The organism is Sulfurimonas sp. NW7 (assembly GCF_051132265.1).
Lineage (GTDB): Bacteria > Campylobacterota > Campylobacteria > Campylobacterales > Sulfurimonadaceae > Sulfurimonas > Sulfurimonas hydrogeniphila.
Genome location: NZ_CP093235.1, coordinates 805,838 through 1,267,210 on the forward strand (window position 1 = coordinate 805,838; position 461,373 = coordinate 1,267,210).

Below are 461,373 nucleotides of genomic sequence, written 5' to 3' on the forward strand. Positions count from 1 at the left end.
TATACGGAAAAAACATACGATTTTGGAGATAAAAACAAGAAAGAGATAGAAGACAAAAATATTACAGTTTTTTCAAATATCGAACAGATGACAAAAGATTACGGATACAAAGATACAAACGAATTTTTAAAGAGTTTGCAGTCTGATATTAAACTGCCGAAAAAAACAAGAGATATCTACTTTTATCTGCCTTTCAGAATGATAAACATTTATCCGACGGTAACACTTTTCTCAAATTTGAATTTAATGAACGGAGACAAAGGCAGGCAGCCATTTTTCTTTGTAAGCAGGAATTTTAAAGATATTGGCAACAAAATTCAATTGGCACAAAATGTGTTTTTAGACAAAAGAAATCTGCAGCTTACTCTTGGAAATAAAACATTGCCGATAAGACGTTTTGTGCAAACTTACTATGACAAAAATATGAAACTACACAAACAGGTACAGGTTGTTAATCTTTCCTCAAATTTAAATATTATTTTTATGAAAAACTATAATACTTTTTTAATAGTGGATGAACAGACATATAATTCACTCTATATACAACTGATGGTGCTGGAAAATTATGATAAAAAACTTTTTGAACCTGTGATATTAACACCACAGGCTAAAGTATATAAATTGAAAATATAAGAATTAAAGAACAGTCGGCACTAAAGTACCGATTCCGGGAAGTATTCAGTACTTAGGAACCCATCCTTTAGGGTGGGCTGAGAGTGACAGTAAGCAACAACAGTCGGCATTAAAGTACTGATTCCTGGAGATGTGCAGCTTTTTCGAAATCCGTACTTCAGTACGGGCTGAATTTAAGTAAATATAATCAAAGGTTTACTATAATCATTTCACTAAAAACAAAGGATTCTCTTGCAAACAACAATCAGAAAATGTCTTTTTCCGGCGGCAGGCTACGGGACAAGATTTTTGCCGGCTACAAAAGCGATACCAAAAGAGATGCTCCCCGTCCTTACAAAACCGCTTCTTCAATACGGGGTGGAAGAAGCAATAGAAGCGGGGCTTACTACTATGGCAATCGTTACGGGGCGTGGGAAACGTGCAATTGAAGATCACTTTGATGTTTCTTATGAACTCGAGCATCAGATTAAAGGTACTGCAAAAGAGAGTTATTTGCAAGAGATAAGAAAAGTAATAACAACCTGCACCTTTTCCTATACGCGACAAGTTGAGATGAAAGGGCTTGGACATGCCATACTGACAGGTGAAACTCTTATCGGAAAAGAACCTTTTGCCGTCATACTTGCGGATGATTTGTGTGATAATGAGAGTGCGAGTGTTTTGGCACAGATGGTAGAACTTTACGAAAAATACAAGTGCTCTATCGTTGCTGTCGAAGAAGTACCTTATGAAGATACTAACAAATACGGTGTGGTAGCAATAGAAGAGCAGCCCGCACTGAAGTACGGGTTCCGGGAAGATGAATCAGATGCAGGTGAGACAAGGAATCTAGACTTTAGTCTGGGCGACAAGGATATTGAAGGTGAGATACGGAACCCAGACTTTAGTCTGGGCGATAACGCTTTTAAAATTACAGATATGGTAGAAAAACCATCCCCGCAGGACGCTCCGTCCAATCTGGCCATTATAGGCAGGTACATCCTTACTCCGGATATATTCGATATTTTGCGTGAAACAAAACCGGGTAAAGGCGGAGAAATTCAAATAACCGATGCACTGCTGCAACAGGCGAAACAAGGCAGAGTAATTGCCTATAAATTTCAAGGAAAACGCTTTGACTGTGGCAGTGTAGACGGTTTTGTTGCAGCTACAAATTATTTTTACAACAAGAGTTGTTCATGAACTATAGTCATAATTTCAATCCGACTATCTCAGATGAAGATGTTTTTGCTGAAATTGTAAAAGAAAAGAACTCTATCGGCTATTATACACTGCCGCTTCAAGATACATCTGTTTATAAAGAGTATGCCAAAACAGTGAAACAAACTAATATAGCCGTTATCGGTATCGGCGGAAGTACCCTTGGTACCTATGCTGTTTATAAATTTTTAAAACACTCAAAAGATTTAAGGAAAAAACTTTTTTTTCTTGAAACTACAGACCCTATTGATATAAAGTCCAAGATTGAAAATATTGATTTGGAAGATACACTTTTTATAGTGATTTCAAAATCCGGGACAACTTTGGAAACAATTGCATTGTTTAAGTATATAAACTCTTTGGTTACATGTAACAGAGAAAACAGCGTGATTGTCAGTGAGAACGATTCCAAATTAAGTGATTATGCCCGTATACACAGCATGAAGATTTTTGAGATTCCGAAAAATGTGGGAGGACGCTTTTCTGTGTTTTGTGCAGTCGGTTTACTACCTTTGGCGATAGTGGGTATAGACATAGATGCATTGTTGTCCGGTGCGAGAAAAGTACATGATGAGTTTTTTGGGACTCATAAAGAGCAGCCCGCACTGAAGTACGGGTTCCAGGGTACCTCTGCAACCGCTACTTCAGTGCCTCTCCACAACGATGACACAGGCAATATCTCCGGAACTGCTACTTCAGTTCCCCTCCACAACGATAACGCAGGTAATATCTCCGGAACCGGTACTTCAGTGCCGGCTGACAATGGCATAAATATTAAACAACGCCTTTTAAAAAAAGCCCGATTTTTAGTCGAATACAAATACAATTACAACATAAATGTAGTCTTTTCCTACTCCTCACGCCTTGAAGGTTTCAACAAGTGGTATATTCAGCTTTGGGGAGAAAGTCTTGGTAAAATTGATATAAACAATACACGTCAGGGATTGACACCTATCGGTATTATCGGTCCGATTGATCAGCACTCGTTTTTACAGCTTATCATCGAAGGCAGACGAGATAAAACGGTAACTGTCATCAAGGTGGAAAATTTTGACAATGATTTGAAAATTCCGGATGTAAAACTGGAAGGGCTTGAAGAGTTACAATATCTTAATAATATTCCTTTTTCCGAATTGATAAACAAACAGGCGGATGCAACGATAGAATCAATAAACAGCCAAAAAGACATCCCGTGTGATGTGATAACAATAGACGGTGTTTGTGAAAGTGCCATTGCCGCTTTGATGTATGAATATGAACTGTTGACTTCCCTGTGTGCAAAACTGATGTATATTGATGCCTACAATCAACCCGGTGTTGAAAACGGCAAAATTATTTTGAAAAAGAAATTGAAACAAGACAGAAACGATGACAGCTTGCAATAAAAACAAGAGGCTGATTCTTTATACACTCAGTTTTTATATGCTACAATCAGGAAAAAATATTTGAGTAGGATATATGCAAAAAACAATAAAACTTTTACAAAAAAATGATGAACTCACAACAATAGATACTGAACTCGATATATATCTTGAAATTCCGCATCTGGCTTATGCCGAAGTAAAAAAAGAAGACGGCGGCAAAGCACTGCTTTTTACCAATGTTGTTGATAAAGAAAACGGTAAAAAATTTGAAGAACCGGTCATGATGAACCTTTTTGGATCTTACAGGCGTTGTGAGCTGCTTTTTGGACGAACTATTGAGTCTGTGGCAGATGAAATTACAAAACTGCTGCATATGAAACCGCCCGTAGGCTTCAAAGAGAAAATTTCTATGGCAAGTGAACTCTTTTCACTCAAAAATATTTTTCCAAAACGTCTCAAAGGCGAGGGAGAATGCCAGCAGATAAAATATTTAAAAGATGCAATAGATTTATATAAATTACCGGTCCTGACAACCTGGGAACAAGACGGCGGACCATTTATAACAATGGGCCAGGTGTATACGCAGAGTCTTGACGGCGAAATGGTAAACCTTGGTATGTATAGGCTGCAGGTATATGATAAAAATCATTTGGGCATGCACTGGCAGATACATAAGGATTCTTCACACTTTTTTGACCAGTATCAAAAAGCCGGCAAAAAAATGCCTGTAAGTATAGCTGTAGGGGGAGATCCTTTGTATACCTGGTGCGCAACTGCTCCTCTGCCTTATGGCGTGAATGAACTTTTAATGTATGGATTGATTACCAAAAAGCCTGCACAGCTTGTAAAATCTTTGACAACGCCTTTGTATATTCCCAAAGATGTGGATTATGTAATAGAGGGCTGGGTTGATCCTGATAATCTGAAAATTGAAGGTCCGTTTGGTGACCATACAGGATACTACACTTTGGAAGAACCTTACCCTGTGATGGAAGTTTCAGCGATAACGATGAAGCAAAAAAGAACTTTTTTAGCTACTGTTGTCGGAAAACCGCCGCTTGAAGACAAATATATGGGTTGGGCAACAGGAAAAATTTTCTTTCCTTTGCTTAAAACAACTGCTCCTGATTTGCTGGATTACCACATGCCGGAAAATGCAGGTTTTCACAACCTGATACTTGCAAAAATGCAGCCACTTTACAAAGGACATGCAAAACAGTTTATGCATGCTTTTTGGGGTGCCGGACAGATGAGCTTTGTCAAACATGCCATTTTTGTTGATGAAAAAGCACCAAAACTGGAGAACTATGAAGCTTTTGCCACATATGTTCTGAATCGTTTTACTCCTAAATCACTATTTATTACAGAAGGTATCCTGGATGCGCTTGACCACTCATCTCCTGAGACTTTGGTAGGCGGAAAGCTTGGCATAGATGCTACTGGTGCAGACAGCGTTGAAGCGCCTCAGCTTTTGGGAGATGCAGAACTTCTCAATAGAGTAAAAGAGCTCATTCCTGATGTTGTAGATTTGCATCAGTTTATGCAGCGCACAAACAACCCTGTTACAGTCATCAGTGTAGATAAAAAAAGAAATGTAAAAGAGTATTTTGATGATTTGCTGGTATTGAGTACACATGTAAGAGTGGTTGTATTTGTTGATGCTGAAAAAAATGACATACGGAACTCTTATATGCTGATTTGGCGTGTCACGAACAATATGGATGCACTGCGTGATGTATATACATCGGGACTCATGGTAGGTATTGACGGTACAAATAAAAATTCCTTGGATAATTTTACAAGAGAATGGCCTGATGATGTCGAATGTACACAGAGTGTTGTTGAAAAGCTAAAAGAAAAAGGAGTCTGGAGTCTGGACGAAAAACTCGTCGGTAAGTTTCAATTATAGAATTTTTTGTGTTTTATGTGATAAATTTTATCACTGTAAGGAATATATAATAATTTCTAATGTAATATCAATGAAAGATATTTCACTTCAGGAAAAGTATATGAAAAAAATTTTATTAATTGCACTTTCTTTGGCTTTTTTGACGCTTTCTTCGTCAAATGCTGCTATTTACAAAGGGCAGCGTGTTTTTATTAAAAAATGTTTAAAGTGTCATGACTCCGGACAGAATTTTGTTGCAAAGTATAAAATGAAAAAATGGAAAAAGCTTATGCGAAAGAAAGGCAAAGCTTTGGCAGAAATCCACCTGAAAAGTGAAAAAGCCAAAAAATCATGGAAATATTTTAAGAGTAAAAAATATGCCAGAAAATCAAAACATTTGAAACAGTTTTTAGTTGAATATGCCAAAGACAGCGGGAATGTTCCTGCCTGTAACTAAATAAAATGAAGCATAATCGCTTCATTTTATTTTTCTCTCTTTGTAAAACTCTTCTTTTTAGATAAAATAGCAAACTTTTTAATATTATTTATGAAACAAACGAAGGAAAAACTATGGAAAAAATGTGGTCAGGCCGTTTTTCGGCATCTGCTTCAAATCTTTTAGATCAATTTAATGCCTCGATAATGTATGATCGGAAGTTATACCGTGAAGATATAGAGGGCTCCCTTGCACATGCCCAGATGCTTGCAAAACAGGGTATATTAACGCAAGATGAACTAAGGCAGATTCAAGAAGGTTTGGCTCAGGTAAAAAAAGAGATTGAGTCAGGCGAATTTGAGTGGAATATTTCTGACGAAGATTTGCATATGGGCATAGAAAAACGCCTGACGCAAATTATAGGAGATACCGGGAAGAAGTTGCACACAGCAAGAAGCAGAAACGACCAGGTTGCTGTTGATTTTCGTCGTTATGTTCTGCGAAAAAATCTTGAAATTGCGAAACTTGTGAAACTTTTAATGAAAGAGATTGTGGGTGTCGCAGAAAAACATACAGAGACGCTTTTACCGGGTATGACACATTTGCAGCATGCACAGCCTATTAACTTTGCGTTTCATCTTGGAGCGTATTTGGCAATGTTTCAACGTGATATTGAGCGGTTTGAAAGTTCGTATGAACGAAACAATGTGTCACCGCTTGGATGTGCCGCTCTTGCGGGAACACCGCATAATATTGACAGACAATACAGCGCAGAACTTTTGGGTTTTGAACGTGTGAGTGTCAATTGTCTCGATACCGTGAGTGACAGAGACTTTGCTCTTGAAATTCTTTTTAATATATCGACGATGATGATGCATATTTCCCGTTTGAGTGAAGAGTTGGTTCTCTGGTCCTCTTATGAATTTGGATTTATAGAACTGAGTGATGAATATTCCACAGGAAGTTCAATAATGCCGCAAAAGAAAAATCCGGATGTTCCAGAACTGCTTCGCGGAAAAACAGGCCGTGTTTATGGTGCACTGGTCGGACTTTTGACGGTTATGAAAGGTCTGCCTCTTGCCTACAACAAAGACACGCAAGAAGACAAAGAGGGTGTATTTGACGCAGTAGAGACGGCTGAAATCTCTTTGGAAATTTTAAAAGAAGCGATAAAAACAATGCAGGTAAAATCGCAAAATATGCATTCTGCCTGTAAGGTAGGGCATCTCTCGGCAACAGACCTGGCTGACTATTTGGTTGAAAAATGCAATATTCCGTTTCGTGAAGCCCATTTTATTACAGGAAAAGCAGTGGCCAAAAGTGAAGAACTTGGCATTGATTTAAGTGAAATTGCATTAAAATATTTGCAGGAAATTGATGAGAGAATTTCTGAAGATGTCCTTGATTTTCTTGTGCTGGAAAATTCTATGAATGCCAGAAAATCCCAAGGCGGTACGGCAACACTAAGAACACAGGAACAACTGGACTATTTTAAAAAATATTTGGAGGAGCAATAAAAAATGAAAGTAAGCGTATCACACAAAGAAGGAATGAAGTTTGAGGCAAAAACCGAGAAAAGCAGTTTTATTATAGACTGTCCGGTAATTTCACCTGTTGAGTATTTCTTGGCAGGTATCATTACATGCAGTGCAACTGACTTGATACTGATACCGAAAAATCAGGGAAAAACAGTCACTGATTTAGTGGTAGACGGTGATGTGGTTCGTGCGGAGGATCATCCTCGTAAATTTGTAAAATTGCATTTGACCTACAGTTTTAATTCGGATGCAGATGATGTAACAGCGGCAAGATGGGTAATGGCTTCGGTTGAAACGTATTGTTCTACTATCAACACTATTCGAGATACAACAGAGATTTCCTACTCCATCACACATAACGGCAAGCTGATTCGTGAAAATGAAAAAATGATCAGCGGCGGCGGAGCGAAAATAGATATGGGCGAAATCGAGTCTTGCCCAAGCTAGAGAGTTTCTCTAGCTATAAAAAATCTTTTGGATCGGCATCACTGAAATGGCCCCATTTGAGTTTTGCTCCACCCAGAATATGAAAATGCAAATGTTTGACTTCCTGTCCGCCGTTCTCTCCTACATTTGTAATGACTCTGTATCCTGAGGTCTCAATCTTGACCTCTTTGACAATTTCCTGAATAAACTCTGTCATCTTTGCCATAGTCTCACCGGTAACTTCGTTAAAGCTGTCTATATGCAACTTTGGTATTGCCAAAATATGCACAGGTGCTTTAGGATTGATGTCATGAAAAGCTAAAAAATTTTCATTCTCCAAAACAATATTTGCGGGTATTTCTTTATTTACGATTTTACAAAAAAGACACATAATTCTTTCCTTCATTTCTTATTATTGTAGCACATAAAAGCTATTTATAACAAATTTTTCAGTATAATCACTACAAAATTAAATAACTACGGAGACTCTATTGAAAGAGTGGTATGATAAAATAAAAGAAGCACCAAGTGTAGAAGCTTTAGAAGAGATTCGAATTGCTGTCTTTGGAAAAAAAGGCATATTAGCTGCCGAATTTGCTAAAATGAAAGATGCTCCCAATGAGCAAAAATCTCAAATCGCAAAAGATTTAAACAAGCACAAGAGTGCATTGATGAATGAGTTTACTGCAAAAAAAATTGCCTTGCAAACGCAAGAGTTGCAACGTGCTATGAAAGAAGAGGCCATAGATGTGTCAATGTTTGGCACAAAATCTTCAGCAGGGGCACTGCATCCTGTGATGGAAACAATGGACAGAATTGTAGAATATTTTTCATGTATGAATTTTTCTGTAAAAACAGGGCAGATTGTTGAAGATGATTTTCATAATTTTGAAGCACTCAACCTTCCAAAATACCATCCGGCACGAGATATGCAAGACACATTTTATTTTAAAGACGAAATGCTTTTACGCACACATACTTCACCTGTACAAATCAGAACAATGCTGGAGTCAAAACCGCCGATTCGTATGATCGCACCGGGTGCGGTTTTTCGCCGCGATTATGATTTGACACATACCCCGATGTTTCATCAGGTTGAGGGATTGCTTGTTGATGAAGAGGGAAAAGTCTCTTTTGCCAATTTAAAGTTCATTCTGGAAGATTTTTTAAAGTATATGTTTGGTGATGTGAAGGTTCGTTTTCGCCCTTCGTTTTTCCCTTTTACGGAACCTTCTGCGGAAGTGGATATCTCCTGTGTGTTTTGTCAGGGAGAAGGCTGCCGTGTCTGCTCTCATACGGGATGGCTGGAAGTACTTGGCTGTGGTATTGTAGATGAAAATGTATTTGAAGCGGTCAATTACAAAAATGTCAGCGGGTATGCTTTTGGTTTGGGAGTAGAGCGTTTTGCAATGCTGATTCATCACATAGGTGACCTTCGCTCACTTTTTGAGGGAGATATTAAGTTACTGGAGCAGTTTCAATGATAGTTACGAAGAGTTGGTTAAACGAATGGATTGACCTGGAAGGAATTTCGACAAAGGAACTCGCTGATACTTTTAACGCTATCGGTCTGGAGGTTGACAGGATTCACGAGTATCGTGTGCCTGCAAAAATAGTTTTTGGAAAAGTATTAGAGTGTGAAAAACATCCCGATGCAGACAAACTCAATATCTGCCAGGTTGATATAGGGTCGTGTATCCGTCAAATTGTATGCGGTGCTTCAAATGTAAGAGCAGGGTTACATGTAGTCGTGGCAACTATTGGGGCTGTAATGCCGTCAGGACTTGTGATAAAACCTGTCAAACTTCGCGGAGTAGATTCAGAGGGGATGATATGCTCGGCGTCAGAAATCGGTCTGCCTGATTTGGGCAAAGGTATTATTGAACTTGATGCAAGTGTAGGAACCTTTTCGCTTGGACAGGAAGTCAATGAAAATCCTCTTTTCAATGATGATTTGATTGAAATAGAATTGACAGCAAACCGTGGAGACTGTTTAAGTATTCGTGGTGTTGCAAGAGACTTGAGCGCTGCGTTTGACAGACCTGTAAAAGAGTACGAACAAACTGACAATGATGAAAAAAGAGGAATAGGACGTATTCTCTCTTTAACGCATGAAAAAGATTTGGATGTAAATTTGCGCTACAAAGCCATAGATTTAAAAGAACTGGTTCTGCCTTTTGTTGTCAAACTCCGTCTTGGGCAGATAGAAGAGTCCCGAAAATGTGATGTTGAAGCAATGACACTCTATGTGACGCATGCTACAGGTGTGATTTTGAGAGCCTACAGACATGAGTTCTTTACAAAAGATGATGAAGTGATGGCGAAGATTATTCTTGGCGAAGATGAAAACGGATATGCCTGTATCAAAACACAGGAGGGGCAAATTGCTTCCATAGTCGGTATTATTCAAAAAGATGAATCCAAAGTGACAAAAAACGAGGGAATTGTTCTTTTGGAAGCCAGTTATATTCCGCCTGATATTATTTCTAAAAAAATGGCCGAGAAAAAAATTGAATCAGGTCCAATGTTTTACAAAACATCACGGGGCAGTGAACCAGAGTTGAATGGCGGACTTTCATACTGTATTGACCTGATAGAATCAAACTCTGTTTCATCAACATTCAGCGGCAGTATAGAGTTGTCTACGTCATTCAGAGAAAAGAATGTGATTGTCACAAAGCAGGAAATTGATGAGATAATTGGTGCAAATATTGACAAAATCGTTATTACAAAGATTTTGAAAAATTTAGGTTTTGATGTTTCCAAGTCATCAGTTGACAAGTTTGTAATTTCCATACCGCAGTTTCGTCACGATATTACAAACAAGCAGGATATTGTAGAAGAAATTGTACGGATGGTCGGGATAGACAATATCCCTTCCAAGCCCTTTCTTCTCAAAGAAGCAAACAGACTTGAAGACAACTATTTTGAATACAAAAAGCGTTCTGTCTTTAGACACAGGTGTGCACAGAGCGGATTTTTTGAATCTGTTCATTTTGTTTTTGATGAGAAAAAGATTTTAGAGTCTTACGGATTTGAAACAACAAAAAAAGACCTTGAACTTTTAAACCCGATTGTACAGACTTTAGACACTCTGCGTCCTACACTTTTAACAGGTCTGCTCAAAGCAGCATCTTCAAATATTAAAAATGGCTACGCTTCTGTCAGGCTCTTTGAAATAGGTTCTGTTTTTACACCGACCAGGGAAGAGTCTTACAAAATGTCATTTGTTTTCAGCGGGGACAAAGAGAATGAAAATCTTGCCAACAGCGGTAAGCCTGAAAAGGTCGATTTTGCCTTTTTTGTGCAGAAGATAGCGGATGTAGTTGGTGATATAGAGTTGCGTGAGTATACGACAAAACATGCCCTTTCCCATACCTATCAGTCAGCAGAGGTTTTGTTGAACAATGCAGTGATCGGAGAACTTTTCAGAGTGCATCCTGAAGTTGAAAAAGCCTATGATCTGCATAGAACATATATGTGTGAACTTGATTTGCAAAAAATTCCTTATGCATTGAAAACCGCACAGCAGAGATCAAAATATCAGGCCTCTTTTAGAGATTTGAGCATCATAATGCCAAAAGATATGAGTTATGAGAGAGTCAAAGATGTGATTCATACACATGCGCGCAAAGAAGTTGTGCGCTTTTATCCTGTTGACAAATACAGTGATGAATCATTGGGTGAGAACATCAGCCTTTCTCTGCGCTTTGTACTGCAGTCTGATGAAAAAACTTTGGAAGAAGAAGATATCACAGCGGCAATGGATTCTATCCTCGATGCATTAAACAAGAAACTTGGAATTGGTCTGCGATGAGTACGGTAGTTGTTTCTCCTGCTGAGTCTTTTTCTCTGAAAATTTCAGAAATTGCCCCGGACAAGTCTATTTCACACCGAAGTGTTATGTTTGCAATGCTAAGCAAAGGTGTCAGTGAGATAGAAAATTTTTTACGGGCCGAAGATACGATGAACTCTTTGGAAATTGTAAAAAATCTTGGTGCAAATGTCGAAGATGACGGAAAAATCATTAAAATATCCTCAAACGGCATACAGGAACCGTTTGAAATACTTGACTGCGGTAATTCGGGAACAGGTATGCGCCTTTTTTGCGGACTGTTAAGTTCTGCAAACGGACATTTTGTTCTTACGGGAGACAAATATCTTCGTCGCCGCCCGATGAAACGTGTTACGGAACCGTTGATGAGCATCGGTGCAAAACTTGACGGCAGAAAAAACGGAGATTTAGCGCCGCTCTCAATTCGCGGCGCTTCTTTGAAAGCTTTTGATTATGAGAGTAAAATTGCTTCAGCACAGGTGAAAAGTGCAATGATTTTGGCAGCACTGCGGGCAGACGGGGTGTGCAGGTATCGCGAGCCGGAACTTTCACGTGACCATACAGAACGAATGCTCAAAGGTATGGGGGCAGATATCAAAGTAGATGGTTTGACAACGACTGTTACACCGTTAAAAAAACTTCTTGAACCTTTAAAAATTCGAGTTCCTGCTGATCCTTCCTCTGCTTTTTTCTTTGCAGTTGCGGCTGCGATTGTTCCGGGTTCTCAGGTAATACTTGAAGGTGTTACACTAAACCCTACAAGAATAGAAGCTTTTAAGGCATTAGAACGTATGGGAGCGGATATCTCTTACGAATTAACAGATGACAGGTATGAACCTGTGGGCAATATACATGTAAAGTATGCGCCTTTGCACTCAATTGTCATTGAGGAAAACATCTCATGGTTGATTGATGAACTGCCGGCACTCTCCATAGCTATGGCATCTGCAAATGGCGAGAGTATTGTCAAAAATGCCAAAGAGTTGCGGGTCAAAGAGTCTGACAGAATTTCTACGGTTGTTGAAGGTCTGAGAGCCTGCGGTATTGAAGTTGACGAATATGAAGACGGGTACAAAATTACTGGCGGAGCATTGAAAAAAGCCAAGGTTGAGAGTGACGGAGACCACAGGATTGCTATGAGTTTTATTATTGCAGGAGTGAAATGCGGGATGGAAGTGAGTGATTTGGAGTGTATAAACACCTCTTTTCCAAACTTTTTTGAACTTTTAAGCAAAATAACTGAAACGGAGTTTACAGAATGAAAATAGAGCTTGCAGAAAACTACGGTTTTTGTTTTGGTGTGAAACGGGCGATTAAAATTGCAGAAGAAAATACAAATGCAGCAACCTATGGTCCGTTGATTCACAACTCTAAAGAGATAGCAAGACTGGATAAAGATTTTAAAGTAGGCCTCGTTGAAGATTTTCAAACATTCAAGCCGGGAGATAAAGCAATAGTTCGGACACACGGTATAGTCAAAGATGAACTTGCGCAACTCAAAGAAAATGGCATTGAAGTGGTGGATGCCACCTGTCCGTTTGTGACAAAGCCACAGGAGATAGCTCAGGAAATGAGTGAAAAGGGGTATGATGTTGTCATCTTCGGGGATGAGTCACACCCTGAGATAAAAGGAGTAAAGTCTTATGCAACACACGGTGCAACGGTTGTTACAAGCGTTCAAGAGTTGCAGAATCTGAAGTTTCATGAACGTATAGCACTGATTGCCCAGACAACAAGAAAAGTAGAAGACTATATGGAGATTGCAAATTATCTGATTCCCCGCCACAAAGAGGTACGTATTTTTAACACGATATGCAATGCAACATTTGAAAATCAGGAAGCTGTGAGAAAACTTTCTAAAAAAGCAGATGTCATGATAATCATCGGTGGAAAAAATTCATCAAATACCAAACAGCTTTTTAATATATCTTATGAAAACTGTCCAAACAGTCATCATATTGAAGATGAAAACGAATTAGAGAGCGAGTGGTTTTTGGATAAAAAACATTGTGGTGTTACTGCAGGTGCCTCCACTCCGGACTGGATTATACAAAATGTTATCAATTCGATTGAAAAAAGTATAAATTAATCATAACTTTGTTATAATCACGACAATTTTTATGTAACAGAGGATAGGCAATGGCGTTCGATAACGAATCATTTGAAGAAGAAGAAAATTTTGCAGAGATGTTCGCAGCAAGCGAAAAAAAGCAAGAAACAAGTCGCATCGTAGAAGGTGAAATAGTAGAGATACAGGCTGATGAGAACAGAGCATTAGTAAGTGTAGGTGATAAACTCGAAGGTATATTAAGCCTTGACGAAATCCGTGATGAAAACGGTGAGTTGAAGTTTAATACCGGTGATAAAATTAAAGTTATGCAAATGGGGTACTACAATGAGCGTCCCAAAATATCATACAAAAAAGTTTTAGAGCAGGAAAAAACTATAGAGTTTATTGATGCACACAAAGAGGATTTTGAAGACCTGGTTGTTGAAGGTGTCATTACGAAGAAAAATCGTGGCGGATATGTTGTTGAGGCTGATGCAGTTTCATTCTTTATGCCGCGTTCTTTAGCAGCATTCAAAGAGACTGACGATGTTGTAGGGCGTAAAATCAAAGCACAGGTTGTGAAAATTGATCCGGCTGAAAATTCGATTATTCTTTCACGTCGTAAACTTTTCAATGAAGAGCGCAAAAAGAAAAAAGAAATCATTGATCAGCTCATGGCTGAAGATGTTATCGTTGAAGGGACTATCAAAAAAATCACCAGTTACGGTATGTTTGTAGATGTCGGCGGTGTTGACGGTTTGGTACACTACAATGAAATCTCTTATAAAGGTCCGGTAAATCCGTCAAAACTTTATAAAGAGGGTGATGTTGTAACTGTCAAAGCAATCTCTTATGACAAAGACAAGCGTCATCTTTCTTTATCTATCAAAGCTGTTCAGCCTGACCCTTGGGCAGAAGTTGAAAGTGAACTGGATGAGGGCGACACAATTACTGTTACTGTTTCAAATATTGAAGCATACGGTGTTTTTGTTGATCTTGGAAATGATATAGAAGGTTTCTTGCATATTTCAGAAATCACATGGAACAAAAATGTAAAAAATCCAAATGATTATCTGGAAGTTGGACAGGAAATCGATGTTGAAGTAATAGAAATCAATTCTAAAACACATAAACTTCGTGTTTCATTAAAAAGACTATTACCAAAACCATTTGATGAATTTGTTAAAAAATATCATGAAGGTGATGTGGTGACCGGTACAGTTACATCTTTAACTGACTTTGGTGCATTTGTCCGTATAGACGGTGTTGAAGGCCTTTTACACAATCAGGATATTTCATGGGACAAAAATACAAAAGCAAAAGATGTTTTGAAATCCGGTGAAGAAGTTGAAGTAAAAATTGCCAAAATCAACAAAGAAGACCAAAAAATATCTTTAAACCGTAAAACACTTTTGGAGTCACCTATAGACAAGTTTGCTACAACACACAAAGTAAACTCTGTAGTCAAAGGGACTATTCGCGACATTAAAGACTTTGGTGTATTTGTTTCTCTCGAAGACGGTGTTGATGCACTTATTCGTGATGAAGATTTGGCGCCACTGGTAAAAGAAGAGTTAGAGCCGGGTCAGGAAATAGAAGCTGCAATTGCAAACATTGATACCCGTCGTGACCGTATCCGTTTATCTGTTAAAAAATTGGATTATATCAAAAATCAGGCAATGCTTGAAGAGATTAATGATACAGAATCACACTCTCTCGGTGACTTGATAAAAGATAAATTTAAATAAGCTCAAGCTTTTAAATGCAAAAGATAATTAAATGGTTTGCCCCGCTTTTAGCATTGGGGGTAGCCGTGTTTATTGTCTTTTTTCTAGTATCTATAAACTCACAGGATGAAGTGATAGATACGCAACCTCTGGTTTTAAAAAATGAAACTGTTTTTAAAAAACCGGAAAAACTGTGGCTGAATCATTTTTCAAAATCTGAGAGGCTCGGTTATTTTTATCCTGTGAATGAAGTGTATATTACACTTGATTTGAATGAAAAAATAACTAAAACTATTACCTATAAACTGTCAGCAAAACTTTTAGATCCCTATCAGCTTTTTTGTCTCAAAGAAGAGTTGAAAAGACATAAATTAAAGTATTTTTTAAAAAAAGATACTAAAGGTATAGATTTACTTATTTATTCACAAAATGTAGATAAATTAAACAAATTGGTAAAAGTGCTAAAAAATTATAAAATTAAGGCCACTGTTGCGCCTTATAAAAAGGAAGATTAAATGCAGAAATATACAGTAGTTGTGTGTGACCATATCCATGAAGCCGGCTTGAAAATGCTTCAAGAAGATGAAAATATCAACTTCATCATGGCAGCTGATGTGGATAAAAAAGAGCTTGTTGAAACAATTATTCCAAAAGCAGATGTTGCCATCACAAGAAGTTCAACGGACGTTGATGAATTTTTTATAGAACATGCAACAAATATGAAAGCTATTGTTCGTGCCGGTGTCGGTGTTGACAATGTCAACATTCCCGAGTGCTCCAAAAAAGGAATCATTGTAATGAATGTACCGACTGCCAATACAATTGCTGCGGTAGAACTTACTATGACACACATGCTTTCATGTATGAGAATGTTTCCGTATTCTCATGACCATTTGAAAAACCAGCGAATCTGGAAGCGTGAAAAGTGGTACGGATATGAACTTAAAGGTAAAAAACTCGGTATTATCGGTTTTGGAAATATAGGTTCCCGTGTTGCGAAACGCGCAAAAGCATTTGAGATGGATATAGTTGCCTATGATCCGTATATCGACCCTTCAAAGGTAACTGATTTGGACATGACCTACACCAAGAACTTTGATGATATTTTGGCATGTGATGTTATCACGATACATACACCGAAAAACCAAGAGACAATTAATATTATCGATAAAGAAGAAATTGCAAAAATGAAAGACGGCGTTGTGCTTGTCAACTGTGCACGTGGCGGACTCTATAACGAAGATGCTTTGTATGACGGACTGAAATCCGGTAAAATTCGTTTTGCCGGCATCGATGTGTTTGTTAAAGAGCCTGCAATTAACAATAAACTGCTTGATTTGGACAATATTGTCGTTTCTCCTCACTTGGGAGCAAATACCTATGAGTCTCAGTACAACATCGGAACACAAGCGGCACAAAATGCAATCGCCGCGGCGAAAGGAATAGCCTATCCTAATGCGATGAATTTGCCGATAGATGAGAGTAAAATACCTCCTTTTGTAAAGCCATTCTTGGAAATGGGACAAAAAATCGGTTTTCTGGAGTCTCAGATTAATAAGTCTAAAATAATCTCTATAAAAGTAAAAGGGCAGGGAGAAATAGCAAACTATGTTGATTCTCTTGCAACTTTTGTGACAGTTGGTGCTTTGAGCCACAGTTCAGAGACTATAAATTATGTAAATGCAGACTTTGTTGCCAAAGAAAAAGCTATTGAAGTTGAAGCGGTTAATTTGGGAGACTCAAAAGTTTACAAGAACCTTATCACTGTGAAAATCACAACAAATGAGGGGACAACATCAATTTCAGCTACAATTTTTGAAGACGGAGTACAGCGTATTGTCGCAATAGACGGTTTTGACATTGAATTCCCTCTCAAAGGTGATATGGTTCTGTTTAAAAACTCTGATGTTCCCGGTGTCATTGGCAGTGTAGGAACTATACTTGCAGACAACAATGTCAATATTTCAGATTTTTCATTGGCAAGAAACGAGCAGTCAGAAGCGCTTGCTGTAATTTTGGTAGACAATGCGGTAAATGATACTACCTTGAATGAATTGGCATCCTTAGATGCCTGCATAAGTGTTAACTACGCTCGTTTATAAAACTTTCTTCTCTTTTACAAATTTTTGAAACCCGTACTTTAGTGCGGGCTGAAAGTGGCGTAAAAGTAAGTAATAACAGTCGGCACTGAAGTACCGATTCCGAAGAATGTGTGGTTTTTTGGAACCCATCCTTCAGGATGGGCAGAGAGTGGCAGGAATGTTTTAACAGTCGGCACTGAAGTACCGATTCCGAGGAATGTATGGCTTTTTGGAACCCATCCTTTAGGGTGGGCAGAGAGTGACGGGAATGTTTTGGCCGTCGGCACTGAAGTACCGATTCCGATATGTTTTTCTGAACCTCTGCTCTTAATGTTAAAGTACGGGCTTGATCTCTTGAGAGTTTCATAAGCTGTAAGTGTTTACTGAAAAGTAGTTCCGCCGTCAATGACTATTGTCTGTCCTGTCAGCCAGGATGCTTCATCAGAACACAAAAATTTGCATGCACCTGTCAAATCCTCAGGAACACCCATACGAGAAAGCGGAGAGCGTCTGACAACTTCAGCTTTTACCTCTTCGTAGTTTGGAAATGCCTTGAGTGCGTCGGTATCAATCGGTCCGCCGCTTACGGCATTGACACGAATATTTTTCTCACCGAGTTCAGCTGCGGCATAACGTACCATAGCCTCAACAGCGGCTTTGTTTGTTCCGTGACCTGCATAGTTTGGCGTATAAACAAGATTACCCGTAGAACTCATGGAAATAATGCTGCCGCCTCCTGTCTTTTCCATTCTTTTGGCAGCTTCCTGTGCACCGACGACAAAAGCATCTACCGTTGCCGTATAGATATTGTTGAGACCTTTTGGCTTGAGGCGCATAAACGGTCCAAATCCGCCGACTACAGCACGTCCTGAGATGATTGCATTGGATATGAAGTAGTCAAGTCTGTCAAAATCTTCGTCAAAATCTTTATAAACATCTTTATATGTGTTTGGCTCTAATATATCCAGTTTGTAGGCACGGCATTTTACTCCGTAATTTGTCTCGATATCTTTAATAATTTCATTTGCGGTATCAGCGCTTGAAGCATAGGTAAAGGCAACATTACAGCCTTCTTTTGCAAAAGCATACACAATTGCCTTGCCGATTCCGCGAGTTCCGCCGCTTACAAAGAGAGTTTTGTTTTTCATACTTTAGAGTCCTTTAATATCGTAGTTTTTCATTACTTCTTCAATCTTTTTCATGTTTTCTTTGCTTGGAGCAACAAGAGGCAGTCTGTACTCCAGTGTCTCTGTAAGTCCTGCTATATACATTGCCGCTTTTATCGGAATAGGATTTGACTCACAAAACATCACTTTGTTCAAAGGGTAGAGTTTGTCATTGATGGCTTTTGCCCCTATAAAATCACCGCTGAGCGCTTTGCTGACGAGTTCTGATTTCAGGTCAGGCATAAGATTGGATGTAACTGAAGTGATTCCTGCTCCGCCGTTTGCCAAAATAGGATAGTCAATCGCATCATCCCCTGAAAATACTTTTAATTCGGGTCTGCGCGAAAGCAGTTCTACAGTACGCTCTAGGCTGCCTGTCGCTTCTTTGACTCCGTAAATATTTTTAACATCATCAAAAAGTCTGATAGTCGTGTCTGCAGAAATGTCCACACCTGTACGTCCGGGAACATTATAAAGCATAAACGGCAGTTCGCTGACAGCTTCTGCTATAGCTTTATAGTGCTGGTACAGACCCTCTTGCGAAGGCTTGTTGTAGTAAGGCGAAACAGAAAAGATAGCATCAACACCACAGCTTTGCGCATGTTTTGCAATTTCTATCGCTTCATGTGTTGCATTGCTGCCTGCTCCTGCCAAAACTTTTGTCTGCGTGCCTTTACAGACTTCTACGGCAATTTCTATACAGCGTTTGTGTTCATCATGTGTCAGTGTGGCGCTTTCGCCTGTTGTCCCTACAGGACACACTGCATTCATACCGTTGTTTATTTGGCGTTGTATTAACGCAGCATAGGTCTGTTCATCAAGTTTCCCGTTTTTAAACGGAGTTATCAGTGCGGTTGAAGAACCTGTTACTAAATTCATTCTAAGTAGCCTTTAAAAATAATGGCTAATTATAGCTAAAAAGTATTAAATTTTTTCAGATTCGAAGTTTTTAATGTAGCGTTTTCTTTTCGCCTCTTTCATTTTTGAATTGTCTGCAATGATAAATCCTTCGACCACACCATGGAGTCCTTCATTGACACTAAAATCGAAAAAGCGGACAGCCCCCTCATCATACAGTTCTGCATACTGTTTAAACAAAGTCGGCACAGCCGTTCCCAACTCTTTGAGATATTTTTTTAAAACAACAAACCCCTCTTTGTAGGATCTGTATTTAAAAAGCATGTCAAACTCCTGTTTTTCTTCATAGCTCATAAAATAGGGTGTTTTTGCACTCATCATATCGGTATTGCAGGAAAAATGCAGAGAGTAGAAGTAGACAAGTGCCGCAACGGCCTGTTTTGGTGTGTCTGCATTAATGGTAACTGTGCCATAGGTATAAATGATATGCGGATTTTTTGCCAAATAGGCACCCACGCCCTGCCACAGATTGTCGAGTGCCCGTGAGCCCCAGTATTTTGGCTGCACAAAACTGCGTCCGAGTTCTACGGAGTTGTTGCAGTAGTCTTGAAAATGTTTACTGAAATCACACAGGTTGTAGGTATACAGTCCTTCCATACCACGGTTTTTTATGATTTGTGCGACTTCTCCTATGCGGTACGCTCCGACAATTTCAAGATCTTCTTCATCCCAAAGGATAAGATGTTTGTAGTAGTTGTCATACAGGTCATTGTCTTTTGCTGTGCCTGTGCCTCCGCCGATTGCACGAAAAGAAATTTCTCTCACACGTCCGAGTTCCTGCATTAAAAAGGGTGCTTCATCCGCCTGGGCGAGAATGATTTTTTTGCCGTCAAGTGTATGTCCCAAAACTTCGGCATTGTTTACCTCTGCACGCAGAAGCATTTTGTTGTGTGCTGCTGTGATAGTTGTTTCCGTTTGTAAAACACACTTCTTTTTTGTTCCAAGGGTATAAAGATGCCGGTAGAAAAGTTTGAGATACTCGGCAATGCTGATATTTTCATCAGAAAAAGAGCTGAGAGGAATAACTCTGCCTATATTGAAGACGAGCGGTTTTTTTTCTCCTGCTGTGACAAATTCATGCGGGAGCATTAAAAGACCGCTGAGCTTTTTAGGCAGCAGGAAAGATACAAAATAAAACAAAAGACTGTTGCGTCCTTCAATCCTGACAGGCAAAATCGGTGTTTTATTTCTTTTTGCAATTTTTAAAAAACTGGCTTTCCACGGGGTATCTTTAATCCCTTTGAGTGAAAATCTGTTGACAACACCTGCGGGAAAAATGATTACCGCCTCTTCGTTTGCCAAAGCTTCATTGATGGCTTTGATACTTGTTTTTGTAATGGCTCCTGTAATGTTGTCAACGGGAATGATGATGTCACTTGCCTGTGTCACTCCCATAAGCATGCCGTTTACCATCAGTCTTACTTTTTTGTTTTCTCTTACACTGGCGATGAGTTGCACCAGTGCAAAGGCATCCGAGGCCCCTGTGATATGATTTGCGACAACCAGTACTCTGCCCGTTGAGGGAATGTTCTTAAGTTCCTTTGGTTTGATTGTGTAGTCTATGTCTAACAGTTCAAGCATACTGTCAACGAACTCCAGTCCATGCAGATAATGGTTTTTTTCATGAATTTCATTGTATTTTTCTTCATGGAATATTTTTTTGAGTCTTTTTATAAAAAAATTGTTGACAGGTGTCGGCAGATATTTGACTGCTTTCTTAAAATTTGTTTTGTAGGCTTTTTCTATATCCAACATATTATATTTTCTCCTTTTCTATAAGTATGCTTCTTGTTTTGCCGTCAATCTTTTTCAAAAGTGCCGGCAATAAGAGCAGATCTACCAGCAGGGCGATGAGTAAAGCAATGGCTGTAATGAGTCCGAAATTTGCATTGAGCATAAACTGTGAAAGACGGAAGACTATGAATGCACTGCTTAAAACGACAGTGGTCAGTACCATTGCCAAACCTGCATACTGCATAACATAGGCCAGGGCATTTTCAAAATCAAATCCTTTTTTTCTCGCTTCTTTGTATTTGATTAAGAAGTGAATTGTGTCATCTATGGCTATACCGAGAATGATGGCACCTGAGATGGCTACACCCAAATCTATGTTAATGTTGAGCCAGCCCATAACACCTATGACCAAGACAATAGGCAAGATATTGGGAATTAAAAAGAGCGGTATCATTTTTATATTTTTAAAAATAAAAAACATAAGCAGAGAAGTGGCGGTAATAGCAAGCAATATAGATTCAATAAGAGTTTTTGTGACATCAGCCTGCATATGTGCAAACATTTGGGTCTGACCGTTAACCTGTGCAGAATAAGGCGTGTTTTGCCACCACTTCTCAATCCACTCTATCATCTGCAGATCTTTTGAGGTATCAACGACATTCATAGATACAGTGAGTCTGAGCAGCCGTTCGTTGACATCCATTTTATCATTTATTTCCATACCCTGCGGCAGTGAGAGTGAATACAGCAGAAGATATTGGGCAATAAGATTGTTGTTGTCTGGTATGCTTTTGTTTGCATCAATGACCTCATTGAATTTTTTGACCACATCTACAAGCGAAGAGGTATGTCTGGCATCCGGAAATTTTTCTTTGAGCGCCTGTGAGAATCTGTCAACTGTTTGCATGAATTTTGCATTTTTAATCCCGTCTGTGATTTTTGAATCTATGACAACTTCATAACTCATCGGACCGGTAAGGTTTTTTTCTATCACATTGACGGTTTGACGAAAGGGAACATCCTCTCTGAAATATCTGACCGCATTGGAATCCACTTTGAGGTTTGTCAGTCCAAAAGCTATAAAGCTAAAGAGCAGAAGTGTGGCAATGATAATTTTGTTGTCATGCTTTATGATGAATTTTGCATATTTTTTGGCAAAGGCACCGAGTCTGTTTTGGACAGCCGTCTTTTGCGTGACTTTGACCTTTATATTTAAAATTGCCAGGGCTGCAGGAACAAAAAGTATCGTAATGACAAAGGCCAATATGGCGGCATTTGCTGTTGCCAGACCTAAGGTCTTGATGGGAACAATATCTGAAATACCCAAAGAAGCAAAACCGACAGCGGTTGTTATGGAGGTTAAAAAAGTAGGCAGGAGGTTTTTCTCCAAAGTATCATGAATTGCCGCATAATTGTCAAGTCCTGCTTTTCTGCCAAGCAGATAGATCCAAAAAAGGTGCATAGCATCGGCAATGCCGATAGCAATGATAAATACGGGCATATTTGCCGTAAAATTATTGAGTTTGTAGCCAAAAACTGTTTGCAGTGACAGAACTATAGTAAAGGTAAAAACAACGACGGCTATTGTCAGAAAAACACCGGAAATTTTACGAAAAATAATCCACAGCAGAAGCATTGCTATCAAAAGAACAAGCGGTGTAAAGGTTTTGACATCATACTGACCGAGGGAACTGAATGTTGTATTGACAACAGGTCCGCCTGCGAGATAAAATTTGTAACCGCTCTCTTTTTCCTCCTGGATATATCTGTTTATATCCTGCATAATATGTTTGGAAGCCCCAATGGTGTTGCCTGCTTTTGGTGTCAAACGCCCGACTATCATAGTAGTTTTGGCATCTTTTGATATAATACGGTTGACAATTAAGTCTTCACTCAAAGCAATTTCTTTTTTCTTCTGTAAATCATTTACATGTAAAGCGTCAATATCTTCTATAAAATTATCTATGAGAATGTCATCTTCGTCCTGCGGGTTTTGATGGACATATTGGTAATTTGTAAGTGAATCTACTCTTGCTATGTATTTTGTCTGCCAGAGTTTTTGGGTGAGCCGATCTATTACATGTAACGCGTTTTTGTTAAAAATACCGTTTTCATCGCGAAAAACTATGATGATGGAGTCATCATTGCCAAAGGTATTTTTAAAGGCATCATACTGTTTGAGTGTTTGTGACTCTTCGCCAAACCAGATTCTGTAGGAGCCGTCAAACTGTGCATATTTGAGCTGATAGGCAAGTACAACAGTAATAAGCGGAATCAGTGTGACAATAAACCAGCGAAATCTGATGATGAAATCTACAAATTTTTTCATTTTTTCCTCTATATTAAAAATAATAACCGAGTTTTAGACTGATGCGTTCATGCGCACCCATCAGTTTAAAAGCCGTATTGTAATTTTTTGACGGAGATATGTATCTGTAGTCAAAATTAAGTTTGAAAGTATCCATAACACGGGTTTGATACTCCATATAGTAGACCTGTTCATTATAATCAAGGTCAAGTATGCCGCCGCCGACGATACTTGCATCGTTGCCCTGGTTGAAACTGTAACGAAGCCCTAAAAAGAGGTCATTTTGAAAAAGTTCAAACAGTGCCAGATCATCTTTTTTTCCGCTTTGCAGTGTAATATAACGGTAGTATTCCACAAGCAATCCCAGATCAGCCTCTTTGTAAACCTGCGAGAGCGTATGTTCCGCACCAATGCCTACATGTATATAATCAGAAACAAGTGTATCATCAAGAATGTCGGCAAAGGTGGCTTCAAGCTTGTAGAGTGTTGCACCAATTACAAGGGTATCATAGGTCATAAACTTGTTAACCAAATAGGCATTTTCTTCTGTTGTAACAGTATTGTCAGCCTGGAGTGTTTGTGTATAGTAGCGTTGGGAATCGTACCCGTTTTCAAAGACAAAAGCATAATCAAGTGCATATTGGGTGTCTGTGCTGTCTGAATATTTCAGGTAAATACTTGGTCGGTAGGGGCTGGCTTTTGTTTTGAGTTTTTCTTTATATACCAAAGGCAGAGTAACATTTGGCGCTACATTGAGTGTAGCGGGAAAATAGTAATAGACATAAGGATAGGCAGGCATTTTCCTGTTTTGTTCATACAGTTTTATAATGGCAGAAAACTCTCCGCTTTCTGTGTAATGCGTATAAGCGGCATTGATGACACCGAGTTTGTCTGTGTAAAAAGGGTCAGACCGCAGTTCGTCAGGATTAAAAACATTGACAATATTGCGTACTTCAAGTGCACCCCAGAACAAAATATTTTTTCCAAGAAGGATGGAATCATTTTCAAAATCATAACTGCCGTAAAGTTCATCCAAACGGATAAAACTTCTGTTGGTATGTTTCGCTGTTTTTTGCAAATCATAATAATCCTGTTGTACTCTGGCTTTTGCAAACCCTGTAAAGTTTTCTTTGATGTATTTTGCTTCAAAATTGGCAGACAGCAGTGCATTTTGTTTCTCTTTGCCTGCAGGAGCTTTCATATAGGACTGCAGTGTCAGGTTGATATTGCCCTGATAGCTGATGTCATCGAGGAAACTTGCTGTTTCTTTTTGTGTTACTTCTTCGCTTACACGCAAAGGCTCATGCAACACTGGACTTATTTTTGGAATATTTTTCTTTTGTGGCTTTTTTGTAATTTTTTTGTAATTTTTTTGTAATTTTTCAACTTTTTCAACTTTTTTTTGAAATCTGTATTTATATGTATTTACAATAATAGGCTTTGGATATTTTTTTGAGAGTTTTTTGAGTGCTGCTCTGGCATCACGGTATTTCTCATAACACCCGCAGCGTACACTGTTGATATTGCTAAATGAGATAAGTCTGCATGTTTTTGGGTAATTGTGTGCTGCAAAATCATAGGTCGAATTCTTTTTGAATTTAAAACTTGTCAGTTGTACGGAGTAGCAGGTATCATCAGATTTTGCATAAAGGATACTTATGCAAAAAAGCAGTAAAAAAAGCAGTTTCATAATTATTTTTTCAAGACGCGTTTATGAAAATTTCTCTCTTTGAGCCCGGTTTTTATTTTTTCGTCTTCCCAGACTAAAATGGTCTTCTTGCCGTTTTGATGGTTTTTTATTCTCATCATGCCTACGCGCCATACGCCTTTTATCTTTTTGTAGTCATCAAAAAAAGCTGTTTTAAGCAGTTCATGTTTTCTGTCGTAATAGTCCACTTTTTTTATCAAAAATGTTTTTGCATTCACCCATGAGATCTGTTTTGTATAGCCTGAGTTTTTACTGACAGGCACTCTTTTGCCGACATAATATTTTTTGCCGTTGAGCATTTCTTCTTTGGCTTCACCTGTAAAAGTGTATTTTTTCGCACTAAAAGAGCTGAGATCCTCATAAGAGAATTCCGAACCCATAAAAGAGCCCGATTTGTTTTTTGAAGCAATCCGTTTTACACGTTTTAATGCCGGCAGATAGAGCCACTGGTCATCATCTTTGTTGATATGCTCATAATTGAGAAACTTTGTTCCTTTTACATCCGCAGGCGAAAGAAAGGTCATCAGTGATTTGTTTCCGGATGCTTTTTCAAGAATGATCATTTTCATATGACGTTCACGTTTTTGATTGTTGGCATTAATGAGCGTCATTTTCATAGTTGAGGAGGAGTCTTTGAAACCGTTCATAACAGCTTCACATTTGTTGGCAACTTCCTGGTTTGAAATGGCAAAAAGAGCGGATGAAATAAGGAGAAAGAAGAAAGTTTTTGACACGAATAAGAACCTTGCATAGTATTATTTTTACTAATGGTAGCACAGAAACTTATTTTTTGTGATATTTTTTTGATAAAGTTACAAAAGAATTACTTTTATGTAACTTTATGTTATAAGTATTTATTATTTCTTTAAAATAAGGGTTGTCGATTTGTCAAAATTAAAATACTTTTGAGCAACTTGTTGGACCTTCTTTGCTGTGACTTTATTGACCTCTTCTTCATAATGTAAAAGGGGTTCAATGTCTCCCCGTACAAGGTAGCTGCCAAAAAGATTAGCCACAGAGGTTGAACTCTCAAGCGAATAGATAAAATCTGATTTTGTGTTGATTTTGACTTTTTCAAGCTCCGCTTTTGTCACCTTTGTCTCTTTCATCAGGTTTATCTGTCTGATAAGCTCTTTTTCTACCGTCTCTGCCTTGACACCGGGGTTACATGTAGCCATAAATATAAAAAGTCCCGGGTCTGTGTTTTCCATATTGTATGCATAGACAGAGTTGACAAGACGTTTTTTGTCTACAAGTTCTTTATAGAGCCGTGAACTTTTCCCCGAGTAGAGAATTTCGGAAATAACGCTGAGTGTGACCTGGTCAGGGTCTTTAAAATCAGGAATATGAAAAGTAATAGCGAGCATTTCCACTTCACTCTCTTTGTGGACGATCACTCTTTTTGCTCCGTCCTGTTCCGGTTCTACAAATTTTACTTTTGGGATTTTCCCATGATTTTTTATTTTGCCAAAAGCGGCTTTTGCACTTTTAAAGACCTCTTTTGGATCGACATCCCCTGTTACCATTAAAATGGCATTTTGCGGCTGATAGTAGGTCGCATGAAAATCTCTTATGTCCTTGATGGTCCATGTTCTGATGTCATTCATAAACCCGATAGGTGTCCAGTGGTACGGGTGGTAAATGTAGGCATTGTTAAAAAGTCTGAAATAGAGATATCCCAAAGGATTGTTGTCGGTTCTCCAGCGTCTCTCCTCTGTAACAACATCACGCTCGGGTTGAAACTCGTCATCTTTGAGATTGAGATTTTGCATAAGTTCGGCATAGAGTTCTATGGATTTGTTTAAATTGTCTGTGCTTGATTTGATATAGTAGTGCGTATAGTCAAAGCTTGTTGAAGCATTGTTCACCCCTCCGATGCTTTTGACCTCTTTGTCAAATTCACCGGCTTTGAGATTTTTGCTGGATTTAAAGTTCATATGCTCAAGCATATGGGCTATGCCTGTTTTGCCCATGACCTCATTTCGGCTGCCGACTTTGTAAAAAATGTCCGTACTGATGACATTTGAATGGTTCTTCAAAGGGATGACTACAATCTGCAGTCCGTTTTTAAGTGTTTTTGTTTCGTATTTTGGGAGTGATGTCGCCATAAGTGTTCCTAGTGTTAAGAGTATTGTAAGTAGTATTTTCATTGTTTTCTGTCAGCTCCGACGGCCTGTGCAATATTGTCAAAACCGTCTGCTTTGAGCAGTTGTATGAGTTCTTTGTTTATGTTCATGATCATATCGGGACCGTGAAAAATCAATCCGCTTAAAATCTGTACCAGTGATGCGCCTGCCCGTATGCGTTTGTATGCTTCTTCCGCAGAATCAATACCGCCGACGGAAATCAGTACTGTCTTTCCATAGAGTTCGTTTGCAATAGCGTCAAAGATTTTAAAGCTTTTTTCTTTAAGGACGGCACCGCTGAGCCCGCCTGTACTTTTTGGATGTTTGACAAGTGAGTAGTCTATAGTTGTATTTGTCGCTATGATACCGTCAGCTCCGGCTTGAACTGCCATTTTTGTTAAATTTACGGCGTCTTGTATTTCCATGTCCGGTGCAATTTTTAGCAAGATCGGCATTTGTGTGAGTTTTTTTGCCTGTGTAAAAAGGTTTGTAATAAACGCTTCATTTTGCAGATCCCGTAACCCGGGTGTATTTGGTGAGGAAATATTAATTACAAAATAGTCACCCAACCCGTCAAAAGCTTTGATAAGATGCGTATAGTCATTAAGAGCCTCTTTTTCAGGTGTTGTTTTGTTTTTTCCGATATTGATACCAATGGGTGTAGTAAACGGAGTGCGTTGTTTGAGTCTCTTTATGACTTTATAGGCACCGTCATTGTTAAAACCCATGGCATTTTGAATGCTTTGTTCCTCCACATGGCGGAACATTCTTGGCTTCGGATTTCCGGCCTGGGGTTTTGGGGTGACTGTACCGATCTCGGTAAAACCAAATCCCAAAATCTGCATACCGCGTATCATTGTTGCATTTTTGTCAAAGCCGGCGCCAAGTCCTACCGGGTTGTAAAAGGTACGTCCGAAAATTTCCTGCTTCAGACTTGCATCATTGATGAAATGAGATTCCAAAAAGAAGTTAAAGGGAATCTGACAAATATTTGGCAGGCGTAAAACGCATTCGGCAATATGATGTGCAGTTTCCGGCTGGAATTTAAAAAGATAAGGTTTTATAGATTCATAACTTAACATAACTGTCCACTTGTATAAAATTGGATTATTATACACAATCTAAGCTAAATAACTTCTCAAACTCTTTTGGCGGTACCGGTTTGGAACACAAATATCCCTGGTACTCTTTACAGTTGATTTCTTCTAAAAGTTTGAGCTGTTCTTTTGTCTCGACACCCTCGGCGACGACATTGAGATGCAGGTCATCGGCAATACCCACTATCATATTGATAAAGGTCAAATCATCTTTTGTGTAAATATTGTCTATAAATGCTTTGTCTATTTTAAGGGTATCAAAAGGAATATCTTTGAGATAAGACAAAGAAGAGTAGCCGGTGCCAAAATCATCCAAAGAGAGAGTGATTCCCAGTTTTTTAATATTTTTGATAATATTTAACCGTTCTTTGAAATGTTGTATAAGGACAGATTCTGTCAATTCTATGTCAAATTTGCTTCTGTCTATGTCCTGTGTATATTTTTGTATCTTTTGCAAGAGTTTTGGGTCTTGGAATTGCACAGCAGACAGATTGACAGAGATTTTTATATTTTTTAAAGGAGTCTGTTCCCATTTTTTTATTTGAGCAACAGCTTCTTGAATAATCCATTCTCCAAGAGGAATAATCGTTCTGTTTTCTTCAGCAATACCGATGAACCTGTAAGGAGGAATGATTCCCTCTACAGGGTCTATAAGTCTGATAAGTGCTTCGCATCCGACTATTTTTTTGGTTTTTATATCTACTTTTGGCTGATAATAGAGTTTGAAATGATTGTGTTGCAAAGCATCTTTTATGATTTGCTGCATATGTATTTTTTCCTGAACCGCCTTGTTGATGGCATTTGTAAAAAACTGGAAATTGTTTTTTCCAAGCTCTTTTGATTTGTACATTGCAATATCTGCATTTTTTAGCAGTGTCTGGACATCCCTGCCGTCTTTGGGATAGATGGCAATCCCCATGCTGGCAGTGATCTGGTACTCCTCATCCTCAATCCTAAAAGGCAATGAGAGTTTTTCTTTGAGTCTTTGGGCAATCTCTATAATTGTATTTTCATTTGAAAAATCAGGCAGAATTACTACAAACTCATCGCCTCCCAGACGTGCGACAATATCATTTTCTCGGGTTGTTTTTAAAAGAACCTGAGCAATGTGCAAAAGAATTTTATCACCAAAGGCATGCCCTTTTGAATCATTTATATTTTTAAAATTATCCAGATCCAAAAATATAATGGCAAACTCTTTTTTGTCTCTTTTGTTTTTTGCAATCAGCCAATTGATTTTTTCTATAAGACTCAGCCTGTTATACAGGCCGCTTAAAGGGTCTTTTGTCGACAAATTATAGAGTTCTTCCTGTTCCTGCTGCAGCCTTTTGAATGTCATATTGAGGGAGTAGCGGATACTCTCAATCTCTTTGACAAAAAAGTTTTTTGGAGGATTTCGACTGTAGTAGGCATACTGGCGCAGTTTCTCAAGAGGTGTGATGATGTAGATTTTTGACAATACCCATAAAAACAGTATAAAGACAAAAGCGCTTACAAGAAAGGCGACAAGAATTTTTCTTATCTGTTGTGCAATGAGTCCATGCGTATAGGCTTCATCAATATATACATTTGCATAATAATATTTTGCTTGGAGTCCATGAAAAGTTTTAATGGAAAAAGAGTAACACTGTTGTGTGAAAATATTCGTATTTGTAATTTTGGAAATCGGGAGACACTTTTGTGTTGAGTGATTGTGATCTTCATATCTGATATTTGCATGGTAAATAATATTTTGGCTGTTATCAAGAATATGTATATCTTTGACAGTGGGATTAATGATAATAATATTGTCAATATGGGAGGCAATAAAGTTGATGTCTTTTTGTTTTAAATTTTTTTCCATAAAGTGCTTGAGATTTAACACATCGGTCTGTATGCTTGTCTGAAGCAGTTTGCTTATCGTCTCTTTTGAATTTTCAAAAAAATTATAAAAAATATATCCTTCGAGTGCAAACGCAACAAATATAATCGACAGGATAAAACTCTTTATGGAAATGGAGTTCATAAAATGATATCGTCCTTTTTGTATCCATACTGTTGTATATATTCCAAAAGCTCCTGTGAGGGCTTGTTTATCCATTTGATAAGACTCAGGGAGTGACGATACTCTTTATAGCTTACATGTGAAAAGTATTTGGAAATAACTTTATAGGATGCTTTTGGATTTGTTTCTATGGTTGTTATAGCTTTGTCTATCACTTTTTTGAGTTGTATAAGCCTCTGCTTGTCATTTTTTATAAGAGTATCTCTTGCACACAGTGCATCTATGACAATAATACTGTTAATATCTTTTGTTGAGGCAACCTCTTTGAAATTCTTTTTTTTCAAAGCAATCTCATAAGGCGTGTAGGTGGCAATGAGTATGGCTTTTTGGGGGTCATTTTCCACATCCTGGATTTGCCGCTGATCTTTGTTTATAAAGTTTATCTTCTCTTTACTGATGGCATTTTTTTTGAGAAAATCAAGTAAAATTTCCTGATTGATGGAATCAACTTCAAGATAGGCATCTGTTTTTGTACTTTTTTTGAGTGCCTCAAGTGTTCTGTTTGACAAAATCATATCGCCGCCGTTTGAGCGGTCTATCAAAATAACCGCTTTGATATCATGGGTGGTTTGTTTTAAAATATTGTATTCATGCTGTGTGGTGGTCACCATATCCGCCTTGCCGATACTGTACAAATCGGCTGCTTCTGCGAGAGAGACACTGGTAACTATTTTTATATTTAAAGAATCAAGTTTTCCTGTTTCATAGGCATAAAACAAAGGTGCATAGCCTATCCATTGATTTGTAGAGATGACAATCTGCTTTTGTGGTTTTGAAGAGCAGGCACTCAAAAGAAACAGTAACAGTATAAGCAGCGCTTTTGTCAAAATATCTCCAGTATTTAATATTAACACATTATAACTTTTATTAGTGAACATTTTAATCTCTTTGACCTTTGATTGTACTTAATTTTTTTGTTACTGAAGTCGTGTTAGAATAATAAAAAGTTCTTAGGAAAGGAGTAGTTTATGAGTAAAGTTTTAGTCCCGTTGGCAAACGGATTTGAAGAGATAGAAGCGGTGAGCATCATAGATGTTTTAAGACGTGCAGAGATTGAAGTTTTGGTTGCATCTTTAAGTGAAGAGATGCTTGTAAAAGGAGCGAACAATATTGTCATTCAAGCGGACTTACATGTAAAGGATGTCAATGCCGACATGATTGATATGGTCGTTTTGCCTGGCGGATGGGACGGTACCTATGCTCTGGCTGATGATGAAAATGTACAGAGAATTTTGCGTGAGATGGATGCCAAAGGAAAAAATATCGGAGCTATCTGTGCAGCCCCGTTTGCCCTGAACAAAGCGGGTGTTTTAAAAGAAAAATATACCTGCTACCCGTCTGTAGAAGAACAGATACGCCAAGAAGGATATATGGGAGACAAAGCAATGGTCGTTGAAGATCAAAATGTGATGACTTCACGCGGACCGGGTACGGCCTTGTGCTTTGGTCTGAAAATCGTGAAAAAACTCAAAGGAGAAGAGACGTACAATGCACTCAAAGCAGGGCTTCTGGCAACTTACTGCGAGTAGCCTCTCAGGCTGCCTGTTTTTTGGCAGCCTGAGTTTTTGCATGTATTTCTTCAAGTTCTTCGAGTCTTTCCATCTTTTTGTAGTGATGCAGGTTGAGACTGACAAATTTATATGAGAGATAAATAATGACCGGCCAGCTTAAATACCAAATTGATTCTGCTAAATATTCCATAATTTCTCCTAGTAATGATGCGGGTCAGATTTGACTTCATCTATTGTGATTTGTGATTTGTCCATTGAACGCCATACAAATATAATATAAAGCAGGACAACCGGAACAAGGACAGAGACAATACTCATCACTTCAAGTGTGTAGTGACTTCCTGAACTGTTTTGTATGGTGAGTGAACTTTGTATATCTGCAAGTGACGGGTAAAAAACAGAAGCGTCCAGTCCCAAAATCAAAAACAATACAAGCACTGTAAGTATAACGCCCAATCCGCTAAACCAGATGGCTTTTTGTGCTTTTTTCGTTACTGCGATAACTACTCCGTATAACAATGTGAGAACACCGACAAGCAGTAAACCTGCTAAAGCCGGCATATCCATAAAGCTGTGTAAAAATTTCATACTTTCAACACTGACAACAAGGGTATCGGGATCATAACGCAAACCGTCCATAAACAATATTGTTGCCAAAACATAAAGAAAAAGGATCAGAAACATCCCGAAGTTTACAATAACAACCTTTTTGACTCTTGCCGTAACAGTCGGCACATCGACATTATTTAAAAAATACAAAGCACCCTGAAATCGTGAAAGAAAAACAAGCATCAATCCAAAGGCAACATTAAAAGGGTTTAAAAGTGCTTCAAGCCCGTAGCTCTGCATCGTCCAGTGTGAGAGGTTGTTTTCATTGACAATGAAATTACCGCCGCTAAAGAGTGTCGCCACTGCCACACCGATTAAAAATATCCCGAGGGAGCCGTTGATGTAGAGCAGGGTCTCATAAAAACGTTCCCCGTAAAAATTGTCCGGTTTTTTTCTGTATTCATACGCGACAGCCTGAATAATAAAACAAAAAAGAATGCCCATCCAGACATAATAGGCACCGCCGAAACTTACTGCATAAAAAAGCGGCATTGCGGCAAAAAGCGCACCGCCGAACATGACAAGCATTGTAAAGGTAAGTTCCCATTTTCTCCCTAAAGAGTTGACTAAAACATCTCTTTCATCTTCTGTTTTTGCCAGAGTATACAGCAGTGTCTGTCCGCCCTGTACAAAGGTCATAAAGACAAAGAGTGCTCCTAAAAGACTGATTAAGAACCACCAGTATTGTTGTAAAGTGAGTAAGTCAAACATTTAATGTCCCTCCGGCCCGATTTTTATCTGTTTTAACATGATTTTTACTTCGGCTATTAAGAGTGCTGTAAAAAGCACTGCAAAGAGCCAAAAAGTAATCATAACGCTTGTTGAGGCAATGTTGGAAGCTGCCATACCTACCGGAAGCAGATCCTGAATAGCCCAGGGCTGACGTCCCGCTTCTGCTACTATCCATCCGGCTTCCTGTGCGATATATCCAAGCGGAATGGTTGCCACTGCGAGGTAGAGCAGCCACTTTTTGTTGTGCATTTCGTTGGTCATGGCATAATAAAGTGTTACCATAAAAAGAACCAAAAACCATGTGCCAAGCCCTACCATTGTATGAAAACTGTAAAAGCTCAGTGCAACATCGGGGACAGCATCCTGCGGTTTTTTCAAATAACCGTAGCCCATATAAGCCTGATTTGCTTCAAAAGTTTTGAGTGCTTTTTCAGCCTCAACAAGATTGCCTTCTTTTTTGAACTTTTTATAGGCGCCTAAAGCGGCCACGGCAGTTTTCCCTTTTTGCATTTTTTGCGGTATGGACATAATGCCGTATTTCTCGCTTCCCTGCATCAGGTTGTCTATACCCGGTACAAAAGCATTCAAATCATGGTAGCCAAGGAAAGAAAGCGCACCCGGGATTTCAAAACTGAAAAGAAAGGGATTTAAGTCGTCACCTATCTCTTTTGCGGTATCAAGTACACCAAAGGCAACAATTCCGGCGCGTTTTTCTCCATCATACAAACCTTCCATAGCGGCAAGTTTCATGGGCTGGTTGAGAGCTACCTGGTGGGCTGATTCATCACCTGTGGTTAACAAAAAAAGTGAGGTAATAAGCCCGAAGCTTGAGGCTACAATAATGCTGCGTCGTGCAAACTGTGTATCGCGTTTTTTAAGCAGATACCAGGCACTGATTCCTATAACAAAAAGTGAAGCAAGTACATAACCGCTGCTTATTGTATGCAAAAACTTGCTGACTGCATTCGGGTTGAAAAATACTTCCCAAAAATTCAACATTTCGTTTCTTGCCGTATCGGGATTGAATTTCATACCAACAGGGTGCTGCATCCAGCCGTTTGCTACCAAAATCCACAGTGCAGAGAGGTTTGAACCGATCGCAACAAGCCATGTGGAGGTCAGGTGCATTTTTTTGCTGACTTTGTCCCAGCCGAAAAACATAACGGCAAAGAATGTCGATTCCATGAAAAATGCCATAAGCCCTTCAATGGCAAGCGGTGCACCGAAAATATCGCCGACAATCCAGGAGTAGTTCGACCAGTTGGTACCAAACTCAAACTCCATAATAATACCGGTAGCCAGCCCTATGGCAAAGTTAATGGCCAAGAGTCCCATCCAGTATTTTGTTGTCTGTTTCCATTTTTCATCGCCGGTTTTGACATAAAGAGTTTCCATAATGGCAACGATAAATGTCAAACCAAGTGTAAGCGGTACGAAAAGCCAGTGATAGAGTGCTGTAAGAGCAAATTGCGCCCGTGACCAGTCAACAAGCACGTCAGTGTGTTCCATATTATTTTTCCTTTGTGAGTTGTTGCAAAATATATTGACTTCTTTGTGTATCAGTTTTGAAGTTTTCCTGCAATATATTTGGGAAGAACAGCCATTTTATAACGGCAAACATAACAAATAGTTTTACAGCTATGAGAATCCAAAGGGTTTTGCCTGTTCTCATATTTACAAAACCATCATAGTACAGATAGAAAACGGATCGAAAAAAGTTTGTGATATGTGTTTTCATGGCGGAATATTATTCCAATCAGCATTAACAATTAATAAATGTAAGTTATTAATTTTATTAACTTACATAATAATAAGTCTTTTAGAGGAGTTTTTTAAATTCTGCCAAAGGAACAGGTTTGGATATCAGATAGCCTTGATAGTAGTCACATCCGTTTTCCTTTATAAAGTGAGCATGCTCGACTGTTTCTACTCCTTCGGCTATTACTGAAAAATCAAACTGTTTTGCCACATCAATAATAATTTTGACAAGCTTTTTGTCATTTTCATTCTCAAGCATATCCCGTACAAAACTTTGATCGATTTTGAGATAGTCAAACGGCAGATTTTTCAGATAGGAGAGTGAAGAGTAGCCTGTGCCAAAATCATCCATGGAAAATGCAAATCCGTGCGCTTTGATATGGAGCATTTTGTCAATGGTCTTTTCCAGATTGTTTAGCATCACAGATTCTGTAAGTTCAAGTTTGATACAGCGAGGATGTACATTGTGTTTTTTTGCACTTGCAAGCAAAAGTTCTTCAAAATTATCCTGGGAAAACTGTTTCAAGCTGATATTTACAGCAATATTTTCAAGCGTATCTTCGAGTTCTTTATACATTGCAAAAGCGTTCTCTATCACCCAACTGCCTATGTTGATGATAAGGCTGGACTGTTCTGCATACTCTATAAAAGCATCTGGAAACAGAAGCCCTTTTGTCGGGTGATTCCATCGTATCAATGCTTCGGCAGAAACAATTTTATCTGTCTTTGTCTCTACAATAGGCTGCAGGTAGAGTTCAAACTGTTTTTCCTGTATGGCAATTTTGAGTTCATTGTGCAAAAGCAGTTGCTCCTGTATCTGTCTGCTCATTGCACTGTCATAAAAAGAGGTTTTGTTTTTTCCTCCTTTTTTTGATTCATACATGGCTATATCTGCATGTTTGAGTATAGTGGTAGTATCAAGCTCTTCGGGTGTGAGTATTTTTATGCCTATACTGAGTGATATATAGAGTGTTTCATTTTCTTTGTGTATCGGTTCTTTGAGGGTTGTATGAATTTTTTCCGATAAGTACAGAGCTGTTTCATGCATCTTTGCAAGATTTGCATCAGTTTGCGAAAGGAGAATGACAAACTCATCCCCTCCGAGTCTGGCAAAAATATCTTCTGCTCTGAGAACTTTTCTGATTCTTTGTGCAAATATCTGCAATACATAATCACCGACATCATGTCCGATAGAATCATTAATATTCTTAAAGTCATCCAGATCAATGAACAGCAGGGCACCATACTCTTTTGAGCGGTGAATTTTTTTCATAAACTGCTCTAAATAGTTGCGAAAAGAGGCTCTGTTGGTTAAACCGGTCAGAGAATCATAAAAAGCCTGGTACTCCAGTTTTTTTTGATTCTGTACCTCTGTTGTGATGTCTTCTACCATGCCCAGTCCGGAAATGATATTGCCCTGTGCATCATACATGGGAATTGCATGCAACCGTATCCACAGATCCAGGTCAGTGAGTGTTGTATGGTAAATACCCTCATAAACTGCTTTTTCATTTTTAAAAACTTTTTGCAGGGGTTCTATTATAGATTTGTCTTTGAGTGTTTTCATGTCAAGGTTGAAAAGTTTTTCCTGAGGAACCTTTATAATTTTTGCAAATGCTTTGTTCACCTGGGTCAGTACGAGGTCTTTGCTGTAGGTGAAAACACCGATAGGAAGTTCTTTGAAAATTGATTCAAAATTGTTTTTTGAAACTTCGAGTGCTTTTTTTGTTGCTAAAATTTTATATTTGCTTATTAATGTTGTTACAATATTTTTATTGTATTTTGCCGAAAAAATGGAGAGCATAACCAAAAACAAAATGATAAGATAGCTTAGTGCATTAAAAGCATTCGATTTATGTGCCAAAAGAGTGTAAACAAGCGGAAGCAGCAGGACAAACAAATAACTGATACTCAGTTTTTTGAAATAAGAGAGTGTAATGACAGCACCGGCTGAAGTTCCGGAAATAATAATTATAATAAATGTCTGATGCACATGGTCAGCAGTTGTAAATAAAAACAAAAAACCTGCACTGGTGAGCAGAGCTGAAAAAATGGTGGAAAAATTAAAAATTGTTTGTGCTTTTTGAAGGTTTGTTTTATTATGTAAAAACTGTCTTACATAGTAGCTTCTGATTATAAGAACAGTATAAAGAGAGAGCAACCAAACAGCAAGCAGAACCCTCAGTGCTGTCTCTTGCCAAAAAAGAGCGGCAACTACGGTAACTATAAAAAGCAATGAAACAGAAGAGGCATAAGAATCCAATGCCATCAGTCGCATCAGTTCATATTTGATTTGGTTCTCTTTTTTCATAATTGATTATACAGCAACTCTTGTAAAAACAAGATTTTTCAAACTTTTTTCTTCGTCATTACTTGCGAATTCAGGCAGGTTTTCCAGTCGTTTTTCAAATGTAAAACTCGGTGCGAATTTTTCTATCATCTCTATAATGAAGTTACTTTCCAACTCAGGAGAATTCAGACATGCCAAAAGTATGCAGTTCTTGCTTGCAAGCTGCGGCAGTTTTTTTATAAGTTTTTCATAATCTTTTGTCGCTTCAAAACTGCCTCTTTGAAAGCTCGGCGGGTCGATGATAATCATATCGTAAGGACCTTTTCTTTTGAGTGAAGAGAATGATTTGAGTATGTTGTATGAGAGAAAGCTCACACCTTTTGGGTCGAGATTGTTTAAAGCATGGTTTGCCATTCCTGTTTTTAGGGCACCTTTGCTCATATCGACATTGACAACACTCTTTGCACCTCCGAGCTTTGCCGCAACACTAAATGCACAGGTATAGGAAAAGAGATTTAAAATGTGTTTGCCTTTGGCATTTTCGCGTACAAAGGCACGCCCGTTCTTCATATCGGGAAAATAACCGCTGTTTTTGTTGGAGAGAAGGTTGATTTTGAGTTGCATGCCGTTTTCTGTTACATGTAAATCCTGCGGAATTTCTCCTGTAATCACTTCACTCGGTGCATCTTTAAGATATCGTCTTTGTATTACAAGTGTTGTATATCGCGTGTTACATGTAAAGGCTTTGAGCATCTCTAAAAGTTCTGTCTCATTCTTTTTTTCAAAATACAAAGCAATACTTAAAATAGTGTCAATGGAGTCTACTGTAAGATGCTTCCACTCCTCGTAAAGTCCGCCACGACCATGAAACAAGCGTTTAAACTCTTCATTACATGTAAGGGCGTTTTTCTCAAGGTGCTGTTGGAGTTCTTTGAGTGTCATTTATACTTTTTCCCAAAAAGTTCCCTGCGGGGTATCCATTAGATGAACACCAAGGCTAAGAATTTCATCTCGAATCTTGTCCGAGAGCGCGAAATCTTTCTCTTTTTTTGCGCTGTCTCTTTGTTCTATGAGGGTATTTATTTTCTCTTTTGTATTGTCATCTATGCCAAACTGAAAATACTCAAAAGGATTTTGTACACCAAAGCCCAAAATTTCTTCTATGTATGCCAAATTTGCCAGAGTCTCACGCTTGAGCAGTTTGTGTTTTCCTGCAGTGTCGAGTGTTTCGTTGGCTTTACTTATCATCTCATCAATAAGGGCCAGAGCCGTTGAGACATTCATATCATCATTAAGAGATTTTAAAAGCTCTTTTTTAAAGGGTGTTTCATCATTACACGCAGACAAACCAAAAAGACGTTTTTTCAGTCTGTAGAGTTTGTCAAGACGCTTTTTGGAAGCTTCCAGATCCTGCGTGTTAAAATTAAAATTACTGCGGTAATGTGTACTTAAGAGGTAAAACCGCAATACTTCGCCGTCATACTCTTTGAGGGCATCTTTGAGAAAAAAGCTGTTGCCCAGTGATTTGCTCATCTTTTCGCCTTCAATATTGACAAATCCGTTATGCATCCAGTAGTTGGCAAGTTCATGTTTTGTGGCACACCGTGTCTGTGCCGCTTCATTTTCATGGTGGGGAAAAAGCAGGTCAGCTCCGCCTCCGTGGATGTCTATGGCAAAAGGCGTATCTTTGTAGGCCAAATGCTTTTCTATCATGGCAGAACACTCCAGATGCCAGCCCGGACGACCTGCACCAAAAGGAGAAGAAAAGGTAACACTGTTGTCCTTGACACTTTTCCACAGGGCAAAATCGGCATGATTTTTTTTGTAGCTAGAACTCGCGACCCGCTCCTGCTTGTCTTCTTCGTTTTGGCTGCGGTGTGAAAGCGTCAGATACTCACTGTCGCTTGCCGTATCAAAATAGACATCGCCATCAGGTGTTGTGTAGGCATGTCCTTTGTCTATGAGCTTTTGTATCAAATCAACCATCGCTTCAAGGTTTTGTGTTGCTTTTGGCTCCAGTGTCGGTTTTTTTACACCGATAGCTTCCATCTCTTTGTGGTATGCCTCTGTATAAAAGTCTGTAATCTCCTGTATCTCTTTTTTCTGCTCTATCGCTTTTTTGATGATTTTGTCATCTATGTCGGTAATGTTGCGTGCATAGATGACTTCATATCCGTTTGCCTCCAAAACACGCGTAAGCAAGTCAAACACAAGCGCTGATTTTGCATGTCCGAGGTGGGCATCATCATAAACGGTAGGACCACAGACATAGAGTGTGACTTTTCCTTCTTTGAGCGGAATGAATTTTCGTTTTGTTTTTTGTACAGAATCAAATATATGCACGGAGAATTTCCTTTAAATAGAGTAGTAATGCGATAAGTACAACAGAACTTACAGCCAGATAGATGAGATTTTTTGAACGAAGTATAGCAAAAAAGTTTTTTATCCCAAAAACTTTGAGGGTAAAAAAGAGACTCACATAGCCGCCGATGGTACTTGCCAGTGCCAAACCTGCCACGCCAAAAGGGCCAATAAAAGCCAAGGCAAAAGTAATGTAGGCGACAAGAGAAACAGTCGCTATTTTTGCGGCTTTTGCCTGCATCTCTTTTGCATAGAGCCAGAGAACAAAAAGTTTTTGTATGCCAAAAGGTAAAAGTCCGAGCATATACATTTGCAGTACGGCACTTGTGTTTTGGGTATCCTGGGCGTCAAAGGCACCTCTTTGAAACAAAAGCCAGATGATTTCATGAGAAAGGATGATGCCTCCAAGAGTACTGCATGTAAGCAGAAATGCCAAAAACCAGAAAGCCTTTTGCAGATTTGCAAGCGCTTTTGCTTCATCATTGTTTTTTAAATAGCGTGCGATTCTTGGAAACAGCGCAACAGATACGGCAATGGCAAAAAGTGCCAAAGGCAGTTGAAAAATGCGGTTGGCATAGTAAAGATAGGAGATAGAACCGGTGACTAAAAACGAGGCTAAAAAAGTGTCCAAAAAAGCAGAAACCTGTGCGGTAGAGTTTCCCCAGACCGCCGGAAAGAAATTTGTGCGAAATTTTTTGGTATCCTCTTTTATATTTTTAGATTTGACTCCAAAATACTTCACGCCGCCAAGAAGCAGTTTTGCCAGTCCGAGTTTGTATATGGCCAGCAGATGGACGCCGAGTTGCAACACTCCGCCAATAATGACCCCGTAACTTAAATAGTAAACAATTTCACTTTGGCTTTTGTCCTGAGAGAGGTACAAAGCAGCAATGAGTGAAAGATTGAGCAGGGCAGTTGCAAATGCCGAGGTTGCAAAATGGTGTTTGTACTGCAGCATAGCACTCAAAAATGTAACAAAAAATATAAGCGGAAGGTACCAAAAATTGATGGCAACATAGGGAGCGGCGAGGGCAATGGTGTCCGCATCAAAACCTGTGGCGATTGCTTTTGTAAAAAGCTGCGGTATGAGATTGACAAGAAGGGTGAGTATAAGTATGACAGAAGTGAAAACAAGGAGTATATTGATGCTAAAGAGCGCCTTGTGTCTGCTTCGTGTAAACGCAGGTATAAAAACCTGACTGAAAGCACCTTCTGCAAAAATTCTGCGAAAAAGATTGGGGAGTTTAAAGGCGATGAAAAATATATCGCTGTATATGTTTGCACCAAGTGCGGATGCGGTTAAAAGGTCTCTGAAAAATCCCAATACACGGGAGATGAGAATTCCAAAACTGTTGGTGAAAATTGCTTTAAACATAGGCTTCTTTGTCGATATAATATAAGTTTTACATAATTTTAACAAATCTTTGGTTAAAATCTTTCATAAAAAAAATTAAAAAAAGTATGGTAATTTCATTATGGCATTATTTGGTTCTGATAAAAAGACTAAAACAGTAAGAAAAGTTCGTCCGACTGTCGTACGAACGCAAAATGTTGCAAAAGAGATTTTTAACATTGCAAAATCATACGATATAAAGCCGGAATTGCTGGATTTTAACATACTTGATATTCAGACTTATACGAGAATAAAAAAAGACAAAGAAGAGAGTGAATGGGAAGAAGTCACACCCGAAGCCCTGCGTGAACTCAACAATGAAGAGAGCTTTTTAAACCCTGATTTTCAGATTAAACAGACATATGAGGTGGAAATTTTTTCCAAAAGGCTGGATGAAGATGAACTCTGTAAAAATTTCAAAACAGCAGTTGGGGCCAATGCTACAAAGTGTAAAGTGTATCTGAGTATTGCAGCGGGATCAAGTGTTGAGTATTCTCCGAGATTCGAAGACAGTTTTTTGGATCTTATAAATAAGAAAAAAATACGGGCAGGAATTCTTGTGCATATTTTTGATGAGATGCTTCCTGATGTGGTCTCAAAAATCTCTGCACGAGTCAGAGTGGCGCAGCACCTTGAATTTTTGCAAAATGAAACACATTTGATAGCAGAAGGGATTGAGCCGACACCTACAACAAATGATGCTTTGATACTCTATTTTGAAAAAAATAAAGAGTTTGATGAAAATGAGAGAATTGATTATGCGTTAAGAGGGTTTATACAAAGTGTCAAAAAAGATGAAGTGCTTATAGAGTATATCAAACCAAAACCCGGAAAACCCGGGCGTAACTGTCGTGGCGAATATATAAAACCTGCCGAGCCTGTCGTCAAACATGAACCGACTTTTAAAGTTGACAGTACGATACGAGTCGTTGAAGATGAAAAATCAATAAAATATATTGCCAATGAAAATGGTTATATTGCTTTTGAAAACGATACTTATGTGATAAAAAATGACGTTGATGTAAGAGAAGTCAGTTTCAAAACGACAGGATCTATCAAAAGCGGTGTGGACTCTGATGTGGAGATGTCTGTAAAAGAGACAGATGCCGTCAAAGATGCTGTTGGAACAGGTATGACTGTTGAGGTAAGTAAAATAAAAATTGAAGGAAATGTCGGCTCCAATGCAAAAGTTATAGCAAAAGAGGCTACTGTAAACGGACAAACGCATAAAACTGCTGTTATCAAAGCAGACAACTTGGAAATAAATGTCCATAAGGGGAAAGCCTATGGGAAAAATATCCGGGTTACGAGACTCGAACATGGTGAAATTGACGGTGAGCAGGTAAAGGTTGCACAAGCTTTAGGTGGTATAATTCGAGGCCGGGAAATAGATATAGAAATTTGTACTTCTCATGTCAAAGCAATTGCAACAAAACGCATTGAAATACAAAAACTTCAGGGCAGTGAAAACATTTTTACGATTGATCCTTTGTTGCAAAAAGAAGCCAAAGAAAGCCTGGACGAGAATCAGCAAAAAATAGAAAAACTGGAGCTGCAGCTCAAAGAGTTACGAGAAGAATTAAAAAAACAGATGCATTTGCTCAAAGAAGCAACACCGGCTTTTATAGAAATTAAAAAAAGACTTTTGCATTACAAAAAAAACGGAGTGAAAATGCCTGCTTCTTTTGTAAAAAAATACAAACAGTTTCAGGTCATGCAGGAAAATGTAAAGAATTTAAAGACCGAAGTTTCAGTGACACAGGATGCGTTAAACCTTTTAACAACAAAAACTTCTTCTTTTCAAGAAAATATTTTTGATGCAAGGATTATAAACAGAGACAGGTGGATAGGGTACAACGAAATTAGATTTAAACTGGTCGACCCTCCTATGGAACTGGTTTATAAACCTATGGAAGGTTCCCGTGAACAGGTTTTTGGACTCGTTGAACTGGACGAAGGCGAATATGCCATACGTCCTATGAATGAAGAGGAAATGAAATAAATATGATAGTAGGCTTACACGGAAAAATTGAATATAAAGAACCAAAATATGTACATGTAAACGTACAGGGAATTGTATATGAGGTTTTTATCTCTTTACACACATTTTCTGCTTTGCCAAAAGAAAATGTTTCTTTGTTTGCAACACACATCATTCGCGAAGATGCACAGCTGCTTTTTGGTTTTATGGATATGGCAGAGAAAAAAATGTTTTCCCGTTTGATCAAAATCAACGGCGTCGGTCCCAAGGTTGCTATGGCAATCTGTTCTACCTATACACCTTCCCAGTTTGCTGCAATTATAAATAACAAAGACGTGAACGGTGTCAAAAAAGTACCCGGAATAGGGCCTAAAAGTGCCGGGCGAATTTTAGTGGAACTTAACGGTTTTGATGCTGAAATACTCGGTGACAATGCAACACCGCAGGCCTCACAGGCATTTAACGAAGCCAGTGAAGCACTGGAAGCTTTAGGCTTTAAAAAAGATAAAATAGCAAAGGCATTGAGCGCATGTGAGGGAGACGATACCGCTTCACTTGTAAAAGGTGCCCTTAAACAACTCCAAACAATTTAAAAGGAAATATCTATTGAAATTAACAATTTTATTTGGCGGTGCAAGTTTCGAGCATGAAATAAGCATTGTCAGTGCCATAACATTAAAAGAGAAATTAGCAGGTTTTGATTTGACATTTGTATTTTGTGACAGTGATCATACTTTTTATCTCATAGAACCTGCAAAAATGAAAGCAGTCACTTTTTCAAAAGGTGCCTATAAAAAGATGCCTCTGCTTACACTCGCACAGGGCTCTTTTGTACAAAAAAGCATGTTTTCAAAGAGTCAATACAACAGTATCGTGTTAAATTTAATTCACGGGGCGGATGGAGAAGACGGGACAATAGCCGCACTGTTTGATTTTTACTCTGTAAAATACATTGGTCCGCGTGTGGATGCCTGTACATTCTCTTATGACAAGCGTTATACAAAATATTTGTGTGAAGCCACAGGTGTCAAGTATGTAAAATATGAAGTTATTCATAAAAATGAACATTGCAATATAACGATACCGTATCCTTTTATAGTCAAACCTGCTTCTCTTGGCAGCTCAATCGGGGTAAGTGTAGTCAAAGATGAAAGTGAACTTGATTATGCACTCGATGTTGCTTTTGAATTTGATGACACACTCATTGTAGAGCCGTTTTTAGAGGGTGTCAAAGAGTATAATCTGGCAGGATATTACGCAAACGGCATGATGCATTACTCCATTGTCGAAGAACCGAAAAAAGAAGAATTTTTAGATTTTGAGAAAAAGTATATGGATTTTTCAAGAAGTGAACAGGTGCTTCAGGCGGATGTCAGTGAAGAGTTGGCACTGCGTCTGAAAACAAATTTTGAAAAAGTCTATCGTGGTTTGTTTGAAGGTGCTTTGATACGCTGTGACTTTTTTGTTTTCAATGATGAAGTACTGCTCAATGAAATCAACCCTATTCCGGGTTCTATGGCAAATTATCTTTTTGAAGATTTTGCAGCCTCTCTTGAAGAACTTGCCTCCTCTTTACCCCATTCAAAACGTCCAAAAGTGACTTATGATTATATTCACTCTATTTCTCAGGCCAAAGGCAAATAGATGGCGGTAAAGTCAATACAGTATAATCAGCATACTTTTGACATTAGTTATGAAATAGTGAATCCTCAAGCAAAGGTTGATTTGATAGTCCTGCATGGCTGGGGAAGCAATAAAAATCTGATGAAACAGACATTTTCTCCCTATATGGACACTTTTCGCCACATCTATATAGATTTGCCGGGTTTTGGTAATTCTACATGTAATGATGCTTTAACAACTGCTGATGTAGCAAGAATTGTAGAATTGCTGATGATTCATATGAATGCTTCAAAAGATATTGTAATGGGGCACTCTTTTGGCGGAAAAGTTGCTTTGTTGCTGGAGCCGAAACTGCTTGTTTTGGTTGCAAGTGCCGGTATTTATATACCAAAGCCTTTGAAAGTACAGGCAAAAATAGCACTTTTTAAGGCATTGAAAGTTTTTGGTTTATCCAAATTCCGTTCGCTCTTTGTGGCAGATGATGCCAAGCAACTCAGCGAATACATGTATCAGACTTTTAAAAATGTGGTCAATGAAGATTTTAGTGATGAATTTTCAAGATTTGAAGAAAAAGCATTGCTTTTTTGGGGTAAAGAGGACAGTGCCACCCCACTTGATTCGGGAAGAAAAATCCAAGAGCTTATCAATGATTCTGCTTTGGAAGTATATAATGGCGATCATTATTTTTTTATGAAAAATGCAGAGGATATTTCTTTAAAAATTCAAACTGCGTTTTTAGAAACAATGCAACACTAAAAGGGAGTATGCAATGCAAGAGTATGAAACACTGCTGGCCTTTGTAACCAATGTTCTTTTTGTCACACTTTTAGGCTGGTACCTTATTACAAACCTGCAGTGGTATGATTATAAAATTGAGAGAGTGATTTTCAGACATCATAAACCGCATTGGCATATTTTGTATTTTATTATTCCTTTTATCGCCTATTACACAACAGGGAAGTTTTTCATTATATTTTTTATATTTGCTTTTGTCCCGAGTATTATTATCTGGTATAAAAAGCTTGATAAAAAGCTGGTTTTTACATGGCGTGTCAAAAGATTTTTGATTCTTTTGGTTTCGCTGACATTGTTTCAGGATGTACTGTGTACGCTTAAAGAGGGCTGTGCAACATACGGTGTTTTTATGCCTTTGGCACTTGCCTATATCGGCAGTTATATAATAGAGAAGTTTCTTTTCAAAGTCTACATGAAAGAGGCGAAGAAAAAACTGCAATCTATGAAAGATTTGGAAATTGTCTGCATTACCGGCAGTTACGGCAAGACAAGCATTAAAAACTTTACAGCCAAAATTCTCTCGTATAAATTTAATGTCTATGCAACACCGAGAAGTGTAAACACTTTAGGCGGAATTGTTGCGGATATAAACAATAATCTCCCTGAAGATACACAGATATATGTATGTGAAGCAGGCGCAAGAGAGCGCGGAGATATTTATGAAATTACGACTTTTCTGGAACCGCAGAGAGTTGTGGTCGGGCGTGTGGGTGAGGCACATATAGAGTATTTTAAATCTTTGAAAAATATTATCGCTACAAAACTCGAAATTATTAAATCACCAAGGTTGGAGCAGGCATTTATTCATACCTCTGTGACAGATGAACCGCATGAAAAGGTAACTTTTTTCGGTGATGAGATAAAAAACGTACAGGCAACGCTCGAAGGTACTGATTTTGAACTTGAATCAGATGGGAGAACTTTACAACTGCATACAGATATTCTGGGTGCTTTTCAGACGATGAATATTGCCGTAGCGGTAAGAATAGCAAAAAGTTTTGGAATGAGTGATGAAGAGATAGTTGAGGCTGTCAAAAACCTCGAACCGGTTGAGCATAGACTCCAACTCATAAAAGCCGGTGGAAAAATCATTCTTGATGACGGATATAACGGAAATATTGACGGTATGCTTGAGGGTATACGTTTGTGTTCACTGCATGAGGGCAGAAAAGTCATCGTTACACCGGGACTTGTTGAAAGTACGGATGAATTGAATCTGCAGCTGATTGAAGCAATCAACAAAGTCTTTGACATAGTGATTGTTACCGGCTCCTTAAATGCAGATCTTTTTGACAGGCATTTACATGTAAAGAACAAAATAATACTCAAAGACAAAGCATCAATGGTTGACATTTTGGCCAGTCAGACAAAATCAGGCGATATCATACTCTTTGCCAATGATGCACCGAATTTTATATAGGATTTTTGTATGTTAAATGCTGTCGATAAATTTATGAAGTATATATCTTATTTGACTGCAGTGATTCTGGCATTACTGGTTGTTTTGGTTGTATTTGATGCAACAAGCCGCTATCTTTTTTCTCACGGTTCTACGGCACTGCAGGAGTTGGAGTGGCATTTTTTTGATGTGGTTATTTTACTCAGTATTGCCTTTGCTCTGCGTCATAATACCCATGTCCGTGTTGATATTTTTTATGAAAAATTTTCGCCAAAGACACAGGCCCTCATTAATATTGTCTCGGCTCTCTTTTTTGTACTCCCTCTTTCAATTTTGATTATTTATATAGGAATAGGATTTGTGGAGATGAGCTTTGTGCAGCATGAAGCCTCTTCAGATCCGGGCGGTTTGCAATACCGTTGGATTGTCAAATCTTTGATGCCGTTTGCTTTTGTTCTTTTGGTGTTGCAGGCACTCAAAGAGCTTGTAAGCGACATTGAAAAATGGAAATCACTCTAATGGCATTTGTAATGTTTGGTGTGGCGCTTGCACTTTTACTTTGGGGAATCCCTGTTGCCTTTGCCTTTGGCGGTGTGGCAATGTTTTTTGCCTTTTTCATTCCTTCTTTGGGATTTGATGTTTTTAATATACTGCCTTTTAGAATTTACGGCATTATGAGCAATACTACGCTTATGGCAGTGCCGCTTTTTATTATGATGGGACTGATTCTCGAAAAGTCAGGTATGGCGGAAAAGCTGCTGATTTCGATGAGTGCGCTTTTTAAAAGTGTTCGCGGCGGTTTGGGTGTAAGTGTTGTTCTGGTCGGCGCACTTTTGGCAGCTTCTACGGGAATAGTTTCGGCTTCTGTGGTAATGATGAGTGTCATTGCTTTGCCGTTGATGCTTGGAGCCGGGTACAATAAAAGCCTGGCATCGGGAACTATTGCCGCAAGCGGAACGCTTGGACAGATTATACCGCCTTCGATCATTCTTATAGTGCTGGGTGATGTGATGAGTGTCAGTGTCGGTGATTTGTTCAAAGGTGCGGTTTTGCCGGGACTGACACTTGTTTCACTCTATATAGCCTATATTCTCATTCGTGCTTTCATGAACAAAGAAGATGCTCCGGCACTGATGAGTGAAGAAAAAATCAGTATGTTTGCCGTACTCTCTGCTATAATCCCGCCGCTTTTGTTAATGCTGGCGGTTTTGGGTAGTATCTTTACCGGTATCGCCTCTCCGACAGAATCAGCGGCTTTTGGCGTACTCGGTGGCGTCATTTTATCGGCATACAATAAAACACTTAAGTTTGCGATGATAAAATATGCTCTGTTTGAGACGATGAAGCTCAGCGGTATGATTTTTATGATTTTAATCGGTGCGACAACTTTTAGTCTTGTTTTTAACGAACTCGGCGGAACTGATTTGATTTTGGAATTTTTCTCGCAAGACATAGGAAATGTCTGGGTATTTATAGCTGTGGCAATGCTGAGTATTTTTATACTCGGATTTTTTATAGATTTTATAGAAATAAGTTTCATTATTGTACCTATTTTAGTCCCTGTTATGGCTGCTTTTGGAATAGATCCCATCTGGTTTGGCGTGTTAATAGCCATGAATCTGCAGGCATCATTTTTAACACCGCCGTTTGGACTTTCGCTTTTCTTTTTAAAAGGGGCCGCCGGCAACAGTGTTACAACGATGGATATCTACAAAGGTATTATCCCTTTTATCGCTTTGCAGTTGTTAGGTCTGGGGCTTGTCGTGGCTTTTCCTGATCTGGTTTTTGCATTTTTGTAATGCTGTCGCCATCAGTCGGCACTAAAGTACCGATTCCTAGAGAGTCTGTATTTTTTTCGGAACCCGTACTTCACTGCGGGCTGAGAGTGGCAAGAAAGTAGCAATAGTCGGCACTGAAGTACCGATTCCGGGTGAGTCTGTGTTTTTTTTTGGAACCCGTACTTCAGTGCGGGCTGAGAGTGGCAAGAAAGTAGCAATAGTCGGCACTGAAGTACCGATTCCGGGTGAGTCTGTATTTTTTTTCGGAACCCGTACTTCAGTGCGGGCTGAGAGTGGCAAGAAAGTAGCAATAGCCGGCACTGAAGTACCGATTCCGGGTGAGTCTGTGTTTTTTTTTGGAACCCGTACTTCAGTGCGGGCTTTAGGCTGGTTTTATTACTGTTGCCATAGCGATTTATAATTTTTGAAGGAGAATGAATGGAAGATATTTTATATGCTCCCTGGCGGGATGAATATGTTACACAGGAAAAAATAAAAGGGTGTGTTTTTTGCCATATCAGTACACACCCGCAAGAGGATGCGTCTTTACATGTACTCTACAGAAATGAACACTGTTTTATGGTGATGAACAAATATCCTTATACTCCGGGGCATTTTATGATTATCCCCCATATGCATACGGACAAACTTGAAGAGCTGCCGAGTGAAGTTTGGCTGAATATGTCCAAACTTGCACAGCAGAGTGTCAAACTGCTCAAAGAAGGATTAGGTGCAAACGGCGTAAATATCGGTATGAATTTGGGCAAGGCGGCGGGTGCAGGAATAGCCGAGCATATTCATATGCATCTTGTTCCAAGATGGGAGCGAGATACGAACTTTATCACTGCTGTTGCTCATACAAGAGTCTACTCAACAGATTTTGAAAGGATTTACAAAAAAATCAAAAGTTTCATTCCAAAGTATATAGATATTAAATAAAATTTGATGTATACTAAAAGAAAAAGTAAGGATTGAAAATGTCAGATGCAGTTATACAGGAATTGGCGGAAAGAAAGGCTGAAATAGAAAAAGAGTTGGAATTACTGTTTAAAATGAATATGAAAATAACAGACTGGGATGTTCCCGAAGCGGATGATACAGAGGCGGCAGATATTATTTTAAATATTATGGAAAAAAAGATTCAAAAGCTTAGAGAAGATGTAAAAGCCGGAAAATATGAAAATTATTAATTACAAAGGAAAAAGAAATGAGCGCACATAAACACAAAGAACATTTAGAAAAAATCAAAGATGCAGTTGTCAACAGTGACAAGCTGGATGAGAGCCAAAAAAGTGACAGTGTCAAAAGAATTGAAGAGTGGATAGAAGAGGATAAAGCATTTGGAACGCTTATGGAAGAGCTTCTGAATATCAGTGAATATTTTGAAGTTTTATTTGCAGAATTAGGTTTGAGTAAATAATTTTTTATGACGCAGTTTTTAAGAATCATTGTCATAGCTGTATTGTTAATTACAGTTTTTTTGACAGGAAGCTATCTTTATGTGACCAATAAAGTAGAGACTTTAAAAAATGAAAAGTATTTTGAAGTCAGTAAAGATATGAAAAATGAACTGCAGAGTCTGATTAAAGAAAAATCTGAGGCGATTTTGCTGGTGACTTTGGCACTTTCTGCAAATCAGAATATAAAAAATGCGTTAGAACAGAAAAATCACAGCAGTCTTTATCTTGATAATTTAATTACAACTCTGCAACGCTACTCCTCTTTAAAAAATATCTGGATACAGTTTATCGCATCCGACGGGAGAAGCATTTACAGAAGCTGGAGTGACAAAAGAGGAGATGATCTCTCTCTTGTGCGACAGGATGTAAAGCAGGCTATTCATGACCCTAAAGTTATCTCCACCGTCAGTACCGGAAAATTTGATATGACTTTTAAAGCAATGGTGCCGATCTATGAAAGAGGCAAGTTCATAGGTATTGTTGAGACCATCGCAAAATTTGACTCCATAAGTGAAAAAATGAAACGCAGTGGCAATGATCTGCTGATAGTTGTTGACAAAAGTTATAAAAAGCAGTTGAGTGAAGCCTATTCAAATACTTTTGTTGAAAATTATTATATAGTCAATCCCTTTAAGAGCAACAGGCTGCTTGAAATAGTCAAAAATTCGTCAATTACAAAATACCTTGATATTCCTGAATATAGAGTAGACAAAGAGCATTCTCTTTTGATTACAACCTTCCGGTTGCCGGATTTGAATGCAAAATCCATGGGCTATTTTATCATTGCAAAAGATTTGAGACTGATTGATCTTTCAGATATTGAACAGGCTAAAAACAGTATTTTGGAAGTAACACTGCTCATTTTTTTATTGATCATTGTGCTCTTGTATTATGCTTATAATGTAAATTACAAACGCTTTATAGAAGAACAAAATGAGATACTCGAACAAAGTGTAGAGGAAAAAACCAAAGAGCTGGAACTGCAGTCAAATGTTTTGCGATTTATTGCGCATCATGACCATTTGACAGAACTGCCAAACAAAGTGTTGCTTTTAGACAGAATTGAAGAGGCTATAAAACACTACAAAGCAACCGGCGAACAGTTGAGTATATTTTTCTTAGACTTAGACAGCTTTAAAGATGTCAATGACACCTACGGACATGAAGTAGGCGATGAATTGCTGTTAGAAATTACCAAAAGGCTGCAAAAGTGTATAAAAAATGATGATACTCTGGCACGGCTTGGCGGAGATGAGTTTGCCATATTGCACAGAAATACAACTCATTTCAGTACAATAAATCTGATTGAATCTATCTTGATTCAGATGAAAAAACCGTTTAATATAAAAAATATAGAAATATATACTACATTCAGTATTGGTGTAGCCCTGTATCCTCAAGATGCCAAAAAAGCGAGCCAGCTTTTACGCAATGCTGAAACTGCCATGTATAAAGCAAAAGACAGCGGTAAGAACACTTATCAGTTTTATGAGAAAAAAATGACAGAGATGGCACTGCAGAAAATTCAACTCGATGCAGATATACGCAAAGCCTTGAAAAACAGAGAATTTGTAAGTTACTTTCAACCGAAAATAGATGCAAGAAACGGAAAAATTGTAGGATTAGAAGCATTGATTCGTTGGATACACCCGCAAAAAGGTTTGATTAATCCGAATGATTTTATCCCGTTTTGTGAAGAAACAGGCTTAATTCTCGAAATTGACAAATACATGCTGACGCATTCAATAAAACAGATACTGAAATGGCAGCAAAAGGGTCTTGAATTTGGAAAGGTTTCTGTAAATGTGTCTACTAAAAAGATAGAAAGCGGTAATTATATTGAAGAGCTTGCTTATACTGTTGAGCGTTTGCAATTTGATACAGCTCTTTTGGAACTTGAAATTCTTGAAGGTCAGATTATGAAAGATCCTCAAAAATCTATAGATATTTTAAATAAAATACAAAACTTGGGTATTTCCGTTTCTATAGATGATTTTGGCACAGGATATTCATCATTGTCCTATCTGAAAAAACTGCCGGTAAACAAAATCAAGATAGACCGTAGTTTTATTACAGATGTTCCAAAAAACAAAGATGATGTTGCAATTGTCAAAACAATTATATCTTTGGCAAAAAATTTAGGCTTGCAAATAATAGCTGAAGGTGTTGAAACTAAAGAACAACTGGACTTTTTAGTACAAGAGGGATGTTATGACATTCAAGGGTATTTTTTCTCCAAGCCGTTACCCGTAGATGAATGTGAAGCATTTATAATTGCAAAAAACAAAGGAGTATAGTATTTCTATGCAAATGATTGTAGACTCTTTGAGACACAAGGGTAAAATATTTAAAAAGATGCAGGAGATTTCTCCAAAAGATTTGGGTATAAGAAATAAGATAAAAATTTATAAGGCAACAGATATACGCGGATATTTTTGGGCAATTTTTGCTGTGAGCCAAAAGAGCAGAATATTGATGAAAGATGTTCATAAATTTGAAGAGATTTATGCAAAGTTGACACTCTACTGTGAACACAATTTTAAACATAAGATTTTGTTTATAGATGCACCCTTATGCTCAAAAGCCCAAAAAGCTTTTAAAGAAGCAGGATGGAAAATCCAATAATGCTTTTGTGTGATATAGGCAATACTTCCTATCATTTTTATGATGAAAACAGAGACTATAAAGAACATGTAAAGAGTTTTGACCCCTCCTGTGTAAAAGAAAAAGTCTATTATATTTGTGTGAACAAGGCTCTGCATGGAAACTTGCAGTCTTTGCCAAACTGGATAGATTTATCTGAATATATTGATAAAAAAAAATATTATCAGACTATGGGAATTGACAGAATTTTTGCCGTAGAGTCTGTTTCCGACGGTATTATTATTGATGCGGGGAGTGCTGTGACTGTTGATGTTGTAAAAAACGGACAATTCATGGGCGGTTTTATTTACCCGGGAATTAAAGCAATGCAAAAAACCTATGAGAATATTTCTCCTGCGCTGGCATATTCATTTAACTTTGAGTGTGACTTGGATATAATGCCAAAAAATTCACAAGATGCCATAAGTTACGGATATTTAAAAACACTCTATAGTGAAGTAATGTCCCATAACCTGCCGGTCATCTTGACAGGTGGCGATGCCTTGGAATTTAAAAAGATATTTAGAGATGCAAAAGTCGATGAAAAACTGATTTTCAACTCTATGAAAAAGATTATATTACAGAATGAGGATAGACTATGCTAACAGTTGCACTGCCAAAAGGTCGTATAGCCAAAGAAACTTTGGAAATTTTTGAAACTATTTTTGGTGACAGTTTTAAATTTGATGACAGAAAACTAATTCTTGAGACGTCGAAATTTCGTTTTTTACTTGTGCGTAATCAAGATGTGGCAACCTATGTATACCATCAGGCAGCTGATATTGGGGTTGTCGGGCTTGATACCCTGGAAGAACAGGGCCTTGATGTTGTCCGTTTGCTCGATTTGCGTCGTGGTATTTGTAAAGTGGCGATAGGCATGAGAAAGGGTGAAAAGTTTGATTTGACAAAACCTGAGCTTAAAGTAGCCTCCAAAATGGTCAACATTACAAAGCGTTACTTTGAAGAACGGGCTGTGAGTGTAGAAATTATAAAGCTTTACGGTTCTATAGAACTTGCCCCGTTAATCGGTCTTGCAGATATGATAGTAGATATTGTTGAAACGGGAACGACTATGAAACAAAACGGTTTGGAAGTTGTGCAGGACATTATGACAAGTTCGACCTATCTAATAGCAAACAAGAACAGTTATATTGCCAAAAAAGATGAAGTTTTGGATATTTACGAAAAAATTAATGAAGTTATAAAAGCAGAAAATGACTAATCTTGATCTTTATGCCAAGGCAGAACATCTTTTAGGTATAGAAGAGGCTACAGAGGCACTTTATGATTTATACCGCTCGGAACTGGATGACTATAGTGTAAAAACACTGCTGGATGTCGGATGCGGTCGTGGCGGATTTATGCAGCGAATGAGTAGCGACGGTGTTACATGTAAAGGCATTGATTTGAGTGCTGTAATGGTTGCTGAGTGTAAAGAGCAGGGATTTGACGCCGAGTGCATTGATATAAAAGAGGTTGATGGCAAATTTGATGCCATTGTAAGTATTTTTGATGTTTTAAATTTTATGGACAGAGAGAGTCTTCTTTCTTTTTTGGAATCGGTTGCGGACAAACTCAGTGATGAGGGTGTTTTTATCGCTGATATCAATACGCTTTATGGTTTCAGTGATGTGGCAGAAGGAACGATGAGCAGTGAAAATGAAGAAGAATTTTTAAATGTCGATGCCATATTTCAAAACAATGAACTGCATACAAAATTTACACTTTTTGAAAAAAAAGAAGATGGAAGTTACACAAAACAGCAAGATACAATTGTGCAGTACTTTCATAAAATACAGATATTTCAAAAACTTTCAAAACTCAAACTTGTAGAAAAACAGACTTTTTCTCTTTATGATACACAAGACAAAACACTGCTTATCTTTAAAAAAAGAACAGAGTAGCAAAGAAGGAGGAAAAGCAGAGTAACGATTCCGGAATATTTCGAAACCCTCGGACTTCAGTCTTGATGCATTAGGTTGGGAAAAAGCATATTATTTTTCTGGAACCCATCCTTTAGGGTGGGCTGAGAGTGACAAGGATGTAACAACAGTCGGCACTAAAGTACCGATTCAGGAATATTTTGGAACCCGGATTTTCTATGCTAAAGCATGACTTGTGAGAAAAACGGTGAGTTCCGGCACTGCATTCCTGATTTTGAAAAAAAATGCAAACTAAGTAGCAAAAGTTTCTCTGTCTGCATGTTATAATAGCACTATAAATAAAAAAGAAAAGGATTTACCCATGAGTAAACACAAAGCAAAAATAGAAAAAGTATTTGAGCATCCGCTTTCATCTAATATTGATTATAAAAAACTAATACATGCGTTAGAACATTATGGTGCAAAAACAGAGATGACAAAAAATCATCATGTAAAAATATTTTTAAATGACAAAGAGTATGTTATGCCTCTTCCTCATCAAGATACAAATATTTCAAAAGAGATAGTGGTAGAACTGCGTCATTTTTTAGAAAGTGCAGGGCTGACTCCAGAAAAGCTGTAATCAGCAGAAGAGGGAGGAAAGAGTATTTTTACTCTTCCTCTTCTTTTGTGTTTTCTTCCTGTACAGGCTTCATAGCAGGGAAGAGTAAAACATCTCTTATGCTGTGCTCATTTGTCAGCAACATTACAAGTCTGTCTATTCCTATTCCCTGTCCCGCTGTTGGTGCCATGCCATAGCTGAGTGCTTCAACAAAATCACTGTCCATTTCATGGGCTTCATCATCTCCGCTCTCTTTTGCAGCCATCTGTCCTTCAAAACGTGTAAGTTGGTCTATTGGGTCATTTAACTCACTGAAAGCATTGGCAATTTCACGGCCTGCTATAAAGAGTTCAAACCTCTCTGTAATTTCAGGATGTGCATCACTTCTGCGAGCAAGCGGAGAAATTTCAACAGGATACTCTGTAATAAAAGTAGGGTCTATCAGTTTTTTCTCAACAAATTCATCAAAAAGTTCACCCTGAAGCTGCCCCAAATTCATTCCGGGTTTAACCGTAATACCTTTTTCATTCAAATAGGCAATGATTTTTTCTTTGTCTTTTGTAACATCTGCAGGAACTCCGCCAATCGTTGTTAAAGACTCTATAAGAGGAATCTCCTGGAAGTTTGCAAAATTGACTTCCAAATCACCGTAAGGCAAAAGTGTCGGCAGATTTAAATGTTCAAAAAGGTACTGGAAGTACTCTTTTGTGATTTCGATTAAATCTTTGTATGTTTTGTATGCCCAGTAAAACTCTATAGAGGTGAATTCAGGGTTATGTGTTGCATCCATCCCCTCATTTCTAAAGTTACGGTTGATTTCAAAAACGGCTTCAAAACCGCCGACAATGAGCCTTTTAAGGTAAAGTTCCGGTGCAATTCTGAGGTATCTGTCAACACCGAGTGCATTATGATGTGTAACAAAAGGTTTGGCATTGGCCCCGCCGGCAATAGGATGCATCATAGGTGTTTCCACTTCCAAAAAACCTTTGTCCTCAAAGAAACGGCGTGTCAAAGAGATAACGCGGGAACGGATTTGAAAAGTTTTTCTGACTTCCGCATTCATAATCAGATCAAGATAGCGTTTTCTGTAACGAATCTCTTTGTCAGTAATACCGTGAAATTTTTCAGGAAGCGGTGAGATGGCTTTTGTCAGGAGTTTGAAACTGTCTACATGCAAAGAGAGTTCTCCCTGTCCTGTTACAAAAGGAAAACCGCCGACTTCAATGATATCTCCGACTTCTATGTTTTTTTTAAACATAGTGTTGTAGAAACCCTCAGGAAGATTGTCGCGTGTAATATAAACCTGTAGCATACCGCTTTCATCTTCAATCTTTACAAAACTTGCTTTTCCCATAATACGAAGAAACTTTATACGCCCGCTTACAATGTAGTGACGCTTTTCGTCACGTTTGTTTTCCATCTCGGCCACATCAGAGTTGACATTCAAATATTTTTCGATAGTTGTATTTCTTTGTGAATCATTTGCATAAGGATTGTACCCTGCATCTTTTAATGCATTTGCTTTTTCTATTCTTTGCTGTATGTATTTATTTTCAAAAATCAATAGTTTTCCTTCTTTCTTAGTTGTTTTCTTTTTCTTGGCACTCTTTACAAACGCCATATATCTGCATAGAGTGGTCAGTCATTTTAAAACCGAATTTTTTTGTGATTATATGTTGGCGCTTTTCTATCTCATCATCCAAAAATTCTGTGATTTTTCCACATTCTGTACAGATGAGGTGGTCGTGATGTATTTTTACACCAAGTTCGTATTTTTTTCCCTGTGCTCCAAATGAAAGTGAGGTAACAACCTGGGAGTCTTCAAGAAGCGAAAGTGTTCTGTAAACAGTTGCTATACCTGTTTTTAGTTCCGGGTATTTGTTTTGCAGGAGATGATGTAAATCTTCAGGAGTCAGATGTTCATCCGAATTGTACAGAGTTTCCAATATCACTTCACGCTGAATCGTAAATTTGAGATTATTCTTTTTTAATAATTTTTTGAAATCATTCAGCAGTTCTTCATATTCCATGGTTTTATTGTTGAAGTTTGTCGTTACATGTATCATAATTATTTCTCTTTTATTTGATTTTTGATAGTGTCAATTTGCTGCAAGGCTGCTGCTGAGATGTTGTCTTCAATTTTTTGTTGCATATCAGCACTGCCCTGTGAGATTGTTGTATTGATATCATTTGAAATATCCGTAGGGTCTATTTTCATAATATATTTTCCTGTTTCGACTAAAACAGGAAAGAGTATACTTGTTTTGAGTGCAGAATCAAGTGTCGTTCTTATTGCCTTGACATTATAAACCGCATAAGCAATAACTGCTGCTATAAGAAAAAACTTGCTTGAACCTACGATAAATCCCAAAATTTTGTCTATCGGACCAAGACCGCTTACTGCGCTTAACTTTTTAAATGCAAACCCTATAAGAACCATTACCAGCCAAAAAAGTGCCAGTGTTACCAGAAAACCTGTAAAACTTATAGCCGATTCGTTTGAAAATTTAAATATCGTATTACTCAGATACAGTCCGACATCATCACCAAATCTGGATGCTACGAATATACCGCCTATGATACCAATGAGTCCGAAAATTTCTTTAAAAAACCCGTTCAGTATTCCTTTTAAACCCAGGAGTAGAATGACAACTCCTACAATAATGTCAAAATAGTTAAATTCCATTTTTCACTTCCATATGCATTTGATTTTTTCCGTTTTGCTTGGATTTGTACAGTGCCTTGTCAGCTCTTTCTATAAGTGTTTCCGCCGTATCGCCAGGATAGTACATTGTCGCACCCAGACTCATGGTTACTTTCAAAGATTTTCCCTGATAAAAGAGTTGATTTGAACTGATAAGCGTTAAAATTCTTCTTGCAATTTTTTGGCAGGTTTGTGCATCTATTCTGTTGAGTATAATCAAGAACTCTTCGCCACCGTAACGAAAAACTTTATCACCGTCACGCAATGTTTTTCTTAAAAGTCTGGCAACAAAAATCAGTATTTTATCACCTGCAATATGTCCGTATTTATCATTGATATGTTTGAAATCATCTATATCCAGAAGAAGTATGTGCAGTTCATACTCTAATTCTTTTTTTGCACAGAGTTTTTGAAGGTATGTATCAAGTGCCCGTCTGTTGAATATTTTTGTCAAAGAATCCAGGTTTGAGCTCTCTTCAAGTTTTTTTACCTGTGTGCTTAACTCTGATATAACCTGATTTGCGCGTTGTACCTCTTTTGCCATGTGATTTTGAATCTCATCAAACTTTTCTTTTATTGAAGGCATATCTATGAGCTGATTTTCATAGCTGTGAATAGTCTCTTCATGAATTTGAGTCAGTTTGGCAAATTTGTTGTTTGTATGTTGATATGATAAAAGTGTTTTATTTGCAATTTCTTTATAAGTGTTGGTGAATGCCAGTTTTGCATGTTCTACTGAGTCTATATCCCCGTCATTTATATTTTGAATAGTCATCACAGCATCCTGCAAATAGGTGATAACCTGTTCCTTGTTAGGCTCTTGTTGTGTGTCAATATTTTCAAGCAGCTCATGATACATTTGAGTTACTAATGATTTTAAGTCACTTTTTGTCATAAATCTCCAAATAAAAATATTCACAATTATACTAATTTAAGCATAAAAAAAGCTTTTCTCATAGCAATTTTAGCTATTTTTTGATAAAATTCCAAAAACAATAATATATAAGGTCTGATAATGAGCACTTGGAGCCCGTCTAGCTGGAGAGAAAAACCGATATTACAACAACCGACATATCCTGATAAAGCAAAACTTGAAGCTGTTTTAAAAGAGTTGAAAAGCTACCCGCCATTGGTATTTGCAGGAGAAGCACGTTCATTGAAAGAACAGTTGGCCAATGTGTCACAGGGAAAGGCTTTTTTACTGCAAGGCGGTGACTGTGCCGAGAGTTTCAGTGAATTTCATGCAGATAATATTCGCGATACTTTTAAAGCCTTGATGCAAATGGCGGTTGTTATGACCTATGCCGGCGGACTTCCTGTTGTAAAAGTAGGACGTCTCGGCGGTCAGTTTGCAAAACCGCGTTCCTCAGATACGGAAACAAAAGGGGATATTACTCTTGACTCTTACCGTGGGGATATTATTAACGGTATAGACTTTGACGAAAAGTCACGTACACCGGATCCGGAACGTATGATAAGAGCCTATAACCAGGCAACGGCTACACAAAATCTGCTCCGTGCTTTTGCATCAGGCGGATTGGCTGACTTGCACCAGGTCAGTAAGTGGAACCTGGATTTTGCCCATAAAAGTGAAGTGGGTGAGAAATACGAAGCATTGGCAGAGGATATAGAAAAATCATTAAAGTTTATGGAAGCCTGTGGTGTAACTTCTAAAACATACAGAACATTGCGTGAAACAGATTTTTTTACTTCCCATGAAGCACTGCTTTTACCGTATGAAGAGGCTTTTACAAGACAGGATTCTCTTACCGGTGACTGGTATAATACTGCAGCACACATGGTATGGATAGGGGATAGAACACGCCAGCTTGACGGTGCGCATGTTGAGTATATGAAAGGCATTAAAAACCCTATAGGCATTAAAGCGGGACCTACTATGAACCCGGATGATCTGGTACGGTTGGCTCAGGCGGTAAATCCTGAAAATGAAGCAGGGCGTCTCAATATCATTGTGAGAATGGGTGCGAACAAAGTCGGCGAGCATATGCCTGCATTGATTCGTGCTGTTGAGAGAGAGGGACTCAACGTTGTCTGGTCATGTGACCCAATGCACGGAAATACTATAAAATCATCCAACAACTATAAAACACGTCCTGTTGATGCTATATTAACCGAGATGAAGCAGTTCTTTCAGGTACATAAGGCTGAGGGTACATTTGCCGGCGGAGTTCATTTGGAGATGACAGGAAAAAATGTTACGGAGTGTATCGGCGGTTCATTTACTGTAACAGAAGAGGATTTAAGTTCTCGTTATCATACACACTGTGACCCGCGTCTCAATGCTGATCAGTCATTAGAGTTGGCATTTTTAATCGCTGATTCTTTACAGGATGCGAATAAATAAGGAGCTTTTCCCTAAGTTGGAACAGTCGGCACGGAAGTGCCGATTTCGAAGACTCACTGCAGTCTGGGCTGTGCGTCTTTTTTATCATACCTGAAAGATATTTTCTTTTTTTACAGGTATAAAGTCTGCTCCGTAACAGAGTCGCTGTTGCAAACCTCCGCGTGCGCTCAAATCAACTACTACACCCAGATTTTTTGTCTGTATACTTTGTGTAATTGTCTCATAGATTTCAAAAGCAATATCTTCGGCAGTAAACTTTTTGTCTCTGAGTGAGGTCAGGTATTTTTTAAAATCACGTAAATCAAAGGTCTCACCACTGCTGGTAAAGTTGATGTAAACAGTTCCTCTGTAAGGCTGTCCGCTGTGTGCCAGAAACAGAAGTTCACGAGACATATACTGTATGCCTGTATTTTCTTTTACATGTAAAGGTGTTAATTGCATATTATCCTACTCTTAGCGGATTGAGATTTCTGTTTAAAAATCTGTATTTTTCCAGTTCTTTGTACTTTTCTTCACCATTTGCATAACTGAAAGTCGGATGGATGCTGATATTGCCTCGTGGGTAAAACAGACCTACAACTTCAAGATACTTCGGCTGCATCAAGGCGACCAAATCTTTGCCTATTTTATTGACGACGTCTTCATGAAACTCACCACTGTTGATAAAACTAAAAAGATAGAGTTTGAGTGATTTGCTTTCCACCATTTTTACATCAGGAATATAGTTGATAATGAGTGTTCCAAAATCCGGCTGATTTGTTTTAGGGCAAAGTGATGTGAATTCGTCTGCATTGAGTGTCACCCAGTAGTCCATTTCAGGATGAACATTTTCAAAAGTTTCTAAAAGCTCGGGTGCATATTCATATTTGTACTCTGTATGTCCGGCTCCGAGTTGGCTGACCTCTTGGGCGCGTTTTTCTTTATACTCTTGTTCATCCATTGTTAATCTCTTCTTCTTTTTCCTGAATTGTTAAAAGCTCTTCAACTTTTTGCTCATACAACGCTTCCATATCTGCCAACTCTTTGGCAAGTTTGCTCAGACCTGTCTCCTCATAACATTTCGGATCGGATAAACAGGTGTTTTTTTCTTCTATTTTTGCTTCTAGTTCTTCTATCTCGGCCGGAAGTTTTTCCAGGGCTATTTTTTCTTTAAAAGTAAGTTTGAGTGTTTTTGGTTTTTGCGTTACATGTAAACGCGGTTTTTCCTCTTTTTTTGTCGCCTCTTTTTCCATAGTGTTCAGCTCTTGCAGCTCTTTTTCTATCTCCAGATACTCGGAGTATTGCTGATGTGACTCTTCAATGGTTTTATCAGGCTTAAAAATAAAGAGTTTTTTGGCGATTTTGTCAACAAAATATCTGTCATGCGATACAATAATGACGGCACCGGGAAAATTTGTCAACTGTTCTTCCAAAATATTAATCGTAGGAATATCCAGATCATTGGTCGGCTCATCCAAAATGAGGATGTCAACATCCTGTGTAAAAAGCAGAGCAAGGGCAACACGGTTTTTCTCGCCGCCGCTGAGTACACCTATCTTTTTGTCTAAAAATTCACGCGGAAAGAGAAAGTTTTTAAGGTAGCCGTATACATGTAAATCACTGCCTCGTACATTGACACGGTCGCCGCCGTGCGGACAAAAAGTCTCTATGAGGTTTTTGTCATCATCAAGCATCTCTCTGTGCTGGTCAAAATAGCCTACTTTGAATTCTCCGCGTTTTATCTTGCCGCTTGTCGGCTCTATGCGTCCAAGCAGAGCTTTTAGCAGTGTTGATTTTCCACTGCCGTTGGGCCCGACAATGGCGATGACATCTTTTTGCAGTATGCGTGTTGTAAAGCCGTGTAACAGCTCTTTGTCACCGAGTTTGAGAGACAGATCTTCGACTTCAAAAAGCATTTTTTGTTTGTTGACGCTTTTGTCACGGTTAAAATGTTTTGCTTCTCTTTGGAGTTCTACAGACATTTTTCTGATTTTGGCAGGATTTGTTTTTGCCTCTTCGCGCAGTTGCATCAAACGCTCTTTGCGCCCTTCGTTTCGTTTGAGCCTTGCACGCACCCCTCTGGCAAACCACTCGTTTTCTCTTTTTAGAATGCCCAGCAGATTGTCATGCTGCTTTTGCAGGGTTCTGAGGTACTCCTCTTTTTGTGTGAGGTAGTCATTGTATCCGCCCTTGTATTCACGCAAAATGCAGTCTTCGACTTCAACACTCTTTGTCGCAATTCGGTCAATGAAATATCGGTCATGCGAGATAAAAACAAGAGTGAATTTCTCTTTGAGAATCAGCTCTTCTAAAAATTCAACCATATAAACATCAAGGTGGTTCGTCGGTTCATCAAGAAGCAGGACATCCGGTTTTTGCAAAAGGAGTGAAGCAAGTGCCACACGCCGCTGTTCGCCTCCGCTTAAGAGCATAACAGGCTTGTTTTCATAAGGTTTGAGCTGAAAATGCCCAATGATACGCTCTATTTTATCATCTAGATTCCAGGCATTATGATGTTCAATATAGCGAGAGAGCTTTTCATGTTCTTCCAAAAGCAGTTTGTTTTCAAAATCTTCACTTAAAAGCAGTGAGAGTTCATTGTAGCGCTCTTTTGCGGCATTGAGCTCTTTAAGACCTGCTTCAACTGCCTGACGGACAGTGTGGCCTTCTTCAAATGCCGGACGCTGGTCCAGCATTTTGATTTCCAAATCATTTTTGATGATACGGCGTCCGCCATCAGGTATGAGTGTTCCGTTGAGTATTTTCATCAAGGTGGATTTTCCACTGCCGTTTTTTCCGATGATGACTATACGCTCACCTGCATCCACATGAAAGTCAACCTCAGTGAGAATTTTTTGTGCCGAATAGTGTTTGCTGATTTTTTGTAGATCAATTAATGCCATAATATAGTTTACTTTTTAATAGAGATAATAGCATTTTGGTCATTAATAAGGGCTTATTTATTTTAATAGATTATAATCTTGTATGTCATAGGAGTAGAATCATGTTACAGGTAATAGCAGAAATAAGAAAAAATGAACATCAGTATATGGAAGTTCTTAAAGAAGAAGGAAAAGAGTTCTTTTACAGAAAAGAGCGGTATGGCAGTGAGTTTTCTTTCATTGCAATATATTGTGAATGTAAAATTGCAATAGACTTCAATGAACTTAAAACAAGATTAAGAAGTACCGATAAATTTATTACCTTAAATGATAAACTTCATTGTATCATTCAGGATTCTGTGGATGAGGAACATTATATCAAAGCCGCCGAAAATATAAACTACAATCTCTTGCATCTAAACTCAAATAATGACTATTATATAAGTACGATTCACTCTAAAGAATATGAAGCAAAAGATTATGCAAATATGATATATGAACTGTTTTGCAGATTGGAAGATGCTTTAGAGAATAATTTAAAAAATATTGTTGTATATCAAGACTTCGTTATTTAAATTATAATATTATACGGACTCATTTAAAGGATTTTATTTGGGTTTATTTATACATATTCATCTTATTGCTGCCATTGCCTGGATAGGCGGTTCCATATTTATGTTTATTTTGGGTGTTACACTGCTTGATAAAGAAAAACAACAACAGGTTTATCCGGTAATAGGGCCTATTTTCGGTTACTTTGAATTGGTTTCCATTGTTGTTTTACTGTTGACCGGTACTGTGATGATTGTAGATAATGGTTTGTACCATATGCTTCTGACCCATGATGATAATATTATAGTCCAGGAGTTACGCAAAAAACTCATAATTGTAGCTGTTATAATCGTGGCAACAATAGTTCATTTTTTTATTGCATTTCGCACAAACGGGAAAGAGCGAACGAAAATACAAAACATTTTGTCACGCGGAACTTCCCTGCTCATATTTTTTTTAAATCTTTTTGTTCTGCATTATGCAATTATGATTCGCGCAATGCTTTAATAGGTACTTAATCTTTCTCTTTCGGGCATAATTCTTTTGCCGTAAACCATTTTGCTATCCCTTCATCATTATAGTGATATTCTCTTTGAGAAAGAGGGATGACACTGTTTCTCATTTTAGCTCTTACAATGCCAACAACTATAAATGTAATCAACAAAGTAGCGCCTGCTATAAAATAATCATACATGTACCAGACGATAAGAGCAGTAAACACAGGAGTAAACTGCAATAAAAATTTTAGTAAAAAAGCGATGATTTGACATTTTTTTGTCTTTAGAACAGGAGTAGGTTCTATTAAATCTATATAATCATTTTTCATAAAGTTATTATAGCAAAATAAAAATATTATAAACTTGAGTTAAAATGACTAAAGAATATTGATAAAACTTGCAACTATTAACTTTTTTTGGTAAAATACTGTCAAATTTTAAAAAAGGATTACTATTATGGCTAAACATCAATTTCAAACAGAAGCAAATCAGATTTTACAACTTATGATTCATTCACTTTATTCCAACAAGGAGATTTTCCTTCGTGAACTTATTTCCAATGCATCGGATGCACTCGACAAACTGAATATGCTCGTTTTAACAAATGAAGCATACAAAGGCATAAAGTTTGATCCGAGAATAGATATCAAAAGAGACAAAGAGAAAAAGACTTTGACTGTTTCAGATACCGGAATCGGTATGAACGAAGTAGATCTTTTGAATAATCTCGGAACAATTGCAAAATCAGGAACAAAAGCATTCTTGGAGAATCTGACAGGGGATCAAAAAGTAGACTCTAACCTGATTGGTCAGTTTGGTGTCGGTTTTTATGCTGCATTTATGGTGGCTGACAGCGTTGAGGTCATCACGAAAAAAGCAGGGGAAGAGCAGGCTTACAAATGGACGAGTACCGGAAATGGTGAATTTGAAGTAGAAGCAGCAACAAAAGAGGGACACGGAACAGAAATTATTCTTCATTTAAAAGAGGGTGAAGAGGAGTTTTTGGAAGAGTATCGCATAGAGGCTGTTGTAAAAAAATACTCCAACCATATTCCGTTCCCGATTTTTATGGACAAAGAGAAGCATATTCCGGCTGTTACCGATGATGAGGGCAAAGAGACAGAGCCTGCACGCACTGAAATAGAAAATGTACAAATTAACTCTGCAAATGCACTCTGGACGATTGCCAAAAGTGAATTAAAAGATGAAGACTATAAAGCTTTTTATGAAACACTTGCACACTCAAACGAAGAACCGTTAAAATGGATGCATCATAAAGCAGAGGGTGCTATAGAGTACACGACACTCTTTTATATCCCAAGCAAGGCACCGATGGATATTTACAGAGTTGATTATCAGCCTGGTATCAAACTCTATATTAACCGTGTCTTTATTACAGATGATGACAAAGAGTTAATGCCTACATACCTACGTTTCTTACGCGGTGTGATTGATTCAAAAGATTTACCGTTAAATGTAAGTCGTGAAATTTTACAGTCCAATCCGGTGATGGCAAAAATCAAAAACGCTTCGGTGAAAAAAGTGCTTTCCGAACTTGCTAAAATGATGAAAAAAGAGCCTGAAAAATATGACACATTCTATAAAGAGTTTGGAAATGTACTTAAAGAAGGACTTTACAATGATTTTGCCAACAGAGAAAAGATTTTAGAATTACTCAAATTCCATACGTTGAATTCTGATGAAATGACGACTATCGAAGAGTTTGTGAAAAATGTCGATGAAGACAAAAAAGAGATTTATTATCTTGCGAACAAAGGCTCTGTTGACATGCTCAAACACTCTCCTGTGCTCGAAAAATTCAAGGCACGCGGTATCGATGTGCTTCTCTTAAATGAAGAGGTAGATACTATCATTTTCCCGATGGTGACAGAATATAAAGAGTATAAACTTATTCCTGCATCAGATGCGAAATTTGAAGAGAGTGAAGAAGAGAAAAAAGCAAAAGAAGAACTTGAAAAAGAGTTTGAAGGCCTTGCAAAAGAGTTTAAAGAGACACTGGGTGAAGCTATAAAAGAAGTTGAAGTGACAACGGAGTTGACAGAATCTCCTGTTGCTTTAAAAACAGACAAAGAAGACCCTTCTTACATGATGGCACAGATGATGAAACAGATGGGTCAGGGCGGTGAAGTGCCTGAGCCGGCACCTATTTTACAAATCAATCCTAAACATGAATTGATTGCAAAATTAAAAGATTCGAGTGATCAGAATCTGATTGAAGATGCAGCGCATGTATTGTTTGATCAGGCAAAACTCTTTGATGGCAGAGAACTTGATGATACTGCAGATTTTGCAATGAGACTCAACAGAATTATAGCAAAAGCATTATAACTTTTTTGGATGAGTGCAATCGTAGCACTCCTCCAAACTCTCTTCTTTTATTTTTCTTTTTTATCTGTTTCACACAAATTATATGATATCTTATGATTATGTTAAAAAAATTAAAATTCTTTTTAAAACCATCGGACAGACAATCTGTTGATCAACTGCTGCATGAAGCCAAACGGGTATGCACTTTACTGGGAACAGGGGTATTGCGTGATTTGAAAATTGACGGTTACCGGTATGATATTTCGATTGCCGTACACGAATTAGGATTAGACACAGAGTTGGTTTCTCAACTGGTTGATGATTATGTTGCTCAGGTAATCAAGGCAATTGTGCAGTTTGAGAGTTATTTGGCTGCACTTCAGGATTCACAGGACAATCATGACAATTTGGATTACACCCCATTGAGAGAATTGGCACATAAAAATCTTGGCGTTGCAAGAAATTTACGCATAAAAGATGCAGAAATACTTCTTTATGAATTAATGAAAAAAGACAACCTGGACTATTTGCTTGCCTGTCTGGAGGCTTTAAAGGTTTGCGCCATCAAACTGAGTCCAAAGTGTGCTTATGATACACTCAAGCTTATTGAAGTGAAAAGTTCTTTATAAATAAAGAGCGTCTCCAAGACAGTTATCTGTTTTTTAAGGAATGAGAAATCTGTTCAAGTTTCCCTTTTGGCTTGATGGATATTTTTTCTTCTTTTTTGTGTATGGGCAAGGCAAATGCCAAAAGTATAAATATAAATGAGAAAACAATTGCGCTTAAAGCAGTAAGGACAAGTTTAAGCTTAAAATCTTTCATATTGTTCCTTTAGGAGTTTTCTTTTTGCTCATTCGTCATATAAATCCAAAACTCTTTGTGTGTATATCCTTTGTTGAGAAAAAAGAGCTGTAAAATTGTAACTCTGTAAAGAGTAACAAGCATTTTTGCATAAGGAATAAAAAGACTTAAGCGTATGAGCAATGGCTGTTCTTTGTCTCCTTTGGATTCTATCATCTCTTTCATGCCGATATTGTTACTTAAATATATTCCAAACATAATTGAAAATACAAAATTCAAGATAAGACCAAAAATTATATAAGCCATGAAGTTCTGTTCGTACATACCTGCTATCATCTGAAAAACATCCTAATATTTTATCTGTCAAAAACATTTTAGCTAAAAACAATTAGTGTTTAGTTTAAGTGATGAAATTAAGTCACCAAAAAGTAACAATTGTGCAGTAATTTAAAAATAAAGTTTTTTCAACAACTTTATTTAAACATCTTTATACTATACTAAGCCCACAAATTATGAATAAAGGGTAATTTTATGGAAGCAAACCTCATTATGGAGGGAGTTAAATTTATGTTTTTAGGAATGGGAACAGTGTTCGTATTTCTAATTATAATGATTCTTTCAGTCAATCTGATGTCATTGATAATACATAAATTTTTTCCTGAACCACAGGCAGCTGAAGAGACTGTTTCTGGGAATGCAACACAGCAACAACAAGACAACAAAAAGATAATTGCAGCAATAACAGCTGCAATTGCACACCATAAACAAGGTTAAGGATTATAATGGCTAAGAAATTTATAGATGTAATGGATACAACTTTCAGGGATGGTTTCCAGTCAGTATTTGGCGGACGTGTATTGATGGAAGATTTTTTTCCGGCAGTAGAAGCCGCAAAAATGGCAGGTATTAACCACTTTGAATTTGGTGGGGGAGCAAGATTTCAATCATTATACTTTTATTTGAGAGAAGATGCATTTGAAATGATGGACAAGTTCCGTAAAATTGTAGGTCCGGATGCAAATTTGCAGACACTTGCCCGCGGAGTAAATACTGTAATGCTGGATACCGGTTCAAAAGAACTGATAGACCTGCATGCAAAAATGTTTAAAAAACACGGAACAACGACAATCCGTAACTTTGATGCACTCAATGATGTGGAAAACCTGAAGTATTCTGCTGAGAGAATCAAACATCACGGCTTGAAACATGAAGCGGTTGTCACTATGATGGACTTACCACCGGGATGTCACGGTGCTCATAATGTCGAGTTTTATGAAAAAACACTTCGTGATATTCTGGACAGCGGTCTTCCGTTTGACAGTATCTGTTTTAAAGATGCAAGCGGGACATCAAATCCTCAAAAAGTTTTTGAGACCATTACAATGGCAAGAAAACTTTTAGGAGAAGATACACACATACGTCTGCATACACATGAGACTGCCGGTGTTTCTGTAGCTGCTTATATGGCTGCGCTTGAGGCGGGTGTTGACGGTATAGATATGGCAGCTTCTCCTGTAAGCGGTGGAACATCTCAGCCTGATATTTTGACAATGCTTCATGCAACAAAGGGAATGAATTATGACCTTGGCGGACTTGAACTTGGTAAAATTCTTACTTATGAGAAAGAGTTACAGTCATGTCTGAGTGATTATTTTATGCCTCCTGAAGCGACAATGGTTTCTCCGATTATTCCATTTTCACCAATGCCTGGCGGTGCTTTGACTGCAAATACGCAAATGATGCGCGACAACGGCATCATGGATAAATTCCCGGATGTTATCGCGGCAATGCAGGAAGTAGTAGAAAAAGGCGGTTACGGTACATCGGTAACGCCGGTTTCTCAGTTTTATTTCCAACAGGCGCTTAACAATGTAATGCAGGGACCATGGAAAGCCATTGCCCCTGGTTACGGAAAAATGGTTTTAGGATACTTCGGAAAAACTCCGGTTGAACCGGATCCGGAAATTGTTAAAATTGCTTCAGAGCAGTTAAAACTTGAGCCGACAACAAAAAAAGCACTTGATTTGGCAGATGCAGATCCTGCAAAATCTTTAGAGAACTGGATTAACAGACTCAAAGAAGAAGGTATAGAAATAACAGAAGAAAATATTTTTATAGCGGCTGCATGTCAGGAAAAAGGAATCACTTTCCTTAAAGGTGAAGGTGAGTTAAACGTTCGTAAAATATCAGAAATGAAAAAAGAAACAGAAAAAGATTGTGAAGGAAGTTCAATGGGTAGCGGAAATTATACAGTAGTAGTAGATGGTCAAAAGTTTAGTGTTCAAGTAGCAGAGGGTGATGCAGATATTCAGGTAACAGCAGTAAATGGTGAGAGCACTGCTCCATCAACAACTTCGGCAGCACCTGCTGTGTCAGGAAATGATGTAGAAATCAAAGCACTTCTTCCGGGTAATGTTTGGAAAATTGTCGCAAATCCGGGTCAAAGTGTTAACGAAGGTGACGTAATCATGATTTTAGAATCTATGAAAATGGAAATAGATGTTGTGGCGCCTCGAGGTGGTGTTATTAAGTCTATTAATGTAGCTACAAACGATAAAGTTGTAGAAGGTCAAGTCGTAGCAGTATTAGGATAAGCGAATGAAAAAAATTGTACTTAAGTTTTTAGCTCTTATAATGCTCTTTGCATTTTCAAATGCAATGGCATCAGAGCATGCAACAGTTGCTCAAGAAGCACAATCAACACATAAAGAAGAAAACTATCATCCAAAACCAATGGGTGAAATGATAGTAAATTTTCTTAAATCAACAGGAATTGTCGCTCTTGTAAGTCCAAGAGATGATGAGATGAGTGCAACAGGGCAAAAAATGAGTGATTTTCATAAAGGTCTGGGCCGTGTGATTATGATTCTTATCGTCTTTTTGCTTTTTTATCTTGGAATTGCAAAAGGGTTTGAACCATTGTTACTCTTGCCAATTGCCTTTGGCGGACTGCTAGCGAACATTCCTATAGCCGGTATTGCAGGAGAGCATGGTTTCCTTGGTGTAATTTACAATATGGGACTTTCAAATGAGCTTTTTCCTATTATCATTTTTATGGGTGTCGGGGCAATGACTGATTTTGGTCCACTGTTGTCAAACCCTAAAACAGCACTGCTTGGCGGAGCGGCTCAGTTTGGTATTTTTGGAACACTTGTGGGTGCTGTTGCGCTTGCACATTACGGCTTTGTTGATTTTACCCTGCAGCAGGCTTCTGCAATTTCGATTATCGGCGGGGCGGATGGTCCTACATCCATCTTTATCGCAACGAAACTTGCACCGGAACTTTTGGGAGCTATTGCGGTTGCATCATACAGTTATATGGCGATGGTGCCTATTATTCAGCCTCCTATTATGAAAGCACTGACAAGCGAAAAAGAGAGAAAGATCAAGATGACGACACTTCGTCATGTTTCCCGTTTGGAAAAACTTGTTTTCCCGATCCTTGTTTTGATGCTGGCAATTTTGGTTTTACCGGAATCTACACCGCTTATCGGTGCATTTATGTTCGGTAATTTCTTAAAAGAATCAGGTGTTGTTGAACGTTTGAATGATACATTACAAAATGCCCTTATCAATATTACAACTATTTTCTTGGGACTTGGTGTCGGTTCGAAGCTTGCAGCTGATCAGTTCCTTGTACCTGAAACTTTGTTTATTATGGTTTTAGGAATTATTGCATTTTCTGTAGGAACTGCAGCAGGTGTATTGATGGCGAAGTTTATGAACCTTTTCCCTGGGCACAAAATCAATCCGTTAATCGGTTCAGCAGGTGTTTCTGCCGTTCCGATGGCGGCACGTGTGTCAAATAAGGTCGGTATGGAATATGACCGTACAAACATGCTTTTAATGCATGCAATGGGTCCGAATGTGGCAGGAGTTATCGGTTCAGCAGTAGCAGCTGGTGTGCTTATTTCACTTTTTCAGTAATTAATCGGCACGAAATTCAAATAGCGGCGCAATTGCGTCGTTATCTCCTCTTCCCGCACTATGAATACACTTCCTTCTCAATTTCTACTATCTTAAACCCCAATACTGCTGTTACAACTTGAAACAACAGCTGAAAATATTTATGCATAAGTATGAAGTTTGGCTGACATATCAAATAATATTCGCATAATTGTATCGAACAATTACATTTTTGAATATTCACTATATAGAATAAAAATATAATAAATTGTAACTAATTAAATCAGGCGAACAGGTGACAAATACAGAATTATTATCTACAACAAAAAAACTTACTGTTTTATATGCGGAAGATGACCTGGAGATGAGAAAAAGTACAACTGCTTTATTGAAAAATTTTTTCTCTCATGTATATACTGCATCTGACGGGAGGGAAGCTTTAGCGGCATATAAGAACAATCTTGCGAATATCGATCTTGTAATTACAGATATTTTGATGCCACACTTAAACGGCATAGAACTTACAAAAGAAATATTATCTATAAATATAGAACAAAAATTTATCGTTATATCTGCTTATAATGAAACAAGCTATTTTATTGAACTTATTAATACTGGAGCTGTTATAGGGTTTTTGCAAAAACCTATTAAGCGTCAAGAACTGTTGAATATTTTAACGACTGTATCTCTTTTTTATAAAGAGGAATATGAAACAATTCTCCCCTTTCAAGATGGATTTTTATGGAATAGAGAGTTGAAAAAACTTTTTTTGGAAGGGAAAGAGATTATATTGAGTGCCAATGAAACTAAACTTTTAGATCTGTTTTTAAGCTATCCTAATACTGTTTTTTCTGCTATTGATCTACACCTTTATCTTTTTGAAGACACGAAAGAGTTTTCGGAAGATTCTATAAAAAGCTTTATTAAGCGCCTTAGAAAAAAAATCCCTTCATCCTCAATACAAACACACAAAGATTTAGGTTATTCTCTGAGTATCTAGTTTTTGACACTTTCTTGACACTTCTAAATAATATAATTTTTCTAATAGAATTTTACTAGGATATTTTATGGAAATACAAATGAAGCAAGATGAGCTTATTGTCTCAAAAACAGATACGAAGGGGCGGATTACTTATGGTAATTTATATTTTATCTCAATATCGGGTTATTCAGAAAAAGAGTTACTCAATGCTCCACATAATATTTTGCGACATCCCGATATGCCGCGTGTCATTTTTAAACTTTTGTGGGATCGTATTCAAGTCAAAAAGTATATCAATGCTTATGTGAAAAACCTTACAAAGAACGGAGATTATTATTGGGTTTTTGCAAATGTTACTGCATCTTTAGATGTCCATGGAAATATTGTAGGCTACTATTCGGTTAGAAGAGCTCCCTCTGCAAGAGGTGTACATATAATTGAAAAACTCTATAGAGAGTTACGTCAAGCTGAAGCGAGTGGCGGCATAAGTGCTTCATTGAAAATATTGGAAAAACAATTACAACAAGAAGGGAAAAACTACGATGAATTTATTCTCAATCTTCAAAAATAAAAAAAGAAAAAGTGATGAAGCACTACTGGATCAGATAAACAGTGTCATGGCAGACGCGGCAAACGGCAACCTTGAAAAAAGAGTTACCAATATTCCGGAAGATTCTAAATACTATAATATGGCATGGAATTACAATAATTTATTAGACCAGGTTGAGGCATTCATGCGTGACAGTGAAACTGCTATAAAACTTGCAACTAATGGTGATAACAGTATAGTGATGTTTCAAGATGGATTTAAAGGTATATTTGCCCGTTCAGTTGAGCCGATTAATAAATCATTAGAGGGTATTAAGTCAGGAATACAGTTAAAAACACAGGGAAATCTTTCGAAAAAATTTAATGAAATCGGAGGCGGCAGTGTTGGCGGTGTTTTACAGGTGAAAAAAGATATAGAGTTTGGTAATGAGATATCCAAGACAATTTTACAAACATCAAAAGATACCAGCAAAGCATCGCAGGACAGTATCCAATCGATAGAATCTGTTCAAAAGAATTTTGAAAAACTTGATGAAAGCATAACTGAAACAGTAAAAGGGATTGATGCCCTCAATCAACAGTCATTAGAAATTTCTACCATTGTTGAATTGATTCAAGATATAGCAGAACAGACAAACCTGCTTGCGCTCAATGCTGCGATAGAAGCCGCACGTGCCGGTGAACACGGCAGAGGTTTTGCCGTTGTTGCCGATGAAGTAAGAAAACTGGCAGAAAGAACACAAAAAGCTACGACAGAGATATCTATGACTATTTCAACTCTAAAACAAGAAACCAATGAAATATCGGAAGAGTCTGAGACAATGTATGAATTAGCAAAAGAGTCTCAAAAATATCTGGAGAGTTTATATACGACACTGAAAAGTTTTAACAAATCAGCAAAAGAAACTGCCGATAATGCAAATCATATTAACAATATTTTCCTTGTATCCGTTGCAAAAATTGATCATATAGTCTTTAAATCAAAAGCATATTCGACACTCTTAAGTCAGAATATTTCGGAACCGTTAGCAGATCATCTTTCATGCCGTTTTGGAAAATGGTATCTTAATGACGGTAAAAAGCAGTTTGGCAAAACAAAAGTGTATAACAAACTTGATGCCCACCACAAAGCAGTTCATGACTCTGCCATAAAAAACATGAAGTTTGCCGAGAGTAAAACAGCTCTTTTCCCTGAAAACACAGAAGAGATTATCAAAAACTTTACTGTTATGGAAAATGCAAGTAATGAGCTTTTTAATTTACTTGATTTAATGATAGAGGAGTAAAATAGTGCCACTGCAGGAGTTGAAAAATTACGCCAAAGAACTTCACTTGCTTTTTGTCGAAGATGATTTAGATGCGCGAACAAGCACATTTGAGATGTTGAAAAATATCTTTACCCATATTACAGTCGTTACAAACGGTCAGGAGGGAATAGAAAAATTTAAAAATGAAAAATTTCATATAATTATCACAGATATAAATATGCCTGTAATGAATGGTCTTGATATGATAGAACAAATTCGCCAACAAGATACAAAAATTCCAATCTTCATTTTATCTGCCTATAATGATGCAGAATATATTTTACGAGCGATTCAGCTTGGGATTGACGGATTTATTATAAAACCGCTTATCTATCAACAGTTTCTTACAGTTTTAAAAAAAGCATTGGAAAAGATTCACCTGGAGACACTTGCTAAAAATTATCAAGAACACCTTGAAAGAGAAATTAAAAAACAAACGCAGGAGTTGAGGCATAAGCTATATTTTGATGATTTAACCGGTTTGTGCAACCGCTATGCTTTGTTTGAAGATTTAAAAAAAATTACGGTACCAATTATTTTTATTATAGATATCAATGGATTTAAATCTATTAATGAAATTTATGGCGCAGAGACAGGTTCTTTTGTATTACAAGAGTTTGCTCATTTTTTACAACATTTTACTGCAGGTAAAAACTATAAAACCTATAGAATTTCTGCAGATGAGTTTGTTGTTTTGGATGACTGTGAATATATTGACTTTGAAAAATATGAAATTTTTCTACAAGACTTCTTCAGAGAGTTTGCATCTTTTCGGGTTGTAACTGAGCAGGACATAATTTCCATAGAAGTTACTGTAGGTATATCAACTTCACAATATAATTCGTACGAATATGCAACAATTGCATTGGAGTATGCTAAAAAACATAAAAAACAGTATATGATGTATTCCAATACTATTGATAACCGATCTGCAAAACAGGATATTCTTATCTGGAAAGACAAGATTAAAAATGCAATTGAGAATAATGATATTGTTACAGTTTACCAAGGTATCGTCAATCAGGAAGAAAAAGTAGTCAAATATGAAGCACTCATGCGACTTCGTGATGAGGATGGCACGCTGATCTCTCCTTACTTTTTTTTGGATATTGCAATAAAAACAGGACTCTACCCGCAACTCTCTTCGTATGTAATATTTACGAGTCTGAAAAAGATAAAAGAGATACAAACACCTATTGGCATTAATTTTACAGTCAATGATATTAAAAACAAACTTTTTATCGATGAGATTGAGGACTATATTCGAAAGAATCCTGATGTCGGTTCATTGGTTGTTATGGAGATTACTGAGAGTCAGAGTATGGAAAATTTTGATGATATAAAAATATTTATTAATCGTTTTAGGAAATATGGTGTAAAATTTGCCATTGATGATTTTGGCAGCGGATTTTCAAATTTTGAAAATATTTTAAACATAGCACCAGACTATATTAAAATAGATGGTTCGCTTATAAAAGATATTGACAAAAATGAAAAATCTTTTATTCTTGTAGAAGCGATAGTGGAGTTTTCTCATAAACTCAATATAAAAGTAATTGCTGAATTTGTACACTCTAAAAAGATTTTTGAAATATTAAAATCTTTTCAGGTGGATGATTATCAAGGTTTTTATTTTTATGAACCAAATGAAAAAATAATTTAGGAGAAAAAAATGGATAAAAAAATGGCACTAAGCAAGAAGCAAATCGGACTTGAAACTTCTATGGTTGCAAACAAATTAACAGATGAGTGTATTTATGTAAGCTTATTTGGACTGTTGGATTCAGCTCGTATAGAAGATGTCTCAAAAAAAATAACCAAAATCAGTGAATCAGACAAAATTGTATGCGTAATATTAGATTTATACAATGTTGATGCAATTGATACAGCAGTTGCCGGATATATAAACAGATTGGGAAATATACTTAAACTGATGGGTATTGAACCTATTATATGCGGTATTAAAGCAGAGTTGGCAGAGAAGATGGTAAAAACAGATATTCAGTTTAGCGGAATACAGATAATCAGAAATTTGCAAGATGCACTGCTTGTGAGTTTTAAAGTTACAGGGTATGAACTTATAAAAACAGAAAAATAGTTGTATTATGTCACTTGTTTTCCATATTTTAGATGAGATTGAAGCCTATCAGTGTGCAAGACAAATAAACGAAATAGCGAAAGAGTTTGGTTTTTCCCGGTTTGATGCAGGCATGTTTTCAATTGCAGTTACAGAGATTGTTATTAATAGTATTCGCTATGCAAAGGATGTCAAAGTAAGTTGCAGATATACACAAAACAACAAAGGGCTGGAAGTTTATATTGAAGACAAAGGCAAAGGTATAAAAAATATTCAACACTCCTTACAAGATGGTAACTCTTCTGCAAAAGACAGTCTGGGATTTGGGCTTGGTGCTGCAAAAAGATCGGTTGATGAGTTTTTGATTGAAAAAAGTGATACAAGCGGAACATCAATTATTCTTAGAAAATATATTGATGAACCTACATATGAATACTCTCCAGTTTCTGTAAAAAAAGAGGCAAGTCAGTTTAACAGTGATGCATATTTTATTAAACATTATGATGGAGATAAAAGTTTATTTGCTATTATTGAAGGCAAAGGAGATGATCTGTCGGCATATAAAACCGTACAAAGTGTAAAAGGACTTCTGTTGGAAGAGTACCGGTTGCCCTTAAAAGACATTGTAAGGTATATCAACCTTATGCTTTCGAATAATGATGCTTTTGAAGATATCACTCTTGTGCTGTTGCGTTTGTTGCCTGATAAACTTGAATATCTGATTTTGGGAAATGGTTTTATTCTCTCTTATCCTGAGATGAAATTTCAAGCATATACGCAAGCTTCCTGCCTGAAATTGCCTGAAGATTTATCAGTACAACAAGAGTTGCTTCCTGAGCAGTTTTGTATTGTACTGGCAAGTGACGGTATTGAGTATAATGATTTTTTAAATAAAGAGGTCTGTAATTTATCAACTTTAGAGTTGGCAACAGATATTTTCAATAAATATAATCTTGATGATGCTTCAACGATAATAGCTGTAAAGAGGGAAGAGAACAATGTCAGAAACTAAGCAGTCCCTCGCCCTGCATCAATATTTAAGTGGCATCATTACAAATATTCCCTACGGGATTCTTACTGTTTCAGAAAATTCAGAAATTAGTATGCTCAACAGTAATATATTAGAAATTTTAGAAATCAACGAAGAAAATTTACATAATTATATAGATAAAGATTACAAAAAACTTTTTTTTGAGGTTCCGGAAATTATTGATATCTATGTGGAGAAAATGATTCAGAAAAATCAACTAAGCGTTGATATAGAACAGTTTTCTTTTAAAGATAAAATTTTGAATATAAAAATGAGAGCGATGCTTGACGGGACGATTTTTATTATAGAAGATATTACACAAAGGGTCCAGCAGGAGAAGAAACTCAGAGAGTTAAACAAAACACTCGAAGAGCGGATTCAACAAGAAGTAGCGAAAAACAGAAAACAGGATCAGCAACTCCAACAACAATCCCGTTTGGCACAAATGGGAGAGATGATCTCAATGATTGCACATCAGTGGAGACAGCCTCTTGGTGCCATTGCCAGTACATCTGTTAACTTATCTATGAAAATAGAGCTGGAATCTTATAATCTGAATAATTTACAAGAGCAGGAAGCGTGTCAAAATTATTTTTTACAACAGCTAAATGTTATTGAAAATCTTGTTCAAAACCTGACAAATACCATTGATGATTTCAGAAATTTTTATAAACCAAACAAGCAGTCAATTTTATGCACGTTTGAAGAAGTTATTGATAAATCATTAAATATCATTCTTGCATCTTTGAAAAATAATAATATTCAAGTGACTTTTAATTATATTCGTTTAGAAAAAATAAAAATGTATGACAGCGAAATTATGCAGGTTATTCTAAATATTTTAAAAAATGCACAGGATAATTTTCGGGAAAAAAATATTTCAAACCCTTGTATTGATATAACAGTTAATAATAAAGTACTCTCAATCTGTGATAATGGAGGGGGAATTTCAGAAAATATCCTACAAAATATTTTTGACCCTTATTTTTCTACTAAGAGTGAAAAAAATGGTACAGGACTTGGACTCTATATGTCTAAAATAATTGTTGAAGAACATCACAACGGAAAACTTACTGTTAAAAACAGGGATGATGGAGTTTGTTTTATGCTAGATTTAAGAGAAAAGACTAACTGAAAAACTTGTACTGTTTTTATGATTCCATTACCGAAACAATCAAAGGGATGACATTATGACTTTTTGTTTTATCTATAAAACCGCTTGCGCCTAAATCTTCTGCTTCTCTTTTGTTATTGTCTCCTGTCATTGAGCTGTTGACAATTACAGGAATATCTCTTGTGAGCAGATTGGCTTTTAAATTTTGAATGACGGTAAAACCGGACATTTCCGGCATTTCAATATCTGTAATTATTGCCGGTATCTCTTTTACAGATTCGCCGAGCGTTTTAATGTAGTCAATCAGTTTTTTACCATTGTCAAAAAGTTTGATATTGATGTTTGCTTTTTGAAAAAGCTGTATAAGGTGTCGCTGTGCTGTTTTTGAATCTTCTGCAATGAGGACGGTTCCGTATTTCAGCTTATCGGGAATGACAATATCTTTTAAAAATTCTATATCTTTGTCTACATTTACAAGTGCCTGCGGTAAGACATCAGCAAGAAGTTTTTCATAGTCCAGGATAAGACAGAGGCTTCCATCTTCAAGCCTTGTGTCATTCATGACTACACCGTCTTCTTTGAGTCTGTAACTGTCCGGTGCGTGCATCTCATTCCAGTTCTTTTTGATCACTCTGTAGGCGGACATAATTCTCAGTCCTATAATAATACCGTTAAAGTCACAAATTAAAATTTTGGAATGAGAAATTTCATTTTCATTTAATGTTACATCCAGCCATGCAGGAAGATTTAAAATGGGTATTTGCAGGTTTCGAAGAACGATTGTCCCTTCAAACAAGGGATGAGCAGAGGGTATCTGTGTCAAAAAATGATTTTTAGATTCGACCACTTCTCGGGTTTTAAAGATATTGATAGCATAAAAAGCTGAGTCTCTCTTCTCACTTACCCTAAAGACCAACAGTTGTAATTCATTATTTTTTGCCAGATTTGTGGCAGCGTCGACATTGTCTAATACAGACATATAATACCTTTAATTTTAAATAGGCATTAATAGTAGCGAAAATAAAATGAATTTGGCTTGAATATTAGTAATGAAATGTTAAAATAGCTTTATAATATCATTCAGGAAAGAATTTTTGAAAATAATAGTAACATTACTTTTTATCACTACCTTTTTGTTTTCCAACGTATACTATTCAAAAGTAGAACCTTATGAAATAAGAACAATTGCATCAAATGTTTCGGGCAAAGTGCTTTACACAGATGACAATATGACTGGAAAAAAACTCACATCAAAAATCTTTATAAAAATTGATTCAGAACTTGATGAAGATGAATTAAAGGCTGTTGAGAAAAAGCTCTCTTATCAAAAAAACACCTTGCTTTTGAATGAAAAAATACTGCAAAATCTGCGACAACTTGTAGAAAAAAAGCGAGAAAATTATCAAAAAATCAAGCATTTAAAGATAAAATCCAGTATAGAAAAAGACAAAGAGTTTTATGACCTGCTGAACAGTGAAAACTCTTTTCTTGCAACACAAAAAGAGATAAACAATCTAAAAACCACTATAGCCGATTTGGAGTTAAGACGAAAACAGCTTCTAAAAACCATAAAAGACAAAAACATCAGTGCCAAAAACTTTGTATTGTATGAAATCTCCGTCAAAGCGGGTCAAACGGTAGGGGTTTCTACCCCTTTGGCCAAAATTGCAGATACCTCCAAGGCTCTGCTGAGTGTTTATTTGGATAAAAATGATTTAAAAAATGTGAAGAAAAAAGTGATATATATCAACGGAAAAGAGACACCGTATAAAGTCTCACGTGTTTCTTATATAGCAGATACAAAAAATATTTCAAAATACAAAGCGCAAATTATTATTGATGCGCAAAAAGTATTTTCCGGATTGGTAAAAATTGAATTCAAAGCGAGAAATAATGAAAAGTAGTCTTACGGCCTGTCCTCTTGACTGTTATGACGCCTGCGGGTTAGTGTATGATGAAAAAAAACTCAAACCTCTTAAAATTGGGCATACAAAGGGATTTTTATGCCCCCATCTCAACCATTATGACAAATTTGAAAGGATAGAAAAAGCACGATTTCAGGGAAAAGAAATTACGATGGAAGAAGCACTGTTGAAACTAAAAGAGTTGCTTGCAGTAGAGTTTAAAAGTGATGTTTTACATTACAGAGGCAGCGGAAATTTTGCTTTGATGCAGGAAGTGACAGACCACTTTTTTGCGAATTTTGGGGCAACGCTTACGGATGGAAGCTTGTGTGACGGAGCAGGAGAAGCCGGAATAATAGAAGGCAGAGGCAGCAACAAAAATATGCCTTTGAGTGAAATTGAAAAATCAGATGTGATTATATTCTGGGGAAGAAATCCGCATACGACTTCTTCTCATATACTACCGCTTATAAAAGACAAAACCATTATAGTGATAGACCCGATTAAAACCAAAATTGCCCAGATGGCTGATTTACATGTACAGATAAAACCGCATACAGATATATACCTTGCATTGCTTTTAGCACGATTTGTATACATTAATGACAGTTTGAATGAAGCGTTTATACAACAGTATGCAAGTGAATTTGAGGAGTATTACGAATTGACACAGGGTGTGCGCATTAAAGCAACACTTGAAGATATCGGTGTGACTTTGGGCGATATTGGCGATATTTTACATATGACTATAGATAAAAAAGTTGCTATTGTCTGTGGTGTAGGTATTCAAAAATACAGAGACGGGGCGGATGTGATGCGCAGTATTGATGCCTTTGCCGTCTCCCTTGGCTTTTTTGGAAAAGAGGGCTGCGGTGTGGCATACCTTGGAAATTCCAAAGAGGGAATCAGCTCTCCATTTGAAACAAAAGCCAAACGAGTCTCCAAGGTCAATACTGACTTTGATGCGTTTGAAACCGTGTTTATTCAGGGTGCAAATCCTCTTGCACAGATGCCAGACAGTTTGAGAGTCAAAAATGCTTTACAAAAAACACAAAATGTAGTTTATTTTGGTTTGTACGAGAATGAAACAAGTGCAATGGCAGATTTGGTGATTCCTGCAAAAACCTTCTTGGAAAAGAATGATATACGTACCTCCTATGCCCATAACGGACTGATGGTGATGCATAAGCAGATTGAGAGTGACATCGGTATCAGTGAGTATGATTTGGCAGCGTATCTGTGTCAGGCATTTGATATAGAAATTAAAGCAGAAGAGGAGTATCTGCAGTATTTTAAAAATTTTGGTGTGAAAAAAATTAACGGATGTTTTGAGGTTGAAAACAGAGAAGCAGTTCCGTATCAAAACGGTTTTGATACCAATGACGGTGAATTTGTTTTTTTGGAAGAGTTTGAGACTCAGCAGAGTGAGGCTGAAGATGAATTTAATCTCATAACACCCAAGAGTCCCAGAAGTTTAAATTCTCAGTTTTACAGAGAAAAACATCTCTATATACATCCCTTTCATGGATATAAAGACGGTGAAGAGATTGAAATAAGTTCACAAAACGGAAGTGTTGTTCTGAGAGTAAAAAATGACAGCAGACTGCGTACAGATACTGTGCTTATATACAGCGGCACACCGGGTGTCAACAATCTGACATCCTCAAAGCACTCTTATGAGGGTAAATGTGCTGTTTTTCAAGAAAATAAAGTTAAAATTGCTAAAAAATAAAGAGAGTAGACAAAATGAACATTAAAGAAATGGATAAAAAATATGTTTTACCGACATATGCACGGGCAGATATAGAGTTTGTAAGAGGAAAAAACGCTACTCTCTTTGACAGTGAGGGGAAAAAGTATATAGATTTTACTTCCGGTATCGGTGTTGTTTCAGTCGGTCATGCAAATGAAAGAGTGAGCAGGGCTTTGTGCGAACAGCTGGCAAGTGTGACACATACATCGAATCTTTACTATATAGCACCCCAGGCACTGGCTGCTCAAAAAGTTGTCGAGACAAGCGGGTATGATATGCAGTGCTTTTTTGCAAACAGTGGTGCAGAAGCAAATGAAGGAGCTATAAAAATTGCCAGAAAACACGGGGAGCGTGACGGAGAGATAAAAAGATACAAAATAATTACACTCAACCACTCTTTTCACGGACGAACCATTACAACAGTCAAGGCAACAGGGCAGGAGGCGATGCATAACTATTTCGGACCTTTTCCTGACGGTTTTGTGTATGCAGACGGTATAGACGAAATCGAAGCACTGCTGGACGACCATACAGCGGGTGTAATGATCGAACTGATTCAGGGCGAGGGCGGAGTAGAGCCGCAGGACAAAGAAAAAGTACAGGCACTGGCAAAGCTTTTAAAAGAGCGTGAAATTCCTTTGATTGTCGATGAAGTACAAACCGGTGCCTATAGAATCGGTGAATTTACGGCATCGCAGGCTTATGGAATCTCCCCTGAGATTATCACCCTGGCAAAAGGCATCGGAGGAGGTGTTCCTGTAGGAATAGTCATGACAACACTCAAGCATGTTCTCAGCGCAGGAGATCACGGATCGACATTTGGCGGAAACTATCTGAGCAGCCGTGCTGTATGTGAAGTGGTAGATATACTCAATGAAAAAAAACAAAGCGGTGATTTGGAAATAACCTCTTTGATGTTCAATCAGTCTTTGGAAAAATTTTATAATGCCAACAGGGAAATATTTACACAAAAAGTCGGGATTGGTATGATGTGTGGTCTGCGTGTCAAAGATGCAGATACACTGACAAATATTATAAACCTGGCAAAGGAAAATGGTGTCATTATGCTTAAAGCAGGAAGAAACACATTAAGATTTTTACCACCGCTGACAATTACAAAAGAGGAAATTGATGAAGGCTTCAGTGCTCTTAACTCTGCTATGTCTCAGCTGTAGTTTTCCTCTTTTTGGAGCTGATGGCAATGCTGGTCTGGAGCAATTCATATCTTCTTACAAGCAGTTGCAGTTTCAGTATGATTATGAAAAAAATGAAGCGGAGAGTTCCAAACTGCGTGACTCATGGATAGTTCCTGTTCAGATCAATTACAGTTATTCCAAAAACAATGCTTTTGGTGTTGGACAGTCAAACCAAAATGCGGCTATTCGCATAAATCAGCCAATTTTTCAAAGCGGAGGGATCTATTACGGCATAAAATTTGCCAATGCGAGTAAATATTATACGAAATACTCTATTGATGTGGCAAAGCGAAAAATGATTAAAGATACTATTGCTGTTTTGATGCAGATAAAACAAACAGAGTTCAAAGAGCAAAAGCAAAAACTGCAAATTAAAAACAGTGAAATAAATCTGCAACAGAAAAAAGAGGAGTATTTCAGCGGACAGCTTGATTCAGGGTTTTTAGATGATGCTGTGATTCAAAAAAATACAGCCTTGTCTGTTTTGTACGATATTCAGGCTGCGAAGGAAAAACTTGTAAGCTCCTTTCATGCTTTGAGTGATTTGGATTATACAAAAGTCACTATTCCGAAATTAAAACTTTTAGACAATGACGAGTTTTTACAACATAATATAGTGCTGCAAATGGATAGAGCCCAGACAGAGAAAAACAGATACAATAAAAATGTTACTCTTGCAAAATATCTTCCAAAGGTAAATCTTACAGCAGGATATAACTGGAAGCTCACGACAAATCAGGCTTTTCAGGTAGGTCCGACAATAGTCAGCAATTCAAATGAGTTAAACTATTATGATTATGGTATTGCCCTTTCAATTCCACTCGATATCAATACATTCAGAGATATAGAATCTGCAAAAGTAGACTACTTAAAGGCAAAAATTGTGTTAAAAGACAAACAAAGAGAATTGAACTCTTTGTATGAACAGGTTATGCACAATATAGAAAATTATAATAAAAAGATAGCGTTGAGTAATGAAAATATCGTATTATATACGAAGCTTTTGGAAGATACAAAAAAACTTTTTAAGGCTGGGTACAAGACAGAATATGATGTGCAAAGACTTGCAAATTCTTTGCAGATACAAAATATAGATACAAAAATATATGAGCTGGACAAACAGTTGGAACTCTTGAATCTGTATGAAATGTATATCAGCAATGAAAAATAAACGGGAAAAAGAATGAGTCAAAAATTTAGTGAATATATGGCAGAGTGGCTGTATGGTGAAAACGGCTATTATGCAACATACAAAAATATAGGCAAAGAGGGTGATTTTTATACGGCAGTCAGTACAAGCAAATTTTTTGGCGGTACCATTGCCAGGCATATTATTTCACTTGTTGATGAAGGTTTTTTGCAAAAAGATGCGGTTATTTGTGAAATAGGGGCACATCACGGGTACTTTTTGGCGGATGTGTGTGAGTTTCTTTATACTCTGCGACCGGAGCTGTTGTCAAGTTTTGAGTTTGTTATTATAGAACGCTTTGATGATTTGCAGAAACATCAAAGAGAATATTTTTCAGAAAGTTTTGGTGATGCTGTATCTTTGAAACATTACAAATCTCTCTCTGACCTTACATGTAACAATGCCTTTTTTATAGCCAATGAAATATTTGACGCATTTCCCTGTGAACTGTATTTTAAAGGCAAAAGTGCACGGGTACAAAACCATGAAGTGATTTTTGACGAAACAGACGAATGGGTGGAGCAAAAGGCAAAAAAATACCACAAAGACAGAGGGGAAATTGCACGAGGATATGAAGCATTTGCAAAAGAGATGGCAAATGCTGCAAAGAAGTTTGAATTTATAAGCTTTGATTACGGTGAGATGCAGGCCCGTCCCGATTTTTCACTCAGAATTTATACAAAGCATGAAGTGCATCCGTTCTTTGAAGAGGGTTTAAACACAGAAGAACTCTTTGCAAAAAGCGATATCACCTATGATGTCACCTTCTTACATGTAAAGGATGCCTATGAAGAGGCAGGGGTGAAGTTTGTAGAATTCAAAGCGCAGATGGTCGCACTCGTTGATATGGGTATTTTAGAACTTTTGGAGATGCTTAGGGAGCATGCTGATGAAAAAATATACAAACAGGAACTTGAAAAAGTAAAGATGCTCATCATGCCAAACTTTTTGGGGGAAAGATTTAAAATGATTCGTTTTAGAAAAGGTTCCTAAAGGGAACCTATCATTTTCATTAACTCTTCGGGTCTGTTGGAGTTTTTAATGGCATTTTCTTTTGAGATAATATTTTTCTGAAGCAGTTCTATGAGTTGTTGTGTCTGTGTTGTCATATGGGTCTCTTGCTGGTTTAACTGCATTTGAGAATAAATCTGGTGTACTTTGTCTTCTCGTATTTGATTTTGGATTGCCGGATTTGTAATAAGTATCTCTTGTGTGGCTACTTTGCCTCCGCCTATTCTTGGAATAAGTGTTTGTGAAATTACAGCGACTAATGAAGATGAGAGCTGTGCTCGAATTTGGGCTTGTTCTTCTCCGTCAAATACATCAATAATACGGTTAATCGTTCCCGGTGCAGAGTTTGTATGCAGGGTTCCAAATACCAGGTGACCCGTTTCTGCAGCAGTGAGTGCGGCACCGATAGTTTCGGCATCTCTCATTTCCCCGATGAGAATAATATCGGGGTCTTGACGAAGTGAGTATTTGAGTGCTGTGGCAAAAGATTCTGTATTGCTTCCTACATCACGTTGGGAAAAAAGAGATTTGATGTTTTTATGAACGAACTCCACAGGATCCTCAATGGTGATAATATGACGACGTTCTGTCATATTTATCTCATGCAGCATGGAAGCGAGTGTTGTTGATTTACCAGAACCCGTAGGACCAGTGACCAAAATAAGTCCTTTTTCTTTTTTTACCAGTTCTTTGAAAATAGGCGGATTTCCATATTCGTCCAGTGTCGGAATTTCTATAGGAATCATACGAAAAGCACAGGCAATTCCGTGAATGGTTCTGTAAAAGTTTGCACGAAAACGACCAACATCTTTGAGTTCAAATGAGAAGTCCAGTTCATTGTGCTCTTCAAAAACTTTCTTTTGTTTGTCTTCAATGAGAGAATAGGCCATCTCTTCAATATCATTGGCGGTAAGGACAGGAAGATTCAAAGCACGTAACTCTTTGTCTATTCTGATTTGCGGTTCACTGCCTACAACAAGGTGTAAATCCGAAGATTTAAATGCCAAGACACTTTTTAACAGCTTTTTGATATCTAAGCGTTTCGTGGAACTCTCTGTTTTTACTTCTTCATTCATAAAAAACTCCTTTGGTATTGTTCTTCATTAAAACCGACAAGAACATCATCGTTATACTCCACGACAGGACGCTTAATCAGCAGGTTTTCTTTGCAGAGCCACTCCTGTTGTTGCTGCTCGTCCAGGTTCAGTTCTTTGAGTTTGAGATTTCTGTAGGTGGTGCTTCTGGTATTAAAGAGGGGTTTGATGCCGACTTTTGACACCCAGTAGTCTACTTTTTCACACGGAAGCTGCTGTGTTTTAAAATCAAAAAGTTCATACGCCAGATTGTGTTTTTTAAAAAAAGAGAGTGCTTTTTTGACGCTGTCACAGTTTTTAATGCCATAAACTTTTATCATGGCACTACTCAATGATTTTAGGAACGATGAAAAAATCATCTGCACTTTTTGGAGCGTGCTTTAAAATTTCCTGGCTGATGGTACTGTCACATTTTGGGATATCTTCGCGTAAAGGTGTTGCTCTGTCATCCATAGCAAAAGTACTATCCACTTCACTTGTATCCAACTCACTTAAATTATCTACAAAACTTACTATTTCTGAGAGCTGCGATATAATTTCTTCACGTTTATCATCGCTTACATGTAAATAGGAAAGTTTTTCCAGTCGTGTTAATAGTGTGTCATCTACTTGCATTGTCTGTCCTGTATAATAGTTTATTTTGATTTTATCATATATTTGATAAAACTTTAACTTATTTATGGGTAATATTAGAAACTTTATAAAACAATCGATATAGATATAAGGAAGAATTTTTGAGTTTAAAAGAAAATATTGAAATGGTAAAAGAAGAGCTGACATCAGAAGAAAAGTTTTTTGAAAAAGCAGTGGTTACGGAGAAATTTGTAAAAAAATACAAAAAAGCAATGATAGGTTCTGTTGTGGCAATTGCACTGTTTGTTGCCGGTGACATTGCATACAATATTAACAAACAGCATACACTTGAAGCGGCAAACCAGGCACTTTTGACATTACAGAAAAATCCGAAAGATGAAGCGACACTGGCAACTTTGGCAACTTTAAGTCCGAACCTGCATGATCTTTGGGTCTATTCCCGGGCCGTTGTGAGCAAAAATATAAAAGAATTGGAAAAACTGCAAAATTCTCAGGCTTTACTGCTTGGTGATTTGTCAAGTTATGAAGTGGCACAAAATCTTCAGGATAGCAATAAACTTGAAGAGTACACTGAAAAACAGGATGCAATATACAGGGACTTGGCTCAGGTGCAACTTGCAATTTTACTGATGCATGACAAAAAGATAGAAGAGGCACATTCAAAACTCAGTATGATCAGTGTGAACTCTCCATTGGCACAGGTTTCTCGTGCTTTAATGCACTATGGAGTAAAATAGACTTTGAAAACATATATATTTTTAGCATCAATTATGCTTGTATTGCTGAGCGGATGTAGTACAAAAGAGGTTTTTACACCAAAAAAAGTTTCTTATGACTGGAAAAATCATGCCAAAATTGAAGATGAAATAGTTGATATTTCATCAAATACGGCACTTTTGGATAATGGAAAAGTTTTAGACAGAGACGGAAATATAAGCATACAAATAGACAAAGAGCATCAAAGAGTACTCGGTGAAAGTGACGGTTGGGTTTTATCTGCCGCAATTGACGGAAACTTGACGCTTACATCAGAGCAATCAGCGAAAATGACAAAACATTTTGCCTTAAAAAGAACAATAGCAACCGCAGGTGTCAAAGATAATATTCTGGCAGTTTTGTTTGCCAATAATGAAATAGCCTTATATGATATGCATTCAAAAGAGCTTTTGTTCAAAGAACAGGGCGGCAAAGCGATAGCCAATGATATTCGAATTGTTCAGCCGTACTTTATGAATGATCTGGTTATCTTTTCAACATTAGACGGCAAAGTCATCATTGTGAATACAAAACTGAAAAAAAGACTCAGAACTGTCATAGTCTCGTCTGATGACTATTTTAACAATATTGTCTATTTCAGTATATTTGATGATAAAATCATTGCCGCAAGTGATTCCAAAATCTTGTCACTTTCGCAAAAAGAACTGCGTGCCAAATATGAATTACGAAATATCGTGCATGATGAAAAAGCTTTGTATATTACAACAAAACAGGGAGAAATACTCTCCTTGACACCCTCTTTGCAGGTTGATTCTAAAATAAAGTTTCCCTTTGCACACTTTTTGGGGATGATCAGTGATGGAGATAATTTATATGTTCTGGAAAAAGAGGGGTATATGATAGTGGTCAATAAAAAAACATTTGATTATACCGTTCACGAAGTGGATTTGGATGACGGGCTTGTTTTTGTTGGTAAAAAAGCCTTCTTTGTAGATAATGAGAAAATTTCTATACAATAGATGTCAAACGAACTGGAAGCTTTTTTAGAGTATATTACTGTAACAAGAGCTTTGAGTAAAAAGAGTGTAGAGGCGTACAAAAGTGATCTGTGTGCCATTGAAGAAAAACTCTCCAAACCGTTGATTTTTCTTGATACACAAAAACTTATGACTCTCTTGTCTTCGTATGAAAACAAACGCACACTCAACAGAAAGCTCTCCTCCGTCAATGCCTTTTTTGAATTTTGCTACAGACAGCAATTCAGCAGTGAAAAAACGAAACTGAAATTTGCAAAAATTCCAAAACTTCTTCCGAAATTTTTATCTTATGAAGATATATTACACGGTCTGGACCTGATAGACAGAAGCAACTGGATAGGCTTGCGAGACTATGCCCTTATACTGTTTTTATATGCAAGCGGCACGCGTATCAGCGAATGTCTGGAACTGGAACTCGGCGATATAGAAGGCGGATGGTTACATGTAAGGCACGCAAAGGGAGAAAAAGAGCGCATTGTTCCTCTGGCAAAAGTTGCAAAACAGGCAATAGATGCCTATCTGCTTACATGTAACATGCAAAAAGAGTATGTCTGGTGTAATTACCAGGGAGGAAAACTCAGTCGAATTTCCGCGTATAAAATAACACAAAAATATCTTGGAGTCTCCCCCCATGTACTGCGTCACTCCTATGCAACTTCACTGATTCGTGGTGGAGCCGATTTACGGGTAGTACAGGAACTTTTAGGGCATGCTTCACTGCTGACAACACAAATATACACCCATATTCAAAAACAGGATTTAAAAGATACTGTAGAAGTATGTCATCCTATGGCAAAGGAGTCACTGTGAATACAACAAACAACAAAATATTTTCCTATGCTTTTTTGGATTCGCTCTTTTTTACACAGAACAAATGGCATCAGCACGGTGTTTTGCTGCATACGCTTCGTGTGACATATTATGCCCTCAAAGCGGGAGATTTCAAGTTTTTTGCTGCAGGACTTTTGCATGATATCGGAAAGCCTTTTGTTGCCTATAAAAAAGATGCAGAGGATTATGAGTTTCATGAATGGAGTTTTACGGACCATGAAGAGAAAAGTTATCAGATTATAAAAAACTGGCCTTTTATCAGTGAATACACGAAAAAAATTGTACGCTATCATTACCTTATCCGGGATATTAAAAAGTCAAAAAAAGAAGATCTCCCCAGATATGCCCAAAAAAAAGAAATCTGGGATGCTTTGGACGAGGATTTGCAAGAGGATTTACAAAGGTTTTTGCATTATGATGATCTGGGAAAAGGTAAAAAAAGAAGAGATTAATACAACTGTAACAATTTCGCTATATAATGCTTCATCGGAATCGGTACTTTAGTGCCGACTATTGGGTGTGCAAAAGTCCAAATTGTATGAAGTACCGGTTTTAAAAAAGCTGTTTAATTGGGCTGAAGGACATATTTCACATAAAGGTTAAAAAAATATGAAAAAATTTATGCCGATTCTTCTTATCGGAATTATTGTTATTGTTATTGTTACACTTTTTCTCTCTTTGGAAAAAACGCAGAAAATGGTTGTTATCAAAGAGGGAAATCTTAAACAGTTGCCTTTGAAAATGGAGTTGCATAAGTTTCAAGACAGTGACTGTGGCATGGTCATAGATGATTTGACATATGCCTCTCAGGTTGTCGCACCCGATGGGAAGACCTGGTTTTTTCATGATCATGGGGATTTTGTGCATTGGCTCAGTGACAAAAAATTTCAAGACAGGGCCGTTATCTGGGTGATGAGCAGAGATACGCACCGATGGATAGACGGAAGAAAGGCCTATTATACATTAAATGAACTGACACCTATGGGGTATGGCTTTGGAGCTTATGAACACAAAAAAGAGGGCATGGTCGATTTCGATACGATGCGTCTAAAAATGCTCCGAGGCGAAACAATGAAAGATCCAAAAATAAGAAAACAGCTACTGGGACAATAGTGTGGATACGGTAAATTTATTGACAATTGTCACTATCGCTTTTTTAGGCTCTTTTGGACACTGTATCGGTATGTGCGGGGGTATCGTCCTTGCTTATTCAACCATTAAAATTGAACCTGCAAGCTCCAAGGTCTCCAAAACAGTGGCTCATCTGCTGTATAACTTTGGACGTGTGTTGACCTATACAATTTTAGGAGCACTCTTTGGAGCAATCGGCGGGGTGGCAACTTTTAGCAATACCGCAAACGGTACACTGCTCATCATCGCAGGAACTGCAATGATTTTGGCAGGTTTGTCGTTAATGGGAAAAATAAAATTTCTTACATTGATAGAACATTCCATCTCTTCATCAAATTTTTACAAAAAATCTTTTCAGGCTATTTTACACTCAAAATCAAATACAAGCTTTTTTATTCTCGGTATGTTAAACGGACTGCTTCCTTGCGGTTTTGTTTACTTTTTTGCCATCACGGCTGCAAGTACGGCAAGTCCGCTTTACGGTGCTTTGGTAATGTTTATTTTCGGTATCAGCACTATTCCGGCAATGTTTTCTTTAGGATTTTTATCTTCTCTTGCCTCTGCGACGAGTTTTAGAAATATGATGATGAGCCTCTCTTCAGTGGCTGTGATTTTATACGGGATATTTACGATTTACAATGGGTATGATTATTTGACGAATCCTCTCAGAACACTGTTGCAGTGTCATTAGAGGCGTGAAGTAAAAAGCTTTGGATGTGCTTTTTTGAGTCTGTTTAATTCCTGTTCGAGTTTTTTACCTATACCGTCTTTTTTTGTTTTGAGTTCCTGGAGAAACTGAATACGTCGTTCAACAAAATAAAAATATAACAATCCGCTGATAGCTGCCGCATACAGACACCATAAAGAGGTAAAACCGTAAGGTCTGAGAATATATATAACAACAAGACCGATGAGGTTTAAAAGTCCAAAAAGTTCTATGGCAATACTGCTGCTGAGCATCAAAGAGCCGCAGGTTGTGAGTATATAAATGCCCGCATCATAAAAGTTTTCAGTCCATGGATTTTTGTAATACAGTGTGTTGTTTACAACACTGACACTTGTTGGTACTGTTGAGAGTCCGTACATTGTATAGACAGCAAGACCAAAACCCAAAATTGCCAAAATTCCAACCAGCTTTTTTTTGTATCCGTCTTTTTCTATGAGCCAGATAGCCAGAGGAATGAGAAAGGGCAGCAAACCCTGCGCATAATAGACAAAAATACCTGCGGCAATCTCCAGGGCACGTGTATCAATATGCCCACCCATTCCAAGCCAGACAAAACCTTCATCAAACTGATGCAGGGCAAATAAAAGCGGCAAGAGAGCAAAAAGAACTTCATTGGGTGTACTCACTTTTTGAAGCGTGAGGATACCTACCAACCCGATGGCTCCGGAGAGAGTGAAGTTTAATACTGCAAAATATATATCCATACATGACTGCCTTTTAGCTGTAGAGTGGTGTTCCCTGTTCTTGATGCCATGAGAGAATGTACTCCCATGCTTCTTCTGCATTGTCTGCAAATGTAATGATCTCTGTATCCTGCGGGGCAATGACACCCTCATCTTTTAAAAATTCGAAATCTATTGCTTTGTTCCAGTAGCTTTTGCCGACAAGCACAACAGGAATTGTCTGTGATTTTCTTGTTTGAATCAGTGTCAGCGTCTCAAACAGTTCATCAAAAGTTCCAAATCCGCCCGGATAAATCACCAAAGCTTTTGCACGGTTTAAAAAATGCAGTTTTCTGATGGCAAAATAGTGAAACAAAAAGCACAAATCAGGGGTAATATAAGGATTAGGATACTGCTCATGCGGCAGTTTGATATTGAGCCCTATGCTTTTGGCTCCGACATCATACGCACCGCGGTTTGCTGCTTCCATAATGCCGGGACCGCCTCCGGTCATCACGGTGACACGGCAGTCCTCAGCACTCTTTCCGCTTTTTCCTACAAGCTGACCGAATTTTCTGGCATCATCATAGTAAATACTTTTGCCAACCATCCGTTCTGCAACATAGAGTTCATGTAAGAGGTCTCTGTTGTTGGGTTTTTTCTGCAGCATTTCCCCAATGGCAGAAAGCCGTTTCATTGCAGTCTCTTTTTCGACAATCCGTGCACTTCCAAAGACAACTATGGTATGTTCTATGCCGTGTTTGTTCATTTGGAGTTCCGGTTTGAGATAATCAAGTTCGAGTCGGACACCTCTTGCCTCATAAGAGTTGATAAACTCTTTGTCTTCTTCCGCCATCGCATATGTCGGGCTTTGCATAATGGTTTTTATCAGTTCTAATGACTGCGGGTCTTCTTCTTGCAGTTTTGGATGTTCCCAGGGTAAAACGGTTTTTTTCATTTTCATTTATCATTCCTTACAATATATGTTCAAAATAGAGTCCCCATACGATGGTAATGACACCTAAGAGAGAAATCCACAGTGCCGATTTATAGGTATTTTTTATTGTACCAAACCATAAGGCATAAATAGCTTTAAGGAGGTTGTTGCTTCCTGCGGCTATCATTATAGCGGCAGTTGTCTGGGTGTTTTCGATAGAGAACTTGCCTGTCAGTATAGAGAGTATAAAAGGATCAATATCGGTAAATCCGACTAAAAAAGAGAGTATTTCCAGGCCTGATGTTCCGTAATGTTTTGTCACAAAATGGGTAATGACAATCATGGCAACAAACAAAAAGGCAAACAAAAAAGCAGTTTTGAGTTCCAAGGGATTGTGGTCGACAATTTCAACATTTTCTTGTGTTTTTTGTTCGCTTTTCAAATAAAACAGAGAAATCAGAAATCCTGTAAGTGCCAGGAGTATAAAAGGAAAAAGCAGACTTTTTCCAATCTCAATATTAAAAATCAAGGCAATAACAATGAGACGCAGATACATCACCGAGGTTGCCGAAATAATCGCTGCATCTATGACGGCATATCCTTGCAGCTGTTTTGCCTTCCTTGCCAGGACAACAGTTGTTGCCGTTGAAGAGTAGGAACCGCCAAAAATTCCTGTCAGGTAGTAGCCTTTGGAGGGAAAAAAGTATTTCTGCAGTATATATCCACTGTAACTGATACCTGAGATCACTACAACAGCCAGCCAGATTTTAAAAGGAGAGAGCGGAATGTAGGGAATTATTTTTGTATCGGGAAGCAGAGGCAGGATGACGACAGAGAGGAGTATCATTTTGCTTAATGTTTCAAATTCGCTGATATTTATCTCTTGTGTAAACTTCTCAACACCTTTGTTGACATTCAATATAAAGACAATACTGACATACAGAAGTGCTGTCATCCATAAGGCCTCTGTCTGAATCAGAGCGCCAAAAGAGTAGACAAGGAGCATAACAATGTAGAGTAAAATACTGCGTTGGTTTTCTTGAAGATTTTTTTGATAGAGCAGGGCATACAAGAGTGTAATTGACAAAAACCCTCCCGCATACAGAATATGCAGACTCGAATCAACCGCAAACAAAACAAAGCCTAAAATTCCTACAAAACTGTAGGTGCGTACATCTCCAAAGAAAAGATTTTCTGTTTTGGAAGTAATATACTGTTTTCTGTATGATTTAACTTCGAGTCCGACCAAAAAGCTAAAAACAGTGACAACCAGAAAATGTACCAAATCAATATTTAAACTCATTTATAAATTAATCCTTTTGTATAACAGCTCTCATCAAAAAGGCATACGACACTGTGATCAAAGCGTAAATACTCTTTGTTCTTGTCTTTATAATCAACCTGTGATAAAAAATGTTTGAGGGTATTGATCCGTGCTGTTTTTTTGTCATCACTGTGTACAACATACCAGGGGGCAAAGACAAAGGAGGTTTTGTTAAACATCTCATCGCGCGCATTTGAGTAGGCTTTCCAGTGTTTTTGTGCCTGTTCGTCAATCGGGCTGAGTTTCCACTGTTTGAGCGGATCTTTTTTTCTCTCCTGCAGTCTTTTTTTCTGCTCCTCTTTGGAAATATCAAGATAATATTTGATGAAAATAATTTCCGCATTGACTAAGAGGTGCTCAAAATTGCCTACCTCTTTCATAAAATGTTCATACTCTTTTTGTGTGCAGAAATTCATTACTTTTTCCACGCCGGCTCTGTTGTACCAGCTGCGGTTGAAAAACACCATTTCCCCTCCAACAGGAAGTTCCTGGACATATCTTTGAAAATACCATGATTTTTTGTCTACATCACTGGGTTTTCCAAGTGCGACCACTCTTGCATCTCTGGGGCTTAAGTGCTCTATAAAACGTTTTATCATACCGTCTTTTCCGGCAGCGTCACGACCTTCAAAAATCACACATACTTTTAAATTTTTTGCGATGACCTCTTTTTGAAATTTTACGAGTTCAACCTGCAAAGTGTACAGTTCTTCTTTATACTCTTTTTTTGTCATTACAGCGCCTCCTCTCCATAGCGTTTTTCATAATATCGGACAACTATGCGTTTTACCATGTCGTTAAATACAAACCAGACACTTACATAGCCCCATAAAAAGAGGGCCCACTGCCAGTTAATACGGGTCATGAGTCCAAAACTGTACAGACCTATGGCTGTGCCGATGAGTGCTGTCAAAAAAGATGCCAGGAAAAGCGGCCATGACGGAAACGGCTTTTTAAAGAACCAGTCAGCAATACGGGTGTTAAAAATCGTATAATGCCCGGCGAGAATAAGCTTCACAAAGAAGAGTGTCTGGACAAATCCCAAAAATGATTTATCATCATGCATATCGATCCATGAGGGAACTTCCGGCAGGAACATTGCTGTATCGGGATGTGATTTTAAATAGACCATTGTGATATAAAAGATGGTAAAAGAACTCAGCACTCCGGCAACTCCAAGCCAACTCGAGAGAATAAAGACGATTTTCATATCCCATCGTACCGGTTTTTCTTCTACTTTTGTGTTGTCATAAGCAATTGCCATAATGGGAATATCATTGAGCAGTGCCAAAAGAATGATCATAATCGCGGTAATAGGGTAAAAATCAAACACCACAATAGCCAGTGTCATAAATGCCAAAATACGAATGGTTTCTGCTATACGGTAAACAACATAGCTTTTCATTCTCTCAAATACAATACGTGCCTGCTCAATCGCATCTACAATTACATGTAAACCCGGAGCCATAAGTACAATATCCGCTGCTGCCCGCGCGGCATCAGTCGCACCGCTTACCGCAATTCCACAATCGGCTTTTTTAAGTGCAGGAGCATCATTGACCCCGTCACCGGTCATACCGACAATATGGTCTGCTTTTTGGAGTTTGTCTACTATAAAGTATTTGTCTTGTGGAAAAACCTGTGCAAAACCGTCGGCATTTTCAATAATTTTGACAATTTCACTCTCATGCTGACGGACAGTTCCCTCAGGAAGCGGCTGCGCATCAAGCTCTTTTTGCACTTCTTCGACTATCTGGGTTACCTCTTTTTTGATTTCCTCTTTGTCCGCATCTTTTTGCAAAGTCTTCAATATTGAACGTACGATAATTTCGGAAAGATAGATGTACTCTTTTGTACTCTGTCCTTTGAGTTCTTTGATGTTTTCTATATCCTGTCCGATATTTAAAATACCGGCAATATATTTTGCAACAGCGATATTGTCACCGGTGACCATTTTCACTGCCACACCTTTGGCATTTGCTTCGGCTATGGCCTCTTTGGAATCTTCACGCGGAGGATCAAAAAGCGGAATGAGTCCGGCAAAATGGTAGAAATCCTCTTCGCATTTTTTATAGGCCACACCAAGTGTTCGAAACCCTTTTTGCGCAAAATCATCCACCTTTTTGTAGGCTTCTTTTTTATCAAACTCTTTTTCATCACATAACTCTATAATAACCTGGGGAGCCCCTTTGGTATAAATGAAGCCATCCTCAAAGACGCCTTCTGTTTTTTTATGCACCGGATCAAAAGGGATGAACTTTTTCATTTTTGATTTTTGAAGTTTTTTGCTGAGATGATGCGCCTCAATATAGTCAAAAATCGGTTTTTCTATGGGATCTTCATTCTCTTTTTTACTGGCATATGCAGCATAAAGCAGTAACTGCTCCTGTGTAAAGTCTCCGACAAGATACGGCTCGGCAAGACTCATAATGTTTTGTGTGAGCGTGCCTGTTTTGTCTGAACACAAGATGTCCATACCCGCCGCCTCTTCAATGGCTGAGAGTTTTGTAACGATGGCTTCTTTGGTTGCCAGGACTCTGGCACCCAGTGCCATAGTCACTGTTAAAACCGCAGGCATCGCCACAGGAATCGCCGAAATGGTTAAAATAAGTGCAAATATCAGCAGGTCCAAAAGCGGCTCGCCTCTGGAGACTCCATGCCAGATAATAATCCCTATAAGGACAACTGTTACAGCAATGAGAAAATCTCCCACTTTGATAACCATTTTCTGGAAATGTCCCTGCTCCTCTTTTTCGGCCTTGGCGACAAGACCAACCGTTTTGCCAAAGTAGGTGTTGATTCCTGTAGCTGTTACACGTGCTATCATCTCACCCTGTTTGATAATAGCATTGGCATAGAGATCCTCTTGGGCCTGCTTGTTGACAGGCAGAGATTCTCCCGTTAGTGCAGACTGGTCAACCTGCAAAAACTCTCCGCCGCCCAGGAGTTTACAGTCTGCCGGAACAACATCCCCTATTTTTACTTTGATAATATCATCGGGTACAAGCTCTTTTGCATCAATACTCTGCCATGTTCCCTCACGCAATACAAGTGCTTTTCTTGCCAGTTTTTTCTTTAAAACGGCGATGGCACTCAGTGCTTTTGACTCTTGATAAAAATCAACAAAAGCATTGACAAGCAGCATAAACAAGATGACAGCAAAATCTTCCCACCTGCGTGCAATGGCAGAAAGAACAGCAGCTGTTTCAATCATCCATGGAATAGGTCCCCAAAATCGTCGTAAAAGTCGATGCAGCCAACTCTCTTCTTTTTCATTTAATTCATTGTAGCCGTATTTGTTCAGGCGTTCCTGTACTTCTTCTTGTGTCAATCCGGTTAAATTATCATCATATGTTTTCATTCTCATAACCTTGTTGTATTTGCTCTAAAAACATTTTAGCACAATATGTTATAATAAAAGAAAAATAAAGGCTTATTTTATGAAGAGCTCAATTCTTGAGAGTATAAAATCGCTTCCTCCTCTTTCAAAAACTATTATTGACATTAACCGGGTTTATGCGGATGAAGAGGCAGGTGTCGGTGACTTGGTCAAGGTTGTGGAACGTGATCCTATGATAGTTGCCAATTTACTTAAACATGCCAATTCCCCTTTGTATGGTTTTGGGAGAGAGATTAAAAGTGTTGCACAGGCTGTTTCACTTTTTGGTATGAGCATGACACGCTCTATTGCGCTTGGAAACTCTGTGCGTAAACTTTTAAATGTAGATATGCAACCTTACGGAGTAACAAGTGAGAAATTTGCAGAAATCTCCAGTATGCAGGCAACGCTTATGCGTAAATGGTATGCAAAGATAGATAAACAAAAGGCTGATACATTGTATTTGGCTGCATTTTTGCAAGAAACAGGGAAAATTCTGATAGCAAGTGATGTCATCCAGGAAGATGAAGGTGTGAGTTTTCAATCAGAAGCAGAACATTCCAACAATTTGGCAGAGCTGGAAAAAGCATATGTAGAAGTGACAAGTTCTCAGGTAACAGCAAAAATCTTTGAGCACTGGAGTTTTGAGAAAGAATTTGTTGAAATGATTCGTTATGCGGACAATCCTTCGAGTGCACCGGAAGAGGTACAGGAGTATGCTGCTGCTTTGAATATAGTCAAGACTGTCATTCCTGTTAATAATCCTTTGTCAGAGCAGACAATAAATTTTGGACTCAAACGTGCCAAAGATACCGGTTATGATTCAAGCATACTGCAAGAGGCAATCAATGATATGCTTGATGCTGCAGAGGTTTCTTCATGAGCAAAACAGTTACAGTCATAGATACATTCGGATTTTTCTTTCGGAGTTTTTACGCACTTCCTCAGCATTTACGTACAAAAGACGGTTTCCCGACCGGACTTTTAACCGGGTTTACCAATTTTATTTCGAGTTTGCAAAAAGAGCACGACAGTGACTATATCATCTTTGCCATAGACTCCAAAGGCGATACTTTCAGAAATGAAATAGATGTCAATTACAAAGCAAACCGAAGTGCTCCTCCGCCGGAACTCACACAACAGCTTCCCGTTGCCATAGAGTGGATAAACAAGATGGGATATAAAACACTCGGCAAGAGCGGTTTTGAAGCGGATGATATTATTGCCACAGTCGTGAAGTGTGCAAAAGAAAAAGGCTACAAAGTCAGAGTTGTTTCCCATGACAAAGACCTCTACCAGCTCATAGATGATGACAAAGTAGTCATTGTCGATGCTATTAAAAGAAAATATGTAAATGAAAAAGCATGTTATGACAAATACGGCGTAACACCCAAGCAGTTTGTAGACTATCAGGCAATTCTCGGCGACAGTGCGGATAATGTTCCCGGTGTCAAAGGCATAGGAAAAGTCGGTGCCGAGAAACTTTTAAAAGAGTACGGCACGCTTGATAATATTTATGCGCATATCAATGAGATCAAGGGCGCGACACAAAAGAAGCTCATAGCGTCAAAAGAACAGGCTTATATGTCAAAAGAGTTGGTAACTTTGCATCCTGATGTGTTTGAGTGCAAAGATTTTGATTTTGAAGAGTATAAAATGGATGTGGAAAATCCGTTTTTAAATATATATGACGAACTGGTCAAGTATGAACAAAATGCAATTCTGCGTACGCTTCATGCAAAAAACATGGTCAGCCCCGAGCGTCAGGAAAGCGCCAAAAAACTACAAGAGTCCTGTGAGGAAAAAGCTTCAAAACTGGATTTTAAAGCGACACTGCTTACAGACGAAACAGAGTTGAACAAGGTTCTTGACAAACTCGATGCAGATACACTCGTTGCTTTTGACACGGAAACAACGGGACTGGATTATATAAAAAACAAACTTGTCGGTTTTAGCTTTTCTTTTAATGATGAGGAAGCCTATTATGTTCCTTTTGGGCATTTTTATTTGGGTGTGGCTGATCAGGTAAGCAAAGAGGTTGCCAGAAGTGCTATGCGCCGTATTTTCAACTCTCGTGTAGTGGGTCATAACATAAAATTTGATTTGCATTTTGTTTTACGTTTTTTAGATGAAAAAGAGCTGCCTGTATATTGTGACAGTATGATTTTGGCATGGCTTATTAACCCGGAATCTGCTTTAAGCCTGGACAAACTTTCTGACAAACTCCTAGGGCATGAAATGGTGCATTTCAAAGATACGGTAAAAAAAGGGGAAAACTTTTCTACCGTGGAACTTGATGATGCCTGTGTGTATGCCGCAGAGGACGCTTTTATAACACGAAAACTCTATAAACTCTTTTTACAAAAACTGGAACTCCAGGATGCGACACACCTCATAGAAGAGGCAAAAACAGTTGAAATTCCGTTTATTCATACACTTTTGAAAATGGAAGAGGAGGGGATAGAAGTCGACACAGCCTTTTTAGAAAAGTTTTTGGTTGAGGTAAAAGAGACACTCGAACACTTGACAAAAAGTATCTATGAACTTGCGGGGAGTGAGTTTAACATCAATTCAACACAGCAACTCGGCAAGATACTTTTTGAAAAACTCGGGCTTCCTGTGGGAAAAAAGACAAAAACAGGCTATTCTACAGATGAAAAAGTACTCAGTTCTTTAAAAGAGAAGCATCCCGTCATCCCAAAACTACTGGAGTATCGTGAGGTTCATAAACTCTACTCTACCTATATTGACCCGCTTTTAAAATTGGCGGATGAGGATGAACACCATAGAATTCATACCTCTTTTGTGCAAACCGGTACAGCAACAGGAAGACTGAGCTCAAAAAACCCGAATTTGCAAAATATTCCGACAAGAACACCGCTGGGTGCAAAAATCCGTAGAGCATTTGTAGCCGGTGAGGGCAAAAAACTCATTGGTATTGATTACTCGCAGATGGAACTGCGCCTCTTGGCGCATTTTTCACAGGATCCTGTTTTGGTGGATGCATTTATGCATGACAAAGATATTCACTTACAGACGGCTGTGGTATTATTCGGTGAAGAGGAAGCAAAAGCAAAAAGAAACATAGCAAAAACCGTTAATTTTGGACTTTTATATGGAATGGGGCAGAAAAAACTCTCAGATACTCTGGGCATTCCAACAAAAGAGGCAAAAGCAATTATAGAGAAGTATTTTGCATCCTTTCCGACAGTTAAAGCCTACTTTCGTTCTATAGTGGAAAAATCAAAAGAACAGGGATATGTAGAAACATTACTCAAACGCAGACGCTATTTTGATTATGAAAACGCCACACCGATGTACAAGGCTGCCTATGAACGAGAAGCGGTCAACACTGTTTTTCAGGGAAGTGTGAGTGATATTATAAAACTCAGTATGAATAAAATCCATACTATTATCAATGAGGAAAAACTGCCGGCTAAAATGTTATTGCAAATTCATGATGAACTGATTTTTGAAGTTGATGCAAAAGAAGTTGATGTACTCGGAGAGAGATTCCGAAATATTATGGATCATATTGTAGAACTCAAAATACCTCTGCGGGCAAGTTTAAATATCGGGGATAACTGGGGAGAATTAAAATAATGGAGTTTCGATATATAGGAAAAACAGGCTTGAGAGTCAGTCCAATATGCCTTGGAACTATGACTTTTGGGACACAGACACCTGATGAGAAGGCTGCTTTTGAAATAATGGACAAAGCCTATGAAGCAGGTGTGAATTTTTTTGATACAGCCGAGTTGTATCCTGTACCTCCTTCTGCCAAACTTGCAGGAGTGACAGAAGAGATTGTAGGCCGATGGCTCAAAACAAAACCGCGTGAGAGTATTATACTTGCTACAAAGGTTGCAGGGGCTGCAAGCGGTTGGTTTGTTCCGCCTGTTCGTCACGGACTGACAGCAATAGACAGTTTTCATATTGAGAAGGCGGTTGAGGGAAGTCTTAAACGTTTGGGGACTGACTATATTGACCTGTATCAGATGCACTGGCCGGATACTGTAGTGCCGATTGAGGAGAGTCTTAAAGCCTTTGACAGACTTGTACAAAGCGGTAAAGTGCGTTATATAGGAACGTCCAACGATACGGCCTACGGTACTTCAAAAGCATTAATGACAAGCGAATTCAAAGGATATGCCAGATTTGAGTCCATTCAAAACAATTTTTCTCTTTTAAATCGCAGATTTTTGGATGAACTTGCTGTGCTTTGTGAAAAAGAGCAGATTTCGCTTTTGCCGTATTCGCCGCTTGCAGGCGGAGTCTTGAGCGGCAAATACAATCAGACAAATAATACAACAGGAAGATTTGCAACGTATGTACAATCAAAAAATGCCAGACAAAGAGCCATGGCACAAAGATTTCTTAATGACAAGACGCTCGCTTCGACGCAAAAATATTTAAAAATAGCGCATGATGCAGGGCTTGATCCGGTAACTATGGCAATTGCCTGGTCCAAACAGTTTTCTTTTGTTGCATCCACTATTATAGGTGCCACGCAACCGGCACAACTTGATGCAAGTTTGGCGGCAATGGATGTAGAACTTTCACAGGAAGTGCTTGACGCCTGCGATAAAGTGCATCAGGAAATTTTATATCCTATGGGCTAGGAAGTGTTTGACTGGGTTTGCTGAAATGATATCCCTGTGAGTACTCAATGCCCAGGTCTTCAACAATCTTTTGCACACTGGCATTGTGTACAAATTCGGCTACACAGGGGATATTGGCATTTTTTGCAAAAAATGCAATCGCTTTGGTGATTTCATAACTTTTTGGATTGGTGTCAATGTCTTTTATATATTTTGCATCAATTTTTAAAAAGTCTATATCAAGATCCAAGACTCTTTCAAAGTTTGAATATTCAATACCAAAATCGTCCAGAGCAAGGGCATATCCCTTTTCTTTTAAAGCATTTAACTGTTGGATATGGTTTTTCTTTCCGCTTGCACTGATGCCTTCAAGTATCTCTAAAATAACACGGGAAGGGTTTATACTGTATTTGGCAGATTTCTCATTTAAATAATCCAGAATATAGTGACGTGTCAAATCATCTTCTGTAAGATTTATTGAAAAGATATACTCATTATGTGACATAATTTCAAAAGTTTTGTCTATCATGATTTTGGTGATTTCCGGCAGAAGACCGGAGGAGTGGGCAGGTTTCAAAAAGAAGTAGGGAGAAAAAATTTCTTTTTCTGTTTTTATTCGGGCAAGTGCTTCAAATTTTGTAATTTCACCGGTGCTGTTGTCCCGGATACCCTGAAAAAAAGGAACAATATTATTTGAAATAAGGGCATTGTGCAAAATATTATTTGCCTCTATAAACTCTTTTCTTTTTTGAAAAAAAATATTTTCTTCCTTGTTGTCAAAAATATAGAGAGCACTTCTGCCTCTTGTTTTTGCATGTTTCAAGGAGATAATCGCATGTTTAAAAAGGTTTGTGCTGCCCGTGGCAGCTCCGTAGGAAAAAGAGATATTCAAGGCTATGGAATCTATAAGCAGTTCATGTGTGTAAAAATACTCTTGTATCTTTTTAACATTTTGTTCTACATTGGCATCTGCATGTAAAATAATGGCAAACCTGTCTGCTTCAAGCTTGCATATTTTCGGATATTGCAGTTTTGCTGTAAAGATATCTGCAACATTGGTGAGCAGTGCGTCGCCTACAGAAAAACCGTAAGTGTTGTTGATATAGCTGAAATTATTGATATCGAGAATTAAAAGAGTATGTTCCTGAGTGTCATTCAATAATTTGTCTATATATGTTTTGTTATGCAGTCCTGTTAAATTGTCATAATAAAGCATATGTTGTATTTTGTTCTCTATTTCTTTGTTTTTTAATACAATATTAACAATAAATGCGGCTGTTTCAAGAAGTTTTTTGTGAAAAGGCGTCGGCAGCCGATGTTCAAAAGAGGAGAGGGCAAAGCTTCCGACGGCTTTGTTGTTTTCATCGACAATTGGCATGGACCAGCAGGAACAGAGATTGTAATCATAGGCAACCTGTCTTAAATCAGCCCATCTTTTGTCTTTAAATGTATTTAAAACATACTGAGGCTTATTGTGAAAGACTGCATTGCCGCAAGAGCCGCCACCGGGTCCCGGTTTGAGATTTTCCAGGGATTTTCGTCCTGAATCAGGTATAGAAGGGGCGCAAAGTACACTCATAAAACCGGTCTCTTTGTTGACAAGCATAATGGATGCGACAGAATTTGGCAACAGATGTTCTGTCAACAGGCATAAATGCTGAAGGATATCCTCATAATCGTCATTGAGTGACAGTTTATTTAAAACAGCACTTTGAATGTCAAGAATTTTTTCATACTCTTTTGGAGTGATGTGAAGCTGACCAAGCTGTATTTCATTTAAGTTTTTACATGTAAGCTCTTCTTCCACAATTGACCTTCCCAGAAATTAAATATATGATAACAATATCATATAACCGCTTAATTTGTTTATGATTTTTCTCTTGTAACTGAATAAACAAAGCTAAAAACTTCAGCGATAGCCTTATACATCTGCGGAGGTATTTCTTTGTCAAGTTCCACCTTGGACAACAGTTCCACTAAATCTTCGTCTTTTTTGAGAGGAACACCGTTTTCTTTGGCAAGCTGAATGATTTTTTGTGCAGTTTTTCCTTCCCCTTTGGCACTTACAAGAGGTGCCTGGTCTTTTTCTTTGTTGTATTTGAGTGCGACTGCTTTTTCTTTCATGCTTTTAGCTCAAATCCCATTTCCAGGTCGTCATTTATTTGTTTTTCATAATCATTTTGCTGCACGTTAACAAAGCGAATCTCTTTTGGCAGGATGTTTACATGTAAGAGCTGTTTTTTCAGGTTTTGCAGATTGCTTTGCAGGAGAGATTTCAGTGTTTTGTTTTGGGTACTTATATTGATACTGAGTTGATTGTCCTGAAAAAGTGCCAGTCTCAGGTCAAGCTCTCCGTAGTTTTTGAGCTGCAAATGGATATCGCAAAAAAATTTATTGTTTTTTGCATTTTTTACAGTTATATTCCCCTCTTCAAGTTCATCCCATACATAAGGGAGATAAAGTGATGAGGCATTTTCCAGGTGCGAAAGCAGTTGGCTGTAATCTATCTGAAGCAGAAGTTTATCTATATGTTTGAGTATTTCGTGTTTATTTGGCTGTGATGAATTTGTTAATGCTTCATGGGTTCGCAAAAGAACAGCCTTCAAGTCCGATGAAAAAAGTTCTTTTGGGTTTTGTGAATTTTTTATGTTTGCTTCTAAAAAAATACCGGAATTTTGCAGTTTTGTTTTTAGCTCTTTTGGGTTTATCTCTTTGATATCTGTTAAAAAACCTTCAAGTGTTTTTTCCAAGGGCAGCGGATTTTTGTTCTGTTGTAAGGTCTGTAAGAGTTCTTTGAGTGTCGAGTTTATGTTTGTCAAATTTTTCAGTGTCGGATTGTTCTGCAGCAAATCAAGCAAAAGTTTGTCCTGTTTTGCTGTTGAATTGACAGAGCGTTGCAATAAAGCTTCTAAGACGGAGCCCAAATCTTTTGACTGTGTCAGCGTCTGCATCTCCTGAGGCGAGGCACTTTTCAACACCTCCGCCAATGCTTTGTTAGTGTTTGGAAGGATTACATGTAACTGTTTGGAGGAGGCATTGTTTAATTTTATCATAGTATAAGTTTATCATACTTGAGTATAATACGCAAAAAACAGATGTTTTCTCGGAACCGGTACTTCAGTGCCGGCTGAGAGTGGCAAGATTATTGCAACAGCCGGCACTGAAGTACCGGTTCCAAAAAATGCTTAACTTAAGGGTAGTGAGGTTTTAATCTAGGCTTTAGTCTTTAAAGCCTAAAAGACGAAGCGAAAGCATCGTTTCCCGAAAACATAAGAACTTTTACAAAAATTATAAAAAACAGAGAGAGAAAAAATGGATAAAAAAATAGAAAAGATTTTAGATATCTGGCATAAACATTTTGCAAAAGAAGCAAATCAGTACTCCGAATATGAACCCTCGGATATTGAATACTTTGTAGGCTGTATGCTGTATAACCATTTCGCTTTTTCCAAAGCACATCACAACCTTAAAACTATGGATTTGAGTTATGATTTTTTGTCTGCCTGCGGGGATGAATATGAGATGATACAAAAGATGATAGCCGAGATAAAGTTTGAAGATGAAACAGAAGCTTTGGCATTTTTACAAAATTATATAGAAGAAGCAAAAGCAAAATATACAAAACCCGAACTTTATTTGCTTGACAGGCTGGATTATCATGTCAGTGCAATGGCAGAGCGTTATGCAAAAAATGTGGATGTGCAGAAAATAGATTTTCAAAATCCTTTGTTGAAAAAATAATGAAAAAGTACCTCATAACATCCGCTCCTTCTTATTTTCAACTCAGAAAATATATGCCTGATTTTGCACTCTACCGTGACAAAGAGAATGAAAACTACGCCATAGAAGCACAAAACTTTGTGCAGATGTGCAAGCCCCTGCACGAACTCAAGGTGTTTTTGCATCAAGAATATAACTTGGCTAAGGAATTGGGTGCAGATGGTGTGCATTTGACATCACAACAGTTTGATGATATTGCAAAGGCAAAAGAACTGGGGCTTGAAGTCATCATCAGCACACATACGCATGATGAAGTACATGTAGCCGAGGCGATGGGAGCTGATTATGTGACGTACAGTCCCGTATTTTCGTCTCCGGACAAGGGTGAACCCAAAGGTGTGCAGGATTTACAAAGCATAGCAGGGATGACAGATGTCAAAATTTTTGCCCTTGGCGGGATTGTCACGCAAGAGCAGATTGATGCGATAAGTGAAACAAAGGTCTACGGCTTTGCTTCTATACGTTACTTTTTAGGCTGATTTAGGTAGATGATTTTTGCACTTACACTGATAAGGTGCTATAATCAGAAAATATAATTATTGGGAAGAGTATGGCAAGAACAACAAAAGAAGAGCGTAAAAACGGAATAATTTCTGCGGCACTGGAACTTTTTTCTGAAAACGGATTTTATATTACAACCATTCCTGACATAGCGAAAAAAGTAGGTATGAGTGTCGGCAACTTTTATAACTACTTTAGTTCAAAAGATATTTTGGCAAAAGAACTCATTATGTATATCTCTGAATATTTAGGCAAAAATATCCGTGCTATCAATGAGAGTGATATAAACACAGAGGAAAAAATTGAAAAAATTGTCTCCATGTATTTTGATACGGCCAAAGAGAGACCGGAAATGATAGAATATTTTTTGCGTGTCTATCTTTCAAACAGGGAAGTGTTTAAAGACGGATGTGAGGGAATGATATGTGTTTCTCCTTTTATTACGGAAATGATGATATTTTTTGAAAACGGTGTGGCTTCAGGTGAGTTGCATGATCAGGATTTCTTCTCAGCTTTTGGGCTTTTCATGGGCTATCTGGGCGGTATGGTATTTCTTTACGGTGAGAAAATTCTTCCTGAACCATTGGATGATTATAAACAGTCAATTTCTGAGAACATTTATAATGCACTCAAAACAAGAACATAAATTAAAGGTTTTTTGGCTGCAGGGCCTTACATGTAACGGGAATGCCCACTCTTTTTTAAATCTGGATTATTTAGGCGAACTTTTAGAAAAGACAGAATTTTTACAGCATCCCCTTTTACCCTCAAAATACGCTTTAAGCGAAATGGCAGAGTGCAAAACAGGCTGTGATGTTTTGATATTTGAAGGGGCATATGATCCGTCTTTAAAAAGGGCAGGTGTTTTTGTAGACAAAATACTCCGCCATTATGCAAAAAATGCCAAATACATTATAGCAGTCGGTACCTGTGCCAGTTTTGGCGGCATATTCAAGGCAACTTCTCCCCAGACAAATTCCGGTATACTTTTTAATGAAGCAGAAAAAAACGGTCCTCTGCAGGAATATAATGCAAAAATAATCAACCTGTCCGGGTGCCCGGTTCATCCGGAGTGGCTGGGTTTCACACTGAATATGATTATTGACAGGCGCAAGATTGTTCTTGATGAAGAGCACAGACCACAAGAACTTTACAGCTCCCTGGTGCATCACGGCTGCACACGAAACGAATATTTTGAGTGGAAAGTGGATGCAAACCATTTTGGAGAAAAAGAAGGCTGCCTGTTTTACAAGCAGGGTTGTCGTGCACCGATGACACACGGATCATGCAATACAATTCTCTGGAATGGTGTGAACTCCAAAACAAGATCGGGAACACCCTGCTTTGGCTGTACAGAGAGTGACTTTCCAAGAACAAATCTTTTTGAGACAAAAACAAATATGTCCATACCGGCAGATGCTCCTGTCGGTGTACCAAAGAGAGCCTACCTGACTGTAACAGGTATTGCAAAAACATTCCACATAAAACGACTTGAGGAGCCTCTGATTGATTACAAAAACAATACTTGAACAGATAGAGGGTGAAGCCTCACTCTATTTTGATATGAAAGGCAATATCGTCGATTTTGTAACCATAGCCTTTCCGCATTTCAGAGGTATGGAAAAGATGCTTGAGGGCAAAAATGCTATGGATGCTTTGGTAATTACCCCAAGAGTGTGTGGTATTTGCGGGCATTCCCATCTTTTGGCAAGTGTGCGGGCAATAGAAGATGCCTATAAAAACAGCGATTCTGTTGTTGAGATAACAAACAAAGCAGCAAAGGTACGTGAAATAACACTGGTTTTAGAAATTATTCAAAACCATCTGAAATGGATTTATTTGGTGCTTGTTCCGCACCTCAGAGAACTTTCAGAGTCCGAAGAACTGCTCAATACTCCTCTTAAAGGTGCCTATGGTGCATCATTGGCAACAAAAATCCTGGCAATTTTTGCCGGACAGTGGCCGCATTCCTCTTATATGGTTCCCGGAGGGATTACAAGTGATTTTACCTATGTGGACCTTACAAAGGCAAAAAGTCATTTGCAAAAACTGACAGAGTATTTTGAAGCAGAGACTTTAGGCGTGAGTGTTGAGGAGTTTTTATCTTTTGAATCATGTAAAGACTTTGCACCGCTTGAGAGTGATTTTGCAAAAATTGAGCAGTTATTGATAGATTTGGAGATGCACAAAAAAGGTCATGCAAAAGATACATTTTTAAGTCTTGGCATACATGAGTTTTCTCATGCTGCAAAAGTAAAAGGGACGAAGCTTTTCAAGGTAGCTTCCAGATATGTAGAGACACAGGATGCCTATACGCCGGATGAGAAGAGTTATGCAAAAAATGCGCTTTATAAAAACCAGTTTTACGAAACAGGTCCGCTTGCACGTTGCATGGCAAAAGAGTTTAAACTCATAAAAAATATGCACAGAAGATTTAAAGACAGTGCCTATACCCGTGTTATGGCACGCATTTATGAGACCGCATATCTTCTTGGATTTTGCAAAAAACTTTTGGATGAAGTAGATGTAAGCGAAAAATCATGCGTAGAGAGTGCTGCGCTTAAAAATATTTCTGCAAAAGGAGAGGGTGTTGTGGAAGCACCCAGGGGACCGTTAATTCACAGAGTAGAAATAGAAGGCGGGATTATAAAGTCTTATGAAATCATCACTCCGACACAGTACAATATAGCAAGCGCTACGAAAGAAAATCCTTCCCCCGCACAACAGGCAATGCTGCATTGCTCACAGGCAGATGCAAAATTCATATTTCGCACTTTTGATGTCTGTTCTGTGTGTACTACTCACTAGTTCAGACAGCTGTTTAGTTCTAAAACCATATAAGAAAAATATAAATTTAGTTCAATTTAATAAATATTATATTTGTTTAAGTTATTCTTTTGTAAGATAGTGAATGATTATTCATTTATAGAGAAGGAGTCAGCTATGGCGGATAGAATTGAAGGTGTAAAAAAACTCTTTACATCAAAAAGTGCACGCGTTGAGACAAACAAAGGGGATGCTTATTATGAAAAGCTGTTTGAGAAGTGTCAAGCCCGTATTGAAGAGTTAAAGACGCAACAACCGATTAATAACAGATTGGACATTACTGATGTTTTGGAGATGCAGGGAATCGAGAGAAGGGATTTTTTAAAGTGGGCAAGTGCAGTAACCGGTATGCTTATGCTTCCGGCTTCTTTTACTCCGCTTGTAGCTGACGCTGCGCTGCTTATGAACAGAGCGCCTGTTATCTGGCTGGAACTCTCAGACTGTGCCGGAAACTCTGAGGCATTACTGCGTTCAGACGGACCGAAAATTGATGAAATTGTGCTTGATATCATCTCTTTGGAGTTTCATGAAACACTTCAGGCCGCCTCTGGGCATCAGGCTGAAAAACAGCTTGAAGATGCGATGGAGACTTTCAAAGACAAATACCTTCTGTTTGTTGAGGGAGCGGTACCGCTTGGTATGAACGGACAGTTTGGAACTATAGGTGCAAGCGGTGAGACTATGCATGACCACTTGTTGCGTGTGGCAAAACATGCAGCTGCTGTTGTTGCAGTCGGAAGTTGTGCGACTTTTGGAGGAGTGCCTGCGGCTGCTCCAAATCCGACAGGTGCGGTAGGTGTGATGGATGTCATACAGGGCAAACCTCTTATCAACATTCCTGCCTGTCCTGCCAATCCTGCAAATATGGTAGGGGTTATCTTGCACTACATCCTAACCGGACAGGTTCCGGAACTGGATTCACTGCTTCGTCCGAAGTTTGCTTTTGGCTATAGAATTCATGACAACTGCGAAAGACGGGCGCACTTTGATGCAGGTGAGTATGTGGAAGAGTGGGGTGACGAGGGTGCAAAAAACAACTTCTGTCTCTACAAAGTCGGCTGTAAAGGTCCAATGACATTCAACAACTGTTCTATAGTAAGATATAACGAGGGTGTGAACTGGCCTGTTGGTGTGGGCCGCGGATGTATCGGCTGTTCAGAACCGGATTTCTGGGATAAATATGCGTATGAGAGACCAATGGCAGATGCAAAAATTAAAGCACCTACCGGCGGTGTGGAAAAAACTGTTGATGAGTTTGGTTTGGGACTCTTGACCGCAGCGGGCATAGGTATAGGTATTCATGCAGTGGCCAGTGCAGTAGCAGGGAAGAAAGAAGATGGAGGAGAAGCATAATGGCAAAGAAACATATAGTAGTTGACCCTATAACAAGAATCGAGGGTCATTTAAGAATAGAGGCAATTATAGATGAGAACAATACAATTGTAGATGCGTATGCTTCCTCAACACTCTTTAGAGGGATTGAGACAATTTTAAAAGGCCGTGATCCACGCGATGCGGGATTGTTGGCCATGCGTATCTGTGGTGTTTGTACGGGAACGCATTATCAGCGAAGTATTGAGGCTGTAGAAGATGCTTTTGACATTACTGTTCCTAAAAATGCACGTTTGGTGCGTAACCTTATTCAGGGGGCACTCTATATGCATGACCATTTGGTGCATTTTTATCACCTGCATGCACTTGACTTTGTGGATGTTGTTTCAGCACTCTCGGCAGATCCGAAAAAAGCGGCAAAAGAAGCAGAAAAATGGGCTGCAGTAGCCGGAACAGTCCCGTATGAAGGATATGGAGATCTCAAAGAGGTCCAAGAGAGAGTAGCCAAGTTTGTCAAACAGGGCCGTCTTGGAATTTTCGGGAATGGTTACTGGGGGAACAAACATTATAAACTGACTCCGGAACAAAACCTCATTGGTGTTGCACATTATCTCAAAGCACTGGATATTCAAAGAGATATGGCAAAAATGCAGGCTATATTTGGCGGGAAAAATCCGCATCCTCAGTCTATAGTTGTCGGTGGGGTGACCTGTGTGCAGGATATTCAAAATCCTGCAAGAATTGCTTTGTTTAAACAGCTTTTGCAAGATACCACAAAGTTTGTCAAGCAGGCCTACCTTCCGGATGTTTATATGGCTGGAACAATGTATGCCGATGAAGCAACGGATTCGAAAGCAACATTTACTGAACTTATGCAGGGCAAAGGTGTCGGCGGAACCGGCGGAGGTCTGCTTAACTATATGACCTATGGTGATTTCAGACTTGATGATACCGGTTTTTACAAGGCAAAAACACTTTTTCCAAGCGGACTGGTTTATGGTGGTGATTTGTCAAAAGTTGAAGATGTTGATCCGCAAAAAATTGCAGAAGATGTTACACACTCATGGTATGCAGGTACAGGAAAACCCGAACATCCGTATGATGGTACAACCATTCCGGAATATACCGGACTTGATAAAAAAGAGGATGGCATAGCCTACCTTAAAACTGATGAGAAATACTCCTGGATCAAGTCTCCGATTTATAATGATACCCGTGTTGAAGTCGGACCTTTGGCACGTATGGTTGTCGGTGTTGCCAAAAAAGATGAGAGAATAACAAAATATGTCATGAACTTCTTAAAACGCGGTAATTTACCGACAGCGGTACTCTTTAGTACAGTCGGACGTACGGCAGCCCGTGCTATTGAGACAGAGCTTATGGCTGATGTTATGGTTGAGTGGGTAGATGAGTTGGCTGCAAATGCTGCAAGCGGAGATTTGCGAACATGGACAGAGTTTGATTTTGACAAAGTAAGTGTGAAGACAAAAGGAATGGGACTTGCCGAAGCACCTCGCGGAGCACTCGGTCACTGGGTGAGAGTAGAAAACGGAAAAATTTCAAATTATCAGGCAGTAGTGCCTTCAACATGGAATGCTGCACCACGGGATTACAAAGGCCGTTTGGGAGCATACGAAGCAGCACTTATCGGTACTAAGGTGGCTGATCCCGAACAGCCTCTGGAGATTATACGTACCATTCATAGTTTTGATCCTTGTATCGCGTGTGCAGTGCATGTTGTTGATACAAAGGGTAAGGAACTCGGTGTCTATAAAATAGATACCGGTTGCAGTATCTAAGGAGAACAATTATGAAACCTAAATACAAACAAGTCAAAAGGATGACAGCTTTTATGCGACTCAACCACTGGGTTGTCGCATTCAGCATGATAGGTGCGGTAGTAACCGGACTCTATATAGGGCATCCTTATTATCAGACACTGATTGCTGAGCCTGCTGTTATGAAGTATGTGATGGCATGGAACCGATGGGTGCATTTTATGATTGCAATCATATTTGACGTCAGCAGTATTGTCATTGCGTATCTTTATTTCTTTTCAAGATTTGAAAAGCCATATAAAAAGATCATCCCGACGGCAGGAAACATCAAAGAGTTTTTTGAAGTAATCATCAACCTTGTTATGCTGAACCGCCGTAAAAAGTTTGATTCTACTCACAGTGACAGTTTCAATACTGTTTTCTTTTTGCTGTTTCATTTAATGCTTGCATGGATGCTTTTGACAGGACTGCAACTCTATGTACACGGGCTTGAATCCGGGCTGAGTTCTATAGGGTCATGGTGGCCCTGGATGTTGCATTTGGTGACAGACTGGACCCTGCCGGTTTCATCATGGATGATTGGTTCAACGGCAACGGGAACAAATATTATGGATGTGCGTATTGTACATCACATGACTATGTGGTTTATCCTTTCCTGGGTGGCTTTTCATATCTATTATCAGGTATGGCGTACCATATTTTGGAAAGAGGGAGACATTGGTATTGTTGTCAGCGGTACCAAATTTGTTAAAGAGAAAGAAGCATAGCGCTTCTTTCTGACACAGAAAAATCATTTTAAAGGCATTCAATGGCATTCATCTTGGAATTACACACAACATCTTCTCAAAACTATCTTTATAATACAGTCGTATCTATTGTAAAAACCTGTGATATTGTTGCGGACATATCGCAAAGAGAAGGAAAAATCATTTGTGCTTTTGCATCAGAACATGAAAATCTACAAGCGTGTCTTGATACAATTGCACAAAAACTGCCGGCTTCCATCTTTTTAAAAGCTTCCAAAAGTTATGCAAACGAGGAAGAAGTCTCTTCGAAGACAGAATTAAAGAATGAATACCCTTTAAACCTGGGACTTTGCCCCTCCTGTCAAAAAGAGATGTTTGATGTAAGCTCACGCAGATATTACTATCCTTTTACATCATGCAGCTGTTGCGGAGGCAATTACAGTTTTTTACATGCCTATCCTTATGCACGACAAAACACCTCTATGAAATTTGTTGTTCCCTGTGCATCGTGTAAGGAAGAGATGCAAAGTGCCGGTTTGAGAGAATCGCATCACATTAACAGCTGCCAGGAGTGTGGTGTGCCGGTACGTCTTGTGAACAAATCGAGTGAACGCTATGCCAATGATGCAGGAAGTTTTCGTACGATGTTTGAGGTGGCGGCAAAAGCACTCAATGATGATAAAAAGCTGCTCATAAAAACAACGATGGGATATCGTCTTTTTTACAAAGCCGATACAATGCATGATGACTCCGTGCTTATGATGATAAATGCGGCCAAAATAACAGACCATCTCTCCTTGATTACAGAGGAGTTTAATGCGCTGCTTGGTATTGAGCGACCGATCTTACATGTAACGCTTAAAAATGAAGCACTTAAAGAAAAGCTTGGACGCAATACTGCCTATGTAAAGTATCCTGATGATGGATTTTGTATTTTGTTGGGAGCAGAATTGCAAAAACTTGGCGTAGATTTTATTGCCTATGAAGATGCTGATGCTGCCTGTGAGGCTGATATGCTGATGGATTATGACCTTGAAATCAATCCGCAAAAAGACATGAGAGTCTTTTTAAACAAAGATGTCTCTTTTATTGCCCAGGGAGAGAGAGTCTCTTTCCCTTCACATAATCTGAAAAAACGAAATGTTTTGTCTATCGCTGACGAATATATCGGCTTTGCAAAAGAAAATCAGATGTTTTTTGATAAAATGCAACACTTTGACTCTTTACATGTAGAGCAAGTAAATGTCATAGAGGGGACAGAAGAAGTGTATCATCCAAATCAGCATATTTTTATGCCCGAAGAGGCTTCTTTTATGTCTGTGATTGCAGAACATGAGGTATTCGGACAAAAATGTGTCGGAGCCTATTTTGACGAAGAACCCTCTTTTTTGTATTATGACGGTAAAAATGTTCTCAGAGTTGTGCCTCCCAAGGCTTTTGATGGCAAAAACATCATAGAAGATATAAAAAATCTCAGAGAAGGGTCTGACAGACTTGTTGTCAATTTGGAAAAAAACATGCCCCGCATTTATAAAAAGCTGCTTCATCTGCAAAAGAAAAAAGATGTGAAGCTTTTTGAAGCAGTGGCAATTTTACTCGGAATTGAAGATGAAACAATGCGGGGCGTTGTCAATGAAGCGATGAAATTTGTGGGAAAAGGCGGTATCCAAATTGACACCCATGTAAGTGACAACCGTTTTGACCATGCGGCTTTTCTCTCAAGCATTATCTCATACCAGTTGGCTGATGTAAGTACTTCTATCCTCGCTTATTCCATATTTGAGAGTTTTGGGGATTATTTTAATGATATTTTACAGGAACTCAAATCCAAAACAAAAGCCCAACACATTGTACTGTGCGGAACACATTTTTCAAACCAGTCACTTTTTTCAAGAATGCAAAGAAATTTGAAAATGTCTCCGCCTCTTATGAACATGAATTATCCAATTGGCAAGGAGAGTGCTGTTGTCGGCGGAGTCTATCTGTAGAAAAAAGATATATATCAGCGGTATTGTTCAAGGCGTTGGATTTCGCCCGTTTATTTATGCCTTAGCCAACAGGTACAGGTTATGCGGCTTTGTTTTTAATGACGGCAATGGCGTTGTTGTTGAAGTACAGGGGGAAAACGAGACGCTTCTTGAATTTATCAAAGAGATCGATTTTTCAGCGCCGCCTTTGAGTAGAATAGATACGCTTGGCATTGAAGATATACAGCTCAAAAGTGATGATGGTTTTAGTATTGTAAAATCCCAAGACAGCGCTCTTTCAACAATGCTGAGCCCGGATATGACACTGTGTGATGACTGCAAGCGTGAAATGTTTGATAAGAAAAACCGCCGTTACATGTATCCTTTTATCAACTGTATCAACTGCGGACCGAGATATACCATTATAAAAAATCTTCCATATGACAGAAAAAACACCTCAATGCAAAACTTTACAATGTGCGATACATGTAAAGAGGAGTATGAGGACCCGACAAATCGCCGTTATCATGCGCAGCCGATTTCCTGTTATGACTGTGGACCAAAGTTGGAATTTGTATCTTTAATGGAAGAGTGTCAGGCTCAGAACAATGAGGCTGTAGAAAAAATATGTGAGTGTATAAAATCCGGTAAAACAGTGGCTGTCAAAGGACTGGGCGGCTTTCATCTTGTATGTGATGCAAGAAATGAAGAAGCGGTGATGCTTTTGAGAATTAACAAGCACAGACCAAGCAAACCGTTGGCTGTAATGTTTGAAAATATAGAGTCTTTACAAAAAATCTGTCAAGTTTCCAAGCGTGAAAAAGAACTCATAGTTTCAAAAGAGCGTCCCATTGTTTTGGTAAAAAAGAAAAGCCGGCAACAGGTATTATGCAAATACATTGCTCCGAATATAGACAAAATCGGTGCATTCCTTCCCTATACACCCTTACATGAATTGATTTTAAAAAAACTCAAATTCCCCATAGTAGCCACAAGTGCAAATTTAAGTGATGAACCGATTATTCAAGATCAAAAAGAACTCTTTAAAAAATTGCCCCTTGTTGTGGAAGTATCGCTTAACCATGACCGTGAGATTATTAACGGCTGTGATGACAGTGTTATGATGCAGATTGCCGATCAAAATATCACATTACGGTTGGCACGGGGTTTTGCCCCACTGAGTTTTGTAACAAAGATACAAAAGAGTAAAAAAATCCTGGCACTCGGTGCACAGCAAAAAAGTACAATTACTTTGGCTTTTGAGGGAAATATTGTTATGTCACCTCATATCGGGGATTTAAATACAGTTGGAGCTATGGAATATTTCAGACAGACTGTGCAAACTTTTCAAAGACTTTATAATTTTCAGCCTGACATTATTGTATGTGACAAACATCCAGGATATGAAACAACAAAATGGGCCAAAGAGTACATACAAAATCATCCCTTATGTGAACTTATACAGCTGCAGCATCATTATGCGCATGCTTTGGGTACGATGGCAGAGTATGCTTTGGATGAAGAAGTTTTGGCATTTTGTTTTGACGGTACAGGTTTTGGAGACGATGGAAAGTTATGGGGTGGTGAAGTGCTTTTGGCAACACCAAAAGCGTACAAAAGAGTCTGCCATATGGAAGAATTTTTTTTGATAGGGGGTGAAAAAGCGATAAAAGAACCAAAAAGAGTTGCACTTTCCCTTTTATTTGATATTTTTTCTCTTGAGGAAATAAAGAGTATGCCCAATGATTTTGTATCTTCTTCGGATAAAAAGGAGATACAAACGCTTTACCTTATGCGAAACAGGGGTATAAACTCTATACAGACTACTTCTGTGGGAAGACTCTTTGACGCTGTATATGCCTTGTGTGGTTTTTTGAATCCTTTAGGACATGAAGGAGAGAGCGGGATGATTATGGAGAGTCTTGCACGCGAATTTAAAACAAGAAAGAAGTATACTTTTGAGGTAAAAGATGATGTGATATCTTGTAAAAATCTTATCAAGGAGATACTTGCCGAAGAGAAAAAAGAGCTAATACCGGCAAAATTCATGAATGCTCTTGCTGCGATGATAATACAAATCAGCTTACAACATAAAAACAAAAGAGTAATACTCAGCGGAGGCGTTTTTCAAAACAGTTATTTACTGGAAAAAGTTGTGTCTCTTTTTCAAAAAAATCATATTAAATATAATATTGCATCAAAAGTACCGGTAAATGACGGTGGTATATCACTGGGGCAGGCCTATTATGCATTACATCAAAACAGTATCAAGGAAAATTATGAATAAAAAAGTAGCACTTATCGGAAGCGGCAATGCATTTTTTAAAGATGAAGGAGCCGGTCTGTATGCCGGAAAGTTTTTAAAAGAAAATTTTGATTTTGAACCGGAAATCGAAATAGTCGATGGAGGGACACTGGGCTTTAGACTAATGCCTCTTTTGCAGGAATATGATGCAGTCATTATTGTAAATACAGCCTCTGATAATATGAAAAAAACGGGAGAGATCAGTGTAAAAACAACTGATGAATTTTTAGACGGAGAGCTTGTCAAAAAAACTGCCAATGAAGTCGAAATTGCCGAAATGCTGCAAATTTGTTCTATGAGTGAAAAAATGGCAGAGACAACGGTCATCAGTATTGTTCCAGAGGATATTATATCGGTAGAAGTGGCATTGAGCGAAGCTCTTGAGTCGCATTGGCAAAACTATATCAGTGTTATTTTGCAGACCTTGAAAAATATGGGAATTGTTGTAAAGGAAAAAGAAAAAAGATGCTCTTTGGAAGATATTTTACATATATTTGCCAATCCGAGTATAGAATTTAATCGTGGTTTTTAACAGGAATATAAGATATATCCACAACTCCTGTAATTCCTCAAAGTTCAAAGCAAATTATTGCATCTGCATTATCGGCTTACAGGATTTTTGAAACTTTCAATAATAGCTTCCAATGAGACAGGATGTTCATTTTTACTTACTTGAATTCCCTCTTTTTGCAAGACAGTAATGACAGTATCAATATATGTACCAAAAGTCTCCTGCATAGTCATACTTAATCCTATGCATACATCAATTTTTTGTGGCACTATACCGATGATACTCGATTTAGGGATCTCTTTTCCCATAAGTTCTAAAATATCAAAACACTGCAACACACCTATTTCATGTGCTCCGCCGGAATTGAGACCATATCCTGTAAGCTCATTTGATGGTATATGATAGATACTGCCGGGTTTGTCATCTATCTCAATGGCATCAAGAATGATGATATGTTTATACTCCATAAAAAGATTTAAGAGATTTATGCCTTCAACACCGCCGTTGAGAATATCTGTCTGCGGAGAAAATGTGTAGTTTTTTTCCAGGTATTGTGAAGCATAGACAGCTACACCATCATCAAATTCTAAAATGTTTCCTACGCTCAGGAGTGCCAATTGTTTCATGTCTGCTCTTTAAAATAATTTTGTATGAGAAGTTCTAAAGCTTCTTCTTTTGAATAATTGAATTTAAATTCAAACTCTTTGAGATAATAGTCAAAAAGTTTATGGGAAACACCTTTATATACAAGAATCGATTTTTCAAAATATTTCCAAAAATCAAGAATTTTGTTTTCTTTGTTTGAAAGTCGGATGAGTTTGCTTGCTCTTTGAAATTTTTTAAACTCTTTGGTATACGTATCTTCAAGGTTGTCTTCTAGAAACTGATTTTTATATTTTTGCAAAGAGGGCATTAAAAGTGTATAAATATATCCATTATAGTCAAAAGTCAAAAAATTGTATGCATCAAAGATGGCACCGCTTTTATGCTTTTTTGATTTTTCTAGATAAAAATATTCTTCATATTCTACGGCATTGTCTCTTATTTTCATATAATGTTCTTCACTGATATTTGCACAAAGCATTCTGAAATCCTGATAATAGTTTTTTGCACAGACATAGGAGATATGCAGCAGTTTCGATGCATCTAAAGCACTTTTGTTGTCTAAAAAAGCCTCCATCAGAAAAAGTACTGTATTTACTCTTTTTATTGAAAGCTTTTTTTTGCATTGTGAACATTTGATATTGTGTGAATGCAGACGATACATGTAACCACCGCAATATAAACATTCGGTTTGCCATTGCATTGTAACTCCAAAGTTCTAAAATTATATAAGAAATACTGCTTTTTAGCTTTCTTTTACATAATATAGTATAAAATCTTTTAAACCTGAATAAACATTCATTTTTAAAGGATAAAACTTTATGGAATTAGGATATATGATAATCTTCTATTACGGGATACTTCATGCATTTGGGCCTGACCATTTAACAGCTATTGCGGATTTTTCTATCGGAAAGTCTATGAAAAAAACCATGATGATTACAGTTATGTTTGCATTTGGCCACGGATTGACACTTTTTATGTTTGCAAAGATCTTAGAGGTGTATCGATTGCCTGAGGCAATAACAGCATATGGAGATATTATCTCTTCAACTGTTATTATCGGAATGGGAATATATCTTTTGTATATGGTCTATACGGACAAAATCCATCTCAACAAACATATGCATGACGGAAAAGAACATATTCATATCTATTTTGGAAAAGAGCATACACATACCGAAAATATAGAAACAGCATCAGCATGGACCATGGGAGCGCTGATGGGTATGGGCGGAGTACGAGGTATGCTTGTTACTCTTGGTGCTCTTCATGACAAGAGTATAAATTTCGAGATGATACTCTTTTTCATAGCAGGGGTAAGTATTGTGTTTGTTTCTTTCGGAGGCATTATTTTATATCTCAACAAAGAAGTTTTGACAAACAAAAAGAATGTAAGAAGAGTCTTTACAACAGCCGGTTTCATATCGGTTCTTGTAGGTGCTGATATGTTATTAGGATAAGGAGAAAACATGTGTGCAGATTGCGGATGCAGTATAACAGGAACAACTTTAGGAGATGGGCATCACCATCATCACGACCATAGCCATGAACACCAGGCAGCACATGAAACACTGCATCATAACCCACAGCTCAATGATTCTAAAACGATTAGTGTCATTACAAAAATTTTAGATAAAAACAATCATGAAGCAGGACATAACCGTGCCCATTTTGATAAACACAATGTCTTGAGTATTAATCTGATGAGCAGCCCGGGAAGCGGAAAAACGACACTTTTGGAAAATATGGCTGATATGGCTGATTTTAAGTTTGGAGTCATCGAGGGTGATTTGGAAACAAGCAGAGATGCTGAGCGGATTAAAGCAAAAGGGATACCGGCATATCAGATTCAAACAGGCAGTGCCTGTCATTTGGATGCTTTTATGGTACATAAGGGTCTGCATGAAATGCCTCTTGAGGAGATTGATGTCTGTTTTGTGGAAAATGTCGGCAATCTTGTCTGTCCTGCATCTTATGATGTCGGTACACATCTGAATATTGTCCTTGTTTCGGTTCCTGAGGGGAGCGACAAGATAGAAAAATATCCTGTAATGTTTCGTCAGGCTGATTTGATACTTATTACAAAAACGGATTTGCTTGAGCATTTTGAGTATGATGTGGAACATGAAAAAAATGAAGCACGAAAAATCAAGCCAAATGTAGATATTTTGGAAGTAAATATCAAAGACAAAGCCTCCGTTGAAAAAGTGATAGACTGGATAGAGTTTAAAAGAAAGATGAGAGGGTAATATGTGCTTATCAATACCAAGCAAAGTAGTAAAGATAGACAAAGAGCGTAATGTTGCGGTTGTTGATACTATGGGTATCACAAGAGAGGCAGGACTCGAACTTATGGAAGAAGATGATGTACAAATCGGTGATTATGTATTATTGCATATCGGTTTCATTATGAACAAAATAGATGAAGAGGATGCCCTCGAATCACTCAGAGTTTACAATGAAATTTTAGAAAAACTTGATGAGGAAGAGCGGCGTTCTTTGGTTGAAGAGGATGATAACTGTCCAAACAGAGGTGCATAAAATGAGCCAACTCCAGTTAAAAGATCTGTATGACGGTTTTCGAAATCCTGAGGTAATCGAGGGTTTTGCAAAACTTATAAACGAAGAGGCAAAAAAACTTCCAAAACCGGTTAATATCATGGAAGTCTGTGGCGGTCATACACACTCTATCATGAAATTTGGTCTCCCGCAGCTTCTGCCAAAAAATATAAACTTTATCCACGGACCGGGATGTCCTGTATGTATTATGCCAAAAGAGCGGATTGATCATGCCTACATATTGGCAGAGCTTGATGATACGATTTTGGTAACACTCGGTGATATGATAAAAGTACCCGGAAGCCACGGCAGTCTGCAGGATGCTCGTGCAAAAGGTGCGGATGTGCGTTTTGTCTATTCTCCGCTTGATACACTCAAAATTGCTCAGGAAAATCCGGATAAAAAAATAATCTTTTTTGCCATCGGTTTTGAGACAACAACGCCTATGACAACTTCACTTATAGATATTGTTATTAAAAAAGAGATAAAAAACATTTTCTTTCATATCAACCATGTCACGGTTCCTGAAGTCATGGTGGAGCTTATAGACAGCAGAGATGAACATGTAGACAGCTATAACAACAGAATTGATGCTTTTTTGGGGCCTTCACATGTAAGCGTTATAACGGGAAGTAAAATTTACGAAAAATTCCCAAAAAAGTATAACAGACCTGTAGTGGTTGCAGGGTTTGAGCCGGTCGATGTCATGGAAGCTATCTTGATGATAGTCAGACAGTTCAATGAAGGCAGATGCGAACTTGAAGTGGAGTACAAACGACTCGTTTCGTATGACGGCAATAAAAAAGCACAGGCACTTATAGAGAAGTATTTTGAAAAAGCCTCTCTTTTTAAATGGCGGGGACTTGGAAATATTCCCGATAGCGGATACAGACTCAAAGACGAGTATGCTTATCTTGATGCGGAACATATTTATGCTGATATTTTACCAAAAGAGGAGATAGAAGACCATAAGCTTTGTATCTGCGGTGATATACTTCGAGGAATGGCAAAACCAAACGAATGTACGATCTTTGGTACAGCCTGCAAACCGCAGACACCGCTTGGCAGCTGTATGGTCAGCAGTGAAGGTGCCTGTGCGGCGTATTATAAATATGGAAATCTATTATGAACAAACAGATAACTTTGGCCATGGGTAATGGCGGAGAAGAGAACAACGAGCTTATCTCCAAAATTTTTTACAAAGCGTTTAAAAATGAGATATTGCAAAAAAGTGAAGATGCCGCGGTGATACATGGCGGTGAACTTGCATTTTCTACAGACAGTTTTACGGTAAGCCCTCTTTTTTTTCCGGGAGCAGACATAGGAAAGCTGGCTGTATGCGGTACATGTAACGATCTTGCCATGATGGGTGCAAAGCCGAAATATCTTACATGCAGTGTTATTATAGAAGAGGGGTTTTCAACCCGTGAACTTGAAAAAATAGTGCGCAGTATGAAAAAAGAGCTTGAAGTCAATGGTGCTGTAGTTGTCAGCGGTGATACAAAAGTTGTTCCCCGTGGCAGTGTTGACAAAATCTTTATCAATATAACAGGAATAGGAGAAATCCAAAAAAAAGGGATAAGCTCCAACAATATCACAACTGATGATGTTATTTTACTGAGTCGTGATATTGGGTGTCATGGTGCAACCATCTTTTGTGCTCGTGAGGGAATAGAACTCTCAACTGCTTTAGAGAGTGATTGTGCATCACTGACCCATCAGGTGCAGGCTTTGCTCGATGCAGGTGTGAAAGTGACTGCTATGCGGGATGCAACGCGTGGCGGAGTCAGTGCCGTACTGAATGAATGGGCAAAACAATCCAATATCTGTATAGAAGTGCAAGAAGATGCTGTTCCTGTTTCGCAAGAGGTAAACGGAGTATGCGAGATGTTGGGGTTTGAAGCACTCAACCTTGCAAATGAAGGTACTTTTGTTTTGGCAGTGAAAAAAGAAGATGAGCAAAAAGCACTTGATATACTGCATGGTTTTGAAAATTCCAAAAATGCTGTTACAATTGCCAGTGTCACCCAACAATACAGTCAAAAAGTTATATTGTTAAGCCCGTACGGAACAAAAAGGTTTTTAGATACCCCTACAGGGGAACTTTTGCCCCGTATCTGTTAAGGGTTTTCAGAGGCGCGCTTAAGCTACTTATGTAGCAAAAGAGCATAAAAAAAGAAGCTACAATAAATTATAATTTTTTTATAAAGGGAAAACTATGTCTTTAATCATGTTAATAGTAATGAACCTGGCTGTTATGGCATCACTGTATGTAGCACTTTTTATTCTAAGCAGTTTTTTTGGTATTTATATTGATCAACAGAGTATGAGTGGGCTTTTTATGATGGCTGCACTTTTTGGTTTTGGTGGAAGTTTTATTTCTCTTTTTATGTCAAAATGGATGGCTGTCAGAGGCATGGGTGTGGAGCTGATAGATACACCGCAAAACAGTTTTGAAGAGTGGCTTTTGGGTACAATTCACAAGCTTTCAGTTGAGGCAAATATAGGTATGCCGGAAGTTGGTATATTTGATGCACCACCGAATGCGTTTGCAACAGGCTGGGATAAAAACAATTCTCTTGTTGCTGTGAGTACCGGACTTATTGAGAGTATGGACAAAGATGAAATAGAGGGCGTTCTTGCACATGAGATAAGCCATATAAAAAATGGTGATATGGTTACGATGACACTTATGCAGGGGGTTTTGAATACTTTTGTCATATTTATCTCCCGTTTACTTGCTTCTATGGTTGCGCGGGACAGAAACGGCAATACAAACCATATGATGTATTTTGCGATAAGTTTTGCCTTAGAGATGATTTTTTCTCTGTTTGCTACTGCTATACTGATGTGGTACTCAAGACACAGAGAGTATCGTGCAGATGAAGGGGCTGTTGACTTGAGCGGACCACAGGGAATATACTATGCACTGGCGAAATTAGGGCGTATTCCAAAAGAAGAATTGGCACTCAGTGATGATTACAGAGCATTTGGAATAGTCGGATTTTTAGGAAGTTTTTTTGCCTCACACCCTCCTATAGAAGCACGACTTGAACATATACAGGAATACAGCAGAAGGTAACAGATGAACAGAAAAAAAAGAGTTATTATTCTCGGTGGTGGCTATGGCGGTATCAAAACACTGGAAACTTTGGCCAACAATGAAAACATCGAGGTAACGCTGATAGATAAAAACCGCTATCATTATCTGCAGACAGAAAGTTATAATCTTGTTGCATTGAACAGTTCTTTGGATGATATCATCATCCCTTTGGACAGTCTTGTCAAAGGGATAGATAAAAATTTTTGTTTTATCCAGGATGAAGTTTTCAAGGTGGATACACATAGGGTTACATGTAAAGAAGGAGAATATTTTTTTGACTATCTCATAATAGCAGTAGGGGTAAAGACACTGCTTCCTTCTATTTTTAAAAATGATCATCTTTTTGAAGTTAAAAATCTCTCAAATGCTTTGCATTTGAAACAATCTTTTGAGGACACCATCGTAAAACATCTCAAAAAAGAGAAAAAAAATACGAACATAGTTGTTATCGGCGGCGGTTCGAGTGGTGTTGAGATTGCTGCTGAGATGCAAAATTATCTTTTAAAATCAAATTTGGCACAGGAGATACAAATCTCTTTGATTGCAGATGCTTTTTTGAGTGAACTTGATGAACACTCCAGAAAAAAAGCACTGCAAACTTTACAAAACAGCGGCATACGCATACTGCAAAAAATGGTACAAAAAGTTGAAGCAAACAGCTTGCACCTTGAGGATGAGCTTATAGAGTTTGATTTTGGGGTTGTAGCCATTGGACTCGAAGTAAGTGAATTTATAAAAAATCTTGGCTTTGAAAAAGAGAAAAATCTTTTAAAGGTCGATGAGTATCTGCGAGTAGATGAACATATATTTGCTATCGGGGATTGTGCATTTTTAAAAGACAAAACAGGTGAACCGTTACCGCAAACCGCACAAACCGCAGAACAAAGCGGAGTCATCGCTGCAAAAAATATCCTCCGTACAATCAAACAAAAACCGCTTATCAAAGCAAACATAAAAATTTACGGTCTGGCCATAGCCCTTGGAGGAAAATTTGCCATTGCAACAGCATCATTTGTAAAAGTAGATGGAATACTCGGGTATTTGGGAAAAAAAGCGATAGAACAGTTTTACAAAATTCCGCTTAAGTTGAAGTCATAAGTTTTTTTAAATGAAAATTACTCTTCTTGTCAGTGCCTTTAATTCCTTGACACAGGTGGCATATACTTACTTTAAAGACAGAAAGTACAGTGTTGATGTGGTATTTGCCATCAATGAACAACAGATGATAGATGAGGTTTTTTGTTTTGGCCCCGATTTTATTTTGTGTCCGTTTTTAAAGAAGTTTGTACCCAAAGAGATTTATGAAAACATCGATACTTACATTGTCCATCCTGGTGTACTGGGTGACAGAGGGGCGTATGCGATAGATAATGCCATCAGGCTTGACAAAAAAGAGTGGGGAGTTACTGTTCTTAAAGCAAATGGAGAATTTGACAGTGGTGATGTTGTCATTACACAAAATTTTGGGATGCGGCAAGCTTACAAAGCAAGTATATACAGAAATGAAGTCATAACAACTTTTTACAGTATGCTTGACGGTTTTTTAAAAAATATACAGAGCAAAAAGTTTACATCGCAGTTAAATTTACCGATGCATCAGGCTCTGTCTCAAAAAGACAGAGCGATTGACTGGCAGAAAGACACAACACAGAAAATTCTAAAAAAAATATATATGAGTGATTCTCATCCTGGAGTAAAAGATGAACTTTTAGGAGTAGAATGTTACCTGTACGGAGCATGGAGAGAGGAAAAACTAAGAGGTAAACCAAAAGAGATTCTTGCCAAACGAGACGGTGCCATCTGTCTGGGAACTGTTGACGGAGCGGTCTGGATTACCCATCTCAAAGAGCCAAACCGTTTCAAACTTCCTGCCACCTATGTTTTAAAAGAGCGATTACAAGGTGTCAAAGAGCAAAGACTGCCTTTGATTTTTGACAAAAGTTATAAAACTTTTTATGAAATAAGCTGTGATATAAAAGAAGAAGTGGCATATTTGTATTTCAATTTTCACAACGGTGCCTTCAGCAGTGACAAGTGTATGAAATTAAAATATGCTTTTGAATATATTAAAGAGCAGGTGAAAATTGTTGTGCTGATGGGCGGAGAGGATTTTTTCAGTAATGGCATTCATCTGAATATTTTACAAGACAGCAAGAAAAACGGCGAAGACGGCTGGAGCAATATCAATGCAATGAATGATTTGGTAAAAAGTGTTTTGTTTGCCGATGATGTAGTCACTGTAGCTTCTCTTCATAAAAATGCGGGAGCAGGCGGTGTTTTTTTGGCACTTGCCTGTGATTATGTTGTGGTAAAAGAAGGGGTTGTGCTTAATCCTCACTACAAAACATTGCGTCTCAGTGGCAGTGAGTATCACACCTACAGCTTACCAAAGCGGGTCGGTAAAGAGTATGCTGAGAAGATTTTAGAGGAGTGTCTGCCTTTGAGTGCAGGCAAAGCAAAAGAGACAGGTTTGGCGGACAAACTTTTTGCTCACAAAGAGTATAGAAAAGAACTTGAAAATTTTTGTTTGGAACTTATTTGTGATGAGGAAAAATTAGAAGATTTTTTATGGGACAAAGAGGAATACATAGAATCACATAAAAAACAGATAGAGCATCATCGTGAAGAAGAAATAGCAGTGATGTACCCGGAATTTTGGGAAGAAGGCAGCTCTTTTCATAAAAAACGCTATGAATTTGTCTATAAAATATGCCCTTTAGAAACACCACAGCGACTAAAAGCTACAATAACGAATAATCATTCAGGAAAAGCAAATGCATGAGTACAGTGTAGTCCAGGCACTATTGGAACAGATTGAAAATATTGCCGAAGAAAATGAAGCAACAAAAGTAACAAAAATCATTGTAAAAATCGGTGTCATGAGCGGTATAGAAGCGCATCTTCTTGAGGTTGCGTTTAATACCTTTAAGGAAAAGACCATAGCCGACGGTGCGGAGTTTGTCATGAACATTCAGCCGCTCAGGATAAAGTGCAACAGTTGTGAAGAAGTCAGTGAACTTGAAAAAATTCACTACTGTTGTCAAAGTTGTGGTTCGGTTGATGTCAATGTAACAGACGGGGAAGATATGTTCCTTATGAGTTTGGAAATGGAGTAGAGATGCAAGAGTATTGGGAAGCGTATATGAAGCCTATGGACGGGCATGCGGCGATGGTGTCATTGAATGCTGGTGTGGCAGACAGCGTGCCGGATGAAGAGTACATGTATGTAGGATTTGTCAAAGTAAAACTGAATAATCCAAAAGAGGACGGTCTGGTTTGGGAACAAGAGGGTGATGATGTCGGATTTATAGAAGACAGGCTGGAGATGGAGTCTTTGCGGTATCGCAACGGAAAATATATAGGACGTATTATTACACAGGGTGCAGTAAATTTTATTTATGCTCTGAAAATGGATTTTGAATGGAAAAATACAGTCGAAGATGCGATGAAACATTTTCCTGAGTATAGCTATGAGTTTGGATCACGCATAGACAGCGAATGGGAGGTTTATCAAAAACTTCTCTTTCCGACTGTAAAAGAGTGGCAGATCATCACCAACCATCATGCCTGCGACAATCTTAAAGAACAAGGCGATGACCTTCATCAGGCAAGGGCAATAGAACATAAAAGCTACTTTACATGTAATGATGACAGAGAAGGATTTGTGCAAAAAATTCAGGAGATGGGATTTGCAGAGCAAAAAAGAAGTGAAGTGCCTTTTAGAGATGAAACAATGTACGGTATTTCTTTTTACAGAAAAGACAAGCCCTTTTATTATGACATAGATGCTTTGACTGTGGAACTTATAGATGTAAGTGAAGCTTATAATGGAAAATATGACGGTTGGGAGTGTGCTCTGGTAAAACCACTATGGCAGACTCAAAAAAAGTAAAGTTTGTATTTTCGATACTTTCTTGAAACCTGGGTTTCAACCTCACTGTCATTAAGTTAAGCTTTTTTATTTTAAAAGTTTGCCTGCAAGAAAGCCGCTGGCAAATGACCATTGCAGGTTGTAGCCTCCGCAGGGACCGTCAAGGTTCATAACCTCGCCGCAAAAATACAAACCGTCCATAATCTTACTCTGCATTGTTTTAGGATTGATCTCTTTGAGGGAGATGCCGCCTCTTGTTATCATTGCCATTTTGAAGCCGTCATGTCCTGTAACGGTGAGGGGTGTCCATGCCAAGAGTGAAATAAGTCTGTCTCGTTTTTTCCCTTCGAGTTTTTTGTATGGTGTGTCTGGCTCTATGTCTGCTAATCGGCACAGCTCAAGGCCAAGTGCTTCCGGTAAAAGAGTTTTGAGCAGTTGCAAGATGTTTGTCATATTTTCTTTTGCACTCTCTTTTTTAAAATGTTCGCGTATCTGTTCCTCATTTTTTCCTTTTGTCAGATTCAACAGCAGTGGCACTTCACCGTATTTTTTTAAAAGCGGTGTGACTTCTCTGGCAAAATCAAGCACAACGGGTCCTCGTATGCCGGAGTTTGTAAAAATCAAATCACCCTTTGCCCGCAATTTTTTATGTTTTTTCAGATTGACACGCAGTTCAACCTTGGCAATGGTGTCAGCCCGACAGTTTTTGACCCAGCTCTCTTTTGTTTTTAAGGGCATCATGGCAGGGGAGAGATCGGTTACTTTATGCCCGATTTCACTGGCAAGATTGTAGCCGTCACCCTCAGCACCAAGCACAGGGTAACCAAGCCCACCGGTTGCGATGATGACATTGGGTGCATAAAAGATATCTGTTTGTGTTTTAACCCCGTCTATGTGATTGCCGGTTGCCAAAAGCCTTGTGGCTCTTTGGTTACATGTAACGCTGACGCCGAGTCTGAGCATCTCTTTTTGGAGCCCGGCAATGATGGTGGTAGAAGAGTGTGATGTGGGAAAAATTCTAAATCCGTCAGGGGCATGGGTCTCTACACCGATTTCATCCATAAAAGTGACGAGAGCTTTGTTGTCAAAGGCTTTGAGTGCATCTTGCATAAAACGCCCCTCTCTTCCAAAACGTGCCATGAAATCTTCATTTGAAAGGGTGTTTGTAAGATTGCATCTGCCACCGCCTGTGGCTTTTAGTTTGGAAGCTATTTTTGAGAGCTTTTCCAAAAGGAGGACTTTTTTGCCTTCACGTGCCGCAACTATTGCTGCAATGATTCCGGCTGCACCGCTTCCGACAACGATGACATCATAATGTTTTTTATTCTCTGGTTCAATCATTCTGTAATTTTAGTATAATTGCATTAATGAAAACTTATTAAAGTACTTCTCTATAGATAACCCCAGTTTCAGAAGCTTAAAAAGAGGGCTAATGTAAGGCAAAGATTCGTAGGAGCTACTAGTAGCTTCAAGGATTTTTAACGAAGCAGTAGCTCTCTTTTTAAACTTCCCTTCGGGCAAAGAGCAAATAGCCCTGTTGCGTCGTTAGATTCCTTTGGATTAACCAGTTAGTCCTGCAGAAATCTGCCTAGCACTAGAACTATTTGTTCTTTGCTGAATTTGGGGTTATCTATAGAGAGGTACTTATGGGCGATAGAGAAAAATGTTATAAGTGTTACAGACCCAAAAGTTCCTGCATGTGCGGGCATTTTGAGCATATACAGACACAAACAAAATTTGTCATTTTGATGCACCCCAAAGAGTTTAAAAAGGTCAAAAACAATACAGGGCACTTCACGCATCAGAGTCTTGACAATTCTGAACTTTTTGTCGGCATAGACTTTACATGTAACACCAGAATTAATGAGATCATTGCCACACATGAGAGTTATATACTTTTTCCCTCAGAAGATGCTGTGAACCTGACAACTGCAAATCCAAAAAGAAGCCAAAAGCCTCTGGCGATTTTTTTGATAGATTCTACGTGGAGCTGTACAAAAAAGATGTTTACACAAAGTAAAAACCTGCAAAAACTCAAACACATGAGCTTTACAACGACAAAAACGTCACAATATCAAATAAAAATACAGCCGGATGAAAATTATCTCTCTACAATAGAATCGACTTTGGTTGTTTTGGAGTTGTTGCAGGAGTGGAAAATAGAGCAGATTAAAGAAGAACAGTTAGCCGGTTTTTTAAAACCGTTTCATGCAATGATAGCGTACCAAAAAGAGCTGATACAAAATCCACGCTCTCACGCGGTACGCTTTAAGAGAAGAGTAAACTAGGCTTGAGTTTTTAGTGCCTGTACCCATTCATAAACAACGTTTTGGAGTTGTTCATTTGGAACTTCTAAAAAACTGATCTCAAAACTGTCATCCAATTCACAAACACCTATGCTTCTGGGACGCACTGCAAGCATTTTAGCATTTGGCAGCTGTTTGCCAAAACAAAATACAATGTTTTTTGCATCTTTGATTTCAGGGGCAATAGTAGCGTCCTGTAATGAGGATGTGTGTTGATAGTGATCGAAAATCGCTATAAAAGTAGCTACAGGGTGTTCTTGTATGCGTTCTTGAAAATATGCAATAATTTCATCTGCATTTTTGAAACTTGTTTCATTTTTCTTTACATGTAATGAAAAGACGGGATACTTATCCATAAAATTTGTTTTTGTCATCAGCTAATCCTAATTATAATTTTGCTAAAAGTATATCTTATAATAATTATAATTAGATTAGATAAAAAACTTACTTGGGAAACATAATGGAGCCAAGGCGAACCATATTTGACCCGCACTCAATAGCGAGCTCAAAATCCTGGCTCATTCCCATAGAACAGATTGTTGCATTTGGAAGCTGCTCATAGATTGCATGGGTCGTCTCAAAACTTTTTCTTACAAGCTGCTCATCATCACTGTGTGCGCCTATGCTCATAACACCTTTAAGGTGTATGTTCGGACACTCCTGCATAATCTGCTTGTAGGTTTCTATGGCATCCTCAGGCATAACACCGTGCTTGCTCTCTTCTTTTGCTGAATTGATTTGCAAAAGGCACTCAAGCGTCATCTCTTTTGCCAGAAGTCTTTTTTGCAGTTCATGGGCAAGTTCCAATGAATCAAGTGCCTGAAAAAGACTTGGATTAATATCTAAAAGGTTGTTGATTTTGTTTTTTTGCAGATTGCCTATAAAATGCCATTCAAGCGGCAATTCTTCAAGCTCTTTTGCTTTTGCTTTTAAATCCTGTACCTTATTCTCTCCAAAAGCACGCTGACCGATATGGTAAAGTCTTTTTATCTCATCAGCCGTTGAGTATTTGCTCACAGCAACAATTTTTACTATATGGTGTTCACTTACCTTTAGACGTGCCGTCTCAACCCGTCTGATAACATCATCTATATATAATTTGTACTCTATTTCGTCCATTTTATTATCCTACCAATCTGTTAATATCGTTAAAAATTCCAAGTCCCATCAGACCAAAGAGTATGACCCAGCCGGCTATTGTCAGGTTAATGACTATTTTTTCGCTTGGTTCTCGTCTAAAGAGGAGTTCATATAAATTAAACATGATATGTCCGCCGTCAAGTGCCGGAATAGGGAGCAGGTTCAGTACCCCGAGGTTTACAGAAATCAATGCCGCAAAAAACAAAACACTCATCCAGCCTACTGCCGTTGCATCGGAGGTGAGTTTGACAATGGAGATAACTCCGCCCATTTCAGAAGCCGGGACATCCCCCATCACGAGTTTTTTCAAACCGGTAAAAATCAAAGTAGAGGCAAAAACAGTCTGATCGGTGGCATATTTTAATTTGTCTGCGAAGTCGAGTTCTTGTTCATGCATGACACCCGCAGCCGATATGCCTATCATTTTGCGTTTGACATCTTCTCCGTACATGTTTTTGGCGGTTTGCAGTTTTGGTTTGAGTGTTATGAGTTTCAGGTAGCCGTTTCTGTCCACCTGCAGTGCAACAGAGCCTTTTGCCTCTGCAATCATTTGTGCCATCTCTTTCCAGCTAGTGATTTTTTTGCCGTTTATACTCATAATGGTATCATTGGACTCAAGACCCGCGACATAGGCAGGGGAGTCTTTGATAACCGTTCCTACAACAGGGGCTAAAACCTGAGGATTGCCAAGTGCTATAATAAAATAGAGTATAAATGCAAGCACAAAATTTGCCGCAGGACCCGCCAGAAGAATTAAAATCTTTTGCAGAGGCGTTTTTGTATTGTAGCTGTCTGCATCGTAACTTTTTTTACTCGGGTCCGCATCGTCTTGACCTTTCATCTTGACATAGCCGCCAAGAGGAATGGCTGAAATACTCCACTCTGTGTCAAAAGCCCGAAAAGTAAAAAGACGTTTTCCAAAACCTATGCTAAATACTTCTACATAGACACCCATAAGACGTGCTACGGTAAAATGCCCAAGCTCATGGAAAAATATAAGTCCGGAGAGGACTAAAAGTGAAACGATCCAACTCATGCTTTGTGCTCCTTTACAATCGCTTGTTTAAATCCCCAAAGATACTCCAGGCCCGAATAAACAGTTAAAAATACGGCAAACCAAAGAAGTGCCGCTCCATATGGCCAGTGCATCAGTAAAAAGCCTATGACTATCATCTGTGCCACTGTTTTTACTTTTCCGGACCAGGAAGCTTTGACGCTTATGTTTTCGCTTACAGCAACAGTACGAAGTCCTGTGATGAAAAGCTCACGAACTATAATGATGTAAATTGCCCAGGGAGAAGCATCTCCCATAACCATAAGCCCCAAAAATGCGGCGAGTGTAAGCATCTTGTCGGCAAGCGGGTCAAGGATGGCACCGAGCATTGTCATTTGATTCCACTCTCTTGCGATATAGCCGTCAAAAAAATCAGTCACAGATGCCAAAACAAACAAAAGCGAGGCAAAATAGTAGTTCCATGTTATATCAAACCCGTTGTCGGTAAAAATTTGGGGATTGAGTATAATCCAAAACATCACAGGCGCAATGAGAATACGCAAAGATGCTAATAAATTCGGCAAATTAAGCAAAAAGTTCCTTTTAATGTCATTTAAGTTCAGTATCCCTTTGGGAACCGGTACTTCAGTGCCGGTTCCGAATGTTATTGAGACTTTAGTCTGGGCTATATGTCTTTAAAGGCCAAAACCTAGGCTCCGAAAACTTTAGTAATGAGATTTTATCTATTTATTACTTATTAAAGCCTAATAGACTAAGATTAGGCATGAAGAAAATATGTCCCTTATGCCAAAACAGTGCAGGTTTGCTATACGAAGAGAATCAAAGGTACTTTGCATGTAAGGTCTGTCATGGAATATTTGTTGATGAAACAGACTTGCCGGATGCACAAAGCGAAAAAGAACGTTATGAACTCCATGATGATAATACCGAAGATGCAGGGTATCGAAAGTTTGTTTCTCCCATTACCGCAAATATTGAAAAAGACTTTTCAAAAAAGGCAAAAGGACTTGATTTTGGGGCAGGAACCTCACAAATCATTACAAAGGTCATGCAGGAAAAAGGTTATGATATAAGTCCTTATGATCCATATTTTCATCCAAACAAAGCGCTTTTGGAAAACAAATACGATTATATTGCTTCGTGTGAGGTGATAGAGCATTTTTACCGTCCCGCAAAAGAGTTTACACTTTTAAAATCCATGTTAAAAGAAAAAGCAAAATTGTATTTAATGACTGATATGTATGATGAACGTGTAGAATTTTCTTCGTGGTATTATAAAAATGATCCGACCCATGTCTTTTTTTATACAAAAAAGACCTTTGAGTGGATAGAAAAAAAGTTTGGATTTTCAAACCTTTTTATAGAAAAAAGGCTGATAATCCTGTCTAATTAGACAGGATCTTCAACTGAAACGGCTTTTTTCTCATGGAAATGGAAATGGCTTTCCAAGTCTGACATGTAAAGCAGAACAGGGACTACGATAAGTGAAGCCACCACTGCCGCTACCGTACCAAATATAAGAGCAACACCGAGTCCTCCAAAGACGGCATCTTTTGCAAGCAGTGTAGAAGCGAGCATAATGGCGATGGCTGTCAGGAAAATAGGTTTTGCCCGTGTCGCACTTGCATAGGCGATTGCTTCGGCCTTGTGCATTCCCTTTTCACTCATGAGTGATTTTGTAAAGTCTATAAGCAGTAAAGAGTTACGCGAACTGATTCCGATTAAAGCAATAAATCCGATAAGGGATGTTGCCGTTAAAAAGAAGGTGTCTGCCGTGAAAATATCCATAATCCAGTGACCGAATATGACACCGATGATAGAAAGAAAAGAACCTAAAAGAATGATACCGCTGAGTGTATAACTTTTATAATAGATAACCATCAGTAAAAAGATAAGGATAAGAGCCGCAATAAAAGCACCGCCCAAGTCTCTAAACGTATCCATTGTGACTTTCATTTCACCGTCCCAAATGAGTTTATAGACTTTTCCTGTTGCTTTGTCTGTGAGTTGCAAATCAAACAGACCTGTTTTTTCGACTTTGTATTCATCACCAAAACTGTTGATAATTGTATTTCTTGCATCAAGCAGAGGATAAACCTGAGAAACCATATCGGTTTCGGCTAAAACATTGGTCATCTGGTGCAAATCCTTACTCATGATCATCGGATTTGATTTTTTAGGAATTACGGTAACAAGTTCCGTGACAGGTACCATCATGCCTTTGTTGTTCATGAGTTTGAGTGAAGCCAGTTTTGCTTTTACAGAATCCAAATCTTTTTTGCTAAATCTTCTTGAAGAGTCCGACAGGCGTAAAAAGAGAGGAATCTGATCGCTGTATTTGTCTGAATTTTTTACAGATATATCCATCCCTTCAAAAGCAAGGTATAAAATATTGTTGAGTTGCTTGACAGTGAGACCTGATTTTGCGATTTTTGTTGTATGGACAATTATTTCAAAACTATCGTATATATCATCTTCCATAATGTCAATGTCAACAAGCCCCTGTGTATTTTGAAAAACTTTTTCAACACGTTTTGCCAGCTTTCTTATGCCCTGTGCATTGTCACCGTATATTTCAGCAACAATAGCCGAGAGTGTCGGAGGACCGGCAGGCGGTTCTACAAAAGAGATATGTGTATTTGGATAGAGTTTTTCACAAGCATCTTGAATAACAGGACGCAGACGCTGTACCATCAAATAAGAAGGCTCTTCTCTGTCATGTTTTTTTGTGATATTTACGACAATTTCTGCAACATTTTCAGAGTTTTTAAACTGACTGCCTTTAATAAGTCCGGCAAAATCAAGAGGTGCACCCATGCCTAAAAATACTTCGGTATCACGCACTTCTTTTTCTTGAGTAATATAACTGCTGACACATTGTGTCACTTGCTGGGTCTGTTGTATCGAACTGCCTGTTGGCAGTTTCACATAGATGGTAAAAGTATCATTGTTTTTTCCCGGCAACATCTTTGCTTTGACAATTTCAGTCGGTGCTATCATTAAAATAGAGATGATAAATGCTATTAATGTACCGATAAGTATCAATTTTCTCTGCGCAGAACTTTGTATGCCTTGCAGTACAAGTTTTTCAAATTTCTTAAACATTAATGCGCTCCTTTGTCATGTTTTGGTCGTTTTAAAATTCTCACGGCAAGGTAAGGTGTAAATATATAAGCTACAAAGAGCGAAGCAATGAGTGCTACGGGAACATTCTCAGGAATAGGTTTCATAAACTGTCCCATCATGCCTCCGACAAATGCCATAGGCACCATTGTCATGATGATGGCAAGTGTGGCGATATTTGTCGGTGCACCGATTTCATCTGTTGCCTTGATCATAATTTCATCATTGCTTTCATGGGCAGATTCGACAGAATGGTAGTGTCTGTGAATATTTTCAATAACAATAATAGCAGCATCAACCAAAAGCCCCAAAGAAAGCAAAAATGCAAAAAGAGTAATACGGTTAATGGTCTGACCGCTCAAATAGGCTACAAACAGAGTAATTGCCAAAATTGCAGGAACCGTAAAGGTTACGATGAGTGATTCTCTCCAGCCAAGTACAAATATAAGAAGAATCGCGATAATTACAATAGATAAAACCAGGTGCATTACAAGTTCGTTTACTGCATCATTTGCACGTTCTCCGTCATTTCTGGTAATGACATAACTGATGCCTTTTTTGTCCAGTTCGCTTTTGTAGTTTTGCAGTTCTTTTTTGACTTCATCTGCAATAATGACGGCATTCGTTCCCTGCAGTTTTGAGACTGTAAGTGTCACCTGGTTTTCAAAAGGCATAAATTTTCCGTTTTTTTCTCGTTTGCTGATAAGTGCCGATTTGAAGTTTTGAATATCATAAGAGTTTGTCACTTTTGCAACCTGTCTCAAATAAATTGGAGAACCCATATACTGTGCAACAATGATGTCTCCGACATCTTTTGCATCTTCTATGGCATTTTTTACGCCAACCATTACAATTTCATTCTCTTTTGTTTTGTTTTTAATCGCAGGTACATTATAGGAAACTGCCTGTACAGCCTGTGTGATTTGTCCCATAGAAAGGTTATAGCCTGAGAGTTTGTTCAAATCCACTTCTATGTTGAACTGGTGTTTGTGACCGCCTTTGAGTGCTGTAACGGCAACATTGTTCAAACCGTTTATATGGTGCTGGATTTGCTTGACTTTGTCATAGAGTTCTGTTTGAGACATGTTTTTGTCATGGGAATAAAAGGCAACACTTACAATGGGAATGTCAATGTCAATATCCAAAGGCTTGATAATCGGTTTCATGGCCCCTTTTGGAAACATGTCGGCATTTTGCATGATTTTGTCGTAGATTTTGAGGTTTGAATCTTCTTTCTTCTCTCCGATATAAAAGGCTGCATTGACAATCCCGACATTGTCCATAGCCGTGCCGTAAATGTGTTCTACCCCTTTAATCTCTTTGAGCTTTCGTTCTAAGGGTTTGACTATGATTTTTTCTACCTCTTTGGCATTGGCACCCGGCAGAGCTACTATGACGGTAGATCCACTGACAACCATTTGCGGATTTTCTTCACGAGGCATAATCATTAAGGCGAGGTAACCGATAACAAGCAGTGAAATTCCCAAAACAGAGGTCAGAGGGTTTCTTAAAAATGTTTTTGCCAGTTTTCCCGCGACATCTTTAGGTGTATATGGCTTATGATGATTCATATTTTTCCCCTTTTAGTCAATGGTTACAGTGGCATACATACCAGGGTAGACTGATTTGTTCAGTGTCTTGAATGATACTTTGATTTTAAATGTGTGCGTCATCGGATTGGAATTTGGAATGATCGCCGTAATCGTTCCGATTGTTTTGACACCGACAGAAGGAATCTCCACTTTTACTTTTTTCCCGTGATGAATGAGATTTAAATTACTTTCCGCAATCTCTGCCGAAATTTTTAAATCACTCAAATCCGAAAGCACAATTGCAGGCATACCGGGCATTGCCATCTCTCCGACTTTGATGTTTTTGGCAACAACAACACCGTCGTTTGGAGCCTTTACATGTAAGTATTTGTATTGATTTTCCACTTCCTGGAGTCTTGCTTTGGCTATGTTTATCATATCCTGCAGATTTTTTGCCGCAAGTTCCATATTTTCCACTTCATATTTTGAGACCATATCTTTTTTCAGCAGTCTCTTGTAGCGTTCCAGGTTCAGTTTGACATTTGTGTACTGGTTCTGATACATTTGCAGTGAAAGCTCTGCCTGACGTTTTGCCGAGTCAATTTCACGTGAATCTATACTATAAAGAATTTGGCCTTTTTTTACCTTTTCCCCTTCGCTTGTGTTTACATTGGTAACAAAACCCATAAATCGGCTTGTGATCATCTTCTGATTATCCGAAATCACACTTCCCGAAAGTGTTAAACTCTCCGCTAAAAGTGAAACGCCCAGTGCCAGTAATAGTAGTAGTTTTTTCATGTTAGTCTTCTCCGTTTGCTAATTTTTCAAGTGCAAGTATTTTTTCTGTTCTTTTGTTCTTTGCTATCTGCAGCTGCAGTATCTTTTCAATCTGTGCAGACTGTTTTATGATAACATCACTCATGGAAACAAGTTTTTCTTTATATCTGCCTTCATAATTTTCATAAATGGCATTTGCAAGTTCCAGTTCTTTTTTCAGTGAGGCAATTTCGACATCAACCCCTTCTATCTGTGTCCGGATTTTTGCAATTTTTAAAAGAATTCCCTGTTTTGCAAGTTCCAGCTGTGACTGCATTTTAAGTTTTTCGATTTTTGATTTTTCGATTTTTGCCGCATCGATTCCGCCGTCAAAAAGGTTCCAGCTCAGGCGTGCACCTATGGTATAGGCTTTGTGTTCGTCGGCATTTCCTAAAAAGCTATTGTCCGCAGTGGAGACTTCTCCAAAAGCTCCAAGCGTCGGATAGTAGGCTGCCTGAGAGACCTTAAGCATATCTTTTGTGATTTTGAGTCCTGTTGCCGCTTTTTGCAGGTCAATATTGCGCGCTAAAATCTCTTCATCACTTATATGTGGCATGCGCACTTCTGTTGCAGGTGTCTGAATATGTTCAATTTTTTGATTGAGTAAAAAACTGATGTAGTGGTATAACAGTTTTTTGTTGGACTGCATCTGTACCAAGAGTCTTTCAACATTTCCCTTTTTTGCCTGTACTTCAAGCAAATCTACTTTTTTAGCATAGCCTACCGCTATCATCTCTTTTGTTGTCTCTTCCAATATATGGATATTGTCCAGAATTTTATTGAGATTTTTTATAGAAGAATCAAGCAGTGCCATATCATAAAAGCTTTTTTTAAGTTCATATTTTTTCTGTTTTTCTATTTTGTGTTTGTCCAAAGATTTCAGTTCTTTGACTTTTTGCATAATGTCAGTGTAAGAACTGAGCATAAATCCTGTAAAAAGAGGCACTTCATATTTGAGTTTGCTCTGAAAAAAGTTTCGGTAACCCGGATAGTTTAGATTTTGTGGAGGTGTAATATATGGATTTACGCCATTGTTTAAATTCGTCATAAATTCTTCAGCACCAAAATCCCCAAAAGTTGCCTCACGCGAAGTCAGTTTAAATCCAAAGACATTTCCCGCATCATTTGAACGTGCCACATCTTGTATAAATGTCAGTGTTCCCCAGTTTTTCCCTGACACTGCATCAATATCCTCTTCTGCAGAGCGTTCATCAAATTTGGCTGCCTTAATTTCCAGATTTTTTGCTTTCAAAAGCTGTAGTGCTTGATCTAGTGTCAATGCCTCGGTCGCTGACGCTGATACATGTAACAGCAAAGAAAACGCAAAAATACTTATCAGTCTATTCATTTTCCAACATCCTTTTCATAGTTATAATAATTTTAAGTTTAAATTATAACATATATTTCATTTTCATATATCACATTTATATCACATTTATTGAAATATGGTCTGTTCTGCAAGAGAAGACGCTTTTAATATTTACAAAAATGATATATAATACTTATGAAAATCATAAGGATAATTAATGTATAGATATATATTTTTAATTAGTATACTGTTTTTTACTGCATGTGAACCAAAATCTCATTCAAATCTTAACGGTAAACAACTTTTAGAGCAAAAATGTAGCAAGTGTCACAATACTGACCTGCCTCCAAAAACTTTTCAGGATGAAAAAGCACCGCCGATGATGGCGGTTGCATTTCATATAAAAGATTTTATAAAAGCAAGTAGTGAGAGTGACAAGATTCCAAAAGCTGTAGAATTTGTAAAAGACTATGTTGTGAATCCAAGTGCTTCAAAATCTTTTTGTGATAAAGAGAGCTTAAGAACTTATGGAGTAATGCCTTCGCAAAAAGGTAAAGTCACGCAAGATGAACTTGAAGCGATTGCTGAATATATGTTTGAACATTTTACAATAAAAAATTTGACAGCAGCACAAGATTTGCAAAACAGGTTGAATGCAATGCCAAAAGGAAAAAGAATTGCTTTAAAACATAACTGTCTGTCTTGTCATAAAATAAACAAAGATTTAGTGGGACCATCTTTTAATAAAATTGCTAAAAGATACAAGGAAAATATTACGCAGATAGCACAAAGCATTAAAAACGGTTCTGCTAAAAAGTGGAAAGGTTACAGAAATGCGATAATGCCGGCATTTGGTGAAAAGATAAGCAATGATGATATTGAAACATTAAGTAAGTGGATTGCTAAGGAGACTTGACATTATGCACATATGTTCTATATGATTCCAATATAACATTATAATAATTATAAGGAATATTGATGAAAATAGTTTTAGCAGTAGATGAAGACAAACAAACCATAGTAAAAAGAACAGGGCAAAGTGCTTATTTTGCAATATATGATGATGACAAAATGGTTGATTTGGTACCAAATAAGCATCACGACGGTGGACATCATGCGCACAGACACAATGAAGAACATAAGCATTCAGAAATGGAACATGAGGAGCATACAAATTCTCATAGAAAAGATGTAGAGGCTTTAAAAGATTGTGACATTATTTTAGTACAGGCTGTTGGTGAAAATATGAAAGAAGCTTTAGAATCCATAGGTTTAAAGGTAAAAAAAATCAGACAAAAACATGGTACAACTGCTGATGAGGTTGTAAAAAACTTTTTAAGCGGTGCTATTTAAGGCAGAAGAATGGTTGGAAGAAGAAAACTACGAAATATCGGGGCAGATCACAGTGATGTTTGTTTTAAGCCTTGTGGTATTTGTGGTATTGATTTGGAATATATTGAACTCTGCGAAGATGAAATGGAGGCTATTCGTTTGTCTGATTATGAGGGACTCTACCAACTTCACGACTTGTAGAGTCGGCAAGAAAAAAAAACAGCAGATTCTTTGATACATAAAAAAGCCTTAAACATAAAAACAGATAAAAAGTAAGAAAAAAAATAAAAAGAACAATACAAAAAACTGCTGAATTTAACTCCGCCGATGACATAGGTTACGGACTTGACATAAAACCGTCAAATCCTTTTAGCCTTTGATTCCATCGGCTCTTGGATTGAGCAAAAAACCGAAAAATACTTTGATATAAAGCATAAACGGAACACTCCAAAGAAGAGCAGACCATAAATAGAGTTGCATTGCGTCTGCTTCGTAAAAAGGTATAAGTGAACGCATCAATGTAGCAATAATGATGAAAAATACCATTAAATGGGTATAAATGTTTGAAGTCAAATGCCTTCCCGTGTGAATCCATCCTATGGTTATCATGACCATTAAATAGGCAAGTCCAAGCCCACCGGCTGTTATAAAATGCCTAAAACTCGAGATACCGACTCCGTCATTAAACAAAATACTCCATCCCATAAAAGCATATCCTAAAGCAAGCATAAGAAAAATCAAAAACAGATAAATAACATAAGGCTGATTGAGTATAAACTTCTCTTTGAGATGATAATCACTCGTAATCGCCAAAACAGCAGCACCGGCAGCCAATCCTATCCATCCAAGTGCAGAGTTTGCAGGGTATAAAAATTCAACAATACTAAAGAGCGTGACACAAAATATAGCCAAGTTTGTAAGTGGCGGTCGTGATATATAAATATCATCAATTGCTTTGTCTTCCATCAGTTCATTGACTGCTTCCATGTTTACACGACGCATTGCAAGTAAAACAAGTACAACAATCGCACCAAGGGAAAGCTTTAAAATTTTCATCGGGTCACTTTGCACTAATTCTGCCATTGTTAGAAAAAACCAACTCTCAAGACCAAAAATAACAAGTAAAATGTAGCCCAAAGAGGCATGTCGTTGGAGCTTATCTAAAACAACATCTTTTGCAAACCAGATAAGCCAGGCAAGCATGGCAAGATTTAAAAATCCAGCAAGATAGACGCCTGTAACATCTATAAACCAAAAGCTCACGCGACCGGCTATCCATAAAAGCATAATATATTTGAGCCGTTTGCCGACAAAAGGTACCATTCCGGGGAAAAGTTCCGGCAAACCGGTTGTTAAAAACGCCATGATTCCGGCAGTAAGTACTCCAAAAAGCATCTCGTAGACATGCCAAACAAGAATATTGTCCATAAACGGGATACTCAAATACCCGCTCCAAACCAACCCCCACAATATCATCGAAAGTATAAAATAGGGAGCCAAAAGTAAAAAGACAGGGCGAAAGCCGTATGCTAAATATGGCGGAATATTCTCTTCATCAGGATAATAGAGGTAGTGGTTCGTCGCATGAAGTTTTTCTTCTTTATGTTGCATTATTTTAACTCCAAAGAATTTAGTTCAAATGTTTCTATGATATCTTTGTCTTGCAGTATTTTTACACTCTGCTCATACACAAAGGCATCATCTCTTTTATCTTGAGGAAGGTCAAAGCTGAATTTTTTGACTATATGTCCAGGATCGGCTTTGAGTAAAAGTATCTCATCACTCAGACGAATAGCTTCCATCATATCATGCGTTATAAAAAGTATAGAGATATTTTCTTTTTGACTTATTTCTATGAGATGTGTTTGCAACTCTTTTTTCAGACCTATATCCAATGCTGAAAAGGGCTCATCCAAAAACAGAAGAGAGGGTTTGACAACCAAAGCACGGGCAAAACTGACGCGTTGTTTCATTCCGCCGCTTAAATCTTTTGGAAATTTTTCAAAATCTTCTTCTTCGAGTCCAAATTTCAGTGCAATTGCCCTGGATTTTTCTATTGCGGTACTTTTTTTCTCACCACGGGCAAGGAGTCCAATGGCAATATTGTCAAGTACATTTTTCCAAGGAAGCAGTCTTCCTTCTTGAAATGTAAAGGAAGTACTTGTGAATGTATTGACAACACTCCCTTCCTGCACATCCAAAAGTCCGGAGCATAAATGCAGAAGTGTAGTTTTTCCACCTCCGCTTGGCCCTACTATTGAGAGTATCTCCCCTTTATTGAGTGTAAAATTTATATCTCTTAAAATCTCTGTAAATCCGAAATGATGTGTTAAGTGTTTTACTTCTAGCTTCTCCATAACTCTACCTCTCTTTTTATCGGTTCTAAAATGATATACTCTATAAACATCAGCGAACCTATCATTATGGTTACAAGTGCCAATGCCGTTGGAGTGTCCAACTGGCTTCTGGCCACTGCCAAGGAAGCACCAAGCCCATCGCTTGTAGCTAAAAGTTCCGCCATGATGACAATTTTCCAGGCCATACCAAGTCCGCTTACCCAGGCAGGAAAAATGTAGGAAAAAATATGAGGAAAATAGACATCTGTAAACTTCATGTGCCATGGCAGATGAAAACTCTCAGCCATCTCTTTTAAAGTACCGTCAAGTGTTCTTGTACCTTGCAGGGCACCTACAAATATAATGGGAAAAGAAGCAACTATGATGGTAAAAATAACTGTTTCATCTCCCATTCCAAACCAAATCATCGCCAAAACTATCCAGGCAATTGGAGGCATGCCTACAAGGATGGTGACAACCGGACGACTCATCATAGACGCCGTTGCAAAGAAGCCGGCGATGAGTCCCAAGACAGAGCCAAACAACAAAGAGAGCCCAAAGCCAACAGAAGCGCGGTAGAGGGTAATGTCAATCTGCTCCCATACCTCTTTGTCATGCAACATGGTATAAAGTGTCTTAAATGTTTCAAGAGGTGATGGCAACACTAAGTTGCCATATACCTGATTGCCAACATCCCACAAAGCTATAAAGAGCAGAATGGAAGCAACAGCTCCCCATCCGCTCCATAAGTAAGCCGGAAAATCTTTCAGTATTTTAAGTAAGAATTTCAAACAAGACTCCTCGTATAATTTATTTTATGAGTAAATAGGTTCTTTTATTAAAGTTTTTTGACTTTTTTATCAAGAAATATTACTCTTTTAAGATTGAAGTACTAACTTCAAATCTTGTAACTATCACAGTCTATGACTAAAGGTAAAACAACATTTTTCTCCTTATAGCAGAATATAAAATTTACCAAATTTGATCTACTGACTACATCATTAAGCCAGTTGGTATCTTTAGTTGTTAATCACTTATTACAAGCTGTTGGGGTAGCTGTTATTTTAGCACTTACAACATATAGATTAACGAGGCTGTGAACTCTAACATTAAGTTGTTAGGCAACCAAAGATTACACGACAAGGATTACAAAGATGTATTATGTAGGTATAGATATTGCAAAGAGTTTTCATGTTGTTTCTGTTATCGATGATAATGAAACTAAAGTTATTAACAAACCTTTTAAAATTAACAATGACTTAAAAGGATTTGAGAAACTACTTACTATTTTAGATAGTGTCACTTTAGAGAAAGATGACTTTCTTATTGGTATAGAAGCAACAGGTATTTATGGTGAAAATCTTTTAGAGTTTTTAAAGTCTAAGGGGTATAGTGTTAAACTATTAAATCCATTCCAGACTTCAAGGTATCGAGAGCAAATAACTATGAAAAAAGTTAAAAATGACAACATAGATTCTTTAGTAATAGCACTCTTTTTAAAAGATGGCAAATACTCTTCTGGTTATGTGACTGATGATGAGTATCAAAGTCTTAGAACACTCTATCGTAATCGTGCTTCTATTCAAGCAGATATGAAAGAGGTTAAAAAGAGAATACTAACTCAGATAACGGTTACATTTCCAGAGTTTGAAAGCTTTACAAATCCATTTACAATCAGTGGATTAGCACTGCTTGAGAAATATCCTACTGCACACCACTATAAGCATAGCAGTGTAGATAGAATCATGAAAGTTTTTAGTCATATTCAAGGGAATAACTTTAATAAAGATAAAGCCCTAAGACTACTAGAACTCTCAAGAGAATCTATCTACTCAGGTAAAGCCAAAGATGCACGAGCTATCGCTATTAGAAGCACTATTAGGCTTTTAAAAATGTACCTTAGTGAGTTAGATATTATTGAAGCTGAGATAGTTGCTTTACTGGATAAAAAAGGTATTAACTCTCAAACACTTGATGAACTTCCAACTAAAAATAGTTTAATAGAGAATCTTAAAACTATACCTGGGGTAAGCGATAAGACTATTGCTGCTGTTATTAGTGAGTGTGGAGACCTAACAAGGTTTCCATCCATTCCTAAGTTCATAGGCTACCTTGGGTTATTTCCTACTGAAAACAGTTCTGGTAACTCCAAGAGTGTTGGACATCTTAGTAAAAGAGGCTCATCCTTAGTTAAGCATGCACTTTATCTGAGTGCTACAAGTTGTTTGATACACAACAAACAGATGAAGCAACTCTACGATACTAAACGAAGTCAGGGTAAATCTAAAAAAGAGGGTTTAGTTGCTGTCTCAAGAAAACTTGCAACCATTATCTACTCTATTTTTAAATACAATACACCCTATAATCCAAATCGTGTATTTACAAATTAGTCATAAACAGTGATAAGTTAAAGATCCCAAGTTAGTACTTAAATCATTACTAAATTGTTAACCAAAATAGAAAAACTATATAGTTTATTCTATAGTTTGATTATCAAAATACTCTGTTCAAATTCAACAAAACTGAACTCAAAAAAGAGTATTTAAAAAATCAAACTCTGCAAGAATTTCATCTTGCATCGCTCTTTGAAATAATATTGTTACTATTCTGATGCCTATTTTTTAGTTTCCTTGCTTTTTAAGTTATTCTTTATAAAAAGGCTTTAAATGATAATTAATATTAAAGTGTATGATAATTAAGCTTAAAGTAAGTATAATGAAAGTAATTATCAAATTCAGTTATGGTTAAAGTCTTTTTTGATAAAATCTATAAACCAGTTAAGGAGATTTTATTATGATTAAAAAAATATTACTGACAGTTTCTCTCGTACTTTTTCTACAGGCAAACGGGATAAAAAAAGTAGATACTTTGGTTTTAAGCGGTCCTATGGCATCTGTAAGCCACCCGCTTTTAAGGATGATTGAAACAGGTGCATTAAACGATGTAGCTAAAAATGTTAAATTTATTATGTGGAAATCGCCCGATGAACTGCGTGCTCTCACACTTCGCGGCAGTGCTGACTTTATAGCAATTCCTACCAATGTAGCAGCAAATCTTTATAACAAAGGTGTAGATATAAAACTTCTCAATGTCTCTGTGTGGGGTATTTTGGGAATGATAACAAGAGATAAAACCAAAAAGACTCTTGCAGATTTCAAAGGGTGTGAGATAGCAATGCCTTTTCGTGCCGATATGCCTGACATTGTCTTTGAAGAGATTGTAAAAAGAGAGGGGCTTGATCCGAAAAAAGACTTTACACTTCGTTATGTAAACTCACCGATAGATGCTATGCAGATGCTTATAATGCGCAGAGTCGATCATGCACTCTTGGCTGAACCTGCCATCTCTATGGCACTGAGAAAAACAAACTCTTTTCCGTTGAAACTTATAGCGCCTGACCTTTACAGAAGTGCAGATTTACAAAAAGAGTGGGGAAAAGTTTTTCATATTGAAGCCAAAATTCCACAGGCCGGCATGGCGGTTATTGGCAAAAAAGATCCATATCTCATCAAACGTTTCAATGAGGAGTATGCAAAAGCGCTTCAATGGTATAAAACACATCCAAAAGAAGCTGGAGAGTTGGTTCATAAATATATTCCAATGCTCCTTCCTGAAGCTGTAGCAGACAGTCTGGACTATGTTCAATTGAATGATGTTAATGCAAAAGATGCACAAAAAGACTTGGAATTTTTCTTTGAAATTTTGAAAAACAACAATCCTAAAACTATTGGTGGTCAATTACCACAGAATGGTTTTTATTTTAGTCCGAAGAGTGAGTAGATAAATCTAATTTTTTTGTTTTTGCAAACCCTGCACCTTTTTTTGTTTTTGCTTTAAGCTCAAGAGCCGTGATAAGTTCTTTGTAATCTATACGGTTCTGATGCATTGTTGCAAAACATTGCGCTACTACTGCTATTGCATTAGGCACTTCACCTTTTTTTTTATATGCCTGTATATTTTTTTCACTGACTTTTATAAGCTTTGAAAATTTTGGAAGGCTGATCTCCGCATCTAAAAGTAGTTTTTTAAATTCTATAAATGTCATGTGGAAGTATAGTCTTTTATAGCTTAACTCTATATTTTATTGACATGTAGTCTGAAATCATATATAATAGCTATAATTTATTACTAATAGTAATGAAAAACTGCATAAAGGGTCAAACAATGGCAAAAGATACAAAAAAAGAGTTAGAGAAAAAGTTGGCAAAAAAAGCTGAAAAAAAAGCTGAAAAGAAAAAGGCAAAGAAAAAAGCCGAAAAAAAGAAAGCTGTGAAAAAAGATACAAAGAAAAAGAGCAAGAAAAAAGCTGATAAAAAGAAAGCTAAATCCAAAGCAAAGAAAAAAGCGCAAAAAAAGAAAAAATAGTTTTCTTATCTAACGAAAGAAACTACTTTCAGTTTCTTTCGTAAATCTTTCCACTGTATAATTATCAAGAATCACATGAACATATATCCGGTATAATTCTGTCAAAAATTCAAAGAAATGGGTATAAAATGTAATAACACTCAAACAAGTGCTATTACATAAAAATCCTGGAGAAACTTAAGCATATACAGAAAAAGTTGAATTTGCTGTATTTGTTTTTTGTTGCGTAGTATCTTGATTTAAAATATCCATCAAGCTTTGTGTATATTGCTGAGAATCCATAGTTGAAGCATCTACTTGTTTCATCTGTGCAATTAGATCAGCTCTTTGTGTCTGATCCATTGAACTCATTTTATCTTTGAGAGCAGTTCTGTCTTCTTGAGACAATGATTGCATGATATCTTTCATACCGCCATTTCCCTGACCACCACCTGTACCGTCCATTTTTCTCATTTGCATCTGCATTTGTTGCATTGAACCATTTGAACTTACTTGCATAGTCTATCCCTTAGCTTAGATTTAGATAGCAAGCAAAAACTATTCCTTGCTATCTATAAATACAACTCTATCACATTTGTGTTAGCAAAACGTTAATAAAGAAACTATTTTTGATTAGTAAATATGTACTCGTATAATAAATTTATACTATTAAGATTAGTCTTTATCATTTTTATGCGTTTCATACTTTTCGCTTCCAAAAGTATTTTTAAGTCCTGCAATAAGTGCTTGTTTTTCCTCTTTTGTAAGTCTTGCCTCTGGATGTGCTATTAGATAAGATGCTAAAGGCATTTCTCCCTCTTCAACTTCTTCGGCTGCTTCATCACCTTTGTTCTTTTTCTGAACACCCCACATGGAAACATTGAAATGTTCACGACCTTCATCAACATGGTGATAGATACTCCATGAAAGCGGTGCTATATTACTGTACCAAGGCCATTTTGTTTCATTGGAATGACAATCTGCACAGGCTCTTTGAAAAAGATCCTGTGTCTCTTGAGTGTCCCATTGCACTTGAGCAACTACAGGCGGATTTGTGTGATCTCTTCCGTACGGTATAAATTGTATTGCAATAAATAATCCAAATCCGATTAATAAGATTTTTTTCATTTGTGATATCTCTATACTATTTATGCAAAAGAGTTTTTAACTGTTTGGGGGTTAAAATCTTTTTTGTCTCATAGATGCACTTAAGATGTGTCATTGTTGCCTGAGCTTTGTATCTGGCTACTTCATCAACAAGTTTTTTCATTTTTTGCGGTGAAGCCCCTTGTTGTGAAAGTTGGACAATTGTTTGCTCTAATGGCATAATCTTCTGTTTAAGATTCATAACACTGCGCAAGGTTTCTTTGCGTACCTGTAAAAGTTCTTTTTTTTGTTTTTTGGTTAAGGCAAGCTTTTCTGAATTCCACATTTTTTTGACCAACATTGTTAAATGCGGTAAACCAGGGTTTTGAATCAGGAACGGTTTGCTGGCTTTTTTCACAGGAGCCGCTTCAAGTTGAGAAGCAGGTGCAAAACTGACAAGTAAGCCTAAAAGTGCAGCGCTGAGTATATATTTTGATTTTGTAAACATTAGATATCCTTTTTTGTAATTGTAATCACTTCGTCTTTATGTTCAAAAACAGTTTTCACCATCTCTTGAAAACGCAGAGGAAAGCTTTTTATATCTTCTTCTTTTGCATTAGGCATTATAGCACTTTTGAGTATTGCCATAGGATTGACAACTTTTTGAGGTGTGTAGGTTACATATACTTTTTCATTTGTGTCTAGTCGGGTAAAACAGACATCAGCATCCATCGCTACACCATAAAAAAGTGTGCCTCTTCGATTGTATTTTCCTGTTGGAATGCCACCAAAACCATAGTCTGTGGTTGCTCCTGTAATGTTTGAAAGTACGCATCCGACAGCACCGGTATTTTCAACAGTCGGCTCTTTTGCAAGTTCTACTTTTATGTAGCCTCTTTGTGGCAATTCAGCGCCATAAAGTGATTTTAAGCCCTCAAGTGCCATGAGATAAGCCCCTGCAACAGTTGCACAACTATGTCCTGCACTTTTGACAATGTCGGCGTAGGAAAAATCAAGTATGCCGTCATTTACACCTAAAAACCGGCTCAAGTCATCATACAAAACTATTTTGTCAATAGTATCAAAAAATTGAGGATATTGCATTACATACCCCCTCCCATTCCCATCCCTTGTCCACGACCCATACCGCCACCTTTGCCCATCATCCCTTTTGCTTGAGAAGATTGTGCCAAGATGTAATCAGCTACGGTACTTAACTGCTCTTGTGTCAGATTTGCAAACGAGGGCATAGCAGTATCAGAAAATCTTGGATATTTCCCTTGAGAGCCGTTTTTGATACTTGCCATAATCACTTCTTTCGCATTTTCGCCTTCAAAACGTTTGTTTCTCATTCCTATTCCTGCAAATGCGGGAGCCGCTTTTTTGCTTGCAACTGCGTGACAAGAGAGACAGCCATTGTTTTGAATAATCTCCTGCGCACTTTGTGCAAAAAGACTCCCTGTTAGGAACAGTGTCGGTATAAGTAATCTTTTCATAATATAAACTCCGTATGTAAAATTTTACTGTTAGTATAAAACGTTTGTGTTAGGGGAATGTTAAGGAAGAGGGCTGACAAAAGTGAAAGCAGAGATGTTTATTGTCATTATTTATAGGATTACTGTAAAATGCCAAAGCATTTTAAATGCCAGGAGATACAAAAGTCCTGCCATAATTTTTTTAATGTGAGACTGCTCGAGTTTAAAGTGCATAAGATAGTTTCCAATGTAGCCACCGATGACGGCACACAGAGCAACCACCGTCAAAAGAATCCAGTCCAAAGGTACATAACTGGCATAGGTAAAAAAGGAACCGAGTGCCGAAAAAGGTACTACAAAACTTACCGCAACGGCTACTTTTTTGGGAGCAAATCCAAGAAGAGTTAAAAGCGGAATGAGGATATTGCCTCCGCCTACACCTAAAAGTCCGGCAATAAACCCAATCACAGCACCGACAAGCAAAAGTGTGAGTTTTGAGTGGGCGGAAAAAAGAGCTTTTTTCTTGCCAAACATCATCATGCTTGCAGAGTAAAAAAGCAAGAGCATAAAGAAAAATTTGACTATGTTTTCATTGATAAAACTGCTGGAATATGCGCCAAGAGGTGCAAAAAGGAGCATTGTCACAGCAATAGGCAAGACAAAGGCATACTCAACAGCTTTGCGTTTGATATTCATAATGCTTGCTGTCACAGTGGTAGATGCTCCTGCAAAAAGTCCGACCGCTTTAGCCACAGTAAAATCAAGTCCTAAAAAATGTAAAATTGGAATAAGCGCTATACCCGAACCCGCTCCGCCCATAGAAAAGACTGTAGCGAGTATAAGGGTGATAGAACCAAAGAGAATATAGTCATGCATTTATGGTATTTTTGGAGGATTGATTCTTTTGCCGAGCAGGGCGTAGCTTTTGCCGACACGGGCGAGCGGTTCATAATCAAGCGTGAGTTTCTCTTTGTCTGTAATGATTTTATCATCAATATACTGGGACTTTATCTCTACGACAAGCGGGATGGTTTTTGAGCCTTTGAGATCTATCTCCTGGTAGAGTTCACAAAAAAAGGCACTCGGTATGCCAGTCACTATTGGAGGGAAGTCTTTGATTATGCTTTTTGTCTCAATGCCAAAAATTTCTGCTTCGCTTTGCGTGTTATCAAGTTCTTTGGAGCTAAAATGCATCTGTTGTAAATGTGCCTCATCTACCATGCATATTGTGCATTTTTTGTGTTCACGCAAATTTTTAAGCGTGTCTTTTTGGCTGCCGTCATTTTTATGCCCTATACTGACTATCATTGTAGGAGGTTCAGAGCTGAGCCCCATGAAATAGCTAAAAGGAGCAATGTTAAGAGTGCCTTTTGCATCTTGCGTACAAATCCAGGCAATTGGCCTTGGGATGATGGTCTGCGCCATAAGCTGATAGCGTTGTGTAAGTGCTTTGTCTGCATAATCCACCACCATTTTAGAGACCTACCATATGTTTTACATTATCCAAAAAGCCGTGTTTTTCAACTGTTGGCTCTTCTTTTTTTGGACCGGTGTAGGCATCTTTTGGCATTTCGTTTTCAGGAGTTCCGTCTACATTGACAACCTGCAGTTCGGGATGAATCAGTTCACGCAACTTTTTTTGTACGACCATTTTTGTTGTCATCAGACTCATAGAACAGCCTCCGCAAGCTCCTGTCAGTTTGATGTAGACAACACCGTCTTTTGTGCCGAGAAGTTCTATACCGCCACCGTGTGAATTGACATATTCGCTTACTTTTGGCAGGTAGTTTTGTACTGCATTATAAATATCTTCATCTAAAAACTGCATGATAAAACCTTTTTGAGTATTTTTATAATTATAGTTGCTTATAATTAAAATTATCTTAGTTTATATAATTATATATCTGTAAATAATTTCAAATTTAGCAAAGACGCACAGTCGGCACTACAGTACCGATTCCGATGAATAGGCTTTTCGGAACCCGTACTGTAGTGCAGGCTGTGCGTTTTTAAAGACTAAGACTCCGGTTACAGAAAAAAATTTAGTTTTTCTCACAAGTCACGCTAAAAGCATTTTATTTCCAACATTATTGTACAATAAAATATGAAAATATTATTTCTTTTGTTTCTGAGTGTTGCTTCACTGTTATGCGCAAAAAATGGTTTACAATACGAAACATCGCCCTATTTAAAACAGCATGAGAACAATCCTGTGCACTGGCATGCCTGGAAGAAAAAAACATTTTTGCAGGCACAAAAAGAAGACAAACCTATATTTCTCTCTATTGGCTATTCCACCTGTCACTGGTGTCATGTGATGGCGAGAGAATCCTTTGAAAATAAAAAAATCGCACAGCTTTTGAACAAATATTTCATATCTGTAAAAGTTGATCGTGAAGAGATGCCGCAGGTTGATGCTTTGTACCAAAATATTTTTGCGCATGTGCATAAACGGACCGGCGGTTGGCCTCTGAGTGTTTTTATGACACCACAAAGAGAAGTTTTTTATATAACAGGATATATTCCTCCAAAAAAAGAGTTTTATTCTGAAGGATTTTCGGATTTAATACGAAAGTTTTCAAAATTATATACCGACAAAAAAGCGCTCCGACAAGAAACAGATAGGATTCAAAAGGCAGTGGCAAGCAGAGTAAAACTCTCAGACACAGAAGACAAAAATGTTTCCCTGACTACACTCAAAAATTCTCTCAAAAAATCTTTTGATACACTTTATACCGGTTTTGGCACAGGCAGAAAGTTTCCCGAGGCCTCCAAACTTGCTTTGATGATGGATATAGCGGATATAAGGGCAGACAAAACATTGAAAAAATACTCTTTTGCAATGCTGGACACAATGGCACTGCGGGGTTTGTATGACCATATAGGCGGCGGATTTTTCAGATACAGTGTGGATGCAAACTGGGAGATTCCGCATTTTGAGAAGATGCTCTATACGCAGGCGGAGCTTATTGGTCTGTATGTCCGAGCTTATGAAAAAAGTCATAAAAAGCTTTATGCAAGCGTGGTGCAAGAGACGATAGCGATGGTACAAAAACGTTTTTTGCACCATGACCTTTACTGGAGTGCAAGCAGTGCAGAGAGCCAGGGCAAAGAGGGAGCATACTTCACATTCAGCCCAGATGAAATAGACAAGGCGCTTAAAAAAAATCCTCATGCCGACGCCATAGAGGATGCTCTGGGATTTAGCACAGAGGGAAACTTCAACAACCGCGTGCATATAAATTTTGATACAGACAAGAGGCCTCCCGGTTTTGCATCTTTTAAGGAGATGCTGTACCATGTAAGGAAAAAGAAAAAATACCCTTTTATAGATAAAAAAATAAATACAGCATGGAACGCTATGATGATAGAAGCACTTTACAAGGCTTCACGCATTGATAAAAAATATGCAAAACTGGCAGAAAAAAATTTAAAAGCTTTGCAAAATCTGATGTTTGTGCGAGGGGAGTTGTATCATCAGACCATAGAGGGAGCTGTGCCCAGACAAAAAGCTTTGCTGGAAGATTACAGTTTTTTGATTGGAGCGCTTATCAGCGGGTATGAAGTTGATTATGATACTGCCAAACTTGATTTTGCCGAGTATTTGGCAGCACAGGCAAAGTACAGGTTTTACAAAAACGGTATATGGTATCTTTCAAATGACGCTTTACATGTAAAGGCCGGGATAAATGACAAATATTATACATCACCGCTCTCAAAGATGCTGCAAAACATAATCAAACTGGCATCGCTCAAAACCTCTTTTGAATACGAAAAACTGTTTCAAAGCAGTATGGAAAAACTCAAAGAAGAGCTTATAAGAGAAGAGTCAAATGCACCGGCTCTGGCACAGGCGTACTTAATGCAGAAACTGGGTGTTGTCGTCGTGAAAAGTTCAAAAGACAATTTGCTCAAAAATGCTAAAATACTACAAACAACAGATTATCCGTATGTATTGAGTGAAGTAAAGCCATATAAAGATTTTTTGGCATGTACCTTGAGAAGATGTTTTGTAAAAGATAAAAATATCAGCAGGATAATAAAAACAATAGACAGAGATTTCATAAGGAGATAAATGAGAAGTATAGGACTTTTAGGCGCGATTTCAATCGGTATAGGCGGTATGGTAGGCGGCGGTATATTCGCTGTTTTGGGAGAAGCGGTCTCTTTGGCACACGGGGCAACAGCAGTTGCCTTTGCCATAGCCGGTATTGTAGCAATATTAACGGCATACTCTTATGCGAAACTCTCCGTTGCCTATCAAAGTGAGGGCGGAACGGTCACTTTCATAGACAAAGCCTTTGGCGACAATATCCTCTCGGGGAGTGTCAATCTGATGCTGTGGCTGAGTTATTTGGTGACAATATCTTTATATGCCACAGCTTTTGCCTCGTATGGAGAGACTTTTTTTACACACAAGTCGCAATGGCTGCATCACGGGCTTATTATTGTTTCTATCATCATTCCGGCAGTTATCAACCTGGTCAGTGCTTCGTTTGTCGGTAAAAGCGAAACTGTTATTGTTGTTATTAAAGTTGCCTTGCTGGTTTTAGTCATTGCGGCAGGTTCTTTTTATGTAGATACAGAGCGTATGTCTCCTGTGCATTGGGGTTCTGCTCTTTCCATTGTGACAGCAGGTATGATTATTTTCGTTGCGTATGAGGGGTTCGAGCTTATAGCAAATTCTGCCCAGGATATCAAAAATCCGGATAAGAATCTGCCTCGGGCCTTTTATGCGTCTGTCATTATCGTGATAGCCTTGTATATTTTGATTGCGGTCATCACAGTAGGGAATGTTCCGGAAAATATTTTGATGCAGGCAAAAGATTATGCCCTGGCAGAAGCGGCAAAACCCTCTTTGGGGCAGATGGGCTTTACCCTTGTGGCATTTGCAGCACTGTTGTCAACATTTTCTGCAATCAATGCTACAATTTACGGCAATGCAAGACTCGGATACATCATAGCAAAAGACGGCAAGCTGCCAAGAGCTTTAATGGATGAGGGCAAAAAATCGGGTGTCCCGTTTAAAGGTGTTTTGTATACCACTCTTTTGAGTCTGGTTTTGGCAAACAGCATTGATCTGACAGAAATTGCCATTATAGGCAGTGCAGGGTTTTTGCTGATATTTTTGCTTGTCAATATCAGTGCATTTAAGCTCTCTCAAGAGATCAAGGCAAACCGTTTTGTTTTGCTGACATCATCTGTATTGAGTTTTTTGGCGCTTTGCACCCTGCTTTTTCATACATACACATCAAACCCGAGAGCCGTTGTGATTTTCATGGGCTTTATTATTATTTCCGGTCTTTTTGAACTGATCTACGGACGATATGTCAGAGGCCACTTTTTTAACAGGAAGTATAAAATCATCAAATAAAAAAGCGCTCTTAACATTATGCTAACACAAAAAAGCTATACTTTGTGTATGAAAAAGTTAGCATATATAAATTTATTGTTCCTGGTACTCTCCTTGCAGGGAAAAACACTTACTTTACAAGAAAGTATAGACAAAACACTGCAAAACCATCCTGATGCAAAATCTTTTGCGTTGAAAATAAAACAGTCGCATACAGGGTATACATCTGCACGTGCAGAATACCTGCCCCAGGTGAATCTGTCTGCGCAATACAATCCTACACAGACCTATATTTTTCCTGTCAACGGACAGTTTAATACAATTAATGATACAGGATGGAATATAGGAGTAAATGTCAAACAGAAAATTTGGGATTTTTCCAAAACAAGTTTGCAGATAGATGCAAGCAGACTTGATGAAGATATCTCGAAACTTTCTTTGAAAGATTTTCAGGCATTGCTTGCTTCAAAGGTAAAATCTTTGTATGAATTGATGGTTGTCCAAAAAGAAGCGATTGCTGTACGAGAAGCGGATTTACATGTAAAAGAAGCCTACTATGCCCAGGCAAAAGCACTTTTGCAGCAGGGACTCAAGACCGAAGCAGATACAAGCCGTTTTTTGTCAGCGGTATATGCGGCAAAAGACAATCTGGCCATTGCAAAATCTCTTTATGCAAAAGCAAAAAATTCTTTGTCTCTTTACATGGGAGAGACAATAGAGGAGAATGTCGATTTGGAAGCTAATGTTTTGAAAAAAGAGTTTCACAGTACTCAAAATACTGTACAGGAGATACTTGAGAGAAATACCGAATTGAAGATCTATGATGAAACCATAGAGAAAAATGCTTTGTTGCATAAATCTGCAAGAGCCTCCCATTATGGTTCGCTTGATGCCGTCGCTTCGTATAATCGTGTCAGCTCTTTAAATCTGTATAATACACAGCTTGTCGGTGTTGTGCTGAACATTCCTTTGTATGCCGGAGGAAAACTGACAGCACAGACACAAAATGCGAAAATAGGACTGCAGGTCGCCAAAGAGCAAAAAGCTTCAAAAATACTCGCTTTAAAAGAAGAAATAAGCAATCTTGTTTTGGATATACACAGATATGATGAGACCATAGCAGCAAAAAAAGCACAGCTGGATTCGGCAAAAAAGACAAAAAGAGTGCTTGACGGAAGATACAAAGAGGGACTCTCTACCTATATAGAAGTTTTGGATGCGAGTTCTCTGGTATTAGAGGCAGAACTCGGACTGCTTGAGGCCTATTACTCAAAAACGCTGAGTATAGACAGAATTGATTATTTACAAGGAAAAATAAAATGAGTACAAAAATGAAATATATAATTTTTACTGTTTTGGGTGTGGTAGCCGCAACTCTGTTTTATAACAAAGTTTTTATTCCAAAACATACATTTGAAACCGTGCATCCGACTCGGGGTGATTTAAACAAAGAGGTCTTTGGGATAGGAGAAGTAGGAGCAAAAAATATTTATGCCATCACCGCACAGACAGGCGGGAAAATTGTGCAGATAAATACAGATGAGGGAAAATGGGTTGCAAAGGGTGATCTGCTTGCCGTTATAGACAGTGTAGATCTGCCCCAGTTGATTGAAGAGGCAAAAATGTCGGTATACAAAGCAAAGTCTGAACTCAAAGCAACACAAAAAGAGCTCAAATCCCTGGCTGCACAGAAAATTTTGGCAAAACTGACCTATGAACGGTATAAAAAGCTAAAAGAAAAAGCTTTTGTCTCTCAGGCGGAGTATGACAAAGCCAAGGCGGACCTGGACAGCATTGAGGCAAATATACAGGCAACACAGGCGCATATAGATTCTTCAAAAACAGAAGTGGTCCGTTTGCAAAAGGCTGTAGAGGCTTTACATGTAAAGCTCTCACGTTATAAAATTTATGCGCCGGTTGACGGCTATGTCATTGCCAAAGAGGCTGAGGTTGCACAAAATGTTCTGCCGACACAGCCTATACTGAAAATAGTTGACCCGAAAACCGTATGGATTAAAGCATATATAGATGAAAAGATAAGCGGAGATGTCAGAACAGGACAGCGTGCAGTTGTGACATTGCGTTCTCAAAGCAATAAGAAGCTTGAAGGGTATGTAAGCCGCATTGTCGCACAGAGTGATGCTGTGACACAAGAGCGAGAAGTTGATGTCAGTTTTTATGCTGTGCCGACTCCCTTTTATATCAATGAACAGGCAGAGGTACTCATTACAACACAAACACTGAAAAATGTTATCAAAATACCTGCTTACTTGATTGTCTATAAAGATAAAAAGGCCGGTGTCTGGATAGAGAAAGAGGGACATGCACACTTCTTACATGTAAATATAACGGCTATAACAGACAAAGAAGCAGCTGTGAAAAATCTGGATACGACTCTTGGACTCTTGGTCCCGGATAAAACCAAAAAATCGTTCAGTGAAGGTATGAGAATTTACAAATGATAAATCTAGCACAAAAAGAGATAGCCCATACTTTTGGAAAGTTTATCGTTACTGCGATAGGCGTAGGCATGCTGCTTGGTATCGTTTTTGTTATGATGGGTGTTTACAGAGGAATGATTATCGATGCGCAGGTTCTTTTGGATGATGTGGGTGTTGACTTCTGGATAGTACAGGAAAATACCCTTGGTCCTTTTGCCGAATCCTCACGGATACATGAAGACTTCAAAGATACAGTAAAGGTTATTGAAGGAATAGACAAAGCAGAAGGAATGACATTTCAAAATCTGCAGCTTCCGTCAAAAAACGGCGCTGTCCGTGTCTTTGCAGTGGGATTTGATCCTTTTGGTGACATTGACCCTGTTAATCCAAAGCGTTTAATAAGCGGACGAGGACTTCGCAGAAATCATTATGAAATGGTTGTCACTGACAAAACAGGTTTTAAACTGGGCGACACTATTCGCTTAGGACGGGATATTTACCATGTGGTCGGTGTAACACACGGAACCGTCTCCTCAGGCGGCGATCCTTTGGTGTATATCAGTCTCAAAGATGCACAGCAGTTACAGTTTTTATATTCCAATGCCCGTATACGAAATGACAGAGCAAGAGGTGTTTCCGGTGTGAATTCACACATGGTCAATGCTGTGATAGCAACGAAAAAAAATGGTTATGATGTTGATGTTATTGCACAGCAGATAAGAAAATGGAAACATAAAGCAGTATATACGGCTGCCCAAGAGAAGACAATACTGACACAAAACCTTATTGAAAGGGCGTCGAAACAGATAGGAATGTTTACGGTTATCTTGGTAATTGTGTCGACGATTATTATTGCGCTGATTATCTATACGATGACGCTGGAAAAAATGAAAGAGATAGCTATAATGAAGCTTATCGGTATACCAAACAGTATGATTATCAAAATGATTGTACAAGAGACACTCATTATGGGAGTATTGGCATTTATTACTGGTAACATTTTTGCACATCTTATTTATACAAAATTTCCAAAAAGAGTGGTATTGGAAACGCAGGATGCTGTAGCACTTTTTATCGTTGTTGTTATTGCATCCATACTGGCTTCCTTAATAGGGGTAAAAAAAGTAATTGCAGCAGATCCTGCACAGGCAATAGGCGGTTGATATGAGTAAACAGGCAATTAGAGTAGAAAATCTGGTGAAGAATTTCGGCAAGGGAGATTCTCTTGTTGAGGTCTTGGACGGTGCATCTTTCAGTGTAGACAAAGGAGAGCTTGTAGCACTTGTTGCCCCAAGCGGTGCCGGAAAAACAACACTGCTCATGATGATCGGCTGTGTGGAAGAACCGACGAGTGGAAAAATATGGCTTGGTGAAGAAAAAGTCTATGACAATGAATGGTTAACAAAAGAGACGCGAAAAATAAGACGCGAAAAAATCGGTTTTATTTTTCAGGCACACTACTTGATTCCGTTCTTGAATATTTTGGAAAATATCACTCTGGTTCCACAGGCAAATGGTATCTCAGACAAGGAGAGTGAAAAAACAGCGATGGAACTTTTAGAGTATTTTGATATTGCTGATAAGGCGTACTCTATGCCTTCACAACTCTCAGGCGGACAGAATCAAAGAGCAGCCATAGCACGGGCTCTGGCAAACAAACCCCAGATTATACTGGCAGATGAACCGACAGCAGCACTTGATTCCAAGCGTTCTGTTGATGTTGTAAAAATGCTCAAAAAGATAGCTATAGAACAGAATGTGGCGGTAATCATGGTGACACACGATGAAGCGATGCTGCCGCTGTGTGACAGAATCTTGAAAATAGAAAACAAAAAAGTTGTCTCTTCAAAAAGTTTCCAGGAAAATACGATACTTTGATATTTTTGTGAGATTAGATATACTTATTCAAACGAAATGGATAGGTATGGATAATAAAAAACTTATAATTACTGTATTTATTATTGTTTTATTGAATATGCTGTTTTTTTTGCAGTTTAACAGAATGCAGATGAAAAATATTTTTAGAAATGCAAATGAGATGGCATTGAGTATTGAACATAAAATGCGTATGAGTATCAATGCGGTAGAGTATTTACATGTAGCCGCAGAGCAGATTTTTAAAAATAAAGAAAATCTCAAGCCAAATGAGGCTTTACATGTAAAGTATGTTAATGAAAACGGCACCTATGCACTGGATGAAAACAAAGAAGTAAACTTATTGGGTTTTGGCAAAAAAGCACTTTCGGACAAAAGACTGCTCCAGGAGATGGAGGCGGCACTGCAACTCACTCCGTTTTTTCAACTGGTTGCTGAACAAAATAAAAATTTTGCCTGGATTTATTACTATTCCAAAAATCATTTTACGGTTCTTTACCCTTATGTTTGTTCTGCAGATTTTCAGTTTACCCCTGTGGTTGAGAAAAAACCTTTCTATCATGATGCAACTCCCCAAGCCAATCCTCAAAAAAAACTCTTTTTGACACCTTTGTATATGGATGCCATAGGCAAAGGGCTTATGGTGACTGTCGGCAAGCCTTTGTATTACAAAAATCATTTTTTGGGGACACTTGATGTGGATATAACATTGAACAATTTTGACAATCTGCTTTCACGTTTGGATTATTTTAATAATCAAAGTGTGATTTATAACAACAAAAACCAGATAGTGGCAAGTCATAATCTGATACAGGATTTCAACCGAAGCAAGATATACAAGATAGATGATTTTCTGGATTTCTCTATACGAAATATGAATGAAACTTTAGAATCTCTGCAATACAAAGACTCTCAATATATTTTTGTCAAAAGACTCCCGTATGTACATTTGCACTTTGTTTATAGAGTACAGGCACACACTCTTTGGTTTAAATCTTTTTTATATACTTTTCCTATTTTTCTTTTAATGCTTTTGAGCCTTTATTTGGTTTTTTTGTATCAAAAATCAAAAATTATCAATCAGAAACTCAAGATGCAGACTATACTGGATTATATGACCGGTGCTTATAACAGAAGATATTTTTTTGAAGTTGCCAGGGCAATTTTTTCCAAAGCGCTGCGAAAACATACCAAACTGGCTGTAGTGATGATGGATATTGACGATTTTAAGAGTGTTAATGATACTTATGGTCACGATGCAGGTGACTTGGCTATCATAGAAGTTAAAAAGATTTTAGAAAAAAATCTGCGAAGATATGATCTGTTTGCACGGTTTGGAGGAGAAGAGTTTTGCGTTGTTCTTGATGATATTTCCAAAGAGGATGCAGAAAAACTTTTTGAAAAAATAAGAAAAGATTTTGAAAACAACATCATTACATACAACAATATGAAAATCAGATATACAGTTTCTTTTGGCATAGCATACGGGATGGCGGATTCTTTGGAAAAAATGATAAAAGTGGCAGATGAAGCACTGTACAAATCCAAGAAAAACGGAAAAAACCGGGTTACACTCTACGAAGTCTGATATATTGAGGGTACCTCCATTGCCCTTAAGAAAAAATTAACAATAATACTACTATAATAATTGAACGACAGTCGGTCAAAAATATTTTCGGAGGGTTGTGTTGGTAATTATAGTTGACAAAGAACAGAAAAAAAAAGATATTGCTCTTGGAACAAAAGCGTTAATTCTTAAAGACGGAATTAACAATATAACAATTTCTCAGATTGCAAAAGCTGCCAACATAGGCAAAGGCACTGTGTATGAATATTTCAAGAACAAAGATGAGATAGTCTTTGAACTGGTTGAGATTTTGATGCAGGAGCATAACAAGAGAAAAGAGAAACAACTCTCACTACATGTAAGCACACGGGAAAAAGTCAAAAGTTTCTTTAGCTTTTTTTATGCCGATGAAGATCAGGAACTGCGTGAAATATACAAGCAGTTTACTGCCATTGCTCTGAGCAGTACAAATGAAGAGATGGTGGCTTTTCAAACAGAATGCTATACGCTTTATGAAAAATGGATGGAAAATATCATAGAAGAGGGCATAGAAAAAAACGAGTTAAAGAGTGAAGCAAAAGAGTTGGTTATGGGTATTTTTGCTTTTGCTCAGGGTACTTTTATTATGAGTGTTACCACAAGTGCCATAGAAGATTTAAAACAAAAAATAGATACGCAAATAGATATTTTATTTGATTTAATGGAGAAATGATTATGAAAAAACTACTTTTACTCACTGTTGTCCCTGCTCTTTTGTTTGGAGATGACCTGAAATCACTTTTGGAATTTGCAAAAGAAAATAACAATCTTGTCAATGCCTCCAAAATAGCAGTACATGCAAAAGCAAAAGAGGTACAAAGTGCCGCAAGCAATTACTTCCCTACGGTAGATGTGAGTGCTTTTTATAAAAGAGATGATAAACCGAGTCCTTTTTTCCCGGGAACAACATACGGAGCAAGGACGAAAATCGGGTTTGACATATATGACGGCGGAAAGAAATCAAATACAAAAAAACAAAAAGAGAATGAAAGAAAATCTGCTTCTTTCAGTTATAAAGAGACAAAAAAATTGACACTTCTTGCCATAACAGAGGATTATTATAATCTCAAAAGTCTGCAGGCCTCTTTGGGTGCAACGATAGAAGCTTCCAAAGCAGTCAAAGCACAACTTGAAAGAGTGCGACATTTTTATGAAGCTGATCTTGCTACAAGTGATGATGTGGACAGACTCCAATCTGCATACGACAGTACTTTGTATGCAATAGAATCTACAAAATTTCAAATTACAGCGCTGCATAAAGCACTTGAACTCAAAGTCGGAAAAAAAATAAACACTTTGGAAAATTCGCAGTTTGACAAAAGAGCAGCACAAAATGAAGAACTCCTTGACAGTATCCAGTCACTCAGGTACAAAAAAGCAGCATTGCAAAATTTAGGCGAAACGGTTGCGAGCTATTATTATCCTACTCTGCGTATAGAAGATACCTATTCGTTTTATGGGTATCAAAATAAGCCGACTTTTGGGGGAGTTCCCATTGCCTACCTTGACAAACAAAATGAGCTGATGGCTACAGTCGGCTTGAGACTTTTTGATTTTGGAACACTCAAAGAACAAAAAGAGGCACTCAAACTGCAGGCTGATGCACTGAATCAACAGATTATTTACAAATCAAAAGAACAACAAATGCAGCAAGAGTTGGCACAAGAGAGAATTCATACAGCCAAACTCAACATAAAAAGTTCAAAAAGTGCACTCAAAGCGGCAAAAAGTGCTTTAAAGACTATCACAGAAAAGTACAATGCAGGCATTGTGGACAATGTCATCTATCTTGATGCGCTCTCGGCAAAAACAGAGGCAAAAGCAAGGTATGAAAAAGCACGCAATGATTTGGAAATAGCCTATGGCATTTATTACTATTACAACAATAAAAATTTAGAGGAGTTTGTCAAATGAAAAAAATATTTATAGCTTTAATCACCCTGGTGAGTCTCTCTTATGCGCAAAAGATTTATGCAACATTTGATGTGGCAGCAAAAAAAAGTGCCAATCTGGCTTTCACTGCGAGCGGAATTGTAGAAAAAGTCAATGTCGATATCGGCTCTATAGTGAGCCAAAACCAAATACTGGCAAAACTGGGAAACAAAGATATAAAAGCAATGCTTGAAAAAACACAAATAGTTTTTAAGTTTGCTTCAAGAGAACTCAAAAGACAGGAAAAAATCAAAAAGCTTATAGATGCAAGCAAATATGACAAAATACTCAGTAATTATGAAAATGCCAAAGCATCGGTTGCCTATCAGCAGGCTTTGTATGAAAAAACTATTTTAAAAGCACCCTTTGCAGGTATCATTTATGACAAAAGCATAGAAGTAGGCGATGCTGTAAGCGGTTTGATGCTTAAAACTGTTTTTAAAATACAAAGTATTCATGCAAGAAAGCTGATATTGGAATTTGATCAAAAATATCACGATATTGTGAAAGTCGGACAAACCTTTGAGTATAAAGTCGATGGGGATAACAAAAAATACAAGGGTGTTATTTCAAAGGTCTATCCGTATGCAAATTTTGACAACAGAAAGATAAAAGCGGAAGTAGAGGCAAAAGATTTTACAGTCGGGCTTTTTGGTGACGGTATGATACTGGTTGACGGAAAATAACGATGTACAAATTAGCGATTAACAGACCAATTGCAACACTGATGTATGTCATTACATTGGTGATTTTTGGCTATATGAGTTTTAAAAGCATGCCCTCGGCACTCTATCCGAATGTTGATTTTCCTATAGTGACAGTCAAAACAATCTATCCGGGTGTTGAAGCAGATACGATAGAATCACAGGTCACAGAAAAAATAGAAGAGGCCATCTCTCGTATAGGCGGAGTGGACAGCATCACATCCACAAGCAGTGACGGCGCATCTGTTGTTATGGTGAAATTCTTCCTGGAACGCAATATTGATGAAGCGACCAATGATGTACGAGACAAAGTCTCAGCTGTTATCTTGCCAAAAGATGCACAAACGCCACTTGTCAGTAAACTCGATATCGGCGGGGCTCCTGTTATCAATGTTTTTTTAACAGCAAAAAAAGATACCTTGCAAAACCTGATGGTATTTGCAGATGAGAAAGTAAAACCGGCTATTCAAAAGATTAACGGTGTCGGTGCTATAAATATCATCGGTTACAAAGACAGAGAGATAAAAATTTTCCCAGATATTTATAAACTCAACAAGTTTGGCATTACAATCAAAGAGTTGAATGATATTATTGCCGAAGAAAATGTCAAAATCGGTGGCGGAAAGCTTATCACCAAAACAAAAGAGATTATCTTAAAAACAAAAGCGGATGCTCTGAGTGTGAAGCAACTTCAAGACATTATAATAAAAGATGATTTAAGGCTCAAAGATCTGGCAACGGTAACAGACTCTTTGAGCGATGCAAAAAGCTACTCGTCATACAACGGTATACCGGGTGTTATGCTTGAAGTGCAAAAAATTTCAGGAACAAATACGATAGATATAGTAAAACGCGTCAAAGAAGCCGTGCCGCAGTTAAAAACAATGGCTGGCGAAAAATATGGTGTAGAACTGCTCCAGGATACAACGCCTTTCATCATTCACTCACTTGAAGATGTGAAATTTGACCTTATTTACGGTGCAGTTTTGGCAGTTATTATCATCTTCGGTTTTTTGAGAAACTTTACTATTACGCTGGTTTCGGCACTCTCTATTCCAATCTCTATCCTGGGTACGATTGCTTTAATGAATCTGATGGGGTATAACCTGAATAAAATGACACTCATCGGTTTAACGCTTGCTATCGGGATTATCATAGATGATGCCATTGTTGTGTTGGAGAATATCTACAAAAAGATGGAAGCAGGCATGGGCAAGTTTGAAGCGGCACTCTATGGTGTGAAAGAGATGGCATTTGCTATTCTTGCGATTTCGGCAATGTTGCTTGCTGTTTTTCTTCCGGTTGCGCATATGAGCGGAATTGTCGGAAAATTCTTTGAAAGTTTTGCGATGACGGTAGGTTTTGCGGTAATTATTTCCTATACGGTTGCGATGAGTTTTATGCCGAGTCTGAGTGCAAGAGTATTGCATAAAGGAGAGAGCAGGTTTTACAATATTACAGAACCGATTTTTCAGCGTATAGACAAATTATATGCTGCAACACTGAGTTTTGTGCTTCGTTTTAAATTTTTTACACTTGTTTTTGTTCTTGGGGTGTTTGTTGCCTCGCTTTCTCTCTTTCCGAAAATCGGTATGGATTTTCTGCCAAAAGAGGATAAAGCAGAGTTTGAAGTAAAACTCAGAGCCGATGCGGGCATCAGTTTGGATGAAATGATACGGGAGTCCAAAGTGATTGAAAATTTAATCAGAGCTGACAAAAATGTTGTTTTTACAACCTTGAGTGTAGGCTATAACAGTGTACACGAGAAAAACAAAGCGCTCATTTATGTCAAACTTACGCCTAAAGGCAGCAGAAAAAAGAATCAAGAAGAGATTATTCAGGAATTTCGACAAAAGCTCAAACCCTTTTCCAAAGAGATGTTTATTACAGCAGCGGCAATTCCAAACATCAAAGGTGCCGGGGTGAGTGTACCGTATCAAATTGTACTGACATCGGATTCTTTTGCTGACCTTGATGTGGCGAGAAAAAACCTGATGGAGTATCTGGCGAAGAAAAAAGGCTTTGTTGATATTGACAGTAATCTTGATGAAGGCAAACCGCAGATTGACATCAATATAGTACGTGAAAATGCCAACAGAATGGGGATTAGTGCAGCACAGATAGCAAAGGCTGTCTCCATTGCCTTTTCAAGTGATTTGGAAATTTCCTATTTTGAGCAAAACGGAAAACAGTACAAAATTACCCTGCGACTGCCTGACAAGGACCGTGTAAGCATAGATGATCTCAAAAAAATCCAACTCAGAGCCAAAAACGGAAAGTTGGTTTTTCTTGACGGTCTTGTCACATTTGACAAGGCAAGGTCTCTGGCTTCTATTTATCACTATAACAGACAAAGACAGGTGACTATCTATTCTGATCTGTTTGGGCTTGATCTGGGCGGCGCTGTCAAGTATACACGTGCAAAAATAGACACATTGCTGCCACCGGGTGTAAACTATAAATTTACAGGCTTTGCCGAAGAGATGGAAAAAACAGCCAAAGCCTTTGGCGTGGCTCTTGGTTTGTCTGTAATTTTAATGTTTATCATTCTGGCAATTTTGTATGAGTCGCTTATTCAGCCTGTTATCATTATGATGGCATTGCCACTGAGTATTATCGGGGTTATGCTGGCTTTGTATCTGACACATTTGCATTTCAGTCTTTTTGTGATGATAGGATTTATGCTGCTTATGGGGATGGTCGGTAAAAATGCCGTACTGCTTGTTGATTTTGCCAATGAAGCAGTAGCGCGGGGAAAAGATGCCAATGCAGCACTGCTTGAAGCGGGAGAAAAAAGACTGCGCCCGATTTTGATGACAACAATTGCGATGATATTTGCGATGCTTCCTTTGGCACTGAGCAACTCTTTGGGAAGTGAAACAAAAGCACCGATGGCAATAGCCATCATAGGCGGTCTTTTAAGTTCAATGGTGCTAACATTGCTTGTTGTGCCTGTAATTTATAAAATGATAAATCCGATTGATGCGTGGCTTCGAAAGTGGTATGAGAAAAAAATACAGAGTGATACTGAATAAGGAGTAGATTATGCAGGTTCTGAAAAAATATTGGTTGGGTGTTGTGATAGCTGTTTTATTGGTTACAGCAGGCGGAATGATCTATAAAAAACTGCATCCAAAAACACTTCCTGCAAATTTGGTTGAAGGGACAGGCCGCATGGACGGTGATCTGGTAAATCTCAATGCAAAATATGCAGGAAGGCTGGAAAAAATATCTGTTGATAACGGTGTACCTGTGAGCAAAGGAATGGTTGTGGGTGTCTTGAAGAGCAAAGAACTTGCAGCACAAAAAGCAGGGCTTGATGCACAGATTCAGGCAAAGAAACAGCAACTCGCAGCACAAAAAATTGAAGAAAAAATTGCACAGAAAACAATTCCGCTTTTGGAGAAAAAAGCAAAAGCACAGCTTGTCTCAGCCCAAGCCTCGCAACAGGCATTTGAAAAAAATATTTTGATACAAAAAGATGTCGTTGCCCAGGCAAAAAGAGATTTCAAACGCTCTCAACGATTGTATAAAAACAAAAGTATTGACAAGCACAAATTGGAACTTGCGCAACTCAAAAGGGATACAGAAAACAAAAAGCTTTCCGCACTGCAGCAACAGCTGAAAAAAATAAAATCAGCAGTAACTCTGGCTCGTATTGCACTTTTGGATGCGCAGGCATCACAGAAAAAACTTTTTGCCATTGCCGCAAATATTCAGGCCCTGCAAGATGGTATTGAAGCCCTCAAAGCATCCAAAGCACAGATAGAAGCGATGATTCAGGAGATGACACTTGTTTCACCTGTTGATGGAATTACGGTAGAAAAAATCGCCAACGAGGGAGAGGTAATAGCTCCTGGTATGCCGGTAGCCACACTTTTGGATCCTCACTCGTTGTATCTGAAAATATTTGTCGACACACTGCAAAACGGAAAAATAAAACTGGGTGACAAAGCGGTAATATTTCTTGATGCCTATCCAAATCATCCGATACAGGCAAAAGTAGTGCGTATTGCCCAAAAAGCGGAATTTACGCCCAAAGAGGTCAGTGTGCGTTCAGACAGAATTCAAAGAGTGTTTGCCGTACACCTCAAACCACTGGCAATTGACCCTTTGTTAAAACTCGGTATACCGGCTGTGGGAGTTGTGTCACTTGATGGCAAAGGTCTGCCAAATTCACTCAATGACATTCCGGTACTCTAAAACAAGATGTCTCTTCTTGAAGTAAAAAATATCCGGGTCTCTTACAAAAAAAGAACAGGCATAGACAATGCCTCGCTCACAGCAGAGAGTGGAGAGATTATCGGTTTTATAGGAGCGGACGGTGCAGGTAAAAGCTCCCTTATGCATGCTGTAGCCGGTGTTATCCGTTTTGAGGGTGAGATTGTTTATGATGGTATCGCGTACCATTCACCCAAAGAGGCAGAAAAAGTAAAACCTTTTATCGGATTGATGCCACAGGGAATAGGGCTTGTTCTTTATGATACTCTGACAGTAGGGGAGCATTTGGAGTTTTTTGCCGATATTCGCAATGTTGCAAAAGATGAACAATTTCTTGCATATAGAGAAAAACTGCTGCATATGGCAGGACTGAGTGCTTTTGTTGAGAGAGAAGCCGGTAAACTCAGTGGCGGGATGATGCAAAAACTCTCACTTATCTGCACACTGCTGCACCGTCCGAAACTTCTTATTCTGGATGAACCGACAACCGGAGTGGATCCTTTGAGCCGTTTGGAACTGTGGGAGATTTTGGACAGCATACGCAAAGAAGAAGGAACAGTAATTTTAGTGAGCACCGCTTATATGCAAGAAGCCTCCAAAATGGACAAAATTTTTCTTTTTGACGAAGGAGAAATCATTGCCAGCGGAACAAATGAAGAGCTTATAGACTCTATCCGTCCGTATGTTTATGAAGAGGTTACATGTAAAGAAGAGTGCCTTGGTTTTAACAAGCGAACATATTCGCTGCTGCCTTTACATGTAAAGCAGGCAGAACCTACTCTGGAGGGACTCTTTTTTGTGAACGCGCTGCAAAAGAAAAAGCTCCTGCCTAAGGTCGTCATAGCAAAACGAGACAAAGAAATTGCAATACCGCCTGTTGTGATGCAGGCATATGGCATTACAAAAAGATTTGGCAGTTTTACGGCAAATGACCATGTAGACATAGAACTCAAACGGGGTGAAATTCTGGGTCTTTTGGGTGCAAACGGCGCAGGAAAAACCACATTTATCAAAATGCTTTTGGGTCTGTATCCGATAGACGAGGGCACACTTACCCTGCTTGAAAAAGTCATCCGCAGCGGAGATGATCGTCAAACGCTCAAGTCCAAAATCGGCTATGTAAGTCAGCATTTTGCACTCTACAATGACATGACTGTAAGAGAAAATCTGATTTATTTTGCCAATATGCATCAGATTCCTCTCAAGACTGCCTTGAAAAGAATAGAGCAGTATGCCAATGAACTCGGCTTTAAAGAGTATATGGATGAATTGCCAACTGCGCTTCCTCTTGGTGTCAACCAGCGTTTTTCCATAGCTGCGGCACTTTTGCACGAACCGCTTGTGCTGTTTTTGGATGAGCCTACAAGCGGCGTGGATACCATTGCAAGAGCACAATTTTGGGAGATACTTAAAAAGCTTAAAGAGCAGTGGCATATATCTATTTTGATAACCACACACTATATGAGCGAGGCGGAGTACTGTGATCGAGTGGTACTCCTCAAACAGGGAAAAAAGATTGCAGACGATACCATAGAAAATTTTTATAAAACACATCCCGATGCAAAGAATTTTGAAGATATTTTCTTGACATATTATAAGGATAGAGAATGAAACTAATAACCATTAAAGCCTATATATTGAAAGAATTTATGGAGCTTTACAGAACGCGTCTGATTGTGATGGTATATTTGATGCCGAGTATGATTGTACTGCTTTTTGGCTATGGAATCCGTATGGATGTAACGCATGCAAGAATTTTGATTATTGATAATGACCAGAGCAAATTTTCACAAATGCTGATTTCAAAATTTGAACATAGCAAATACTTTAATGCAAAGGTGTTACATGTAAGTGAAAAAGAGGCACTGCGCTCTATAAAACAGGCTAAAACCGATGCAGTTTTAATCATTCCCTCTTCTTTTGAAAAACAACTTTTACACGGACAAAAGAGTGAGATCGGTGTTTTTGTGGATGCCTCTTTTCCGACAAGGGCTACTACTATTGAGGGGTATATCAAGGGGAGTGTGCTTGACGGGGCAAGCGAGGTGGCACAAAGAAGCGGTTTGTCTGCAAAAGGGCTTATAGTGTTAAATCAGCGTACGCTTTTCAATCAGGCAATGCGGGATGAAGATGCCATAGTTCCAGGACTCATAGGGCTTGTGCTTTTGGTGGCTCCTGCAATTTTGGCAGCACTTCTTATAGTAAAAGAGAAAGAGCGAGGGACCATTTTTAATTTTTATGCTTCGCCTTTGAGTAAAGGAGAGTTCCTTCTTGCAAAACTTTTTCCTGCTTTTTTACTGCATTCTGTGAATATTTTTATACTTTTTTTGCTTGCAGTTTATCTGTTTGATGTTCCTTTTCGGGGAAGTTTTATGCTCTACTGGCTCAGCAGTGAACTTTATATTCTTATCAGTCTCTCTATCGGTATGCTTATTTCTATCATTACAAGCAGACAAATTGTTGCCGTTGTTTTGACAATTATTATTACCATAATTCCCGGATTTTTATACTCTGGTATGCTGATGCCGATATCTTCCATGAGTGGCGAGTCATATATTGAAGCGCACATGTTTCCGGTGATGTATTATACGCATATTCTTTATGATACATTTTTGATAGGACAGGGTTTGGCGTCTGAAAAAATTATCATGTATCTGCTGATACTTGTCGGGTTTGTTGTGGGACTTTTTACTGTCGGCACCTTATTGTTGAAAAAGGAGATGAGATAATGCGAATATTTGCAATGATTGTCTCCAAAGAACTGCTGAGTTTTTTACGCTCTATAGGATTAGTGGCTGTTGTACTTTATTCGTTTACACTCGATGTTTACATAGCCGGTTCCGGCATACAGATAAAACCGCGCAATGTTGTTGTCGGATATGTTGACAAAACAGGAGGGGGAGTAAGCCAAAAAATACTTGCACGGTTACATCAACCGGAGTTTAAACCACCGGTTGCCTTTCTTTCGCAAAAAGCACTCTCCAATGCTATTTTTAATAAAGAAGTTATGGTCGGAATACTCTTTGACTCTGATTTTGAAAAGAACTACAAGAGCGGGAAAAAAGCACAGATCAATCTTTTGCTCGATGCTACTGCAGCATCGCAAAGTCTCACGACATTTATGTATCTGCAAAATATTGTATTTGACTTCCAATCTGTAAACTTTCCGCTTGAATTAAAGTCACATAAACTTTTTAATCAAAATGCTGACAATCACAGTTTTATGGCACTGACAGAACTGCTTTCAATTATAACCCTGTTGATAGTCATTTTGACGGCCATTGTTTTTGTCAAAGAAAAAGAGGACGGTACCTGGGATATTATGCTGCTTACTCCGATAAATCCCAAAATCATTATTTTGGCAAAAAGTTTTTCTCAGGTACTTATTGTCATGGCAGGCGTTGTTCTCTCTTTGGGATTTGTGCTTTTTGGCCAGTTTGATGTACCGCTCAACGGTTCATTTTGGGCATTTATGCTCCTGACATTTTTGTATTCTGTTTCGAGTGCCGGCATAGGACTCTTTGTAGCGGCTGTGTCCAAAAATGTGATGCAGGTGGCACAGCTTTCTATCATTATTATGATGCCGTTGATTTTTCTCAGTGGTGCATGGACCCCTGTTTATGCTATGCACCCGGTATTTCAGACACTCTCTTTGTTTTCACCGCTTCGCTACTACATAGAAGCAACAGAGAGCATCTTTTTCAGAGGAACGGAGTTTATAGATTTGTGGCCATATTTTAGCGGAGTTCTTCTTCTTGGAACGCTGCTGTATTGGTACGGTTTTAAAAAAATCGGAAAATTGTTTTAAATTAAGGCTCTGTTTTTAATTTTTTACTATAATAAAAGAAAAAGAGGGATTTTTTATGGCATTGGTATATATTGAGCAGGTTGAAGATATGGATGTGGAGGAGATGCAAAAAACTCATGAAAATGAGATTAAAATTTTAAATGCAATAGATAATCTTGCGATCTCTTACGATCGGGGGGAAGCGACACTCGAAGAACTTGAAGCAAAAATCGAGGAGTATGTAAAGCATGTTCATGAACACTTTGCAAACGAAGAACGTCTGATGCAAGAGTATAGTTTTCCTTCCTATGACATGCACAAGACTGCACATGACATGTTTTTGGAAGAATTGAATATGGCTCTTAAAAATTGGAAAAACTATAAAAAGGTTTCAAAAATTACTGATTTTATCCGCAGAGCACCCGAATGGATAGTCTTACATGTAAACACAGTGGACTACCCGACTGCAAATTATCTTGCAAAAAAGATGAAAGGTTTGTAAAACCTATTCATCATCCTCGTCGTCTTCAAAATCACTCAGATCAAATTCAATTTTTACAGGTTCTTCTACAACCTCTTTGATATCAGTGATGTTTTGGGGCGAAATATCAAGAGCCATTGCGACAAATGTTGCCAATGCGTTATCTTTTATAATTTCCTGGCATGTTTCAGAAGTATTGTAAATCGTAAGGATTTGATTTTTTGTAAGTACGTCACCTGGGTTTACCCCTAATTCTGCCGCAATATTATGCAAGTCCGGACGATTCAGCAAAACACCCTCAATTTTCATACAAAAGCCTGTTCTTAATTTTTTATTTGGATACATTGTTACTCCTATTCTTAAAATGTTTCTTTTGGTCGATTATAGCCAAAAAATTCAAGAAAAATATTTTGTTTGAATGGTATAATTTGACTTTAAAATAAAAAAGAGAAAAGAGAAAACAATGCACACATACCAAATTGCAGAATCAGTATTAGATGGCTATAAAAATGAAAAACTGACAGATGAAAGAGTTGATTTTTTAACAGCACAGGTTCATGAACAGCTTGATGAGATAGCCAAAAATAAAGCACTTTATGAAGATTTTTCAGCTCGGGCGAATGCACCAAAAAAGGTAGATAAAATTATTCTCTGGATACTTTTAATGTCAAATGAAAGCATATGCGACGACTATATAAGTGCGTGCAGCAAAAACTACAGAGAGATAATCCCTATAAGTGATTTAGCCGACTTGTTACTCTATGTAATACATTTGAAAAAAGTGCAAAACACTGAACTCGACGGTTTTGATTACTTGGTAGAATGTGAAGAAGCAGGCATAGAGGAAGTAGACCAGTATGCCTTTACAAATGCTCTGCTCTACATTCAAAAACTCAAAGAAAAAGAAGTGGAGATGCAGTTTTAGGAAGAACAGCTTACATGAGATATTCCTGCGACATCAAACAGTTCAGCAGGCTTTTCTCTGTAGTATTTTTCTTCTGTCTCCGATGACTGTTCGCTGTAGGGATCATTCATCACTTCCTGCAGCTCTTTTATAAGTGAATAATCTCCCTCCTGGGCCTTTTTGTATGCCGGAACTAGGAACCATTCACGGAGAATATATTTCGGATTGGTTTGTTTCATCTCTTTTGAGAGTTTTTTGCGGGACTCCGGAGTATCAATGTTAATGTTTGCTTTCCATTTTTCCAACCACTCGGTCCAGCTTTTTATAATCTTTTGATCATATAGAGAGTCACCGTAAAAGCTTTTCGCAATTGCGGAAATATTATCAGGTATGTCAGAGAGTTCACGAAAAAAGAGGGTATAATCGACCGAAGTCTCCATCATCAGTGTTATCAGTTCGTTAAACAAGGCTGCGTCAAAGGTTTTTAGACCCAGTTTGGCAGTCCACATCTGTATCATTTTAGTCTGCATGATTTTGGAAAAACCGTTCATAATTTCATCCAATTGTTGACTCTGCTTTTCATCTGTCTTGAGCAAAGGCTGAAGTGCCTTACAAAACATTTTGAAATTTTGTTCCCCGGCCTGAGGTTGATTCAAAAATGAAAAGTGTGCTCCGCCACCCGTCCAGGGTTGATAGCTTGGATCAAACATGTCTATAAATCCAAACGGACCGTAATCAAGGGTAAAACCGCCTGCAGCACAGTTGTCACCATTGAAATTTCCCTGGCAGTATCCGACACGAATCCAGTTTACTACAAGTGAAGTAAGGCGGGAGCGAAATTCACGGGCAAGCAGCACTGTTTTTTCTTCCAGAGGTAAATTTTTGTCTATTACATCACTGTATTCTCTTTCAATCAGGTGCAAGACAAGCATCTCAAGTTCCTCCATCGCCTTTGGATGCTCATTTTTACGTGCCCTTCTGGCGAAAAGTTCAAGTTGACCCACACGAAGAAAAGAGGGGGCAACACGTGTTGTGATGGCAACATTTTCTTCTATCATGACTTCCGGATCCCTTGAATAGGAACCGTTCATAAACCAGGGCCGTCTTACTGTTTGGGTTTTTGACATAGATAAACTTAAAGAGCGTGATGTGGGAACACCGAGGGCATACATGTGTTCTTGTGCCAAAAATTCTCTAACACTTGAACGCAGTACCGCACGACCGTCAGCTCCACGGCAGTAAGGGGTTCTCCCTCCGCCTTTGAGCTGCATTTCCCAGCGTTTGCCATTTATAACCCCTTCAAAAACAGATATTGCGCGTCCGTCACCATACCCGTTTCCTGTTTTAAAAGGACACTGCTCATAATACTCCGTACCGTAGATGGAAAGGGCATACCCTGTTGCCCAACCGGTACGACGCAAAGGCTCTTTTAGATGTGAAGTGTCACCCGAAAACATGCGTATAAAATCCTCAGATGCAGCCAAGTCATCATGCAGTCCAAGTTCCTTAAAGAAGGTTTTGCTGTGCGCAATGTAAACAGGATTTTCTATAGGAGTGGGTTTTACAGGAACATAGTGCCCGCTGAATACCTGTCTTGGTGCATGATCTGCCCCGTCTGCTGTAGCATTTGGATCAGGATTAAGTCTGTCCATTAGAGAATACTCAGCTAACTGTGCCAGATCATTGAGTGTTTTTATATCTTGCATATATTGTCCTTCATTTAAAATATAATATTTTATATCCCAAATAGCTTTGTAAGAGATAAATTATTGAAACTATTCTTTTCTAATAATAAACAGTGTATGTTTTGAGTACAATATGAACACTGATTTTAGAGATTTTTTTAGCCATATATGAAGGAATATTGAGTGAAAATACGAGTCTATTACGATTACCCTTATGTTTTATGTAAAACTCCTATTTATAGGCATCTTTAAGGATTTTTAGGACTTTAAAACTAATAAAAATAGCTTAAAATGTAGCATTTTTAAGCATTATTTGGCACAAATCTGGCACATAATGTCTAGGTGAATTACTATTTATACTTCTTGATAAAATATATATTTTTTGATACAGTATGACTATAAAAATTATTTCACTATTGCGAGAATGTTTAATGAGTGCAAGCAAAGAAGCTAGAAAATAGTGAGTGATGATATAAAGACAGTAGAATATGCTTTTCATAATTGGTATGTCTGTATGCAGAAGGCTTGATAGTAAACTATATCGTAGTTAGAAGTAGTATATCCGAGAAAAGGATAGCAAGGGTTATTTTTACTGTTGAACAAGAAATGAAAGCACAAAATATAATAAAAACAAAAATGGCTAAAATGATGAATACAAGTAGGGCAGTTGTTGACAGACTATTGAATCCTCAAAACCCATTTAATGACATCACAAACATTAGAATCAGCAATATCTGGCACTTGGTAAAAGATTGGATATAGCCCTAGTGCTTGGATATACTCTATCCTAATAGTTGAAATTAAAGTCTTTTGTATCTCTTGGGAAGAAGAATATTGCAACTTGAATTGGAAGCTTGAAGAGCAGGTTGTTTACAATTTGCCCATGCTCTTAATGATGTTAAGCAGTTTTAACTTTTCTTTTAAACAAAAATTCCGGAGTGAGGCGGGAGTAAGGAACTGTTGAAGGGCATAGAGAGTCGCAAAAAATCAGGCAGACCTCTGCGCTCTTGATTTTAAGACATCATAAAATATGTTATAATTCCGTCGTTTCGATCGGTCGGTCGATTCGTCTCTTCGCCTTTTACACGCTCAGCAAGAGCATACCCAGCTGTCGGTTGTGCTGTACAGTTTGTCCCATGCCAAATATGTGAGAGTTTTTGGTTTAGGTCAGGTATGAGAAGGTGATGAGAGCATAGTATCATCCACAGCGCCACTATCTGCGTGTAGTCGATTCCTCTTTTAGTTTCCCTGTGAGAACCAGCCGCAACTGTATCAATTTCTACTCTTTTTTCAATATATCAGGTACTCATTATGCCTTTTAACTATGATATTACTCATAAATGATATATCTACTTCATCAGACGCTTGATAATACGCCTATCGGTTTTTTGAACAATGAAAAGTGATTGAGTGAGGAACAGATACCAAGTGTTCCTTGAAAATTACTCAAATATATCCCAAAAAATTGGCAAATATTTGAATAATTTAAAGCCCAAACTTTTTTAAAACTGCTTGAGCTTTAGGATTGGTTACAGGTGGACGACAACCACCTTTTTTAAATTTGATTATTTCAGACGGAACATAAATTTTTTTATTATTTTCGTTAAAAAAGTGAATTCCCTCGATCAGGCGACCATCAGAAAGGTACTTTTTAAATGTACGTCTATCAATAGCAAGAAAATGTATAACTTCTTTTTCGATTGTAAGATCTGGTTTAAAAAGTTCAAGCTCTAATTTTAAATCAAGTACAACATCTAGGATTAAGTCGAGTTTAGCTTTCTCAGACATATTTACACTTCTTATTTACGAAAACATATGTTTTCACTATAAATTTTTTTCCCATTTTTACTTATATTTCTCTTTTAGTATATTGTATTTTATTAATTAGCAAATAATTAACTTTTAATATCTTATAGTAGATACACTTAAACTTTTCTTATAAAATACATATTAATATATTTTTTCTTTATTTTTTTCTTTTATTGTAAAAATATTTCTATATTATATGTAATTATTTTAATCTTAAATTTGATATACTTCAATATATTTTATAAAAGGAATTATCATTAATAAACCTCAAATTATTTCAAAAATATTAAAAATTGGGCTAAGTACGTATTATAAATATGTTAAGGAAGATGTTAAGATTGTCAAATTTCTACAAAAATTTGATATCAAAGATCTTGAAGAATTGCTAAATAGAGGGGAGATTTCCAAAATTAATAAATCACTTGATTTTTTGGATGAAATTTATGAAAGTAAAAAAATAGATTATTTGAATAATTTTTCTGAGTATACTTCAAATTACTCCTTATCCCAAGCTAACAGCTATTTTATTGTTTTTTATTTTTCATTTTTAGCCGAACTAAAAAGTTCTATTTTTAATAAGTCTAAAGTTGACCCATCACTATTTTCATCTTATTTTTACATTGTTGATTTTCAACAATTATTTCTAACTTTTTTTAATTATTTTAATCTTAATAGAAAAGTTTCAGATAAGGAGTTAATTATAAAGACTTCAATTATTTACAAGGCTTCAAAAATTGTTTTTAAAAATTGGGATAAAAACATGTTGCTTTTTTTAAGTAATGTTTTGCCAGATAATTTAATTGCTTTATATAATGAAAAAGATGATGCAAAAGATAAATTGGAATCAATATACCATATAATTGGCATTTATATTTTTTCAAATTCAAATTTTTCTAAACTAAATGATGATGAAAAATTAAATGAAATAAATAAACTTTTTAAAAAATATGAAGACTTACCATCATTTGCCAGAATGTCAAATTCTGTAGACACTATTTTAAAAAAATTAAATATTGTTTTTTAAATTTTTGTTCTCTCTTTTAAAGTCTCAATATTAGATATAATTAATCACTTTCAAGACCCGGAACTGCATACTAAAATGCTATAAACCTCATGCTCCAACAGGCTGTTTTTTTAACTATTTAAGAAATAATTTCTATACAACTTTCACCTCCTCCATTTTTTTGAATTCTGATTTGTAATGGTATCCTTTCTTTCATAGTTTCAACATGAGATATAACCCCAATCATTTTTCCTTGACTTTCAAGCATATTAAGGGCATTAAGTGCAACGTCAAGTGTTTCAGTATCAAGTGTCCCAAAACCTTCATCAAGAAATAGTGAATCAATTGATATTTTTTGACTTGCAAGTTCTGATAATCCAAGTGCAAGTGAAAGACTTACTAAAAAACTCTCACCACCAGAGAGTGTGTTAGAGGGGCGTATTTCATCACCTTGATACCTGTCAATTATTGCAATTTGTAGCTGTTGTGCTTCTTTTTGTAATCGTACGATAGAGTACCTATCAGAGAGTGAAACCAAATGTTTATTTGCGATATATACAAGGTTATCAAGTGTAATTCCTTGGGCAAATTTTGCGAATTTTGCTCCATCAGCAGAGCCTATAAATTCATTTAATTTATCCCAAACTGCTTGATCTTTGTGTAGTTTTGAAAGTTCATTAAGTTTTTCTTTGTGATTTTTTCTATTTTTTGTATCTGTATCAAGTCTGTTTTTAACTCCACCAATCTCTTCTAGAAGGGCATTATAAAGTATCTCATGTTTTTTTATATCTTCTTGAAGTGTATCTAATGATTTTTCTGTTATATCACTTTTTTGAAGTTCTGTAAGTTTTTCATGAGCATCTTTTTTTCTTGTTTTTATTTCAGTAAGTTTGGTCTGTATTTTATTATGCAGTGATTGTAACTCTTCGAGTTCTTTTTCTGGAAGTAGGGCTTGAACAAGTACTGTTTCATCTTTAAAATCATACTCTTGTAATTTTTGAGTAAATATTTTATTTATCTCTTCATTTTTCTTTTGTATCTCTTTATGCTCTTCGTTTTGATCTTTCAATAACATATTTTTATTTTCAAGATTATTATTATTTATATTGTAATCATTGATTATACTATTGTAAGATTTTTCTATTGTACTCCATTTTTGTTTGAGTGTTGTAAAGTAAATCTCAACATCTTCTACATCTAAAACAGATTTTATCTCTTCTTTTGTTGCCTGCGCTCGCGTTTTAGCTGATTTTAGCTCTTTTTGAAGTTGAGTAAGTAGCTCTTTTTTGCTCTCTATAGCACTTGTGCCTGTGTTGATTTTTAAATCTATGTCAGTAGATTGTTGTGTGAGTTCTTTAATGAGTTTCTCATTGTCTTCAAAGGCTTTTTTTCGCTGCATAAGTTGTTTTAATCCTAATTGCAGCGAGTCATTATCAAAATTTAGATTATATTTTTCCCAGTATTGTTTTAATTTTAGAGAATCTTCATTAAGTTTATTTTGTTGTTTTTGTAGATTTTCTTGCTTGTTTTTGAGATTAATTTCAAGTTGTGATGCGTTGTTTGTAAGCGTATTAAGGTATTGTTCTTTTTCATGTAGAGTTTTATTTTGGTTCTCTTTTTCTTTAAGCAGCTCATCTTGTTTTGTGCGTAAATCAGCTAACTCTAAAAAATATTTTTCTATCTCCTCAAGCTCTTTTTTGATATTTTTTTCACTCTCTTGTGTAGGTGTAATATTGTGGTGTTTAAAATATTCATTGTGTGTTGTTATTTTGTCGTTAATTTTTTGATACTGTTGATTTGAAGTTTCTTCAAGTGTTGTTATCTTAGTCAGCTCCATCTCTAAGTTTTTTAATTTCTGTTTTTCTTGGGAGAGTTCATCTTCAAGTGTAGTAATTTTATTTTCAGTATCTGAGAGTGCAGATATGAGGCTGTGTTCAATGTAAGGATGCTCTGTAGATCCACATAAATAACATGCTTCCCCTTTTTGAAGTCTTTTTCTGTCCTCTTCATATTTTTGAATGAGTATTTCATTCTCTTTTTTTTCTTTAAGTGTTTTGAGATGTTCCTCTTTTAGTTGTATTGTATCGTTGAGAGTCTTTATTTCTTTGTTTAGAGATTTGATATCATTTTGGTATTTTTGAAGGTTGCTTTCTTCTATTTTTAGCAGCTTAGTATCGTTTGCATGCTCTTCAATCTTCAAAAGTATCTCTTTGTTGGTTTGCCTTGATTTTGTGAAGTCTTCCTCTTGAGATTCAAGTTCCTTAAGCTTATCATTAGCTTCTTGATAGTTTTTATCTATCAAATCTACACTATTTTTTAATTTTTCAAATGCATTGTTTTGCTGATCTAAATTACTTTGAATCTCTTTTTGCTCTTTTTGCATATTCTCAATACTTTGTTCTATATCGAGAATTTCTTGAGAACTTTTTTCGTAATTTTCAAGTAAAGTAGAAAGATCTTTTATATCTGCTGTGAGTGCAGCATCTGTGTTGTGTTCATTTTTAAATTTTTCAGATTCTAAAAGTTCATTTGCAATTTTTTGTTTATTTTGAGAGAGTATATGTAACTTAGCTTCTAAATCAGTAATTGCTTGTTCGTTTTTTGCAATATCTGATGTTTTTGATTCTATTTGAGTAACTATTTCTTGTAGTTTTTGCTGTAATACTTTTACTTGCTCTATTTTCTTACTCTCCCTCTCAAACTCTGTTTTTCCTTGCGTATGGCTTTGTGTGATCTCTCTCTTTTTAGTTTCAAGTATATTTTTTTCTTTTTGAAGCTCCTCAATTTCTATGTGAAGCTGTTTTGATTTTTCTTCACTCTCTTTAAGAGAAGTTTGTAATCTGTTTTTTTCTTCATATTCACTTTTTAGATGCAATGCTTTTGTCGCAAGTTCAAGCTTTTTAAATGTATCTTTGTTTTGTTCTATCTCTTGTTGGATTTGTGCATTTTCTTTGGTATATGTTTCTAGCTGCTTTTGTAAAGAGATTAATTCTTGCTTTTTGTTGTAAGCCTCTTGGAGTTGCTCTTTTTTCTTTTTTTCCTCTTGCTTTTTGTTGTTTTTTTCTTCAAGCTCTTTTTCGAGTTTTTCTCTTTCATCTTCTGATAGACATCCTATGCTCTCAAGCTGAGTTTTGAGTGAGTTTATTTTTTCATTTGCACTTTTTGTTTTTTCATGGACCATTTTAGAAATTTCACTATATATACGAGTTCCTGTAATCTTTTCTAAAAGCTTAGAGCGATCTTTCTCTTCAGCCTTTAAAAATGCATCAAATCCCCCTTGAGCTAACATCATAGATTGTGAAAAACGCTCAAAATCTAGTCCTGTAATCTGCTCAACCTCTTTTGGTACTTTGCTTGTTTTTGACTCAATGATTTTTTCATCAGGAAGTGAGATAAGCTCCATTTTTGCTTGTTGAAAATTACCGTTAGCCTTTCCTCTTGCTCTGCGAAGTGTCCAAGTTGAGCGGTAAAGTTTTTGATTGACTTCAAACTCCACTTCACACATCGCATCGCCTGTTCCTCTAGAGACAATTTCATGAACCTCTGCACCTTTTGAGAGTCGTGCTGTTCGTCCATACAGTGCACAGCTAATCACATCAAGGAGTGTTGTTTTTCCGGCACCCGTTTCACCTGTAATTGCAAATAAAGAGTTGCCTTTTAAAAAAGAGATAAAATCTATCTCATTTTCTCCTTTAAGTGAATTGATATTTTTTGATCTTAATCGTAAAATTTTCATATTGTAACTATCTCCTCTTCAATCTCTTTAAATCTCTGAATCAATTTATCACGCAATTTTGCATCATCCATTGCATCAAGTTCTAATCTTTTTTGAAATATCTCAAATGGGGTAATTGTATCAAGATCAACGAGTTGCATTTTTATATTTTTTGCTGAAGCACTTGAGCGTGCTATTTTTTTAGCTAATATTACAATATTGTTCTCATCGGCATATGTTTGTATCTCTTGGAGGGCAGTATAGGTATCATCATCGCTAATCTCAATCTCAACCCATCCCTCTTTATCTCCAATATTTTGAAGAGATTGAAGAATCTCTTCTTTTGATCCTTTAAGTCTGTAAAGCTTTCTAAAAAGAGGAATATCAACCTCTTGTATAGATCTTTTTACTCCTTCAAAAGTAATAATTGTTACTTTTTTTTGGTTATTTGCCTCGCTAAAACTCAAAGGAATAGGGGAGCCACTATATCGTACATGTTCATAAGTGTCACCAACTTTTTGACTTTTATGCAGATGACCAAGTGCTACATAATCAAAACGCTCAGCTAAAAAGCCACTTGGAATATTCATAGTATTGCCAATATATAAATCTCTTTCAGAATCACTGACTTTTCCTCCAACGGTTGTAAAATGACCGGTAGTGATTACTGGTATATCTCTATTTCCATCAAGAGCATTTTGTGCCAAATCAGCAATATTATTGTAATAATTTTGCATCCCTACAACTAATGCCATCTCTTTTTCTTCATAAGATTGACCACCAAGTCCTTTTCGTATTACTCCATCTCGTAAGAATGGCACAGCACACACAACACCTGCAAGGTTTTTCTCATTATCATAAAGTTTAATAATGCGTTCATCATCACTCTCCTCTCCACTGGAGATTACATGTACATCAACTATTTTAAGAACCTCTTTGGGTGCATTGAGTGTTGCAATGGAGTCATGGTTTCCTGCTACTACAATAGTTGTTGTGCAAGGTGTTTTTTGTAAATCTTTAAAGAAAGTGTAGTAGAGTTCAAGAGCATAATTTGGAGGTGTTCCTGTATCAAAAATATCTCCTGCAATTATGAGTGTATCTATGTTGTGTTTTTTTATTGTTTCTAAGAGCCAGCTAAGAAATGCTTGGTGTTCTTCTTCTCTGCTTTTTCCCATAAATTTTTGACCTAAATGCCAATCAGATGTGTGAAGTATTTTAAGTGGTTTTTTCTTTTTCATCGTATATTCCTGCAGATTTATTAAGAAAATGATAGCAAAATAGAAGTATTATGTCAATAAATTTCCATATATTGTTGATTAAATAGAAAAAATATGTTATTATTTTTCTAAAATAATCTGTTAGGGAAAATATATGCAAGAGCGTATTGCTACAATTTATGAAGAGCTTTATAGCGGAGTAAAAAACAAACACTATTTTGCGAATAAATTCAATGTTACGACAAAAACGATTGAAAATACTATTGCTAAAATAGAAGATATTATATATGATAAAAAATTATCCGCTTACCGCTTTGCTACTTTGTTACCCAAGTATATTCACCATAATTTAGTAGTAAGATTACTGCAAAACAGTATAAGCAATGAAATTGCAAAAGATGACTTTTTAACAATTAGCAATATTCTTAAAGAAAATAAAGAGATTCTTTTGCCAATGATACCAACACAAGTACTCTCTTCTTTGACTAAAAAGCTTATTATGTTGGAAGTTGCAATATGTTCAAACTGTATCATAAAAGTTGAGTATATAAGCAATAAAAAGCCTATGGAAATAAAATATATAAAACCCCATAAAATCAATACATCGGAAAATTCTTACTATCTTTATGGAAGCTATGATGAGCAAAACAAAAACAATATTGGTGAGTATAGATCGTTTGCAGTAAACAGTATGCACAACATCACTCCCGTAGAGTGGTTAAAGGGTGAAAAATTTTTTATAGAGGGTATTGGGAATGCCTATGGAATGATTACAAAGGAGAAGTTTGTTACATTAAAACTCACGGCAAGTGCAGCCAATTATTTTAAAAGAGAGCGACAATTTAGCAAAGAGCAATATGATTTTATTTTAGAAGAAGCTGATGGAGCGGTTGTAATGAAGATGTACTATAACAACTTGCAAGAGGTTATTAAACTGGTGCAACAGTGGATGCCATATATTTGTATTGAAAACAATCCAAACCTTGCACAAAAAGTTTATAGAATAATTCAAAAAAATATGGATGTTTTGTTAAAAAATTATGAGGAGGCATGATGAACAGTAACAACAAATACCCTACAACAGAATATGCAAAGAGTTTGCTTTATAAGTATATTCCCCAAAACAAGAGTGATAAACATGGATTATTTCTTTTTCCTTTACAAACAGGCAGTGGAAAGACACATGCCACCATCCAATACATGAAAGAAAGTGTTGAAAAAGAGAGTAATACTACAGTTATTTATACTGTAAATACAAAACATAATTTACAAGATAGCTACAACAAGCTTGTAAAAATTTTAAATGATGAAGATAAATCCAAGGTAATTATGCTTAAAAATAATTTTGAGTCAATCGTTGATGCTTTTATAGATCATACACAAAAGATAAAAGATTTTAAAATTTTACCAAACTTTAAAGAATTCAACTCATTGCAAGATAGTATTGAGTTAATCAAAAAATCGCCTGATTTAAAAAGAGAAAAATCGATTCGAGATGCTGTTGAATCTAATAACAGAGCATTAAAAAAAGAGATATATCGATACTATAAGTTTGATGAAATCAAAGATAAAGAACAGTTTTTATATGAAGTGGGTCTTTTATATTCTAGTGTAAAATTGCATGAGTATAAAGCTATATTTATGACAACACACAAGCTCTACTATCCAATGTTTGGTCTTGATGGAAATTATACTCTTTACACACACAAACACTTCAAAAACTGTGTGCTTTTTTTTGATGAATTTGATGCACAAAAAAAGATTTTATTAGAAACAATTATACAAGATAAGGTAAAAAGTTCCTATGAATTTTTAGACCTATTTAAAAGTATTGTAAGCACATTCAAAACCAAACAGTTTCATAAAAAGTATAAAATTGATGAAACTGCTTATCAAGAAGTTAAACAGACGAGTGAAGATATATATGACAAATATTCAATTCAGTATGGCTTTAAATATAAATTTGAAAATGAGATGCAAAATGAATCTATCTTAATGGATTCCACACTCTCAAATATCGTGTATGGAAAAGATAACGCAACAAAGATAGATACAAAAAAGAATCAATCAACCCATATAAATATTATTGCAAAGGAGGGGGATCTTTCATTTGCAAACTTATTGAGGGATGTTAGTCGTTTTTTGCGTCGTTTTATTGGAATGATGCGAAGTGCTGTAAAGGCAGAAGTCAGTTTTATTTATCAACAACAAAAAAATAACAATATACCTCTTTATGAGAAAAAAACAAATGTTGAGATAATTCAGAGAGTTGTCAATGATATTATCAAAGAGTTTGGTTACACAATCGAGGATAGGCACTATAAGTATTTACAAGATGTCATCGTGAATGGTTTGTATGAGACACAAAAAGGTTTTAAATCATCAAGGGCTGAACTTTATGAAGATGGCTTTAAAATTGTTAATATTTCACAAATGGATAGAGATTCAAAAACAAATAATTTTGAGTTTTTTGAACTCAACGATAGCCCAGAAAACTTTATGAAAAATTTGTGCAATCATCTCTTTGTTGTCGGTATTTCAGCAACAGCTGCTATTAATACACTTATGAGAAATTTTGACCTATCTTATTTGGCATCAAAAGTAAATTTTATAATCCCAGACAAAGAGGAATTAGATGCAATGGACTCTTTGTATATTGAGGCAAAAAATCAAAAAAATAGGCAAATAGAGATAAAGCATATTCATATAAAAGAAAATGCATCTGAAATTGTTAAGGAGTATTTCGGTGGTATTTTCTCATTATATGATGTAATTGAGCCGATGTTGCAAAAAGATTCAGATAAGTTTCAATTTTTAAGACTAATGCGAATAGTTGATGCGTATAGAGAGTTTTTACTTCATGATGAAATTGAGAGTTTTATGTGTTTGCTTCCTGCCTTTTTAAAACAAGAAGAACTCATATTTAGTCCAGAGAATCTTGCAAAGTGGATCTATATCATGATGAAAGAAAATTATGAGATTTTTAATCCAAAAATTCAACAATGGATAGATCAATTAAAACTTTTAGAACGGGAGCTTCATGGTGATTTTATAGGCGAATTAGTGCATGAACATAGATTGTTTTACATATATAACTCTGAGGATAACAATAAAGAGAAATATCAAGAGATGTTTGATAAGGAAATAGAGAAAAAATCAAAAGTTTTTATTATTAGCACATACCAAACCATAGGTATTGGAGCAAATTTAGAATATGAAAGAGATGGTATAAAAAAAGACTATGATGCAATTTATTTAGATAAACCAACAGCTTTTACTCAAAGAGGTTTTGAAGATGATCAATATGGAAGTGCAAAAGAAAAACAGGTGAGAGCTATATTTGAAGTTGAATCACTTTTTTATAAAGGATATTTTCCAGTTTCAGAGTATAGAAGGTATCTAAAAAATATTTTAAACAAAATGCCAAGCATGATGTCATATTTAAAATTAAATGATAGCCACAACAGTATTATGACTACTATTATTCAGGCGATTGGGAGATTGTATCGTACCGATAAAGACAGTTCAAAAATGTTTATCTATTTAGATAGTGAAATTCTTCATTCTGTAAAAAATTTCGATACAACAAATCAAACTTTACTCCCTGCAGTAAAAAAACTTATAGATTATACAAATAATCTTAAGATTGAAATGAATGATGAAGAGAGTAGGGGAGTACAAGAGAGCATAAACAGATTTCAAGAACGAAATATCAGAACAAGGCAAAAAATCAACTATATGTTACATGTTTTTTATGGGAATGAAAAAAATGTTAATAGTCATACTGTTCAACAGTGGGAAGAAACAAGAAAATATTTACTCCAAAATCCAACAGTAAATACAGATGCCATAGAGTTTGATTTTTGCTACTCAAAAATGCCAAAAAAATATAGGAACAATAAATATTACTACTATGAACAAAAAGATGATTATGGAGAAGTTAAAATATATTTTGAAGATAGTTTTAAAAAAACAAAGGTCTCTCCAGAGAGCGTAATGCTTGATGTTATTGCAAATACTCAAGAGCTTCAAGAGTGTGTTAAACAAAATAATATTTGCTTAGAGTTTAAGTATGATCATCTAATGATCCCTATCGCCTTTAACAATCTCTACAAAGGTGCATTGGGGGAAGTTATTGGAAAATATCTGGTTGAAAAAGAGTGTGGTGTAGATCTGCATAGTTTTAATGTAAATAATGGTGATGAGTATGAACGATTTGATTATAAACTAGAAGATGATAGTTGTTATTTTGATTTTAAATACTACTCCCAACAAACCATAGAAACATACACACAAAAAGAGCTACGAGATAAAGCAGCAGTAAAACTTGCCAATATGGATGCCAATAAAGCACTTATTATCAATATTTTTGCAGAGATACCAGCAGGCAAAAGCAGAAAGCCTTTTGTAGATAAAAATATTATGATAGTCCCTTTTTTAATCGATATTACAAACAGAAAAACCCCTATTGTAGATAAACAAATGATGCAATACATAAAGGATTTTATCAAATGAGACTTGAGACAATAACAAATAAGATTAGTGTAAAAATAAACTATGGAAAACTCTTAGAGAGATACCACATATATAAAATTCGCAACAGCAGTAAAAATGCAAAAGAGTATCAGCTATTTTACTCCCAAATGAGAAAAAATATAAAGCCCTTAGCTCACGCAGTCGATGGAAAATATACACTGGTTGTGCTTCGTGAAAGTGGATTGGTCAGAAAGTATGCTGATAGCTATGCAATGACAGAGTTACATTACACAGAGATACAAAGAGAAAAAGAGTATATTTTGCTTCGATTGTTAAACTCTCTTTTGGCAAAGGAGTCAGCTTATTTTGAGATAGAAAATGATGTGTATGGGCTTTACTATCTTGTTGATGTGCAATCTAGTAAACTTTTAGCGATAAATATCTCTATTGACAGAGATATGTTTCTCTCTTTAAGAGCAACAACTTTTATAAAATCTAAAGAGAAAAAAGATGGGTATAAAATTTATGAAAACAAACTTATTAAGGCGTTTGATGAAGAAGGACTCTATAAAAAAGGCAACTACCGCAATAAAAAATCTTCATATAGATTTTTAGGGCTTATGAAAAACAGTAAAAAAGATTTGATTCAAAACAGTAAAGTCTATGTTCTCATACAATATCTCAAAGAGATGCAAAGATGTTTTGGCGAGATAGTAACAATCGATTTTCATACGATAAATACAAAACTTTATGCCAACGGTAGCGATGAAAAAGACAGAAAGCAGAAGTTAGAAGATCAAGTAAAACAAGCCATAGCAATGCTAAAATCGATCTATATTGTAAATTACACCGATAAAGACCTAACAAAAGAGATAGAAGAACTACAAGCACAAATAGCAAACTATATGGGAAATTCGTTACATGTAAACATCTCTCATCAAATCCAAAAAAACAGCTACAACCTTACTATCACATACGATGAAGATTATTATAAGAGTAAAAAAATAGATGACCCCTATACTCTTCTTCATCAAGATAAAAAGAGCATAGTTCAAAATATTACCATTGAAACGCTAAAAAAAGTTATAAAAAACACTAAATTACTTTATGTATTATTAAAAGAGCTTGTCATTAAACACGAGATAGCCAATCAAACCCTTTTAATGCCATACAATAAGCTGACAAATCAAATAACAGCTATCTATCCACATAAAATCAAAGATGAAAAAGGTAAAAGTAACTATCAATTTTACAAAGCGATTATAGAGGGACAACATATAGAGTATGCCGAGCTTTCTAATGAAGAACAAGCCATTTGCATGGAGATCGCTTTTTACTCTAGGAATAACAATAGAGATTTGGAAGCGATACTATTTAGTGAAGATGATATAGGGTATGTCGTAAAAAGCAAAGAGTTTCCTTTACCAAAAATTCAAGAGATTGGGCGATTGCTTCAAGAGCATAATCAACCAAAATATTTACATTACAAAAAGATTATAGAGATTTGGGACAATGTTTATGCAGATGAAAAAGCAGATTTAAAAGAAAAGCTTTTACAAGAGATGGAAAAACTCAAAGATCCAGTAAGTGGTGAAGTGTTATTAACAGCACTACACTTGGGTAAAAATAATAACGCTTTTAAAGAAGCTCTTGAAAAATTTACCAGCAAAAAGTTAATAGTAAGTCTCAAAGGTAAAAAAGAGAACAGACACTGTATAGAATCGTTAGTAGGGATCCGATACAGCGAAGAGGAGTCCAAATACTATGTAGGCAGATTGAGTAACATTCCAGAAAGCATTGAAAAAGCAAGTCCCTTACGAGAAGTTTATGCCTATAAAGGAAAAAATCTCCTCAACACCATTTTACCAATGTTAGATGAGTATTTTGTAAAAAATGGAGATTTTACTGTTTTACCATATCCTCTTAAATATGTGAGAGAGTATTATAAAACTAAAATTACATCTCAAGGAGAAATTTGACTATTTTTTTCACTTCGTATTACTTCTGTAATATAAAATTGTGCCATGCACCATTTTTACATCCTCAATCATTCTTACAATTTCTGCTTCTAATATTGTTCTTGATTTTGCGCTTAAGAGGAAATGTTGTGCCATTTAGGAATCTTTTGTTTATATATGTAATAATTACACATAAATCTATCCGTCATTCCGCAGTAAATTTTTTTATTTTTTGTGAGGTGTTTATTTTAGGGACTCTTTGAGCTGAAAAATTCACATTAACCGTTTTTATTTTATATAAAAAGAAGATTTAGACTTTATTGAATTCCCTAAAATAGGGACTTTTTGGATTGTTAATTTTTTTACTGCGGAATGTCGGATCTATATAAGATGAAGCTTAAATAAAACATATTAATGTATATAAAAGTTGTTTTGTAGTAGGATGTAGATATGTAATTAAAAAATATAATAAATAAGACACATAGCCTTATTGAAGCAAAAGAGATGAAAAAAATATCTCAAAGCAACATGCCAAAAAAACTAGGTATTTCACCATGAACCTATACGAAATATACAAGAGGCACGAATGAATCTCTTGCTATGAAAGTACTATTAAGTATTTGAAATCTTTTAGATGATGATGGAATTGTTAAAGTGGTTAAAATGTGGGAAGAAAATATAAATGAGGATTTGTAAATAATGCAAGAAAAATTTAAAGAATTTATTTTAAATGATATATTTTGGTTTAATAAGAGCGAATTGAATTTCGGTATTTATAAAATATTCAGACAAAAAGAAGATTTTATAACAAAAAGTCTTGACACTATTGTTTCTACTATTGAAAAAGAATTATCCGATACAAATGAAGAAGATTTTGAAGAATTAAAAAATAAGATAGTCGAATATATTCCTCCTAAAAAAGCAAAAGAGTTATCGATAGACTCTTTAGATGAACTGAGAGATGCGATAGAAGAGTTTGGATATGGCGATAAAGAAGCTTTGTTATCGGAGTTATCTGCATTGGTGTCTGAAGATAAGTATGATTCTACAAAAGTTTATGAATATTTATACCAATTTTTCAATCTCTATTATGAAAAAGGGGATTTTGGCTATACGCCAAGAAGTTTTAGATCTTATACAGTTCCTTACAAATATGAAGAGTGATGTGTCAACCCTATTTCATACTTATCCATAAAGATTCTAAGCTGCTGTTTCAACTTGTAACATCATTTTTTCTTCAAACTCGACAGGTGATAGATTTCCATTTGCAGAGTGCATTCTCTGTCGGTTATAATAAACTTCGATATACTCGAATATAGCCTGATTAGCTTGTGCTTTTGTCTCGAAAATCTCATGATAAATGAGTTCTGTTTTTAGTGTATGAAAAAAGCTTTCTGCCACCGCGTTATCCCAACAGTTCCCTTTGCGTGACATACTCTGAATTATGCCATGTTGTTGTAATAAATCCTTGTGAGAGTATGAAACATATTGACTACCTCGATCAGTATGCCAAATCAAACCTTTTGCTGGTTTTCTTGCAGTGAGTGCCATATTTAAGGCATCATTTACAAGTGATACTTTCATCGTGTCATCCATTGACCAACCAACAATGCGACGGGAGTATAAATCCATTACAGTCGCTAAATATAGCCAGCCTTCATTTGTTGGAATATAAGTTATATCTCCAACATATTTCTCATCAGGATAAGAAGCATAAAAATCTCTGTTTAAAATATTCGGTGCAACTGGTAGATTATGATTGGAGTTTGTTGTATTGATTCTATAGCGTTTTTTCGTCTTTGCAACAAGTCCCAGCTCACACATTATACGCCCTATGCGACGACGAGAAACAACAAATCCATACCTTTGTACCAGTTTATCTTTAATTCGTCGGGTACCGTAGTTCTCTCTTCCCTGCATAAAGATAATTTCAATGAGTTCATTAAGTTTTTTATCTATCTGTTGCATCTGGCATCCTTGCTTTATCCAGTGGTAATAACTTGCTTTATCGACTTGAAGTATTCTACACATCACTGCTATTTGAAACTCGTTTGAGTGTTCTTGTATCCATGCGTATTTTACAGAGTTTCTTTTGCGAAATACGCGGTTGCCTTTTTTAATATGTCACGTTCCTGCTTGAGGAGTTTGTTCTCTGCACGCAGGCGTTTATTTTCCTCTTCTGCGGTTTCTTTAATGCTGTTGCTTCTTGTAAACCCACCTCTTGGTGCTATGGGAATATTATTGGCTTTTTTATACTCTCTAACCCAATTATAAAGCGTTTTTTCATTAACATCCAAGTCCCTAGCAATCTTTGCTGTTGACTCTTCTGAATTTAAAACTAACTGCACACTGGAATCTCTAAACTCTCTTGTATATTTACTGTTTCTCATCTTCTCTTTTTCCTTACTCATACTGATATTTGATCTCAGAATTGCTAAATGTTCTGAGTATGAATAAGTGTAGCCACATCAGAGTATCTTTTAGAAGAACAAGAGAGATGTACAAATGAAACATCACATAGCACAGAGTATAAAGGTGAAGAAACGCTTTTTACATGGAAGACAAAAGATAGTTATTATATCAAATCGAATAAATTTTTAAATAGTGTTTCTTTAAATCTCGAATTTGAAGGCAACTCTTATGTTATTCATACCAATATTGTGGAAAAAGATGAAGATATAAAGGATGATAAAAAGATTAAACAATATAGACTTGTTTCTATTGCAAAAAATGGAAATGATTTAACACTTAATTTTAATATCTCTGACCATGCCACGCCTAAACATACTATTTACTTACTCCTACTTAGTGTGATAAAACAAAAGATTGATAATTTGAATTATGATGATATGTATCAAGATAAAAAGATAAGAGAGTATCTTGAAAGCTTACCTTTTGAAGAGAAGAAAATTACTGCTTCGCTACTAGATGAAAATCAAGCAAAAGCTATTAAGACATTTAAAGAGTTGATAAATCAAGAAGAGTTGACAAGATATATCATAGATACAAAAAAAGATAAAGAAGGTAATCTCAAAAGTGCTGCTAATATTTTCAAAAGTGAACTAAGTGGAGAAGAGGATAAGACACAGCTCAAATCAAAAGTATCTAAATTGATGTTATCTAAAAAAGATTATGCTTCTAAACTCTATAATAAAACATCAGCTAAAGCATATTTGGGGTTGGACAAAAAAGAAAAATTTGAGATAGAAGATAAAAAAGATTTGGAAGTGCTCTATGCTAAAGATGATACTCTTAATTTCTTTTATCGTTTAGACCGTGGTATCAATATGTTTTATGCCGGAGTAGACAGTGACTACTTCATACATAAAAACCTCAAAAGGTTTTTGAGTGTTGAGCTTGATAAGTTTATAAAAAACTACATATTTGCCGATACCGATGCAATACTACTTATGGATGAATCTGCTAAGAAGATAGCTACATTTGCCAGAGTATTTAAAAATCAAGCAAATGTCTTTATCGAGTTACTCTCTAGTATAGAGGAATTTCAAAAGTATCTTTGGGAAAAAAGAAAGATGGTTAAAACAAGCCATTATGTTATCAGTAGTAATAAAATTGAAAATACAGAACTGCTTGAAAAGATACTTAAAAATAGAGGTCAGCTTGATGAATGGGAAAGTTTGGGAATTACAAAGAAAAATGAGAAACCAAACATCATAGAACTGCAAAGCTATAGCTACCCCGTAGATACAAAGCATTTTGATTTAGAGTTTAAGTATAGGGTTTTATCTCAATTTGAGAATATAGAAGAAGAACTCAGCGGACTTCTTATAAAAAGTGAGAATTTCCAAGCACTTAGATTTTTGGAGCCTAAATATACAGATAAAAAAGGCGATGGAAAAATAAAATGTGTCTACATAGATCCGCCCTATAACACAGGTAATGATGGGTTTGTGTATAAAGATAGCTTTAAGCGTGCTTCATGGCTTAGTATGATGAGTGATCGACTTGATATTACTAAAAAAATCATGAAGGATAATGCAGCTATCTTTACAAGCATTGATGATAACGAAATATTAAATCTCTTAATACTACAAGAAAATATTTTTATAAATAGTCTTATTCAAAATGTTGTTGTAAAAAGGTCAACAACGGCTGGCTTCAAGTCAATAAATTTAGCACCGATCACAACCAAAGAATATTTAACTATTTTTGGAAATAATGAAAAGAAACTAGAAGATTCAGTAGTTAAAATTTATGTTAAAGCTAAATATACAGATGATTATGGAACATATATTAAAAATATAGAGAGTAGCCATGAGAAGTGGGAGTTTGTTTCATTGTCAGAATTGTTTTTTGATAGTATTGATGTAAAAACATGGCAAGAAGCCAAAAAGAAACTTGGTGAATCATGGAAAGATGATAGAGAAAAATTCCAAATACAATTTGCATTAAAACATAGTAATGCAGTAGTGGCATTTAAGGATATACACAAACCAACCGATGCAATCAAAAAGATAAAGAGAAAATCACATAAAGATAAAGAAAATGTTTACATCTATAAAAGAGAGAATGGAGATGATATTTATTTTCTAAAAGGTAGAGTTATTACTTTTCTAAAAAATAAAATTAAAAATATAGATGGTAAGCCTGAAATATCAGAAGTTATATCTGATGTATGGACTGATATAAAATGGGATGGCATAGCGAAAGAAGGCAATGTTGAACTAAAAAGTGGAAAAAAACCAGAAAGGTTGCTCGCGAGGGTTATTGACTTATCAATAGAAAAAGATGAAGAAGAAACTATATTAGATTTCTTTGGGGGGAGTGGTACAACGGCTGCAGTAGCCTATAAAATGAATAAAAAATTTATTTCTGTTGAAATGAATGACTATTTTGAAACAAAAATGTTAAAACGACTTAAACATACTATGTTTGGTAATAGTGGTGGTATTGCATCTCAAAGAGAAAAAGGTATATTTCAGTATATAGAGCTTGAACAGTATGATGACATCATAGATAATCTTGAAGTAGTAGATGGAATTGATTACTCAAAAATAGATTTTGGTTATATTTATGAGCCAGATAAAAATCAAATAAACTTTAGAATGGAAAATGAACTGAAAAATCCATTCTCAAAAGATAGTAAATTTGATATATTTGCCTCATTGCTATTCCATGAAGGATTAGAGCTTCAAACAGTTAAATTTGAAAATGAAGTATTGTTTGCTACCTGTAAAGACAAGTATGAGAAAGATTGTGCTGTTGTGTTATCTAACGATGAAAAAAAGGCAAAAAATAAAGTAGCATCTGTTGTAGATAATTATCATAAAGTTTATACAAATGTATTGACACACAATAGTGAACATATCATTGCAGAAACATTTAAGGGTAAATAGATGAAGAGTAGTGACTTAATTCTATTTAGAGATATTTGTGATGGTATAGATAGTAATCTTTACAACACTTTGCAAATGCCTGATGATGAGTTCAAAGAAGATGTTGAAAGTGGAGAGTATTTTAAGTATCTTCCAAAAAATGACATAGAGTATGATTTTGAAGATAGAGAAGAAAAATTAGATGTATCTCTGAGGTATTATCAGCGAATGGCACTGTATTTTACAAAATACTACTTTGAAAAAAAGTATCTCATAGATGGGAATGAAAACAATAAGCTAACATACTGGATGGCAACAGGAAGCGGTAAGACAGTTATCATGAAAGCCAATATCCTTGACTATTTTGAATACATCAGAGATAAAAATCCATCTGAAATAGAAGTTATTATTACCTCTCCTCTAAAAGAGCTTATTGGTCAGCTTCAAAGTGAAATGGGAGAATTCTTTACCGATCCATTTTTTAGAGATTTTAAATTTAACTACAAGATAGAAACAACACAGGGACTTATAAGTAGATATGAAAACGAATCACATGAGATAGTAGGAGAGTCACAATACAGACTTTTGCTTGTGGATGAAGCTCATATCGGACTAGGAACTTCTGAAAAAGGTGCATTTGTTAAGTTACGAGATGATTTAACACAAAATAGCTCTAATAGCTTTATGTTTGAGTATAGTGCAACTTTTTATGATGTAAAAAATAAAGTACAAATCGATGAATATGCACAGAGAATAGTCTTTGAATATGATTATGGAAAATTTTATAATGATAGATATGGAAAAGATTTTAAATTTGGTGTAGTAAAAAAAGATGCTATTGCCGAAGATGAAAATAAAGATATAAAGAGAAATCTTGATACCAATATAGAAGAGTTTCATCAAAAACTACAAGCCTTTGAAAAGTATAATCAAATAACAAAAAAAGAGAAACAATTTGAAGATAGACCGTTGTTAATTATGGCGGGCAATACAGTATCTGCAAGCAATGAAGACAAATCGGAAAATCCGGAGAATAGTGATATAGCAAAAATCATAGGTTATTTTGCAGAGCTAAAAAATTTAAAAGAATACAATGATGTTTTTAATGCAGATAGCGGTGTTTTGCATCTACTTCAAAATAGTTCAAGCGATGGCGAAATACTGCTAACATATGGTGAAGATTCTTCCCCTTTTGGACTGATAACAGTAGGAAATGTAAAAAAGTTTTTAGAAAACAGCAATATACAAAAGCTGGTATCTGAAAATAAGATTATTTCAAAAACAGTAAAATTTACGAATGAGAATTATCTTTTTAAGAATATAGATTTTTCAACAAGCCCAATCAATATATTGATAGGAAGTAGAAAGTTTAGTGCTGGGTGGAACAGTTTTAGGGCTTCACAAATATGTCTTATCAACTTTGGAACAGGTAGCGGATCGACTATCATACAAATGTTTGGACGAGGGGTAAGACTAAAAGGCATAGATAAAGACGGAAAAAGACAAGAGTATAATTATGTTGATGAGACAAATGGAGAGAAGCATACTTTTTTAGAGTATTCTAAGCGATGTAACACTTCTGAGGAAAAGTATGAACAACTTAAGTATCTTGAGACTTTATTTATTTATAGTCTTAGAAGTACATATCTCAGTAAGTTTATAGAAGAAGATACGGATATATACAAAAAAAATATATCTTTCATTAAAAAAATAGAGGTAACCAATAAAGAGAAAAAGTTACCTGTTTTCTATGTTGATAAAACATTTTTGGATGTAGAAAATGAGATTATTTGTGATGTTAATATTAAGGGTAATGAACTTTTAGTAGAGTATGAGATAGATAAAAATAAAAAAAGCACTTCAATTGATCTACCTATAAGGCTTAATTTGCACATAGAAAAAGAGGTAACTCTTAGATATGATGATTTTAAAGATCTTTTACCTTTTCTTGATAAAGCTTATTTTCAAAGTTTATTTGAAAAGAAAGAACAAAAAAATAGTATTATTTTTAAAAATATAGATATTGATTACATTATTGAATTGCTTCAGAATAAAAAAATAGAAGTAATGTATGATGCTAAAATTATCACTCCCATACAGATACAAAAGTTACTAATTAAGATTGCCAATACGCTTATTTCTAAAATAATAAATAAAATAAAATACCTGGAAAATAGTCATAAATATAAATTTGACAAAATAGTGACCTCTGATGATTATACCTTAGAGTATAATATTAAATTTACACTTGATGAACAGGGGAAAATTGAAGAAGTTAGAGAAAGATTAGAAAAAGATGATAACTATAAAGTATTTACGAAAAAGGTTTTAAGTCATTATTATCAGCCTTTAGCAATTGATCCTGCTTCTAATACCAAAGAATTATATGATACCTTTCAATTATGCGGCTATCCAGAATTAACACAAAACATGACAAATATTGTAGATTGTTATGATGCATATTTTAAAAATATAGAATCTGTTAAAATTACGCCTGATAAACTTAATCAATATGAATTTAAATTTCTTTGTGACCTACAGGAATATATTAAAGAGAATACATTAAATGCAATTATTTTAAGAAATAAATCCAACGGTAATATAGGTATTGTTTCAAACACAGAAGATGGTGTTTTCTATCCTGATTTTATTATTTGGTATAAAGATAATGAAGAAAAAGAACATCTTATTTTCTGTGATCCCAAAGGAATCAGAAACTCTGAAACAGAATGGAAAGTTTGTGAAGCTCCTTATGAAGTTAAAAAAATTGAAAAAGAATGGGGTGAAGATGTCACTGTCCACTCGTTTATTATTTCCAATACAAAATTAAAAGATGTTTCATGGAGACCTATTAAGAATTTAGATATTGAAGAATGTGACAAGTTTTTCAACCTTGTTTTCTTTGATGATGAGAAATATATAAAAAGAATTTTTATGGGACTAAATACTGATATATTATTACATTCGGTATTTCAAAAGCATATAGATCATTTTGATAAAAACACTATAGAAGAGTGGCTAGATGATACAAAAAGAGAAAAACATGTAAATGTAATACATAAAATAAAGATTGAAGAAGATATTGATGAAGAAAAAGCAATGCTTTTATATTTTATTGTATGGGGGAAAAGAGATAAATTAAATGATGAACAAATTAATGAAATTTTCCAAGATACAAAAGGTGAAATTACGAATAAAATTCTAGAGGAAATTGTGGGAGAAGGGTTGAATAGTATATTTCCTGGTGTAAAAATTGGTTTAAAAGCCTTGAAATTGATCGTAAATCATCTAAAGTAATAACTTATAATGCCACTAAAATCAAGAAAGTGGTTGCACATTATAACTTTTTATAAATTCTCACAAATTGCTCCTGACTTGCGTGATAAGCAAACTTAAACTTTTCAACCTTTAATAAATTCCTAAAACAAGGGGTTTAAAAAGACATAACTTGTGTACTTAACATGAGTTCGGTTTAAAGTATAATCAATTCTCCCCTCTGATTGTTCATATTTTCATCTGCCATTTCTACACCTTCTTATAAATCTATTGTGAAATTTTAACATAAAAAAATTATGCTTTACTTCACTATTGTTACCAAATAGTATCACATAAGCCTTTCCACCAACACTATAGTTTCATCCAAATCTGCCATTTTTACTAAGTCTTGTGTAAATCCACTCTTGGAAAACAGAAGATATTTTTTTATGGGTAGTGCTAATTCTATCTTTTTTGCTTTTTCTTTGAGTGCTTGGAGTATATCTACTCCAACTTTTTTGTTGCTGTATTTGCATTCACCAACGACCATATACTCTTCGGATATCCCTACAAGGTCGATCTCATCACTTTTGCTCCACCATCTGCCACATTTTAAAAGATTGTTATTTTTGAGTGTATATTCTATTGCTAAATCTTCATAAGTTTTAGCAACATACCCGTTAAAGTTTTCTTTGATTTTTTTCAGTACATAGGCACTGTTGCCTATCTCTAGTTGGCTCTTGTTGCTTAGCACATACAAAAACCAAAATCTAAAAAAGTTATCTTTTATGAAATAGAGTCCTTTTTTACTTTTTTGAGGATTTTTCTCTGTAATAGGCACATCTTTATAAATGATATCCAGCTCTATAAGTTTAGAGATAAATGAGGTGATGTTTTGAACATTCTTTCCTAGTTTAGAGGCGATATGTCCTAGTTTATGCTCACCTGATGCTATTGTTTCTAGTATTGTAAAGTAGGTAATGGGTTCATTTACTTCATTTTGTAAGATATATCTTGGCTCATCATAGAGATAGGAATTATTTGAGAGGATATTTTTTCTAATTGCATCAAAAATATTATCTGCATCATCAAACATTTCAAGATATTTTGGGACTCCATATAAAACGGCATAGAGTTCTATAAGCTCATTTTGGGTTTTATTTTTAAAAAAATGGTGCAAGTACTCAAACTTTAAAGCTTCTAATTTTATTGCACTTGTTCGTCGTCCATAAAGAGGGGAGTTGTAAGAGAGTGTTTGCTCATACATCATTGAGATGATAGAACCACACAATATAAGATGAATATTTGTATTACGAAGTATCTCATCTACAATGTATTGAAATTGTGATGGAGTTGCTTTGTTTATTTTTGTAAGATATTGAAACTCATCTATGATAATGACAAGCTTTTTTTGAGGCTTTTTTGCTGCAATGTAGCTAAAGAGTTGTTGTATGTCACTAAGCTCAATATCTCGCAAAAAATCATCTTCAAAAAAGTCAGCCACTATACTTTGAAACCTTTTTAAGATAATTTTTTCACTCTCTAAAGTAACTAAAAAATAGATAGCAGGTTTTTTACCAATATACTTTTTTAAAAGTGTTGTTTTGCCAACCCTTCTTCTTCCATATAAAACAGTAAATCTAAAGGAATTCTTTTTATACTCTTGCTCCAATGTCTGTAATTCGTTGCTTCTATTGACAAACATTACTATCCTTTTATATATTTTCAATTATTATAATATAAAAACGATTAATTATCAATTTGCCATTTATATCTGTATCAAACTCTCAAAAAGCTGATAATTCTTCAAAAAGTAGCTAATCTCTACAGGCTTTAATCCAAAAAGAAATTTAACAAAGAGTGTTAATGCCTCTGGTGAATAGCTGCTACTTTGAGATTGACTTTTGTAAAACTCCATAATCTTCATATCTATATCTTCATCACTATGATCCTCTTTTATAAAGGCATTAAAAAGTGCTTCTATCTCATCCTTTTGTATTTGTCTATTTTTTACAGCACTTACGATGATAGCATCATATTTTTCCCCTACAATCTTTTCAATCGCATTGAGTTTGTGTATTTCTTGTAACTCCATACCGTTTGGGATAAATATAATCTTGTCTGCATCATACATCTCTCTACCAACTATCCCTATAGATGCTGCCCAGATAGTTACATCTTCTATAATAGGCTCTTTTTTAAGATAAGAGGGTACGATGCTATCACTTATAAGGTAGATCATATCACTTAATGTATACTTTTTTGTATCTTCATTTTTTTGCAGTGATTCTTTTATCTTTGCAAACTTTTTTGAGAGTGCATTTTTGTCTTGAATCTTTACCCCTATATCTATACATATAAGCTCATTAGTGTTGGATATCTCATAAAAATATGCATGAGTTGAACCACTCTCTATATGTTTTTGTATATCTTCATCTACAGGAGTGATGCTAGTCGATTTATTCCATTGTTGAGCGACTCCATTGGTTACAAACTCAAGCAACTGACTATTGAGTGAACTTAAAAACTCTTTTTTATGCATAAATCTAACAGGAAGACGCGCTGCACCTAAAGAGGGTTGTAGCATATTGTGAAAGAAGTAATCTATATCTTCATCATACATCCGTTTTAAAAAACTATACATTAGGTATTTATAATCATTAGATATTTTCCAAGTTTCTATAACCTGCTGCGCTACTAAAAACTTTTTTGATAAATTGCTATCGTTCATCTGAATCCCTTTTCTTTTGTAAAAGTATAACACAATCTTATGGCATATCAGGAAATAGTAATAAATGCTATATTAATTGCTGTAAACTATAACTATGTAACTTTTACGATTTAAGTATCTCATTTTTGTACTCTTTTATAGCACTTTTTGACATATTTTGAATCTTTTGTAAATCTTGTTCTATATCTATCACAGGGATATATCGTTGTATCAGTTCAGTAACCAAGAGAGACTGTTTAATATCTCTTTGCCTTTTCATCAGATCTTTTCGTTCATGTTTGCCAAGCCAGTTTTTATAGACTGCATACTCTAATGGGTGTATCACATTTACAAAAGCACACTTACCGTTTTGAGCTATAAGCATCTGTTTGTGCAGTTTTGAGTTTTCAAGCCATTTTGTACCTGCTATCTCCAGATTTAAGACACCACTAAACACATCTGTCTTTTGCTCTTTTTTTGAGATGGGAGTGATAATCTCTACTACTATATCATCATTATTGACAAACCTGTAGGGAGCCTCTTTGCTTTTTTTAAAACTTTTATCTACATCTATCAAAAGAGATTTTAAAGTTTTTTGAGGGAGTTTCTCCTTGAGTGCAAAAGCTATCTTTTTATTTCGCTTATTAAAAACATCTATATCAAATGTTGCTAAGTGTTGCTCCTCTATAAACACCCCTGCATAAGCCTCGTAAGCATACAAAGAGTTTGTACCGATAATGATAACCTTCTCATCAAGTCCAAGCTCATTGATACGGCGAAAGAGATTAACTAACACATTGGGTACTCTTGCTATTTTAGTAAACTTATTTATCTTTTCATTTTTAAGTAAAAGTTCTTTGCTTTGTTTTAAAGAGGCTTTGAGCTCTTTTTTTTGTTTGTTAAAGGCTTCATATATTGCTACAGTCTTATCATTTTTTCTTCCAAGTGAGACTCTTTTTTTGGTATCTAAGCACTCTTTAAATAAGTACTCTTTACCTTGAGATTTGTTCCAGCCCATACGGAATCGAAACGATTTGTTGTAGCGAATCTGTTTTTCCAAGTAGCTTTTATACTGCATCTCAGAGTTGATATATGTCTTTCTCTGATCATCACTATAATCCACAAAATAAAAGTCCATTAAAGCCCTTAAAAACGATATTTAAAAAGATATTGTACTGTTTTTTCAGTTTTTTTGCAAAAATAGTACAATATTATATAGATATTTCAAAATATAGCCGTATCATTGTAATTGATTCCAAGTAATTTTCCTTCTTTTTATTTTGTTTTAGTATGCATATCTGTAAATAATAAGAAATGCTTGACAAAAGTTAAAAATAATTCTATACTTTCACAAATAAACATCAGGAGATTGCAATGGAAAGATTGGGATTTATCAAAAATAATTTAGAGTCAAGTAGTAGTTCAAATATCATCCCTGTTGATTTTAAACATGCATATGTAACAGGTATAACAGGCAGCGGAAAAACTGCATCGGTTATCCGTCCAAATCTAAAAGATCGTATCAACAAAGGGCATGGAATAATTTTCTTTGACTATAAAGGACATGAACATCGTTATGTAAAATATTTTGCTAAAGAGGCAAACCGTCTGCAAGATGTAGTAGAGATAGGTAAGCCAACAGGAACCTCTATCAATCTCTTAGAGGAACTCGATACAAACAAACTCATAGCATTTATGAAAAATTCTGAAAAGTCACAAGATACTTACTGGATAAACACTACATCCCAGTGGGTTGTAAGTACAATAGGTGTAGCAAATAGTCTCTACGATATCAACAAGTGGATCAGTGAAAATACAGATTTTAGTGCTTATAAAAAAACTTATGATAATTCATTTACGGAGTTGTTAACGAAAAAAATATCTTTTGAGACCTTGTATGATATATTTGACAACATTAAAAATTTCAAAAAATTTCAAATGTTCATTGCTACAATGACGGATCATTTAAATAGAATCAAGGGTGATCTCTTTGCACACTTTGAAGAGTATGATATGCCTCCAAAGGAGATAACTAGTAGAGTTACACTTTTTTATGCAAAATTTGAGGGATTTAAAAAACATAGTAAATTTATGAAAGAGAAAAAACTAAGCCAAGTAGCATCTGATGCCTCAAGTGGAGATAATGGTGTTTTTCAGATGGTAGGTAACATCATAGGTGCCTATGCAAAAACATTTTTTTTAAATAACTCTCAAAGTAATCTCAAAGAGATAATAAATAGCAATAAAATTCTCATTATAGATACACAAGGTTTTGATGATACGATGATAGAGCTTTTCTTTGATGCTATCAATGATCAGCTATTTCATAGAATAAAAAATAAAAATCATAAAGATCTCATACCAATTTCAATGTTTGTAGATGAGGCATATAGAGTTATTAATACAGGTGATGAAATTCGTAATGACATCCTGCGTGAAGCAGAAGTAGAGTTGATATTTTCTTTCCAAAACGAAGAACAGTTTGTAGAAAAAATAGGTGGCAATAAGTGGCTCTCACTTCAAAGAAACTTTGCGCACAAGTATGATATGACACAGCAACATCAACTATATTGCGATGATACACTTCATACAATAGAAAACTTTGAAGAGTGTTTGGATGATGAGCTAAACAGTGCAGAAGCAGACTACAATAATATTCATCGTGATTTTTTTACAAAAACTTTTATATCTGATGGTCTATTACCATCGCAGTTTGTAGTGAACTATATACATCAAATTTTTGAAAAAGACCAAACAGTTGATGTTATTGATATAAGCACAAACGAAAGTACCTGCTTGCAGTTTGTTCCAGCACATATAAAACAGGAATGTTTTGAGGATTATCTATTGTATGACAATTTATCATCTTCAGAAAGAACTTTAAGTATTTTAGTTTGACGCTCTTGTGAATATTTAACTAGAAGGAGACACAATGCAACGAATAACAAACCGTCAAAAAGAGATTCAAGAAGAGATTAGCAATATAAAAGCAGAAGCAAAAGATTTAGAGTATATGCTTAAAAATGATCTCTTTGAAGAAAATGAAATGAGAGATTTTGTTCAAAAGAGACTCAATAAGATGCAACATCTTTTAGAGTTTTTTGAACCAGAATTTTATGATAACATGACAAAGGAAAAAAACTATGAAACCAACACTACACCAAAGATTGCTTAATCTTAAAGCAGGGTATGAAACACTTTTAGAAGAACAACCATCTTACAAGCAAGAGACAACACACATTCTTGATGTTATCAATAAAACGCTATCAATTCCTCAAGAGAAACTGGGCTTTTTTGAAAAAAGAGAGATTAAAATTCTTGCTAAAGATCTTGAGAAAAGTTTAGGACGATTACAAGTTTTGTTTGAGAAAAAAAGAGAAGAGGATAGACAAAGTTATGAAGATTTTAAAAAGAGGTTTGAAATAGCACAACAAATCAGAGCTACAACAAACAACTGTTAATGAACATTAAAATTGTAAAAAAGGAGAAGAGATGCTGCTTACCAACATGTTTGCTCAAAGAGTTGTTAGTGAATTATACAAGCATAAGAGTATAAAGATAGATGATATTTATAACAACAGTGAGCTTGATAGAAGTGTCATAGATTTCATTATATCGGATATGGTGGAGTCAAAATATATGATATTAGATTTGAACGATAATGGCGAAACCATAATAAAAGAGCATAAAGGAGATAAAGAGCTTGATGTAGTAGATGAGGACTCTAATGCTATTTTGATTGACTCAACCAATAAAGAGATACTTGAGTATAATAAGATGAGAGATGGCAAAATACTTTTATCGAGCGGGCAAATCTATTTTTTTGGTAAATATGGTGTTGTATTATTCCGTACATCAGGGCTAGATAGTTATGAAATTGTAGAGGATATTATCATTTTCAAAACTTTAAACAGCATTTATAAGTTTAAAATGCTAAAGAATTTTCATATAGATAATTCTGATTTTCTTAAAAAAGAAAAGTTAGATGAACTAAGAAGGCTAAAAGAGTTGTTAAACAGGTAGTGCTTCAAATTTTGTTTACACAAAATCCTGAGCGATATCTATTTATATCAATAAATCTTATGAAAAACAAACCAAACTACCTAACAAGCATTCCGGCTCTAAATCATCATCACTACGATTGGCACACAACAAGTGTTAATTATGAACGTCAATACCATGAGAGTGTAAAAAAATGGAGTTCATGGGGCATTGAAAATAATATCGCAACTCCGATTCGTGCATATCTTGATTATCTCTATCATAATATTAAGATTGCACGGCGTGTTCCAAATATGCGTATAGATATGTTTCTCTTTGATGAAGATGAAGAAAAAGAGATAGAGGAAAAAATTGAAACGATGCTCAGACCTGCTTTAGATGATGAAGAAGAGATTGAGCTTTTGGAGTTATTTAAAAGGTGGAAAATATGACTTTAGAAGTAAATTATACTCTCAAAGAAAAGCTCGAAGAGAAGAGATTGCACTCGCAGTAAAAAATAATAACATCACTTTTGATAAGAGTAATTTTTCACAAGCGATAGATATAGATAATATTGATGCTTTGGCAAATATGAAATTGGATGCTTTGGAAAAGGGTAAGAGTAGTGCAAGAGATGTTTATGATTTGGGTTTCATTATTACTCATAAGCAAGAGGTATTATCATCAAAAACAACAAAGAGATTTATGGAAAAATTTACAAATATTGATTTTGTAGATTTTCTCTTAGTGAATGAATCTGTTTTTAAAGGAGATGGTATATTAGATGTAGGTGACCTTTTTGACAGTATTTTAAGATTGAAAAAAGGTATCAAGAATATTGATAAAGAAGTAAAAAAAGATTTGACATGAGGAAAATATGAAAGTCGATATTTTAAGTGATTTACATCTTGATTTTTACTTTAAACCACATCTAACAACAAGTGAAAATATCATCTCTTTTTTTGAGAGTATTTTTACAAATAGAGGTACTCAAAAGATTGGAGATGTTTTAATAGTTGCCGGTGATATCGGACATAACAATAAACAGAATATAGAAGTTTTAAAAATATTGCAAAAAAAATTCTATAAACATATTATTTGTGTTCTTGGAAATCATGACTATTATCTTATAGGGAGTGAAGCAAAGTATGCTTTTAAGAACAACTCTTTTTTACGCATTGAAGATATGCAAAAGCGCATCAATCAAGAAGAAAATTTGCATTGCTTGGATGGCACAGTTGTTACTATAGATGGAGTTCAATTTGGCGGTGCAAATAGCTGGTATGATGGAAGTTATGTAAAAAAGTACTTTCCAAGTCTTGATAATAGTGATATTAATTTATTGTGGAGGGAAAATATAAACGATAGTAATTTAATCAAGGGAATCAGTTGGTTTGATGAGATTCATACTCTTGAGATGAAAAAACTTGAAAATATATATAAAAATTGTGATGTTATGATTACGCATGTAAATCCGTCATTTGATGAGAAGCATATAGATAAAAAATATCATAACAGCCCTATAAATACATTTTTTACATTTGATGGAAGTAAATTTTACAAAAATGGTTTTATAAAATATTGGGTATTTGGACATACGCATGATTCTATAGAGTACACGATGGAAGATGTAAATTTCTTATGTAATCCACTTGGTTATCCTTATGAGAGCAACTATGGAGAGGGCATTATAATGAAGAGCTTTGAAATCTGAAGCAAAATGCTATGAACCTTATGTTACAACAGGCTGCGAATATTTTAAATGTGGCATAGTAATAGAAAAAAGTATTTGTATATTTTTGCATCTTTTGTATCAAAAAGTATAAAAAGATGCAAAAATATACAAATAGATAAAACAAGACATAAAGAATGATAAAATTGATTTATAGTTTTTTCTATATAATTTTATAAAAAGATACAAAAAAGGAAATCCGATGATAAATGAAAACAGCATAGAAGTTCAATTGAAAGAGCTTAACAAGACAGTACAGTTAATGATGGAAAAAATGGAAGCAATGGAGAAAGAGCTAAAAGCCAAATCCCCATCATCAGACACTAAGGAACTCTTAACTCTACTAAAAGAGATGGACGAATTTATGAAACGAGTTGATGAAGAAAACGGAGATAATCTTGTAAATGCCCATGATTCACTTACTGAGACAATTAATGGTAATGCAAAAGCTTTAGTTTCCTACCATGAAACAACACAAAAATTCGTCAAACAAGTTTATGCAAAAATAGAAGAAGAGTCCCAAAAACTCAATAGAAGCATCGGTGCAACCCAAAACACAACAAAATTCTATTAAAAATTAAAAAAGGATAAAAATATGGCACACAAACCAACGAATTCAAGAATTGATATTTCCAAACAAAACCCAAAACAAGAAGACGCAACTGAAGCCTTCCAAGCCCTAGCAACCCGCCCACCGGAATACCAATCAAATTTTCAAGTGCCAATTATATCCGAAAACCTCTACCCCTTCAATGACATAAATTTGACAACTGCTAACCAATACGCCCAAATACCCATATTGACAGATAAACTCTACTCAACAAAAGCAATACCAAAACACGATTACATCAGTAAGTTTTTTTCGGATAAAATGCAAATTTCCCCAGATGGCAAACTTGGAGAGAACAACGATGGCATCTACTCTTCAAAATTGTTACGCTACTTAGAGGACCCAGAACTACATACGCAAAATGCTATGAACCTTATGTTACAACAGGCTGCGAATATTTTAAATGTGGCATAGTAATAGAAAAAAGTATTTATTTGTATCTTTTTAGTTGATAAATAATCTTTTGTATCAAAAAGTATAAAAAAATGCAAAAATATACAAATAGATAAAACAAGACATAAAGAATGATAAAATTGATTTATAGTTTTTTCTATATAATTATAAAAAAAGATACAAAAAAGGAAATCCGATGATAAATGAAAACAGCATAGAAGTTCAATTGAAAGAGCTTGCCAAAACACAACAGTTGATGATGGAAAAAATAGAGATAATTGAAAAAAAGCTTGAAGCTAAAACTCCTACATCAGACCATGCAGAACTTGTAACAATGCTAAAAGAGATGGATAAATTCTTAAAACAAATGGATGAAGATACAACACATAATCTTTCAAATGTCCACGATGCACTTACAGGAACAATAAGTAATCATACAGATGCCGTAATCTCCTATGTAGAAACAGCACAAAAATTCATCAAACAAACCTATGCAAAAATAGAAGAAGAGTCACAAAAACTTAACCGAAGTATCGGTGCAACCCAAAACACAACAAGATTTTCTTAAAAAAAGGACTAAACAATGGCACAATTTAATGAATACATACCCGAAAAATCCAAACAAAACCCAAAACAAGAAGACGCAACTGAAGCCTTCGAATCCCTCGCAACCCGCCCACCGGAATACCAATCAAATTTTCAAGTGCCCGTTTTGACATAAAAACTCGGAGATAAAAAATCTCTTTTTTCCCTCAAAAAAATTACATTGAAAAATCCTAAATTCTCAAAAAAGTTATATAGGAAAAAGTTATCCTAAAAAAGGAAAAACTGGGGGCGAACCCCCTACACCCCCCTTGAGGAAAATGACAAAAACAGTAGGGGGTTCGCGATGAAACCTTAAAGTACCTCAAACCCCCATACTGACGACATCTCAAATTTTCCTCTTTGGAGAACAACCTACTATAAAAGTTAATTTTCGGAGCAAACCTTAAACGAAATTTCTTTTGTGAAAAATAAATCTCAAAAATTGATAGAAAATTCGTTTTTTAAGTGATTAGTTTTGAGGAAAAATGCAACGAAAATATGGCTGTATTTTTTGAGGAGAAATGTAGTACAATTCTATAAAAAGTACCCAGATTCAAAAACAGCTTTGGAAGCATAGTATAGTGTTGCAAAAAAGTCAATATGACTTACTCTGTAGGTACTCATACTCGATATAATGAAATAAATGCAAAGATATGAAAATGAAGATCAAACCAATTAAAACTGAACAGGATTATGATACAGTACTGCAAAGAGTTGATGAATTAATGGAGTTAAGTCCTAAACTTGATACACCGCTTAGCGATGAACTTGAAGTTTTAGTAATGCTTATAGAGAAATATGAAGAGAAAAATTGGGTTATAGATGTGCCAGACCCTATCGAAGCAATAAAAGTAAGAATGGAATAAATGAATTTAAAACAAAAAGTACTACAAAATATCATTTTTGACTAAGAAAATGGATAAAAAATGTGCCTAAAAGATATAATAAAAGCTACAAAAAATGATATTGAGAGACTTTTTACTATAACTGATGAAGATATTTCACAAAATGCTTTTGAGCAGATAAAAAAGATGAAACGATTTTTACCACGTAAGATATTTGAATATGAGAAAAAAAGTAAAGAGCTGATATTTATGGCGGGAAGCCCTGGAGCTGGAAAAAGTGAATTTGCAACACGATTAAAAGAGAGTTTGAAGATTGATGTTATTAATACTGATGATGTAAGGAAATTATGTGATGGCTATAGTGGTAAAAATGCTCATTTGTTTCAAAAAGCAAGTTCCAAAGGTGTTAGTATTTTGGTAGATTATGCATTTAAACATAACATCTCTTTTATCTTAGATGGAAATTTTTCAGACTACAAGATACAAAAAAGCAATATTGATAGGGCAAAGAAAAAGGGTTATGATATAAAAATCTTTTTTTGTTATCGATCTCTCAAATTTGCCAAGCAATATACAGTGCATAGAGAAGAAAGGGAGGGTAGGGTTGTTCCTGATACAATATTTGAGAGTAAGTCTATAGGTTCTGCTGAAACAGTAAAACAATTTTTTGGAGATGTTAGAGTAGATTTTTTTGATATAGAAAATGGAGAAATCTATCAAAATATATCAAAAAAGCATTTTTGTGAAAAAACAAATACTTTTTTTGATTATTTTTGACAGATGCATACAAAATGTTATTTTGGGAGAAAGTAGTCAACAGTGATATTTTGTGGGATTGTTTAAGGTTTTGTATTTTTATATAAACAAAGATAAAGGGATTTTAATTATGATAATAACAAATACGGAGACAAAGGAAAAGAGGAAATAATCAGGATGGAGGACAGAGGACAGATTTTCTCAAGACAAGCTCAAAGATTGTTAGGTGACGAATATGTTACTTTTTCAAGACGAGTTCCTGTTGAGCGGTGAGGTTCACAGATGGGATGAATGCTCTAAGCTCCCCATTGTTCCGTAAACCATAGCCATTTATGACGGAGTAATTCACAATGTCATAACATATTTTAATCTTTTTTATATTGTAATCGACTCAAAATATGATACTATTATACTGACTAATCGACTCAAAGGAAAAATATGAGTTCACATGAAGAAGTTAGAAAATGGATATGGCAACATGAAAACTATCCTATATTTTCTTATGACAAAGGAAAGCTCTCAACACTTATAAGTGAAATAGAATACTTACGAGGTGTTCTTGATGGTTACTCAAAACTTTTTAATGAAGATGATATACGAAAAATAGAGATAGACAGACTCACAGATGAAGCAATAAATACTTCTCTTATAGAAGGTGAAGTTTTTAAAAGAGATGGTGTTCGTACATCTCTAAGAAAGAGATTAGATAAAGCATTTGATGCAAGAAGTGATAGTTATGCAACAGCTATAACTGATAGTCTTGTAGAGATACTAATAGACTGTAGCTTAAACAAAGAACCTTTAACACTCCAGAGACTTCATGGATGGCATAACTGCCTTTTTGAGCATCAATACTCTAAACTATATAAAATTAATGTAGCAACTTTTAGAAAAAATGATGATATGGAAGTAATTTCTGGTGCAATTGGGCATGAGAGAGTACACTACCTTGCTCCTCCTGCTGTCAAGATAGATGAAGATATAAAAAGACTTTTTGCATATTGTAATGATAGCGATGAAAACATCTATATCAAAAGTGCTATCGCTCATTTATGGTTTGTTATTATTCATCCCTATGAAGATGGAAACGGAAGAGTTGCAAGAGCAATCACAGACTATATCCTCACGCAAGGAACAACTTTTACACAGTTTAAACTTTACTCTATTTCTACAGCTATTAATAGTGATAGAAAAGTTTACTATGATATTTTAGATAGAACAACAAATCTGTTAAAAAATAGAGAGTTTGATATAACACCATGGATAGAGTGGCATCTTAACATTTTAAAAAGTGCGATGCAAAGTGGCTTGAAAAATATAGAATACCTTGTGCAAAAAACAAAGTTTTGGGATAAATATAGAGAGTATGCACTGAATGACCGACAGATAAAAGTGATAAATAAAATTTTAGATATGGGAAGTGAGAATTTTGAGGGTGGGATAAGTACCAAGAAATATATCTCCCTTACTAAAGTAAGTAAAGCTACAGCAGTAAGAGATATATCTCATCTTGTAGAGCTGGGATGTATTCAGCAGATAGAGGGAAGTAGTGGTCGCAATATTAGGTATAGATTGGATATCTACTAACTGTGCTTACAAGAATCTAAGTAACAAGATGATAAACTTTATGTATGAGATTGTATATCAGAAAAAATATAATATGGCTTGATTTTGTAGTTAATGGTAGGCGATATAGAAGAAGTACAAAGCTTGATGATACTCCTGCAAATAGAAAGCTTGTACAGAAAGATATAGCACCGCAAATTCAAGCAGCAATAGCAAAGGGTGAGTTTGATCCTGAAAAAAAGAAAATAGTACCTACAATTAAAGAATTTGGCTATAAATCACTTGAATTACATAGACATGAAAGAGAGCAAGAAGTAACGAGGGCTTATAAACTTAATTTTGTAAAACATATACTTCCTGATTTTGGAAATAGATTATTATCTCAAATTACTCCAACTGATTTACGAGAGTGGCAAAATAAAATTGTTGATAAAACAAGTGCATCGTCTTTGAAAAAATATAGGAATATTTTTAGGCAAATTTTTGTAGATGCTTTAGAAGAGGAGTATATTAAAAAAAATCCCTTTGATAATATTAAAATACCAAAAGCAGAATATAAAGAGATCACTCCTTTTAGTAAAGATGAGATAGAAAAGATTATTAAAACTGCAAGTATAAAAATGAGGAATTTTTTTATCATTTCTATTTTTACTGGTATGAGAACGGGAGAATTGATAGCTTTAAAGTGGGATGATATAGATTATGATAGAAATGAGATAAGAATTTGTAAAACACAAAATCGAGGTAGAGCAAAAGGTCACACAAAAACAAAATCATCAAACAGAACTATTGATATGCTTCCAATTGTTGAAGATTACTTAAAAGAACAATATACAATCAGTAACAGAAAATACTTAGAAAGTAAGTATGGGGATAGAGATGATTTTAAATTTACAAATCATATTTTTCTTAATAACAAAGGGAAACCTTATTACTCAAGTGATATATTGAATTTATCTTTAAAAAAGATTCTTAAAATGTGTGATATACCTGAGCGGACACTTTATAATACTAGGCATACTTTTGCAAGTTTAATGCTAACAAATAATGAAAGTATCATGTGGGTGTCACAAATGCTTGGACATAAAACGGCAAATATTACTTTTGAAAAATATGCAAGATTTATAAAAGAAGATGTCAAAAATCGTGCAAAATTCATTCAAAAATGGCACATATTTGGCACACATGATAACCCAACACGGCTTAAAGCCCAAAAATAAGGAGTAAAATATGCAAATTAGAGTCTATTACGAAGATACAGACACAGGTGGTGTCGTGTATCATGCAAATTATTTAAATTTTTTATTAGTAAATTTAAAAATGTTCTTTATAAAGTATTAGTTATAATTTAACTTATAAAATAATATTTGTACAGTTAGGAAGAATTATGTCTAAGGGTAGAAAGAAGAAACTTGAAATTCTTTTAGAAGAAAAAACTCCATATAAAAGTTTTTCTGAAATATCTGTGTCGAATGAAATGCTTATATGGGAATATATAAATGTGAGAGATTCCTCTAAAAAACTAGAAAAGATTGCTTTGTCAAGAAAAGCAGATGAAAAGTATTGGACTGATTTGATTCCTTCTCGTGGTTCAATAGCTAAAATGATGCTTACAAAATTAACCACTGATTCTAAAGGAAAGGCCACTTATATATTTGATAAATATTCAAATAAAAAGATTTTATTGAATGAACTGGTATATTCTGTAGCAGATCTTTGTTTAATCAAAAATATAGATAGAAATACTGCTTCCCGATATATCTATGCAATTAATTCTTTTATGGATTATCTAGTTCAAAATAAATATGAAAATATTAAGTCTGTTAATGATATGAATTTAGATTTTCAGAGTTTACTTAGAATAGAACTGTCAAATAAACAAAGTAAAATATTTAATGAATATGGTAAAAGATCATATACTAGAAATATTTTAGTTTATGCAATAAATAAATTTGGAAAAAATGAAAATATTCTTAATCAAAGTATATTACTACGTAAAAAGATGACAGGTTCAAAACCAAGGATGGATTTATCTCAAGAAATTGCTGTACAACTTTTATCTGCTTCAATTGTAGAGATGGATGCAATAATGAAAAAACGAGAGAAACTTGAAAAGGAATGGAGACCTACTTATCATAATAAATCATTTGATTCTTTGGAAAATTTAGCTAATGCATATTTAAATTATCCTCAAATATTTCATAAAAAAACATCTACGAGAGCAACACTTGCTAGTATAGCTAATTATAGAGCAAAGTATGATAGATTATGTTTATCTGTATATGGTTATAAATTGAGTGATCTGAGCGAAAATGATCTTGCCAAATTAGCTTTAAAAGGCGAGAATATTGATGAACTACAAAACCCTAGAATGATGGCCTGGTTTATTGATGATGTATTGATTGACTATCCTCTCAAATGTGGTAAAAAAGTTTCAGCAGATACCCCTATGTCAAAATATTGTCATTGGAATTATAATGCAGGTCTTAGAAGTTTTTTAATAGGGAAAAACACTTATGAAAATCCTTCAGAGCTTTTAAGTCTTTTTTATGAAATTCTATCAATTAAATATCCTTTTATTCAACAATTGGTTCCTTTTATGCTTTACTGGATATTACAGACGGGGTCTAATACTGAAGCTCTTTTTAATATGGAGTGGAGAGAGAAAATTGGAGATAAATACTTTGAAATAGGAGAATATAGTCCGTTTGGCGATACACCGGTTATTAGGAGTTATAAAAATAGAGGAACAAAAAACTGGTATTGGTTTCCTTTGAATCCAAATGAAAAAAATGGTCTTTATGATATATTTTTATTTTTAAAAAAATATTTAAAGGAATTATGGAAATATAATTCTATTTATCAAATTGAAAAATCTTCAAAAAATTCTTTTTGGACTTATATTGTATCTAACCAATCTCACGGTTATGTTGCAAAGCCAGTGAATAGAAATATTTTTAGTTATGAATTATCAAAATTTCTTCAACGGAATAAAATTATTTCAAAAGATGGAAATGTGATCAAAAGCATTGAACTTGCAAGGTTGAGAAATACATTTATAACAGCAGCTGATTTAGCTGGAGCTTCACTCGAAGAAATTAAGGAATGGATTAGGCATGATAGCTTTGATACAAGGTTTACAAATTATGGAAATTCTCCAGATCAAAGAAGTAGAAACTTTAATGCAATTTATGCAATTCAAGAATCTATAATTGATAGTGCAAAAAATTTTAAAGGGAAAATATATACAAAGCATAATCAGAAAGAATATCAATTAAAGAAAAGTTTAAGTTCTTCTTTCTTATCAAGATGTACAGATAATAAAAATCCACATTATACAGGGGTTCAAGATGTTAATGATAATGAAATTTGTATTGATTGGGATAATTGTTTAGCATGTTCAAATTCTAGAGTATTTAAAGAGCACTTACCTAGAATTTGTTACAGGATTATGCAGTATGAAAAATTTCAATCTGTAATGACTGCTGATGAGTGGGAAAATAATTATGGAAGTAAATATTTGATTGCTAAAGATGTGTTGAAAAAATGGATAGATAATGGTGGGACACACGATGATCTTAATTTAGCATGGGAAGAAGCGAAATCAGGTAAAGTGAAATTGCCTGCTATTTTTCCTCAAGGTTTTATGAAAACACTACTTAATAACAATAAACTAGTGAGCTAATATGACACAAAACAAAATGGAAATAATTAATTTTACTAATTTAAAAAATAGTTTTTCGTCAATTGAAAATTTAGCTTTATATCTCAGTGATAAAAAAGTCACGAAATATTCTCATTTTAATGATCAAAGGTGGATTTTTGATACAAGGCCAGACAAAACATCTTTTAGTTTTTTAATAAATAAAAAACGACTTCAAAACAAACCATTAGAATTGTTTTGGAAATTATTTATTTATCTAACTACAGTAGGTTTACCTGAAGTATCTGTCCGAAATAAAGGGAAAATCAGACACTCTTATACGTCAACAACTCTATTTGAATTTTTACAAAAAATTCATTATCCTGGAAATATTTCAAGATCTATTCTTTTTACCCCTGAAGAATGTGATAAATTTATATCTTTTATTAAAGAGAAGAAAACAAGTATAGAGAATCAAAGACAAAAGTTATCGATTGTTCAAGTTTGGTACCAAATTAATAAATATTTACCTTCTATATATCAGCTTCCAACCGATCCGCTGAGGGGGAAAAAAATAATTGAAATTTTTCCTGGGCAACAAAATAGTAAAAGCGAAGATGAGTTAGGATGGGTACCTATACCTATAAATGATGCACTTTTTATTACAAGAGAATCAATAAAGTGGGTTGAAGATTACGGTGATGATATCTTAAATATTCATAAGAAATGGATAGATTACTTTGGTACGAAGCCTAAAATAAGTAAGTTTACAGCTTTTGGAAAAAAATATAATAATACATGTGGAAGAAATACAGCAGTAAAATTTAAATTAATTGAAATTATTATGGAAGAAGTAAAAAAACCATCGTTAGATCATCCTTTTTATGAATTATGGCATATTGGTCATAATCTATTAAAACAAAGAATGGGGTTTACTGAAGCAAATTCTAAAATTTCAAGGGTTTATTATAGTAATGTGGTACGTTCATTGTATGGTGCATGTTTAATATTAATTTTATTCTCAACTGGAATGAGAAAATCAGAGCTATATTCTTTACAAAGAGGTTGTTTAGATACAATTAGTAATTTAGATATTCCTTTGGTTGAAAATGAAGTGCTTAAGACTGATGTTGGAATAACTAAAATACCAATTAGTGAAGTTGGTGCAAAAGCAATTCGTCTTTTAGAAAAGTTGGGTAAAATTCTTTCTAGTCAGGAACAAGGTCCTCTTTTAGTCCCTGTCGAACGAGTAAGGAATGACGATGATCCCAATAAACTTGCATCTGTTCCAACGCATGTTCCTTCAATGATGCAAAAATTCTGTGACATTATCGGTTATGGTAAAGCACCACACCCTCATCAATTTAGACATACTCTCGCAGCTGCTGTTTGGGAACGTACAGAGCAAGCTCCTGTTTTATTAAAGATTCTTTATAATCATTCTAGTTTATCTATGACACTTCATTATTTACGAAGAAATCCTATTATCAAATATGCAAAAAAAGAGTTATTTAGACGTAAATATTTGCCATTGGTTCAACAAGTAGTTCGATATCAACAAAATAATGAAATAGTTGGTCCTGCAAGTAAACGAGTTAAAAAAATGGCCGAATATATTGCAAACAGTGATGAATTTGCAGGGAAAACTGAAAAAGAATTGACACTTGCTCTTGAGGAATTGTTTATGAGTATGATAGAACAAGACCAAATGAAATTATTTTTAACTCCATTTTGTGTTTGTATGCGTTTAAACTCGAGTGCTTCAAAAAGTCCTTGTATGCTAATCGAAGATCATAGTGACACTGTTTTAGCTACATTACCACGAACAGACCGATGTGTTGGTTCTGTATGTCAAGATTCTCTTTTTACACCATTACATCAAGATGCTTTGAATGAAAGCATGGATTTTTATGAAAACTATTTAGATCAAATTCCAGAAGATATGAAAGGCAATGTCCTCATAGCAAAAGTCGCACAAAAAGAAATAAAGAAATATCAAAAAATCAACTGGAGATTAAACAATGCCTAGAGGTTTTACTGATTCAATTCAGAGGGCAAAAGAGTCTTTTGAGGAGCTAAAAAAAGAGTCTTTGCTCAAAGGAAAGAATATTGCTAATATATCGAATGTCGCTAAAAATAGTGGAACAAGTAGAACTAATCTTTATGATCAAAAAAATGAAGAATGGAAACAGCTAAGAGAAGATATCGATTTATTTGCGAAAGAGTTCAAAAGCCTATCAAAGGGAAAATATAAAAATCCAGTTGTAGAAAAATATAAAGAAGAGTCAAAATCTTGGGAGGAAAAATATAAATCTATGTCTTCTCAAAATTTAGAACTTTTAGATAGAATCAATTCATTAGAACAAATTATAGATGAAAAACAATCAACTATTTATTTATTGCAAAAAAGACTTGGTGAGAGAGAAGAACTTCTGTCGAAGCTGAGTAAACAAAAAGAGGAAATATGAGTAAAAAACATTTATTTAAGACGACTGTGTACTATGAAGATACTGATGCAGGAGGGGTTGTGTACCATTCTAAGTATCTTAATTTTTGTGAACGTGCAAGGTCAAACATTTTTTTTAAACACAACAGTACACCAATGAAGAATGGATTTCACTTTGTTGTTAAAAAATTAACTGCTAATTTTTTATTCTCTGCTAAACTTGGAGATTCTGTTAAAGTGGAAACATATGTAACCGAAATAAAAAAAGCTTCTTTAGTTATGAAGCAAGTTATGTATTTGAATCATAATGATAAAAAGTTATTTGAAATGGAAGTTTTACTTGCTTGTTTACATGAAGATAAAGTTTCTAAGATACCTGATGATTTTTTAAAGTTACTGTCTGATGAGAAGGAGCTAAAGCAATAGGTAATATAATGGAAGTAAAAAAAGAAATCACAAAATTGATTGATCATTATGAAACATTTGGTTTAAAAGGCATGTTGCCACAAAACTTACCAGAAGTATTTTTGCAAGAATTTGTATTCGAATATGAAGCTTTTAAAAATAATACTATAGATAAACATGCACCCTCCATGATCCTGATGGCAGTTATTATTTTTGAGCATAAGTATAAAAAAATACCGCTTGAAGAAGTTGAACTAACTGTACAGCCAGAAAAATTGATTGAAAAATACAATTTTTATGGTATGGCAGTAGTTGTTGAAGATTTACGTAGAAAAGGTATTGTTGATATATCTCAAAACGATTTACCAACTGTGGAAAATATTTTCGATTTAAACAGGAATGTAGTAATAGAAATTTAATTTTTAAACTTATTTGAATAATTTTTGATAGAAGTATGCTACATCCCATTTGCTGCCATTTTGTGTTAAGTTTAAAGTTTTTTGTGTAAAATACAACTAAATTCAATAAATAATAGATTAGAAATTTGGAGTTTAAGATGAGTAAAAAAGAACGACATGTACAGCATAAACTTGAATGGTCGTATATTGAATAATTATAACACTGATATTAATATAATAGGGAGTATTCCTGACTATGAACTTATCTATAAAGCTATTGAGCTATTTAGCACAAAAAATGATGAATTAGAGAAACTAATAGTAGCAGATAATCAATTTGACTTTAGAACAGAGAAGTCAAGAAAAAGGTTCTTATCGGCTGTTTATTCAGCATTTTTAAATTTTAATTCAAGTACTCATAAAGAATTATTAATCCAACTTTTCAATACAAATTTATCTTTACAGTCAAAGCAGATGATACTATTTTGGCAATTTTCATTCACAAATCAGCTTTTTTATGAAATTACAAAAAATGTTTTTATTAAATCTTATTTTTCTGGAAGAGTTTCTTTACCTAAAGATGATGTAGTTGCTTTTATAAAAGAGATTATTTCACAAACTCCAGAATTAAAAGATCTGTGGTCTGAAATAACGATAAATACAATTGCATCTAAATATTTAACGATGTTAAAGAAGTTAAATTTAGTAGATGGAACCTCTAAAAAAACATTTAAGCATATACAACTCTCAAATGAAGAATTGCTCATATTTATATATTTTGTAAAAACACTTGAGCCTGAAAATCCAAATATTTTAAATTCCAAATATATTGATTTTTCATTTGTTTCTAAAGATAGTTTTTTAAATAAAGCAAAACAATTGGCAAAAAAAGAACTCTTTGAGATGTCCTACAATGGAGAACAATTAAAAATTGAGCTCAACCAAGCTTACCAAGGAATCAGTTAATGTCATATCAATTAGAGCATAAACAAAAATTTGATGATTTAGATTATAGGTTAAATAATCTTGATGAACTTAGAAGGATAGCTAATGGTGGTAATAGCATATTATTCACGTACCCACCTGAAGATGAACATCTTTATATTAAAAAAGCCATTGAGCTGTATCAATCAAAAGCTCATTTTATAGATATAGCTCAATTGTTGGTTGACTTTATCGATGAAGACGGAATTGAAGAGTTTGAAAATTTATATAGAGATTTTATAAATACTCCACATGAAATATTTAGATCTAAAGATGATCCCGTAACAGATTTATATGACATGATTATCTCTGAAATCAAAAAAGCTTTTAATGAAGGTAAAATACCTATTCTTGTAAGAACTGGATCATTATATGGAACAGGTATAGAGAATAATAATATAATGGAACATAAAGATATTATGAACAATCAAATCCCATTAGTAGTTTTTTATCCATCCAAAATTAAAGATGACACAATATATTTTTTAAATTTTAAAATTGCAAATAAGTACAGATGTACAGTAGTTAAATAAAGAGGAACCATATGTCAAAAATATCAGAAATACTAACACTTGATTTAAACGAAGATATCAAAAATGTAATAGATTTAGAAGATAGATCAGAAAATGAGATACAGCAAGAGATTGAAAGCTATATTGTAACTGAAGGTCTTGCAAGACATTTATCAAACTTTTGTAATCAATATACTTCAAACATAAAAGAAACAGGTGTATGGATATCTGGCTTTTATGGTTCTGGTAAATCTTACTTTGGAAAGATGTTAGGTTACATCATAGATAATCCTACTATAAATGGTACAAGTGCAATAGATAGATTTATGCCCAGAATAAAAGGTGTAAAAGATGAAAGTTTTTTAGAAAACTATATCAGAAGTATTGATTCAATTAATTCAAGAGTTGTCTTTCTTGATGTTGCGAAACAGAATACTGACAATGGTTTAGCTTATACACTTTTTTCAAACTTCCTAAAAAACTTAGGATTTAGAAGTGATCTTTATGGATATATGGAATACGAACTCTTTATAGATGGCAAATATGAGTTTTTAGAAAAGAAATCCCTTGAGCTTTTTTCTAAATCTTGGAATGAATTAAAAGTTAGTAACCGTGAAGTAGCTCGTGCCATGAGACAAATATATCTAGCTCTAGATTATAGTGAAGATGACTATAATGACACAAAAAAAATATACAGTGATGCAATAGATAATTTTGATGCTGTGAAATTAAAAGAAGAACTTGAAAAGTACCTCTCAAAAGTTAAAGATGAAACTTTGGTATTTATATTTGATGAAGCAAGTGAGGCAATCAGCCAAAAGAAATTTACCCTACTTGATCTTGAAGGTATAAGTGAGTCATTTTCAAACTCAAGTTTGGGTTCAAGAGTCTGGACAATAGCAATCGCTCAAGAGAAACTTGATGATGTTATCAACAACTCAAATGTAAGCAAAAGCAATCTTATCAAAGTAACTGATAGATTCAAAACTAAACTACACCTAGAAGCAACAGAAGTTGATGTGATTATAAAATCAAGACTTTTGAAGAAAAAAGATGAATACTATACTAAACTAGTGGAGTATCATAAAAAAAATGATGGACTTATTTCAGATGCAACAAATCTAAAATCATCCTTTCCTACAAAAACAGCTGATGCACACGAATTTGCAACTTACTACCCATTTCATAAATATCAGTTCAATTTGCTACAAAAGTTTTTATTTAGTTCAAATGCCTTAGCAGCAACTCAAATAGCAGCAAGAGGGATGATAATAACTACTTTTGATGTACTAAGAAAACAACTAAAAGATAAAGCTTTATTTGATTTTACAACTATACATCAAATATGCACACAAGCTCAAACGCAACCTCCATCATCTTTGGGTGTAAAATATGAACATGCTAAACAAATACTACAAAATTTAGGTTCAAAAATAGATGGTATTGAGTTATTAAAAACTATCCATTTTTTAAGTGAATCAGAACTTGCATTTGCTAATGTTGAAAACATCACAAAAGGGTATATTTCTGACTTACAAACATACTATGAGTATAAATCAGAAGTGGAAAAAGCTCTTGAGGCACTAGTAGAACAAAAGCAACTGCTACTTACAAACAATAACTACAAAATTACATCTGATGAAGAGAGTAAGCTTCTTGAAGAGATGAATGATTTTGATGTGGAACTGTTTATTAAAAAAAGAGATATGGTAAATTACCTTAAAAAAACAGGTTTATTTAACCAGGTTTCTACTATCAATGATGACGCACAACCGTATAAGTTTAATATCATTACTGATCAAGATGATGAAATTAATTCATCAGCCAACAAACAACTTGGCTTTTGTGTATACAGTCTTTTCAACATAGATGGTTCAAGAGAAGATTTTGTGGAGGAGTTAAAGCTTGAAACACAGTATGATAAAAATAAGATTACACTCATACCCCAAACAGATAAGTTTCATGATATAGATAAGCTTATAGGCGATATTAAAAAATACTCTCATATGGAAGAGAAGTATGCTACAGAGAATGACAATACTATAAAAGCCATTATAAGAGAGTTTTCAACCATAAAAGAAGAAGCTGAAAAATCACTTATATCTAAGCTTAGCGAAGCATATGTTAATGGTTCAGTACTTTACATGTATGATGAAACTTTTTTAAATGCAGACAGCTTTAAAGGTTCTGTTAATCAAGTGCAAAGAAAATTAATCAAGAATATTTATACAAAAAGATTAAACTCTTCACTTTCTGATTCAATAGCACCTAAATTATTAAATGAAAATGCAAATGATAAATTAAGTAGATATTTATCAAGTGATGATTTTGCATTTTTTGATAAGAATGGAAACTTTGTAGGGGATAGTCTTAAAGTAGTTGAAGAGATAGGCTCAAAACTAACAAGATTTATAGATGGTAAATCTTTGGAGATGGAATTTTCACTTGCACCTTGGGGTTATACTTTTGGAACTATAGTAACTACACTGGCAGCACTTTTTAGAGCAGGAAGACTTATAGTTAAATTTAACGGTCAAGACTTCTTTTCATACAATGAAAAAGCAGTACATGATGTATTTACAAATACAACAAAGTTTAAATCTGCTTCATTTAAAATACTTAACAAGTCACTCTCTTCATCTGATAAAAATCTTTTGGTTCAGACATTACTAGACTTGGATTTCAAAACTCATACTGGAAAATCTATTGACTGGAATACAAATGATTTTGACTTGGCAGATGCTGTGAAAATTTTGGCAGATCAGTTTATCGGTGAAATTTCAGGTATGCAAAATACAGTAGAGAATTTTGACACTCTATTTAGCGAGATTGCTGCATTTAAATCAACACTGCAACCTTACACTTCTAAAACTATGGAGTCGAATTACTTAGATAAAATCGAACAATTTTTAGCTTCAAAAGAGCAGTTTAGCGATGCAATATCTAAAATACTAAAAGCACAAAAATTTATTAAAAACAATCTAGACACTGTTAAAGGTTTTAGAAGGTTTTTCCATGATGTAAATGCTGAGCTTAAAAAAGCTTCGAGACAAAATTTAAAGATTGAAGAGTATATAAACGAGTTTGATGTACTATTTAATGAAAATATGGTTAAAAATTTTGCACAACTTCAACAACTTGCACTCAATACCAAAGATGAATACTACAACATGATGAAATCAAGCTTTGAAATTATGTCATCATCATATTCAAATCTTTTAAAAGAAGTAGAAACTGCTATGGTTGAGTTAAGTAGTTATCCAGCAGAGTTAAACAGTATCAACAGTTCAAAACTCAATGCACTCAAATCGTATGCACAACAAAGAGTAGTAAATGATATACGGTTAGAGTATCACACTAAATGTCAAAACAGTGGATATACGCTATCCGATATATTAAACTACATTGATTTATTTCCTTCTAAAGAAACTGAACTAGCAGTGATAAAATCAAGTTTTGTTAAAGAGGCTCCAAAAGTACCAGAACCAGGTGAGCCAGCTAGAAAAGAGATGACAAAGGTATCTTTTAATTTTCCAAATAAAGTAATGAGTGTGAAAGCATATAGAAGATTTTTAGCTTCAAAACTCCAAGAGATAGCAGCAAAAGATGAAAATGACGAAATAGAAATCGGATATTAAAAAATAGGAAATAGTATGAAATTAGCAGATCATGTAGATAGTATAAGAGAGCTGATATACAAAGCTTTTGACAAGCAGTTTGGAAGACTCGGCATTGGAGCTAAAAAAATCATAGAGATTGAAAAGCTTCCTTCACGACTTCATAACAAAAGAGTTAAACTTGAAGAGATTATAAGAAGTCATACTGGTGAAACTGGAAGTTTTGAAGATGGGCGAGAAAAAGCTCTTGAAGAGTATACTTTTACATTGTTTAATAGAATTGCTGCTATAAAAGTGATGGAATCACACAATTTATTTCCTCCTGTAATAACAAAAGAGAGTATTCACGGAGACAGATCATTTGGTCATAAAGTATGGCTTGAAGAAAATCCTCAAAACAGAAGTGAAGAGCTTGATGGCATAAGAGAATACATCAAATATGCTTTTAATAACCTAGCAAATGAACTACTGCTTTACAGCAAAGAACATCCTTACTCATTACTTCCTTATGTAATAGAGCTAAATGAAATCATAGATGCCTTTAACAGTGTAGAAAAAGATACTCAGATAGAAGATGACATCTGGAAAAATGATGACATTTTAGGTTGGTTGTATGAAAGTTATAACAATGCTAAAAAACAAGCTTTTAAAGATAGTAAAGCAAAAACAGAATATGATAAGGTATCTTTACAATCGCAAGTATATACACCAAAATGGGTAGTTGAATTTCTTGTAAACAACTCACTTGGAAAACTCTACTTAGAGATGTATCCAAACTCAAATATTAAAAACCGATATAAAATAGCGAATGCACCATCACAAAAATGCAGAGATATAAAACCACTTCATGAAGTAAAGCTTATAGACCCTGCAAGTGGTAGTGGGAACTTTTTACTTTATGCTTATGATCTTTTTTACGAACTGTATATGGACCAGATAGATAACTTTGGAGCTGATTATGAAGAAAAGGATATTCCAAAGCTTATAATCGAAAATAATCTTTACGGAATAGATTTAGATGACAGAGCTATACAGCTAGCTCAACTTGGACTTTATATAAAAGCAAAAAGAAAAAGAAGAACTATAAGTGATCTTCATTTTAATGTAATCTCATCAGATTTTTACTTACCAGAGTATGAAGATGTGCAGGAGATATTTGAGAGTTCAGAATTAAGTAGTGAGCAACAAAATCTTGTAAAAGATATATGGGATGATTTAAAGTATGCATATAAGTTTGGAAGTCTTATAAAAATAGGCGAAAAGATACAAACAAAAGTGGAAGCTATATATGAGAGAGTTCAAAGAGAAGGACAAGACCTTTTCAATACTGCTAATATACAAGACTACTATATGTTTGAACAAAACTTTTTTAAAAATCTTGAAAATGCAGTTGAAAAATATGCTTCAAGTGTAGGCAGTAGCTTTTTAGCAAATAAAACAGCAGATGCTATGGTCTTTTTAAAGCTTGTTAGTCAAAAGTATGATGTTGCAACTGCAAATCCACCATATACAGATAGTAGTGACTTTGGGAAAGACTTAAAAGAGTTTATAGAAGCTAATTACAAAAAACCATATAAATTCCATACAAATCTCTATGCTACTTTTATAAAAAGATGTTATGAATTGACTGATGAGAATGGTAAGATTGCTATGATTCACCCTGATACATTTATGTATATAAAAACTTTTGAAGATGTTAGAAAGTTTATTCTAGAAAAAACTAATATTAATATATTTGTTCACTATCCTGAAACAGGAGGAGTTTTTGGAATTGGATTAATATATCCCTCATTTTATATTTTAGAAAAAAATATATTTAAAGATGAAGGTAATATATTTTTAAAATTTTTAAATAATAATGCTAAAAAAAATGAAATAACAAACTTTAATAATCTAATAAATGATTATTTTTTAAGTAATGAGAATAAAAATATTTTTACAACTAATCAAAATATTTTTAAAGTTATAAAATCGTACCCATTTATTTATTGGATTAGTGATGAGTTTAGGGAAAAATTTAAACATAAAACTATTGATGAAACGTTAAAGGTACGCCAAGGTATTGCAACCGGAAATAATAATCGTTGTTTGAGATTTCATTGGGAAATAAATAAAAAAGATATTTCTCTAGTGACAAATGATAATAAAAAATGGATCTACTACTCAAAGGGTGGAGATTATAACAAATGGTATGGTAACTTATGGTTGGTAGTTGATTTTGATGAAAAAGGTTATGATTATTTATTACATCATGGTAATCATTTGCCGAGTAAAGAATATTATTTTAAAGAGGGAATTACTTATTCTGGTTCATCAGGTTCTAAAGGAACATCTTTTAGATACTTTCCAAAAAATTATCTATTTGATGTAGGTGGTTCATGTATATTTCCTTATGATTATACAAATAATATTTATTCTTTATCTTTTTTAAATTCAAAGTTATGCACATATATATCATATTGTTTTAATCCAACTGTCAATACTCAAGTTGGAGATATAAAGAGAGTTCCTTTTGTAACGCCTGCTAAAGGACAAGAAGGTAAAATTTCAAAAATTACAATATCTAATATAGAGATTAAAAAGCGTATATGTACTTTTTCTATACTTGAGACAAACTTTGAGAAACCAGCATTTTATTTTAGTAGTTCAAATGATCTAAAACAGAGAGTTTTAGAATATTTGAACTATGAAAACCATCTACTAACTCAAATACTTATCAATGAAGCTATTATAAACGAAGAGATATTTAAAGTTTATGAGTTAAATGAAAATGATATTAAGATGGTGCTTGAAAAAGAGGGACAAAGTATCGGCTCTCTACCCGTTGAAAGTGAAGCAAAAGAGGCTTATTTGGCAAATGAGGTGGTAGAATTTCCATTTGACAGCATAAAAGAGTACATCCAAAACCTTCCAACCATCTTTTTTGAAGAAAGTTTTAAAAGTGACATAATCTCTAAATTTAAATCACTTTATCAAAGCAATAACGACTTAGAAGAATTTTGTATTAAAAACAAAGTCAACCCTATCAATGTTTGGTATTGGTTTAAAAACTCAAGAGTGTTACCAAAACAAAGAATGAATGATATTGCTATGGAATTTTTAGCTGACATGTTAAAAGAAATATTACTAGAAGATGATGATGGTATAGTGCCACTCGTTCCAAATGCAGGAGAGAAAATACTTTATGAAAGAGTACATGAAAAGTTTATAGAAAAAAGTTTTTCTCAAGCTCAATTTAGTTCATTTGACTCGCTTTTAGGAAGAGAAATAAATGAATACATAAACAACTACTTTTTTGAAGATTTAACAGAGCATCTAAACCTTTTTCAGTATTTGCCAAAAACACCATTTATTTGGCATATTAGTAGTGGACCAAATAAAGGTTTTGAAAGCTTTATTATCATCTATAAATGGGGTAGAGACAATCTACTAAGACTTAGATCAGTTTATATAGAACATAGAGAAAGAGCACTAGAAAATAGAAAAATAGATATCCAAAATGACAATAGCCCCAAAGCTCAAAATGAAAAAGATATCATCTCTAAACAGCTAATAGAGATAAATGAGTTCAAAGCAAAAATAGATGACTTGCTACAAAGTGGATATGACCCAAAACTAGATGACGGAGTAGGTAAAAACATAGCACCACTTCAAAAAAGAAAAATGCTAAGCTACGATGTTCTAAATGCTGGACAACTAAAAAAATATCTTAATGCGGATTGGTAGGAGAGAAAAATGGTAGAAGCAATAAATCAAATATATAAACACAGACAAGATTTTATCCTAATAGGACTTACTGGTAAAATAGGTGCTGGTTGTACTACAACAGCTGACTTTTTATCAAAGGATATTTCTGAACATAACCTACCTGATATATGTATCACCGATAAATCTACAGATGATGATCGCAAAAGATATATAGTACAAAAATTTTATAACAAAAATTGGAAACCATTTATTAAAATTATTGCTTCAGATGTCATCACATCTTTTTTGTTGGAAAATGACTTTCAGACTGTACAGGCTTTTTTATCTAATAAGGGTTTAAAACAATTCGATTTAACATTTGAAGAAGAATATCAAAAATTATCTGATAAATTACAATCTTTAAATTTTGAATTTAGAAAAAATACAGATAATTTTCATTATGTTACTACAACATTACCAGACGTATCACAGCAAATTAAAGAGGCTTTAGGGATAGATGAAGATTATGATAACTATGCAAAAGCGTATCAAATATTTGGTGACAATATAAGGCAATTTGGCAGTGCTGTAGATGAAAATAATCCAGATGCAAAAAATATCTATACAATATCTACAAGAATAAATCAATTTATTAAAATAATACATTCGAAAAATAAAGATGATGAAAATCCTACATACATAGTTATAGATGCATTTAGAAATCCTTTTGAGGTAATGTTTTTTAAAGAAAGGTATTCTGCATTTTATTTAATGGGTATTCATGCTGAACAAAAACATATTGAAGATAGATTATCTAGGAAATCAAACATGAATCCTAAAGATATTGAAAAAATGCATAAAAAAGAGACCTCTAAAGATACAGTCGATAAAGAAACCAGTTTTGTATCACAAAATATTCCAGTATGTATACAAAAAAGTGACATATATATTTCTAATAATGGTTTATATGGCGAAGCTATTGGTCATGAGTTTTATGGACAAGTTATTAAGTTCATTTCACTAATTCAACATCCAGGACTTATCACTCCATCACTTGATGAAAAAATGATGCAAATAGCACACACTGCAAAATTAAACTCTGCATGTTTATCTAGGCAAGTAGGTGCTTGTATTACAAATGAAAACGGTTCTTTAAAGGGCATTGGTTGGAATAGTGTTGCAGAAGGTCAAACCCCCTGTTTACTTAGAAGTACAGATGAACTTCTTCAAGGAACGAAATCTTCATCTTATAGCGAGTATGAAAAGTCAGAAAAATTTACAACTTCTTTAGTTGATTTTCAAAAACATATAAATGTAGATAATCTTAAGGGTAGAAATGTTTCATTTTGTTTTAGTGAGATACATAATAAATATGCGAATAAAGAAAGTAATGGAGAACAAGATTGTAAATGTGATAAGAATCAAGTGCATACAAGATCTTTACATGCTGAAGAAAATGCCTTTCTACAGATAGCTAAATATGGAGGAGAAGGTATTAAGAATGGTACTTTATACAGTACAGCTTCTCCATGTGAATTATGTTCTAAAAAAGCATATCAATTAGGAATAAAAAAAGTTGTTTATATTGATTTATATCCTGGTATTGCTCAATCACAAATATTAAACACTGGTTTATACCCACCTAAAGTCGTACTTTTTAAAGGTGCAATTGGTACAGCATATCATAAGTTGTATGATCCAATTTTGTCTTATAAAGATGAACTTAATGCATTGAGTATAAATGCTGAAAAGGAATAAGTAATGGCAACACAACAAAATGTAGATAAACTATTAAAACTGATTAATGAAACCACTGAAGTTCCAGTAGTTTCATTAATAAATTCTCCTGATTGGGGAAAGTTCAATTTTGAAGATATTGAAGAGGATTTAAAAAAACTTTTTGAGATGTTAAATCATCTTAAAATTCTACCATTAAACCTTTTACCTGATACAGAAATATCAAAAATAGTATCTGGATTGGATGCACCAAAGAAAACTATTGATGCAATTAAAAAATTTGATATTGAACAGGCCAATGCAAAGGGTACTAGAGATAGTTATGTTCAATCGATAAAATCTCAAATAGATTCATTTTATATTTCAACACATCTTTGGATTCCATATTTGGCTTATCAAAAAGGTGATGTACAAAAAAATATTGAATCATTAAATGATTCAGTAAAAAAAGCTTCAACAGTTTTAGAGCAAACAAAAGAAGATGTTGAAGCAAAAAAAGTAGAGATAGAGGGTGTCGTTCAAGCAGCAAAAGAAGCCTCTGCAAGTGTAGGAGTATCTCATTTCTCATCAAACTTTAAAAAAGAAGCAGATGACTTAGAAACTAATGCGAATACATGGTTGAAAACCACTATTGGATTAGCAGTGGCAACTTTTTTAATCACTTTATTATCTTATTGGATTTTAGAGATTCCAAAGGATTCGAGTACAGCACAAATAGTCCAAGTACTATCTACTAAATTAATTTTGATAACTGTATTTTTTACTGCTACTCTTTGGTCTGGAAAAATGTATAGAGCAATGATGCACCAAGTTACTATTAATAGACATAGAGCAAATGCATTATTGACATTTCAAGCTTTTGTAAAAGCATCTAATGATAACAATATTAGAGATGCTGTTTTAATGGAAACAACAAAATCTATATTTTCTATTTCTCAAAGTGGATATATAGACAATGATCAATCAAGTTCGCAGCAAACTAATGTTGTTGAAATTGTAAAAAGCAGTATAGAGAAAATAGCAGATAAATAGGTGTATAAGGCTGAAAAACAATGATAAATAATATAACCTGCCAAGAGCTACTCGATCTAAGAGAAAACTATCAATTTGAAGTAAAATCTGCTCAAGGTCAAAATGGCAAAGGTGAAGTTCCAAAAGATATATGGGAGAGTTACTCTGCTATGGCAAATAGTGAGGGTGGACTTGTTTTACTAGGAGCTAAAGAGTTAAAAGATGGTAGTTTAGAGTTTCTTGGTATTAAAAATATTGAAAAAGTACAAAAAGAGTTTTGGACTATAGTCAATAATAGACAAAAAATAAGTTACAACATACTCTCTCCTACAGATGTAAAAGTACTTGTTTGTGAAGAAAAAACTTTATTGCTTATAAGCATAACACCAGCTTCAAGAAAATTAAAGCCGATATTTATAGGCTCAAACCCTCTAACAGGAACCTATCTAAGATACCATGACTCAGATATAAAAGCAAAAGATGAGATAGTTCGTCATATGTTAGCAGATGCTGTAAATGATTCAAATGATACAGTTATATTAAATGGATACAGTATGGATGATATAGATACTGATAGTTTAAGTGCTTATAGAAATCTATATAAAAGTGCTAAAGGAAGTCATCCATGGGCAACACTTGAAGACAAAGACTTTTTAATTCAACTTGGTGGATATGCCAAAGATAGAGTAACAAAAGAAGAAGGATTAACACTTGCAGGTCTTTTAATGTTTGGAAAATTAAGATCTATTTTAGATGGAGTGCCAAATTATCTTGTAGATTATCAAGAGCAAACTGAAAACCCTGAAGATAGATGGATAGATAGAGTTACTACAGATGGAAATTGGTCAGGAAATCTTTTTGAATTTACTCAAAAGGTTTATAGAAAATTAACTGCTGATTTAAAGATACCATTTAAGCTCAAAGACTCTTTTCAACGAGTAGATGAAACACATACACATGAAGCAGTTCGTGAAGCACTTGTAAATACTCTTATTCATGCAAACTATCAAGGAAGACTTGGTATATTGATAGTTAAACATCCAAAAGGTTTTAGTTTTAGAAACCCTGGACTTTTGAGAATTTCCAAAGAAGATCTATTTAAAGGTGGCAAAAGTGATTGTAGAAATAAAGTTCTACAAAAAATGTTTCAATATATTGGTATGGGTGAGCAAGCAGGATCTGGATACCCAAAGATACTCAGAGCTTGGATGGAACAACATTGGCAATATCCAAATATAGAAGAAGATAGACTTTATGAAACCACTACACTTTATATGCCAACGATAAGTCTGTTTCCAGAAGATATACAAAATGCACTTAGTAAAATGTATAAAGAGTACTATACTGATTTAGATAAAGACTCAAGATTAGCACTAATACTTGCTTTTGTTGAAGATGAAGTTAGCAATGCTAGACTTTCAACTATTGCTGCTATTCACCCCGCAGATGCAACCAAAATATTAAAAAAACTAGTTGAAAAAAGTTTACTTATCTCAGATGGTGTAGGACGAGGGATGAAATATCATCTAAATAATGAATTTAGCACACAACATTTGGATGGGAACTTACAACATTTAGATGGGAACTTACAACATTTGGATGGGAACTTACAACATTTGGATATAGTAAAAACAGTAAGAGATAGTAAAAAATCGCCTAGAAATACTGTAATAAAGGCAATATTAGAAGTTTGCACAAATAGATATTTAACTGCTATGGAAGTTGCAACATTACTAAATCGAGATGTTTCATCATTGAGAAATCATTATCTTTCAAAAATGGTCAAAGATGAATTGTTAGAATTAAAATATGAAGAGTTACATCATATAAATCAAGCATATACAACAAAGGTAAATCAATGATTGATAAGTGGTTTAAAAAAGATATAGAAAAAGTTTTAAAAGATAAAAATATTATAGTATTGATAGATGAATCAAGAAAAGCTCAGTTTCTTATCGATAGTTTAGATACTCATATAAAAGAGTATGTAGCAAATGATGAGATTGAAGAATTAAAAGTAAAATATCATATAGAGAAAGAAGCCAACTCAAATCAGAAAGTTATTATATACACTCATATACCAAGAGATAATTTAAAATTCATACGAGAATACTGTGAAATAGATGGTAGTATTGAGATAAAAAGTATTCAGAATTACATTAAACAAAAAATATTTGAAAATTTAAAAGAAAATATAAACTTCAACGATCAAGAGCTTTTGAGTGCTGCAAAAAATAGTATAGGAAAAGATGAAATATATTGGAGAAGTTTGATAGCTGGAACTGGTGGAATATTTGACTTAGAAAAAGAGTTATTACCTTTCGTTCATTCTCCAAATACATTTATAAAACGATATGATTCAGATACAAAAGTAGAATTTTATAAAAAAGTCAATGAATATCTAAAACAACAATATGTTGATAAACCAGCTATTACTTTAGCCAGTGAAGTTGTAAACCATATTTTAGATAGACTTCTTACAAACAAGCTGGATAATTTATCTAAATCAGTTTACACACAATGGCTTGATTCTAAAGAATATGGGAGTAGCTTTGATGAATATTTAAAAAAATACAAAGTTGATGATTCATTAGATATATGGCATGTAAGTCCTTCACACCCTTTTAATGATATAGATATAAAATGGCTAAAAGAGATAGGTGAAAACATAAATAACAGTACAAAAATTATTAATTATTTGGCAAAAATAAATCAGAGAGCTCAAAATAAAGAAGCTAAAAAACGAGGAATTACTTTTTGGAAAGATATAAAAATACTATTAGAGTTTGATCAACAGCAAATAAGTAGTATTTCTTCTGTTGATGAGTGTATTGATTTTTATATATCAAAGCTTTATAAAATTGACCAATCTATTAGAGCTTTATATTCAGAGTTTATAGACAATGAATCTGTACTTACTAGTTATCAAGAGTATTACAAAAACTTGATGAGTCTGTTTTTAGATAAATGGTTTACATTTTTACCAGAATATAGACAAAATCAAACGGGGAAATTAAAAGATATTATAGAATCCAATGATGAAAAAACAGCTATCATCGTTGGTGATGGTGTGACTTATGAGATTTCTCAAAATATATCATCATTGGTCTCAAAAAAATATACACAAGAAAATAATTATATATTGGTTGATACTCCTTCAATTACTGAAAACAATATGAGTCAAATATATGTATCTAGTGGAGAGATTTTTAAAGCTCTAAGCGATAGAGAGAAGTTTTTAGCAAATGAGTTAAGCAATAAAAATATTGGTTTTGTATACCTTGATAAAGTAGATGAAGATACTCAGTTTGACTACTTAGTCTGTCAATATAAAGACATAGATGAACTTGGCGATAAAATGAATAACAAAGCATTGAAATACTTTCCAGATTCTGAGAAATACTTCGCTGAAAGAATAGAATTTTTGCTAAATAATGGATATAAGAAAGTTTATCTTATAACAGACCATGGATTTGTTTTAACAGGGCATATAAAAGAGCATGATAAAATTGAAGTTGACTTTATTGGAAATATAAAGAAAGCAGAGAGGTATATTAGAACAGTTCAGAAACAAAATAATATAAATAATCTCATAGAAAAAGAACAAGTTTATAATGAATATAATTATATTTATTTTTCTAAATCAATGAACCCTTTTAAAACTATAGGTGCTTATGGATTTAGTCATGGAGGGTTAGCTCCACAAGAACTTATTACACCTTATCTATGTTGGAGTAACGATCAGGTAGATATGAATAATTTGAAAGTTAAAATAGCTAACAAGAATGAACTCTCACAAGTTACTGGAAATTTTTATGCTATAAAGTTAGAAGCGAAAAGCATATCAAATGATACTCTCTCCAATGAGAGAAAAATAGTAATAATACAGTTTAATCAAGGAAAACAGATATCAAAGAGTGAAATTATTACTTTAAAAAATAGTGATACTATAAAAAAAGAATTCGAATTCGATGGTTATAATAAGATTGATTTACAGGTACTTGATGCAGCAACAAAAGAGTTGTTGGATAAGACAACCATTACAAAGAAAAATGATAGAGACTTAGGTGGGTTATTATGATGGAATTAACAGAACTAGATAATAAATTATTAGATAACTTTCGAGGCTATGTTGTAAAAAAAGACTTAGTTAGACAAGTGAAAGTTGGTGCTAATGTCCCTGTATTTGTACTTGAGTACTTAATAGCTAATTCATGTTCAACTGATGATGAACAAAAAATTGCCCAAGGGCTTGCAAATGTTAAAAAGGTTTTATCAGAACATTATGTAAATCCTGAAGAAAGTTCTTTAATCCATTCAAAAATTAGGGAAAATGGAAGCTATAAAATTATAGATAAGATTTCTGTTTCACTAGATCCTAAAAAAGATAAATATTGGGCTAGTCTTCAAAATAGTAATATCAAAAATGCAAACATAAGTGATGCACTTGTTAATCATCATGATAAGATGATGATGGGTGGTATATGGGCAATAATTGATGTTGATTATGATCCAAATATAAAAATTGGACAAAATATCTTTCCGTTTGTAATACAAGAGATAAAACCCATACAACTATCATCTTTTGATAATAGTAAAATTATTGATAAAAGAAAAGAGTTCACCAATGAAGAGTGGCTAAATATACTTCTTAGAAGTTGTGGTTATGAACCAGAGGCAGAAGGTATGACTAAAAGAGTTAAAATGCTTTTACTCTCAAGATTACTACCTATGGTTGAGGCAAATTTTAATTTTATTGAACTTGGACCTAGGTCAACAGGTAAATCATTTGTTTTTAAAGAACTTACACCTTATGCTGTACTGATTTCAGGTGGTCAAGGAACAATAGCAAAACTTTTTGTTCATGGTAGCACAGGCAAAGTTGGAGCAGTTGGGCAATGGGACGCAATATGTTTTGATGAAGCAACTGATAAGATATTCAAAGAAAAAGATGCGATTCCACTTATGAAAGACTATATGGAGTCAGGCTCATTTTCTCGTGCTGGTGCAGGTGGGGAAATCACAGGTGTAGCATCTATAATTTTAAATGGAAATATAAATCAGCCAGTGGAGACTGTTTTACAAACTTCACATCTGTTTAGTCCACTTTCAGATGAAGTAAATAATGATACTGCTTTTTTAGACCGAATACATTTTTATCTTCCAGGATGGGAGATGATAAAGTTTGCTCCTAATCACTTTACGACTCACTTTGGTTTTAGTACAGACTATTTTTCTGAGGCACTTAAATCATTTCGAAGAGTAACATTTACTGATGCACTAGAAGAATATTTTTCTTTAGGTAGTCATTTAAAGCAAAGAGATACAAAGCCTGTGAAAAAGACTGTTTCTGGGTTTATAAAACTTATGCATCCTGATGGTAACTACACTAAAGAAAACGTGCGTGAATATTTAATTCTTGCTATTGAAATGAGACGAAGAGTAAAAGAGCAGCTTAAAAGAATCGGTGGAATGGAATTTTGGGATACTAACTTTTCATATATTGATAAAGAGACTCAAGAAGAATCTTTTGTTGGACTTCCTGAAGAAAAAGGCTCTCATTTAATAGAGAATTCTCCATTAAGTCCAGGAGTATGCTATACAGCTACTAGTGATGGCAATAGTTTGGCTCTTGTGAAAATTGAAGTTGTCACTACTTCAGGAAGTGGAAAATTAAATATCACTGGTGTTAGTAATAATGCTGTCAAAGAAAATATAAAAAACACATTTCAGTATATCAAGGCTAATGAAAAGAGTATTTTAAACGAACAACACTCCCTTAAAAACTTTGATTTAACTGTTCAAATAAGTAATTTACTTGGAGCGAGTGTAGGTACAGGTATTGGAAGTGCGGTTTACATGGCAATAGTATCCTCAATCTATAAAAAGAATTTAAAATCTGGTTTAACTATTATTGGAAACATATCAATTGGCGGGGCAATAGAAAGAGCTACAAATTTTGCTGATAAAGTTACCATGTTGTCAGAAAATGGGGCAAAATCAGTAATCGTTCCTATGGACAACCTCAGTGAACTAGCAAACTTACCAGCTAGTGTACTTGGAGACACTGATGTCCCTTTTTATCAAAACAATCAGATGCTAATGCAAAAAAGTATTTTGGTTGATTAGAATAGGAGGGCAGGATGGATATTTTAACTCTAGTTTTAACTCCCTTAACACTTGTTGTTGTACTTTTAGCAATTGGAAAATATCGTTATGAAAACGGTTACTCAAAATATAGTCCCTATAATAAGTCAAAGCAAAAAGACTAATAGACACGGTATTTAAATGATTGAAATTGTTGAGTGTAAATATCATGATTATGGTTCATTTTACGCCTTAGCTCAAGATGGAAAATTATTAGAAGCACCTAATAGATTTTTACTTTGGAAAAAAGACACAGGAGGTAGAGGAGGTCGAAAACTTTCTACAGGTTCTCAGCGTCAATATGCATATCATATGAAGTATCTATATGATGTAATTTTAAATAATGGAAAAGAATGGAATAATATTTCAGCTCATGACATAAGAACTATTAGAGATCAAATGGATAGAGGAGAGGATGGATTAAGTCGAGTAATAATAAATATTCGTACCCATCTATGGAGTGAATTTTATCTTTGGTGCAGAGATCATGGGTATGATCATAACGTCCATATTAAATTCATTGAAACTCAAGGTTTTGTAAATAATGATGATGACATGCTTTCATATACAAGACGTGATCGCAGGATCAAAAGAACTGAGTTTTGGCTTCCAGCCGTAGATAAAAGTCGTGTTTTTCCTATAGTGTCTCATATGACTTGGCAAAAACTTCGTCAAGCTTTAAGAGAGATAGATCCTATGTATGAAGCTATTGCTATAGTTATGATCACAACAGGTCTTCGTATTAATGGAGCATTACAGCTAAAAAAAATCTCATTTTTGCCTTATCCAGAACTAGATCCTTATTTTGATTTAGACTTTAGGTATATCCCAAAAGGAGAAAAAGATACAAAAAAGAAAAAAACTTGTATTTTTCCTATAGATACTTGGGCATATTTGCATGAAAATATCGGTTTTCTAAGACAACAAAGAGCGGAGTTATTTCAAAAAAAACATGGTAAACGACCAGATGAGATGTTTTTAAAACATACTGGTTCTCCTGTAAGAGATTTTGATGTATGGAATGCATTTAAGCAAGCATCAAATGACATAGGTGTTGATGTAGTTCCACATATGCTAAGACACACTTTTGCTACATGGACTGTTTTGATTTGGGCTGAAAAGGAAGGAATAAGACCTACGACAGAATCTTTTTATAAAGACATCCATGATATGTTAAGGGATCAATTAGGACATAGTCAAATTTCTACAACAAAAAAATATTGTAAAACTGCTTCAATGTATCGCTTTAAAAAGATACTCCCAAGGGTATCTGCTAAAGCTATGGAAAAGCCTCATATACAAAAAGCATATGATAGATTATTTGATCTACAGTTTTTTGAAAAAGGCTTATTGGAACAAAAAACTACTTCTACAGAGTTTTTATTAAAATGAACACTTTTTATTTTTTTAATAGCTTTTTAGTAAATTTATACAGAACATTTTGCTATAATTTTATAATGAACAGTATAAATTTTACAAAAGTTCAATTAAACCCTTTTTATTGGTACTTTTATAAAGGTGTACAAATATTAAAAGAAAATAAAATAAATTTTTGCGAACGGGCACGGAGTGAGACTTTTTTTTCCAAAGGTATGACCCCAGTTTTGGAAAACGGGCATTTTGTGGCCCGTAAAGTTACCGCAGATTTTTATAAAAGTGCTAAACTTGGTGATATGCTTGAGATATATACAAAACTAGTTACAATGAAAGCAGCTTCCTTTACACTGATTCAGGAAATTTATAAAGAAAATGAAAAAATATTTGAATTGGAAATTCTTTTGGTATATATTGATTTTGATGGGAAAGTACAGAAATTAGATAATGAAAGCAAAGAACTCATTCTCTCTTTATTTTAGGAAATTATATGAAAAGTATAGATAAAAATGTAGTATATATAGGCTGGGTCAGTTTTTTTACAGATATGTCCTCAAACATGGTTACTACTCTTTTACCTGTTTTTGTCGTCTATGTTTTGAATGAAGGGGTTGATAAGCTTGGAATTATTATCGCTATTGCAACATTTATATCCTATGCTTTTCGAATTCTTTTTGGATATTTAAGTGATAAATATCAAATAGTGAAACCGTTTCTTGTTGCAGGGTATCTTTTATCGACTGTTTCTAAACCATTGTTGGGTTTTTCACACAGTTTTATAAGTGTCGCATTATTGCAGGGGGTAGAGAGAATGGGTAAAGCCATACGAAGTGCTTCAAAAGACTCGCTTATCAGCAGTTATGTTAAAAACAATGCGCATGGCAGAACTTTTGGTTTTCATAAAATGCTCGATATTGCCGGAGAATTGAGTGGAGCATTTTTAATTTTTGTCATTTTTATGTTTATTGCGCAAGATGAAAAATCAATAAGATTCATTTTTGAACTGACGATCATACCAGGGTTGATTGCGGTTGCCATAGTAGTCTTTCTTGTAAAAGATGCACCAAAAAAGATAAAAAAAGATAAGCAGGTTATTAACAAGGAGGATTATAAGTTACTTCCGGTCCTGTTTATCTATTTCGGATTTTTGTTTTTTATCATGAGTGACCAGTTTTTTATTTTAAAGGCGAGAAATGAGGGTTTTTCTTTGGCAACTATTCCGCTTCTTGTAATGATGCTGACGGCTGTACAGACTCTTATGAGTTATTATGGCGGAGTTTTAAGTGACAAGATAGGTGTTATCAGGGTGTTGTTGCTTTCTTTTGTTTTTGGTATTGTCTCTATATCTATGTTAAATATAAATCTATGGCTGGCATTTGCTTTTTTGGGTCTATTTACTGTTTTTAGTTTAAATGCTACCCGTGCATACATTTCTGAATATGCAAATTCCAAAGGATTTGTTTACGGTATTTTTTATGGCGGCATTGCTGTTTTTAGTGCTTTGGGAGCAATTGTTATAGGGTATATTTGGAAAAATTACGGTTTTGAAAATGCAGTGATAGTAAGTGAAGGAGGCATGGGAGTAATGTTCTTGACACTACTCGTCTGGAATATATTTGAAAAATCTCGATATTCCAGGGCGTAAAAGTTCTATATCATACATCATTTGATTGTCCAGAAGGTTGATATTGTATTCTCTTTCTTCACCGGTGATTTGTGCATAAAAGTAATCTATTCCGACAGTTGTAGTGTAGTTAATCCAGTCATACACAATGTCATTTCCCAACAGTGAATTTGTCTCAATCAAAATATTATTATCTTTGGTTATAGAATTTGCTACAATCATGTTTTTTCTGTCATTGTACTGCGTCATGGAGAGCAGCAATGGGTCATAATTGATCTGTGTTGAGAGGATGTTTGTAGCATTTACATCGTAAAGTGTCAGTTGTGATAATATCATTCCTGTTTTAATGATTGGGGTATTGACAAAAAATGAAGCATTGACAATGTCTTTATTTTCTTTTAAATATCTTTCAAGATTGGTTGTTCTTCGTGAAATAAAATAGGTAAATACTTTTTTTTCTTCTGAAAGATTGACATCTTCGTTATAAACACTGATTTCATCATTATAATACATAGTATCGTTTATATCAGCGCAAGGGTGCAAAAACTCGTCTTCTTGATAAAATGCCAACTTTCTGCCTGTCTGTGACTTGTCAGAAAAAATAACCAGAGGTGAAACTGCTTCATGAAGTAGCATTTTGCTTTGCTGTTTGTAGTCAATACCTCCAAAAAGAAGAGAAGAAGAGACAGTATGAACATCTTTTTTATTCATAGTAGGAAAATATATATTTACATTTGGATCAATCTCAATAATGTTGTTTACTCCCTGTGCTGTAAGCGGTGCTATGACATACTCAAATCCATCTGATTCTATTTGCGTCAGAGCTTCTTGCAAATCTGATCTGTTTTCTGTCGAAATTTTGTAGCTTTTGAGCATAAAAGAGTTACTTTTTGTCATCAGATAGGCAAAAGCCGCATTTGTGGTGGTGGATGCGTATTTTCCTATTTTCTTGTAAGGCAGGAGCAGGGCTATTTTTAATTTCATGCCGGCGTTTGATGCGCCAAGATTGAGTACGGCAATGTTAATAATGCGTGCCTCATCCAACTCTTTGTCTGTCAGTTTCTTGTTTGCATGGGAGAGAAAAGAGAATATCTGCCCGTTTTGTAAAAGCTCTTTCATACATTTGTCGTTACATGTATAAGGGTCAAGGTCCTGAATGTATATCTTTGGAATAGGAATATTGGATATCATAAAACTTTGTGCAAAAATGATACAGGGCGCAAGCAGAAATAGTAGTTTTTTCATAGGCAACTCTTTATGGTTTTTAGATCATTTAATGTGATTTTTTTCAACTCGGGGTTTCTCAAAAGATACTGGGGATGATAAACAGGGATGAGTTTATACTCTTTGTAGTCTATAACATGCCCTCTTACATTTTCAAAATTCACATCACCTGTCAGGTGAGTATAGGCATCTTCTCCAAGTGTTACAATGACCTTTGGCTTTATAAAATCCAGCTGAGAAAACAGATAATTTTTACAGGAATTGAATTCGGAGGCAGAAGGCTTGTTTGATTGCAGGGGTTTGCATTTGACAGCATGTGTTATAAAAACATCTTCTATATTGAGATGTACAACTTTTTCTATCATATTTTTTAATGTTTCTCCGGATCGGCCTGTATAGTATGCATTTGCACGGTCCTGTGCCTGTGAAACACTGAAATCTATTATAAACAAGCTTGCATTCCGGTTTCCGTATCCGCTCATGCTTTGCGTTCTTGATTTGCTCAAATCACACAGATGACATGAGGATATATTTTGAGACAGAGCCGCTAATGTTGTTGGCGTTTCATAGTTTGTTTTATCATTTATATTAAAGTGTTCTATATACTCAAAACCGATAGCTTTTAAGCGGTACAGGTTTTGAAGTAAAACAAGATTTTGATAGGATTTCAATACTGCCACCATTTCTGAAAATATGACAAGAGTATAGTCAAACTGCGGTTAAATTCTACTTTATGGATTAAAAATATGTTATTATACATATGAAACACAGGTATAAAGGCAAAGACAGTATGAATAGTGATACTTTTGAAGTTGAAAATTTTACATTAAGTTCATCCGCTGAAGTTCCAGATGTAATATATGAAATTGGGCTTTTGGCGAAACATAAAGTATTGATTCATATCCTCTCATATATACACAATACTGTATTGGTTCAAACTCTAGTACGAGAGATCAACAAGACAGTACCGGATGCAAAAATAGTACTTTTAAAGCATGATGACAAGCAAAAAACTTCTGTTGTAGTTTTTACGATAGATACGGATGATACAGAGCATATAAGTGATGAAGTGCTCAAAGAGCTTTATAAAGACCATTCAAGCAAAAATTTGAGTATTCAAGAGTACAGGAGAGAACTTTTTAAACGTTATTTTACAGACCACCTGACTAATCTTCCAAACTTGTATCAACTTCGCAAAGACCTGGAAAACTGTGAGCAGTGCGGTTTGATTCTCTTGAAAATTGATAATTTTCAGACAATCAATAATTTTTACGGATTTGTAGTTGGCGATTATGTTTTGGAATATGTCGGAAAATACTTAAAAAAAGTCCTTTCGCCAAATCAGGTTTATCGTCTTTCAGGTGCAGAATTTGCCATTTCACTGGATGAAAATCTTGGTTTTTATCATTTAAAGAGTTACCTGAGTGAACTTTACGAAAAGATAAAAAACATAAAAGTCACTTATCAGGAAACACAAATTTTTGTTGATTTTACTTTGGCATCGTCATCAGACAGAATAAACAATAATATTTTTTCCAAAGTTTCCATGGCCTTGATGTATGCAAAGAAAAAGGGTGTTCCCTTTTGGATTTATGAAGACAAAATGCATTTTGAAGATGAATATCGGCGTAATTTACAACTCTCTTCAATTGTTCGCGAAGCGGTGCAAAATGACAAAATCATTCCATATTTTCAGGCGATTCGTGACAACAAAACGAAAGAAATTACAAAATACGAGTGCCTGGCAAGACTCGTAGATATGAACGGAAAGATTCTTTCTCCTTTGTTGTTTATTCCTATTGCTAAAAATATTAAAATTTATAATGAAGTGACAAAAAAAATAATCAACAAATCCTTTGCTGTTTTTGAAAAGAATGAGTTTGAATTCAGTATTAACCTTTCCATAGAAGACATCATGAGCAGCGAAATATTTAATTTTATCCTGAATAAACTGAAAAACTCTCACGCAGCTTCAAGGGTAACATTTGAGCTTTTGGAATCAGAAGCCGTGCAGGATTTTAAAAGGGTAGACAGGTTTGTCAGTGAAGTTGTCAGGTATGGCGCGAAAATAGCGATAGATGATTTTGGAAGCGGCTACTCCAATTTTTCATATATAACAAAAATTGATGCAGATTATATAAAAATCGACGGTTCACTTATAGAAAATATTGATGTGGATGAGGCTTCAAAAATTGTTGTCGATACAATTGTTCAGTTTGCTAAAAAACTGGGAATAAAAACAATAGCAGAATATGTGCATTCAAGTGTTGTTATGGACAGAGTGTGTGAATTGGGTATAGACTATTCACAAGGATTTTATATAGATGAACCATCTGTGAAATTAAATTTATAATAACAGGCAGTATGTTTGAAGTCAACTAAATATATTTCAATAGACAAAGATATCATAAAAGAAAATGCAGTATTTGAGTTTAATCTTTTTATTCCTTCAGAGAAAGAAAAAAAGATGCACTATTTTAAACATGCAGGCACTTTGGTGACTGCAGAGGATGTAGAAAAGCTTAAAGATATCAACGCTGTTTATATCAATGAAAAAGAGCGGGCATATTATCTCAGATATTACAACCAAAGAGTTGCACATGCTCAAAAAAAATACATAAACTTTGAAGAAAAAGCAGCTAAAATATATCATAAAGCGACTGTTATCCTTCATACTCTGTTTTCAAATCCGGAAGATCTCGAGACTTATAAAACATCCAAACATGTGATATATGAGCTTGTGGAAACTGTTGCAGATAAGAATTTTTCTATTGACTCTATTATAAATATAGCTGAACATCAGTATACAATAATGACACACTCTATTAATGTCTGCATTTACGCATTAAATCTTGGCACTTACTTGAAATTTTCCAAAGAAATGCTTGAGGCATTGGGAGAAGCGGCACTCTTGCACGATATCGGAAAAAGTAAAATCAATCCTGAAATTGTTGAAAAAAAAGGACGCTTGACAGAAATAGAATTTACTGAAATGAAAAAGTACCCGATGTTTGGCTATGCCATCGGATTAAAACTGGGAATAAAAAACAAAGATATTCTCATGGGTATCAAGTATCATCAGGAAAGAATGGACGGTTCAGGGTATCCTGCAGGACTCAATGGAGAAAATATTCCTTATATAGCAAGAATTATAGCTGTATGTGATGTTTTTGATGCGTTAACGAGCAGAAGATCCTATAAAGAAGCAATGGGAGTCTTTGAAGCATTGTTGTTGATGAAAACGAAAATGAGTAAACAGCTGGATGTGAAGATTTTAAATAAAATGATAGAAATGCTCAGATAGAATTAAAAATTCTATCTGAAGAAGTTAAGTTATTCTGTAACTTCTACGATTTCAGGCGTACTTTCCCAGATGCCGTGCTTAGTACAGTAACCATGTGCTACAAGAGTAAGTTTTTTCTTCATCGGTCTGATGTTGAAAGTTACTTCAGCATGAGATTTTTCATTTCCTAAAGTTCCAGGAACAAAAGTAGCCGTTGCCAATTTAGTGTCACCGTCATAAAGAGTGATAGACTCGATGTAGTGATCGAAATCATCCGGGTGAGTATATTCGTTACCCATTTTTACGTTTACTGCAAGCATTTCGCCTTTTTTAGCAACACCAGGTACGGTAATGAATGGTGAGTGACGGTCAATTAAATCTTTCTTTGCTTCTCTTTCTACTGTGTCAATGTCAACGTATTTGTTAATCTTTGGCATATTAAATTCCTTGTGTTAATTTATTTAACGTTATTGTATCTATAAAATCTTTAGCATTATCATAAATCAGAGCATATTTATCTTGTCTAAGTTTATACTAAGATTATTTGTTTTTTTTAACACTCTTTTTAACTCGGATTTTATTTTAAATAAAGATCATACTGAGTAAAAGTACAAAACCGACAAGTGAAACTGTCAATGAAAGATAAAAATAGATGTTTTTGTCGGTATCTATTTCTCCTTTTTCCAGATGTGTGATCCATGTGAGGTAGTATTTATAGGTGTATCCAGCCAGAAGCATGCCGCATATCGTGATAAATATACCCAGATAATTGTAAAAGGCAATATGTGTCAACTGCGGTATGGTATCATGTTTTTTTCCTGTTAGCTCGACAGATATAATATGCAGAAACAGTTCAAATTTTTCAATAATAAAACCGAGAATAATAAGGGAGATAGAGGTTCCGATAAGTGCGGTAGTCGCTCTTTCTACTGCCATTAAGTCTTTCGGGTCGATAGAAAATTTTTTTTCTTGCATACTTGTATTTCCTAACTGAAATTTATTTAAGACATATGTGAACCATTTTAAGAGTTTTTAACCAATAAAGAGATAAAATCGCGTTAATTAATACATAAAGAGTCTAAATATGTTAAAACCATTACTAATTGAAATCGGTGTTGAAGAGCTTCCTGCGGTTCCTCTTTTAAAAGAGATGAAGAATATTGAAAAAAAATATGCCGATATTTTAGAAAAATATGCTCTCTTGAGTGAATTTGAATTTTATTATACGCCTCGTCGTTTGGTAATGTGGCACAGAGAATTTCCAATGCAGCAGGCTGACAGTGTAGAAGAATTTTTTGGTGCGCCTTTGGCAGTTGCCTACAAAGATGGCGTCCCTACCAAAGCGGCTGAGGGATTTGCCCGTAAATGCGGAGTTTCACTAGACGAACTCAGTACGGCAGAAAAAGGCGGTAAAGAGGTACTTTACTATAAAAAAGATGTTGCAGGAAAACCTTCGGCGGAACTCTTGCCAGAGATTATACATGCATGGCTCAAGTCGCTTGATTTTGGCAAATCTATGCGATGGGGCAGTTTGCATGAGAGTTTTATTCGTCCTGTACGATGGATAAATGTGCAACTGGATGATACGCTTGTTCCTATGCACATGTATGGTATAGATGCCGCCAAAACTACACGCGTGCATCGTATAGCAAATTTTAATCCTGTAGAAATAACAGGGACAAAAGAGTATTTTGAAACACTCAAAAATGGTGGTGTGACACTTTTTCAACAGACAAGAGAAGAAAAAATACTTGCCGACATTAAAACAATTGAAGATGAGAACAGTGTCAATGTTGAGATAGATGAAGATCTTTTTGCGGAAGTGGTTGCTATTACGGAAAATCCGACGGCGTTGTTAGGCTCGTTTGATGAAGCATTTTTACGATTGCCTCCTGAGGTTATTATCACTTCTATGAAAGAGCATCAGCGTTATTTTCCTGTATTCAAAGAGGGCAGACTTATCAATAAGTTTGTAGTTGTCTCCAATGCCCTGACAGATGATTTTTCTGAAGTAATAGCCGGAAATGAGCGTGTGCTTCGTCCTCGTTTGGCAGATGCGCTTTTCTTTTATGAAAATGACTTGAAAAACGGTTTGAGTACAAAAGGACTGGAAAAAGTTGCCTTTTTTAAAGGCTTGGGCAGTGTTGCGGACAAAATAAAGCGTGAAGAAAAAATTGCCAGTGCTTTATATGATATGTATCAGCCTGATGTAAAAAAAGAGGATTTGCAAAGAGCTATAGAGCTTGCAAAGGCCGATCTGATGAGTGAAATGGTGTATGAGTTTACAGAACTTCAGGGATTGATGGGCTACTACTATGCAAAAGAAGCAGGCGAAAACGAGGCTGTTGCCTTGGCTGTAAAAGAGCAGTATCTGCCTGAGGGTGAAGAGAGCGAACTCCCTTCTGCGCCTTTGAGTGCCATAGTGGCGATGAGCATCAAGCTTGATACACTGCTTGGACTTTTTTCTGTCAATGAAATCCCGACAGGTTCTCGAGACCCTTTTGCCTTGCGTCGTGCAGTCAACGGCATTATCCGTATTGTCAATGAGTACGGTTTTGAATTTGACATTGTTAAGACTTTAAAAGAGTTGTCCGCAAATTATGATGCAATTGATTTGGAAAAACTTGAAAACTTCATTATAGAGCGCATCAGAAGATACTATAAAGTCAATCCGTCTATTATTGAAGCGGTTTTAGCCTCCGGTGAGAGAGAACTCCTGGCACTCGGTAAAAAAATAGAAGCACTCAATACTTTGGTCAATTCGGAAGGTTTTGATGAAGTCTCATCTACTTTTAAACGTGTGGCAAATATCACGAAAGATATTGACCTAAATGCTGATTTACATGTAGATGAAAGCCTGTTTGAAGAAGAAGCTGAAAAAATACTATACAAAAGATACAAAGAAGTGATATCAAAAACTTATGAAAGCTATGAAGAAGAGTTGGATGCACTCCTTGGGCTTAAACCTGAATTGGATGCATTTTTTGACAATGTTATGGTCAATGCAGAAGATGAAAAGCTGAAAAACAACCGTAAAGCATTGGTCGCATCCATCTATAAAAGTATTCTGAAGATTGCCGACATTAAAGAAGTAAGTATATAATTCATTATATTAAAAACTTTTTGTAGTCGAACTTGGTGTGCAAAGCATATACCTGCTGTCTATGTGAAAAGTAAAACAATTGTATGATAAAATAGAGAACCAAGAACAAGGAAGTTAAAATGTCAATATTAAATCTCAAGACTATGACAACATCGCAAAAGTTTATGGCAATGGAAGAGCTTTGGGAAGATATGAGCAAAAACATAAATGATGAATCTCTGACACCACAGTGGCACAAAGCTGTATTACATGAAAGAGAAAAGCAAATTGTAAGTGGCGAAGTAGTATTTGAGAACTTTGATGATGCTAAACAAGATTTATTAAAAAAATTCTCATAAATGAATATACAAATATTAACTTCCGCGAAGATTGATATTTCTAGTGGTGCTGACTTTTATGAGTGCCAATCACAGGGATTGGGACAGTACTTTTTAAATACAATTTTTTCAGATATAGAATCATTGCGAATATATTGCGGAGTTCATATCAAAATTGAAAATTACTACCGTCTTTTATCAAAACGTTTCCCATATGCAATTTATTATAAATATGATAACAAAACAATCTATATTTATGCAGTTTTGGACACAAGAAGCAACTCTGTCTATGTTAATGAAAGACTTTCTTAAATGCTTTACAAAGAAAATACTCTGATAAAAAAAGGAGAAATCCCAGAGAAAGTTTTTCAAGAGACTGCAAAATATAAGCTTTTAGATGGATTTACATGTATGATATAGCCATTATCGGAGCCGGTATAAACGGCTGCTCTGTGGCGTATGAATTTATAAAAGAGGGTAAGCGTGTGCTTCTTTTGGACAAAGAAGGCATAGCAAGTGGAGGAAGCGGTGCTGCAGGTGCTTTTATATCTCCAAAATTTTCCAAAGCCGGCGAGCTTAAAGAGCTGCTTCAAGAAGCCTTTGTCTACTCTTATGATTTTTACGATAAAAATTTCCCTTTAACCTTCACAAAAGCACAGCTTGTTCACATTGCAAAAGAGGAAGCGGATGATGCAGGCTTGGATGTATATAAACAAAGTGCACCGCTGCCACTGCAAAACATTCCGCTTGATTTATACTCGCAATTGAGTGCAGAGGCAAAAAAAAGAGAGAGTGTTTCTATAGATGCCGGTGTCGTCGATGCCCAAAAAGTATGCAGTGATATGTCCTGCGGAGCGACATTTGTTCAAGAAAAAGCAGAGACACTGGTGTTTGATGATGAGTATTGGGTCATCAATGAAAGTTACAGCGCCAAAAATGTTGTGTTGGCAACAGGAGCATATGATATGCTCATCAAAGAGCCATACATCAAACTCCGTGGTGTTTGGGGACATCGCATAGATGTCACAACAACAACGCAAAACTGCTGTTCTGTGCATCAGCATGTCTCTATCTCCCCTTCAAAGAATGGAAAAATAGCCATAGGTGCCACACATAATGTGCATTATCATCCCGAAAAAAATCAAGAAGCGTACAACGCTGAGCAGGGCAGAGCAGAGCTGTTGAAAAAAGCTTCACAAACTATGCAGTTGGAAAATGTGAAAGTCATAAAAGATTATACGGGACTGCGTTCGGGTTCTTTTGATTATCTGCCGATGGTCGGTTCTTTGGTACTTTCAAGCGAAACACTGCTTACATGTAAAGGCTCTTTGCATACGAAAAAGCCTGATTATTCAGAGTATGTCTATTATCCAAACCTTTTTATGATAAATGGAAGCGGCGGATACGGTTTTGTCTTGGCACCGTATCTGGCAAAAATACTGACAGAGCATATACTGCACGGAAAAAATATCAGTGAGAGAATCAGCCCGGCAAGGTTTTTTGCGCGTTGGGCTAAAAAGAGATAATCAGAGAGATTAGATTTTTACGCGTTGCGGCGGGAGCGTTTTGAAAATTGCTTTGACTGCATTGGCACGGACCTCTCTTGCTTTTCCGCCGGCAAAAGGTGAAAGATAGTAGGCCCTCTCTATACACTCGTCCGGGTCATAATTGTTGTCATACATAAAGACCACGTTTTTATCGAGTTTGTTTACATGTAAAGAGAGTGCTCTGGCATAGGCGATGATGGCTTTGTGGTGTCTGTCGTATTTGTTTCCTATACCGAAAAAGACAAATTTTCCGCTGAGTCTGATGTTCGGTATATCAATATAGTTCAGCTGCTTGTCATATCGTGTAAGCTGAGAAGAGGTGATTTTGTCCAGGTCAGCATCAAACTCTTCCAAAATCGGCGTCGGTTCGATGTTTTCCCTGTTATAATTAAACAGATATCTGATCTGGACAAGCTTGCCTTTGTAGTGTTCTTTAAAGCCTGCGTTTAAAACATAGTCTTTTGGACTTTCATTCAGAGGGACAAATTCATCATACTTGTCAAATCCTTCTTCTTGCAAAAAACGGCTCATTTTATAACCGACTGGACTGACTTCAGGGTTATACAAAAAAACAGTTCCTGCGACAGTTTTGCGTTTTTTCTTAAGCATGTTTTCTAAATCATCAACGGTGATTTTTTCCTCTTCGTTCTCATTGATATACATATACTGTTCGACTAAATAGTCCATATCAAAGTTTGTTGAAAATTTTCCAAATACTTGCATTTATTATCCTCTGGCACTTATTAGGCGAATTATACTATAATTCTTTTCATGATTTATATAGCTTTTTTAATTTTCACTTTTTTAATATTACTGTTTGCTTTTTATCAATGGCAATATTTTATGATTTTTCGTCCTACATATATAAAAGAGAGGCGTTTGTGCCAAGACTGCTCCCTTTTAAGTGCGAAAATGGATGATGGTATAGAACTTGAGGGTGCTGTGTATGAGCCGAAAAATCCGAAAAGTACCCTGCTTATGTTTGTAGGTCGGAGTCATGACGGTGTGGCCCTTCTCAACAGGCTATCCCAGGTTTATCCAAAGTCACGAATAGTAGTCTTTAACTATCGTGGTTACGGTAAAAGCGAAGGTGTGGCAAATGAGAAAAATATTTTGCAAGACAGTCTGAAAATTGCAGAGTTGGTGCAGAAAAACTATGGTGATTTTTATCTTTTGGGCTACTCTTTAGGTTCAAGTGTTGCTGCGTATGTTGCTTCAAAACATAAAGTATCAGCACTCTTTTTGATAGGAGCCTTTGACTCCATAGGACAGCTTTTACGCCAAAAATATTCTAAAATTTCTTATATGGCAAAGCTTTTACGGTATAAGTTCAAAACGATGCACTATATTGAAAATGTAAAAGCCGATACTTATTTGTTTGTGAGTCGGGATGATGAACTTATTCCTTTGCAAAATTCCAGAAATTTAAAAAAGCATATAAAAAATTTAGTGCATTATGAAGAGTTCAAAGGACTTTCGCATACGGAACTGTTTTGGGATCCGCGTGTTACAAATAAAATCAATGAAGTTATCACATGAGTGCAGGTTTGTATCTGAAAAAATTTCTAACATTTTTTGTAGAACCGCTTGGCTTGATTGTTACACTGTTGGCAGTCGGGCTTTACATGTTACATGTAAAGAAGATTCGTTTTGCAAAAATACTGTTTTTTTCGGGCCTGTTTTTACTGTTACTTTTCTCCTATCCGCCTTTTGCAAACTTTTTGGTACAGAATCTGGAAAACCAGTACCCAAAATTTGATTATAAACAGCAGGTTAAATATATACATGTACTCGGCAACGGACATAATACGGATCCGTCTCAGCCACTCTCTTCCCAAATCAGCAGTACCGGCACAAAAAGAGTTTTAGAAGGAATACTCATACATAAAAAGATGCCGGAATCAAAATTGATTTTTACAGGATACGAGGGAGATACAAATACAACAAATGCAGCGATGAATGCAAAACTGGCACATGCTTTGGGTGTGGCATATAAAGATATGATTATAAACGGGAAGCCGGCAGATACAAAAGAAGAAGCAATTTTCACCAAAACACTTGTCACAGATAAGCCTTTTGTACTGGTAACCTCTGCCACACATATGCCACGGGCTATGCTGCTTTTTCGCTCACTCGGTATGCATCCCATAGCTGCACCGACAAATTATTACAAAAGTGAGTTCAGAGGGTATCTGCAGGTTCCCAAACCTGTTTATTTTTATATTTCAAGTATAGCAGTTCATGAATACCTGGGTATACTCTGGGCAAAAAGGAGTTTTTTCTGAATTGGTATTTTAGTGCCTCAAGAGTGGAAAAAATAGCAACAGTCGGCACTGAAGTACCGATTCCAAGAGAGTGTGCAGTTCTTCGGAATCCGTGCTTCAGTACGGCAGGAGTGGCATGAAAGCAAAAAAAACAGTCGGCACTCAAATTCGGAACTCGTACTTCAGTGCGGGCTTTGCGTCTTTCAAGATAAAAGAACTTATAAAAGCTTTTTCATCAACTCAATATGATAACTCTCCTGATAATTGATAAAATCAAAAAACCTGGCAAGCTCTTCATCTTTGATAGCATCACTTAACTCTTTGCACATAATTTTTGCAGCCTCTTCTTCGGCAATGCCGTCTTTGACAAACTCTTCCAAATCTTTGACGACATAGGTCATAGTGTGCAATTCTCTCGGAAGTGCTAAAATGCCTAATTTCGCCATCATGTTGCCAAATGACTTGAGATGAAAGTGTGACTCGTCAACCAAATCTTGAAAAACATTAAAATGCAGTACGTTTCTGGTTCGTGCCTGCATGTAGGCATAGACTAAGATAAGCTCATACTCTTTGTACGACTCTTCAAACAAAAAGAGTGTCAATGCGTCAATTTGCTCCTGAGAAAGGTTTTTGTCTCCCCATTTGCGCTGCATATTAAATGCGGTAACCTCTTGATTGTTTTTCTCATCTTTTAAAATTTGAGAAAGATACTCTAAGAGATAGGCGTCATCCGTTTTGATGCGTTCACCTAAAATGTTTTGTGGATAAAATGGCTGAGTCTCTTCTATTTGTTCTTTGAGCGCTGTAATGACTTCAAAAACTGTATTACGCTTATACAAGAGCATATCTCTGTCGTAATTATAATCCTCTCCTGTTTCCAAAGCCTCTTCGCCAAGCCATTTCATATGCCGAAAGGCAATTTGTGAAAAATCATACAAACGGGACTTGATTGTTTCATCGTTTATGGCAAATGAGGCAAAAAGTACAGCAAGCCAGAGTTCATGTTTTTTTTGGTATCTTTTATTCATTTTCTTTATCCTTCTGCACAGGTGCCGTCTCGCAACTCTCTTTCATCTTAAACAGATGCAGTTCTTCATCTGCGCCGTTCTTTCTGTTTTCAAAATTTTGAAGTGATGCCAAAAAGGCACTAAAAACAATCTCTGCACAGATAAGTTGCTGTGCTGAGAGTTTTCCTAGTTTTTCATGTATTTTTTCGACAGCAGTATTTGCGTAGTCCAAATCATTCTCTTTTATCATCTGCGTAAACATCGATCCGATAACTACGGTATCCTGACATCCGTTTGTTGCAAATTTTACATCTTTTATGATATTGTCATCAAGTTTTGTATAAAAGATGACATACTCTTTTGTTTTTTCATCCAGAGCCACACCCACTCCGTCGGCATCATCCATTTTTCCGTAATTTTTCGGATTCATCAGGTGTTCCAGGACTTCAGGGTTCAAGCCTTCTGGCATTTTTACATTTTCAAACATTTGTTTTCTCTTTTGAAATATTTATAATTTTTATAAGTGTAGCAAGAAAAGCATAAATTTACTCTTGAAATTCAATTTCTTCCATAACTTTTTCGGTAAAAAGGTAATCGCTCTTTTTGGCAATTTCATGACATTGGATGCAGGATTTGATCTTGCCTTCAAACCAGACATCTGTTCCTGTCTTGTCATAGACTCCGTACCACCAGTCACTGTTTTTTGTATCATACCCTTTATGCATTTTAACCATCACAACAAGACGTGCCAAATAGCTTCGTCTACTGTTTTTTTTATACAAAGGTTTTAAAATTACAGAGCCCTCGGGAAAGAACGACTGTTGTTCGATATACGGTTTTGTCGCAATCTCATTGGTATAAATATCGACTGCCGCATGGTGGTCATGTGAGTGCAGGAGTGCTTTGTTGATTTTATGCAGTTCTCTCCATTTAGGAAAAATAAAATCCTGCGATGCATCATTTTTAGTATACGCCGCAAAAATATTTGCAGTTATGAGCAGAAGGAGCAGGAGTAGATTATTCATCTTCCAAAGGTTCAAAAACATCTTTGGGTTCGCCGCAGTCCGGACATACCCAATCCTCAGGCAAATTTTCGAAGGGTGTGCCTGCAGGTATGCCATTCTCTTCATCACCCGCTTCAGGATCATAAATATAATCACATACGGTACATCTGTATTTTTGCATGAAATATCCTTCATATATAAAAATCAGTTATATCATATCATAAAAAGAGTCAATACAGAATTATGTCCTCTTAACAATGAGTTAATACGAAAGTGTTAGAATTAGCTATATTTTTTACAAGGTCTGGATGAACATGATACAAAAACTGGTTTTAGGTTTTCTTTTGCCTCTTTCGCTGCAAGCGATGAGTCTGCAGGAGACAATAGATGAGGCATTACAGCACAATAACTCTTTGAAAAAAATCTTTTTGGATAAAGAGGTTTCACAAAAAAGCAGGCGTATAAAGCAGGCACAGAACCTTGGTCGATTTGATGCTACACTCAATTATGACCATTACAACAATGCACGAACACTGGTGCCGTTAACACCAATGCAAATCGTTTCTTCTCCAACAGGTGCCTATGAGATGCCGACAACAAATGATTTGGTCTCTACGGGTATCTCTTACAATGTGACGCTTTTTGACGGATTTGCCAAACAAAACAGCTATAAAATATCGGATTTGGCATATAAAAACACTCTTTTTAAAATAAAACTTGCAAAAGCAGAGCTCATTTACAATGTAGAAAATATTTATCTCTCTCTTTTATCACTGCAGGAGCAGCTCAAAGCACAAAAAAAGTATATAGAGGCAAAAAAGAGTCTTTACATGTATATACAAAAAGCATATAAGCTTGGAGGAAAATCAAAACTTGACATGCTGGAGGCAAAAAATGCCTATGTGGAAGCAGTGGCAAATAAAAATAAGATAACCTCCAATATAGCAATTTTAAAAGCTTCTCTTTCGCAAATGATTGCCTCGGACAAATTTGACAAAGCAGAAGAGGTCAGTGTCACTTTTGAGGGCTTGCAAGAAGGCGAACCGGACCTTAAAAGCTTAAGCCGATTAAAAATTGCTGCACTAAAAAGCAATATAGCACAAAAAAGAGTCCGTACCGCAGAGGCACTGTACTATCCAAAGGTGGATTTCAGTGCATATTACGGCTACAGTATGGGGCCCAATGCAACGACAAATACTTTTGCTCAGACAGGTGTGACATATTTAAACAAAAATGACTTTAACAGTGAAAATGTATGGCAGATAGGTTTGCACCTGCAGTGGAATCTTTATGATTTCGGAGCAAAAAGTGCAGATGTGGCCAAAGAAAAGATTGCTCTGATGCAGTCAAAAATAGACAAAAGCATAACACGGTTGGAGTTGGAAAAAAATTTAAAAATTGCAAATTCCAAAATAGAAATCGCACAGGCAGACTATACAGCTTTGCAAAGTCAGTATGAACTTTTACAGGAGATAGAAAAAGCCCAGCAGATCAAGTATGAAAACAATGCCCTTTCTCTTGTGGATTTGTTGGATACACAGGCAAAAAAAGAGCTGGTCTATGCCCAAATGACAGAAGCAAAATACGGGTATCAAAAGGCGAAATACTATAAAGAATATCTTTTAGAAAAGGAAGTGAAGTAGATGAAAAAAACTGTATTAATTGTTTTTAGTGTTATTGTAATAGCAGGCGCAGGAATTTTTTTGAAAAAACAAAAAGAGCATGTGGCTGCTTTGCCTGCAGCAAAAGAGTATAGTAAAAGTGTAGAGACTACTGTAGCAAAGGAGAAAAATATTTCTCGTACGAGAGAGTTTTTGGCAGAGGTGTTTTCTTTGAAGCAGGCAGATATTGCTTCAAAATTTACAGCAAATATCAAAAAAATATATGTGCATGAAAATGACAAAGTAAAAAAAGGGGAACTTTTAGTGACGCTTGATGATAAGGATATTTTAGCAAATCTTGCATCACTCAAAGCACAGAAAAAAGCATTTATGCTTGATTTAAAAAATGCTCAGGATATTTTGCAAAGAAATAAAAAGCTTTATGCAATCGAAGCTGTTTCCAAAGAGATACTTGATGCTTCGAATGCAAAGTATCAGACAAAACGTTCAGCTGTCAAATCGACGGAGGCAAAAATAACACAAACAAAGGTACAGTTGAATTACCTGAATCTTGTAGCCCCTTTTGACGGTGTTATCGGCTCTAAACTCCTGGATGAAGGGTCCATCGCTCCGGCAGGAAAACCTGTTGTCACACTCAATACACAGAAGCAAAAGCTGACTTTTTCTTTTGCCCAAAATCAGATACCAATAGCCAAAGGACAAAAGGTTTACCTGCAAAAAAGCTTGATAGGAAGAGTCAGCAAGATTTATGATGATGCAAAAAATACTCTGCTCGTTGCCGAAGTCACACTGCAAAAACGCATAGATTTTGCAAACAAATCTTTTGTTCATATCAACGTTGAAATTGCAAATGCAAAGGGATGCAGTGTTCCTTTAAATGCACTTTTGCATACACAAGAGGGTGTATATGTAATGCAATACAAAGAAGGCAAATTTTCAAAGCTTGCCGTTGACCTGCTTTTGGAAGACAACAGAGCGGCTGTCGTATCTCCATGTCCAAAGTATAGAGTGGCTCTGGGTTCTGAAGCAAAACTTTCTATGCTTCCAGCCTATGGAAAGATAATAATCGACAAGGCGCAGACGCATGAAAAATAGTTTTTCCATAGTGGATTTTTTACTTTCAAGACCCTATTTTATTATTTCATTTTTGGCACTGTTTTTATTTTTGGGCCTTGTCGGGTACAACAAAATAGACAGAAAACTTTTTCCGGATTCCAATTATCCAACTGTAGCTGTGGTAATTGTAGAACCGGGAGAATCAGCGAAAGGTTTGGCGGCGAATGTTTCCATTCCTGTGGAAGAGGAGCTGTATACACTGGACAAAATAAGAAGAGTTTACTCAACAACCATTGATGAAGTGAGTGTGATTTCTGCCGAGTTTGAGTATACAAAAAATATTGACAGTGCTACAAGTGATGTCTCCAATGCGCTTGATAAAATCAGGGCCAAACTGCCTGCATCCATTTTAAATCCCCAGATTATAAAAATAACAGAAGCAACTGCCCCGATAGTGACATATGCAGTCAGTGCAAAAGAGGGAAATGTCTCTTTGGAAGATATCAGGCAAATTGTGCAAACACAGATAAAGCATAAGCTTATTAAAGTACAGGGTGTTGCCAATGTGGATGTATTTGGCGGCTATGAAAAAGAGATAGAGGTTATCGTCGATAAAGAAAAACTTGAGCGCTACAATCTTGATATAGCCCTGGTTGTTGCCAAATTACGGGCAAATGATAATGACTTTGCTATTGGATTTATTACAGGAAAAGACAAAAGATATCTTTTGCGGGCCCAGGGAAAACGTGATACTGTAGCCAATCTGAAAAAAGTCAGTATTACCAAAGAGATACAACTGCAAGATATCGCAAAAGTCTATTTTGGACATTATGACAACAGTGCCGAATACTATGGAAATTCAAAAAATGCTATCGCCATTGCTGTACAGAGAACCGGTAATGCTGATGTAATAAGAACAATCGCACGAGTAGAAAAAGAGATACAAAAACTGCAAAACAAATATAAAAATCTCTCTTTTGTAATTACCGATACGCAAAAAGACACTATAGTGCAAAGTACAAACAATATGTTTGAATCTTTGCGCGATGCCATCATTATGTCGACGCTTGTTGTTTTTTTCTTTTTGGCATCTTTTCGTCAAGTTTTGGTTGTTTTGGTTACCATTCCACTTGTTTATGCTACCACTATAGCCCTTATGTGGATTATGGATATAGAGTTTAATGTTGTCACGCTTACCGCCATTATATTGGCACTGGGACTTCTTTTGGATGATGCTGTAGTCGTGATGGAAAACATTGAAAGGCATTACAGAGAACTCCATGATGAGATACACAAAGCTGTCTATAACGGAACCAAAGAGATTATGTTTGCAGATTTGAGTGGAACGATCACAACGATGATAGCCCTCTCTCCTATGCTTTTTGTAGGAGGATATCCGCAGACAATTTTCCAACCGCTTGTAGCAACACTGCTTTTGGCACTGGCAGCTTCGTATGTAATATCTATAACGGCTGTGCCTCTGTTGTCACTGAAAATTCTTACCATCAAATCTCCTTTTGTTTTAAAGAGCGAAGCTTTTTTTGAAAAAATCACAGGAGGATTCAGCAGTGCAATCGCCGATTTTTTTGTGCGTGCCGTCTCTTTGGGTGCAAAGAAAAAAAGCATTGCATTGTTGTATGTGGTGGTACTTTTTCTGCTCTTTTTTACAAGTGTCAAAGGTGTTATGCCAACAGTCGGACAGGAACTGATGCCGCCTATGGATACAGGAGGAGTAAGAATCAGCATCACAGTGGATCCGAATCTGCCTATAGAAGCGAGTAAAAAAGTAGTAGAAGAGGCAAACAAAATCATAACAAAACAGGGAGAACTTTTGTATCTCTCAAGTGCCATTGGAAGCGAAGCGGGTGTTATGAGTATAGGAAGCGGCAGTTCTATAGACCACATCAGCATATCGGCAACCTATGTAGACAGATACAAAAGAAAAGAGAGTATCTGGCAGATAGAACGCAAACTGCGTGAAGCACTGAATAAAATAAAAAATGTAAACAGTGTGGATGTTGTAGATTATGGTGCAACAGCGATTGCGAGTCTTCGTGCAAATATTGATGTAACACTCTACAGCGATGATGTAACAAAACTGCAAAAGGCCGGTGACATTGTTGCGGATGCAATGCAACATACAGGCGGGGTCGTCAGTGTTTCAAGAACCTGGCTTGCGAGCAAAAGAGTTTATGAATTCAGTATAGACGAGAAAAAAGCTGCCTATTACGGTTTAAGCAACGAAGAGATAGCCAAACAACTCCAACTCTTTGTACGCGGGGCAAAAGCAGCCTCATTTTATCTGCAAAACAGTGCGGATTTTGGCATAAGAGTATGGGTAGACAAGAAAAAGAGAGAAAGTATTGAAGAGATTAAAGACTATCTTGTTACGACAAAAAGAGGAAAAATACCTTTGCGTGATATGGTAAAGATCACAATGGTGCAGGAGCCGTCTCTGATTACAAGAGAAGGATTGCAATATACTCTGAATGTGTACGGTTTTCGGGAAAAGGCGGCAATTTCTCATATAATGGCAAACTTTGATAAAGCCTTTGCGGGTAAAGTATTGCCCGATGGTGTGACAATGGAGCAGACGGGAGATATAAAACAGTTTAAAAACTCTGCAGGAAGAATGGTAGGGGCCATTGGTTTTGCAGTTATATTGATACTTTTTACCCTCATCGCCATGTTCAATTCTGTAAAAATTTCAATGATGATAGTCTTTTCGATACCGCTTACCATTATAGGGGCTTCGTGGATGATGCTTCTTATGCACTACCATACCTCTATGCCGGCAATGATGGGATTTATCCTCTTGAGTGGTATTATCGTCAACAATGCGATCCTTCTAATCCATTTTGCACTCGAAAAGATGAAAGAAGGATACAGTACTTTTGAAGCAATGGTTGAGAGTATCAAGATACGAACGCGGCCTGTTCTTATGACAGCGTTTGCAACTTCTGCCGGTATGCTGCCTGTCGCGCTTGGATCTGCCATTGGGTTGGAGCGTTTGGCACCGCTTGGAACGGTAGCGATTGGCGGTTTGATTGTAGGTACCTTTTTGACGCTGCTGTTTATACCGCTTGTATTTATCTGGAGCGTGAAACCGAAGGAAGTCTAGTATTTGATTTTTGCAAGATAAAGCCCGTTTGGAGGTGCCGGTTTGATTTTGTACTTTTGGGTGCAGTTGAGCTGTGCTTGTATTGCATCTTTAGTGAGTGTCAAAAGTGCACCGACCATCAGTCTGATTTGGCTGCGCAAAAATCCGTTGGCCTCAAAGTATAAAACAATGTAGTCTTTGTGCTGATAGGCAAAAGCTCTGTATATAATTCTTGTAGTAGATTTTACGTCACTGCCTGTTTTCATAAACTGTCTGAAATCATGCTCTCCGACAAAAAGAGCGATGTTTTGCTGTATCTGTTGCAGGTTTGCATCCTCTAAAAAAGTAACAAAATCACTTTCAAAAGGATTTTTCTGTTTTGTTTTAATGATGTAACGGTAGCTTCTTTTTTTTGCACTGTATCGTGCATGAAAATCATCCTTTACATGTATGATTCTTTTTACATGTAAAGCATCACAGAGCATTTTATTGAGAACTTTTTTGAGTTTTTCCATATCATCCCAGTAGGGCGGTAAATCTATATGACAGACCTGCATAGTAGCATGGACGCCTTTGTCAGTTCGCCCGCTTGCCACGACTTTCTGCTCAATTCCCAGTTTTTTCAAAACATTTTCAAGTTCGCCAAGGACTGTATCAGATGTCTCTTTTTGTGTTTGAGAACCAAAAAAATGAGTGCCGTTATAGGCTAAATGCAATGCTGCTCTCATGTGAATTAAAACTTATTGACGATAGTTTTTCTATAGATGGCATATGTTATTATCAGCCATGAAAGTGCAACAACAGGAATCGTATAGTATTGAAACATTTTTTCCAAACCTATTGTCATCCCATAAAATAAAACTATGCTTACAAAGAGATATAAATAGACTTTAGACTTCTGATGTCTTACCTGAACTATACCGATGCTTGCGATTAAAAAAAGTGTTATCATCGGAAAGAGACTCAGCAAGGTATCTTTAATGAAGATATGTTTTTTTCTCCCGGCATTCTCTTTTGAGAGCCAGTACTGCAAGGGTTGTTCATAGGTGGTCAAGTCTGCTTTGAGCGTATCGTTGATAAGCATCTCTTGGAAATTTATCTGAGAAAATTTTTCTTTTGAATAACTGTAACCCTCTCCATCCATTAACTGAAGACGTAAAATTCCCGAATCGTTAATAACTTTGGCTTTTTTTGCAGCAATGAGTATCTCTTCTTCCTGTTTTTTGTTAAACAAAAATACCTTGGAAAAGGTACCGTCTTCGTTTTTTGCTCCAATGTATAAAAGCCAGTCCCCAAAACTGTTTCCAAATTCACTAGCTGCAAGATTGAATTTTGCTTCACTCTTTTTATAGGAGAGGAAATTTTTTGACAAAGTAGTCGTATGGGGTGCAACAACCAGGAAGTTAAATGCCAGCAGCAGACTTAATATGAAAGCAGGTTTGAAAAAGGTTCTGATGATAAAACCCGGTGCAATGCCAAGTGAAAAAATAACGATTATTTCATTGTCATTTGAAAGTTTAAACAAAGAAAGTGTTGCTGCGACAAAAAATGTAATAGGCAGCGTATAAAAAAGAATTTCAGGCAGTATGAAAAGATACAGTTTGCCCATTTCCAAAATAGTCAGTTGAATAACCGCCGTATAGGTAGAGAGTTTAATTAAAAATATTACCGATGCTATGACAAACAACGGCAAAAATATGGACATAAAAAGAGCAGAAAAGTTACTCAGTATATATTTTTTTAATCTCAGCATTAGTAGTTTGCCTCGATGTATCTGAGTATTTGAGAATCATACACATAGACTATGAAAGTTGCAAGTGCCAAAAAAGGCACAAAGGGGACGCGTTGTTCCTCTTTTGATTTGTTAAGAAGCAAGAGCATAACCGGCAAAGCCAAGAGGGCTGAGAGAAAAATGGCAACAAGACCAAGTTTGACTCCCAAAAGTGCGCCCATTGCAGCCGCTACCATAATGTCGCCTTCTCCCATAGCTTCTATAAAAGGTGTCCTGTCATAGTGCCTGTTCCAGGATGTTTTCGTTTTTAGTCCGGCTCTAAATACAGATGATGTTAAGTAATAAGAAAGAGTAAAACGCAGGAGTGTAAAACCACCGGCAAAAAGGAGGGCGTTTTCCAGGTTAAGAACAAAACCTTGAATACTCCATGCGCCGAGTATGGCAAAGAAAATAGCCAAGAGGTTGAGTGAATCGGGTACCATTTTGTATCTGAAATCTATAACCGAAAGCGCTAAAAGCATCAAAAAACTCAAAGCTATGAAAAATGCCGGCAGATTCAGTCCGAATTTATTGGCAAGAATGACAAAAATAAAACCTGAGAGAAGTTCTATAAGCGGGTACTGCACAGAAATATGTGATTTGCAGTAGGCACATTTTCCTGCTAAAAAAATCCATGAAAAAAGCGGAATATTATGCCAGGGTTTGAGCTTTTCATTGCATGCAGGGCAGTGTGACGCATCAAAAACAACGCTTTCTCCCTTTGGTATGCGAAGAATGACAACATTTAAAAAAGAACCAAAAAGTATACCGAGTACAAAAGCTATGCCAAGTTCCATCATTTTAAACCACCAAATCGTCTTTCAATTTTTGTAAACTTTTGTAGAATTTTTTCTAATTCTTTACATGTAAAGTCCGGCCAGAGCGTATCTGTAAAAAAAAGCTCTGCATATGCCGACTGCCAAAGCAGAAAGTTTGAGAGTCTTTTGTCTCCTCCGGTACGAATGAGTATATCTACGGCTACTTTGCAGTCAAGCGCATTGTTAAGCATCTCCAGTGTGATGTTTTCATCCTGTTTTTTTAAAGAATTTATTGCACGAAGAATCTCGTCCTGCGAACCGTAGTTCAGGGCAAGACTCTGCACCAACCCGTCACAATGCGCCGTTTTTTCTTCTACCGTTTGTATGGTTTTTTGCAGTGATTTTGAAAAAGCACGAATGTCGCCGATAGCTTCAAACCTGACATTGTTTTGCAAGTAAGAAGGTAACTCGTCTTTGAGATATTTTTCTAAAAGTTTCATTAAAAACTCAACTTCGAGACGTGGTCTTTTCCAGTTTTCCGTTGAAAAGGCATAAAGTGTCAGGCGTTCTATATCTTCATCATTTGAACAATAGGTTGTGATTGCTTTGACGACTTTTGCACCTGCTTCATGCCCTTTGACTCTTTTTTTGCCCTGTTGCTCTGCCCATCGTCCATTTCCGTCCATTATGATGGCTATATGTCTGGCCTTGTTCATCATCTATTCTTGCAGCTCTTTTGCATTTTTGATTATTTCAAAAGATACATGCAGTTTGTCCGCTTTTGGTATGTGCACATTTTTTTGTGGTGTAATAAAGTCTATTTCATTTTCGTCACTGCCAAAGCTTGAGGCATTTTGTAAAACATTGAGACAGACCGCGTCAAGTTTTTTCTCCTGTAACATCTTTTTTGCATTTTTTTCGGCTTTTTCTTTGTCCATTTCTGCTTTAAAACCTATGACTGTAATGCCTTCTTTTTCAATTGTACTTAAAATGTCAATATTTTTTTTCAGACTCAGTTCCCACTTTTCACCCAAATCCTCTTTTTTAAGTTTGGTATTTTGAGGAAATTCAGGAACATAGTCACTCACCGCCGCTGCCATAAAGAGATAGGGCTTTTTTTGAATAAGATGAATATGCTCGTCACGTATGAGTGTCGCTTTTGAAAGCTTGCCTTTTTTTGCAATGCGTATGGAATCGACAAGATACTCAAGCATCTCCTGTGTGTCTTCTACGTCTATTTTATGCATATTGACAGGCAGGTCACGGTCAAATTTTGTGGCGATGAGATTAACATCTGCCCCTTTTAAATAGAGTGCAGTTGCCAAAGCCGATGCCATTTTTCCGCTTGAAAAGTTTGAGATGTAGCGTACTTCATCAATCTTTTCAATCGTGCCTCCGCCGGTTACTATCACCCGTCTGTGTTCCCAAAACTCCTCTTTTAAAAGTTCACGGCAGGTTTGATAAAAAATATCCAAAGGATCGGCCATAGCGCCGTCACCGACAGTCTTGCAGGCCAACTCTTTTGTCTGCGTCTCTAAAATAGTATAGTTTGCAATGCCGAGCATCTTCAAATTTGCCTGAGTGATTGGATTTTGGAGCATATTTGTATTTGCCGAGGGTGCCAAAATTTTCATACCGCTAAAAGCAAGCGCGCATTGCAGCAGCATATTGTCTGCAATGGCATTGGCAAGTTTGGCGATGGTGTTTGCCGTTGCAGGAGCAATGACCATGATGTCTGCCCATTGGGTGATTTTAATGTGGTTATGCTCATTTGCCCAGGACTCGTTTGTGTCATCAAGGACCTGATTTGAAGTGAGGGTTTCAAAAGTGAGCGGAGTTATAAATTTTTTTGCACTCTCACTCATAACAACCTTTACCTCTGCTCCGGCTTTAATGAATTCCCTGACGAGTTCGAGTGTTTTGTACACAGCAATAGAGCCGGTTACACCAAGGAGAATTTTTTTATCTTTGATTAAATTTGTTGGAATATTCATTCAAAATCTCTTCATTATATTTTCTAGTATTTTATCTAAAAATACTTAGAAATACTAAAGGAACTTAATGATTAAGCTGTTTGGTTGTATACTTTAGTATGCAATACATGTAAAGGAGCTTTCATGAACCATAACGAACAGATGAAAAAGTATTACGAAAGGTGTGACATTGACCTTATCAAGGGGCATTTAAAAGAACTGCTGACTGCGGCAAAGAAAGAGATAAAGCAAATTCAGGTTGAAGAGATTGACTTGGAAAATATGGTTTTGATTGATGTGCGGGAATCTGACGAGTTTGCAAGCGGTGTCATCCCTGCTAAAACTGTTTTTACCATTCCTCGGGGGAAGTTGGAATTCGCCGTTGATGACAAACTTGTTGATTTAAGTGATCATCAAATAGTCTGTTATTGTCTCAAAGGGGCTAGAGGTCTGATGGCTGCAAAAACCCTCAAAGATTTGGGTTTTAGCAATGTTGTCAATCTCGAAGGCGGTATTTCAAGTTGGGTAAATGCGCATAAACCGATAAAAAACTATCTCGGATATTTTATTCTTGAGACAAACTAAAGTTTTTTTATAAAAACGACTTTGAGGTAATTAGCCTCTTGAAATTTTTCTGCCACGCGAAAATCTTTTGGAAGAGAGTAGCGTTTTAGCACTTTGTATTTTATTTTTACATCTTTGAAAGCTTTATCTATGAATCTGCCAAAAGTCATCATACTGAAATTGGCAGCATTGGTGGAAGCTACGATAATACCGCCTTTTTTTGTGATTTGTATCACCTCTTTGAGGAGTTTTACATAATCTCTGTTGGCACTGAATGTGTGTTTTTTTGAACGTGCAAAACTCGGCGGATCAACGACAACCATATCAAAAAGCAGTTTTTTTCTCACGGCATATTTAAAGTATAAAAAGACATCTTCAACAATGATATTCTGATTTTTCAAATCAATGTTGTTGATGGAAAACTGTTCTTGTGTTTTTGGTAAACTTCGTTTTGCCAAGTCAACGCTTGTCGTGCTTTTTGCACCGCCAAGGGCTGCAAATACTGAAAAAGCGCCCGTGTAGGAAAAAGTATTTAAAACGGTTTTTCCTTTTGCATATTTGTCACGAATGGCTTTTCTGACCTCTCTCTGGTCTAAAAAAACTCCCACCATTGCCCCATCATCCAAATAAACGGCAAAATTTGCCCCGTTTTCCTTTACATGTAAAGGCTGTGGTGCTTTTTGCCCAGATACAAAGTCACTTTTGTCATCGAGATACATGCCTTTTGTATTAAAGCGTTTTTTCTGATAGATTCCTTTAAAGTCGATACTCTGTTTAAAAGCTTCGAGTATACTCTCTTTGAATGTATAAATACCGATGCTGTACCACGTAAAGAGATAATAGCCTTCAAAATAATCAATACTCAAGCCGCCGATGCCATCGCCCTCACCGTTAAAAACCCGAAAGGCAGTTGTTTGCGTGTCGGCAAAGAAATCTTTTCTGTAGGAGAGTGCCTCTTTGATTTTTCTTTTGAAAAATTCGCTGTCTATGGTTTCATCTTCTTTTTGTGAAAGAACCCAGCCATGTCCTTTGTTCTGTAATCCGTAGTAACCTTTTGCAATGAATCTCTTTTTTTTGTCATACAAGTGAAGCAGACTGCCTTCTTCTTCGAGTTTATGCCAATCTTCAAAATACTCTTTCATAAGCAGAGGATAACCGTTTTGTATCTGCTGTGTAAATTCAGGTTTGAGTATCAGGTCTATTTCATTGTGCATTTTTTTCTCTCAAGTTTGTCATATAGGTTCAGCATATTGGTATAGTCTTTATGCAGCGTTGTTTCTATTAAAAAGTCTGTATTATTGAGAATACCCAAAGATTTTACTACTTTTTCTTTGGAAAACACCTCATATAAAGCTTCTTTGTACTCTTCATAATCAAGTTGCATCTCCTGCATTCGAGCAAGTTCTACTACGAGATGACCGAGTTTGTTTGTCCCGTATTCCAACAACTCCAGTGCCTCGTCATACTCACCCAGGCGCAATAAAATCTGTGCTTTAAATTCAGCCATTGTAAAATTTTTCACAAAGATGACACCGATGTATTTTTCCATATTGAGTGAGTCTTCCAATGATTCAATCTCAAGCATAATTTCCTGCGGGTCATATTTTGTAAAATTGAGTACCATATCACGGATAAGTTTGCCGTTGTTTTTGTTGTTATATATCAAATCCTCTATGGGATAAACTTCTGAAATACCGGGAACAATGATTTGACAGGAGTAAAAATCGAGGTAATCATATTCTCTGATGTAAAATTCTTTCTCCATATCTTGAAGAATCTTTGTAAGATAGTTATATTCATCTTGCGTGGAGTTTCCTTTATACGAAAAAGGAGAATACCCAAAACTCTTTTTGGCACTCAAAAAAGGAAATCCGAGTTTGCCGTTGGAGTCTATAAAGTGTGATTCAAGGTTAAAACTGTCTGAGACAAGACTCATGTCAAAAGTAGGCACTTCAAAACTGTCAAGATTTTCAAGAGAACGTCCCTGCATAAGCTCGGTCATTGTGCGTTCAAGTGAGACTTCAAGAATAGGATGTGCTCCAAAAGAGACAAAAAGTGTAGCATTCTTCGGATCTATCAATGAAATGGCAGTGACGGGAAACTGTCCGCCCAAAGAAGCATCCAACACTTCGACCTTATAGCCGAGTTTTTGCAATGCCTGTACATCTTCATAGACTTTTGGAAAACTTGTAACAACGTCATCAGGAAATTTCGGCAAAGCATAGCCGTTTTTAATGATAGTGATTTTTGCATAGCGTTCAAAAATCTCACTCAGAGCCTGCACCTTTGCTTCCAAAGGGGTGTTTCCCGTCGCCAAACCGTTGCTCACGTAGAGATTGCTTAAAATATTAAGCGGAATGGCAACACGCTCTTGTGTGGATTGTTTGACAAAAGGAAGTGCGACAATTTTGTCTTCATAGTCGCTGTTGAAATCCACCAAATCTTCAGCTGAGAGATTGTTCTCAGGGTTGTACACTGCCATAAGTTCATCGCTGAGATACGCTTCATCAAAAGAAAAAACAACTTCATCAGGATAATATTTTCTCTTTGGCAAATGAAAATCTATAAAAAAGTTGTTTGTCTGCAGACGCTCAATATATTCACCCAAAGCACTTGCCACAGAAGCATCGCTGAGTACACCTTTACCGTTGGAATAAATATGTCCGGGTGCTTCTTTTGAGCTGAGATTCACCGAATAACAGTGAGTGAGGGGATTTTTGTGTTCTTGAAAAACCGTTTCGCATCCGACATCAGACAAAACAGCCTTCATCGAAGATATAGAGCTTTGAAGCGGAGCTTCTTTTGATAAAAAATTCATTAAATATTTTTTCCTGCATTGTTTTTATTGAGTAAAGTTGGCAATCATCATTCCTAATCTTTATTTGTTAGCATTTAAGCACAGTTTGTTTTGTAATCTAAAAAAAGACTCTCTACCGGTATATGTAACTGTTTATGTAAATTTCTAATCATCTCAATAGTGAGTTTCCTTTTTTTATTTAAAATTTCAGATACTCTTGATTTGCTTCCAATTATAGAGACTAAATCTTTTTGTTTTAATCCCTCTTGCTCCATTCTGAACTTTATTGCTTCTATTGGGTCAGGTGCTTCTATTTTATAGTGTTGCTCTTCGTAAGCCTCTACTAAAGTTGTTAGAACCTCTAACTCATCCATCTGAGATGTATTTGGTTTAGCATTCATTAAAGTTTCAATTCTTTGAAGTGCTTCGTTGTAGTTTTGTTCATTTTTAATCGGCTTGATATTCATCTTATAAATCCTCCATATTAATTTTATCGTACTGTTTATGTGTTTCAATAAATTTTATAAAAACAATTTTTGCATAATAGTTTATTGAAACTATCAATCTATACTTATTCCCAGCAATATTGAAAACAACTTTTTCATTTCCGATAATACTGGCATTTCGATACATCTCTTTAACTTCATTGGGATTGTTCCAGTGAAGTTTTAAGACCTCTTTATGCCAAGCTTCTAAAGAACTCTTAGAATCTGCATATTTTGACTGTTCATAAAAATCTTTTAGTTTTTTCTTTGAAATTATTCTCATAGATGGATTGTAACACAGTTCCCGTTTATAGAACTTAAATTATATACAAGATAAAATTTTTAGTGGTTTGTTCGGAGTTCAGCTTCGTTTTGTTATATTTTACACCTTAGATATTTAATTATAGGGGGTGTAATTCGTAATTTTTTGGTGTATCTTTGCTTCTTTGATGAGCTTTTTTTGTATCTCATTCTCCATAGTGTGACCACATTCTTAAAACTCTTACTATTTTATCAAGTTCTTTTACTTCATAAACTAACCTGTGCTATGATGGATAGGCTCATTCATACTTCACACAAAATTGAGCTTCTCTGATTTGTTATCATTCTTTTAATAGTCAAACATTTCTACTAAAAGTTGTGCTATAACCTTTTGTGTTTTAGTGTCTACTCTTCCTAATATTTTAACTATTCTTGACTTATCAATAGTTCTTATTTGATCTAACAATACTAAACCATTTTTAGCTTCAAATTTTATCTTTGGTCTAAATATAAAATCAAAACCTTTACTCGTCATAGGTGCTACAATAACCGTTTTTAGCATACTCATTTCATCTGGAGATATAATAATACACGGCCTTGTTTTTTGTATTTCTGAGCCTACTGTTGGATTTAGTTTAACTAAAACTATATCAAATCTTTTAATATTTTTTACCATTCGTAATCTTCTAAATCACTGTCATTGAGCATATCATTTAAAATTGCTTCATCTTGAATGTTTTTATTTTTTAATAAAACTTCTTGAATGTTTTTTTGCCATTTTTCTCTATTCTTTATTTCTATAGGTTTAATCAACAAACCATCTTTAACAACTTCAAAATCAAGCTGTTTGTTTTCAAGCTGTGCTTGAGCAATGATTGGCTTGGGGATTCTTACACCTTGTGAGTTTCCTATTTTTGTAAGCATTGTCATTTAATAACTCCAAATATATTTGATATGTAATTATATTGTAATAACACTGAAATTGTCAAGTCTTAGAGAGTGATTTTATGATAACGGTCGACTTCAGCGACGCTATCTTTGCGTTCGTTGCTAGGCTTTGTTAAACCTCTTGTATACCAATTTCTTTGAGGTAGTGGAATGTTTCATCATAGTATTCTGGCAACCGTGTCTTATCATCTATTGATCCATTAGGGATAAATATAATCATTCCTTGTCTAGCTCTTGTAAGTAAAACTCTATAAGCATTGAGTAAATAATTTTTTATAATATCTTTATTGATATTTTGCCATTTAGTACCCTTGAATTTTCTAAACATCCATTGGTTGTTTTGAAAATAAAAGTCTCCATCCCAACATACACATGTCCAATCTAATTCTAGCCCTTGAATATCGAACTCTGTTGCGACTTCTTCATTAAAATATGAAGATCTAATATCATCTCTATTATTTAAAAACCAAACAGGAGCATCTACCTGATTTTTTACATTTATTCCAAATGGTCTTAACCTGTATGCACCAGATGAAGCTATAACACCACTTCTTTCACTTCCGATTGATTTTTCTTTTAACCATTTTTTAGCTTTTTCAAAATCTCTTGTTAAAACTATAGGGTAATCATTTTTTAAAAAATTATTATACAGACCCTTTGATTTAATGAGATCAAGATCTAAAATTGAGTGAATAAAGTCTGATAACTTTTCTGATCTAAATGATCTAACTGAAACTGATAAGTGCAAGTTCTCATCTATATTGGCATTAACTGTTAACCACTCTTTTAAAGTATCATCTTTAAGGTAGTTTTTGTCGTCGATGATTAAGTTTGATAAATAGATATTCCAATTTGGAAAATAAGATTGTAATGAGTCAATCCACTCTTCTAATCCAGCCTCCCCAGTATTTATCTCTTGCCCACCGCCTATTAAACAAATTATAGTACACCAATCTTCATGGCGATTCATTACATCAATTAAGAACCTTGGTTCAGATGAATCAAAATCATCTTGGCCTTTTTTTCTTTTCATAAAAGAACTTGTCTGTTCTTTATTCCAAGCCCTTTGAGCTTCATCAAACACTACAACTTTTTCAATGGGGGCTCTATCACTAATTAAAGAATCATCACGAAAATGATGAATATTCTGAATAAATGCATGTGTTTTTATTGCAGCTTCTTTTTTTGTTAGTTTTTGGCCTCTATCTTTTGCATTGTTAACTTCATCTCTTGTTAAAGCTTCTCTTAAAACATCAACTAATGGGCCGTTTCCTGATAAAAAAACAGCATGCTCATTTTCATCAATGTTCATTCTTTCATTTGCAATGTTTAACCCGGCAAGTGTTTTTCCTGCTCCAGGGACACCTGTTATAAAGCAAATTGATTTTTTATTTGTTTCTTTTGAAGTGTCAATTATTTGATTTATTTTATCAGTGGTAATTGACAAGTTAATAGCACCAGAATCTGATCTGGAAATGTCTTGTACATTGTGACCTTTATATAATGCTTGAGCTGCTTCAATTATTGTAGGGGTAGGTTTATATATTGAGCTTTGCCATGTTAATGGGCAAACATTATGTTTTTTTTCAATATTTAAACATTGTTCAATTACATTCAATAAAGAATTCTTATTAGCTAACAAAGGCTTATATAATTTATCTTGTAGTTTCTCAATAGTATTTTCTATGTTATTTGCTTCAGTAGAAATTAGTATGGGAAATAATTTTTGAGTATGACTTCCTTCATGAAAGTTTTTTAAATCTTGTGAATAGTCAATAACTTGTTCAATAGCATTCTTATCGTACGTAGATGAACCAACTTTAAATTCAACAACAAAGATTGAATCATCTATTATGATAATGTTATCAACACGTTTTCCCATTCTAGGAATCGAAAATTCAAAAAAAATATAACCTTCTTTATAATTATAAAATACTTGCTTTAATAATTCTATCTGTTTTATCCAGGCATTTTTTTGTAAATCTTCTAAGGCATGATTATGATGTCTCGCTAGTTCACCAAGAATTTTATTTGTATCATCTTTAGTGAATTTACTTAGATTGTTTGAATAATAAGATCTTTGCACTTTAATCTATTCCTGTGTATTGGTTTAACTATTTATCAACAAACAGTATATTCCAAAAACACTTAAATTAACAAATAACATACACTTTATATGATTGTTAATTTTTGATATTTATTGAAAAATATGCCAAAACATTATTTTTCTTAGTTGATTTGAAAAAATACAATACTTTTATTAAAAATAAAGTATATGTTTTATGCTGTATTTATAAATAACAGCTCATTTTGTATGTTATTTGTCATATATATCGCATAACATGCAAAATGTTACTGAAAGGGATGAGGCAAAGCCTCTTTGTATTTCGCAAGTTTTTCTTCAAATTTCATACTGGCGTAGGCGGGGGAGGTTGAGGGGAGCAGGACTTTTTTGATTTTCAGATGTTTGTACTCTTTGTCAAAAATCTGTTGTGCTTTTTTGCCTGTAAACAATATGGTTTTGATGTTTGGATATTCTGCTAACAGTTTTTCAAAATCATTGACTTCTATATTTTTCAGGTTGGTATCACTGGAATTGTTTGCATCTCTTTGCAGACTTGCAGCACTGTCAAAAAGGGCTATCTTGTGTTTTTTGCACAGGGCAGTTTTATCTTCTTTTGTCTGAACAGGTTCTTTGTAAATCGCAGCCAATATAGGCCAGAACTGATTCCGTGGATGGGCATAGTAAAACCCCTCTTCAAAAGATTTTATACTGGGAAATGAACCGAGTATAAGCACTTTTGAATCAGCAAATATAACAGGTTCAATGGTGTGAAAATGAAGTGACTGCAATGTTTTGTCTAACTGGTGAGATCAGCTGCTATATTTTCCAGTGTTTGTTTTTCGGTTTTTTCTTCACAGTAGATACCTTTGTCTTCAAGAGATTTTATTATCATTAAGATATAAGCATCAAAGGGTTTGAGAAGCGAACTGCTTAAACCTCTTCCTGGCTCAATACTCTGGGGAATAATCGCAAGAAGCGTGACTTTTGGTAAAGTTTCTCCTTGCCTCTCAAGCAAATTAAGACATCCGAGTACTCCGGTTTCGTCATCATCTTCATTTGTACTGAAACTGCGAAAGGTCTCCATAGGGAACTGATACATTGAACCTGGAGCATCCTCAATTCCGATGACATCAAGGACAATTATTTCTTGATATTCCATAAATATATTGAGCAGTTTTTTTCCTTCAACACCGCCGTGAATAATATCCACCCTGGGTTGAAAAGTGTAGTTGGACTCCAGATATTTACTCGCATATAAAGCGATACCTTCATCTTTGTGTAATGTATTCCCGATACTTAAAATAGCAATTTGTTTTTTATTCATGCGGCATTCTAACAAAATTTTTTACTTACAAAATAAAGAAATTGAAATAAGTGAAGTTTTTTATGCAAATGTCTATTTCTTCCCAAAAAACTTATAATAAAAATCTTTTACAAGGCGCATTTTTGTCCGGCTGAGAACCAAATTGCCGCTTTTTATTTCTCCGCTTGTTACTGTCGTTCCTGCTGCTATCATCACGTCATCTTCTATGGTTATTGGGGCTACTAGCTGAGAATCGCTGCCGATGAAGACATTTTTGCCGATGACTGTTTTGTATTTTTTAACACCGTCATAGTTACATGTAATGGTTCCCGCACCTACGTTTGTGCCTTCGTCTATCTCAGCATCGCCCAAATAACTCAAGTGTCCGGCTTTTACCCCTTTGAGGGTTGATTTTTTTACTTCTACAAAATTCCCGATGTGGGTGTTTTCTATGTTTGAAAGCGGTCTTAAATGTGCCATCGGTCCACAGTCGGAGTTTTTTATTATACTCTCTTCTACAACGCTGCCGGCCTTTATATGGGAGTTGATGATTTTGCTTTTTCCGGTAATGCGACAGCCGTTTTCTACGATGCACTCGCCTTCAAAAACAACATCTTCTTCTATATAAATCGTTTCAGGAAGCTGCATCATCACACCTGCGTTCATCCATTTGGTGCGAATTCTGTTTTGCATAATCTCTTCGGCATCTGCGAGGTCTTTTTTGGAATTGACCCCCTTAAACTGTTCTTCATCAACAAGCAGAGGAACAATGCTGGACTCATCCTCATTTGCCATGGCTATGATATCGGTAAGATAGTATTCTTGTTGCGCATTGTCATTGCTTAAATCAGGAATATACCGCTCCAAAATTACTTTTGAAAAGGCATAGACTCCGGCATTGACGGTGGTGACATTGAGTTCTGCTTCATCAGCGTCTTTTTGTTCTACAATGTATTCAACATGATTGTTTCGTATAATGACGCGACCGTATCCGTCAGGGTTTTCAAGATCAAAAATACTCATGATGATGTCTGCTTCAAGTTCCAAAAAGCCTTTGAGTGCATCGGCTGTAATGAGTGGCATATCTCCGTTAAGAACCAACACCTTGTCATATTTTGGTTCTACCTGCATCATGGCTCCGCCGGTTCCTGGAAAATTTTGAGCGTCTTGTTCGACAAAGCGAATGTTTTCAAAATAATTTTGCATTGTTTCAATAACCGCTTCTTTTTGATGGGCAACCACTACGGTAATATCATCAGAAATTTTACGGGACTCTTTTATAATATGGTAAAGCATAGGTTTTCCGCTGATAGTGTGTAAAACCTTTGCTTTGGAAGATTTCATACGGCTGCCTTTACCGGCTGCCAAAATTATTATGCTTATTTTCTCATTTTTCATGTCTGCTCTTTATCTGTTTTTTATGTATCAAAACTCAGTTATGTTTTAGTAACCTGGGTTTTAACCTCAATGCCATTAAGTTAAGCGGCTTTTTCGGAACCCGTACTTCAGTGCGGGCTTTGTGCCTTTCAAAACTAAGGCCTAGGTTAAAACCTAGGTTCCAAAAGAATATCGAACTTTTTTCTTAACTTGATGCATTGGCACTAAAGTACGGGTCCCAAAAAGTTACTTTAAAGTGTAAATATAAATTAATTTTAATTACCGCAGTTTTAATGTGTAATGTTACCATTATTTAATTATAAAGTGTATAATTTCAAACTTATTTATGTTTGCTTACATGTAATAAGATATTTTATACTAAAGAAGATTTTCCCCTTGAAAAAAATTACACAAACACAACTCATCATCTATGTCAGCATATTTTTTATTCTTTTTGACAATTACAGCTTTTTTCACAATGTCTTGCAGGTCTATCCTCTGAACTGGCACAATATAGGCTTTTTGATTTCCCTTGCGGTTATTTTAGTCTTTTTTATGATCTTTTTACTGAGTCTGGTTTGTTATAAATACACGCTCAAACCGATTATTATTACACTTTTACTGGTTTCATCACTGACAAACTATTTTATGAACAGTTATCATGTGGTGATTGATGCAAGTATGATTCGAAATACTCTGCAGACAAATATGCACGAATCATTGGACTTGGTGACACTCAAACAGGTGCTGTATTTTGTCTTTTTAGGTCTTTTGCCTTCTTATTTCGTATATAAGGCAAAAATTGCGTATAGACCGTTTAAGCAGGAATTTTTCGCACGTTTAAAACTTATAGGGCTCTCTTTGGCGGTTATTGTCGCGTCATTCTTTTTGTTTAGCAAATTTTATACATCTTTTGTTCGTGAACACAAACCTTTGCGCTATTCGATAAATCCGGCATACTGGATGTATTCCATCGGAAAGTATATCAATCTGACATTTAACAGCGGTCCGCTTGTTGTCAAACCGATAGGACTTGATGCCAAAATAGTCAATGACGACAATCGCAAAAAACTTGTTATCATGGTTGTGGGTGAAGCAGCGCGAGCGGATCATTTTAGTCTCAACGGCTATAAAAGAGAGACAAACCCTCTGCTTGCGCAGGATGACATCGTGGATTTTCCAAATTTTTACTCTTGTGGCACTTCTACTGCTGCATCTGTGCCGTGTATGTTTGCGAAATACGGCAAATCAGACTACAGCTATAAAAAAGGCATCAGCACAGAAAATGTACTGGATGTTTTGAAACATACAAAAGATGTAGCGATTCTTTGGCGAGACAATAACTCTGACTCCAAAGGTGTTGCGCTGCGTGTGCCGTATGAAGATTATAAAATTCCCAAAAACAACACTGTGTGCGCGGATGGAGAGTGTCGAGATGTCGGTATGCTCGTCGGACTTGACAAATTTATACAAAAGAACAAAGACAAAAATATTTTAATTGTTCTGCATCAAATGGGAAATCACGGCCCTGCCTATTATAAACGTTACCCAAAAGCGTTCGAGAAATTTACACCTACATGTAAAACAAATCAGCTCGAAGACTGTACACAGCAAGAGATAACAAATGCCTATGACAATGCTATTTTGTATACCGATTATTTTTTAGACAAGACGATAAATTTTTTAAAAAAATATGAGAACAAATACGACACAGCTATGATATATATGAGCGACCACGGAGAGAGTCTGGGCGAGGGCGGTGTCTATCTGCACGGACTTCCTTACTTTATGGCTCCTGATGCGCAGGTGCATATCGGTGCCTTGATGTGGTTTGGAAAAAATATGGCAAAAAGAGTGGATGAAGATGCCTTGCGAAAACGTAAAGATGAAAAATATACACAAGATGATCTTTTTCATACATTGCTGGGCATATTTGATGTGCATACAAAAGAGTATAACAAAAAGCTGGATATTTTAAAAGATGAACATTAACCAGCAACTTGTTGTTACTTTTATACTTCTGCTTTTTAGCATCATTTTTTTCGGGATAAGCGATGTAGATTTGCGCCTGCAAGATCAGTTTTTTGATTTTACGACGCATAAATGGATTCTTTTTTGGGGTGAGCAGCCTTACAAGTTTATATTTTACGACGGTATTAAAAAACTTCTCATTGCCTTTGCTGTGAGTCTGTTGCTTGCACTTGTCTTTTTTAGAAAAACAAAACTGGTCAATGACTACAAAAGAGGCATGATTATTGTCATACTTTCTGCTATATTTGTGCCGCTTATTGCAAGTTCCATAAAAGGAGAGACAAATATGCCCTGTCCCAAAGATGAAGTAAGATACGGCGGCGTGTATCCCCGAACGGCAGTCTGGCAAAATTATACTGACGAGTTTAAACTGCATCATCACAAAAGCAAATGCTGGCCTGCCGGACATGCAAGCGGCGGATTTGCGCTTTTGAGCCTGATATTTTTATTTCACAAACGGAGAAATAAAATCATTGCCTCTGCAGTTGCTTTGACAATCGGATGGAGTATGGGGCTGTATAAAATGGTTATCGGCGATCATTTTTTCAGCCATACGGTCATTACAATGATACTTGCATGGCTGATTATATTACTCATCGCAAAGATAGTCAATAAAATTTACTCTTTATAATAATTGTGCTATTATAATGTAATTATAAATTTTTCATAAGGTTTTTGGATGGATTTAGGTACGGTCATTGGTATTGTTTTGATTATGGCTCTTTTGCTTGGGGCCATGACAATGGGTGTTGGTGTCGGTGCATATATCGATATTCCTTCTGTTTTAATTGTTGTCGGCGGTAGTATCGGGGCTTTGATGATCTCCTTTAAACCGGCGCAAATGAAAAAGTTTACCAAAGTTTTTATGAAAGCTATCAAACCTGCCGAAGAGGATGTGGGTGAGCTTATCAAAAAACTGGTAGAGTTTGCAACCAAGGCAAGAAAAGACGGTATTTTGGCATTGGAAAGTGATGTCAACAATGAAGAGAACGAGTTCTTGAAAAAAGGGCTCTCCATGGCAATTGACGGCAGCGAACCTGATACGATTCGCGATTTGCTCGAAATTGATATGGAACAGACAAGTACCCGTCATAAAATTCACGCTTCCATATTTAACCAGTGGGCAGGGCTTGCCGGTGCGATGGGTATGATTGGAACGCTCATCGGACTTGTTGCCATGCTTTTAAATATGGCGGATCCTTCTGCTATCGGTCCATCAATGGCAGTTGCTTTGCTTACAACCATGTACGGTGCAATGATAGGTAACATATTCGGAACACCGATTTACAATATCCTGACTATCAGAAATGATGAAGAGACTATGCTTAAAGAGATGATTCTTGAGGGTATCATGTCTATTCAATCCGGTGATGCGCCTAGAGTGCTTGAAGCAAAACTGCTTGCCTATCTGGCTCCTGCTGACCGTGTCAGTCAGTTTGAATAACGGACAGTACTGATGGGTAAAAAAAAGTGTCCTGAATGCGAGGAGTGCCTCCCTGCATGGCTCGCGGCGTTTGGAGACTTAATGTCTCTGCTTCTGTGTTTTTTCGTTTTGCTGCTTTCCATGTCAAGTATGGATGCAAAAAAGATTTCAGAAGCGATCGGTTCACTCTCAGGGGCGATGAGTGTTCTTGAGGGCGGTACGCAAACAGAAATTTCAAAAAAAAGAATGCTTGAAGCCACGCCTATAGACTCTCAGGACGAAACGAGTGAAGTGGTCAACAGAGTACAGCAGGCTGCAACTGATGCGAATGAGATGATGGAAAAAACACAGTCTCCTGCGATTACCGTAAAAGAAGCCCAAGACGGTTTTGTTATAAAACTGCCGGCAACACTGTTGTTTAAACCAGGCAGTGCTACGATAGAAAACCAGGACGCTTTGTTGTTTTTGAAGCGGATTACGCTTATTATTCAAGAGTTGCCAAATGATATGCTTGTGGATGTACAGGGACATACTGATGACAGAGATCCCGGACCGAACAGTCCTTATAAGGACAATTGGGAACTCTCAACTGCAAGAGCGCTGGCGGTTTTGCATGAGTTGATTTTAGACGGTGCTGATCCTGCACGTTTGAGTGCAACAGGTTTTGCACAGTATCAGCCCATAGCGACCAATGCAACAGCCACAGGACGAGAAAAAAACAGAAGAGTTGAATTGCATTTTTATGGCAAAAAAAGTGAAGAAGCACAAAATATCAACAATTCTATTTTAGATAAAACAGTCGAGAAAAAATGATAAGAGTTCTTTTTTTACTTTTTGCATTGAGTGCTTTGGGTTTTGGGGCAGAATCTCCTGTTGTGCCTACAATGAATCTCAGCCTTTCTGCTCCTGATACACCGCAACAGCTTGTTTCTTCCCTGAATGTACTCGTTGTTCTTACCTTGCTTTTTTTAGCTCCTTCGATGGTCCTTGTAATGACAACATTTACACGATTTGTCATTGTATTTGGGTTTTTACGTCAGGCACTCGGTACCCAACAGGTTCCTCCGACGCAGCTTCTTGTCATGCTTGCAATGATTTTGACTTTTTTTGTGATGGAACCCATAGGAACAAAAGCCTATGAGCAGGGTATCAAGCCTTACATAGCCAAGGATATAGGCTATGAAGAGGCTTTTACCAAAACTACTCTGCCTTTTAAAAATTTTATGATTAGAAATACCAGAGAAAAAGATCTGGCGCTCTTTTTGCGTATACGAAAAATGGAAAATCCGAAAACTGTGGCAGATGTTCCTCTCTCAATTGTTATTCCTGCCTTTATCATCAGTGAATTAAAAACCGCTTTTGAGATAGGCTTTTTGCTCTTTTTGCCTTTTTTGGTCATAGATATGGTCGTGGCCTCTATTTTGATGTCTATGGGTATGATGATGCTGCCTCCTGTTATGATCTCTCTGCCTTTCAAAATACTTGTTTTTGTATTGATTGACGGCTGGAATTTACTGATAGGCAATTTGATTGCCTCCGTAAAATAAATATTTTCTAAGGATGTAAAATTGGATTGTAAATATTTTGGCGAATGTGGTGCATGCAGAGTCTATGAAGATGGGTATGAAGTGCAACTCAATGAAAAAGTACAGATAAACAAAGAAAGATTTTCTCCTTACTTTGACGGAGATATTTCTGTGTATAAATCCCTGGATGAACATTATCGTGCACGAAGCGAGTTCAAAATATGGCACTCCGATGATGAGATATCCTATGTGATGAACCATATTGATAAAAAAGGGGTTGTTCTGATAGAGGAATGTCCTCAGGTCAATGAATATATCGCTGAACTGATGCCAAAACTGCTCTCAGCCATACAAAAACATGAGATAGGCTTTAAGCTTTTCGGTGCAGATTTTTTAAGTGCAAGCTCGGGAGAAATAGTAGTTTCACTATTGTATCACAGGGCTTTGGATGAAGCATGGCAGAAAAAAGCAACAGAAATAGCAGAAGATTTGAATATATATATCATAGGCAGGTCACGCAAACAAAAAGTTGTGGTCGGACAGGATTATGTCACGGAAACTTTACATGTAAACAAGGATGTCTATAAGTTTAAACATATTGAAAACAGTTTTACCCAGCCAAATCCGAGAGTAAACGAACAGATGATTGTCTGGGCAAGCGACAGGTTTTCAGATACGAAAAATGATCTGCTTGAGCTTTACTGCGGGGCAGGAAACTTTACTATACCTTTTGCAAAAAAATTCAATAAAGTACTGGCAACAGAAATATCCAAATCCTCCATCAATGCGGCAAAAGAAAATATGGTTTTAAACCAGGTAGAGAACATAGAATTTGTACGCATGAGTGTTGAGGATTTTGTCGGAGCACTTGACGGCGTAAGAGAGTACAGAAGAATGAAAGATATTGATATCAACAGCTACAATATCAACTCTGTTTTTGTAGATCCTCCAAGAAGCGGAATGGGCGAATACTCCTGTAAATTTGTTTCAAGGTATAATCATATAGTATATATATCCTGTAATCCGCTGACCCTCCTGGATGATTTGGAAATATTGTGCCAAACACATCAGGTGACAGACATGGCGCTTTTTGACCAGTTTCCCTACACACATCATGTTGAAATGGGTGTGAAACTTATTAAAAAAGATCTCAAATGAAAAAAATACTGATAATAAGCAGCGGACCGATAGGTCAGCACTTTATTCAACGGGTTGCAGAAACATATACGAGTGAAAATATATACTATATAGTGCAGACAAAAGAGAAAAAATTCAAAGATGCAAGCCCTGCACGGTTTAAATTTTACGAGTTTGATCCTACGAGTTTTTACAAACTGGCAAATTTACTCAAAATGGAGTTTATCCAGGTTGTTATAGCGATGGATAATCAGATCGAAGTGGAAAATACGATTAAAAATATTCGTGTTGTCAAAAAGCAGTTGCGGGTTGTTGTCTTAAATCAGTGGAATATGACCAATGAAGATCCGAATGTTGTACTCATCAATGCAAACGAGATTTTGGCCTCCCGTTTGTTGGATTACCTGCCAAATGTTCCGGTTATAGCACAGAATGTCGGTATAGGCGAGGGCGAAATAATGGAAGTGCTTGTGCCTTTTGGCAGTTCTTTTGTTTATCGGCATATCGGAGTGATTGAGCAGAAGAACTGGCGTATAGTTGCCATATACAGAAACAGAAAGCTCATTATGCCTTCGCGCAGACGCATGATACAGCCAAATGACACTCTTTTGCTTGTTGGTGAGCCGGCAGTTCTGCGTTCTGTATACAAAGCGATCAAGCGTGAACTCGGACAGTTCCCTGAGCCTTTTGGAACAAATATTCTTTTATATATAGATATGAATATTGTAAATCACTCAAATATTCTTGGGCTTGTGCACCATGCAATGTATATACATGAAAAATTCAAACATGACCTTGTTATAAAAATTGTAAACCCTTCAGATATTGATATTATTGAAAAAATCAAGGATTTAAGAGATCTGGATATTGTTGTCGAGATAGATTATGACAGTATTAATCTGCGATCTGCATTTTTGCATGATGTAAAGTCGTATCATGTCGGACTGGTGATTGTATCAAGAGAGATGTTTGCCGATTATCATGTGAGAAAATGTTTGTATGATGTCCATGTACCGGTACTGAAACTCTCAGAAAAATCTTTTTCCAAGGTGAAAGATGTCGCTTTGATACTCTCAGACAACAGAGACCTGGAAAAAATATCTGCTACTATTTTTGATATAGCCGAGCAGCTGAATTTCAATATAGAACTTTATAATTATATTAACGAACACCAGGATGAAAAAGAACAGGTCATTGAGCATTTTTATAATCTTTCAACGATTTTTTCCAAGTCAATCAAAGTCTTCAAAGAAAATGAAAACCCGATTCGGCTCCTGAAGCACAAAGAAAATTTTATACAGATTATTCCTTTTACAAACAAACTCACAACACGCCATATTTATGCTCTTTTTTCAACTGACAGTGAAAAACTCTATTTTAAACTGGATGATTTTCATCAAATTTTTATACCTGTACAGCTATAAACAGCGTTAATTTATTCCTTTTTTAGTAAAAGTTAAGTATTATCTAGCATATTATAATTTTGGATAGACAATGCAGGTAAACATCCCTTTAAAACAAACAGTTGACAACTCATATGACATTACTATAGATACGATTAAAAAAGTTCATTTTGACAAAAAAGTAGCTATTATTACCAACCCGAAAGTGGCCGGACTTCATCTGGCATACTTCCTTTCAAAAATATCAGCAAAAGAACTTTACATTATTACAGTACCTGACGGAGAAGAGTATAAAAACCAGGATTCTGTTGACTTGATATTGGAATCTTTGTTTAACCACCGTTTTAACAGAAAATCAATGCTTATTGCTTTTGGAGGCGGCGTTATAGGAGATATGACAGGATATACGGCAAGTATATACCAACGCGGTATTGATTTTGTTCAGGTACCTACAACACTGCTTTCTCAGGTAGATGCCAGTGTAGGCGGAAAAACAGGTATAAATAACAAGTACGGAAAAAATCTAATAGGTGCTTTTCATCAGCCCAAAGCTGTCTATATTGACCCTCATTTTTTATCGACACTTCCCAAGCGGGAATTTGGAGCCGGTGTTGCCGAGATTATCAAAATGGCAGTAACCTTTAACAGAAATTTCTTTGAATTTTTAGAAACAGCCGATCTGCATGATAAAGAAGTTTTGCAAGAAGCCATCAAACAGGCTGTACAGACAAAAGCAGATGTTGTCGCCAAAGACGAAAAAGAGCATGGACTGAGAGCTGCTCTGAATTACGGGCATACATTTGGGCATGTCATTGAAAACGAAACAAAATACAAAACCTATTTGCATGGTGAAGCGGTAGCCATCGGTATGGTGATAGCGAACGAAGTTGCTGTGGCTATGAACCTGATGACGTCACAGGAAGCACAGAGGGTAAAAGAGCTTTTGCAAAAGTATGATTTGCCGACTTCTTATACCATCGAAGATGTCAACAGTTTTTATGAAACATTCTTCCTGGATAAAAAAAGTCTGGATGCTTCTGTAACGTTTATCATCCCCGTAGGTATTGGTGGCGTAAAAATTACAGATGAAGTTGATAAAGAGTTGATTCTCAGTGTTCTTCGTACATTTGGAAACAACTGATGCTGTTAAAGTCTTTCATTTTTACTGTTAGTATACTTTTTTCTTCTTTGTTGCAGGCAGATGTTTCTGTTGAACAAAATGCCACAGATACAACAAAAGAAGAAGCCCTTACATTTGAACAGACAAAAGCATATGAACAGCAGATAAACACCATAGAGTCGGATATATCTGATGAAAACATGTGGATGAAAAGTTACTCTTCCTACCTGACATCTATGGATGTGAAGCATAATCTTGATGCCATTAAAAAAAGAATCAGGTATCTTGCAAAACATGCTAAAACAGATGCCGACAAAGATGAACTCATCGCCTTGATATCCAAAGAAAATATTTTGGCTTCACAGATTGAAAAATTAAAAGGCACCAACAGTTCTGCACCGTTTTCAGAACTGATAACGCCGCCAAATATCGACAAAGTACCGGAAATAAACAATCCTTTTGATATTCTTACCGGTCTGTCTATGATAAAAACACTCAATGCTAATCTTGAAGAGTACAAGAAAAAAAGAGAAAGTCTGATAGATTTGATCAGCAAATTAAAACAAGAGAAAAAGATTTATAAAAAAATTCTGCAGCTGCAGCCAAAAAACAAAAAATATGCTCAGATATACAGAAACAAACTTGCACAGCTCGAGATGTTTGAACAGGCACTTGATACTATGAATGTAACAATGAATGTCTATCAAAAACGCCTGGATATTGCAGAGATAAACATCAACAAAGGCATTGAAAAACAGGTTTACAGACTGATAAAAATAGGCATGGCAATACTGTTCGTATTTTTTATATTTTTTCTTTTAAAGCTGGTTGTCAAGAAATATATTACAGACAACGAACGTTTTTATATGGCAAACAAAATCATCACATTTACAAATTTCATCATTATAATTTTGATTCTGTTTTTTAACTATATAGAAAACGCTTCCTACCTTGTAACAATCCTTGGATTTGCTTCAGCAGGTATAGCCATTGCGATGAAAGACTGGTTCATGTCGATGCTGGGCTGGCTTGTTATCGTCTTTGGCGGAAGTATACATGTAGGGGACAGAATCCGTGTAGATATGGGAGGGATGAAATATGTCGGCGATGTTTTAGATATTTCGCTCCTTCGTATGACGATTTTGGAAGATATAACTTTGACATCCATCATGCACAACAGAAGAGCAGGCCGTATTATATTTATACCGAACAACTATATTTTTACCCAGATGATTGCAAACTATACACATAATTCGCTCAAGACGGTTTGGGATGGTGTAAAGATTACGATTACCTTTGACTCCAACCATAAGAAAGCTATGCATATAGTCAAAGAAATCACTAAGAAATTTTCTAAGGGTTATACGGATATTACAAGAAAACAGCTTAACAAACTCAGACAGCATTATAATTTGAAAAACACCAACGTAGAACCAAGAATCTACTCTTTTATAGAAGCAAACGGGATAGATATAGAAGCCTGGTATCTTACCAATGCCTATGCTACTTTAACGCTCAGAAGTGTCATCTCAACAGAAATTTTGGATGCATTCAGGGAAGCGGATGATATTACGATAGCGTATCCTACACAGAAGTTGCATGTATCTATGCAGAGTGAATCACCGAGTGCACATAACGGAGAAATAGTCTAATGCAGAGTAAAAAAAATGTCCGCGGGGCAAAAAAAGTATATTTTAAAACATTTGGCTGCCGAACAAATCTTTATGATTCTCAGGTTATGATGAGTTCATTAAAAGAGTATGAAATAACCCAAAATGAAGCAGAAGCCGATGTCATCGTTATAAATTCCTGCACGGTTACCAATGGTGCCGATACCCATGTGCGTTCCTATATTTCACAGGTAGAAAAAAACAATGGGGGAGCAAAGCTTTTTCTAACCGGCTGCGGTGCCCATACCAAGGGAGAATCTCTTTTAAAAGAGAACCGTATCCACGGAGTTTTCGGTCAGAGTGAAAAGCAGAAGATAGATGCACTTTTGGCAAAAGAAAAACCCTTTTACGAACCGGGTGATCTGAACCATATAGACGATATGATAGTGGATGAGTTTGTCGGCAAAAGCAGAGCTTTTATAAAAATACAGGAGGGATGTAATTTTCGCTGTTCTTACTGTATCATTCCTTATGTACGCGGTGATGCCAGAAGCATGGATGAAAATAGAATTTTAGAGCAGGTCGCAAGACTTGCCCTGAACGGTTTCGGCGAATTTATCCTAACCGGTACGAATGTCGGCAGTTACGGGCAGGATACAAAAACATCTTTGGCAAAACTTATGAAAAAAATGTCTCAAATTCGCGGTGTCAGACGCATACGTCTGGGGAGTGTTGAACCTGTTCAGATTACAGATGAATTTAAAGAGATTTTGGATGAGCCGTGGATGGAAAAGCATATGCACATTGCTTTGCAACACACCTCGCCAAAAATGTTAAAACTGATGAACAGAAGAAATGTTTACAAGCAGGATAAAGCATTGTTTGAACTCCTGGCAGAAAAGGGATACGCAATAGGCACCGATTTTATAACAGGGCATCCGGGGGAGAGTGAAGATTTATGGCGAGAAGCTATGCAAAATGCAAGAGATTTACCTTTGACACACATTCATGCTTTTACCTATTCAAAGCGTGATGGCACACCTTCTGCCACTATGAAGCCGGAGGTAAACGGTAAAACAGCAAAAGAGAGACTGCACGAATTGCAAGAGTTGATTCAACAGAAAAATTTTGATTTCAGAAAGGCTTACAGGGGAGAGCTTGAGGTGCTGATAGAGTCTTGTAAAGAAGGATTCTATCACGGGCTTGATCAGCATTTTAATAAAATTGTTGTAGAGTCTCAAGAAGATCTGGTTGGAAACTGGATTACTGTTACCAACTATGAAGTAAAAAAGGACTTCAATTATGCCAGAATCTAAAACAAACAGAATTGCGATTTATGTATCGGCCTTTATTATTATAATACTGATTTTATTTGCTCTGCTTCGGGACAATGCTGATGCCATAACCCTGAAACAGGCCAAAGAACTGTTGCAAAACCATAATGTTGAAAAGGTTGTTGCTACGAAACAATATGTTTACCTAAAAACAAAAAAAGGATATTATAAAATCCCTTTTTCACAGGTAACACCTAATATGTTTGCTGATTATAAAGTTGAAGTTGACAATGAATCAAATATATTGCTTTATCTGTTACTGTTTATACTGGTTTTGGGACTTGGTTCTTTAGCTTTTAGAAAATGGCAAAAAAAATCATTCAGAGAAATTTTTACTGCAAATGAACTCAAAAATGATACAAATCTTTCTTCTTCTGAGGGAAATGCTCATATTGAAGCGATAAAAAGTGATGTGAGTTTTGATGATATAGGCGGTATCAGCGATGTTAAAGTGGAACTCGAAGAGATTATAGATTTCATGAAAAATCCAAAGCGATACAAAAGTTTTGGTGCGCGTATGCCAAAAGGAGTGCTTTTAATAGGACCTCCCGGTGTTGGAAAAACGATGATAGCAAAAGCGGTTGCGCATGAAGCGGGTGTGCCTTTTTATTATCAGAGCGGGGCATCATTTGTGCAGATTTATGTCGGTATGGGGGCTAAACGTGTGCATGAACTTTTTGCAGCAGCGAAAAAAAATGCACCTTCTATTATATTTATAGATGAAATCGACGCCGTAGGAAAAAAGAGAGACGGCAACAGAAATGATGAAAGAGAAGCAACTCTGAATCAGCTTTTGACTGAAATGGACGGATTTGAAGGCTCAAGCGGAGTGATTGTTATTGCTGCGACTAACAAAATAGATGTTTTAGACTCGGCACTGCTGCGTGCAGGACGTTTTGACAGACGGATTTTTGTAGAACTTCCGACCAAACGAGAACGTGAAGCGATTTTGATGAAGTATCTGGAAAAAGTACCGCACGAGCTGGATGTCAAAACAATAGCAAATATGACTGTGGGATTTAACGGTGCCGCACTGGCAGCACTTGTAAATGAGGCGGCTTTGTTGGCTTTGAGACAGAATGATTTTCATGTTACTTTGGAACATTTTGAGCAGGTAAAAGACAAAGTGATGTTTGGAAAGAAAAAACTTCAAATGCTCAATGAAAGACAAAAAGCATTCCGGGCAACCTATCAGGCCGGAAAGGTAGTGCTGGCAACCTATTATGATATAGCTTTTGAAAAACTGATGCTTTCAAACGAAAAGCTGACACCTGCTACGGATGAGCCGTTTATAAAACAGGAACTTGAATCTCGGGTGAAAATGCTTTTAGCCGGAATAGCTGCCTGTGACATAAAGTACAATGAGCATGCAAGCAGTGCCAAAGATGATCTGGATGAAGCAAAAAAACTTGTGAAAAAAATGTGTGAAGAGTATGGTATGTGCTCGTCATTACTGCCGGATGAAAAAGAGCAGGAACTCCTGCTCAAAAGGCTTTACGAAGAGAGCCGTGTATTACTTGAATCTCTTTTGAAAGTGCTTGAAAAAATCGAATATGTTCTTTTGGAACGTGAAAGTATTAGTAAAACCGAAGTAAAAGAGTATTTAAATGAAGTTTTTTAGCGGATTTTCTTTAAAAAATGAAAAACACTTTTTTGACCCTTATATGTATAAAAGTGATTTTACCGTAAGCGGTTTCAGTTACGGAGCGATAAAAGCTTTTGAGTTTACATGTAAAGCCTTGGAAGAAGGGAAAAGAGTAGATACTTTACAGCTTTTTTCACCGGCTTTTTTTCAAAGTAAAAATGAAAAGTTTAAGAAACTGCAGCTGATGGCATACAGGAAAAATGAAAACGTCTATTTGCAACAGTTTATAAATGCCTGTTTTTTGCCATATGAGAGAAAAGAAGTAGAACGCAGTGTGACAGTATTGGAAGAGCTGGATGAACTTTTAAACTATGAATGGGATATACAGAAATTATATACACTGGCAGATAAAGGTGTAACAATTGAAGTCTATTTAGGTGGAAAAGACCAGATAGTTGATACGCAGAGTGCCAAAGAATTTTTTCTGGATGTGGCAACGGTTACATACGTAAAAGAAGCAAATCACTTTTTGCAGCTTTCATGAAATTTTACCGTATATAAATGCCTAAAACTCCGAGGGTAAATCCTCCCGTTGGTCTGAGCCTCTACGCTTTGGGCATTTATATACTAGCTCCGTGAAATAAAAGAGTGAATATTGATTATTAAAATAAAAAGGAAAAAAATATGAGTGAAATAAAAATAGGTGTAATAACCGCAAGTGACAGAGCAAGTAAAGGAATTTATGAGGATATAAGCGGAGTGGCTATTCAAGACACGATGAAAGAGTATTTAAAAAGTGAATTTGAAATAGTTTACAGATGTATTCCCGATGAGCAGGATGTGCTTGAAGCAACAATGAAAGAGTTGTGTGATGATGCAGGATGCTGCCTGGTTGTGACAACCGGCGGAACCGGTCCGGCACTTCGTGATGTGACACCCGAAGCGACTGAAAATGTATGTGAGAAGATGATGCCGGGTTTTGGTGAACTGATGCGTCAGGTAAGTTTGCAGTATGTTCCAACAGCTATACTTTCTCGTCAAACAGCAGGAATCAGAGGTAAAAGTTTAATTATTAATTTACCGGGAAAACCAAAATCAATCAGAGAGTGTCTTGATGCGGTTTTTCCTGCCGTTCCCTATTGTATAGATCTTATTGAAGGTCCGTTTATAGAAACAAACGAGGATGTTATAAAGGCATTTAGACCTAAATCAAAGTAAAGAATATATAAATTATTGTTTAATAATAATTATTATGTCGTATAAGTACAAGTAAAAACCTTCCTACTTCTGATACAATGGGTTAAATAAAATCCAATTGGTGATATATGAAGTATGAAGTATTTTTACCAGATATCAAACTCAGCAGCATAATTAAGTGCTATGTTGTTATATATGATTTTACTTTACTCTCTGATATGCTTTTTTTGCCAAATGGCGGGAACTTTATAGTTTTTAACAGAGGTATTACCGGCTACTCACTTCTTAATAATAAAAAATATCAGATTCCGGAAGGGTATTCTGCAAGTATAAAAACGGCTAAGTCCCAAAAAAGCATTTTGGACTTAGAAAGCATTCCGCAGGTTGAACCTGCTGTTATGATACTCGCTGAACTTCTGCCAATAGGTTTCTATAAGTTATTTAAAAAAGATGCTGCTTCTCTTTATAACCACTATCTTCCTCTTGAAACCACAGTGATCAATAAATACTTTTCCAAACTCTATATGCATAAAAGTATGGAGCAGGATATTTGTTATCTGGATGATGCTTTTTTGCAAATGTATAATGACCAAAATAATTCTAGAGAATTTATAGAGGATATTTTGGAGAGAATTGAAGAGTATAATTATGAAGTGACTGTAGAAGAGTTGGCACAGGAGTTTGCCTGCAGCCGGCGTACTATAGAGCGTCAGTTTAAAAAATTCATTGGTCTTTCTCCCAAAAAATTTATTTTTGTCTGTAAGTTTTATCAGATCTTTATGGAATATATTTCTGATGGAAAGAAATTCAATGACACCCAGTACATATATAACGACAATGCACATTTAAACAAAGTCTTTCATAATATAGTCGGCCTGTCTCCCAGTCAGACTTTTGAAGATATAAATAAAAAACACACACTCAATGTATATCAGTTAAAAGTTTCAGAAGTCTGATCAATGATTAAAAAACAATTTTAATGCCTACAGGACAGTGGTCTGAACCTTCTATATAATCCAAAATAAAAGCATCTTCAAGATTTTCCGCCAAATCTTCAGATATGAAAAAATAATCAATGCGCCAGCCGACATTTTTTACTCTTGCATTGGAACGGTAGGACCACCAGCTGTATGCGTCTGTTTTGTCTCCATGGACATATCTGAATGTATCTATATATCCATGATCTAAAAATTTGTCTATCCATTCTCTTTCTATTGGGAGAAAACCGGATGTCTTGGCATTTGCTTTCGGATTTTTCAAATCTATTTCACGGTGTGCGGTATTTACATCTCCACATACAATAATACTTTTTCCCTCATCTTTGAGCTTTTCACAATAGGCTAAAAAATCATCATAAAATTTCATCTTATAGGCAAGACGCTCTTCATCCTTCTGACCGTTTGGAAAATAAACATTAAAAAGAACGATATCTCCATAATGTGTCTCAATGATACGTCCTTCATGCTTTGTATCAATGTCATTACATGGTGAGGTATAATCACTCTTTAGCATACTAAAAGTGGCTGTTCCGCTGTACCCTTTTCGTTCTCCGGAATTAATGACAACTTCTGTGAACTCTTTTTCAAACAGATTGTCTGGAATTTGCTCTTTTTGTGCTTTTATCTCTTGCAGGCATAAAATATCTGTGCTTCTTTCATCTATCCATTTAAGCGCTTCTTTGTTAGCTACAGCACGTATTCCGTTAACATTCCATGATATTATTTCTATTGAATCTGACATATAAGACCTGTACTTTTTTTTCAAAATTATAGCACAAGTCTGAGAGTACAATAGAAAAAAGTTGATGTAAATCAATCTGACAAGAATACTCTAATGTTATAATATTTTTTTATAAAAGTAAAAGGGATTAAAATGTTAATAGAATCAAAAGATGTACAACAGGTATCAAATGCAATGATGAATATTTTGCATGAAGAAGAGATAGAAATAATTAATAATTTTCACGATGCGGTACTTGCCAAAGATATTAAAAAAATAGATGAACTTTTTCAGGTTGTTTTGTTTGATGTTGAGGACCACTTCACAACAGAAGAAGATATGATGGAAGAGAGTAACTTTTATGCAATGCAAATGCATAAGAGCGAACATGACACAATGAGAGGAAAAATAAAAGATTTGTTAGAAGAGTGGAATGAAAACAAAGACCCTCAGGCAATACAGACTTTTTTGGAAGAGGAATTCAAACACTGGATTGTTTTACATGTAGCACGATGGGATTCTGAGACTGCAATGCATATCGGTGATACAATGTAATGTAAATTTCCTAAACCAAGCAGTTTAGGAAATTTTTTTAAACAAAGTCTACTTTTGCCAAGTGATGGTTGAGGCCAAGTTCAGCCGGAGTACAACCAAGTGCAAGTCCAACCATTTGCTGCATATGCAGTACAGGAAGTTCTACTTCACGACCGATCGCCTCACTTGCATGTGCAGTCTGCGTATCAAGTTTAAGGTGACAAAGCGGACATGGTGTTACCATCCAGTCGGCATTGCCATCCATCGCACCGGCAATAGCATTTCCTGTTAAAACTGCTGCAGTATGGGGTGCCTGCAATTCAACATGAAAACCACAGCATTTGTTTTTTTCATCATAATCGACAGTCTCCCCGCCACAGGCAATGATTAAGTCATCAAGTGAAGTAGGATTATAAGGGTTTTCAGCAGTTTTATGTGTTTCGTTTTGCAATTCTGAAGGGCGGATATTATGGCAACCGTAAAATGGTGCAATATTAAACTGACTTAGCGGTGTAACAACCATCTCTTTGAGTTTATCAAGTCCAAAATCATCAATAATTGCATATAAAAAGTGTGTAACATCAGAAGTACCTTTATACTCGAGACCTACTTCTGCAAGTTTTTCATTGACTTTTGCTTTGAGCTCTTCGTTGTTGTCAAGTCTGTGCTTTGTCATTGCAGTATTGAGCTGACAGGTATTACAGATAGTAACCATTGTAAGCCCGTGTTTTTCAGCATAGGCAATGTTTCTGGCATTTAAAACCAAAGATAAAAAGTCATCATAGTCTTGAAGATGGGATGCGCCACAACATGAAGCCTCAGTCAGTTCCACAAGTTCTATTCCCAGTTTTTCAGCAACTGCCATAGTTGACATCATTTGTTCAGGAGTACTTTGTTTTGCAGTACATCCTGTAAAAAGTGCGTATTTTAGTTTTTCCATTTATATTTCCTTACATTCTCACATTTATTGAACAAAGTCCAATAAATATTCAATCACTAAAGTTTTTTACTATTAGTAAAAAAGTAGCTTTTAGCTACACTCCTAAAACTTTACAGTTGATGAAGATTTTACAAGTTTTTGAATCTCATCAAGATTTTGGGATTTTGTGATACCCCACGGCGGAACAATTTTACCTTTTGTAAACATTTTAAATGCAACAGGTATATGTTTAACAATTGCCGGACCTTCAGAGTAGAGGACAAGTCCACCCTCATCAAGTACACCGTTTTTCATAATTGACTTTTTAAAGCCGACGGCATGACGAACTGCAACATTGTTTTTGGCAATACCTTCCTGGAAAGCCATTTGGTGCAGTTTTGTAATTTTACCAATAGGATTAATCTCTTTTGGACAGGCTTCGGCACATTCAAAACATTTTACACAGTCCCAGACACCCTGTTTTTCTTCATTGACATCTGCGAGTCTTGATGTTGAGTTGTCCCGTACATCGGCACTGAAGCGATATGCTGCTGCAAAAGCGGCAGGACCGAAGAAATCTTCATTGATTTCAACGGCAGGACAGGCATAATGACAGGCACCGCATTGGATACAAAGATCTGCTTCGTCAAGTTTTTCGGCATCTTCAGGTGATACAAGGTTTTCAGACTCCGGATTTTCATCAATATCTGCAACAAGGTATGGTGTGACAGCAGCGTGTTTTTCCCAGAAGTCACCTTTGTCTATAATCATGTCTTTGACAGCTCTTTTTTTACTCAACGGTTCAATAACAAGCTCATTGCCAAAAAGTTCTACCATATCATTCATGCTCTCTTTACAGGCAAGGGTCGATCTTCCGTTTACTTTTATGGCACAGGTTCCGCAGATACCGTGACGGCAGCTTCTTCTGTATGAAAAACTTCCGTCATGATCCCATTTTATTCTGTTTAGTATATCCAATACAACTTCTTCAGAAGTCACTTCCATATCGTAATTTTCATAATATGGAAGGTAGTCTTCATCAGCATTAAAGCGAAATACTTTGAAGTTTACTTTTTGCGTAGTTATTTTATGTTCTGTACTCATAAGTTATCCTTAGTAATTTCTTTCTTTGAGTTCATGTTTGCCAAGAACAACATCCATATAATCCAATGTAATGTTCCCATTCTCATCCATATATGCCATAGTGTGTTTTAGAAAGTTTTCATCATCACGTTTTTCAAAATCTTCTCTGTAGTGTGCACCGCGACTCTCTTCTCTGGCAATAGCACTCTCAACAATAAACAAAGAGTAGTCAAGCATATGCCCAAACTCCAAAGCTTCCTGCAGTTCGGTGTTAAATACTTTTGATTTGTCTTTTATACGTACATTTTTAAATCTTTTACGAAGTTCTTTTACTGTGTCAATTGCGATTTGCAAAGTCTCTTTGCTTCTAAATGCACCTGCATTTGCAGTCATACACTGTTGCAGCTCTTCTCTTAGGGCAGGCACGCTTTCATTTCCGTTATTATTGAGTAAAAATTCAATTTCTTTGAGTGCTGTCGCCGCATCCTCTTCACTTGCTTTGCGAAGTTCAATAGTATCTACATCCCGTACCATTGTTTTACCGACAAAACGACCAAAGAGAAGGGCTTCAAGCACAGAATTTGCACCCAGGCGGTTTGCACCGTGTACTGATACACAAGAGCACTCACCTGCGGCATAAAAACCTTCTATAAATTCTTCATTGTTTTTACGGGCATGTCCGTCAATATCTACAGGAATACCACCCATAGAGTAGTGTGCCGTAGCAGAAATCAAAATAGGCTCTTTTATCATATCAAGGCCTAAAAATGTCATCGCAAGTTCACGAAGTTCAGGAAGTTTATTCATAATAAGTTCTTTCCCAAGATGTGTTACGTCAAGATATACAGCATCTTTTCTCGGTCCGACACCACGGCCTTCTCTGATCTCATTTAAAATTGCACGCGCAACAACATCACGTGATGCAAGTTCAAGAGCGTTTGGAGCATATTTCTCCATAAATCGTTCGCCTTTGGAGTTATAAAGACGGCCACCCTCACCACGAGCTGCTTCAGAAATTAAAACACCGTTTCCGGAAAGTCCTGATGGGTGAAACTGAACAAATTCCATATCTTCAAGAGGAAGACCGTGACGGGCTACAATTGAGAGTCCGTCACCTGTATTTGCATGGGCATTTGAGTTGATTTTATAGGCACGGGCATACCCGCCTGTTGCAAACATGACAGTTTTTGCATTAAAAACAGCCATTTGCATATCACGAATATTATAGGCAACGACACCTGATACTTTGCCGTCTTTATAGATGATATCAGCTGCATACCATTCATCCCAAAATTTTACACCGACACGATACGCCTGTTCATATACTGTTTGTAAAAGTGTTAACCCTGTTCTGTCTTTTGCAAAACATGCACGAGGTGATGATTGTCCTCCAAAAGGGCGCTGTGCAATTTTACCGTCAGGTTTTCTGCTAAAAGCAGCACCCATTCTCTCTGCCCATCTGATTGTTTCAGGTGCATTTTTACACATAAATTCTACGGCGTCCTGGTCTGCCAGATAGTCAGATCCTTTTACAGTGTCAAATTCATGAAGTTCAACACTGTCTTCATCACTAAATGCTGCGTTGATTCCACCTTGAGCTGCACCGGAGTGACTTCTCAAAGGATGTACCTTTGTTATAACAGCAACTTTTTTTCCTGCATTTTGCAATTCTCTTGCTGCTGCACATCCTGCAAGGCCTGCACCAACTATAATCGCATCGTAAGTATAAATAGGAATACTCATTAACCCATCCTTCAATAAAGAACTAAAATAATGCTGATTATAGCGTGAATAGTCTTAGGCTAGGTTAAATGCAGTATTTGTTTTTGTGAAGTTTGTGTTTGTTACTATTTGAGACATGTGACTCTTTACATCTCTCTTTGGGCTAAGTCTCTTAGTTGGAAAATTCTATTGTTTCCTGTTGTTTTTGCATATTCTAAAATTTCCTTTGCCTGTTTTATTGCCTCTTCAAGTGAAGTGTTGTTCGGTTTGATGACAAATCCGCCTGTTACAGTTATATGTATAGGACCGTGACCAGGTGCATTAAATTTGAGTTCAGAAATACTCTCTCGTATTATTTCCATATCTTTGAAAAGCTGTTCTTTCGATGAGCGTGAAAGAACGACTGTAAATTGATTGTAGTCTGTTCTCGCGATGACATCTATGGGTTGCTCATGCAAAGAAACAGTGTAAGCAACTTTACGCAGTATTGCCTGTGTGACTTCCTGGGTAAAGGCTCTGTTGGATTTTGAAAAATTATCCACCTCAAGAACAGTAACAGCTGTAAAGTTGCTGTCTTTGAGTCCTTTTTTTGCTCCATAAGAGTTTACAAGACCTTTGTAGTTGTTTATTTCTGTTACAGGATCAAGCATGCTGGGGTTGTTCTGAACAACAGTTTTTCTGTTCATCCTCAGTGCAATAGCGTCAGCCTCGAGTGAAAAAATTTCATAATTGCTTTTAGTTTTATCAACCTGAAACAGGTACTCAATATCCTGTAAAATGGCCGTCAGCATTTTTCTGTACCAAAATGTTGCAAATAAAATAAGAAAGAAAGTGATAATTACCAGGATTTTTATAATATCAAATTTTTGCTGATTATAGGTTAGACTTTTAAACAGCATAGTATCTATCTGCTGTATTATTTCATTCAGTGATCTGTCTAATTCTGCTTTTGCTTCTTTTGCAAGTTTTTTATTTTTTGATCCGACATAATATTTATGTGCCGCATTGTTAAATTTGTCAGTTAGTACAGAAAGTCTTTGTAAGTCATCAAAATACTCTTTCTCATTTCTCAGTATATATCTGTCTGTAATGTTGTATTTATAAAGCATTTTCAGTTTGTCGATTTCTTGATGCAGCTGTGTGCTTTTTCCGTTAAACTGTATAAGTGCCAGTTCTATATCGTCCGTATCCAAGTGTGTGAGTGTTTGAATAATCTTTTTTTGATTGTTCAAATTATTGACTTTATCAAAAGAGAGTTGTTCTTCAAATGTAAGCAAAACAGCCAAAGACGCCAAAAAGAAGATAAAAAGCAGATAAAATTTTAAGTGTTCAAAAATTCTTTTAATAGAATATTTCATAGTATGTTTTTCCTAATAATGTTATAATGGCGTTATATTCTATATCGGCAGTAATTAATATATGCTTAATAAAAAGAAGTCTTATTGAATTTAGAAAATTATTTTATATCACAATTTAACAGTAAACACATTGGTGACGACGGTGCATTGATTGACAATATTGTCTATTCCAAAGATGCATTTTTTGAAAACGTGCATTTTAAACGCAGCTGGATGAGTTGTTTCCAAATTGCCCAAAAAGCAATGCTTGTAAATATTTCTGATGCGGTTGCAATGAATGCTGTGCCGAAATATGCACTGTTAAGTGTTGCAATGCCAAAGAATATGACAAAAGCAGAAATGAAAGATTTGGCTGACGGATTTAAATCAGTCGCAAAGCAGTACAATATAGAAATTATCGGCGGTGATACAATCAGTAATACAAAGCTTGATATCACTGTAACCGTTATTTCCAAAACAAAAAAGCCACTCTTGCGCACCAGAGTCAGAGAAAATTATCTTTTTGCTTTTACCGGGGAGCTTGGGCGCTCGGCAAAAGATTTGAAAAAACTGCAAAACCTGGGGAAAATCCACAGAAAATCAAAATTTGTTCATATCAGATTAAGAAATGATTTTGTCACCAAAAGTATAAATGTTTTAAAAGCGGGTATGGATATATCGGATGGTTTATGCAGTGATTTGGGTAAAATTGCATCACTGAACAAAACAGGCGTGCAGTTTATAAAAAAAATACCTAAGCATATTGCATGTAGCGGGGAAGAGTATGAAATGCTGATTGCTTTTGATGCAAGGGATCTCAAAAAAGTCAAAATGTATGCCAGACAAACCAGAACAAAACTGACAGTTTTTGCAAAAGCTGTAAGAAACAAATATACAAACAGATGTAAAGCACATCATTTTTAAGGAACAGAGAAATATGGACAGATTTTATTCACTTGCACATGCAAGTATTGATTTTCACTTTAAACAGACTCCCCGTGATTTTGTAGTTGAGGAGATACCTTTATATGAATTTTCGGGAGAAGGGGAGCATTTAATACTGCAGGTAAGAAAGAAGAACCTCTCTACAAACGAAATGATAGGACAAATTGCCCGTTATCTGGGTATAAAAAACAAAGAAATAGGCTATGCCGGGCTTAAGGATAAAAATGCGATGACAGTGCAGTATATCTCTTTGCATAAAAAATATGAAGAAGCGCTGGAAAATTTTAATTTTGACGGAATAAAAATTCTTTCAAAAACCTATCATAACAACAAGTTGAGAATAGGGCATCTAAAAGGTAATCGTTTTTATATTAAGCTGAAAAAGGTCAATCCTACAAGTGCTGAAAAAATTGATGAAGCATTAAAAAATATAGAAAAATTCGGGTTGCCGAATTTTTTCGGGTATCAAAGATTCGGAAATGACGGAGATAACCATATTCTGGGAGAAAAGTTGGCAAAAGGAGAGGCAAGAGAGCGTAATCCCAGAGTCAAACGTCTCCTTATCAATGCCTATCAGAGTCATCTGTTTAATCTTTGGCTCTCAAGAAGACTTGAGATCAATACGCTTGTGAACAGTTTTAAGGCTGAAGAGATCGAGAGTTTGTTAAACATGCCAAACGAAGAAGTCAAAAAGATGAAAGATCAGAAGCATCCTTTTAAACTTATCAGCGGTGATGTTATGGAACACTATCCGCATGGAAGACTTTTTGACTTTGAAGGCGCAAAAGAAGATTTAGAAAGATTTAATGCACGCGACATCTCTGTTACAGGACTTTTGTGCGGGAAAAAAGTACGCCATGCCACAGAAATTGCAGGAGACATTGAAAAAGACTATGATGATGAAATCAATGCTGACGGAGCCAGGCGCTATGCCTGGGTCTTTCCAACGGAGATAGAAGGGCGTTTCAACAAACACGAAGCACAGTATGAAATGAACTTCACACTCCCTAAAGGTTCGTATGCCACAGTTTTAATAGAAGAAATTGCCAAAAGGAAAATAAATGAATAAGAGACATATCACATCAGCCGTATCCCAGCTGTTCGGTAAATTTGCAAATAAAGAATTTCCGCACTGGTTTCAAAAAATTGTAAACTATTCCTATGTAAAACTGATGGGACTCGATATGAGTGAATTCCATGACCCGGGTACCTATAAGAGTCTGAACGCGCTCTTTACAAGAAGACTCAAAGAGCCAAGAAAATTTTCTTTGAATGCAGAAGATTTTATTGCACCCTGTGATTCTTTGATTACGGAGTGCGGCAGACTTATTGACGATTATGCTTTACAAATCAAAGGCATGCGCTATAAAACTGATAATTTGCTTGGAAAAAATTTTACACAGGCAGAAAAAGATTATGTGCATAACGGAGAATTTGTAAATTTTTATCTTTCTCCAAAAGACTATCATCGGTATCATATTCCGATGAATCTGCAGGTACTTAAAGCTGTACACATTCCGGGAAAATTTTATCCTGTTAATATCCCTTCGTTGAAAAAACGTTTGAATCTTTTTATAGAAAATGAGAGAGTTGTGCTGCTGTGTAAGACACAAGAAGGAAAATATTTTTACATTATCCTTGTGAGTGCATTGAATGTCGGCGTTATGAAAATAAGTTTTGAGACGCGTATACAGACAAATGCAGATGTACAAGAGGAACAGGTGTATGAGTTTGAAAACCTTTATCTTGACAAAGGTGAAGATTTTGGCTGTTTTGAAATGGGCTCTACCATTGTCATATTGGCCGAAGAAGATATGCTAAAACTTTTAGTCAAAGAAAATGACAAAGTAAAGTTTGGAGATACAATAGCAAAATATAACTCCAAATAATATTTTTTATTTATGTTACAAATATACTCATGTATATCAATGTCTTTTGCTTTTCTTAAATTCTTGATTTAAATCAATCATTTATAATTTTTTCAATGCTATTATAAAAACGTTAGTAAATATGTTGAGAACATTGTAAAGTGTTTAACTACTTTTAAAAATAGTGAGGAGAAAATATGTCACTTTCAAGAAGAGAATTTCTTAAAAGTTCAGCGGCAGCTTCTGCAGCAGCAGCTATTGGTATGACTGTACCAGCAGAACTGAATGCAGCAGCAGCGAAAGCTGAAAATAATTGGAGATGGGACAAGGCAGCTTGTCGTTTTTGTGGTACCGGGTGCGGGATTATGCTTGCAACTACGGGAGATGGTAAAGATAGAAAAATTGTTGCGGTCAAAGGGGATCCTGCTGCGCCGGTTAATCGTGGTCTTAACTGTATTAAAGGTTACTTTAATGCGAAAATCATGTATGGTGCGGACAGACTGACACAGCCGCTTCTTCGTGTAAATGACAAAGGCGAATTTGACAAAAAAGGGAAATTCGCACCGGTTTCATGGAAACGAGCGTATGATGAGATGGAAAAAAACATCAGAAAAGCACTCAAAGAGAAAGGACCTGAAGGGGTAGCTGTATTTGCTTCTGGACAGTATACAATTATGGAAGGATATGCTGCCCAAAAAATGATGAAAGGCGGATTCAGATCCAATGCGATTGACCCGAATGCCCGTCACTGTATGGCATCTGCTGTTGTCGGTTTTTACCAGACATTCGGTATAGATGAGCCATCAGGTTGTTATGATGATATTGAATTGACAGATACAATCGTAACCTGGGGTTCAAACATGGCGGAAATGCACCCGATTTTATGGTCTCGTGTAACAGACAGAAAACTTTCAGACCCTGAACGTGTAAAAGTGGTCAATATTCAGACCTATACACACCGTACCTGCGATTTGGGTGACTTTAACATTATTTTTAGACCAAACACTGACCTTGCATTATGGAACTATCTTGCTCGTGAGATTGTGTACAACCATCCAGAAGCCATTGACTGGGATTTCATCAAGAAAAATATTATCTTTGCAGCAGGTCCTGTAAATATCGGATACGGTTTCAGACGTGCAGGTGAAAAATCTGTTACTCCGGTAAGACCTGACGGCAGTGCCGGAAAATATGATGCAAAAGAGATGGAAATTTATAATAAAGAGATGAGTAAGGTTGTCTCAGAGTTAGAAGGTCCTGCGTTAGAGCCATATGGTTACAAAGCCGGTGATACTATGAAAAACACTGCCGGTACTTTAAAACACTGGGAAATTTCTTTTGAAGAGTATAAAAAATCTTTAGAACCATATACATTGGAGTATACGGCAAAACTTTGTAAAGGTGATCCTGAAGAATCACTTGACAGCTTTAAGAAAAAGTTGCAGGATTTGGCAGCGCTTTACATTGAAAAAGACAGAAAAGTTGTCAGTTTCTGGACAATGGGTATGAATCAACATACACGTGGAACATGGGACAATACACTTTCATACAATGTTCACTTTATGTTAAACAAACAGGCACGTCCTGGCTCTGGAGCATTCTCATTAACTGGACAGCCTTCGGCTTGTGGTACTGCTCGTGAAGTCGGTACGTTTGCACACAGACTGCCTGCAGATATGATGGTAAAAAATCCAAAGCACAGAGCTATTACAGAAAAAGGCTGGCATATTCCTGCTGGAACACTGAATCCTGTCGGAAATCAGCATATTATGAAAATTCACAGAGATATTGAAGACGGTGTTGTAAAATTTGCATGGGTGAATGTGTGTAATGCATATCAAGACAGTGCCAATGCAAAACACTGGATTAAAGCGGCTCGTGAGATGGATAACTTCATCGTAACATCAGACGGGTATCCGGGTATATCTGCAATGGTATCTGATTTGATTTTGCCGTCTGCTATGATTTATGAAAAATGGGGTGCATACGGAAATGCAGAACGCCGTTCACAGCACTGGAGACAACAGGTTCTTCCTGTAGGTGATGCGATGAGTGACACCTGGCAGTGGGTAGAGCTTTCAAAAAGATTTACGGTAGATGATCTGTGGGGACCTTATACACTGAGAAACGGTAAAAAACTTCCTGATGTAAGAGAAAAAGCCTATGCAATGGGGTATAAACCAGATACGACTATGTATGAAATTCTATATGCAAATGAAAGAGCGAAGAAAAACTATCCGTTGGCATTGGATCAGTTTCCTCAAAAAGGGTATGACAACTCAGAATGTCTCGGTGATGCAAGAAATGTTGTCGGAAGTGACGGTAAAGTTTTCAAAGGCTACGGCTTTATGATTCACCAGTACCTTTGGGAAGAGTATGCATCATTTGGTAGAGGTCACGGGCATGACCTGGCAGACTTTGTTACCTACCATAAAGTTCGTGGTCTTAAATGGCCAGTTGTTAATGGCAAAGAGACTGCATGGAGATTTAATGTAAAATTTGATCCGTATGCGGCAAAACATGCAAAAGAAAACGGAAGAGGCAGTGAATTTGCATTCTACGGTCCACTTGCCAAAGCATTACCACACGGTAATTTAACAGGTGTACAAGACAAAAAGAAAAAACCGTTAACAGACAAAGCAAAAATCTTTGCCCGTCCGTATATGGATCCGCCGGAAATGCCGGATGAAAATTATGATTTATGGTTGTGTACAGGACGTGTGCTTGAGCACTGGCACTCTGGAACAATGACGATGCGTGTGCCTGAGTTGTACCGTGCTGTTCCTGAAGCGCTTGTCTATATGAATCCTAAAGCTGCTGAGGAAAGAGGACTCAAAGACAATGATTTATGCTGGGTTGAATCTCGTCGTGGTAGAGTAAGAGCTCGTGTTGAGACGCGTGGACGTAACAGACCGCCAAAACCTTTGGTATTTGTTCCATGGTTTGATGAGCGTGTGTTTATCAATAAAGTAACATTGGATCAAACCTGTCCTATGTCAAAACAGACAGACTTTAAAAAATGTGCTGTAAAAATTTATAAAGCATAGACAATAAAGAATTTACAATGAAAAAAGAAGCACTCAGCGACAGAAGAAAATTTATCTTAAATATGGCCAGAGGTGTTGGCTATGCTGCGATTGGCGGATTTTTATGGAGCGCGTATCTTGATGATGCGAAAGCTTCGCCGCTGATACTGCGTCCGCCTGCGGCTATAAAGGAAGAAGATTTTCTCAAAACCTGTATCAAATGCGGATTATGTGTTGAAGCATGCCCGTATGATACATTGATGCTGGCTAAACCCGGTGATCACAGACCTATAGGGACACCATACTTTATTCCAAGGGATATTCCCTGCTATATGTGTGAAGATATTCCTTGTGTTCCTGTCTGTCCGAGCGGTGCGCTGGATGAGTCGAGTGTAACTGTAAACGGTCATCTTGATATTAATACAGCAGATATGGGATTGGCAGTCATTGATGAAAACAGCTGTATCGCTTTTTGGGGAATTCAATGTGATGCATGTTATCGAGCTTGTCCTATCTTAGGACAAGCCATAACGGTAGAATATTCTAAAAATGAAAGAACCGGCAAACACGCATTTTTAAAACCTGTGGTGCATGCAGATGCCTGTACAGGCTGCGGAATGTGTGAACATGCCTGTGTGACAGAAAAACCGGCTATCTTTATACTGCCTCGTGAAGTGGCAATGGGGAAAGCCGGCAGTCACTACATCAAAGGCTGGGATAAAAAAGATGAGTCAAGACTAAAAGATGCTCATGCGATTCATACTACAACAAATGTAAGTAAAAGAAAAGCGGTTGACAAGCTTAATAGTGGTTTGGAAGGTTTGTTGGATGAATAAAATATGGAATAACTACAGATATCTTGTACTCAGGAGATTTGTGCAAATCGGCATGCTGGTTCTGTTCTTTGGTGCAAATGCCTGGGGATGGAAGATACTTGAAGGAAACCTCAGTTCATCTTTGCTCTTTGGTATTATTCCGATGAGTGATCCGTATGCTACTGTGCAGATGATTGCAGCAGGTGCTGTAGTTGCTACTGATTTACTTATAGGTGTTGCTGTTGTAACACTGTTTTATTTTTTTATAGGCGGCAGAGCATTTTGCTCCTGGGTATGTCCTGTAAATATGGTTACAGACAGTGCTGATTATTTAAGAAGGGTGTTTGATATTGACAGAGCACAAAAAATGAAGCAGCCAATTAAAAGAAATGCAAGATACTGGATTTTAGGGTTAAGCCTGATAGTTTCTGCTTTTATGGGTATAGCGGCTTTTGAGTTTGTGTCTCCGATTTCAATGATGCACAGAGGTCTTGTCTTTGGCATGGGCTTTGGCTGGGCAGCTGTTGCTATGATCTTTCTTTTTGATTTGCTGGTATTGAAAAACGGTTGGTGTGGTCATGTATGTCCACTCGGTGGATTTTATTCACTTTTAGGAAAGTTTAGTTTTATTAGAGTGCATCATCTGGAAGAAAACTGTACACTTTGTATGAAATGTAAAGTAGTTTGTCCTGAAAAACAAGTACTTCACATGATAGGCAAAGAATCACTTCCTGTACTCTCAGGAGAGTGTACAAACTGTGCCAGATGTATAGAAGTATGTGATGATGATGCTTTAAGATTCTCAATAAGAGATTTTATTCAAAATAAAAAAATGGGAGAGTAAAATGAAAATTTTAACAAAGATTACGATCGGTTTTGCAACTGCAGCTTTATTACTCGTTGGATGTAATAACAATGCACAGGTAAAACCTCAGGAAAAAACACAGGTAAAACCTATAATAGATGAAAGTCATTTGGGATACAGAGGGACAACTGATCTTTTAAAAGAAGATGTTGTTCCGCCTAAAGTAGAATATCATTCGGCTGCACCGGGAACTTCAAAGAAGTTTAAGCGAGCGTATCAGGATGCTCCGCCGATGATTCCGCATGATACAACTGGAATGTTGCCGATTACAAAAGACAATAATCAGTGTTTGATGTGTCATATGCCGGATATAGCACCATCTATGGGCGCTACACCAATTCCTGTTTCACATTTCACAAACTTTAGACCGCATACGTCTGTCAAAGGTGATGAAATTTTGAAAAACGGAAAAGTTATTAAAAATACTTCTTCTGAAACACAGGCAAATGTATCTATAAAAGTTGACAAAGATGAAAAGCATCTGTATGCAGGAAGATTTAACTGTACACAGTGTCATGCACCTCAAGCAACAAATATGCTTGTTGATCAAAACAGATTCAAACCTGTGTATACAGATCCAAACGGTGCTTCCAAATCATCTTGGGATCAATCCAAGTGGATGAAAAATATTGATACTGCAAAGTAAATAAACAAATGGAAAGAAGAGAGCTTTTTAGCTTTCTCTCTTCCTCTGTAAAAGAGGCAGCAGAGAAAAATAAAAATGAAACAGTCATTATACGTCCACCGTATTTTAATGATGCTGATGCTTTTGTTACAGAGTGTCAAAACTGTGAAGCGCAGTGCGCTACTTTGTGTCAAGAGCAGATTATTATTATCGGAGAGGACAGAACACCTTACTTGGATTTTAGCAAAAGAGGCTGTACATATTGTGATGAGTGTGCAACAGCCTGTCCCAGTGATGTTCTTCTGGTTGAAAACAAAAGGAAAATTTTTGCTGATATTGTGATAAATCAGGATAAATGTTTGAGTTGGCAGGGTGTTATGTGTTTTTCATGTAAAGACCCCTGTCTGGAAGATGCCATAGATTTTAAGGCAATGTTTATGCCTGAAATCAATGGCAAATGCACAAGTTGCGGTTTTTGTATCAGCAGATGCCCGGCGGATGCTATTGATATTGAGAAGGTAAGTGAATGAAATATCTTGTTTTTCTACTAATGGTCATTTCAGGCATACATGCAAAAGGTTTAATACAGCCGGAGTATATTTATAAGGTTTCATCAGGACTTGTAACAGATGTTTTATATAAGAAACAAAAACTCTATTGTGCTACTGATGACGGAAAAATAGAAATTTTTAATACAAAAAGCAAAAAAAATATACAGGCAATCAAGTTAGACAAAATTAAAGATTTTATGGGAGATGCAATAGATTCTAAAATATTTTCTATTGATCTGATTAATGGCTCTTTGTTGATACTTTCTCAAGATAACGGAGGATACAGCAGAGTTCATATTTACAATTCTTCAGCTTTACATGTAATCATTTCAGGAGATGACAGACTCAACATTATCAAAGCAAAATTTATAGACAAAGAGAATATATTGATTGCATTAATTAGTAATGACATTATCTCTTATAATATTAAATCAAAAAAGAAAAACTGGACAACACAGGCTTCTATGTCCAAGTTTTCCAATTTTGCACTTAATAATGACAAAACATTAGTGGCTATTGCGGATGAAAGTGGAGATGTGCATCTTATTTCCACCAAGGAGGGCAAGCATGTAAAAACACTTCATGGAGACAATGTCGACAATATTTTCAGCATTGATTTTAAAGGTGAAGTGGTTTTAACAGGAGGACAGGACAGACGTGTAGGAGTGTATAATCTGAAAAACGGCGATGCCTACTATAAGATGTCACACTTTTTTGTATATGGAGTAGGACTCAGCCCAAGCGGGAAAACAGCTGCATACAGCAGTGATATAAACAACGATGTAGAACTTTTTGATACAACGACAAGAGAGGTTTTGGGAAAATACAAAGCTGATAAAATGATTGTCAACAGTATCTATTTTATCAACGAAAAAGAGTTTTTTATAAACAGCAGTTCGCCTAGAGTAGGGTATTATAAAATCAAATAAGGAGTAGTGGATGATGGAGTTTACACAAAGTGAATTTTTAGTTGAAACTGAAGTTCCCCAAGATGAATTAATCATTTCAAGAACAGATTTATCAGGGAGAATTACCTATGCGAATGAAACATTTTGTGAAATAAGCGGATATTCTCAAAATGAAATCATCGGTAAACCCCACAGTATCGTGAGGCATCCTGATATGCCGGATGCAACATTTGAAGATTTGTGGAATACTATAAAAGCCGGAAAACAATGGAAAGGCGTAGTAAAAAATCTCAGAAAAGATAGAGGTTTTTATTGGGTTGAGGCTCTTGTTTCGGGTGTCTATAAAAAAGGCGAGCTGGTTGAATACAAATCACTCAGAAGTCCCGTTTCTTATGCAACAAAGTTAAAATATCAAAGATTATATGATAAAATGAGAAGTGAAAAGAACGAAAGAATAAGAAAAATAATTTACAGTTAAATTGTAGTTGCACTAGTGCAATGAGCTTCCTGTTGAAGGAAACATAGCGTTAGCGTAGATGACAGAATTACTTCTGGCATCGTAATAAAAGGATGAAGGAGATTTCCTTCATTTTATAAAATAAAATTAAGGAAAAGATAATATGAATGTTTCAAGTATAGTGGTACAGACAGTACCGAAGTTTTTAGATGAAGTGGTGCAGAGTTTAAAAGAGTGTGAGGTTTGTGATTATCATTTACATGATGAAAAAGGCCGTATTATCATTACTATAGAAGGTAAAGATGTCAGTGAAGAGCTTGGAAAACTGAAAGTGATAGAGGCCATTCCTCATGTAATTGCGGCTGATATGCAGATGGCATATTCAGAAGATGAACTCGATGCAAATATAAAAGTGATTAATGAATCAGATGCCGTGCCAAATCTACTCAAAGATGAAAATGTTGAGATTGACAGAGTCGTGTACCATGGGGATTTAAAGAAAAAAGATTCTCAGTTGCAAGAGTTTGCAAAAAGCCTGAGTAATCCTGACGGAGTTGAGTAATGGCAGTTATTTTTACAGCTACTATCAAACTGGATGATGCCGAAAAATGGTTTATAGAACTTAAAGATGAAGCAGACGGTAGAAGTGAAATTTGCTTTGATATGGATGAGTTTGAAAAAAACATTGAAAAACTCGGTGATGACTATGGTGGATACATTGATGAAGTGAAATGGCAAAAAGATGACAATGTGCCTCCTTTTGTTATGGATGAAATCAGAGTTCTTATGGCAGAACACCGTGCAAAGATAGAAGAAGAGAGAGGGGAACCGATTACACCTGTTGCTCAGGAAAACAAGGAGTAAATCTAAAAACTTGATTTATATCAAGAATTACATAAGTTATATAAGTTATAATTTATGTGAATTTAAAAAAGGAAGAGAAATGAAAAAATTACTACTTTCAATGGCAGCATTGCCATTAGTAATCGGTGGATTAAGTGTAAGTGCAAGTGCAGACGGGATTAATATTTTAGACAATATTAAACTAAAAGGCCAAATTCGTCCTCGTTATGAGAGTGTTGATGACGGAAAAGCAACAACAGCAAATGCGAGTGCATATACTGTACGTACAAAATTAACAGCAACAGCGAATCTCCTTGGTGTAGATGGTCTTTCTGCAAGTATTGGTATGATTTCTGTAAATAATTTAGGCTCGCATGAGTACAACTGGAATGGAACATCTTATACAGACGGAACAAAACCATATTCAGTGGTGATGGACCCTCAACAGGCAATGATTTCAAATGCTGAAATTAATTACAGTGTTGATAAAACAACAGTACATGTAGGGCGCAGTCAAATAAATCTTGACAACCAAAGATTTATCGGCACAGTCGGCTGGAGACAGTTCGAACGTTCTTATGATACAGTTTTTGTTGCAAATAATTCTATTAAGAATCTTTCAGTATTAGTTGCGTGGGTTTATGGTTTTCAGGGTGTAATCGCCGGACCGACTGCTGATACGAACAGTGTGCTCGTACATGCTGCATATAAAGTAATGCCGGAACTGAAAGTAACTGCATATGACTATATGATAGCCGGTGCACATGATACTTACGGTATTGCATTGACAGGAAAAGTAAAGACAGGTATGGCAAAACTCAGCTACCGTGCTGAATATGCTTTACAAAAAGATTCTACTATGGAAATCCATAACAGTAACGGAAAAGCAGATGCTTCTTACTATAATTTGGATTTGGGTGCAAATGTAAACGGTATTCTAGCCGGTGTTAATTATGAGTTTTTAAGTGGTACTACCGGAACAGACGGAAAAACAAACTTTAACCCTATGCTGGGAACAAATCATAAATTTAACGGTTGGGCGGATGTTTTTTATGTAGGAAACAGCGGACCACTCGGTGGTTTAAAAGACTTTAATGTCCGTTTAGGCTATACTGCAAAAGGTCTTGGCAAGTTGCTTGCAGTCTATCACACATTTACAGCGGATAAAACGATGGGTGGGCTCGATGACTTAGGTTCTGAGTTTGATGCAGTATATACAAATAAAATTCCTGGAGTAAATAACTTAACAGGTCTTTTAAAGTATGCTGACTATTCAAAAGGTACAGTTGCAGGATACACAAACGACATTCAAAAAATCTGGGTTGGTTTAGACTATAAATTTGCTACAAAATAAAAAGTAAATTTCATATTAACTCTAAGCGTTAAGTTTTTTAGAAACCAGGTTTCAGTCTAGTCTTTATAGGCACAAAGCCCGCACTAAAGTACGGGTTCCGAAAAAACTGATTAGGTTTTTCGGAACCTAGACTTTAGTCATAAGTATCTACACAAATATTTTTGACTATCAAAGTTCTTGTTTTTGGGCTTTAAAGGAAGTTATGACTTCAGTTTCATGATTAGAAATAGTATAATTTAAAGATATTTTTTAAATTTTTATATAGAAAAGAATAAAAACTAAAAAATTATACTATATATATTACTATTTCTAGCGGCAGTACTAAAGTGAATATCTCCTATAAATGCCTAAATAACAGGCTTTTAGATAAAATATATTTGTGTAGATACTTATGACTTTAGTCTAGGCTGATTTGTTTAAAAGTTTATATATTCCTTACATCACACATTAAATCTGAAGTGCATAATATCACCGTCTTGAACAATATACTCTTTTCCTTCCAATCTCATTTTTCCGGCTTCTTTGGCTTTTGCTTCACCGCCGCAGGCTATAAAATCTTCATAGGCAATCACTTCGGCACGGATGAAACCTTTTTCAAAGTCGTTATGGATGGCTGCAGCTGCTTTTGGAGCAGTTGAATTTTTTCTGATTGTCCAGGAACGTACCTCTTTGACTCCTGCTGTAAAGTAGCTCATAAGACCGAGTTTGTCAAAGCCTTTATGTATGATTTGTTCAAGTCCAGATTCTTCTACACCCAAATCTGTTAAAAATTCCTGTGCTTCCTCATCTTCAAGACCTATAAGCTCTTCTTCGACTTTTGCACAAAGCTTGATAAGTTCACAGTTGTTCTTTTGCGCATGTTCACGAAGCGCTTTTACGTATTCGTTGTCTTCTAACAATCCGTCTTCGTCTGTATTTGCACCGTACATAATCTCTTTGTCGGTTAAAAAACGCACTTCACGGTTAAGCTGGCGATACTCATCAGAGTCGGCTTTTTCAAAGTTGCGTGCTAAATTCCCTTCACCCAGAAACTCTAAAAGCTCTTCCGCCATTTCTAAAACAGTTTTTGCACTTTTATCAGCTTTTGCCTGCTTTTTAAGTCTCTCGATTCGATTTGCAAGCACTTCAATATCAGCCAAAATCAATTCACCTTCGATGATTTCAACGTCACGCAGAGGATCAATGCTTCCTTCATTATGTACAATATTTTCATCTTCAAAACATCTGACAATCTGTAAAATCACTTCTGTCTCGCGTATGTTTGAAAGAAATTTGTTTCCAAGACCTTCGCCTTTGCTGGCACCTTTTACAAGCCCTGCGATGTCAACAAAATCAATAGTAGAATATTGAATTCTCTCAGGGTTGACTATTTTTGCAAGTTCATGCAGTCTTTTGTCAGGAACAGGCACAACAGCCTTGTTTGGCTCTATTGTACAAAATGGGTAGTTGGCTGCCTCCGCGTTTTGTGCCTTTGTTAGTGCATTAAAAGTTGTTGATTTACCGACGTTTGGAAGTCCGACTAAGCCTATTGCTAATCCCATGATAACCCTTTAGAAATATTTTTTGAAATTATATCTAAGTAAATTTAAAATTAAGAGTGGTACAATAGGTTAAAAGTTAAAGGATGAATAAATGAGTGTACTTTTAGAATTTTCAATGTTTCCGACATCTGATAACTGTCGAGATGGCAGTTCCGTATCAAAACAGGTGGCTAAGATAGTAGACGCTATAGATAAAAGCGGCGTAGCATACCAACTCACCCCGATGGGAACAGTTGTAGAAACAAAGACAATGCGTGAGGCTTTAGACATCATTGAACTTGCGTATGAGCAGGTAAGCGATTGTGACAGAGTCTATTCTTCACTAAAATTTGATATACGTAAAAACACGAAAAACAGACTGACTTCAAAGATTAAGTCCATAGAAACACAACTAAAGAGAGAAGTCCAAAAATAATGGACTTCCAGCTTTAACCTAATGTTTCTCTGACAATTTTTACAGCTTCTACCATATTTTGCAAAGAGGGCTTCACTTCTTCCCATTTACGTGTTTTAAGTCCACAGTCAGGATTTATCCATAACTGCTCTTTTGGAAGTACCTCTAAGAGAGAATGAATCTGTGTGACAATCTCTTCTACAGATGGAATTCTTGGCGAATGAATATCATAAACACCTGGACCTACTTCCTGTTTATAGCCGACTTTTGCAAAAATTTTCAGCAGTTCATTTCCGCTTCTCGCCGTTTCTATTGAGATAACGTCCGCATCCATAGCTTCTATGGTTGCAATAATGTCATTAAATTCACTGTAGCACATATGTGTATGAATCTGTGTCTCTTGTTTTGCACAGCTTACCGAAAGCTTGAAGTCTCTTACAGCCCAATCTTCATACTCTTGCACTTTTGCTTTTCGCAAAGGATATCCCTCTTTAAATGCAGCTTCGTCAACCTGAATTATTTGTATACCGGCTTTTTGCAAATCATCTACTTCGTCACTGATTCCAAGTGCAATTTGTTTACTGACTTCACTACGCTCCATATCATCCCGCACAAATGACCAGTTTAAAATCGTGACAGGGCCTGTGAGCATACCTTTCATTATTTTTTTTGTTTTGCTCTGTGCATAGGTGATCCACTCTACTGTCATTGGTTTTGGACGGGATATATCACCATAAATAAAAGGCGGTTTCACACAGCGGCTTCCATAGCTCTGCACCCAGCCGTTTTGGGAAAAGCCATAACCCTGAAGCTGTTCTCCAAAGTATTCAACCATATCATTGCGCTCTGGTTCACCATGGACCAAAATTTCAAGTCCGCACTCTTCTTGGAAAGCTACACAGTCATCTATATATTTTTTCATCTCATTTTCATAGCTTTTTTCATCCAAATTGCCATTTTTATATTCCCGTCTGGCATGTCTTATTTCAGGTGTTTGCGGAAATGAACCGATAGTTGTTGTAGCAAGTGGCAAATATTGCAGTTTTTCTTTTTGAAGTTTTATTCTCTGTTCGTATTTTCCATCACGTTCATATTTGTCAATATTGTTGATTCTCTCTTGTACTTTTTCATCATGAATCAGTTTTGAAGTTCTTCTGGAAATGTTTGCTTCTTGGTTTTCTTTTAAAAACTGAAGCTCATTTGCATCTAATGCTTCTTGAGAGTGAAAAAATATTTTACTGATAAGCGCAATTTCATCAAGTTTTTCAATACCGTAACTTAGCCAATTTTTTATTTCAGGATTCATTTTCTCTTCATATTTCAGGCTAAAGGGTACATGCAGCAAAGAGCATGAAGAAGAAACCAGGATATTATTTTTGTTTACATGTAAAGCGATGCTATTAAGCAGATTGACACTCTTCTCAATATCGTTTTTCCAAATGTTTCTTCCGTCAACTACGCCTGCAATAAGCATTTTGTCAGATTTGGCAATGAGTTCAAGTGAATCAAAGTTTTCTTTGCCATATAAAAAATCAAGTCCAAGAGCCCAAACAGGAGTATGCAAAAGAATTTTTGTTGCTTCGCATGAGTGTTCAAAATATGTTACAACTGCAATTTTTATATTTTTAGAAACATTGGCAAGTTTGTCATAGGTCGGTTTTATAAGGCTCAGCACTGTTGTCTCAAGATCTTTTACAAATATAGGTTCATCAATTTGCAAAGTAACACTCTCATCAAGTTTGGCTATTTCTTGAAGAAGATCTTCATATACAGCCAAAATTTTAGAATACAATTCATAAGTATCACCACCGTCTGCTCTTTTTGAAAGCCCTAAAAATGTCAATGGTCCTATGATGTTAATTTTACATGTAAACCCCTGTTTTTTTGCTTCTTTATATTCTGATATGATTTTATCGGCATTTAATTCGTACTCATCTTCAAGTGATAATTCAGGAACGATGTAGTGGTAGTTTGTATTAAACCATTTTGTCATCTCCATCGCTAGGGCATCTTTGTTGCCTCTTGCCATTGCAAAATAGCGTTCTTCCCCCTGCAGATGTGTAAAGCGCTTTGGCACAGCATTTAATGTGACTGCCATATCAAGCATGTTGTCATAAAAGGAAAAATCATTTGTGCTGATATATTCTATACCTGCATTTTTTTGATAGTTCCAGTGTCTTTGCTTCAATGTTTTTGCTACTTTTTCAACTTCACTAAAGCTGCTTTTTTTTGCCCAATAGCTCTCAAGGGCAAATTTCAGTTCTCTTTGTTCTCCGATTCTTGGAAATCCTACTACATACGTATTTTTTGACATAACAATATCCTTTGATTTAAGTCATTTCTGACAATATTTGTATTTGTTTTTATAAAGTTTTTTGATTAAATGATTAGGATATTGAAAGGGGAGGGTGAATACCGCTGCGGCGAAATGCAAAACATACCGTATAAAACGGGCATCTCGGAATATAGTGGTTGAGTAAAACCATCAATTTTGATTTAATGGTAAAGAAGAGATGGCAATGACACGGTTTTGAGCTGTGAAACAATGCTAATGCAGTTGCAAGAAACAGTTCTTTTAGTGACATTCTCTCTCCTTTTTTAAAGTATACCGGAATTATAGCATATTTATTTTATACTTTTTAAAAACTCACTCATAAAACGGACACCTGCACCGGTTCCGCCATATACATTGACATCCCAGGGACTTTCAGTATAAGCGCTTCCGGCTATGTCAAAGTGCAGCCATTTGTCTTTGTTTTCTTCTTTGATGAAGTTGTCTAAAAAAAGTCCGGCTGTAATAGCTCCGCCATAAGGCTTGTTTGAAATATTACAGATATCGGCTATTTCACTTTTGAGCTGTTTTTTCAAATACTTGTTAAACGGCAGGGAAGCTGTCAACTCTCCGGCTCTGCCTGAAGCTTTGGAAATGTCATGTCTGAGTCTGTTGGAATGCCCCATAACACCTGTTGTATACTGTCCAAGAGCTACCATACAGGCACCCGTAAGCGTTGCAAAATCAAACAGATAATCTGCTTGAACTTTTTCCTGTGCGTAATCAAGCACATCCGCAAGCACCAGGCGACCCTCTGCATCTGTGTTTCTCACTTCTATCGTATCGCCTTTGCGAGAAGTTAAAACATCATCAGGTTTGTAGGCATTTCCGCCTATCATATTTTCAACGGCACCGACAAAAGCGTGTACTTCAATATTGAGTTTTAATTCACTGACTGCCTTAATGATACCCAGCACTGCACAGGCTCCGGCTTTGTCCATTTTCATTGTTACCATTGAGGTTGCAGGTTTCAGACTGAGTCCGCCACTGTCATAGGTCAGACCCTTTCCGACAAGAGATATAATTTTCTTCGGATTTTTTGGTTTGTATGCCAGGTGAATCAGTTTTGTATCATGACACGAAGCGCGACCGACTGCAAGCATTGCCTCACATCTTTCTTTTTTGAGTTCTTTATGTCCTAAAACAGTGCATTCAAGAGAATTTTCACGTGCCAGTTTCTTTGCCAGTTTTGCAAAAGAAGGCGGATTCAAATCATCAGGAGCAATATTTACTATATCACGCGTATAACAGGTTGCATCAGCAATTATTACAGCTTCTTCAAAAGCATCTTTTAGCTCTGCTATATCTTTACATGTAAGGTAAATATTTTTAAGTTTTTGTTTCTCATTTTTTGTTTTGTATTTGTTAAACTCATATCCGCCAAGGACCAAACCTTCTACAACAGCTTTTATATTGCTTTTTTCTACTGCAATGCTCGCAGATTTATAGTTTGATGTTTTTAAAGATTTTATTGCTGTAGCTGCCGCACTGCGAATATTGTCAGCACTGCTCTCTTCAATGCCGCACACAAGTATGTTCTTTTCGTACAAAGAGCACAGAGTATCTTGTTTGGCTTTGAAACCTGACTTGTTAAGCAGTTTATAGTATCTGTGTGTGTCCAGATTTTGAGGCATGACAAATTCTACACTCACATTGTTTTTTGCATTATATGCTTTTTCGGTAATTAGTTTTATATTCATAGTGTTCCATTTTGTAAATTTATTTTTCTATATCATAGCAAAATATTAGCCAATAAAGAATAAAATATTAATTTTATGATAGTATACACATATGATAAAAAAACAAATTTTAATACTAGAAGTGAATCAGCACAATTTTGATGTTTTAAATTCATTATTAAAAAAACATGAGTTTACATGTAAGGCAGTGCTGAATTTAAATGAATTTAATATTGTAAAAAAAAATATAGATGAATATAATCTTATTTTGGTAAATACAAGTATTAATTATCTGGACTTAACTCAAACAATATTTGAAAGTAATTTTGACGGTTCTGTGAAAATTCCGACTGTTTTTATAGACAGTGCAGAACTATACAGCGAAGAGAAGCTTGATAAATGTTTCAAAGCCGGTGGATGTGATTATATAAAAAAACCTTTTGCCTCTTTGGAAATAATTGACAGAGTATCTTATCATTGTGAAGTATTTACAAAACTTCAGGAATATAGATTAAGAATGGATAAACTTGCTAATCTTGCAACCGTTGATCAACTTTCAAAATTAACATCAAAAATGCAAATGCAAGTTATTCTAAAATATCAAATAGACTATTATAACCGTTATCAAACAGATACTACTATAGTCTATTTTTCTCTTATTAATATTAATAAAATTATTGGTATGTTTGGTTTGTATCATGGAGAAAAACTTATATTACTTTTTGCAAAAGAATTGAAAAAGTTAATTCGTAAATCAGATGTGTTGGCAAGATGGGAAGGCTCAGATTTTATTCTTATATTGACAAATACCAGTGAAAAATTATCTGAAGTGTTTATTAAAAAAATGAGTGCAGCACTTTCTCGAGCAGAATCAATTGAAAAATCAAATCTTGAAATTGCATTTGGAATTACCAGTTTTATGGAAAATGATGAGATGAAAAATGTGATAGAAAGAGCCAAGTATGCTCTTTATGAAGCAAAACAACAAAGATATGGAAAAATCTTTATTGCCTAGTTTCAATTAGTCAAAATGTAAAATATCTTTTGCCTGAATCATATCTTTGTCTCCGCGGCCTGAGAGGTTGACGATGATGAGTTTGTCTTTTATATCAGGCATCTTTTTCAAATAGGCGACTGCATGGGAACTTTCAAATGCCGGAATGATTCCCTCTTTTTGCGAAAGCCAAACAAATGCATCCAAGGCTTCCTGGTCTGTGACATTGTCATATGAAACTGATTTGTTGTCTTTGTGAAAAGCATGTTCAGGTCCAATGCCCGGGTAGTCAAGTCCTGCACTGATTGAATGCGCTTCAAGAACCTGTCCGTCTTCGTCTTGGAGCAGATAGCTCATCTGACCATGCAAAATACCTGGACGCCCTTTTTCCAAAGAACAGCCGTGTTTGTTTGTATCTAAGCCAAGTCCACCGGCTTCAATACCGATACATTGCACCTCTTTATCATCTAAAAAGTGTTGAAACATACCGATGGCATTGCTGCCTCCTCCTATGCAGGCAAGCACATAATCCGGCAGTCTGTTCTCTTTTTGTAAAATCTGTGCTCTTGCCTCCCAGCCGATAATTGCCTGAAAGTCGCGTACCATCATAGGGTAGGGGTGTGGACCGGCGACTGTTCCTATGATGTAAAAGGTATCTCTTGCATTGGTGACCCAGTGACGGATGGCATCATTCATTGCATCTTTAAGTGTTCTGCTGCCACTCTCAACAGCATTGACCTTTGCACCAAGAAGTTTCATACGAAAAACATTCAGTTCTTGGCGCTCTACATCTTTTGCACCCATAAATATTTCACACTCCAAATCAAGCAGTGCTGCAATGGTTGCTGTTGCCACACCATGCTGTCCCGCACCGGTCTCAGCAATGACTTTTTTATAACCTAAGCGTTTTGCCATCAAACCCTGTGCAATAACATTGTTGACCTTATGAGCACCTGTATGATTTAAGTCTTCACGTTTGAGATAAACCTTTGCACCGATTTCTTTAGAAATATTTTCGGCATAAAAAAGAGGACTCGGGCGCCCTACATAATCTTTTAGATAGTAGTCGACCTCTTTCCAGAACTCTTCATCAAAACGAATAGCTTCATATTCAACTTTGAGTTGAAGAAGTGCCGGCATAAGTGTTTCAGGAACATAGCGACCACCGAAAATTCCAAAATGTCCGTTTTCGTCAGGATCATATTTTGAAGGGCTGGGAATATACATCATTAGTTAACCTCTATCACTGAATATACATCAGTTTTTTCTTGTAGTTTTTTTATGCCGTCAAGGAAGGCAAGTCCTATAATAAAACAACATTCGATACATATGGCACCTGTCTGGTTGACAAGTGTGGCAGCCGCATTTGCTGTACCGCCTGTAGCTATTAAATCATCTATTACGAGGACTCTTGCACCCTTTTCATTTCCAAAAGCATCTATATGAACTTCGATTTCATCCACTCCGTATTCGAGCGCATACTTTTCGCTAATGGTTGTGTAGGGAAGTTTTCCTTTTTTGCGAATAGGCACAAATCCAATTCCGAGCATTTGCGCTAAAGCCGCTCCGAATATAAAACCTCTGGCATCAATACCGGCAATATATTCAAGATTATACTCTTTATATCTTTGGTAAAGATGATTCATCAAAACAGCATATGCCTCTTTGTTGTTGAGTAAAGTAGTGATATCTTTGAACACAATCCCCGGTTTTGGAAAATCTTGTATATCTCTGATTGAGTTTTCCAGGATTTTTTTTTCAGTTTTGCTTAGTGTTATCATTTTCATCCTTATAAAAGTGCGTCAATACGACTTTCCAGTGCTTTAATCTTTGCATTGAGTCTGTCTACTTCCTGTCTGTGTTTTGCATTTCTTTGTTTTAAAACCTTTAACTCATTTCTGAGTTTTGTCAGTTCTTCGCTTAATATATCGACATTTCCAAGAGCACGCTGGAGTTGAATCTGGTACTTTCGAATTAAAATTTCTGCCTCCTGAAGCGTTAATTTCATTAAGTCATTGCTTCTTTGTTCCTTATTTGTAATGCTTTTGAAATAAAACATTTTTACAAATAAATAGATAGAGACAATAGAGAGTATTGTTAAAAGTGACCATTCTCCAAACATAGCTTTTCCTTGAATGTTATTTGTTAGAGTGTTTCTATTTTTGCTACTCTGGCAATGTGACGGCCACCTTCAAAGCTTCCTGCTATCCATGCATCAATGATAGATTCAGCAACACCTTTTCCGACAATTCTCTCACCAAAACATAAGATATTTGCATCATTGTGTCCGCGTGCTACGGTTGCAGTATAAGCATCATGGCACAGTGCAGCACGAATACCGTGGTGCCTGTTGGCTGCCATACTCATACCGATTCCGCTCCCGCAGATTAAAATACCTTGGGAGTTTTCATCTTCCAAAACCGCCGTTGCAACCTTGTGCGCATAATCAGGGTAGTCCACTCTGTCTGCACTATATGGTCCAAAATCAATTACTTCATGTCCTTTGGATTGTAAAAGCTCTACTGTCCAGTTCTTCAGTTCTAAACCTGCATGGTCGGTACCTATATAAAATTTCATTTTCTCTCCTCTAAGATAGTAACAAATGTATAATTGCCTGCACCGGCATAAAAAGTACATATTGATTTAACGGGGTCATTAAAATAATAAGTACAATAACAATCCCGTATCTGTCATATTTGTAATAAAACTCTGCAATAGAATTTATTTTATATTTTAACGCAAGATGCATTAAAAAATGCCCACCGTCAAACTGGGGAATAGGCAGCAGGTTAAATACGCCTAAAACTATATTGATAATAAGCAGTTGGTATATAAATATATAGAAAAATATATAAAACAGAGAGTCGGCAGTTGTCGGTGTACTCATAGCAGTCAGAGTAATTGCTGCGACTGCACCCATAGTGAAATTATAGACAATACCTGCCAAGTCCACCTGCATAGCGGCATTATATCCACCTCTGTTTATGACAGTAAAGGTATTGATCGGAACAGGCTTTGCCCAACCGAACAAAATACCGCCGTCCGAGCCTAACAGCATCGGTAAAAAGTACATAGTAGCAGGCACTATGATAGTTCCGACAAGATCTATGTGTGAAATTGGGTTTACTGTTAAACGCCCTGCATTTTTGGCTGTCATGTCACCGTACATGTAAGCAACCCAACCATGCATAATTTCGTGTCCGATAATTGCAACAGCAAGTGCTAAAACGGCAGCTGCTATTTTTAATAAATCAAGTGAGTCCATAATATTCTTTGTCTTCTTTTTCTCTTTCTTGTATTGCTTTTTTTAAGTGCTCCGGTTTTTCCAGGTCGGCAGGTGTTTTTCCTATTCTGTCCCATCGAATTTTATAATCTTTGTCAATTGAGAAATAGATAAACCAGGGGGTTCCTTCAATATTTTCATAAGGAACACTTCCCCAGAAACGGCTGTCATTGGAGTGGTCACGATTGTCACCCATCATAAAATAATGATTTTTTTCGACTTTGAGCGGGTTTACATAAAAAATCTGTATCGGAAAACGCCCGTTATTTACGATTTTCGGGTCATGATGAATACCGGGATGTTTTTTCATATAAGGATTTTTTACCCACAGTTTACCGTCAAAAATTGCTATTTCATAATCTTTATAATTCTTTTTAATCCATTCGTCACCTTCTTTAAAGTGTAGAAACAGGTTTTTATCAGCAACAAACAATTCGTCTCCGGGAAGAGCAACACAGCGTTTTACAAAATGCTGTTTAATATTTCCGGGGTATCTGAAAATGACGATATCACCGTGCTTTGGGGTATCTCCATCAACAATTTTCAACTCTTTGCTCCATGGAATAATGGGAATTTCCAAAAACGGAATATAGGGCATAGGAATACCGTACGCAAATTTTTTGGCAAAAAGGTGGTCTCCGATCAGAAGGGAGTCTTTCATGCTGCCGCTTGGAATACGAAAAGCCTGGGCAACAAAAAAGATAGTAAAAAGAACAATGACAACAGTCCCTGTCCAGGAGTTTGACCATTTATATGCTTTATGTAAGATTTTTTTCATTGAATTAATCTTTGTCTTGTGCATTGAGTTTTGCGGCTTTGAGAGTATTGCTCAAAAGCATTGCAATAGTCATCGGTCCGACACCGCCGGGAACAGGTGTGATGTATGAGCATTTTTTACTTACATTTTCAAAATCCACATCACCGACAAGTTTGCCGTTGTCTGCTCTGTTGATCCCTATATCTATGATGATGGCACCGTCTTTTACCATATCTTCTTTGATAAGATTAATAACGCCGACACCGACAAGAATAATATCTGCATTTAATGTATGTTTTTTTAAGTCATCTGTAAATATATGACATACTTCAACAGTAGCATCTGCGTTGAGCAAAAGAGCAGCCATAGGTTTTCCGACAATATTCGAAGCACCGACAACACAACAGTTCTTTCCTTTTACATCAATGTCATACTCTTGTAAAAGTTCCATTACACCAAGTGGTGTGCAGGGTACAAAACCGTCCAGATTTGTGACAAGGCGTCCTACATTGTAGGGATGAAAACCGTCAACATCTTTTGCAGGATCAACAAGTTCAAGAATTTTTGTTGTATCTATTTGCGGAGGCAGAGGAAGCTGCACAAGTATTCCGTCAATATTTGGGTTTTGATTCATCATTTTGATGGTATTTTCTATCGCATCTTGAGAAATGTCTTCTGGCATTTCATGGCTGACTGAGTAAAAACCGACTCTGTCACAGGCTTTTTTCTTCATGCTGACATATGCCTGGCTTGCAGGATCCTGCCCTACAAGTATTACGGCAAGTCCTGGAGTTCTGTCTGTTTGTGCTTTTAATTTGGCAACTTCATCTGCCACATTGTTTTCAATTTTTTTTGCAAGTGCTTTCCCATCAAGAATCTGCATTTAAACCTCTTAAATAAATTTTTTGATATTATACCCTTTTAAAATAATATTAGGCTAATGATGAAACATATCTTTTTTTTAATGATTCCCCTGTTTGTATACGCTTCAAGCACTTTTATAACACCGATGGAATATGCTTCACAACTTTATAAAAACCCAAGAGGCATAGGCTGTCAAAATTGTCACGGAGAGAACGGGGAAGGGAAAGTCATAGCTGACTATGTGCATAAAAAAAAGAAAAAAAGTTTTGTCGGCCCAAGAATTAACAACATTGAGTTCGATAGTTTTTATAGAGTTTTAAACCAAAGGAAAAGAGGCATGCCGAGATATTTTTTAACGACAGAAGAAATTCAGGCATTGTATCTGTATCTGCACAAAAACGATAAAAAGAAAAAAGATGTTAAGTAAAATTACACAAGCGTATGAAAACAGGGACTTGGCTGCACTTGATGCTTTGGCTGTGCCAACATTTCGCCACATCAACAAAAAAAACAGTTTTAAATCAGTATTGATGCTTTCTTGTCATAATATTAAACATCTTTCTAAAGTAGAAAGTCTTGAAGCAGAGTGCATTATGTTAAATCTGGAAGATGGTGTAAGCAAAGAAGACAAACCTTTTGCTCTCGCTTTGGCAGCTGTTTTTCTCTCTCAACTTAAAAAGAGTGACAAGAAACTGGTTGTTCGGGTGAATGCTTTGGATAAGGGTGGTTATGATGAAATTGCCTATCTTAATCAGTTTATGCCTGATGCTGTCCGTGTACCAAAAATTAAAAACAAAGAAGAAGTAAAAAATGTACTGGCTCTTTTGCATGATGACATAGACTTGCATCTTTCTATAGAAACAGCCCAGGCCTGGCATAATCTTTCTTCTTTGAAGATAAACAAAAGGGTAAAGGTGTTTTATCTTGGAATTTTAGATTTGTTTGCCGATATGGGGCTTTCACAGAGTTTGATTAATCTGCAGAATCCGACTGTGAAATATATGCTTGCACATTTTTTAGTTACAGCCAGAGCTATGAAAGTAAAACCTGTTTCCTTTGTGTTTCAGGAATTTGAAGATTTAAAAACTTTTGAACAATGGTTACTGCTTGAAAAAGAGATGGGATATGATGCAAAAGCCTGTATCTCACCGGGACAGGTGAAACTTGTACATAAAATATTTGTAGATACAGAAGAAGAGCTAAAAAGGGCAAAAATCATTGTGAAACTCTTTGAGATGCATCGTGATGAGGGTATTACCGGTTTTGTAGATGAAGAGTATGGGTTTATTGATGAGCCGATATATAAAGGTGCCTTGAAACTGTTGGCCGCACAAACAGCTTAAGTGCCTGGCTTAATATCCTGCTAGATTATAAAATACATTGTATCGTATCAGCGTTGTCTCTTTTGGTCTTGGGTATCTGCTGTAGGCATACTCTATAGTCTCTTTGGTTGTATCATCAAGAATATAGTAGCCACTCTTGGAAATAAAGCGAAAACCTGTCATATCTCCGTTTGGATGCAGGTAGAATTCTATTACATTACTTCTGTTTACATGTAAACCCCGTGGGATATTGACTCTTGCAACACGATTAAGGACCTGTTGGGTAATTCTACGCATAATCTCCTGATTATCTAAAATATACTGCTGTTGTCCTGGTGTAAGTTTGCCAAATTCATCGCCGTAGAGTTTTTTGATATTTTGAGAAATATTACTGTTGTTGTGTGTGGCTTTTTTCCTGACACTTTTTGTTTCCTGGGCAGATTTGTCTTCATAAAGCCAGGAGAGTTTTTTTGGCTTTTCCTCTGGCTTTTTTATTTTTTTTGGTTGGGCTTTTTTTTCTAAAGGAATATAGGATTTTTTTGTCGGAAGAGGTTTGACCTTTGGCTGTTTCACTGTTTTTTTGATGATTTTTTTTGTTTTTTTCGGCTTGTTTAATTTTGGTTTTCTGGGTGTTTTCTTTGGTTCATATTTTACAGTTTTTTGTTTTACTATTTTTTTAAGCTGGGAACCTTTTGGCATTGGCGGAACAATGGGTGAAGGTTTGGGCTTTTGTTTTGTTATTCCTGATTTTTTATGCTTCTTTGGCATCTCTTTGAGAGATATTTTAATTCTTTTTTCTTTGGGAACTGCTTTTTTTTCTGTATCCGGTGTAAAAGTCCACACTATCCACAAAAGCAAAAACAGAAGCAGATGTATCAGTAAAGCAACGAAAAAGGCAAAAGAAGATCTGTTCAAAAATAATCCATTATTTAATTTGTGAGATTATATCAAATCAATATTAATAGTGTTGCTGTCGTTTAGCAATACTTAGATATAATTATAAAAAAATAGAGATACAAGGTTGCAAATGAATACAGAGGCATCACAAAAAGCATTTGAAGAGGCACAGCGTTTAATCCCGGGTGGGGTTGATTCACCGGTAAGAGCATTTAAGAGTGTGGGTACAACACCTCTGTTTATCACTGAGGGCAAAGGCGCCTACTTGAAAGATGTAGACGGGAATGAGTATATTGATTATGTCCAAAGTTGGGGACCTTTACTTTTTGGACATCGTGATGAAGCTATAGAAGCTGCTGTTATTGATGCCGTAAAGCATGGTTTGAGCTTTGGCGCACCGACATTGGCAGAGACAGAACTTGCAAAGCTTGTTGTCGGCTTTTTTGACTCAATTGACAAAGTACGTTTTGTAAGCAGTGGAACAGAAGCTGTTATGAGTGCTATTCGTTTGGCACGCGGTTTTACAGGGCGTGATGATATTGTGAAGTTTACAGGATGCTATCACGGACACAGTGATGCTCTTTTGGTCGAAGCGGGAAGCGGTGCGGCGACTTTTGGAAATCCTTCAAGTCCCGGTGTTCCGGCTGACTTTACAAAACACACGCTTTTGGCTGAATATAACAATATAGAGAGTGTCAAAAAATGTTTTGCGGACTCCGACAATATTGCCTGTGTGATTATAGAACCAATTGCAGGCAATATGGGACTTGTCCCGGCTGACAAAGAGTTTTTGCATGCACTCAGAAAGCTTTGTGACGAACACGGTACTCTGCTTTTGTTTGATGAAGTGATGAGCGGATTTCGCGCAAGTGTTCACGGTGCCGAGTCCATAACAGGGGTAAAACCTGACATAGTAACACTCGGAAAGGTGATAGGCGGCGGTATGCCGGTCGGTGCCTTTGGTGCGCGCGCAGAGATAATGGCAATGCTCTCACCTGAAGGTCCTGTATATCAGGCCGGAACTTTAAGCGGCAATCCTGTGGCAATGGCAGCAGGATATACTGCTCTGATGAAACTCAAAAACAATGCAAGAGTGATTGATGTTTTAAACGAAAGAGCCAAAAGACTGGTTGAAGGGATGCAAAGGGCCGCTGCAAAGTACAATATACCTATGCAGGTAGATACAAGAGGTTCAATGTTCGGTTTTTTCTTTAATGACAAACCTGTAAAAAACTTTAGTGATGCAGCAAAGAGTGATGCAGAACTTTTTGCAAAGTTTCATACCGGCATGCTTGAGCGCGGACACTACTTTGCCTGTTCTTTGTATGAAACAGGATTTATTTCCACGGCAATTACCGATGAAATGATAGAAAAGACTGTAGAGTCAAGTGATGCGGTCTTTAAGGAGATTACAAATGTCTGATGACACGCAGGATAAGGTGAATAGCGAAGCCAGAGAGAATGCCCCGGGGCAACGCAAACCAAGAATAAAGCCTATTGTAGAGGCAGCAGACAGTCTCTCTTTGGGTATCTCCATGGTTGTGGCGGTACTGTTGGGTGTCGGTATTGGCTGGCTGTTAAAAAGATGGACAGGTATCGAGTGGCTTTTTTGGGTAGGTGTTTTCATTGGAGTTGCAGCAGCAATATTAAATATCTACAAAGCATATTCAAAACAATACAAAGAATTTGAAAAACTGGCAAAAGAAGACAGATATGCGATAAAAAAACAGCTTGAAGATGATGAGGATGAGGATTACGGTGAAAAAAACTATTAGTATTTTTTTTGTGGTACAGATTCTGATTTTTATCACATATTTTTATTCTCAAAAAATATTTCTCAATATCGAAATTGCATTCTTAAGTGCTTTTTTGATTATACTCGGTTCCTCTTTTTCTTATAGAAAAATGGTGCAGAACAAGGTTGATACTAAAGAATATGAAGACGAAAAAGATCTGCTTGACACAATAGATGATCCGCATGGACTTTACGAAGACGACAGTATAAATAATACTCCGGCAGAAGAGCTTGATTTAAAACAGATTGTCAAAGAAGAAAAAGCAAAAATAAAGACTTTAAGTCTGAAAAATGCAAAACATGGCTTCAGAGGAAGTGTTTCCATTATACGAATCATACCCTATATACTGCTTATATTAGGATTTATAGCTTTGAAGAACAATGAAGTACTGGAGCTGGCATATTACCTTCCGTCTCTTTTGATCGGAATTGTAACCGGTGCTTTGGTCTCTAAAGAAGTTTTAGCTTAAGGGCAAAGATCAGTGTGTTATGATTGGAAGATGTATGGATATTGATTTTTTAGTAATTTCTACATAAAAATCATATTTATCAGCGAGCATTTTGATGTCTGGCAACATTTCACTGTCAATGTTGTCCGCTATAACGGAGATAGAAAAAAGACCATATTTTTTATCATGAAACTTGATATATTCTCCAACAATATAGGAAATTTTTGTTTCAATAACTCTGCTTTTTTGAGATGCTTTGTATATAAAATTTAATAATTTGATTAAATTGTTGGCATTGACAACAACATCAGGAATAGTCGGGTCATAGTTTTTAATAAAATTTATTTCCGAACTGATGGAATTTGAAGCAATGCACAAATCTGTAATCGTAAATATATTTGTGAGTTCACCGTCAGGTTTTTTTGTATTTATTTTGTAGGTTGGTGCCTGGTAGAGTTTGATACCTATACACTCTTCGTCTTCATAGCCGACCGTAATGGCAAAAAATTTATATCTGCCGTATTCCAGTTCCAAAAAGGTTGTTTTGAAGCCAAAGGTTATGTTGGCATAGGTTTGGGCAAGATTAAAAAGTTCACTGGGCTGGACAGATCCCAGTAGAAACTGAGCTTCTGTATTGAGAGAAATTATTTTTCCATTAGAACGGAATAAAATAAATGGATTATAATCGTTTTCTATCCATTTTTGTTCCAATGTCATATTCATCATTATTCTTCGATATAGTTTTTGAGTTTTCGTCCAACTTTAGGATGTTTGAGTTTTTTGATGGCGCTTGATTCAATTTGACGAACACGCTCACGGGTTACACTGAGTTCTTTCCCAATCTCTTCGAGTGTTCTGTCACTCTCATCATCCATAATTCCGAAACGGAGTTTGATAACGGCTTTTTCTCTTTCGTTTAACTGCTCAAGAACCTGTTCAATCTGAATTCTCAAGTCATCTTTTAAAATTGCATCAGAAGGAGAAAGAGATGTTTTATCTTCTATAAAGTCTCCAAAACGGCCGTCATCCTCGCTGCCGATAGGAGCTTCAAGAGAGATAGGCTCTTTGGTGATTTTGATGACATTTTTGACTTTTTCAACTGATAAGCCGACTTCCTGTGCAATTGTATCAACATCCGGCTCTTTTCCGTTTTCCTGCAGGTGTTTACGCATAATTTTATTGATACGGTTAATCGTTTCAATCATATGAATAGGGATACGGATTGTTCTGGCCTGATCGGCAATAGCACGGGAAATAGCCTGACGAATCCACCATGTTGCGTAGGTTGAAAATTTGTATCCTTTTTGATATTCAAATTTGTCAACTGCTTTCATAAGACCGATATTTCCTTCCTGGATAAGGTCGAGGAAAGGCAAACCGCGATTGGTATAGCGCTTGGCAATGGAAACTACAAGACGCAGGTTTGATTTTGCCATTTTTGTTTTGGAAATTTCCGAGATATTTTTACCGCGTTTGATCTGCTCTAAAATATCAGCAAGTTTTTCCGGTTCCATATCAAAGCTGTTTTTTGAAGCCTCTTTTGTCTGTACCAGTTTTTTAATTTCCATATAGGTTGAAACCATTGTTGCTTCAGGAACCATATTGGCAATATCTTCTTTTGTCAGATCCTGAATCTTTTCCACTAAAATTTTATGATTTGCTTTTAATGTGGCATTAAAAAGAGGCAGTTTGTACTCTAAACGTTTCAACTCTTTATCGTACCCTTCATCACTTTTGAGTGTTGTTTCCATTGCTTTTACCAATTCATTTATCAGCTTTGAAGTAGGTCCGAGGTCAAGAAGTTTTTCTTTGAGTACAGATTTTTTATAGGTTACAGTCAAGTAGTAATGCACAATTTCTTCTGTAAGTTCTCCGTCAAGATTTTCAGGTGCTTTTTCTGTGGCTTTTACCCAGTCTTTTTTCGCTTTTTCCAAAGCTTTGAAACTTGTAGATACTTTTTCAACTCTGCTTTTGTCTTTTACAGACAATGTTTTTTCTGCAGAGTCATCATCTGTATCATCATCTCCGTCATCTTTTTCGTCTTCAAAACTTTTAAAGAGTTCTTTGACGCGTCTTTCCCGGTTGATAAGAGGTTCTTTGTAGTCTAGAATGAAATCTATCAAATAGGGAACAGAACATATGGCATCTATAATAATGCTTTCTCCGGCTTCTATTTTTTTAGAAATTTCAATCTCTTCTTCCTTTGTCAGAAGTGGAATTTGTCCCATTTCCCGAAGATACATACGAACAGGAGAATCTGAGCGGGACCATTCAAGAAGTTCATGCTCTTTTAAAATATCAAATTTGTCTGTCTCATTGTCTTCGAGCATTTTTCGCTGGGCGCTTCTGCGTGCTTCTGCTTCCTGGTCATTTAGTTTTTTAGCATGTTCGCTGGATGTATAAATACATTTTTTGTGTTTTTGGAGAAGTTTATAAATATTTTTTGCCTGGGCAGCTGTAGGCTGTTTGTCAAAAAATTCGATTAAAGATTCATAAGTGACACAATCTTTGGACTTGTGCTCTTCAAAAAAGGTCTCTAAAGCTTTGTTGAGTTCTTTTGCTGTCATATGGGAGGGTGCTCCAATTGAGTTAAGGTTTTTAAAAGGTGGATTATACCGAAATATTCTTAACAGATGCTTTTTTCTGAATAAAATTTTGTTGGAACGGACATTGCTTATTACATGTAAATCAATACAGGGGCAATAAATGCAAACAGGCTATTACAGTTCTGCTGCCGGGATGGTAACGCAGTTTAACAGACTTGATACCATTGCAAATAATTTGGCAAATGTGAATACAAACGGTTTTAAAGAAGATCAGCTTATTGTCGGTGATTTTATGCGGCTGTATAAAGAGGCCAGAGATGAGCTTCCAAATAGTGACAATTCCAAAGAGGGTGCGGCATTTCTCAACAGAACAATGACACGGGCACCGCAGATAGTAGACTCTTATACTGACTATTCTGTTGGAAATATGCAAAAAAGTTCAAACTCTTTGGATTTTGCACTTTCTAGAGAGGGATTGTTCTTTGCAGTAAAAACCCCCGAGGGCATACGCCTTACCCGTGACGGTGCTTTTACCCTCAATGATGAAGGAAAGCTCATTACCAAACAGGGGTATGAGGTACTTCCAAGTGATTATCAAAAGTCAAAAGAGGGAATCAGTTTTGCGACAATGGACAGTGTTATAGAAGTAGATAAAAATGGGCAGATTTTTACCAATGTTCCAAACAGTCTCTCTCTGGTGGAAAATAAAAAATTATTCATTGCCCAGCCTGAAAATATCAAAGATCTTATCAAAGAGGGTGACAACCTTTATAAACTTCCAAATACAGACTCTTTAACAAGTATTGAACAAAGCGGTGCAGTCAGACAGGGTTTTGTGGAAAAAAGCAATGTAAATGCAGTAAAAATGATGACACAGCTAATAGAAACAAACAGACTCGTAGGAATGTACCAAAAGGTAATGGACGCTCAAATGAATGACATGAACAGAGATGCAATAGAAAAACTTGCGAAAAAAGCATAACATGACTTTTTTAAGAGCAACCAGTTGCGTGGGCTTCCTGCCGAAGGAAACCCAGTGTTAACGCAGCTAAAAGAATTACTTCTTTTGGCGTACTGAAAGGGACAAACGGTTCCCTTCATTTTATGAAATAAAATTAAGGATAGAACAAAATGATGCAATCACTCTATACAGCTTCAACAGGAATGTTGGGGATGCAGACACAAATTGATACGACGGCCAATAATATTGCCAATGTGAACACTATTGGGTTTAAGAAATCCCGTGCAGAATTTGCTGACTTGATGTATCATGTGATGGAATATGCAGGAACATCAACCAGTGATACAACCAAAAGTCCTACCGGAATTGAGGTTGGTTTAGGTGTCCGTCCGACGGCAATAAATAAAATATTCTCCGAAGGATCTTTAAAGCAGACAGATAACAATCTGGATCTGGCTATTACGGGCAGAGGTTTTTTTAAAATGGAACTGCCTGACGGGACACAGGTTTACTCTAAAAACGGTTCTTTCAAAATAGATCAAAACGGAACGATTGTCAACAGTGACGGATACACACTGGTACCACAGATTGTAATTCCTCCTGATGCGACAAATATCAATATCGGTACCGACGGAACAGTGACAGTGATTCAGCCCGGACAGACGCAGGCAACACAGATAGGACAGATTCAAACAACAAATTTTATAAATCCGGCCGGTTTGCATGCCATGGGTGACAATCTCTATCTTGAAACAGACAGTTCGGGACAACCGGTTGAAGGGATTCCCGGTATTGATGGGCTCGGGACACTGAGACAGGGGTTTGTGGAACTCAGTAATGTTGAACTGGTAGTTGAACTGACAGATTTGATTACCGGTCAACGTGCCTATGATGCAAATTCAAAAATCATTACCACCAGTGACGAAATGCTTCAAACTACAAACAATCTCAAGCGATAACATAGCTGTGCAACTGTATTGATATTTGTTAATATTAATGCAGTTCTTTTGTAAAATTATTTTTTAATTAACTTCATATAACATTTTAGATATAATCGCAAAATTATTTAGTAAAAACAATAGGATTTTAGATGCAAAAAGCAAACATAAATGGAAAAGTTTGGAAATTTGGAAAAGATATAGATACCGATTTGATTATTGCTGCAAGATATTTAAATACTTCAGTACCAGAAGAACTGGCAAAACATGTAATGGAAGATGCTGATCCTGAATTTGTAAATAAAATGTCTCCCGGGGATGTTATCGTCGCAGGCGAAAATTTTGGATGCGGAAGTTCTCGTGAACATGCACCGATTGCATTAAAAGCTGCCGGTGTTGCTGCCATCATTGCACCTACATTTGCCAGAATTTTTTACAGAAATGCATTTAATATGGGGCTGCCTATATTTGAACTCAAAGAAGCAGATGAGATTCAGGAGGGTGATGCAATCAGTATTGATATGAATGCAGGCACAATCACAAACCAAAGTACAGATAAAACATATAAATTTACTCCGATCCCTGCTTTTATGCAGGAGCTGATAGATGCAGGCGGTTTAATGAACTTTGCAAAAAATGAAGTAGAAGGAAAAAAATAGATGAAATCATACAAAATAGCACTGATAAAAGGTGATGGAATTGGTCCTGAAATTATTGACGAGGCTGTAAAAGTTTTGGATGCAGTTGCATCATACAGCGGGTTTATTCTGAAATATGAAGATTTATTAATGGGCGGATGTGCGTATGACATTACAGGTGATCCGCTTCCTCAAGAGACAATTTCCGGAGCATTGAATTCCGATGCTGTTCTTTTTGGTGCTATCGGCGGTGAAAAATGGGACACTCTTCCACGTGAAAAGCGTCCTGAAAGCGGTCTTTTGCGTTTTAGAAAAGAGCTTGGTGTGTATGCCAATTTGCGTCCGGCAGTTGTATATGATGAACTCGTAAATGCTTCTTCATTAAAACCGGAAGTCGTCCGCGGTGTTGACTTAATGGTGGTTCGCGAACTTATCGGCGGTATTTATTTTGGTGAGCCAAAAGGACGCGATGCAACCAAAGGCTGGAACACTATGGTGTATACACGCGATGAAATCGTGCGTATTGCCCATCAGGCATTTAAAATTGCAATGACTCGCAGCAAACGTGTATGTTCCATCGACAAAGCAAATGTTTTGGATGTTTCCCAGTTATGGAGAGAGACGGTCGAAGAAGTAGCAAAAGAGTATCCGGAAGTAGAACTTTCCCATATGTATGTGGACAATGCCGCAATGCAGCTTATCCGTGATCCAAAGCAGTTTGATGTAATGCTTACAGGAAATATATTTGGCGACATATTAAGTGATGAGGCAAGTATGCTCTCGGGTTCCATAGGACTGCTGCCATCCGCTTCCATCGGTGCTAAAATCGGTGTATATGAACCTATTCACGGTTCAGCCCCTGATATTGCAGGACAGGGGATTGCAAATCCTATAGCAACTATTTCTTCTGCATCAATGATGCTTCGATATGCACTTAATGAAGAAGAGGCTGCCAACAAAATTGACAATGCCATCAAAAAAACATTAAGCGAAGGCTACAGAACAGGCGACTTGGCTCAGTTTGATGCAAAAGAAGTCTGCTCAACAAGTGAAATGGGCTCAATTATTGCAAACTACATAGAAAAGTAGGCTGATTTCATATGCAGACTCTGACTTTGGCAAATATTTATGAACTGCAAGGTTTAAAAGAAGAGGCATTGGAAATTTATAAGGAAGTCTTAAAAAAAGACCCAAATAACAGTGATGCCAAAATTGCTATACGAAGACTCTCCGGTATGAGAAAAAAGTTTTTACATGTAAATGTTCAAATGAAAGAGTATTTTTTAAAGATGGATTCCGAAGTTGAGTTCAAAGAGTTTGAAAGGTGGTTATTAAAAGCATGGAACTAAAAGATGTCATATTGTCAACACTGGCTGAAATGGAAGATGAACTGCCGCAAGAGAGTGTAAAAGAAGTGCAACAGGAAACTTTTGCTGAGGAAACCGAAGAACGCCCGCAGCAAAAAGATGATGCGCATACATCCATGGAAAGTGAATTGATTTATTTGAACTCCATAAGAGAGAGGCTTTTGGTCCTTTTTGAAGGTTTTCAAGCGCCAAATAATGCAAATATTGAAGCCAAAGTAGACATGACACTTAACTTTTTAGAATATACTTTGGCAACAATAGACGCCCGTGTTGAAAAGCTGGAAAAAGGAAATCTGTAGATGAGTCAATATAGAGTTTTAATAGATGCAAATGATGAAAAAGGACTTGTACATAAAGTTTCAAGTATATTTTACAGTTATGATCTGAATATTCTCTCCAACAGTGAGTTTGTTGACAGAGAGAGCAACAAGTTTTTTATGCGTAGTGTTGTTGACGGGAATGTTGATAATACAGAACTGTTTAAAGCTTTACACGAAGTATTGCCTGAACACTCCGGCATAAAAATCGTAAAACCTGAGAAAAAAAACATCATAATAATGGCAACAAAAGAGATTCATGCACTTGGCGATATTCTGATCCGTCATGAAGCGGGTGAACTTGAGGCAAATATTGTAGCGGTTATTTCCAATTATGATAATTTGGAATCATTTGTAAAAAAGTTTGATATTCCTTATATCACGATTTCTCATCAGGGATTGGAGCGTCAGGAACATGAAAGTAAAATTATTGAGGCTATTCAAAGTTACAAAGAAGTTGATTTTATAGTTCTGGCAAAATATATGCGAATCCTGACACCAAGATTTGTTGAAACATTTGAAAATAAAATCATAAATATACACCATTCGTTTTTACCGGCATTCATAGGTGCAAATCCTTATAAACAAGCCTACGACAGAGGGGTGAAAATCATTGGAGCGACAGCACACTTTGTAAACAACAATCTTGACGAAGGGCCTATTATCGCACAGGAGACAATCCATGTAACACATGCCTACAGCTGGAAAGATATGCAGCGTGCCGGCAGAGATGTTGAAAAAGTAGTTCTTTCCAAAGCATTGAAACTGGCTCTCGAAGACAGAATTTTTACCTATGCAAACAGAACGGTAATTTTTTAATGGCATTCAACATAGTATTGGTACATCCGCAAATACCAAACAATACCGGAGCGATAGGCAGACTCTGTGTCAATGCAGGGGCTTCGCTGCACTTAATTAAACCTATAGGTTTTGATATAGATGAAAAAGCTGTTCGTCGGGCAGGTCTTGATTATTGGAATAAGCTTGATTTGAAAGTGTGGGAAAGTATTGATGAATTCTTTACATGTAACGATATAACTGATAATGCCTATTTTGCTACAACAAAAACGGACAAACCCTATTTTGATGCCAAATTCAAAGAAGGTGATTATATCTTTTTTGGCAGTGAGACAAAAGGAATACCGGAAAATCTGTTAAACAAATATAAAGCACAAAATATAACTATTCCTATGACAAAAGACGGGCGCAGTCTTAATCTTGCTATCAGCACGGGAATAATTCTTTATGATGCAATCCGTCAAAATTATTCTACCTTTACCGAGGAGTAAGCAATGAACAGTTTGGTTGATACGGTTATGACACTCTTGTTTGTCTTATTTATGGTTTTTATATTTGCCGGCTATCACAAAACAAAATCGCAAGAACGTGAAAAAGACAAAGATCTCAAATCCTAAAATAATTTTTCTGCCCATTTTTCTAAATGATTTTCAAACTTTTCAAACAAACTCTCTGCATTTTTTATAAGTAATGACATTTTTCATCCTTTATATAAATATGTACTAATAGTACAACAATTCAAAAAAAATATAAAAAATATTTCAAATTGTCAAATATTTTTTGACATTCTTTGATTTTTAGACTATACTATTGCAAATCAATATAAAAAGGGTTCAAAATGAATAGTTTCTTGGATATAGTAGAAGAGATTAAAAGCATTATCTCTGATGAAGTTGCTCCGAAAAAAGTTTTTGACAAAGATGTTGCTGCGGTATTGGGTATTTCGCAGATGAATTTTGCAACAATGAAAAGACGTAACAAAATTCCATTTAACGAATTACTGGATTTTTGTGCCAAAAGAAGTATCTCTATAAACTGGCTTTTGTATGGACAGTCTCCTGAAAGTTTGGTTGAAGCAACAAATAAATTCTATATGGTCAAATACTTTTCCGACATCAATGCCAGTGCAGGAGGAGGAAGTGACATAGAGTCTGAAGAGATAGAAGAGCTTGAAATTCCTGAGCAGTTTGTATTTATGCTCGGTGGAGAAAAAGAGCTGCAAAATATAGAAGCTATTAATGTTTCGGGTGACTCAATGGAACCTACTTTTAGTTATAATGATATTGTATTTATTAACAGAAGCAAGACAGATATCAATCGCGGCGGTATTTTTACCATAAGAACCGAAGCAGGACTTTTTATAAAACGTGTACAAAAGAGAATTGACGGAAAACTTGATATAATCTCTGACAATTCTGTCTACAGTACACAAACACTTGATGCAAATCAGGTTGAAGTTGTTGGCAGGGTTGTCAGCCGATTTGGTGATGTAGATTAAAGGATTTTTTTGAAGTATCTGTATTTATCTTTAGCGCTTGTCCTGATGAGCGGATGTTCGCAGACAACCTCACAGACTGCTTCTCATAAGAAGTTGCCAAAAGCAGAATATATCAAAGGTTTGAGCGGAATTTCCCAAGATGTTTCAGAGTATACACATGCCATAAACAAGGGCTATATTTCGTCATTAGAAAAATTTGCCACAATGTATTTTCAGCCGTGGAATATTGACAGCATGGATATTCCGTTAGAAAATGCGATGTGGGCATATAAATTATTTGATGCAACAAACAGTTATGGGGAAAATTTACAGCCACTTGATGATAGTTTTTTTAAACAAATAAAAAATAATTCTAATTTTGAAGCCTATTCCAGTGTAAATAAACAGGCAATTACCCTGAGAAAGGTGAGTATCAGAGCTTTTCCTACCACCAGGCCGGTTTTGAGAGACCCGAATAAAGCAGGCGAGGGCTTTCCTTTTGACTACATGCAAAACTCTACCGTTGCCGCGAATAAGCCGCTTTTTATTTCACACTATTCAAAAGACAGAGAGTGGGTATTTGTCAAGTCCAGCTTTGCTTACGGATGGGTACACGCACGAGACATTGTCTATATGGACAGGAAATGTGCAGAAATGTGGCAAAAGGCACAACAGGTATTTGTTTTACAGGACAATGTTCCTTTGTATACACCCAAAAAAGATTTTTTATTTAAATCCACTCTGGGAACAATGTTTCCAATCATCAGCCAAAATCAAAAAGAGTTTCACATTTTAACTATAGCAGAATACATGTTGAAAGAACCCTATTGTGTAAACACTTCAGTCAATAGGAAAATCGGACATAAGGGAATACTGAAATTTAATGCAAAAAACATCAATCTTGTAATGGGCGAACTCTTACATGTAAACTACGGATGGGGTGGCATATACAATCAGAGAGATTGTTCTTCTACGCTAAGAGATTTTTTTGCACCGTTTGGTATCTGGTTGCCAAGAAATTCTTATCAGCAAAGCAGAGTAGGCAAAGTCATATCTTTAGAAAATATCTCTGATGAGAAAAAAATAAAAATGATTCAACGATACGGAGTCCCTTTTGAAACTCTGTTGTACAGAAAAGGGCATATAGCTTTGTATGTTGGAACGAAAAACAACAAGATAGTTGTTTTTCAAAATCTCTGGGGCATAAAAACACTAAGGCATGGCGTTGAGGGAAGATATATCATTGGTAAAACAGTTTTTAGCACTCTTCAACTGGGAAGCAACTTGTCTGATTTTGATGAGAGTGCCTCTTTTTTAAAAAATCTCAAAAGTATGAATATTGTGACCCGTTAATTATGTTTTTATATCCAAAAGTGTTCCCATCATCTCATTTTGGGTTTTAATGACATTGACATTCACTGCTACACTCTCTTGGGCAATAATTTCATCAGGAATCTCTTTTGCCAAATCCGTTTGACTCTTTTTTGAACCGTTGTTGTCTGCTTCTCTTATGTTTACATGTAAAGAATTAGACTGAGTGGATATTTTTGCATCTTTTGGGACAAATCCTTCTGTATTGACATTTGCAATATTATTTGCAGTGACATTCAGGACATTTGTATTTGCCTGAATGGATGCAATATTATTTGAAATACTCATAAACGCCTCCTCATATGTTCTAATTATAGCATAAAGTTTTAGCGCATAGGAATACTGCCCTGGGGATTGTTTTGATTCATATTTTGACTCTGCATACTATTTGACATAGAAGTTGTTAAGTTGTTTGTTGACATATTACGGGAAGCTTCGCCTTGGTTGGAAGCCAGATTCATAGCATATTGAGATAACTGCAGGGTTGCAGTGTAGTTTTTGGATTGAATTTCTTGTGTTTGTACAATTCTGTCTGCCATTACACCAATTTTGTCTGCCATTTCACCAATTCTATCTGCCATAGTGCCAATATCATCGGAAAGTCTGAGTATTGTTTTTGACATTGTCTGTATAGTATTATTGTAGCTCTCATTTGTATTGTCAGCCTGATGTGCTGCAAGATAAGCTGTTGTTTTTGCCAATACTGTTATTTGTGTACTTAACTGTTCTACATCATCCAAGGCATTGAGTGCATCTTTTGTTGATTGAAATTCTTTTGTGCTGTTGTTTAGAAATGTTTCAAGTTTTGATTCAAAATTTACAACTTCTTTGGCATAAGCCTGTAAAGCTTCATCACTTTTTAGCAGAGTATCTGTTTTGTTCTTAAATGTGTCATGTATGTCATACGCATCTTCAATCGCGCTGTTTAAAAACTGTGTCGTATTGATATTGTCATTTCCAAAAAGCAGGACAGTAGTGATAAGTGACAGGCTGATAATAGTTTTTTTCATGATTTTTCCTTTTGTTGATATTATTAGTATTGTAAAAAAATTCTGTTAGCAGAGTGTTAGCAGCTAAGTGCCCAAATATAATAAATATTGAAGAACAGTTCTTCAATATTTAGTCTAAACCTAGTGCAGGTCAGCGTTGAGTTTAATTTCTCGAGTAGATCGTGATGCAGTGATTTCTCCGGTTAGAGAGTTTTGTCGGAAGTGAAGTCCATTGAAAAAAGAGAGTTGTTTTGCTTTGAAAATTTCCCCTTCAATAGCTATGCCTTTGTTTACTTCTCTGATTTTTTCAAGTTCAGTTGGGTAAATACCTACTTTTGTTCCTTCAAGAATTGCCAGACCGGCATCTATAATACAGCCATCTCCCAAAGGAATACCACAAACAGAGTTGGCTCCCAAAAGACAGTTTTTGCCGATACTGATCGGATTTCCATCTGTCCCTGAAAGAACACCAAGAATTGAAGCGCCGCCTCCGACATCAGAACCGTCACCAACAATCGCAGAAGAAGAAATACGACCTTCCACCATGCTTACACCGGTTGTTCCTGCATTAAAGTTGATGTATGAAGCCCCCGGCATTACAGTTGTCCCGGCTGCAAGCTGTGCACCGAAACGTACTTTGGAAGTGTCAAGTATACGTGTATTGTCTGCAGGAATAATGTGCTGTAAAAATCTTGGAAATTTGTCTACAAAATCAATATGCGGATACTCATTTGCAAGTTTGAGTTCAATTTCAAACTCTCGTAAATAATCAAGTTCTATCGGTTGTCCGTTAGACCATGCAACATTCGGCAATGCACCGAAGGCACCGTTAAGATTGATTTCGCGAAGTCCTACTTTTGCAAGAGAAATTGCATACAGTTTTAGATAGGTTGCTTCTACACTTTCGCAAGGCGCATCTTCAAATATAAAGCATACTTTGAATTCGCCTTCAAGACTTCCGTTGTTTACTATTTGAGAATAGAGTGCTGAAACTACTTGAATGTTTTTGTGTGCATCACCGTGTGCTTCGTCAGAATAAGGGGTAAAAGCATTGAGACAATCTTTTAAAAACTGTAAATTTATGTCACATACGACTTCATTTTGTGTAAAATCTACTGTAATTCCCTGATCTGCAAGTGCCTGGATGAAAATCGCGGCACTGCCAAAATTTTCATCCCAGTTGATTACCGGGTAGGTCGCCTGAAGAGACTTGTTGACATTTAACTGTCCCAAGTCTACTCGTGCTATACCAAAAGCCAAAGGATCTTTGTATCCGGTTGTGTTTGTTTTAATATTGTTTACCAATGCTTTAAATGCATCTGCTGTTTGAATAACGTCCATTGAATTCTCACTTAATTAATTTGATTTGCAATTATACTTAAAAACTACTAACGAAGTTTAGTATATAATTTAAATAATAAAATAAAAAGAGAATATTTTGAACACTTGGCTTGAACTACTAAAAAACGATGATTATCTTGGTATAAAAAAACATATAAAAAATGGCGGGAAACTTTCCCAAAAGAATGAGGCGGGAGAGTCTGTACTTGCCTGTGCATTACGTGCACAGTGCTCAGATGAGACAATAATGCTGCTCATAAGCAACGGGGCAGACATTTTTGACTGCGATGATGAAGGTGTCAGTATTTTTGATATGGCAATTACCTATGATAAAATTGAAATAGTCAAACATCTGATAGAGCAGGGTAAAAAAGTAAATGAAACGACAAGAAAAAGCGGTTTTACCGCATTGATGGGTGCAGCATGTTACGGAAGAGTTGAAATTGCCAAACTTCTTTTAAAACATGGTGCCGACAAAAATGTACGGGACTTAAAAGGTTTCAGTGCCGTAGATTTTGCCAGAAAAATGAATAAAAAGAGCATACTCGAACTTTTTGACTATGATGAAACTGCACCTAAAAATATCGGATATGCAAGGTAGTTTATTCAAAAAACTTCTTTTGTTTTGTGTTGTCGAGAGGTTTCCTTTTCTCTTTGGCAAGCCATTCCTGAAGCAAAGATTCAACAACTTTGCTCAGGCTCATTTTGTAGCGACTGCGTGAGTATTTCATCGCTTCATCCCATGTGTTTTTGTCAATTAACAAACTTCTTGTCACTTCATCTTTTGGTTTCAAGGGTATCCTTGTTATGATGCTTGCAGAAGTTCTATAAAACTTCTGTAGCTGTCAACGATTTTTTGGTTTTTTGTATTTTGTATATAAAATTCTATGGCTTTTTTGCCGAGTCTGGGAATTTCATTTTTAACAGCCCAACTGCTGACGGTGCCTTCGGGTACTTCAAGGACTTCGGCGAGTTGTTTTTGTGTGATTTGAAGCTCTTTGCAAATATCTTTGACAACATTTGATTTGTCTTTTTTGATTTTTCTGTTTGCAGGTTTTAATCTTTTTTGTTTTGGTTTTTTTTGCTGTATCTCAGTAACTGTAGTACAATTCGTATCCATCCAGGCAAGAACATTTGAAGCTTCTAAAACCCAGTCGCGGGAATTAAGCTGTTTGACAACATCTTCACAAAACTCTTTTGCATACATCTGTGCTGTTTCTTTATTGCTGAGTTGGTAGAGTATTGCAAAAGCAAGTTGCAAGGCACCTTTTGAGGTGTTTCCCCAGTCAAAACCATTCTTGGCGTATTGGTATATATCGGTACGACTCGGGAGGTTCAGTTCTTTATATGTTACAAATTTATTGCCCAGTAAAGTCTTATGCCCTTTGAAGACATGGTTATTCATTATTAATGCCATAGTTTTATTTTCTCTTATATGTTAAAAGTGCAATGCTGTTCCTCTTTTTCTTTAAACTCATTTTTATGAGGTGTTAAGATAAACAACATATATAAGAGATAAAAGCAATAAAAGTACCAATAATCAAACTAACATGATAAAATTCTTTGGTTTATAATTTTTTAAATGGTATATGTTTGCGTGAAAGTTCCTCTTGAAACATATCAAAATATTTTTTTACTTCTTCATTGTTTTCTCCGCTTAAAGAGAGTTCCACATTCGGTTTGTTCTGTATAAAAATTGGCAGGGAAGAAAGCTCAATGTTTTTTGGGAGTTTTTGCATAACATCAATGAGTGTATTTTCACTTGTTTCTGCCAGCAGTGTATATCTGTATTTTTTCCTTGCCTGTGAAAAATATTTTTTTATTATTTCACTGCTCATTGGATGGGACATCGAGGGGAAACCCGGCATAAAAAAGAACCTCCTGTCTAAAGCAAAACCGGACATGTTGTTTACCGGATTCGGCAGAAGTTCTGCATTTGGCGGTATCTCCGCCATGTGGATACGATGAGGATATGCCTCGTCACCAAATTTTTTGATAATGTCTTGTTTGAATTTTTCATGTGTTACGGGCTTGGAATTTCTGAAAACTTCCGCGGCCACCTCCCGTGTCAAATCATCGGGAGTCGAACCGATACCGCCAAAAGAGAACATCACTGCTTCTTTGTCGTCGCGTATCATTTTATAGGTGCGTTTCATCAGTCCGACATCGTCTTTGATGACAAAAGAGGCACAAAGTTCATGCCCGTATTTTGCAAGTTCATTTTTTAAAAATTCAAAATGTTTGTCAACGCGTCTTCCGTTAAGAATTTCTGTTCCAATAATAACTGCATAAAAGTTCATAGCATTACTTTTTTACATAATTATAGTATTATTTCATAAACAATTAATAAGGACAGAAAATGTCACATATAGAAAAATTAGAAGAACTGCTGACGAAAAGTGTTATTCCCGATATTACAGAAAGACTCGATGAGATTTTTGAAGAGATAGCCGGAAACAAAGAGGCAACACAGGATGCCAAAGAGGAAATAGAAGAACTCCGTGAATTCAAATCTGACCTCGAAGATGTTATAGAAGACATTAAAAACGGTGATATGGAAGAAGAAGAGGCAAAAGAGCTTGTAGCGGACATATTGGCTGCTCAAGAGTGTGAAGATGAAGAAGATTTTGGATTTAAAGAAGAGGAGGAAAATAAATGAGAATAATTCTTTTAGGCGCTCCGGGTGCAGGAAAAGGGACACAGGCGCAGTTTTTAACCAAGAAGTACAATATCCCGCAGATTTCTACAGGCGATATGCTTCGTGCCGCAATCAAAGCGGGAACTGAGATGGGAAAAATGGCAAAAGCGGCTATGGATGCGGGACAGCTCGTGACAGATGAGATTATTATAGGACTTGTCAAAGACAGAATTGCACAGGATGACTGTAAAAACGGCTATCTTTTAGACGGGTTTCCCCGTACACTGCCTCAAGCAGATGCAGTAACGAATGCAGGAATTGCGATTGATGCCGTGATAGAGATAGATGTACCGGATGAAGAGATAGTCAAACGTATGTCAGGAAGACGCGCGCATCTGGCAAGTGGGAGAACCTATCATGTTGTTTACAATCCGCCAAAAGTAGAAGGCAAGGATGATGAAACGGGTGAAGATTTGGTACAGCGTGATGATGACAAAGAAGAAGTGGTACAGGACAGACTGAAAGTCTACCATGAGCAGACAGAACCGCTCATAGACTACTACAAAGAACAGGCTGAAAAAAATCCGAATATCAAATATATCAGAGTTGACGGCACTGCTGATATCGCAGATGTTGAAAAAGCGATTGTTTCACAACTTGGTGAATAACCGTCTGCTATGATTCGGGTCGGTAGACCCGGATATTTTCACAGCCTTTGGCATCCCGTAAGTACTGTGCATGCAATTGGCTCATGATGCCTTTGTCACAGTACAGAAGATACTCTTTGTCCTGTGGAAGCTTGTCAAACTCTGTTTTTAGTTTGTGAAAAGGTATCTTGAGCGTGTTACATGTAAGCGCAATACACTCTTCTTCCGGACGAATATCTATCACCGTAAAATCACCGTTTTTCAAAGTATGAACAACTTCAACAGGTGCCAGATTTGTAATGTCATCTATTATTTCATCAATACTTAAATATTGTGCATTTTGCACTGCTGCATCAAGTATATCATAGTTAAATTTTTCTGCCACTTTTTCCATACGCTTGAAAGAACCGTGCGTAATTGGATTTTGAGAAATAACACCACAGTATTCGGGCATACTTTCAGCAAAATGGCGTGTGCCGATTTCATTGGCCATGTTCATAATTTCGGGCTTGTTCATTGTTGCGAGAGGACGCAAAATAAGCTTGTTCGTTACCTGGTCTATGAGCGCAAGGTTACGAAGTGTCTGACTTGATACCTGCGCAACACTCTCACCGGTCACAAGGGCATCAATCTCCATAGCATCGGCTACCTGTTCAGATGCTCTGAGCATTAAACGTTTGAGCATAACACCCATGTATGTCGGCGGTGTTGCTCTGAAAATTTCTGTAAGCACATGATCAAAGGCAACGGAGACAAATTTGACCTTGTGAGAAGATCCGAATTTGTTCCAAAGATAGAGGGCAACCTGTTTCACACCTATTTCATGCGCCATACCGCCAAGATTGAAGAAAATAAAATGCGTTTTTATACCCCGTTTCATTGTCAGATACGAAGCCACAGTAGAGTCAAAACCACCGGACATCAAAGAGAGAATATCGCCCTGTGTGCCAATAGGAAATCCGCTGAGTCCTTTGTACTTTGTGGTAATGAGATTGAGCTGATTTTGGATGAGTTCCATTTGTATAATCACATCGGGATGTTTTAAAGAAACACTTTTTGCATTTGAGTTTGCCAAAAGATGCCCACCTACTGTTCTTTCTATATCTATGGAACTGAAAGTATGTTTTCCGGTTCGTTTTACTCTGACAACAAATGTCTTGTCATCCAAAGAATCGGCAACAAGTTCGCATACTTTTGTTTTGATTTTCTCAATAGTATCCATGTCATCAAACTGCAGCACTTCAAGAATCTGTTCAATGCCGGGAGTATCCAAAAGTTTTTGTCTTACCTCAGGCAAAACATCTTCGGGGGTTAAAACTTCCATTTTGTCAGAGAATTTTTTGACTTCGATTTTTGTGTCTATACGCTGTAAAATTGTGAGCAGGTTGTTGTAGAGTTGACCGACCATCTGGCGTTTTGCAGAGGGTCCTTTGATCATAATTTCGGGGAAAAGTTTTAAAATGAATTTTTGCACCGTTGAGGCCTTTAGATTTTTGATTGAATAAAGCTTTCCATGTCGTGAACTATCTCTTCAATACTTCGCTCACCGGAAATGACTTTTAAAATGCCTTTTTGCGTATAAAAATCTTTAATCTGCCCTAAAGGTTCCATATAGATTTTCATACGGTTGTTAAAGACTTCATTGTTATCATCTTCACCTCTGGCGCGTCCAAGCACTCTTTGCCTGGCTGTCTCCTCGCTTACCTCTACCTCAATAACACTGGAAAGTTCAATATCTTTATGCTTTTGCAGGTAGGTATCAAGTGCAAGCATCTGCTCTACACTTCTTGGATAGCCGTCGATGATAATAATGTCAGTCGGAGAAGATTTTATAGCATTGATGATTGTCTCTATAACGATATCTATAGGAACAATTTCGCCTTTTGAGATATATCTGTGTATCTCTTTGCCCCGTTCACTCTCACTGGCAACTTCGGCTCGCAGCATATCACCGGTAGAGTAGTGTGTGATATCAGGGTTGTGTTGTGCTATGAGCTCAGCATCTGTAGTTTTACCGGAGCCTGGAGCTCCGATAATAAGAAAGAGTTTTTTTGTGTGCGACATAATATTATGCCTTTGTTTGTTCACGCAGGCGTATGTGTAAGTCACGCAGTTGTGCATTGTCAACAGGACTTGGTGCTTTAGTTAACAAACAGGACGCTTTTTGTGTTTTAGGGAATGCAATAACATCACGAATGCTTGTTTTTTTCGTTAAAAGCATAATGAGTCTGTCAAATCCTAAAGCAAAACCACCGTGTGGAGGTGCACCGAATTTAAGAGCATCAAGCAGGAAGCCGAATTTTTCCTGCGCCTCTTCTTCTTCGATTCCAAGCAGTTTAAAGACCTCTTCCTGTATCTCTTCTTTGTGTATACGAATAGATCCGCCACCAAGTTCTGTACCGTTTAAAACGATGTCATAAGCGATAGACTCTATCTCTTCTACATCATCTTTGTCTGTGTCTTTTGGCATGGTAAACGGATGGTGCAGCGCTTTTACGCGACCGTCTTCAACTTCAAACATCGGAAAATCGACAACCCATACAAATTCAAAAGCATTTTCGTCTATCAGATTCATTTTTTCATGCTCGGCAATGAAATTTCTGAATCTTCCCATGTAATCCCATACCGTTTTTTTGTCACCTGCACCAAAGAAAACAACATCACCGACTTCAAGTTCGGTTCTTTCAATGATAAGCGCTATGTCTGCTTCAGAGAAAAACTTGGTCAGAGGACCTTTAAGCCCGTCTTCTTTCATCTGGAAATATCCAAGACCATGTGCGCCAAACTTACGTACATACTCTTCAAAAGATTTCATTTCACGTTTTGAAAATATCAGATCAGCACCTGGAACTTTGAGCGCTTTAATACGGTTAACATGTGGTTTTTTTGCAATATTTGTAAATATTTCATTATCACATCGTTCAAAAATGTCAATGACATCTACCATTTTAAGGTCATAACGCAAATCCGGTTTGTCAGAGCCGTATAATTCCATAGCGTCTTTATATGTAATACGGTTAAAAGGAGGCTTGATTTCAACACCACAGGCATCAAACATTGCCACAAGCAGATCTTCGGCTATTTTCATAACATCTTCTTGATTACAAAAACTCATCTCAACATCTATCTGCGTAAATTCAGGCTGACGGTCTGCCCGCAAGTCTTCATCACGGAAACATTTTGCGATTTGAAAGTATCTGTCAAATCCGCCAACCATCAAGAGCTGTTTGAAAAGCTGTGGTGACTGTGGCAGGGCATAAAACTCACCATTGTGCACACGAGACGGTACCAAATAATCTCTGGCGCCTTCAGGAGTCGATTTTGTCAAAATCGGTGTTTCAACTTCCAAAAATCCGTTTTTATCCAAAATATTTCTTGCCGCAATCGCTGCTTTTGAACGCAGGCGAAAAACTTCATACATATCAGGATCACGAAGTTCCAGGTAACGATATTTCAATCTTGTCTCTTCACCGACATTTTTATCGCCAATGACAAAAGGAGTAGGAGCAGATTTGTTTTCTATAATCAGTTCTTTTACAATAATTTCAATAGCGCCGGTTTTCAAACGGGGATTTGTCAAACCTTCTCCGCGAAGACGAACGGTTCCTTTGACTATTAAAACATATTCATCACGGACATTGTTTGCAACTTTATGCGCTTCTTCGGAGTCTTCAGGGTCACACGTAAGCTGAATAAGTCCTGTTTTATCACGCAAATCTATGAAAATAATTCCACCATGGTCACGATAATTATTCGCCCAGCCGGTAAGAACGACATCTTCTCCAACATTTGTTTCATTTAAATCTGTACAGTAATGAGTTCTCAAAATATAGAGTCCTATATAAATAATTTTCGCGATTATACCTAAATATAGTATAATTAACAAAATTATTACACAAATGAGCAATTTTGAAAACAAATACAATTAAAAAAGTCGGTGTTGTTTTACGACCGTCCACTCCTGAACTCAAAGAGAGCTATTTTAAGCTTGAAAAAATTTTTAACAAACATAACATAGAAGTAATTATAGACAGTATCAGCGGGGGCATGATAGGTGTAATGGGGATGGAATTTGAATATCTGTGTGAAAACTCCGATATTCTTGTAACGCTTGGAGGAGACGGAACACTTATATCGACTGTCAGACGCTCTTTTCGGTATGATGTGCCGATATTTGGCATTTATGCCGGCTCTCTCGGATTTTTGGCAGATATCAACCTCAACGAATTAGAAGAGTTTGTTGCCAATCTGGTTGCAGGCAACTACAGAGTGGATGAAAGATCTATTTTGGAAGCCCAGTTTATACAAAACAACAAAGAAGTTGTCCTTTATGCTTTTAATGACATTGTTATCACACGGGCTTCCGTTTCAAATATGATACATGTAGAGACCCTGGTCGATTCAAAAGCATTCAATACCTATTATGGTGACGGTGTGATAGTGGCTACTCCGACAGGCTCAACCGCATACAATCTTTCAGCAGGAGGTCCCGTTTTGTTTCCTCTGACAAATGTTTTTGCCCTGACTCCAATATGTCCGCATTCTTTGACACAAAGACCTGTGGTCTTACCGGGGAAATTCTCCATAGAGATGAAAACACCAAAAGACAAAGCATTGCTTATCATAGACGGACAGGACAAGCATGAATTGGAAATAGGGCAGAGCATACATATAAAACTGGCCAAAAAAAGAGTCAAGCTCATTCACAGAGACGAATTCAACTATTTTGATGTGTTAAAAGAAAAGCTGCATTGGGGTGACTAGTCTATATTGATACTCGAGGAACTGTCAGAATTCTTTTTAATCATTCTTTTTATCTGTTCTGCTGTATAGCTCTTTTGATGAGGATTTTCATTGAGCAGATCAAATCTTATTTGTATGGTAAGTTTGCCGAGTGCTTCTCCTAACTGTTGGTCATCGTTGCTGAGTGTCCCGTCTTTGGAAAGTATGGAAATGACTTTGAGAAAGTTATTGTATTCGTTCAAAACGGCAGGTGAGGCAAAAATAGCAAGTCTGTGTGTCACAAATCGCAGTTTTGTTATCTCTTTGTCCGTCAGAAGAGACTGTTCTGACATGCTCTCCATCAAGTCCAAAAGTCTTTCGTAGGTTGCCGCTTTTAAATCAAGAAACTTGATGTTTTGTTCTTTTTCTATTTCAACTTCTGTCTGCTTGTTCAGCAGGAGCGCGGTGATAAAAACTGTTGCAATGGTACCAAGAATGATGAGGACAATCTCCTGAGTAAAAGGAGTACTGTCTGTCACTTTATATGCATAACGCAGATAGGCATAGCCGGCAATCAGTGTTATAAATGTCAGAAGAAGATAGAGAAGTTTTTTTGTATAATTGTTCATATAAAAATCTGCCTTTAAAAATAATATGCTAATTTTATCTAAATCAAATAAAGATATAATAAGAGCATGAAAACATTGACACACTATTTACTTGCTGTATTTCTTTTGCAAAGCTCTCTTTTGGCACACCAAAACCATGCTGTTGTTTTGCAGTACCATCGGTTTGATGAAAACAGATACCCCTCTACGAGTATATCTATGGAACTATTTACACAACAGATGCAATACCTGGCAGACAACAACTATACTGTCTGGCCGTTTTCTAAAACAGTAAAATATTTAATTGAAAAAAAAGAACTTCCGGATAAAACGGTTTCAATTACTATAGATGACGGATATCGCAGTGTCTATACAAAAGCCTATCCTTTGCTTAAAAAATACAAATTTCCTTTTACTGTATTTGTCAATTCTGTTCCTGTTGTGCATGAGTCTGTTCATTATTTGACCTGGGATGAAATGCGTGAGATGGGAAAATACGGTGCAGAGTATGCAAACCACACCTATTCCCATCAGTTTTTAGTGCGCGATGGCATAAAAGATCCAAAAAACTATAAAAAACATGTTACCAAAGAGATAAAAATGTGTGAAGTGAAAATAGAAAAAGAGCTTGGCGATAAAGTCTGCACTGACCCGAAAATACTGACATATCCTTTTGGCGAGTATGACGAACAACTGATGCAGTTGGTCAAAAGTTTAGGCTATATCGGTGTAGCGCAAAATTCTGGTCCAATTTCAGATGCAAGTAATTTCATGGCTTTGACAAGATTTCCGATGTCGGGAGGTTTTGGAGAGATGAAGCAGTTTGTATTGAAAATAAATACACTGCCTCTGCCTTTGTTGAGCGTTTCAAATGAAGATACGCTTGTTGATGTTTCAAACAATCCGCCTGTTTTGACCCTCACTCTTAAAAAACCGCTTCAGGATTTACAGTGTTATACGGCTGAGGGAGAAAAAATAGCGATGCAGTGGCTTGATACAAACAGTGTAAAAGTACAGTCAAAATCACCTTTGCTCTATCCGAGAAATCATTATACATGTACCGCCCATGCAAAAGGAGATGCCTGGTACTGGTACAGTCATTTGTGGGTTATTTTAAAAGAAAAATAGTCTACTTTGTAAATGCGGCACTCATATAACCGACTACCTGTGACTTGTCTCCGCTTGCATCTGCACTGGTTCTGTAATCAAGCAGTGTCGGTTTCAGACCGTTTTGTATTGCTGCTATCAGCATCGCTTCTACGCCTATAATCCCGCAGGCTTCACAGCCCTGATGTAACTCAGCAGGATTGAGATTGGCTACGGCATCAAGGCAAACGGTATCAAGAGTTTTTGCTTTTTCAATGTCATAATAATGGCTCAGATCCGTACTAATAACAACAACAGTATCTTCATCCTCTAACAAATATTCAATAACTTTTGCCAAATTGGACGGATTTTCATTTCCATAGACAAGTTCCACAACAGAAGCTTCCGGCAGATAGTTTTTTACAAAGGGCATCTGTACTTCTGTTGAGTGTTCTGCATGAGCGTCCGACTGAAAATGTAAGCCGAATTTCTCTATCAATTCATCTGCAAGTTTTTTATCTATAGGCAGGTTTCCAAGCGGTGTTTCATAACTGTCATATTCCGCAACACTTGTACCGTTTAAATAAACACGGTGACTCGGCCCAATCACCACCACACGTTTTGCATGAGAATTTTTTAGTAATCTAAAGGCGATATTTGCCGTAAATGCAGAATAAACATAGCCTGCATGCGGCACAATAACAGCTCTTGGCTTTAATTCAAGGACTGACTCGTCTTTTATGGACTCATCTATTATTTTATTGTAATGAGCGAACATTTTTTGTATCTCTTTTTTGCTTGCGGGATAGAACTGTCCCGCAACCGCGTCTTTTCTTGTACTCATTTCCATACTCCTTCTATAGCTCGTCCGCATTTTGGACAATGTCCCTCAACAAGAGAATTCTTTGTGACTGCATAGCCTGTTCTGTCTATAAGCAAAGTCCCGCAATCCGGACAGTAGGTATCGCCGTGGACGGGAACATTTCCCATATAAACATACAATAAACCTGCTTTTTTTGCTATATCACTGGCACGCTGCAGGGTTTGCAGTTTTGTATATTCGTGATCCTGCATTTTGTAATCAGGATGAAAGGCACTCAAATGCCAGGGCACATGTACGCCGAGCTCATTGGCTATAAATGATGCCATTGCTTCTAAATCTTCATCACTGTCATTATCGCCTTCTATTAAAAGTGTCGTCACTTCCACCCAGATACCTTCTTTGACCATACCTTTGAGTGTCTCTTTGACCGCTTCAAGTCCGCCTTTTAATACTTTTTTGTAATAGGCATCGTCCCAGCTTTTAAGGTCTACATTGGCAGCATCAAGCCACGAGGCCATATCTTTGACAACTTCCGGGGTTTCAAATCCGTTTGTGACAAAAATATTTTTCAGTCCTTTTTGCCTTGCAATGACGCCGATATCTTTGGCATACGGGTAAAATATAGTCGGTTCATTGTAGGTGTAGGCAATGGAAGAAGCACCGTTCTCCAAAGCCAGATCAACCATCTTTTCGGGAGAAATATAGACGCTTTCATCGACTGTATGCTCTTGTGAAATCTGCCAGTTCTGGCAGAACGGGCATTTGAAATTACAGCCGACTGTCCCAAAAGAGAGGGCTGTAGTCCCCGGTAAGAGATGGTAGAGCGGTTTTTTCTCGACAGGATCAACATTCAGTGCACTCGGATGCCCGTAAACAAGTGTTTTAAGTGCTCCGTTTTCATTTTTATTGACACCGCACACACCCACCTGCCCCTCTTTCATTTGGCAATAGTGTTGGCATAATATACATTTAATTTTTTCTTTTTCCGGTATTGTTTCATAATAATTCATATTAGTCTCCTTGAGTTAATCTTCTTTATACAGGAAGACTCAACTAAGGGATATCTTAGCAAAATTATTATAAAAAGTCAAATATTTTTTTCTTAAGAATATTTGAACTATTTTTGAGTATGCATTTCAACTTCTTTGGGTCAAAGTCGCAGTGGTATAATAGTTGTAAAAGGAAAAAATATGTTAAAAAACAAGAAATCTTCGATAAAAGGTGCCTTTTTCGGTGCACTGGCGGGCGATGCTTTGTGTCTGGGTTCGCATTATGAGTATGACGCACAGAAAATCTACAAAGCATACGGAAATAAATCGATAGAAAAATTTATGAGTCCGGGTGAAATGATGGGCGGACAGACACATGGAATAGGGTGGGGAGAACGTAATTATCACCCCGGAAAAAAAGCAGGCGGAACTACTGACTATGGCGATTACAATATAGTCATTTTAGAACATCTGGCAGCTACGGCTAATCCGCCAAGAGAATTTGATGTCGCTTCATTACTGCCACACTGGATGAATCGTTTGGAAAACGGATGGGGCTCATGGATTTGTACGATGACAAAAGAGACCTATGCGCAGGTGAAACAAGGTGTGCCTGTTGAGCGTTTGGGTGGAGGCTCCAACGCCACAGCCATCCGTCATGTAGCAGCCCATGCCTATTATGACAATGAAGAAACACTTGCCCGTGTTGCACGCCAGGCTATGTTTACACATCGTCATCCCGAAGCACTTGAGGGAGGTGAATTTTTTGCCAGAGTTACATATCGTGTCATTAACGGTTCAACTCCGCGTGATGCCATTGAAACAGTGGCAGTACAGATGGGCGGCTTTATAGAAAACAAGGTGGCGCAGGCCATAGTAAAACACAAAGAAGCAACAGATGAAAACAGCGAACTCTCAAAAGAGAAGTTCTGTGATGATCTGGCACTGACATCTATGGCAAAACTCTGGGATGTGGGAAGAAGTGAGCCTATTAAAGTAGGAAAAGCATCTCCCACACAGGGAACTTTACCGGGTTCGGTCTATTTTATACTTAAATATGCTGAAAACAAGAACGGACTTAACGAGGCTCTGGCTGCGAATGCTATGGTTGGCGGAGACAACGCTTCACGGGCAATTGCCATAGGCATGGTACTTGGTGCATACTTTGGCGTAGATGCAATTAATTCTCAATGGAGGGAAACTCTTGATCAATGGGAATATTGTGAAAAACTTTTAGAGACACTGCCTCTTTTAAAAGAGGTATAAAATTCAGTTATATTATGAATTTTGCTATACTTTCGCTTAAAAATTCCAGAAAAAGGATGAGTAATAGAACCTCAGAGCGAAATTACCAGAAAAAACCTTACAGTTATGATGACTTTGTTTTATGAAAAAGCCATAGAAGATACAATACTGGGACCTTATTTTATCCATGAACTCGGAGATGATATGCAAAGTGAAGAGTGGGTTGAGCATATTGATCTTTTGGCTGATTTTTGGTTGGCCAAGATGCTTGGTCAAAAAACCTATAAAGGAAACTTCATAGGTGCACATATTAAACTTCCCCAAATCAGCAGAGAAAGTTTTGACAGATGGTTGGAACTTTTCTCTTTAAGTGTTGATGAAGTCTATGTGTCTGAGATTGCCGAAGTTTTTAAGAAAAAAGGAACTCTGTTTTCGCAACAGTTTATAAATAATAAACTCAAGATTTAGAATCTATGATGAACATGAAAGTCCGATGTTCTTGTACTCTTCGGGTGTTTCCTGTGTAAAATGCTCAAATTCAGGTAATTCATCATAAGGTTTTCTTGCAATGTGCAAAAGTGTCTGTACCATTGAAAAATCACCTTTTTGGGCAAGGAGTATCGCCTCTTGCAGCATATAGTTTTTTAAAACATATTTTGGGTTGGCTTTGAGCATTGCTATATCATAAAGCTGTAAAAATCACTGTCGAGTAAAAGGTAGGGTGTTTGTAAAATCATATCATTAAGTTTCATAGAATAATATTACATGCAGAGGGCTAAAAAGAGGGCAGTACTCAGGATTTACTTTCTTATTTTTTGTGCCAGCTAAGGAAAAGAATTATATAATATTTCCTTAAAAGAAGAAGGAAATAAATTTTGACAGATGAAAAAACTGCTATATACTTTAAAGTGACACCTGCGCAAAAAGAGACAATAGATTTAAGAGCACAGGAGAATGGTTTTGATGATGTTCGTGCATATTTAAAAGTTGTAGCGCTCAGAGCACAGACTTTCAGTATCTCGGATGCAGGCTTGTCTACAGAAGAGCCTGCAGTTGAACTTGGATTCAGTGTAAATAAACTGCAAAAAGAGATACTTGAGGAAAAAGCGCAAGAAAGCGGGGCAAAAGAGCTTGCACAATATTTAATTTATGTTGCCCTGCACGGAGTAGTGACATCAGTCATCGAAATACGCTCAACCGGAAAGCTTGATTCGATGCTTGAACGTATTATGGCAAGTAAAAGGAGATAAAAAATATGCTGATTAAACCGCATGAGGTACAACAGGTAAGCAATGAAGTGATTAATATGCTTCATGACGAGGAAATTGAGATTATTAACAGTTTTTATGATGCAGTCGTGGCAAAAGATATAGAAAAAATTGATGAGCTTTTTAAAGTTGTTTTGTTTGATGTTGAAGACCATTTTCAGACAGAAGAAGAGATGATGAAACAAAATAATTATACCAATTACCAAGTTCACAAGAATGACCATGATACAATGAGAGAAAAGATTGCAAAGTTTTTTGAAAGATGGCTTGTTTTGAAAAGCCCCCTTGAACTGCAGGATTTTTTAGAAACTGATTTCAAAAAGTGGCTGGTTTTACATGTATCCAAATGGGATTCGGAGATGGCCTTGCATTTGGGACATGCAATGTAGTCTTATTTTTTCAGAGATAGACCTATAATTGTATCGAGCTCATCCTCATAAATAATCTCTTTTTCAAGAAGAAGAGATGCGAGCTTTTCGATAACATTCCAGTGTTCATCAATAAAGTTTTTAATATTTTCTTCACCCTCATTCATCCATCTTTCAAGTGCTTTGTCGATTTTTGTATGGTAGTGCTCTGTATCTTTACTGACACTGCTTCCTTTTTGTGCATCCATAATTCCGTTGATATTAATGTAGCCGACTTCTTTGTCCATTCCATAATGTGCTATTGCCTTATAGGCATCATGTGTAGCCTGTTGTAAATCATTTAACGCACCGGAATTCATTCCGTCACTGCTGCCAAAACGCTTAATCTGTGAAGTCCTGCCTGCCAGGGAGACCAATATTCTGTTTTTAAAATCTTTTACGGTCATATTGTCCTGAATTTCATTATAATCATGAGAAATAAAATGCTCATTGTTGTCCCGAGGCGTCAAACTTATATGTTCTATATGGATATGAGGCATCAGTATCTTGGATGCAACAGCACGGCCTGCTTCATAAATAGCTGTCTCTTCAAATATCTGTTCCGCAGAGAGATAGGTCTGTTTTTCGCCATACTTAATAGCATTGATTTGTTCAACCAAAATTTCCTGTGTTATAGCAGGCAAGCCATGTCTTAAGCAGTAAAATGAGGCTTCTTTGCTTAACAATTCAAGTTGTGAACCGGTGAATCCTGCAGTGTGCATAAGCAGTCTGCTCATATCAAAAGAACCGCTTGAAGGTTTGTTTTGTATGATTTTATTTAAAAAATACTCTCTGGCATCTTTGTCAAGATTGTTTACCTCAATGTGAATTTCAATACGACCGGGTCTGATGATTGCACTGTCAATGTTTTCTTTATAGTTGGTTGCCGCTATAACAAAAATATTTTCACCTTTTGTATCGGAAAAACCATCTATTTCGGAGAGAAGCTTGTTTATTGGAACCTCTTTTCCGTTTTCTCCGCCGCGTTTGCCAATGGTATCTATTTCATCTATAAAGACAATCGCAGGTGCATACTCTTTTGCTTTGCTGAAAACCTGTTTTGTTTTTACAGGGTCAAGTAGTTCAAGCCCGGTTATAGCAATAAAAGGCAACTCGGCTTCTTTGGCAAAAGCTTTTGCCAGCATTGTCTTTCCTGTTCCCGGCGGTCCGTAAAGAAGCATACCTTTTGGCGGTGCAACATCAAAACTCTCTAAAAGCTTAGGTTCTTTAAAAAAGTTAATGACCTCCTGCAGTCTCTGTTTTGCTTTATAATGTCCTGCTATATCGTCAAAAGAGACATCTGGTATGTCAAAAACCAATCCGTCCTCACTGAAGTCTTTGATTTTTGTGACCTGTTTAAATCTAATATTGAAAATCTTATAGCTTATAACGCCCCGCTTGCTGGTAATACTGTCTTCTACATCAAGTGTAATGTTTTTTCTGAAAAGTTCTTTTACCAGTGTTTCATCTTCTATAAGAGGATTGACTGTTTCGTTGAGATAATTGAGGGAACTTTTTGAGAGGGAGACTTTAATTTTAACAAACTCACCGGTTTGTATGCCTGAGTCCATTATGTATGCGGTAATTCTGTCAAAAAAAGTGGTGCTGACTTTGTCTTTTATACGTCTTGCATCCAGCTCCGGAGCAAAGTTCAGTATTTGTATTTTTAAAAAATCATCGAAGTTCTCTTCAACTGAAAATTCAATGTTGTATTTTTCTTTGAATCCGTCTTTATATTGTAAAAATACTTTTTTTGCAATATTCGCATAGGCATCGTAGTTCAGTTTGTTAAAAAGACAGATATTCGCCTGCGAAAACCTGGAAACCAGTTCCGGCAAAATTGCTTCCTGCCAGCCACCGCTTCTGCTGTCCCTTTTTCTTTCACGTCTAATGGCTTCAAGAATCATAGATTCAGCCTGAATATAATCCTGTTTTACAAGGTCTTTAAAACGGTTGTCAAGATAAAGCTCTTTTCCGAGACTGGTCGTAATGATAAAAATTGCCTGTGTAAAATCAACCATATAGTTGGCGTTTTCTTCATTGTATATAATGTCTGGATCTTCACTGCAGGGAGCATCTGTAACCTTGTCCCATCCACAGCCGTCACGTAACTGACCGCCTTCAAATATACCTAGAAGATTACTCTGAATTATGTTGTCACATTTTTCAAAAGCATCAAGCACTATAATCGCTTTGGGATTTCTGTGTACAAAGCCTGTCAGCTGACCGACACCGTAGCCTTTCCATCCGGCAGGATAGCCATAGAGTTCACCACCATTTTGTTGATGGTACTGTGTCATATCAAACTTCATGATTTTATATTTTGGCAGATGTTCACTCATAAGCTCAGCCAAAAAAGTTTTTCCGGTTGCAGGAGAACCCAAAAAGAGGTATGTAGCTTTCGGGGCTTTTTTATTTTCACTGATATCATTTTTCATACTGTTGACAACAGTATTTATAGCCTGTTCCTGTCCAAAAAGTTCTTTTGAAAGTTTTTCTTTTAAAGTTCTTGCAAGCTCTATATTGTTGACTGCTTGAGCAACTGGTTCTTTGTCTGCCTGCGCCAATTTTTTTGCATAGTTGTCTTCAATGATTTTTTCATGTTTTTCTACTGCTGCCTGTGCCAGTTCTGCTAAACTCGGTTTGTTCTTTTCTTCTTTGTCCATAGCTGCTTGGGCTAACTCTTTTAAATTTGGCATATTCTCATCTTTTTTTGATATAATATTTTTTAATTTGTGTATATTACTGAATTGTTGTTGAGCCTAAACATAAGATAAAAGGCAGTGGGTAAAAGAGAAAGGCAAATTAAAGCTATGGGCCAAAAGAGGCTCAAATAGCTTTAAATCACTGGGTCGCAGAGAGGTTTTTACTGTGCACCAAATTGGCGGGAGTCCATTTCAGCCATAAACGTTTCTAGAGAAAACGTAATATAGTTTGCCAGATCCTCAGGAGTTTTTTCAAGGTCATTGAGCGTTAAAGGTACAATCTGTATATGTGAATCAGTACCGTTTACAGCATACGTAAATTGAATATACGGGCCCTTTGCTTCATCATGTCCTTTGACGTTTTCTGTAACCAAAACACCAGGAATAAAATAGTCGACAGTCACATCAGGATTAACCTGAACCTTATCAACAAGTTCCACCACTTTTTTTAATTTTTCTACTTGTTCTTCTACCATAATAACACTCCTCGTAATTTGTATCAGCTCTGTAGCCAATTTTTATATTATAACAGATAGCATGGTAGTAAAATAAAACAAACTGAAAATATAAGAATTAGATTAATTATTTTATTTAAGACTGCAAAAAGATTATCATTATCATTTGGGATAAAATTTAGCTATACTTTTATGATTAAAAATTAGGAGAGTATATGCTTTATGATACCGTAGACAGAGCTAAGGTAGAAGAGATGGTACATCGGTTTTATGCTGATGTACTCAAAGATGATATTTTAAGCCCTTATTTTACAAAAGCGCTGGGAAGTGATTTGAAGAGTGGAAAATGGCATGAACATTTAAATACATTAATTGGGTTTTGGCTACTGATGATGAATGCAGAAATTGGTTACAAGGGTGATCCCTTCCCTCCGCATGCATTTTTGGGGCAGATGTACAGAGAAACATTTGAACGCTGGCTGATGCTTTTTAAAAATGTTGTTGATACTATGTTTACTCCTGAAATTGCTCAAAGGTTTTACAAAAAAGCAGATATTTTAGCCGAACAGTTTATTGACAATTTAGATATAGATGAAGAAGAGGAAGAGTAGATGAGTGAACAAGCAAAAATATTAGAAGAAATGCAGCAACTGGTTATGCAAATTCTTAAAACAGGTACAGCCACTGTAGAAGAGGGCGACAGACTTGACGAACTTGAAGAACAAATGCTCAAACAAAAATGCTACAGGCCGACTGACACTCAAAACAGTGCAAATCAGGGTGAAGAGATTGCAGAACTGTTTTTTAGCAATGATATGACAGGTGCAATAAACAAAATGATAGAGTATGACATTACGCCAGAAGATTTTTTCGGATTTGCTGCCTATCATTATGAGGATGAGCCTCGCGTAGGAATGTTTACAAAATCATTTATTGATAATGTAAACACAACTTATAAATCTAAATCTTAAACAACGAAGTTAAAATAGATAAACTCTATTTTAACTTTGAAGCAATGTCTTTGACAGCATCACTTGCATGATTGAATGCAAGTGCAATACTTCCCTGATCCGTAACAACATCACCAATAGTATAAAGACCTTTTACATTTGTCTCAAAAGTTTTTTCATCATACACCGGAACATCCCATTCCCCTGTTTTAACACCTGAATTTACAAGGATGTCTTTTGGAGTAGTACCGCCAAGTGCATAGACTGCTCTGTCATATTCACCGGTAGTTCCATCTGTAAAGTTTACTTTGATTGCTCTTTCTGTACCGGGTTCAACACTTGCAACATCTACACCGAGTTTATTGATAAGTTTGCCATTGTTAAGGTACTTCATGCACATTTCTGTATTGGTCGGATTCATTCTTTTTATTTCAGCCTGTCTGTAATTGAGTGTTACAACACAGTCTTCCATACCTTCCATTTCAATTAAACCATAGGCATACTCACCGGCGGTATCTCCACCACCGACTATCATTACATGTTCACCGTTTTGAACTTTGGAAAGGTTGAAGTTAAGTACACTTTTGAGTTCTTTGGGAAATTTGTATTTTGGTTTGTTGGGTTTACCCATGCGGCCAACAGAAAGAATAACATTTTTTGCTTTCATATTTTCAAGAGCTTCGGCTATGCCGTCTGTAGCATAAACAATTGAAAAAAGTCCATCTTCCTCTTTTTCAATTCTAATTATTTCATGGTTGTATTCAAATTTGTCCAATACGCCGGCTTCACTTAACTTATCATTCATTTGTTGAATATAATCTTCTTTTGAACACTCTTCAAAAGTAACATTGCCAGTAAATTCAAACTTGATTCCCATCCAGTCTTTATCTACTCTTTTGCCTTTTTTGTAAAACTTATGAATCATATCATTATGATGCGGTGCCTTGTCTATAACCATAACATTTTCGATACCGGCCAGTTTTGCTTCTATAGCAGCTGCCATTCCTCCAGGACCTGCACCTATTATTGCCAGGTCTACTGTCTTTGGATTATTTTGCGCCATTTATTTCCCCTTTTTGTCGTAAAATTCAGGCCGTAGTATAGTAAATTTCAGGAAAATACTCTTGTTAATATCTGTTTATGTTATTTTTTTAATATGTTTTTAAAATTTCTCTGTTTATATACCGGTTTGATCTGCTCTAGAGGGGTGTTCGGAAACAATTTTGCGTACATCCTCATGCTCGTCACTGCTTAACCTTTCAAGTATATCAAGCGGCGCAATCGGATTTTTCGCAACCGCTGCCCGAACATTTTCATCTTCGTCTTTGCTTAGTTTATTTAAGATTTCAGGTGTTGTGCTTGGGTTCACTGCAATAGAAATTTTGACAAATACATCCTCATCATTACTGAGCGTATCCAAAATATCAACAGGGGTGTTTGCATTGCCGGCTACCCAAGACACAACTTCTCTGTCTTTGCTTAGGGCTATGAGCGTTTCGACTTTTGTATTTGGGTGTTCTGCAACAAATTCACGAACAAACGGACTTTCGTCTTTGCTTAGTTTGTCTAATGTTTCAGGTGAAGTATTGATATGTGCAGCAACTCTTGCGCGTACAAACTGGTTTTCATCTTCACTTAATTTATCCAGTGCTTCTGTGGATGTCTCCGGGTTGTTTGCCAGTGCTCTGCGAACACTCTCGTCACTGCTTTGTATCGATTCTAATTCTTCTTGTGTTATCATTTTTGCTGTTACCTTCATAATAATATGGTTTTTGGTTTCGTGAATTGTAGCTATATGTCTCTTAAATGCTTAGTCAAAAGAAAACGGAAACTTTTTTTCTAAGTTATTCATCAAGTCTGTCTCTCTTTGTGATGTGACATTCTTTTTCAAATACTCCCAGAATTCTTTTGCTGCACTGACAACCCGGAGCCATTCTTCATCCTGCAGTATCTCCTGAGGATTTTCATCCGGTTCCATATAAAAGGCTGCAAGTTGATGAAACTTTTTTGCATGATCAGCCTCTTGTTTGGAAACATTTGCATGCAGGACAGCTTTTTCGTAAGCATCGTCGAGTGCTAATATGTCAAAATAGGCACTTATGCATTCATCAAAGGAAGAAGACCATACTTCATCATCGGGCCATTTGGCTGTTTGGGGGTAGACCCATGCCATTTCCTGGAGTTTGAGATTTGAAAATTCAAAGATTGTAGTTATCCAGTAGAGCCGCCATCTTTGTTTCAGTTCGACATCACTGATATCATCCTGCAGATTTGCCATGAGCATAGTACTCTCCTTTGGTATGTTTTATAAGTTGAATCTTACCCTTTCTTGTCTTAAGCCTAAAGAGGTTAAAATTCAGTAAATACACAAGGATGAAAAATGAGCATGACAGGAATGATATTTCAGTTTAACAGTAATGATGGCAAGGGATTGCTTATGTTGTCTGACGGTGAGACAAAAGAGTTTGACACTACCCAATGGGTAGAGAAAAGTAACATACCCTCTGTAGGATTGAAAATCTCATATGATGAAAGTGGTGGTAAAATCAGGGTGAAGCCATACAATGAAGAAAAAAAAGAATCTTCCGCCTATTCAAATGCTGATGAGTGTATTCTTCACTTTAAAGAAGAGGGATTTAAAGTTGTCAAGGACACTGCAGGCGAAATGACGCGAACAATTACACTGAGAAAGTATGAAATGGGTGACTTTGCAGAAGTTATAATCAAGTCTGTGAACGATAAAGTTTCCGTAACCCATATGATAAACGGGAAAAAAACCAACTGATTTTTTTTATTTTTTATTAAGTATCCAATGGTATTATAATCACAAAAAGGAGACAATAATGAGCGAAACAACAACGGAAAAAGTGGACTTTGACAACATGAGTGTCATCCAAAAGATTAATGCTGTAGATAAAATTATAGATGAAAAAATCAGAGAATTCTTACATGCAGATGGCGGGGATCTGGATTTTATAGATCTTAAAGAGACAAACGGTCTGACTGATATTTATATCTCATATGTCGGGGCCTGCGGATCTTGTGCAAGTTCAGGAGGAACACTGACTTCCATTCAGAGAATTTTAAACGGTCAACTCGAAACCGACAATATCAGAGTATATGCAGTTTAGCATACAAAAGGAAAAAAATTGATTGTACAAGAAGAACTTTCGATGGTAGCAATACCGAGCATGAATGACGCACACCTGGAGGAAAGTCTTCTTATAAACAAACTTGAGGCAGCTGCAGGCAGCAATGATATAGAATCAACGCTTGCAACGCTCAAGGAGCTTCTTGCACATACTTCCATACATTTTTCAGAAGAAGAAAGTATGATGCAGGAAACAAAATTTCCATCATATAACTCACATAAAGCAGAACATGACAGACATTTAAGCGAGCTTGCGCATATCATTAAGTATTTTGAAGAAAAAAGAGATACGAATGCGATTATGGCTTACATAAAGGGGAATTTAGAATCTTGGATGCTAGATCATGTTAAAACGATGGATGCGCTGATGGCAGAGTATTTTCAATCAACTAATTCTTAATACTTTAAAACAGCGGCATCAACCGGCTGTTTTTAATCTTCGTAGGTTGGAGAAGTGTAGTCAAATCCAAATTTCATCTTTTGGCTTATATCTTCATCTATCTGGTCTATAATTTCTTCGGTTACCTTTTCAATATTTTCGATAAACCTGTTTTTTTCTCTTGCATTCTTAAATGAATGAATGGTATAAGATTTTTCCTGTGTAAATGTCTCTAAAAACTTTTCTAAAACATCATCCCAGACTAAAATAACTTCTTTGCTTAACTGGTTTTCTTTTCCATCTTCTGGAAGCGTAAAATTAAAAACTATATTTTCTTCATATGTAATGACTTCATATTTTTTATTTGCTGTCAATTTGTATCCTTTTTAAAATTGACAGTGTACCTTTGTACTTTTTGATTGCACTTAAAATTAAAAACACTTATAATTTTTTAGCTAACGGGAATATAAGTCTGATACATTTCCCACCATCGGGCCAAGTCTCTTGCTTCTTGAGAGAAAGGATTGTTTACTATTCTTTCAAAAGTGGCAGTATCGAGACTTTTAAGCTCCTTTACAAGTTTACTGACACACTCTAAAATGACATCCGGCACTTCTTTATCTTGAGAAATTAATACATAAGCATAAAGCTCACAGGTATAATGTTTCTAGGTCTTGTGCCCAAAGACTAAGCTCAACCTGAGAGAGCTGTTGGCTGATACGGCCGACTTCTTCTCCTTCTTTGAAGGCAATAATGGTTGGAAGCGCACCCACTCCATACTCTTTTGCTGCTTTTTGATGTTTGTCGGCATTTATTTTTAAAAACCTTACTGTTGATCCAAAACCAAGTGCCGCATCTTCATAGTCTTCATACATTGCCATACACGGACCACAGGCAGTAGAATAAAAATCAACCAATACCGCAATACTGTTTTCTTTGATGTGCAGCATGCAGTTTTCATCATCTACTTCAACAACAAAAGGATTGTCGAGTTCTGAGTGGCATTGTTTACAGATAACGGTTTCTTCTTTGGATTCACCTTTGCTACTGTTAAGAGTGTTGCACTCTGAACATACTATTTTAATAATTTCCACAATTTGCCTTCTTTTATCATATCTTTTTGTTTTGATTATATTAAAACTTAAATAAGAAACACTTAAGTTTTAAACGAAGGAAATAATCTTAAAATATGGATTTTTTATGGCAGTTTCAAGTGTGTTGATTTCATCAAGTAGAACCAATACTTCATGATTTTCGGTTTTTATTTTGATACATTCCTGATGATTTTCGTTACGGGCTGTATCAAGTGCTTTTCCTTCAAAAACAGAACCTGATTTCATGGTTAATTTAACAGGGTAGTGGTACATACATGCTATTTCAATATAGTCGTATTGTTGACAGCTAATCATTTTTGTAACAACAACTCTTCAACATTTTGTCTTGAATCAACAATAGCCATAATATAAACAGTGTCATTTTCAATTTTATACATAATCCTCCAATGCTGCACAATCAGCTCTCTATAAATAGGTATAATGTTGGTTTTTGTAACGGTCGAAGATAGCCGATAAATTTCTGCCAGGTAATTTATTGGTTACTCTTTTTTGTTAGTATTGAACTTCTTATCAGTTTTTGTAGCAGTAACTCTTCTACATTTTGCCGTGAATCAAAAATAGCCATTATATAAATAGTATCACTATCAACTTTATACATAATCCGCCAAGGGGAAGCAATAAGTTCTCGATACATTGTAATGCCTTCTTTTTGAAGTTCAGGTACAACTCTGCCTCTTAATGGAAAAAAGTTACTAGAGTTAGCTTTAGTTTTTATTTTTTGATAAATTTCTTTTGCAATACTAGGAGAATTTTCTTTCATATATTCAACAATATTTAAGAGGTCTTCTTTCGCATTTGAAGTCCATTGAACTTTATATGTTTTATTCATCTATTAAGAAGTTCCTCAACAGATTTAAACACATCTTCTTCTGAGTGAAGATTTCCCTCTTTTATATCTTCCTCAGCAAATGAAAGAAGTTTAAGTATTGAGATGGCATTTCGCATATCTTCATAACTTTTTGGATCGCAAATTACAGCTTTCGCTTCGCCATTTTGAGTAATAATCATTGGTCGGTGTGTTTCGTTAATATGTTTGAGAACGTCAGCCGCTCTACTTTTTAAATATGTAATAGGTTTTATATCTTCAACAATTTGCATAAAATCTCCTTCAGTCTTTTTATTGTACCAAATTAAGACTTAATATGCAAGTGCTATACTAACGGTTGAAGATAGCCAATGAGTTTCCGTTAGGTAATTTATTGGCTACTCTGTTTTGTTAACTTATTTGTAAGTGCCTAGTTTCTTCTTTAAGCCTTTCAGCAATCCAAACTTTAATGATAGACTGTCTAGTTACACCTATCTTTTTTGCTTCTTTGTCTAAAGAGTCTATAACCCATTGTGGGAAATCTACATTAACTTTTTTTGTATCTGTTTTAAGAGCATTAGGTCTGGTAGCTTGTGAAAAATCAAGATATTCACTTATGTCTTCACCATTATCAAACTTCTCATCAAACTCTTTAGCAGTTATTGTTTTCATAATTCTTCTCCTCATTTTTCCTACATCTTCGAACACTAATAATTCTATTTGTGTCTTCTCTTATAGTAAATATTACAACAAAACATTTTGTGAGTATTTTTGAGATGAGTGCATAGCGAATTTCATTATCAACAATGTTAGCAGGAACAACAAGTGCATCCTCATCTTGCCAAAGCTTTTGAGCTTCTACAAAATCTATGCCATGTTTCTCTTTATTGATTTGACTTTTCGTATCATCATACTCAAATTTCACATAAATCCTTTTTTTGTATTTTAAGTATAAAAAGTATACTTTAATTATACCATGTTTGTCAAGTCTTGAAAGTTTTTGTGGAGAGTTAACGGCGAAGCTGAGTGGCACGTTTAGGACTCAGCTTTGTTTTGTTAGCATTTAAGCACAGTTAGTCTTGTAGTCTAAAAAAAGACTTTCTACTGGTATGTGCAACTGCTTATGTAAATTTCTTATCATCTCAATAGTGAGTTTTCTTTTTTTATTTAAAATTTCAGATACTCTAGATTTACTTCCAACAATAGAAACTAAGTCTTTTTGTTTTAAGCCTTCTTGCTCCATTCTAAACTTAATAGCTTCTATTGGGTCAGGTGCATCGATTTTATAGTGTTGTTCTTCGTAAGCCTCTACTAAAGTTGTTAACACCTCTAACTCATCCATTTCTGGTGTATTTGGTGTGGCACCCATTAAAGCTTCAATTTTTTGAAGTGTGTCATTATAGTTTTGCTCATTTTTGATTGGTTTAATATTCATCTTATAAATCCTCCGTTTTAACTTTATCGTATTGTTTATGTGTTCCAATAAATTTTACAAAAACAATTTTTGCATAATAGTTTATTGAAACTATCAATCTATACTTATTTCCAGCAATATTGAAAACAACTTTTTCATTTTCAATAATACTGGCATTTCGATACATCTCTTTTACTTCATTTGGATTATTCCAATCAAGTTTTAGAACTTCTTTATGCCAAGCTTCTAAAGGATTTTTAGAATCTGTGTATTTTGGCTGCTCGTAAAAATCTTTTAGTTTTTTCTTTGAAATTATTCTCATAGACGAATTATAACATAGTTCCCATTTATAGAACTTAAATTATGTAAGATGAAATTTTTGAGGATGCTAACGGTCGAAGATAGCCGATAAATTTCCGCTAGGTATTTATTGGCTACTCTGTTTTGTTATACTTTGTTGATGATTTTCAAGAAGTCTTTTTCCATGAACTACTGCCACAAACAAAATACTATCTCCATTCAATTTATAGATAAGTCTATAACTATAAACAAAAATTTCTCGAATTTTTGTGTCATTAAATTCAGGAACTTTTCGCCCTAGTTCTGAAAATCCTTGTAATATCTCTGCTTTTTCAAAAAACTTTGAAACTACAGATTTAGCATAGGTTGGGGAATCTTTTTCTATGTAAGTTGCAATTGACTCAATATCCTCAAGAGCTTCTTCTGACCACTCTAGTGTGAAAGCCATTTATCCATTCTTTGTTTTGCATCTTGATGCGATGAAACTTCACCATTCTCAGCACGACTAATGCCATTTTTAATTTTTTCTACAACATAAAGGTGATACTGAATATCTTCATAAGTACAGTTGTCAGGAAGATTTTGAATCATCTCTTGTGCTTCTTGTTTTACGGCTACCATGTACTCTCCTTTTTTGTTTGTATTATAACATATCTTCTTTTTTAGTATAACGGGGGCGTTGAGAAATATTTGAGCCACAGGGTCAAATATTTCTCTCCAATGATTTGTTAGCAATGTGCTACTTGTTCCAGTCTTTTTTTCTAATTCTTCCAGTTTGATAATATGTAGACACAAGTTCTATATAATCTTTAAAATCGCTGTTTTCTATCAATATTCTGTTTACTGATTGCCAGTCAATTTCAGGACGAGACTTAGCAGGTAAAAGAATTTCACTTTCTGATGGATTTTCAGGATTAAGTAAAATAACTCCAATCCCATGCAAAGCTGAAAGCATACGAAGTTCTTGTTCTACTTTATTATCGGATATTGATGTAGCAACCAAATAACCTTCATTAGCCCAGCTTGAATTACTTACTGCTTGAAAAAAGCTCTTTCTAACATTTGAACTGTTTAGTGTTATTTTAACCTCAAATGACCATAATCTTACACTCTGCCCATCACCATTTTTTACACAAGTCCTAACTAATTCATTCCACTCTTTATCAACCGCTTGCATAGCAACAATATCTGGATGTAGCCAAGTATTACCTCCAGAACCACGCTGATTTTTTGATTTTTTTTCATCTATTCTCATACAGAATAATTTATGTTCAGAATCTAAGTAATTTATTAAAAGAGGGTACAAATCATGCTCTGATAAAGATGACTTATTAGTTATAGAAGTTATAGGTGTGTATTTATCATTTTCTTCATCATCATTTTCAATATCAATGTGTGGCATATCTCCTCTTTTTTTATCTGGATCATACCAATAAACTCTTGGACGAGGTTTATCTTGCCAAAAAATATGTTCACTACTTTTTATAAGTTGATCTTTTTGAGAGCCTATCTCTGCTACAATCTGAGATATAAACGATTTTTCATCTTTAAATCTTGGATTATTTTTCTTTTCTTCATAATCTTCTGGATACATTGAAACAATTTTTTCAGCAATTTCTCTTGCACTCAATCTCTCATTAGGATTTTCTTCTAAAAGTTTAACAATTTTTTTTGCTTGAGATAGTTTAGACATATTTTCCCTTTTTGTATTGCTAACGGGGGGGGGCGGGTGAATGACGGCGACATCTGAAAATTTATTTTCTGATGTTGTTGCTCATTCCTCCCGCTTGTTATCTGGCGCTGTGCGACAGATGACTAGCGGGTGTTCAACCCGCGCCCCCGTTATCCGGTCACGCAGTGAGCGGATAACTATTTAATAGGAGACATTATATACACATAAACCTTAAAAAACAAAAATAGTGAGACATGATAATTGTCTTTCTATTTTTAAAAATATGACAGTTTGCAATAAAAATTAGTTTAAAACAAAAAAAGAGCTACTATTGTAAAAATTCTAAATGTACCTTTTACTGAAAAATAGTCTAATAGTTGGACAAAATGTCTTTCTAATAAAGATAAACTGTAGAGAAAGGACATAATGTCTGTCTAGTTCTAAAGGAGTTATTATGCAAATGAAGAAAAAACTACTTGATTTGGTTCGTGAAAAAATTAGATTTAAGCATTATAGTATTAAAACAGAGCAGTCTTATACTGGCTGGATAAAACAGTATATATTTTTTCATAAAAAAAAGCATCCCGTTGAAATGGGCAAGAAAGAGATAGAAGAATTTTTAACTTATTTGGCAGTTAAGAGAAAAGTAAGTCCTACTACACAGAATCAAGCTTTTTCTGCACTTTTATTTTTATATACTCAAGTTTTAGATATAGACTTGTCAAATGAAAATATTCAGGCTTTACGAGCACAAGAAAGAAAACATATACCAGTTGTTTTAACCAAAGATGAAGTACAGAAAATTTTAGAAAATCTGACAGGGATATATCAACTTATAGTATATCTTATGTATGGCTGTGGCTTACGAATGAGCGAAGCATTAAATATAAGGATTAAGGATATAGATTTTGGATTTGATAAACTTTATATATGGGATTCTAAAAGTTTAAAAGATAGAACAGTTCCTCTTCCTCAAGTAATAAAGCAAAGACTTTTTGCACAAATTGACTATGTTAAAGGCATACATGCTAAAGATATAAAGGATGGATACGGTTCTGTATATATGCCTCATGCTTATGAAAGAAAATCTCCAAAAGCAAAGTTTGAAACAAAGTGGCAATATATTTTCCCTATGACTAAAGTCTCAAAAGACCCTCGGAGTGATACGATTAGAAGGCACCATATTCATCCAAAAACATTAGGCAGAAATATAAAAGCAGCAGCTCAAAAAGCTAACTTAAACAAACGCGTTACTTCGCATATTTTTAGACACTCTTATGCGACTCATTTACTGCAAGCAGGCATAGACTTAAGAAGTATTCAAGAGCTTTTAGGGCATAAATCTGTAGAAACACTTAAGTGGTTACACCACACTTTCGCTTTAGCGACGGTGGTATCGGCATTTAGTGCCAGACATGTAGTTTCTGAGATGAACAAAGCAAAACTCATAAGTCCTTTGGACTTTTAAAAAGGCAAAAGAATGATAGAAAGATTTTACTTGAAAGATTATTTGAGTTTTAAAGAAGCGGAGCTTAATTTGCAATCGGGTCTGGTTGTGTTTACCGGTCCCAGTGGGAGCGGGAAGTCTATACTTATGGAGTCTATACTTTCATCGCTCGGGGGTGCGTCTTGTGATGCTTCTGTTTGTGAAGCAAGTGTTACCTGGACGATTGACGAAGAGGAGTGCGGCATTGAAAATGATGATATCAACGTGTTTAAACACATCAAAAAAGAAAAATCACGTTACTTTATTAACAACCAAAGCCTTTCTCGCAAAGCTATCAGTCGGGTTGCATCTCAGTATCTCCGTCATTTGAGTTTAAAAGACTTCAGCGATTTTGAAAATGAAAACCTGCTTGACATTTTAGATAAAAGGGCAGAGAGCAAATCCCAAAAAATTGCGAAGATAAAAGAGTCCTATAAAAAAAGCTTTTTAGAATATCAAGAAGTAAAAAAAGCATTACATGTAATAGAAGAAGAAGAGAGAAAAATTGTTGAGTTAAAAGAGTTTGCAGCGTATGAGATAAAAAAAATAGAAGACATAAACCCTGTTATAGGCGAAGATGAAGAACTGTTGCAAATTAAAAAAGCGCTTTCAAAAAAAGAGAAAGTTTTAGGCAGTATAGAGTCGGCAAATGAGATTTTCAATTACGAGCATTTGGTTTCATCCGCCCTGGATGCTTTGGATGAATCGAGCAGTTTTTTTGATGATGCCATGAATGAGTTGCGAAGTATCTTGGAGAGTTCGCAGGAGCGTTTTAGCGCATTGGATGATGTTGACGTGGAGGAGGTGCTGAACCGTATAGAGGCCTTAAGCGGACTCAAACGCAGGTACGGAAGCATAGAAGAAGCACTGGAGTATAAAAAGCAAAAAGAGCTTGAACTTGTAAAATATGAAAATATTGAAAGTGCAAAAAACGATTTGCATACAAGGTATGAAAAGCTCTCTGCAGAAGTTAAAGAGCTTGCCGATGCATTGAGTTCCTGCCGTGAAAAAGCTTTGCCGGGTTTTGTCAAAGACTTAAATCGCTACTTGCATAATTTGTATTTAAGAGATGCAAAGATCCACATGCGCACAACACCATACAGCCTTTACGGACAGGACAAGCTGGAGATTGAACTCAATGACACGGAACTTTCCAAAATAAGTACGGGTGAGTTTAACAGGCTCCGTCTGGCAGTTTTGGCTTTAAAGTCAGAGTTTATGAGCAACAACGGCGGGGTGTTAATGCTGGATGAAATAGATGCGAATCTAAGCGGTGAGGAGTCTATGAGCGTGGCAAAAGTTCTCAAACAGCTCTCTGAACATTTTCAGATATTTGTGATTTCTCATCAGCCGCAACTGACTTCTATGGGAAATCAGCACTTTTTGGTCTATAAAGATGGTAAAATATCAAAAACAAAAGAGCTGAACATGAACGAACGAGTCGATGAAATAGCCAGAATCATCAGTGGAGAAACTGTTTCGAGTGAAGCCAAAAAGTTTGCAAAAGAGCTGTTGGAGGCAAACAGATGTGTTTCGTGATCTCAATTGTAGGACTGTTTTTGGCATACAGTTTTTACAATGCAGGCAATACACTCCTCGCAGGCGGTTCTGTTTTGGTTTCTGTGTTTTTTATATTTTTAATGATACGAAATATATTACATGTAAAGAAGAGAAGAGAAAAGAAAAATGATAATTGACACACATATACATTTGGATGATGACCGGTATGATGAAGATTTGGATGCGGTATTGGAGCGTGCCAGAGAGGGTGGGGTGAAGCGTTTTATCATTCCCGGAGCGGATCTTGGCAGTTTGAAAAAAGCCATAAGCATTGCAGAACGATATGAAGATGTCTATTTTGCCATAGGAGTGCATCCGTATGACATCGAGGGTTTTGATATATCCTATTTTGAAAAGTACGTGGAACATGAAAAATGTGTGGCAATCGGTGAATGCGGGCTGGATTACTTTCGTCTTGAAGGCAGTGATGCAGAAAAAGCACAGGAAAAAGAGGCGCAGGCAAAGGTTTTTGCAGCACAGATAGAGTTTGCCAAAAAACACAAAAAGCCTTTAATAGTCCATATCCGCAACGCTTCGCATGATGCAAAAATGCTGCTGCTGGAGCATAATGCAGGTGAAGTGGGTGGTGTGCTGCACTGTTTTAATGCCGACGATGAGCTTTTAAGTTTGGCAAATGAAAACTTCTACTTTGGCATAGGCGGTGTTTTGACTTTTAAAAATGCCAAAAAGCTTGTCAATATTTTACCACGTATACCAAAAGAGAAACTTCTTATAGAAACAGACGGTCCGTATTTGACGCCTACACCACACAGAGGAGAGAGAAACGAACCGCTTTATACAACTCTTGTGGCACAAAAAATGTCAGAAATCTTAGAGATTCCAAAAGAGGAAATAGAAAATTTGACCACAGAAAATGCCCTGAAACTCTTTCATATTTCTTAATATCATAGTGGTTACAACTTTTTTTAATAGAATTTTGGCTAAAATAGCATAAATTAAAATTAAAAAGTTGTCTATGATTAAATATATATTAACCCTGTGTTTCCCGTTTCTTCTTTTGGCGAATTTGACGTATGAATCAAACTACAACAAAGAACTGGCATTGTTGGACTCATTTGATATAGAACCGTCATTTTTGTATGACCCTGTAATGAACAGAATGAAAGCAAAAACATTGTCAAGAGACAAACATTTTTTCAAGGCGATGGAAGATGCCTATCTGTTTATTCCTGCCATTAAGAGTACACTCTCAAAATACAATGTTCCTCAGGAGTTTCTCTATCTTGCCATGGCTGAATCAAATTTTCACACAAAGGCCTATTCTAATAAACGAGCAGCCGGACTGTGGCAGTTTATGCCCGCAACAGGCAAACTTTTTCATCTGAAAATTGACGAGTATGTAGATGAGAGACGCGATTTGATCAAATCAACCGAAGCGGCGGCAAAATACCTTTCGGCACTGCATAAGCGGTTTGGAAAATGGTATTTGGCTGCCATTGCCTATAACTGTGGCGGCGGTGCGTTAAGCAAGGCAATCAGAAAGGCAAAAACAGACAAACTTTCTGTTTTACTCAATCCTAAAAAACACTATATCCCGAGAGAGAGCCGCTACTATATCCGCAAAATTGTTGCCCTTGCCCTGATAGGCAGTGACGAGCAGTATATGCTGCACAGTGAGTATGAGTACCTTTTAAATCGTGCAAACGCCTACTCGATTGCAACCGTGAAACTGCCCCGCGGAGAGTCTTTGGCACGACTCTCAAAACTTATTCATATTCCCTTAAAAGATTTGAAAAAGCTCAACAGACATTTAAAATATGATTTTGTTCCGCCATATGCAGATGGATACGATGTTTATATACCGTATATCAAACTCGCAGAATACAAGCAAAAGTATTTTCAGGAACCCATACAGAATATCTACAAGATACATGTAGTCAGACGGGGAGAAAACCTTTCCCGTATTGGCAAAAAATACGGTGTTTCGTACAAGGTGATTAAAGATTTCAACAAACTGCGCACAAACCGTTTACGAATCAAACAAAAGCTTGTCATTCCTATAGCAAAAAACACTAAACACAAAAAATTTCAAAGTACGCATTATTATATGGTAAAAAAAGGTGATTCTTTAGGCTCCATCGCAAGAGCCCATAAAATCAGCATTAAAAACATACGGGCACAAAACAACATCAAAGGATCTTTGATTCGGGTCGGCGAAAGGTTGAAGCTGTATGAATAAAATATTTTTTTTATCGGTGCTTGGTATTACTTTGTTTACAAGCGGATGCAGCACAAGAGGACCGAGCAGCTACATACATCATAAATACTCAAGCCCCGCATACAGTCAGAAAAAATATTCACATCCGACGATGCGTCCTTATGTGGTACACGGAAAACGGTACTATCCGACTGTCGTAAGTGTCGGAGACAGATTCCGAGGCAATGCAAGCTGGTACGGACCGAATTTTCACGGAAAGTTTACATCTAACGGTGAAAGATACAATATGTGGGATATGACAGCTGCACATAAAACACTGCCGATGAACACCATTGTAAGAGTGACCAACAGAAGAAACGGAAAAAGTACGGTGGTTCGCATCAATGACAGAGGGCCTTTTGTCTCGACAAGAATTATAGACCTCTCAAAAGCGGCAGCCTCAAAAATCGACATGATAGGCACGGGAACTGCTCCTGTAACACTTGAAGTGCTTGGTTTTGCAGGAAAAGGCAAAAACAAGATACCAAATAAAAAACAGTTGAAAAAATCACCTAAGAGTGTGGAATTAAGCAGTTTTGCATTGCAGATTGCCTCTTTTTCAAATATAAACGGCGCAATAAGGACACAGGAAAAGTATAATAATACAGACGGATATACAACTGTCATCAAAGATATGCAGACACCAAACGGCAGAATGTTCAAAGTCTGGCTCAAAGGCTTTAAAAGTGAACAAGAAGCAAGAGACTACAAGGCAAACGGCATATTCAAAGGTGCATTTATAGTGAGAGAGGATTAAAAATGATTACAAAAACAAGAACAACCAAAGAGACCGATATAACAGTATCACTCGATATCAACGGTACAGGCAAAAGTAATATTAATACAGGTGTCGGCTTTTTAGACCATATGCTTGAGAGTTTTTCCAAACACTCTCTCATTGATTTGGACGTTACATGTAAAGGGGATACGCATATAGATGACCATCACAGTGTTGAGGATGTGGGCATTGTTTTAGGCTCTGTGCTTGCTCAGACTCTTTACCCTGTAAAAAATATGGAGCGTTTTGGGAGTGCAAACATTGTGATGGATGAGGCATGTGTCTCCTGCGATTTGGATCTGAGCAATCGTCCTTTTTTGGTCTATGAACTCAGTGTCAGTGGAAAAGTAGGGCAGTTTGATACAGAGCTTGTTGAAGAGTTTTTTCGTGCCTTTGCCTTAAATGCAAGAATAAGCATGCACATTATAGAGTGCCGCGGGAAAAACAAACACCACATTATAGAAGCGGCATTTAAGGCGGTCGCTGTTGCACTCAGACGGGCAACGGCAAAGAATGAGAGAGTCGGCATCCCAAGTACAAAAGATGTTTTATGATTAAACTGATAGTATTGGATGTTGACGGTTGTTTAACTGATGGTAAACTTATATACTCGGCAGAGGGATTTGAAAGCAAAAATTTTAATGTAAAAGACGGACTTGGCATAACAACCTGGATAAAAACGGGAAATCAGGTTGCCATTATAACAGGAAGAAATTCCTCTATCGTTGAAAAAAGAGCCAAAGAACTGGGAGTGCAGCATTTGTACCAGGGTATACGGGACAAAGAGAGTATTCTAAGAAAAATCATTGCTGAACTCGGTCTGGAGTTTTATGAGGTTGGCGTAATCGGCGATGATCTGAATGACTATAATATGCTGCGTCTTGCCGGGAGAAGTTTTACTCCGAGTGACGGGCATGATGCAATTAAAGAACTTGTCAATACAACACTCTCAAAAAGCGGCGGCAATGGTGCGGTAAGAGAGATGATAGATATTTTAGTGAAAGAAAATGACCAAAAAGAAGCATTTTTATCTGTCTGGGTGTAAGGAGTAAAAAATCAATATCAATATATTTTTAACCTTTGTCATTACGCTTTTGCTGATGATATTTTTCATGTTCAAACCTATGGATGTAAAAATACACCATTTTACAGATGTGCCACTCTTTGAATTGAGTGATTTTACGATGTATGAACTTGATACTCACGGATTGGCGACAATTTTACTTGGAAACACCGGAACAAGATACGCTGAGAGATATGAGATAAAAGATATGGACTATACCGACAATTCGAAAAAATATATTGCAAATATGGTCTCTGACCTGGGTGTATATAAAAATGAAATCGTCAAGCTGAGCGGTCATGTTGTCTATGTGCGAGAAGACGGACTGACATTTAAAAGCCAAGAAGCACTTTACAATAAAAAAACAGCAGATGTAGTCAGCAATACAAAATACACTGCCTACCTGAATGACAATGTAGTCATCGGCGACTATATAAAATACAATAATATTACAAAAAAGATTTATTCTAAAAATGTTATTGCTACATATCAATTAAAAGAGGAAAAATAGATGAAATATCTACTTGTACTAACACTTTTTTTACAGACTCTACTCTTTTCACAAGAGCTTAAAATCAAAGCAGATGAGTTTAGAGGCGACCAGAAAAAAGGTATTTCAGTTTTTACCGGACATGTCAGAATTAAAAAAGTCAATGATGAACTTAACGCCTCCAAGGTTACAGTATATACGGACAAAAACAACAAGCCCACAAAATTTGTAGCTGTCGGAAATGCTTCTTTTGTAATAAAAACAGTAGAGGGAGCAAACTACAGAGGTGTTGCACAAAAAGTCGTCTACCTGCCTTTAAAAAAAGAGTATCACTTTTTTGGAAATGTACATCTGCAGCAACTCAACGAGAAAAAAGAGATTTTCGGTGATGAAGTTATTTTGCAGGCGATAAGCGGGAAAGCCTATGCCAAAGGTGTTGCAAAAGAGCCTGTCATTATGATATTTGATATAAAAGACGAAAAGGAAAAAAAATGATAGACATTGTTGAGGCAAAGTTTATAACATCGGCTCCGAATGTCAATGCAGCTCCGGAATCCGAAGAACAGAACGAAGTAGTTTTTATGGCACGCTCAAATGTTGGAAAAAGTTCGCTGCTCAACGCTTTGACAAATCACAAAGGGTTGGCTAAAGTCTCTTCAACTCCCGGAAAAACAAAGCTTATAAATTATTTTGATGTTACCTTTCTAGACAGAGAAACCTCCAATAAAATTGTAGCAAAATTTGTAGATTTACCTGGTTTTGGCTACGCAAAAGTAGCAAAATCTCTCAAGCATGATTGGGAAAAAAATCTGACAGACTATATAGCCAACAGGGAAGAGATAAAGATTTTCATACACCTTATAGATTGCAGACATCCCCATTTGGAAATAGATACGGCAGTGAGTGATTTTCTTTTTAGCACGGCAAGAGAAAACCAGTATATTATTCAGATTTTTACAAAAATTGACAAATTAAATCAAAAAGAGCAAAGTGCACTTCGAAAAGAGTTTCCAAATGCTTTAATGGTTTCAAGTGCGAAAAAAAGAGGAATCAATAAAATTGTTCAAGTCATTTATGAAATACTGCAAGAGAAGACAGATGAAGATTGACTACACCAAGGCGAAACTCTCAGATATTGAAAAAATGAGAGATCTGGTACAGCCTGAAGTGCAGAGCGGTATCATTTTAGAAAGAAGCGAGGATGAAATCGCAACAAATATCCGTTCGTATACTTTGGCTTTTATAGCTGATGAACTTGTCGGTTTTACGGCACTCCACATCCACACAAGATATCTTGGCGAAATACGCTCTTTGGTTGTAAAAGAGGGGTTTCGGGGACAGAAAATAGGAGAAAACCTGGTTGAATGCGCTGTTGATGAGGGCAGAACACTCGGTCTTCAAAAAGTACTGAGTCTCACCTACAAGCAATCTTTTTTTGAAAGACTGGGATTTGTGGAAATTCCAAAAGAGTCCCTTCCCGAACATAAAATTTGGGCCGATTGTATTAAATGTAAACACTTTCCGATATGCAACGAAGTATCTCTCATCAAAAACCTGTAATCTCACTCTTTTATATAGTGCTTTTTGTACTGTATGACAGTTTGGGCACTATTTATCCGTTTTTGCCGCCAATGCTGACACTTCTGTATGTACTTTTTGCCCGTGCACTTGACAATGACGACACACTCTCTGTTTTTGTTGTTGTACTGTGTCTTGTTGTTTTTGAAGCCAACTACGGATATATGCTTTTGAGTGCAGTTGTCTATTTTTATGTATTGTATAAATTTATTATGCCTCAAATCACCAAAAATTCCAACTGTTCAGTTTGTATTCGAGCACTGACAGCCATCCTTGTCTATCTTGGTTATTTTCTTTTTCTGACACTGTTGTCAAATATTTTTTTATTGCCACAGCCAAATATAAATTACTATATAATTTACTATATAGTAATTGAATTCTTTTTAATAGGTCTCTTATGAAAATAAAATTTATTATTTTTGTGTTTGTATCAATCTGGCTGGCACTTATAGTGCGCGTTTTCTATCTGGCCGTTGAATCAAACAGTTACTACAGCAGGCTTTCATTGCAAAACACCATCAAACATGAGCAGATAGCACCTGTCAGAGGTGAGATAGTAGACAGATACAATCGACCTGTAGCTATTAACAAACTTGGATTTAAAATCCAAATTGCACCTCATTTGCTCTTGAAAAAACATAAAAACGAATTTAATGACACCGTCTCTTTTTTAAAGAAAGCACTGCCTGATTTAGACAAAGAAAAAATTATTAAAAACTACAGAAAAAAAGACTCATACTATAACCACAACTTCATAGATGTTGTCCATTTCATACCATATGAAAAAATGATGCCGGTATATTCTATGCTGAACCTGCGAAAAAACATTAAAATTCTTCCGGCACCCAAAAGATACTATCCGTATAAAAATATTGCTGCACATATGATAGGCTATGTTTCTCGTGCAAACCAAAAAGATATTGACAAAGACCCTCTGCTTGACCTCATAGGCTACACCGGAAAAACAGGTCTTGAAAAATACTATAATTCTTACCTGCAGGGTACACCTGGAGTAAAAGAGATAAAAGTCAATGCCAACAATCGGGAAGTGGAGGAGTTAAGTTATAAAAGTCCTGATGAGGAGAGAAAACTGAAACTTACGCTTGATATGGAGTTGCAAAAGTACATCTCAAAGCTTTTTGAAGGCAAGGTAGGTGCTGTAATTGTTATGAATGTTGACGGTTCCATTTTAGCTGCGGGCAGTTATCCAAATTATGACTTAAATATTTTTGTTTCCGGAATGTCCTATAAAATGTATGATGAACTCTCATCAAGTCTTGATCACCCTTTTACAAATAAAATGACACACGGTTTGTATCCGCCAGGTTCGACCATTAAACCTCTTTTGGGGCTTTTATATATCACTACGGACTTGAATGAATACTGGAGTGTTGACTGCCGCTCAAACCTGAAGTTAGGCGGAAGAACGTTTAGATGCTGGAAGAAAAAAGGGCACAGACACACCAACATCACAAAAGCAATACGGGAGAGTTGTGATGATTTTTTCTATAAAGGAAGCCTGGTACTGGGCAATAAAAAAATGAGTGCCGGCTTAAAACGCTATGGTTTTGGTAAAAAAACAGGTATAGATTTGCCCAATGAATTTATAGGTGTTGTTCCCTCCCGTGAATGGAAGCTACGAAAATACCATAAAATATGGAATATAGGCGAAACGGCAAATATGGCAATCGGGCAGGGTGATTTTCTTGTAACGCCTATACAGATTGCCAGAGAAACAGCGCTTATGGCAACCGGAAAGCTGCCTACTCCACATTTTGTTTCTTTGATTGGAGATAAAAAGTATAAAAGCAGCTACAAAAATGTGTTGAACAAAGTGGAATTGAAAAAACTTCCTGTTATCCAAAAGGCGATGTATCAGGTATGTAATTCTCCTCACGGAACGGCCACGAATTATTTGCATGTAAAAGTAAAAATAGCAGGCAAAACAGGGACGGCACAGGTCATAGGTATAAAACAGGATATTTTAAAAAGAAAGAAGGAACATGAACTCTCTTACTACAAGAGATCACATGCCTGGTTTACAACTTATGGACCGTATAAACATCCTCAGTATGTTGTAACTGTTATGGTAGAACACGGCGGACACGGCGGACATGCAGCGGGTTCTATTGTTTCTGACATATACAACAGGCTTTTAGAACTTGGGTATATCAAGAAAAAATAATTTTATGCAAAAGAATTTTGAATAAACAGTGCTAAAATTATAAGCAAAAAAATGCCTCCGGCTTTGTTGTACAGCTTGTTTGCCAAAACAAACAAAAGCGCTATGGAGGCTGCAGCAAGAATAAGCATGTCAAATTTTGTAGCTGCCAGATTTACACTCAGCGGATTCAAAAGAGCCGCACCTCCTAAAACCATAGAAAAATTGGCTACATTTGAACCTATGATATTTCCTATACTCATCTCGGCATTGCCTTTTTTTACGGCGACAAGAGAGACGACAAGTTCAGGCAGAGAAGTACCCAAAGAGATTAAAAACAGACCGATAATCCACTCACTTACATGTAAACTTCTTGCTATATTTGTACCGCTCTCTACAACAAAGTTGGCGCCTCCGATTGTTAAAACAAAACCAACACCCAACAGTAGAGCACTTTTTAACCAATTAAATTTTTCTTTGACCAAATCTTCATCTATTTCACCTTCAAGCTCTTCTTTGTTGCTTGAAAACAAAAATATGATATATGAAACCATCATAAGTAAAAACAAAGCACCGTCAATGCGGCTGATCTTTCCGTCGAGCGTCATAATAAAAAAGATTACCAGAGGTACAATAACCCAGGCACTGTCTTTTGAGAAAAGATCCCTGTCCGGATTCATGGATTTCGCAATCATAAAAACAATACCCAGTACCAAAGTGATATTAAAAATGACACTTCCTACGACATTGGCAACGGCCATATCGCTTTTTCCGTGTGCCGATGCCACCATAGAAGCCGCCATTTCCGGCAAAGAGGTGCCAAAAGCCACCAAAGTCGCACCGATGACAAAGTGTGAAATGTTAAAGTGCAGTGCAATCCGTTCTGACTCTTTAATGATAAAATCAGCCCCGTAAATCAAAGCGGCCATTGCCGAAATAAATATAATATAATCCATTGTTAAGTACCTATCCCTGTGTTCTTACTATTAAACTTTTCGGAAGCTGAAACTCATTAATGAGCCGTTCTTCTTCTTCTCGCATTTGGCCATTATCTGTTTCATGATCATATCCAAGGAGATGTAAAAGTCCGTGTATAAAAAGGAGTGTAAATTCATCTTCTTGTGTATGCTTGAACTCTGCAGCTTTTTCACGTACAAAATCATAAGAAACAACTATGCTTCCAAGTGGACTCATAGGCATCTCTTCATAGGGAAAACTGAGCACATCGGTTGGTTTGTCTATGTTTCTATACTCTTTGTTTATTTGCCGTATCTCATCATTTGCAGTAATGACAAGTTCTATGTCTTTATCTGTCATACTTAAAGCAATTTTTTGGAGCAGCGTGTTGTTTACTTCAAAAGAAGTTTTGTTGTCAATATCTATCATAAGTGGAATTATAGCAGATGAGAAAACATCTGCCAAGAAAGAGGAGAAATTCAGCCTGTAATATTAAGATTGCTTCCTACACCGGTTTTTTGTGCAGTCATTTGTTTGGATTGCTCCTGAGCAGCCTGAATGATTTTTTCTATCTGCTGCGCCTGTACATCCTGCGCTTTTTTCATAATATCTGTTTGTCCCAGCCCTGATGAAGTTTGTGTTGAAGATGATACTTCCATAACTTCCTCCTTGTTTGAAATACTAAAGTATATAACACTTATGGTAAAATTGTACCATGAAAAAAGAAAATAACACAAATAAAAAAGCTGTTTGCATCATGAGCGGAGGTATGGATTCTACGTTAAGCGCCTATATGATGAAGAATCAAGGCTATGAAGTTATAGCAGTTCATTTTAATTATGACCAAAGAACACAGGCAAAAGAGCTTGCATGTTTTGAAAATATATGTCAAAGTTTACATGTAAAGCAAAAGTATATTTTAGATTTGGATTTTTTTAAACAACTTGGTGCTTCTGCACTGACAGACATAAACATAGAAGTACCTACAGGCGGAGTAGAAGAGGGTGTTCCTGTAACGTATGTACCGTTTAGAAACGGCATATTTCTCTCTATGGCCGCAGCAATAGCTGAAAAAGAGGCTGCGGAGGTTATCAGTATAGGCGTTGTTGAAGAGGACAGCAGCGGGTATCCGGATTGCAGGGAAGAATATATACAGGCTATGCAAAAAGCAATCAATCTAGGCACAAAAGATGACACAAAGATAGAAATAAAAATGCCGCTGGTGCATCTCAAAAAATCGCAGATCGTAGAAGAAGCCCTAAAACTGAATGTTCCTTTGGACCTGACATGGAGTTGCTATAAAAACGAAGACAAGGCCTGCGGTGTGTGCGACAGCTGCAGACTCCGTTTAAACGGCTTTGAAAAAACAGGCGTGAGCGACCCGATTCCCTATGCATAAAACGGTTACATGTAAAGAGCTTACGGCACAGCTTGTATATGCTCCAAAACTTAAGCACAGTTACATACAGATAAAGCATGATTCAAGCATTATCATAAAAACGCCATACAGGCAAAAAAAGTATGCGATAGAGTTTTTTCAGGATAAAGAGTCCTGGATTCGAAAACAGTTACATAAAAATTCTCTGCGCAAGCCTTTACATGTAAACCTGGAGGATGAAGTGCTGCTGTTTGGTGAAATATACAGTATAGACAGTGATGAAGCGCATTACCTGCGAAAAAAACTGCAGTGCTTGCAAACATCAGACAAGACAAAAGTTCTGTCTGCATATGATAATTTTTATACATATACAGCCAAAGAGTATCTGCCTCAAAGAGTAGACTATTTTGCCCAGATAATGCAACAGGAATACAAAACTTTAAAATTCAGAAAGATGAAAAGCCGGTGGGGAAGCTGTAGCTCTGCAAAAATCATTACATTCAACACCCAACTGATAAAAGTACATAAAGAGCTGATAGATTATGTAATAGTCCACGAACTTGCACATCTTGTCCATATGAACCACTCAAAAGATTTTCATGACCTCGTTGCAAAATACCTGCCTCACGCAAAAGTACTCAGAAAAAAACTGAAAAATATTTCTCTATCTTTGTAAATACTCCTGATGATACTTGCTTGAAGGCGACCAGAGCATCCATCCGTTTGTTCCTATATCCTCTGCAGCTTTGATTTGTGCCTGTATTTCTTCTCTCTTATACGCTTTTCTTGAAGATGTATAATCTTTAAAATACTGCAGCCATGGGCGGACTCTATTGCTTGGAATTCTGTCTTGAATCTTTTTTATACTTCGATATACAACCTCATAGGGGTGTTTAGCCGGATATTTAAAATAAAAAGAGCCGCTTGAAAAGCCTGAAGGGTAGAGCATCGGACATAAGTAGTCTGCGTAATTTGCCAGTGATGTAACAGTCTGTCCTATGCCGTTGTCATCTTTTGCCCAGCAAATATTTCCATAGGTGTCAACAGAGATAAAAACACCGTATTTTTTTAATCTTCTCTGTGCCTCTTTCAAAAACCCCTCTATTGCTTTTATCCGGTTTGGTTGCGTGCATTGTCTGCAAAACTGCAATCCTTTTTTTGCAGGAAAACGGATATAGTCAAAATTGATTTCATCATAGCCGACCTTTGCAGCTTCTTCGGCAATAGCTATGGCATAATTGTGCGCACGTTTGTCAAAAGGGTCCACCCAGGCCATATTGTCATGATTTCTCCATATTTTTTTATTTTTTTTGATGGCGTAGTCAATATTGTGAGAAGCCTGCAGTTCATCTTTAAAGGTTACAATTCTGGCAATGGTATAGATATGCCGCTCTTTCATAGTTTTTATAAATTTTTTAATATCTCTGTTCGTACGCTGCTTGTAGGCACCATACTCATTGGCCTGCTTGAAGCCAGTCCAAAACTGGGTAGAACCGTATTCGTTTTTAACATCTACCACCACGGCATTTGCCTCGGTTGTCTCTATGAGATGGAGTATTTTTTTTAACGTACCGGAGTTGTTGCTGGCACCCCAGAAGGTTAAGTAGAGTGCTTTTACATGAATGGGTTCAAGTTTCAATGTTGTTGTGTTTGTATCAGATGTAAACGTATAAGGTCTGTATCCATAGGCTTTGATATGGTATCTGTTTTCTTTTGAAGCTATAAAGAACGAACCGTTTTCATCACTTTTGACAGTTCTTGTTGAATCGCTGACAAAAGCAGATTTTACAGGCTGCAGAGTTTTTTCATCAACAATCTTTCCTTTAAAAGAAGCGTAAGTGAAAGTTGAAAGAAAGATGCATAACAACAGTATTTTTTTCAATGAAATCCCTTTTGTTCTATTTTTTGAAATACTACTATGATTAAGCTAACAAAGTTAATATAATATTGCTAAAATAGTATAAAATCTTTAATTGAGCATTACTTATGAAAAACAGTCTTAAAATCTACAATACTTTAAATATACTTTGTGTCGATGATGATAAAAATGTTATAGAAATATATAATTCCCTTTTTTGTATGTTTTTTAAAAATGTTTATACTGCTTATGATGGAATGGAGGGATTTGAACTTTTTCAAAAAGAGTCTATAGATATTGTATTGACAGATTATTCCATGCCGTTGATGAGTGGTTTGCAAATGACACAAAAAATCAGAGAAGTGGATCCGAGCATCCCTGTTATTTTACTCACCGGATTGGAAAACCTGGAAATACTGAGAAATGCGATTGATTTGCATATCACAAGCTTTATCAAAAAACCCATTTCCTCACAGTCAATTTTTTCTACTTTGGAGTTTGTCGCAAAATCGGTATTGGCAGACAGACTGCTGATGCAGGCACAACAGCAAAAACTCTGTTACTCTAATTATCAGGAAACTTTAACCTATCAAAAAGAGACAACAATTATAAAAAATGACTTGCAGGAAAATAAAAAATTTTTACACTTTACATGTGAAGTTTTTTATCAACCAAAAGATATTTTAAGCGGGGACAGTTATATTATAAGAAAGATTTCAGATGATGGATATTTTATGTTTTTGGTTGACGGTATGGGAAAAGGAATATCGGCAGCTGTTACAGCCATGCTGTGCAGTGCATCTGCGAACAACATAATAAATCAAATGATAAAAAACAAAAAATTTTCTTTAACACAGCTCATAAAACAGCTTTTGGAGTTTATCGCGCCGAATTTACTTGAAGAAGAGGTTATCTGTGCAACTTTTCTCTATTTTAGCAGTAAAGAGAGACTGGAATATGCTATGTTTTCCATGCCTGCGATTTTATGTATAAAAGATGACAGTAATGATGTTGCAAAAATAAAATCGAACAATCCTCCTTTGGCAAGCTATACAAAAAGTATAAATACTACAATCCTTGATATAAAAAAAATATCCAAGATACTTGTTTTCAGTGACGGACTCAATGAAAACTCCGTCAGGGATTCTTCGGAATTTTACGGGAAGTACCTTGGAAAAGATTTTAAAGAAGCTAAAGACATCAATGAACTTGAAGCAAAAAGAAAAAAACAGGTTTTTGATCAGGAGGATGATATAACTTACATATTTATACAAAGAAAGGGCTTATCTGACATTTAGAAAATATCCAAGACTCACATCACTCCACTCTTTAGAAAGGTTCAGGTATGCTTTTATAGAGGCATACACTTCGGCAAAATCATTGTTTTTGCTGCTGAGATCATGGATGACTTCCTGAAGTGCTTTTTTCCCGGCTTCGGTTACATCATCCGGAAACTGTGCAAGCGTTACATGTAAACTTTTGAGTTTTTGCAAAGCGTAGATATTCTCATGATGAAATTTCGTTGCCATATTTGCATTCATTTCACTTGCAGCCACTTCAATCATAGACTGATGTTCACTGGCAAGCTTGTTCCATGTATGTTTATTGAATGTTAATTCAAGAACAGAACCCGGTTCATGCCAACCGGAATAATAATAAGGAGCAACTTTATAAAACCCCATTTTAATGTCAAGGGCAGGGCCCACCCACTCTGTTGCATCAATGACACCACGCTCTAAAGAAGTATAAATTTCTCCCGCAGGCAACAAAACAGGATTGACCCCCATGCGTGAAAAAACCTCTCCGCCAAGACCGGGAATTCGCATTTTAAGTCCCTGCATATCAGCCAAAGAGTTTATAGGTTTTCGAAACCATCCGCCCATTTGAATATTTGTGTTTCCGCCTAAAAACGGATAGAGATTGTGTTTTGCATAATGTTCTCTCCATAAATTCATACCGTCACCATAGAGCATCCATGAGTTTACTTCTTCAGCGGTAAAACCAAAAGGAATACCACTGTAAAGAGAAAAAGCAGAATTTTTTCCTTTCCAGTAATAGGGACCGGAATGAAAAGCATCTATTTGCCCGCTGGAACAGGCATCAAAGACAGCCAAAGCAGGAACAAGAACATTTTTAGGATAAATTTTTATCTCCAAACTGCCACCGCTGATGACATGAAGACGCTGTGCGAATTCTTCAACACCCGTACCCATTATAGGGAAATGTGCGGGCCAGCTTGTTGCAAGTTTGATAACTGTTTTTTTGTTTTTATTAAAATGAACATTTTTCACAGCATCATTGTGTTTTTTAGGATGTTTTGAATAGTCTATTGCGACATGATTCCCTTCATTACAGCCACCGAGGGCTATAGCTGCAGAAGTGAGTGTTGCGGTACTTAGAAAATCTCTGCGATTCATCTATTTATATTGCATTGTAAAGTATATGTTTACATCTTGCCATGTTTTACCCTGATGAAGAGCATAACATGCCTTGTTGATTGATTTCAAAGACTGCAACATCATAAAATCTGCCAAATCTATTGTCCCTTTTGCATTAACTGTGTTGTTTGCAATACTGTAGCTCATAGGAATATTTAAAGTTTTATTATTCATGTTCAATTGCAATATAAGAGTATTTTTTGTAACATCAATAATTTTTGCTTTGATGCGCTTGACATCTTGAACATTAAAAAACTGTGCAACCAGTTTTGCGTCTCTGCCTTTGTTTCCACTGTTGACACTCGATGTTTCTATCTCTGCTGTTGCATTTCTTAAAAGAGTAGTAACTGTATCCGCTTTTTGTGTTTTGACTCTGATTTTGTCAAAAACGCCGCTCACACCTTTTTTCGCATATGTTTTGAATGCGGTAAACTTCACTGTCGTATTTTGCACTTCAAGTGCATAAAGTGAAGCCCCGGCTAAAAGTAACGCTAATATGATTTTTTTCATTTTTTATCCTTTTGTAGTTAAGTACCTATCCAAAAGAAACACCAAAAAAAGAGAGTTAAAAAAGTAGTAGGTACAAGGCAAAACTCCGTAGGAGCTACTAGTAGCTTCAAGGGGTTTTAACGAAGTAGATACTGCTTTTTTAGCTCTCCCTTTGGGTAAAAGAATAATGGCACGATTGACTTCGTTAGATTTCATCAGATTAGCTACGGCTAGTCTATCAAAAATCTGCCTTGCACTCACACCATTCTTCTTTTACTTTTTTTGGTATTTCTTTTGGATAGGTACTTACGCTCTTGTAATATACCATTATTTTTTAAAAATCCAAAGTCAGTTGAGTTTGCCTTATTAAAGGTTTTTCCAGTATTGATTTATCTACACCGACTATCAGGGCAAAATGAAAATTGTTTGCCTGTAAAATATTTTTGATTTCATTTTTATTTTTATAAAAAAATAAATTTTTCTGTTTCAGAAGATCAGCATCGAGCCTTTGTTTACATGTAGAGGGAATAATATAAATAATTTTGGCCCAGCTTGCCTGTTTTTGTAAAAAAAGTATTTCATTCTCTATCAAAGAGGTGCTTTTTTCAAATATCAATACTTTGTCACTGGTTCCAAACTCTTTTATCTCAAAACTTTTATTTGTAAAAACTGCTTCAAAATGATCAATCGGCGTAAATTTTCTTAGTCTGAAATTAATTTTCAGCACTTTAAAAAGATAAAGCAGTTGCTCAAGATAGGGCATAAAGAATGGTGAGATAAGTTGTCTTTCATAAAAAACATTGTCATAAATGAAAGATGTTTCAAAAAGTGTCTGTTCAATGATATTGATACTTTGTGCCTTACTTTTTGGCAACTCTTTGATTTTTGTAAATAAATCCGAAGAAGTAAGAGCAGGGCTAAAGAGAAGAGTGGAACCGTTTTCTATATTTGACAACTCTTTAAAGATACTTTTTATATCCCCGTGCAAAGCGATGAAACTCGGTTCTGTAACAACCTGTAAAGCAATTTTGAGAACAATCTCATCACAGGCATATACTGATATCTCTTTAGCGATAAGTTCAAAACGCAAAAGTCGTTTGATTGCGTCTTCCAAATCTTTCACTTTTATCCAGGCTATCTCACTGTCTGTTATCTGCGTAGGCTTGTCAAACACTACACCGTAGGCACCGTTAAAAACAGCATCTTCTATGGAACCTTCATCAAAAGCTATAAAAAGATCACCTCTCTTCACCGCTTTTGCATCAAAAACAATATTGTTAAAATTACTTACAAAGGGAGTATTTACCAGTTCTCCGTGTATAAGTGCTAAAGTATTTTCCAGTCTCATCCAACAGGTGTGCCTGCTTTTTTAGGTTTTTCCGGTCTGATTAGACAAAGACCGTCTTCATCTTTTGCAGCAAGAAGCATTCCTTCACTTATCATTCCCATTAATTTGGCAGGTTTGAGGTTGGCTACAACACACACTTGAGTATTTATCAAATTATCAGGAGAATAAAACTCTTTTATACCGGCAACAACCTGTCTCAAATTCTCTTCGCCTAAATCAATCTGTAATTTTAAAAGTTTTTTACTTTTTGGTACTTCCTCAGCTTCTACAACAGTTCCGACTTTCAAAGATGTTTCAAAAAATTGACCAATTTCAATAAGGTTGTCATTTTCTTTTTTCGTCTCTTTTGTTTGTTTTTTGGAGCTTTGTTCTTTTTTTGTTGCTGTCACAGGTTCTGCCTTTGGCACTTCTTGCATCAAAGGTTCTTCGATTCTGGGAAAAAGAGGCGGCACTTTTTTAATATTAAATAATTTCAACAGTTTTTTCTCTAGTATAAGCTCTTTGTAACTTGCTGTATTTATTTCAAAAGAGAGTGCATCCGCTATGATATTTGTTGTATTTGGCATAACAGGGTGAAGCATTACAGCCGCTTTTGCCAGTATATTTGCAACAACAGCTACAGTAGCGAGTGCTTCGTCTTTTTGTCCGTTTTTCATTTTTACCCATGGTTCATACTCTTGTATAACACCGTTTCCTATTGCAAAAAGTTTCCACAGTTCTTCAAGATACCTGTGTGGTTGCAGATTTTCTAAAAATGTATCAAGAGAATCCAAAATCAGATTCATTTGCTCAATCTCTTTAGAATGGTATTTTTCTACATCTACGCTGTCTATTTGAAAATCAGAATATTTTCCACTCATACCTATGATACGATTGAGCAGGTTTCCAAGATCATTTGAAAGTTCAGAGTTTATACGGTCTATAAAAGCACGTTGTGAAAAATCACCGTCTTGGCCAAAAGGAACTTCTCTAAGCATAAAGTAACGGAGATTTTCTACACCATAGGCATCCGCAACTTCTTTTGGAGAAACAACATTTCCTTTTGATTTGCTCATTTTTTCACCGTCTCGTGTCCACCAGCCATGCGCACCGATATGCTTAGGAAGAGGGAGATCCAGACTCATTAAAAATGCAGGCCAGTAAATAGCATGAAAACGAAGAATATCTTTTCCGACAAAATGAACATCAGCCGGCCAATAATTCATAAGTTTTTCATCCGAACCATAACCAAGAGCTGTGATATAGTTTAAAAGTGCGTCAAGCCAAACATACATAACATGTTTGTCATCTCCGATACTTTTAGGCATTTTCACCCCCCAGCTAAATGATGTGCGTGTTACAGAAAGGTCACGCAGACCGCCTTTTACAAAATTTACAACTTCATTTGCACGCGAGCGGGGCATAATAAAATCAGGATGACTTGCATAATGTTCCAGCAGCTTATCTTCATAGTTTGAAAGTCTGAAAAAATAGCTCTCTTCCTTTACCACACTTGTTGTTCTTCCGCAGTCAGGGCAAAATTCACTGTCTATAAGCTGTGTTTCGGGAAAAAATGTTTCACAACTTACACAATAATGGCCTTCATAGAAGTCCTTGTAAATATCACCTTTTGCATACATCACTTCAAAAGCTTTTTGTACACCTTTTTTGTGTTCTTCATCAGTTGTACGTATAAACTTATCATAACTTATACCGAACTCATCCCAAAGATTCTTAAAAGTCGCACTGATTTCGTCTGCAAACTCCTGTGTAGGTTTTCCTGCTTTTTTTGCAGACTCTTCTATCTTTTGTCCGTGTTCATCTGTTCCTGTCAAAAAGAAAGTATCTTCACCTTTGAGTCTCTCATAGCGTGCCAGAGTATCTGCAATGAAAGTCGTGTAAGCATGCCCGATGTGAGCCTCTCCGTTGACATAGTATATAGGTGTTGTTATGTATTTACTCAATGTATGTTCCTGTTAAATATTTAGTGTATTTTATCTAAAATGTTTACTATTGCCAATAGTATTAAAATTCAAAACCGCCTGTTTCGCCTTTTGACATGCTGTTATAAACGGCTTTTATATATTCATTTCGCAGCTCGCAGCCAAAATAGTGCTCACACACACTGCAGCTTTTATGATTTTTTTGCTCTTGACACTCCTGAACTTTTTGTATCATTTCATCAAGATGCAGTTCAAATTTGTCTTTAGGCTTTTTATGCGTTTCTTGCATATACTTCTTTCACTCGGTCTATTTCATATTTTGAACCAAAAAAACATGGTGAAGTATCATGAATATGTGCATGACCAAGAGTTAAAATTTCATCTTTTCCGTCAACGGCCTCTCCTCCTGAAGTTTTAAACACAAAAGCAAAAGGAAACACTTCAAACAAACGGCGAAGTTTTCCTTCTGGTTTATCACTTGTAGCAGGATAGCTGAAAAGTCCGCCGCCTTTGAGCAGAATCTGATGCAGGTCAGGTACCATACCGCCGGAGTATCGCAGACGGTATCCCTCTGCAAAAAAACCGTCTATCATGGCTTTGTGGTATTTTTTCCAGTTTTGCTGCGTTCCTCCCGGAGCCATCAGTTTGCCTTTTTCGTTGAGTCGTATCTCTTTGACAAACTCAAATTCACCGGCCTGCAGCAGATAAAGCTTTGTTTTGTTTTGTGAAAAGACCATTTCAACGCGCGGACCATAAACAACATAGCAGGCAGCAACCATTTTTTGTGTTCCAAACGCACCCTCATAAATGCCAAAAATCGATCCTACGCTCAAATTTACATCTATTAATGATGAACCGTCAAGCGGGTCGTAGGCAATAAAATATTTGCCGTTTTCATGCAAAACCTCTTCATGCTCTTTTTCTTCACTGGCAACCGTATGGATAGAAGTAACTTTGGAAAATTCTTCTTCAATAATCATGTCACATTTTATGTCAAGTTCAAGCTGTGTTTCGCCAGAACTGTTTTCGAGCTGTGAGTATCCTATGTCTTTTGTATCAATTGCTTCTTTAATTCTTTTGGCACTTTTTTGAATTGCATCAAATATATCTCTCATTTTTTTTCCTTTTTAAACTTTTTTTGCATTTTTTTGTATCCATGTTATCACTTCATCTGTGTCATTTAAATCTAAAACATCAACATCTTTTGGCAAAGTGTATTTTTCAATATCTATACTTTCATCAACAGCAAGCGCATTCATATAAGGAAAGTAATCTTCATCTATACTGTTTCTAAATATACTTATTCTTGGCAGAGGCAGATTTTTCAGCCCTTCAACGAGTAAAATATCAAAATCACGAAACATGCGTATCATTTCATCCAAATCGGCATGACGGTGTGAAAAGTAGGTTGTTCTGTTTGGAGAAGTCACAATGACTTCTGCCCCGGTATCACTGAATTTGTAACTGTCTTTACCAACAACATCAAATCTAGCCTTGTCTTTTGGGTCATGCTTTATGATAGCTACTTCCAAATGATGTTCATGTATGAGTTTTCTGGCAACTTTGAGTATCAATGTTGTTTTACCGCTGTTAGAGGGTCCGGTAAATGCAACTGCTAATCTTTTTTTCAATATATAAGTCCTTGTGACTTTTCTTTAAAAATTTTAGGCCATTATACAAAAGAAGAGTTTAATAAGATATAATTCCAAAAAAGAATAGGGCCAAAAAATGAAATTTTTACTACCAATACTCTTATTACTGATAACTTTTGGGGGGTGCGCGCAAAAAAATGCATTTGAAAGATTTCATTTAAAAAATTCTCAAGAGTTGGCCGAAGACAATCTGCAAAGCAGCAAAGTTGTCAATACAAAAGCTGACGTAGTCGCAATTGTAACTGCTGTGTATTTAAACAAAACAGATCCGAAAATTTACAAAGATTATGAATATTTCTATCTCTATCTTTATAAAAAAAACAAAAAGAGCAAAGTAGAATTTTATCTCAACGAAAAACCTGCAATCCTTGTAGAATCATTACCTGTCCAAAATGAATTTACAGCACTTACATCATTTCATGCAAAATGGAACAAGTACTACCTTGTCGGATTTGCAAAGCAGAACAAAGAGACTTTGCATTTAAAAATCCAATTAGGACAAAACAGTACAATTCTGACTTTTAAACGTTGAAGAGGACACCTTTAATAAAGTATGGACTGTAAAATTACAATAAGAACCTGCAGTGCTATAATAATGATAAGCGGTGCGAAATCCAGACCATTTAAATCTGTTCGCATAAATCTTCTTACAAACGCGTATGCCGGATTTGTTACTCTGTGAAGAAACTGCACAACAGGGTTATATGGATCGGGATTCACAAAACTCAGCAGCGCTGCAATAATAATCACCCAGATATAGACATTTACAAGTCCTATAAAAATTCCGCCGATCCCCTGTATAATTTCAACTAATGCACTCATTTGATAATCTCCTTCAGATAGTTTTTCAGATATTTATATACTTTTTCTATAGCAGGCCCATGTTCGGCATTTGTAAGAAGTATACGCAACGGTTTTAAAAAGTTTTCATCTTTAAGCCCTGTTTTATCCATGATATAGTTTTTAAAATCATTATACTCTTCAAAGTAGGGCGCATTTTTTATCGCTTTTGCCATTGACTTCATTTCTTCTGCAGATTCGTGGGCAGTAACTCTTTTTGCAAAAATAGAAGCAATTTTTTCTTTCAACTCTTTTGTAGTCCCCGCTTCTTCAAGATAAATACGTGTAAGTTCTCCGATTTCCGGGTCGGCAAATCCTACATAACGAGACAACTCTGTTGCATCCAGGTTTTTTAAATGCTCTTTGTTGATCTGTTTCAGCCTATCCTGATCAAAACGGACAGGATTATCTGCAAGTTTGTCCAGGTCAAACCATTCTGTCGCTTCTTTGAGTGTAAAAATCTCTTTTGGAGGATTGCTGCCGATTGATATTAAATAATTTGAAATAGCTTCGGGCAAATATCCTTCTTCCAAAAGCTGTTTTACACTGACACTGTTCTGTATACCGTGCAGGTGGGCATACTCAATCTCTTTGTTATATTGGAGCTGGTTTCTTACATGTACCTGTTTTGGTGTATTGTTGAGATATTTTTCATCGCAAATAATCATTGAAACATCACTCAGCATATCATCTACCGCACAGGCAAAATCATAGGTAGGCGTTTTATCGTGATTCATGATCACAAAACTGTCAACAGCATCAGGTTCAAAACTGATTGCACCTTTAAGCCGGTCTTTTACAATGACTGGTGTATCAGGACGTACTATTCTTACAGTAAAAGGGGCTGTATTGTCAATGACAAGTTCGGCAGGAAGATTTCTGCATGCATCATCATAATGGTACTCTTTTTGCGCTTTTTCTGCTTCACTGCGCTTTTTTTGCAACCATTCATCGGAACAAAAACAGGAAAAAGCTTTTTTCTCATGCAAAAGTTGCAGAGCCATAGCCGAATGAAAACGAAGGTTTTGGCTTTGATACACCACGTGAGAATATTCAATTCCAAAAAGCCCTAAAATATCCAGGGTTTCCTGGTCTTTATTGTGCATAACTTTTTTTTTGTCTATATCTTCTATTCTTACAATGAAATCTTCATTTTTTTGTTTTGATACAATGTAGTTTAAGAGTGCAATTCTTAAATCATTTATATGCATGTCTCCAATAGGGCTGGACGCAAATCTTAGCATTAACATTCCTAGATAATTTTTTTGTAATTCTAACAAACTTTTGATTAATTATAAGCTATGATTTGTTAAAATGTACTCCTTCAATGCCATTAAGTGAAGCAGTTTCTCAAGACCCGTACTTTCGCGTGCGGGCTTTGTATTTTTAAAAGACTAAAAAGACTCAATGGCTGATAATAAAAGGTTTAAAAACAATGAATAATAAAAAAAAAGATTTTTTACGTACAATAGTTGAAAATGATTTAAAATCAGGAAAATACAAAGAGATAGTAACAAGGTTTCCGCCCGAGCCCAACGGTTTTCCGCATATCGGACATGCCAAGTCCATATCTATAAATTTTGGTATTGCCCGTGATTATAACGGTCACTGCAACCTGCGAATGGATGACACCAATCCGACAAAAGAAGATACAAAGTATGTAGAAGCTCTTGAAGATGCCGTCAGATGGCTTGGATTTGACTGGGGTGAGAATCTTTATTTTACCTCTGATTATTTTTCTCAGATATATGATTATGCGGTGCAGCTTATTAAAATGGGCAAAGCCTATGTCGACAGTCTGAGCGAAGATGAAATACGCCAATACCGCGGCACTGTTACACAGCCCGGAAAGCGTAGTAAATATGCAAGCAGAAGTGTTGAAGAAAATCTCGATCTTTTCCAAAGAATGAAAAAGGGCGAATTTAAAGACGGTGAGCATGTTTTACGGGCTAAGATAGATATGGGTGCAGCCAATATGAAAATGAGAGACCCGCTTTTATACCGTATAAGACATGCACATCACTTTAGAGCAGGGGATACATGGTCAATCTACCCGATGTATGATTTTGCACACTGTTTGTCTGATTATATAGAGGGAGTCACACACTCAATTTGTACCTTGGAGTTTGAAAACAATCGTGATATTTACGACTGGGTACTCGATACGCTTGAACTGAAACCGCCTCGTCCCTATCAGTATGAATTTGCACGGCTCAATATCAACTATACGGTTATGAGCAAAAGAAAACTTTTGGAACTGGTTGAGGGAGGCTATGTAAGCGGATGGGACGATCCTCGTCTGCCTACAATTGCAGGGTACAGAAGGAGAGGATACACACCGGAGTCCATTTTAAATTTTTGTGAGCAAATCGGTATAGCAAAAGCAAACTCTGTGGTTGATGTTGCACAGCTTGAATTTTCTATACGCGATGATTTAAACACAAAAGTTCCCCGTGTCATGTGCGTGATGGACCCTTTGAAGGTCACAATTGAAAACTATGAAGGTTCTGAGGAAATTGAGGCACCGTACTATCCGCATGATGTTCCAAAAGAGGGTTCAAGAAAGATTCCTTTTTCAAAAGAGCTTTATATCGAACGGGCAGACTTTGAAGAGAATCCTCCAAAAGGTTACTTCCGTCTTACTCCTGAACAGCCTGTGAGACTAAGACACGGCTATATCATTACATGTAAAGAGATCATTAAAGATGCCGATGGAAATATTACAGAAATAAAAGCAGAGTATTATCCCGATTCCAAAAGCGGTACGAAAGATACAAGCGGCATCAAAGTAAAAAGTGCCATTCAATGGGTGAGCGCAGCAGAGGCAAAAAAAATAGAGATCCGTCTGTACGACAGACTGTTTAAAACTGAAGCACCGGAGGGGATTGAAGACTTAAATCCAAACTCTTTGCAAATCATTAAAAATGCGCTGATTGAACCTGCTGTGATACTTGAAAAACCGGATGAGAGGTTTCAGTTTGAGAGACAAGGCTATTTTTATGCTGATCCGGTTGATTACAGCGATGCGCACCCTGTATTTAACAAAATTGTCGGACTGAAAGACTCCTGGACGAAAAAAGAAAAACCAAAACAGCAGGCAACACAACAAAAAGCCAAACAGGTACAAATAGACGGTGAAGTAACACCTATGACAGAGGAACAAAAAAAAGTATTTGAAAAATATACAGATACACTGAAACTCAACAATGAGGTTGCAAATACGCTGGCTCGTGATGCTTTTCTCTGTGACTTTTTTGAAGAGGCACTCTGTACATGTAACGCGCCTGTCACACTCTCAAATATTGTAGTCAATGAAGTAGCCAGAGTGCTTAAAAACACAGATGCAGAGACGCTGAAATTCGGCCCCGTGCATATAGCACAACTGGCAAAAATGATTGAAGAAGATATTATCTCAAGTAAAATTGCCAAACAGGTGTTTGAGGATATGTCAAAGAGTGGAGAAAACCCGACGCAGATAGTTCAAGCAAAAGGGCTGGTGCAGATCAGTGATCCGGCTCAAATTTTACCTGTTATTGATGAAGTTATTGCAAACAATCCTGATAATGTGGCAAAATACAAAGCAGGGAATAACAAGCTGTTTGGTTTCTTTGTAGGACAGGTATTGAAAAAGACAGGGGGTAAAGCAAATCCTAAAATTGTCAATGAGCTTGTAAAACAAAAATTGGCGATTTGATATTAGAATTGGCGATATTTTTTCACAACCTCCTGGCCTTAGTTATTAAAGGCACAAAGCCCGCACTCTTTCTTTAGCATTGAAAGTACGGGTTCCGAATGATTTTTGAATAGGCGAGTGTATTATTGTATTTGACAGTTGTATAGATGATATTTTATGATTGGGAAAAAGGAAGAAAAGTTGGTGACCCCGAGGAGAATCGAACTCCTGTAACATGGATGAAAACCATGGATCCTAACCGCTAGACGACGGGGCCAACATGCTCAACTTTTGTTGAGCCGAAATTATATAGACAATATCCTTAAAAAAAGATAAAATCTATATATTTCGTTAATTATTCATAAAAGCTGCGAAGTGCTCTGATAATGACGGCATTTTTAGAAATACTTTCTGCTTTTGCATTCTCGTTTACAGTTTCGTATAAATCCAAAGGAAGAGAGATTGAAAATGTTTTTGTCTCTACTTTTTTCTTTTTAGCCACCATAGAAACAACATTACCTAAAAGCTCTATAATTTTTTTCGTGTCAATAGGCTTTTGAATAAAACTGTTTACACCCACTTCAATTGATGCAGAAATTTTTTCCATATCGTTACTTGCAGAGATCACTATAATGATTTGACTTGGATTAATTTCGCGAATTTTACGAGAAAGTTCTATCCCGTCCATTCCTTCCATAATAATATCAACAAAAACTACATCCGGTTTCATCTGCTCATATACTTTTAATGCCGTATCACCGTCGAAACATGATTCCACTTTTGCAAAAAAGTTTTTAAACGTAGAACTCAAAAGTTCGTTCGTTACTTTTTCATCTTCTACAACCATAGCTGTAAGTTTTTTTGTCTGTTCTGTTAATTGAATTAAATCTAAATTACCCATTGTTTTTTCCTATATTTTAATTTGTTATATTATACACTACAAATAGTTAATAACGCTAACATTTATCAACAAATTCAAGAATTTGTCTTAAATTGCTCAAGCCACTCTGTATCAGAAACACTGTTTTTTTCTTTTTGTGTCAACAAAGCATCAATTGTGTCTATAAGAGTTTTTTCATCCATAAATTGTAATAAATCAGGATTAATAGAAGTAGGGCGTATGCCATCATAGCTGTTGAGAAGGTTTTGTATATCTTTGATAAGTTGTTCTTTTCTTTCCATTGTGTATCTGTTCCTGGAGTTTATTCGAGTGTTTATTCTCTATAGAGTCTTTGAAATAGTTCATATTAAACAATATGTATATTGGTTAACATAATGTAAATTCTCTTGAAAAATCATCTGCTCTCTTGAGAGTGGTTTTCAGGCATAAGATAAGCCGAGTTTTGTAGTGATAGCATTAATCTACTGCACATCTTGCGTTGTGCCTCTAGCGAAACAATAGCATTGTAAGACGCTAACCATTTGTTTCTTGCTGCCATGTTGGGTTTACAAGCTCTCTATATCGCTATAAAGACTGGTGGTCTCTTACACCACCTTTTCACCTTTACTACCAAAAGGTAGAAGTTTGTTTTCTGTTGCACTTTCCCTCGTATTGCTACGGCCATTAGTTAAATGGAACACTGTCTTACAGCAGCTCGGACTTTCCTCTTGAATACAGGTTCAAGTTACTATCTCTTATGCCTGATGGAATTATACATAAAAATTCTAAACAAAGGCCAGAGCATGAACATCTGTTCATACTTGTATGCAGTAATAAGAACAATCGTTCACTTGTATTTAAGAAGATATTAACAACTGTTCATATATAATTGCATATACAAGAACAATTGTTCACTTTTAGAAGTAAAGGAGCTTTAAATGCCTGAAAACAGGGATATAAAGAAAAAAAACACAACAAAAGAGAAAATACTTACAGCCGCAACCGCCCTCTTTTCACACTACGGATACAAAGGAGCCAGTGTGCGTAAAATTGCTGCTGAAGTTGGAATAAGAGAGAGTGCTTTATACAATCACTACAAGAACAAGGAGGAGATATTTCTTGAAGTTGCTAAAAATATCTTCTCTTCGCCCTTTTCGTTTTCAGAAGACGAAGTGAAAGAATTGGCATTTAGGGGGAAACCGTTTTTACAAAAATATACCATGCAGTATAAAATGCTGACATTTGACAAAAAAAACGAAAACATGTTCAGGCTGCTCATGATTGAGCTTATGCAAAATAAAAGCCTCAGAGAACAGTTTATGAGCCAATACCATGATAAAAACATTGCCTTGCTCTCAGAAGGATTTTTCATTATGATGCAAAACTCTTTAATTCGCTCTTGCGATCCAATGCTTATTGCTTATGAGTTTATCAGCACCCTCTTTTATATCAGGCTTCAGGTTACATTACTGAGATTTGATGCCTGTTCGACAAATTCACTTGCGACACAATTTGAAAAACATGTAGATTTTTTTTGGGAAAGCATCAAAATATGATATTATAGAATATTAGATACTAATTAATATCAAATACTTGTTTTAAAAAAGCAGTTCCTGATAAAGAACTGCTTTTTTATGCTAAAGGTTAAAAGTTATTTTGTTCCCATCGCATCTAAAGCATAGGCTTTTCCAAGCGCATATGCTTTTTTGTTTGCCTCATGAACTTTTGGCGGAACTTTTGAAAGCATTGTTTCAATCAAAGACTCTTCCGGAAGTACACCGGTCATTGTGTTTGTAATTGCCAAAGCAACAACAGATTGGGTAATTACATTCCCGACCTCTTCTTTTGCAATCGTAATAATAGGAATTTCAATAATATCCCACAGTTTTCTGTCTTCTTCTGTCGGGTGTACAAGATTTGGATCAACAACTATCTTGTTTCCGGGTCTTACACCATTTTTGAACTGGTGATAAGAAACATCTGCAACAGAAAGCATAAAATCAATTTCACCTTCATTTGCATACGGATAACGAATCTCTTCATCATCAAGTGTAATATCAACAACAGTTGCACCACCACGAACCTGAGAAGTATAAGTAGCTGTTTTTAGTCCATATCCACCGTTTTTAATTTTACAGGCAGCCATAATTTCACCGGCAAGGAGAACACCCTGTCCACCAACACCAGTAAATCTTAAAGTATGTCTCATCTATAACCCCTTATATTTTTTTCTCAAAATCATCTTGAGTGATTTTAGGACGTTGCCCTTGTGCTGCTTTTTGAATTTCAGCATACATATCGCAATACTCTTCTTGTTCAACTTCTCTTAAAACACCGGTTGGAAAAATGTTAAGCTGTTCTTCTTCAGAGAGTGCTTCCCATTTTTTCAGCGGAAGTGTAATTTCATCAATCCATTTCAGGTTATCCATTGCAGAAACCATTTTGTTTTTACGGCCAAGGTTGATGTGACAGTTGGAAAAGATATCCATAAATGAGAAACCTTTATGAGAAAAACCTTTTACAAGAATTTTTTCAAGTTTCTTAGGGTCCGTCATAGACTCACGCGCTACAAAAGACGCCCCTGCTCCGATTGCCAGTTTACAGGCATCAAAAGTCGGATCAATGTTACCGTTCTTTTGAGAAACAGTCCACATACCGCGAGGAGTTGTCGGGGAAGTCTGTGAATTTGTAAGACCATAAATAAAGTTATTGATCAGAATAAAATTCAAATCAATATTTCTTCTACAGCCGTGAATAGTGTGGTTTCCTCCGATTGCAAGTCCGTCACCGTCACCTGCAACAACGATGACATGTGCATGCGGCTTGGCAAGTTTGATTCCTGTAGCATACGCAACAGTTCTACCGTGTGTTGTATGCACAGTATTACAGTCGATATATGAAGAAAAACGACCAGAACACCCTATTCCGGATACGATACAAACATCTTTCATATCCCATCCCATTTTTTCAATTGCACGGATAGTCGCTTTTAAAATAACACCATCACCACAACCCCAACACCATAGTGTCGGCATCTTGTTTACACGTAAATATTTATCATAATTAAATGCCATTAAATCATCTCCTTAACTTTTGCTACCATTTCTGCCGGTGCGATCGGACGACCGTTTGCTTTGAGTAAAGTAGTAAAATCATTACGTTTGATAACGCGTTCAATTTCTTTTGAGTACTGACCCATATTGAGTTCAGTCACCATAATTCTGTTTTCAAATTTCTTTCCAATCTCTTCTAATCTTTTAATAGGAGACGGCCACAACATAATTGGTCTGAACAGTCCTGCTTTGATACCTTCTGAGCGAAGTTTTTTAACAGCTTCATAAGCACCAAGAGCAATTGAACCATAGGCAATGATACAAACATCAGCATCTTCCAAATCAACTTCTTCATAATCAGGAAGGTCATCAAGTCCGCCATTTTCCAAGTGTACTGTATTTATCTTACCGACTAAACGCTCAATGTTAAATTCACACTGCTCTGCATCTTCGGTAGGAAAACCTTCGTCTCCGTGATGCAAACCTGTGATGTGGTATTTATACCCTTCAAACATAGGGTTAAGTACCGCAGGTTTGTTCATTTCAGCTTTATATGGCTTGTAATCTTCCGGATTGCCATGAAATCTTTCGCGGTCTACAATAGCAGCGTCAATTTCTTCAATATCCGGCAAATCAGCTTTTCCGTGCATGTGCCCGATTGTTTCATCAAGAAGCATAAAAACAGGAGTCATATATTTTTCAGCCAGGTTAAATGCACGTACTGTTTGTGTATAACATTCAGTTAATGAACCTGCACATAGAGTGATAGACGCATAGTCACCGTGTGTAGGATACTGTGCCTGACCGATATCTGCCTGAGAAACACGAGTAGGAAGACCTGTAGAAGGACCGCCACGCATTACATTGATGATAACCAATGGAATTTCAGCAATAAAAGCGAGACCAATCTGCTCCGCTTTTAAAGAGATACCAGGACCAGATGTAGCTGTAAAAGATTTAACACCTGTCATTGATGCACCGATAGCAGCTGAAATACCCCCGATTTCATCTTCCATCTGAATACAGACACCACCGACCTTTGGCAATAAATCAGAAGATTCATGCATTACTTCAGATGATGGAGTAATAGGGTATCCTCCAAAAAATCTTGCTCCTGCTTCTACTGCAGCTTTTGCAGCTAATTCATTACCTGTCGAGATAACTTCTCTCATTATTTAGCTCCTTTTTGTTTCACAGACATATAATTGTTTGCAACAATTTCCGCTTGTCTTTTTTTCGCTTCATCAGTTAGTTTTGCAAAACTTTTTCCTGCAGCTTTCAATTCTTTTCTGTCTGCTACATAAATAGCAAAATCCGGACATGTAAGTTCACATTCATTACACCCGATACAATCTTCCGGATAATCAATTGATATCATTGCACCCAGTGTTGATGTTGGGTCATATACCATTCCTAATACACCGGAAGGACACACAGACACACAAATGTCACACGCTTTACAATTGTTCGTGTTTACCCATACTGGTTCATTTCCTGGGTTTTCAGTTTTAAAAGTTCCCATTTATTCTCCTGTTGTTAAGTACAAATTAACTATGTATATTAGTTTGCATATTAAGAGTATAGCAAATCATTATCAACTTGATTATAAAAGTTGATGTTTATTGCTAAAAAGAGCATATAACGTTTAGTATTTACACACTTATATTGAAATTTTAAAAAATAAAATTAAAGTATAAATTATAAAAACCATATACCGTTTAGTATCTACACACAAGCAGTGAGATTTTAAAAGATTAAAAAGAGATATAAATTATAAAAAAAGAGGAAAAAAACTTTCTGGAAAATTAATATTTTCAGAAAGTTTTTGTGAAAGAGTATAAAAATAAATTATTTTTTTGCTAAAACTTCAGCAACAGCTTTTCCGATTTCTGCTGGAGAAACAACAACTTTAACACCGGCAGCTTCAAGAGCTTCCATTTTTTCTTTTGCAGTACCTGCACTACCGGAAATAATCGCACCGGCATGACCCATACGTTTTCCTTTAGGAGCTGTTTGCCCTGCTATAAAAGCGACAACAGGCTTTGTTATCTGCTCTTTTATCAGTTTTGCCGCCTGAATCTCAAGGTCTCCGCCGATTTCACCAATCATTACAATTGCCTCTGTTTCAGGATCAGCTTCAAACATTGGCAGAATCTGCTTGTATGAAAGTCCGATAATCGGATCCCCGCCGATACCAACAGCAGTAGAAATACCAAATCCTTCTTTTACAACCTGGTTGGCACCTTCGTAAGTAAGTGTTCCGGATTTGGAAATGAGTCCGACATTGCCTTTTTTGAAAATCATTCCAGGCATAATTCCGATTTTACACTCTTCGGCAGTGATAATACCAGGACAGTTTGGCCCTATTGTTTTCATATTGTGTTTAGTAGCATATTGCTTGGCAAACATCATATCTTTGACCGGAGCCCCTTCTGTAATGATTACAGCAAGTTCAATTCCTGCATCTGCAGCTTCCATTACAGCATCTGCAACAAATGCAGGCGGAACAAAAACCATAGAAACAGTTGCACCGGTTGCATCAACCGCATCTTTGACCGTATTGAAAACCGGTTTACCCAAATGTGTTTCACCACCTTTGTTTGGTGTTACACCACCGACAATATTTGTACCGTAATCAATACACTGTTCTGCATGAAAAGTACCCTCTTTCCCGGTAAAACCCTGAACGATTACTTTTGTATCTTTGTTTACTAAAATTGACATATCTTATAACTCTCCTTTTGCTGCAGCAACAGCTTTTGCAGCACCGTCTGCCAAGTCTGTCGCTGGAATTACATTTGGTATATTTGCATTTTTAAGAATCTCTGCTGCTTCTGGAGCATTTGTACCATCAAGACGAACAATAACCGGTACATGAACATCTACAAGTTTTGTAGCTTCAAGTATACCGTTTGCGATACGGTCACATCTGACTATACCGCCAAAGATATTTACAAAAATGGCTTTAACATTTGGATTTTTCAAAATTATTTCAAAACCTTTTGCAACCGTTTCTGCATTTGCACTTCCCCCGACATCAAGGAAATTCGCAGGTGTTCCGCCCATATAGTTAATAGTATCCATTGTTCCCATAGCAAGCCCTGCACCGTTTACCATACAACCGATTTCACCATCAAGCGCAATATAAGAAAGACCATACTGGGCAGCTTCACGCTCATCCGGATCTTCTTCTGAAATATCTCTCATTGCTTCAAGTTCAGGATGACGCCCAAGTGCCGAATCATCAAATCCCATTTTGCCGTCAAGTGCAATAAAGTCTCCAGAACCGGTTTTTACAAGCGGATTGATTTCGATCATCTCTGCATCTTTGTCCATATAAAGTTTATAGAGTTTAGAAGCAAAATCAATCATTTTACGCTGCTCGTTTTTATCTGTAATCCCAAGACCGAAAACCAATTCACGACCATGAAACCCTTGAAATCCGATAGAAGGATCAACAGTAACTTTAATGATTTTTTCCGGAGTTTTTTCTGCTACAGTTTCTATGTCCATCCCGCCTTCGGTAGAAGCCATGATAATCGGCATTTCCTGTGCGCGGTCAAGTACTACAGAAAGGTAAAGCTCGTCTTTAATGTCAGCACCGTCTTCTATATATACTTTTTGTACAAGTTTTCCTTCCGGCCCTGTTTGGTGTGTCACCAAAGTCATACCAAGAATTTCCTGGGCATACTGTTTTACTTCATCAAGACTTTTAGCCAGTTTTACACCACCGCCTAGTCCACGACCACCTGCATGTATTTGTGCTTTTACAACCCAGACAGGCCCACCTAACTCTTTTGCATTTTCTACAGCCTCTTCCACCGAGTTTGCAATTTTACCTTTTGGTGTCGGAACACCATACTCAGCAAAAATTTCTTTTGCCTGATATTCATGTATATTCATTTATTCTCCTTGTTTAAAATTGAAAGACGCTTGTTTTTAAGCCTTATACGACTCGGAATTTAGTTCCTCGCTTGCATTGGCTTTTAAGCCTTATACGACTCGGAATTTAGTTCCTCGCTTGCATTGGCTTTTAAGCCTTAGGTGCAATCATCTCTTCCGGTTTTACATATTCGTCAAACTGTTCAGGTGTCAAAAGCCCGAGTTCAACAGCTGTCTCTTTCAATGTTGAATTGTTTGCATGCGCAGTTTTTGCAATTTTAGCTGCATTTTCATATCCGATATATGGGTTCAAAGCTGTTACAAGCATCAATGAATCATGTAAATAATGATCTATTTTTGCCTCAACAGGTTTGATTCCCACAGCCGCATTATCATTAAATGATATGATTGAGTCACTTAAAAGACGCACAGACTGTAAAAAATTATATGCTATAACAGGTTTAAAAACATTTAATTCAAAATTTCCCTGACTTGCTGCAAAGCCTATTGTTGCATCATTTCCCATAACCTGACAGGTAACCATTGTTACCGCTTCACTTTGTGTAGGATTTACTTTTCCCGGCATAATAGAACTTCCAGGCTCATTTGCAGGAATTTCAATTTCACCAAGGCCGCAACGGGGACCTGATGCCAACCATCGCACATCATTTGCTATTTTCATCATATCAGCAGCAAGTGCTTTGAGCGCACCGTGAGCAAAAACAAGTGCATCATGGGAAGTGAGTGCGTGAAATTTGTTTGGTGCTGTCACAAATTCATGCCCTGTCAATTCACTGAGCTTTCTAGCAACTCTTTCACCAAGTTCGGGATGAGCGTTAAGCCCTGTTCCGACTGCGGTACCGCCAAGTGCCAACTCTCTGACTGCTTCAAGAGAGTCTTTTGCCATCTTTTCACATTTGCTCAGCATTTCAACCCAACCGCTTATTTCCTGTCCAAGAGTTAAAGGAGTAGCATCCTGCAGGTGTGTGCGGCCTATTTTCACTATATGGGCAAACGCTTCACTTTTTGCCTGTAAAGTAGCTTTAAGTTTGGCAATAGCAGGAAGAAGATTCTCTTCAACAGCGATAACAGCCGCTACATGTAAAGCAGTCGGATATGTATCATTTGAAGACTGTGACTTGTTAACATCATCATTCGGATGTACCAGTTTCTCTTTTCTAAAATCTCCGCCGAGTATTTCTGTAGCACGATTTGCAAGCACTTCATTGTTGTTCATATTTGACTGCGTACCTGAACCGGTCTGCCATACAACAAGCGGATAGTTTCCGTCAAGTTTTCCTGCCAGCATGTCATCAGCAGCCTGCGCAATTGCATCTGCTTTTTTTGCATCGAGTTTTCCCAGGTCTTTATTGACAAGTGCCACAGCTTTTTTCAGGTATGAAAATGCACGGGTAATCTCATACGGCATTTTTTCTTCACCGATTTTAAAGTTTTGAATACTTCTTTGTGTCTGCGCACCCCAATAAGCATCTTGAGGTACTTCGATTTCACCCATGGTGTCTTTTTCTATACGGCTCTTCATTCTTTACTTCCCTTCAAAAAAATTATTTTCTTTTAATGTATCTATCAAATCCTGAACTGATTTACAGGATTTTGCAAACATTGCTTTTTCTTTTTCATCGAGTGTCACTTCAATGATTTTTTCAGCACCCTTTGCACCAAGCATTACAGGAACTCCCGAAACTACATCACTGTAACCATATTCACCTTCAAGGCATACCGCACAAGGGTGAATCTGTTTTGTATCTTTTAAAATTGCATCCACCATAATCGCTGTTGATTTTGCAGGCGCATAATAAGCTGAACCTGTTTTTAGGTATCCCACAATTTCAGCACCGCCGTGGCGGGTTCTGTCAACAATTTCGGCAATTTCATCATTCGTCAGTACATCAGAAAGCGGTACACCCGCTACAGTGGAGTAGCGAGGGAGCGGCACCATATCATCTCCGTGTCCGCCCATAACCGAAGCACGAATCTGCCCTCCGCCGTAACCAAGCTTTTCCTGTATAAATGCTGCCATTCTTGAACTGTCCAGGATTCCAGCCATTCCGATAACACGGCTTCTGTCAAATCCACTCTCTTTAAGTGCTACATATGTCATCGCATCAAGCGGATTTGAAACCATGATAACAACTGCATTTGGAGAGTATTTTGCAATACCTTTTATAACTTCTTTTGTAATTTTTGCATTTATCATCAATAAGTCATCACGACTCATACCTGGAAGTCTTGGACTGCCGGCAGTTACAACAACAACATCACAGTCAACCAGATCCGACATCTCTTCAGCAACTTTAACCACGGTATGACTTCTTACAGCAGAAGCTGCCTGAGACATATCGAGAGCCTTTCCTTTTGCTACATCTATTTTATTGTCACGAAGAATAATTTCATGACACGATCCAAGCATTGCCAGAGAGTATGCTACTGTTGCACCAACATTACCAGCACCTACTATCCCTACTCTTTTTCCTTGACTCATATATGCTCCTTAATATTAAATAGTATGATGACCAGTACAGTACACTTAAACAATATGTGCGAACACATAACATTTAAGTATATTCAGACATCGAAAGTTTAGATGAAACGGCATTCATCTTTTGTATATAGCACCTGTTAAAATAAGAGTTACATAAAAAAGAGGAATATCGTGCGTAAGTATACCTTACGCACAATATAATTCAACTTAGATTGAATCAATTATTGCATTCAATGTTGCAGACGGACGCATTGCTTTTTCAGCTTTGGCATCATCCGGGTGGAAATACCCACCGATATCTTTCGGAGAACCTTCCGCAGCAGCAAGCTCGGAAAGAATTTTTTCTTCATTTTTGATAAGTGTTTCGGCAATCGGCGTAAACTTCTCTGCCAAAGCAGTGTCAGCAGTCTGTGTACTGAGTGCCTCAGCCCAGTAGCGTGCTACCCAGTAATGAGACGCTTTGTTATCAGGCTCACCGCATTTTCTGCTCGGCGCTTTATCATTGTCAAGGTAACCTTCGTTTGCTTTGTCAAGACCTTCTGTCAATGCACCGATTTTGCTGTCTTCACTTTTTTGGTACATCATTCTAAGTGACTCAGCCAATGCTAAAAACTCACCTAATGAATCCCATCTGAGGTGACCGCACTCTAAGAACTGATCCACATGTTTAGGAGCAGATCCGCCGGCACCTGTTTCAAACAGACCGCCACCGGCTAACAATGGAACAATTGAAAGCATTTTTGCAGATGTTCCAAGCTCTAAAATCGGGTACATATCTGTCAAGTGGTCACGAAGAACATTACCGGTTACAGAGATTGTGTCTTTGCCTGCTCTTACTCTTTCGTTTGTGAATCTTGTAGCAGAAGCAACATCCATGATTTTAATATCCAAACCTGTCGTGTCATGGTCATTTAAGTATTTGTTTACTTTTTTAATCATCTGCGCATCATGTGCACGATCTTCATCCAACCAGAATACGGCAGGATTTCCTGTAATTCTTGCACGTTCAACCGCCAAACGCACCCAGTCTTGAATCGGAATGTCTTTCACACGGGACATTCTCCAGATATCGCCTTTTTCACACTCAAATTTCATAAGTTCTGTACCGTCTTCAGCCGTTACTGTCACTGTGCCGTCTTCTTCAAGTTCAAAAGTTGTCGGGTGAGAACCATACTCTTCTGCTTTTTGTGCCATAAGTCCGACATTTGCAACATTACCCATAGTAGTTACATCATATTGGCCGTTTTTCACACAGTCAGCTACCATCTCTTGGTGAAACATTGCATAGGTACTGTCAGGAATAACAGCAACACACTCATCAGCCGCACCTGTTCTGTCCCACTGCTTACCGCCTTCACGTACAACAACAGGCATAGACGCATCAATAATTACATCATTTGAAGCATTGAAGTTTGTTGTCCCTTTGTCAGAGTCAACCATAGCAATTCTCGGTGCATCAGCATCAACTACTGCCTGGAAAGCAGCTTTGATTTCTGCTTCTTTTGGGTGACCGGCAATTTTTTTCTCCAAATCACTCATACCAAGATTTGGATTAACACCTAATTCAGCGAATAAATCTGCGTATTTGTCAAAAACTTCTTTGAAGAAAACCTGGAATGCATGACCAAACATAATCGGATCAGAGATTTTCATCATTGTGGCTTTGAGGTGAATAGACCATATAACACCTTTCTCTTTTGCCTCATCAATACTTTTTTGGATAAATGCTCTTAACTTTTTCACTGACATAAATGTACCGTCAAGAATTTCTTTCTCAAGAGCATCAATAGTTTTTAACTCTTTGCCGTTTAATGCAATTGTCACTTTTTGCGCTTTGTCCATAGTTACTGACTGTTCATTTGCATAAAAATCACCGTCACCGTTCATGTGAGCAACATAAGCTTTTGAGTTTTCAGCAAAAGGCTTCAGTCTGTGTGGATGTTTTTGTGCATATTTTTTAACTGCATGTGCTGCGCGTCTGTCAGAGTTTCCTTCACGAAGGACAGGATTGACTGCAGAACCAAGACAAGTACTGTATTTAGCCTGGATAGCTTCCTCTTGGGCATTTGCAGGATTTTCCGGGTAATTCGGAATATCATACCCTTGAGACTGAAGTTCCGCAATACAATCTTTTAATTGACCAACTGAAGCAGAAATATTTGGAAGCTTAATAATGTTCGCTTCCGGTTTTTGCACAAGTTCACCAAGCTTAGACAACTCGTCTTCTGCAAGACCCATTGCTGCTAAAACTCTCCCTGCAAGTGAAATATCACTAGTTACAACTTCTACACCTGCTTCTTTAGTAAAAGCATTTACGATTGGCAATAAAGAATATGTTGCTAAAGCCGGAGCTTCATCAATTTTTGACCAAATAATTTTTGACATGTTCTGTCCTTCTGAGTTAATATTTATTCATAAATTATATATTTATGAACTTTACGAATTAAATAATAACACTTAAGAGAAACAAACCGGGCATTGACAGGAAAAAGTTCACATTATCTTTCTTTTTTGTTTCATTTTGTAGCACGCTTTATGTTGCGCAAATGTGTAGAATAGTTACATGTAAAGTCATGTGTTCCGTTTTTGGATTTCATAAAATAGAGATACTTGGTTTTTTTCGGAAATACCGCAGCCCGTATGGCATCAATACTTACATTGCAAACAGGAGCAGTTGGGAGCCCTGCATGTCTGTATGTATTGTATGTTGTAGTATCATTTTTAATTCGGTAGGGTGTGACCTTTTGGTGCGAATACTTTCCGTAATTAAGCGTTCCGTCCATTTGCAGTTTCATTCCTTTGTTTATTCTGTTGTATATAACAGAACTCACCAAAGGCATCTCTTTTGCACTGGCTGATTCTTTTTGAATTATTGAAGCTATTGCTACATATCGAAACCATTTCTTTTGATTATAATTGCCGAAAAACTTTAGAGAGAGTTCTTTCATTTTTTTGTGTGAGCTGTTTAGTAACACTTTTATAAGCTCTTTTTCCGTAATACCCAAAGGAAGTCTGTAGGTATCAGGAATAAAAACGCCCTCTTTTATTGGAGCATGCTTGTTGAATTCATTTTGTAATTTTTGTCTGTTGAGATGCAAATTACTTGCCAGTTGATTTAAAAATATATAGGTAGTCTCTCCCGGAATAAGTGTAACATTTTGCAAAGCTGCTTTGGATCTTGTCAGTTTATATAAAAAATCCGCTTTGGTATTAACCCTTGTCTGTAAATTTATCCATCCGCTTTGAGGGGAGCCAATCATCCGTAAAAGAAAAGAATCGATTTTACAGACATCATAATTTTTAGACTGCAATTGTGTTATAATTTTATTAATAGAGCCTGCAGGAATGTAGAGGACTTTGGGCGTATAAATAGGTTTATTAAGGTAATACATGAAAGATAATGCAATCACAAAGATTATTGCGAAAACATACGCGAGTATAGCTGTTTTTTTTACTTTCATGTTTCTTCTTCTTGTTGGTTTGTTTATAGTTTTACAAAATGGATTATATCTTGATAATGTTTCTATATCAAATATTCATGCAAAAAATGTTTATATCAAATGGGATGACAGACTTACTGTTTCTGTTAAAACCTTAAAAATTGACAGACAAAAAAACAAAACTGCGAACAATGTCAGTTTTAAAGAATTCAGTAAATATCTTAAAATTGTTACGCAAACAACACACTGGTTTCGCTCTCTTGTTGTCAGTAACATAGTATTTGGAAATGCCACAGGCTCTTTTAAATACACGAGTAGTGATCAGGGCTTTTTTGTTTTTCAATCTCCCGATTTTGATTTTGAATCGAAGATTTATGCAAAAACAGATCTGCTTACAGTCTCAATAAAAAAGTTTCAAGACAAAAAAAGGGCTGTCACTATAAAAGGCAGTGTTATTTTTGATACACAGGCACAAAAAGTATACACAAAAATTGACCTTGATATTCATAATGATGCAAACCTTACTGTTTATGCAATTGCAGATGCGAAACAACTCATCTACAATGTTGTCAGCAACAAACACATAACTGATATTTCTCACCTTATAAAAATCGCACATTTGCCAAAAGAAGTAATATACTGGGCATATACTGCCATTAAAATGCAATATCTTGATATTCAAAAATTTCATGGTTTTATTGATTATAGTGATTTGCAAAATGCTTATAAAAACATATATATACAGGCAGTTGCACAAAAACTTATCTATACATACAATCCAAAACTTGAGGCTGTAAAAAGCAAGCAGACAAACCTTGAATTTAAAAAGGGTGTTTTATATATAAAACCTCAAAATGCTTTGACGTATGGCATGCATTTAGGAAAAAGCTGGCTTAAAATTGACTTCAATAAAAAAGAAGAACTTTTAACACTGCATTTGCTGTTTGAAGGTATGCTTAACAAAGACATGTTACATGTATTGAACACCTACAAAATAAAACTGCCTTTTTTACAAAGAAAAGGAACAGTCAATACAGATTTAACGATAGAGGTCAACCTGCATACAATTGATGTAGATGCCAAAGGAGACTTTTATACCAAAAAAGCAAACTTTGACTACCTTGGACTGAATATAGATATTTTCAATACACATGTACATCTTGATAATTATGATGTGCTGATAGATAAAATGCAGGCAAAATACAAAGAGATTGCTGCGGCGAATGTATATGTAAGCTTTAATGCAAAGAAATCAGAAGGAACAATAAATTTAAACTTTCACAAAATAGAGACACAGGGTCTCTCTCTTGATACACAAAAAGGACCTTTGCATGTAGCCTACCGTATTAATCCAAAGCAGGACACAATAGATATAGATTCTTCAAAATGGCAATACAAAAACAAAATTATTACATTAGAGAAACTCTCAGTAGATTTTGATCTGAAAAAACTGCAGGCAAATATACCCGCAACGTATTTTAATATCTGGAAAATGACAAATGGATATGTCAATGGAACAATAGACCTCAAAGCATCTAAAACAAATCTTGATGTAGATCTCTTAAAGCTACAGTACAGCGGTATAGAACTCACACAAACAGTAACACCGTTACATATACAATACGACAAGGTTTTATCTGTCTCTTCACAGGAAGATATATTTTTCAATGTTAACGGATCGCAATACAAAGCAAGCAATTTTTATATAAATTTTGATAAACAAAGTATATATTTAAAACATACATTTTTACAAATCAGTGATTATATCAGTACAAAAGTCTATGCTTATTATGATTTTGATTCAAAAAAAGCACATATAAGTTTAAATGACTTTGTATTGAAAAACCCAAAAACAGATGCCATACTCTATAAAAACAATAAAATAATGCTAGGCGGATATATTGACGGCGAAAATATTACAATAGATTCACGAGAACTTGATGCTTCTTTTGTTTCCAATGAAAAACAATGGAAATTAACACTTAATGCTCTTGAGATTCTTGCAAAAAAATCACTTTTTTTACAAAAATATAAACTCAACGAAGGAAAAATCAGTTTTTATAAAAAAAACGATGCCCCCTATACTCAGTTTAGCGCAACTTTACACTATCCTTATCATTTGCTAGTCAACAAAAACAAGGAAATCAGCACCTACACTGTAAGAGGAGAAATTACAAAAAAACAAAAAATTTATCTCAACATAAACAAGAAAATGCACATTAAAATAGATAAAGATGTTGCAATCAAAATACATGATGCCGGTCTGAATATAGATGCTATTGTCAAACTTGCAAAACAAATAGCAACACAGTCAAATGCAAAAACAAGCAACTTTAAGCTTTCCGTAGATGCGATAGATTCCTATCTTTATCTTGGCAACAACCGATACGCTGTTTCAGATACAATGCATCTGCAATATTACAATAATATCCTAACAGCACAACTGATTCACAAAAAAGGAAACGCAGGGTTTAAGCTTGAAAACAATACTTTTCATCTTTATGGAGAAAACTTTAATGATAAATTCATGGAAAAACTCTTTGCCCCGTCTAAATTCAGTGGTGGGAGTCTGGACTTTTCTATGAATGGAACACTTGAAGACTACAAGGGTGTTTTTTACATGCATGATACTGTAATGATTGACTATAAACTTCTCAATAATGTCCTGGCTTTTGTCAATACAATACCCTCTCTTGTTACTTTTTCACTGCCGGGTTACAGTAAAAAAGGTTTACATGTAAAGAATGCCTATGTGAAATTTCATGCAAAAAAAGGTGTCTTTGATATTTCAGATATTTATCTTGAATCCAAAGAACTGACAATACTCGGAAAAGGGAGTGCGGATATCAACAAGAACAGTATCAATTTGGTTTTAAATTTAAAAACAGATCTGGGAAGCAATCTCTCAAAAGTACCACTTGTCGGTTATATTATTTTTGATGGAAAAAGTATATCAACCACACTCAAAGTTACAGGGAAGCTCAGCGATCCTACTATAAGTACCATGGTTGCCAAAGATATTATTGTAGCACCGCTCAATATCATCAAAAGAACACTTACCTTTCCTTTTAAAGTGCTTCAAAAACTCTTTTAGGAATTTTTACTACTCATTTCGAAGAACAGTCAGTATATCTACTTCACTTGCTTTTTTGGCAGGATAATAAGAGGAAGCTACAACGATACCAAAAGCACCTGCGACAATAAAAATGAAATCATGAAGTGTCAAGTCCAGAGGAAGTCTCGAAGTAGGATAAACATCTTTTGGCAAAGAGACAATATCAAAAGTACTGAGTAGCCATATACCACTCAGTCCAAAGACAATACCGGCTAAAATACCGGTAATTCCTATAACAATTCCCAAATACAAAAATACTTTTTTAATTTCAGATGTCGTTGCACCCAAAGAGAGCAAAAGTGCTATTTCCCCTCTTCTGTTCATTACAGTCATTAAAAGAGAAGATATGATATTGATAGAAGCAATAAGAATAATAAGCATCAGGACAATAAAAAGAGAAGTTTTTTCCATCTCCAAAGCAGCAAAAAAATTCATATTGTCTTCCCACCAGCCTTTTACTGTTACACTGATTGGCAGCACTTTTTTTATTTTTTCTATATCTTTTCGTGGATCTTTGGAATATATATGAATACCGTCATATTCATTTGCGGCCATATGCTCTATGGTCTGCATAGCCTCCAGTGTTGTGTAGGAGTATGCTTTATCATAAGCAGAAAGCCCTGAATCAAAAAACGACTTGATTTGAAAGCGCTTTATTTTTGGAGTAACAGAGAGTCCGCCCGGTTCCACATTTGTAAAAATATACATCAGTTTATCATTTACATGTAAATTAAATTCTTCTTTAAGAGTTTTTCCGATAACGACATCAAATTTTTTAAAAGTATGCCCGGTAATTGCTTTTGCAAGTACCGAATTGACTTTCACTTCATCCTCAAAGTTTACACCAAAGAGATACCCGCCTTCAAGTCTTGAACCGCTTCTGGCCATCACAGAAGACTGAATGTAAGGGCTAAACTGCAAATAAGGAAATTTCTCTTCCAAATCCATAAGCAGATTGCTGTTTACAGCACCGTAAAACTTTGGAATGATGGTTAAAGGGTAGTTCATAACAGTCAGTTTGTCTTTAAACTCTTTGTCAAAACCATTCATAAGTGCCATGGCAATAAGAAGTACCATGACACCGAGCGTAATTCCTATAAAGGCTAAAAGTGCAGATATAAAGATAAAAGGCTGCTCCTTGTCAAAGCGTAAAAATCTTTTCACAAGGTAAGAAACTATTGATTTTTTCAAGAAGCAAAAACACCTTTTTTCGGACCGCTTTTTCCACAGCATTGTTTGTATTTTTTTCCGCTTCCGCACGGACAGGGGTCATTTCTTGCTATTTTTTTACTCACAACAAAGTCATCTTCGGCATCAATATCCACATTGTCATGATGGTTCAGCCGCATCAATGCTTCTTGTGCTTTTTTCTCTTCTTCAAGCTGTTTGGAAATTCTGGCAGCTTCTTCTTCCGGAGATTCCATCTGGAACTGTATAATCTGCAAGGTTTTGATTGTATTGAATTTAATATCATTAATTAATTCGCCAAAAAGACCAAAACTCTCTTTTTTGTACTCAACAAGAGGATCTTTTTGATTATATGCACGCAAACGAATACCGGTTTTCATATTGTCCATTGCATAAAGATGTTCTCTCCAGGCATTGTCCAACTCTTTGAGATAAAACTCTTTTTCTATATCCTGTCTTGTCTGCTCATCCAACACGCCCATCTTTTCATCATAAGACGTTTTTAACAGTTCTGTAACTTTGGCATACAACTCTTCGTATTCAAGCTCTTTTAACTGCTCGATATCCAAATCAAAATTCATCTCTTCCTTAAGAAGCTGAGAGAGTTTTTCAAGATTAAAATCTTCTTTGTCTGCACCGGCAAATATATCCGAGCGGGCTAAAAGATTTGCAACATATTCTTCTCTGATTTCATCGATTTTACCAGCAATATCATAATCATCACTTAAAAGTTGATTTCTGAATTTATAAACGATTTTTCTTTGCTCATTTGCAACATCATCATATTCAACAATTTGCTTACGCCCTTCATAGTGCATATTTTCAACTTTTTTCTGTGCTTTTTCAACTGCACGGGTTACCATTCTTGATTCTATATATTCGCCGTCTTCAACACCGAGTCTTTCCATGATGGACTTGATTTTATCACTGCCGAATATTCGTAAAAGATTGTCTTCAAGTGAAAGATAAAACTGTGTTGTTCCGGGATCACCCTGACGCCCGGAACGTCCGCGCAACTGGTTGTCAATACGGCGGTTTTCATGTCTCTCGGTTCCGATAATATATAAACCGCCAAGCTCTTTTACTTCATCACTTACCTTAATGTCAACACCGCGTCCTGCCATATTTGTCGCAATGGTTACAGCACCCTTTGCTCCGGCATGTTTAATGATTTCACTCTCTTGTGCATGGTTTTTTGCATTTAAAACAGTATGGGCAATTTTTTCCTTCTTCAGTATTTCATGTAAAACTTCAGATTTTTCAATAGAAGCCGTCCCTATTAAAATAGGTTGTCCTGATTTGCTCAGTTTTTTAATGGTCTCAATAACAGCTGTAAATTTCTCTTCTTCTGTTTTATATATTAAATCATTCAAATCTTTTCTTGCAATCGGAATATTTGTAGGAATGGAAACAACATCAAGATTGTAAATCTGTGCAAATTCTGTTGCCTCTGTTTCGGCAGTACCTGTCATTCCAGCAAGTTTGTCATACATTCTGAAATAATTTTGAAAAGTAATATCTGCAAGCGTTTGTGTCTCTTCTTTGATTTCTACACCCTCTTTGGCTTCAAGTGCCTGATGCAGTCCTTCAGAAAAACGACGTCCTTCGCTTAATCGGCCCGTAAATTCGTCAACAATAACCACTTCCCCGTCATTGACAACATAATCAACATCCTTTTCAAAAAGGTAATTTGCCTTTAAAGCCTGGTCAAGCATATGCGGCAAAGAAGCATTCTCTGCACTGTAAAGATTTTCGACACCAAAAAGTTCTTCCGCTTTTGTGATACCCTCTTCTGTAATCAGTATCACTTTGTCTTTTTCATCAACAGTAAAATGTTCCTCTTTATTCAATTTCAAAGCAACTCTGTTTGCTTTGAGATAATCCTGCATATTTCTGTTTGTTGGCCCTGAAATTATCAAAGGTGTTCTCGCCTCATCAATTAAAATAGAATCCACTTCATCGACAATTACGAAATTGTGTCCACGCTGGACCATCTGGTCTTTTGAATAACTCATATTGTCACGTAAATAGTCAAAGCCGAACTCATTGTTTGTACCGTAGGTAATATCTGCATCATAAGCAGCTTTTTTCTCTACAGGATCATGCATGTCTTCGAGAATCGTGCCTACACTGTAGCCCAGAAAATTGTACAGCACACCCATCTCTTTTGCATCACGGGAAGCCAGATAATCATTCACTGTTACCAAATGAACGCCCTTGCCTGTCATTGCATTGAGAGTAATGGCAAGTGTAGCCACAAGGGTTTTCCCCTCACCGGTTTTCATTTCGGCAATTCTACCCTCATGCAAAACCATACCGCCTATAAGCTGAACATCAAAATGGCGCATATTCAAAACACGTTTTGCAGCTTCTCTTGTTATGGCAAAAGAATCATACAGCACATCATCCAGAGTTTTCTCACCGCTCTGTACACTTTGTTTCAAATCTTCAAAAGCCTGTTTAAGCTCATCATCGCTTAAGACTTCATATTTGTTTTCAAGTTCATTAATCTTTTTAACTTTTTTAGTATATTTTTTTAATTCTCGGTCATTTGCAGTACCAAATACCTTACCCATGAATGCTTGTAGCATTTGCAACCTTATTATCGTTACTATATAGTAATCGCTGAAATTGTTCTTATTTTATCACATTAAATCTAATAAATAGTATAAATGAATAATTTGCTATAATTTCTTTTTAAAGGAGAAAAATGAAAAGAATAATTTTAGCTGCATTGTTGATAACATCTGGCTATGCAAGTATAAAAAATATAAACAGTTTTGAAGCAGATTTTTTACAAAAAATAGTAGATGACAAAGGTGTGAAGATAACATATACGGGGCATGTAACAGCTTCTAAACCTCGTTATGCTCTTTGGCAGTATACAAAACCTGTGCAAAAAAGTGTTTATATTTTACAAAATAAAATTGTAGTTATTGAACCGGAGTTAGAACAGGTCATCATTAAACATCTTAATGGAGATTTTGATCTTTTTAAAATTATTCACAATGCAAAAGAGATCGCAAAAGGGAGTTATTTAGCGAATTTTCAGAATAAAGAATACATCATAAAAACAGAAAATTCCATCATTAAATCTATTTCATACAAAGATGAACTTGAAAATGATATAAAGATTGTATTTAAAAACCAAGAAGTAAATAAAAAAATATCGCAAGATAAATATGTACCGGATATTCCGGATGAATATGATATAGTCAGTGAGTAATATGTAACAAAAACGGATTTAGTCCGTTTTTGCATACAGCTAGTTAAGCTTGGCAAAAATGGATTTAGTCCATTTATTGCACTGTGAATTTAGTTCAACTTGGCAGAATGAAATTTAGTTTCATTCTGCATACAGCTAGTTAAGCTTATAATCTTTGATTAGGTTGAAGTTTAGATATTTATAGATATCATCTTCTTTCCCTTCTATTTTTTTCGTTAACTCCAAGTACTCTTCTTTTGTCGGAATTTTTCCAAGAAGTGAACATACCGCTGCAAGTTCAGCAGAACCAAGATAAACCTGTGCTTCTTTTCCTAAACGGTTGTCAAAGTTACGTGTTGATGTTGAAAACACTACTGCACCATCTGATACACGTGCCTGATTCCCCATACATAATGAACATCCCGGAACTTCTGTTCTTGCACCTGCAGCACCAAAGATTGCATAGTAGCCATCTTCTACAAGTTGTTTCTCATCCATTTTTGTCGGAGGACAAACCCATAAACGGGTAGGAACAGCACCTTCGCCTTTTAATACTTCACCAAGTGCACGGTAGTGACCGATATTTGTCATACATGAACCGACAAATACTTCATCAATTTTATGCGGACGTTTAGGGTCAGCTAAAATCTCTGAAAGTGTAGCAACATCATCCGGATCATTCGGGCATGCCAAAATAGGCTCTGTGATTTGATCCAAATCAATCTCAAGTACTGCCGCATATTCTGCATCTTCATCCGCTTTCATCAGTTCAGGTTTTTCCAACCACTCTTCCATTTTCACAATACGACGTGCCAATGTACGATGGTCTTCATATCCTGCATCAATCATAGAATTTAAAAGTGTAATATTAGATTTTAAGTACTCAATAATTGGTTCTTTGTCTAACTGAACTGTACATGCTGCAGCAGAACGTTCTGCTGATGCATCTGACAACTCAAATGCCTGTTCGGCTTTCAGATCAGGCAAGCCCTGAATTTCCAAAATACGCCCGGCAAAAATATTTTTCTTTCCTTTTTTCTCAACTGTCAAAAGACCTTCTTTTATAGCCTGATGAGGAATAGCATTAACCAAGTCACGTAATGTGATTCCCGGTTGCATTTTTCCTTTAAATTTTACAAGAACTGATTCCGGCATAGTCAAAGGCATAGAACCTGTAACTGCTGCAAATGCAACGATTCCGGAACCGCCTGGAAAAGAGATACCGATAGGAAAACGAGTATGTGAATCTGCACCCGTACCTACAGTATCCGGAAGAACCATTCTATTTAGCCATGAGTGGATAATACCGTCACCAGGACGAAGAGCAACACCTGAACGGTTTGCAATAAAGTCAGGTAATGTATGGAACATCTTAATATCTGACGGTTTTGGATACGCAGATGTATGACAGAAAGTCTGTAATACCAAATCAGCATTGAACCCAAGCGCAGCAAGTTCTTTGATCTCATCTCTTGTCATAGGACCTGTTGTGTCTTGAGAACCGACTGTACTCATTTCAGGCTCACAATACATACCCGGACGAACACCATCCATTCCACATGCTTTACCAACCATTTTTTGTGCTAAAGTATACCCTTTACCAGTATCTTCAGGCTGATCAGGTGTTAAGAAAATATCAGCCGGAGCTTTTCCTAAAACACTGCGTGCTTTGTTTGTAAGCCCACGACCGATAATAAGTGGAATACGACCGCCTGCACGTACTTCATCAGTAATAGTATTTGGTTTTAATGTAAATGTAGCGATGCATTTACCGTCTTTATGTGCTTCACCTTTATACGGATAGATGTCAATAACATCACCTGTTTCCATTTGGGAAACATCAAGTTCGATTGGAAGTGCTCCCGAGTCTTCTGCTGTTGCAAAGAAAATAGGTGCGATTGTTCCGCCAAGAACTACACCGCCGGTACGTTTGTTTGGAACACCCGGAATATCCTCTCCCATGTGCCACTGTACAGAGTTGATACCTGATTTACGGCTTGAACCGGTACCTACAACATCACCAACATAGGCAACAGGATGGCCAAGCTCTTTTAGTCTGTTAATAGTTCCGATTGGATCTTCCATTTTTGCAGCAAGCATAGAGTTTGCATGCAAAGGAATGTCTGAACGTGTAAATGCTTCAGAAGCAGGAGACAAATCATCAGTGTTTGTTTCACCAGGAACTTTAAATACGGTAACAGTTAATTTTTCAGGAAGTTCAGGTTTTTTTGTAAACCAGTCAGCGTCTGCCCATGCATTTAAAACGTGAGTTGCTGCAGTCACACCTTTTTTGTGCAACTCTTCAACATCATTGAACGCATCATATACCAATAATGTACTGGAAAGTGCTTCAATAGCTGCTGCAACAACTTTTACATTTTTTGACGTTAAAGCATCAATTAATGGTTTTACATTGTATCCGCCAAGCATCATACCAAGCATTTGGACAGCTTTTTCAGGTGGAATAGCTGCCACATGATGTTCTTCACTTGCCAATTCGTTTAAAAATGCTGCTTTGACATAGGCTGCATCATCTACACCCGGAGATACACGATTTTCTAAAAGATCCAGCATCTCTTCAACATATTCACCTGTTTTAATAAACTCGATAACTTCTACTGTCTGTTCAGCAGTAAGAGGTAATGGAGGGACACCAAGTGCCGCTCTTTCTTCTACATGTGCTTTATAGTCTTCTCTAAATCCCATAATACTTCCTATTGTAAATTTAATTTGGGGACATTATAGCTAAAAGAAAAGTAATCATATCGACAGTGTTACGAATCTATACATCTATATTGCGTAAAATTACTTCATTGTATAGAAAAGTAACACTAGAGTCTGCGTTTTGCAATTTCAGTGCAGATGATTTCTCTGTCACTGCCCATATAGTTGTTTTTGAGCCATAACAGATAAGAATCAGGCAGTTCATTGTAAAGCATTCCTTTGTATTGCCCAAAAGAAATTCTGGCGCTGGTTTGCGGAGCACAAACAGCTTCCTCAACCAAAGCTTCTACATGTAACATATCAAGAAGTTTTACAAATTCCCGATATTCAAGTTTTTTTCCAATACTGAATGTGTAGGCAGTAAAATCAAAGTACCCTTTTCTTTGCGCAACAAATGCTTCTATTTCCTGTATCTGTTCAACACGTAATTTTTCCAGATTCTTTACATGTACACAAAAAGAATCTTTTTGTTTCATAAATATAAAATGCGGTTTTGGCATTACAATATCTCTCTGACACCCTTGGCATTTGGAGAAGAGAGAACTCCTTCATTTTCAAGCTGTTCTATCACTCTTGCAGAACGGTTATATCCAATCTGTAGTTTTCTTTGCAGATAAGAAATAGATGTTTTTCTGTCAGTTAAAACTACATTTTTCGCCTCTTCGTACAAAGGATCAAGTTCTTCATAGCTTTCATTAGAGCCTGAAGCAGAACCACCTTCGGCATTCGTCTCTTCTATCAAAAAGCTTTTGTCATAATTTGGTTCTCGCTGCGCTTTAATAAAATCTACTATCTTCTCTATCTCTTCTTCTGTAGCCCACGGAGCATGCAGGCGTACCAAAGCCGGCGAACCCGGAGGCGTAAAAAGCATATCTCCACGCCCCAGAAGTGATTCTGCACCCATTTGGTCTAAAATGATTTTTGAATCAATCTTTTGTCCTACTCTGTAGGATATGCGTGAAGGCAGGTTGGCTTTAATAAGTCCCGTAACAACATCTACAGACGGTCTTTGTGTCGCGATGATAAGATGAATTCCACAGGCACGTGATTTTTGTGCAAGTCTTGCGATGGAGAGTTCAACATCTTTGCCGCTTGTCATCATCAGGTCAGCCAATTCATCAATAATTACCACTATATAAGGGAAATGTTCACCACCCTCCTTTTTTACTTTTTCATTATAATTTTCAATATTTTTGGTACGACTCTCAGCCATGAGTTCGTAACGCCGTTCCATTTCACCGACCATATTGTTAAGTGAGACAATAGCCTGTTTTGGCTTTGTAATGACAGGAGTAAGCAGATGCGGGATATCATTATATATGGAAAACTCAAGCATTTTCGGGTCAATCATCAAAAGACGCAGCTGATCAGGAGAATTTTTATATAAAAGTGAGAGTATCATAGCATTGATCCCGACACTTTTCCCGCTTCCTGTTGTACCTGCTATAAGCAAATGCGGCAACTTTTTTAAATCAGTAATAAAAGGCTTGCCGACAATGTCTTTTCCAAGCGCTATAGTAAGTGGTGAGGCCGAGTCTTTAAAGAGTTTGTCATCTAAAAGCTCACGCAGATAAATGGTATCTACTGCTTCATTTGGAATCTCTATTCCGACAACATCTTTTCCCGGGATAGGTGCCTGAATACGAATAGTCTCCGCTGAAAGCGCCATCGCCAAATCATCTTGGAGGTTAAGTATTTTACTCACTTTCACATTGGCTGCCGGTTTAAACTCAAAGGTAGAAACTACAGGACCTGCATAGGTACGCACAACATCTCCGTCAATTTTAAAATGTGCCAGCTTTTCAATAAGATAGCGTATCTTGTCATCAAGCTCTTTTTCATCCACATTATGTGTTGTTTTATTCGGCTTTTGCAAAAAATCTACAGAAGGCAGCTTAAAGTTTTTGGGTTTTTCTACCTTCCCTTTTTCAATATTAGCCAAGAGTTTTGCATTTTCTTCAAGCTCATCAACGATAACAGTATTTTTATGCTCTTTTACATCCGCGGCAATATCTAAAATAGTTTTTTTTGTCTCACTTGTTTCTTCTGCCGCTACATGCTTTTTTTCTTTTCTTAGATATGCCGGTTTGTCTATTTCTTCGTCTTGGGTTTGTTCAACATGCTCTGTCTCTTTGTTCTCTTCTTTTTGCATGATTTCATCTTGTTGCAAGGTCTCACTCTGTTCCTTTTCAACAAAAGTTGCTGCATTCTTCGGTTTGTTGGATTTGAGTGAAGATATGACTACATGTAAGATCTCCGAACTGCTTTTATCAAAAAGAATCACCATGGCAACCGCCGTAATAATAAACCAAAATACCCATAATCCGAAAACACCTATATAGGGAGATAAAAAGTCTACAAAATCTGCACCGAATTTTCCTCTGTATTCATTTGTTATGAGCAGGGCCTGTGCGATAAGAGAAGAGCATAAAAGCAAAAAAGAAGCAACACCCAGTTCTAACTTTCTAAAACCAAAAGATGTATCTTTATACAGAAAATACAAAGGAAACAGCAGCACAAAGAGATATACAAACGATATATAACCAAAATAAAGCTGATTGTAAGAAGAAAAAGTAGCACCATAACTGCCCATAAGCCCAGTTGGACCAAAAAGAGTTGAAAAACCGAGATAAATTAATACACCAAAAATGATAATAAACAGAGTATCTTTCAAGCTAGAAAACCTTTATAGTAAGAAGGGATAAATAATATATAAAAGTATATCCTATAAATAATTTACCAGACTTAATTGCGAAATTTTTCCCACAGTTGAGAGCATCGCCTGATAGTTTAAGTTAAGTTGAGACAAACGCAAAGAGGCCTCTGCAATATCTGTATCTATTACTTCAGAGCGCAGGGTCATTGTACTGACTTCCAGCAGACTTGTTCTTTCGAGTGAAGTGTTTAAGGTATTTGACTGTGCACCGACAACCGAATGGCTTCTGGAGACATGTGACTGCAGTTTGTCTATTGCTGCAAGCGCATTTTCTATTCCTTGATTTCGCATATTTCCGCTGGAACTGTCCGGATAAAGTTTATGATCTTCTACAGCAGTAATGGCTTCATCAAGATTTTTAAAAAAATCTGTTTTTGGATCAACAATAGTTAAAGCGTTGTTTGCATTAAAGGTCATAACAGAAGCATCTGCTGTAAAATTATCACTGTTAGCATCATAAAGTGCTATTGTCGATTGTGTCTGAGTAGCAGTCAAGTCAGTGAATTTCAACTTTCCGTCATAGGTTAAAGAAGTGTTTCCCTGTGTGTTTGAAGCTATTATTGCATTATCATAGTCATTTGCTGCAGTTCCGGTAGGTAGGTTATTGGTAACAATCATATTGAGAACATCCATCAGTTGCTGATAGGTTACATTATCTGCAGCTGTTGCTGTTCTTGGAGTCTGCATATTAAAAATATCATAAGTATTTCCACCAATTGTAAAAGTTGAACCTGCGGAATCTAAATTTATTGTTGCGGTATAAGGATTACCGTTAATATCATTTCCTTCCAGATTCAATACGGTTGCATCAAGCGTACCGGGTGTTCCCTGAGACAGATCAGCTACTTCGGAAATTTTTGCAGATGGAGAGGCAAAGGCATTTGTCTCTTTTAGAATCTGAGGGACATTTGATGTGAGTTCTGCACCGCTTTTGGAAAATTGTGTTCTGTCATACACTATCCCTTCTATATTGCTGGCTGCACCGGCAGCCGGTATGAAACCTGACTGGATAAACTCTTTGACATAGAGGCTTGATGTAGCGGTTCCGTCTTTTATTTTTGCATAATCTTTTTCACCGACATCCAGCAAATCTATATCATTTACGAGTGCATCATTGTTTTGGGTATCACCGTTTTCATCTGTCGTCAAATCAAAATCAACCGCCCCCACCATATGAAAATCCAGTTTGCTTGAACCTTTCTGTTTGTCTTGGACAACAATCTGTCCATTTGCATTCAGGCTCACATTTACCACGTTTATACTGCCGTTGTTTCCGTATGCTTTGCCTATTTCATCCAGTAAATCACTTACTTTTGCCGTATCGTCAAACTCTTTTCTGACTTTAAAGGCGGTGCCGTCACTTCTGGTCCCTCTGATGTAAAAATAATTTTTGTTGACTGTAGTTGTATCATCATCTATATCACCCATCAAATCTCTAATGCTGCTGTCTGCAGTAATTATTCCACCGTTAATTAAATCATTGTTGATTACATTTGTTGTGATTTCTCTTTTTGTATTTTGTTCTTCGCCTAAAAAAAGTTCTGCTCCGGTGAGATTATACTTTTGTGTGGAATTTGAACCAAGCACAGAGTTCATTCCTGCATCATTCCCCTGATATATTCCGTTTGCATCTATCGGTTTTGTATTGACAGCAGAACCAGAAAATAAAAACTGCCCGTTAATCGAAGTGTTAGCCAGGTTTTTAAAATGTTTTTCCAAACCCCGAAGCTCTCCGGCTATGGCATCAAGAGAGTCAGGGCTGTGTGTGCCGTTTGCGGCATTTATAAGCAGAGTCTTCATTCTGTCAAGTGAAGTTTCAAACTCATTGAGAACAACATCTGTCTGATTTGAAATTTTATACCCGCTTTCTGTACTCTTTTTCACCTGCCCTATTGTAACGAGCTCATTGTCAAGCCGCATAGTTTCTGTAAATGTTCTTACATCATCTTTGGCATATTGAATTTTCAATCCTGAGGCAATCTGCTTATTTACATCAAAAAGTTCATTGTTTATTTTTAAATTATTTGTAGCATACAGACTGTTGTAATACATACTTGATGTTACACGCATAATATCTCTCCGTTTTCAAAATATTGTTTGGTTTCTGGCAATTATTGGCAAAGTATAGCAATAAAAGTTCCATTTAATGGTATTATCGGCCAAATATTATTTACTTTTAAGTAAATTCCTACTATCATTCCAACTTCAACAGCTGATTTGCCAGAGTGATGGAACGGTATACATAGCGGATTCAAAATCCGCCGCCTCACGGCTTAGGGGTTCAAATCCCCTCTCTGGTACCACTTTTTACAGTTGTTAGTTCTCAAAATGAGAGATACTTATGTTATTTCTAAAAATAATTCTTCTACTCATCTCTTTTTCAACTATTTTCGCTGCCAACACTCTTCGAAGCAATTATTATATAAAAAATGATTTTATTATGCTTTCAGATATTGTACCTGTAAGTAAAAAAAATGACAGAAAACTTTTTGATATAGACAAAAACAGACATTCAAAACGTATACAAAAAAAAGAACTTTTAAAAATACTTCACAAAAGCGGTTTTGACAATTTTACTTCAAAACACAGTTACATACAGTTCACAAAAAAAAGCCCTATCAATACAACGTATATAAAAAACAGTATAAAAAAGCACTATAGAGAAAAATATAAAAATATAAAAATATCTACAATAACGCTCTTTCCCACACATTATATGGAAGAACTCCCAAAACGCTACACTGTTCATTTTAGCACCAAAGCACACTTGTCCAACAAGGGCATTTTATATATAAAAACAGATGATAATAAAAAAATATTTTTTAAATATAAAATTTTAGCCACTGTTTCCATTTTGTTTGCCAGAAAAAACATCAAAAAAGATAATGAACTCACCAATATAAATACACAAAAAAAGAGTATAATACTGGATAAATTCAAAGCGATGCCTTTAGAGGGTTTACATGTAAAGCACTACCAAAGTAAGCACAACATTCAAGCAGGTAATATTATAACAAAAAGAGATGTTGTCGGTTTGTTTTTAGTCAAACGCGGCTCGAGTGTCAGTGTTAATTTTAACAACAATGCAATACATATCTATTTTTCTGCAAAAGCACTTCAAAACGGAAGACTTGGAGACACTGTCAGTGTTATAAAGAGAAATGGAAAAAAAATAAGAGTTGTTATAACCGGAAAGAACAAAGCAGAGGTACAATGAAAAAAAGAAAAATAGTAGTTGCAAGCAGTGGGGCCAGTGGTGTGAACCTTGGTCTGAAAATCATTCAACTTCTTCCTGAATCTGTTGAAAAACATTTTATCATGACAGAAAATTCAGAAAAAGTACTTGTACATGAAATGAGTAATGTCACTGCCCATAATAATAAAAACATTGCAGCCTCTGTTGCATCAGGCTCTTTTGGGGTTGATGCTATGATTATCGCACCGTGTTCTATGAATACACTGGCAAAAATAGCCTGTGGAATTTCGGACAACTTGATTACACGGTGCGCTGCAGTTGTAATCAAAGAACAGAAAAAGCTTATTTTAGCACCGAGAGAGATGCCTTTTTCTGCCATTAATTTAGAGAATATGCATAAACTTGCAAGCCTGGGCATCATTATTGCGCCGCCTGTTATGGCATATTATTCAAAGCAGCAGACACTTGATGAAATGGAAAATTTTCTCATTGGCAAATGGTTTGATTTACTGGAAATTGAAAACAGTTTATATAAAAGGTGGCAAATTGAAGAGTCGTAAAATCGCTTTATACCCGGGGACATTTGATCCGATAACAAATGGACATTTTGATATTATCGAACGTGCAAAAAATTTATTTGATGAAGTGATTGTCGCTGTTGCTCAGTCAAAAGACAAAAATCCCATGTTTAGCCTCGAGCAAAGAATAAAAATGGTCGAAATTGCCGTCAAAGACATCAAAGATGTCCGTGTTACAGGTTTTAACAACCTTACTATAGATCTGGCACACGAACATGATGCAAGGGTGCTTATACGAGGGCTTCGTGCTGTAAGTGACTTTGAATACGAGTTGCAACTCGGCTATCTCAACAACTCCCTTGATGAAAACATAGAAACAGTCTATTTGATGCCAAAACTCAAACATGCTTTTATCAGTTCTTCTATTGTCAGGAATCTTTTAAAGTTTAACGGAAAAACAGATCACCTCTTACCAAAAGAGGTACAGCAGGTTATAGGGAGTCTGCGCTGATGTATATTGCAATAGAAGGTATTGATACAGCCGGGAAAAGTACACAGATAGAAGCACTGAAAAAGTACTTTCCTGATGCAGTCATTACAAAAGAACCCGGTGGAACTGCTATAGGACAAGAAATTCGCAGACTTGTTTTGAGTGCAAAAACAAAAAGCAAAAGAGCAGAGTTTCTTCTTTTTCTTGCAGACAGAGCAGAACATATAAAAGAGGTAATAGAACCAAATCTGCACAAAATGATTATTTCAGACAGAAGTGCTGTAAGTGGTGTCGCCTATGCACTCACCCAGGGAAGTATCAGTAAAAAAGATTTGATCAGTCTGAATGATTTCGCAACAAAAAAAATATATCCCCAGGCAATTTTTTTACTGCGTCTGACAAAACAGGAACTCAAATACAGACTTTCGCAAAAAAAACTTGACGGCATTGAACTCAGAGGCAGTGAATATTTGTTAAAGATTCAAGAGAGTATCAAAGAAGCAAGTCTTCTTCTGGGTGTGCCGTTGATTGAAATTGATGCCACAAAAAACAGAGATGAAATCACAAAAGAAATATTAGATAATATTAAAAATGAAACAATGCTAAAAGGATAAAGAATTATGATTAAATCACTAAGAGGTATGAATGATATACTTGATGAAAACGAATCAAAACGATTTACTTATTTTTTGGATGTGGCACAAAACATTGCCAGAAGATATGGTTTTCACTATATAGAAACACCACTTTTAGAAGAGACGGCACTTTTTAAACGCAGTGTCGGAGAGAGCAGTGACATTGTCGGCAAAGAGATGTACCAGTTTACGGACAAGGGAGACAATGATGTTTGTCTGCGCCCTGAGGGAACAGCCGGTGTTGTACGGGCTTTTATTCAAAAAAAATTAGACAAAGCAGGCGGGATTCACAGATTTTTTTATCATGGTCCTATGTTTCGTTATGAAAGACCCCAGAAAGGACGTTTGAGAGAGTTTCATCAGTTTGGCGTTGAAAGTTTCGGTATTGAGAGTGTGTATGAAGATGCAAATATGATCATGATGGTCAGTGACATACTCAAAGAACTTGGTATCGGCTATAGACTACAGATCAATTCACTCGGTGACAACAACTGCATGCCTGAGTACCGTGACACCCTTGTCTCTTTTATAGAAAGTATTGAAGATGAAATTTGTGAAGACTGTAAACGAAGAAAAAGTACGAACCCCATCCGTGTTCTTGACTGTAAAAATGAAAAGTGTCAATCTTTGTACGAAAATGCTCCAAAACTTTTACATTCACTGTGCGAAAACTGTGACAATGACTTTGAAAAACTGAAAAAAATACTTGATGCAAATGACATCAGCTATGAAGTAGATACGAATCTTGTACGAGGACTTGACTACTACTCCAAAACCGCTTTTGAATTTGTCAGTGACAATATAGGCAGTCAAAGTGCTATTGCCGGTGGTGGAAGATATGACAGACTTGTAGAGTTTTTAGACGGTCGCCCTACCCCTGCTGTAGGTTTTGCGATGGGTATTGAAAGACTGTTGGAACTCATACAAATGCCACAGGAATTAAGAGAAGGCTATTATCTTGGTGCTATGGACGAAGAAGCCATAGATACAATAATCACGCTGACACATAAAAAAAGGGCTACAGACAAAGCAGTTTGCGATTATAAGGCGAAAAACCTCAAAAATCATCTCAAAAGTGCGGATAAAATGAATGCAAAATACTGCTGCGTTATTGGTACAAATGAAATGAGCAACGGAACAATTTGGGTTAAAGATTTAGAAAATAAAATTGAAAAGACAATTCCGCTCAAAGAATTTTAGATGGAGTGGGTTCATGGTTTATGGCACTTTTTAGACGAATTTGTAGAATATTTTGCCGTGCTCATCATAATAGCAGTCATCGCTCTTTACATATACGACAGATATGTGCAAAGACAGCATGCTCTTCTTGTAAACTACCCGATTATAGGAAGATTTCGTTATTTTTTTGAGGCCCTCCGTGAACCACTGCGTCAATATTTTGCAGAAGAATCTTTTTATGACTCCAAAGACAAGGTTGACTGGGTGTATACAGCAGCCAAGAACAAACCAAACTACCAGTCATTTTCCGTAAGCCAGCCCTTTTCAGGATCAAGATTTATCTTAAAACATGCTACAAGTGTTTTAAACGATGAGGAAGTTGATCAAAACATGCAGGTAGTTTTTGGAAAGAACAGAAAATACCCTTTTGTATCGCAAACACCGATTATCCGTTCTGCTATGAGTGACGGTGCCCTGTCTCCCGAAGCAGTGAGAGCCTTTAGCTTAGCGGGAAGAGATTCCAACCTGACAATCAATACAGGAGAAGGTTCACTTACTTCCAACCATCTTTTTACCCTCAAAATAGATCCGAACAATTCAAAATATCTTGAAGTTGTCAAAAGTACCCCTTTTGCAGAACTTGCTTTTAAAATCGGAGATTTTTTCTTTAATAAAAAAGTAGCGCTGAAATGGTACAGAGATATTTTACTGAATGAAAAAACCCAAAATACCTATATTTATGATACCTCCAGCCACCTTCTTTTTCGTGTGAACTGGGAAGCAGCCATAGAATATTTTCCGAAGGAAGTTCCAAAGGAGCTGCCGGATATGATTTTTCAAATCAGTTCTGGTTTGTATGGTGTCAGAGATAAAAACGGCAATTTTGATAAAGAAAAATATAAAAAAATAATGAAATTTTGCAAAATGACTGAAATTAAAATAGCCCAGGGAGCAAAACAGACAGGCGGAAAACTCGCAGGTTCAAAAGTAACAGCGGACATAGCCTACTACCGTGGTGTTGAAGAGGGAAAAGACATCATTTCTCCCAACAGGTTCCCTTATGCAGATACAATAGAGGATCTTTTAAATTTTATTGAAAAACTGCAAAGACTCTCAGAAAAACCGGTTGGATTCAAAATAGTCATTTCAGACATAGCCTCTGTAGAAACACTGGTACAAAAACTTGCCAAAAGAAAAAATTATGGTGAATTTATACCAGATTTCATCACAGTGGACAGCGGTGAGGGTGGCAGCGCAACTGCTCCGCTTGAGCTAATGGAATCAGTAGGCCTCACAACAAACAACTCACTTTATATTCTGGATATGCTTTTAAAAAAATATAATATCAGAGAAGATGTCAAAATAATTGCCAGTGGAAAAATTCTAACACCCGATGATGCTGTCATCACCTTGTGTATGGGTGCTGATGCTGTAGGCATTGCACGTGCATTTATGATGAGTGGCGGGTGTATCCGGGCAAAAATGTGTTCTGGTTTTGGAACACATGTCTGCCCAGTCGGCATGGCAACACAGGATCCAAAAAAAAGAGCCTCCTATCTTGTAATAAAAAAAGGCATACAAATTGGACACTATCATAAAAATCTTCTTAAAAGTATGAAGACTGTCATGGCAGTAATGGGTATAAAAAGCATTAAAGACTTAAACAAAAGCCTCCTTACCTATAAAAATAGAAGTGGTGAAATATATTTTGATATTGACAAATATTTTCAGCAAAAATTTAAAATTTAGGATAAATGATGAATAATTTCGGCCTTGATATCTGGGCAAACAAAAACTTTATTATAGAAGACGGTGAAATCAAACTTAATTACAAATCTATGCCTTCTCTGCTTGATATAGTCAACAATATACGGGCAAAAGATGTTAAAGGACCTCTCCTTTTACGATTTCCTCATTTGGTCAAAAGACAGATTAAAACACTCTACAACTATTTTGAAAAAGCTATTGAAGAAAACAGCTATAAAGGAAAGTTTAAAGCTGTTTTTCCGCTCAAAGTAAACCAGTTTCCGGCAGCTGTTGAGGCAATTACATCACAGGGCGCAAAGTATAACTACGGACTTGAAGCCGGAAGCAAGGCTGAACTTATTTTGGCAATGAGCAAAGTGCTTGACGGAGCCAACATTACTGTCAACGGATTCAAAGACGAAGAGATGCTTACGCTGGGATTTATAGCAGCACACAGTGGTCAGAATATCACCATCACCATAGAAGGGCTCAATGAACTTGAAACCATTATTGATGTAGCTTCCAAATCCAATTTAAAAGTTCCAAATATCGGCATACGTGTCAGGCTGCACAGTGCAGGCAGCGGCATATGGGCAAAAAGCGGCGGAATGGATGCAAAATTCGGACTGACTTCAACAGAAATCATTGAGGCAATAAAACTCCTCAAAGATGCGAATCTGCTTGAGAAACTGACAATGATTCATTTTCATATCGGCTCACAGATAGCAGACATTGCTCCGCTGAAAAAAGCACTCCGTGAAGCCGGAAATATCTATGCGGAACTGAAAAAAATGGGTGCTGATGCACTTTCAAGTATCAACATCGGCGGCGGTTTGGCTGTAGAATATGACCAACATGAAAAATCACATGCACGTAACTACTCAATAGATGAATTTTCAAGTTCTGTTGTTTTTTTACTTGGTGAAATCATGGACAGCAAAAATGTTGCACATCCGGATATATTTACGGAATCAGGACGTTTTATAGTTGCTTCACATGCTGTATTGATTACACCTGTTTTAGAACTTTTCACTCAGGATTATCAGGAAAAACTTTTAAATTTTAAAGAGTCAAATCCGCCTTTGGTTGAAGAACTGATAGAATTGAACAGACTTCTTAACAATGCCAACTGTATAGAATATCTTCATGATGCGCTTGATCATATGGAATCACTTTTCACGCTTTTTGATTTAGGCTATATTGATCTTCAAGACCGTTCAAACGCAGAAATTCTGGTGCATAATATTATAAAAAAAGCACTCTATCTTAAATCAGCCAATCCGACCAATGAACTCGAACAGCTCCAGATTAAGCTCCAGGAACGCTATCTCATTAATGCTTCTGTTTTTCAGAGTCTGCCTGATTACTGGGGACTGGGACAGCATTTTCCTGTGATGCCCATTCATCATTTAAACACAACCCCGCTCAGAGCAGCCTCTCTTTGGGATATTACCTGTGACAGTGACGGAGAAATAGGCTTTGATCCGGACAAACCTTTATATCTCCATGACGTTAATATTGATGAAGAAGATTATTTTTTGGCTTTTTTCAATATTGGTGCCTATCAGGAGACACTGGGAATGAACCATAATCTTTTTACACACCCCAGTGAGTATACAATTTCAATCAATGACTCCGGATACAATATAACAAATGCAGTAGAATCAAAAAGTATTTTGGAGATACTTGAATCAATAGGATATGACAAACATGAAATATTAAATCAAGTTAAAAACAAACTCTCAAATGCCAGCTTTATTACAGAAAAAGAAAAAAATGATACACTGCTGCAGCTAGAAAGATTTTTATATCAAAATGGCTATTTAAGAACAACAAATTAAGGATGAGCATGGGAATATTTGCCGATATCAAGGAAGACTTTTCAAATGCGTACAGAAATGATCCTGCATTAAATTCAAAAATTGATTTTTTATTTAATTACCCTGGTGTATGGGCAGTTGCATGGTACAGAATAGCGCATAAACTTTATACAAACAACTTTACCCGTACAGCAAGGGCAATCATGGGAATAACCCAAATACTTACAAATATTGACATCCACCCTGCCGCGAGTATTGGTAAGCGTGTCTTTATTGACCACGGTTTTGGAGTTGTAATCGGAGAGACTGCCATCATTGAAGATGATGTGCTCATATATCAGGGTGTAACACTCGGTGGTGTTTCTTTAACTCACGGCAAACGACATCCGACTATCAAAAAGGGAGCGGTAATCGGAGCCGGCGCAAAGATACTGGGAAACATCACAATAGGCGAATATGCAAAAATCGGTGCCAACTCGGTTGTCGTCAAAGAAGTTCCTGATTGTTCCACAGCAGTCGGTTTGCCTGCACATATCATTGAAAAAGGGAGATGTAAAGATCCTTTTATGCACAATATGCTCCCTGATATAAACAAAGAGATGTTTGAATACCTTCTCAAGCGTGTGGCTATACTTGAACATATTTTAGTAAAAGAAAATAAAGATCTTCTAGATCAAGACCTTGAACTTGAACATATATATGAATCTTTTATAAAATCAATGAAAAATTAATTTTTCGCTCTTTTCTCAACAAATATACATCTTTTTTTTAGTATAATTTATCAAATATATTATAAAAAAGGGTTCAAATGCTAGCAAAACGCATAGATAAACTATCTGAATCAATTACAATAGCAATTACAGCGCTTGCACAAGAGTTAAAAGCAGAGGGTAAAGACATTCTCAGTTTTTCAGCCGGAGAACCGGATTTTGATACACCCAGAGTTATCAAAGACGCGGCTATAGATGCAATCAACAACGGTTTTACAAAATATACCGCAGTAGATGGGATTCCGGCCATCAAAGAGGCAGTCGCTGCCAAACTCAAAAGAGACAACGGTTTAACATATGACCCTAACCAGATTATCATTAACAATGGCGCAAAACATTCCTTGTTTAATCTTTTTTCTGTAACAATTGAAAAAGGCGATGAGGTTATTATTCCTGCGCCATACTGGGTAACCTACCCTGAACTTGTGAAATATTTTGACGGGACTGTCGTAGAAATTCAGACAAGTGATGCGACTGCCTTTAAAATCACTCCCCAACAGCTCAAAAAAGCATTGACACCAAATACAAAAATGCTGATTCTTACAACACCGTCAAATCCTACCGGTGCAGTTTATTCCAAAGAAGAACTCACTGCTTTGGCAAAAGTGCTTGAAGGGACGGATGTTCTCGTAGCCAGCGATGAAATGTATGAAAAACTGATATATGACGGGGATTTTACTTCAGCAGCAGCAGTCAGTGAAGACATGTTTAAAAGAACAATCACCATCAATGGTTTAAGCAAGTCAGTTGCCATGACAGGCTGGCGTTTCGGATATATGGCATCACACCATACCGAAATTATCAAAGCAACAAAAAAACTGCAGTCACAAAGCACATCCAATGTCAATACCATGACACAGTATGCTGCTATTGCAGGACTTGACGGCAGTGCAGATGAAGATATAGAAATGATGCGAAAAGAGTTTATCAAGCGTCGTGATGAAGCTGTAGAACTTTTTAATAAAATCAACGGACTCAGTGTTTTAAAACCGGATGGTGCTTTTTATCTTTTTGTCAATATTCAAGAAGTCAGTAATGATTCACTAGGCTTTGCAAAAGAACTTTTAGCAGCCAAAGGTGTAGCCGTTGTTCCTGGTGTTGGTTTTGGAAGCGAAGGGTATTTCAGATTCAGTTTTGCTACGGGAATTGCAACTATCAGAGAAGGTATTAAAAGAATTGATGAGTTTGTGCAGGAACTCAAAGCAAAGTAGGCAAAAACCTACTTTAGCTCAGATAAAGCCTTTATGACTTCTTCTAAATTATCCAATGGAATATGAACTTTCCATTCCGGATTTTGGGCATCACCTGAGAGTGAAATTCCTATACTAGCTACAGTACCGCTTCCCTCACCATATGGTTCCTCAAGTTTTGTTACCGATATAACACCGTTTTTTGTTCCGCTTAACGGGATTGTTTTTGACATACTAACTCCTTGTTGTGTTTTTACTTGATAAGTCTAGCAAGTTTTGCCTGAAGTTTAAGCCATTGTCTGTGCCCCATCAAAGGAAAACCTGCATATGTCTTTCCGGGTTCTTTTACAGAGTTTGTTATTCCGCTTCGTGCAGCAAAAGTTGAAAAAGGGGCAACCTCCAGGTGACCGGCTGCGGCAGCCTGCCCGCCCATAACAACATTTCTGCCAAGTTTTGTTGAACCTGCAAGACCAGACTGAGAAACCATAACACAATACTCACCGATTTCACAGTTATGTCCAATCTGCACAAGATTGTCAATGCGTGTTCCTTTTTTTATCAAAGTAGAGCCAAAAACAGCTCTGTCAATACTGGTATTGCTTCCAATTTCAACATCATCTTCTACAACTACATTCCCATTTTGATAAATCTTTTTATGCTCACCTTTTTCATTTGTCGCAAATCCGAATCCGTCAGAACCTATAACTGTGTTTGCATGGATTATACAGTCATTGCCGATTTGACAGTCTCTGTATATTGTCACACTTGGATAAATAACTGTATTGTTTCCTATAACACTTTTTGCACCTATATAAACATGTGCCAAAACTATACAATTATCACCGATTACCGCACCATTTGCTATTTCAGCCTTGGGAGAAATTTTTGAATTTTTCCCAATCTGCGGGAGAGGAAGTCTCTCATCTTCTACGGGCGGCGCAAAATATTTTGAGAGTATGGCCATGGACCAATAAGGGTTTTTTGTTACCAAAGGAATACAGTTTGCAGGGAGTTTTGAAGCTAATTTTTCAGAAATTATAACTGCTGCAGCTTTTGTATTTTCGAGATCTTTTACATATTTTGAGTTGGACACAAAAGAGACTTCATTCTCTTTTGCATCTTTAAGAGTATTTATTCCTACAATATCAATATCATTGTCGACAATACTACACTCTAATGTTGAAGCTATTTTACTCAGCTTCATCTTTTTATCTCTCTAAAGCAACAGCGCCGCTTCTGACTATCTCTTTTGGATTATATTTTTTAATCGCCTGTAGATAGTGATCGACTCTTTTGGGCTCGTCAGCAACCATGGTTATAATGACATCATTACCAACATTGACTATTTTTCCATTGTAAGCATTACAGATAGCGCTGATATCACTTATGTTTTCTGTAATAGGAAATTTGACCAGTGCCATCTCTTTTTCAACCAAATCTGCATGTTCATAAACCCGTAAAACAGGAATGAGTTTGTGCAACTGTTTTGTTATCTGCTCAATCACACGCACCGAACCTGATGTGACAATTGTCAAACGGGAATATTTACTCTCAGGAATTGGGGCAACAGTCAAGGATGTAATGTTGTAGCCACGTCCGGAAAAAAGATCGGTAATTCGGGACAATACACTCGCTTCATTCACAACGATAACGGAAACTACTCTTCTTTCTGTATTGTCAGTCATTATTTACTCTCCTTTTTCTCTAATAACATCATATTAAACAGGCTTCCGCCTGATGGAACCATTGGCATAACATTTTCAAACCGTTCAACTTTAACATCAATAAATGCAACAATATTCTTTTCTACAGCCTCTTTTAAAGCGGCATCAAATTCCTCTTTTGTAGTAACTCTGTACCCTATTCCGCCAAAAGCTTCCGCAAGTTTTACAAAATCCGGCTGTACAGAAAGATCTGTCTCACTGTGGCGTTTGTCATAAAAGAGTGTCTGCCATTGGCGAACCATACCCAAAAAATTATTATTCAGAATAATATTGATTACCGGTAGTTTTTTCTCAACGGCTGTCATTAACTCCTGACAATTCATCAAAATAGAGCCGTCTCCGGTAAAGTTGATACTTGTTTTTTCAGGAACAGCCGCTTTGACACCCATAGCCGCCGGAAAACCAAAGCCCATAGTTCCGAGTCCACCGGAACTTATAAACTGACGGGGTCTCGTAAACGGATAAAACTGTGCCGCCCACATTTGATGCTGTCCGACATCTGTTGAAATATTTGCATCATCACCTAGAAGCTCACCTACACGTTTTACTACCCACTGTGGCTTGATATTTTCTGTATCTTCATGAAATGTCAGTGGATGCAACTCTGCAAAATTTTCTATCGTTTCTCTCCACTGTTCATAGTTGTCACTGTTTACCATGGAGGTGAGTTTAAGCATCTCATTGACAACATTTTTCACATCACCTACTATAGGATAGTTTGCATTAACAAGCTTTGAAATACTTGCAGGATCTATATCTACATGTATAACCGCAGCATTTTTTGCAAATTCACTTAATTTTCCGGTAACACGGTCATCAAATCTGGCACCGAGGGCAATGACCAGATCTGTTTCGCTCATCGCCATATTTGCCGCATAGGAACCATGCATTCCTAGCATCCCTATAAGCAGGTCATCATCATAAGACAATGTTCCTCTGGCCATAAATGTCTCAACAGCAGGAATGCCTGTTGTATGTACCAAATCTCTTACCTCATAGGCTGCATTTGAATTAATGATACCGCCGCCGAGGTAAAACAAAGGACGTTTTGCATTTGCTATCGCCTCCATAGCTTTTTTGATTTGACGGGGATTGCCTTTGACATGCGGTTTATATGTTTCTAAATCCAGCTCCACATCATAATCAAATTCTGCAACCTGTGCAGTCACATCTTTGGGTATATCAACATGAACCGGGCCTGGACGGCCTGTTCGTGCTATATAAAAAGCCTCTTTTAGTATACGCGGCAGATCTTTTGCATCTGTAACAAGATAATTGTGTTTTGTACAGGAACGGCTTATTCCAACCGCATCAATCTCTTGAAAGGCATCTGTTCCGATTAAACTCATTGGAACCTGTCCTGAAATAACCACCAAAGGAATAGAATCCATGTATGCATCTGCTAAACCTGTTACAGCGTTTGTGAACCCAGGACCGCTTGTTATCATAGATACACCGACTTTTCCGCTGGCTTTTGAATAACCCTCTGCAGCATGAACCGCTGCTTGCTCGTGACGAGTTAATATATGTTGAAATTTGTCTTGTTTGTAGATTTCGTCATAGACATTCATAATTGCTCCGCCAGGGTAGCCAAAAACTGTATCTACGCCTTCTGCAATTAAAGCTTCAATGACCATCTGTGCGCCACTAATTTGCATGAAAAGTCTCCTCTGTATAATATATAATTTTAAAAATTCGCTAATTATACTTCAGGAGAGCTATAATTGAGGTTAAAGCATTAATCTAAAATTGATTTTACAATCATTGAAGGCCGCCACATAGAGAGCGAACCTTTTTTTAACTGTTCTATATCCAATTTTGTATCTTTGTATCTTTTTTTAAATATTTCAAATAATATTTCTATTTGGTCGTCAATGCCAAAATTTAAAATATAATTTTTAATGCCGTTTTCTATCTCTTTGCGATCTCTTTTTTCTCTTATGGCTGTTTCGAGTTGATTTATATACGTCCAGGCAAATATAGTTGCCAAGGCTGTCGTTTTTGAACTGATATCAAAATATTTATGTAAAATGTTTTTTACCCCGTTTACATCACCGACAGCTGCAAAACTGTTTGCTTTAATTAGATCAGCATCCCATTCATTTTGAAGCTTTTCTCCTGCTTTGGTTTCCTGGAGCTCTTCATATTCTGCCATCATATTATATGCCGTTTGATAATCACCACTCTCTACAGCATCATAAAATTTCTGCTTGTTTTGTATCTCTTTTAACATAAGCTCAACTTCATCTTTAAAATCTGTAAACGTACTGAGCAGATTCATCAGTTTCATAGCAGCTATATTTTCACCTTCATATACTAGTTTTTGGATTTTCATATAGATAGTGTCGGCATATTTTATCATCGAGTCATACTCCGGAAACTCCTTTAAAAAAGGGTTCTGATGAACAAGAGCAGATGCCAGTTTAAAATCTTTTTTGCCAAGAGCATTTCTGAATCTTTTATAGATTGCACCCTTTGTTAAAACATCCTGAATAAAAGTTGTTTTATTGCTGATACCTCTATAGGGAGCCAAAATCTCTTTGGCACGTTCCATCTGATTTGGCTGCAAAGCATATTTCAGTGCCTGAAACAAATCTTTTTTCCATCTCTCTTCTAAAAGTTTATATATTTTTGATTCTTTGTAAACCGGATATTGGTTTGCCAGGCTGTATGCCAGTGCCAGTTTTCCGTTTTTTGCGAGTTGTACAAATTTATCATACTCAGCATAATCACTTACAAGTTTTTGTATAACTCTGTTTTTGCTGGGAATCTTCATGAAATTTTTGAGCATTAACAGTGCCTGTTCTTTTTTCCCGTTTTGGAAAGCTTTTTTTGCCTTTTCCAATGTGTTTTCCCATAGGTTTGAAACTAAATTATATATATCCGTATAACGTAAAATAGGATTCTTTTTTACCTCTTCTTCAATTGCGTCTATGTCCTGTTTCATTAAAAGATTTTTTAATGTATCAATTTTTTCAAATATGTCATAATACATCAGGAATCCATCTTCTGTTCCAACAATAAGATGATTATGCTCATCATCAAAAGCCAAACTGACAATAGGCGAAGTAATCTTTATAAATCTCGGTGCTATCAACTCATATGTATTTAAATCATATACTAAAATATATCCTAACTTCGTACTTAAAAACAGAAATTTTTCATCACCGCTGATTACAAGCTGAGTAACATCATCATGAATACCTTCTAATCTTTGAATAACCTTACCACTGTATATATTCCAGATAATCGCTTTTGAATTTTTATCAATACTCACCAGTTTGTTTCTGCCAAAAAATTTTAGTTTCATAACTGGTGCAGAGTGGGCTTTTAACTTTTCTTTCGGAGTCATTGTTACCAGATTAAACAGTGTGATTTTTCTGTCATAACTCGCTATGGCTACCCAGTTTCCGTTTTTTGAAAAAGAGACATCATTAATGGTATCGGCATGATGGGGAAGTGTAAACACAATCTTTCCGCTTTTAACATCCAATGCAAAAGTTTTGCCGTCTTCTCCGCATGAGAACATATACCTGGAGAGCGGGTCTATACCGACACAGGAAACTTCCCCCTGGTGTCTGGTAACTCTGGCAATAGCTTTTTTTGTTTGGGCATTATAGAGTCTTGACTCTTTTGCATCTGCTGACATTGTTGCAAAATAATTGCCGTCATAGCTGTAATCCACCACATTATTTTTATAATATTTGTGTTCAATATTAACTTTAAATCCGCTTTGCACTTTCAGGCTGTCTTTGTCGTAAAACCTTACAGTAGTTTTAGAGTCTATAACAACAAGACGCTTGTCTTTTAAAATTTTTATCAAGATTACAGGATATACAATACTTTGACTTTTAACAGTTTTCATTTTCAGTCTCTCAAATAACCCTCTTTTACAAGAGCCTCTTTAATTTCTTCCTGATGCTGCTTTCCTTTTGTCTCCATATGCACGGTCACATTAGCATCTCCGTAATCCAGCGATACGGACGTTCTGTCATAAGAAATATGCACAATATTTGCATTTAACTCTTGGAGTATCTGCGTAAAACGCATCAAAGAACCCGGCTTGTCAACCAATGTGACGGTAATTTTCATTTTGCGATGAGACTTCAGAAGACCCTTTTCTATAATGACAGAAAGGAGCGTAACATCCATATTTCCCCCGCTCAGAACAACTGCAACATTTTTGTCTTTTAGATAATCCAGTTTATGATGCAGTAGTGCCGCAACACCGACAGATCCGGCTCCTTCAACCACCAGTTTTTGTTTCTCAAGTAAAAACAAAATGGCACTTGCTATCTCCTCATCATCTACACTTATTATCTCGTCCACACACTCAAGGGCATGTTTGAGAGTAACCACAGAAGTGTCGCGTACTGCTATCCCGTCGGCTATCGTTCTTACGCTTGTAGAATCAACAGCTCTTTTTAAATCATAGGAATTTTTAAATGCAGGTGCACCTTTGGCACTCACACCAATTACTTTTACAGCGGGGTTGACAGCTTTGAGAGCACTGGCCATACCGGCAATAAGTCCACCGCCGCCGACAGGAATGAGGACAGCGTCAAGTTCTTGGCATTTTTCAAGAATTTCCAAGGCTACAGTACCCTGTCCTGCCATCACCTCTTCATCTTCAAAAGGATGCACAAAAGTCAAATGATTTTTTTCGCCATACTCCTTTGCATAGGCATAGGCTTCATCATAGTTTGTGCCAGCAAGAATCACCTCTGCACCGAAATGTTTTACTCCGTCTATCTTTGTAAGCGGTGTCGATTCCGGCATTACTATCACTGCTTTTGTATCAAAAGCGGCAGCGGAGTAGGCCACCCCCTGGGCATGATTGCCGGCACTTGCTGCGACAACACCGCATTCTCTTTGCTGTGGTGTCAAAGTGGCTATTTTATTATATGCACCGCGAAGTTTAAATGCTCCTGTTATTTGCAGGTTCTCTTTTTTCAAATATACCTTGCATCCGGAAATTTCACTCAGATATGGAGCATATGAAAAAGGAGTGTTGACAACAACTTCTTCTATACGTTTATGCGCATCTTTGATTTTTTGTAAAGGAATCAAAATCAGCCCTGTAGATTTCGATGATCAACCATAGTGCACTGGTTTTGTACAACTTTCATTCCTGCATCCTGTGCTTTTTTAGCGGCTTCATTGTTTACTATACCTTTTTGTGCCCAAAAAACTTTTACATCACCACGTTTTATACAGGCATCTGCAATGGCATCAAGTGCTGCGGGTTTTCTGAAAATATCAACCATGTCAACTGCAAAAGGAATTTCAGCCAAAGAGTTATAAACTTTTTCTCCAAGAATCGTCTCTCCTTTTGGATAAACAGGAATTATTTTATACCCCTGATCCTGAAGATATTTGGCAACCCTGTGACTGTCTTTGCTCTCATCAGGAGAAAGCCCCAAAACCGCAATCGTTTTAACACTCTCAAAAATCTCTTTTACTTCATCCATATTTGAATTAACTGTAGGAAATTCGCACTCCATAATCAAACCTTTTTTATATTTTGTCAAAAAAAAATACTGCACAACACATTCTCATTAACATAGCAAATGCTTTTTGTAAAAAGATTATATCGAAAAACTATAAAGTTGTGAATTAAGTTTACACTCCGAATTATTGAAATTTTGCTTTATCACACACTATTCCAAAATTTCATGCATACTGAAAACTGTCCCAAAAAGAACAGGTTGATGAATCATATAAATCAGCAGTGAATGCTTCCCCAGAAAAGATACTTTTTTCGTAAAATAATTTTGTACTGTATTAAAAATAAAAAGTTTTTTGCAGCCAATAAAAATACCAACAAGAACAACACCAAACCACGGAGTAAAAGGAACTAAATCCTCCGGATGCTTTGGCAGATGTAGTGGCATTTTCAGGATATTATAGAGCCAATGCATATGAAGAGTGTTATTGTAACTCAACACTATAATTGTGATCCCTGCAAGCAAAGCAATTTTTGGAAACTTTACAAATGCAAGTGCTAAAAGAGAAGCAAATGCGATAAAATGCAAGATACCAAAATAGATAAAACTGTGAGGGAATGTAAAATAACTAGCTGCAGAGACAAGCATAGCATTCGCAAAAATAAGAAAAAATCTTTTCAAATCTTTTGTAAAGTTGTAACCGCTTTCATTGACCAGATAAAGTGACACTCCGACACATAATAGAAACAGACTTACTATGACATAACGGAAATAATGCCAAAAAACTCCATGATAGATATTTATATCTATAAAATGAAAATTATTCAAATCGAAACAAAAATGAAAAACAACCATTAACACAATAGCAATTCCACGGATAAAATCCAAGTCAAAATAGCGTGTTTGCAGCTTGGACATTTCAGTATTCATTTAAAACCCTTGCCTTCATCAATATACGGTCCGAATCTTCAAACTTCAAATTGACTAAAAAAACTGCTTTATCCTTTTGTTTATAAACTCTGAAGACATCAACACTGCCAAGACAGTCTGCATTAAATTTATCGGCTTCTGATAACGGATAAACAGGTTTTTGCAATGATTCCAGTCTGTAAAGTTTTTTATTTTTGACTATATAGGTCACATAAGGGTTTACTCTTCTGTGAAGGGAGTGTGTTGTTTGCAAAAAGAGGACATCTTCATTTTTGTCATTATGCACGATACTGTTTTGCTGATAAAGCATTAAAGACAAGTCCAGGAAAAGTACTCTCTTTTTTAGACTCAGGGAATTAAATCCGTTGACCTGTTTTTCATAAAATGTATTACTTTTGTTTACAGAAGCATTGACTCTGTACAAATAAACCATCATAATAGATAAAATAGTTATAGATATCATCATTTCTATCAATGTAAAAGCTTTTTTCATCGTATTCTTAACCGTAACAGTGATGAGGAGTAGTTCTTGGTTTTCAATGTACTTCTTCCTGTTTCGTAGATAGTTCCTGCACTGTTTTTTTTATTTGGATCGTTATCTTCTTCCTCGTTTGCGGATTCATCAAACATGCTTGTGTCAATATTCTGCAGTGTTTGATACACTATTTCTATATCTGTATGTTTGAGTTCTCTTCTAAAATCATCATCCAAATCAAAGTCTGAAACCAACTCTTCTAAAGATATCTTTTCATTTTCAAAGCCATATTTTGTTCCTACAAGCAATGAAAGATATTGCGTAGCCGTTTCCTGATTTTTCACCTGAGAAAATATATGTGTATTGTTGGCATTTATTTGCAGTAACGCCATAATTACCACTGAAATAATCATCACTGCTACCATTACCTCTATCAATGTAAAAGCTCTCCTGTGAAGATTACATGTAGCAGTACAAAACATTTTATAATCCGATACGGATTGCTTCATCCAGCGAAGTTTCTCCATTTAAAACCATGTTGGAGAGTTGAAAAGAGATACTTTGCAAACCGTCAGCTTCCAGTGCTTCTTTGATACTGTGCTCATCCGCTGTAGTTTTTAAAAGATCTTTTACCTTGTCATTCATAATCAAAAGTTCTCCTATCGATCTTCTGCCTGTGTAGCCACTGTAGTTACATGCAGGGCATCCTTTTGCTTTAAAAATTTTGCTCTCTTTTGGGATATTGTAGTCATCGGCAAAATTTTCAGCTATGACATCTTCTTCTTTGCACTCAGGGCATAATATGCGGACCAGCCTTTGCGCCAAAATACCTAAAATAGAAGAGGATATTAAAAACGGTGCAATTCCCATATCAACCAATCTTGATATCGTAGCAGATGCAGAATTTGTGTGAATTGTAGAAAAAACCAGATGCCCTGTCAGTGCTGCACGCACCGCAATAGATGCTGTCTCTTCATCTCTGATTTCTCCTATCATTATGACATCAGGATCCTGGCGTAAAATTGAACGCAGAGCACTTGCAAAGGTGAGTCCTACTTTTTCATTCACTTGAATCTGCGATATGCTTTCTGATTTATATTCCACAGGATCTTCAACGGTTATAAGATTTTTTTCAGGAGATTCCACTTCTCGCAGGAAAGAGTGCAAAGATGTTGTTTTACCACTCCCTGTCGGTCCGGTCACTAAAATAATTCCGTGTGAAAGGCGTAACAGACTTTTGATCTTTTCAATCATATCCTGATGAAATCCAAGCTCTGTTATCTGCGGTATTTGTGAACTTTGCATTAAAATACGCATAACAACTCTTTCTCCATAAAAAGTAGGCAGTACCGAAACCCTGATATCCAATATCTCGCCTGCAATTTTTATCTGTGTTCTTCCGTCTTGGGGAATACGTTTCTCCGAAATATCCAAATTTGAAATAACTTTAATACGGCTGATGATAAGACTGACAACTTTTTTGTCCAAATCTGCATTTTTACTCAGCATTCCGTCTATACGAAATCGGACTTCACCGCTCTTCTCTTTGACCTCTATATGGATATCCGAAGCTCTTTTTTTGACAGCCTGATAAAAAAGTGCATTGACAAACTTGATAATGGGTGCTGATTCTTCACTCGTTAAAATGTCACTCGACGTTCTTAAAAAATCGGTCAGAGAGATGTCTTCTTGTTCATTCTCTTCTGAAGAATCTTCCTGCATTGTCTCTATTGCTTTGTCTGTTCGAAGTTCCAAAAAACGGTTATAAAGCCTGTCATACGAGTCTTCATCAAGCATCTTGAGAGGATATTTGATTTCTAGTTTTGTATAATAATTACTCGCTTCAACCAAATATCTTTCACAGACACATGCAATGACTTCTTCTTCTGTTTTACTAAAAAGAAGATAGTTTTTAACACTGATCTCCGTTGGTATACCCTCAGGTTCACATACCTGTAAATGTAAATCATGAAGCACTTCTGTATTGAGCATTAATAGACACCTTTGACATGCACTGCAGGTTCTGTATTCTTTTGTATCTTTTCATTTTTTTTACTCATTATCTTTTTAAAGATTTTTTCATTATACTCTTTTTGCACACTTGAAAGAACACCCAGGTCTCTTTGCAGTTTTGAAAGTTCTTCACTTTTGTCTATGACATAAGGAGTCAGAATGACTACTAAGTTATCCTGTTCTTTAATTGTTTCAGTAGATGAAAAAAGATACTCTCCTATCATTGGAATATCACCCAGCAAAGGAACTTTTGTTTTTGTTTTTCTGTCAAGGGATTTTACAAGACCGCCGATGATAATGCTTTCGCCGCTTCTTAAAATCGCCTGTGTCTTCACCTCTTGCTTTGACGTAACAGGCTGTCCCGCTGCATCAGAGCTTAAAATATTCTCCAAAGACGCTTCAACATCCAAAGTTACCTTGTCGTTTGAGGATACTCTGGGTTTGATTCGTAATGTCAGACCGATATTTTCTCTTTTATAGTTGTTTGTCACCCCCGAAACAGCATTTGTTGTTGCACCGGATATTATAGAAATGGTTTTACCGACATAGATGGAAGATTGTTTATTGTTGACACAGAGAATTGAAGGATTTGATATTGTTTTTGATGCGCCGTGACTTTGTAAAAAATCAAGTGTTGCCCCAAGAGCCAATGCGCTTTTTGCGCCAGAGCCAATAGCACCGAGATAATTGATAATCTGTGTTGATGCCAGATTTTGCAAATTAGCATCACCAAAATTTGCACTCATTGCATAAAGTCCGGATGCTGAAACATCTCCTGCTGCAAAACCATATTTCATTCCTAAACTTTCGGCATTGTTTTTATTGATATTAATAATTCTTGCCTGAACATATACCTGGTATTTTTCCTTGTCCAGTGCATCAATAATAACCTTGATTCCTTTGAGTATCTCAGGATCAGCAACTGCGATGATGGCATTGATCTCTTCGCTCGAAGAGATATTCGGTTTTGTGGTAAGCCCTTGATATGTTTTATCAGAAATAATCTCTTTTAGGGTTTTGATAACATTCTTTGCATCAGAGTTTTTAAGACTGTAAATTTCAACTGACCGGCTAATGTTTGACTCTACATCAAGTTTTTTCGCCAAATCTTCAATTTTTGCTACATTCTTTTTATTTCCGATAACAATCAAACCGTTTATATTTTCATCAAAAATGATATTGACTTTGTCCGAAACGACTTTAGGATTAAATATTGACTTGCTTATATCCAACAAACGAGCCTGAAGTTTTCCGGCATCTGCATGTTTTATATATACCAGTTTTACAATAGAGTTGTTTGTTATTTGAATATCTTTGATTATTTTTTTAATGGTTTCTATATTTTTTGGATAATCAGTTATCAAGATCGTATTGCTCTCTTTTAATGTCATCAGTTTTGCAGTTTTTGAAATAAGATAACGAATCTTTGCCGCTATAATATCTACATTTTCACCCTCTACTTTAACAGCCTGGGTTACCATTAAAGATCCGGATACTTTTTGGTTTGGTTTGACAACATCCGCATTAGATCTTGCAACCTCAGAAGAGCGGACAATTTCATAATAAGACCCATTACGTGCCAGAGAGTAGCCTTTTGACTGTAAAACAGAAACCAGCATCCCCATCAATTCATCATCATAGATAGGTGCAGAACTTACAAGATTGACACTTCCGTTTATTTTATAATTCATTAAAATATTTTTATGTGTAATTTTTGCTACCAGTTTTACAAAATCATCAATGGCCAAATTTGAAAAGTTAACATTCACCTGTTCTCTTGCCTGAAGAGAGAATGTTAAAAGTAGTATCAATCCTATGTGCTTAATGAATTTCATATATCAATTCCTTTTCTGTGTTATTTCTTAAAACAACCAAGCTTATTTCGCTTAATTTGTTTACATTTTTATATATATTCATCACTGCTTTATATGATGTCAAATCAATATTGTTTGCTTTAATGACAATATCACCTTTTTGCAACCCGAGTGCTGCAAATTTTGAATTTTTATTTATTTTCATTATCTTAAAACCTTTAATTTTTCCATCTTCCATGACTTCCTTTATGGCAATTTGTTTCCAAATCTTTTGAGGATTTTTTTCAAAAAACTTTATATCCTGCCTTGATATATTTGTCACACCATTATCTGTTTCATTATGCGTGACCCGGTTTATACTTACATCTTTAATTTTTTGTTTGACAAAATACAGTATATAGTTTTTGCCGTCTTTTGTAAAAACAACATTATCGTTATTGATTTCTTTCAAAGTATAGCCATTATACGTTTCACCCACTCCGATAATTGAAGTTTTTTTCAAATTCGATTTCATTGCCACTATGGCATATCCATAATTTTTAGAACCATAAAGACCGATCAGAGTCATGTCGGTAATACTTCTGTGCGTACCCGTTTCATTTGTTTTTTTATACCCCTTGGTATTTGTATGCAAAGGAGTAAGCATATTTGTAAAATTTACTCTTTGATATGCCGGACGATAATTCTTTTTTATCTTTACATCTATACCATTGCTTGGCAAATACCATAACAGCACGAGCGCAAGCAGTTTGGAAAGAGCTATTAAAATCAACAATTTTGTAATGATTTGCAACATCTTAGAATTAGAGACTTTGTTCATAAATGAAGCCTCCGTTTTTATCTTTTTTCAAATTTCGCAGTGTTGTACGATAATGAGTCAACATTTTTTTGGAAGGTTTTATCAAAACCTTCAAAGTTCTCTTGACAAGGTCGATATTAATATCAGCCTCTCCAAACTCACCACTGCATTTTCCCGTTACATGTAAAGGATCAAATACAGTATAGACAAGATACAGACTCTTTACATGTAAAGGTATAAATCCTGATGCCATATCGGATAAGACTAAACCTTCAACCTCTACACTGTTATACAAAAGAAAAAGATTCAGTTTTATCTTTTGTATTTTTGCAGTTTCGAGTGTTTTAACATATAAAACAGCATTTTTTATTTCAAGCGTAAAACCTTCATCACTGAGAGTCTCATCATTCAGAACAATACCTTTTTTTTGCAGTTGCTCTTCAGCAAAATAGTATATATTTACTTTGGGAGAAAAATAGATAAATGCCATCATAAAAAACAGGACATACAACAGGAATAAAACCAGTTTTTTTACCATTTTATCTTCACCTCCAGCGTTGATTTGCTCTCGCTGATTCTTTTTATTTTCAGCATTGTTATGTTAAATGTTGTATTGAGAATTTTGCCCATTAAAAAATTCAAAGCTTTTATATCCATGTTTTGAGAACTGATGTATATTCCTGAATTTGTTATCTCTTTTTTTATCTTGGAACTCTTTAAAACAGGGTTGGACAATATATGCAGAATCTCCTTTTTTTCTTTTTCTTTGTTGGCAAATGCTTTTTTTAAAGCACTCGTGTCTAAAGAAACTTTCAGTGTTTTTTCATAGAGAATTTTTTCCTGATGGAGCTCTTTTTTTGCATCTATGAGCTTCAAAACAAAAAACAGTAAAAGCAAAAGTAAAAAGATGCCAACGTAAAGAGGATTTAAGCGGTTCATAAAGTTATCTCCAAAGTCAGTACTGAATTTTTTAATTGGGTTTTAGCATGAATACCTTTACGTTTCAATGCTTCTATAATTTTTTTACTCTGTGTAACATCTTTTATAATCACTGTTAACACTTTGGAATCAAATCCTATGTAAGAAATTTTTTCATTTTTTGCAAGATGCATTTTGAGAAAATATCCTATATATTCTCTCAGTTTCATCTGTTTTTCGTATATTTTATTCAGTTCTGCATGAATAGCCTGATTTTGCATCATGGTAGGCTTTAAATTATATTTTGCAAATACGGCATTCCTTTGATCTTCAAGCGTGGCTGCCTTATCCATGGTAATAAGCCATTCTCCGAAAACTATACCTGTGATAAACAACAGAACAAAACCAATCTTATAAAAACTGGACTTTTTGAGAATATGATTAAACTGCTGTAAAACTATAGCATGACCGGATGGTTTAAAATCATCCGGTTTAAGGATATCTGCTTCTTTTATCCAAAAATCCGGTACAAGAATCACTATACCGTTTTTCACTACAAGTGCCTGTTTTTCATTTACTCTACAGGCTCCTTCCAAGGAAGAAAATTCACTCTGCGCAAAATAGATATTGACAACATTTGAAGGAGATATTTCTTTTTGTGCCATCAGCTCCAGAATCATTTTATCTTCATAGGCAAAAACTATATACTCGTCATTTTCTTTATAGGCATAGTAGCTGTAGTGACCCTCAGGCAGAATATCTTCAAAAATGGAAGGAAGCAGTTTTTTTACTTCCCTTATATATTTCACAGGTAAAGAAATTTTCTTTACCCAGTATAAAGACGGAGATAAAACAACATTTATTTTTTCTTCAGTCTGCACTGGTTCCATAAAAGGATCCAACAAAATTGTTTTGTAATTATTTTTAAATTTTGTAAACAAAGTTTGATCCTTTTTTGGTTTTTATATTGTATTCAAATTTTATTTCAGCATTTTGTTTGCCCTGTGTAACCAAAAGCGTCACTGTTATAATTTTTTGCAAATCACAACTTGCATTAAATTTTCTTTTCAGGTCTTCTTTCTCTTCTGCCGTCAATTTGTCACAGTCCACAAAAAAATTATCATCTTCTGCAGCAGTGTTTTCCTGCTCATAATAGTTCCCTGACATTATATTAAAAACATCCCTGTTTACAAAGTTTAAATCAATCACATAAGAAGAATTTTTATAATTTCCAAAATTAAAGATTTTATGCAGATTTATATCTTCAACGCTGTTATCATGATAGGTTTTTTTATAATACTCATTTAACTCTTTTATCTGTTCGTCAGAACTTATATAGTCTCTAAACAGATAAGGATTCTCATCAAACAGAGCACTGTTATACATTCCGTCTTCTTTTATACCGCCTGTTAAATCTTCAAGGAGATAAAGATACTCACTGTTGATCATTTTTGCATTAAAATAACCGATAAGTGCATTCTTCAGTGCACTCTCCCCTTCAGCTATGTTCTTTTTAAGTGCATTAAAATTAAATTTAGATCGGGCACTCTCCAGCTTTACCTCTACCATTATATCCGTACTTAACGGGACAACTGTGCTGTATTGCAATAAAAATGCACGAAAAGTCTGTGTGTCGTTTATATCATCAAGTTCGGGAGTCTCTTTTAAAATTTTCAGCATATCATCCAAAACAGCAGTAGTTTGCAGTAAAAATTTCTCAGAGGAAAGATTCTCTTTTGCACTGTTGATATGTCCGAGTGATACCCCTATTGTAACTGTAATTGCCATAATGAAAAACATCGTTATCAAAAGGGCTATTGCATTTTTTTTAAACATTTATTGAATACTCATAGAAAAAATTGGCAACAACATAGCAGAAACTATAAATCCGATAGATCCACCGACAAAGAGCATAAGAGCAGGTTCAAGCAAAGTTAACAGCAGAGAAATTTTGTCACGATTCTCTTCAAAATAGAGTTCTGAAACATTATGCAAAATTGTTTCAAGTTCTGACGTCTCTTCTCCCAAAGCTATAGACTGGATAAAAGCATAATCAATCTTTATATCTGATTCATTGAGTGCATTTGAAAGCAGTTTTCCTTCTACCACTTTCTTTGAAGCAGTTGTAAACAGCTCTTTGAGCACAAGATTGTTTAAAATATTTGTCCCGAGATTTATAGTACGCACAAAAGGGACACCCGAGCGGACCAGCAAAGATGCCATATAAGAGAAGCGTGCCAATTCGCTTTTTTGTATAATCTCTCCGAAATACGGAAGTTTTAACAGCAGTTTATCGACCCCGTACGCAAAAGAGCGGCTTTTCTTGCGTGCAGATATAAATATGACAATACCGGCAAACAGTGATGCCAAAATGATTTTAAAATTATTTTGAAAAAATGTTCCTGCTGCAATGACTACTTTTGTAGGTGTAGGCAGTTCCTGATGCATATTGACAAATATTCCTGTAATCTGCGGCACCACAAAGGTCAGCATAAAAGCAATCATAAGCAAAGAAACAATTATCATAAAAGAAGGGTAGGCAAAAGCACTTTTTATCTCTTTTTTAATGCGTTCCTGTTCTTTTAAAAATTTTGAAAGTTCCAAAAGCACTTCATCCAAAACACCCCCGTTTTCACTGACTTTTATCGAGTACTTGAAAAATTCCGGAAGCACCACTACCTTTTGCGCTTCAAGTGCTGAGTAAAAATCTTTTCCCTCATTCAGATGTGTACTCACTGTAGATAAAAAGAGTTTCATCTTTTTGTTGTTTTCATAATGTGTCTGCACAATTTTCAGTGCAGACACTATACTGATACCGGAACGGATATACATGGCAAGTTCACGGGAAAGTCCGGACAACTCTTTTGTACTTATTCGGTATTTTCTTGAAAAATGTAGGGAGTCAAAAAATGACGGGGCTTCTTCACTGATTTTTTGATAAATAATCTTTTTGGCTTTAATCTTACTCTTGGCCTCTGCCAAATCAGAAGCTTCAATCTTGTCAGATACTTTTTTACCAAACTCGTCAATTCCGCTGTACTTAAATATCATTGTATTATCTTTGTCATTAAATCTTGTTTTGCATTTACTGCTTCTTCTACACTGCTGTACACTTGCGGAGGTTCAAAATAGGGTGTAAAATCATATACATTGTTTTTATACTCTACCAGTACCTGATCACCGACTCCGTCACCATCCACTTCATATGAAAAGCAGACATTTTCTTCAATATTCTCCTGATTAAAATAGCCTGTATTCTCTTTTTGCATCGCACCAAGATCAAAGTCATAGCGATAAACTTGTACACTCTCATCAAGGAAATTTTTTATCTTTATATCCTGCTTTTTTCCATCTATCAGTACAAAACAATTCTTGCACTTATCCAAACAAACAAACTTTGCACTCTCTTTATGCGGATAAGATTGTAAAAACTCTTTTAAATTTTTAAGTGACAAATTTGTACTTTTTTCACTGAGCTTTTTAAAACTGCCTATGACCAAAGTATAAACAACTCCCATTATCACTATGACTATCATAAGTTCAATGAGAGTAAAAGCTTTTTTCAAAAACAGTATCTCTTATTTACACTGACTGAGTTTTATGTCTGCAGCTTCTTTTGTTCCGCCCTCTTTTGCATCTGCACCAAGAGAGACCAGTTCCACTTTGCCGTCATTGTTCATATAGATAAAATTTCTCCCCCATGAGTCTTTTGGAATCTCATTGTCTTTAAAATACCCACTCGGTGAGTAGTTGGGATATTTTTGCGGATCCGGGTTTTTTACAAGGGCTTCAAGCCCTTCATCTGTAGTAGGATACCTGCTGTTGTCAATTTTAAACATATCAAGGGCACCATTGTAAATACTCTTCATTTGTACACACACCAGTTTTCTTTTTGCTTCTTCGCCTTTTCCAGTAAGACTTGGCATTATCATGGCTGCCAAAAGTCCCAGGATGACAATAACTATCATTAATTCTATGAGCGTAAAACCACTCTTTGATCTGTTTTTCATGCTTTATTACCTTGTTCTTTTTAATTATTTATTATAGCAAAAAAATGTATTGACTTTTTGCCCTCTTTGACACTGTTGTTCTTTTATCGTAAAAACGTTTCCGTTTTTTCAAAATAGCGTTCAATATTGTCAAAACTGTGGCTTCCGCCCTCTTCTATAATCAGTGTTGCTTTATCAAACTTATCTGCCGCTTCTTTGTAGTTGAGTGTTTCATCTCCCTTTTGGAGCAAAAGCATAAAGTTCTCCTGTTTTGGTTCTTGTACTTCATACTTTTTGAGCATTTGCAGATGAGATTCTTTCCATTCAAAACAGCTGCCGTCATAAAAACTCTGCATAAAACCAAGTGTTTTTTGCAGTGTAATATACGGATAGGTTGAAGGATTTATCAGTACTGCTTTAAGATTATATTTATGTGCAAGATATGTTGCATAGTACCCTCCCAAAGACGAACCCATCAGACTGACTTTTTCTTGTGAATTTTTTATAATTTCTTCCAGTGTCCGTATAGCCAATTCAGGGATATATGACAATGATGGCGCCATAAATTTTTCATTTTTGTTTATAAAATATTCTCTAAAAAGTTTTGCTTTATACCCTTCTCCGCTGCTTGCAAAACCGTGTATATAAATAATCATACTTTGTTACTCTCTTTTATAATTTTTTGCATCTCTTCTCTTCCCATTGCATAAGCTTTGCCAATATCCCGAAATGAAAAAACTTTGATATCCAACAGTTTTTCATTACACAGGTACATGTAACAAAGCTCTTTTTTGCTGACATATTTTGACTGCCATGCTGTATGTATATTCTTTTTAATCCACCCCAGTATGGTTTTTGGCACTTTTTTATATTTTGGAAAAAGATTTATTCCAATGATAGGATAATTGTACTGCTGCAGCCTCTCAACCGGGAAATTGTCTACAAGCCCGCCGTCTACGACAAGTGTTTTGTTGACATACACCGGAGCGAACAAGGGTGCAATAGAGCAGGATGCCAAAACTGCTTCTTTAAGAATTTTGCCACTGTCATAATAAATCGCTTGCTCCTTTTCTACATCACATGCCGTTACATGTAACGGTATCTCAAGTGTTTCAAAACTTTCTTTGTCTATAAGTTTGTCAACAACTGCCGCATTATGATCAAGTTTAAAAAGATAGCCGTTACCCAAAGAGATCTTAAAAACAGAGCGGAACTCTTTTGATTGTATCACCTCAAAAATGTATGCGGCACTCTTGCCGCAGGCAAGGGATGCTCCGATCAGAGCACCTGCGCTTGTACCGCTGACAGCTTTAATCTTGACACCGTTCTCCTGCAGTATGGAAACTATGCCCAAATGGTATGCTCCGCGACCTGCACCTCCGGACAAACAAAGAGTTATTTCTCGCGGAAACTGACAATTTTCCATTCACCCTCCAATGTTTCTAAAATCGCAGTACAGCTCTCAACCCAGTCACCGCAATTTAAATACCTGATGCCTTTTATATAATGCATCTCCGCTTTGTGTATATGGCCGCAAATTGCACCATCATAGTTATTGTGTTTTGCATGTTGCACCAAAACAGCTCCATAATCCAATAAAGCCTCTGCTTTTGAAAAACGTGTTCCCAGATGTATATCCGAAATAAATATAGACCGTACAGCAACAGTAGTAGTTTCGTGCATTTTCAAATACAACCTTTGTTATCTCTCTGTGCAAGTATAATCATTTTATATTACAAAATGGTCACAAGAGAGCCAAAATCTTTTTTTCAACGCAGATCCGTAAAATTTTGCTATAATATTTTCATCTAAAAAGAAGAGAGGTTTAATACCATGGAAATTCGAATATATTTTTGCGCAGTTTTATACAACGAGGACTCTGAAATAATTCAGATATCAGATATTAAACAGCAGGCAAGCAAAGAAGATAAGAATCCGGATGTGATTTCACAGATTCAAAACTCCAAGACAACACTGTCTGCCTTGTATAAAGAAGGATGGAGATTAATAGAAGTTGTTCCTTCCCATGAAACAAACGGGTACAGACTTTTCTTGGAAAAAGAGTAATAATATCTCTTTTTTTGAGATATATTAAATACCAAGTTTGTAGAGTTTCTTTCTCTCACTTGAACCTGCAATATTAAGCTGTTTTCTGTATTTTGCTATCGTACGTCTGACCATTTTTACTTTGAATTTTTCTTCTATCAGAGCTAAAAGCTTCATGTCACTCAAAGGCTTTTCATGGTTTTCATTCTTAATAAGTTCAACGAGAAACTCTTTGATGGCAGCATTACTGACATCTTCATCAATGGCGGTTGTAAAGAACTCTTTCATAGCCAAAACACCTCTGTCGCATGCTATATATTTGTTTGCAATGGCTCGCGAAATAGTTGAGGGGTTATGTCCAAATTCATCAGCCAGAGTTTTAAGTGTCAATGGCATGATTTGTCCGCCTGTAAAAAAATCATACTGGTATTCGACGATCATCAAACCTACTTTGTAAAGTGTTGCTTTTCTCATATCAAGCGCATCCACCAAACTTTTTGCCTCTTTGATTTTTTGTCTTACAAATTCATGCTCAACGCCATAAGAGGTGTCTATGTTTATCACAGGATAGTAGGCATCATTGAGTTTGACTTCTATCTGCTGTTCATCATTAAAATATATCATCAAATCAGGGATGATCTGCGCGGAATCTTCCTGATATTCGATATTTGGCGGATTTTTGAATGTTGACAATACATGCATAACCTCGTTAAAAGACTCTTCTTTGGAGTAGGCATGAATATTTTGCATGTCATTAATGATTTTTACGGCCAGACTATATGCCTGGTCACTGATTTCACTGTTGTCTAGTTGAAACAAAAATGACTCAGCCAAATCTTTAGCACCTATGCCTACGGGTTCTACATGTAAAAAGCGCAGACGAATCTTTTCAAAAGCTTCTCTGTCTATACTGTTTTTTTGGCAAAATTCTTCTGTGTTACCGTCGTAATAGCCATATTCGTCCAAATTTTCGATGACAAACAAAGCTACTTTTTGTGAAACAGGTGTAGGAAACAGCGGCGCACCTATTTGCTCATCTAAAACATCATAAAGTGTTCGACTTTGAATAGTCAGCGCTTCTATCTGCTCTGTTCTGGAGTTGCTCACTCCGCGAGAAATTATTTTTCTTGGAATCTTTTTTTCAAAATCTTCTTCAAAGCCTGATTTCACTTCTATAACAGGATTGGCTTCGACAAAAGGAGTCATAGCTTCACCCAAATCAGAAAGACTTGAATGCAATATGGGAAGCCAGTTACGCAGGGTATTTGAGAGTTTATGTTTTGTTTCAACTCCCTGTGTCTGTCTTAATGCTCCCATATTTTCATGAATTCCTAAAGTTTGAAGCTTTCACCGAGGTAATGCGTACGGACATCTTCATTTTGTCCGATTTCATCACTGGTTCCCTGCGCAAGAAGCTCTCCCGATTTTATAACATAGACTCTGTCGCAAACATCCAGTGTTTCACGCACATTATGGTCTGTTATCAATACACCTATGTCATATGATACAAGCTGATGTATAACTTTTTGTATATCCATAACGGCAATAGGATCAACTCCGGCAAAAGGTTCATCCAGCAACAAAAACTTTGGTTTGTTTACAAGCGCACGGGCAATTTCAACACGGCGACGTTCCCCGCCGCTGAGACTGATTCCCTTTCTGTATCGTATAGGCTCAATATTGAACATATCAAGCAGTTCCACAATGCGTGCTTCTTGTTCTGCTTTACCTTTTATACCGACTTCAGCCGCTATCATTAAATTGTCTTCAACACTCAAATCTTTAAAAATCGAAGCTTCCTGCGGTAAATAACCTATACCTTTGAGTGCTCTTTCATGTAAGGGCATCCCGATAAGATCTTCTCCGTCAAAATAGACTTTCCCCTCTGTTGCTTCTACCAAACCGCAAATCATATAAAAAGTGGTTGTCTTTCCTGCTCCGTTCGGTCCAAGCAGTCCTACAACCTCACCGCTGTTGACTTCAAGACTTATACTTTTTACTATTTCCAAATCTTTAATTTTCTTTTTTAAGTCTGTTGCTTTTAATGTGTGCATATTGTATACTCTCTTGCATCATCTGAAATTTTTTCTATCTCTATTGTCACTGTTTCAATGCCGGCAGAGACTAAAATATCCACCAATTCATCACTTCCCCACTCTATAAAATGCAGACCCGGTTTTTCCAACTCTTCAAGCATTCCCAAAGAGATAAAATGATCAAGCCCGTGATTGTAAATATCATAATGAAATAGTTTTTCCCCATAACATTGCTGCAGTGAAAAAGTAGGCGATGTCACATCTTCACTCAATCCGAGTTTTTTTGCTATATTTTTTACCAAAGTCGTTTTGCCTGCAGCCAAATCGCCTTTTAAAATAATAACACCTTCTTGTAGTTGACTCATAATTCTGTCTGCCAAAGAGTCTAACTCTTCCAGTCTATATGTATATGTTTTTTTCATAACTTGTTTGATGTTTCTATGATTTGTTTTAATTTTACTTTCGGTCTTGCTTTTGCAAGGGCTTCTCTTGCCATTTCCAGTCCATCTTGTATATCTCGGGCCAAATCTCCTACCATCAACGATGCTGCAGTATTTATAAGCACTATATCACGCTGGGCATCTGTTGCTTTTTCATCAAAAACAGCTCGTAAAATATTTGCATTTTTGAGTGCATCGCCACCCATTATGGCTTCTAGCGGTGCTTTTTTAATACCATACTCCTGCGGATCAATAATAAACTCTCGTGTCTTGCCGTCTTGCAGTAAAGCCGCATAGGTCACATCACTGATGCTTATTTCGTCCATTCCTTCGTTTGAGCTGACAACCAAAGCCGATGTAGCTCCGTTTATCTGAAGTGCTTCTGCCATTTTTGGTACAAAAGCTTTGTCAAATACACCCAGCATTGATTTTTTCACACCGGCAGGGTTTGTCAAAGGTCCGAGTATGTTAAATATGGTTTTATCAGGGATGCTTTTACGTACCGGTACGATGAATTTCATGGCCGGATGATGATTTTGTGCAAACATAAAAGTAAAACCTGTCTCTTCAAGAAGTTTTGCACTCTGCTCAATACTCAAGTCAAGCCGAACACCCAGTGCTTCAAACATATCGGCACTGCCGCTTTTTGAAGTGATAGAACGACTTCCGTGCTTTGCAACGGTTGCCCCGCAAGAAGCAGCAAGCAGCGCTACTGTTGAGGAGATGTTGAAACTGCCTATTTTGTCACCGCCTGTTCCGACAATATCAAGCGCATTTTCTCTGAGTTCATCAGAAACAGGCAAAGCAACGGCAAAACTGCGCATAACCTGTGCAGCAGCGGCAATCACTTCCACAGGAGTACTTGCATCAAGTCGTATACTGAGTAAAAACTCACGCATCTGTGCATCACTCATTTCATGTTGAAAAAGTGAAGTAAATTTGACTAAAGCTTCCTCATATGTCATGAAATCTCCTTTATATACTGATCTTGCAGAGATTTTGGCGTTGATTTTGTTGTAGGAATTTGCAGCACTTCATACTTTTTTGATTCATTAAGATAGTTTACAGTAATAATGCTGCCGACTTCCACATTTTTACTCGCCTTTGCAACCACACCGTTTATCTCTACTACTCCGTTACTAATCATATCCTGTGCAACAGAACGTCTTTTTGTAATATTTACCGAATTTAAAAATTTATCTATTCTCATTTTTTATCTTTATTGTTTTTTTACTCATTTATAGTTTGTTTATTGTAGACAAATCAAACTGAAAATAATGTAAGAGAAGAAAGAAGTTGGAACATTTTTTGCATTATTAATTATTTCGCATCAGTTTTTCAAAATCTTCGCTTAACAGCGGTTTGGAAAAAAGATATCCCTGATACAAATCACACTCTATTTTTTCCAAAAAGTCTCTTTGTTCCTGTGTTTCAACACCTTCGGCTACTGTTGTGAGATGCAGATTTTTTGAAATATCAATAATACTCTTCACTAAAGATGCCTGTTGCCTGTTGTCAAGTTCTGCTATAAAAGACTGATCTATTTTTAACTCAGTTACGGGAATATCACGGATATAGCTTAATGATGAATAACCCGTACCAAAATCATCTATAGAAAAATGGATATTGTGTTTTTTGAGCGCATTGATTGTGACAATCAGTCTTTTTAAGTCCTGAGATGTACTCGTTTCAGTAATTTCAAAAATCAGTTTTGTATGAAAGCCGGACACATTGTACTGACGAAGAAGACGTTCAACTATAGCAATAAAATCTTTGTTTAAAAGCTGCCTTACACTAATGTTAATCGACATTTGATGCAGATGCATTCCGATACTTTCCCATCTTTGCAGAGTTTTTATAGCTTCTTCCAAAATATATTCTCCTAACTCTATAATATAACCGGTACTCTCAGCAACGCCGATAAACACTTCAGGACTCACCTGACCGAGTGTGGCACTTTTCCACCTTGCAAGCACTTCACAGCCGATAATTTTATTTTTACAGCTTATTTGGGGTTGGTATTGCAGATATATTTCATTTTTTTCTATGGCAAAATGCAGCAGTCTTTCTACATGTAATTTATTTTCTATAATTTTGCACAGTGCATCATTAAATATGACAACATCATCTCTGCCCGCACTTTTAACTTCATACATTGCAATGTCTGCTTCTTTTAAAAAATCATGGGCATTGAGTTTTGGGTTGTTTATGATACTCACCCCTATACTTGCACTAATGTGAAGCGTGCTGTCTTCTATAAAATAGGTCTCTTTTATTGTGTGTAGAATTTTATTTGAAAATTCTTTTGCCTGCGCAAGGCATTTCTCTTTCGTCTCAAGTGCATCGCTTAAAATACAAAATTCATCTCCACCCAATCTGGCAACGATGTTACTGTATTTGTCAGCCAACTGTGTCAAACGCTCTGAAACTTCAACAAGAAGTTTATCTCCGATATCATGTCCAAGGGTATCGTTGATTGTTTTAAAATAATCCAAATCTATTAAAAGCAAATAGGTATATCTGTTTTTGTTCTCCCTAACAGAACTGTCCAGATACTCTATAAAATAACGTCTGTTTCCAAGTCCTGTCAAATAATCATGATATGCCTGAAACCTGCTTTTTAACAAATAGGCATGTGTATTTTTTGCAGCATATAAAAGAACCATACTCAACACAACAGTGAAAAATGCAAGAATATACGAATAAAGTTCTCCAATTGCTATGAAGTAGACAACAAGCGGAAGCATTAAAAACGAAACTGTTGCTACTACCAGCTTTTTCTGTGAAGCTAAAATAGTTGCCGCGACTACCGCACTGCCGAGTTGTGTTGCAATAGCTATATAATGTGCACTGATGGCATCTTTTGAAATATAGTATAAAAACATTATTGTCCATAAGGAAAAATATATAAACATAAAATATTTTACTTTTTCAAGCCATCTGTCTTTTTGTGATATAGTCATCTTTCTCGAATAATTTCTATACAGCTTCCATCCCCAGACTGAAAGCAGTAAAAAAAGGACAAACCAAAGTATTTCGACAATAATTGAAGAGTAAAGATATCCCATGACTATATATCCGGGACCTGTTCCTAAAAACAATAAAATAACAACAAGTATCTGCTTATGCATAAAATTATAAAAACTAATATTATCATTCGTTGTCAAAACATATCTCTCTTTGCAGGTTTCTTATCATTTTATCTAATAAAAGTGTATAATTCAAGAATGCTAACCTTTACACATCAAACTATGACACAAATCACAAAAGTATTACAAAATTACATCAATACAATGCAGGGAAAAGAGATAATTTCATTTCAAATACTTAATCCTGACATTGCGACTTCGTTGTATAACGGCACACGCATTACATGTAACGGACAAGAGTATATTTACCGTGGCTATAAAAGCTGGATTGATTTGGCACATTTGCTTAAATGCAGAATGCTGACACCGAAAATTGCTGATGAACACACCGTAATTATGCGTTATGAAAAACTTGATGAAGACAGCACCTTTCATAAAAACATCACAGACAAAGAAGAAAAATACGGAGAAAATTCCATTTTCGGAAAAATTCACAAAAATGAAGAGGCTTCTTTTATTTACAGTTACACACAGGCATTAAAAAATGTACACCTGAACAAAAGAAAACGTATTTTGAATCTCGGGGTCAACAGTGGAGACGAGTTTGAAGTTATCGCCTCTTTGGCAGACAACTTTGCAGAGCTTGACCTTGTCGGCATCGACTACTGCGAGTCTGCCGTAGACGCGGCAAAAAAGAAGTTTAAAAACTTTGCCAACATCTCTTTACATGTAGCCGATATCAACAGTCTCAATGCACTTGATTTGGGAAAATTTGACCTCATCATCAGTATAGGCACACTGCAAAGCTCAAATTTGGAGTTTAACAAAACACTCATGTCCATAGTCCAAAACCATCTCAAAAAAGAGGGAGCTATGATACTCGGTTTTCCAAACTGCCGCTGGATAGACGGGGAAATGATTTATGGGGCCAGAGTCAAAAACTATGCTTTTTCAGAAATGGGACTGCTTTACAAGGATGTCATCTTTGCAAAAAAATACCTGCAGCAAAAAAAGTTTCGCGTCACTGTTACGGGCAAAGACTATATATTTGTAACGGCTACATCCATTCGCAAAGATTAAGAAGCAAATCCTGATGCAAAGGTATCTTTTGCAACCACTATCTGTTTTTGCCGCTCTTTGCGTTTTGTATCTTTTTCTACAAAAATTTTCTTGCGTGTTTTAGGGTCCAGTTCAGTATAATACATTACAGCAGAATAGGTACCTGGAGTCGGAGTAAAGACCTGTGCCTGTTCAGGATTCATTTGCAACTCTTCTGTGGTAAAACGCTTCAACTCGTGCATGTCTTTCTCCTCACATCCCGGATGGGCTGCAATGAGATAATAGGTCAAAAACTGCTTTTTACCGGACTCTTTGTTGAGTTTGTCGTAGAGTTTTTTAAAATCTATAAGCGTCTGTTTTCCCGGTTTTCCCATAAGTTCAAGTACATGCTGCTGCGTATGTTCCGGAGCTACTTTCATCTGTCCTGATATATGATGTTCGACCATCTCTTTGAGGTAACTGTATCCGTGCTGTTTATCCTCTGTAATCAAATCATATCGGACACCCGAAGCCACAAACGCTTTTCGCACACCCTCCACCTGACGAACCTGGCGTAAAAGATTTATGTTGCGGGAGTGGTCAACCTTCATCGACTTGCATAAATGGCTGGCATCGACACAACGCTGATGGTCACAGGTACCGAGTTTGAGCTTTTTATTGCACTCATATCCGTACATATTTGCCGTAGGTCCGCCGACATCGGAAATAATGCCTTTATAATCTTTGTATTTGTTAAAATCTTTTGCTTCAGACAAAATATTTTTCTCAGACCGTGTCCTAATTGTCCGCCCCTGATGCACACCGATAGCACAAAAGTTACACTCTCCCCAACAGCCGTGATGCGTCATGATGGAAAACTTAATCGTCTCCAGACATTTCACTTTCCCTTCTTTGGCATAGTAAGGGTGCAGCTCTCTTGTAAAAGGCAGGTTGGAGTTTGCATCCATCTCCTCTTCATTCAGGTAGTCACAGGGAGGGTTTTGAATGAGATACCGGCTGTCTACCGGCTGACAGAGTCCTTTTGCCGCTATAGGGTCATTATTGTCATAAAAGAGATCAAAAAGGTCTATATATTTCTCTTTGTCATCCAAACACTCTTGGTGCGAAGGGAGCTGAATAAACTCATAAACCGGCTCTTTGGATATATAACAGATACCCCGTATATCTCTGTAATCCCTCTTTTCATCTATGGCACGGGTTAACTGCTCAAGGGCTATTTCCCCCATACCGTAAATCATCACATCCGCCTTAGAATCAAACAAAACAGGCTTTTTGAGTTTGTTGGACCAGTAATCATAATGACTTACACGTCGCAAAGAGGCTTCAATACCTCCCAAAACGATAGGCACAGTATTTTTAAAATAACGCCGTATCAGATTTGTATAAACCAAAACTGCTCTGTCTGGTCTTTTGTTGTTTTTTCCGCCCGGAGTATAATCATCGGAATTTCGAAACTTTTTGGTGGCTGTATAGTTTGAAACCATACTGTCGACGCTGCCACCACTGACACCCCAGTACAAACGAGGCTCACCCAAACGCATAATATCATCAGGTCTGTCAATGTCCGGCTGTCCTATCATTCCGACTCTGTATCCCATTCTCTCAAGCATACGCCCGACCATAGCAACACCGATAAAAGGAGAGTCTATATAGGCATCCCCGCTGACTAAAATAACATCACAATAATCCCAGCCTTTGGCATCCATTTCCGCCCGTGTTGTCGGCAGAAAATCTTTTTCGCTGAAAGTGACGGTATCTCTTTTTGGATTGTTGTGTTTGTTTTTATGTCGTCTGCTCAAAATATATAGCCCTTTAAAATCTGAAGTATTATACTAATAATACACTATTTACACAAAAGAAAAGATTATTGAATGTTAACATTGAGCTAATGTGCTTTAGTATATACTTTGCCTATGGCAAAAATATTATTATTAGAAGATGATGAAGTATTATCTGAAACCTTAATTGAACTGTTGGAAAATGAAGCATTTGAAGTGTTACATGTAAAGGACGGGGAAGCAGCTCTGGATGCGACTTTTGAAAACAAATTCACTCTGATGCTTTTGGATGTCAATGTCCCCTTGCTTAACGGTTTTGAGTTTTTAAAAAGTTTACGCCAAAGCGGAGATATGACACCGGCTGTTTTCCTTACTTCTTTAAGTGATGTCGCCTCTTTGGCAAACGGCTTTGATGTCGGTGCGGATGACTACATCAAAAAGCCCTTTGATTTTGATGAACTCCTCATACGCATACATGCTCTTTTGAAAAAAGCCTATCATACCTATCAGAATGAATTACGGGTCAATGACTTTCGCTTTGTAATCGACAAAGACGAACTTTACAATCAATCAAAATTCATACCGCTTTCTCCTTATGAACTGCAGATTACAAAGCTGTTTTTTCAAAACCTCAACAAAACAGTCCAAAAAGAGCTTATACTCGAAGCACTCAACGGGAACAAAGAGATGAGCGAGGGAGCCTTGCGTGTACACATTAACAAACTTCGCAAAATCGGTCTCCCAATTACAACGATAAAAGGGATAGGATACCGTCTTGCATCATCATGAAAAACTGGCATTTTTAAAATTTTTTCTTATTTACTTTATCAGCACTGCCCTGCTTATTTTAATTGCCGGATATTTTTATTTTCAACAGACAAAAAACCATTTTTTAAAAGAAGAGGAATTTTCACTTATTGAGTACGCCAGACATATTAAAATGGGTACTTCAATAGATGAATACAACAAAGATTTTCATCATGCTTTTGTCAAAGTACCCAAACATGTTGATATTAGAAATTTCACTATAGGAGAAAAAGAATTTTCCAAACTGCTGCCTATGAACAGGCGTGGAAAATATCTACAAGTATTTAAGTCAAAACACAGCTTTGATCAAAGATTATCCAACTTCAAAAAAAAAGTTCTGTCCATACAGTTTTTATTGCTTCTTATTTTTGCATATATTAGCTACAAGCTTGCAAAAAATGCTTTAAAGCCTTTACGCGAAAGTATCATAACTCTTGATAAATTTGCAAAAGATTTAATTCATGACTTAAATACGCCTGTCACCTCTATGCAACTCAATATGAAACTCATCGAAAAAATTCCGCAATTACAAAATACAAAAGCACTAATAAGGTTAAAAAAGAGTATCAACAATATTTCAGAACTCCATGAAAACCTAACAATACTGCTTCAGGAAGAAACTTTTCAGATACAAAATCAAAATATATGCCCTATTATTCAAGAAGTTGTTGAAATCCAAAAAGCCCTTTATCCCAATATCACTTTTCACATTCAATGCAACATACTCAAAGCAAAAATAAATACACAGGCTATGAAACAAATTCTGCAAAACATTATTTCAAATGCCTGTAAATACAACAGTTCCAATGGATATATAAAGATTTATAACAATAAGAATGCTTTATATATAGAAGACAACGGCAAAGGAATCAAAGAACCGGAAAAAATATTTGAACGCTCCTACAGTGATGAAAACAGCAGTGGTCTTGGGCTTGATATCGTAAAAAGACTGGCATATGCTATGGATATAAAAATAGTTGTGCAAAAAAACGAGCCTGCAGGTACACGCTTTGTTTTAACTCTGCCTTAAGAACTTGTATATCCTAAAACATACTCCAGTTCATATATGTTATTGACAATATACTCAAAATCACTGTAATTTTCCTCATCTGAGACTATCAGCAGTTCATCACCGATTTGCAGATTCATTCTTGCATCAGGCATCAAGTATATGTTATCCCCTCTTTTGAGCAGCAAAAAAACTACATGTAACATCTCATTTCTGTCAGCACGGGATCTTCTTAAATCTGCAAGGCTTATATTTTCACCTTTTTCAAGCCTTAATGTCAGTGCATACGCATTTGCATCATTCAGTACAGTTTCAAAGTACATTGGATTCATCCCTGTGATATTATTAAGCATATAGACAATGATTCTTGCCCATTCATCATCTTTTTTGCGTGCTTCTTGTATAAACAGGTCAGCCAGAGGTCTTGCTATATAGCTGTATGTTGCATCAGCCAGTATCTTCTCTACAATATATATTTTATTGATTTTAGATGCCTGAAATATATTTAAATCGTCTAAGGAATTTTCACGGGCCATTGTAAATATTTTCGGATTCAACTGTTTCGCCTTGTTTAAAATAGTAAGGTTCAGCAAATCATTTTGTGTTGCGGCTATAATGCAGGCACTCTCTTTGACACCGAGTTCAATCAGTCTGTGTATATCTTCATCATCCCCGAAAATGGTTGTATTTTTCTCTTCTATGTAGCGCTGTGAATCAAAATCTTCAATCACATACTCTATACCGGCCTTTTGCAATCCTTCTTGAATCGCTTTGCCCATTCTTCCTTTACCGTATATAATGTATTTTCCAAGAGGGAACTGGTCTCTTTTTTTCAGTTTGAGTATGTGTCCGTACATCCACATCTCCAAAAGCCAGATATAGGGTGCTGTTATACCATAGTAGATGCGTTTTGATATAATATCAAAAGGATTTTTCACATGTTTCAAATTCATACTTCGAAAGTGTTCAAGCTGAGCCTTTGAAGTTGCCTTGACAATAATATCAATTTTTTTATTGAGCAGTTTGCTGATGGTGGCTATTTTTGAATTTACCATATCATCTTCAAAAAGAGAGATTATACCTGCACAGTTTTTTTGATGGATTCCTGCAATTTTAAGCATTTTTTGATTTGTTGCATCGCCTACAAATCCAGGAACATTTGGATAAAAATTTTCCAATATCAACTCGTCTATCTTCTCTTCGTCTTTATCTAAAACAACGAGCCTGTAGTCATGTCCGTTGAGTCTGTCAATAATACTTTTTGTTATCCCGTTATATCCGAGAATAATATAAAAGGGTTTGTTGATATTTCTTACATGATTTCTGAACGAGTTCCTGTTTAATGCTTTTTTCAGTGCCTCATCCTGTATCAGAGAAACTATCGCTCCTATCCCGTAAAACCATCCTATCACTGTAAAATAGATAGAAAAACTCACCCACATCCGCTGTTCGTAGTTGAAAGTATACGGAGCCTCTCCAAAACCGATAGTACTTGCCATATAGGTTACAAAATAAAAGGCATCAAAAAAAGTCATCTGATAAGGGTCGCCGTTGTTGTCTGTCCCCTGAATCAGCACTAACCCGAGTATGGATATGGCAAAAGTAATGATAATGACTAAAAAAGGTGTCCTTAACCTTTTAAGAACAATCCATACAATCTGTTCATTCATATCTTGCTATCTTTTTGACTTGAGTGTATCGCCAACAAAGAGTATAACCGAGACTATATTTGCCAGGAGTGCTCCGCCTGAGAGCGAGACAATCGCTGTTGCGGCCTCTATATTCACATCACCAATTACATATATTGCAAAAGCCCAGACAGTCGCAGATGCGATAAGCTGAATATCTGCTACAATACTTGTTGCCAGTAAAACCGCCCCCAGCTGTGTTCTGTCCCCCAGTTTGAGTACTGTGGCTATCAGATTGACAATAATCGCGGCAAAAAGCTCGTAAGAACTGTGCTGTTCAAGTACGGTAGGCTCTCCGTAAAAAAAACCGAAATTGACCGTCATGGCCAAGATAAAAAATGACCCGGATATAATTTTATGCATATTCATTGCTTTATTCTCCAAAATAAAAAAGACACCTAAGCGTGCTTCTAAAATTCTACTCTTATTAAAATTAATTGTATATTTAATCACTCTACATTTTACATTAAAGAAATACTCTGTATAATAAAATAACAAATAA

At 36.5% G+C, this 461,373-nt stretch carries 464 protein-coding genes, 2 tRNA genes, 1 other RNA gene and 1 pseudogene (1 of these 468 running past the window's edge); 253 read left to right on the forward strand and 215 right to left on the reverse strand.

Going from position 1 to position 461,373, the window contains the following annotated elements; translation table 11 throughout:
* The 7 genes from MLC35_RS04305 to MLC35_RS04335 form a co-directional block, all read left to right on the forward strand.
* Positions 1 to 633 carry the 3' end of an STT3 domain-containing protein gene (locus MLC35_RS04305; RefSeq protein ID WP_434581408.1) on the forward strand. The gene continues 1,536 nt to the left of window position 1, outside the view, so only the last 633 of its 2,169 coding nucleotides appear in the window; the start codon falls outside the window, past its left edge; it ends in the stop codon at positions 631 to 633.
* Between the two features lie 231 nt (positions 634 to 864).
* Entirely contained in the window at positions 865 to 1,815 is a 951-nt protein-coding gene (locus MLC35_RS04310) for a UTP--glucose-1-phosphate uridylyltransferase (protein ID WP_434637993.1), read from the forward strand.
* Positions 1,812 to 3,218 (forward strand): glucose-6-phosphate isomerase, encoded by a 1,407-nt coding sequence (locus tag MLC35_RS04315; RefSeq protein WP_434637995.1) that lies wholly within the window; start codon positions 1,812 to 1,814, stop codon positions 3,216 to 3,218. The genes MLC35_RS04310 and MLC35_RS04315 overlap by 4 nt, the downstream gene beginning before the upstream one ends.
* Positions 3,219 to 3,291: 73 nt before the next feature.
* On the forward strand, positions 3,292 to 5,106 hold the full coding sequence (locus MLC35_RS04320) for a menaquinone biosynthesis decarboxylase (RefSeq protein WP_434637997.1): 1,815 nt from the start codon (positions 3,292 to 3,294) through the stop codon (positions 5,104 to 5,106).
* Positions 5,107 to 5,206: 100 nt separating this feature from the next.
* The gene (locus MLC35_RS04325) at positions 5,207 to 5,542 is read left to right on the forward strand and encodes a cytochrome C (protein ID WP_346388565.1); all 336 of its coding nucleotides are present in this window, start codon (positions 5,207 to 5,209) and stop codon (positions 5,540 to 5,542) included.
* 113 nt (positions 5,543 to 5,655) lie between these two features.
* On the forward strand, positions 5,656 to 7,038 hold the full coding sequence (gene argH, locus MLC35_RS04330) for an argininosuccinate lyase (RefSeq protein ID WP_151900679.1): 1,383 nt from the start codon (positions 5,656 to 5,658) through the stop codon (positions 7,036 to 7,038).
* A gap of 3 nt (positions 7,039 to 7,041) precedes the next feature.
* The gene (locus MLC35_RS04335) at positions 7,042 to 7,506 is read left to right on the forward strand and encodes an OsmC family protein (protein ID WP_151900678.1); all 465 of its coding nucleotides are present in this window, start codon (positions 7,042 to 7,044) and stop codon (positions 7,504 to 7,506) included.
* A 13-nt stretch (positions 7,507 to 7,519) separates the two neighbouring features.
* Here the strand turns inward: MLC35_RS04335 and MLC35_RS04340 are convergent, their stop codons facing one another.
* Positions 7,520 to 7,876 (reverse strand): histidine triad nucleotide-binding protein, encoded by a 357-nt coding sequence (locus MLC35_RS04340; RefSeq protein WP_151900677.1) that lies wholly within the window; start codon positions 7,874 to 7,876, stop codon positions 7,520 to 7,522.
* A gap of 100 nt (positions 7,877 to 7,976) precedes the next feature.
* Here MLC35_RS04340 and pheS point away from each other — a divergent pair, with 100 nt between their 5' ends.
* Genes pheS through serA form a run of 7 tightly spaced genes read left to right on the forward strand, consistent with a single transcriptional unit; the run spans position 7,977 to position 17,199 of the window.
* Positions 7,977 to 8,969, forward strand: coding sequence for a phenylalanine--tRNA ligase subunit alpha (gene pheS / locus MLC35_RS04345; protein WP_151900676.1), 993 nt, complete (start codon positions 7,977 to 7,979; stop codon positions 8,967 to 8,969).
* On the forward strand, positions 8,966 to 11,302 hold the full coding sequence (gene pheT / locus MLC35_RS04350) for a phenylalanine--tRNA ligase subunit beta (protein WP_434637999.1): 2,337 nt from the start codon (positions 8,966 to 8,968) through the stop codon (positions 11,300 to 11,302). Before pheS ends, pheT begins: the two co-directional genes overlap by 4 nt.
* Positions 11,299 to 12,582: a 3-phosphoshikimate 1-carboxyvinyltransferase gene (aroA, locus tag MLC35_RS04355; protein WP_346388567.1), complete on the forward strand. Its 1,284-nt coding sequence runs from the start codon at positions 11,299 to 11,301 to the stop codon at positions 12,580 to 12,582. Before pheT ends, aroA begins: the two co-directional genes overlap by 4 nt.
* On the forward strand, positions 12,579 to 13,409 hold the full coding sequence (locus MLC35_RS04360; RefSeq protein ID WP_434638001.1) for a 4-hydroxy-3-methylbut-2-enyl diphosphate reductase: 831 nt from the start codon (positions 12,579 to 12,581) through the stop codon (positions 13,407 to 13,409). The genes aroA and MLC35_RS04360 overlap by 4 nt, the downstream gene beginning before the upstream one ends.
* Before the next feature lie 50 nt (positions 13,410 to 13,459).
* Positions 13,460 to 15,118, forward strand: a complete 1,659-nt coding sequence (locus MLC35_RS04365; protein WP_151900672.1) for a 30S ribosomal protein S1 — start codon at positions 13,460 to 13,462, stop codon at positions 15,116 to 15,118.
* Positions 15,119 to 15,132: 14 nt separating this feature from the next.
* Complete coding sequence (locus MLC35_RS04370) at positions 15,133 to 15,612, forward strand: hypothetical protein (protein WP_151900671.1); 480 nt, start codon at positions 15,133 to 15,135, stop codon at positions 15,610 to 15,612.
* Complete coding sequence (gene serA / locus MLC35_RS04375; protein WP_346388570.1) at positions 15,613 to 17,199, forward strand: phosphoglycerate dehydrogenase; 1,587 nt, start codon at positions 15,613 to 15,615, stop codon at positions 17,197 to 17,199.
* Between the two features lie 359 nt (positions 17,200 to 17,558).
* Here serA and MLC35_RS04380 read toward each other — a convergent pair whose 3' ends face one another.
* From MLC35_RS04380 to MLC35_RS04425, 10 genes are all read right to left on the reverse strand, one after another.
* Positions 17,559 to 18,326 carry an enoyl-ACP reductase gene (locus tag MLC35_RS04380; protein WP_434638003.1) on the reverse strand — a complete coding sequence of 256 codons (768 nt, stop codon included), beginning with the start codon at positions 18,324 to 18,326 and terminating at the stop codon, positions 17,559 to 17,561.
* A 3-nt stretch (positions 18,327 to 18,329) separates the two neighbouring features.
* Entirely contained in the window at positions 18,330 to 19,223 is an 894-nt protein-coding gene (gene dapA / locus MLC35_RS04385) for a 4-hydroxy-tetrahydrodipicolinate synthase (RefSeq protein WP_434638005.1), read from the reverse strand.
* A gap of 45 nt (positions 19,224 to 19,268) precedes the next feature.
* Positions 19,269 to 21,017, reverse strand: coding sequence for a GNAT family N-acyltransferase (locus MLC35_RS04390; RefSeq protein WP_434638007.1), 1,749 nt, complete (start codon positions 21,015 to 21,017; stop codon positions 19,269 to 19,271).
* Position 21,018: 1 nt separating this feature from the next.
* Complete coding sequence (locus tag MLC35_RS04395; protein ID WP_434638009.1) at positions 21,019 to 23,325, reverse strand: efflux RND transporter permease subunit; 2,307 nt, start codon at positions 23,323 to 23,325, stop codon at positions 21,019 to 21,021.
* Positions 23,326 to 23,338: 13 nt separating this feature from the next.
* Positions 23,339 to 24,994: a hypothetical protein gene (locus tag MLC35_RS04400; RefSeq protein WP_434638011.1), complete on the reverse strand. Its 1,656-nt coding sequence runs from the start codon at positions 24,992 to 24,994 to the stop codon at positions 23,339 to 23,341.
* 2 nt (positions 24,995 to 24,996) lie between these two features.
* Positions 24,997 to 25,746 (reverse strand): outer membrane lipoprotein-sorting protein, encoded by a 750-nt coding sequence (locus MLC35_RS04405; protein ID WP_434638013.1) that lies wholly within the window; start codon positions 25,744 to 25,746, stop codon positions 24,997 to 24,999.
* Between the two features lie 123 nt (positions 25,747 to 25,869).
* The gene (locus tag MLC35_RS04410; protein ID WP_434638015.1) at positions 25,870 to 27,120 is read right to left on the reverse strand and encodes a M16 family metallopeptidase; all 1,251 of its coding nucleotides are present in this window, start codon (positions 27,118 to 27,120) and stop codon (positions 25,870 to 25,872) included.
* A 38-nt stretch (positions 27,121 to 27,158) separates the two neighbouring features.
* Positions 27,159 to 28,220 (reverse strand): quinone-dependent dihydroorotate dehydrogenase, encoded by a 1,062-nt coding sequence (locus tag MLC35_RS04415; protein ID WP_434638017.1) that lies wholly within the window; start codon positions 28,218 to 28,220, stop codon positions 27,159 to 27,161.
* A 28-nt stretch (positions 28,221 to 28,248) separates the two neighbouring features.
* Entirely contained in the window at positions 28,249 to 30,315 is a 2,067-nt protein-coding gene (locus tag MLC35_RS04420) for an EAL domain-containing protein (RefSeq protein ID WP_434638019.1), read from the reverse strand.
* Positions 30,237 to 31,106, reverse strand: coding sequence for an ABC transporter substrate-binding protein (locus MLC35_RS04425; RefSeq protein ID WP_434638021.1), 870 nt, complete (start codon positions 31,104 to 31,106; stop codon positions 30,237 to 30,239). The genes MLC35_RS04420 and MLC35_RS04425 overlap by 79 nt, the downstream gene beginning before the upstream one ends.
* 141 nt (positions 31,107 to 31,247) lie before the next feature.
* Here MLC35_RS04425 and MLC35_RS04430 point away from each other — a divergent pair, with 141 nt between their 5' ends.
* Positions 31,248 to 31,808 carry a DJ-1 family glyoxalase III gene (locus MLC35_RS04430; protein WP_434638023.1) on the forward strand — a complete coding sequence of 187 codons (561 nt, stop codon included), beginning with the start codon at positions 31,248 to 31,250 and terminating at the stop codon, positions 31,806 to 31,808.
* Between the two features lie 4 nt (positions 31,809 to 31,812).
* On the opposite strand, the gene MLC35_RS04435 is transcribed toward MLC35_RS04430, so the two are convergent.
* The 8 genes from MLC35_RS04435 to murJ form a co-directional block, all read right to left on the reverse strand.
* A complete protein-coding gene (locus MLC35_RS04435) occupies positions 31,813 to 31,980 on the reverse strand; it encodes a hypothetical protein (RefSeq protein WP_434638027.1) in 168 nt (55 codons plus the stop codon).
* An 8-nt stretch (positions 31,981 to 31,988) separates the two neighbouring features.
* The gene (cydB, locus tag MLC35_RS04440; RefSeq protein ID WP_434638029.1) at positions 31,989 to 33,110 is read right to left on the reverse strand and encodes a cytochrome d ubiquinol oxidase subunit II; all 1,122 of its coding nucleotides are present in this window, start codon (positions 33,108 to 33,110) and stop codon (positions 31,989 to 31,991) included.
* Positions 33,111 to 34,640: a cytochrome ubiquinol oxidase subunit I gene (locus MLC35_RS04445; RefSeq protein WP_151900654.1), complete on the reverse strand. Its 1,530-nt coding sequence runs from the start codon at positions 34,638 to 34,640 to the stop codon at positions 33,111 to 33,113.
* Position 34,641: 1 nt separating this feature from the next.
* Positions 34,642 to 34,869: a DUF4492 domain-containing protein gene (locus tag MLC35_RS04450; protein WP_346388580.1), complete on the reverse strand. Its 228-nt coding sequence runs from the start codon at positions 34,867 to 34,869 to the stop codon at positions 34,642 to 34,644.
* An 81-nt stretch (positions 34,870 to 34,950) separates the two neighbouring features.
* Complete coding sequence (locus MLC35_RS04455) at positions 34,951 to 37,200, reverse strand: EAL domain-containing protein (protein ID WP_434638031.1); 2,250 nt, start codon at positions 37,198 to 37,200, stop codon at positions 34,951 to 34,953.
* 6 nt (positions 37,201 to 37,206) lie between these two features.
* Complete coding sequence (locus MLC35_RS04460) at positions 37,207 to 38,121, reverse strand: class I SAM-dependent methyltransferase (protein ID WP_434638033.1); 915 nt, start codon at positions 38,119 to 38,121, stop codon at positions 37,207 to 37,209.
* The gene (gene cysS, locus MLC35_RS04465) at positions 38,122 to 39,522 is read right to left on the reverse strand and encodes a cysteine--tRNA ligase (RefSeq protein ID WP_151900650.1); all 1,401 of its coding nucleotides are present in this window, start codon (positions 39,520 to 39,522) and stop codon (positions 38,122 to 38,124) included.
* Entirely contained in the window at positions 39,509 to 40,915 is a 1,407-nt protein-coding gene (gene murJ / locus MLC35_RS04470; RefSeq protein WP_434638035.1) for a murein biosynthesis integral membrane protein MurJ, read from the reverse strand. The genes cysS and murJ overlap by 14 nt, the downstream gene beginning before the upstream one ends.
* 100 nt (positions 40,916 to 41,015) lie before the next feature.
* On the opposite strand from murJ, the gene MLC35_RS04475 reads away from it, so the two are divergent.
* From MLC35_RS04475 to MLC35_RS04505, 7 genes are read left to right on the forward strand one after another with little or no spacing between them, the layout of a single operon-like run.
* Positions 41,016 to 42,935, forward strand: a complete 1,920-nt coding sequence (locus MLC35_RS04475) for a flagellar assembly protein A (protein WP_151900648.1) — start codon at positions 41,016 to 41,018, stop codon at positions 42,933 to 42,935.
* A 2-nt stretch (positions 42,936 to 42,937) separates the two neighbouring features.
* Positions 42,938 to 43,507: a Holliday junction branch migration protein RuvA gene (gene ruvA / locus MLC35_RS04480; RefSeq protein ID WP_151900647.1), complete on the forward strand. Its 570-nt coding sequence runs from the start codon at positions 42,938 to 42,940 to the stop codon at positions 43,505 to 43,507.
* A 13-nt stretch (positions 43,508 to 43,520) separates the two neighbouring features.
* A complete protein-coding gene (locus tag MLC35_RS04485; protein ID WP_151900646.1) occupies positions 43,521 to 44,558 on the forward strand; it encodes a D-alanine--D-alanine ligase in 1,038 nt (345 codons plus the stop codon).
* Complete coding sequence (locus tag MLC35_RS04490) at positions 44,559 to 45,293, forward strand: alpha/beta fold hydrolase (RefSeq protein ID WP_151900645.1); 735 nt, start codon at positions 44,559 to 44,561, stop codon at positions 45,291 to 45,293.
* A 13-nt stretch (positions 45,294 to 45,306) separates the two neighbouring features.
* Complete coding sequence (locus MLC35_RS04495) at positions 45,307 to 46,752, forward strand: Mur ligase family protein (RefSeq protein ID WP_151900644.1); 1,446 nt, start codon at positions 45,307 to 45,309, stop codon at positions 46,750 to 46,752.
* Positions 46,753 to 46,761: 9 nt separating this feature from the next.
* Positions 46,762 to 47,250: a TRAP transporter small permease subunit gene (locus MLC35_RS04500; protein WP_151900643.1), complete on the forward strand. Its 489-nt coding sequence runs from the start codon at positions 46,762 to 46,764 to the stop codon at positions 47,248 to 47,250.
* The gene (locus MLC35_RS04505) at positions 47,250 to 48,530 is read left to right on the forward strand and encodes a TRAP transporter large permease (protein WP_230973241.1); all 1,281 of its coding nucleotides are present in this window, start codon (positions 47,250 to 47,252) and stop codon (positions 48,528 to 48,530) included. Before MLC35_RS04500 ends, MLC35_RS04505 begins: the two co-directional genes overlap by 1 nt.
* Before the next feature lie 36 nt (positions 48,531 to 48,566).
* On the opposite strand, the gene MLC35_RS04510 is transcribed toward MLC35_RS04505, so the two are convergent.
* Positions 48,567 to 48,830, reverse strand: a complete 264-nt coding sequence (locus tag MLC35_RS04510; RefSeq protein ID WP_434638038.1) for a hypothetical protein — start codon at positions 48,828 to 48,830, stop codon at positions 48,567 to 48,569.
* Between the two features lie 117 nt (positions 48,831 to 48,947).
* Between MLC35_RS04510 and MLC35_RS04515 the strand changes: the two genes are divergently transcribed.
* From MLC35_RS04515 to MLC35_RS04555, 9 genes are all read left to right on the forward strand, one after another.
* On the forward strand, positions 48,948 to 49,448 hold the full coding sequence (locus MLC35_RS04515; protein ID WP_151900641.1) for an HIT family protein: 501 nt from the start codon (positions 48,948 to 48,950) through the stop codon (positions 49,446 to 49,448).
* A 38-nt stretch (positions 49,449 to 49,486) separates the two neighbouring features.
* Positions 49,487 to 49,699, forward strand: coding sequence for a hypothetical protein (locus MLC35_RS04520; RefSeq protein ID WP_434638040.1), 213 nt, complete (start codon positions 49,487 to 49,489; stop codon positions 49,697 to 49,699).
* Between the two features lie 17 nt (positions 49,700 to 49,716).
* Complete coding sequence (locus MLC35_RS04525; protein WP_151900639.1) at positions 49,717 to 49,929, forward strand: hypothetical protein; 213 nt, start codon at positions 49,717 to 49,719, stop codon at positions 49,927 to 49,929.
* Between the two features lie 6 nt (positions 49,930 to 49,935).
* Positions 49,936 to 52,266 carry an EAL domain-containing protein gene (locus tag MLC35_RS04530; protein ID WP_434581431.1) on the forward strand — a complete coding sequence of 777 codons (2,331 nt, stop codon included), beginning with the start codon at positions 49,936 to 49,938 and terminating at the stop codon, positions 52,264 to 52,266.
* 7 nt (positions 52,267 to 52,273) lie between these two features.
* Complete coding sequence (locus MLC35_RS04535) at positions 52,274 to 52,594, forward strand: hypothetical protein (protein WP_151900637.1); 321 nt, start codon at positions 52,274 to 52,276, stop codon at positions 52,592 to 52,594.
* Positions 52,579 to 53,217, forward strand: a complete 639-nt coding sequence (locus MLC35_RS04540; RefSeq protein ID WP_434638042.1) for a type III pantothenate kinase — start codon at positions 52,579 to 52,581, stop codon at positions 53,215 to 53,217. Before MLC35_RS04535 ends, MLC35_RS04540 begins: the two co-directional genes overlap by 16 nt.
* A complete protein-coding gene (gene hisG, locus MLC35_RS04545) occupies positions 53,211 to 53,834 on the forward strand; it encodes an ATP phosphoribosyltransferase (RefSeq protein ID WP_418641256.1) in 624 nt (207 codons plus the stop codon). Before MLC35_RS04540 ends, hisG begins: the two co-directional genes overlap by 7 nt.
* The gene (locus MLC35_RS04550) at positions 53,827 to 54,516 is read left to right on the forward strand and encodes an SAM-dependent methyltransferase (RefSeq protein WP_151900635.1); all 690 of its coding nucleotides are present in this window, start codon (positions 53,827 to 53,829) and stop codon (positions 54,514 to 54,516) included. Before hisG ends, MLC35_RS04550 begins: the two co-directional genes overlap by 8 nt.
* A gap of 340 nt (positions 54,517 to 54,856) precedes the next feature.
* Entirely contained in the window at positions 54,857 to 55,117 is a 261-nt protein-coding gene (locus MLC35_RS04555) for a hypothetical protein (RefSeq protein WP_346388592.1), read from the forward strand.
* A 28-nt stretch (positions 55,118 to 55,145) separates the two neighbouring features.
* Here the strand turns inward: MLC35_RS04555 and lysS are convergent, their stop codons facing one another.
* Genes lysS through MLC35_RS04575 form a run of 4 tightly spaced genes read right to left on the reverse strand, consistent with a single transcriptional unit; the run spans position 55,146 to position 58,695 of the window.
* Positions 55,146 to 56,660, reverse strand: a complete 1,515-nt coding sequence (lysS, locus tag MLC35_RS04560; RefSeq protein WP_346388593.1) for a lysine--tRNA ligase — start codon at positions 56,658 to 56,660, stop codon at positions 55,146 to 55,148.
* Positions 56,661 to 56,676: 16 nt separating this feature from the next.
* Positions 56,677 to 57,162, reverse strand: a complete 486-nt coding sequence (locus MLC35_RS04565; RefSeq protein WP_151900631.1) for a Fur family transcriptional regulator — start codon at positions 57,160 to 57,162, stop codon at positions 56,677 to 56,679.
* Between the two features lie 2 nt (positions 57,163 to 57,164).
* The gene (locus MLC35_RS04570; RefSeq protein ID WP_151900630.1) at positions 57,165 to 57,782 is read right to left on the reverse strand and encodes a CvpA family protein; all 618 of its coding nucleotides are present in this window, start codon (positions 57,780 to 57,782) and stop codon (positions 57,165 to 57,167) included.
* The gene (locus MLC35_RS04575) at positions 57,772 to 58,695 is read right to left on the reverse strand and encodes a GGDEF domain-containing protein (RefSeq protein ID WP_151900629.1); all 924 of its coding nucleotides are present in this window, start codon (positions 58,693 to 58,695) and stop codon (positions 57,772 to 57,774) included. Before MLC35_RS04575 ends, MLC35_RS04570 begins: the two co-directional genes overlap by 11 nt.
* A 120-nt stretch (positions 58,696 to 58,815) precedes the next feature.
* On the opposite strand from MLC35_RS04575, the gene MLC35_RS04580 reads away from it, so the two are divergent.
* Complete coding sequence (locus MLC35_RS04580) at positions 58,816 to 60,165, forward strand: class II 3-deoxy-7-phosphoheptulonate synthase (RefSeq protein ID WP_151900628.1); 1,350 nt, start codon at positions 58,816 to 58,818, stop codon at positions 60,163 to 60,165.
* A gap of 84 nt (positions 60,166 to 60,249) precedes the next feature.
* Here the strand turns inward: MLC35_RS04580 and MLC35_RS04585 are convergent, their stop codons facing one another.
* The 3 genes from MLC35_RS04585 to MLC35_RS04595 are packed head-to-tail and all read right to left on the reverse strand — an operon-like array spanning position 60,250 to position 63,047.
* Positions 60,250 to 60,606 (reverse strand): hypothetical protein, encoded by a 357-nt coding sequence (locus MLC35_RS04585; protein ID WP_346388595.1) that lies wholly within the window; start codon positions 60,604 to 60,606, stop codon positions 60,250 to 60,252.
* 1 nt (position 60,607) lies between these two features.
* Positions 60,608 to 61,105 (reverse strand): preQ(1) synthase, encoded by a 498-nt coding sequence (gene queF, locus MLC35_RS04590; protein WP_346388596.1) that lies wholly within the window; start codon positions 61,103 to 61,105, stop codon positions 60,608 to 60,610.
* Positions 61,098 to 63,047: an ABC-F family ATP-binding cassette domain-containing protein gene (locus MLC35_RS04595; protein ID WP_346388597.1), complete on the reverse strand. Its 1,950-nt coding sequence runs from the start codon at positions 63,045 to 63,047 to the stop codon at positions 61,098 to 61,100. Before MLC35_RS04595 ends, queF begins: the two co-directional genes overlap by 8 nt.
* A gap of 101 nt (positions 63,048 to 63,148) precedes the next feature.
* On the opposite strand from MLC35_RS04595, the gene MLC35_RS04600 reads away from it, so the two are divergent.
* Both MLC35_RS04600 and MLC35_RS04605 read left to right on the forward strand, forming a co-directional pair.
* Positions 63,149 to 63,601 carry a hypothetical protein gene (locus tag MLC35_RS04600; protein WP_434638044.1) on the forward strand — a complete coding sequence of 151 codons (453 nt, stop codon included), beginning with the start codon at positions 63,149 to 63,151 and terminating at the stop codon, positions 63,599 to 63,601.
* A gap of 37 nt (positions 63,602 to 63,638) precedes the next feature.
* The gene (locus MLC35_RS04605) at positions 63,639 to 64,085 is read left to right on the forward strand and encodes a hypothetical protein (RefSeq protein ID WP_151900623.1); all 447 of its coding nucleotides are present in this window, start codon (positions 63,639 to 63,641) and stop codon (positions 64,083 to 64,085) included.
* Positions 64,086 to 64,092: 7 nt separating this feature from the next.
* Here MLC35_RS04605 and MLC35_RS04610 read toward each other — a convergent pair whose 3' ends face one another.
* Positions 64,093 to 64,404: a hypothetical protein gene (locus MLC35_RS04610; protein ID WP_151900622.1), complete on the reverse strand. Its 312-nt coding sequence runs from the start codon at positions 64,402 to 64,404 to the stop codon at positions 64,093 to 64,095.
* 127 nt (positions 64,405 to 64,531) lie between these two features.
* On the opposite strand from MLC35_RS04610, the gene htpG reads away from it, so the two are divergent.
* Positions 64,532 to 66,424, forward strand: a complete 1,893-nt coding sequence (gene htpG, locus MLC35_RS04615; RefSeq protein ID WP_434638046.1) for a molecular chaperone HtpG — start codon at positions 64,532 to 64,534, stop codon at positions 66,422 to 66,424.
* A 98-nt stretch (positions 66,425 to 66,522) separates the two neighbouring features.
* Positions 66,523 to 67,032, forward strand: coding sequence for a hypothetical protein (locus MLC35_RS04620; RefSeq protein WP_230973239.1), 510 nt, complete (start codon positions 66,523 to 66,525; stop codon positions 67,030 to 67,032).
* 22 nt (positions 67,033 to 67,054) lie between these two features.
* On the opposite strand, the gene MLC35_RS04625 is transcribed toward MLC35_RS04620, so the two are convergent.
* Together MLC35_RS04625 and MLC35_RS04630 are read right to left on the reverse strand one after the other, a co-directional pair.
* Entirely contained in the window at positions 67,055 to 67,225 is a 171-nt protein-coding gene (locus tag MLC35_RS04625) for a hypothetical protein (protein ID WP_188109962.1), read from the reverse strand.
* A gap of 9 nt (positions 67,226 to 67,234) precedes the next feature.
* Positions 67,235 to 67,540: a hypothetical protein gene (locus MLC35_RS04630; RefSeq protein ID WP_151900619.1), complete on the reverse strand. Its 306-nt coding sequence runs from the start codon at positions 67,538 to 67,540 to the stop codon at positions 67,235 to 67,237.
* A 195-nt stretch (positions 67,541 to 67,735) separates the two neighbouring features.
* Between MLC35_RS04630 and MLC35_RS04635 the strand changes: the two genes are divergently transcribed.
* The 10 genes from MLC35_RS04635 (at position 67,736) to MLC35_RS04680 (ending at position 78,190) form a co-directional block, all read left to right on the forward strand.
* Entirely contained in the window at positions 67,736 to 67,978 is a 243-nt protein-coding gene (locus MLC35_RS04635) for an OadG family protein (protein WP_151900618.1), read from the forward strand.
* An 8-nt stretch (positions 67,979 to 67,986) separates the two neighbouring features.
* Positions 67,987 to 69,798: a biotin/lipoyl-containing protein gene (locus MLC35_RS04640; RefSeq protein ID WP_151900617.1), complete on the forward strand. Its 1,812-nt coding sequence runs from the start codon at positions 67,987 to 67,989 to the stop codon at positions 69,796 to 69,798.
* 4 nt (positions 69,799 to 69,802) lie between these two features.
* Positions 69,803 to 71,131, forward strand: a complete 1,329-nt coding sequence (locus MLC35_RS04645; protein WP_346388601.1) for a sodium ion-translocating decarboxylase subunit beta — start codon at positions 69,803 to 69,805, stop codon at positions 71,129 to 71,131.
* A gap of 274 nt (positions 71,132 to 71,405) precedes the next feature.
* Positions 71,406 to 72,110 carry a response regulator transcription factor gene (locus MLC35_RS04650; protein WP_151900615.1) on the forward strand — a complete coding sequence of 235 codons (705 nt, stop codon included), beginning with the start codon at positions 71,406 to 71,408 and terminating at the stop codon, positions 72,108 to 72,110.
* 67 nt (positions 72,111 to 72,177) lie between these two features.
* Positions 72,178 to 72,663: a PAS domain-containing protein gene (locus tag MLC35_RS04655; RefSeq protein WP_151900614.1), complete on the forward strand. Its 486-nt coding sequence runs from the start codon at positions 72,178 to 72,180 to the stop codon at positions 72,661 to 72,663.
* Positions 72,635 to 73,927 carry a methyl-accepting chemotaxis protein gene (locus tag MLC35_RS04660; protein ID WP_151900613.1) on the forward strand — a complete coding sequence of 431 codons (1,293 nt, stop codon included), beginning with the start codon at positions 72,635 to 72,637 and terminating at the stop codon, positions 73,925 to 73,927. Before MLC35_RS04655 ends, MLC35_RS04660 begins: the two co-directional genes overlap by 29 nt.
* Positions 73,928 to 73,946: 19 nt before the next feature.
* Positions 73,947 to 75,611, forward strand: coding sequence for an EAL domain-containing response regulator (locus MLC35_RS04665; RefSeq protein WP_434638050.1), 1,665 nt, complete (start codon positions 73,947 to 73,949; stop codon positions 75,609 to 75,611).
* Between the two features lie 9 nt (positions 75,612 to 75,620).
* Positions 75,621 to 76,046 carry an STAS domain-containing protein gene (locus MLC35_RS04670; protein ID WP_151900611.1) on the forward strand — a complete coding sequence of 142 codons (426 nt, stop codon included), beginning with the start codon at positions 75,621 to 75,623 and terminating at the stop codon, positions 76,044 to 76,046.
* A 7-nt stretch (positions 76,047 to 76,053) separates the two neighbouring features.
* Positions 76,054 to 77,037, forward strand: a complete 984-nt coding sequence (locus MLC35_RS04675; protein ID WP_151900610.1) for an ATP-binding protein — start codon at positions 76,054 to 76,056, stop codon at positions 77,035 to 77,037.
* Complete coding sequence (locus MLC35_RS04680; protein ID WP_151900609.1) at positions 77,024 to 78,190, forward strand: sensor histidine kinase; 1,167 nt, start codon at positions 77,024 to 77,026, stop codon at positions 78,188 to 78,190. The genes MLC35_RS04675 and MLC35_RS04680 overlap by 14 nt, the downstream gene beginning before the upstream one ends.
* Positions 78,191 to 78,206: 16 nt before the next feature.
* Here the strand turns inward: MLC35_RS04680 and MLC35_RS04685 are convergent, their stop codons facing one another.
* Positions 78,207 to 79,148, reverse strand: coding sequence for a chemotaxis protein (locus MLC35_RS04685; protein WP_151900608.1), 942 nt, complete (start codon positions 79,146 to 79,148; stop codon positions 78,207 to 78,209).
* 115 nt (positions 79,149 to 79,263) lie between these two features.
* On the opposite strand from MLC35_RS04685, the gene MLC35_RS04690 reads away from it, so the two are divergent.
* The 5 genes from MLC35_RS04690 to MLC35_RS04710 are packed head-to-tail and all read left to right on the forward strand — an operon-like array spanning position 79,264 to position 85,204.
* Positions 79,264 to 80,073, forward strand: coding sequence for an HlyD family efflux transporter periplasmic adaptor subunit (locus MLC35_RS04690; protein ID WP_434638052.1), 810 nt, complete (start codon positions 79,264 to 79,266; stop codon positions 80,071 to 80,073).
* Positions 80,063 to 81,805, forward strand: a complete 1,743-nt coding sequence (locus MLC35_RS04695) for a molybdopterin-containing oxidoreductase family protein (protein ID WP_434638054.1) — start codon at positions 80,063 to 80,065, stop codon at positions 81,803 to 81,805. Before MLC35_RS04690 ends, MLC35_RS04695 begins: the two co-directional genes overlap by 11 nt.
* Before the next feature lie 14 nt (positions 81,806 to 81,819).
* Positions 81,820 to 83,001: an acetylornithine transaminase gene (locus MLC35_RS04700; protein WP_418641270.1), complete on the forward strand. Its 1,182-nt coding sequence runs from the start codon at positions 81,820 to 81,822 to the stop codon at positions 82,999 to 83,001.
* Positions 82,958 to 84,193, forward strand: a complete 1,236-nt coding sequence (locus tag MLC35_RS04705) for a TolC family protein (RefSeq protein WP_434638056.1) — start codon at positions 82,958 to 82,960, stop codon at positions 84,191 to 84,193. The genes MLC35_RS04700 and MLC35_RS04705 overlap by 44 nt, the downstream gene beginning before the upstream one ends.
* A gap of 12 nt (positions 84,194 to 84,205) precedes the next feature.
* A complete protein-coding gene (locus MLC35_RS04710) occupies positions 84,206 to 85,204 on the forward strand; it encodes an SAM-dependent methyltransferase (protein ID WP_346388611.1) in 999 nt (332 codons plus the stop codon).
* Here MLC35_RS04710 and MLC35_RS04715 read toward each other — a convergent pair.
* Genes MLC35_RS04715 through gatC form a run of 3 tightly spaced genes read right to left on the reverse strand, consistent with a single transcriptional unit; the run spans position 85,201 to position 86,931 of the window.
* On the reverse strand, positions 85,201 to 86,298 hold the full coding sequence (locus tag MLC35_RS04715; RefSeq protein WP_434638059.1) for a type IV pilus twitching motility protein PilT: 1,098 nt from the start codon (positions 86,296 to 86,298) through the stop codon (positions 85,201 to 85,203). The genes MLC35_RS04710 and MLC35_RS04715 overlap by 4 nt on opposite strands.
* Positions 86,295 to 86,636, reverse strand: coding sequence for an arsenate reductase family protein (locus MLC35_RS04720; RefSeq protein ID WP_346388612.1), 342 nt, complete (start codon positions 86,634 to 86,636; stop codon positions 86,295 to 86,297). Before MLC35_RS04720 ends, MLC35_RS04715 begins: the two co-directional genes overlap by 4 nt.
* Positions 86,637 to 86,640: 4 nt before the next feature.
* A complete protein-coding gene (gene gatC / locus MLC35_RS04725; RefSeq protein ID WP_151900600.1) occupies positions 86,641 to 86,931 on the reverse strand; it encodes an Asp-tRNA(Asn)/Glu-tRNA(Gln) amidotransferase subunit GatC in 291 nt (96 codons plus the stop codon).
* A gap of 119 nt (positions 86,932 to 87,050) precedes the next feature.
* Here gatC and MLC35_RS04730 point away from each other — a divergent pair, with 119 nt between their 5' ends.
* From MLC35_RS04730 to MLC35_RS04755, 6 genes are all read left to right on the forward strand, one after another.
* On the forward strand, positions 87,051 to 87,647 hold the full coding sequence (locus MLC35_RS04730; RefSeq protein ID WP_151900599.1) for a hypothetical protein: 597 nt from the start codon (positions 87,051 to 87,053) through the stop codon (positions 87,645 to 87,647).
* A 3-nt stretch (positions 87,648 to 87,650) separates the two neighbouring features.
* Positions 87,651 to 88,646 (forward strand): hypothetical protein, encoded by a 996-nt coding sequence (locus MLC35_RS04735; protein ID WP_151900598.1) that lies wholly within the window; start codon positions 87,651 to 87,653, stop codon positions 88,644 to 88,646.
* Positions 88,647 to 89,474 (forward strand): tyrosine-type recombinase/integrase, encoded by an 828-nt coding sequence (locus MLC35_RS04740; RefSeq protein WP_151900597.1) that lies wholly within the window; start codon positions 88,647 to 88,649, stop codon positions 89,472 to 89,474. It begins immediately after the preceding gene.
* Entirely contained in the window at positions 89,471 to 89,947 is a 477-nt protein-coding gene (locus tag MLC35_RS04745) for an HD domain-containing protein (protein ID WP_230973238.1), read from the forward strand. The genes MLC35_RS04740 and MLC35_RS04745 overlap by 4 nt, the downstream gene beginning before the upstream one ends.
* Before the next feature lie 157 nt (positions 89,948 to 90,104).
* Positions 90,105 to 90,608 carry a hypothetical protein gene (locus MLC35_RS04750; RefSeq protein ID WP_151900595.1) on the forward strand — a complete coding sequence of 168 codons (504 nt, stop codon included), beginning with the start codon at positions 90,105 to 90,107 and terminating at the stop codon, positions 90,606 to 90,608.
* Between the two features lies 1 nt (position 90,609).
* A complete protein-coding gene (locus MLC35_RS04755) occupies positions 90,610 to 91,317 on the forward strand; it encodes a sulfite exporter TauE/SafE family protein (RefSeq protein ID WP_226069046.1) in 708 nt (235 codons plus the stop codon).
* Here the strand turns inward: MLC35_RS04755 and MLC35_RS04760 are convergent.
* From MLC35_RS04760 to MLC35_RS04780, 5 genes are read right to left on the reverse strand one after another with little or no spacing between them, the layout of a single operon-like run.
* The gene (locus MLC35_RS04760; protein WP_346388616.1) at positions 91,314 to 92,057 is read right to left on the reverse strand and encodes a DUF6629 family protein; all 744 of its coding nucleotides are present in this window, start codon (positions 92,055 to 92,057) and stop codon (positions 91,314 to 91,316) included. The two genes, MLC35_RS04755 and MLC35_RS04760, sit on opposite strands and share 4 nt — an antisense overlap.
* A 13-nt stretch (positions 92,058 to 92,070) precedes the next feature.
* Positions 92,071 to 92,979, reverse strand: a complete 909-nt coding sequence (locus tag MLC35_RS04765) for a TIGR00730 family Rossman fold protein (RefSeq protein ID WP_151900592.1) — start codon at positions 92,977 to 92,979, stop codon at positions 92,071 to 92,073.
* A gap of 10 nt (positions 92,980 to 92,989) precedes the next feature.
* The gene (locus tag MLC35_RS04770; protein ID WP_434638061.1) at positions 92,990 to 94,255 is read right to left on the reverse strand and encodes an MgtC/SapB family protein; all 1,266 of its coding nucleotides are present in this window, start codon (positions 94,253 to 94,255) and stop codon (positions 92,990 to 92,992) included.
* Positions 94,252 to 95,010, reverse strand: a complete 759-nt coding sequence (gene ppk2, locus MLC35_RS04775) for a polyphosphate kinase 2 (protein WP_434638063.1) — start codon at positions 95,008 to 95,010, stop codon at positions 94,252 to 94,254. The genes MLC35_RS04770 and ppk2 overlap by 4 nt, the downstream gene beginning before the upstream one ends.
* Positions 95,010 to 97,637 (reverse strand): plasma-membrane proton-efflux P-type ATPase, encoded by a 2,628-nt coding sequence (locus MLC35_RS04780; RefSeq protein WP_434638065.1) that lies wholly within the window; start codon positions 97,635 to 97,637, stop codon positions 95,010 to 95,012. The genes ppk2 and MLC35_RS04780 overlap by 1 nt, the downstream gene beginning before the upstream one ends.
* A 79-nt stretch (positions 97,638 to 97,716) precedes the next feature.
* Between MLC35_RS04780 and MLC35_RS04785 the strand changes: the two genes are divergently transcribed.
* Genes MLC35_RS04785 through MLC35_RS04795 form a run of 3 tightly spaced genes read left to right on the forward strand, consistent with a single transcriptional unit; the run spans position 97,717 to position 102,277 of the window.
* Positions 97,717 to 98,538, forward strand: a complete 822-nt coding sequence (locus MLC35_RS04785; protein ID WP_434638067.1) for an HDOD domain-containing protein — start codon at positions 97,717 to 97,719, stop codon at positions 98,536 to 98,538.
* Positions 98,535 to 101,258 (forward strand): DNA polymerase I, encoded by a 2,724-nt coding sequence (gene polA, locus MLC35_RS04790; protein ID WP_434638069.1) that lies wholly within the window; start codon positions 98,535 to 98,537, stop codon positions 101,256 to 101,258. Before MLC35_RS04785 ends, polA begins: the two co-directional genes overlap by 4 nt.
* The gene (locus MLC35_RS04795) at positions 101,258 to 102,277 is read left to right on the forward strand and encodes an aldo/keto reductase (protein ID WP_434638071.1); all 1,020 of its coding nucleotides are present in this window, start codon (positions 101,258 to 101,260) and stop codon (positions 102,275 to 102,277) included. The genes polA and MLC35_RS04795 overlap by 1 nt, the downstream gene beginning before the upstream one ends.
* On the opposite strand, the gene MLC35_RS04800 is transcribed toward MLC35_RS04795, so the two are convergent.
* From MLC35_RS04800 to MLC35_RS04810, 3 genes are read right to left on the reverse strand one after another with little or no spacing between them, the layout of a single operon-like run.
* Positions 102,267 to 104,063, reverse strand: a complete 1,797-nt coding sequence (locus tag MLC35_RS04800; protein ID WP_346388622.1) for a sensor domain-containing diguanylate cyclase — start codon at positions 104,061 to 104,063, stop codon at positions 102,267 to 102,269. The genes MLC35_RS04795 and MLC35_RS04800 overlap by 11 nt on opposite strands.
* 59 nt (positions 104,064 to 104,122) lie before the next feature.
* Complete coding sequence (locus tag MLC35_RS04805) at positions 104,123 to 104,380, reverse strand: EscU/YscU/HrcU family type III secretion system export apparatus switch protein (RefSeq protein WP_346388623.1); 258 nt, start codon at positions 104,378 to 104,380, stop codon at positions 104,123 to 104,125.
* Positions 104,377 to 105,309 (reverse strand): flagellar hook-length control protein FliK, encoded by a 933-nt coding sequence (locus MLC35_RS04810; RefSeq protein ID WP_346388624.1) that lies wholly within the window; start codon positions 105,307 to 105,309, stop codon positions 104,377 to 104,379. The genes MLC35_RS04805 and MLC35_RS04810 overlap by 4 nt, the downstream gene beginning before the upstream one ends.
* A gap of 259 nt (positions 105,310 to 105,568) precedes the next feature.
* Between MLC35_RS04810 and MLC35_RS04815 the strand changes: the two genes are divergently transcribed.
* From MLC35_RS04815 to MLC35_RS04865, 11 genes are all read left to right on the forward strand, one after another.
* Positions 105,569 to 105,997, forward strand: coding sequence for a hypothetical protein (locus MLC35_RS04815; protein ID WP_151900580.1), 429 nt, complete (start codon positions 105,569 to 105,571; stop codon positions 105,995 to 105,997).
* Entirely contained in the window at positions 105,997 to 106,515 is a 519-nt protein-coding gene (locus tag MLC35_RS04820; protein ID WP_346388625.1) for a thiamine phosphate synthase, read from the forward strand. The genes MLC35_RS04815 and MLC35_RS04820 overlap by 1 nt, the downstream gene beginning before the upstream one ends.
* Before the next feature lie 71 nt (positions 106,516 to 106,586).
* The gene (locus MLC35_RS04825) at positions 106,587 to 107,183 is read left to right on the forward strand and encodes a TetR/AcrR family transcriptional regulator (RefSeq protein WP_346388626.1); all 597 of its coding nucleotides are present in this window, start codon (positions 106,587 to 106,589) and stop codon (positions 107,181 to 107,183) included.
* The gene (locus MLC35_RS04830; RefSeq protein WP_151900577.1) at positions 107,161 to 108,066 is read left to right on the forward strand and encodes a hydrogenase; all 906 of its coding nucleotides are present in this window, start codon (positions 107,161 to 107,163) and stop codon (positions 108,064 to 108,066) included. Before MLC35_RS04825 ends, MLC35_RS04830 begins: the two co-directional genes overlap by 23 nt.
* Positions 108,044 to 109,345 carry a nickel-dependent hydrogenase large subunit gene (locus MLC35_RS04835; protein WP_434638075.1) on the forward strand — a complete coding sequence of 434 codons (1,302 nt, stop codon included), beginning with the start codon at positions 108,044 to 108,046 and terminating at the stop codon, positions 109,343 to 109,345. Before MLC35_RS04830 ends, MLC35_RS04835 begins: the two co-directional genes overlap by 23 nt.
* A gap of 135 nt (positions 109,346 to 109,480) precedes the next feature.
* The gene (locus MLC35_RS04840) at positions 109,481 to 110,716 is read left to right on the forward strand and encodes a hydrogenase small subunit (RefSeq protein WP_226069083.1); all 1,236 of its coding nucleotides are present in this window, start codon (positions 109,481 to 109,483) and stop codon (positions 110,714 to 110,716) included.
* A complete protein-coding gene (locus MLC35_RS04845) occupies positions 110,716 to 112,494 on the forward strand; it encodes a nickel-dependent hydrogenase large subunit (RefSeq protein WP_151900574.1) in 1,779 nt (592 codons plus the stop codon). Before MLC35_RS04840 ends, MLC35_RS04845 begins: the two co-directional genes overlap by 1 nt.
* An 11-nt stretch (positions 112,495 to 112,505) precedes the next feature.
* A complete protein-coding gene (locus tag MLC35_RS04850; RefSeq protein WP_434581451.1) occupies positions 112,506 to 113,240 on the forward strand; it encodes a cytochrome b/b6 domain-containing protein in 735 nt (244 codons plus the stop codon).
* Positions 113,241 to 113,281: 41 nt separating this feature from the next.
* Complete coding sequence (locus MLC35_RS04855; RefSeq protein ID WP_418641287.1) at positions 113,282 to 115,207, forward strand: Kae1-like domain-containing protein; 1,926 nt, start codon at positions 113,282 to 113,284, stop codon at positions 115,205 to 115,207.
* Positions 115,185 to 117,473 (forward strand): carbamoyltransferase HypF, encoded by a 2,289-nt coding sequence (gene hypF / locus MLC35_RS04860; RefSeq protein ID WP_434638078.1) that lies wholly within the window; start codon positions 115,185 to 115,187, stop codon positions 117,471 to 117,473. The genes MLC35_RS04855 and hypF overlap by 23 nt, the downstream gene beginning before the upstream one ends.
* A complete protein-coding gene (locus MLC35_RS04865) occupies positions 117,466 to 118,023 on the forward strand; it encodes a hydrogenase maturation protease (protein ID WP_188109960.1) in 558 nt (185 codons plus the stop codon). The genes hypF and MLC35_RS04865 overlap by 8 nt, the downstream gene beginning before the upstream one ends.
* A gap of 68 nt (positions 118,024 to 118,091) precedes the next feature.
* On the opposite strand, the gene MLC35_RS04870 is transcribed toward MLC35_RS04865, so the two are convergent.
* Positions 118,092 to 118,628 (reverse strand): HyaD/HybD family hydrogenase maturation endopeptidase, encoded by a 537-nt coding sequence (locus tag MLC35_RS04870; RefSeq protein ID WP_434638080.1) that lies wholly within the window; start codon positions 118,626 to 118,628, stop codon positions 118,092 to 118,094.
* Complete coding sequence (locus MLC35_RS04875) at positions 118,625 to 119,308, reverse strand: transposase (protein ID WP_434638082.1); 684 nt, start codon at positions 119,306 to 119,308, stop codon at positions 118,625 to 118,627. Before MLC35_RS04875 ends, MLC35_RS04870 begins: the two co-directional genes overlap by 4 nt.
* 118 nt (positions 119,309 to 119,426) lie before the next feature.
* Here MLC35_RS04875 and MLC35_RS04880 point away from each other — a divergent pair, with 118 nt between their 5' ends.
* The 10 genes from MLC35_RS04880 (at position 119,427) to MLC35_RS04925 (ending at position 128,162) form a co-directional block, all read left to right on the forward strand.
* Entirely contained in the window at positions 119,427 to 120,068 is a 642-nt protein-coding gene (locus MLC35_RS04880; RefSeq protein WP_434638084.1) for a hypothetical protein, read from the forward strand.
* Between the two features lie 9 nt (positions 120,069 to 120,077).
* The gene (hypB, locus tag MLC35_RS04885; protein WP_151900566.1) at positions 120,078 to 120,857 is read left to right on the forward strand and encodes a hydrogenase nickel incorporation protein HypB; all 780 of its coding nucleotides are present in this window, start codon (positions 120,078 to 120,080) and stop codon (positions 120,855 to 120,857) included.
* 1 nt (position 120,858) lies between these two features.
* Positions 120,859 to 121,149: a HypC/HybG/HupF family hydrogenase formation chaperone gene (locus MLC35_RS04890; protein WP_151900565.1), complete on the forward strand. Its 291-nt coding sequence runs from the start codon at positions 120,859 to 120,861 to the stop codon at positions 121,147 to 121,149.
* Position 121,150: 1 nt separating this feature from the next.
* On the forward strand, positions 121,151 to 122,296 hold the full coding sequence (hypD, locus tag MLC35_RS04895) for a hydrogenase formation protein HypD (RefSeq protein ID WP_151900564.1): 1,146 nt from the start codon (positions 121,151 to 121,153) through the stop codon (positions 122,294 to 122,296).
* Positions 122,293 to 123,291 (forward strand): hydrogenase expression/formation protein HypE, encoded by a 999-nt coding sequence (gene hypE, locus MLC35_RS04900; RefSeq protein WP_434638086.1) that lies wholly within the window; start codon positions 122,293 to 122,295, stop codon positions 123,289 to 123,291. Before hypD ends, hypE begins: the two co-directional genes overlap by 4 nt.
* A 94-nt stretch (positions 123,292 to 123,385) precedes the next feature.
* Positions 123,386 to 124,249, forward strand: coding sequence for a protease HtpX (gene htpX / locus MLC35_RS04905; RefSeq protein WP_434638088.1), 864 nt, complete (start codon positions 123,386 to 123,388; stop codon positions 124,247 to 124,249).
* Between the two features lie 3 nt (positions 124,250 to 124,252).
* Positions 124,253 to 125,368, forward strand: a complete 1,116-nt coding sequence (locus MLC35_RS04910) for an NAD(P)/FAD-dependent oxidoreductase (RefSeq protein WP_434638090.1) — start codon at positions 124,253 to 124,255, stop codon at positions 125,366 to 125,368.
* 10 nt (positions 125,369 to 125,378) lie between these two features.
* Positions 125,379 to 127,052, forward strand: a complete 1,674-nt coding sequence (locus MLC35_RS04915; protein WP_434638092.1) for an enoyl-CoA hydratase-related protein — start codon at positions 125,379 to 125,381, stop codon at positions 127,050 to 127,052.
* Positions 127,045 to 127,386, forward strand: coding sequence for a hydrogenase maturation nickel metallochaperone HypA (gene hypA, locus MLC35_RS04920; RefSeq protein WP_418641300.1), 342 nt, complete (start codon positions 127,045 to 127,047; stop codon positions 127,384 to 127,386). Before MLC35_RS04915 ends, hypA begins: the two co-directional genes overlap by 8 nt.
* Before the next feature lie 2 nt (positions 127,387 to 127,388).
* Entirely contained in the window at positions 127,389 to 128,162 is a 774-nt protein-coding gene (locus MLC35_RS04925; RefSeq protein WP_434638095.1) for a DUF695 domain-containing protein, read from the forward strand.
* Between the two features lie 66 nt (positions 128,163 to 128,228).
* On the opposite strand, the gene MLC35_RS04930 is transcribed toward MLC35_RS04925, so the two are convergent.
* Positions 128,229 to 129,482, reverse strand: a complete 1,254-nt coding sequence (locus MLC35_RS04930) for an NAD(P)/FAD-dependent oxidoreductase (protein ID WP_434638097.1) — start codon at positions 129,480 to 129,482, stop codon at positions 128,229 to 128,231.
* A 305-nt stretch (positions 129,483 to 129,787) separates the two neighbouring features.
* On the opposite strand from MLC35_RS04930, the gene MLC35_RS04935 reads away from it, so the two are divergent.
* The gene (locus MLC35_RS04935; RefSeq protein ID WP_151900556.1) at positions 129,788 to 130,429 is read left to right on the forward strand and encodes a tRNA-uridine aminocarboxypropyltransferase; all 642 of its coding nucleotides are present in this window, start codon (positions 129,788 to 129,790) and stop codon (positions 130,427 to 130,429) included.
* Here MLC35_RS04935 and MLC35_RS04940 read toward each other — a convergent pair.
* The 4 genes from MLC35_RS04940 to pgsA all read right to left on the reverse strand — a co-directional run bounded on the left by MLC35_RS04940 (position 130,426) and on the right by pgsA (position 133,174).
* A complete protein-coding gene (locus MLC35_RS04940; protein WP_434581466.1) occupies positions 130,426 to 130,821 on the reverse strand; it encodes a DUF6858 family protein in 396 nt (131 codons plus the stop codon). The two genes, MLC35_RS04935 and MLC35_RS04940, sit on opposite strands and share 4 nt — an antisense overlap.
* Before the next feature lie 70 nt (positions 130,822 to 130,891).
* On the reverse strand, positions 130,892 to 131,566 hold the full coding sequence (locus tag MLC35_RS04945) for a YggS family pyridoxal phosphate-dependent enzyme (RefSeq protein WP_151900554.1): 675 nt from the start codon (positions 131,564 to 131,566) through the stop codon (positions 130,892 to 130,894).
* A gap of 4 nt (positions 131,567 to 131,570) precedes the next feature.
* On the reverse strand, positions 131,571 to 132,623 hold the full coding sequence (gene rseP, locus MLC35_RS04950) for an RIP metalloprotease RseP (RefSeq protein WP_434638099.1): 1,053 nt from the start codon (positions 132,621 to 132,623) through the stop codon (positions 131,571 to 131,573).
* Complete coding sequence (gene pgsA / locus MLC35_RS04955; RefSeq protein WP_434638101.1) at positions 132,620 to 133,174, reverse strand: CDP-diacylglycerol--glycerol-3-phosphate 3-phosphatidyltransferase; 555 nt, start codon at positions 133,172 to 133,174, stop codon at positions 132,620 to 132,622. The genes rseP and pgsA overlap by 4 nt, the downstream gene beginning before the upstream one ends.
* Before the next feature lie 191 nt (positions 133,175 to 133,365).
* Between pgsA and MLC35_RS04960 the strand changes: the two genes are divergently transcribed.
* Positions 133,366 to 133,995 (forward strand): class I SAM-dependent methyltransferase, encoded by a 630-nt coding sequence (locus tag MLC35_RS04960; protein WP_434638103.1) that lies wholly within the window; start codon positions 133,366 to 133,368, stop codon positions 133,993 to 133,995.
* On the opposite strand, the gene MLC35_RS04965 is transcribed toward MLC35_RS04960, so the two are convergent.
* From MLC35_RS04965 to MLC35_RS04980, 4 genes are read right to left on the reverse strand one after another with little or no spacing between them, the layout of a single operon-like run.
* Complete coding sequence (locus MLC35_RS04965) at positions 133,992 to 135,707, reverse strand: efflux RND transporter permease subunit (protein ID WP_151900538.1); 1,716 nt, start codon at positions 135,705 to 135,707, stop codon at positions 133,992 to 133,994. The two genes, MLC35_RS04960 and MLC35_RS04965, sit on opposite strands and share 4 nt — an antisense overlap.
* Positions 135,707 to 137,296, reverse strand: a complete 1,590-nt coding sequence (locus MLC35_RS04970) for an efflux RND transporter permease subunit (protein ID WP_151900537.1) — start codon at positions 137,294 to 137,296, stop codon at positions 135,707 to 135,709. Before MLC35_RS04970 ends, MLC35_RS04965 begins: the two co-directional genes overlap by 1 nt.
* A gap of 12 nt (positions 137,297 to 137,308) precedes the next feature.
* Positions 137,309 to 138,055: an efflux RND transporter periplasmic adaptor subunit gene (locus MLC35_RS04975; RefSeq protein ID WP_346388647.1), complete on the reverse strand. Its 747-nt coding sequence runs from the start codon at positions 138,053 to 138,055 to the stop codon at positions 137,309 to 137,311.
* A 1-nt stretch (position 138,056) separates the two neighbouring features.
* Positions 138,057 to 139,421 carry a TolC family protein gene (locus MLC35_RS04980; RefSeq protein WP_346388648.1) on the reverse strand — a complete coding sequence of 455 codons (1,365 nt, stop codon included), beginning with the start codon at positions 139,419 to 139,421 and terminating at the stop codon, positions 138,057 to 138,059.
* A gap of 178 nt (positions 139,422 to 139,599) precedes the next feature.
* Here MLC35_RS04980 and MLC35_RS04985 point away from each other — a divergent pair, with 178 nt between their 5' ends.
* From MLC35_RS04985 to MLC35_RS04995, 3 genes are all read left to right on the forward strand, one after another.
* Positions 139,600 to 140,298 carry a c-type cytochrome gene (locus MLC35_RS04985; RefSeq protein WP_434638106.1) on the forward strand — a complete coding sequence of 233 codons (699 nt, stop codon included), beginning with the start codon at positions 139,600 to 139,602 and terminating at the stop codon, positions 140,296 to 140,298.
* 62 nt (positions 140,299 to 140,360) lie between these two features.
* Positions 140,361 to 140,735, forward strand: a complete 375-nt coding sequence (locus MLC35_RS04990; RefSeq protein WP_346388650.1) for a NifB/NifX family molybdenum-iron cluster-binding protein — start codon at positions 140,361 to 140,363, stop codon at positions 140,733 to 140,735.
* 9 nt (positions 140,736 to 140,744) lie between these two features.
* Positions 140,745 to 140,915, forward strand: coding sequence for a hypothetical protein (locus MLC35_RS04995; RefSeq protein ID WP_346388651.1), 171 nt, complete (start codon positions 140,745 to 140,747; stop codon positions 140,913 to 140,915).
* A 168-nt stretch (positions 140,916 to 141,083) separates the two neighbouring features.
* Here MLC35_RS04995 and MLC35_RS05000 read toward each other — a convergent pair whose 3' ends face one another.
* Genes MLC35_RS05000 through MLC35_RS05010 form a run of 3 tightly spaced genes read right to left on the reverse strand, consistent with a single transcriptional unit; the run spans position 141,084 to position 143,841 of the window.
* On the reverse strand, positions 141,084 to 142,325 hold the full coding sequence (locus tag MLC35_RS05000) for an NnrS family protein (protein WP_418641305.1): 1,242 nt from the start codon (positions 142,323 to 142,325) through the stop codon (positions 141,084 to 141,086).
* Positions 142,325 to 143,071 carry an ABC transporter ATP-binding protein gene (locus MLC35_RS05005; protein WP_434638109.1) on the reverse strand — a complete coding sequence of 249 codons (747 nt, stop codon included), beginning with the start codon at positions 143,069 to 143,071 and terminating at the stop codon, positions 142,325 to 142,327. The genes MLC35_RS05000 and MLC35_RS05005 overlap by 1 nt, the downstream gene beginning before the upstream one ends.
* Entirely contained in the window at positions 143,059 to 143,841 is a 783-nt protein-coding gene (locus MLC35_RS05010; RefSeq protein ID WP_151900529.1) for an ABC transporter permease, read from the reverse strand. Before MLC35_RS05010 ends, MLC35_RS05005 begins: the two co-directional genes overlap by 13 nt.
* A 363-nt stretch (positions 143,842 to 144,204) precedes the next feature.
* Between MLC35_RS05010 and MLC35_RS05015 the strand changes: the two genes are divergently transcribed.
* Both MLC35_RS05015 and MLC35_RS05020 read left to right on the forward strand, forming a co-directional pair.
* Complete coding sequence (locus MLC35_RS05015) at positions 144,205 to 145,440, forward strand: IS110 family transposase (protein WP_434636480.1); 1,236 nt, start codon at positions 144,205 to 144,207, stop codon at positions 145,438 to 145,440.
* A gap of 403 nt (positions 145,441 to 145,843) precedes the next feature.
* Positions 145,844 to 146,830: an ABC transporter substrate-binding protein gene (locus MLC35_RS05020; protein ID WP_434638111.1), complete on the forward strand. Its 987-nt coding sequence runs from the start codon at positions 145,844 to 145,846 to the stop codon at positions 146,828 to 146,830.
* Here the strand turns inward: MLC35_RS05020 and MLC35_RS05025 are convergent.
* The gene (locus MLC35_RS05025; RefSeq protein ID WP_346388655.1) at positions 146,811 to 147,095 is read right to left on the reverse strand and encodes a hypothetical protein; all 285 of its coding nucleotides are present in this window, start codon (positions 147,093 to 147,095) and stop codon (positions 146,811 to 146,813) included. The genes MLC35_RS05020 and MLC35_RS05025 overlap by 20 nt on opposite strands.
* Positions 147,096 to 147,214: 119 nt before the next feature.
* Between MLC35_RS05025 and MLC35_RS05030 the strand changes: the two genes are divergently transcribed.
* The gene (locus tag MLC35_RS05030; RefSeq protein WP_151900526.1) at positions 147,215 to 147,415 is read left to right on the forward strand and encodes a hypothetical protein; all 201 of its coding nucleotides are present in this window, start codon (positions 147,215 to 147,217) and stop codon (positions 147,413 to 147,415) included.
* Positions 147,416 to 147,592: 177 nt separating this feature from the next.
* Here the strand turns inward: MLC35_RS05030 and MLC35_RS05035 are convergent, their stop codons facing one another.
* The 8 genes from MLC35_RS05035 to MLC35_RS05070 form a co-directional block, all read right to left on the reverse strand.
* Positions 147,593 to 147,913 (reverse strand): hypothetical protein, encoded by a 321-nt coding sequence (locus MLC35_RS05035; protein WP_151900525.1) that lies wholly within the window; start codon positions 147,911 to 147,913, stop codon positions 147,593 to 147,595.
* Between the two features lie 156 nt (positions 147,914 to 148,069).
* The gene (locus MLC35_RS05040; RefSeq protein ID WP_434638114.1) at positions 148,070 to 148,522 is read right to left on the reverse strand and encodes a heme-binding domain-containing protein; all 453 of its coding nucleotides are present in this window, start codon (positions 148,520 to 148,522) and stop codon (positions 148,070 to 148,072) included.
* A 16-nt stretch (positions 148,523 to 148,538) separates the two neighbouring features.
* Complete coding sequence (locus tag MLC35_RS05045; protein WP_434638115.1) at positions 148,539 to 148,988, reverse strand: hypothetical protein; 450 nt, start codon at positions 148,986 to 148,988, stop codon at positions 148,539 to 148,541.
* Entirely contained in the window at positions 148,988 to 149,584 is a 597-nt protein-coding gene (locus MLC35_RS05050; RefSeq protein ID WP_418641310.1) for a hypothetical protein, read from the reverse strand. Before MLC35_RS05050 ends, MLC35_RS05045 begins: the two co-directional genes overlap by 1 nt.
* Complete coding sequence (locus MLC35_RS05055; RefSeq protein ID WP_434638117.1) at positions 149,584 to 149,976, reverse strand: c-type cytochrome; 393 nt, start codon at positions 149,974 to 149,976, stop codon at positions 149,584 to 149,586. Before MLC35_RS05055 ends, MLC35_RS05050 begins: the two co-directional genes overlap by 1 nt.
* 111 nt (positions 149,977 to 150,087) lie before the next feature.
* Entirely contained in the window at positions 150,088 to 150,831 is a 744-nt protein-coding gene (locus MLC35_RS05060; RefSeq protein WP_434638119.1) for a sulfite exporter TauE/SafE family protein, read from the reverse strand.
* Positions 150,832 to 151,428 carry a flavin reductase family protein gene (locus MLC35_RS05065; protein WP_434638121.1) on the reverse strand — a complete coding sequence of 199 codons (597 nt, stop codon included), beginning with the start codon at positions 151,426 to 151,428 and terminating at the stop codon, positions 150,832 to 150,834.
* 1 nt (position 151,429) lies between these two features.
* Positions 151,430 to 151,783 (reverse strand): NifU family protein, encoded by a 354-nt coding sequence (locus MLC35_RS05070; RefSeq protein ID WP_151900518.1) that lies wholly within the window; start codon positions 151,781 to 151,783, stop codon positions 151,430 to 151,432.
* Positions 151,784 to 152,059: 276 nt separating this feature from the next.
* Between MLC35_RS05070 and MLC35_RS05075 the strand changes: the two genes are divergently transcribed.
* The 16 genes from MLC35_RS05075 to MLC35_RS05150 all read left to right on the forward strand — a co-directional run bounded on the left by MLC35_RS05075 (position 152,060) and on the right by MLC35_RS05150 (position 172,376).
* Positions 152,060 to 154,030, forward strand: a complete 1,971-nt coding sequence (locus tag MLC35_RS05075) for a thioredoxin domain-containing protein (protein ID WP_434638123.1) — start codon at positions 152,060 to 152,062, stop codon at positions 154,028 to 154,030.
* Positions 154,031 to 155,329 carry an APC family permease gene (locus tag MLC35_RS05080; protein ID WP_434638125.1) on the forward strand — a complete coding sequence of 433 codons (1,299 nt, stop codon included), beginning with the start codon at positions 154,031 to 154,033 and terminating at the stop codon, positions 155,327 to 155,329.
* A gap of 48 nt (positions 155,330 to 155,377) precedes the next feature.
* Positions 155,378 to 156,631 carry a TolC family protein gene (locus MLC35_RS05085; RefSeq protein WP_434638127.1) on the forward strand — a complete coding sequence of 418 codons (1,254 nt, stop codon included), beginning with the start codon at positions 155,378 to 155,380 and terminating at the stop codon, positions 156,629 to 156,631.
* Positions 156,628 to 157,770: an efflux RND transporter periplasmic adaptor subunit gene (locus tag MLC35_RS05090; RefSeq protein ID WP_418641315.1), complete on the forward strand. Its 1,143-nt coding sequence runs from the start codon at positions 156,628 to 156,630 to the stop codon at positions 157,768 to 157,770. Before MLC35_RS05085 ends, MLC35_RS05090 begins: the two co-directional genes overlap by 4 nt.
* Entirely contained in the window at positions 157,767 to 158,912 is a 1,146-nt protein-coding gene (locus MLC35_RS05095; protein WP_418641316.1) for an ABC transporter permease, read from the forward strand. Before MLC35_RS05090 ends, MLC35_RS05095 begins: the two co-directional genes overlap by 4 nt.
* Before the next feature lies 1 nt (position 158,913).
* Positions 158,914 to 159,627: an ABC transporter ATP-binding protein gene (locus MLC35_RS05100; protein ID WP_346388666.1), complete on the forward strand. Its 714-nt coding sequence runs from the start codon at positions 158,914 to 158,916 to the stop codon at positions 159,625 to 159,627.
* A 46-nt stretch (positions 159,628 to 159,673) separates the two neighbouring features.
* Positions 159,674 to 161,212, forward strand: coding sequence for a sensor domain-containing diguanylate cyclase (locus MLC35_RS05105; protein ID WP_434638130.1), 1,539 nt, complete (start codon positions 159,674 to 159,676; stop codon positions 161,210 to 161,212).
* A 97-nt stretch (positions 161,213 to 161,309) separates the two neighbouring features.
* Positions 161,310 to 161,903, forward strand: coding sequence for a TetR/AcrR family transcriptional regulator (locus tag MLC35_RS05110; RefSeq protein WP_434638132.1), 594 nt, complete (start codon positions 161,310 to 161,312; stop codon positions 161,901 to 161,903).
* A gap of 2 nt (positions 161,904 to 161,905) precedes the next feature.
* Entirely contained in the window at positions 161,906 to 163,144 is a 1,239-nt protein-coding gene (locus tag MLC35_RS05115) for a TolC family protein (protein WP_434638134.1), read from the forward strand.
* Positions 163,141 to 163,848, forward strand: a complete 708-nt coding sequence (locus MLC35_RS05120; RefSeq protein ID WP_434638136.1) for an efflux RND transporter periplasmic adaptor subunit — start codon at positions 163,141 to 163,143, stop codon at positions 163,846 to 163,848. Before MLC35_RS05115 ends, MLC35_RS05120 begins: the two co-directional genes overlap by 4 nt.
* 2 nt (positions 163,849 to 163,850) lie before the next feature.
* On the forward strand, positions 163,851 to 166,901 hold the full coding sequence (locus MLC35_RS05125; protein ID WP_434581507.1) for an efflux RND transporter permease subunit: 3,051 nt from the start codon (positions 163,851 to 163,853) through the stop codon (positions 166,899 to 166,901).
* Between the two features lie 10 nt (positions 166,902 to 166,911).
* Positions 166,912 to 168,069, forward strand: a complete 1,158-nt coding sequence (locus MLC35_RS05130) for an HlyD family secretion protein (protein WP_434638138.1) — start codon at positions 166,912 to 166,914, stop codon at positions 168,067 to 168,069.
* A gap of 6 nt (positions 168,070 to 168,075) precedes the next feature.
* A complete protein-coding gene (locus MLC35_RS05135) occupies positions 168,076 to 169,698 on the forward strand; it encodes an ATP-binding cassette domain-containing protein (RefSeq protein ID WP_434638140.1) in 1,623 nt (540 codons plus the stop codon).
* The gene (locus MLC35_RS05140; RefSeq protein WP_346388674.1) at positions 169,695 to 170,816 is read left to right on the forward strand and encodes an ABC transporter permease; all 1,122 of its coding nucleotides are present in this window, start codon (positions 169,695 to 169,697) and stop codon (positions 170,814 to 170,816) included. Before MLC35_RS05135 ends, MLC35_RS05140 begins: the two co-directional genes overlap by 4 nt.
* Positions 170,816 to 171,895 carry an ABC transporter permease gene (locus MLC35_RS05145; RefSeq protein WP_346388675.1) on the forward strand — a complete coding sequence of 360 codons (1,080 nt, stop codon included), beginning with the start codon at positions 170,816 to 170,818 and terminating at the stop codon, positions 171,893 to 171,895. The genes MLC35_RS05140 and MLC35_RS05145 overlap by 1 nt, the downstream gene beginning before the upstream one ends.
* Positions 171,896 to 171,950: 55 nt before the next feature.
* On the forward strand, positions 171,951 to 172,376 hold the full coding sequence (locus MLC35_RS05150) for a bacteriohemerythrin (protein ID WP_151900502.1): 426 nt from the start codon (positions 171,951 to 171,953) through the stop codon (positions 172,374 to 172,376).
* A gap of 3 nt (positions 172,377 to 172,379) precedes the next feature.
* Here MLC35_RS05150 and MLC35_RS05155 read toward each other — a convergent pair whose 3' ends face one another.
* Positions 172,380 to 172,700 (reverse strand): hypothetical protein, encoded by a 321-nt coding sequence (locus tag MLC35_RS05155; protein WP_151900501.1) that lies wholly within the window; start codon positions 172,698 to 172,700, stop codon positions 172,380 to 172,382.
* 118 nt (positions 172,701 to 172,818) lie between these two features.
* Here MLC35_RS05155 and MLC35_RS05160 point away from each other — a divergent pair, with 118 nt between their 5' ends.
* A complete protein-coding gene (locus MLC35_RS05160; protein ID WP_418641325.1) occupies positions 172,819 to 173,280 on the forward strand; it encodes a hypothetical protein in 462 nt (153 codons plus the stop codon).
* Here the strand turns inward: MLC35_RS05160 and MLC35_RS05165 are convergent.
* From MLC35_RS05165 to MLC35_RS05175, 3 genes are all read right to left on the reverse strand, one after another.
* Positions 173,277 to 174,965, reverse strand: coding sequence for a protein adenylyltransferase SelO (locus MLC35_RS05165; protein WP_434638143.1), 1,689 nt, complete (start codon positions 174,963 to 174,965; stop codon positions 173,277 to 173,279). The two genes, MLC35_RS05160 and MLC35_RS05165, sit on opposite strands and share 4 nt — an antisense overlap.
* Positions 174,966 to 175,957: 992 nt before the next feature.
* Positions 175,958 to 176,146, reverse strand: coding sequence for a hypothetical protein (locus MLC35_RS05170; RefSeq protein WP_434581511.1), 189 nt, complete (start codon positions 176,144 to 176,146; stop codon positions 175,958 to 175,960).
* Between the two features lie 283 nt (positions 176,147 to 176,429).
* Positions 176,430 to 176,732 (reverse strand): hypothetical protein, encoded by a 303-nt coding sequence (locus MLC35_RS05175; RefSeq protein WP_434581512.1) that lies wholly within the window; start codon positions 176,730 to 176,732, stop codon positions 176,430 to 176,432.
* A gap of 403 nt (positions 176,733 to 177,135) precedes the next feature.
* Between MLC35_RS05175 and MLC35_RS05180 the strand changes: the two genes are divergently transcribed.
* Complete coding sequence (locus MLC35_RS05180) at positions 177,136 to 177,777, forward strand: hypothetical protein (protein WP_434581513.1); 642 nt, start codon at positions 177,136 to 177,138, stop codon at positions 177,775 to 177,777.
* A 118-nt stretch (positions 177,778 to 177,895) separates the two neighbouring features.
* Here the strand turns inward: MLC35_RS05180 and MLC35_RS05185 are convergent, their stop codons facing one another.
* Complete coding sequence (locus tag MLC35_RS05185) at positions 177,896 to 181,492, reverse strand: AAA family ATPase (RefSeq protein ID WP_434638145.1); 3,597 nt, start codon at positions 181,490 to 181,492, stop codon at positions 177,896 to 177,898.
* The gene (locus MLC35_RS05190) at positions 181,489 to 182,709 is read right to left on the reverse strand and encodes an exonuclease SbcCD subunit D C-terminal domain-containing protein (protein ID WP_434581515.1); all 1,221 of its coding nucleotides are present in this window, start codon (positions 182,707 to 182,709) and stop codon (positions 181,489 to 181,491) included. The genes MLC35_RS05185 and MLC35_RS05190 overlap by 4 nt, the downstream gene beginning before the upstream one ends.
* Before the next feature lie 133 nt (positions 182,710 to 182,842).
* Between MLC35_RS05190 and MLC35_RS05195 the strand changes: the two genes are divergently transcribed.
* From MLC35_RS05195 to MLC35_RS05205, 3 genes are read left to right on the forward strand one after another with little or no spacing between them, the layout of a single operon-like run.
* Positions 182,843 to 183,742 (forward strand): WYL domain-containing protein, encoded by a 900-nt coding sequence (locus tag MLC35_RS05195; RefSeq protein ID WP_434638147.1) that lies wholly within the window; start codon positions 182,843 to 182,845, stop codon positions 183,740 to 183,742.
* Positions 183,742 to 187,203, forward strand: a complete 3,462-nt coding sequence (locus MLC35_RS05200; protein ID WP_434638149.1) for a hypothetical protein — start codon at positions 183,742 to 183,744, stop codon at positions 187,201 to 187,203. The genes MLC35_RS05195 and MLC35_RS05200 overlap by 1 nt, the downstream gene beginning before the upstream one ends.
* Positions 187,200 to 189,143 carry a hypothetical protein gene (locus MLC35_RS05205; protein ID WP_434638151.1) on the forward strand — a complete coding sequence of 648 codons (1,944 nt, stop codon included), beginning with the start codon at positions 187,200 to 187,202 and terminating at the stop codon, positions 189,141 to 189,143. The genes MLC35_RS05200 and MLC35_RS05205 overlap by 4 nt, the downstream gene beginning before the upstream one ends.
* Before the next feature lie 9 nt (positions 189,144 to 189,152).
* On the opposite strand, the gene MLC35_RS05210 is transcribed toward MLC35_RS05205, so the two are convergent.
* Positions 189,153 to 189,278, reverse strand: a complete 126-nt coding sequence (locus tag MLC35_RS05210) for a hypothetical protein (RefSeq protein WP_434638153.1) — start codon at positions 189,276 to 189,278, stop codon at positions 189,153 to 189,155.
* 543 nt (positions 189,279 to 189,821) lie between these two features.
* Between MLC35_RS05210 and MLC35_RS05215 the strand changes: the two genes are divergently transcribed.
* Positions 189,822 to 190,286 carry a hypothetical protein gene (locus tag MLC35_RS05215; protein ID WP_434638155.1) on the forward strand — a complete coding sequence of 155 codons (465 nt, stop codon included), beginning with the start codon at positions 189,822 to 189,824 and terminating at the stop codon, positions 190,284 to 190,286.
* Between the two features lie 36 nt (positions 190,287 to 190,322).
* Here MLC35_RS05215 and MLC35_RS05220 read toward each other — a convergent pair whose 3' ends face one another.
* The gene (locus MLC35_RS05220) at positions 190,323 to 191,243 is read right to left on the reverse strand and encodes an IS3 family transposase (protein WP_434638296.1); all 921 of its coding nucleotides are present in this window, start codon (positions 191,241 to 191,243) and stop codon (positions 190,323 to 190,325) included.
* On the reverse strand, positions 191,201 to 191,512 hold the full coding sequence (locus MLC35_RS05225) for a transposase (protein ID WP_434636711.1): 312 nt from the start codon (positions 191,510 to 191,512) through the stop codon (positions 191,201 to 191,203). The genes MLC35_RS05220 and MLC35_RS05225 overlap by 43 nt, the downstream gene beginning before the upstream one ends.
* A gap of 270 nt (positions 191,513 to 191,782) precedes the next feature.
* On the opposite strand from MLC35_RS05225, the gene MLC35_RS05230 reads away from it, so the two are divergent.
* Both MLC35_RS05230 and MLC35_RS05235 read left to right on the forward strand, forming a co-directional pair.
* Positions 191,783 to 194,479, forward strand: a complete 2,697-nt coding sequence (locus MLC35_RS05230) for a DNA methyltransferase (protein ID WP_434638157.1) — start codon at positions 191,783 to 191,785, stop codon at positions 194,477 to 194,479.
* A complete protein-coding gene (locus tag MLC35_RS05235; protein WP_434638159.1) occupies positions 194,480 to 197,755 on the forward strand; it encodes a DEAD/DEAH box helicase family protein in 3,276 nt (1,091 codons plus the stop codon).
* Positions 197,756 to 198,062: 307 nt separating this feature from the next.
* Here MLC35_RS05235 and MLC35_RS05240 read toward each other — a convergent pair whose 3' ends face one another.
* The 3 genes from MLC35_RS05240 to MLC35_RS05250 form a co-directional block, all read right to left on the reverse strand.
* Positions 198,063 to 199,418, reverse strand: coding sequence for an ATP-binding protein (locus MLC35_RS05240; protein WP_434638161.1), 1,356 nt, complete (start codon positions 199,416 to 199,418; stop codon positions 198,063 to 198,065).
* 63 nt (positions 199,419 to 199,481) lie between these two features.
* On the reverse strand, positions 199,482 to 200,444 hold the full coding sequence (locus MLC35_RS05245; protein ID WP_434638163.1) for a hypothetical protein: 963 nt from the start codon (positions 200,442 to 200,444) through the stop codon (positions 199,482 to 199,484).
* 103 nt (positions 200,445 to 200,547) lie between these two features.
* Positions 200,548 to 201,561 (reverse strand): GSU2403 family nucleotidyltransferase fold protein, encoded by a 1,014-nt coding sequence (locus tag MLC35_RS05250; protein WP_434638164.1) that lies wholly within the window; start codon positions 201,559 to 201,561, stop codon positions 200,548 to 200,550.
* Positions 201,562 to 201,797: 236 nt separating this feature from the next.
* On the opposite strand from MLC35_RS05250, the gene MLC35_RS05255 reads away from it, so the two are divergent.
* From MLC35_RS05255 to MLC35_RS05415, 33 genes and pseudogenes are all read left to right on the forward strand, one after another.
* Positions 201,798 to 203,321, forward strand: coding sequence for a type IV secretory system conjugative DNA transfer family protein (locus MLC35_RS05255; RefSeq protein ID WP_434638166.1), 1,524 nt, complete (start codon positions 201,798 to 201,800; stop codon positions 203,319 to 203,321).
* Between the two features lie 34 nt (positions 203,322 to 203,355).
* The gene (locus MLC35_RS05260) at positions 203,356 to 203,598 is read left to right on the forward strand and encodes a hypothetical protein (protein ID WP_434638168.1); all 243 of its coding nucleotides are present in this window, start codon (positions 203,356 to 203,358) and stop codon (positions 203,596 to 203,598) included.
* Positions 203,567 to 203,884, forward strand: a complete 318-nt coding sequence (locus MLC35_RS05265; protein WP_434638170.1) for a hypothetical protein — start codon at positions 203,567 to 203,569, stop codon at positions 203,882 to 203,884. The genes MLC35_RS05260 and MLC35_RS05265 overlap by 32 nt, the downstream gene beginning before the upstream one ends.
* Positions 203,885 to 203,915: 31 nt before the next feature.
* Positions 203,916 to 204,446: a hypothetical protein gene (locus tag MLC35_RS05270; RefSeq protein ID WP_434638172.1), complete on the forward strand. Its 531-nt coding sequence runs from the start codon at positions 203,916 to 203,918 to the stop codon at positions 204,444 to 204,446.
* 59 nt (positions 204,447 to 204,505) lie between these two features.
* Complete coding sequence (locus MLC35_RS05275; RefSeq protein WP_434638174.1) at positions 204,506 to 204,856, forward strand: hypothetical protein; 351 nt, start codon at positions 204,506 to 204,508, stop codon at positions 204,854 to 204,856.
* Positions 204,819 to 205,274, forward strand: a complete 456-nt coding sequence (locus tag MLC35_RS05280) for a hypothetical protein (RefSeq protein ID WP_434638176.1) — start codon at positions 204,819 to 204,821, stop codon at positions 205,272 to 205,274. Before MLC35_RS05275 ends, MLC35_RS05280 begins: the two co-directional genes overlap by 38 nt.
* Before the next feature lie 7 nt (positions 205,275 to 205,281).
* Positions 205,282 to 206,118 carry a metallophosphoesterase gene (locus MLC35_RS05285; RefSeq protein WP_434638178.1) on the forward strand — a complete coding sequence of 279 codons (837 nt, stop codon included), beginning with the start codon at positions 205,282 to 205,284 and terminating at the stop codon, positions 206,116 to 206,118.
* 220 nt (positions 206,119 to 206,338) lie between these two features.
* A complete protein-coding gene (locus MLC35_RS05290; protein ID WP_434638180.1) occupies positions 206,339 to 206,710 on the forward strand; it encodes a hypothetical protein in 372 nt (123 codons plus the stop codon).
* A 21-nt stretch (positions 206,711 to 206,731) separates the two neighbouring features.
* Positions 206,732 to 207,160, forward strand: a complete 429-nt coding sequence (locus MLC35_RS05295) for a hypothetical protein (RefSeq protein WP_434638182.1) — start codon at positions 206,732 to 206,734, stop codon at positions 207,158 to 207,160.
* A gap of 175 nt (positions 207,161 to 207,335) precedes the next feature.
* A complete protein-coding gene (locus tag MLC35_RS05300) occupies positions 207,336 to 207,707 on the forward strand; it encodes a hypothetical protein (protein WP_434638184.1) in 372 nt (123 codons plus the stop codon).
* A 15-nt stretch (positions 207,708 to 207,722) separates the two neighbouring features.
* On the forward strand, positions 207,723 to 207,860 hold the full coding sequence (locus MLC35_RS05305) for a hypothetical protein (protein ID WP_434638186.1): 138 nt from the start codon (positions 207,723 to 207,725) through the stop codon (positions 207,858 to 207,860).
* Positions 207,861 to 208,383: 523 nt separating this feature from the next.
* The gene (locus MLC35_RS05310) at positions 208,384 to 208,590 is read left to right on the forward strand and encodes a helix-turn-helix domain-containing protein (protein ID WP_434638188.1); all 207 of its coding nucleotides are present in this window, start codon (positions 208,384 to 208,386) and stop codon (positions 208,588 to 208,590) included.
* A 60-nt stretch (positions 208,591 to 208,650) separates the two neighbouring features.
* Positions 208,651 to 209,346, forward strand: a complete 696-nt coding sequence (locus MLC35_RS05315; protein ID WP_434638190.1) for a zeta toxin family protein — start codon at positions 208,651 to 208,653, stop codon at positions 209,344 to 209,346.
* Between the two features lie 417 nt (positions 209,347 to 209,763).
* Positions 209,764 to 210,912, forward strand: coding sequence for a Fic family protein (locus MLC35_RS05320; protein ID WP_434638192.1), 1,149 nt, complete (start codon positions 209,764 to 209,766; stop codon positions 210,910 to 210,912).
* 44 nt (positions 210,913 to 210,956) lie between these two features.
* Entirely contained in the window at positions 210,957 to 212,111 is a 1,155-nt protein-coding gene (locus MLC35_RS05325) for a tyrosine-type recombinase/integrase (protein ID WP_434638194.1), read from the forward strand.
* A gap of 10 nt (positions 212,112 to 212,121) precedes the next feature.
* Positions 212,122 to 212,226, forward strand: a pseudogene (locus tag MLC35_RS05330) (acyl-CoA thioesterase); the annotation flags it as partial.
* 52 nt (positions 212,227 to 212,278) lie between these two features.
* Positions 212,279 to 214,576 (forward strand): hypothetical protein, encoded by a 2,298-nt coding sequence (locus MLC35_RS05335; RefSeq protein WP_434638195.1) that lies wholly within the window; start codon positions 212,279 to 212,281, stop codon positions 214,574 to 214,576.
* A 1-nt stretch (position 214,577) separates the two neighbouring features.
* A complete protein-coding gene (locus tag MLC35_RS05340) occupies positions 214,578 to 216,563 on the forward strand; it encodes a tyrosine-type recombinase/integrase (protein WP_434638197.1) in 1,986 nt (661 codons plus the stop codon).
* Positions 216,556 to 217,002: a hypothetical protein gene (locus MLC35_RS05345; RefSeq protein ID WP_434638199.1), complete on the forward strand. Its 447-nt coding sequence runs from the start codon at positions 216,556 to 216,558 to the stop codon at positions 217,000 to 217,002. Before MLC35_RS05340 ends, MLC35_RS05345 begins: the two co-directional genes overlap by 8 nt.
* A complete protein-coding gene (locus MLC35_RS05350; protein WP_434638201.1) occupies positions 216,999 to 217,406 on the forward strand; it encodes a YbgC/FadM family acyl-CoA thioesterase in 408 nt (135 codons plus the stop codon). Before MLC35_RS05345 ends, MLC35_RS05350 begins: the two co-directional genes overlap by 4 nt.
* 8 nt (positions 217,407 to 217,414) lie before the next feature.
* Entirely contained in the window at positions 217,415 to 217,804 is a 390-nt protein-coding gene (locus MLC35_RS05355) for a hypothetical protein (RefSeq protein WP_434638203.1), read from the forward strand.
* Between the two features lie 171 nt (positions 217,805 to 217,975).
* Entirely contained in the window at positions 217,976 to 218,749 is a 774-nt protein-coding gene (locus MLC35_RS05360; protein WP_434638205.1) for a BrxA family protein, read from the forward strand.
* Positions 218,749 to 219,300 carry a BREX protein BrxB domain-containing protein gene (locus tag MLC35_RS05365; protein ID WP_434638207.1) on the forward strand — a complete coding sequence of 184 codons (552 nt, stop codon included), beginning with the start codon at positions 218,749 to 218,751 and terminating at the stop codon, positions 219,298 to 219,300. The genes MLC35_RS05360 and MLC35_RS05365 overlap by 1 nt, the downstream gene beginning before the upstream one ends.
* Positions 219,301 to 219,311: 11 nt before the next feature.
* Positions 219,312 to 222,917: a BREX system P-loop protein BrxC gene (gene brxC, locus MLC35_RS05370; RefSeq protein ID WP_434638209.1), complete on the forward strand. Its 3,606-nt coding sequence runs from the start codon at positions 219,312 to 219,314 to the stop codon at positions 222,915 to 222,917.
* Positions 222,918 to 222,932: 15 nt separating this feature from the next.
* Positions 222,933 to 226,622, forward strand: a complete 3,690-nt coding sequence (pglX, locus tag MLC35_RS05375) for a BREX-1 system adenine-specific DNA-methyltransferase PglX (protein WP_434638211.1) — start codon at positions 222,933 to 222,935, stop codon at positions 226,620 to 226,622.
* A 9-nt stretch (positions 226,623 to 226,631) separates the two neighbouring features.
* Positions 226,632 to 228,341 carry a deoxycytidylate deaminase gene (locus MLC35_RS05380; protein WP_434638213.1) on the forward strand — a complete coding sequence of 570 codons (1,710 nt, stop codon included), beginning with the start codon at positions 226,632 to 226,634 and terminating at the stop codon, positions 228,339 to 228,341.
* Positions 228,342 to 228,344: 3 nt separating this feature from the next.
* Positions 228,345 to 229,352: a hypothetical protein gene (locus MLC35_RS05385; protein ID WP_434638215.1), complete on the forward strand. Its 1,008-nt coding sequence runs from the start codon at positions 228,345 to 228,347 to the stop codon at positions 229,350 to 229,352.
* 20 nt (positions 229,353 to 229,372) lie between these two features.
* Positions 229,373 to 231,193 (forward strand): ATP-binding protein, encoded by a 1,821-nt coding sequence (locus MLC35_RS05390; RefSeq protein ID WP_434638217.1) that lies wholly within the window; start codon positions 229,373 to 229,375, stop codon positions 231,191 to 231,193.
* The gene (locus MLC35_RS05395) at positions 231,190 to 233,412 is read left to right on the forward strand and encodes a hypothetical protein (protein WP_434638219.1); all 2,223 of its coding nucleotides are present in this window, start codon (positions 231,190 to 231,192) and stop codon (positions 233,410 to 233,412) included. The genes MLC35_RS05390 and MLC35_RS05395 overlap by 4 nt, the downstream gene beginning before the upstream one ends.
* On the forward strand, positions 233,409 to 235,460 hold the full coding sequence (gene brxL / locus MLC35_RS05400; RefSeq protein WP_434638221.1) for a protease Lon-related BREX system protein BrxL: 2,052 nt from the start codon (positions 233,409 to 233,411) through the stop codon (positions 235,458 to 235,460). Before MLC35_RS05395 ends, brxL begins: the two co-directional genes overlap by 4 nt.
* 159 nt (positions 235,461 to 235,619) lie before the next feature.
* Positions 235,620 to 236,870 carry a tyrosine-type recombinase/integrase gene (locus MLC35_RS05405; protein ID WP_434638223.1) on the forward strand — a complete coding sequence of 417 codons (1,251 nt, stop codon included), beginning with the start codon at positions 235,620 to 235,622 and terminating at the stop codon, positions 236,868 to 236,870.
* A gap of 65 nt (positions 236,871 to 236,935) precedes the next feature.
* On the forward strand, positions 236,936 to 237,334 hold the full coding sequence (locus MLC35_RS05410) for an acyl-CoA thioesterase (protein ID WP_434638225.1): 399 nt from the start codon (positions 236,936 to 236,938) through the stop codon (positions 237,332 to 237,334).
* Between the two features lie 8 nt (positions 237,335 to 237,342).
* On the forward strand, positions 237,343 to 238,497 hold the full coding sequence (locus MLC35_RS05415; protein ID WP_151900457.1) for an MFS transporter: 1,155 nt from the start codon (positions 237,343 to 237,345) through the stop codon (positions 238,495 to 238,497).
* On the opposite strand, the gene MLC35_RS05420 is transcribed toward MLC35_RS05415, so the two are convergent.
* Together MLC35_RS05420 and MLC35_RS05425 are read right to left on the reverse strand one after the other, a co-directional pair.
* Positions 238,450 to 239,721 carry a hypothetical protein gene (locus MLC35_RS05420; protein ID WP_434638227.1) on the reverse strand — a complete coding sequence of 424 codons (1,272 nt, stop codon included), beginning with the start codon at positions 239,719 to 239,721 and terminating at the stop codon, positions 238,450 to 238,452. The genes MLC35_RS05415 and MLC35_RS05420 overlap by 48 nt on opposite strands.
* Complete coding sequence (locus MLC35_RS05425) at positions 239,718 to 240,380, reverse strand: uracil-DNA glycosylase (RefSeq protein ID WP_434638298.1); 663 nt, start codon at positions 240,378 to 240,380, stop codon at positions 239,718 to 239,720. Before MLC35_RS05425 ends, MLC35_RS05420 begins: the two co-directional genes overlap by 4 nt.
* A 110-nt stretch (positions 240,381 to 240,490) precedes the next feature.
* On the opposite strand from MLC35_RS05425, the gene MLC35_RS05430 reads away from it, so the two are divergent.
* A complete protein-coding gene (locus MLC35_RS05430; RefSeq protein WP_434638229.1) occupies positions 240,491 to 242,053 on the forward strand; it encodes an EAL domain-containing protein in 1,563 nt (520 codons plus the stop codon).
* Between the two features lie 15 nt (positions 242,054 to 242,068).
* Positions 242,069 to 243,004: an HD-GYP domain-containing protein gene (locus MLC35_RS05435; protein WP_418641331.1), complete on the forward strand. Its 936-nt coding sequence runs from the start codon at positions 242,069 to 242,071 to the stop codon at positions 243,002 to 243,004.
* 29 nt (positions 243,005 to 243,033) lie between these two features.
* On the opposite strand, the gene MLC35_RS05440 is transcribed toward MLC35_RS05435, so the two are convergent.
* Both MLC35_RS05440 and MLC35_RS05445 read right to left on the reverse strand, forming a co-directional pair.
* Entirely contained in the window at positions 243,034 to 243,420 is a 387-nt protein-coding gene (locus tag MLC35_RS05440; protein WP_151900453.1) for a class II SORL domain-containing protein, read from the reverse strand.
* A gap of 145 nt (positions 243,421 to 243,565) precedes the next feature.
* The gene (locus tag MLC35_RS05445; protein ID WP_434638231.1) at positions 243,566 to 243,958 is read right to left on the reverse strand and encodes a YidH family protein; all 393 of its coding nucleotides are present in this window, start codon (positions 243,956 to 243,958) and stop codon (positions 243,566 to 243,568) included.
* Positions 243,959 to 244,067: 109 nt separating this feature from the next.
* On the opposite strand from MLC35_RS05445, the gene glyS reads away from it, so the two are divergent.
* From glyS to MLC35_RS05460, 3 genes are all read left to right on the forward strand, one after another.
* Complete coding sequence (gene glyS / locus MLC35_RS05450; protein ID WP_434581574.1) at positions 244,068 to 246,086, forward strand: glycine--tRNA ligase subunit beta; 2,019 nt, start codon at positions 244,068 to 244,070, stop codon at positions 246,084 to 246,086.
* Between the two features lie 119 nt (positions 246,087 to 246,205).
* Entirely contained in the window at positions 246,206 to 246,424 is a 219-nt protein-coding gene (locus tag MLC35_RS05455) for an addiction module protein (RefSeq protein ID WP_434581575.1), read from the forward strand.
* A gap of 386 nt (positions 246,425 to 246,810) precedes the next feature.
* Positions 246,811 to 247,929, forward strand: coding sequence for an NAD(P)/FAD-dependent oxidoreductase (locus MLC35_RS05460; RefSeq protein WP_434638233.1), 1,119 nt, complete (start codon positions 246,811 to 246,813; stop codon positions 247,927 to 247,929).
* A gap of 9 nt (positions 247,930 to 247,938) precedes the next feature.
* Here MLC35_RS05460 and MLC35_RS05465 read toward each other — a convergent pair whose 3' ends face one another.
* Complete coding sequence (locus tag MLC35_RS05465) at positions 247,939 to 248,673, reverse strand: hypothetical protein (RefSeq protein WP_434581577.1); 735 nt, start codon at positions 248,671 to 248,673, stop codon at positions 247,939 to 247,941.
* A 120-nt stretch (positions 248,674 to 248,793) separates the two neighbouring features.
* On the opposite strand from MLC35_RS05465, the gene MLC35_RS05470 reads away from it, so the two are divergent.
* Complete coding sequence (locus MLC35_RS05470; protein WP_434581578.1) at positions 248,794 to 249,489, forward strand: alpha/beta hydrolase; 696 nt, start codon at positions 248,794 to 248,796, stop codon at positions 249,487 to 249,489.
* Entirely contained in the window at positions 249,486 to 250,235 is a 750-nt protein-coding gene (locus MLC35_RS05475; protein ID WP_434581579.1) for an ElyC/SanA/YdcF family protein, read from the forward strand. Before MLC35_RS05470 ends, MLC35_RS05475 begins: the two co-directional genes overlap by 4 nt.
* A gap of 197 nt (positions 250,236 to 250,432) precedes the next feature.
* On the opposite strand, the gene MLC35_RS05480 is transcribed toward MLC35_RS05475, so the two are convergent.
* Genes MLC35_RS05480 through rd form a run of 4 tightly spaced genes read right to left on the reverse strand, consistent with a single transcriptional unit; the run spans position 250,433 to position 252,406 of the window.
* Positions 250,433 to 251,242: an iron-binding protein gene (locus tag MLC35_RS05480; protein ID WP_434638235.1), complete on the reverse strand. Its 810-nt coding sequence runs from the start codon at positions 251,240 to 251,242 to the stop codon at positions 250,433 to 250,435.
* A complete protein-coding gene (locus tag MLC35_RS05485; protein ID WP_434638237.1) occupies positions 251,235 to 251,708 on the reverse strand; it encodes an iron-sulfur cluster assembly scaffold protein in 474 nt (157 codons plus the stop codon). The genes MLC35_RS05480 and MLC35_RS05485 overlap by 8 nt, the downstream gene beginning before the upstream one ends.
* A gap of 58 nt (positions 251,709 to 251,766) precedes the next feature.
* Entirely contained in the window at positions 251,767 to 252,246 is a 480-nt protein-coding gene (locus tag MLC35_RS05490) for a cytochrome P460 family protein (protein WP_346388689.1), read from the reverse strand.
* Positions 252,239 to 252,406 (reverse strand): rubredoxin, encoded by a 168-nt coding sequence (gene rd, locus MLC35_RS05495; RefSeq protein ID WP_346388690.1) that lies wholly within the window; start codon positions 252,404 to 252,406, stop codon positions 252,239 to 252,241. The genes MLC35_RS05490 and rd overlap by 8 nt, the downstream gene beginning before the upstream one ends.
* A gap of 133 nt (positions 252,407 to 252,539) precedes the next feature.
* Between rd and MLC35_RS05500 the strand changes: the two genes are divergently transcribed.
* Genes MLC35_RS05500 through MLC35_RS05510 form a run of 3 tightly spaced genes read left to right on the forward strand, consistent with a single transcriptional unit; the run spans position 252,540 to position 258,024 of the window.
* Complete coding sequence (locus MLC35_RS05500; RefSeq protein ID WP_434638240.1) at positions 252,540 to 253,868, forward strand: TolC family protein; 1,329 nt, start codon at positions 252,540 to 252,542, stop codon at positions 253,866 to 253,868.
* Positions 253,869 to 254,942, forward strand: coding sequence for an efflux RND transporter periplasmic adaptor subunit (locus MLC35_RS05505; protein WP_434638242.1), 1,074 nt, complete (start codon positions 253,869 to 253,871; stop codon positions 254,940 to 254,942).
* Positions 254,932 to 258,024 (forward strand): efflux RND transporter permease subunit, encoded by a 3,093-nt coding sequence (locus MLC35_RS05510; RefSeq protein WP_434638244.1) that lies wholly within the window; start codon positions 254,932 to 254,934, stop codon positions 258,022 to 258,024. The genes MLC35_RS05505 and MLC35_RS05510 overlap by 11 nt, the downstream gene beginning before the upstream one ends.
* On the opposite strand, the gene truA is transcribed toward MLC35_RS05510, so the two are convergent.
* The 5 genes from truA to coaBC are packed head-to-tail and all read right to left on the reverse strand — an operon-like array spanning position 258,021 to position 262,526.
* Positions 258,021 to 258,731, reverse strand: coding sequence for a tRNA pseudouridine(38-40) synthase TruA (gene truA / locus MLC35_RS05515; RefSeq protein WP_434581584.1), 711 nt, complete (start codon positions 258,729 to 258,731; stop codon positions 258,021 to 258,023). The genes MLC35_RS05510 and truA overlap by 4 nt on opposite strands.
* Positions 258,732 to 258,736: 5 nt before the next feature.
* Complete coding sequence (locus tag MLC35_RS05520) at positions 258,737 to 259,756, reverse strand: LptF/LptG family permease (protein ID WP_151900437.1); 1,020 nt, start codon at positions 259,754 to 259,756, stop codon at positions 258,737 to 258,739.
* Positions 259,756 to 260,571: a prepilin peptidase gene (locus tag MLC35_RS05525; protein WP_434638300.1), complete on the reverse strand. Its 816-nt coding sequence runs from the start codon at positions 260,569 to 260,571 to the stop codon at positions 259,756 to 259,758. The genes MLC35_RS05520 and MLC35_RS05525 overlap by 1 nt, the downstream gene beginning before the upstream one ends.
* Positions 260,571 to 261,248, reverse strand: a complete 678-nt coding sequence (locus MLC35_RS05530; RefSeq protein ID WP_346389030.1) for a di-trans,poly-cis-decaprenylcistransferase — start codon at positions 261,246 to 261,248, stop codon at positions 260,571 to 260,573. Before MLC35_RS05530 ends, MLC35_RS05525 begins: the two co-directional genes overlap by 1 nt.
* 3 nt (positions 261,249 to 261,251) lie before the next feature.
* A complete protein-coding gene (coaBC, locus tag MLC35_RS05535; protein WP_434581586.1) occupies positions 261,252 to 262,526 on the reverse strand; it encodes a bifunctional phosphopantothenoylcysteine decarboxylase/phosphopantothenate--cysteine ligase CoaBC in 1,275 nt (424 codons plus the stop codon).
* A 123-nt stretch (positions 262,527 to 262,649) separates the two neighbouring features.
* On the opposite strand from coaBC, the gene MLC35_RS05540 reads away from it, so the two are divergent.
* Complete coding sequence (locus tag MLC35_RS05540; protein ID WP_346388695.1) at positions 262,650 to 263,090, forward strand: rhodanese-like domain-containing protein; 441 nt, start codon at positions 262,650 to 262,652, stop codon at positions 263,088 to 263,090.
* Here the strand turns inward: MLC35_RS05540 and MLC35_RS05545 are convergent.
* The 10 genes from MLC35_RS05545 to glmU form a co-directional block, all read right to left on the reverse strand.
* On the reverse strand, positions 263,087 to 264,283 hold the full coding sequence (locus tag MLC35_RS05545; protein WP_434581588.1) for a class I SAM-dependent rRNA methyltransferase: 1,197 nt from the start codon (positions 264,281 to 264,283) through the stop codon (positions 263,087 to 263,089). The two genes, MLC35_RS05540 and MLC35_RS05545, sit on opposite strands and share 4 nt — an antisense overlap.
* Entirely contained in the window at positions 264,268 to 265,887 is a 1,620-nt protein-coding gene (locus MLC35_RS05550) for a YcaO-like family protein (protein WP_434581589.1), read from the reverse strand. The genes MLC35_RS05545 and MLC35_RS05550 overlap by 16 nt, the downstream gene beginning before the upstream one ends.
* 74 nt (positions 265,888 to 265,961) lie before the next feature.
* On the reverse strand, positions 265,962 to 266,333 hold the full coding sequence (locus MLC35_RS05555) for a helix-turn-helix domain-containing protein (RefSeq protein WP_418641346.1): 372 nt from the start codon (positions 266,331 to 266,333) through the stop codon (positions 265,962 to 265,964).
* 1 nt (position 266,334) lies between these two features.
* Positions 266,335 to 266,634 (reverse strand): type II toxin-antitoxin system HigB family toxin, encoded by a 300-nt coding sequence (locus MLC35_RS05560; RefSeq protein WP_434638246.1) that lies wholly within the window; start codon positions 266,632 to 266,634, stop codon positions 266,335 to 266,337.
* A gap of 327 nt (positions 266,635 to 266,961) precedes the next feature.
* Positions 266,962 to 267,288: a type II toxin-antitoxin system PemK/MazF family toxin gene (locus MLC35_RS05565; RefSeq protein WP_151900429.1), complete on the reverse strand. Its 327-nt coding sequence runs from the start codon at positions 267,286 to 267,288 to the stop codon at positions 266,962 to 266,964.
* On the reverse strand, positions 267,282 to 267,542 hold the full coding sequence (locus MLC35_RS05570) for an AbrB/MazE/SpoVT family DNA-binding domain-containing protein (RefSeq protein WP_434638249.1): 261 nt from the start codon (positions 267,540 to 267,542) through the stop codon (positions 267,282 to 267,284). The genes MLC35_RS05565 and MLC35_RS05570 overlap by 7 nt, the downstream gene beginning before the upstream one ends.
* Positions 267,543 to 267,672: 130 nt before the next feature.
* On the reverse strand, positions 267,673 to 269,646 hold the full coding sequence (locus tag MLC35_RS05575; protein ID WP_434638251.1) for a DUF2075 domain-containing protein: 1,974 nt from the start codon (positions 269,644 to 269,646) through the stop codon (positions 267,673 to 267,675).
* 266 nt (positions 269,647 to 269,912) lie between these two features.
* Positions 269,913 to 270,413, reverse strand: a complete 501-nt coding sequence (locus tag MLC35_RS05580) for a DNA-deoxyinosine glycosylase (RefSeq protein ID WP_434638253.1) — start codon at positions 270,411 to 270,413, stop codon at positions 269,913 to 269,915.
* An 8-nt stretch (positions 270,414 to 270,421) separates the two neighbouring features.
* Positions 270,422 to 270,949 carry a hydrogenase maturation protease gene (locus MLC35_RS05585; RefSeq protein ID WP_434638255.1) on the reverse strand — a complete coding sequence of 176 codons (528 nt, stop codon included), beginning with the start codon at positions 270,947 to 270,949 and terminating at the stop codon, positions 270,422 to 270,424.
* 72 nt (positions 270,950 to 271,021) lie between these two features.
* Positions 271,022 to 272,326 (reverse strand): bifunctional UDP-N-acetylglucosamine diphosphorylase/glucosamine-1-phosphate N-acetyltransferase GlmU, encoded by a 1,305-nt coding sequence (gene glmU, locus MLC35_RS05590; protein ID WP_434638257.1) that lies wholly within the window; start codon positions 272,324 to 272,326, stop codon positions 271,022 to 271,024.
* Between the two features lie 375 nt (positions 272,327 to 272,701).
* Between glmU and MLC35_RS05595 the strand changes: the two genes are divergently transcribed.
* The 14 genes from MLC35_RS05595 (at position 272,702) to MLC35_RS05660 (ending at position 287,627) form a co-directional block, all read left to right on the forward strand.
* Positions 272,702 to 274,297, forward strand: coding sequence for a phosphoethanolamine transferase (locus tag MLC35_RS05595; RefSeq protein WP_434638259.1), 1,596 nt, complete (start codon positions 272,702 to 272,704; stop codon positions 274,295 to 274,297).
* Positions 274,287 to 274,967: a phosphatase PAP2 family protein gene (locus MLC35_RS05600; protein ID WP_434638261.1), complete on the forward strand. Its 681-nt coding sequence runs from the start codon at positions 274,287 to 274,289 to the stop codon at positions 274,965 to 274,967. The genes MLC35_RS05595 and MLC35_RS05600 overlap by 11 nt, the downstream gene beginning before the upstream one ends.
* Positions 274,968 to 275,015: 48 nt before the next feature.
* Entirely contained in the window at positions 275,016 to 275,780 is a 765-nt protein-coding gene (locus MLC35_RS05605; RefSeq protein WP_151900418.1) for a motility protein A, read from the forward strand.
* A gap of 12 nt (positions 275,781 to 275,792) precedes the next feature.
* Positions 275,793 to 276,572, forward strand: coding sequence for a flagellar motor protein MotB (locus MLC35_RS05610; protein ID WP_434638263.1), 780 nt, complete (start codon positions 275,793 to 275,795; stop codon positions 276,570 to 276,572).
* Positions 276,569 to 277,306, forward strand: coding sequence for a flagellar type III secretion system pore protein FliP (gene fliP, locus MLC35_RS05615; protein WP_434581593.1), 738 nt, complete (start codon positions 276,569 to 276,571; stop codon positions 277,304 to 277,306). The genes MLC35_RS05610 and fliP overlap by 4 nt, the downstream gene beginning before the upstream one ends.
* A 21-nt stretch (positions 277,307 to 277,327) precedes the next feature.
* Positions 277,328 to 278,443, forward strand: coding sequence for a tRNA (uridine(54)-C5)-methyltransferase TrmA (gene trmA, locus MLC35_RS05620; RefSeq protein ID WP_434638265.1), 1,116 nt, complete (start codon positions 277,328 to 277,330; stop codon positions 278,441 to 278,443).
* Positions 278,440 to 279,846, forward strand: a complete 1,407-nt coding sequence (locus tag MLC35_RS05625) for a COG3400 family protein (protein ID WP_418641364.1) — start codon at positions 278,440 to 278,442, stop codon at positions 279,844 to 279,846. Before trmA ends, MLC35_RS05625 begins: the two co-directional genes overlap by 4 nt.
* A 70-nt stretch (positions 279,847 to 279,916) precedes the next feature.
* Entirely contained in the window at positions 279,917 to 280,966 is a 1,050-nt protein-coding gene (gene aroB, locus MLC35_RS05630; RefSeq protein WP_434638267.1) for a 3-dehydroquinate synthase, read from the forward strand.
* Complete coding sequence (locus MLC35_RS05635; protein WP_434638269.1) at positions 280,966 to 282,597, forward strand: mechanosensitive ion channel domain-containing protein; 1,632 nt, start codon at positions 280,966 to 280,968, stop codon at positions 282,595 to 282,597. The genes aroB and MLC35_RS05635 overlap by 1 nt, the downstream gene beginning before the upstream one ends.
* Positions 282,597 to 283,871 carry a tRNA (N(6)-L-threonylcarbamoyladenosine(37)-C(2))-methylthiotransferase MtaB gene (gene mtaB / locus MLC35_RS05640; RefSeq protein ID WP_434638271.1) on the forward strand — a complete coding sequence of 425 codons (1,275 nt, stop codon included), beginning with the start codon at positions 282,597 to 282,599 and terminating at the stop codon, positions 283,869 to 283,871. Before MLC35_RS05635 ends, mtaB begins: the two co-directional genes overlap by 1 nt.
* Positions 283,858 to 285,510, forward strand: a complete 1,653-nt coding sequence (locus MLC35_RS05645; protein WP_434638273.1) for an AAA family ATPase — start codon at positions 283,858 to 283,860, stop codon at positions 285,508 to 285,510. Before mtaB ends, MLC35_RS05645 begins: the two co-directional genes overlap by 14 nt.
* The gene (gene bioV, locus MLC35_RS05650; protein WP_434638275.1) at positions 285,497 to 286,018 is read left to right on the forward strand and encodes a pimelyl-ACP methyl ester esterase BioV; all 522 of its coding nucleotides are present in this window, start codon (positions 285,497 to 285,499) and stop codon (positions 286,016 to 286,018) included. The genes MLC35_RS05645 and bioV overlap by 14 nt, the downstream gene beginning before the upstream one ends.
* Positions 286,019 to 286,158: 140 nt before the next feature.
* Positions 286,159 to 286,692: a molybdopterin adenylyltransferase gene (gene mog / locus MLC35_RS05655; protein WP_151900408.1), complete on the forward strand. Its 534-nt coding sequence runs from the start codon at positions 286,159 to 286,161 to the stop codon at positions 286,690 to 286,692.
* A 107-nt stretch (positions 286,693 to 286,799) separates the two neighbouring features.
* Positions 286,800 to 287,627 (forward strand): helix-turn-helix domain-containing protein, encoded by an 828-nt coding sequence (locus MLC35_RS05660; RefSeq protein ID WP_434638277.1) that lies wholly within the window; start codon positions 286,800 to 286,802, stop codon positions 287,625 to 287,627.
* A gap of 7 nt (positions 287,628 to 287,634) precedes the next feature.
* Here the strand turns inward: MLC35_RS05660 and MLC35_RS05665 are convergent, their stop codons facing one another.
* Positions 287,635 to 288,411 (reverse strand): exodeoxyribonuclease III, encoded by a 777-nt coding sequence (locus tag MLC35_RS05665; protein ID WP_151900406.1) that lies wholly within the window; start codon positions 288,409 to 288,411, stop codon positions 287,635 to 287,637.
* 132 nt (positions 288,412 to 288,543) lie between these two features.
* Here MLC35_RS05665 and MLC35_RS05670 point away from each other — a divergent pair, with 132 nt between their 5' ends.
* The gene (locus MLC35_RS05670) at positions 288,544 to 288,945 is read left to right on the forward strand and encodes a hemerythrin family protein (protein WP_151900405.1); all 402 of its coding nucleotides are present in this window, start codon (positions 288,544 to 288,546) and stop codon (positions 288,943 to 288,945) included.
* Positions 288,946 to 288,982: 37 nt separating this feature from the next.
* On the opposite strand, the gene MLC35_RS05675 is transcribed toward MLC35_RS05670, so the two are convergent.
* From MLC35_RS05675 to MLC35_RS05690, 4 genes are all read right to left on the reverse strand, one after another.
* Entirely contained in the window at positions 288,983 to 289,864 is an 882-nt protein-coding gene (locus MLC35_RS05675; protein ID WP_151900404.1) for a CoB--CoM heterodisulfide reductase iron-sulfur subunit B family protein, read from the reverse strand.
* Between the two features lie 102 nt (positions 289,865 to 289,966).
* The gene (locus MLC35_RS05680) at positions 289,967 to 290,947 is read right to left on the reverse strand and encodes a succinate dehydrogenase/fumarate reductase iron-sulfur subunit (protein WP_151900403.1); all 981 of its coding nucleotides are present in this window, start codon (positions 290,945 to 290,947) and stop codon (positions 289,967 to 289,969) included.
* Between the two features lie 9 nt (positions 290,948 to 290,956).
* A complete protein-coding gene (sdhA, locus tag MLC35_RS05685) occupies positions 290,957 to 292,669 on the reverse strand; it encodes a succinate dehydrogenase flavoprotein subunit (RefSeq protein WP_418641369.1) in 1,713 nt (570 codons plus the stop codon).
* Positions 292,670 to 292,794: 125 nt separating this feature from the next.
* A complete protein-coding gene (locus tag MLC35_RS05690) occupies positions 292,795 to 294,006 on the reverse strand; it encodes a GGDEF domain-containing protein (protein ID WP_434638280.1) in 1,212 nt (403 codons plus the stop codon).
* 84 nt (positions 294,007 to 294,090) lie between these two features.
* On the opposite strand from MLC35_RS05690, the gene MLC35_RS05695 reads away from it, so the two are divergent.
* The 13 genes from MLC35_RS05695 (at position 294,091) to MLC35_RS05755 (ending at position 306,242) form a co-directional block, all read left to right on the forward strand.
* Positions 294,091 to 294,909, forward strand: coding sequence for a thiamine-phosphate kinase (locus MLC35_RS05695; protein ID WP_418641371.1), 819 nt, complete (start codon positions 294,091 to 294,093; stop codon positions 294,907 to 294,909).
* Positions 294,910 to 294,922: 13 nt separating this feature from the next.
* Complete coding sequence (gene truD / locus MLC35_RS05700; RefSeq protein WP_418641372.1) at positions 294,923 to 295,999, forward strand: tRNA pseudouridine(13) synthase TruD; 1,077 nt, start codon at positions 294,923 to 294,925, stop codon at positions 295,997 to 295,999.
* Entirely contained in the window at positions 295,992 to 296,819 is an 828-nt protein-coding gene (locus tag MLC35_RS05705) for a phosphatidylserine decarboxylase (protein ID WP_151900398.1), read from the forward strand. Before truD ends, MLC35_RS05705 begins: the two co-directional genes overlap by 8 nt.
* 176 nt (positions 296,820 to 296,995) lie before the next feature.
* Positions 296,996 to 299,845, forward strand: coding sequence for a nitrate reductase catalytic subunit NapA (napA, locus tag MLC35_RS05710; protein ID WP_418641373.1), 2,850 nt, complete (start codon positions 296,996 to 296,998; stop codon positions 299,843 to 299,845).
* A gap of 17 nt (positions 299,846 to 299,862) precedes the next feature.
* Positions 299,863 to 300,660 (forward strand): ferredoxin-type protein NapG, encoded by a 798-nt coding sequence (gene napG, locus MLC35_RS05715; RefSeq protein WP_151900396.1) that lies wholly within the window; start codon positions 299,863 to 299,865, stop codon positions 300,658 to 300,660.
* A complete protein-coding gene (napH, locus tag MLC35_RS05720) occupies positions 300,653 to 301,483 on the forward strand; it encodes a quinol dehydrogenase ferredoxin subunit NapH (protein ID WP_434638282.1) in 831 nt (276 codons plus the stop codon). Before napG ends, napH begins: the two co-directional genes overlap by 8 nt.
* A gap of 1 nt (position 301,484) precedes the next feature.
* Positions 301,485 to 302,150: a nitrate reductase cytochrome c-type subunit gene (locus MLC35_RS05725; protein ID WP_434638284.1), complete on the forward strand. Its 666-nt coding sequence runs from the start codon at positions 301,485 to 301,487 to the stop codon at positions 302,148 to 302,150.
* Between the two features lie 8 nt (positions 302,151 to 302,158).
* On the forward strand, positions 302,159 to 302,659 hold the full coding sequence (locus tag MLC35_RS05730) for a ferredoxin-type protein NapF (RefSeq protein ID WP_151900393.1): 501 nt from the start codon (positions 302,159 to 302,161) through the stop codon (positions 302,657 to 302,659).
* A complete protein-coding gene (locus MLC35_RS05735) occupies positions 302,656 to 303,609 on the forward strand; it encodes a WD40 repeat domain-containing protein (RefSeq protein WP_346388721.1) in 954 nt (317 codons plus the stop codon). Before MLC35_RS05730 ends, MLC35_RS05735 begins: the two co-directional genes overlap by 4 nt.
* 13 nt (positions 303,610 to 303,622) lie before the next feature.
* The gene (locus MLC35_RS05740) at positions 303,623 to 304,066 is read left to right on the forward strand and encodes a PAS domain-containing protein (protein ID WP_151901521.1); all 444 of its coding nucleotides are present in this window, start codon (positions 303,623 to 303,625) and stop codon (positions 304,064 to 304,066) included.
* A gap of 142 nt (positions 304,067 to 304,208) precedes the next feature.
* A complete protein-coding gene (locus MLC35_RS05745; protein ID WP_151900391.1) occupies positions 304,209 to 304,607 on the forward strand; it encodes a chaperone NapD in 399 nt (132 codons plus the stop codon).
* Complete coding sequence (locus tag MLC35_RS05750; RefSeq protein ID WP_434638286.1) at positions 304,607 to 304,909, forward strand: hypothetical protein; 303 nt, start codon at positions 304,607 to 304,609, stop codon at positions 304,907 to 304,909. Before MLC35_RS05745 ends, MLC35_RS05750 begins: the two co-directional genes overlap by 1 nt.
* A gap of 79 nt (positions 304,910 to 304,988) precedes the next feature.
* Entirely contained in the window at positions 304,989 to 306,242 is a 1,254-nt protein-coding gene (locus MLC35_RS05755) for a hypothetical protein (RefSeq protein WP_434638288.1), read from the forward strand.
* A 440-nt stretch (positions 306,243 to 306,682) separates the two neighbouring features.
* Here MLC35_RS05755 and ychF read toward each other — a convergent pair whose 3' ends face one another.
* Positions 306,683 to 307,783 carry a redox-regulated ATPase YchF gene (ychF, locus tag MLC35_RS05760; RefSeq protein ID WP_346388723.1) on the reverse strand — a complete coding sequence of 367 codons (1,101 nt, stop codon included), beginning with the start codon at positions 307,781 to 307,783 and terminating at the stop codon, positions 306,683 to 306,685.
* A gap of 91 nt (positions 307,784 to 307,874) precedes the next feature.
* Between ychF and MLC35_RS05765 the strand changes: the two genes are divergently transcribed.
* Positions 307,875 to 308,198: an MTH1187 family thiamine-binding protein gene (locus MLC35_RS05765; protein ID WP_434638290.1), complete on the forward strand. Its 324-nt coding sequence runs from the start codon at positions 307,875 to 307,877 to the stop codon at positions 308,196 to 308,198.
* A 13-nt stretch (positions 308,199 to 308,211) separates the two neighbouring features.
* On the opposite strand, the gene metE is transcribed toward MLC35_RS05765, so the two are convergent.
* The 3 genes from metE to MLC35_RS05780 form a co-directional block, all read right to left on the reverse strand.
* A complete protein-coding gene (metE, locus tag MLC35_RS05770; RefSeq protein ID WP_434638292.1) occupies positions 308,212 to 310,491 on the reverse strand; it encodes a 5-methyltetrahydropteroyltriglutamate--homocysteine S-methyltransferase in 2,280 nt (759 codons plus the stop codon).
* 73 nt (positions 310,492 to 310,564) lie between these two features.
* Positions 310,565 to 310,762: a hypothetical protein gene (locus MLC35_RS05775; protein ID WP_151900385.1), complete on the reverse strand. Its 198-nt coding sequence runs from the start codon at positions 310,760 to 310,762 to the stop codon at positions 310,565 to 310,567.
* Between the two features lie 40 nt (positions 310,763 to 310,802).
* Positions 310,803 to 312,209: a leucyl aminopeptidase gene (locus MLC35_RS05780; RefSeq protein WP_434638294.1), complete on the reverse strand. Its 1,407-nt coding sequence runs from the start codon at positions 312,207 to 312,209 to the stop codon at positions 310,803 to 310,805.
* 91 nt (positions 312,210 to 312,300) lie between these two features.
* Between MLC35_RS05780 and MLC35_RS05785 the strand changes: the two genes are divergently transcribed.
* Positions 312,301 to 313,203, forward strand: a complete 903-nt coding sequence (locus MLC35_RS05785; protein ID WP_434636116.1) for a diguanylate cyclase domain-containing protein — start codon at positions 312,301 to 312,303, stop codon at positions 313,201 to 313,203.
* A 6-nt stretch (positions 313,204 to 313,209) separates the two neighbouring features.
* Here the strand turns inward: MLC35_RS05785 and trpB are convergent, their stop codons facing one another.
* Genes trpB through folD form a run of 7 tightly spaced genes read right to left on the reverse strand, consistent with a single transcriptional unit; the run spans position 313,210 to position 318,105 of the window.
* The gene (gene trpB / locus MLC35_RS05790) at positions 313,210 to 314,409 is read right to left on the reverse strand and encodes a tryptophan synthase subunit beta (protein WP_151901520.1); all 1,200 of its coding nucleotides are present in this window, start codon (positions 314,407 to 314,409) and stop codon (positions 313,210 to 313,212) included.
* Between the two features lie 2 nt (positions 314,410 to 314,411).
* Positions 314,412 to 314,963 carry an adenine phosphoribosyltransferase gene (locus MLC35_RS05795; protein WP_434581607.1) on the reverse strand — a complete coding sequence of 184 codons (552 nt, stop codon included), beginning with the start codon at positions 314,961 to 314,963 and terminating at the stop codon, positions 314,412 to 314,414.
* A gap of 8 nt (positions 314,964 to 314,971) precedes the next feature.
* Positions 314,972 to 315,304: a hypothetical protein gene (locus tag MLC35_RS05800; protein ID WP_151900383.1), complete on the reverse strand. Its 333-nt coding sequence runs from the start codon at positions 315,302 to 315,304 to the stop codon at positions 314,972 to 314,974.
* A gap of 23 nt (positions 315,305 to 315,327) precedes the next feature.
* Positions 315,328 to 315,759 carry a ribose 5-phosphate isomerase B gene (gene rpiB / locus MLC35_RS05805; RefSeq protein ID WP_151900382.1) on the reverse strand — a complete coding sequence of 144 codons (432 nt, stop codon included), beginning with the start codon at positions 315,757 to 315,759 and terminating at the stop codon, positions 315,328 to 315,330.
* A 10-nt stretch (positions 315,760 to 315,769) separates the two neighbouring features.
* A complete protein-coding gene (locus tag MLC35_RS05810; protein WP_151900381.1) occupies positions 315,770 to 316,447 on the reverse strand; it encodes a site-2 protease family protein in 678 nt (225 codons plus the stop codon).
* On the reverse strand, positions 316,434 to 317,243 hold the full coding sequence (gene lepB / locus MLC35_RS05815; protein WP_151900380.1) for a signal peptidase I: 810 nt from the start codon (positions 317,241 to 317,243) through the stop codon (positions 316,434 to 316,436). Before lepB ends, MLC35_RS05810 begins: the two co-directional genes overlap by 14 nt.
* A 4-nt stretch (positions 317,244 to 317,247) precedes the next feature.
* Positions 317,248 to 318,105, reverse strand: a complete 858-nt coding sequence (folD, locus tag MLC35_RS05820; RefSeq protein ID WP_151900379.1) for a bifunctional methylenetetrahydrofolate dehydrogenase/methenyltetrahydrofolate cyclohydrolase FolD — start codon at positions 318,103 to 318,105, stop codon at positions 317,248 to 317,250.
* Positions 318,106 to 318,165: 60 nt separating this feature from the next.
* Between folD and MLC35_RS05825 the strand changes: the two genes are divergently transcribed.
* Together MLC35_RS05825 and MLC35_RS05830 are read left to right on the forward strand one after the other, a co-directional pair.
* Positions 318,166 to 318,513 carry a c-type cytochrome gene (locus MLC35_RS05825; RefSeq protein WP_151900378.1) on the forward strand — a complete coding sequence of 116 codons (348 nt, stop codon included), beginning with the start codon at positions 318,166 to 318,168 and terminating at the stop codon, positions 318,511 to 318,513.
* Positions 318,503 to 319,429 (forward strand): HpcH/HpaI aldolase/citrate lyase family protein, encoded by a 927-nt coding sequence (locus MLC35_RS05830; protein ID WP_434636118.1) that lies wholly within the window; start codon positions 318,503 to 318,505, stop codon positions 319,427 to 319,429. The genes MLC35_RS05825 and MLC35_RS05830 overlap by 11 nt, the downstream gene beginning before the upstream one ends.
* Before the next feature lie 9 nt (positions 319,430 to 319,438).
* Here MLC35_RS05830 and MLC35_RS05835 read toward each other — a convergent pair whose 3' ends face one another.
* A complete protein-coding gene (locus MLC35_RS05835; RefSeq protein ID WP_346388730.1) occupies positions 319,439 to 320,323 on the reverse strand; it encodes a hypothetical protein in 885 nt (294 codons plus the stop codon).
* 112 nt (positions 320,324 to 320,435) lie between these two features.
* On the opposite strand from MLC35_RS05835, the gene hemL reads away from it, so the two are divergent.
* The 3 genes from hemL to MLC35_RS05850 are packed head-to-tail and all read left to right on the forward strand — an operon-like array spanning position 320,436 to position 322,570.
* Complete coding sequence (gene hemL / locus MLC35_RS05840; protein ID WP_434636120.1) at positions 320,436 to 321,728, forward strand: glutamate-1-semialdehyde 2,1-aminomutase; 1,293 nt, start codon at positions 320,436 to 320,438, stop codon at positions 321,726 to 321,728.
* Positions 321,721 to 322,080 carry an AtpZ/AtpI family protein gene (locus MLC35_RS05845; protein WP_346388732.1) on the forward strand — a complete coding sequence of 120 codons (360 nt, stop codon included), beginning with the start codon at positions 321,721 to 321,723 and terminating at the stop codon, positions 322,078 to 322,080. Before hemL ends, MLC35_RS05845 begins: the two co-directional genes overlap by 8 nt.
* The gene (locus tag MLC35_RS05850; RefSeq protein ID WP_188109948.1) at positions 322,064 to 322,570 is read left to right on the forward strand and encodes a hypothetical protein; all 507 of its coding nucleotides are present in this window, start codon (positions 322,064 to 322,066) and stop codon (positions 322,568 to 322,570) included. Before MLC35_RS05845 ends, MLC35_RS05850 begins: the two co-directional genes overlap by 17 nt.
* A gap of 9 nt (positions 322,571 to 322,579) precedes the next feature.
* Here the strand turns inward: MLC35_RS05850 and MLC35_RS05855 are convergent, their stop codons facing one another.
* Both MLC35_RS05855 and rpoD read right to left on the reverse strand, forming a co-directional pair.
* Positions 322,580 to 323,266: a hypothetical protein gene (locus MLC35_RS05855; protein ID WP_151900374.1), complete on the reverse strand. Its 687-nt coding sequence runs from the start codon at positions 323,264 to 323,266 to the stop codon at positions 322,580 to 322,582.
* An 8-nt stretch (positions 323,267 to 323,274) separates the two neighbouring features.
* Positions 323,275 to 325,116, reverse strand: a complete 1,842-nt coding sequence (rpoD, locus tag MLC35_RS05860; RefSeq protein WP_151900373.1) for an RNA polymerase sigma factor RpoD — start codon at positions 325,114 to 325,116, stop codon at positions 323,275 to 323,277.
* A 139-nt stretch (positions 325,117 to 325,255) separates the two neighbouring features.
* Between rpoD and MLC35_RS05865 the strand changes: the two genes are divergently transcribed.
* The 11 genes from MLC35_RS05865 (at position 325,256) to MLC35_RS05915 (ending at position 332,944) form a co-directional block, all read left to right on the forward strand.
* Positions 325,256 to 326,077, forward strand: coding sequence for a flagellar hook-basal body protein (locus tag MLC35_RS05865; RefSeq protein WP_418641386.1), 822 nt, complete (start codon positions 325,256 to 325,258; stop codon positions 326,075 to 326,077).
* A gap of 149 nt (positions 326,078 to 326,226) precedes the next feature.
* Positions 326,227 to 327,015: a flagellar basal-body rod protein FlgG gene (gene flgG, locus MLC35_RS05870; RefSeq protein WP_151900371.1), complete on the forward strand. Its 789-nt coding sequence runs from the start codon at positions 326,227 to 326,229 to the stop codon at positions 327,013 to 327,015.
* Positions 327,016 to 327,146: 131 nt separating this feature from the next.
* Positions 327,147 to 327,653 carry a 3-isopropylmalate dehydratase small subunit gene (locus MLC35_RS05875; protein WP_151900370.1) on the forward strand — a complete coding sequence of 169 codons (507 nt, stop codon included), beginning with the start codon at positions 327,147 to 327,149 and terminating at the stop codon, positions 327,651 to 327,653.
* On the forward strand, positions 327,654 to 328,721 hold the full coding sequence (leuB, locus tag MLC35_RS05880) for a 3-isopropylmalate dehydrogenase (RefSeq protein ID WP_151900369.1): 1,068 nt from the start codon (positions 327,654 to 327,656) through the stop codon (positions 328,719 to 328,721).
* A gap of 11 nt (positions 328,722 to 328,732) precedes the next feature.
* Positions 328,733 to 328,981, forward strand: coding sequence for a tetratricopeptide repeat protein (locus tag MLC35_RS05885; protein WP_151900368.1), 249 nt, complete (start codon positions 328,733 to 328,735; stop codon positions 328,979 to 328,981).
* Complete coding sequence (locus tag MLC35_RS05890) at positions 328,972 to 329,298, forward strand: CiaD-like domain-containing protein (protein ID WP_346388735.1); 327 nt, start codon at positions 328,972 to 328,974, stop codon at positions 329,296 to 329,298. Before MLC35_RS05885 ends, MLC35_RS05890 begins: the two co-directional genes overlap by 10 nt.
* Positions 329,299 to 330,135: a formyltetrahydrofolate deformylase gene (purU, locus tag MLC35_RS05895; protein ID WP_434636124.1), complete on the forward strand. Its 837-nt coding sequence runs from the start codon at positions 329,299 to 329,301 to the stop codon at positions 330,133 to 330,135.
* Positions 330,135 to 330,605 carry a tRNA (cytidine(34)-2'-O)-methyltransferase gene (locus MLC35_RS05900; RefSeq protein ID WP_434636127.1) on the forward strand — a complete coding sequence of 157 codons (471 nt, stop codon included), beginning with the start codon at positions 330,135 to 330,137 and terminating at the stop codon, positions 330,603 to 330,605. Before purU ends, MLC35_RS05900 begins: the two co-directional genes overlap by 1 nt.
* Before the next feature lie 3 nt (positions 330,606 to 330,608).
* Positions 330,609 to 330,731: a hypothetical protein gene (locus tag MLC35_RS05905; protein ID WP_269138909.1), complete on the forward strand. Its 123-nt coding sequence runs from the start codon at positions 330,609 to 330,611 to the stop codon at positions 330,729 to 330,731.
* Between the two features lie 221 nt (positions 330,732 to 330,952).
* Positions 330,953 to 331,612, forward strand: coding sequence for a LexA family transcriptional regulator (locus MLC35_RS05910; protein WP_151900364.1), 660 nt, complete (start codon positions 330,953 to 330,955; stop codon positions 331,610 to 331,612).
* A 9-nt stretch (positions 331,613 to 331,621) separates the two neighbouring features.
* Positions 331,622 to 332,944: an NlpC/P60 family N-terminal domain-containing protein gene (locus tag MLC35_RS05915; RefSeq protein WP_434636130.1), complete on the forward strand. Its 1,323-nt coding sequence runs from the start codon at positions 331,622 to 331,624 to the stop codon at positions 332,942 to 332,944.
* On the opposite strand, the gene MLC35_RS05920 is transcribed toward MLC35_RS05915, so the two are convergent.
* The 3 genes from MLC35_RS05920 to MLC35_RS05930 all read right to left on the reverse strand — a co-directional run bounded on the left by MLC35_RS05920 (position 332,945) and on the right by MLC35_RS05930 (position 335,292).
* Positions 332,945 to 333,250, reverse strand: a complete 306-nt coding sequence (locus MLC35_RS05920) for a flagellar basal body protein (protein ID WP_346388738.1) — start codon at positions 333,248 to 333,250, stop codon at positions 332,945 to 332,947.
* Between the two features lie 38 nt (positions 333,251 to 333,288).
* The gene (locus tag MLC35_RS05925) at positions 333,289 to 333,972 is read right to left on the reverse strand and encodes a hypothetical protein (protein ID WP_418641390.1); all 684 of its coding nucleotides are present in this window, start codon (positions 333,970 to 333,972) and stop codon (positions 333,289 to 333,291) included.
* Positions 333,973 to 334,092: 120 nt separating this feature from the next.
* Positions 334,093 to 335,292, reverse strand: a complete 1,200-nt coding sequence (locus MLC35_RS05930; protein WP_346388740.1) for a tetrahydrodipicolinate N-succinyltransferase N-terminal domain-containing protein — start codon at positions 335,290 to 335,292, stop codon at positions 334,093 to 334,095.
* A gap of 97 nt (positions 335,293 to 335,389) precedes the next feature.
* Between MLC35_RS05930 and MLC35_RS05935 the strand changes: the two genes are divergently transcribed.
* A complete protein-coding gene (locus MLC35_RS05935; RefSeq protein ID WP_434636133.1) occupies positions 335,390 to 335,893 on the forward strand; it encodes an ankyrin repeat domain-containing protein in 504 nt (167 codons plus the stop codon).
* Position 335,894: 1 nt separating this feature from the next.
* On the opposite strand, the gene MLC35_RS05940 is transcribed toward MLC35_RS05935, so the two are convergent.
* The 3 genes from MLC35_RS05940 to MLC35_RS05950 all read right to left on the reverse strand — a co-directional run bounded on the left by MLC35_RS05940 (position 335,895) and on the right by MLC35_RS05950 (position 337,592).
* A complete protein-coding gene (locus MLC35_RS05940; RefSeq protein WP_151900358.1) occupies positions 335,895 to 336,086 on the reverse strand; it encodes a hypothetical protein in 192 nt (63 codons plus the stop codon).
* An 11-nt stretch (positions 336,087 to 336,097) separates the two neighbouring features.
* Entirely contained in the window at positions 336,098 to 336,697 is a 600-nt protein-coding gene (locus MLC35_RS05945; protein ID WP_434636136.1) for a DUF6166 domain-containing protein, read from the reverse strand.
* Positions 336,698 to 336,860: 163 nt separating this feature from the next.
* Positions 336,861 to 337,592 carry a competence/damage-inducible protein A gene (locus tag MLC35_RS05950; protein ID WP_434636139.1) on the reverse strand — a complete coding sequence of 244 codons (732 nt, stop codon included), beginning with the start codon at positions 337,590 to 337,592 and terminating at the stop codon, positions 336,861 to 336,863.
* A 59-nt stretch (positions 337,593 to 337,651) separates the two neighbouring features.
* Here MLC35_RS05950 and MLC35_RS05955 point away from each other — a divergent pair, with 59 nt between their 5' ends.
* Complete coding sequence (locus MLC35_RS05955) at positions 337,652 to 337,951, forward strand: hypothetical protein (RefSeq protein ID WP_151900355.1); 300 nt, start codon at positions 337,652 to 337,654, stop codon at positions 337,949 to 337,951.
* A complete protein-coding gene (gene adk / locus MLC35_RS05960) occupies positions 337,948 to 338,598 on the forward strand; it encodes an adenylate kinase (RefSeq protein ID WP_346388743.1) in 651 nt (216 codons plus the stop codon). The genes MLC35_RS05955 and adk overlap by 4 nt, the downstream gene beginning before the upstream one ends.
* Before the next feature lie 7 nt (positions 338,599 to 338,605).
* Here the strand turns inward: adk and thiI are convergent, their stop codons facing one another.
* From thiI to aspS, 3 genes are read right to left on the reverse strand one after another with little or no spacing between them, the layout of a single operon-like run.
* Positions 338,606 to 340,051 (reverse strand): tRNA uracil 4-sulfurtransferase ThiI, encoded by a 1,446-nt coding sequence (thiI, locus tag MLC35_RS05965; protein WP_434636142.1) that lies wholly within the window; start codon positions 340,049 to 340,051, stop codon positions 338,606 to 338,608.
* Between the two features lie 11 nt (positions 340,052 to 340,062).
* Complete coding sequence (locus MLC35_RS05970) at positions 340,063 to 340,641, reverse strand: adenylate kinase (RefSeq protein ID WP_434636145.1); 579 nt, start codon at positions 340,639 to 340,641, stop codon at positions 340,063 to 340,065.
* A gap of 4 nt (positions 340,642 to 340,645) precedes the next feature.
* Positions 340,646 to 342,403, reverse strand: a complete 1,758-nt coding sequence (aspS, locus tag MLC35_RS05975; RefSeq protein ID WP_434636148.1) for an aspartate--tRNA ligase — start codon at positions 342,401 to 342,403, stop codon at positions 340,646 to 340,648.
* Between the two features lie 83 nt (positions 342,404 to 342,486).
* Between aspS and MLC35_RS05980 the strand changes: the two genes are divergently transcribed.
* Complete coding sequence (locus tag MLC35_RS05980; protein ID WP_346388747.1) at positions 342,487 to 343,341, forward strand: NAD(+)/NADH kinase; 855 nt, start codon at positions 342,487 to 342,489, stop codon at positions 343,339 to 343,341.
* On the opposite strand, the gene MLC35_RS05985 is transcribed toward MLC35_RS05980, so the two are convergent.
* On the reverse strand, positions 343,338 to 343,928 hold the full coding sequence (locus MLC35_RS05985; protein ID WP_151900349.1) for a hypothetical protein: 591 nt from the start codon (positions 343,926 to 343,928) through the stop codon (positions 343,338 to 343,340). The two genes, MLC35_RS05980 and MLC35_RS05985, sit on opposite strands and share 4 nt — an antisense overlap.
* Positions 343,929 to 343,994: 66 nt before the next feature.
* Here MLC35_RS05985 and MLC35_RS05990 point away from each other — a divergent pair, with 66 nt between their 5' ends.
* On the forward strand, positions 343,995 to 345,035 hold the full coding sequence (locus tag MLC35_RS05990) for a polysaccharide deacetylase family protein (RefSeq protein WP_434636152.1): 1,041 nt from the start codon (positions 343,995 to 343,997) through the stop codon (positions 345,033 to 345,035).
* Between the two features lies 1 nt (position 345,036).
* Here MLC35_RS05990 and amrB read toward each other — a convergent pair whose 3' ends face one another.
* Together amrB and amrS are read right to left on the reverse strand one after the other, a co-directional pair.
* Positions 345,037 to 345,837 (reverse strand): AmmeMemoRadiSam system protein B, encoded by an 801-nt coding sequence (amrB, locus tag MLC35_RS05995; protein ID WP_434636155.1) that lies wholly within the window; start codon positions 345,835 to 345,837, stop codon positions 345,037 to 345,039.
* Positions 345,834 to 346,826, reverse strand: coding sequence for an AmmeMemoRadiSam system radical SAM enzyme (gene amrS, locus MLC35_RS06000; protein ID WP_434636158.1), 993 nt, complete (start codon positions 346,824 to 346,826; stop codon positions 345,834 to 345,836). The genes amrB and amrS overlap by 4 nt, the downstream gene beginning before the upstream one ends.
* A gap of 180 nt (positions 346,827 to 347,006) precedes the next feature.
* On the opposite strand from amrS, the gene MLC35_RS06005 reads away from it, so the two are divergent.
* Both MLC35_RS06005 and MLC35_RS06010 read left to right on the forward strand, forming a co-directional pair.
* Positions 347,007 to 348,071, forward strand: a complete 1,065-nt coding sequence (locus MLC35_RS06005) for an ADP-ribosylglycohydrolase family protein (protein ID WP_346388750.1) — start codon at positions 347,007 to 347,009, stop codon at positions 348,069 to 348,071.
* A 105-nt stretch (positions 348,072 to 348,176) separates the two neighbouring features.
* On the forward strand, positions 348,177 to 348,518 hold the full coding sequence (locus tag MLC35_RS06010) for a group III truncated hemoglobin (RefSeq protein ID WP_151900344.1): 342 nt from the start codon (positions 348,177 to 348,179) through the stop codon (positions 348,516 to 348,518).
* Positions 348,519 to 348,521: 3 nt separating this feature from the next.
* Here MLC35_RS06010 and MLC35_RS06015 read toward each other — a convergent pair whose 3' ends face one another.
* Complete coding sequence (locus MLC35_RS06015) at positions 348,522 to 348,725, reverse strand: hypothetical protein (RefSeq protein WP_188110064.1); 204 nt, start codon at positions 348,723 to 348,725, stop codon at positions 348,522 to 348,524.
* 200 nt (positions 348,726 to 348,925) lie between these two features.
* Here MLC35_RS06015 and MLC35_RS06020 point away from each other — a divergent pair, with 200 nt between their 5' ends.
* Together MLC35_RS06020 and MLC35_RS06025 are read left to right on the forward strand one after the other, a co-directional pair.
* Positions 348,926 to 349,300, forward strand: a complete 375-nt coding sequence (locus MLC35_RS06020) for a hypothetical protein (protein ID WP_151900343.1) — start codon at positions 348,926 to 348,928, stop codon at positions 349,298 to 349,300.
* Positions 349,301 to 349,305: 5 nt separating this feature from the next.
* On the forward strand, positions 349,306 to 349,707 hold the full coding sequence (locus MLC35_RS06025; RefSeq protein ID WP_151900342.1) for a bacteriohemerythrin: 402 nt from the start codon (positions 349,306 to 349,308) through the stop codon (positions 349,705 to 349,707).
* A 2-nt stretch (positions 349,708 to 349,709) separates the two neighbouring features.
* Here MLC35_RS06025 and MLC35_RS06030 read toward each other — a convergent pair whose 3' ends face one another.
* Both MLC35_RS06030 and MLC35_RS06035 read right to left on the reverse strand, forming a co-directional pair.
* Positions 349,710 to 352,424 carry an AAA family ATPase gene (locus MLC35_RS06030; RefSeq protein WP_434636161.1) on the reverse strand — a complete coding sequence of 905 codons (2,715 nt, stop codon included), beginning with the start codon at positions 352,422 to 352,424 and terminating at the stop codon, positions 349,710 to 349,712.
* Between the two features lie 167 nt (positions 352,425 to 352,591).
* Entirely contained in the window at positions 352,592 to 352,906 is a 315-nt protein-coding gene (locus MLC35_RS06035) for a hypothetical protein (RefSeq protein ID WP_151900340.1), read from the reverse strand.
* Positions 352,907 to 353,100: 194 nt separating this feature from the next.
* On the opposite strand from MLC35_RS06035, the gene MLC35_RS06040 reads away from it, so the two are divergent.
* Positions 353,101 to 353,496 carry a group III truncated hemoglobin gene (locus MLC35_RS06040; RefSeq protein ID WP_151900339.1) on the forward strand — a complete coding sequence of 132 codons (396 nt, stop codon included), beginning with the start codon at positions 353,101 to 353,103 and terminating at the stop codon, positions 353,494 to 353,496.
* Entirely contained in the window at positions 353,497 to 353,856 is a 360-nt protein-coding gene (locus tag MLC35_RS06045) for a hypothetical protein (RefSeq protein WP_151900338.1), read from the forward strand. It abuts the gene before it with no gap.
* Between the two features lie 25 nt (positions 353,857 to 353,881).
* Here MLC35_RS06045 and MLC35_RS06050 read toward each other — a convergent pair whose 3' ends face one another.
* From MLC35_RS06050 to MLC35_RS06060, 3 genes are all read right to left on the reverse strand, one after another.
* Positions 353,882 to 354,898 (reverse strand): NAD(P)-binding domain-containing protein, encoded by a 1,017-nt coding sequence (locus MLC35_RS06050; protein WP_346388753.1) that lies wholly within the window; start codon positions 354,896 to 354,898, stop codon positions 353,882 to 353,884.
* Between the two features lie 114 nt (positions 354,899 to 355,012).
* Entirely contained in the window at positions 355,013 to 355,576 is a 564-nt protein-coding gene (locus MLC35_RS06055) for a hypothetical protein (protein WP_346388754.1), read from the reverse strand.
* 69 nt (positions 355,577 to 355,645) lie between these two features.
* On the reverse strand, positions 355,646 to 356,119 hold the full coding sequence (locus MLC35_RS06060; RefSeq protein ID WP_434636164.1) for a hypothetical protein: 474 nt from the start codon (positions 356,117 to 356,119) through the stop codon (positions 355,646 to 355,648).
* Between the two features lie 96 nt (positions 356,120 to 356,215).
* Between MLC35_RS06060 and MLC35_RS06065 the strand changes: the two genes are divergently transcribed.
* From MLC35_RS06065 to MLC35_RS06075, 3 genes are read left to right on the forward strand one after another with little or no spacing between them, the layout of a single operon-like run.
* Positions 356,216 to 356,620, forward strand: a complete 405-nt coding sequence (locus tag MLC35_RS06065) for a hypothetical protein (RefSeq protein ID WP_151900334.1) — start codon at positions 356,216 to 356,218, stop codon at positions 356,618 to 356,620.
* Positions 356,621 to 356,678: 58 nt separating this feature from the next.
* Entirely contained in the window at positions 356,679 to 356,966 is a 288-nt protein-coding gene (locus MLC35_RS06070; protein ID WP_151900333.1) for a NifU family protein, read from the forward strand.
* 42 nt (positions 356,967 to 357,008) lie between these two features.
* A complete protein-coding gene (locus tag MLC35_RS06075; RefSeq protein ID WP_434636167.1) occupies positions 357,009 to 357,386 on the forward strand; it encodes a bacteriohemerythrin in 378 nt (125 codons plus the stop codon).
* Between the two features lie 32 nt (positions 357,387 to 357,418).
* Here the strand turns inward: MLC35_RS06075 and MLC35_RS06080 are convergent, their stop codons facing one another.
* The 12 genes from MLC35_RS06080 to MLC35_RS06135 form a co-directional block, all read right to left on the reverse strand.
* Entirely contained in the window at positions 357,419 to 357,739 is a 321-nt protein-coding gene (locus tag MLC35_RS06080; protein ID WP_151900331.1) for a hypothetical protein, read from the reverse strand.
* A gap of 276 nt (positions 357,740 to 358,015) precedes the next feature.
* On the reverse strand, positions 358,016 to 358,459 hold the full coding sequence (locus MLC35_RS06085; RefSeq protein WP_346388758.1) for a thioredoxin family protein: 444 nt from the start codon (positions 358,457 to 358,459) through the stop codon (positions 358,016 to 358,018).
* A gap of 69 nt (positions 358,460 to 358,528) precedes the next feature.
* Positions 358,529 to 358,774, reverse strand: a complete 246-nt coding sequence (locus tag MLC35_RS06090; protein ID WP_434636172.1) for a Rho-binding antiterminator — start codon at positions 358,772 to 358,774, stop codon at positions 358,529 to 358,531.
* Between the two features lie 178 nt (positions 358,775 to 358,952).
* Positions 358,953 to 359,309 carry a type II toxin-antitoxin system RelE/ParE family toxin gene (locus MLC35_RS06095; RefSeq protein ID WP_434636176.1) on the reverse strand — a complete coding sequence of 119 codons (357 nt, stop codon included), beginning with the start codon at positions 359,307 to 359,309 and terminating at the stop codon, positions 358,953 to 358,955.
* The gene (locus MLC35_RS06100) at positions 359,306 to 359,578 is read right to left on the reverse strand and encodes a type II toxin-antitoxin system Phd/YefM family antitoxin (protein WP_151900327.1); all 273 of its coding nucleotides are present in this window, start codon (positions 359,576 to 359,578) and stop codon (positions 359,306 to 359,308) included. The genes MLC35_RS06095 and MLC35_RS06100 overlap by 4 nt, the downstream gene beginning before the upstream one ends.
* Positions 359,579 to 359,696: 118 nt before the next feature.
* Positions 359,697 to 359,957 carry a type II toxin-antitoxin system BrnA family antitoxin gene (brnA, locus tag MLC35_RS06105; RefSeq protein WP_434636178.1) on the reverse strand — a complete coding sequence of 87 codons (261 nt, stop codon included), beginning with the start codon at positions 359,955 to 359,957 and terminating at the stop codon, positions 359,697 to 359,699.
* Positions 359,938 to 360,210 (reverse strand): BrnT family toxin, encoded by a 273-nt coding sequence (locus MLC35_RS06110; RefSeq protein ID WP_151900326.1) that lies wholly within the window; start codon positions 360,208 to 360,210, stop codon positions 359,938 to 359,940. The genes brnA and MLC35_RS06110 overlap by 20 nt, the downstream gene beginning before the upstream one ends.
* A 138-nt stretch (positions 360,211 to 360,348) precedes the next feature.
* Complete coding sequence (locus tag MLC35_RS06115) at positions 360,349 to 360,720, reverse strand: helix-turn-helix domain-containing protein (protein WP_434636180.1); 372 nt, start codon at positions 360,718 to 360,720, stop codon at positions 360,349 to 360,351.
* Between the two features lies 1 nt (position 360,721).
* Positions 360,722 to 361,021 carry a type II toxin-antitoxin system HigB family toxin gene (locus tag MLC35_RS06120; RefSeq protein WP_434636182.1) on the reverse strand — a complete coding sequence of 100 codons (300 nt, stop codon included), beginning with the start codon at positions 361,019 to 361,021 and terminating at the stop codon, positions 360,722 to 360,724.
* Between the two features lie 105 nt (positions 361,022 to 361,126).
* A complete protein-coding gene (locus MLC35_RS06125) occupies positions 361,127 to 361,447 on the reverse strand; it encodes a type II toxin-antitoxin system RelE/ParE family toxin (RefSeq protein ID WP_151900323.1) in 321 nt (106 codons plus the stop codon).
* The gene (locus MLC35_RS06130; protein WP_151900322.1) at positions 361,432 to 361,620 is read right to left on the reverse strand and encodes a hypothetical protein; all 189 of its coding nucleotides are present in this window, start codon (positions 361,618 to 361,620) and stop codon (positions 361,432 to 361,434) included. Before MLC35_RS06130 ends, MLC35_RS06125 begins: the two co-directional genes overlap by 16 nt.
* Positions 361,621 to 361,738: 118 nt before the next feature.
* Positions 361,739 to 362,692 (reverse strand): COG2958 family protein, encoded by a 954-nt coding sequence (locus MLC35_RS06135; RefSeq protein WP_434636185.1) that lies wholly within the window; start codon positions 362,690 to 362,692, stop codon positions 361,739 to 361,741.
* A gap of 433 nt (positions 362,693 to 363,125) precedes the next feature.
* Here MLC35_RS06135 and MLC35_RS06140 point away from each other — a divergent pair, with 433 nt between their 5' ends.
* The 14 genes from MLC35_RS06140 (at position 363,126) to mrdA (ending at position 374,029) form a co-directional block, all read left to right on the forward strand.
* Complete coding sequence (locus MLC35_RS06140) at positions 363,126 to 364,139, forward strand: integron integrase (protein ID WP_434636188.1); 1,014 nt, start codon at positions 363,126 to 363,128, stop codon at positions 364,137 to 364,139.
* Positions 364,140 to 364,151: 12 nt separating this feature from the next.
* Positions 364,152 to 365,696, forward strand: a complete 1,545-nt coding sequence (locus tag MLC35_RS06145; protein WP_346388767.1) for an AAA family ATPase — start codon at positions 364,152 to 364,154, stop codon at positions 365,694 to 365,696.
* Entirely contained in the window at positions 365,684 to 365,854 is a 171-nt protein-coding gene (locus MLC35_RS06150) for a hypothetical protein (protein ID WP_188110063.1), read from the forward strand. The genes MLC35_RS06145 and MLC35_RS06150 overlap by 13 nt, the downstream gene beginning before the upstream one ends.
* Positions 365,844 to 366,620, forward strand: coding sequence for a TatD family hydrolase (locus MLC35_RS06155; protein ID WP_346388768.1), 777 nt, complete (start codon positions 365,844 to 365,846; stop codon positions 366,618 to 366,620). Before MLC35_RS06150 ends, MLC35_RS06155 begins: the two co-directional genes overlap by 11 nt.
* 73 nt (positions 366,621 to 366,693) lie before the next feature.
* On the forward strand, positions 366,694 to 367,917 hold the full coding sequence (locus MLC35_RS06160; protein WP_230973323.1) for a lytic transglycosylase domain-containing protein: 1,224 nt from the start codon (positions 366,694 to 366,696) through the stop codon (positions 367,915 to 367,917).
* Positions 367,910 to 368,692 (forward strand): septal ring lytic transglycosylase RlpA family protein, encoded by a 783-nt coding sequence (locus MLC35_RS06165; RefSeq protein ID WP_188110062.1) that lies wholly within the window; start codon positions 367,910 to 367,912, stop codon positions 368,690 to 368,692. Before MLC35_RS06160 ends, MLC35_RS06165 begins: the two co-directional genes overlap by 8 nt.
* Before the next feature lie 2 nt (positions 368,693 to 368,694).
* Positions 368,695 to 369,267, forward strand: coding sequence for an imidazoleglycerol-phosphate dehydratase HisB (hisB, locus tag MLC35_RS06170; RefSeq protein ID WP_346388770.1), 573 nt, complete (start codon positions 368,695 to 368,697; stop codon positions 369,265 to 369,267).
* Positions 369,264 to 369,758, forward strand: coding sequence for a KdsC family phosphatase (locus tag MLC35_RS06175; RefSeq protein WP_151900304.1), 495 nt, complete (start codon positions 369,264 to 369,266; stop codon positions 369,756 to 369,758). The genes hisB and MLC35_RS06175 overlap by 4 nt, the downstream gene beginning before the upstream one ends.
* Before the next feature lie 67 nt (positions 369,759 to 369,825).
* Positions 369,826 to 370,287: an LPS export ABC transporter periplasmic protein LptC gene (locus MLC35_RS06180; RefSeq protein WP_418640338.1), complete on the forward strand. Its 462-nt coding sequence runs from the start codon at positions 369,826 to 369,828 to the stop codon at positions 370,285 to 370,287.
* Positions 370,288 to 370,761 (forward strand): lipopolysaccharide transport periplasmic protein LptA, encoded by a 474-nt coding sequence (gene lptA, locus MLC35_RS06185; protein ID WP_346388771.1) that lies wholly within the window; start codon positions 370,288 to 370,290, stop codon positions 370,759 to 370,761.
* Positions 370,758 to 371,375, forward strand: a complete 618-nt coding sequence (gene yihA / locus MLC35_RS06190) for a ribosome biogenesis GTP-binding protein YihA/YsxC (protein WP_434636194.1) — start codon at positions 370,758 to 370,760, stop codon at positions 371,373 to 371,375. The genes lptA and yihA overlap by 4 nt, the downstream gene beginning before the upstream one ends.
* Positions 371,365 to 371,826, forward strand: a complete 462-nt coding sequence (locus tag MLC35_RS06195) for an N-acetyltransferase (protein WP_434636197.1) — start codon at positions 371,365 to 371,367, stop codon at positions 371,824 to 371,826. Before yihA ends, MLC35_RS06195 begins: the two co-directional genes overlap by 11 nt.
* Positions 371,793 to 372,245 carry a hypothetical protein gene (locus tag MLC35_RS06200; protein ID WP_151900299.1) on the forward strand — a complete coding sequence of 151 codons (453 nt, stop codon included), beginning with the start codon at positions 371,793 to 371,795 and terminating at the stop codon, positions 372,243 to 372,245. The genes MLC35_RS06195 and MLC35_RS06200 overlap by 34 nt, the downstream gene beginning before the upstream one ends.
* Positions 372,242 to 374,029 carry a penicillin-binding protein 2 gene (gene mrdA / locus MLC35_RS06205; protein ID WP_418640342.1) on the forward strand — a complete coding sequence of 596 codons (1,788 nt, stop codon included), beginning with the start codon at positions 372,242 to 372,244 and terminating at the stop codon, positions 374,027 to 374,029. The genes MLC35_RS06200 and mrdA overlap by 4 nt, the downstream gene beginning before the upstream one ends.
* A 2-nt stretch (positions 374,030 to 374,031) precedes the next feature.
* Here the strand turns inward: mrdA and MLC35_RS06210 are convergent, their stop codons facing one another.
* From MLC35_RS06210 to MLC35_RS06220, 3 genes are read right to left on the reverse strand one after another with little or no spacing between them, the layout of a single operon-like run.
* Positions 374,032 to 374,961, reverse strand: coding sequence for a calcium/sodium antiporter (locus MLC35_RS06210; RefSeq protein ID WP_151900297.1), 930 nt, complete (start codon positions 374,959 to 374,961; stop codon positions 374,032 to 374,034).
* 10 nt (positions 374,962 to 374,971) lie between these two features.
* Positions 374,972 to 375,391: an rRNA maturation RNase YbeY gene (gene ybeY, locus MLC35_RS06215; protein WP_418640344.1), complete on the reverse strand. Its 420-nt coding sequence runs from the start codon at positions 375,389 to 375,391 to the stop codon at positions 374,972 to 374,974.
* 50 nt (positions 375,392 to 375,441) lie between these two features.
* Entirely contained in the window at positions 375,442 to 375,621 is a 180-nt protein-coding gene (locus tag MLC35_RS06220) for a hypothetical protein (RefSeq protein ID WP_151900295.1), read from the reverse strand.
* A 56-nt stretch (positions 375,622 to 375,677) separates the two neighbouring features.
* Between MLC35_RS06220 and queC the strand changes: the two genes are divergently transcribed.
* Together queC and MLC35_RS06230 are read left to right on the forward strand one after the other, a co-directional pair.
* Positions 375,678 to 376,361, forward strand: coding sequence for a 7-cyano-7-deazaguanine synthase QueC (queC, locus tag MLC35_RS06225; RefSeq protein WP_434636202.1), 684 nt, complete (start codon positions 375,678 to 375,680; stop codon positions 376,359 to 376,361).
* Positions 376,354 to 377,016 (forward strand): M48 family metallopeptidase, encoded by a 663-nt coding sequence (locus tag MLC35_RS06230; RefSeq protein ID WP_434636205.1) that lies wholly within the window; start codon positions 376,354 to 376,356, stop codon positions 377,014 to 377,016. Before queC ends, MLC35_RS06230 begins: the two co-directional genes overlap by 8 nt.
* Here the strand turns inward: MLC35_RS06230 and MLC35_RS06235 are convergent.
* Positions 377,005 to 378,222, reverse strand: a complete 1,218-nt coding sequence (locus tag MLC35_RS06235; RefSeq protein WP_434636208.1) for a putative glycoside hydrolase — start codon at positions 378,220 to 378,222, stop codon at positions 377,005 to 377,007. The two genes, MLC35_RS06230 and MLC35_RS06235, sit on opposite strands and share 12 nt — an antisense overlap.
* 104 nt (positions 378,223 to 378,326) lie before the next feature.
* Between MLC35_RS06235 and MLC35_RS06240 the strand changes: the two genes are divergently transcribed.
* Positions 378,327 to 379,496 carry a response regulator gene (locus tag MLC35_RS06240; RefSeq protein ID WP_434636211.1) on the forward strand — a complete coding sequence of 390 codons (1,170 nt, stop codon included), beginning with the start codon at positions 378,327 to 378,329 and terminating at the stop codon, positions 379,494 to 379,496.
* Here the strand turns inward: MLC35_RS06240 and MLC35_RS06245 are convergent.
* The 7 genes from MLC35_RS06245 to mobB form a co-directional block, all read right to left on the reverse strand.
* Complete coding sequence (locus tag MLC35_RS06245) at positions 379,482 to 380,615, reverse strand: TRAP transporter substrate-binding protein (protein WP_434636213.1); 1,134 nt, start codon at positions 380,613 to 380,615, stop codon at positions 379,482 to 379,484. The genes MLC35_RS06240 and MLC35_RS06245 overlap by 15 nt on opposite strands.
* Positions 380,616 to 381,146 (reverse strand): YceI family protein, encoded by a 531-nt coding sequence (locus MLC35_RS06250; protein ID WP_151900288.1) that lies wholly within the window; start codon positions 381,144 to 381,146, stop codon positions 380,616 to 380,618. It lies immediately after the preceding gene.
* A gap of 313 nt (positions 381,147 to 381,459) precedes the next feature.
* Positions 381,460 to 382,473, reverse strand: coding sequence for a hypothetical protein (locus MLC35_RS06255; protein WP_151900287.1), 1,014 nt, complete (start codon positions 382,471 to 382,473; stop codon positions 381,460 to 381,462).
* A complete protein-coding gene (metG, locus tag MLC35_RS06260) occupies positions 382,470 to 384,416 on the reverse strand; it encodes a methionine--tRNA ligase (protein WP_151900286.1) in 1,947 nt (648 codons plus the stop codon). Before metG ends, MLC35_RS06255 begins: the two co-directional genes overlap by 4 nt.
* A 61-nt stretch (positions 384,417 to 384,477) precedes the next feature.
* Positions 384,478 to 384,684: a hypothetical protein gene (locus MLC35_RS06265; RefSeq protein ID WP_151900285.1), complete on the reverse strand. Its 207-nt coding sequence runs from the start codon at positions 384,682 to 384,684 to the stop codon at positions 384,478 to 384,480.
* Positions 384,668 to 385,510, reverse strand: coding sequence for a class 1 fructose-bisphosphatase (locus MLC35_RS06270; RefSeq protein ID WP_346388782.1), 843 nt, complete (start codon positions 385,508 to 385,510; stop codon positions 384,668 to 384,670). Before MLC35_RS06270 ends, MLC35_RS06265 begins: the two co-directional genes overlap by 17 nt.
* A gap of 12 nt (positions 385,511 to 385,522) precedes the next feature.
* Positions 385,523 to 386,026, reverse strand: a complete 504-nt coding sequence (gene mobB, locus MLC35_RS06275; RefSeq protein WP_151900283.1) for a molybdopterin-guanine dinucleotide biosynthesis protein B — start codon at positions 386,024 to 386,026, stop codon at positions 385,523 to 385,525.
* Between the two features lie 97 nt (positions 386,027 to 386,123).
* Here mobB and MLC35_RS06280 point away from each other — a divergent pair, with 97 nt between their 5' ends.
* Positions 386,124 to 386,579 carry a hypothetical protein gene (locus MLC35_RS06280; protein WP_434636216.1) on the forward strand — a complete coding sequence of 152 codons (456 nt, stop codon included), beginning with the start codon at positions 386,124 to 386,126 and terminating at the stop codon, positions 386,577 to 386,579.
* An 11-nt stretch (positions 386,580 to 386,590) separates the two neighbouring features.
* On the opposite strand, the gene MLC35_RS06285 is transcribed toward MLC35_RS06280, so the two are convergent.
* Both MLC35_RS06285 and gltX read right to left on the reverse strand, forming a co-directional pair.
* A complete protein-coding gene (locus tag MLC35_RS06285; RefSeq protein ID WP_151900281.1) occupies positions 386,591 to 386,869 on the reverse strand; it encodes a YggT family protein in 279 nt (92 codons plus the stop codon).
* Positions 386,866 to 388,131, reverse strand: a complete 1,266-nt coding sequence (gene gltX / locus MLC35_RS06290) for a glutamate--tRNA ligase (RefSeq protein ID WP_434636219.1) — start codon at positions 388,129 to 388,131, stop codon at positions 386,866 to 386,868. Before gltX ends, MLC35_RS06285 begins: the two co-directional genes overlap by 4 nt.
* Before the next feature lie 191 nt (positions 388,132 to 388,322).
* Here gltX and MLC35_RS06295 point away from each other — a divergent pair, with 191 nt between their 5' ends.
* Positions 388,323 to 390,581 (forward strand): glutamine--tRNA ligase/YqeY domain fusion protein, encoded by a 2,259-nt coding sequence (locus MLC35_RS06295; protein ID WP_434579676.1) that lies wholly within the window; start codon positions 388,323 to 388,325, stop codon positions 390,579 to 390,581.
* 181 nt (positions 390,582 to 390,762) lie between these two features.
* Here MLC35_RS06295 and MLC35_RS06300 read toward each other — a convergent pair.
* The 4 genes from MLC35_RS06300 to rnpB form a co-directional block, all read right to left on the reverse strand.
* Positions 390,763 to 390,837: transfer RNA gene (locus MLC35_RS06300), tRNA-Glu, on the reverse strand.
* A gap of 78 nt (positions 390,838 to 390,915) precedes the next feature.
* A complete protein-coding gene (locus MLC35_RS06305; RefSeq protein WP_151900278.1) occupies positions 390,916 to 391,461 on the reverse strand; it encodes a response regulator in 546 nt (181 codons plus the stop codon).
* A gap of 74 nt (positions 391,462 to 391,535) precedes the next feature.
* Positions 391,536 to 391,742 carry a hypothetical protein gene (locus tag MLC35_RS06310; RefSeq protein WP_151900277.1) on the reverse strand — a complete coding sequence of 69 codons (207 nt, stop codon included), beginning with the start codon at positions 391,740 to 391,742 and terminating at the stop codon, positions 391,536 to 391,538.
* Positions 391,743 to 391,877: 135 nt separating this feature from the next.
* Positions 391,878 to 392,204, reverse strand: an RNA gene (gene rnpB, locus MLC35_RS06315) — RNase P RNA component class A.
* 174 nt (positions 392,205 to 392,378) lie between these two features.
* On the opposite strand from rnpB, the gene MLC35_RS06320 reads away from it, so the two are divergent.
* A complete protein-coding gene (locus tag MLC35_RS06320; protein WP_151900276.1) occupies positions 392,379 to 392,996 on the forward strand; it encodes a TetR/AcrR family transcriptional regulator in 618 nt (205 codons plus the stop codon).
* Positions 392,997 to 393,091: 95 nt separating this feature from the next.
* On the opposite strand, the gene MLC35_RS06325 is transcribed toward MLC35_RS06320, so the two are convergent.
* The 10 genes from MLC35_RS06325 to mltG all read right to left on the reverse strand — a co-directional run bounded on the left by MLC35_RS06325 (position 393,092) and on the right by mltG (position 404,339).
* Positions 393,092 to 393,649, reverse strand: a complete 558-nt coding sequence (locus MLC35_RS06325; RefSeq protein WP_151900275.1) for a 2-oxoacid:acceptor oxidoreductase family protein — start codon at positions 393,647 to 393,649, stop codon at positions 393,092 to 393,094.
* A 10-nt stretch (positions 393,650 to 393,659) separates the two neighbouring features.
* Positions 393,660 to 394,514 carry a 2-oxoglutarate ferredoxin oxidoreductase subunit beta gene (locus tag MLC35_RS06330; protein WP_151900274.1) on the reverse strand — a complete coding sequence of 285 codons (855 nt, stop codon included), beginning with the start codon at positions 394,512 to 394,514 and terminating at the stop codon, positions 393,660 to 393,662.
* Positions 394,514 to 395,668, reverse strand: coding sequence for a 2-oxoglutarate synthase subunit alpha (locus MLC35_RS06335; RefSeq protein WP_151900273.1), 1,155 nt, complete (start codon positions 395,666 to 395,668; stop codon positions 394,514 to 394,516). Before MLC35_RS06335 ends, MLC35_RS06330 begins: the two co-directional genes overlap by 1 nt.
* On the reverse strand, positions 395,665 to 396,015 hold the full coding sequence (locus MLC35_RS06340; protein ID WP_151900272.1) for a 4Fe-4S binding protein: 351 nt from the start codon (positions 396,013 to 396,015) through the stop codon (positions 395,665 to 395,667). The genes MLC35_RS06335 and MLC35_RS06340 overlap by 4 nt, the downstream gene beginning before the upstream one ends.
* 326 nt (positions 396,016 to 396,341) lie before the next feature.
* Positions 396,342 to 397,217, reverse strand: a complete 876-nt coding sequence (gene sucD / locus MLC35_RS06345) for a succinate--CoA ligase subunit alpha (RefSeq protein ID WP_151900271.1) — start codon at positions 397,215 to 397,217, stop codon at positions 396,342 to 396,344.
* 3 nt (positions 397,218 to 397,220) lie between these two features.
* On the reverse strand, positions 397,221 to 398,396 hold the full coding sequence (gene sucC, locus MLC35_RS06350; protein ID WP_151900270.1) for an ADP-forming succinate--CoA ligase subunit beta: 1,176 nt from the start codon (positions 398,394 to 398,396) through the stop codon (positions 397,221 to 397,223).
* Between the two features lie 130 nt (positions 398,397 to 398,526).
* Positions 398,527 to 399,918 (reverse strand): class II fumarate hydratase, encoded by a 1,392-nt coding sequence (fumC, locus tag MLC35_RS06355; protein ID WP_434636222.1) that lies wholly within the window; start codon positions 399,916 to 399,918, stop codon positions 398,527 to 398,529.
* 3 nt (positions 399,919 to 399,921) lie between these two features.
* Positions 399,922 to 400,878, reverse strand: coding sequence for a malate dehydrogenase (gene mdh / locus MLC35_RS06360; RefSeq protein ID WP_151900268.1), 957 nt, complete (start codon positions 400,876 to 400,878; stop codon positions 399,922 to 399,924).
* A 207-nt stretch (positions 400,879 to 401,085) separates the two neighbouring features.
* Positions 401,086 to 403,263: an NADP-dependent isocitrate dehydrogenase gene (locus MLC35_RS06365; RefSeq protein WP_434579680.1), complete on the reverse strand. Its 2,178-nt coding sequence runs from the start codon at positions 403,261 to 403,263 to the stop codon at positions 401,086 to 401,088.
* Positions 403,264 to 403,394: 131 nt separating this feature from the next.
* On the reverse strand, positions 403,395 to 404,339 hold the full coding sequence (gene mltG / locus MLC35_RS06370; protein ID WP_434636224.1) for an endolytic transglycosylase MltG: 945 nt from the start codon (positions 404,337 to 404,339) through the stop codon (positions 403,395 to 403,397).
* On the opposite strand from mltG, the gene MLC35_RS06375 reads away from it, so the two are divergent.
* Positions 404,269 to 407,412 carry a YhdP family protein gene (locus tag MLC35_RS06375; protein WP_434636226.1) on the forward strand — a complete coding sequence of 1,048 codons (3,144 nt, stop codon included), beginning with the start codon at positions 404,269 to 404,271 and terminating at the stop codon, positions 407,410 to 407,412. The genes mltG and MLC35_RS06375 overlap by 71 nt on opposite strands.
* A 9-nt stretch (positions 407,413 to 407,421) precedes the next feature.
* On the opposite strand, the gene MLC35_RS06380 is transcribed toward MLC35_RS06375, so the two are convergent.
* Together MLC35_RS06380 and secA are read right to left on the reverse strand one after the other, a co-directional pair.
* Positions 407,422 to 408,624, reverse strand: coding sequence for an ABC transporter permease (locus MLC35_RS06380; protein WP_434636228.1), 1,203 nt, complete (start codon positions 408,622 to 408,624; stop codon positions 407,422 to 407,424).
* Complete coding sequence (gene secA, locus MLC35_RS06385; RefSeq protein WP_434636230.1) at positions 408,621 to 411,212, reverse strand: preprotein translocase subunit SecA; 2,592 nt, start codon at positions 411,210 to 411,212, stop codon at positions 408,621 to 408,623. Before secA ends, MLC35_RS06380 begins: the two co-directional genes overlap by 4 nt.
* 119 nt (positions 411,213 to 411,331) lie before the next feature.
* Here secA and lolA point away from each other — a divergent pair, with 119 nt between their 5' ends.
* A complete protein-coding gene (gene lolA / locus MLC35_RS06390) occupies positions 411,332 to 411,847 on the forward strand; it encodes a LolA-like outer membrane lipoprotein chaperone (RefSeq protein WP_151900262.1) in 516 nt (171 codons plus the stop codon).
* A 135-nt stretch (positions 411,848 to 411,982) separates the two neighbouring features.
* Here the strand turns inward: lolA and acnB are convergent, their stop codons facing one another.
* From acnB to MLC35_RS06410, 4 genes are all read right to left on the reverse strand, one after another.
* A complete protein-coding gene (acnB, locus tag MLC35_RS06395; RefSeq protein ID WP_151900261.1) occupies positions 411,983 to 414,532 on the reverse strand; it encodes a bifunctional aconitate hydratase 2/2-methylisocitrate dehydratase in 2,550 nt (849 codons plus the stop codon).
* A 125-nt stretch (positions 414,533 to 414,657) separates the two neighbouring features.
* Positions 414,658 to 415,050: a putative quorum-sensing-regulated virulence factor gene (locus MLC35_RS06400; protein ID WP_151900260.1), complete on the reverse strand. Its 393-nt coding sequence runs from the start codon at positions 415,048 to 415,050 to the stop codon at positions 414,658 to 414,660.
* The gene (locus MLC35_RS06405) at positions 415,050 to 417,224 is read right to left on the reverse strand and encodes an FtsK/SpoIIIE family DNA translocase (RefSeq protein ID WP_151900259.1); all 2,175 of its coding nucleotides are present in this window, start codon (positions 417,222 to 417,224) and stop codon (positions 415,050 to 415,052) included. The genes MLC35_RS06400 and MLC35_RS06405 overlap by 1 nt, the downstream gene beginning before the upstream one ends.
* 51 nt (positions 417,225 to 417,275) lie before the next feature.
* Complete coding sequence (locus MLC35_RS06410) at positions 417,276 to 419,336, reverse strand: flagellar biosynthesis protein FlgL (protein ID WP_418640355.1); 2,061 nt, start codon at positions 419,334 to 419,336, stop codon at positions 417,276 to 417,278.
* Positions 419,337 to 419,485: 149 nt separating this feature from the next.
* Here MLC35_RS06410 and MLC35_RS06415 point away from each other — a divergent pair.
* The 10 genes from MLC35_RS06415 (at position 419,486) to MLC35_RS06460 (ending at position 428,831) form a co-directional block, all read left to right on the forward strand.
* Positions 419,486 to 419,569: transfer RNA gene (locus MLC35_RS06415), tRNA-Leu, on the forward strand.
* Positions 419,570 to 419,706: 137 nt separating this feature from the next.
* Positions 419,707 to 420,483, forward strand: a complete 777-nt coding sequence (flgA, locus tag MLC35_RS06420; RefSeq protein WP_434636233.1) for a flagellar basal body P-ring formation chaperone FlgA — start codon at positions 419,707 to 419,709, stop codon at positions 420,481 to 420,483.
* Positions 420,480 to 421,022 carry a UbiX family flavin prenyltransferase gene (locus MLC35_RS06425; RefSeq protein WP_151900256.1) on the forward strand — a complete coding sequence of 181 codons (543 nt, stop codon included), beginning with the start codon at positions 420,480 to 420,482 and terminating at the stop codon, positions 421,020 to 421,022. Before flgA ends, MLC35_RS06425 begins: the two co-directional genes overlap by 4 nt.
* On the forward strand, positions 421,009 to 421,491 hold the full coding sequence (gene coaD, locus MLC35_RS06430; protein WP_230973320.1) for a pantetheine-phosphate adenylyltransferase: 483 nt from the start codon (positions 421,009 to 421,011) through the stop codon (positions 421,489 to 421,491). Before MLC35_RS06425 ends, coaD begins: the two co-directional genes overlap by 14 nt.
* A complete protein-coding gene (gene tmk / locus MLC35_RS06435; RefSeq protein WP_151900254.1) occupies positions 421,491 to 422,084 on the forward strand; it encodes a dTMP kinase in 594 nt (197 codons plus the stop codon). Before coaD ends, tmk begins: the two co-directional genes overlap by 1 nt.
* A 6-nt stretch (positions 422,085 to 422,090) precedes the next feature.
* Positions 422,091 to 423,305 carry a histidine--tRNA ligase gene (gene hisS, locus MLC35_RS06440; protein ID WP_434636237.1) on the forward strand — a complete coding sequence of 405 codons (1,215 nt, stop codon included), beginning with the start codon at positions 422,091 to 422,093 and terminating at the stop codon, positions 423,303 to 423,305.
* On the forward strand, positions 423,306 to 425,033 hold the full coding sequence (locus tag MLC35_RS06445) for a glutamate synthase-related protein (protein ID WP_434636239.1): 1,728 nt from the start codon (positions 423,306 to 423,308) through the stop codon (positions 425,031 to 425,033).
* 8 nt (positions 425,034 to 425,041) lie between these two features.
* A complete protein-coding gene (gene speA, locus MLC35_RS06450; RefSeq protein WP_346388798.1) occupies positions 425,042 to 426,871 on the forward strand; it encodes a biosynthetic arginine decarboxylase in 1,830 nt (609 codons plus the stop codon).
* Between the two features lie 8 nt (positions 426,872 to 426,879).
* Positions 426,880 to 427,581, forward strand: a complete 702-nt coding sequence (gene cysE, locus MLC35_RS06455) for a serine O-acetyltransferase (RefSeq protein ID WP_151900250.1) — start codon at positions 426,880 to 426,882, stop codon at positions 427,579 to 427,581.
* 77 nt (positions 427,582 to 427,658) lie between these two features.
* Positions 427,659 to 428,831, forward strand: coding sequence for a pyridoxal phosphate-dependent aminotransferase (locus MLC35_RS06460; protein ID WP_418640357.1), 1,173 nt, complete (start codon positions 427,659 to 427,661; stop codon positions 428,829 to 428,831).
* Positions 428,832 to 428,839: 8 nt separating this feature from the next.
* Here the strand turns inward: MLC35_RS06460 and MLC35_RS06465 are convergent, their stop codons facing one another.
* The 23 genes from MLC35_RS06465 to MLC35_RS06575 form a co-directional block, all read right to left on the reverse strand.
* A complete protein-coding gene (locus MLC35_RS06465) occupies positions 428,840 to 429,043 on the reverse strand; it encodes a hypothetical protein (RefSeq protein WP_193149839.1) in 204 nt (67 codons plus the stop codon).
* A 20-nt stretch (positions 429,044 to 429,063) separates the two neighbouring features.
* Positions 429,064 to 430,014, reverse strand: coding sequence for a UDP-3-O-(3-hydroxymyristoyl)glucosamine N-acyltransferase (lpxD, locus tag MLC35_RS06470; protein WP_346388801.1), 951 nt, complete (start codon positions 430,012 to 430,014; stop codon positions 429,064 to 429,066).
* Positions 430,015 to 430,018: 4 nt separating this feature from the next.
* Positions 430,019 to 430,495: an acetolactate synthase small subunit gene (gene ilvN, locus MLC35_RS06475; RefSeq protein WP_151900246.1), complete on the reverse strand. Its 477-nt coding sequence runs from the start codon at positions 430,493 to 430,495 to the stop codon at positions 430,019 to 430,021.
* Positions 430,495 to 432,192 (reverse strand): acetolactate synthase large subunit, encoded by a 1,698-nt coding sequence (locus tag MLC35_RS06480; protein WP_346388802.1) that lies wholly within the window; start codon positions 432,190 to 432,192, stop codon positions 430,495 to 430,497. Before MLC35_RS06480 ends, ilvN begins: the two co-directional genes overlap by 1 nt.
* An 80-nt stretch (positions 432,193 to 432,272) precedes the next feature.
* Positions 432,273 to 434,399, reverse strand: a complete 2,127-nt coding sequence (locus MLC35_RS06485; protein ID WP_434636242.1) for a WD40 repeat domain-containing protein — start codon at positions 434,397 to 434,399, stop codon at positions 432,273 to 432,275.
* A gap of 2 nt (positions 434,400 to 434,401) precedes the next feature.
* Positions 434,402 to 435,604, reverse strand: coding sequence for a threonine ammonia-lyase (gene ilvA, locus MLC35_RS06490; RefSeq protein ID WP_346388804.1), 1,203 nt, complete (start codon positions 435,602 to 435,604; stop codon positions 434,402 to 434,404).
* A 2-nt stretch (positions 435,605 to 435,606) separates the two neighbouring features.
* Entirely contained in the window at positions 435,607 to 436,038 is a 432-nt protein-coding gene (locus MLC35_RS06495; protein WP_151901512.1) for a CoA-binding protein, read from the reverse strand.
* A gap of 156 nt (positions 436,039 to 436,194) precedes the next feature.
* Positions 436,195 to 436,911: a heparan-alpha-glucosaminide N-acetyltransferase gene (locus MLC35_RS06500; protein ID WP_418640359.1), complete on the reverse strand. Its 717-nt coding sequence runs from the start codon at positions 436,909 to 436,911 to the stop codon at positions 436,195 to 436,197.
* On the reverse strand, positions 436,901 to 437,404 hold the full coding sequence (locus tag MLC35_RS06505; RefSeq protein WP_418640360.1) for a PulJ/GspJ family protein: 504 nt from the start codon (positions 437,402 to 437,404) through the stop codon (positions 436,901 to 436,903). Before MLC35_RS06505 ends, MLC35_RS06500 begins: the two co-directional genes overlap by 11 nt.
* Complete coding sequence (locus MLC35_RS06510) at positions 437,401 to 437,895, reverse strand: type IV pilus modification PilV family protein (protein ID WP_346388805.1); 495 nt, start codon at positions 437,893 to 437,895, stop codon at positions 437,401 to 437,403. The genes MLC35_RS06505 and MLC35_RS06510 overlap by 4 nt, the downstream gene beginning before the upstream one ends.
* On the reverse strand, positions 437,870 to 439,378 hold the full coding sequence (locus tag MLC35_RS06515) for a GspE/PulE family protein (protein ID WP_434636245.1): 1,509 nt from the start codon (positions 439,376 to 439,378) through the stop codon (positions 437,870 to 437,872). The genes MLC35_RS06510 and MLC35_RS06515 overlap by 26 nt, the downstream gene beginning before the upstream one ends.
* Entirely contained in the window at positions 439,378 to 441,234 is a 1,857-nt protein-coding gene (locus MLC35_RS06520; RefSeq protein ID WP_434579705.1) for a secretin N-terminal domain-containing protein, read from the reverse strand. Before MLC35_RS06520 ends, MLC35_RS06515 begins: the two co-directional genes overlap by 1 nt.
* Positions 441,221 to 442,033, reverse strand: a complete 813-nt coding sequence (locus MLC35_RS06525; protein ID WP_434636247.1) for a hypothetical protein — start codon at positions 442,031 to 442,033, stop codon at positions 441,221 to 441,223. Before MLC35_RS06525 ends, MLC35_RS06520 begins: the two co-directional genes overlap by 14 nt.
* Positions 442,017 to 442,550, reverse strand: a complete 534-nt coding sequence (locus MLC35_RS06530; RefSeq protein ID WP_434636249.1) for a hypothetical protein — start codon at positions 442,548 to 442,550, stop codon at positions 442,017 to 442,019. The genes MLC35_RS06525 and MLC35_RS06530 overlap by 17 nt, the downstream gene beginning before the upstream one ends.
* The gene (locus MLC35_RS06535) at positions 442,544 to 442,951 is read right to left on the reverse strand and encodes a hypothetical protein (protein WP_434636251.1); all 408 of its coding nucleotides are present in this window, start codon (positions 442,949 to 442,951) and stop codon (positions 442,544 to 442,546) included. The genes MLC35_RS06530 and MLC35_RS06535 overlap by 7 nt, the downstream gene beginning before the upstream one ends.
* On the reverse strand, positions 442,948 to 443,871 hold the full coding sequence (locus MLC35_RS06540) for a hypothetical protein (protein WP_434636253.1): 924 nt from the start codon (positions 443,869 to 443,871) through the stop codon (positions 442,948 to 442,950). The genes MLC35_RS06535 and MLC35_RS06540 overlap by 4 nt, the downstream gene beginning before the upstream one ends.
* Positions 443,855 to 444,766: a hypothetical protein gene (locus MLC35_RS06545; RefSeq protein WP_434636255.1), complete on the reverse strand. Its 912-nt coding sequence runs from the start codon at positions 444,764 to 444,766 to the stop codon at positions 443,855 to 443,857. The genes MLC35_RS06540 and MLC35_RS06545 overlap by 17 nt, the downstream gene beginning before the upstream one ends.
* Positions 444,767 to 445,981: a type II secretion system F family protein gene (locus MLC35_RS06550; RefSeq protein WP_418640366.1), complete on the reverse strand. Its 1,215-nt coding sequence runs from the start codon at positions 445,979 to 445,981 to the stop codon at positions 444,767 to 444,769.
* Positions 445,978 to 446,496, reverse strand: coding sequence for a type II secretion system protein (locus MLC35_RS06555; RefSeq protein ID WP_418640367.1), 519 nt, complete (start codon positions 446,494 to 446,496; stop codon positions 445,978 to 445,980). Before MLC35_RS06555 ends, MLC35_RS06550 begins: the two co-directional genes overlap by 4 nt.
* A gap of 12 nt (positions 446,497 to 446,508) precedes the next feature.
* Positions 446,509 to 446,940, reverse strand: coding sequence for a type II secretion system major pseudopilin GspG (gene gspG, locus MLC35_RS06560; protein ID WP_151900226.1), 432 nt, complete (start codon positions 446,938 to 446,940; stop codon positions 446,509 to 446,511).
* Between the two features lie 83 nt (positions 446,941 to 447,023).
* Positions 447,024 to 447,575 (reverse strand): YqiA/YcfP family alpha/beta fold hydrolase, encoded by a 552-nt coding sequence (locus MLC35_RS06565; protein ID WP_418640368.1) that lies wholly within the window; start codon positions 447,573 to 447,575, stop codon positions 447,024 to 447,026.
* Complete coding sequence (locus MLC35_RS06570; RefSeq protein WP_434636257.1) at positions 447,572 to 448,345, reverse strand: patatin-like phospholipase family protein; 774 nt, start codon at positions 448,343 to 448,345, stop codon at positions 447,572 to 447,574. Before MLC35_RS06570 ends, MLC35_RS06565 begins: the two co-directional genes overlap by 4 nt.
* Positions 448,315 to 448,602, reverse strand: a complete 288-nt coding sequence (locus tag MLC35_RS06575) for a hypothetical protein (RefSeq protein ID WP_346388816.1) — start codon at positions 448,600 to 448,602, stop codon at positions 448,315 to 448,317. Before MLC35_RS06575 ends, MLC35_RS06570 begins: the two co-directional genes overlap by 31 nt.
* Before the next feature lie 150 nt (positions 448,603 to 448,752).
* On the opposite strand from MLC35_RS06575, the gene MLC35_RS06580 reads away from it, so the two are divergent.
* Positions 448,753 to 448,986: a hypothetical protein gene (locus tag MLC35_RS06580; RefSeq protein ID WP_151900223.1), complete on the forward strand. Its 234-nt coding sequence runs from the start codon at positions 448,753 to 448,755 to the stop codon at positions 448,984 to 448,986.
* A gap of 24 nt (positions 448,987 to 449,010) precedes the next feature.
* On the opposite strand, the gene MLC35_RS06585 is transcribed toward MLC35_RS06580, so the two are convergent.
* From MLC35_RS06585 to MLC35_RS06610, 6 genes are all read right to left on the reverse strand, one after another.
* Positions 449,011 to 450,282, reverse strand: a complete 1,272-nt coding sequence (locus MLC35_RS06585; RefSeq protein ID WP_434636260.1) for an RNA polymerase factor sigma-54 — start codon at positions 450,280 to 450,282, stop codon at positions 449,011 to 449,013.
* A gap of 14 nt (positions 450,283 to 450,296) precedes the next feature.
* Positions 450,297 to 451,019, reverse strand: a complete 723-nt coding sequence (gene lptB / locus MLC35_RS06590) for an LPS export ABC transporter ATP-binding protein (RefSeq protein WP_151900221.1) — start codon at positions 451,017 to 451,019, stop codon at positions 450,297 to 450,299.
* A complete protein-coding gene (gene tsaE / locus MLC35_RS06595; RefSeq protein ID WP_151900220.1) occupies positions 451,007 to 451,423 on the reverse strand; it encodes a tRNA (adenosine(37)-N6)-threonylcarbamoyltransferase complex ATPase subunit type 1 TsaE in 417 nt (138 codons plus the stop codon). The genes lptB and tsaE overlap by 13 nt, the downstream gene beginning before the upstream one ends.
* On the reverse strand, positions 451,420 to 452,406 hold the full coding sequence (gene trpD, locus MLC35_RS06600; protein ID WP_151900219.1) for an anthranilate phosphoribosyltransferase: 987 nt from the start codon (positions 452,404 to 452,406) through the stop codon (positions 451,420 to 451,422). Before trpD ends, tsaE begins: the two co-directional genes overlap by 4 nt.
* Positions 452,403 to 452,651 carry an RNA-binding S4 domain-containing protein gene (locus tag MLC35_RS06605; RefSeq protein WP_151900218.1) on the reverse strand — a complete coding sequence of 83 codons (249 nt, stop codon included), beginning with the start codon at positions 452,649 to 452,651 and terminating at the stop codon, positions 452,403 to 452,405. Before MLC35_RS06605 ends, trpD begins: the two co-directional genes overlap by 4 nt.
* Positions 452,652 to 452,757: 106 nt before the next feature.
* Positions 452,758 to 454,608, reverse strand: a complete 1,851-nt coding sequence (locus MLC35_RS06610; RefSeq protein ID WP_434636263.1) for an EAL domain-containing protein — start codon at positions 454,606 to 454,608, stop codon at positions 452,758 to 452,760.
* Positions 454,609 to 454,668: 60 nt separating this feature from the next.
* Here MLC35_RS06610 and MLC35_RS06615 point away from each other — a divergent pair, with 60 nt between their 5' ends.
* On the forward strand, positions 454,669 to 455,610 hold the full coding sequence (locus MLC35_RS06615; RefSeq protein WP_151900217.1) for a class I SAM-dependent methyltransferase: 942 nt from the start codon (positions 454,669 to 454,671) through the stop codon (positions 455,608 to 455,610).
* Here the strand turns inward: MLC35_RS06615 and MLC35_RS06620 are convergent.
* Positions 455,607 to 457,295: a YgiQ family radical SAM protein gene (locus MLC35_RS06620; protein WP_151901510.1), complete on the reverse strand. Its 1,689-nt coding sequence runs from the start codon at positions 457,293 to 457,295 to the stop codon at positions 455,607 to 455,609. The two genes, MLC35_RS06615 and MLC35_RS06620, sit on opposite strands and share 4 nt — an antisense overlap.
* A gap of 207 nt (positions 457,296 to 457,502) precedes the next feature.
* On the opposite strand from MLC35_RS06620, the gene MLC35_RS06625 reads away from it, so the two are divergent.
* Positions 457,503 to 458,156, forward strand: coding sequence for a response regulator transcription factor (locus tag MLC35_RS06625; protein ID WP_346388819.1), 654 nt, complete (start codon positions 457,503 to 457,505; stop codon positions 458,154 to 458,156).
* On the forward strand, positions 458,143 to 459,204 hold the full coding sequence (locus MLC35_RS06630; RefSeq protein ID WP_346388820.1) for a sensor histidine kinase: 1,062 nt from the start codon (positions 458,143 to 458,145) through the stop codon (positions 459,202 to 459,204). The genes MLC35_RS06625 and MLC35_RS06630 overlap by 14 nt, the downstream gene beginning before the upstream one ends.
* Here the strand turns inward: MLC35_RS06630 and MLC35_RS06635 are convergent.
* Together MLC35_RS06635 and MLC35_RS06640 are read right to left on the reverse strand one after the other, a co-directional pair.
* Positions 459,201 to 460,853, reverse strand: coding sequence for an NAD-binding protein (locus tag MLC35_RS06635; RefSeq protein ID WP_151900214.1), 1,653 nt, complete (start codon positions 460,851 to 460,853; stop codon positions 459,201 to 459,203). The two genes, MLC35_RS06630 and MLC35_RS06635, sit on opposite strands and share 4 nt — an antisense overlap.
* Positions 460,854 to 460,859: 6 nt before the next feature.
* On the reverse strand, positions 460,860 to 461,240 hold the full coding sequence (locus MLC35_RS06640; protein ID WP_151900213.1) for a DUF6394 family protein: 381 nt from the start codon (positions 461,238 to 461,240) through the stop codon (positions 460,860 to 460,862).
* Positions 461,241 to 461,373 lie beyond the last annotated feature (133 nt).

Bases quoted from the DNA above. Each gene is read 5' to 3' on its own strand.
- MLC35_RS05170 (WP_434581511.1), bottom strand. From the start codon at position 176,146: ATGATACTATGCTCTCATCACCTTCTCATACCTGACCTAAACCAAAAA.
- MLC35_RS06010 (WP_151900344.1), top strand. From the start codon at position 348,177: ATGATGACTTTGTTTTATGAAAAAGCCATAGAAGATACAATACTGGGA.
- MLC35_RS06375 (WP_434636226.1), top strand. From the start codon at position 404,269: ATGAAAGATAATGCAATCACAAAGATTATTGCGAAAACATACGCGAGT.
- MLC35_RS05585 (WP_434638255.1), bottom strand. From the start codon at position 270,949: ATGAATAAAAAACAAATTGCTATTTTAAGTATCGGGAATACATTACAC.
- MLC35_RS06270 (WP_346388782.1), bottom strand. From the start codon at position 385,510: ATGAGAGATATATTTGATGCAATTCAAAAAAGTGCCAAAAGAATTAAA.
- amrS (WP_434636158.1), bottom strand. From the start codon at position 346,826: ATGAATTATTATGAAACAATACCGGAAAAAGAAAAAATTAAATGTATA.
- MLC35_RS06480 (WP_346388802.1), bottom strand. From the start codon at position 432,192: ATGCAAATTAGTGGCGCACAGATGGTCATTGAAGCTTTAATTGCAGAA.
- MLC35_RS05690 (WP_434638280.1), bottom strand. From the start codon at position 294,006: ATGAAATATTCTATTAAAAGAATTTTTGAACACTTAAAATTTTATCTG.
- MLC35_RS06580 (WP_151900223.1), top strand. From the start codon at position 448,753: ATGGAAATTCGAATATATTTTTGCGCAGTTTTATACAACGAGGACTCT.
- MLC35_RS05455 (WP_434581575.1), top strand. From the start codon at position 246,206: ATGTCAATATTAAATCTCAAGACTATGACAACATCGCAAAAGTTTATG.
- MLC35_RS06570 (WP_434636257.1), bottom strand. From the start codon at position 448,345: ATGGAAAATTGTCAGTTTCCGCGAGAAATAACTCTTTGTTTGTCCGGA.
- MLC35_RS05165 (WP_434638143.1), bottom strand. From the start codon at position 174,965: ATGCAAGATATAAAAACACTCAATGATCTGGCACAGTTAGCTGAGTAT.
- flgA (WP_434636233.1), top strand. From the start codon at position 419,707: ATGCTTTCAGATATTGTACCTGTAAGTAAAAAAAATGACAGAAAACTT.
- MLC35_RS06135 (WP_434636185.1), bottom strand. From the start codon at position 362,692: ATGTCTAAACTATCTCAAGCAAAAAAAATTGTTAAACTTTTAGAAGAA.
- MLC35_RS04570 (WP_151900630.1), bottom strand. From the start codon at position 57,782: ATGGAATTTAACTATTTTGACATTATTGTAGGAGTTGTCATTCTACTC.
- hypB (WP_151900566.1), top strand. From the start codon at position 120,078: ATGTGTGCAGATTGCGGATGCAGTATAACAGGAACAACTTTAGGAGAT.
- cydB (WP_434638029.1), bottom strand. From the start codon at position 33,110: ATGTTTGACTTACTCACTTTACAACAATACTGGTGGTTCTTAATCAGT.
- MLC35_RS05115 (WP_434638134.1), top strand. From the start codon at position 161,906: ATGAAAAAACTACTTTTACTCACTGTTGTCCCTGCTCTTTTGTTTGGA.
- hypD (WP_151900564.1), top strand. From the start codon at position 121,151: ATGAGCCAACTCCAGTTAAAAGATCTGTATGACGGTTTTCGAAATCCT.
- MLC35_RS06330 (WP_151900274.1), bottom strand. From the start codon at position 394,514: ATGGCATTTAATTATGATAAATATTTACGTGTAAACAAGATGCCGACA.
- MLC35_RS05055 (WP_434638117.1), bottom strand. From the start codon at position 149,976: ATGAAAAGATTACTTATACCGACACTGTTCCTAACAGGGAGTCTTTTT.
- MLC35_RS04695 (WP_434638054.1), top strand. From the start codon at position 80,063: ATGAAAAGTAGTCTTACGGCCTGTCCTCTTGACTGTTATGACGCCTGC.
- MLC35_RS04830 (WP_151900577.1), top strand. From the start codon at position 107,161: ATGCACTCAAAACAAGAACATAAATTAAAGGTTTTTTGGCTGCAGGGC.
- MLC35_RS05490 (WP_346388689.1), bottom strand. From the start codon at position 252,246: ATGAATAATCTACTCCTGCTCCTTCTGCTCATAACTGCAAATATTTTT.
- MLC35_RS05955 (WP_151900355.1), top strand. From the start codon at position 337,652: ATGTCACATATAGAAAAATTAGAAGAACTGCTGACGAAAAGTGTTATT.
- MLC35_RS04415 (WP_434638017.1), bottom strand. From the start codon at position 28,220: ATGTTAAGTTATGAATCTATAAAACCTTATCTTTTTAAATTCCAGCCG.
- MLC35_RS05920 (WP_346388738.1), bottom strand. From the start codon at position 333,250: ATGAGTATTTCAAATAATATTGCATCCATTCAGGCAAATACAAATGTC.
- MLC35_RS05680 (WP_151900403.1), bottom strand. From the start codon at position 290,947: ATGAGTACAGAACATAAAATAACTACGCAAAAAGTAAACTTCAAAGTA.
- MLC35_RS06100 (WP_151900327.1), bottom strand. From the start codon at position 359,578: ATGCAAATTGTTGAAGATATAAAACCTATTACATATTTAAAAAGTAGA.
- MLC35_RS04810 (WP_346388624.1), bottom strand. From the start codon at position 105,309: ATGATAAAATTAAACAATGCCTCCTCCAAACAGTTACATGTAATCCTT.
- MLC35_RS05410 (WP_434638225.1), top strand. From the start codon at position 236,936: ATGAACAGTATAAATTTTACAAAAGTTCAATTAAACCCTTTTTATTGG.
- brnA (WP_434636178.1), bottom strand. From the start codon at position 359,957: ATGAAAACAATAACTGCTAAAGAGTTTGATGAGAAGTTTGATAATGGT.
- MLC35_RS05420 (WP_434638227.1), bottom strand. From the start codon at position 239,721: ATGAAAAAACTACTATTTCTGCTTGCGCCCTGTATCATTTTTGCACAA.
- MLC35_RS05645 (WP_434638273.1), top strand. From the start codon at position 283,858: ATGCCAGAATCTAAAACAAACAGAATTGCGATTTATGTATCGGCCTTT.
- mdh (WP_151900268.1), bottom strand. From the start codon at position 400,878: ATGAGTCAAGGAAAAAGAGTAGGGATAGTAGGTGCTGGTAATGTTGGT.
- MLC35_RS05085 (WP_434638127.1), top strand. From the start codon at position 155,378: ATGAAAAAGTTAGCATATATAAATTTATTGTTCCTGGTACTCTCCTTG.
- MLC35_RS04400 (WP_434638011.1), bottom strand. From the start codon at position 24,994: ATGAAACTGCTTTTTTTACTGCTTTTTTGCATAAGTATCCTTTATGCA.
- MLC35_RS06265 (WP_151900285.1), bottom strand. From the start codon at position 384,684: ATGCAAGAAACGCATAAAAAGCCTAAAGACAAATTTGAACTGCATCTT.
- MLC35_RS04855 (WP_418641287.1), top strand. From the start codon at position 113,282: ATGGCATTCATCTTGGAATTACACACAACATCTTCTCAAAACTATCTT.
- MLC35_RS04985 (WP_434638106.1), top strand. From the start codon at position 139,600: ATGTATAGATATATATTTTTAATTAGTATACTGTTTTTTACTGCATGT.
- MLC35_RS04890 (WP_151900565.1), top strand. From the start codon at position 120,859: ATGTGCTTATCAATACCAAGCAAAGTAGTAAAGATAGACAAAGAGCGT.
- glmU (WP_434638257.1), bottom strand. From the start codon at position 272,326: ATGAAAAATGAGAAAATAAGCATAATAATTTTGGCAGCCGGTAAAGGC.
- aroA (WP_346388567.1), top strand. From the start codon at position 11,299: ATGAGTACGGTAGTTGTTTCTCCTGCTGAGTCTTTTTCTCTGAAAATT.
- MLC35_RS05340 (WP_434638197.1), top strand. From the start codon at position 214,578: ATGACACAAAACAAAATGGAAATAATTAATTTTACTAATTTAAAAAAT.
- MLC35_RS04715 (WP_434638059.1), bottom strand. From the start codon at position 86,298: ATGAATGAAGAAGTAAAAACAGAGAGTTCCACGAAACGCTTAGATATC.
- MLC35_RS05665 (WP_151900406.1), bottom strand. From the start codon at position 288,411: ATGTCAGATTCAATAGAAATAATATCATGGAATGTTAACGGAATACGT.
- MLC35_RS05875 (WP_151900370.1), top strand. From the start codon at position 327,147: ATGCAAAAAGCAAACATAAATGGAAAAGTTTGGAAATTTGGAAAAGAT.
- ilvN (WP_151900246.1), bottom strand. From the start codon at position 430,495: ATGACTGACAATACAGAAAGAAGAGTAGTTTCCGTTATCGTTGTGAAT.
- brxL (WP_434638221.1), top strand. From the start codon at position 233,409: ATGATGGAATTAACAGAACTAGATAATAAATTATTAGATAACTTTCGA.
- MLC35_RS04315 (WP_434637995.1), top strand. From the start codon at position 1,812: ATGAACTATAGTCATAATTTCAATCCGACTATCTCAGATGAAGATGTT.
- MLC35_RS05100 (WP_346388666.1), top strand. From the start codon at position 158,914: ATGAGTAAACAGGCAATTAGAGTAGAAAATCTGGTGAAGAATTTCGGC.
- argH (WP_151900679.1), top strand. From the start codon at position 5,656: ATGGAAAAAATGTGGTCAGGCCGTTTTTCGGCATCTGCTTCAAATCTT.
- MLC35_RS06125 (WP_151900323.1), bottom strand. From the start codon at position 361,447: ATGGCTTTCACACTAGAGTGGTCAGAAGAAGCTCTTGAGGATATTGAG.
- MLC35_RS05215 (WP_434638155.1), top strand. From the start codon at position 189,822: ATGCAAGAAAAATTTAAAGAATTTATTTTAAATGATATATTTTGGTTT.
- mltG (WP_434636224.1), bottom strand. From the start codon at position 404,339: ATGAAAGTAAAAAAAACAGCTATACTCGCGTATGTTTTCGCAATAATC.
- MLC35_RS06635 (WP_151900214.1), bottom strand. From the start codon at position 460,853: ATGAATGAACAGATTGTATGGATTGTTCTTAAAAGGTTAAGGACACCT.
- MLC35_RS05145 (WP_346388675.1), top strand. From the start codon at position 170,816: ATGCGAATATTTGCAATGATTGTCTCCAAAGAACTGCTGAGTTTTTTA.
- MLC35_RS05335 (WP_434638195.1), top strand. From the start codon at position 212,279: ATGTCTAAGGGTAGAAAGAAGAAACTTGAAATTCTTTTAGAAGAAAAA.
- tmk (WP_151900254.1), top strand. From the start codon at position 421,491: ATGTATATTGCAATAGAAGGTATTGATACAGCCGGGAAAAGTACACAG.
- MLC35_RS05845 (WP_346388732.1), top strand. From the start codon at position 321,721: ATGTCTGATGACACGCAGGATAAGGTGAATAGCGAAGCCAGAGAGAAT.
- MLC35_RS05950 (WP_434636139.1), bottom strand. From the start codon at position 337,592: ATGAACTTTTATGCAGTTATTATTGGAACAGAAATTCTTAACGGAAGA.
- MLC35_RS05155 (WP_151900501.1), bottom strand. From the start codon at position 172,700: ATGTATCCAAATAAAAAATTAAGAACAGGCTTTTGTATGAAAATTGAG.
- MLC35_RS05470 (WP_434581578.1), top strand. From the start codon at position 248,794: ATGATTTTTCGTCCTACATATATAAAAGAGAGGCGTTTGTGCCAAGAC.
- hisG (WP_418641256.1), top strand. From the start codon at position 53,211: ATGCTAACAGTTGCACTGCCAAAAGGTCGTATAGCCAAAGAAACTTTG.
- MLC35_RS06250 (WP_151900288.1), bottom strand. From the start codon at position 381,146: ATGAAAAAAATCATATTAGCGTTACTTTTAGCCGGGGCTTCACTTTAT.
- MLC35_RS05745 (WP_151900391.1), top strand. From the start codon at position 304,209: ATGAATGTTTCAAGTATAGTGGTACAGACAGTACCGAAGTTTTTAGAT.
- adk (WP_346388743.1), top strand. From the start codon at position 337,948: ATGAGAATAATTCTTTTAGGCGCTCCGGGTGCAGGAAAAGGGACACAG.
- MLC35_RS04520 (WP_434638040.1), top strand. From the start codon at position 49,487: ATGTCAGATGCAGTTATACAGGAATTGGCGGAAAGAAAGGCTGAAATA.
- MLC35_RS06160 (WP_230973323.1), top strand. From the start codon at position 366,694: ATGATTAAATATATATTAACCCTGTGTTTCCCGTTTCTTCTTTTGGCG.
- MLC35_RS06495 (WP_151901512.1), bottom strand. From the start codon at position 436,038: ATGGAGTGCGAATTTCCTACAGTTAATTCAAATATGGATGAAGTAAAA.
- MLC35_RS06640 (WP_151900213.1), bottom strand. From the start codon at position 461,240: ATGAATATGCATAAAATTATATCCGGGTCATTTTTTATCTTGGCCATG.
- MLC35_RS05415 (WP_151900457.1), top strand. From the start codon at position 237,343: ATGAAAAGTATAGATAAAAATGTAGTATATATAGGCTGGGTCAGTTTT.
- MLC35_RS05225 (WP_434636711.1), bottom strand. From the start codon at position 191,512: ATGAGAAACAGTAAATATACAAGAGAGTTTAGAGATTCCAGTGTGCAG.
- glyS (WP_434581574.1), top strand. From the start codon at position 244,068: ATGTTAAAACCATTACTAATTGAAATCGGTGTTGAAGAGCTTCCTGCG.
- MLC35_RS04595 (WP_346388597.1), bottom strand. From the start codon at position 63,047: ATGGCATTAATTGATCTACAAAAAATCAGCAAACACTATTCGGCACAA.
- gspG (WP_151900226.1), bottom strand. From the start codon at position 446,940: ATGAAAAACAGATCAAAGAGTGGTTTTACGCTCATAGAATTAATGATA.
- leuB (WP_151900369.1), top strand. From the start codon at position 327,654: ATGAAATCATACAAAATAGCACTGATAAAAGGTGATGGAATTGGTCCT.
- MLC35_RS04935 (WP_151900556.1), top strand. From the start codon at position 129,788: ATGGGCGATAGAGAAAAATGTTATAAGTGTTACAGACCCAAAAGTTCC.
- MLC35_RS04990 (WP_346388650.1), top strand. From the start codon at position 140,361: ATGAAAATAGTTTTAGCAGTAGATGAAGACAAACAAACCATAGTAAAA.
- napH (WP_434638282.1), top strand. From the start codon at position 300,653: ATGAATAAAATATGGAATAACTACAGATATCTTGTACTCAGGAGATTT.
- MLC35_RS04410 (WP_434638015.1), bottom strand. From the start codon at position 27,120: ATGGCGACATCACTCCCAAAATACGAAACAAAAACACTTAAAAACGGA.
- MLC35_RS04700 (WP_418641270.1), top strand. From the start codon at position 81,820: ATGAACATTAAAGAAATGGATAAAAAATATGTTTTACCGACATATGCA.
- MLC35_RS04815 (WP_151900580.1), top strand. From the start codon at position 105,569: ATGGATAAAAAAATAGAAAAGATTTTAGATATCTGGCATAAACATTTT.
- MLC35_RS04805 (WP_346388623.1), bottom strand. From the start codon at position 104,380: ATGAAAGAAAAAGCAGTCGCACTCAAATACAACAAAGAAAAAGACCAG.
- MLC35_RS04660 (WP_151900613.1), top strand. From the start codon at position 72,635: ATGAATTTATTCTCAATCTTCAAAAATAAAAAAAGAAAAAGTGATGAA.
- rseP (WP_434638099.1), bottom strand. From the start codon at position 132,623: ATGAGTTGGATCGTTTCACTTTTAGTCCTCTCCGGACTTATATTTTTC.
- MLC35_RS04965 (WP_151900538.1), bottom strand. From the start codon at position 135,707: ATGTTTAAGAAATTTGAAAAACTTGTACTGCAAGGCATACAAAGTTCT.
- sucD (WP_151900271.1), bottom strand. From the start codon at position 397,217: ATGTCAATTTTAGTAAACAAAGATACAAAAGTAATCGTTCAGGGTTTT.
- truA (WP_434581584.1), bottom strand. From the start codon at position 258,731: ATGAGAGCAGCATTGCATTTAGCCTATAACGGCACTCATTTTTTTGGT.
- MLC35_RS05060 (WP_434638119.1), bottom strand. From the start codon at position 150,831: ATGCATGACTATATTCTCTTTGGTTCTATCACCCTTATACTCGCTACA.
- MLC35_RS06090 (WP_434636172.1), bottom strand. From the start codon at position 358,774: ATGATTAGCTGTCAACAATACGACTATATTGAAATAGCATGTATGTAC.
- MLC35_RS04495 (WP_151900644.1), top strand. From the start codon at position 45,307: ATGCAAGAGTATGAAACACTGCTGGCCTTTGTAACCAATGTTCTTTTT.
- lepB (WP_151900380.1), bottom strand. From the start codon at position 317,243: ATGAAAAAAATCTTACATAAAGCATATAAATGGTCAAACTCCTGGACA.
- MLC35_RS05275 (WP_434638174.1), top strand. From the start codon at position 204,506: ATGAAAAACAAACCAAACTACCTAACAAGCATTCCGGCTCTAAATCAT.
- MLC35_RS04795 (WP_434638071.1), top strand. From the start codon at position 101,258: ATGGAGTTTCGATATATAGGAAAAACAGGCTTGAGAGTCAGTCCAATA.
- MLC35_RS05775 (WP_151900385.1), bottom strand. From the start codon at position 310,762: ATGTCACTAAAAGAACTGTTTCTTGCAACTGCATTAGCATTGTTTCAC.
- MLC35_RS06200 (WP_151900299.1), top strand. From the start codon at position 371,793: ATGCAACGAAGTATCTCTCATCAAAAACCTGTAATCTCACTCTTTTAT.
- MLC35_RS05025 (WP_346388655.1), bottom strand. From the start codon at position 147,095: ATGACATTTATAGAATTTAAAAAACTACTTTTAGATGCGGAGATCAGC.
- MLC35_RS05755 (WP_434638288.1), top strand. From the start codon at position 304,989: ATGAAAAAATTACTACTTTCAATGGCAGCATTGCCATTAGTAATCGGT.
- MLC35_RS06320 (WP_151900276.1), top strand. From the start codon at position 392,379: ATGCCTGAAAACAGGGATATAAAGAAAAAAAACACAACAAAAGAGAAA.
- napA (WP_418641373.1), top strand. From the start codon at position 296,996: ATGTCACTTTCAAGAAGAGAATTTCTTAAAAGTTCAGCGGCAGCTTCT.
- MLC35_RS06030 (WP_434636161.1), bottom strand. From the start codon at position 352,424: ATGCCAAATTTAAAAGAGTTAGCCCAAGCAGCTATGGACAAAGAAGAA.
- MLC35_RS04710 (WP_346388611.1), top strand. From the start codon at position 84,206: ATGAGTCAAAAATTTAGTGAATATATGGCAGAGTGGCTGTATGGTGAA.
- MLC35_RS06045 (WP_151900338.1), top strand. From the start codon at position 353,497: ATGAGTGAACAAGCAAAAATATTAGAAGAAATGCAGCAACTGGTTATG.
- MLC35_RS04475 (WP_151900648.1), top strand. From the start codon at position 41,016: ATGGCATTATTTGGTTCTGATAAAAAGACTAAAACAGTAAGAAAAGTT.
- MLC35_RS04820 (WP_346388625.1), top strand. From the start codon at position 105,997: ATGAAAAAGTACCTCATAACATCCGCTCCTTCTTATTTTCAACTCAGA.
- MLC35_RS04630 (WP_151900619.1), bottom strand. From the start codon at position 67,540: ATGATAGCAGGTATGTACGAACAGAACTTCATGGCTTATATAATTTTT.
- MLC35_RS05740 (WP_151901521.1), top strand. From the start codon at position 303,623: ATGGAGTTTACACAAAGTGAATTTTTAGTTGAAACTGAAGTTCCCCAA.
- MLC35_RS04580 (WP_151900628.1), top strand. From the start codon at position 58,816: ATGAGCACTTGGAGCCCGTCTAGCTGGAGAGAAAAACCGATATTACAA.
- MLC35_RS05000 (WP_418641305.1), bottom strand. From the start codon at position 142,325: ATGCAACATAAAGAAGAAAAACTTCATGCGACGAACCACTACCTCTAT.
- MLC35_RS06195 (WP_434636197.1), top strand. From the start codon at position 371,365: ATGAAGATTGACTACACCAAGGCGAAACTCTCAGATATTGAAAAAATG.
- MLC35_RS04770 (WP_434638061.1), bottom strand. From the start codon at position 94,255: ATGAGTTTAAATATTGATTTGGTACATTTTCTGGTTGTCACTGTTTTT.
- MLC35_RS06445 (WP_434636239.1), top strand. From the start codon at position 423,306: ATGGAGTGGGTTCATGGTTTATGGCACTTTTTAGACGAATTTGTAGAA.
- MLC35_RS05185 (WP_434638145.1), bottom strand. From the start codon at position 181,492: ATGAAAATTTTACGATTAAGATCAAAAAATATCAATTCACTTAAAGGA.
- MLC35_RS05065 (WP_434638121.1), bottom strand. From the start codon at position 151,428: ATGGTGGTGGATTATGCAGACAAAGCACTTACACAACGCTATCAGCTT.
- MLC35_RS06410 (WP_418640355.1), bottom strand. From the start codon at position 419,336: ATGCGTGTAACATCAAGTATGTATTACAACAGTCTGTATGCTACAAAT.
- MLC35_RS04970 (WP_151900537.1), bottom strand. From the start codon at position 137,296: ATGAATCATCATAAGCCATATACACCTAAAGATGTCGCGGGAAAACTG.
- MLC35_RS06550 (WP_418640366.1), bottom strand. From the start codon at position 445,981: ATGATATTTAAGTACAGCGGAATTGACGAGTTTGGTAAAAAAGTATCT.
- sdhA (WP_418641369.1), bottom strand. From the start codon at position 292,669: ATGAGTATTCCTATTTATACTTACGATGCGATTATAGTTGGTGCAGGC.
- MLC35_RS05780 (WP_434638294.1), bottom strand. From the start codon at position 312,209: ATGAATATAAAACTAATTACCGAAAAAGCATATAATGCAAAAAACAAT.
- MLC35_RS06340 (WP_151900272.1), bottom strand. From the start codon at position 396,015: ATGGGAACTTTTAAAACTGAAAACCCAGGAAATGAACCAGTATGGGTA.
- napG (WP_151900396.1), top strand. From the start codon at position 299,863: ATGAAAAAAGAAGCACTCAGCGACAGAAGAAAATTTATCTTAAATATG.
- MLC35_RS04980 (WP_346388648.1), bottom strand. From the start codon at position 139,421: ATGAATAGACTGATAAGTATTTTTGCGTTTTCTTTGCTGTTACATGTA.
- MLC35_RS04850 (WP_434581451.1), top strand. From the start codon at position 112,506: ATGAAACCTAAATACAAACAAGTCAAAAGGATGACAGCTTTTATGCGA.
- MLC35_RS04940 (WP_434581466.1), bottom strand. From the start codon at position 130,821: ATGACAAAAACAAATTTTATGGATAAGTATCCCGTCTTTTCATTACAT.
- MLC35_RS04870 (WP_434638080.1), bottom strand. From the start codon at position 118,628: ATGAAACAATTGGCACTCCTGAGCGTAGGAAACATTTTAGAATTTGAT.
- MLC35_RS05990 (WP_434636152.1), top strand. From the start codon at position 343,995: ATGAAAACATTGACACACTATTTACTTGCTGTATTTCTTTTGCAAAGC.
- MLC35_RS06545 (WP_434636255.1), bottom strand. From the start codon at position 444,766: ATGTTTAAAAAAAATGCAATAGCCCTTTTGATAACGATGTTTTTCATT.
- MLC35_RS05725 (WP_434638284.1), top strand. From the start codon at position 301,485: ATGAAAATTTTAACAAAGATTACGATCGGTTTTGCAACTGCAGCTTTA.
- MLC35_RS04435 (WP_434638027.1), bottom strand. From the start codon at position 31,980: ATGGAATATTTAGCAGAATCAATTTGGTATTTAAGCTGGCCGGTCATT.
- MLC35_RS04640 (WP_151900617.1), top strand. From the start codon at position 67,987: ATGGCTAAGAAATTTATAGATGTAATGGATACAACTTTCAGGGATGGT.
- MLC35_RS05310 (WP_434638188.1), top strand. From the start codon at position 208,384: ATGAAGATCAAACCAATTAAAACTGAACAGGATTATGATACAGTACTG.
- MLC35_RS04685 (WP_151900608.1), bottom strand. From the start codon at position 79,148: ATGTCTGTATTAGACAATGTCGACGCTGCCACAAATCTGGCAAAAAAT.
- MLC35_RS06485 (WP_434636242.1), bottom strand. From the start codon at position 434,399: ATGAAAACTGTTAAAAGTCAAAGTATTGTATATCCTGTAATCTTGATA.
- dapA (WP_434638005.1), bottom strand. From the start codon at position 19,223: ATGAATTTAGTAACAGGTTCTTCAACCGCACTGATAACTCCGTTTAAA.
- MLC35_RS06465 (WP_193149839.1), bottom strand. From the start codon at position 429,043: ATGTCAAAAACAATCCCGTTAAGCGGAACAAAAAACGGTGTTATATCG.
- MLC35_RS05930 (WP_346388740.1), bottom strand. From the start codon at position 335,292: ATGGACGTTATTCAAACAGCAGATGCATTTAAAGCATTGGTAAACAAT.
- MLC35_RS04395 (WP_434638009.1), bottom strand. From the start codon at position 23,325: ATGAAAAAATTTGTAGATTTCATCATCAGATTTCGCTGGTTTATTGTC.
- MLC35_RS05245 (WP_434638163.1), bottom strand. From the start codon at position 200,444: ATGAACGATAGCAATTTATCAAAAAAGTTTTTAGTAGCGCAGCAGGTT.
- MLC35_RS04960 (WP_434638103.1), top strand. From the start codon at position 133,366: ATGAAGAAAATATGTCCCTTATGCCAAAACAGTGCAGGTTTGCTATAC.
- MLC35_RS06515 (WP_434636245.1), bottom strand. From the start codon at position 439,378: ATGCTCAATACAGAAGTGCTTCATGATTTACATTTACAGGTATGTGAA.
- MLC35_RS05555 (WP_418641346.1), bottom strand. From the start codon at position 266,333: ATGAATATCAAGCCGATTAAAAATGAACAAAACTACAACGAAGCACTT.
- MLC35_RS05040 (WP_434638114.1), bottom strand. From the start codon at position 148,522: ATGAAAAAAATCTTATTAATCGGATTTGGATTATTTATTGCAATACAA.
- ybeY (WP_418640344.1), bottom strand. From the start codon at position 375,391: ATGATAGATATTGACAACAAAACTTCTTTTGAAGTAAACAACACGCTG.
- MLC35_RS05625 (WP_418641364.1), top strand. From the start codon at position 278,440: ATGAAAAAAATACTGATAATAAGCAGCGGACCGATAGGTCAGCACTTT.
- MLC35_RS06240 (WP_434636211.1), top strand. From the start codon at position 378,327: ATGAAAAACAGTCTTAAAATCTACAATACTTTAAATATACTTTGTGTC.
- MLC35_RS06065 (WP_151900334.1), top strand. From the start codon at position 356,216: ATGAGCATGACAGGAATGATATTTCAGTTTAACAGTAATGATGGCAAG.
- MLC35_RS04910 (WP_434638090.1), top strand. From the start codon at position 124,253: ATGAACAGAAAAAAAAGAGTTATTATTCTCGGTGGTGGCTATGGCGGT.
- queF (WP_346388596.1), bottom strand. From the start codon at position 61,105: ATGGATGAACAAGAGTATAAAGAAAAACGCGCCCAAGAGGTCAGCCAA.
- MLC35_RS05305 (WP_434638186.1), top strand. From the start codon at position 207,723: ATGGCACAATTTAATGAATACATACCCGAAAAATCCAAACAAAACCCA.
- MLC35_RS06460 (WP_418640357.1), top strand. From the start codon at position 427,659: ATGCTAGCAAAACGCATAGATAAACTATCTGAATCAATTACAATAGCA.
- MLC35_RS05090 (WP_418641315.1), top strand. From the start codon at position 156,628: ATGAGTACAAAAATGAAATATATAATTTTTACTGTTTTGGGTGTGGTA.
- MLC35_RS04535 (WP_151900637.1), top strand. From the start codon at position 52,274: ATGCAAATGATTGTAGACTCTTTGAGACACAAGGGTAAAATATTTAAA.
- MLC35_RS04880 (WP_434638084.1), top strand. From the start codon at position 119,427: ATGGAATTAGGATATATGATAATCTTCTATTACGGGATACTTCATGCA.
- MLC35_RS05050 (WP_418641310.1), bottom strand. From the start codon at position 149,584: ATGCAATATCCTCAATTTTTTGATACTATTGACAAAATAGTTTTGTAT.
- speA (WP_346388798.1), top strand. From the start codon at position 425,042: ATGAATAATTTCGGCCTTGATATCTGGGCAAACAAAAACTTTATTATA.
- MLC35_RS06510 (WP_346388805.1), bottom strand. From the start codon at position 437,895: ATGAAGCAATCCGTATCGGATTATAAAATGTTTTGTACTGCTACATGT.
- pglX (WP_434638211.1), top strand. From the start codon at position 222,933: ATGAAATTAGCAGATCATGTAGATAGTATAAGAGAGCTGATATACAAA.
- MLC35_RS05475 (WP_434581579.1), top strand. From the start codon at position 249,486: ATGAGTGCAGGTTTGTATCTGAAAAAATTTCTAACATTTTTTGTAGAA.
- MLC35_RS04540 (WP_434638042.1), top strand. From the start codon at position 52,579: ATGGAAAATCCAATAATGCTTTTGTGTGATATAGGCAATACTTCCTAT.
- MLC35_RS05465 (WP_434581577.1), bottom strand. From the start codon at position 248,673: ATGCAAGTATTTGGAAAATTTTCAACAAACTTTGATATGGACTATTTA.
- MLC35_RS05150 (WP_151900502.1), top strand. From the start codon at position 171,951: ATGGCATTGGTATATATTGAGCAGGTTGAAGATATGGATGTGGAGGAG.
- MLC35_RS05530 (WP_346389030.1), bottom strand. From the start codon at position 261,248: ATGAACAAGGCCAGACATATAGCCATCATAATGGACGGAAATGGACGA.
- MLC35_RS06095 (WP_434636176.1), bottom strand. From the start codon at position 359,309: ATGAATAAAACATATAAAGTTCAATGGACTTCAAATGCGAAAGAAGAC.
- MLC35_RS05910 (WP_151900364.1), top strand. From the start codon at position 330,953: ATGAATAGTTTCTTGGATATAGTAGAAGAGATTAAAAGCATTATCTCT.
- MLC35_RS04340 (WP_151900677.1), bottom strand. From the start codon at position 7,876: ATGTGTCTTTTTTGTAAAATCGTAAATAAAGAAATACCCGCAAATATT.
- MLC35_RS05350 (WP_434638201.1), top strand. From the start codon at position 216,999: ATGAGTAAAAAACATTTATTTAAGACGACTGTGTACTATGAAGATACT.
- hemL (WP_434636120.1), top strand. From the start codon at position 320,436: ATGAATACAGAGGCATCACAAAAAGCATTTGAAGAGGCACAGCGTTTA.
- MLC35_RS04750 (WP_151900595.1), top strand. From the start codon at position 90,105: ATGAAAAAATTTATGCCGATTCTTCTTATCGGAATTATTGTTATTGTT.
- MLC35_RS06035 (WP_151900340.1), bottom strand. From the start codon at position 352,906: ATGGTAGAAGAACAAGTAGAAAAATTAAAAAAAGTGGTGGAACTTGTT.
- hypE (WP_434638086.1), top strand. From the start codon at position 122,293: ATGAACAAACAGATAACTTTGGCCATGGGTAATGGCGGAGAAGAGAAC.
- MLC35_RS05865 (WP_418641386.1), top strand. From the start codon at position 325,256: ATGCAAACAGGCTATTACAGTTCTGCTGCCGGGATGGTAACGCAGTTT.
- mrdA (WP_418640342.1), top strand. From the start codon at position 372,242: ATGAAAATAAAATTTATTATTTTTGTGTTTGTATCAATCTGGCTGGCA.
- MLC35_RS06585 (WP_434636260.1), bottom strand. From the start codon at position 450,282: ATGGGAGCATTAAGACAGACACAGGGAGTTGAAACAAAACATAAACTC.
- MLC35_RS05905 (WP_269138909.1), top strand. From the start codon at position 330,609: ATGAACAGTTTGGTTGATACGGTTATGACACTCTTGTTTGTCTTATTT.
- MLC35_RS05135 (WP_434638140.1), top strand. From the start codon at position 168,076: ATGTCTCTTCTTGAAGTAAAAAATATCCGGGTCTCTTACAAAAAAAGA.
- MLC35_RS06025 (WP_151900342.1), top strand. From the start codon at position 349,306: ATGCTGATTAAACCGCATGAGGTACAACAGGTAAGCAATGAAGTGATT.
- brxC (WP_434638209.1), top strand. From the start codon at position 219,312: ATGTCAAAAATATCAGAAATACTAACACTTGATTTAAACGAAGATATC.
- MLC35_RS05830 (WP_434636118.1), top strand. From the start codon at position 318,503: ATGTTAAGTAAAATTACACAAGCGTATGAAAACAGGGACTTGGCTGCA.
- MLC35_RS05045 (WP_434638115.1), bottom strand. From the start codon at position 148,988: ATGTTTACAAAATCAAAATATATACTCAGCGCTGCACTTTTAGGCTTA.
- MLC35_RS06620 (WP_151901510.1), bottom strand. From the start codon at position 457,295: ATGGATGCCAAAGGCTGGGATTATTGTGATGTTATTTTAGTCAGCGGG.
- MLC35_RS05750 (WP_434638286.1), top strand. From the start codon at position 304,607: ATGGCAGTTATTTTTACAGCTACTATCAAACTGGATGATGCCGAAAAA.
- MLC35_RS05480 (WP_434638235.1), bottom strand. From the start codon at position 251,242: ATGAATAAAAGATACCAAAAAAAACATGAACTCTGGCTTGCTGTACTT.
- MLC35_RS04505 (WP_230973241.1), top strand. From the start codon at position 47,250: ATGGCATTTGTAATGTTTGGTGTGGCGCTTGCACTTTTACTTTGGGGA.
- MLC35_RS05445 (WP_434638231.1), bottom strand. From the start codon at position 243,958: ATGCAAGAAAAAAAATTTTCTATCGACCCGAAAGACTTAATGGCAGTA.
- MLC35_RS05365 (WP_434638207.1), top strand. From the start codon at position 218,749: ATGTCATATCAATTAGAGCATAAACAAAAATTTGATGATTTAGATTAT.
- MLC35_RS04555 (WP_346388592.1), top strand. From the start codon at position 54,857: ATGAGTAAACACAAAGCAAAAATAGAAAAAGTATTTGAGCATCCGCTT.
- sucC (WP_151900270.1), bottom strand. From the start codon at position 398,396: ATGAATATACATGAATATCAGGCAAAAGAAATTTTTGCTGAGTATGGT.
- MLC35_RS04670 (WP_151900611.1), top strand. From the start codon at position 75,621: ATGGATAAAAAAATGGCACTAAGCAAGAAGCAAATCGGACTTGAAACT.
- mtaB (WP_434638271.1), top strand. From the start codon at position 282,597: ATGCAGAGTAAAAAAAATGTCCGCGGGGCAAAAAAAGTATATTTTAAA.
- secA (WP_434636230.1), bottom strand. From the start codon at position 411,212: ATGCTACAAGCATTCATGGGTAAGGTATTTGGTACTGCAAATGACCGA.
- MLC35_RS05460 (WP_434638233.1), top strand. From the start codon at position 246,811: ATGTATGATATAGCCATTATCGGAGCCGGTATAAACGGCTGCTCTGTG.
- MLC35_RS05550 (WP_434581589.1), bottom strand. From the start codon at position 265,887: ATGAATTTTTTATCAAAAGAAGCTCCGCTTCAAAGCTCTATATCTTCG.
- MLC35_RS05885 (WP_151900368.1), top strand. From the start codon at position 328,733: ATGCAGACTCTGACTTTGGCAAATATTTATGAACTGCAAGGTTTAAAA.
- MLC35_RS04550 (WP_151900635.1), top strand. From the start codon at position 53,827: ATGACTAATCTTGATCTTTATGCCAAGGCAGAACATCTTTTAGGTATA.
- MLC35_RS05390 (WP_434638217.1), top strand. From the start codon at position 229,373: ATGATAAATAATATAACCTGCCAAGAGCTACTCGATCTAAGAGAAAAC.
- MLC35_RS04500 (WP_151900643.1), top strand. From the start codon at position 46,762: ATGTTAAATGCTGTCGATAAATTTATGAAGTATATATCTTATTTGACT.
- MLC35_RS06255 (WP_151900287.1), bottom strand. From the start codon at position 382,473: ATGAGACTGGAAAATACTTTAGCACTTATACACGGAGAACTGGTAAAT.
- MLC35_RS05855 (WP_151900374.1), bottom strand. From the start codon at position 323,266: ATGACATTGGAACAAAAATGGATAGAAAACGATTATAATCCATTTATT.
- queC (WP_434636202.1), top strand. From the start codon at position 375,678: ATGAAAAAAGAAAATAACACAAATAAAAAAGCTGTTTGCATCATGAGC.
- MLC35_RS06140 (WP_434636188.1), top strand. From the start codon at position 363,126: ATGCAAATGAAGAAAAAACTACTTGATTTGGTTCGTGAAAAAATTAGA.
- MLC35_RS05430 (WP_434638229.1), top strand. From the start codon at position 240,491: ATGAATAGTGATACTTTTGAAGTTGAAAATTTTACATTAAGTTCATCC.
- MLC35_RS05800 (WP_151900383.1), bottom strand. From the start codon at position 315,304: ATGTTTGGAGAATGGTCACTTTTAACAATACTCTCTATTGTCTCTATC.
- MLC35_RS06050 (WP_346388753.1), bottom strand. From the start codon at position 354,898: ATGGCGCAAAATAATCCAAAGACAGTAGACCTGGCAATAATAGGTGCA.
- MLC35_RS05210 (WP_434638153.1), bottom strand. From the start codon at position 189,278: ATGGCACAACATTTCCTCTTAAGCGCAAAATCAAGAACAATATTAGAA.
- MLC35_RS05130 (WP_434638138.1), top strand. From the start codon at position 166,912: ATGCAGGTTCTGAAAAAATATTGGTTGGGTGTTGTGATAGCTGTTTTA.
- MLC35_RS05260 (WP_434638168.1), top strand. From the start codon at position 203,356: ATGCAACGAATAACAAACCGTCAAAAAGAGATTCAAGAAGAGATTAGC.
- MLC35_RS05520 (WP_151900437.1), bottom strand. From the start codon at position 259,756: ATGCTGAGATTAAAAAAATATATACTGAGTAACTTTTCTGCTCTTTTT.
- MLC35_RS05510 (WP_434638244.1), top strand. From the start codon at position 254,932: ATGAAAAATAGTTTTTCCATAGTGGATTTTTTACTTTCAAGACCCTAT.
- MLC35_RS06425 (WP_151900256.1), top strand. From the start codon at position 420,480: ATGAAAAAAAGAAAAATAGTAGTTGCAAGCAGTGGGGCCAGTGGTGTG.
- MLC35_RS04360 (WP_434638001.1), top strand. From the start codon at position 12,579: ATGAAAATAGAGCTTGCAGAAAACTACGGTTTTTGTTTTGGTGTGAAA.
- MLC35_RS06565 (WP_418640368.1), bottom strand. From the start codon at position 447,575: ATGATTATTTATATACACGGTTTTGCAAGCAGCGGAGAAGGGTATAAA.
- MLC35_RS06130 (WP_151900322.1), bottom strand. From the start codon at position 361,620: ATGGTAGCCGTAAAACAAGAAGCACAAGAGATGATTCAAAATCTTCCT.
- MLC35_RS05500 (WP_434638240.1), top strand. From the start codon at position 252,540: ATGATACAAAAACTGGTTTTAGGTTTTCTTTTGCCTCTTTCGCTGCAA.
- MLC35_RS06500 (WP_418640359.1), bottom strand. From the start codon at position 436,911: ATGAATACTGAAATGTCCAAGCTGCAAACACGCTATTTTGACTTGGAT.
- MLC35_RS05670 (WP_151900405.1), top strand. From the start codon at position 288,544: ATGTTAATAGAATCAAAAGATGTACAACAGGTATCAAATGCAATGATG.
- MLC35_RS04585 (WP_346388595.1), bottom strand. From the start codon at position 60,606: ATGCAATTAACACCTTTACATGTAAAAGAAAATACAGGCATACAGTAT.
- MLC35_RS06115 (WP_434636180.1), bottom strand. From the start codon at position 360,720: ATGAATATTAAACCAATCAAAAATGAGCAAAACTATAATGACACACTT.
- MLC35_RS04635 (WP_151900618.1), top strand. From the start codon at position 67,736: ATGGAAGCAAACCTCATTATGGAGGGAGTTAAATTTATGTTTTTAGGA.
- MLC35_RS04525 (WP_151900639.1), top strand. From the start codon at position 49,717: ATGAGCGCACATAAACACAAAGAACATTTAGAAAAAATCAAAGATGCA.
- MLC35_RS05070 (WP_151900518.1), bottom strand. From the start codon at position 151,783: ATGCAGTTTTTAGATGAAGATATTTATAATGCAGTACAAAACTACCTG.
- MLC35_RS05345 (WP_434638199.1), top strand. From the start codon at position 216,556: ATGCCTAGAGGTTTTACTGATTCAATTCAGAGGGCAAAAGAGTCTTTT.
- MLC35_RS06150 (WP_188110063.1), top strand. From the start codon at position 365,684: ATGTGTTTCGTGATCTCAATTGTAGGACTGTTTTTGGCATACAGTTTT.
- htpG (WP_434638046.1), top strand. From the start codon at position 64,532: ATGGCTAAACATCAATTTCAAACAGAAGCAAATCAGATTTTACAACTT.
- MLC35_RS05035 (WP_151900525.1), bottom strand. From the start codon at position 147,913: ATGCAAGTAAGTTCAAATGGTTCAATGCAACAAATGCAGATGCAAATG.
- MLC35_RS05395 (WP_434638219.1), top strand. From the start codon at position 231,190: ATGATTGATAAGTGGTTTAAAAAAGATATAGAAAAAGTTTTAAAAGAT.
- MLC35_RS06325 (WP_151900275.1), bottom strand. From the start codon at position 393,649: ATGAGACATACTTTAAGATTTACTGGTGTTGGTGGACAGGGTGTTCTC.
- MLC35_RS05140 (WP_346388674.1), top strand. From the start codon at position 169,695: ATGAAACTAATAACCATTAAAGCCTATATATTGAAAGAATTTATGGAG.
- MLC35_RS05600 (WP_434638261.1), top strand. From the start codon at position 274,287: ATGAACATTAACCAGCAACTTGTTGTTACTTTTATACTTCTGCTTTTT.
- MLC35_RS04620 (WP_230973239.1), top strand. From the start codon at position 66,523: ATGTTAAAAAAATTAAAATTCTTTTTAAAACCATCGGACAGACAATCT.
- MLC35_RS06525 (WP_434636247.1), bottom strand. From the start codon at position 442,033: ATGAACAAAGTCTCTAATTCTAAGATGTTGCAAATCATTACAAAATTG.
- lolA (WP_151900262.1), top strand. From the start codon at position 411,332: ATGAAAAGAATAATTTTAGCTGCATTGTTGATAACATCTGGCTATGCA.
- MLC35_RS05105 (WP_434638130.1), top strand. From the start codon at position 159,674: ATGGATAATAAAAAACTTATAATTACTGTATTTATTATTGTTTTATTG.
- MLC35_RS06400 (WP_151900260.1), bottom strand. From the start codon at position 415,050: ATGCCAAAACCGCATTTTATATTTATGAAACAAAAAGATTCTTTTTGT.
- MLC35_RS06015 (WP_188110064.1), bottom strand. From the start codon at position 348,725: ATGCTCAAAGCCAACCCAAAATATGTTTTAAAAAACTATATGCTGCAA.
- rd (WP_346388690.1), bottom strand. From the start codon at position 252,406: ATGCAAAAATACAGATGTACCGTATGTGATTATATTTATGATCCTGAA.
- gatC (WP_151900600.1), bottom strand. From the start codon at position 86,931: ATGCAAGTAGATGACACACTATTAACACGACTGGAAAAACTTTCCTAT.
- MLC35_RS04995 (WP_346388651.1), top strand. From the start codon at position 140,745: ATGGTTGGAAGAAGAAAACTACGAAATATCGGGGCAGATCACAGTGAT.
- tsaE (WP_151900220.1), bottom strand. From the start codon at position 451,423: ATGAAAAAAACATATACATATAGACTGGAAGAGTTAGACTCTTTGGCA.
- MLC35_RS05385 (WP_434638215.1), top strand. From the start codon at position 228,345: ATGGCAACACAACAAAATGTAGATAAACTATTAAAACTGATTAATGAA.
- MLC35_RS04610 (WP_151900622.1), bottom strand. From the start codon at position 64,404: ATGAAAAATGATTATATAGATTTAATAGAACCTACTCCTGTTCTAAAG.
- MLC35_RS06060 (WP_434636164.1), bottom strand. From the start codon at position 356,119: ATGCTCATGGCAAATCTGCAGGATGATATCAGTGATGTCGAACTGAAA.
- MLC35_RS06165 (WP_188110062.1), top strand. From the start codon at position 367,910: ATGAATAAAATATTTTTTTTATCGGTGCTTGGTATTACTTTGTTTACA.
- MLC35_RS04575 (WP_151900629.1), bottom strand. From the start codon at position 58,695: ATGACAAAAAGTGACTTAAAATCATTAGTAACTCAAATGTATCATGAG.
- MLC35_RS04455 (WP_434638031.1), bottom strand. From the start codon at position 37,200: ATGAAAAAAGAGAACCAAATCAAATATGAACTGATGCGACTGATGGCA.
- MLC35_RS04370 (WP_151900671.1), top strand. From the start codon at position 15,133: ATGCAAAAGATAATTAAATGGTTTGCCCCGCTTTTAGCATTGGGGGTA.
- MLC35_RS05545 (WP_434581588.1), bottom strand. From the start codon at position 264,283: ATGCACAATGAAATAGACCTGATACTCAAACCTGAATTTACACAGCAG.
- MLC35_RS04325 (WP_346388565.1), top strand. From the start codon at position 5,207: ATGAAAAAAATTTTATTAATTGCACTTTCTTTGGCTTTTTTGACGCTT.
- MLC35_RS05565 (WP_151900429.1), bottom strand. From the start codon at position 267,288: ATGGTAAAAAATATTAAAAGATTTGATATAGTTTTAGTTAAACTAAAT.
- MLC35_RS05560 (WP_434638246.1), bottom strand. From the start codon at position 266,634: ATGAGAATAATTTCAAAGAAAAAACTAAAAGATTTTTATGAACAGTCA.
- MLC35_RS04625 (WP_188109962.1), bottom strand. From the start codon at position 67,225: ATGAAAGATTTTAAGCTTAAACTTGTCCTTACTGCTTTAAGCGCAATT.
- MLC35_RS04915 (WP_434638092.1), top strand. From the start codon at position 125,379: ATGAAAATTACTCTTCTTGTCAGTGCCTTTAATTCCTTGACACAGGTG.
- MLC35_RS04845 (WP_151900574.1), top strand. From the start codon at position 110,716: ATGGCAAAGAAACATATAGTAGTTGACCCTATAACAAGAATCGAGGGT.
- MLC35_RS05250 (WP_434638164.1), bottom strand. From the start codon at position 201,561: ATGGACTTTTATTTTGTGGATTATAGTGATGATCAGAGAAAGACATAT.
- MLC35_RS05005 (WP_434638109.1), bottom strand. From the start codon at position 143,071: ATGGAGAAGCTAGAAGTAAAACACTTAACACATCATTTCGGATTTACA.
- MLC35_RS04705 (WP_434638056.1), top strand. From the start codon at position 82,958: ATGAAGGCTTCAGTGCTCTTAACTCTGCTATGTCTCAGCTGTAGTTTT.
- MLC35_RS05660 (WP_434638277.1), top strand. From the start codon at position 286,800: ATGAAGTATGAAGTATTTTTACCAGATATCAAACTCAGCAGCATAATT.
- amrB (WP_434636155.1), bottom strand. From the start codon at position 345,837: ATGAGTACAAGAAAAGACGCGGTTGCGGGACAGTTCTATCCCGCAAGC.
- MLC35_RS05125 (WP_434581507.1), top strand. From the start codon at position 163,851: ATGTACAAATTAGCGATTAACAGACCAATTGCAACACTGATGTATGTC.
- MLC35_RS06365 (WP_434579680.1), bottom strand. From the start codon at position 403,263: ATGTCAAAAATTATTTGGTCAAAAATTGATGAAGCTCCGGCTTTAGCA.
- MLC35_RS06230 (WP_434636205.1), top strand. From the start codon at position 376,354: ATGCATAAAACGGTTACATGTAAAGAGCTTACGGCACAGCTTGTATAT.
- MLC35_RS06075 (WP_434636167.1), top strand. From the start codon at position 357,009: ATGGTAGCAATACCGAGCATGAATGACGCACACCTGGAGGAAAGTCTT.
- coaBC (WP_434581586.1), bottom strand. From the start codon at position 262,526: ATGAATATTCCAACAAATTTAATCAAAGATAAAAAAATTCTCCTTGGT.
- MLC35_RS06530 (WP_434636249.1), bottom strand. From the start codon at position 442,550: ATGGTAAAAAAACTGGTTTTATTCCTGTTGTATGTCCTGTTTTTTATG.
- MLC35_RS06120 (WP_434636182.1), bottom strand. From the start codon at position 361,021: ATGAGAATAATTTCAAAGAAAAAACTAAAAGATTTTTACGAGCAGCCA.
- MLC35_RS05735 (WP_346388721.1), top strand. From the start codon at position 302,656: ATGAAATATCTTGTTTTTCTACTAATGGTCATTTCAGGCATACATGCA.
- MLC35_RS06145 (WP_346388767.1), top strand. From the start codon at position 364,152: ATGATAGAAAGATTTTACTTGAAAGATTATTTGAGTTTTAAAGAAGCG.
- MLC35_RS06285 (WP_151900281.1), bottom strand. From the start codon at position 386,869: ATGAGTGCATTAGTTGAAATTATACAGGGGATCGGCGGAATTTTTATA.
- lptA (WP_346388771.1), top strand. From the start codon at position 370,288: ATGAAATATCTACTTGTACTAACACTTTTTTTACAGACTCTACTCTTT.
- MLC35_RS05270 (WP_434638172.1), top strand. From the start codon at position 203,916: ATGCTGCTTACCAACATGTTTGCTCAAAGAGTTGTTAGTGAATTATAC.
- MLC35_RS05315 (WP_434638190.1), top strand. From the start codon at position 208,651: ATGTGCCTAAAAGATATAATAAAAGCTACAAAAAATGATATTGAGAGA.
- MLC35_RS04320 (WP_434637997.1), top strand. From the start codon at position 3,292: ATGCAAAAAACAATAAAACTTTTACAAAAAAATGATGAACTCACAACA.
- polA (WP_434638069.1), top strand. From the start codon at position 98,535: ATGAGCAAAACAGTTACAGTCATAGATACATTCGGATTTTTCTTTCGG.
- MLC35_RS05295 (WP_434638182.1), top strand. From the start codon at position 206,732: ATGGCACACAAACCAACGAATTCAAGAATTGATATTTCCAAACAAAAC.
- MLC35_RS05190 (WP_434581515.1), bottom strand. From the start codon at position 182,709: ATGAAAAAGAAAAAACCACTTAAAATACTTCACACATCTGATTGGCAT.
- MLC35_RS05635 (WP_434638269.1), top strand. From the start codon at position 280,966: ATGCTGTTAAAGTCTTTCATTTTTACTGTTAGTATACTTTTTTCTTCT.
- MLC35_RS04390 (WP_434638007.1), bottom strand. From the start codon at position 21,017: ATGTTGGATATAGAAAAAGCCTACAAAACAAATTTTAAGAAAGCAGTC.
- MLC35_RS04720 (WP_346388612.1), bottom strand. From the start codon at position 86,636: ATGATAAAAGTTTATGGCATTAAAAACTGTGACAGCGTCAAAAAAGCA.
- MLC35_RS06155 (WP_346388768.1), top strand. From the start codon at position 365,844: ATGATAATTGACACACATATACATTTGGATGATGACCGGTATGATGAA.
- ruvA (WP_151900647.1), top strand. From the start codon at position 42,938: ATGATAGTAGGCTTACACGGAAAAATTGAATATAAAGAACCAAAATAT.
- MLC35_RS06625 (WP_346388819.1), top strand. From the start codon at position 457,503: ATGGCAAAAATATTATTATTAGAAGATGATGAAGTATTATCTGAAACC.
- MLC35_RS06615 (WP_151900217.1), top strand. From the start codon at position 454,669: ATGCTAACCTTTACACATCAAACTATGACACAAATCACAAAAGTATTA.
- MLC35_RS04600 (WP_434638044.1), top strand. From the start codon at position 63,149: ATGTTACAGGTAATAGCAGAAATAAGAAAAAATGAACATCAGTATATG.
- MLC35_RS05540 (WP_346388695.1), top strand. From the start codon at position 262,650: ATGAACCATAACGAACAGATGAAAAAGTATTACGAAAGGTGTGACATT.
- MLC35_RS05485 (WP_434638237.1), bottom strand. From the start codon at position 251,708: ATGTTTGAAAATGTAAAAATGCCAGAAGGCTTGAACCCTGAAGTCCTG.
- MLC35_RS06295 (WP_434579676.1), top strand. From the start codon at position 388,323: ATGAATAATAAAAAAAAAGATTTTTTACGTACAATAGTTGAAAATGAT.
- murJ (WP_434638035.1), bottom strand. From the start codon at position 40,915: ATGTTTAAAGCAATTTTCACCAACAGTTTTGGAATTCTCATCTCCCGT.
- MLC35_RS04925 (WP_434638095.1), top strand. From the start codon at position 127,389: ATGCAAGAGTATTGGGAAGCGTATATGAAGCCTATGGACGGGCATGCG.
- MLC35_RS05120 (WP_434638136.1), top strand. From the start codon at position 163,141: ATGAAAAAAATATTTATAGCTTTAATCACCCTGGTGAGTCTCTCTTAT.
- MLC35_RS06520 (WP_434579705.1), bottom strand. From the start codon at position 441,234: ATGAAATTCATTAAGCACATAGGATTGATACTACTTTTAACATTCTCT.
- MLC35_RS06005 (WP_346388750.1), top strand. From the start codon at position 347,007: ATGTTAAAAAACAAGAAATCTTCGATAAAAGGTGCCTTTTTCGGTGCA.
- MLC35_RS05380 (WP_434638213.1), top strand. From the start codon at position 226,632: ATGGTAGAAGCAATAAATCAAATATATAAACACAGACAAGATTTTATC.
- fliP (WP_434581593.1), top strand. From the start codon at position 276,569: ATGATAAGAGTTCTTTTTTTACTTTTTGCATTGAGTGCTTTGGGTTTT.
- MLC35_RS04780 (WP_434638065.1), bottom strand. From the start codon at position 97,637: ATGAAAACATATGATGATAATTTAACCGGATTGACACAAGAAGAAGTA.
- MLC35_RS04680 (WP_151900609.1), top strand. From the start codon at position 77,024: ATGTCAGAAACTAAGCAGTCCCTCGCCCTGCATCAATATTTAAGTGGC.
- MLC35_RS05255 (WP_434638166.1), top strand. From the start codon at position 201,798: ATGGAAAGATTGGGATTTATCAAAAATAATTTAGAGTCAAGTAGTAGT.
- MLC35_RS06175 (WP_151900304.1), top strand. From the start codon at position 369,264: ATGATTAAACTGATAGTATTGGATGTTGACGGTTGTTTAACTGATGGT.
- MLC35_RS06180 (WP_418640338.1), top strand. From the start codon at position 369,826: ATGTTCAAACCTATGGATGTAAAAATACACCATTTTACAGATGTGCCA.
- MLC35_RS06505 (WP_418640360.1), bottom strand. From the start codon at position 437,404: ATGAAAAAAGCTTTTACATTGATAGAAATGATGATATCTATAACTATT.
- MLC35_RS04450 (WP_346388580.1), bottom strand. From the start codon at position 34,869: ATGAAAACACATATCACAAACTTTTTTCGATCCGTTTTCTATCTGTAC.
- MLC35_RS04420 (WP_434638019.1), bottom strand. From the start codon at position 30,315: ATGGATAAACAAGCCCTCACAGGAGCTTTTGGAATATATACAACAGTA.
- MLC35_RS05925 (WP_418641390.1), bottom strand. From the start codon at position 333,972: ATGAAAAAAACTATTATCAGCCTGTCACTTATCACTACTGTCCTGCTT.
- MLC35_RS05970 (WP_434636145.1), bottom strand. From the start codon at position 340,641: ATGTCGCACACAAAAAAACTCTTTCTTATTATCGGAGCTCCAGGCTCC.
- acnB (WP_151900261.1), bottom strand. From the start codon at position 414,532: ATGGGATTTAGAGAAGACTATAAAGCACATGTAGAAGAAAGAGCGGCA.
- flgG (WP_151900371.1), top strand. From the start codon at position 326,227: ATGATGCAATCACTCTATACAGCTTCAACAGGAATGTTGGGGATGCAG.
- MLC35_RS06210 (WP_151900297.1), bottom strand. From the start codon at position 374,961: ATGGATTATATTATATTTATTTCGGCAATGGCCGCTTTGATTTACGGG.
- hypA (WP_418641300.1), top strand. From the start codon at position 127,045: ATGCATGAGTACAGTGTAGTCCAGGCACTATTGGAACAGATTGAAAAT.
- MLC35_RS04740 (WP_151900597.1), top strand. From the start codon at position 88,647: ATGTCAAACGAACTGGAAGCTTTTTTAGAGTATATTACTGTAACAAGA.
- MLC35_RS05160 (WP_418641325.1), top strand. From the start codon at position 172,819: ATGCACACATACCAAATTGCAGAATCAGTATTAGATGGCTATAAAAAT.
- pheT (WP_434637999.1), top strand. From the start codon at position 8,966: ATGATAGTTACGAAGAGTTGGTTAAACGAATGGATTGACCTGGAAGGA.
- bioV (WP_434638275.1), top strand. From the start codon at position 285,497: ATGAAGTTTTTTAGCGGATTTTCTTTAAAAAATGAAAAACACTTTTTT.
- MLC35_RS06575 (WP_346388816.1), bottom strand. From the start codon at position 448,602: ATGCACGAAACTACTACTGTTGCTGTACGGTCTATATTTATTTCGGAT.
- MLC35_RS05825 (WP_151900378.1), top strand. From the start codon at position 318,166: ATGAAACATATCTTTTTTTTAATGATTCCCCTGTTTGTATACGCTTCA.
- MLC35_RS04490 (WP_151900645.1), top strand. From the start codon at position 44,559: ATGGCGGTAAAGTCAATACAGTATAATCAGCATACTTTTGACATTAGT.
- MLC35_RS05235 (WP_434638159.1), top strand. From the start codon at position 194,480: ATGAAGAGTAGTGACTTAATTCTATTTAGAGATATTTGTGATGGTATA.
- trpB (WP_151901520.1), bottom strand. From the start codon at position 314,409: ATGTATATTCCCAGCCCTTCAAAATATGATCCTGACGAAAACGGACAT.
- htpX (WP_434638088.1), top strand. From the start codon at position 123,386: ATGTCTTTAATCATGTTAATAGTAATGAACCTGGCTGTTATGGCATCA.
- MLC35_RS05605 (WP_151900418.1), top strand. From the start codon at position 275,016: ATGGATTTAGGTACGGTCATTGGTATTGTTTTGATTATGGCTCTTTTG.
- MLC35_RS04430 (WP_434638023.1), top strand. From the start codon at position 31,248: ATGAGTAAAGTTTTAGTCCCGTTGGCAAACGGATTTGAAGAGATAGAA.
- folD (WP_151900379.1), bottom strand. From the start codon at position 318,105: ATGCAGATTCTTGATGGGAAAGCACTTGCAAAAAAAATTGAAAACAAT.
- MLC35_RS05015 (WP_434636480.1), top strand. From the start codon at position 144,205: ATGTATTATGTAGGTATAGATATTGCAAAGAGTTTTCATGTTGTTTCT.
- hisS (WP_434636237.1), top strand. From the start codon at position 422,091: ATGATTAAATCACTAAGAGGTATGAATGATATACTTGATGAAAACGAA.
- serA (WP_346388570.1), top strand. From the start codon at position 15,613: ATGCAGAAATATACAGTAGTTGTGTGTGACCATATCCATGAAGCCGGC.
- MLC35_RS05200 (WP_434638149.1), top strand. From the start codon at position 183,742: ATGAACAGTAACAACAAATACCCTACAACAGAATATGCAAAGAGTTTG.
- ychF (WP_346388723.1), bottom strand. From the start codon at position 307,783: ATGGGATTAGCAATAGGCTTAGTCGGACTTCCAAACGTCGGTAAATCA.
- MLC35_RS04530 (WP_434581431.1), top strand. From the start codon at position 49,936: ATGACGCAGTTTTTAAGAATCATTGTCATAGCTGTATTGTTAATTACA.
- MLC35_RS05525 (WP_434638300.1), bottom strand. From the start codon at position 260,571: ATGGAACTTGGCATAGCTTTTGTACTCGGTATACTTTTTGGTTCTTTT.
- MLC35_RS06245 (WP_434636213.1), bottom strand. From the start codon at position 380,615: ATGAATCGCAGAGATTTTCTAAGTACCGCAACACTCACTTCTGCAGCT.
- MLC35_RS04515 (WP_151900641.1), top strand. From the start codon at position 48,948: ATGGAAGATATTTTATATGCTCCCTGGCGGGATGAATATGTTACACAG.
- MLC35_RS06055 (WP_346388754.1), bottom strand. From the start codon at position 355,576: ATGATAACACAAGAAGAATTAGAATCGATACAAAGCAGTGACGAGAGT.
- MLC35_RS04565 (WP_151900631.1), bottom strand. From the start codon at position 57,162: ATGATACATGTAACGACAAACTTCAACAATAAAACCATGGAATATGAA.
- MLC35_RS04365 (WP_151900672.1), top strand. From the start codon at position 13,460: ATGGCGTTCGATAACGAATCATTTGAAGAAGAAGAAAATTTTGCAGAG.
- MLC35_RS04765 (WP_151900592.1), bottom strand. From the start codon at position 92,979: ATGAAAATGAAAAAAACCGTTTTACCCTGGGAACATCCAAAACTGCAA.
- MLC35_RS04655 (WP_151900614.1), top strand. From the start codon at position 72,178: ATGGAAATACAAATGAAGCAAGATGAGCTTATTGTCTCAAAAACAGAT.
- MLC35_RS05730 (WP_151900393.1), top strand. From the start codon at position 302,159: ATGGAAAGAAGAGAGCTTTTTAGCTTTCTCTCTTCCTCTGTAAAAGAG.
- MLC35_RS05030 (WP_151900526.1), top strand. From the start codon at position 147,215: ATGGCAAAAGATACAAAAAAAGAGTTAGAGAAAAAGTTGGCAAAAAAA.
- MLC35_RS05080 (WP_434638125.1), top strand. From the start codon at position 154,031: ATGAGAAGTATAGGACTTTTAGGCGCGATTTCAATCGGTATAGGCGGT.
- yihA (WP_434636194.1), top strand. From the start codon at position 370,758: ATGATAGACATTGTTGAGGCAAAGTTTATAACATCGGCTCCGAATGTC.
- MLC35_RS06280 (WP_434636216.1), top strand. From the start codon at position 386,124: ATGAAATTTTTACTACCAATACTCTTATTACTGATAACTTTTGGGGGG.
- MLC35_RS04645 (WP_346388601.1), top strand. From the start codon at position 69,803: ATGAAAAAAATTGTACTTAAGTTTTTAGCTCTTATAATGCTCTTTGCA.
- MLC35_RS05325 (WP_434638194.1), top strand. From the start codon at position 210,957: ATGAGATTGTATATCAGAAAAAATATAATATGGCTTGATTTTGTAGTT.
- MLC35_RS04865 (WP_188109960.1), top strand. From the start codon at position 117,466: ATGAATAAAAAAGTAGCACTTATCGGAAGCGGCAATGCATTTTTTAAA.
- MLC35_RS05810 (WP_151900381.1), bottom strand. From the start codon at position 316,447: ATGGACTCACTTGATTTATTAAAAATAGCAGCTGCCGTTTTAGCACTT.
- MLC35_RS06070 (WP_151900333.1), top strand. From the start codon at position 356,679: ATGAGCGAAACAACAACGGAAAAAGTGGACTTTGACAACATGAGTGTC.
- MLC35_RS06305 (WP_151900278.1), bottom strand. From the start codon at position 391,461: ATGGGTAATTTAGATTTAATTCAATTAACAGAACAGACAAAAAAACTT.
- MLC35_RS06535 (WP_434636251.1), bottom strand. From the start codon at position 442,951: ATGAACCGCTTAAATCCTCTTTACGTTGGCATCTTTTTACTTTTGCTT.
- MLC35_RS05440 (WP_151900453.1), bottom strand. From the start codon at position 243,420: ATGCCAAAGATTAACAAATACGTTGACATTGACACAGTAGAAAGAGAA.
- MLC35_RS04445 (WP_151900654.1), bottom strand. From the start codon at position 34,640: ATGGAACACACTGACGTGCTTGTTGACTGGTCACGGGCGCAATTTGCT.
- truD (WP_418641372.1), top strand. From the start codon at position 294,923: ATGGACAGATTTTATTCACTTGCACATGCAAGTATTGATTTTCACTTT.
- MLC35_RS05355 (WP_434638203.1), top strand. From the start codon at position 217,415: ATGGAAGTAAAAAAAGAAATCACAAAATTGATTGATCATTATGAAACA.
- MLC35_RS05675 (WP_151900404.1), bottom strand. From the start codon at position 289,864: ATGGAAAAACTAAAATACGCACTTTTTACAGGATGTACTGCAAAACAA.
- MLC35_RS05785 (WP_434636116.1), top strand. From the start codon at position 312,301: ATGATAAAAAAACAAATTTTAATACTAGAAGTGAATCAGCACAATTTT.
- MLC35_RS04840 (WP_226069083.1), top strand. From the start codon at position 109,481: ATGGCGGATAGAATTGAAGGTGTAAAAAAACTCTTTACATCAAAAAGT.
- trpD (WP_151900219.1), bottom strand. From the start codon at position 452,406: ATGACATATGAGGAAGCTTTAGTCAAATTTACTTCACTTTTTCAACAT.
- MLC35_RS06040 (WP_151900339.1), top strand. From the start codon at position 353,101: ATGCTTTATGATACCGTAGACAGAGCTAAGGTAGAAGAGATGGTACAT.
- MLC35_RS05175 (WP_434581512.1), bottom strand. From the start codon at position 176,732: ATGTCTGAGAAAGCTAAACTCGACTTAATCCTAGATGTTGTACTTGAT.
- MLC35_RS04975 (WP_346388647.1), bottom strand. From the start codon at position 138,055: ATGAAAAAACTACTACTATTACTGGCACTGGGCGTTTCACTTTTAGCG.
- MLC35_RS05890 (WP_346388735.1), top strand. From the start codon at position 328,972: ATGGAACTAAAAGATGTCATATTGTCAACACTGGCTGAAATGGAAGAT.
- MLC35_RS05095 (WP_418641316.1), top strand. From the start codon at position 157,767: ATGATAAATCTAGCACAAAAAGAGATAGCCCATACTTTTGGAAAGTTT.
- ppk2 (WP_434638063.1), bottom strand. From the start codon at position 95,010: ATGACAAAAAAAGAGTATAAAGAAGAACTGTACACTTTGCAGGTTGAA.
- MLC35_RS05195 (WP_434638147.1), top strand. From the start codon at position 182,843: ATGCAAGAGCGTATTGCTACAATTTATGAAGAGCTTTATAGCGGAGTA.
- MLC35_RS05945 (WP_434636136.1), bottom strand. From the start codon at position 336,697: ATGAATAACCATGTCTTCAAAGGGCATAAGACTTTACTGGGCAATAAA.
- MLC35_RS04335 (WP_151900678.1), top strand. From the start codon at position 7,042: ATGAAAGTAAGCGTATCACACAAAGAAGGAATGAAGTTTGAGGCAAAA.
- fumC (WP_434636222.1), bottom strand. From the start codon at position 399,918: ATGAAGAGCCGTATAGAAAAAGACACCATGGGTGAAATCGAAGTACCT.
- MLC35_RS05765 (WP_434638290.1), top strand. From the start codon at position 307,875: ATGAGTGTACTTTTAGAATTTTCAATGTTTCCGACATCTGATAACTGT.
- MLC35_RS05320 (WP_434638192.1), top strand. From the start codon at position 209,764: ATGAGTTCACATGAAGAAGTTAGAAAATGGATATGGCAACATGAAAAC.
- MLC35_RS04380 (WP_434638003.1), bottom strand. From the start codon at position 18,326: ATGAAAAACAAAACTCTCTTTGTAAGCGGCGGAACTCGCGGAATCGGC.
- MLC35_RS04825 (WP_346388626.1), top strand. From the start codon at position 106,587: ATGGCAAGAACAACAAAAGAAGAGCGTAAAAACGGAATAATTTCTGCG.
- MLC35_RS05285 (WP_434638178.1), top strand. From the start codon at position 205,282: ATGAAAGTCGATATTTTAAGTGATTTACATCTTGATTTTTACTTTAAA.
- MLC35_RS05985 (WP_151900349.1), bottom strand. From the start codon at position 343,928: ATGAACAATTATACAAAAAAACTTCTCTATCTTCTTCTGACATTTATA.
- rpiB (WP_151900382.1), bottom strand. From the start codon at position 315,759: ATGAAATTTTATATAGGTACCGACCATGCAGGTTTAGAACTGAAGAAC.
- MLC35_RS05205 (WP_434638151.1), top strand. From the start codon at position 187,200: ATGAGACTTGAGACAATAACAAATAAGATTAGTGTAAAAATAAACTAT.
- lptB (WP_151900221.1), bottom strand. From the start codon at position 451,019: ATGCACACATTAAAAGCAACAGACTTAAAAAAGAAAATTAAAGATTTG.
- MLC35_RS05405 (WP_434638223.1), top strand. From the start codon at position 235,620: ATGATTGAAATTGTTGAGTGTAAATATCATGATTATGGTTCATTTTAC.
- MLC35_RS04930 (WP_434638097.1), bottom strand. From the start codon at position 129,482: ATGATTGAACCAGAGAATAAAAAACATTATGATGTCATCGTTGTCGGA.
- MLC35_RS05610 (WP_434638263.1), top strand. From the start codon at position 275,793: ATGGGTAAAAAAAAGTGTCCTGAATGCGAGGAGTGCCTCCCTGCATGG.
- MLC35_RS04675 (WP_151900610.1), top strand. From the start codon at position 76,054: ATGTCACTTGTTTTCCATATTTTAGATGAGATTGAAGCCTATCAGTGT.
- mog (WP_151900408.1), top strand. From the start codon at position 286,159: ATGAGTGAAATAAAAATAGGTGTAATAACCGCAAGTGACAGAGCAAGT.
- cysE (WP_151900250.1), top strand. From the start codon at position 426,880: ATGGGAATATTTGCCGATATCAAGGAAGACTTTTCAAATGCGTACAGA.
- purU (WP_434636124.1), top strand. From the start codon at position 329,299: ATGAGTCAATATAGAGTTTTAATAGATGCAAATGATGAAAAAGGACTT.
- MLC35_RS05075 (WP_434638123.1), top strand. From the start codon at position 152,060: ATGAAAATATTATTTCTTTTGTTTCTGAGTGTTGCTTCACTGTTATGC.
- MLC35_RS05300 (WP_434638184.1), top strand. From the start codon at position 207,336: ATGATAAATGAAAACAGCATAGAAGTTCAATTGAAAGAGCTTGCCAAA.
- MLC35_RS05900 (WP_434636127.1), top strand. From the start codon at position 330,135: ATGGCATTCAACATAGTATTGGTACATCCGCAAATACCAAACAATACC.
- hisB (WP_346388770.1), top strand. From the start codon at position 368,695: ATGATTACAAAAACAAGAACAACCAAAGAGACCGATATAACAGTATCA.
- MLC35_RS06310 (WP_151900277.1), bottom strand. From the start codon at position 391,742: ATGGAAAGAAAAGAACAACTTATCAAAGATATACAAAACCTTCTCAAC.
- MLC35_RS04760 (WP_346388616.1), bottom strand. From the start codon at position 92,057: ATGGATATATATTTTGCAGTATTAAACTTCACTCTCTCCGGAGCCATC.
- MLC35_RS05020 (WP_434638111.1), top strand. From the start codon at position 145,844: ATGATTAAAAAAATATTACTGACAGTTTCTCTCGTACTTTTTCTACAG.
- MLC35_RS04875 (WP_434638082.1), bottom strand. From the start codon at position 119,308: ATGCAATGGCAAACCGAATGTTTATATTGCGGTGGTTACATGTATCGT.
- MLC35_RS04460 (WP_434638033.1), bottom strand. From the start codon at position 38,121: ATGACACTCAAAGAACTCCAACAGCACCTTGAGAAAAACGCCCTTACA.
- MLC35_RS06605 (WP_151900218.1), bottom strand. From the start codon at position 452,651: ATGAGAATAGATAAATTTTTAAATTCGGTAAATATTACAAAAAGACGT.
- MLC35_RS06220 (WP_151900295.1), bottom strand. From the start codon at position 375,621: ATGGAAGTATCATCTTCAACACAAACTTCATCAGGGCTGGGACAAACA.
- MLC35_RS05505 (WP_434638242.1), top strand. From the start codon at position 253,869: ATGAAAAAAACTGTATTAATTGTTTTTAGTGTTATTGTAATAGCAGGC.
- MLC35_RS05240 (WP_434638161.1), bottom strand. From the start codon at position 199,418: ATGTTTGTCAATAGAAGCAACGAATTACAGACATTGGAGCAAGAGTAT.
- MLC35_RS05570 (WP_434638249.1), bottom strand. From the start codon at position 267,542: ATGACAATGCTTACAAAAATAGGAAACTCACAAGGTGTAAGAATCCCC.
- rpoD (WP_151900373.1), bottom strand. From the start codon at position 325,116: ATGACAGCAAAAGAACTCAACAAAGCTTTAGAGACCTTTTTTGAAGAG.
- MLC35_RS05265 (WP_434638170.1), top strand. From the start codon at position 203,567: ATGAAACCAACACTACACCAAAGATTGCTTAATCTTAAAGCAGGGTAT.
- lpxD (WP_346388801.1), bottom strand. From the start codon at position 430,014: ATGAAGCTGAGTAAAATAGCTTCAACATTAGAGTGTAGTATTGTCGAC.
- MLC35_RS04945 (WP_151900554.1), bottom strand. From the start codon at position 131,566: ATGGACGAAATAGAGTACAAATTATATATAGATGATGTTATCAGACGG.
- MLC35_RS05795 (WP_434581607.1), bottom strand. From the start codon at position 314,963: ATGATAACACTAAGCAAAACTGAAAAAAAAATCCTGGAAAACTCAATC.
- metE (WP_434638292.1), bottom strand. From the start codon at position 310,491: ATGTCAAAAAATACGTATGTAGTAGGATTTCCAAGAATCGGAGAACAA.
- MLC35_RS05705 (WP_151900398.1), top strand. From the start codon at position 295,992: ATGAATAAGAGACATATCACATCAGCCGTATCCCAGCTGTTCGGTAAA.
- gltX (WP_434636219.1), bottom strand. From the start codon at position 388,131: ATGCTAAGATTTGCGTCCAGCCCTATTGGAGACATGCATATAAATGAT.
- MLC35_RS05290 (WP_434638180.1), top strand. From the start codon at position 206,339: ATGATAAATGAAAACAGCATAGAAGTTCAATTGAAAGAGCTTAACAAG.
- MLC35_RS04785 (WP_434638067.1), top strand. From the start codon at position 97,717: ATGAAGAGCTCAATTCTTGAGAGTATAAAATCGCTTCCTCCTCTTTCA.
- aroB (WP_434638267.1), top strand. From the start codon at position 279,917: ATGCAGGTAAACATCCCTTTAAAACAAACAGTTGACAACTCATATGAC.